General features: G+C 57.9%; 370 protein-coding genes, 15 tRNA genes, 3 rRNA genes, 1 other RNA gene, 7 pseudogenes and 2 riboswitches (1 of these 398 cut by a window edge). Of the genes and pseudogenes, 240 read left to right on the forward strand and 156 right to left on the reverse strand.

Going from position 1 to position 461,373, the window contains the following annotated elements; translation table 11 throughout:
- Positions 1-627, forward strand: the end of a protein-coding gene (locus CAURIC_RS01165; RefSeq protein WP_290183033.1) for a glycoside hydrolase family 3 N-terminal domain-containing protein. It extends 807 nt beyond the left edge of the window; 627 of the gene's 1,434 nt are visible here — the last part of the coding sequence; its start codon lies off the left edge, out of view; the stop codon is at positions 625-627.
- Positions 628-1,239: 612 nt separating this feature from the next.
- Entirely contained in the window at positions 1,240-2,826 is a 1,587-nt protein-coding gene (locus tag CAURIC_RS01170) for a VanW family protein (RefSeq protein ID WP_235700729.1), read from the forward strand.
- 324 nt (positions 2,827-3,150) lie between these two features.
- Here the strand turns inward: CAURIC_RS01170 and CAURIC_RS01175 are convergent, their stop codons facing one another.
- From CAURIC_RS01175 to CAURIC_RS01190, 4 genes are all read right to left on the reverse strand, one after another.
- The gene (locus CAURIC_RS01175) at positions 3,151-4,476 is read right to left on the reverse strand and encodes an Nramp family divalent metal transporter (RefSeq protein WP_425474812.1); all 1,326 of its coding nucleotides are present in this window, start codon (positions 4,474-4,476) and stop codon (positions 3,151-3,153) included.
- Between the two features lie 432 nt (positions 4,477-4,908).
- Entirely contained in the window at positions 4,909-5,322 is a 414-nt protein-coding gene (locus CAURIC_RS01180) for a hypothetical protein (protein WP_035114262.1), read from the reverse strand.
- A 54-nt stretch (positions 5,323-5,376) separates the two neighbouring features.
- Positions 5,377-5,733 carry a hypothetical protein gene (locus CAURIC_RS01185; protein WP_035114263.1) on the reverse strand — a complete coding sequence of 119 codons (357 nt, stop codon included), beginning with the start codon at positions 5,731-5,733 and terminating at the stop codon, positions 5,377-5,379.
- Positions 5,734-6,564: 831 nt separating this feature from the next.
- Positions 6,565-6,638 (reverse strand) — tRNA-Gly (locus CAURIC_RS01190).
- A gap of 196 nt (positions 6,639-6,834) precedes the next feature.
- On the opposite strand from CAURIC_RS01190, the gene dcd reads away from it, so the two are divergent.
- From dcd to CAURIC_RS01210, 4 genes and pseudogenes are all read left to right on the forward strand, one after another.
- Positions 6,835-7,401 (forward strand): dCTP deaminase, encoded by a 567-nt coding sequence (gene dcd, locus CAURIC_RS01195; RefSeq protein ID WP_035114264.1) that lies wholly within the window; start codon positions 6,835-6,837, stop codon positions 7,399-7,401.
- A 100-nt stretch (positions 7,402-7,501) separates the two neighbouring features.
- Positions 7,502-8,377: pseudogene (locus CAURIC_RS01200) on the forward strand (ABC transporter ATP-binding protein); the annotation flags it as partial.
- 218 nt (positions 8,378-8,595) lie between these two features.
- Positions 8,596-9,279: an ABC transporter permease gene (locus CAURIC_RS01205; protein ID WP_035114266.1), complete on the forward strand. Its 684-nt coding sequence runs from the start codon at positions 8,596-8,598 to the stop codon at positions 9,277-9,279.
- Positions 9,272-9,931 carry an ABC transporter permease gene (locus CAURIC_RS01210; protein WP_035114267.1) on the forward strand — a complete coding sequence of 220 codons (660 nt, stop codon included), beginning with the start codon at positions 9,272-9,274 and terminating at the stop codon, positions 9,929-9,931. The genes CAURIC_RS01205 and CAURIC_RS01210 overlap by 8 nt, the downstream gene beginning before the upstream one ends.
- Before the next feature lie 166 nt (positions 9,932-10,097).
- Here CAURIC_RS01210 and CAURIC_RS01215 read toward each other — a convergent pair whose 3' ends face one another.
- Positions 10,098-11,312 carry an IS110 family RNA-guided transposase gene (locus CAURIC_RS01215; protein ID WP_035114269.1) on the reverse strand — a complete coding sequence of 405 codons (1,215 nt, stop codon included), beginning with the start codon at positions 11,310-11,312 and terminating at the stop codon, positions 10,098-10,100.
- Positions 11,313-11,895: 583 nt separating this feature from the next.
- Here CAURIC_RS01215 and CAURIC_RS01220 point away from each other — a divergent pair.
- The 4 genes from CAURIC_RS01220 to galE all read left to right on the forward strand — a co-directional run bounded on the left by CAURIC_RS01220 (position 11,896) and on the right by galE (position 16,625).
- Positions 11,896-12,834: an Abi family protein gene (locus CAURIC_RS01220; RefSeq protein WP_172644114.1), complete on the forward strand. Its 939-nt coding sequence runs from the start codon at positions 11,896-11,898 to the stop codon at positions 12,832-12,834.
- A gap of 138 nt (positions 12,835-12,972) precedes the next feature.
- Entirely contained in the window at positions 12,973-13,968 is a 996-nt protein-coding gene (locus CAURIC_RS01225; protein ID WP_290183038.1) for an ABC transporter substrate-binding protein, read from the forward strand.
- 47 nt (positions 13,969-14,015) lie between these two features.
- Positions 14,016-15,377, forward strand: a complete 1,362-nt coding sequence (locus CAURIC_RS01230; RefSeq protein WP_035116234.1) for a UDP-glucose dehydrogenase family protein — start codon at positions 14,016-14,018, stop codon at positions 15,375-15,377.
- Positions 15,378-15,581: 204 nt separating this feature from the next.
- Positions 15,582-16,625, forward strand: coding sequence for a UDP-glucose 4-epimerase GalE (gene galE / locus CAURIC_RS01235; RefSeq protein WP_035116231.1), 1,044 nt, complete (start codon positions 15,582-15,584; stop codon positions 16,623-16,625).
- 55 nt (positions 16,626-16,680) lie between these two features.
- Here the strand turns inward: galE and CAURIC_RS01240 are convergent, their stop codons facing one another.
- Positions 16,681-17,925 (reverse strand): pyridoxal phosphate-dependent aminotransferase, encoded by a 1,245-nt coding sequence (locus CAURIC_RS01240; RefSeq protein ID WP_265915162.1) that lies wholly within the window; start codon positions 17,923-17,925, stop codon positions 16,681-16,683.
- Between the two features lie 81 nt (positions 17,926-18,006).
- Positions 18,007-18,822: a hypothetical protein gene (locus CAURIC_RS01245; protein WP_216593980.1), complete on the reverse strand. Its 816-nt coding sequence runs from the start codon at positions 18,820-18,822 to the stop codon at positions 18,007-18,009.
- A gap of 166 nt (positions 18,823-18,988) precedes the next feature.
- Here CAURIC_RS01245 and CAURIC_RS01250 point away from each other — a divergent pair, with 166 nt between their 5' ends.
- The 4 genes from CAURIC_RS01250 (at position 18,989) to CAURIC_RS01265 (ending at position 24,815) form a co-directional block, all read left to right on the forward strand.
- Complete coding sequence (locus CAURIC_RS01250; protein WP_035116240.1) at positions 18,989-20,071, forward strand: CE1 family esterase; 1,083 nt, start codon at positions 18,989-18,991, stop codon at positions 20,069-20,071.
- 363 nt (positions 20,072-20,434) lie between these two features.
- A complete protein-coding gene (locus CAURIC_RS01255) occupies positions 20,435-22,705 on the forward strand; it encodes an HtaA domain-containing protein (RefSeq protein ID WP_172644116.1) in 2,271 nt (756 codons plus the stop codon).
- A gap of 172 nt (positions 22,706-22,877) precedes the next feature.
- Complete coding sequence (locus tag CAURIC_RS01260) at positions 22,878-23,600, forward strand: DNA-3-methyladenine glycosylase (protein ID WP_035116363.1); 723 nt, start codon at positions 22,878-22,880, stop codon at positions 23,598-23,600.
- 111 nt (positions 23,601-23,711) lie between these two features.
- On the forward strand, positions 23,712-24,815 hold the full coding sequence (locus CAURIC_RS01265) for a glycosyltransferase (RefSeq protein WP_156963630.1): 1,104 nt from the start codon (positions 23,712-23,714) through the stop codon (positions 24,813-24,815).
- A gap of 113 nt (positions 24,816-24,928) precedes the next feature.
- Here the strand turns inward: CAURIC_RS01265 and CAURIC_RS01270 are convergent, their stop codons facing one another.
- The 5 genes from CAURIC_RS01270 to CAURIC_RS01290 form a co-directional block, all read right to left on the reverse strand.
- On the reverse strand, positions 24,929-25,285 hold the full coding sequence (locus tag CAURIC_RS01270) for a hypothetical protein (protein ID WP_035116331.1): 357 nt from the start codon (positions 25,283-25,285) through the stop codon (positions 24,929-24,931).
- Between the two features lie 117 nt (positions 25,286-25,402).
- Positions 25,403-25,771 (reverse strand): TetR/AcrR family transcriptional regulator, encoded by a 369-nt coding sequence (locus CAURIC_RS01275; protein ID WP_035116329.1) that lies wholly within the window; start codon positions 25,769-25,771, stop codon positions 25,403-25,405.
- 96 nt (positions 25,772-25,867) lie between these two features.
- Complete coding sequence (locus CAURIC_RS01280; RefSeq protein WP_052095237.1) at positions 25,868-26,512, reverse strand: LppP/LprE family lipoprotein; 645 nt, start codon at positions 26,510-26,512, stop codon at positions 25,868-25,870.
- Positions 26,512-27,357, reverse strand: coding sequence for a hypothetical protein (locus CAURIC_RS01285; RefSeq protein ID WP_290183048.1), 846 nt, complete (start codon positions 27,355-27,357; stop codon positions 26,512-26,514). The genes CAURIC_RS01280 and CAURIC_RS01285 overlap by 1 nt, the downstream gene beginning before the upstream one ends.
- Positions 27,358-27,481: 124 nt before the next feature.
- Positions 27,482-28,741, reverse strand: coding sequence for a hypothetical protein (locus CAURIC_RS01290; protein WP_052095236.1), 1,260 nt, complete (start codon positions 28,739-28,741; stop codon positions 27,482-27,484).
- Positions 28,742-29,169: 428 nt separating this feature from the next.
- On the opposite strand from CAURIC_RS01290, the gene CAURIC_RS01295 reads away from it, so the two are divergent.
- Positions 29,170-29,421 (forward strand): hypothetical protein, encoded by a 252-nt coding sequence (locus CAURIC_RS01295; protein ID WP_035116322.1) that lies wholly within the window; start codon positions 29,170-29,172, stop codon positions 29,419-29,421.
- Between the two features lie 400 nt (positions 29,422-29,821).
- Here CAURIC_RS01295 and CAURIC_RS01300 read toward each other — a convergent pair whose 3' ends face one another.
- Together CAURIC_RS01300 and CAURIC_RS01305 are read right to left on the reverse strand one after the other, a co-directional pair.
- A complete protein-coding gene (locus tag CAURIC_RS01300; RefSeq protein ID WP_290183049.1) occupies positions 29,822-33,628 on the reverse strand; it encodes a (Fe-S)-binding protein in 3,807 nt (1,268 codons plus the stop codon).
- 192 nt (positions 33,629-33,820) lie between these two features.
- The gene (locus CAURIC_RS01305; RefSeq protein ID WP_156963628.1) at positions 33,821-35,005 is read right to left on the reverse strand and encodes an alpha/beta hydrolase fold domain-containing protein; all 1,185 of its coding nucleotides are present in this window, start codon (positions 35,003-35,005) and stop codon (positions 33,821-33,823) included.
- 233 nt (positions 35,006-35,238) lie between these two features.
- Here CAURIC_RS01305 and dnaK point away from each other — a divergent pair, with 233 nt between their 5' ends.
- Positions 35,239-37,095, forward strand: coding sequence for a molecular chaperone DnaK (dnaK, locus tag CAURIC_RS01310; protein WP_035116312.1), 1,857 nt, complete (start codon positions 35,239-35,241; stop codon positions 37,093-37,095).
- Positions 37,095-37,766, forward strand: coding sequence for a nucleotide exchange factor GrpE (gene grpE / locus CAURIC_RS01315; RefSeq protein WP_035116309.1), 672 nt, complete (start codon positions 37,095-37,097; stop codon positions 37,764-37,766). Before dnaK ends, grpE begins: the two co-directional genes overlap by 1 nt.
- A gap of 134 nt (positions 37,767-37,900) precedes the next feature.
- Here grpE and CAURIC_RS01320 read toward each other — a convergent pair whose 3' ends face one another.
- On the reverse strand, positions 37,901-39,235 hold the full coding sequence (locus CAURIC_RS01320) for a hypothetical protein (protein WP_290183052.1): 1,335 nt from the start codon (positions 39,233-39,235) through the stop codon (positions 37,901-37,903).
- Positions 39,236-39,627: 392 nt separating this feature from the next.
- Between CAURIC_RS01320 and dnaJ the strand changes: the two genes are divergently transcribed.
- Entirely contained in the window at positions 39,628-40,824 is a 1,197-nt protein-coding gene (dnaJ, locus tag CAURIC_RS01325) for a molecular chaperone DnaJ (protein WP_035116307.1), read from the forward strand.
- 156 nt (positions 40,825-40,980) lie between these two features.
- A complete protein-coding gene (locus CAURIC_RS01330) occupies positions 40,981-41,388 on the forward strand; it encodes a heat shock protein transcriptional repressor HspR (RefSeq protein ID WP_035116355.1) in 408 nt (135 codons plus the stop codon).
- A 15-nt stretch (positions 41,389-41,403) separates the two neighbouring features.
- On the opposite strand, the gene CAURIC_RS01335 is transcribed toward CAURIC_RS01330, so the two are convergent.
- The 5 genes from CAURIC_RS01335 to CAURIC_RS01355 form a co-directional block, all read right to left on the reverse strand.
- Complete coding sequence (locus CAURIC_RS01335) at positions 41,404-43,554, reverse strand: ABC transporter ATP-binding protein (protein ID WP_425474813.1); 2,151 nt, start codon at positions 43,552-43,554, stop codon at positions 41,404-41,406.
- The gene (locus CAURIC_RS01340) at positions 43,551-45,311 is read right to left on the reverse strand and encodes an ABC transporter ATP-binding protein (RefSeq protein WP_035116305.1); all 1,761 of its coding nucleotides are present in this window, start codon (positions 45,309-45,311) and stop codon (positions 43,551-43,553) included. Before CAURIC_RS01340 ends, CAURIC_RS01335 begins: the two co-directional genes overlap by 4 nt.
- 81 nt (positions 45,312-45,392) lie before the next feature.
- Positions 45,393-46,880 carry a basic amino acid/polyamine antiporter gene (locus CAURIC_RS01345; protein WP_235700857.1) on the reverse strand — a complete coding sequence of 496 codons (1,488 nt, stop codon included), beginning with the start codon at positions 46,878-46,880 and terminating at the stop codon, positions 45,393-45,395.
- Positions 46,881-47,073: 193 nt separating this feature from the next.
- The gene (locus CAURIC_RS01350) at positions 47,074-48,468 is read right to left on the reverse strand and encodes an alpha/beta hydrolase (RefSeq protein WP_052095235.1); all 1,395 of its coding nucleotides are present in this window, start codon (positions 48,466-48,468) and stop codon (positions 47,074-47,076) included.
- 41 nt (positions 48,469-48,509) lie between these two features.
- Entirely contained in the window at positions 48,510-48,833 is a 324-nt protein-coding gene (locus CAURIC_RS01355) for a hypothetical protein (protein WP_035116303.1), read from the reverse strand.
- Between the two features lie 182 nt (positions 48,834-49,015).
- On the opposite strand from CAURIC_RS01355, the gene CAURIC_RS01360 reads away from it, so the two are divergent.
- The gene (locus CAURIC_RS01360; protein ID WP_035116301.1) at positions 49,016-49,927 is read left to right on the forward strand and encodes a carbon-nitrogen hydrolase family protein; all 912 of its coding nucleotides are present in this window, start codon (positions 49,016-49,018) and stop codon (positions 49,925-49,927) included.
- 125 nt (positions 49,928-50,052) lie between these two features.
- Here CAURIC_RS01360 and CAURIC_RS01365 read toward each other — a convergent pair whose 3' ends face one another.
- Together CAURIC_RS01365 and CAURIC_RS01370 are read right to left on the reverse strand one after the other, a co-directional pair.
- Positions 50,053-50,520 (reverse strand): hypothetical protein, encoded by a 468-nt coding sequence (locus tag CAURIC_RS01365; RefSeq protein ID WP_156963626.1) that lies wholly within the window; start codon positions 50,518-50,520, stop codon positions 50,053-50,055.
- Positions 50,521-50,557: 37 nt separating this feature from the next.
- Positions 50,558-51,793 carry an acyl-CoA dehydrogenase family protein gene (locus tag CAURIC_RS01370; protein ID WP_290183058.1) on the reverse strand — a complete coding sequence of 412 codons (1,236 nt, stop codon included), beginning with the start codon at positions 51,791-51,793 and terminating at the stop codon, positions 50,558-50,560.
- A 179-nt stretch (positions 51,794-51,972) separates the two neighbouring features.
- Between CAURIC_RS01370 and clpB the strand changes: the two genes are divergently transcribed.
- The gene (gene clpB, locus CAURIC_RS01375) at positions 51,973-54,555 is read left to right on the forward strand and encodes an ATP-dependent chaperone ClpB (RefSeq protein WP_290183060.1); all 2,583 of its coding nucleotides are present in this window, start codon (positions 51,973-51,975) and stop codon (positions 54,553-54,555) included.
- A gap of 44 nt (positions 54,556-54,599) precedes the next feature.
- On the opposite strand, the gene CAURIC_RS01380 is transcribed toward clpB, so the two are convergent.
- Positions 54,600-55,802 carry an FAD-dependent oxidoreductase gene (locus tag CAURIC_RS01380; RefSeq protein WP_035116296.1) on the reverse strand — a complete coding sequence of 401 codons (1,203 nt, stop codon included), beginning with the start codon at positions 55,800-55,802 and terminating at the stop codon, positions 54,600-54,602.
- A 240-nt stretch (positions 55,803-56,042) separates the two neighbouring features.
- On the opposite strand from CAURIC_RS01380, the gene exaC reads away from it, so the two are divergent.
- The 4 genes from exaC to CAURIC_RS01400 are packed head-to-tail and all read left to right on the forward strand — an operon-like array spanning position 56,043 to position 59,391.
- Positions 56,043-57,563: an acetaldehyde dehydrogenase ExaC gene (gene exaC, locus CAURIC_RS01385; protein ID WP_070434345.1), complete on the forward strand. Its 1,521-nt coding sequence runs from the start codon at positions 56,043-56,045 to the stop codon at positions 57,561-57,563.
- 54 nt (positions 57,564-57,617) lie between these two features.
- Positions 57,618-58,520 (forward strand): sulfurtransferase, encoded by a 903-nt coding sequence (locus tag CAURIC_RS01390; RefSeq protein WP_083284168.1) that lies wholly within the window; start codon positions 57,618-57,620, stop codon positions 58,518-58,520.
- 20 nt (positions 58,521-58,540) lie between these two features.
- A complete protein-coding gene (locus tag CAURIC_RS01395; protein ID WP_070434346.1) occupies positions 58,541-59,008 on the forward strand; it encodes a PTS sugar transporter subunit IIA in 468 nt (155 codons plus the stop codon).
- A complete protein-coding gene (locus CAURIC_RS01400; protein WP_052095234.1) occupies positions 59,008-59,391 on the forward strand; it encodes a hypothetical protein in 384 nt (127 codons plus the stop codon). The genes CAURIC_RS01395 and CAURIC_RS01400 overlap by 1 nt, the downstream gene beginning before the upstream one ends.
- Before the next feature lie 79 nt (positions 59,392-59,470).
- Here the strand turns inward: CAURIC_RS01400 and CAURIC_RS01405 are convergent, their stop codons facing one another.
- Complete coding sequence (locus CAURIC_RS01405) at positions 59,471-60,346, reverse strand: SDR family oxidoreductase (protein WP_084588274.1); 876 nt, start codon at positions 60,344-60,346, stop codon at positions 59,471-59,473.
- 312 nt (positions 60,347-60,658) lie between these two features.
- Positions 60,659-60,753, forward strand: a riboswitch (glycine riboswitch).
- Positions 60,754-60,864: riboswitch (glycine riboswitch) on the forward strand. It abuts the riboswitch before it with no gap.
- Positions 60,865-60,906: 42 nt separating this feature from the next.
- Here CAURIC_RS01405 and gcvP point away from each other — a divergent pair.
- Entirely contained in the window at positions 60,907-63,828 is a 2,922-nt protein-coding gene (gene gcvP, locus CAURIC_RS01410) for an aminomethyl-transferring glycine dehydrogenase (RefSeq protein WP_035116293.1), read from the forward strand.
- A gap of 45 nt (positions 63,829-63,873) precedes the next feature.
- The gene (gcvT, locus tag CAURIC_RS01415) at positions 63,874-65,052 is read left to right on the forward strand and encodes a glycine cleavage system aminomethyltransferase GcvT (RefSeq protein ID WP_035116291.1); all 1,179 of its coding nucleotides are present in this window, start codon (positions 63,874-63,876) and stop codon (positions 65,050-65,052) included.
- Positions 65,053-65,095: 43 nt separating this feature from the next.
- On the opposite strand, the gene CAURIC_RS01420 is transcribed toward gcvT, so the two are convergent.
- A complete protein-coding gene (locus CAURIC_RS01420) occupies positions 65,096-65,506 on the reverse strand; it encodes a winged helix-turn-helix transcriptional regulator (protein WP_035116289.1) in 411 nt (136 codons plus the stop codon).
- 245 nt (positions 65,507-65,751) lie between these two features.
- On the opposite strand from CAURIC_RS01420, the gene CAURIC_RS01425 reads away from it, so the two are divergent.
- The 3 genes from CAURIC_RS01425 (at position 65,752) to CAURIC_RS01435 (ending at position 69,031) form a co-directional block, all read left to right on the forward strand.
- Positions 65,752-66,663: an alcohol dehydrogenase catalytic domain-containing protein gene (locus CAURIC_RS01425; protein ID WP_035116287.1), complete on the forward strand. Its 912-nt coding sequence runs from the start codon at positions 65,752-65,754 to the stop codon at positions 66,661-66,663.
- A gap of 196 nt (positions 66,664-66,859) precedes the next feature.
- Complete coding sequence (gene gcvH, locus CAURIC_RS01430) at positions 66,860-67,243, forward strand: glycine cleavage system protein GcvH (protein ID WP_035116285.1); 384 nt, start codon at positions 66,860-66,862, stop codon at positions 67,241-67,243.
- Between the two features lie 96 nt (positions 67,244-67,339).
- On the forward strand, positions 67,340-69,031 hold the full coding sequence (locus CAURIC_RS01435; protein ID WP_035116283.1) for a type III secretion system chaperone family protein: 1,692 nt from the start codon (positions 67,340-67,342) through the stop codon (positions 69,029-69,031).
- A gap of 86 nt (positions 69,032-69,117) precedes the next feature.
- Here CAURIC_RS01435 and CAURIC_RS01440 read toward each other — a convergent pair whose 3' ends face one another.
- On the reverse strand, positions 69,118-69,921 hold the full coding sequence (locus CAURIC_RS01440) for a DsbA family protein (protein WP_084588276.1): 804 nt from the start codon (positions 69,919-69,921) through the stop codon (positions 69,118-69,120).
- A 635-nt stretch (positions 69,922-70,556) separates the two neighbouring features.
- Here CAURIC_RS01440 and pyrE point away from each other — a divergent pair.
- The 7 genes from pyrE to CAURIC_RS01475 all read left to right on the forward strand — a co-directional run bounded on the left by pyrE (position 70,557) and on the right by CAURIC_RS01475 (position 77,179).
- Entirely contained in the window at positions 70,557-71,105 is a 549-nt protein-coding gene (gene pyrE / locus CAURIC_RS01445) for an orotate phosphoribosyltransferase (protein ID WP_035116280.1), read from the forward strand.
- 115 nt (positions 71,106-71,220) lie between these two features.
- Positions 71,221-71,841, forward strand: a complete 621-nt coding sequence (locus tag CAURIC_RS01450) for a TrmH family RNA methyltransferase (RefSeq protein WP_235700855.1) — start codon at positions 71,221-71,223, stop codon at positions 71,839-71,841.
- A gap of 207 nt (positions 71,842-72,048) precedes the next feature.
- Positions 72,049-73,227 (forward strand): glycoside hydrolase family 76 protein, encoded by a 1,179-nt coding sequence (locus CAURIC_RS01455; RefSeq protein ID WP_052095233.1) that lies wholly within the window; start codon positions 72,049-72,051, stop codon positions 73,225-73,227.
- A gap of 83 nt (positions 73,228-73,310) precedes the next feature.
- Entirely contained in the window at positions 73,311-74,345 is a 1,035-nt protein-coding gene (gene fbaA / locus CAURIC_RS01460) for a class II fructose-bisphosphate aldolase (RefSeq protein WP_035116275.1), read from the forward strand.
- Between the two features lie 90 nt (positions 74,346-74,435).
- Positions 74,436-74,885, forward strand: a complete 450-nt coding sequence (locus tag CAURIC_RS01465; RefSeq protein ID WP_070434351.1) for a DUF3151 domain-containing protein — start codon at positions 74,436-74,438, stop codon at positions 74,883-74,885.
- The gene (locus CAURIC_RS01470) at positions 74,882-75,880 is read left to right on the forward strand and encodes an endonuclease/exonuclease/phosphatase family protein (RefSeq protein ID WP_035116272.1); all 999 of its coding nucleotides are present in this window, start codon (positions 74,882-74,884) and stop codon (positions 75,878-75,880) included. Before CAURIC_RS01465 ends, CAURIC_RS01470 begins: the two co-directional genes overlap by 4 nt.
- A 9-nt stretch (positions 75,881-75,889) precedes the next feature.
- Positions 75,890-77,179 carry an FUSC family protein gene (locus CAURIC_RS01475; protein ID WP_052095231.1) on the forward strand — a complete coding sequence of 430 codons (1,290 nt, stop codon included), beginning with the start codon at positions 75,890-75,892 and terminating at the stop codon, positions 77,177-77,179.
- A gap of 90 nt (positions 77,180-77,269) precedes the next feature.
- Here CAURIC_RS01475 and CAURIC_RS01480 read toward each other — a convergent pair whose 3' ends face one another.
- A complete protein-coding gene (locus CAURIC_RS01480) occupies positions 77,270-78,187 on the reverse strand; it encodes a hypothetical protein (RefSeq protein ID WP_035116269.1) in 918 nt (305 codons plus the stop codon).
- A gap of 207 nt (positions 78,188-78,394) precedes the next feature.
- Between CAURIC_RS01480 and CAURIC_RS01485 the strand changes: the two genes are divergently transcribed.
- The 5 genes from CAURIC_RS01485 to CAURIC_RS01505 all read left to right on the forward strand — a co-directional run bounded on the left by CAURIC_RS01485 (position 78,395) and on the right by CAURIC_RS01505 (position 85,497).
- The gene (locus CAURIC_RS01485; RefSeq protein WP_156963624.1) at positions 78,395-79,831 is read left to right on the forward strand and encodes a hypothetical protein; all 1,437 of its coding nucleotides are present in this window, start codon (positions 78,395-78,397) and stop codon (positions 79,829-79,831) included.
- 275 nt (positions 79,832-80,106) lie between these two features.
- Positions 80,107-81,396: an adenylosuccinate synthase gene (locus CAURIC_RS01490; protein ID WP_070434356.1), complete on the forward strand. Its 1,290-nt coding sequence runs from the start codon at positions 80,107-80,109 to the stop codon at positions 81,394-81,396.
- 176 nt (positions 81,397-81,572) lie between these two features.
- Complete coding sequence (locus CAURIC_RS01495; RefSeq protein ID WP_052095229.1) at positions 81,573-82,400, forward strand: GNAT family N-acetyltransferase; 828 nt, start codon at positions 81,573-81,575, stop codon at positions 82,398-82,400.
- Between the two features lie 46 nt (positions 82,401-82,446).
- Complete coding sequence (locus CAURIC_RS01500; RefSeq protein ID WP_290183073.1) at positions 82,447-83,805, forward strand: nucleoside hydrolase; 1,359 nt, start codon at positions 82,447-82,449, stop codon at positions 83,803-83,805.
- Between the two features lie 129 nt (positions 83,806-83,934).
- Complete coding sequence (locus tag CAURIC_RS01505; protein ID WP_035115642.1) at positions 83,935-85,497, forward strand: alpha/beta fold hydrolase; 1,563 nt, start codon at positions 83,935-83,937, stop codon at positions 85,495-85,497.
- A gap of 223 nt (positions 85,498-85,720) precedes the next feature.
- Here the strand turns inward: CAURIC_RS01505 and CAURIC_RS01510 are convergent.
- Together CAURIC_RS01510 and CAURIC_RS01515 are read right to left on the reverse strand one after the other, a co-directional pair.
- Positions 85,721-87,008: pseudogene (locus tag CAURIC_RS01510) on the reverse strand (IS3 family transposase).
- Between the two features lie 135 nt (positions 87,009-87,143).
- A complete protein-coding gene (locus CAURIC_RS01515; RefSeq protein WP_156963548.1) occupies positions 87,144-87,320 on the reverse strand; it encodes a hypothetical protein in 177 nt (58 codons plus the stop codon).
- A gap of 475 nt (positions 87,321-87,795) precedes the next feature.
- On the opposite strand from CAURIC_RS01515, the pseudogene CAURIC_RS01520 reads away from it, so the two are divergent.
- A pseudogene (locus CAURIC_RS01520) lies at positions 87,796-89,111 on the forward strand (ISL3 family transposase).
- Between the two features lie 111 nt (positions 89,112-89,222).
- Here the strand turns inward: CAURIC_RS01520 and CAURIC_RS01525 are convergent.
- Complete coding sequence (locus CAURIC_RS01525) at positions 89,223-90,413, reverse strand: hypothetical protein (RefSeq protein WP_035115651.1); 1,191 nt, start codon at positions 90,411-90,413, stop codon at positions 89,223-89,225.
- Positions 90,413-92,044: a hypothetical protein gene (locus CAURIC_RS01530; RefSeq protein WP_052095162.1), complete on the reverse strand. Its 1,632-nt coding sequence runs from the start codon at positions 92,042-92,044 to the stop codon at positions 90,413-90,415. Before CAURIC_RS01530 ends, CAURIC_RS01525 begins: the two co-directional genes overlap by 1 nt.
- 257 nt (positions 92,045-92,301) lie before the next feature.
- Between CAURIC_RS01530 and CAURIC_RS01535 the strand changes: the two genes are divergently transcribed.
- The 4 genes from CAURIC_RS01535 to CAURIC_RS01550 all read left to right on the forward strand — a co-directional run bounded on the left by CAURIC_RS01535 (position 92,302) and on the right by CAURIC_RS01550 (position 93,972).
- The gene (locus CAURIC_RS01535) at positions 92,302-92,607 is read left to right on the forward strand and encodes a hypothetical protein (RefSeq protein ID WP_035115654.1); all 306 of its coding nucleotides are present in this window, start codon (positions 92,302-92,304) and stop codon (positions 92,605-92,607) included.
- Positions 92,608-92,768: 161 nt separating this feature from the next.
- The gene (locus CAURIC_RS01540; protein ID WP_290183077.1) at positions 92,769-93,068 is read left to right on the forward strand and encodes a histidine kinase; all 300 of its coding nucleotides are present in this window, start codon (positions 92,769-92,771) and stop codon (positions 93,066-93,068) included.
- Between the two features lie 367 nt (positions 93,069-93,435).
- The gene (locus CAURIC_RS01545) at positions 93,436-93,612 is read left to right on the forward strand and encodes a hypothetical protein (RefSeq protein ID WP_156963550.1); all 177 of its coding nucleotides are present in this window, start codon (positions 93,436-93,438) and stop codon (positions 93,610-93,612) included.
- Positions 93,613-93,972: a LytR/AlgR family response regulator transcription factor gene (locus CAURIC_RS01550; protein ID WP_052095163.1), complete on the forward strand. Its 360-nt coding sequence runs from the start codon at positions 93,613-93,615 to the stop codon at positions 93,970-93,972.
- Here the strand turns inward: CAURIC_RS01550 and CAURIC_RS01555 are convergent.
- Entirely contained in the window at positions 93,969-95,171 is a 1,203-nt protein-coding gene (locus CAURIC_RS01555) for a YibE/F family protein (RefSeq protein ID WP_035115661.1), read from the reverse strand. The two genes, CAURIC_RS01550 and CAURIC_RS01555, sit on opposite strands and share 4 nt — an antisense overlap.
- A gap of 349 nt (positions 95,172-95,520) precedes the next feature.
- Here CAURIC_RS01555 and CAURIC_RS01560 point away from each other — a divergent pair, with 349 nt between their 5' ends.
- The gene (locus CAURIC_RS01560; protein ID WP_168156012.1) at positions 95,521-95,694 is read left to right on the forward strand and encodes a hypothetical protein; all 174 of its coding nucleotides are present in this window, start codon (positions 95,521-95,523) and stop codon (positions 95,692-95,694) included.
- A gap of 543 nt (positions 95,695-96,237) precedes the next feature.
- Here CAURIC_RS01560 and metE read toward each other — a convergent pair.
- Positions 96,238-98,559, reverse strand: coding sequence for a 5-methyltetrahydropteroyltriglutamate--homocysteine S-methyltransferase (metE, locus tag CAURIC_RS01565; protein WP_070434828.1), 2,322 nt, complete (start codon positions 98,557-98,559; stop codon positions 96,238-96,240).
- Positions 98,560-99,207: 648 nt separating this feature from the next.
- On the opposite strand from metE, the gene CAURIC_RS01570 reads away from it, so the two are divergent.
- From CAURIC_RS01570 to CAURIC_RS01585, 4 genes are all read left to right on the forward strand, one after another.
- Positions 99,208-99,945: an ECF transporter S component family protein gene (locus tag CAURIC_RS01570; RefSeq protein WP_035114734.1), complete on the forward strand. Its 738-nt coding sequence runs from the start codon at positions 99,208-99,210 to the stop codon at positions 99,943-99,945.
- Between the two features lie 9 nt (positions 99,946-99,954).
- Positions 99,955-100,632 carry an energy-coupling factor transporter transmembrane component T family protein gene (locus tag CAURIC_RS01575; RefSeq protein ID WP_035114732.1) on the forward strand — a complete coding sequence of 226 codons (678 nt, stop codon included), beginning with the start codon at positions 99,955-99,957 and terminating at the stop codon, positions 100,630-100,632.
- Positions 100,633-100,842: 210 nt separating this feature from the next.
- Positions 100,843-102,171, forward strand: a complete 1,329-nt coding sequence (locus CAURIC_RS01580) for an ATP-binding cassette domain-containing protein (protein ID WP_035114627.1) — start codon at positions 100,843-100,845, stop codon at positions 102,169-102,171.
- Positions 102,168-102,743: a hypothetical protein gene (locus tag CAURIC_RS01585; RefSeq protein ID WP_035114625.1), complete on the forward strand. Its 576-nt coding sequence runs from the start codon at positions 102,168-102,170 to the stop codon at positions 102,741-102,743. Before CAURIC_RS01580 ends, CAURIC_RS01585 begins: the two co-directional genes overlap by 4 nt.
- Positions 102,744-102,960: 217 nt before the next feature.
- Here CAURIC_RS01585 and CAURIC_RS01590 read toward each other — a convergent pair whose 3' ends face one another.
- Positions 102,961-103,380, reverse strand: a complete 420-nt coding sequence (locus CAURIC_RS01590) for a Rieske (2Fe-2S) protein (RefSeq protein WP_035114623.1) — start codon at positions 103,378-103,380, stop codon at positions 102,961-102,963.
- 92 nt (positions 103,381-103,472) lie between these two features.
- On the opposite strand from CAURIC_RS01590, the gene purT reads away from it, so the two are divergent.
- Together purT and trhO are read left to right on the forward strand one after the other, a co-directional pair.
- Complete coding sequence (gene purT / locus CAURIC_RS01595; protein WP_265914917.1) at positions 103,473-104,711, forward strand: formate-dependent phosphoribosylglycinamide formyltransferase; 1,239 nt, start codon at positions 103,473-103,475, stop codon at positions 104,709-104,711.
- 33 nt (positions 104,712-104,744) lie between these two features.
- Positions 104,745-105,683, forward strand: coding sequence for an oxygen-dependent tRNA uridine(34) hydroxylase TrhO (gene trhO / locus CAURIC_RS01600; RefSeq protein ID WP_035114621.1), 939 nt, complete (start codon positions 104,745-104,747; stop codon positions 105,681-105,683).
- 123 nt (positions 105,684-105,806) lie between these two features.
- On the opposite strand, the gene CAURIC_RS01605 is transcribed toward trhO, so the two are convergent.
- A complete protein-coding gene (locus CAURIC_RS01605; protein ID WP_084588184.1) occupies positions 105,807-106,424 on the reverse strand; it encodes a GNAT family N-acetyltransferase in 618 nt (205 codons plus the stop codon).
- Positions 106,425-106,437: 13 nt separating this feature from the next.
- Positions 106,438-107,862, reverse strand: a complete 1,425-nt coding sequence (locus tag CAURIC_RS01610) for an FAD-dependent oxidoreductase (RefSeq protein WP_035114618.1) — start codon at positions 107,860-107,862, stop codon at positions 106,438-106,440.
- A 295-nt stretch (positions 107,863-108,157) separates the two neighbouring features.
- On the opposite strand from CAURIC_RS01610, the gene CAURIC_RS01615 reads away from it, so the two are divergent.
- From CAURIC_RS01615 to CAURIC_RS01665, 11 genes are all read left to right on the forward strand, one after another.
- Complete coding sequence (locus tag CAURIC_RS01615; protein ID WP_035114615.1) at positions 108,158-109,846, forward strand: nitrite/sulfite reductase; 1,689 nt, start codon at positions 108,158-108,160, stop codon at positions 109,844-109,846.
- Positions 109,846-110,064, forward strand: a complete 219-nt coding sequence (locus tag CAURIC_RS01620) for a hypothetical protein (protein WP_035114613.1) — start codon at positions 109,846-109,848, stop codon at positions 110,062-110,064. Before CAURIC_RS01615 ends, CAURIC_RS01620 begins: the two co-directional genes overlap by 1 nt.
- A 77-nt stretch (positions 110,065-110,141) precedes the next feature.
- Complete coding sequence (locus tag CAURIC_RS01625) at positions 110,142-111,647, forward strand: ABC transporter transmembrane domain-containing protein (protein WP_235700759.1); 1,506 nt, start codon at positions 110,142-110,144, stop codon at positions 111,645-111,647.
- A 7-nt stretch (positions 111,648-111,654) separates the two neighbouring features.
- A complete protein-coding gene (locus tag CAURIC_RS01630) occupies positions 111,655-113,802 on the forward strand; it encodes an ABC transporter ATP-binding protein (RefSeq protein ID WP_290183089.1) in 2,148 nt (715 codons plus the stop codon).
- A gap of 883 nt (positions 113,803-114,685) precedes the next feature.
- The gene (locus CAURIC_RS01635) at positions 114,686-115,480 is read left to right on the forward strand and encodes a phosphoadenylyl-sulfate reductase (RefSeq protein ID WP_290183091.1); all 795 of its coding nucleotides are present in this window, start codon (positions 114,686-114,688) and stop codon (positions 115,478-115,480) included.
- Positions 115,477-116,523: a sulfate adenylyltransferase subunit CysD gene (gene cysD, locus CAURIC_RS01640; protein ID WP_235700757.1), complete on the forward strand. Its 1,047-nt coding sequence runs from the start codon at positions 115,477-115,479 to the stop codon at positions 116,521-116,523. The genes CAURIC_RS01635 and cysD overlap by 4 nt, the downstream gene beginning before the upstream one ends.
- Complete coding sequence (locus CAURIC_RS01645; RefSeq protein WP_052095043.1) at positions 116,523-117,854, forward strand: sulfate adenylyltransferase subunit 1; 1,332 nt, start codon at positions 116,523-116,525, stop codon at positions 117,852-117,854. Before cysD ends, CAURIC_RS01645 begins: the two co-directional genes overlap by 1 nt.
- A 24-nt stretch (positions 117,855-117,878) precedes the next feature.
- Complete coding sequence (locus CAURIC_RS01650; RefSeq protein ID WP_290183094.1) at positions 117,879-118,682, forward strand: sirohydrochlorin chelatase; 804 nt, start codon at positions 117,879-117,881, stop codon at positions 118,680-118,682.
- A 40-nt stretch (positions 118,683-118,722) separates the two neighbouring features.
- The gene (locus CAURIC_RS01655) at positions 118,723-119,793 is read left to right on the forward strand and encodes a sulfite exporter TauE/SafE family protein (RefSeq protein ID WP_035114611.1); all 1,071 of its coding nucleotides are present in this window, start codon (positions 118,723-118,725) and stop codon (positions 119,791-119,793) included.
- A 108-nt stretch (positions 119,794-119,901) separates the two neighbouring features.
- A complete protein-coding gene (gene pta, locus CAURIC_RS01660) occupies positions 119,902-121,392 on the forward strand; it encodes a phosphate acetyltransferase (RefSeq protein WP_290183097.1) in 1,491 nt (496 codons plus the stop codon).
- A 141-nt stretch (positions 121,393-121,533) separates the two neighbouring features.
- Positions 121,534-122,778, forward strand: coding sequence for an acetate kinase (locus CAURIC_RS01665; protein WP_290183099.1), 1,245 nt, complete (start codon positions 121,534-121,536; stop codon positions 122,776-122,778).
- Positions 122,779-122,979: 201 nt separating this feature from the next.
- On the opposite strand, the gene CAURIC_RS01670 is transcribed toward CAURIC_RS01665, so the two are convergent.
- The 3 genes from CAURIC_RS01670 to CAURIC_RS01680 all read right to left on the reverse strand — a co-directional run bounded on the left by CAURIC_RS01670 (position 122,980) and on the right by CAURIC_RS01680 (position 128,251).
- Positions 122,980-125,490 carry a serine/threonine protein kinase gene (locus CAURIC_RS01670; RefSeq protein ID WP_425474817.1) on the reverse strand — a complete coding sequence of 837 codons (2,511 nt, stop codon included), beginning with the start codon at positions 125,488-125,490 and terminating at the stop codon, positions 122,980-122,982.
- Positions 125,491-125,678: 188 nt separating this feature from the next.
- Positions 125,679-126,860, reverse strand: coding sequence for a glutamate ABC transporter substrate-binding protein (locus CAURIC_RS01675; RefSeq protein WP_084588180.1), 1,182 nt, complete (start codon positions 126,858-126,860; stop codon positions 125,679-125,681).
- On the reverse strand, positions 126,860-128,251 hold the full coding sequence (locus CAURIC_RS01680; protein WP_035114607.1) for a hypothetical protein: 1,392 nt from the start codon (positions 128,249-128,251) through the stop codon (positions 126,860-126,862). Before CAURIC_RS01680 ends, CAURIC_RS01675 begins: the two co-directional genes overlap by 1 nt.
- Before the next feature lie 105 nt (positions 128,252-128,356).
- On the opposite strand from CAURIC_RS01680, the gene CAURIC_RS01685 reads away from it, so the two are divergent.
- Complete coding sequence (locus tag CAURIC_RS01685) at positions 128,357-129,370, forward strand: ABC transporter ATP-binding protein (RefSeq protein WP_084588179.1); 1,014 nt, start codon at positions 128,357-128,359, stop codon at positions 129,368-129,370.
- A complete protein-coding gene (locus CAURIC_RS01690) occupies positions 129,371-130,180 on the forward strand; it encodes an ABC-2 transporter permease (RefSeq protein ID WP_035114605.1) in 810 nt (269 codons plus the stop codon). It begins immediately after the preceding gene.
- 140 nt (positions 130,181-130,320) lie between these two features.
- On the opposite strand, the gene CAURIC_RS01695 is transcribed toward CAURIC_RS01690, so the two are convergent.
- From CAURIC_RS01695 to CAURIC_RS01715, 5 genes are all read right to left on the reverse strand, one after another.
- Positions 130,321-130,854, reverse strand: coding sequence for a MarR family winged helix-turn-helix transcriptional regulator (locus CAURIC_RS01695; protein ID WP_052095041.1), 534 nt, complete (start codon positions 130,852-130,854; stop codon positions 130,321-130,323).
- 159 nt (positions 130,855-131,013) lie between these two features.
- Positions 131,014-132,531: a cardiolipin synthase gene (cls, locus tag CAURIC_RS01700; protein ID WP_156963467.1), complete on the reverse strand. Its 1,518-nt coding sequence runs from the start codon at positions 132,529-132,531 to the stop codon at positions 131,014-131,016.
- Between the two features lie 6 nt (positions 132,532-132,537).
- Positions 132,538-133,350, reverse strand: a complete 813-nt coding sequence (locus CAURIC_RS01705) for an exodeoxyribonuclease III (RefSeq protein WP_035114604.1) — start codon at positions 133,348-133,350, stop codon at positions 132,538-132,540.
- 112 nt (positions 133,351-133,462) lie between these two features.
- Positions 133,463-134,599 (reverse strand): GNAT family N-acetyltransferase, encoded by a 1,137-nt coding sequence (locus tag CAURIC_RS01710; RefSeq protein ID WP_035114602.1) that lies wholly within the window; start codon positions 134,597-134,599, stop codon positions 133,463-133,465.
- A 32-nt stretch (positions 134,600-134,631) separates the two neighbouring features.
- On the reverse strand, positions 134,632-135,300 hold the full coding sequence (locus CAURIC_RS01715; protein ID WP_035114600.1) for a peptide deformylase: 669 nt from the start codon (positions 135,298-135,300) through the stop codon (positions 134,632-134,634).
- Between the two features lie 179 nt (positions 135,301-135,479).
- On the opposite strand from CAURIC_RS01715, the gene CAURIC_RS01720 reads away from it, so the two are divergent.
- From CAURIC_RS01720 to CAURIC_RS01730, 3 genes are all read left to right on the forward strand, one after another.
- Entirely contained in the window at positions 135,480-135,827 is a 348-nt protein-coding gene (locus CAURIC_RS01720) for a DUF3263 domain-containing protein (protein WP_084588178.1), read from the forward strand.
- Positions 135,828-135,975: 148 nt separating this feature from the next.
- Positions 135,976-137,064, forward strand: a complete 1,089-nt coding sequence (locus tag CAURIC_RS01725; protein WP_235700756.1) for a LytR C-terminal domain-containing protein — start codon at positions 135,976-135,978, stop codon at positions 137,062-137,064.
- 170 nt (positions 137,065-137,234) lie between these two features.
- Positions 137,235-138,419, forward strand: a complete 1,185-nt coding sequence (locus tag CAURIC_RS01730) for a glutamate--cysteine ligase (RefSeq protein WP_035114598.1) — start codon at positions 137,235-137,237, stop codon at positions 138,417-138,419.
- A 145-nt stretch (positions 138,420-138,564) separates the two neighbouring features.
- Here CAURIC_RS01730 and CAURIC_RS01735 read toward each other — a convergent pair whose 3' ends face one another.
- Both CAURIC_RS01735 and CAURIC_RS01740 read right to left on the reverse strand, forming a co-directional pair.
- Positions 138,565-139,272, reverse strand: coding sequence for a hypothetical protein (locus CAURIC_RS01735; protein ID WP_235700755.1), 708 nt, complete (start codon positions 139,270-139,272; stop codon positions 138,565-138,567).
- Between the two features lie 1,541 nt (positions 139,273-140,813).
- Positions 140,814-142,226 (reverse strand): dipeptidase, encoded by a 1,413-nt coding sequence (locus tag CAURIC_RS01740; protein WP_035114703.1) that lies wholly within the window; start codon positions 142,224-142,226, stop codon positions 140,814-140,816.
- 491 nt (positions 142,227-142,717) lie between these two features.
- Between CAURIC_RS01740 and groL the strand changes: the two genes are divergently transcribed.
- From groL to ppk2, 3 genes are all read left to right on the forward strand, one after another.
- The gene (groL, locus tag CAURIC_RS01745; protein ID WP_035114597.1) at positions 142,718-144,361 is read left to right on the forward strand and encodes a chaperonin GroEL; all 1,644 of its coding nucleotides are present in this window, start codon (positions 142,718-142,720) and stop codon (positions 144,359-144,361) included.
- Positions 144,362-145,007: 646 nt separating this feature from the next.
- The gene (locus CAURIC_RS01750; RefSeq protein WP_172644062.1) at positions 145,008-145,124 is read left to right on the forward strand and encodes a PorACj family cell wall channel-forming small protein; all 117 of its coding nucleotides are present in this window, start codon (positions 145,008-145,010) and stop codon (positions 145,122-145,124) included.
- A gap of 220 nt (positions 145,125-145,344) precedes the next feature.
- Positions 145,345-146,244: a polyphosphate kinase 2 gene (gene ppk2, locus CAURIC_RS01755; RefSeq protein WP_035114595.1), complete on the forward strand. Its 900-nt coding sequence runs from the start codon at positions 145,345-145,347 to the stop codon at positions 146,242-146,244.
- On the opposite strand, the gene CAURIC_RS01760 is transcribed toward ppk2, so the two are convergent.
- The 3 genes from CAURIC_RS01760 to CAURIC_RS01770 form a co-directional block, all read right to left on the reverse strand.
- On the reverse strand, positions 146,241-150,236 hold the full coding sequence (locus CAURIC_RS01760) for a Pls/PosA family non-ribosomal peptide synthetase (RefSeq protein ID WP_290183111.1): 3,996 nt from the start codon (positions 150,234-150,236) through the stop codon (positions 146,241-146,243). The two genes, ppk2 and CAURIC_RS01760, sit on opposite strands and share 4 nt — an antisense overlap.
- 29 nt (positions 150,237-150,265) lie before the next feature.
- On the reverse strand, positions 150,266-150,712 hold the full coding sequence (locus tag CAURIC_RS01765) for a MarR family winged helix-turn-helix transcriptional regulator (RefSeq protein ID WP_035114593.1): 447 nt from the start codon (positions 150,710-150,712) through the stop codon (positions 150,266-150,268).
- Between the two features lie 309 nt (positions 150,713-151,021).
- Complete coding sequence (locus tag CAURIC_RS01770) at positions 151,022-151,327, reverse strand: rhodanese-like domain-containing protein (RefSeq protein ID WP_035114590.1); 306 nt, start codon at positions 151,325-151,327, stop codon at positions 151,022-151,024.
- A gap of 112 nt (positions 151,328-151,439) precedes the next feature.
- Between CAURIC_RS01770 and CAURIC_RS01775 the strand changes: the two genes are divergently transcribed.
- From CAURIC_RS01775 to CAURIC_RS01795, 5 genes are all read left to right on the forward strand, one after another.
- The gene (locus CAURIC_RS01775; protein WP_172644061.1) at positions 151,440-152,048 is read left to right on the forward strand and encodes a DUF4178 domain-containing protein; all 609 of its coding nucleotides are present in this window, start codon (positions 151,440-151,442) and stop codon (positions 152,046-152,048) included.
- A gap of 105 nt (positions 152,049-152,153) precedes the next feature.
- Positions 152,154-152,855, forward strand: coding sequence for a DUF2617 family protein (locus CAURIC_RS01780; RefSeq protein ID WP_290183114.1), 702 nt, complete (start codon positions 152,154-152,156; stop codon positions 152,853-152,855).
- Between the two features lie 20 nt (positions 152,856-152,875).
- Complete coding sequence (locus CAURIC_RS01785) at positions 152,876-153,295, forward strand: DUF4247 domain-containing protein (protein WP_035114585.1); 420 nt, start codon at positions 152,876-152,878, stop codon at positions 153,293-153,295.
- 37 nt (positions 153,296-153,332) lie between these two features.
- Positions 153,333-153,797 (forward strand): DUF350 domain-containing protein, encoded by a 465-nt coding sequence (locus CAURIC_RS01790; protein ID WP_290183116.1) that lies wholly within the window; start codon positions 153,333-153,335, stop codon positions 153,795-153,797.
- Positions 153,785-155,452 (forward strand): polyamine aminopropyltransferase, encoded by a 1,668-nt coding sequence (locus tag CAURIC_RS01795; protein WP_084588177.1) that lies wholly within the window; start codon positions 153,785-153,787, stop codon positions 155,450-155,452. The genes CAURIC_RS01790 and CAURIC_RS01795 overlap by 13 nt, the downstream gene beginning before the upstream one ends.
- Positions 155,453-155,455: 3 nt before the next feature.
- Here the strand turns inward: CAURIC_RS01795 and CAURIC_RS01800 are convergent, their stop codons facing one another.
- Positions 155,456-155,938 (reverse strand): inorganic diphosphatase, encoded by a 483-nt coding sequence (locus tag CAURIC_RS01800; protein ID WP_290183119.1) that lies wholly within the window; start codon positions 155,936-155,938, stop codon positions 155,456-155,458.
- Positions 155,939-156,099: 161 nt separating this feature from the next.
- Between CAURIC_RS01800 and dacB the strand changes: the two genes are divergently transcribed.
- From dacB to CAURIC_RS01925, 25 genes and pseudogenes are all read left to right on the forward strand, one after another.
- Positions 156,100-157,437: a D-alanyl-D-alanine carboxypeptidase/D-alanyl-D-alanine endopeptidase gene (gene dacB, locus CAURIC_RS01805; protein ID WP_290183121.1), complete on the forward strand. Its 1,338-nt coding sequence runs from the start codon at positions 156,100-156,102 to the stop codon at positions 157,435-157,437.
- 14 nt (positions 157,438-157,451) lie between these two features.
- Positions 157,452-158,582, forward strand: coding sequence for a tRNA lysidine(34) synthetase TilS (gene tilS / locus CAURIC_RS01810; protein WP_035114579.1), 1,131 nt, complete (start codon positions 157,452-157,454; stop codon positions 158,580-158,582).
- A 226-nt stretch (positions 158,583-158,808) separates the two neighbouring features.
- On the forward strand, positions 158,809-159,399 hold the full coding sequence (gene hpt, locus CAURIC_RS01815) for a hypoxanthine phosphoribosyltransferase (protein WP_035114697.1): 591 nt from the start codon (positions 158,809-158,811) through the stop codon (positions 159,397-159,399).
- 127 nt (positions 159,400-159,526) lie between these two features.
- Positions 159,527-162,262: an ATP-dependent zinc metalloprotease FtsH gene (gene ftsH, locus CAURIC_RS01820; protein WP_035114578.1), complete on the forward strand. Its 2,736-nt coding sequence runs from the start codon at positions 159,527-159,529 to the stop codon at positions 162,260-162,262.
- Complete coding sequence (folE, locus tag CAURIC_RS01825) at positions 162,249-162,875, forward strand: GTP cyclohydrolase I FolE (protein WP_052095039.1); 627 nt, start codon at positions 162,249-162,251, stop codon at positions 162,873-162,875. The genes ftsH and folE overlap by 14 nt, the downstream gene beginning before the upstream one ends.
- 44 nt (positions 162,876-162,919) lie before the next feature.
- Entirely contained in the window at positions 162,920-163,864 is a 945-nt protein-coding gene (gene folP / locus CAURIC_RS01830) for a dihydropteroate synthase (RefSeq protein WP_084588176.1), read from the forward strand.
- Positions 163,857-164,243: a dihydroneopterin aldolase gene (folB, locus tag CAURIC_RS01835; RefSeq protein WP_070434858.1), complete on the forward strand. Its 387-nt coding sequence runs from the start codon at positions 163,857-163,859 to the stop codon at positions 164,241-164,243. Before folP ends, folB begins: the two co-directional genes overlap by 8 nt.
- Positions 164,236-164,976: a 2-amino-4-hydroxy-6-hydroxymethyldihydropteridine diphosphokinase gene (gene folK, locus CAURIC_RS01840; protein ID WP_290183127.1), complete on the forward strand. Its 741-nt coding sequence runs from the start codon at positions 164,236-164,238 to the stop codon at positions 164,974-164,976. The genes folB and folK overlap by 8 nt, the downstream gene beginning before the upstream one ends.
- 165 nt (positions 164,977-165,141) lie before the next feature.
- Entirely contained in the window at positions 165,142-165,630 is a 489-nt protein-coding gene (locus CAURIC_RS01845) for a DUF3180 domain-containing protein (RefSeq protein ID WP_035114573.1), read from the forward strand.
- A gap of 41 nt (positions 165,631-165,671) precedes the next feature.
- Positions 165,672-166,817, forward strand: coding sequence for a DUF6779 domain-containing protein (locus CAURIC_RS01850; RefSeq protein WP_052095038.1), 1,146 nt, complete (start codon positions 165,672-165,674; stop codon positions 166,815-166,817).
- A 28-nt stretch (positions 166,818-166,845) separates the two neighbouring features.
- A pseudogene (locus CAURIC_RS01855) lies at positions 166,846-167,766 on the forward strand (DUF2520 domain-containing protein); the annotation flags it as partial.
- 32 nt (positions 167,767-167,798) lie between these two features.
- Positions 167,799-168,716 carry a pantoate--beta-alanine ligase gene (gene panC / locus CAURIC_RS01860; RefSeq protein WP_035114571.1) on the forward strand — a complete coding sequence of 306 codons (918 nt, stop codon included), beginning with the start codon at positions 167,799-167,801 and terminating at the stop codon, positions 168,714-168,716.
- Between the two features lie 20 nt (positions 168,717-168,736).
- Positions 168,737-169,708 carry an aldose epimerase family protein gene (locus tag CAURIC_RS01865; RefSeq protein WP_290183133.1) on the forward strand — a complete coding sequence of 324 codons (972 nt, stop codon included), beginning with the start codon at positions 168,737-168,739 and terminating at the stop codon, positions 169,706-169,708.
- Between the two features lie 176 nt (positions 169,709-169,884).
- Positions 169,885-171,537 carry a sodium:solute symporter family protein gene (locus CAURIC_RS01870; RefSeq protein WP_035114569.1) on the forward strand — a complete coding sequence of 551 codons (1,653 nt, stop codon included), beginning with the start codon at positions 169,885-169,887 and terminating at the stop codon, positions 171,535-171,537.
- A 27-nt stretch (positions 171,538-171,564) separates the two neighbouring features.
- Positions 171,565-171,846: a hypothetical protein gene (locus tag CAURIC_RS01875; RefSeq protein WP_035114567.1), complete on the forward strand. Its 282-nt coding sequence runs from the start codon at positions 171,565-171,567 to the stop codon at positions 171,844-171,846.
- A gap of 114 nt (positions 171,847-171,960) precedes the next feature.
- A complete protein-coding gene (galT, locus tag CAURIC_RS01880; RefSeq protein ID WP_084588173.1) occupies positions 171,961-173,142 on the forward strand; it encodes a galactose-1-phosphate uridylyltransferase in 1,182 nt (393 codons plus the stop codon).
- 96 nt (positions 173,143-173,238) lie between these two features.
- The gene (gene galK / locus CAURIC_RS01885; RefSeq protein WP_035114566.1) at positions 173,239-174,528 is read left to right on the forward strand and encodes a galactokinase; all 1,290 of its coding nucleotides are present in this window, start codon (positions 173,239-173,241) and stop codon (positions 174,526-174,528) included.
- 83 nt (positions 174,529-174,611) lie between these two features.
- Positions 174,612-175,034: an aspartate 1-decarboxylase gene (gene panD, locus CAURIC_RS01890; protein ID WP_035114564.1), complete on the forward strand. Its 423-nt coding sequence runs from the start codon at positions 174,612-174,614 to the stop codon at positions 175,032-175,034.
- A gap of 70 nt (positions 175,035-175,104) precedes the next feature.
- Positions 175,105-175,593 (forward strand): RrF2 family transcriptional regulator, encoded by a 489-nt coding sequence (locus CAURIC_RS01895; RefSeq protein ID WP_035114554.1) that lies wholly within the window; start codon positions 175,105-175,107, stop codon positions 175,591-175,593.
- A 54-nt stretch (positions 175,594-175,647) separates the two neighbouring features.
- Positions 175,648-176,853: a globin domain-containing protein gene (locus tag CAURIC_RS01900; protein WP_035114544.1), complete on the forward strand. Its 1,206-nt coding sequence runs from the start codon at positions 175,648-175,650 to the stop codon at positions 176,851-176,853.
- A gap of 133 nt (positions 176,854-176,986) precedes the next feature.
- Positions 176,987-178,594, forward strand: coding sequence for a lysine--tRNA ligase (gene lysS / locus CAURIC_RS01905; RefSeq protein ID WP_290183137.1), 1,608 nt, complete (start codon positions 176,987-176,989; stop codon positions 178,592-178,594).
- 185 nt (positions 178,595-178,779) lie between these two features.
- Entirely contained in the window at positions 178,780-180,198 is a 1,419-nt protein-coding gene (locus CAURIC_RS01910) for an acyl-CoA dehydrogenase family protein (RefSeq protein ID WP_035114537.1), read from the forward strand.
- A 54-nt stretch (positions 180,199-180,252) separates the two neighbouring features.
- The gene (locus CAURIC_RS01915) at positions 180,253-181,464 is read left to right on the forward strand and encodes an acyl-CoA dehydrogenase family protein (RefSeq protein ID WP_035114536.1); all 1,212 of its coding nucleotides are present in this window, start codon (positions 180,253-180,255) and stop codon (positions 181,462-181,464) included.
- 255 nt (positions 181,465-181,719) lie between these two features.
- Complete coding sequence (locus tag CAURIC_RS01920) at positions 181,720-183,372, forward strand: inorganic phosphate transporter (protein WP_084588172.1); 1,653 nt, start codon at positions 181,720-181,722, stop codon at positions 183,370-183,372.
- Between the two features lie 406 nt (positions 183,373-183,778).
- Complete coding sequence (locus CAURIC_RS01925) at positions 183,779-185,410, forward strand: inorganic phosphate transporter (RefSeq protein WP_290183140.1); 1,632 nt, start codon at positions 183,779-183,781, stop codon at positions 185,408-185,410.
- A 3-nt stretch (positions 185,411-185,413) separates the two neighbouring features.
- Here CAURIC_RS01925 and thiD read toward each other — a convergent pair whose 3' ends face one another.
- On the reverse strand, positions 185,414-186,319 hold the full coding sequence (gene thiD / locus CAURIC_RS01930; RefSeq protein WP_035114535.1) for a bifunctional hydroxymethylpyrimidine kinase/phosphomethylpyrimidine kinase: 906 nt from the start codon (positions 186,317-186,319) through the stop codon (positions 185,414-185,416).
- A 109-nt stretch (positions 186,320-186,428) separates the two neighbouring features.
- Complete coding sequence (locus tag CAURIC_RS01935; protein WP_035114534.1) at positions 186,429-188,198, reverse strand: AMP-binding protein; 1,770 nt, start codon at positions 188,196-188,198, stop codon at positions 186,429-186,431.
- 380 nt (positions 188,199-188,578) lie between these two features.
- Here CAURIC_RS01935 and CAURIC_RS01940 point away from each other — a divergent pair, with 380 nt between their 5' ends.
- Positions 188,579-191,245, forward strand: a complete 2,667-nt coding sequence (locus CAURIC_RS01940) for an ATP-dependent Clp protease ATP-binding subunit (protein ID WP_035114525.1) — start codon at positions 188,579-188,581, stop codon at positions 191,243-191,245.
- A gap of 128 nt (positions 191,246-191,373) precedes the next feature.
- Here CAURIC_RS01940 and CAURIC_RS01945 read toward each other — a convergent pair whose 3' ends face one another.
- Together CAURIC_RS01945 and CAURIC_RS01950 are read right to left on the reverse strand one after the other, a co-directional pair.
- Positions 191,374-192,804 carry an alpha/beta fold hydrolase gene (locus tag CAURIC_RS01945; RefSeq protein ID WP_290183145.1) on the reverse strand — a complete coding sequence of 477 codons (1,431 nt, stop codon included), beginning with the start codon at positions 192,802-192,804 and terminating at the stop codon, positions 191,374-191,376.
- A gap of 148 nt (positions 192,805-192,952) precedes the next feature.
- Positions 192,953-194,101 (reverse strand): HhH-GPD family protein, encoded by a 1,149-nt coding sequence (locus CAURIC_RS01950; protein WP_084588171.1) that lies wholly within the window; start codon positions 194,099-194,101, stop codon positions 192,953-192,955.
- Between the two features lie 36 nt (positions 194,102-194,137).
- Here CAURIC_RS01950 and CAURIC_RS01955 point away from each other — a divergent pair, with 36 nt between their 5' ends.
- Positions 194,138-194,782: a carbonic anhydrase gene (locus CAURIC_RS01955; protein WP_265914862.1), complete on the forward strand. Its 645-nt coding sequence runs from the start codon at positions 194,138-194,140 to the stop codon at positions 194,780-194,782.
- A 74-nt stretch (positions 194,783-194,856) separates the two neighbouring features.
- Positions 194,857-195,570: a hypothetical protein gene (locus tag CAURIC_RS01960; protein ID WP_290183149.1), complete on the forward strand. Its 714-nt coding sequence runs from the start codon at positions 194,857-194,859 to the stop codon at positions 195,568-195,570.
- Positions 195,571-195,608: 38 nt separating this feature from the next.
- Here CAURIC_RS01960 and radA read toward each other — a convergent pair whose 3' ends face one another.
- Positions 195,609-197,009, reverse strand: coding sequence for a DNA repair protein RadA (gene radA / locus CAURIC_RS01965; protein ID WP_290183151.1), 1,401 nt, complete (start codon positions 197,007-197,009; stop codon positions 195,609-195,611).
- 122 nt (positions 197,010-197,131) lie between these two features.
- Entirely contained in the window at positions 197,132-197,743 is a 612-nt protein-coding gene (locus CAURIC_RS01970; protein WP_035114523.1) for a hypothetical protein, read from the reverse strand.
- Between the two features lie 328 nt (positions 197,744-198,071).
- Between CAURIC_RS01970 and CAURIC_RS01975 the strand changes: the two genes are divergently transcribed.
- From CAURIC_RS01975 to CAURIC_RS02000, 6 genes are all read left to right on the forward strand, one after another.
- On the forward strand, positions 198,072-198,671 hold the full coding sequence (locus CAURIC_RS01975; RefSeq protein ID WP_035114521.1) for a CarD family transcriptional regulator: 600 nt from the start codon (positions 198,072-198,074) through the stop codon (positions 198,669-198,671).
- 118 nt (positions 198,672-198,789) lie between these two features.
- A complete protein-coding gene (locus tag CAURIC_RS01980) occupies positions 198,790-199,614 on the forward strand; it encodes an IspD/TarI family cytidylyltransferase (protein WP_035114517.1) in 825 nt (274 codons plus the stop codon).
- Positions 199,615-199,637: 23 nt separating this feature from the next.
- A complete protein-coding gene (gene ispF / locus CAURIC_RS01985) occupies positions 199,638-200,117 on the forward strand; it encodes a 2-C-methyl-D-erythritol 2,4-cyclodiphosphate synthase (protein WP_035114514.1) in 480 nt (159 codons plus the stop codon).
- Positions 200,118-200,338: 221 nt separating this feature from the next.
- The gene (locus CAURIC_RS01990; protein ID WP_156963465.1) at positions 200,339-201,055 is read left to right on the forward strand and encodes an ATP-binding cassette domain-containing protein; all 717 of its coding nucleotides are present in this window, start codon (positions 200,339-200,341) and stop codon (positions 201,053-201,055) included.
- Positions 201,052-202,239 carry an ABC transporter permease gene (locus CAURIC_RS01995; protein ID WP_156963463.1) on the forward strand — a complete coding sequence of 396 codons (1,188 nt, stop codon included), beginning with the start codon at positions 201,052-201,054 and terminating at the stop codon, positions 202,237-202,239. The genes CAURIC_RS01990 and CAURIC_RS01995 overlap by 4 nt, the downstream gene beginning before the upstream one ends.
- 50 nt (positions 202,240-202,289) lie before the next feature.
- The gene (locus tag CAURIC_RS02000) at positions 202,290-202,817 is read left to right on the forward strand and encodes a hypothetical protein (protein ID WP_156963461.1); all 528 of its coding nucleotides are present in this window, start codon (positions 202,290-202,292) and stop codon (positions 202,815-202,817) included.
- A 46-nt stretch (positions 202,818-202,863) separates the two neighbouring features.
- Here the strand turns inward: CAURIC_RS02000 and CAURIC_RS02005 are convergent, their stop codons facing one another.
- Positions 202,864-203,778, reverse strand: a complete 915-nt coding sequence (locus tag CAURIC_RS02005) for a fumarylacetoacetate hydrolase family protein (RefSeq protein ID WP_290183157.1) — start codon at positions 203,776-203,778, stop codon at positions 202,864-202,866.
- Positions 203,779-203,807: 29 nt separating this feature from the next.
- On the opposite strand from CAURIC_RS02005, the gene cysS reads away from it, so the two are divergent.
- Positions 203,808-205,247, forward strand: coding sequence for a cysteine--tRNA ligase (cysS, locus tag CAURIC_RS02010; protein WP_172644060.1), 1,440 nt, complete (start codon positions 203,808-203,810; stop codon positions 205,245-205,247).
- Positions 205,248-205,398: 151 nt separating this feature from the next.
- Here the strand turns inward: cysS and CAURIC_RS02015 are convergent, their stop codons facing one another.
- The 4 genes from CAURIC_RS02015 to CAURIC_RS02030 all read right to left on the reverse strand — a co-directional run bounded on the left by CAURIC_RS02015 (position 205,399) and on the right by CAURIC_RS02030 (position 208,455).
- Entirely contained in the window at positions 205,399-205,974 is a 576-nt protein-coding gene (locus CAURIC_RS02015) for an NADPH-dependent FMN reductase (protein WP_035114498.1), read from the reverse strand.
- Positions 205,975-206,126: 152 nt separating this feature from the next.
- Positions 206,127-207,131 (reverse strand): class 1b ribonucleoside-diphosphate reductase subunit beta, encoded by a 1,005-nt coding sequence (gene nrdF / locus CAURIC_RS02020; protein ID WP_084588169.1) that lies wholly within the window; start codon positions 207,129-207,131, stop codon positions 206,127-206,129.
- A gap of 179 nt (positions 207,132-207,310) precedes the next feature.
- On the reverse strand, positions 207,311-207,799 hold the full coding sequence (gene nrdI / locus CAURIC_RS02025; RefSeq protein WP_235700744.1) for a class Ib ribonucleoside-diphosphate reductase assembly flavoprotein NrdI: 489 nt from the start codon (positions 207,797-207,799) through the stop codon (positions 207,311-207,313).
- A gap of 89 nt (positions 207,800-207,888) precedes the next feature.
- Positions 207,889-208,455: a hypothetical protein gene (locus CAURIC_RS02030; RefSeq protein ID WP_035114495.1), complete on the reverse strand. Its 567-nt coding sequence runs from the start codon at positions 208,453-208,455 to the stop codon at positions 207,889-207,891.
- 200 nt (positions 208,456-208,655) lie between these two features.
- On the opposite strand from CAURIC_RS02030, the gene CAURIC_RS02035 reads away from it, so the two are divergent.
- From CAURIC_RS02035 to CAURIC_RS02065, 7 genes are all read left to right on the forward strand, one after another.
- Positions 208,656-210,605, forward strand: coding sequence for an HtaA domain-containing protein (locus CAURIC_RS02035; protein ID WP_052095034.1), 1,950 nt, complete (start codon positions 208,656-208,658; stop codon positions 210,603-210,605).
- Positions 210,606-210,657: 52 nt separating this feature from the next.
- Positions 210,658-211,749: a heme/hemin ABC transporter substrate-binding protein gene (locus CAURIC_RS02040; protein ID WP_035114493.1), complete on the forward strand. Its 1,092-nt coding sequence runs from the start codon at positions 210,658-210,660 to the stop codon at positions 211,747-211,749.
- Positions 211,733-212,782 (forward strand): FecCD family ABC transporter permease, encoded by a 1,050-nt coding sequence (locus CAURIC_RS02045; RefSeq protein WP_070434889.1) that lies wholly within the window; start codon positions 211,733-211,735, stop codon positions 212,780-212,782. The genes CAURIC_RS02040 and CAURIC_RS02045 overlap by 17 nt, the downstream gene beginning before the upstream one ends.
- On the forward strand, positions 212,779-213,624 hold the full coding sequence (locus CAURIC_RS02050; RefSeq protein WP_035114491.1) for a heme ABC transporter ATP-binding protein: 846 nt from the start codon (positions 212,779-212,781) through the stop codon (positions 213,622-213,624). The genes CAURIC_RS02045 and CAURIC_RS02050 overlap by 4 nt, the downstream gene beginning before the upstream one ends.
- A 24-nt stretch (positions 213,625-213,648) precedes the next feature.
- The gene (locus tag CAURIC_RS02055) at positions 213,649-214,695 is read left to right on the forward strand and encodes an HtaA domain-containing protein (protein WP_052095033.1); all 1,047 of its coding nucleotides are present in this window, start codon (positions 213,649-213,651) and stop codon (positions 214,693-214,695) included.
- A gap of 43 nt (positions 214,696-214,738) precedes the next feature.
- Positions 214,739-215,401, forward strand: coding sequence for a biliverdin-producing heme oxygenase (locus CAURIC_RS02060; RefSeq protein WP_035114489.1), 663 nt, complete (start codon positions 214,739-214,741; stop codon positions 215,399-215,401).
- 259 nt (positions 215,402-215,660) lie between these two features.
- Positions 215,661-216,530, forward strand: a complete 870-nt coding sequence (locus tag CAURIC_RS02065) for an HtaA domain-containing protein (RefSeq protein ID WP_035114487.1) — start codon at positions 215,661-215,663, stop codon at positions 216,528-216,530.
- Positions 216,531-216,637: 107 nt separating this feature from the next.
- On the opposite strand, the gene CAURIC_RS02070 is transcribed toward CAURIC_RS02065, so the two are convergent.
- Entirely contained in the window at positions 216,638-218,026 is a 1,389-nt protein-coding gene (locus CAURIC_RS02070; protein ID WP_083284420.1) for an MFS transporter, read from the reverse strand.
- A gap of 100 nt (positions 218,027-218,126) precedes the next feature.
- On the opposite strand from CAURIC_RS02070, the gene rlmB reads away from it, so the two are divergent.
- Positions 218,127-219,077 (forward strand): 23S rRNA (guanosine(2251)-2'-O)-methyltransferase RlmB, encoded by a 951-nt coding sequence (gene rlmB / locus CAURIC_RS02075; RefSeq protein ID WP_070434946.1) that lies wholly within the window; start codon positions 218,127-218,129, stop codon positions 219,075-219,077.
- Between the two features lie 227 nt (positions 219,078-219,304).
- Here the strand turns inward: rlmB and CAURIC_RS02080 are convergent, their stop codons facing one another.
- The 4 genes from CAURIC_RS02080 to CAURIC_RS02095 form a co-directional block, all read right to left on the reverse strand.
- The gene (locus CAURIC_RS02080; protein WP_035114679.1) at positions 219,305-220,957 is read right to left on the reverse strand and encodes a carboxylesterase/lipase family protein; all 1,653 of its coding nucleotides are present in this window, start codon (positions 220,955-220,957) and stop codon (positions 219,305-219,307) included.
- Positions 220,958-221,144: 187 nt separating this feature from the next.
- Positions 221,145-222,068, reverse strand: coding sequence for a metal ABC transporter permease (locus tag CAURIC_RS02085; protein WP_265914886.1), 924 nt, complete (start codon positions 222,066-222,068; stop codon positions 221,145-221,147).
- Entirely contained in the window at positions 222,065-222,766 is a 702-nt protein-coding gene (locus tag CAURIC_RS02090; protein ID WP_035114484.1) for a metal ABC transporter ATP-binding protein, read from the reverse strand. Before CAURIC_RS02090 ends, CAURIC_RS02085 begins: the two co-directional genes overlap by 4 nt.
- Positions 222,767-222,785: 19 nt before the next feature.
- Positions 222,786-223,907 carry a metal ABC transporter solute-binding protein, Zn/Mn family gene (locus CAURIC_RS02095; RefSeq protein WP_035114481.1) on the reverse strand — a complete coding sequence of 374 codons (1,122 nt, stop codon included), beginning with the start codon at positions 223,905-223,907 and terminating at the stop codon, positions 222,786-222,788.
- Positions 223,908-224,021: 114 nt separating this feature from the next.
- Between CAURIC_RS02095 and CAURIC_RS02100 the strand changes: the two genes are divergently transcribed.
- The gene (locus tag CAURIC_RS02100; protein WP_290183178.1) at positions 224,022-225,149 is read left to right on the forward strand and encodes a LacI family DNA-binding transcriptional regulator; all 1,128 of its coding nucleotides are present in this window, start codon (positions 224,022-224,024) and stop codon (positions 225,147-225,149) included.
- On the opposite strand, the gene otsB is transcribed toward CAURIC_RS02100, so the two are convergent.
- The 5 genes from otsB to thrE all read right to left on the reverse strand — a co-directional run bounded on the left by otsB (position 225,097) and on the right by thrE (position 230,191).
- Positions 225,097-225,939 (reverse strand): trehalose-phosphatase, encoded by an 843-nt coding sequence (gene otsB, locus CAURIC_RS02105; protein WP_035114478.1) that lies wholly within the window; start codon positions 225,937-225,939, stop codon positions 225,097-225,099. The genes CAURIC_RS02100 and otsB overlap by 53 nt on opposite strands.
- A 115-nt stretch (positions 225,940-226,054) precedes the next feature.
- Complete coding sequence (locus CAURIC_RS02110; protein ID WP_052095032.1) at positions 226,055-226,546, reverse strand: META domain-containing protein; 492 nt, start codon at positions 226,544-226,546, stop codon at positions 226,055-226,057.
- Positions 226,546-228,024 carry an alpha,alpha-trehalose-phosphate synthase (UDP-forming) gene (locus tag CAURIC_RS02115; protein ID WP_035114474.1) on the reverse strand — a complete coding sequence of 493 codons (1,479 nt, stop codon included), beginning with the start codon at positions 228,022-228,024 and terminating at the stop codon, positions 226,546-226,548. The genes CAURIC_RS02110 and CAURIC_RS02115 overlap by 1 nt, the downstream gene beginning before the upstream one ends.
- A 9-nt stretch (positions 228,025-228,033) precedes the next feature.
- Complete coding sequence (locus CAURIC_RS02120) at positions 228,034-228,408, reverse strand: hypothetical protein (protein WP_035114471.1); 375 nt, start codon at positions 228,406-228,408, stop codon at positions 228,034-228,036.
- Positions 228,409-228,616: 208 nt separating this feature from the next.
- Entirely contained in the window at positions 228,617-230,191 is a 1,575-nt protein-coding gene (gene thrE / locus CAURIC_RS02125; protein ID WP_035114468.1) for a threonine/serine exporter ThrE, read from the reverse strand.
- Positions 230,192-230,357: 166 nt separating this feature from the next.
- Here thrE and CAURIC_RS02130 point away from each other — a divergent pair.
- Together CAURIC_RS02130 and CAURIC_RS02135 are read left to right on the forward strand one after the other, a co-directional pair.
- A tRNA-Thr gene (locus CAURIC_RS02130) sits at positions 230,358-230,433 on the forward strand.
- 38 nt (positions 230,434-230,471) lie between these two features.
- Positions 230,472-230,837 (forward strand): hypothetical protein, encoded by a 366-nt coding sequence (locus CAURIC_RS02135; protein ID WP_035114464.1) that lies wholly within the window; start codon positions 230,472-230,474, stop codon positions 230,835-230,837.
- 3 nt (positions 230,838-230,840) lie between these two features.
- On the opposite strand, the gene CAURIC_RS02140 is transcribed toward CAURIC_RS02135, so the two are convergent.
- Together CAURIC_RS02140 and CAURIC_RS02145 are read right to left on the reverse strand one after the other, a co-directional pair.
- A complete protein-coding gene (locus CAURIC_RS02140) occupies positions 230,841-231,383 on the reverse strand; it encodes a GNAT family N-acetyltransferase (protein WP_052095031.1) in 543 nt (180 codons plus the stop codon).
- A gap of 103 nt (positions 231,384-231,486) precedes the next feature.
- Positions 231,487-232,218, reverse strand: coding sequence for a L,D-transpeptidase (locus CAURIC_RS02145; protein ID WP_035114462.1), 732 nt, complete (start codon positions 232,216-232,218; stop codon positions 231,487-231,489).
- A gap of 210 nt (positions 232,219-232,428) precedes the next feature.
- Here CAURIC_RS02145 and CAURIC_RS02150 point away from each other — a divergent pair, with 210 nt between their 5' ends.
- On the forward strand, positions 232,429-233,136 hold the full coding sequence (locus CAURIC_RS02150; protein ID WP_172644067.1) for a response regulator transcription factor: 708 nt from the start codon (positions 232,429-232,431) through the stop codon (positions 233,134-233,136).
- A 59-nt stretch (positions 233,137-233,195) separates the two neighbouring features.
- Complete coding sequence (locus CAURIC_RS02155; protein WP_052095030.1) at positions 233,196-234,755, forward strand: sensor histidine kinase; 1,560 nt, start codon at positions 233,196-233,198, stop codon at positions 234,753-234,755.
- Here the strand turns inward: CAURIC_RS02155 and CAURIC_RS02160 are convergent.
- The 3 genes from CAURIC_RS02160 to CAURIC_RS02170 are packed head-to-tail and all read right to left on the reverse strand — an operon-like array spanning position 234,706 to position 237,088.
- Positions 234,706-235,512: an esterase/lipase family protein gene (locus CAURIC_RS02160; protein ID WP_035114458.1), complete on the reverse strand. Its 807-nt coding sequence runs from the start codon at positions 235,510-235,512 to the stop codon at positions 234,706-234,708. The two genes, CAURIC_RS02155 and CAURIC_RS02160, sit on opposite strands and share 50 nt — an antisense overlap.
- Positions 235,509-236,657 carry a lipase family alpha/beta hydrolase gene (locus tag CAURIC_RS02165; RefSeq protein WP_035114456.1) on the reverse strand — a complete coding sequence of 383 codons (1,149 nt, stop codon included), beginning with the start codon at positions 236,655-236,657 and terminating at the stop codon, positions 235,509-235,511. The genes CAURIC_RS02160 and CAURIC_RS02165 overlap by 4 nt, the downstream gene beginning before the upstream one ends.
- On the reverse strand, positions 236,657-237,088 hold the full coding sequence (locus CAURIC_RS02170; RefSeq protein WP_035114671.1) for an HIT family protein: 432 nt from the start codon (positions 237,086-237,088) through the stop codon (positions 236,657-236,659). Before CAURIC_RS02170 ends, CAURIC_RS02165 begins: the two co-directional genes overlap by 1 nt.
- Before the next feature lie 54 nt (positions 237,089-237,142).
- Between CAURIC_RS02170 and purD the strand changes: the two genes are divergently transcribed.
- The 3 genes from purD (at position 237,143) to purB (ending at position 241,050) form a co-directional block, all read left to right on the forward strand.
- A complete protein-coding gene (purD, locus tag CAURIC_RS02175; RefSeq protein WP_035114669.1) occupies positions 237,143-238,402 on the forward strand; it encodes a phosphoribosylamine--glycine ligase in 1,260 nt (419 codons plus the stop codon).
- A gap of 112 nt (positions 238,403-238,514) precedes the next feature.
- The gene (locus CAURIC_RS02180) at positions 238,515-239,465 is read left to right on the forward strand and encodes an Fpg/Nei family DNA glycosylase (RefSeq protein WP_290183188.1); all 951 of its coding nucleotides are present in this window, start codon (positions 238,515-238,517) and stop codon (positions 239,463-239,465) included.
- Positions 239,466-239,610: 145 nt separating this feature from the next.
- A complete protein-coding gene (gene purB / locus CAURIC_RS02185) occupies positions 239,611-241,050 on the forward strand; it encodes an adenylosuccinate lyase (protein ID WP_172644066.1) in 1,440 nt (479 codons plus the stop codon).
- A gap of 131 nt (positions 241,051-241,181) precedes the next feature.
- Here the strand turns inward: purB and CAURIC_RS02190 are convergent, their stop codons facing one another.
- The 4 genes from CAURIC_RS02190 to CAURIC_RS02205 are packed head-to-tail and all read right to left on the reverse strand — an operon-like array spanning position 241,182 to position 246,565.
- Complete coding sequence (locus CAURIC_RS02190; protein ID WP_412766409.1) at positions 241,182-243,035, reverse strand: dipeptide ABC transporter ATP-binding protein; 1,854 nt, start codon at positions 243,033-243,035, stop codon at positions 241,182-241,184.
- Positions 243,032-244,024, reverse strand: a complete 993-nt coding sequence (locus CAURIC_RS02195) for an ABC transporter permease (protein ID WP_290183190.1) — start codon at positions 244,022-244,024, stop codon at positions 243,032-243,034. The genes CAURIC_RS02190 and CAURIC_RS02195 overlap by 4 nt, the downstream gene beginning before the upstream one ends.
- Positions 244,017-244,943 carry an ABC transporter permease gene (locus tag CAURIC_RS02200; protein ID WP_035114450.1) on the reverse strand — a complete coding sequence of 309 codons (927 nt, stop codon included), beginning with the start codon at positions 244,941-244,943 and terminating at the stop codon, positions 244,017-244,019. Before CAURIC_RS02200 ends, CAURIC_RS02195 begins: the two co-directional genes overlap by 8 nt.
- The gene (locus CAURIC_RS02205; protein ID WP_290183191.1) at positions 244,943-246,565 is read right to left on the reverse strand and encodes a peptide ABC transporter substrate-binding protein; all 1,623 of its coding nucleotides are present in this window, start codon (positions 246,563-246,565) and stop codon (positions 244,943-244,945) included. Before CAURIC_RS02205 ends, CAURIC_RS02200 begins: the two co-directional genes overlap by 1 nt.
- A gap of 289 nt (positions 246,566-246,854) precedes the next feature.
- Here CAURIC_RS02205 and CAURIC_RS02210 point away from each other — a divergent pair, with 289 nt between their 5' ends.
- Positions 246,855-247,748, forward strand: a complete 894-nt coding sequence (locus CAURIC_RS02210) for a phosphoribosylaminoimidazolesuccinocarboxamide synthase (RefSeq protein WP_035114665.1) — start codon at positions 246,855-246,857, stop codon at positions 247,746-247,748.
- A 108-nt stretch (positions 247,749-247,856) separates the two neighbouring features.
- Here CAURIC_RS02210 and CAURIC_RS02215 read toward each other — a convergent pair whose 3' ends face one another.
- A complete protein-coding gene (locus CAURIC_RS02215) occupies positions 247,857-248,003 on the reverse strand; it encodes a hypothetical protein (protein WP_172644059.1) in 147 nt (48 codons plus the stop codon).
- Between CAURIC_RS02215 and CAURIC_RS02220 the strand changes: the two genes are divergently transcribed.
- The 5 genes from CAURIC_RS02220 (at position 248,002) to purL (ending at position 254,600) form a co-directional block, all read left to right on the forward strand.
- Positions 248,002-250,137, forward strand: a complete 2,136-nt coding sequence (locus CAURIC_RS02220) for a S9 family peptidase (protein WP_035114447.1) — start codon at positions 248,002-248,004, stop codon at positions 250,135-250,137. The genes CAURIC_RS02215 and CAURIC_RS02220 overlap by 2 nt on opposite strands.
- Before the next feature lie 215 nt (positions 250,138-250,352).
- Positions 250,353-251,093: a polysaccharide deacetylase family protein gene (locus CAURIC_RS02225; RefSeq protein WP_035114444.1), complete on the forward strand. Its 741-nt coding sequence runs from the start codon at positions 250,353-250,355 to the stop codon at positions 251,091-251,093.
- 139 nt (positions 251,094-251,232) lie between these two features.
- Positions 251,233-251,490: a phosphoribosylformylglycinamidine synthase subunit PurS gene (gene purS, locus CAURIC_RS02230; protein WP_035114441.1), complete on the forward strand. Its 258-nt coding sequence runs from the start codon at positions 251,233-251,235 to the stop codon at positions 251,488-251,490.
- On the forward strand, positions 251,487-252,152 hold the full coding sequence (purQ, locus tag CAURIC_RS02235; RefSeq protein WP_035114439.1) for a phosphoribosylformylglycinamidine synthase subunit PurQ: 666 nt from the start codon (positions 251,487-251,489) through the stop codon (positions 252,150-252,152). The genes purS and purQ overlap by 4 nt, the downstream gene beginning before the upstream one ends.
- A 15-nt stretch (positions 252,153-252,167) precedes the next feature.
- The gene (gene purL / locus CAURIC_RS02240) at positions 252,168-254,600 is read left to right on the forward strand and encodes a phosphoribosylformylglycinamidine synthase subunit PurL (protein ID WP_035114436.1); all 2,433 of its coding nucleotides are present in this window, start codon (positions 252,168-252,170) and stop codon (positions 254,598-254,600) included.
- Here purL and CAURIC_RS02245 read toward each other — a convergent pair.
- Positions 254,590-255,615 (reverse strand): acyl-CoA thioesterase, encoded by a 1,026-nt coding sequence (locus CAURIC_RS02245; protein ID WP_052095029.1) that lies wholly within the window; start codon positions 255,613-255,615, stop codon positions 254,590-254,592. The two genes, purL and CAURIC_RS02245, sit on opposite strands and share 11 nt — an antisense overlap.
- A 93-nt stretch (positions 255,616-255,708) precedes the next feature.
- Here CAURIC_RS02245 and CAURIC_RS02250 point away from each other — a divergent pair, with 93 nt between their 5' ends.
- The 3 genes from CAURIC_RS02250 to purM all read left to right on the forward strand — a co-directional run bounded on the left by CAURIC_RS02250 (position 255,709) and on the right by purM (position 258,873).
- Positions 255,709-256,095: a sterol carrier family protein gene (locus CAURIC_RS02250; RefSeq protein WP_052095028.1), complete on the forward strand. Its 387-nt coding sequence runs from the start codon at positions 255,709-255,711 to the stop codon at positions 256,093-256,095.
- Positions 256,096-256,134: 39 nt separating this feature from the next.
- A complete protein-coding gene (purF, locus tag CAURIC_RS02255) occupies positions 256,135-257,736 on the forward strand; it encodes an amidophosphoribosyltransferase (protein ID WP_412766413.1) in 1,602 nt (533 codons plus the stop codon).
- A 66-nt stretch (positions 257,737-257,802) separates the two neighbouring features.
- A complete protein-coding gene (gene purM / locus CAURIC_RS02260) occupies positions 257,803-258,873 on the forward strand; it encodes a phosphoribosylformylglycinamidine cyclo-ligase (RefSeq protein WP_290183198.1) in 1,071 nt (356 codons plus the stop codon).
- A 238-nt stretch (positions 258,874-259,111) separates the two neighbouring features.
- Here purM and CAURIC_RS02265 read toward each other — a convergent pair whose 3' ends face one another.
- The gene (locus CAURIC_RS02265) at positions 259,112-259,309 is read right to left on the reverse strand and encodes a DUF3073 domain-containing protein (protein ID WP_035114430.1); all 198 of its coding nucleotides are present in this window, start codon (positions 259,307-259,309) and stop codon (positions 259,112-259,114) included.
- Between the two features lie 332 nt (positions 259,310-259,641).
- Positions 259,642-260,934 carry a CAF17-like 4Fe-4S cluster assembly/insertion protein YgfZ gene (gene ygfZ, locus CAURIC_RS02270; protein WP_290183200.1) on the reverse strand — a complete coding sequence of 431 codons (1,293 nt, stop codon included), beginning with the start codon at positions 260,932-260,934 and terminating at the stop codon, positions 259,642-259,644.
- 197 nt (positions 260,935-261,131) lie between these two features.
- On the opposite strand from ygfZ, the gene CAURIC_RS02275 reads away from it, so the two are divergent.
- The gene (locus tag CAURIC_RS02275; protein ID WP_290183411.1) at positions 261,132-261,977 is read left to right on the forward strand and encodes an aminodeoxychorismate lyase; all 846 of its coding nucleotides are present in this window, start codon (positions 261,132-261,134) and stop codon (positions 261,975-261,977) included.
- Between the two features lie 15 nt (positions 261,978-261,992).
- Here the strand turns inward: CAURIC_RS02275 and CAURIC_RS02280 are convergent, their stop codons facing one another.
- Positions 261,993-262,670: a heme-binding beta-barrel domain-containing protein gene (locus CAURIC_RS02280; RefSeq protein WP_035114427.1), complete on the reverse strand. Its 678-nt coding sequence runs from the start codon at positions 262,668-262,670 to the stop codon at positions 261,993-261,995.
- A 22-nt stretch (positions 262,671-262,692) separates the two neighbouring features.
- Entirely contained in the window at positions 262,693-263,631 is a 939-nt protein-coding gene (locus CAURIC_RS02285; RefSeq protein WP_156963457.1) for an LmeA family phospholipid-binding protein, read from the reverse strand.
- Positions 263,632-263,714: 83 nt separating this feature from the next.
- Here CAURIC_RS02285 and CAURIC_RS02290 point away from each other — a divergent pair, with 83 nt between their 5' ends.
- The 7 genes from CAURIC_RS02290 to CAURIC_RS02320 all read left to right on the forward strand — a co-directional run bounded on the left by CAURIC_RS02290 (position 263,715) and on the right by CAURIC_RS02320 (position 270,929).
- Complete coding sequence (locus CAURIC_RS02290; protein ID WP_290183202.1) at positions 263,715-264,398, forward strand: winged helix family transcriptional regulator; 684 nt, start codon at positions 263,715-263,717, stop codon at positions 264,396-264,398.
- 21 nt (positions 264,399-264,419) lie between these two features.
- Positions 264,420-265,400 (forward strand): mycothiol synthase, encoded by a 981-nt coding sequence (gene mshD / locus CAURIC_RS02295; RefSeq protein WP_035114424.1) that lies wholly within the window; start codon positions 264,420-264,422, stop codon positions 265,398-265,400.
- A 670-nt stretch (positions 265,401-266,070) separates the two neighbouring features.
- Positions 266,071-267,177, forward strand: a complete 1,107-nt coding sequence (gene pstS, locus CAURIC_RS02300; protein ID WP_035114421.1) for a phosphate ABC transporter substrate-binding protein PstS — start codon at positions 266,071-266,073, stop codon at positions 267,175-267,177.
- Between the two features lie 164 nt (positions 267,178-267,341).
- Positions 267,342-268,409, forward strand: coding sequence for a phosphate ABC transporter permease subunit PstC (pstC, locus tag CAURIC_RS02305; RefSeq protein WP_035114417.1), 1,068 nt, complete (start codon positions 267,342-267,344; stop codon positions 268,407-268,409).
- 9 nt (positions 268,410-268,418) lie between these two features.
- Positions 268,419-269,333: a phosphate ABC transporter permease PstA gene (gene pstA, locus CAURIC_RS02310; RefSeq protein WP_035114413.1), complete on the forward strand. Its 915-nt coding sequence runs from the start codon at positions 268,419-268,421 to the stop codon at positions 269,331-269,333.
- A gap of 117 nt (positions 269,334-269,450) precedes the next feature.
- On the forward strand, positions 269,451-270,227 hold the full coding sequence (gene pstB, locus CAURIC_RS02315; RefSeq protein ID WP_070434923.1) for a phosphate ABC transporter ATP-binding protein PstB: 777 nt from the start codon (positions 269,451-269,453) through the stop codon (positions 270,225-270,227).
- A 171-nt stretch (positions 270,228-270,398) separates the two neighbouring features.
- Positions 270,399-270,929 (forward strand): gluconokinase, encoded by a 531-nt coding sequence (locus CAURIC_RS02320; RefSeq protein WP_035114410.1) that lies wholly within the window; start codon positions 270,399-270,401, stop codon positions 270,927-270,929.
- Positions 270,930-271,037: 108 nt separating this feature from the next.
- Here CAURIC_RS02320 and phoU read toward each other — a convergent pair whose 3' ends face one another.
- Both phoU and dusB read right to left on the reverse strand, forming a co-directional pair.
- Complete coding sequence (gene phoU / locus CAURIC_RS02325) at positions 271,038-271,772, reverse strand: phosphate signaling complex protein PhoU (protein WP_035114407.1); 735 nt, start codon at positions 271,770-271,772, stop codon at positions 271,038-271,040.
- A 19-nt stretch (positions 271,773-271,791) separates the two neighbouring features.
- Positions 271,792-272,880, reverse strand: a complete 1,089-nt coding sequence (gene dusB / locus CAURIC_RS02330; protein ID WP_425474818.1) for a tRNA dihydrouridine synthase DusB — start codon at positions 272,878-272,880, stop codon at positions 271,792-271,794.
- A gap of 1,036 nt (positions 272,881-273,916) precedes the next feature.
- Here dusB and scpC point away from each other — a divergent pair.
- From scpC to CAURIC_RS02380, 10 genes and pseudogenes are all read left to right on the forward strand, one after another.
- Positions 273,917-275,422, forward strand: coding sequence for a succinyl-CoA:acetate CoA-transferase ScpC (gene scpC, locus CAURIC_RS02335; RefSeq protein WP_035114405.1), 1,506 nt, complete (start codon positions 273,917-273,919; stop codon positions 275,420-275,422).
- A 159-nt stretch (positions 275,423-275,581) separates the two neighbouring features.
- Positions 275,582-275,654 (forward strand) — tRNA-Lys (locus CAURIC_RS02340).
- A 275-nt stretch (positions 275,655-275,929) separates the two neighbouring features.
- Positions 275,930-276,002: transfer RNA gene (locus tag CAURIC_RS02345), tRNA-Glu, on the forward strand.
- A gap of 1 nt (position 276,003) precedes the next feature.
- Positions 276,004-276,080, forward strand: a tRNA-Asp gene (locus CAURIC_RS02350).
- Positions 276,081-276,353: 273 nt separating this feature from the next.
- Positions 276,354-276,854: pseudogene (locus CAURIC_RS02355) on the forward strand (PhoD-like phosphatase N-terminal domain-containing protein); the annotation flags it as partial.
- Positions 276,855-276,872: 18 nt separating this feature from the next.
- A complete protein-coding gene (locus CAURIC_RS02360) occupies positions 276,873-277,973 on the forward strand; it encodes an alkaline phosphatase D family protein (protein WP_235700763.1) in 1,101 nt (366 codons plus the stop codon).
- Positions 277,974-278,025: 52 nt separating this feature from the next.
- Positions 278,026-278,877, forward strand: coding sequence for a fibronectin type III domain-containing protein (locus CAURIC_RS02365; RefSeq protein WP_052095026.1), 852 nt, complete (start codon positions 278,026-278,028; stop codon positions 278,875-278,877).
- A gap of 69 nt (positions 278,878-278,946) precedes the next feature.
- Positions 278,947-279,020: transfer RNA gene (locus CAURIC_RS02370), tRNA-Asp, on the forward strand.
- A 28-nt stretch (positions 279,021-279,048) separates the two neighbouring features.
- Positions 279,049-279,124, forward strand: a tRNA-Phe gene (locus CAURIC_RS02375).
- 130 nt (positions 279,125-279,254) lie between these two features.
- A complete protein-coding gene (locus tag CAURIC_RS02380; RefSeq protein ID WP_035114402.1) occupies positions 279,255-279,560 on the forward strand; it encodes a GNAT family N-acetyltransferase in 306 nt (101 codons plus the stop codon).
- A 392-nt stretch (positions 279,561-279,952) separates the two neighbouring features.
- Here the strand turns inward: CAURIC_RS02380 and epsC are convergent, their stop codons facing one another.
- The 3 genes from epsC to cysK all read right to left on the reverse strand — a co-directional run bounded on the left by epsC (position 279,953) and on the right by cysK (position 283,734).
- A complete protein-coding gene (gene epsC / locus CAURIC_RS02385) occupies positions 279,953-280,537 on the reverse strand; it encodes a serine O-acetyltransferase EpsC (protein ID WP_070433708.1) in 585 nt (194 codons plus the stop codon).
- 306 nt (positions 280,538-280,843) lie between these two features.
- Positions 280,844-281,839, reverse strand: coding sequence for an IS30 family transposase (locus tag CAURIC_RS02390; RefSeq protein WP_156963469.1), 996 nt, complete (start codon positions 281,837-281,839; stop codon positions 280,844-280,846).
- Between the two features lie 959 nt (positions 281,840-282,798).
- The gene (cysK, locus tag CAURIC_RS02395) at positions 282,799-283,734 is read right to left on the reverse strand and encodes a cysteine synthase A (protein ID WP_035113212.1); all 936 of its coding nucleotides are present in this window, start codon (positions 283,732-283,734) and stop codon (positions 282,799-282,801) included.
- 202 nt (positions 283,735-283,936) lie between these two features.
- Here cysK and CAURIC_RS02400 point away from each other — a divergent pair, with 202 nt between their 5' ends.
- The 10 genes from CAURIC_RS02400 (at position 283,937) to CAURIC_RS02445 (ending at position 299,437) form a co-directional block, all read left to right on the forward strand.
- Complete coding sequence (locus CAURIC_RS02400) at positions 283,937-284,722, forward strand: enoyl-CoA hydratase-related protein (protein WP_052094755.1); 786 nt, start codon at positions 283,937-283,939, stop codon at positions 284,720-284,722.
- A 72-nt stretch (positions 284,723-284,794) separates the two neighbouring features.
- Complete coding sequence (locus CAURIC_RS02405) at positions 284,795-285,310, forward strand: DUF2505 family protein (protein ID WP_035113214.1); 516 nt, start codon at positions 284,795-284,797, stop codon at positions 285,308-285,310.
- A gap of 106 nt (positions 285,311-285,416) precedes the next feature.
- Entirely contained in the window at positions 285,417-286,265 is an 849-nt protein-coding gene (gene ramA / locus CAURIC_RS02410; RefSeq protein WP_035113422.1) for an acetate metabolism transcriptional regulator RamA, read from the forward strand.
- 206 nt (positions 286,266-286,471) lie between these two features.
- A complete protein-coding gene (murA, locus tag CAURIC_RS02415) occupies positions 286,472-287,728 on the forward strand; it encodes a UDP-N-acetylglucosamine 1-carboxyvinyltransferase (protein ID WP_290183213.1) in 1,257 nt (418 codons plus the stop codon).
- Between the two features lie 1,125 nt (positions 287,729-288,853).
- Positions 288,854-290,374, forward strand: a 16S ribosomal RNA gene (locus tag CAURIC_RS02420).
- A 414-nt stretch (positions 290,375-290,788) separates the two neighbouring features.
- Positions 290,789-293,871, forward strand: a 23S ribosomal RNA gene (locus CAURIC_RS02425).
- Between the two features lie 285 nt (positions 293,872-294,156).
- Positions 294,157-294,273 (forward strand): 5S ribosomal RNA (gene rrf, locus CAURIC_RS02430).
- The 16S, 23S and 5S rRNA genes sit together here, the layout of an rRNA operon.
- Positions 294,274-294,843: 570 nt before the next feature.
- Entirely contained in the window at positions 294,844-295,587 is a 744-nt protein-coding gene (locus CAURIC_RS02435; protein WP_035113216.1) for an ABC transporter ATP-binding protein, read from the forward strand.
- A gap of 16 nt (positions 295,588-295,603) precedes the next feature.
- Complete coding sequence (locus CAURIC_RS02440; RefSeq protein ID WP_035113217.1) at positions 295,604-298,222, forward strand: ABC transporter permease; 2,619 nt, start codon at positions 295,604-295,606, stop codon at positions 298,220-298,222.
- A gap of 213 nt (positions 298,223-298,435) precedes the next feature.
- Positions 298,436-299,437 (forward strand): hypothetical protein, encoded by a 1,002-nt coding sequence (locus tag CAURIC_RS02445; protein ID WP_235700654.1) that lies wholly within the window; start codon positions 298,436-298,438, stop codon positions 299,435-299,437.
- 100 nt (positions 299,438-299,537) lie between these two features.
- Here CAURIC_RS02445 and CAURIC_RS02450 read toward each other — a convergent pair whose 3' ends face one another.
- The 5 genes from CAURIC_RS02450 to CAURIC_RS02470 form a co-directional block, all read right to left on the reverse strand.
- Positions 299,538-300,179, reverse strand: coding sequence for a GntR family transcriptional regulator (locus CAURIC_RS02450; protein WP_035113218.1), 642 nt, complete (start codon positions 300,177-300,179; stop codon positions 299,538-299,540).
- A 193-nt stretch (positions 300,180-300,372) separates the two neighbouring features.
- Positions 300,373-300,873: a MarR family winged helix-turn-helix transcriptional regulator gene (locus CAURIC_RS02455; RefSeq protein WP_052094762.1), complete on the reverse strand. Its 501-nt coding sequence runs from the start codon at positions 300,871-300,873 to the stop codon at positions 300,373-300,375.
- Between the two features lie 52 nt (positions 300,874-300,925).
- Positions 300,926-301,576, reverse strand: a complete 651-nt coding sequence (locus CAURIC_RS02460) for a DUF3239 domain-containing protein (RefSeq protein WP_290183219.1) — start codon at positions 301,574-301,576, stop codon at positions 300,926-300,928.
- Between the two features lie 2 nt (positions 301,577-301,578).
- Positions 301,579-303,228 (reverse strand): DNA repair helicase XPB, encoded by a 1,650-nt coding sequence (locus CAURIC_RS02465; protein WP_156963388.1) that lies wholly within the window; start codon positions 303,226-303,228, stop codon positions 301,579-301,581.
- Between the two features lie 201 nt (positions 303,229-303,429).
- The gene (locus CAURIC_RS02470; RefSeq protein WP_290183221.1) at positions 303,430-305,775 is read right to left on the reverse strand and encodes a helicase-associated domain-containing protein; all 2,346 of its coding nucleotides are present in this window, start codon (positions 305,773-305,775) and stop codon (positions 303,430-303,432) included.
- A 92-nt stretch (positions 305,776-305,867) separates the two neighbouring features.
- On the opposite strand from CAURIC_RS02470, the gene CAURIC_RS02475 reads away from it, so the two are divergent.
- Positions 305,868-306,056: a hypothetical protein gene (locus CAURIC_RS02475; protein ID WP_035113219.1), complete on the forward strand. Its 189-nt coding sequence runs from the start codon at positions 305,868-305,870 to the stop codon at positions 306,054-306,056.
- 215 nt (positions 306,057-306,271) lie between these two features.
- Here CAURIC_RS02475 and CAURIC_RS02480 read toward each other — a convergent pair whose 3' ends face one another.
- The gene (locus CAURIC_RS02480; RefSeq protein WP_035113221.1) at positions 306,272-306,901 is read right to left on the reverse strand and encodes a resuscitation-promoting factor Rpf1 domain-containing protein; all 630 of its coding nucleotides are present in this window, start codon (positions 306,899-306,901) and stop codon (positions 306,272-306,274) included.
- 446 nt (positions 306,902-307,347) lie between these two features.
- On the opposite strand from CAURIC_RS02480, the gene CAURIC_RS02485 reads away from it, so the two are divergent.
- Positions 307,348-307,731 (forward strand): cold-shock protein, encoded by a 384-nt coding sequence (locus tag CAURIC_RS02485; protein WP_035113222.1) that lies wholly within the window; start codon positions 307,348-307,350, stop codon positions 307,729-307,731.
- Positions 307,732-307,733: 2 nt separating this feature from the next.
- Here CAURIC_RS02485 and CAURIC_RS02490 read toward each other — a convergent pair whose 3' ends face one another.
- Positions 307,734-308,396, reverse strand: a complete 663-nt coding sequence (locus tag CAURIC_RS02490) for a DUF2771 domain-containing protein (RefSeq protein WP_083284498.1) — start codon at positions 308,394-308,396, stop codon at positions 307,734-307,736.
- A 77-nt stretch (positions 308,397-308,473) separates the two neighbouring features.
- Positions 308,474-309,481 (reverse strand): glutaminyl-peptide cyclotransferase, encoded by a 1,008-nt coding sequence (locus CAURIC_RS02495; RefSeq protein WP_290183226.1) that lies wholly within the window; start codon positions 309,479-309,481, stop codon positions 308,474-308,476.
- A 59-nt stretch (positions 309,482-309,540) separates the two neighbouring features.
- Between CAURIC_RS02495 and CAURIC_RS02500 the strand changes: the two genes are divergently transcribed.
- The 3 genes from CAURIC_RS02500 (at position 309,541) to CAURIC_RS02510 (ending at position 312,850) form a co-directional block, all read left to right on the forward strand.
- Positions 309,541-310,302 (forward strand): DUF3027 domain-containing protein, encoded by a 762-nt coding sequence (locus tag CAURIC_RS02500; RefSeq protein ID WP_235700657.1) that lies wholly within the window; start codon positions 309,541-309,543, stop codon positions 310,300-310,302.
- 140 nt (positions 310,303-310,442) lie between these two features.
- Positions 310,443-311,918: an NCS2 family permease gene (locus CAURIC_RS02505; RefSeq protein ID WP_035113223.1), complete on the forward strand. Its 1,476-nt coding sequence runs from the start codon at positions 310,443-310,445 to the stop codon at positions 311,916-311,918.
- Between the two features lie 17 nt (positions 311,919-311,935).
- Complete coding sequence (locus CAURIC_RS02510; RefSeq protein ID WP_035113224.1) at positions 311,936-312,850, forward strand: TrmH family RNA methyltransferase; 915 nt, start codon at positions 311,936-311,938, stop codon at positions 312,848-312,850.
- Here CAURIC_RS02510 and CAURIC_RS02515 read toward each other — a convergent pair.
- The 3 genes from CAURIC_RS02515 to serC all read right to left on the reverse strand — a co-directional run bounded on the left by CAURIC_RS02515 (position 312,810) and on the right by serC (position 316,382).
- Positions 312,810-313,808 (reverse strand): DUF6928 family protein, encoded by a 999-nt coding sequence (locus CAURIC_RS02515; protein ID WP_290183230.1) that lies wholly within the window; start codon positions 313,806-313,808, stop codon positions 312,810-312,812. The genes CAURIC_RS02510 and CAURIC_RS02515 overlap by 41 nt on opposite strands.
- 6 nt (positions 313,809-313,814) lie before the next feature.
- Positions 313,815-315,107 carry a septation protein SepH gene (gene sepH / locus CAURIC_RS02520; protein ID WP_290183231.1) on the reverse strand — a complete coding sequence of 431 codons (1,293 nt, stop codon included), beginning with the start codon at positions 315,105-315,107 and terminating at the stop codon, positions 313,815-313,817.
- Positions 315,108-315,242: 135 nt separating this feature from the next.
- Entirely contained in the window at positions 315,243-316,382 is a 1,140-nt protein-coding gene (gene serC, locus CAURIC_RS02525) for a phosphoserine transaminase (protein ID WP_035113225.1), read from the reverse strand.
- Positions 316,383-316,830: 448 nt separating this feature from the next.
- Between serC and CAURIC_RS02530 the strand changes: the two genes are divergently transcribed.
- Positions 316,831-318,108, forward strand: coding sequence for a citrate synthase (locus CAURIC_RS02530; RefSeq protein ID WP_035113226.1), 1,278 nt, complete (start codon positions 316,831-316,833; stop codon positions 318,106-318,108).
- Between the two features lie 361 nt (positions 318,109-318,469).
- Positions 318,470-318,829: an FKBP-type peptidyl-prolyl cis-trans isomerase gene (locus CAURIC_RS02535; RefSeq protein ID WP_035113227.1), complete on the forward strand. Its 360-nt coding sequence runs from the start codon at positions 318,470-318,472 to the stop codon at positions 318,827-318,829.
- Between the two features lie 709 nt (positions 318,830-319,538).
- Here CAURIC_RS02535 and CAURIC_RS02540 read toward each other — a convergent pair.
- From CAURIC_RS02540 to CAURIC_RS02555, 4 genes are all read right to left on the reverse strand, one after another.
- On the reverse strand, positions 319,539-320,912 hold the full coding sequence (locus tag CAURIC_RS02540) for an ABC transporter permease (protein WP_052094771.1): 1,374 nt from the start codon (positions 320,910-320,912) through the stop codon (positions 319,539-319,541).
- Positions 320,909-321,790 carry an ABC transporter ATP-binding protein gene (locus CAURIC_RS02545; protein WP_290183234.1) on the reverse strand — a complete coding sequence of 294 codons (882 nt, stop codon included), beginning with the start codon at positions 321,788-321,790 and terminating at the stop codon, positions 320,909-320,911. The genes CAURIC_RS02540 and CAURIC_RS02545 overlap by 4 nt, the downstream gene beginning before the upstream one ends.
- 87 nt (positions 321,791-321,877) lie before the next feature.
- Positions 321,878-322,309 carry a hypothetical protein gene (locus CAURIC_RS02550; RefSeq protein ID WP_156963345.1) on the reverse strand — a complete coding sequence of 144 codons (432 nt, stop codon included), beginning with the start codon at positions 322,307-322,309 and terminating at the stop codon, positions 321,878-321,880.
- A 185-nt stretch (positions 322,310-322,494) separates the two neighbouring features.
- On the reverse strand, positions 322,495-322,761 hold the full coding sequence (locus tag CAURIC_RS02555) for a helix-turn-helix transcriptional regulator (protein ID WP_035113228.1): 267 nt from the start codon (positions 322,759-322,761) through the stop codon (positions 322,495-322,497).
- A 250-nt stretch (positions 322,762-323,011) separates the two neighbouring features.
- On the opposite strand from CAURIC_RS02555, the gene CAURIC_RS02560 reads away from it, so the two are divergent.
- A complete protein-coding gene (locus CAURIC_RS02560; protein ID WP_035113229.1) occupies positions 323,012-323,878 on the forward strand; it encodes an aldo/keto reductase in 867 nt (288 codons plus the stop codon).
- Positions 323,879-323,981: 103 nt separating this feature from the next.
- A complete protein-coding gene (locus tag CAURIC_RS02565) occupies positions 323,982-324,755 on the forward strand; it encodes an enoyl-CoA hydratase (protein WP_035113230.1) in 774 nt (257 codons plus the stop codon).
- Between the two features lie 64 nt (positions 324,756-324,819).
- On the opposite strand, the gene CAURIC_RS02570 is transcribed toward CAURIC_RS02565, so the two are convergent.
- The 3 genes from CAURIC_RS02570 to CAURIC_RS02580 form a co-directional block, all read right to left on the reverse strand.
- A tRNA-Arg gene (locus CAURIC_RS02570) sits at positions 324,820-324,892 on the reverse strand.
- Between the two features lie 230 nt (positions 324,893-325,122).
- The gene (locus CAURIC_RS02575; protein WP_290183237.1) at positions 325,123-326,739 is read right to left on the reverse strand and encodes a solute symporter family protein; all 1,617 of its coding nucleotides are present in this window, start codon (positions 326,737-326,739) and stop codon (positions 325,123-325,125) included.
- 33 nt (positions 326,740-326,772) lie between these two features.
- Complete coding sequence (locus CAURIC_RS02580) at positions 326,773-327,168, reverse strand: DUF485 domain-containing protein (RefSeq protein ID WP_084588078.1); 396 nt, start codon at positions 327,166-327,168, stop codon at positions 326,773-326,775.
- Positions 327,169-327,521: 353 nt separating this feature from the next.
- Here CAURIC_RS02580 and CAURIC_RS02585 point away from each other — a divergent pair, with 353 nt between their 5' ends.
- The 3 genes from CAURIC_RS02585 (at position 327,522) to CAURIC_RS02595 (ending at position 329,821) form a co-directional block, all read left to right on the forward strand.
- Complete coding sequence (locus CAURIC_RS02585) at positions 327,522-327,806, forward strand: hypothetical protein (RefSeq protein ID WP_156963347.1); 285 nt, start codon at positions 327,522-327,524, stop codon at positions 327,804-327,806.
- Between the two features lie 137 nt (positions 327,807-327,943).
- Positions 327,944-329,083, forward strand: a complete 1,140-nt coding sequence (locus tag CAURIC_RS02590; protein ID WP_035113232.1) for a CE1758 family FMN-dependent luciferase-like monooxygenase — start codon at positions 327,944-327,946, stop codon at positions 329,081-329,083.
- A gap of 57 nt (positions 329,084-329,140) precedes the next feature.
- Complete coding sequence (locus CAURIC_RS02595; protein ID WP_035113233.1) at positions 329,141-329,821, forward strand: FMN reductase; 681 nt, start codon at positions 329,141-329,143, stop codon at positions 329,819-329,821.
- A 289-nt stretch (positions 329,822-330,110) separates the two neighbouring features.
- Here CAURIC_RS02595 and CAURIC_RS02600 read toward each other — a convergent pair whose 3' ends face one another.
- The 3 genes from CAURIC_RS02600 to CAURIC_RS02610 form a co-directional block, all read right to left on the reverse strand.
- The gene (locus CAURIC_RS02600; protein WP_235700658.1) at positions 330,111-330,839 is read right to left on the reverse strand and encodes a dihydrofolate reductase; all 729 of its coding nucleotides are present in this window, start codon (positions 330,837-330,839) and stop codon (positions 330,111-330,113) included.
- 59 nt (positions 330,840-330,898) lie between these two features.
- A complete protein-coding gene (locus tag CAURIC_RS02605) occupies positions 330,899-331,693 on the reverse strand; it encodes a thymidylate synthase (protein WP_035113432.1) in 795 nt (264 codons plus the stop codon).
- 347 nt (positions 331,694-332,040) lie between these two features.
- On the reverse strand, positions 332,041-332,802 hold the full coding sequence (locus tag CAURIC_RS02610) for a 3'(2'),5'-bisphosphate nucleotidase CysQ (protein ID WP_035113234.1): 762 nt from the start codon (positions 332,800-332,802) through the stop codon (positions 332,041-332,043).
- A 34-nt stretch (positions 332,803-332,836) separates the two neighbouring features.
- Here CAURIC_RS02610 and CAURIC_RS02615 point away from each other — a divergent pair, with 34 nt between their 5' ends.
- The 4 genes from CAURIC_RS02615 (at position 332,837) to CAURIC_RS02630 (ending at position 341,118) form a co-directional block, all read left to right on the forward strand.
- Entirely contained in the window at positions 332,837-337,993 is a 5,157-nt protein-coding gene (locus CAURIC_RS02615) for a DEAD/DEAH box helicase (RefSeq protein ID WP_290183412.1), read from the forward strand.
- A gap of 172 nt (positions 337,994-338,165) precedes the next feature.
- Positions 338,166-339,014 carry a DNA-formamidopyrimidine glycosylase family protein gene (locus CAURIC_RS02620; RefSeq protein ID WP_035113235.1) on the forward strand — a complete coding sequence of 283 codons (849 nt, stop codon included), beginning with the start codon at positions 338,166-338,168 and terminating at the stop codon, positions 339,012-339,014.
- 624 nt (positions 339,015-339,638) lie between these two features.
- Complete coding sequence (locus CAURIC_RS02625) at positions 339,639-340,334, forward strand: hypothetical protein (RefSeq protein ID WP_070434988.1); 696 nt, start codon at positions 339,639-339,641, stop codon at positions 340,332-340,334.
- A gap of 163 nt (positions 340,335-340,497) precedes the next feature.
- On the forward strand, positions 340,498-341,118 hold the full coding sequence (locus CAURIC_RS02630; protein WP_035113237.1) for a hypothetical protein: 621 nt from the start codon (positions 340,498-340,500) through the stop codon (positions 341,116-341,118).
- Between the two features lie 40 nt (positions 341,119-341,158).
- On the opposite strand, the gene CAURIC_RS02635 is transcribed toward CAURIC_RS02630, so the two are convergent.
- Together CAURIC_RS02635 and pgi are read right to left on the reverse strand one after the other, a co-directional pair.
- Positions 341,159-342,757 (reverse strand): cation:proton antiporter family protein, encoded by a 1,599-nt coding sequence (locus tag CAURIC_RS02635; RefSeq protein WP_035113238.1) that lies wholly within the window; start codon positions 342,755-342,757, stop codon positions 341,159-341,161.
- Between the two features lie 3 nt (positions 342,758-342,760).
- Positions 342,761-344,455: a glucose-6-phosphate isomerase gene (gene pgi, locus CAURIC_RS02640; protein WP_084588079.1), complete on the reverse strand. Its 1,695-nt coding sequence runs from the start codon at positions 344,453-344,455 to the stop codon at positions 342,761-342,763.
- 236 nt (positions 344,456-344,691) lie between these two features.
- Between pgi and CAURIC_RS02645 the strand changes: the two genes are divergently transcribed.
- Positions 344,692-346,200: an NAD-dependent succinate-semialdehyde dehydrogenase gene (locus CAURIC_RS02645; protein WP_035113239.1), complete on the forward strand. Its 1,509-nt coding sequence runs from the start codon at positions 344,692-344,694 to the stop codon at positions 346,198-346,200.
- Positions 346,201-346,231: 31 nt separating this feature from the next.
- The gene (locus CAURIC_RS02650; protein ID WP_035113434.1) at positions 346,232-346,771 is read left to right on the forward strand and encodes an NADPH-dependent FMN reductase; all 540 of its coding nucleotides are present in this window, start codon (positions 346,232-346,234) and stop codon (positions 346,769-346,771) included.
- 196 nt (positions 346,772-346,967) lie between these two features.
- Here the strand turns inward: CAURIC_RS02650 and CAURIC_RS02655 are convergent, their stop codons facing one another.
- From CAURIC_RS02655 to CAURIC_RS02665, 3 genes are all read right to left on the reverse strand, one after another.
- The gene (locus tag CAURIC_RS02655; RefSeq protein ID WP_290183248.1) at positions 346,968-349,970 is read right to left on the reverse strand and encodes an acyltransferase family protein; all 3,003 of its coding nucleotides are present in this window, start codon (positions 349,968-349,970) and stop codon (positions 346,968-346,970) included.
- A gap of 57 nt (positions 349,971-350,027) precedes the next feature.
- Positions 350,028-350,879, reverse strand: coding sequence for a histidinol-phosphatase (hisN, locus tag CAURIC_RS02660; RefSeq protein ID WP_035113240.1), 852 nt, complete (start codon positions 350,877-350,879; stop codon positions 350,028-350,030).
- 111 nt (positions 350,880-350,990) lie between these two features.
- Positions 350,991-351,848, reverse strand: coding sequence for an inositol monophosphatase family protein (locus tag CAURIC_RS02665; protein WP_035113241.1), 858 nt, complete (start codon positions 351,846-351,848; stop codon positions 350,991-350,993).
- 30 nt (positions 351,849-351,878) lie between these two features.
- On the opposite strand from CAURIC_RS02665, the gene prfB reads away from it, so the two are divergent.
- Complete coding sequence (prfB, locus tag CAURIC_RS02670; RefSeq protein ID WP_035113242.1) at positions 351,879-353,009, forward strand: peptide chain release factor 2; 1,131 nt, start codon at positions 351,879-351,881, stop codon at positions 353,007-353,009.
- A 179-nt stretch (positions 353,010-353,188) separates the two neighbouring features.
- Here the strand turns inward: prfB and CAURIC_RS02675 are convergent, their stop codons facing one another.
- Both CAURIC_RS02675 and CAURIC_RS02680 read right to left on the reverse strand, forming a co-directional pair.
- The gene (locus CAURIC_RS02675; RefSeq protein ID WP_035113436.1) at positions 353,189-356,665 is read right to left on the reverse strand and encodes a bifunctional proline dehydrogenase/L-glutamate gamma-semialdehyde dehydrogenase; all 3,477 of its coding nucleotides are present in this window, start codon (positions 356,663-356,665) and stop codon (positions 353,189-353,191) included.
- A 161-nt stretch (positions 356,666-356,826) separates the two neighbouring features.
- Positions 356,827-358,470: an AbgT family transporter gene (locus CAURIC_RS02680; protein ID WP_052094777.1), complete on the reverse strand. Its 1,644-nt coding sequence runs from the start codon at positions 358,468-358,470 to the stop codon at positions 356,827-356,829.
- A 213-nt stretch (positions 358,471-358,683) separates the two neighbouring features.
- Here CAURIC_RS02680 and ftsE point away from each other — a divergent pair, with 213 nt between their 5' ends.
- From ftsE to CAURIC_RS02720, 8 genes are all read left to right on the forward strand, one after another.
- Positions 358,684-359,373: a cell division ATP-binding protein FtsE gene (gene ftsE / locus CAURIC_RS02685; protein ID WP_035113243.1), complete on the forward strand. Its 690-nt coding sequence runs from the start codon at positions 358,684-358,686 to the stop codon at positions 359,371-359,373.
- Between the two features lie 27 nt (positions 359,374-359,400).
- Positions 359,401-360,303, forward strand: coding sequence for a permease-like cell division protein FtsX (ftsX, locus tag CAURIC_RS02690; RefSeq protein WP_035113245.1), 903 nt, complete (start codon positions 359,401-359,403; stop codon positions 360,301-360,303).
- A gap of 458 nt (positions 360,304-360,761) precedes the next feature.
- Positions 360,762-361,316 (forward strand): SsrA-binding protein SmpB, encoded by a 555-nt coding sequence (smpB, locus tag CAURIC_RS02695; protein WP_035113246.1) that lies wholly within the window; start codon positions 360,762-360,764, stop codon positions 361,314-361,316.
- A 243-nt stretch (positions 361,317-361,559) separates the two neighbouring features.
- Entirely contained in the window at positions 361,560-362,753 is a 1,194-nt protein-coding gene (locus CAURIC_RS02700; protein ID WP_035113248.1) for a hypothetical protein, read from the forward strand.
- A 74-nt stretch (positions 362,754-362,827) separates the two neighbouring features.
- Positions 362,828-363,205: a transfer-messenger RNA gene (gene ssrA, locus CAURIC_RS02705) on the forward strand.
- A gap of 692 nt (positions 363,206-363,897) precedes the next feature.
- Positions 363,898-364,893, forward strand: coding sequence for an IS30 family transposase (locus CAURIC_RS02710; RefSeq protein WP_156963469.1), 996 nt, complete (start codon positions 363,898-363,900; stop codon positions 364,891-364,893).
- Between the two features lie 326 nt (positions 364,894-365,219).
- Positions 365,220-365,804: a hypothetical protein gene (locus CAURIC_RS02715; protein WP_156963528.1), complete on the forward strand. Its 585-nt coding sequence runs from the start codon at positions 365,220-365,222 to the stop codon at positions 365,802-365,804.
- 529 nt (positions 365,805-366,333) lie between these two features.
- Positions 366,334-367,407 (forward strand): alkene reductase, encoded by a 1,074-nt coding sequence (locus CAURIC_RS02720; protein ID WP_290183258.1) that lies wholly within the window; start codon positions 366,334-366,336, stop codon positions 367,405-367,407.
- A 254-nt stretch (positions 367,408-367,661) separates the two neighbouring features.
- Here the strand turns inward: CAURIC_RS02720 and CAURIC_RS02725 are convergent, their stop codons facing one another.
- The 4 genes from CAURIC_RS02725 to CAURIC_RS02740 form a co-directional block, all read right to left on the reverse strand.
- On the reverse strand, positions 367,662-368,603 hold the full coding sequence (locus tag CAURIC_RS02725; protein ID WP_290183260.1) for an arylamine N-acetyltransferase family protein: 942 nt from the start codon (positions 368,601-368,603) through the stop codon (positions 367,662-367,664).
- A gap of 372 nt (positions 368,604-368,975) precedes the next feature.
- On the reverse strand, positions 368,976-370,466 hold the full coding sequence (locus CAURIC_RS02730) for a glutamate-cysteine ligase family protein (RefSeq protein ID WP_035115424.1): 1,491 nt from the start codon (positions 370,464-370,466) through the stop codon (positions 368,976-368,978).
- A gap of 22 nt (positions 370,467-370,488) precedes the next feature.
- Positions 370,489-372,120, reverse strand: coding sequence for an AMP-binding protein (locus CAURIC_RS02735; protein WP_290183262.1), 1,632 nt, complete (start codon positions 372,118-372,120; stop codon positions 370,489-370,491).
- Between the two features lie 124 nt (positions 372,121-372,244).
- The gene (locus CAURIC_RS02740) at positions 372,245-373,738 is read right to left on the reverse strand and encodes an alanine/glycine:cation symporter family protein (protein ID WP_290183413.1); all 1,494 of its coding nucleotides are present in this window, start codon (positions 373,736-373,738) and stop codon (positions 372,245-372,247) included.
- 441 nt (positions 373,739-374,179) lie between these two features.
- On the opposite strand from CAURIC_RS02740, the gene pgm reads away from it, so the two are divergent.
- The 4 genes from pgm to CAURIC_RS02760 all read left to right on the forward strand — a co-directional run bounded on the left by pgm (position 374,180) and on the right by CAURIC_RS02760 (position 378,902).
- Entirely contained in the window at positions 374,180-375,922 is a 1,743-nt protein-coding gene (gene pgm, locus CAURIC_RS02745; protein WP_035115425.1) for a phosphoglucomutase (alpha-D-glucose-1,6-bisphosphate-dependent), read from the forward strand.
- Between the two features lie 403 nt (positions 375,923-376,325).
- Positions 376,326-377,090 (forward strand): DsbA family protein, encoded by a 765-nt coding sequence (locus CAURIC_RS02750; RefSeq protein ID WP_035115427.1) that lies wholly within the window; start codon positions 376,326-376,328, stop codon positions 377,088-377,090.
- A gap of 277 nt (positions 377,091-377,367) precedes the next feature.
- Positions 377,368-377,443: transfer RNA gene (locus tag CAURIC_RS02755), tRNA-Ala, on the forward strand.
- 403 nt (positions 377,444-377,846) lie between these two features.
- A complete protein-coding gene (locus CAURIC_RS02760; protein WP_035115429.1) occupies positions 377,847-378,902 on the forward strand; it encodes a zinc-dependent alcohol dehydrogenase family protein in 1,056 nt (351 codons plus the stop codon).
- Between the two features lie 132 nt (positions 378,903-379,034).
- Here CAURIC_RS02760 and CAURIC_RS02765 read toward each other — a convergent pair whose 3' ends face one another.
- Positions 379,035-380,024: an Lrp/AsnC family transcriptional regulator gene (locus CAURIC_RS02765; protein ID WP_172644089.1), complete on the reverse strand. Its 990-nt coding sequence runs from the start codon at positions 380,022-380,024 to the stop codon at positions 379,035-379,037.
- Between the two features lie 124 nt (positions 380,025-380,148).
- Here CAURIC_RS02765 and CAURIC_RS02770 point away from each other — a divergent pair, with 124 nt between their 5' ends.
- The 8 genes from CAURIC_RS02770 to CAURIC_RS02805 all read left to right on the forward strand — a co-directional run bounded on the left by CAURIC_RS02770 (position 380,149) and on the right by CAURIC_RS02805 (position 395,017).
- Entirely contained in the window at positions 380,149-381,618 is a 1,470-nt protein-coding gene (locus CAURIC_RS02770) for an MFS transporter (protein ID WP_290183267.1), read from the forward strand.
- Between the two features lie 12 nt (positions 381,619-381,630).
- Positions 381,631-382,587 (forward strand): amidohydrolase family protein, encoded by a 957-nt coding sequence (locus tag CAURIC_RS02775; protein WP_290183268.1) that lies wholly within the window; start codon positions 381,631-381,633, stop codon positions 382,585-382,587.
- A gap of 249 nt (positions 382,588-382,836) precedes the next feature.
- Positions 382,837-384,387 (forward strand): SpaH/EbpB family LPXTG-anchored major pilin, encoded by a 1,551-nt coding sequence (locus tag CAURIC_RS02780; RefSeq protein ID WP_035115434.1) that lies wholly within the window; start codon positions 382,837-382,839, stop codon positions 384,385-384,387.
- A gap of 45 nt (positions 384,388-384,432) precedes the next feature.
- Positions 384,433-385,347 carry a class C sortase gene (locus CAURIC_RS02785; RefSeq protein WP_052095142.1) on the forward strand — a complete coding sequence of 305 codons (915 nt, stop codon included), beginning with the start codon at positions 384,433-384,435 and terminating at the stop codon, positions 385,345-385,347.
- The gene (locus CAURIC_RS02790) at positions 385,347-386,933 is read left to right on the forward strand and encodes a SpaH/EbpB family LPXTG-anchored major pilin (protein WP_290183272.1); all 1,587 of its coding nucleotides are present in this window, start codon (positions 385,347-385,349) and stop codon (positions 386,931-386,933) included. The genes CAURIC_RS02785 and CAURIC_RS02790 overlap by 1 nt, the downstream gene beginning before the upstream one ends.
- Positions 386,934-387,009: 76 nt before the next feature.
- The gene (locus CAURIC_RS02795; RefSeq protein WP_290183274.1) at positions 387,010-393,183 is read left to right on the forward strand and encodes a DUF5979 domain-containing protein; all 6,174 of its coding nucleotides are present in this window, start codon (positions 387,010-387,012) and stop codon (positions 393,181-393,183) included.
- Positions 393,180-394,160, forward strand: a complete 981-nt coding sequence (locus CAURIC_RS02800) for a class C sortase (RefSeq protein ID WP_052095143.1) — start codon at positions 393,180-393,182, stop codon at positions 394,158-394,160. Before CAURIC_RS02795 ends, CAURIC_RS02800 begins: the two co-directional genes overlap by 4 nt.
- A gap of 206 nt (positions 394,161-394,366) precedes the next feature.
- On the forward strand, positions 394,367-395,017 hold the full coding sequence (locus CAURIC_RS02805) for a vitamin K epoxide reductase family protein (protein WP_290183277.1): 651 nt from the start codon (positions 394,367-394,369) through the stop codon (positions 395,015-395,017).
- A gap of 51 nt (positions 395,018-395,068) precedes the next feature.
- Here the strand turns inward: CAURIC_RS02805 and nadE are convergent, their stop codons facing one another.
- Positions 395,069-395,956, reverse strand: a complete 888-nt coding sequence (gene nadE / locus CAURIC_RS02810) for an ammonia-dependent NAD(+) synthetase (RefSeq protein WP_035115447.1) — start codon at positions 395,954-395,956, stop codon at positions 395,069-395,071.
- 224 nt (positions 395,957-396,180) lie between these two features.
- On the opposite strand from nadE, the gene ykgO reads away from it, so the two are divergent.
- The 4 genes from ykgO to nrdE all read left to right on the forward strand — a co-directional run bounded on the left by ykgO (position 396,181) and on the right by nrdE (position 400,128).
- Positions 396,181-396,303 (forward strand): type B 50S ribosomal protein L36, encoded by a 123-nt coding sequence (ykgO, locus tag CAURIC_RS02815; protein WP_005288826.1) that lies wholly within the window; start codon positions 396,181-396,183, stop codon positions 396,301-396,303.
- Between the two features lie 707 nt (positions 396,304-397,010).
- Positions 397,011-397,241 (forward strand): glutaredoxin-like protein NrdH, encoded by a 231-nt coding sequence (gene nrdH, locus CAURIC_RS02820; protein ID WP_035115452.1) that lies wholly within the window; start codon positions 397,011-397,013, stop codon positions 397,239-397,241.
- Positions 397,242-397,334: 93 nt separating this feature from the next.
- Complete coding sequence (gene nrdI, locus CAURIC_RS02825; protein WP_035115455.1) at positions 397,335-397,778, forward strand: class Ib ribonucleoside-diphosphate reductase assembly flavoprotein NrdI; 444 nt, start codon at positions 397,335-397,337, stop codon at positions 397,776-397,778.
- A 187-nt stretch (positions 397,779-397,965) separates the two neighbouring features.
- On the forward strand, positions 397,966-400,128 hold the full coding sequence (gene nrdE / locus CAURIC_RS02830) for a class 1b ribonucleoside-diphosphate reductase subunit alpha (protein ID WP_084588230.1): 2,163 nt from the start codon (positions 397,966-397,968) through the stop codon (positions 400,126-400,128).
- A gap of 379 nt (positions 400,129-400,507) precedes the next feature.
- Here the strand turns inward: nrdE and CAURIC_RS02835 are convergent, their stop codons facing one another.
- Complete coding sequence (locus tag CAURIC_RS02835; RefSeq protein ID WP_035115459.1) at positions 400,508-400,996, reverse strand: ferritin; 489 nt, start codon at positions 400,994-400,996, stop codon at positions 400,508-400,510.
- A gap of 276 nt (positions 400,997-401,272) precedes the next feature.
- Here CAURIC_RS02835 and nrdF (CAURIC_RS02840) point away from each other — a divergent pair, with 276 nt between their 5' ends.
- From nrdF (CAURIC_RS02840) to serB, 3 genes are all read left to right on the forward strand, one after another.
- Complete coding sequence (nrdF, locus tag CAURIC_RS02840; RefSeq protein ID WP_035115462.1) at positions 401,273-402,268, forward strand: class 1b ribonucleoside-diphosphate reductase subunit beta; 996 nt, start codon at positions 401,273-401,275, stop codon at positions 402,266-402,268.
- A 318-nt stretch (positions 402,269-402,586) separates the two neighbouring features.
- Positions 402,587-404,290 (forward strand): aa3-type cytochrome oxidase subunit I, encoded by a 1,704-nt coding sequence (gene ctaD / locus CAURIC_RS02845; protein ID WP_035115465.1) that lies wholly within the window; start codon positions 402,587-402,589, stop codon positions 404,288-404,290.
- 274 nt (positions 404,291-404,564) lie between these two features.
- The gene (gene serB / locus CAURIC_RS02850; protein WP_035115585.1) at positions 404,565-405,833 is read left to right on the forward strand and encodes a phosphoserine phosphatase SerB; all 1,269 of its coding nucleotides are present in this window, start codon (positions 404,565-404,567) and stop codon (positions 405,831-405,833) included.
- A gap of 45 nt (positions 405,834-405,878) precedes the next feature.
- On the opposite strand, the gene CAURIC_RS02855 is transcribed toward serB, so the two are convergent.
- The 3 genes from CAURIC_RS02855 to CAURIC_RS02865 all read right to left on the reverse strand — a co-directional run bounded on the left by CAURIC_RS02855 (position 405,879) and on the right by CAURIC_RS02865 (position 411,104).
- Positions 405,879-407,462 carry an AMP-binding protein gene (locus CAURIC_RS02855; RefSeq protein WP_035115468.1) on the reverse strand — a complete coding sequence of 528 codons (1,584 nt, stop codon included), beginning with the start codon at positions 407,460-407,462 and terminating at the stop codon, positions 405,879-405,881.
- 105 nt (positions 407,463-407,567) lie between these two features.
- Positions 407,568-409,562 carry an ATP-dependent DNA helicase gene (locus CAURIC_RS02860; protein WP_035115472.1) on the reverse strand — a complete coding sequence of 665 codons (1,995 nt, stop codon included), beginning with the start codon at positions 409,560-409,562 and terminating at the stop codon, positions 407,568-407,570.
- Positions 409,563-409,784: 222 nt separating this feature from the next.
- Complete coding sequence (locus tag CAURIC_RS02865; RefSeq protein WP_035115589.1) at positions 409,785-411,104, reverse strand: nicotinate phosphoribosyltransferase; 1,320 nt, start codon at positions 411,102-411,104, stop codon at positions 409,785-409,787.
- Between the two features lie 175 nt (positions 411,105-411,279).
- Here CAURIC_RS02865 and clpS point away from each other — a divergent pair, with 175 nt between their 5' ends.
- The 9 genes from clpS to CAURIC_RS02910 all read left to right on the forward strand — a co-directional run bounded on the left by clpS (position 411,280) and on the right by CAURIC_RS02910 (position 419,186).
- Positions 411,280-411,585: an ATP-dependent Clp protease adapter ClpS gene (clpS, locus tag CAURIC_RS02870; RefSeq protein ID WP_035115475.1), complete on the forward strand. Its 306-nt coding sequence runs from the start codon at positions 411,280-411,282 to the stop codon at positions 411,583-411,585.
- Positions 411,586-411,634: 49 nt separating this feature from the next.
- Entirely contained in the window at positions 411,635-412,255 is a 621-nt protein-coding gene (locus tag CAURIC_RS02875) for a DUF2017 domain-containing protein (RefSeq protein WP_035115478.1), read from the forward strand.
- Positions 412,248-413,489: a P1 family peptidase gene (locus tag CAURIC_RS02880; protein WP_172644090.1), complete on the forward strand. Its 1,242-nt coding sequence runs from the start codon at positions 412,248-412,250 to the stop codon at positions 413,487-413,489. Before CAURIC_RS02875 ends, CAURIC_RS02880 begins: the two co-directional genes overlap by 8 nt.
- The gene (locus CAURIC_RS02885; protein WP_290183284.1) at positions 413,486-414,070 is read left to right on the forward strand and encodes a rhomboid family intramembrane serine protease; all 585 of its coding nucleotides are present in this window, start codon (positions 413,486-413,488) and stop codon (positions 414,068-414,070) included. Before CAURIC_RS02880 ends, CAURIC_RS02885 begins: the two co-directional genes overlap by 4 nt.
- Positions 414,071-414,272: 202 nt before the next feature.
- A complete protein-coding gene (murI, locus tag CAURIC_RS02890) occupies positions 414,273-415,085 on the forward strand; it encodes a glutamate racemase (RefSeq protein WP_035115482.1) in 813 nt (270 codons plus the stop codon).
- A gap of 211 nt (positions 415,086-415,296) precedes the next feature.
- Positions 415,297-416,100, forward strand: coding sequence for an MBL fold metallo-hydrolase (locus tag CAURIC_RS02895; protein WP_172644091.1), 804 nt, complete (start codon positions 415,297-415,299; stop codon positions 416,098-416,100).
- A 232-nt stretch (positions 416,101-416,332) separates the two neighbouring features.
- Positions 416,333-417,115: a ribonuclease PH gene (rph, locus tag CAURIC_RS02900; protein WP_290183285.1), complete on the forward strand. Its 783-nt coding sequence runs from the start codon at positions 416,333-416,335 to the stop codon at positions 417,113-417,115.
- Positions 417,116-417,118: 3 nt separating this feature from the next.
- On the forward strand, positions 417,119-417,769 hold the full coding sequence (locus CAURIC_RS02905; RefSeq protein WP_035115486.1) for a non-canonical purine NTP pyrophosphatase: 651 nt from the start codon (positions 417,119-417,121) through the stop codon (positions 417,767-417,769).
- 115 nt (positions 417,770-417,884) lie between these two features.
- Positions 417,885-419,186 (forward strand): amidohydrolase, encoded by a 1,302-nt coding sequence (locus tag CAURIC_RS02910; RefSeq protein ID WP_371440990.1) that lies wholly within the window; start codon positions 417,885-417,887, stop codon positions 419,184-419,186.
- 152 nt (positions 419,187-419,338) lie between these two features.
- Here CAURIC_RS02910 and CAURIC_RS02915 read toward each other — a convergent pair whose 3' ends face one another.
- From CAURIC_RS02915 to bcp, 4 genes are all read right to left on the reverse strand, one after another.
- Positions 419,339-419,695: a DUF3817 domain-containing protein gene (locus tag CAURIC_RS02915; protein WP_035115491.1), complete on the reverse strand. Its 357-nt coding sequence runs from the start codon at positions 419,693-419,695 to the stop codon at positions 419,339-419,341.
- 44 nt (positions 419,696-419,739) lie between these two features.
- Positions 419,740-420,183 carry a hypothetical protein gene (locus CAURIC_RS02920; protein WP_052095146.1) on the reverse strand — a complete coding sequence of 148 codons (444 nt, stop codon included), beginning with the start codon at positions 420,181-420,183 and terminating at the stop codon, positions 419,740-419,742.
- A gap of 49 nt (positions 420,184-420,232) precedes the next feature.
- A tRNA-Leu gene (locus CAURIC_RS02925) sits at positions 420,233-420,314 on the reverse strand.
- A gap of 145 nt (positions 420,315-420,459) precedes the next feature.
- Positions 420,460-420,942: a thioredoxin-dependent thiol peroxidase gene (gene bcp / locus CAURIC_RS02930; RefSeq protein WP_035115494.1), complete on the reverse strand. Its 483-nt coding sequence runs from the start codon at positions 420,940-420,942 to the stop codon at positions 420,460-420,462.
- A gap of 88 nt (positions 420,943-421,030) precedes the next feature.
- Between bcp and CAURIC_RS02935 the strand changes: the two genes are divergently transcribed.
- Together CAURIC_RS02935 and CAURIC_RS02940 are read left to right on the forward strand one after the other, a co-directional pair.
- Positions 421,031-421,309, forward strand: coding sequence for a DUF3618 domain-containing protein (locus CAURIC_RS02935; RefSeq protein ID WP_035115497.1), 279 nt, complete (start codon positions 421,031-421,033; stop codon positions 421,307-421,309).
- Positions 421,310-421,345: 36 nt separating this feature from the next.
- Positions 421,346-422,491: an AbrB family transcriptional regulator gene (locus CAURIC_RS02940; protein ID WP_235700815.1), complete on the forward strand. Its 1,146-nt coding sequence runs from the start codon at positions 421,346-421,348 to the stop codon at positions 422,489-422,491.
- Positions 422,492-422,510: 19 nt separating this feature from the next.
- Here the strand turns inward: CAURIC_RS02940 and CAURIC_RS02945 are convergent, their stop codons facing one another.
- The 9 genes and pseudogenes from CAURIC_RS02945 to CAURIC_RS02985 all read right to left on the reverse strand — a co-directional run bounded on the left by CAURIC_RS02945 (position 422,511) and on the right by CAURIC_RS02985 (position 430,447).
- The gene (locus tag CAURIC_RS02945) at positions 422,511-423,536 is read right to left on the reverse strand and encodes an LLM class flavin-dependent oxidoreductase (protein ID WP_052095147.1); all 1,026 of its coding nucleotides are present in this window, start codon (positions 423,534-423,536) and stop codon (positions 422,511-422,513) included.
- Between the two features lie 142 nt (positions 423,537-423,678).
- Complete coding sequence (locus CAURIC_RS02950) at positions 423,679-424,551, reverse strand: S1 family peptidase (RefSeq protein WP_035115500.1); 873 nt, start codon at positions 424,549-424,551, stop codon at positions 423,679-423,681.
- Between the two features lie 281 nt (positions 424,552-424,832).
- Positions 424,833-426,142: pseudogene (locus CAURIC_RS02955) on the reverse strand (ISL3 family transposase).
- 427 nt (positions 426,143-426,569) lie between these two features.
- Positions 426,570-426,863, reverse strand: a complete 294-nt coding sequence (locus CAURIC_RS02960; RefSeq protein ID WP_235700816.1) for a DNA methyltransferase — start codon at positions 426,861-426,863, stop codon at positions 426,570-426,572.
- Between the two features lie 188 nt (positions 426,864-427,051).
- Entirely contained in the window at positions 427,052-427,447 is a 396-nt protein-coding gene (locus CAURIC_RS02965) for a hypothetical protein (protein ID WP_035115509.1), read from the reverse strand.
- Positions 427,434-427,883, reverse strand: coding sequence for a hypothetical protein (locus tag CAURIC_RS02970; protein WP_035115511.1), 450 nt, complete (start codon positions 427,881-427,883; stop codon positions 427,434-427,436). The genes CAURIC_RS02965 and CAURIC_RS02970 overlap by 14 nt, the downstream gene beginning before the upstream one ends.
- Before the next feature lie 26 nt (positions 427,884-427,909).
- Positions 427,910-428,308 carry a hypothetical protein gene (locus tag CAURIC_RS02975; protein WP_035115514.1) on the reverse strand — a complete coding sequence of 133 codons (399 nt, stop codon included), beginning with the start codon at positions 428,306-428,308 and terminating at the stop codon, positions 427,910-427,912.
- 495 nt (positions 428,309-428,803) lie between these two features.
- Positions 428,804-430,089 (reverse strand): annotated as a pseudogene (locus tag CAURIC_RS02980) (IS3 family transposase).
- A gap of 285 nt (positions 430,090-430,374) precedes the next feature.
- A tRNA-Lys gene (locus tag CAURIC_RS02985) sits at positions 430,375-430,447 on the reverse strand.
- A gap of 523 nt (positions 430,448-430,970) precedes the next feature.
- Here CAURIC_RS02985 and CAURIC_RS02990 point away from each other — a divergent pair.
- Positions 430,971-432,407 (forward strand): L,D-transpeptidase, encoded by a 1,437-nt coding sequence (locus tag CAURIC_RS02990; RefSeq protein ID WP_290183286.1) that lies wholly within the window; start codon positions 430,971-430,973, stop codon positions 432,405-432,407.
- Here CAURIC_RS02990 and CAURIC_RS02995 read toward each other — a convergent pair.
- Positions 432,334-433,302, reverse strand: a complete 969-nt coding sequence (locus tag CAURIC_RS02995; protein ID WP_141739645.1) for a phytoene/squalene synthase family protein — start codon at positions 433,300-433,302, stop codon at positions 432,334-432,336. The genes CAURIC_RS02990 and CAURIC_RS02995 overlap by 74 nt on opposite strands.
- 123 nt (positions 433,303-433,425) lie before the next feature.
- On the opposite strand from CAURIC_RS02995, the gene CAURIC_RS03000 reads away from it, so the two are divergent.
- Entirely contained in the window at positions 433,426-433,638 is a 213-nt protein-coding gene (locus CAURIC_RS03000; RefSeq protein WP_035115526.1) for a heavy-metal-associated domain-containing protein, read from the forward strand.
- Here the strand turns inward: CAURIC_RS03000 and CAURIC_RS03005 are convergent.
- From CAURIC_RS03005 to CAURIC_RS03035, 7 genes are all read right to left on the reverse strand, one after another.
- On the reverse strand, positions 433,635-434,177 hold the full coding sequence (locus CAURIC_RS03005) for a flavin reductase family protein (RefSeq protein WP_035115528.1): 543 nt from the start codon (positions 434,175-434,177) through the stop codon (positions 433,635-433,637). The two genes, CAURIC_RS03000 and CAURIC_RS03005, sit on opposite strands and share 4 nt — an antisense overlap.
- Positions 434,178-434,388: 211 nt before the next feature.
- A tRNA-His gene (locus tag CAURIC_RS03010) sits at positions 434,389-434,464 on the reverse strand.
- A gap of 95 nt (positions 434,465-434,559) precedes the next feature.
- Positions 434,560-435,207, reverse strand: coding sequence for an oligoribonuclease (orn, locus tag CAURIC_RS03015; protein ID WP_035115531.1), 648 nt, complete (start codon positions 435,205-435,207; stop codon positions 434,560-434,562).
- 43 nt (positions 435,208-435,250) lie between these two features.
- Positions 435,251-436,099, reverse strand: coding sequence for a mycolate reductase (gene cmrA / locus CAURIC_RS03020; protein ID WP_035115534.1), 849 nt, complete (start codon positions 436,097-436,099; stop codon positions 435,251-435,253).
- A gap of 311 nt (positions 436,100-436,410) precedes the next feature.
- Positions 436,411-437,142, reverse strand: a complete 732-nt coding sequence (locus tag CAURIC_RS03025; protein WP_052095151.1) for an anti-sigma factor — start codon at positions 437,140-437,142, stop codon at positions 436,411-436,413.
- The gene (locus CAURIC_RS03030; protein WP_035115610.1) at positions 437,139-437,708 is read right to left on the reverse strand and encodes a sigma-70 family RNA polymerase sigma factor; all 570 of its coding nucleotides are present in this window, start codon (positions 437,706-437,708) and stop codon (positions 437,139-437,141) included. The genes CAURIC_RS03025 and CAURIC_RS03030 overlap by 4 nt, the downstream gene beginning before the upstream one ends.
- 52 nt (positions 437,709-437,760) lie before the next feature.
- Positions 437,761-438,129: a hypothetical protein gene (locus CAURIC_RS03035; protein WP_035115536.1), complete on the reverse strand. Its 369-nt coding sequence runs from the start codon at positions 438,127-438,129 to the stop codon at positions 437,761-437,763.
- Between the two features lie 264 nt (positions 438,130-438,393).
- Here CAURIC_RS03035 and CAURIC_RS03040 point away from each other — a divergent pair, with 264 nt between their 5' ends.
- Positions 438,394-440,130, forward strand: a complete 1,737-nt coding sequence (locus CAURIC_RS03040) for a cytochrome c biogenesis protein CcdA (RefSeq protein WP_035115538.1) — start codon at positions 438,394-438,396, stop codon at positions 440,128-440,130.
- A gap of 30 nt (positions 440,131-440,160) precedes the next feature.
- Here the strand turns inward: CAURIC_RS03040 and CAURIC_RS03045 are convergent.
- Positions 440,161-440,237: transfer RNA gene (locus CAURIC_RS03045), tRNA-Arg, on the reverse strand.
- 164 nt (positions 440,238-440,401) lie between these two features.
- Here CAURIC_RS03045 and CAURIC_RS03050 point away from each other — a divergent pair.
- The 5 genes from CAURIC_RS03050 to CAURIC_RS03070 all read left to right on the forward strand — a co-directional run bounded on the left by CAURIC_RS03050 (position 440,402) and on the right by CAURIC_RS03070 (position 447,008).
- Positions 440,402-442,618 carry a bifunctional copper resistance protein CopD/cytochrome c oxidase assembly protein gene (locus CAURIC_RS03050; RefSeq protein WP_035115540.1) on the forward strand — a complete coding sequence of 739 codons (2,217 nt, stop codon included), beginning with the start codon at positions 440,402-440,404 and terminating at the stop codon, positions 442,616-442,618.
- A gap of 241 nt (positions 442,619-442,859) precedes the next feature.
- Positions 442,860-443,399, forward strand: coding sequence for a single-stranded DNA-binding protein (locus CAURIC_RS03055; RefSeq protein WP_052095152.1), 540 nt, complete (start codon positions 442,860-442,862; stop codon positions 443,397-443,399).
- A 165-nt stretch (positions 443,400-443,564) separates the two neighbouring features.
- Complete coding sequence (gene ettA / locus CAURIC_RS03060; RefSeq protein ID WP_265914747.1) at positions 443,565-445,235, forward strand: energy-dependent translational throttle protein EttA; 1,671 nt, start codon at positions 443,565-443,567, stop codon at positions 445,233-445,235.
- A gap of 353 nt (positions 445,236-445,588) precedes the next feature.
- Positions 445,589-446,113, forward strand: a complete 525-nt coding sequence (locus CAURIC_RS03065; protein WP_035115615.1) for an acyl-CoA thioesterase — start codon at positions 445,589-445,591, stop codon at positions 446,111-446,113.
- A gap of 22 nt (positions 446,114-446,135) precedes the next feature.
- Entirely contained in the window at positions 446,136-447,008 is an 873-nt protein-coding gene (locus CAURIC_RS03070; protein WP_290183287.1) for a DUF8185 domain-containing protein, read from the forward strand.
- Between the two features lie 568 nt (positions 447,009-447,576).
- On the opposite strand, the gene CAURIC_RS03075 is transcribed toward CAURIC_RS03070, so the two are convergent.
- From CAURIC_RS03075 to pepN, 3 genes are all read right to left on the reverse strand, one after another.
- Complete coding sequence (locus tag CAURIC_RS03075; RefSeq protein ID WP_235700818.1) at positions 447,577-448,362, reverse strand: TSUP family transporter; 786 nt, start codon at positions 448,360-448,362, stop codon at positions 447,577-447,579.
- Positions 448,359-448,793, reverse strand: coding sequence for a globin (locus CAURIC_RS03080; protein WP_084588235.1), 435 nt, complete (start codon positions 448,791-448,793; stop codon positions 448,359-448,361). Before CAURIC_RS03080 ends, CAURIC_RS03075 begins: the two co-directional genes overlap by 4 nt.
- Before the next feature lie 100 nt (positions 448,794-448,893).
- Complete coding sequence (gene pepN / locus CAURIC_RS03085; RefSeq protein ID WP_290183288.1) at positions 448,894-451,584, reverse strand: aminopeptidase N; 2,691 nt, start codon at positions 451,582-451,584, stop codon at positions 448,894-448,896.
- Between the two features lie 127 nt (positions 451,585-451,711).
- Here pepN and CAURIC_RS03090 point away from each other — a divergent pair, with 127 nt between their 5' ends.
- Together CAURIC_RS03090 and CAURIC_RS03095 are read left to right on the forward strand one after the other, a co-directional pair.
- Positions 451,712-452,350 (forward strand): mycothiol-dependent nitroreductase Rv2466c family protein, encoded by a 639-nt coding sequence (locus CAURIC_RS03090; RefSeq protein WP_290183289.1) that lies wholly within the window; start codon positions 451,712-451,714, stop codon positions 452,348-452,350.
- Positions 452,351-452,587: 237 nt separating this feature from the next.
- Positions 452,588-453,061 (forward strand): ribose-5-phosphate isomerase, encoded by a 474-nt coding sequence (locus tag CAURIC_RS03095; protein ID WP_035115546.1) that lies wholly within the window; start codon positions 452,588-452,590, stop codon positions 453,059-453,061.
- 54 nt (positions 453,062-453,115) lie between these two features.
- Here CAURIC_RS03095 and CAURIC_RS03100 read toward each other — a convergent pair whose 3' ends face one another.
- Together CAURIC_RS03100 and CAURIC_RS03105 are read right to left on the reverse strand one after the other, a co-directional pair.
- On the reverse strand, positions 453,116-454,111 hold the full coding sequence (locus CAURIC_RS03100; RefSeq protein ID WP_156963544.1) for an IS30 family transposase: 996 nt from the start codon (positions 454,109-454,111) through the stop codon (positions 453,116-453,118).
- Between the two features lie 779 nt (positions 454,112-454,890).
- Positions 454,891-455,106 (reverse strand): helix-turn-helix transcriptional regulator, encoded by a 216-nt coding sequence (locus tag CAURIC_RS03105; RefSeq protein WP_035114353.1) that lies wholly within the window; start codon positions 455,104-455,106, stop codon positions 454,891-454,893.
- A gap of 261 nt (positions 455,107-455,367) precedes the next feature.
- Here CAURIC_RS03105 and CAURIC_RS03110 point away from each other — a divergent pair.
- From CAURIC_RS03110 to clpX, 7 genes are all read left to right on the forward strand, one after another.
- A tRNA-Gly gene (locus tag CAURIC_RS03110) sits at positions 455,368-455,442 on the forward strand.
- A gap of 720 nt (positions 455,443-456,162) precedes the next feature.
- A tRNA-Pro gene (locus CAURIC_RS03115) sits at positions 456,163-456,236 on the forward strand.
- Between the two features lie 289 nt (positions 456,237-456,525).
- Positions 456,526-458,067, forward strand: a complete 1,542-nt coding sequence (gene tig, locus CAURIC_RS03120; RefSeq protein WP_035114350.1) for a trigger factor — start codon at positions 456,526-456,528, stop codon at positions 458,065-458,067.
- A 304-nt stretch (positions 458,068-458,371) separates the two neighbouring features.
- The gene (locus CAURIC_RS03125) at positions 458,372-458,968 is read left to right on the forward strand and encodes an ATP-dependent Clp protease proteolytic subunit (RefSeq protein ID WP_035114347.1); all 597 of its coding nucleotides are present in this window, start codon (positions 458,372-458,374) and stop codon (positions 458,966-458,968) included.
- A gap of 5 nt (positions 458,969-458,973) precedes the next feature.
- On the forward strand, positions 458,974-459,594 hold the full coding sequence (locus CAURIC_RS03130; RefSeq protein WP_070433943.1) for an ATP-dependent Clp protease proteolytic subunit: 621 nt from the start codon (positions 458,974-458,976) through the stop codon (positions 459,592-459,594).
- Positions 459,595-459,832: 238 nt separating this feature from the next.
- On the forward strand, positions 459,833-460,006 hold the full coding sequence (locus CAURIC_RS03135; protein ID WP_156963453.1) for a hypothetical protein: 174 nt from the start codon (positions 459,833-459,835) through the stop codon (positions 460,004-460,006).
- Positions 459,982-461,256, forward strand: a complete 1,275-nt coding sequence (clpX, locus tag CAURIC_RS03140; protein WP_035114344.1) for an ATP-dependent Clp protease ATP-binding subunit ClpX — start codon at positions 459,982-459,984, stop codon at positions 461,254-461,256. Before CAURIC_RS03135 ends, clpX begins: the two co-directional genes overlap by 25 nt.
- Positions 461,257-461,373 lie beyond the last annotated feature (117 nt).

Below are 461,373 nucleotides of genomic sequence, written 5' to 3' on the forward strand. Positions count from 1 at the left end.
AGTGTGATGGAGAACCAGGACCTGTTGCCGTTCCGGCAGCTGGCTACCATGGGGACCGAATCTGTTGGTGATCGACCAGCTCCCGCGGGAGCTTCTGCGCCGGGGAGTGCTGGGCAACCTGGATCGGGGCGTGCTGAGCAACCTGGATCGGGGAGTGCTGGGCAATCTGGACCGGGGCGTGCTGGGCAATCTGGACCGGGGCGTGCTGAGCAACCTGCGCCAAGTTCCGCGGGTGATTCCTCACGGGAGACCGCTGGGCAGTCACGACCGGCGGAGCCCGTCCGGCCCGCCCCCGCGATGATGATTGGCCATATGCAAGTCCCGGGTTTGGGGGATAAGAAACCAGCCTCCATCAATCCCGCTGCATACAAGCTGCTGCGCAGTTACAAGTTCAACGGATTGATTGTGACTGATGACCTCACGGGTATGAAGGCTGTCAGTGACCAATTGAGCGGGCCAGATGCCGTCGTGGCGGCAGTGAGCGCAGGGGCGGATCAGGCTTTGGCGGCCGCTGGAGGCATCGATGTCCCAGCGGCGGTAGAGGCCCTGTCGCAGGCAATTTCCAGCGGAAAAATCCCGCGAGACCGCGCTATCGCCTCTGCCGATCGCGGTTGCGTCCTCTCGTGACTACAGGGCTGTGTGCTCCAGTGAGCGCTGGGTTGTGTGCTCTATTGAGTTGAGGGTTGTGTCTTCTAGTGACTATAGGGCTGTGTGCTCCAGTGAGCGCCGGGTTGCGTCCTCCAACGAGTACTGGGTGGTGTTCCCACTAGTGCGTCGTAGCTTCCTCACGCCCCCATCGGACAGTTGGAGGGCGCTCGCGCTACGGATGGCTGGCGTGCGCCGTAAATGCTTGCCTCGCACTGACGAATCGGACTCTAGCTGCAGTGATGAAGCACTTGTGATTCAGTGCAATTATTCAAGTTTTCCCAGCATGGGGGCATAACGGCTAAACTATTTCGCGTGAACAGCAACGAGTGGCCTAGAAACAACGCATCGGAGGGTGCCTCGAAGCACCCTCTCGATGCCGCGCATCAAGAGGGAACTCTCCACGAAGGGGTGCGCGCAGAGCAACGTGCCCAGATGAACGCGGATACAGAAATGCGCCCTCGTGATCCCCGCACCTCTCATCGCGGGGGCTCCCGCCGTCGGCAAAAGAAGAGCCGCGCGTTGCCCATATTCTTCTGGAGCCTCGTAGGTGTTCTCGGCCTAGGCGGAGTGCTCTACGGGGTAGATATCGCCATGTCAGAGGGGCAAGTCCCCCGTGGCGTGACAGTCGGCGGAGTGGACATCGGCGGCATGGGCAAAGCCCAAGCCGAACAACGCCTGCGCAATGATCTGGGTGAGAAAGTCCGCCAGCCCGTCACCGTGAAGGCCGGCAACATGTCGAGCGTGCTGGAACCCACCCAGTCGGGCCTGCGCGTGAACTGGGGCAAAACGGTCGATCAGGCTGGCAAGCAGCCTTTGAATCCCATTACCCGGATCAAGAGCTTTTACGAACAGCGTGAAGTTGGAATTGTTTCTGAGTTCGGGGATACCAACCTCAACCGCGAACTCGAACGAGTGAACAGGGAACTCACGCGCGGACCCAAGGATGCTGGCGTCGAATTAAATGAACTAGGCAAAGCCAACATCAAAAAAGACGTGCCAGGACAAACCGTGGACACAGAAAAGGTGAACGCGGCAGTCAAGAAGAATTGGTTGAATACAACGCGCACGGTCACGGTGGATGCCGATGTGACGAAAGCCCAGATTCTCACGGCTGATGCGCAGAAAGTAGTCAAGGATTTCGTCACGCCCGCGACCTCTAAGCCGATCGTATTCCACGGTCGAAATAAGGTGGATGCGAAACTTACTGCACCACACTTTGCGAAGATCCTTTCGTTCAAAGCTCAGGGCGGAAAGCTAGTTCCGCAGTGGAACAACGATGCGGCGAAGCAGATCTTGGCAGAGCAGCTGCAGGGTACGGAAAAGGAATTCCGCAATGCGAACTTCCAGGCCGATGGCAACCGCCTGACGGTGATCCCGCACCAAGACGGCATCCTCATTAAGTGGCCGGAGACCCTGGGAAAGATTGAAGACAAAGCGCTGAACAAGAAGCGCCGCGAATGGCCCGTGCAGTACGAGGATAAAAAGGCCACGTACACCACAGAGGAAGCACGCAAAGCCAAGTTCGATGATGTGGTGGGTGAGTTCACTACGGGTGGTTTCTCCGATGCCTCGGGTGTCAACATTCGGCGCGTGGCGGAGATGGTCGATGGGGCGATCGTGCTGCCCGGGGAGACGTTCAGTTTGAATGGGTACACCGGTCCGCGCGGAAAGGCGCAGGGTTTTGTGGAATCCGGCATCATCATCGACGGTCACGCGGGTGAAGCCGTGGGCGGTGGCATTAGCCAGTTCGCCACCACGTTGTACAACGCTAGCTACTTCGCGGGCATGGAAGACGTGGCACACACCCCACACAGTTACTACATTTCGCGCTACCCGGCGGGTCGCGAGGCCACCGTTTATGAGGGTGCGATCGACCTGCAGTTTAAGAATCCTTTCAACACACCCGTGCGTATTCGTACCAGTGCGGATTCTAGTTCCGTTACGGTGAAAATCTATGGGGTGAAGAACGTGAAGGTGGAGAGCATCCCGGGAGAGAGGACGAATCCGACCAGCCCCAAGACGATTGAACTGAGTGACGAGAAGTGTTCGCCGTCGTCTGGCGCGCCGGGCTTCACCACCACTGATACGCGCGTGGTTCGCGATTTGCGAGGTAAGGAGCTGGACAGGCGCACGACCACCACCGTGTATGACCCGGCGCCGATTGTGAAGTGCAAGTAGCTGGGGAGGTGCTGGGAGCGCCGGAGCAGAGCGCCCTCCTCTGTCGGATTAGCAGAATGAGATGACCCCTAGATCGCGTTGGGAGGTCTTTTCGTTCTGCTTTTCGCGCACCGGAGGGCAATGGGCGCACCGGAGGGCAGTGAGGGCCGGAGGGTAGTGGGGGCCGGGGCGGAGCGCCCTTCCCTGTTGGATTAGCAGAATGAGATGACCCTTGGATCGCATTGGGAGGTCTTTTCGTTCTGCTTTTCGCGCACCGGAGGGCACAGCCCGGCACAGCCCGGCATGAGCCCAGCACGGGTGAGCACGAACCAACCCTCCGCGCCCTTACGCCGCCCCCCTGGCCGTGAGGTAAACCAGCGCGATATTGAGCGCAATGATGATCACGCAGCACACACCAGCGATGGCGGTAAGTGCCCGCGTGTTCGCCCACCGCCCCATGACAGCGCCCCGCGCGGTGAAGATTACCAACGGGATCAGCGCAAACGGAATACCAAGGCTTAGCACGACCTGGCTGACGATCAACGCCCATGTGGGCTCGGCTCCCATGCCCAGCAGAAGCAGCGCGGGTAGCAGGGTGAGGAACCTGCGCCACAAGATGGGGATGCGCACTTTCAGAAGGTCCTTCATGACCATGTCGCCGGCGTAGCAGCCCACGGAAGTGGAGGCCAACCCGGAGGCCAACAGGCCGATTCCAAACAGCGCGCCAACCATTGGCCCCAGTGCATCGGTGACGGCGCGGTGGGCGCCTTCAATGGAATCGGTGCCGTCCTCACCTTTGAGGGCTTCAGCGGCCAGGCACAGCATTCCGATGTTCACACTGCCCGCGACAACCAGCGCGGCAGCCACGTCCCAGCGGGTCGCGGTGAGATGCCGTGCCATGGATGCATCGTTGTGCGGTTGGTAACCGCGGTCGCGTACCAACCCGGAGTGCAGGTAGATCGCGTGGGGCATGACGGTGGCACCCAGCATGGATGCGGCCAGCACCACGGTGGGGGTGCCTTGGAATCGGGGGACGATTCCGGAAGCCATCTCGCTAACTGTTAGGCCCGTGAAGAACAGCCCAGCTAGGAATCCCAGCGTGATGATGGCTAGGAACCCCATGATGACGAATTCGAAACGCCGCTGGCTCTGTGGATTCTGCACAGCCAAGAGGGCAAGGGAGAATACGCCGACGATGACCCCGCCGATCAGTGGCGGAGTGCCGAACAGAAGATACAGGGCAGTCGCCCCGCCGATAACTTCGGCAACATCGGTGGCGGCGGTGACGATTTCGGCTTGTCCCCAGTACAACAACCGCACACCCCGCCGCTGCCTCCGCTGCCGCTGGCCTCGCTCACCCCGCCGCTGCTGCGCGGGCATCCCCAAGGATTCCGCTACCAGCGAGGTCAAACTGCGCCCCGTCACCAACCCCAATTTCGCCGACAGGTATTGCACCAGCATGGCCATCAGGTTCGCGAGAACCAGTACCCACAGCAGCAGGTAACCGTATTCGGCGCCGGCGGATAGATTAGCGGCAACGTTTCCGGGATCTACGTAGGCGATGGCAGCTACAAACGCTGGTCCCAGCAAAGTGATGAGTCTCGGTTGGTGGCCGTCTTGGCTGTTTGGCGTGTGCGCTTGCTGTTGGTTCTTTTTTACCTCGACGCCCACATCCTCCTCCTTTTCATCTTCCCTGGGTGCCTAACTGTGGTGACTGCCGTCGTCAGCGGCAATCGTCAGTGAGGTCGAGTTCAATATATCGAACATTTAATTACGCTACGCCGGCACAAGGGTTGGCGCCAATTAGGAAAAGTGGTCTCAAGTGACGGGTCAGAAGTGCTTGTCTGCGTATGCCAACACGTGCGTAGGGCGATAATTAAAGAGAATGTGAGCGAATGAAAGAGAACGTGAACGCACATGACCGGTGTGCCAGCTCACCAGGAGTTTTTCCCGGAGCAAATGAAAACTCCCCGCTAGTTGGTGGCTGATTTCTCAGTCCAACTAACGGGGAGCGGTGTGAAACTTTGGCAGATTCAAGAATGCGGTCTCCGCAACTAGCCGGTGGCGAAGTCTGCGTTCTTGATGTGCTCCATCCGGTTTCTCTTAGCGGATGATGCCCTCGTGCTTCAGGTAGTTGCCAATACCGATAATCACGCTGGCGATGCTGCCGATAACGCCAGCGATCAGAGCGACGTGCAGCAGTGGGCCCCATGGAGCAGCATCTGGCTTAACGTCGGAGCCGAAGATCTGGTCAGCGTTCAGAGCCTGGTCAGCGCCGAGGGCGTTGCCGATGCGCCACAGCAGGTCGGAGCCCTTAGCCTCACCGGTCTCAGGAGCCTTATCCTGCTCAGAACCTGCAAGGTTGTCAGAGCCGGTAGGGGTGGTGTCCTCGTTGGTGATGGAACCGATCGCATTGTTGTCGGACATTGGAGCGTCCTGAGCGGAAGCAGCAGCGGTGCCAGCCAAGGCAACGGAAGAAGCGGTGGCGATAGCCAGAGCGACCTTACGAATATTCATAGAAAGTTCCTTTTCTATAGAAGAGAATCGATTTGAAGTGGGGTGAACGTGTGCTTAGCGAGCGAGGCCGTAGCGCAGGAAGTTGTAGGCAGGAGCGACCAGCAGACCGAAAACGCTAGCGATAGCGGTGACTGTTAGGAGGATCTTGGCACCCTGTGCCCAGCCGGACAGGTCGTCGAAGTTCTTCCAGCTGTCGGAACCGAATACGGCGCGACCGGTCTCAGGCTTTTCCCATTCCAGCTTGTTCTCCGGGTCAAGGTTCCGGCGGAGGTTATCCAGGATTGGAGTGTCAGACAGGATGGTATCGCCATCTGGGTTCATCGGCATCTCAGCAGAAGCTACGGACATGCCGGAAATGGCAACGGTGGTGGCGGTGGCGATTGCCAAAGCTGCATTGCGGAACTTGCGCATCTGTTTTCAAACCTTTCACAGAATGAGCGGAAGACGGAAACTTTTAGAGTCAAATCTTCTATGCGTGCCCGGTCCAGAGATTCACTCGTTCCGTATCGCTGGCTTTGACTCAACGCGACTAATTTTAGCGGAAGCTTTCAGGTAATGCGCAAGTTTAGGACAGTAACTTCTGATGAATTCTGCATGAACTTTTCTGAATATTACAAATATCAAGAATCTATCTTGCCGATTTTAATCCTTGATGAACAGAATCTAAATTCGGTACTGATTGTTGGGGTTTGATGGAAAAACTCATTCTCTAGACGTTAATCTTCATTTTGGTTGCGCGGCATTTAAGCTGAGGCGCTGCCGGTTGGAGCTAGTGCGCAGAGCTGGGCTTAGGTACCAAATCGAGGTAGGAGAATGCTGCCATTTCGTCCTAGATTTTCCGTCTCATTGCAGTGCGTATGGTACAAACAAAATAAGAACACTAACCTTTGAAGCGTCGTCTGGGGTGAAGATAAGGGGAAAACGTTGCAGTCAAACCGGTGTGAAGCCAATGAATTTGGTTAGAAGTTCGATATAGTCACCCGCAAAGAGTGAGGTGATGGCGCTTCGCGCGGTGATGAGCATGTGCCCGTCAGCGATAATGAGCCATGCGTTATGGCATCTCCGACTCGTGACTGGAGCCTGTTTAGTCCGTTGGCTAGTCGCTACCACCCCAACTTGATCAAGAACACCCGCCCCGCCCAAACATAACCACCGCAGAGCCAGAACAACGTTCTAACCCTGCGGTGCAAAGTGTCAACCATGTCGCGACTGATGATGCCAACTATGTCCCGACTGATTACATGGAGCCGATGACGGGAATCGAACCCGCGCCGCCTGCTTGGGAAGCAGGAGTTCTACCATTGAACTACATCGGCATGTGCAAACCCACGCACGTTTGAGAACGTGAATCGCACGTTATTGTGTGCGGGTAGAAGTCTAGCACTGGGTACAAAAGGACCGTGCAACCGGCACCCGGCAATCCATTCGCACCGAATCCGTCACTGCAACCCTTTCGAACTGAATCCGTCACCGCAGGCAAATTCTGTCACCGATACCGATAGAGTAGAGGCCGTGTTACTTTCAGATCGTGATATTCGCGCCGCCCTTAGCGATGGCCAGCTAGCCATCGAGCCCCACGACGATGCGATGGTGCAGCCATCCAGCATCGACGTCCGCCTGGACGGGCTGTTCCGTGTATTCAATAACTCCAAGTACACGCATATCGATCCCAAGCTGCCGCAAGAGGAACTCACCACCCTCGTCGAAGTACCCGACGATGAAGCGTTCATCCTGCACCCCGGAGAATTTGTGTTGGGTGCCACGCTAGAAAAATTCACGATCCCTTCCAACCTCGCCGGCCGACTGGAAGGAAAAAGCTCCCTGGGGCGCCTTGGCCTGCTCACGCACTCCACGGCCGGGTTCATCGACCCCGGCTTTACCGGGCACATCACGCTAGAGCTTTCCAACACCGCGAACCTACCGATTGCGCTGTACCCGGGAATGAAAGTCGGCCAGCTGGCGTTGTTCCGCATGACCAGTCCTGCGGAATCTCCCTATGGTAGCGGTGCTCTCGGCAGCAAGTACCAAGGCCAGCGTGGCCCTACACCGTCGAAGGCATACCTGAACTTCAGGGATTAAATAGCCAGCAGCTGGGGTAGTGGCACGGGAAGAAACCGCAGCTATGAAACCTCGGCGGGCCCCGCGACCTCTCCCACAGCATCGAGGAAAAGCTTCACCATTGATTAGCTTCCACAACGTCACCGTCACTTACCCGGATCGAGCAGGCTCAGCGAAGTCGAAGCGGGGTCACTCGAGCAAGGCTGAACTGAGCAACCCAAGCTCCACCAAAGCCGTCGACAGCTTCTCCCTCGAGGTACCAGCCGGTTCCACCACCGTGCTATTAGGCTCATCCGGCTGCGGCAAAACCACCTTGTTGCGCACCATCAATCGCATGGTCGAACCCACCTCCGGTGAGGTGCGCATCAAGGGTCGCAATGTGGCGGATACTGATCCCGTGCAGCTGCGCCGATCCATCGGTTACGTGCTCCAAAACGCGGGTTTGTTGCCCCACAAGACGGTGGGGGCCAACATCGCCAGCGTCATGCGATTGAACGGGCAATCCAAAACTCAGGCCGCCCAGCGTGCCGCCTCCACCGCCGCTCTGGTAGACCTAGCCCCAGAGCTGCTGGAGCGATACCCCAGTCAGCTTTCGGGCGGGCAGCAACAACGGGCCGGAGTGGCCCGCGCTCTCGCCGCGGATCCGGACATCCTCCTGATGGACGAGCCCTTCGGAGCTGTGGACCCCATCGTGCGACGTAGTCTGCAGGAACTGCTGCTAGACATTCAAAACCGGCTGGGGAAGACCATCGTGCTGGTCACCCACGATGTGGACGAGGCCCTCACCTTGGCCGATCACATAGTCTTGCTGCAATCGGGCGCGCGCATCGCCCAACAGGGCAGACCTCACGACTTACTGACTAACCCTGCGAATGACTTCGTCCGCGACTTCCTGGGCCTCTCCGATCGCCAGTTGCGCACCGTGCAGCGCAACGGCCAGCGCATTGTGGTGGATCAACGTGGCACCGTGCTGGGCACTTTGGACAACGACAGCTCGCAAGCCTCTACAGATCCCGCCTCCACGCGCCCCACTATCGGTGACTCCACCGCCGCCGACCCCGCCATCGCAGAACCTATCGCCGCCGACTCCACCACCGCAGGACCTACCATCGGCGAACCCACCGCCGCAGAACCTACCGCCGCCGACTCCACCGCCGCAGAACCTGCCATCGCCGAACCCGCCACCGCCCGTTCCGTCACGGGGGAGGAGCGCCCGTGAATACTCAGGCATGGCTCAACACCACTTGGCTTTCCGCCAATGCAGATCTAATTGCGGACCTAGCGTGGCGTCATCTACAAATAGCCCTCCCCGTCCTGCTAGCCGTAGGCCTTCTGGCTATCCCCATCGGCTACCTCGCCCATAAAGCAGGCCTGAACAGCCGCTGGAAACCAGCCCGGACGGGCATCATCATGGCCAGTGGCATCCTGTACGGCATTCCTTCGCTGGCGCTGTTCGTGGTGCTCCCGGTGATCCTGGGTACCAGCATCCTCAGCCCCCTTAACGTGATTATTGCGTTGATTCTGTACGGCCTAGCGCTGCAGGTACGCGTGGTCGCTGAGGCCTTCGATGGTATCGATGCCGCCCCCAACCTGGCTGCTCAGGCGGTGGGGTACGCCCCAGCCCAATTGTTCTGGTCTGTGCAATTGCCCATGGCCGCCCCGGCGATCATTACGGGCATGCGAGTGGTCACGGCCTCCACCATCAGCCTTATCTCCGTCGGCGCGCTGATCGGTGTGAGCAGCTTGGGCGACCTCATCACCTCTGGCTTCCAGCGAAGTTTCCCCACGCAGATCCTGGCCGGCATCGTGGGGATCGTGGTACTTGCCGCGGTGCTGGATGCGTTGTGGATCCTTCTCGCCCGGCTCCTGTTGCCATGGAAGCGGGTGGCCAATGTTTAACAAAGCTTGGGAACTTTTGGCCGACGCCCCCCGCTGGACCGCCCCCGATGGCCACTGGGCGCGGATTATGGAGCACCTCGCCATCAGCGGGGTATCGATGCTGATCGCGCTGCTCATTGCCGTCCCGATCGGATTGTGGATTGGGCATACGGGCCGTGGTGGATCGGTTGTTGTCGCATTATCTGGTGTGCTGCGGGCCGTGCCGTCTTTGGGGCTATTGACGGTGTTGGCGCTCATGCTGCCAGGAGGGACTAGCGATGGGCTGGTGCCCTCATTGGTGGTGCTGGTGATACTGGCTGTTCCGCCGATCCTGGCCGGTGTGTACTCCGGTATGCGGGCGATCCCGCGGTATGTGGTGGACGGTGCCCGCGCAGTGGGGCACTCCGAGGGGCAGATCCTGCGGATGGTGGAGGTTCCGTTGTCCGCCAGCTCCATCGTGGACGGTATTCGCTCCGCGGTACTCCAGGTGGTGGCAACCACAACGATCTGTGCTTACTTGGGAACCGGAGGGCTGGGCAGGTACCTCATCGATGGGCTAGCATTGAGTGATTACCCCGTGGTGATTGCCGGAGCGGTGTTGGTGATCGGCTTGATAGTGGTGCTGGAGGCTGTGTTGTCTGTGGTCTCGCGCTCAGTGGCACCGCGCACTTAGGTAGGACAGGGGGTTACCCTCAACAACAAAGGGGGTGTTCCTATCTAGTTAGTCAAGCCCGCGGGTGGAGTGTTCAGGGGTGACCGTGGTGCTTGACTGTGTCTGATTAACGGCATGCTGAAGGGCCGGCTGGGGTTGACCTAGTCGGTTTTTTGAATCTGTGGTTTTATGCTGCGGCGATGACCTCCGGTGTGATCTCGCGGTAGAGCTCTCCGTTGCGCATCATGGCGAATAAGACGTTGAGCCGTCTGCGGGATAAGGCGACGACTGCGGCGTTATGTCTCTTGCCTTGTTTTCGCTTTCGTTCGTAGAATTGGCGTGAACGTTCGTGGAATCTGATTGATGCAAAAGACGATTGCCATAGAGCGTTCTTTAATTTTTTATTGCCAGCTCGGTTCAGACTGTTGGACATGATGGATGTGCCTGATTGATTTGTCCTAGGTGACAGACCTGCGTACGACGCCAAATGCGCAGCAGACGGGAAATCCGACATATCTCCCACAGTCATAAGGATCTGTGCTGCAGATTTCGGCCCGATGCCCGGCATCGACAGCAGAATCTCGGTGTGAGGAATGTCTTGAATCAGGGCGAGTACGTGGTCCTCGATTTTCTTGCGGTGCTCCTTTTTCGCAAGAGCATCAGTGGCTGACATCGCGACACCGAGTTCGGCGTATTCTGCCCCGGGTATCTGTACTGTTTGGCTGGTAAACGCTGCGAACATGGCATCAACGATGGCTTCTGGATTCCGTGCCCGATGGCGTCTGGCGAAGGCATTGACCCTGGATGTGCCGAGTCTGCGGATCTTGGTGGGTCCGCCATACTTGGCGAGGAGCTGAAGTATCCATTTGCGGTGGATGACCTGCCCGCGCAGGACTCGTTCGAACTCAGGGTAAGTTCCGACCAGTGCTGAGCGTATCTGGTTAATCAGGCGGGTGTATGCCCTGGCGAGATCTTCATCAATACCGTTAAGGGCCTTGAGTTTGAGGAAAACTTCATCGACACGGTCAACCATGCGCAGTGATTCCGGCAGGTTCAGCCCGGCATGGGCGATAACGTAGGCGTCGCGGACATCTGTTTTGGCATTGCCGACATGGATACGTGAGAGTTGGCGCATCGCTAGACCTGGTAGGTAGCGCACGGTGGTGCCCATGGATTCGGCGATAGCGACGGTGAGTCGGCCGATGTTGTTGGGCTGGTCAACGACAACTAACACGTCGTGGGACTGGTCGACTTTGTCGATGAATGAGGCAAAGAGGTCCCGTAAAGATTTTTCGTGTTGGTTGACTTGCTTGGATAGGACCTGGGTGCCGTGTTCATCCAGGACGCAGGCGTGGTGAAAGTATTTGCCGACGTCCATGCCGATGACATAGCGGTATGTCATGGTGGTACTCCTAGCGATAGATAAGCGGTGATCTGCTTCGTCGCTGGGGTTGGTCGGACATACTTCGTGCTGGCATCCACATTACTTTGAGATCTCACACCAACCAGTGGCGTGGATCAGGTTCCTATTAGCAGTTGGAGTATGTCACTGCCTTCGGCGGCATCACCGGCCGGATCATTTTCAGACAGGGCAAATAAGAGCCATACCGAAGCCAGCGACTCGTTCCTCCAGTCCCGAAGGAAATGAGGGAACGGAGTAAACATAACCCGCTCTGATTAGGGGACTACGCAATGAATCCTCGGAACCCTCCGGTGGAACTACTTAGAACGTAATGGGATTATTCCGGAGGTGCCCAATCGTCGCTACGGACGGCATAGTACCCCGGTGCCTGTACGGGTCGGAGGACTCAGGGGAGGGGCTGAAATATCTGGTAGGCGCCGATTCCAGCCCCCGGGCTTGCGCCTTAGCGTGTCGATTCGCCATCGAGCGAACAGTCGACTATCATTAACCCCAATGATCCAGCCCGCCCTTGCCTAGCAAGGTAGCGGGCTCGATGCTTTTAAGGACAGATGAGTGCTGTGTCATGAATAGTCGGTCTATCAAGCCGTTCCGTACTTACGAAGAGCAAATCCAGATTCTTCGCGACCGGAATTTAATCTTTCAGAGTATAGACGAGCCAGTCGAATGGCTTAAGAAGGTCGGATACTACCGACTCAGCTTCTATAGTTATCATTGGCGCGACACGGAATCAGAAGACGGGAGATTTCTGGAGGGGACCCAGTTTTCAAGTGTGGTCTCGCTTTACGAGTTCGATCGACTCCTCCGAAACCATGTATTCGCAGCCATGGATACGATCGAAGTTGCCATGCGATCGCGCATCGGTTACGCACTTGGAGAACTCGATGAAACGGCACACATGGAGCTGGAAAATTTCTCTAACGGGTTCGAACACCTTAAAAACTTACGGTCTATGCTGGGCAGGTTTACTAGGGCGGCCGAACGAAAGGATCCGGTGGCGAAGCATCATGTGGATTCCTATGGATCGAAACTTCCTATTTGGGTTCTGGTTGATTTTCTGGACTTCTCTGACCTGTCTAGACTGTATTCCTACCTCAAGGCGCCTCTTCAGCATCAGATAGCACAAGATCTTAATCTCGATACAGCCGGCCACGGACGTGGTCGAGCATCCACCCCGCATCTCGCCGGATGGCTTCACCAATTATCGATTGTTAGGAATTATTGTGCTCACCATGCGCGACTATGGGACAGGAGTCTAAAACCTCAGGCCGTCGCTCACGGGATTAAGGATGGTTTCTTTGAAGGTTTTACCAATCGAACACAATCAACCAACATGTATGGCGCCATAATGATTATTTCTTTCTTGTTGAATGCCATCGAGGGAAATAACAGCTGGGCTATGGACCTCAAAGATCTGATTGAGGTACACGCCGAACCTATTCCGGGTGTGGTGCCGAAGATGGGTTTTCCAGCTGATTGGAAAGCAAAAATGCCTTGGGTATAGCCAGAATCTCTTGTATGATAGATATAGTCGGCCGACGTCAGTAGGGTGGTGGGAACATCATGGCTGCCCAGGTACGCGCAATCCATGATGAATAGAATTCGGCCATGATCAGAATCATTGATTGCGAGGCTTCACCTCATGCTTAAAACTCACCATAATCGCGTTGCCGCCCTGACCCTCACCGCCATGCTGGGCGGTGGTGCGCTGGTGGCGTGTGGTTCAAACGAGGATCCGTTGGCCAACGGAGGTAAGGGAACCGACGGCGGAAATTCCAGCCAGACCATCACGGTAGGGTCGGCCAACTTCCCCGAGAGCGAAATTGTAGGCCAGATTTACACCATTGTGCTTAAAGATGCCGGTATGAACGTGTCCTTTAAGGGGGGAATTGGTGCCCGCGATGTTTACCTGAAGGCACTGGAAAAGGGCGATATCGATGTGGTTCCGGAATACAGTGGCAACGTGGCGCAGTTCTATGCCAAGGGGAAAGCGCAGGAGAGCGCACTGAAGCCAGGGGCTTCCCCGGAAGACGTCACTAACGCATTGCAGGAATCCCTGCCCAATGGAATCGAGGCCGGGCCGGCAGCGCAGGCAGAATCGAAAGATTCGTACCGAGTGACCAAGGAATTCTCCGAGAAGAATAAGGTCACTACCCTCGAGGAACTGGCTAAGTACGTAGAGAACAAGTCCATCACCATGGGCGGTAATCCCGAGCTCAAGGAGCGACCATATGGTCCCAAGGGTTTGGAGAGCGAATACGGAATGAAGTCCCTGAACGTGAATTTCCGTGGCATCAGTGATGGCAGCGGTCCGTTGACCGTGACTGCCCTGGCTAACGGGGATATTGATGTGGCGGATATTTACACCACGTCTCCCGTTGTAGATAAGAGCGGAAAGCCTGTGGATGTGGTGGAGCTCAAGGACCCCAAGCGACTGATCTTGGCGCAGCAAGTGCTGCCCCTGTATCGCTCAGAGAAGCTGAGCGATGAAGCCAAGAAGAAGCTGGAAGACGTGCAAAAGCAGCTCACCACCGAGGACTTGAAGGCCATGAATGAGCGAAATTCGGGCGCGGAAAAGGCCGAGCCCGAGCAGATTGCGCAAGACTGGTTGGAAAGCAAGGGGCTCGCAAAGAAATAACCCTTATTTCATCTTTGGTTTACTTCCCGTCGGTAAGGTCTTTCGGCATGCGTATGACAGTGTTTGGTACCGGTTACCTAGGAGCTACCCACGCAGCCTGCATGGCTGAACTTGGCCACGAAGTCCTAGGCGTGGATGTTGACGAAGCGAAAATTGCCGCTCTTTCGGAAGGGCGCGTTCCATTCTTTGAACCCGGTCTTCCCGAGCTGTTGAAGAAGAACATCGCAAACGGTCGCCTGTCATTCACCACTGATTACAAAAAGGCAGCGGAATTCGCCAACGTGCACTTCATTGGCGTGGGCACACCTCAGCGTAGGGGTTCTTATGCGGCCGATACCCGTTACGTAGAGGCCGTTGTCAATGAGCTTGTTCCGCTACTGGAGGGCGAGCACTTAGTTCTGGGCAAGTCCACCGTCCCCGTGGGCACTGCCGCCCGGCTGCAGGCGATGGTGGATGAGCTGGGGGCGTCGGGTAAAAAAGCGCACGTTGAGGTCGCCTGGAACCCCGAATTCCTGCGCGAAGGCTACGCGGTGAAGGATACGCTCACACCCGACCGGATTGTGCTGGGTGTGCGGGCTGACGATAGCGGGGCGGAGCGGATCGCGCGAGAGGTTTACGCGAAACCGCTCGAGGGAGGTTCGCCGTTCTTGGTGATGGACCTACCGACCGCCGAACTGGTGAAAGTGAGCGCGAATGCGTTCCTGGCTACGAAGATTTCCTTCATTAACGCGGTCAGCGAGGTCTGTGAGGCCACCGGTGCGGACGTGACGGCGCTGGCAGATGCGATCGGTATGGACGAGCGCATCGGGCGCAAATTCCTGGGCGCGGGCCTGGGCTTTGGCGGCGGTTGCTTGCCGAAGGATATTCGTGCGTTCATGGCACGTGCCGGTGAACTGGGCGCGGATCAGGCGCTAACGTTCCTGCGCGAAGTGGACGCGATCAACATGCGGCGGCGCGAGAAGACCGTGATGTTGGCGCGCCGGGCACTAGGGGGATCCCTGATTGGGCGGAACGTGACCGTGCTGGGGGCTGCGTTCAAACCCAACAGTGATGACGTACGCGATTCGCCAGCCCTGAGCGTGGCGGGCGCACTGAACCTGGCTGGTGCGGCCGTGACCGTGTTCGACCCGGAGGCGATGGACAACGCCGCGAAACTATTCCCCACGCTGACTTATGCGGAAACCGTGGAGCAAGCGCTGGAAGATGCCGAGGTTGTGATCCTGGCGACCGAGTGGAAGCAGTTCCAGAACTTGGACCCGGTCGAAACGAAGCAGCTGGTAGCGGGCGTGCGCCGGGCGGATGATCCCGAAGGTACTGTGCAGCCGGTGATGATCGACGGTCGCAACTGCCTGCCGCGTGAAGCCTGGGAGGCTGCGGGCTGGCGACTGCTGGCGCTGGGGCGGGGTTAGATAGGTTCTGGCGCTGGGCCGGGGTTAGGGAGCTTCTGGCGCTGGGATCCTCGGATGTCTAATTGCAAAGTCGGCGATTTTGCAATTAACGGGCCTCGTGGCGGGACCTTATCTTTCAATATGGGCACGTGTGAAAGAAAGCTCGTCGCCGGCCTGCGAGTAAGGTGAATGCCAAACGCAACGAAGCACCGATCCAGGAGAAACATGAAGGTCTTGATCACCGGCGGCGCCGGTTTTATCGGCTCCACCATTGCCAACTGCTGCGTGGATAACGGGATTACCCCGGTTATCCTCGATGACTTCAGCAGGGGCCTGCGCGCCTTTGCTGCTCAGCACGATTACTACGAAGGCGATATCGCCGATGCGGCCGTGCTCGATCGCATTTTCGCCGATCACCCGGAGATCGAGAGCGTTATCCACTGCGCCGCCAAGATCGTGGTGCCCGAGTCCGTTGCGCAGCCTCTGGAGTACTACGACAACAACGTGGGCAAGTCCATCATCTTGCTGCGGGAGCTCGCCCGTCACGGGGTGAAGCGCTTCATCCTCAGCTCTACGGCCTCCATGTACGAGCCAGGCGAGGACTACATGGTCGACGAAACCGCGGAGACTAACCCGCAGAGCCCTTACGCGGCTTCCAAGGCGCTGCTGGAACGCGTGATGCGCGACTTCGCCGCCACCGGCCAGATGCAGTGCCTAGCCCTGCGCTACTTCAACCCCATCGGTGCTGACCCGAAGATGCGTACCGGTTTGCAGGATCCGCACCCCACCCACGTGCTGGGCAAGATGATCGAAGCTCACACCACCGGCGGTACCTTCACCGTCACCGGTGTGGACTGGCCAACTCGCGATGGGTCCGGCCTGCGGGATTACGTTCATGTGTGGGACCTGGCTCGTGCGCACGTTGCGGCTTTGCAGCGCTTTGATGGGGTTATGGAGGACGCCGCGCGGGAGTCGCAACAAAACCCCACCGGTCCCCTCAATGAGAACTACAACATCATCAACCTAGGAACCGGCACCGGTACAACCGTCTTCGAGCTGGTGGATGCGTTCGGGGATGCCACGGGCCACCCGTTGAAGTCTCAAACCGCGGAGGCGCGCATGGGTGATGTTGTAGGCTGTGCAACGCTCACCGCGAAGGCTGAGCGTCTATTGGATTGGAAGGCGGAACTCAGCATCGCCGATGGTGTGCGCTCCTCGATGGAGTGGGCAGAAAAACTGCCCGCCATCCTCGACAACGAGGCGAAGTAGGCAGGCGCACCACTAACCGACAGTAGGTCGGGGTCTGGTTTTTGGGGCAGCTCTCCTACTGCCGGTAGCTCGCCAAGAAGTTACCCAGCCGCTCGATCGCATCCGCCAGATCACGAGCCCACGGCAGCGTGACGATGCGGAAGTGATCCGGGGTGGGCCAGTTAAAGCCCGTGCCCTGCACCAGGTGAATCTTCTCTTGTCGCAGCAGGTCGAACATGAACTGCTCGTCATCGTGGATCTCGTGCACATTCGGATCCAACCGTGGGAACGCATACAGTGCACCCATGGGCTTTACACAGCTCACGCCCGGGATCTCATTGAGCTTGTCATACGTCACATTGCGCTGCTCCAGCAAGCGCCCGCCCGGGAGCACCAGATCGTCAATGGACTGCCGCCCGGAAATCGCCACCTGAATGGCATGCTGTGCGGGCACGTTTGGGCACAAACGCGTGCCCGCCAGCAATGTAAGCCCTTCGATGAATCCCTGTGCGTGCCCCTTCGGGCCAGTGAGCACCATCCAGCCAGCGCGGTAACCGGCCACGCGGTAGGCCTTCGACAGCCCGTTATAGGTGATGCACAAAAGGTCTGGGCACAGGCTGGCGATATTGATGTGTTTGGCGTCATCGTAAAGAATCTTGTCGTAGATCTCATCGGCCAGAATAAGCAGTGAGTGCTCGCGGGCAATATCCACAATCTGCTGCAGAATTTCGCGAGAGTACACGGCACCCGTCGGGTTATTCGGGTTAATTACAACAATGGCCTTGGTGCGCTCCGTGACCTTGGCCTTGATGTCCTCAATGGAAGGATTCCAATTGTCTTCCTCATCGCACAGGTAGTGCACGGGCCGACCTCCGGACAGGGACGTGGAAGCCGTCCACAACGGGTAGTCAGGGGAGGGGATGAGGACCTCGTCGCCATCGTTGAGCAGTGCCTGCATCGTCATGGTGATCAGCTCGGACACGCCATTGCCTAAGTAGACGTCCTCCACATCGAACGACGGGAAGCCGGGGATTACCTCGTAGCGGGCAAAAATCGCGCGCCGAGCAGAGATGATGCCTTTAGATGTGGAATAACCCTGTGCGGTGGGCAGCGCCGCGATCATGTCGCGCATGATCACATCTGGGGCCTCGAACCCGAACACTGCGGGGTTACCGGTGTTGAGCTTGAGGATGCGGTGGCCATCGGCCTCCATCCGCTCCGCCTCCGCGTTCACCGGTCCGCGAATCTCGTAAAGGACGTTCTTCAGCTTCGTGGATTGATCCAACGAGCGTAGCTCACTGGGGCGCTTAGGGGTACTCATTCTCCCCATTGTGCCAGTTGACCGTCCGGCGGGTGCGCGAAACCCCGTCCTGAAGGCGCAGGCGCGGTAAGCCTCGGGGCTTTAGTTACCACCCTCGGTGGCGTTCCCATTGCCTCCCGTTCCGCCGGCGCCACCCGTACCACCGGTCTCTCCCGTGCCACCAGTGCCGCTGGTGCCCCCGCCGTTATTCGTCCCTGCCCCCGTGCCACCGGTGTTGCCACCGGTGTTCCCGGTTCCGCCCGTGCCGCCGTTACCGGAGTTACCGCCGTTACCGGAGTTTCCACCGGCACCGCCGCCGTTGCCCGTATTGCCTCCATTCTGTGGCCTGCTGGGCGCATTGTTTCCAGGATTTGAGGGCCGTCCGTTGGTGGGGCGATTGTCACCGCGGTTGGGGCGGTCGCCACGGTTGTTTCCGGGTTCTCGGGTCTGGCTCGTTTCTGTATCCGACGCCGACGTCTCAACCGACTGCTGTTCCTCTGGGACCCACTGTTGTGCAGGGGGAACGTAGCCGCCACCGGGAGGTGCAACGGGATCGGTTTCCCGTTCCTTGTCATACTTTCCCGTTGTGGTGGGCGCAGGGTAGCTGGCGGTAACGCCGGTGGCGGAACCGGCGGGAGTGCGTTCCCTGTCTTGCCCCGATTTCATCATGGCCAAGGCCAACATGGAAGCCAATACTGCGGCGATGAGACCGAGCACCAAGATCCATGCCCACCACGGCATGATGGACCGCATCTTGGCTTTCACTGCGTGCGCGCGACCGTGTTTCTGCTCTTCCGCTGGGGGTGCCGAAGTTGGGGTCTCTTCAGGTGCTACTGGGGTGCCCGCCGCGTCTGGGGACTGCGGCTGGCTCCCCTGATCTTTGGGCACTCCAGAGGGTGCGGAAGGCGTGGAATTCATTATTTCAGTCTAGGTGAAAGGGCTCGCTTCACCCCACTCTAAGAAACGCTGTGGCCCATGTGACTGGTGTGGCTATCGAGAAAACAAAAGCTGAGAAAAACTATCGGGGGCAATGGGTTTTCGTGAACGCTTTCGCGCAGTTGAAAGCTGGTTTATGGTTCTATGTGTGCGCAAAAACCTTAATACTCCAGTAGAGAATATTAAGCGAATGGTGATTATGGCATTGGCGGCGCTGACTGCGGTCGGTGGCGCCGGCGCTGTCCCTTCTGTAGCCGAGTTCACCGGAACCCAAGCTCAGGCGCAACCAGCCCCTCTGGCTGGGCCACCGTTGCCGGGATCTGCCGTTCCCCCATTGCAGGATGTGCGACTGCCCAATGGACAAATGCTGTCGCAGGTGATCCCGGGGGCGTCGAACCTGTTTAAAAAGCCCCACAAACCTGCAGCTAGGCCTGTTTTGCCGGGGAATGCGAAGCCCGCACCGCGGATCGGAAACGGGCGGGCCATGTGGGTGCATACGCGCTCGACGGGCCGCGATCGCCGCTATCTGGTGCATATGCCTACTCACTACAACCCGCGTCGCCCAGCGCCGGTGCTGTTCGGCCTTGACGGATGGCGCGATACGCCGGAGAACTTCCGCCGTTACTCCCGCTTGCATGAGACGGGCGCGGCTCGCGAGGCAATCCGCATCTACCCCGAATCCCTCAATCACGGTGGGGAAGGTGCCCCGTATGCTGTGGTGCGCCCGGGCGAGGATCTGAAATTCATCACGCAGATCATTGCGGAGGTCGACAGGACCTACAATGTGGATCGCAGCCGGATCTACGCCACTGGGCACTCCAATGGTGGCGGCATGACTGCTGTCGTGGCCTGTCACTTGCCTCATATCTTTGCGGGTGCGGCGGCCGTGGGCGGGGCGTTCTACGATCCGGTGAACCGCGGGTGCTCTAACCGTCCGATTCCGTTCCTGATTTCCCACGGTACGGGCGACACGATGATGAAGTACCACGGTGGCTATCGGCACAATGGGAGTCACTACCTGGCCGTTCCTGTGCTGGTCAACAGCTACAAGAAGCGCAATGGCTGTGTGGGGGTGCCGCGCGTAACCAACATCCCGGGTGGTAAGCGCCATGTCTACCCATGTGCGCGCAAGGAGCTGCAACTGCTGACCAACCCGCAGAATCACACGTGGAACCGCGTGCCCGATGCTAGCCAGGAAGTGTGGAACTTCTTGAAGCGGCAGCGACTATAACAAAGGGGTTCCGGCGGTTGTGACAAAAGGGGGTTAAGGGACGGTGGGGGCCGTCCCTTTTTTGGTTTGGGGGTTGGAGGGGGTGAGGGGGTGAGGAGGGGTGAGGAGGTAAGGGTGAGGGGAAGAGGGGGTGAGAAGGGGTGAGAGGAAGAAGGGGTGAGGAGGTAAGGGTGAGGGGAGTGGAAAGTGGCGAGGGGGTAAAGGTGAGGGGAGTGGAAAGTGGCGAGGGGGTAAAGATTTTCATTACTGAGCTGCGGATCTGTAATTCAGAAGGGTGTGACTGATTCCGTAGGATATAGGTTAGGCAAACCTTAGTAGGTAATCTCCGGGGTGTCTCATCCCTTTGGAGTGTTTGGAGCATCCTTGAAAACTACTGTTGCCCGCCACGGTGCTGTTTCGCTTGCGGCGATTTGTGCTTTGTTGTCAGCCGGTGTGGCGGTTCCGGCTTATGCGCAAGTGAGCCCACCCGTAACTGAAACCTCAACTACACCGCTGTCCGTTGACGTCGGGACGATGACGTGGGGAATTCGATCTTCATTCAATAACTACACGCACGGACCGACCGAGTTGATCGGCACTGCCACGGAGAATGAGAAAAAGAACAGGTTCGGCTTTTCAATTAAGGCAAGAACTTATGATCGCGAGAATGAACGATTCGAAGCGAAGTTCAGTGGCGGCGTGCGGTACAAGAAGTACTGTGACCGTGAGGCGCAGGATAAGTGTCAGCTCGATCTGAAAATCGAGAATCCGCGCATTGTCATCAGTCCAGAGGGATCTTTTGTTTATGCGACCGTCACGTCAAAGCAGTATCCGAGTGGAAATGTTTACCTCAACTCAGGGGTGGATGATTCCAAGCCAATCGCGCAGCTGCACACTGCGAATGCTGACTTTAAGACCAGTGGGAGCGTAGTGACATGGTCGGAGATTCCCAGCACGCTGACCCGAGAAGGCCACGAAATGTTTTCTCATTTCTACCCGGTAGGTGTGGGATTGGATTCGCTTACGTTCAGTTTCGACGTATCGGGACTGGAAGGTTTTGCTCGGCCGTCCACCGACGGCGCAGCGTTCGCCGTATCCACGCGAAAGTTTGACAATGAGGCGCTTTACGAACGGCGCCGTGAGCTGTTTGCGTTGAAAGACCATGTCATTGTTGCAACGGCAGATTACCGATGGAGCCCCGTGGCGAAAGCTGGTTTTTCCCTATTGGATCGTGATTTGAGCGAAGTGCATTCGCAGCATGTGCGTCTCAATGAATACGGTGCAGTGGCTTTTGATGATCGCAACCAGGACCTTTATTTTGTTGGAAAGCAGAATTCTGAATCGCGGCCATTTAACGACGATTTCCAAACCGTATACAAAGTACACGTTGATGTGAAGACAGGGTTTGGTCAGCCCGTCGTGGTGCATACTTTTGCGGACCCTGTCACGGCGATTGGTTACAACCACTGGTCGGATAGGGTTCTAGCGGTGACCGAGAAGCAGGCCGCAGTGTTGAATAGCGGGGCGGTCTCTCCTACTGACCTGCCACGTCAATCAGATTTGGTGGCAGATGCGGGTTTTATTGAACCCGAAGGCATGTATGGGGAAGCGCAAGCGGGCTTCCCAGTTAAGCATGACCTACTGGCGATGAAGGACGGCAGTTTCATTTTGAACTCGGGTTCTAGCTCCGCGATGAAAAATGACAAGAAGTATTTCGGTCTGATGGTGGGAATTGATGCATCCGCACCTGAACTGTCTGCTCGTTTGTTCTCAGAATCGGCGAGTTCTGAGTCTGGCATGAAGACTACGGCTGCACGAACCAATGGTGAAACAATCGTTCGGTATAACTCCATCGGGCAGCCTGAGTACTCCTTTGCGCAGACTCTCCGCTATGAAAACGGTCAGCTCCATCGAATTAATGATGTATCGGCGGGTCGGGAAGATGTCGCCGATGGCGAACACAGTGATATCAAAGTATGGGGAAATGCTGTCCTCACGCACAGTGGCACATTGCTTGCGCTGGATGCTAATGACGGGCATCTTAAAAGGTTGAACACTCAAACTTTAAAACGGGAAGCGGCAGAAGATATCGCTATTCCGAAGGGCGCAAAGACCAACGAGTACCTCCATGGCGGGATGCTGTTGCTGGATGAGGGAACGATTTTTGTACCCTCTTATGACGATGCGCCAGGTGAAGGCGAAGAACGCTATGTGCTGCGGAAAGTCTACGATCCTTCTTTCATTCCGCCGGTCGTAGACAAAGGGCAAGGCTACGAACCCTTAGAGCAGGGAACGGGTGAGGGTAAAACACCGGCGGGTGAAGAGCCGATGCCTACGGGAACGGCTGACGCACCTCATAAACCGATACCCGGCAAACCAACATCTGGTGAACCAATGCCCAGTGAATCAACACCCAGTCAACCGACGCCAAGTGGATCAGCATCGGGTAAACCCCCGGCGTTGAGTGATTCGTCAGGCTCTGTCAGCCCCGAAGACGGCGACAACTCCTCGACGGACAAATCGCCGGGAGATTCCAAAACGTCGTTGTGGTGGACGTTCACTAAATGGTTTGGAATTTTCGGCGGTGTGCTGGCGCTGATTGCCATCCTGGATCACTTCTTCGGGAACATCATCCGTCACGCGTTTGTTCGCTAGTGCTCTCGAACCTCTTATGACTCGCGGTTGAACCCTGGGGTGGAGTTCGCCGAGGAGCTCGTAGCGTGGATGGAGAACTCCACCGCCAGTCTTTGCCTGATCCCAGCTCACCTAGACTGGCGACATGACTGACGGCACAAAAGTTGACTCGACCGATGCCTTCGCTACCCGCATGGCGAGCGTCCCAGACCAGGTTCTGGTCGATTTCGATCAGCCCGCTGACGTAGTCGCCCCGCAACTGTTGGGCGGGATTCTGCGCTTAGGGCACGTGGCTGTGCGAATCACCGAGGTGGAGGCTTACCTGGGCGAAAGCGATCCGGCGTCTCACGCCTTCAAGGGTCCCACCCCTCGGTGCGCAACGATGTTCGGCCCTTCGTCCCATTTGTATGTTTACGCGAGCTACGGCATCCACCGCGCCGGGAACCTGGTATGCAGCCCTGATGGGCACGCGGGCGGAGTGCTGCTGCGGGGCGGGGAGGTCGTCGCAGGTTACAACGTTGCACGGCGCCGTCGGGGACCTAAGGCCCTCGACGCCGCGCTGGCCCGCGGCCCCGGAAACCTCGGGCAGGCGATGGGGTTTGACCTCGAGCTCAACGGGGCAGAGGTTCGCCAAGGTGAGATCCCTGATTCCTCTGCGCAGTCCGATTCCGCAACGGCACCGGCCCCGTCTGATTCGTCTAACCCGGTTGGTTCGGCTGAGCGGGCTGTCTCGTCCGCCGCGGTTTCGCTGCCCGTCTTGTACTTCCGGCGCGCCACTGAACCCGTAGAATTCGTCGCGGGAAAACGCATCGGGATCAGCAAAAACGTCGAGGCCCCACTGCGTTTCTGGATCCCAGGAGACCCAACCGTCAGCACCCCGCGCGGCCGACCAAGGCCATTCAAACCTCAGGTCTGAGACTCGTTTATAAAAGGTCAACGCTCAACTCTCTTTTTAAAGCTAAAATCGACGTCTATGTTAGGAGTAGGGCGTGTATGATAAACGTATAGCTTCAGGGTGGAGCTTATTATGACGAAAAAGGGAAATCACGTGCGCGACGATCGTTTCGATATTCTCCTTCCCGAATTGCGTCCTTATTTCGTTGAGGCATTGGCGGGGCAAGGTCAAGCAACAATTTATGGAGGCAAGCTGACTTACGCCAAAAATGGATTGCAGACTGAAGATGAAATTATCAAAGTCTCGCCTAAAAACGCTTTTATTCAAGGGTTTCGATCGCGTTCGAATGTAGTTGTTGTGCCTGAACCGTTGTGGTTTAGACAGTATCCGTTGACCGTGCCATTTATTACCGGAGTTTTGCTCGGTCGTTGGGTGCGTCTGCAGACGCCTAGGATGGGGACTATATGCATTGATAACGCGCCGCCTACTGCGGTATTGAAGTTGCCTGATGTCGTTCCGGTTAGGTTGCGGAAAGTATTGGGGTCGATTGTCGTGCTCCCCCAAAGTCTGGTGATTTCTCATTGGGTTTTCGGTACCGATGCGGCGCGTGATACATACAAGGAATTATTGGGTCCGGTATTTGATCGCTGGATTGCTCCCAGGTCTCGGGTGGTATTACCTAAACCTCGTCAACGGGGAACCACGCAAGGGTTGCCTGCTCAATTCGCATTCATTGGGCGATTGTCCAGATTTAAAGGCATACCTTTAATGCTGGATACATGGGAAAAAATCGCGGAGGCGCGTTCGGATGCAACTCTGCATATCGCCGGTATAGGTGAAATGGAAGAGGAAGTGGTGGAGTGGGCTCGATCACGACCAGAGGTAACGGTTGAAATTGATGTCACCCGGGAGCGAGTCTTCGAAATACTCTCTCGGTGTGGTACTCACTTCCAGCTGTCGATGCCACGGAAACGCGGTGGAGAGCAAGTGGGTAGCGCTAATCTTGAGGCCCTTTCGATGGGGCTACGGCTGGTGGTAACTTCCGAAACGGGTATTTCGGAATGGCTTAAAACACTGGGGCACGTTGTTGTTCAGCCTTCCATCTCAAGCGAAAATTTGGCAAATTTGATCCTCCGCGAATTGGAACAGCCTTGGTCTCCTCCGGCGGCGTCCTTTTACGGTGAAGATGGACTGGCCTATCAACACCGTATTCTTCTTGAGAAGCTTCGATTGTAAGCGGGTTTCCGCACTAGATTGTGGCCTGCCGCCGTTTCAGCGATTAGTCACGATTGCTTTCTCTGGGCGAAGGGCAATGTGCGATCAGAATTGGAGAGACACACAATGTGCCATCATTCAGCGCGCGCGTGGGAATTGATGGCCTGAGCTTGATCGGCCGGGTTGTCTGCGGTGACCACGAGACGTGTGAAGTGCTCGTCAACCAGCTCGACGACAAGGGCGTTCTCAAAGCCATTGACGTTATAAAAGGTGCGTTCACCATCGGAGTGGAACGTGCCACTGAGCTTTTGCCCAATGCGCAGACCGGGAGCTCGGAAACCTTTGGGCTCTTTCTTCATCCCGGGATCGTGAGTGGCGCCGCGCACGTGGTTCCATGGGATCGTGAGGGCGCCCGTGAAAGACCACAGCTTGTCGAGGCCCTGGGGCTCTACGACGAGGTTTTCTTCGGTAAAAGTGATCTTGTTGCGCATGGAAATCTCCTTGGTGTGAGAGGGCGGGAGTGTCTGGGGTGTGACCAGTGAGAGGGCCAGGCTTCTCGCGCGGGTCTCGGGTTGCTTGCGCGGAGCCCGGGTCTGCTCGCGCGGAGTTCAGTGGCCGGCGCGGGATAGGACGTGTTGGCCTAACTCAGCTGGATCGTCGTTAAAGCAAAGTCGAACGGCTTCGTGCGTGCGAGCGCGGATGTCTTTGCTAGTGGGGGCTAGTTCCGTGAGTGCAACGAGGACGAGGTTTTTAGCGTCATAATCGACAATGCCCTCCTCTGCACTTTGACAAACCGTTTCTAACGCCATGCGGAATAAACCGTGTTTAGATCCGAAAATCTTATAGAAACTGGAGCGGTTCAACCCCAACTCCTTCAGGACCGTATCCACCGATAGTGCGTTGAATCCGTGTGTGCCAAAGGTGACGATCGCGGCGCGAAGAACGTCGCGTTCGTTGAACTCTCGTGGTCTAGCCATGGTTTAAGAATAAACATTCTGGAATGAATTGTCCACAACTCATCGAACAAGTGAGGGTGGCACCCGAAGGTGCCACCCCCATAGCAGGCACCAAGCCTACTGTGGTGGCACGTTACCAGTCATGATGATGCGGCCAGCGGACTCACTCCACCGGAAACTGGCGTGCGCCTCACCGGAGCGTTCCGCGTTACTTTCGCCAGGCAGTGGGTAGTGATAAACCACATTAAGAGCGTCATCACCCGCACGCGTCACGGTCGGCATGAAACCGTATGCCTCCGATGTGGTGGTTCCTAAGTATTCCCCGTAGTTGAATAGCATGATCTGGAACGGCGACGACGACGTCGCGCCATGAATCGTCACTGTAATCCACGACAGGGGCGCACAGGGGTCGTAGCCATCAATATCCGCGGTGCTCGCATCCCAATCCCAAGTGTTGGGTTTGACCCGTGAGATATTGTCCCGCACCGCCTGAGTGGCACTATCGGAACCGCATTGTGCCGATGGCAATTTCCTAGAATGCTCGCTTTCGCGGTCGCGTGAAGTTCGCACGTTCGGCGGCAGCTCGCGTTTCGATGTCAGGGTAGGGGAGGGCTGGTCTTTGGAGGGGGTTTGCGGGGTAGCTTCGACGCTGGGTGTTGTTTCGGGTTGTTCTTTTTGGGACGACGCCGTTTCGTTCTCCATTGTTGAGCATCCGGAGATGACGAGCCCTGCTGCGACGATTAGCGTGGCAATCCGCTTCATTACTTCAACTTCCTTCCTAGGTAGATGCGCAGGTGCCAGACAAAGTTCAGTAGAACCAGCATCGCTGCGGTGTGAAGCAAGGTAAAGACGGCTATGGCAAGCAGGGTTGCCTCGTGATCGAAAGCTTCCGACAAACTCGCGGACTCTGAGGGGCCGCCGAAGAGATAAATAAGGGGGAGGATCAGCCAAGGGAACAAAATAATTCCCCAACCGATGAGCCACATGAGGGACTGGGTGCGCTTGCGGCTTGGCGGAACAGCAAGAGTGCGTAGATCGAAACCTGCGGATGCAGGCTGATCTGGGATAATACCGGTTTCGTTGTTGGGTAGGGCGCCCATGTGGGTGCTCGTCGCGGCAGGGGAAGGCAGATTGACCCGGTTAGGGTTCCACGAGGCTTCCGAATGGGATGCAGCGCCCAGTGAGTTTAAAGGTCCTGCTGATGCTTGGTGGGATGGGGACGACGGGGGCGTCGAATCCGAAAAGGTAGGAGAGTTAGAGAAGCTGGAGGGGGTAGAGAAAGTAGAGCCAGGAGCCGAAAGCTGTGATGCTGGCCACGGCGACGCCTGTGCCGAGGCCTTGGTGGACTGGGTGGAGTAGGTGCCATCCGCGAAGGCGCGGAAACTACCGATCGTGATGTCCGGGTGGTCCGGATCGTCAAGGGCTTTATCGTAGGCGCTGCGCCGAGAATCGTCCTCGAATAGGTGGCGAGAGGTAGTGAGGCGGTCAAAATCCGCGACGTTGTCGCGCGGAGTGGAGCTGAGGCGTTCGTCAATGAGATTGACGATGCGCGAGGACTCGAGATTGCGGTCGATGCCGAGGTCATCGTAAATGTTGTAGTGGGCCATAGGGGTTCCTTTCGTGGGTCGGGTCGGTAGTGAATCGGGGGAGTGAGGTGCGGAACTGGGGTGCAGGAGTTGCGTGTTGGGAGAGTGGGGTATTCAGGTGCGCGGGAGGAGCGTGGGTGGGGGACTAACAGGGGGAGCTGTAATCGGCGGCGGCCTGGAGCTTGCGGGCGTTACCCTCACCGCGAGCTTCGGCAGCGCACGCCCCGGCGCGGTCGCTGCCGTAGTCGTAGTAGACGGGGTAGACGTCCGCTCCGTCTACCGAGCCACGGAGGGATCCGCATGCGCCTGGAGTTGTCGCTTTCGCGCTGGGGTTGGCGGTAAGGCTGGCCTTTACGAATGGGCGGGGATCCTGGCCGGGGTAGATCAGAACGGAATCCACAATGACGACATAGCGGCCGTCGCACTGAATGGTCGAGTACCGGCCAGAGTCGCGCCCCTCATCCGATGGGGGTTGTTTGGGCTGTGATAGTCGCGGGGCGTTGCCGAGGTCGGAGTCCATGCGTGCGGCTTCATTGCAGAGCATGGTCTTGTCATCTAACAGATTCAGAAGTTGACCAGGCGCATTAGCGTCTTTCAGCTTCCCGTAGGAGTAACAACGATCTTCCGAACCGCTTCTGTGGTCCCCATCAGTGTCATAGGTACCCCACTCGTCCCCAGTCCAGTAGAAAAGCCCCATGTTAGAAGTGTGATCCACACCCGCCAGCATCCACTGGCCATCGCAAAACAATGAGACCGTGTTTGCAACGCCGGGAACTGCGACGGCCAGATCACAGGGGCCCTTGTCCTGGCCAGCCGCCTGCTCCGTCGACGTTGGAGCCTCGGAGCTTTCATCGGATTTCTTGGTTGTGGGAGCGCTGGGCTTGGCATCCTCTGCGTTCTTCTTGGCTGCTGCGTCGTCGGCGGCCACGGGCTGCTCGTTGACGTCGCCACGCTGAGTGTAGTACCAACCGCCAGCGGCGAGCGCCACCAGAGCGAGGACTCCGAGCACCGCGAGTATCACGCGGGACTTCGAGGACTTCTTAGCAGCGGGGGCCGCTGCCTGTGAGCCTGCAGCCGAGGCCGCGGGGATACTTGCAGCTGGGCCCGCGGAGCTATCCGCAGCTGCTGCTGGTTCTTGCTGGACGGACGGGCCCGGCGCCCACTGCGGGTCAGTGGACTGCCTCGCCTGCGCGGATGATGTGGCATCCGCGGGCCGCTGCGGGGTATCCGCGCTTTCGGGCTGGCGGGGGAAAACCTGCGTTGCGTCCTCAGGTTGCTTGTGAACACCGGGGCCAGGAGAACCCCATTGGTTATTGCGAACTTCGCCACGGAAGTCGCCCGCGCCCCAATGATCATTCGGCTCGTTACTCGCGCCCCATTGGTTATCTGGGTTCTTCTTCACCACGTCGCAATCAGCTCCACTAAGTCGCCAGGAGTGCCGCGAGTGGGGGACGCTTTCGGCGTCAAAACCCAAAAAAGAAGTGAAGACTTCTGGTTAGGGTGGCCATCGCGACACGGCTGTGCCAGATCCATCAACGCTCTCTCGTTAACCGTGTGAGAGCACCGTTGAACGAAGTAAGTATGTGATACTTACGGCGTAAACCTTACGGGTTCGAGCGGGGTTTTACGCGTGTGCTGCAAAAATCAAAACCATGTTGTTGAGATGGCGCCACAAATTTCACGCCTGAGGTGGCCTGATGCATGACGAGTCATGTAGATTTCCTGTCATTTCCCCAGTAAATAGCCGCATGATGCTGTGATTCATCTTTGTTGAACAAAGTTAGTGCAAGGAATGGTTTAGGCAACAACGCCCCCGCCTGGGGGGGATATGCTGTGCGCCAACGGTTACCTCGCCGTGCGGAGGAAGCCATTCCTTCTTCGTTCCACCAGGATGTGGCGGGTCCTTTTACCGACGCCAAGGAGTCCTGGCTTGGGGCAAATGTGGTTGATGCCTCCAATGTAGAAGAACTGCGCACGATCGTGCACGACGTGCCTGTCGAAGAGGATCGCTATCAGCGCTTACGACTGGGGATGGCACTATCGGACTCGTTTGATCAGGTGTGGAGTTCCGCTCGGGGGCATTGAAGTAGCTGAAGTGCTGGCGGGTACGGTCGTTGCACTTGGGCCGGCGCGGCGGAATCCGGTGATTAGGTTGCGGCAGCGGGGGCGGCGGCTGTTCTGAGAGAACGGCTCTGCTGACCCTTTTTCTGATTTGCAGAACGAGATGTGCTGTCCTGTTGCGATTAGCAGAACGAGATGCGCCGTTGAGGCGATTTTTTGAGGCATTTGAGTCTGCTTTTCGAATCCGGAAATCGCGCGTGTATTGATTTTGGTTTCCTAGCGTTGGCACACGCAGAGTTCGTACCCATGGGGAAAGAAACGTCGAGCGAGGGCGCTTGAGAAAAGAAACAACCGCACCTGCTTTTTCGAGCAGATGCGGTTGTTGTCGTTACCGGAGGTTCTCCCCAGTTTCAGGCGTTAGGCCTCAAGCGTTGGGGGCGCCGGGAGCACCTGGGACATTAGGCGTGATCTTGATGATGCCGCCTTCGGTCTTCGTCTGGGACTGGCCCTGCTCTTGCGCAGGAGCGTTGTCCTCGGACGGAACTTCCTTGGCAGCCGGCGCAGCTGGAGCCGCCGGTGCTGCCGCAGCCTCGGTTTCAGTTGGGGCCTGAGCCTCTTCGGTATGTGGTTCCTGTGCCGGAACCTCTTCGGCTGGAGCTTCCTCGGATGCCGGTACCGAAGGTGCCTTAGCTTTTGGAGCTTCCGGTGCTGCTGGCGCCTCGGCCTGTGCCGGTACAGCTGGAGCAGCTGCAGGAGCCGATGGAGCAGCAGGCGCTGGAGCGCCCGGTGCGCCTGGGGTCATCGCGCCCAGCTTGATGACACCACCTTCAGTGCTAGCTCCCGATTGTGCTGGTGCGGAAGGCGTAGCTGGCTCGGACTTCTGAGCAGCTGGAGCTTCCGGTTCCGCAGAAGCGGCTGGCGCAGCCGGAGCACCCGGAGCGGATGGTGCACCCGGCGCTGCTGGGGTCTGAGACTGAGGAGCCTGGGCCTCAGCGGACGCGGTTTCAGCGTCTGCCTCGGCCTGTGCCGGTGCAGCTGGAGCAGCTGCTGACGCGCCAGGGGCGGCTGGAGCTCCCGGTGCTGCTGGAGCGGTTGCACCAAGCTTGATCTTGCCGTCAGAAGTGGTCTTGGCTGCAGCTGGTGCGGCTGGGGTAGCCGGCGCAGCGGACTCTTCCTGGGCGGATGGAGCCTTTGGAGCACCCGGTGCAGCTGGAGCACCCGGAGCTGCTGGGGCGCCTGCGGATGGAGCCTTTGGAGCACCCGGTGCAGCTGGGGCGCCCGGAGCTGCTGGAGCGCCTGCGGATGGAGCACTTGGAGCGCCTGGAGCTGCTGGGGCACCTGCGGATGGAGCCTTTGGAGCACCCGGTGCAGCTGGGGCACCTGGAGCTGCTGGGGCGCCCGGAGCTGCTGGAGCGCCTGCGGATGGAGCACTTGGAGCACCCGGAGCTGCTGGGGCACCCGCGGATGGAGCACCCGGAGCTGCTGGAGCGCCTGCGGATGGAGCACTTGGAGCACCCGGTGCAGCTGGAGCACCCGGTGCTGCTGGGGCGCCCGGAGCTGCTGGAGCGCCTGCGGATGGAGCACTTGGAGCGCCTGGAGCTGCTGGGGCACCTGCGGATGGAGCCTTTGGAGCACCCGGTGCAGCTGGGGCACCTGGAGCTGCTGGGGCGCCCGGAGCTGCTGGAGCGCCTGCGGATGGAGCACTTGGAGCACCCGGAGCTGCTGGGGCACCCGCGGATGGAGCACCCGGAGCTGCTGGAGCGCCTGCACCAGCACCCGCAGCACCAGCACCCGCTGCTGCCGCAGCTTCCTTCTTCTTCGCTTCCTCGGCCGCCTTCTGCTCAGCCTTGCGCTTCTTCTCTTCTTCAGCGCGACGCTTCGCCTCTTCCTCGGCCTTGCGCTCAGCCTCCTCGCGGGCCAGCTTCTCTTCATCAACCCAACCGCGCTCTGGAGCAACCAGGAACTCTGGTTCCTTCGGCGCTGGCAGCTTGCCGTCGACCATGATGGATTCGCGGAACATCTGGGAGATGTCCAGAACCTGAGTGCGCTGGCTCTTGTCCTCGATATCGGACTGACGGTTGTTGACACCGTCGCTCATCATGGTCTTACAGAATGGGCAACCCACGGCAATCGTGTCGGAGCCCGTCGCCAGCGCCTCATCCGTACGGTTCAGGTTGATGCGCTCGCCGATGTGCTCTTCCATCCACATGCGGGCACCACCGGCACCACAGCAGAAACCGGTGTCGCGGTTACGATCCATCTCCACCAAGTTTGCGCCAGATGCACCAATTAGCTCACGCGGAGCTTCGAAGACCTTGTTGTGGCGGCCCAGGAAGCATGGGTCGTGGTAGGTGACCTGACGCCCCGTCTGAGGACTGTTCACTGGCTCCAGTCGGCCTTCGCGGATCAACTTGTTCAGCAGCTGCGTGTGGTGAACCACGTCGTAGTTGCCGCCCATTTCTGGGTACTCGTTGCGCAGGGTGTTGAAGCAGTGTGCACAGGTCACGACGATCTTGCGCTGCTTCGGTGGCACGCCTTCGAACGCGTCGTCCAGAACTTCGATGTTCTGCTCTGCCATCATCTGGAAGAGGAACTCGTTACCAGCGCGGCGGGCGGAATCACCGGTACAGCCCTCGCCCTCACCCAGTACGGCGAACTTCACACCAGCGGTGTACAGCAGGTCCGCCACGGCGCGGGTGGTCTTGGCAGCGTTGTCGTCGTATACGCCGGCACAACCAACCCAGAACAGGTACTCGGTATCGTCGAAGTTCTCGATGTCCTGGCCGTAAACCGGGATGTCGATGCCGTCTGCCTTGGCCGCTTCGATCCACTCGGAACGCTTGTTGTTGTTCTGGCCCCAAGGGTTTCCCTTGGTTTCCATGTTCTTGAACAGGCCACCCAGCTCGGTTGGGAATTCGGAGTCCACCAGCACTTGGTAACGGCGCATATCCACAATGTGGTCGATGTGCTCGATGTCCACTGGGCACTGCTCAACACAAGCACCACAGTTGGTGCAGGACCACAGGATGTCTGGATCGATTACACCTTGCTCGCCGGAAGCAACCAGCTGCAGCAACGGCATGTCGGCGTGTGCGTCGATGGCTGGGTCGTCCAGAACCGCAGTGCCGCTGGAGAACATGCCAGCACCACGGGAGCTCTCGGCTTTGGCGGCCTTCAGGTATGGGGCAGATTCGATAGCGTTATCGCGCAGCGCGGTGATCAGCAGCTTCGGGCTCAGTGGCTTTGCGGTGTTCCATGCGGGGCACTGTTCTTGGCAACGTCCACACTCCGTGCAGGAGGTGAAGTCCATCCAGCCCTTCCAGGTGAAGTCGTCAATGGTGCCCGCACCGATTTTGTCGGTGTCTGGGTCGGCGTTCTCCATGGTCAGGATGCGACCGTTGGAGGTCATGGGCTTTGCTGCGCCCAGGGCGTTGCGACCATCGGAGTTGCGCTTCAGGAAGATGTTGAAGAACGCCATGAAGCGGTGCCAAGCGACACCCCACTTGACGTTCTGGCCAACGATGAACAGCCAGATCATGCCGGACAGCAGCTTGATCAGGGCGAAGATGGAAACCAGCAGCGGGGATTCCGGCAGAATCTTGGCCACCTGCATGGTGAAGAAGTCCGTTGCGGCATGGCCACCCTCGTAGCTGGCGAAAGTAGCGATCTTGGAAGCCTTCACCAGGATCATGCCCAGGCCCTCGATCAGGACCACGGCTTCCACGAAGTATGCGGCCTTGGAGTTCGAGCCGTAGAAGCGGGCCTTCTTATCCTTGTCACCGATCTTCTGACGGATGATGATCAGCGCGATAATGCCCAGGACGGTGCCCAGACCCAGTAGCTCATCAACGAAGTGGTACAAGCCCCAGTTGCCGATGATGGGCCAGCCACCCTCGGGGTTGAAGATCTGAATGTAGGCCTCGAACCACACCATGGATCCCAACAGGAATCCAACCATGACGAACCAGTGGGCGATTGCCACGCCCGGTTTCTTGGCCATCTTGGTGTGGCCGATGATTTCCTTGATCAGGTTCATCAGTCGGCCGGCGGGGTTATCCGTCCTCTTCAGCGCCGGTTGGCCGAGGCGGATCGTGGTAAAGATCTGCGCCGCGCCGCGGATGAAGAAGATCCAGGCGGGCAGTGAAAGCAGCGCGCCAATGATTCCCAGCGGAATGGTGATGTTCCACGGAATGTCATTGGAGGTCGCCTGCCCTGCTGCAAGCAGGTCCATGTTGTGCTCCTCGCAAGTCCGGTGTGAGTCAGGGTGACTCTGTCAAGTAGTTCATATCCGTGCCGGATTATGTATGAACTAATTACTTACTAGGGCACAATATCAGTCTTGGGGTGGCTTTTTTCAATTTTCGCCAGCCCGCTGACCAGCGCTAATTAGCAACAAATGTGTTGCCTAATTCACTCGGGGCCCTTATGTGGTCGCGATCTCAATCATCCGCTTGCGCGCCGCACGCCCTTCCGGAGTATTTGTGAGGTGGTACATGTGGATCGCCCCTTCTTCTTCGTGCAGCGTTGCTACTGCCCCTACTTCTTTTATTCTCGACGCCAACTTTCCGCAGTCTGGGAGCGAAATATCCCTTGTGCCGCAATAGATATAGGTGTGCGCGGGGCGGGGGCTGGACAGGGCTTCGCATAGCTTTTCCGAGGTCATCAGGAGCGGGCTGACAGCGGGGTGTTGGGTCGCGGCGGCGTCGGAACAAATTCCGGCAGTGACTAACCCGGAGGCCCACAGCACACCTTGGGGGCGTAGTACCTGGGGGTTTAGAAGGGGATCGGAGGGGAGGAACTCCTCGATGTCAGGATTAGATAGATCCATATCTAACCAAGGGGCGTTGAGGACGATGGCCTTGGGTGCGGGGAGGGGGGACTCGGCAACATTAGAGCCGGCCATGCTGTCCCCGAAAGGCCATGCCAGCGCGCTCAGGAACAGCCCGCCACCAGCCGAATCTGCAATGACTGTGACATTATCTGCGCCGTGGTCCGCGACCAGCTGACGGTAACACTCGCGGATCAGCGGCAGACCGTGAGCGGCGGAGTAGTCGGGAACTAGACCGTAGAGGGGAATGTCCACGCGCAGGCCGGCTTCGGCGAGCTGGCTCACGAAGTTCCAGTTGCGCGGTTGAATGGGTTTGACAAACCCGCCTGGCAGTACGTACAAGACAGCCTTGTCTGCGGCCTTGGCGGGAGATACCTCGTCGAGGTGGTCGCTCTCGGATGTGGTGCTTGGACCTTCCGCGGTAACGCCTTCAAACTTCATGGGTGCGACGGACCATACGGGGAAGGAGGTCGGGGGTGCTGTGCTGCGCAGTGTTGGGTTTCCCGGTGCTGTGCTGCGCACTGGGGTACTGCCCAGTGTTGGGTTGCCTGGTGCTGTGCTGCGCAGTGGGGTGCTGCCCAGTGTTGGGTTGCCCGGTGCTGCGCTGCGCACTGGGGTACTGCCCAGTGGGGTGATGTCCACGTGACGCATCGACAGCGCAAAGTGCTGTCGCAGAATGTGTGGTGGTTCTGCGGGGGACGGGGCGGCGCCCAGTGTGGCGTCGGGATTAGAAGCCCGTCGCGAAGTCAGATAAGCGGAAACGCGCATGGAAAAGCTCATGGGACCAGCGTAGTAAAAAGTTTTTGGAAAAAGTTGAGTCGATCGGGAACAAGGTTGAGGGGTTGTGAGTTGAGTAGGGTGTGAGCAGGTTGAGCGTGAATGACTCAAGAAAACTTGACTCCAGCGAAATCTTCCGCATACTGGAGAGCATGAGTTGAGTCATCCGCACTAAAGGCTCGATGACCGACAACACAATCCAATGAAGGATTAACACAAACAGGAGGTAGCCCATCATGGGACGTGCAGTAGGTATTGACTTGGGAACCACCAACTCTGTGGTTTCCGTACTCGAGGGTGGCGAGGCAACGGTTATCGCTAACTCCGAAGGTTCCCGTACCACCCCATCTGTCGTTGCGTTCGCCAAGAACGGCGAGGTTCTGGTGGGTCAGTCCGCTAAGAACCAGGCAGTGGCCAACGTGGACCGCACCATCCGTTCCGTCAAGCGCCACATCGGCGAAGACTGGAAGACCACCATTGACGAGAAGGATTACACCGCCCAGGAAATCTCCGCTCGTACGCTGATGAAGCTGAAGCGGGATGCGGAGGCATACCTCGGCGAGGACGTCACCGATGCAGTGATCACTGTTCCTGCTTACTTCAACGACGCCCAGCGCCAAGCCACCAAGGATGCCGGTCAGATCGCCGGCCTGAACGTGCTCCGCATTGTGAATGAGCCAACGGCTGCGGCTCTGGCTTACGGCTTGGAGAAGGGCGACAAGGAGCAGACGATTCTGGTCTTCGACCTGGGTGGCGGTACTTTCGATGTCTCCCTGCTGGAGATTGGTGACGGTGTTGTCGAGGTTCGTGCAACCTCCGGTGATAACGAGCTGGGTGGCGATGACTGGGATCAGCGCATCGTTGACTGGTTGGTAGAGAAGTTCAAGTCCAGCAACGGTGTGGACTTGTCCAAGGACAAGATGGCTATGCAGCGCCTGCGTGAGTCCGCTGAGAAGGCAAAGATCGAGCTGTCCAGCTCTCAGCAGGCTTCCATCAACTTGCCGTACATCTCTGTCGACGCGGACAAGAACCCACTGTTCCTCGATGAGACCCTGTCTCGTACCGAGTTCCAGCGCATCACCCAGGACTTGCTGGATCGCACCAAGAAGCCATTCGAGGCTGTGTTGAAGGATGCTGACGTTAATGTCAACGACATCGACCACGTTGTGCTTGTCGGCGGTTCCACCCGTATGCCAGCTGTGTCGGAGCTCGTGAAGGAGCTAACCGGCGGCAAGGAGCCAAACAAGGGCGTAAACCCAGATGAGGTTGTTGCCGTTGGTGCTGCTCTGCAGGCTGGCGTGCTGCGTGGCGAGGTTAAGGACGTGCTGCTGCTGGACGTCACCCCACTTTCCTTGGGTATTGAGACCAAGGGCGGTGTGATGACCAAGCTGATCGAGCGCAACACCACCATCCCAACCAAGCGTTCCGAAACCTTCACCACTGCCGAGGACAACCAGCCTTCCGTGCAAATCCAGGTCTTCCAGGGCGAGCGCGAGATGGCTGCACACAACAAGCTGCTGGGCTCCTTCGAGCTGGGTGGCATCGCACCAGCTCCTCGAGGGTTGCCTCAAATCGAGGTCACCTTCGACATCGACGCCAACGGCATCGTCCACGTCACTGCGAAGGACAAGGGCACCGGCAAGGAAAACACCATCAAGATTCAGGATGGTTCCGGTCTGTCCCAGGACGAGATTGATCGCATGGTCAAGGATGCCGAGGCGCACGCTGAAGAGGACAAGAAGCGCCGCGAGGAGCAGGAAGTTCGCAACTCCGCTGAGTCCATGGCGTACCAGACCCGCAAGTTCGTCGAGGACAACAAGGAGAAGGTCTCCGAGGAACTGCAGACCAAGGTTGAGGACGCTGCCAAGGCTGTTGACGAGGCACTGAAGGGCGACGATATCGAGGCCATCAAGGATGCCGTCGAGAAGTTGTCCGCTGAATCTCAGGAGATGGGCAAGGCCATCTACGAGGCCGAGGCTGCCGAAGGTGCCGCTGGCGCCGGTGCAACTGGTGGTGCCGACGCCGGTTCCGCTGACCAGGATCCCAACGTTGTCGACGCTGAGGTAGTCGACGAGGAGGACGAGAAGAAGTAATGGCTGACAATCAGAACGTGAACCCGGGAGATCCCGGCTCCACCGATGAGGAAGCCATCGCACAGGACTTCGCCAACATCGACGCTGATGCAGCGGCCGAGGCTTTGATCGACGAGGCTTCTGAGGAGGATTCCGCGGCCGCTGCGGCTGCGGAGGTCGATGCGGTGGCCGACGAGGCTGCGCAGTCCGTTAGTGAGGAAACTCGCGAAGCAGAGGAAGCTGCGATGGAAAACGGTGCGACCGCTAATCCTGAGGAGGCTCTGTCCAAGGAGCTCGCGGAGCGCACTGAGGACCTGCAGCGCGTGACGGCGGAGTACACCAACTACCGTCGCCGCGTGGAGCGCGACCGCGCTTCCGTTATCGCTGGGGCCCGGGCGGATATTGCCGCTCAGCTGCTTCCGATTGTGGATGACTTGGATCTGGCTGAATCTCACGGTGACCTCACTGGCCCCTTGAAGGCTATGGCTGACAAGCTCCAAGGCGTGCTGAACTCCGTGAAGGTGGAAGCTTTCGGCGTCGAGGGCGAAGAATTCAACCCCGAGCTGCATGAGGCGGTGCAGGACACCTCCACCGGCGATGACAAAGTGGTTGGAACCGTCCTGCGCAAGGGTTACCGCGCGGAGGACCGCGTGCTGCGCCACGCCATGATTATCCTGGCCGATCCGCAGTAGATTCACCGTTGGTGAGTATGACGTAGAAGACGAACGAGCCTAGAAAACTCAAACCCCGCCGGTTAACTCCGGCGGGGTTTTCGGTCAACGAGCAATTGATTCCAAGTGGTGGACCAAGAACAGCTCCAAAAGACTCATGAGGGCTCGGGGCCTGCGCCCGGACCCGCGAGGCCGCCAGGTCCTTCGCCGTCTTCCCAGCCCTGGTTGAGTTTCTCCATCAGGTAGGCCGTGGGCTTGACCTCTAGTTCTGCGGAGCGTTCGTCCTTCCATTTCACGTCGGTAAAGGTGATGATTTCACCCATGTGGGAGATCATTAACCGTGGGCTCAGTGCGCCTGCCTGCTGGGTGAACTCCTCGGCAGCGAAGGTGGCCATCAGCCCGATCGAGCCCATGAGATCCGCGCCCGTATCCACCTCCCGGACTAGCGTGATGTGGCGATGTGGTGATGCAAAAAGCAGCCCCACGCTGCGGTCGATGCTCGGTAGGTAACGCTCCGCGATCTCATCCAGGAGGATGGGGACGGAGCCGACGTAATAAGAACTGCCTTCAAACACCCACATGCGTTCCCCCGGCTTACCCTGCTCGCCATTGACGGAATGCACCTGTAGGTCAGAATCGATTAGTTCCTGCCACAAGTTGCGGAAACCGATGCGGAATAAATCCTCCACGGGCCCGCGATCCTTTAGGGATGCGGGGCTTAAGCCAAGCACCGAATGAGGTAAATCTTGAACGAGGTGGATACATAAAGCATCCGAGAACGGCCGCACCGGTGAATCCGGGTTGAACTCGCGGGCATGGAGCTGCAGGCTCTCAGGCAAAAGGTCGATCGCGGTCAAACGTACGCGCAACAGTCGGTAGAACTCCGCATCCGGAGTGGACTGTAGATTCTCCGCTGTCTGCAGTGACGCAACTAAACCCGTGACGAACTCGTGCACCAAGGGCGGCATCTCTTCCTCAAAGTTCCGCAGCTGGGCGGCCTGCTTCACGATGTTCTCCAGCCCCATGACGTTCCCTTCGCTCAGCTCGGGGGCGGGCAGCGTTCCGCCATAAGGTCCCGGCGCGGGGCCAGTGTGCCGTACCTGATTGTCGATGTCCTGCGGCTTCTCGTAGTAGACAACCTCCGGAGTGGGATTCGCGCCGTAACCGAGCTCGTTGAGGGTGCGCACGATGTGGCGGATCAAAGCATCCGATGCTTCCGGATCCAGCCCGCGGAGGGGGATCGGTGGATCTTCGGGGCCAGCCTCCGGCGAATGCCCAGGGGGCACTGGGGAGGGGGACAAGGGGGCGTCGGTAGAAGGGATGTCGGACGGCGGCCCAGCAGGAGGTGGCCCAGCATGAGTTGCCCCAGGGTGAGACGGCTCAAGGTGGGACGGCCCAGCATGCGTTGGCCCAGGCGCATCGTTTGATTCGGATGGTGAGTTGTGGGAGCCGAAAAGGCGGTTAAGCCACGAGCGCTTCTTAGGAGTCATAATGTCCACCCTAGCGATAAGTGCCCGGCGGTAAACGGGAATGGTTGGCGGTTCGCAGGGCGCAGGTCGCAGGGCGCAGGGCGGGAATGGTTGGCGGTTCGCAGGTCGCAAGTGGCGGTTCGCAGGGTGGGTACAGGTGGCAAGCGCGCAGGGACCCGAGACCATCCGACAGAACTGGAATAAAAGTTGAGCGTGGTCGTTATAAGAATTAGATTCCCAAAGTTCAGCGCGGTAGACTCAAGTTGACTTGAGGTTCGCGCGAACCGACGGCTGAAGACGAACGTAACCGAAGGCTGAAACACAGTCACTTGCGCACAGTCACTTACGCACGTCAACCGCAAAGGTCGCAGCCGTAACTAGCAACACAACATTCACCAACAAGGAGAGAAGACATGGCACAAAATGAGTGGGCCGAGAAGGATTACTACGGTGACCTCGGCGTATCTTCCTCCGCGAGCGCGGACGAGATTAAGAAGGCCTACCGCCATATCGCCCGCGAGAATCACCCAGATAAGAACCCCGGCGATACGGTTGCGGAGGATAAGTTCAAGCGGGCCTCGGAGGCCTACAGCGTGCTGGGCGATAAAGAAAAACGCGCCGAGTACGACGAGCTGAAGCGGCTGATTGCGTCTGGTGGGTTTGGCACGGGCGGTTTCGGCTCGGCTGGGTTTAGCTCCAGTGGTTTTGGTTCGTCCGGGTTTGGCTCCGCCGGGTTTGGTAAGTTCTCCGACTTCGGCGGGGAAGGGTTCGACGTTTCCGATCTGCTCGGCGGGGTGTTCGGGGCTTCTTCTGGGGGACGACGCCACGCTGGTGCCGGCCACCAATCCCAGCGGTCCACTCGTGGGACGGACGTGGAAACGGAGATCACCCTGGAGTTCCGCGAGGCGACTAAAGGTGTGACGGTTCCGATCCGCCTGACCAGTCCTGCTCCGTGCCAAACGTGCCACGGTTCCGGTGCGAAACCAGGGACCACCCTGAAGACGTGTGCCACGTGTTCCGGCCGAGGGGTGACGTCCGAGCAGCGCGGCGGATTCGGTTTCGCCCGTCCATGTGTGGACTGCGCGGGTACGGGAACGCGCGTGGAGGATCCGTGTGCAGATTGTGCCGGTTCCGGGCAGCAGTCACGGACGCGGACCATCACGGTGCGCGTGCCCGCGGGCGTGGTCGACGGTCAAAAGGTGCGCCTTGCGGGGCAGGGTGCAGCAGGGGAGCGTGGCAAGCCATCCGGCGACCTGTTCGTCACGGTGCATGTCCGGCCCGACAAAATCTTCACCCGCAGCGGGGATGACCTGAAGCTGACTGTTCCGGTGAGCTTCAGCGAGCTCGTGTTGGGTGGTGCGGTGACCGTGCCCACGCTCGATTCGAAGGTGCGCGTGCGGATCCCGCAGGGAACTCAGGATGGGACGACGCTGCGGGTGCGCGGGCATGGCGTTAACAAGAGGAACGGCGCCAGCGGTGACTTGCTGGTCACCGTGAAGGTTGAAGTGCCGAAGAACCTGGACGAGGGCGCGATGAGTGCCCTACGCAAATACGCGGAAGAGGAGAAGCGCTCCGGCTTCGATCCGCGTGAGAATTGGGATGGGAGCTAGACCATGACCAAGAATGCGGCCAATGATGGGGCCCAACATACGGCTCAGGACGGGGCCGAAGTACAAGACCGTAACGGAACCGGATCGAACCGTGAGGGGGCGGGCAATGCGGGCAAGTCACACGCTGCGGGCACCCCAAAAGAGGAAAAGCGCGAAGTGTTCGTCATATCCGTAGCAGCGGAGATCACGGGAATGCATGCGCAAACATTGCGCACGTATGACCGCATCGGGCTGGTCACACCCGAGCGCACCCGCGGTGGCGGGCGCCGGTACTCGCGCGAGGATATTGATCAGCTGCGGGAAATCCAGCGTCTCTCGCACGAGGAGGGTGTGAACCTCGCCGGGATAAAAACGATCATTGAGCAGCAGAATCGCATCGCCCGCCTGAACCGGGAAATTGATTCCCTCGAGGCGGAAGCCGCGATGTTGCGTCACAAGCTCACCGAGTTGCAAACCCGCCTGGACCGGGGAGAAGGTGGCGGGCGCTCGCGGGGCGAGATCGTTCATGTGCCACGTTCCACTGCGGTGGTGTTGTGGGAGCAGCGGCGGGGAAAGCGGCGCTAGTTCAAGCAGGTCTTGCTAGTTCACGCTCGCCGCATACAACTGTGCGTATTCTCCGCCCTGAGCCAACAACTCTTCGTGATTACCCTGCTCCACGATGGAGCCATCCTTCATGACCAGGATGACATCCGCGTCGCGGATGGTGGATAGACGGTGCGCAATGACAAACGAGGTGCGATCCGACTGCAGCGCAGACATTGCCTTTTGCACCAGAGCTTCGGTGCGGGTGTCCACAGAGGATGTAGCCTCATCCAAGATCAGCAACGCGGGCTCCGCCAAGAACGCGCGCGCGATGGTGATTAGCTGCCGCTCACCGGCGGATACCGAACCCGAATCCTGGCTGATGACGGTTTGGTAACCATCGGGAAGTGCATGAACGAAGCGGTCCACAAACGTGGCTTTGGCCGCGGCGATGACTTCCTCATCGGTGGCATCCAAACGGCCGTAGCGGATGTTGTCCATGATCGTCCCCTCGAACAGCACGGCATCTTGCAGCACCATTCCCACCTGCGAACGCAACTGCTGACGGGACAATCTGGCAGTATCCACCCCATCCAGCAGAATCTGCCCACCGTCAAGCTCATAGAAACGCATAATCAAGTTGACCAGCGTGGTTTTGCCAGCGCCCGTGGGTCCAACGATTGCGACAGTCTGGCCAGGGCGGACCGTCAGGTTGAGGTCACGGATAAGGGGCTTGTCCTCCACGTAGCTGAAGCTCACGTCGCGGAACTCGACCGCGCCCTCGGATCGGGTGGCCAGTGGAGAGCGGGCCGCCTTCTGCCCAGCCTGCCCATCCAGTCCAGCTACATTCTGCCCAGCCTCATTCCGCCCATCCAGTCCAGCCGCCTCCTGCCCAGCCTGTCCATCCAGTCCAGCCACATCCTGCTTCTCCTCTTCCGCATCCAGCAACTCAAAGATGCGCTCGGCGGAAGCCACGCCGGACTGCAGCATGTTCATCATTCCTGCCAACTGGCCAAGGGGCTGATTGAACTCACGGGAGTACTGAATGAAGGCCGTGGCATCGCCCAGCGTCAGCGAACCACTAGCCACACGCAGGCCACCCACAACGGCGATGCCCACGTAACTCAAATAGCTCAGCCACTGCATCAGAGGCATCATCATCATCGAATAAAACTGGGCCCGGCTGGCAGATTCGAATAGCTGGTCGTTGCGGGCGTCGAAAACATCCTGCATATCGGCGCCGCGACCGTAAGCCTGAATTAGTTCGTGACCGGTGAAGCTTTCCTCGATGTGACCGTTAAGCCGCCCGGTTTCGCGCCACTGATCTGCAAAAAGCTTCTGGCTTTTGCCGCCGATGATTCCGATGACAAGCGCCGTGAGCGGCAGCGATACCAGCGCAATCAAGGCCAGCTGCCACGAGACAATAAACATCATCACGATGATGCCCAGGATCGTCAGCGCCGAGTGGATCAGTTGACTGATTGCCTGCTGCAACGCCTGCTGCACATTGTCCACATCGTTGGTGGTGCGCGACAGCAGGTCGCCGCGCTGGCGAGTATCAAAGTAACTCAGCGGCAGCCGGTTGATCTTGTTTTCCACCTCGCGCCGCAGGTCGTAGATCACCCGCATGACCAGCGAATTCAGGATGCGCCCCTGCAGCCACATGAACAGCACGCTGACCGCGTACATCGCCAGCACAATCAGCAGATAGTGCCCCAGCTTGTCGAAATCGATCCCCTGTCCCGGCACCACATCCACCGCAGTCAACATGTCCGCGAGTTTTTCTTGGCCTTGCGCGCGGGCACCCTCGATGGCTTGTTCCTTCGTGATGCCACTTGGCATCTGTTTACTGATGACGCCCCCGAAGATCACATCCATTGCCTTGCCCAGGATCTTCGGGGCGATCACGGACAAGACCACGGAGATGATGACCATCGCAAACACAACCGCGAGCGCGGCCTTTTGCGGGGCGAGCAACCCCACCATGCGTGTGGCGGACGGCCAGAATGCCTTGGCCTTGCGGGGTGTGCTGCCACCACCGAAACCGTCCATGGTGCCCACGGAATCGCCGAGTTCCTCGATTTCCGCCTCGCTGATATCGGCACTGGTAGCTGGCTTGGTGGCTGACTTGGTGACTGGCTTGGTAGCTGGCTTGGTGGGTGTTGTTGCTTTGGTGGACTTGCGGCCGTGCCGCTTCATAGGTGTCATGACGCCTCCTCGGCACTCAGCTGCGAACGGACAATCTCTTGGTAGGTGGCCGAGGATTGAAGTAGCTCCTCGTGGGTTCCCCGTGCAACGATGCGGCCGGCTTCCATAACGAGGATGAGGTCGGCTTCGGCGATGGTGGACACTCGCTGGGCGACCATCAGCACCACCGCGTCGCCGGTGTGGGAGCGCAAGGCTCTGCGCAGCGTGGCGTCGGTCTTCACATCCAAGGCCGAGAAGGAATCGTCGAAAAGAAACAGCCGCGGCTGAGCCACGAGAGCCCGGGCGATGGAGAGGCGCTGGCGCTGACCGCCCGAGACGTCCGTGCCACCCTGGGAGATGGATGACTCAAGGCCGTGAGCTGTGGTTTCGCCCTCGCCGGTGGTGCGGGTGCGCACAAAATCCTCGGCTTGGGCGATGCGGAGGGCATCCCAGAGATCGGATTCTGTGGCCTCTCGATTACCGAAGCGCAAGTTATCCGCCACGGTGCCGGAAAAGAGGAATGCCTTTTGCGGGACCAGGCCAACGCGCTGGGCAAGATCCTGCCGGGACAGGTCGCGGACGTCCACCCCGTCGATGAGGACCCGGCCGGACGTGGGGGAGTACAACCGCGGAATGAGGTTGATGAGGGTGGATTTGCCCGCGCCCGTGGCGCCAATGATGGCGACGGTTTGGCCGGGCTTGGCAGTGAAGCTGACGTCGCGAAGCACGGGGGATTCAGCACCCGGATAGGCGAAGGTGACGTTGTTGAATTCGACGGTTCCAGTGGACCGCGCAGGAACGACCGGGGAGGCGGGATCGGCGATGGAGGGCTGGTTGTCGAAGACTTCGTTGATGCGCTCGGCGCAGACGATCGCGCGGGGCAGCATCATGGCCATGAACGTTCCCATCATCACGGCAACGAGGATCTGCAGCAAGTACTGCATAAACGCGGTGAGCGAGCCCACCTGCATTAGGCCATCGTCCACGCGGTGGCCGCCGAACCACAGCACGGCAGCCGTAGCTAGGTGCAAGATCAACGTGATGACGGGGAACATGAGCACGAATACGCGCCCGATGCGAACGGAAATATCGGTGATGTCCCGGTTGGCAGCTGCGAAACGCTGGGCTTCGTGATCCTCACGGACGAAGGCGCGGACCACGCGGATGCCGGTGATTTGCTCGCGCATGATCTCGTTGATCGTATCGATTTTGTCCTGCATCGCGGTGAACATGGGTACCAGCCTGGACACTAAGAACCCCACCACGATCAGCAGGACAGGTACGGAGACCCAAAGCAGCCACGATAGGTGGACATCCTCCCGGACGGCCATGATGATGCCACCGATGCTCATGATGGGGGCCATAACCATGAAGTTCAGGATCATGAGCAACACCATCTGAACTTGCTGCACATCATTGGTGCCGCGCGTGATCAGCGTGGGGGTGCCGAATTTGCCGATGTCCTCGGCGCTGTAGGCATCGACGGTGCGGTAGACATCCCGGCGAATATCGTGGCCCACACCCATGGCTGCCCGCGCTCCGAACCAGGTGGCAACGATGGCGGTGACAACTTGGACGAGTGCCACGCCGACCATGACCCCACCCGTGGACCAGATGTAGCCGATGTCGCCGGTGGCCACGCCCTTGTCAATAATGCGGGCGTTCAGCGTGGGGAGGTATAGCACTGCCAAGGTGGACAGTGTTTGCAGAATGAGGACGAAAACCACATACCACGTGTATGGCTTTAAGTACTGACGTAACAGCCGGAGCAGATGCATAAATGAAGAATACATTTCTGCCCGGTTGCGCAAGGTGTTTCGGGCCGAGGCTCCGCGGTGGAGAGGGCCAGTGGCTGCGAGTTACAGGCTTACTTGGCCCGTCATGATCAGGTAGAGCGCCGCAATGGCGGAGAGTACAACCAGCGTGGCGATGACCCACTCGAAGGCATTGAAGATGCGCTCGCGGTTGGCCATGCGTGTAGCAACGTAGATGGCCATGCCAGGGATGATCAACAACGTGCCCAGCAGTACGAAGTGCAGTTCTGCTGCGTACAGCAGCCAGATGGAGTACACGAACGCGATCAGGCCCAGCACTAGGTGCAGGCGATTGGTGGAACCAGAGACGTCCGGACCGCTGAGGTCGAATTTCTTGCCGGCGTCGGGGTGAGAAATGCCGCGACCACGGGTGGCCAGGAATAAAAGGTACAAGCTAGAGAACACGTAAGGCACCAGGTAGAGGGAGGTCGCAAGCTGGACCATCGTGGTGTACGTGGATTCGTTGAGGTAGAAGATGACGATGAAGATCTGAATGACGATCGCGGACATCAGCTGCGCAACGTACGGGGCGCCCATGGAGTTGGTGCGCCCCACGATCTTCGGCATCAGGCGGTCCTGGGCCATGAGGGTGATTGGTTCCGCGCACAGCATCTGCCAAGAGACGTACGCACCCAAGACGGAAATGCACAGGCCGATAGAAATCAGGCCGGCGCCCCAGGGGCCCACCACGTGCTCGAGGACAGAGGCCATGGAGTTGTCCCCCATCGCGGCAAGTTCCTCGCGGGAGACCACTCCGAAGGAGAGGAAGCTCACGGTCATGAGCAGCAAGAAGACGATGACGAAGCCCAGGAACGTGGCCAGGGAAACATCCTTGCGGTGGCGGGCACGCTTGGAATACGTGGATGCGCCCTCCACGCCGATGAATGCCCATACCGTGAATAGCATCATGCCTTTGACTTGGTCGGTCAAGGAGTGCACTTCGTTGCCGTTATCCCCGAAGGTTGCGGCACGGCCCCAGAAATCAGAGGTGAAGACTTCCGTGTTGAATCCCAGGAACGCGACCAGCACCAGGAACGCCAAAATCGGCAGGACCTTGGCGATCGTCGCAACCACGTTCATAATCGCCGCCTGGCGCACACCGCGGGACAGCACCGCGAAGATTGTCCAGGTCAGCCCCGATACGAAGATTGCTTGAATGAATGGGCGCGAGCCGTCGAAGATGGGCACGAAGAATCCCAGCGAGCTGAAGAACAAGGTGGCGTAACCCACCTGCGCGATGATGGTTCCCAGCCAGTATCCCCAGGCGGAGGCAAAGCCTACGAAGTCACCTAGGCCTGCGCGGACATAGGCGTATACGCCGGAATCTAGGTGTGGTTTGCGCAGCGCCAGTGCCTGGAAGACATACGCGATGCAGAGCATGCCCACACCGGTGATCGCCCAACCGATCAATGCGGCGCCGGGGGAAGCCACGGACGCAATGTTTTGCGGCATGGCGAAGATGCCTGCGCCTACGCATGATCCGACGATGAGGCTAACGAGGGTGCCTAAGCGGACGGTGCGGGGATCGTCCACGACCAGCGCTTCGGAGGAGGCTGGCGGCTGCGCGTGGCCTTCATTAGTTGGGATTACCCCATTATCTGCTTTTTTCACGGTTGCTAGCGTACTAGCACGCAGGCCGTTTGGTGAAATATTGGGCAGAGTTGTTTGTAGCTTTGCGTGGGTTGCCGAGAGTTTGTATTCATCGTGGGTTGCTGAGAGTTTGTATTCATCGTGGGTTCGTTCCGGGGTTCATTGTGGGGTTCATTGTGGGGTCCCACAGGTACGAACTATGAGAGTCCGTTTCCCCACGGGACCATAGATACATGTCAGTGAGGTTGCGCCATAGGTATTCGCCCCAGCCGGTCGCACTGGCTTTTTGGTCAAAGCCCTTGTGGAACATTGGTGAGGCCGGGTCCCGCCCTAACGGGCCGCCCAGCGGAGTGGTAACTAGGCCAATGAGGTCACCGGGCGCGCGTTCCACTGTCAGCTGGCCTGACTCATTTGGTGTATCGGACTGCCGTGCCCCGGCGTTCGGTGTGCCATGGTTGAGCATCGCGATATCCCCTGCATCGCCCACACCCGCGCCGGGTGAGCCCCATAGGGAGATCCGGTCGGCTTCGAGACCGGGCGGGGAAGTGGGGGAAGCAGGGGAAGTAGGGAAAGCAGGGGAGGCAGGGGAGGGCCGTGCCCCTTTGTCTGTGGTTTTGCCCGCTAATCCCACCACTGTGGAGCCATAGCTATAACCCACGACATGCAGTCGCGCATTGGGAGCGTGTTGCCGCAGTTCGCGCTGAAATTCCCGCAGATCACCCGCGGCCGCCTTCGCCGCGCTGGGGGAAACCGCTTCGGCCACACTGCCTGGGGCCGGGTATCCGTGCCACGCGACCACGGCCACCTGTTTCCCCGCCGCCGCTGCCTCCGTGACCTTCTGTCTCGCCCATAGATCCGTCTTGGCTCGCGAATCCTCCCCGCTGGATCCCACCCCGCTGACCAGCGTGATCACCTCCTCGGCATTCCCTACCCGGCCGTAGGTGCGCACTGTACCGAAGGGGTTTTGCTGTTCATCTACCGGGACTTCTTTTAGTTCCGACGCCCCGCTCCACCCACCCCCGCCCATCTTCGGCGCTTCTTTCATCCCCGCCGTGGCGGAATGCACTGCCCCCGTAGCCGCTGCATCAGACACCCTAGCGATGCTCAGCGCGCCACGTAATACCGCGCTTAGCGCGCGGGAGGCGCTCACTGCCCACACGTTCACCCCGGGCACGGCACCTGCGGGGCCTGGCGATACGGTTCCATCTGGGGCAATGATCATCCCCGCGGTGCGGGCGGCGGCCGTGGCTCCGCGGACAATGCGGCACACCAATTCCAACAATTGCCCGTGGGCGAGGAACACTCCGGCCACGCCTTGCGCGGTCATTCCCAAAATATCAATGGGGTTGATGCTGGCCTGCACCCGATGATTGGCTGCACTGCTGGCGATGCCGGTCCACGCGTGCTCCCAATCGCTGAGTGTTCGCGCGCGCCCCGCGCCACTGACGATTTGCCGGGAATGGTGCAGCACAGCGTTGCCCGCGTGCAGAATGGATTCGGGCCGAGCGTTTTCCATGATAAAGATATCCATTGCGTTCTCCGTGTGCTCTGCGTTTACTGCGTTCTCAGCGCCTACATACGGGATTCTGCGGCCACACCCGGCGGGCCGGACGTGAACAGTGACCCATTCGCCACCTCCTGCGCGCCCACGTCGCGGGCGAAGTGCGTGATTTGTTCCACCGAGCGCCTTAGGTTATCGGCATGTGCCCCGGTCACGCGGCTGAACGTCGCTATCCACTGCCGCGCAGTCGCTGGGAAAGATCCGCCCGCAACCGCGCCGGGCAGGGTGATCCCGCCTACGGCATGGGCGCTATCGAATAGCGCGCAGGCTTCGCGGTCTAAGGTGAGGGTCCGGGTTGTCAGGGCCGCTTCGTCGAGGGTGATCTGTGTGTTCATCGTTATCGCGCTAGTCCTTTCTGTCTATGGGGAGCAGGTTAGGGGAGCGCGGGGCGTCGGAACAGAAGAAAAAACGAGGGCTGTGGATAAGTAGGGGTGTGAAGGCCAAAAGAGTGCGGAGTTATCCCCAGAGATTCGTAGTGCGCTGACGCGCCCTGCCCCTTGGCGCTAGGGTTGGGGGCATGCGTATTGCCGTGATTCAGATGATCGCTGAGCCCGATGTGGAAGCCAACCTGGCGCGAATTCGTAAATATATCGCGTCTGGGGCCAATGGTGGGGCTGACCTCGTGGTGTTCCCAGAAGCTGCGATGTTCCCCTTTGACAGCGGTCGGCTGGATATGGTGGCCCAACCGTTGGATGGGCCATTCGCGGCGGCGATTCAAGAGACCGCGGAGAAGCACGGCACAACCGCGGTGGTGGGAATGTTCACCCCCGCGGATACCGTGTACCGCCTGCCGACGGGCGAGCTGACGGAGAAGCAACCCGCGGACACTCCCGATGCCAACCGGTTCCGTCGCGTGTACAACACGTTGCTGGTCGCGGGGCCAGACGGGGTTAAGCACTACAACAAGATCCACACTTATGACGCGTTTGGCTACCGTGAGTCGAATACCGTGAAGCCCGGTGATAAGCGAGTGACGTTCGACGTGGCTGGCACCACCGTGGGGTTGGCCACGTGCTACGACATTCGGTTCCCAGGACATTTCGTGGCGATGGCGGAGGCCGGTGCGAAGGTAATGGTCGTCCCCACCAGCTGGCAGGATGGGCCGGGCAAGCTGGATCAATGGCGCGCGTTGACCGTGGCGCGTGCCTTGGATTCCACCAGTTACTTGGTGGCGGCGGGCATGGCTCGACCAGGGTCTCCGGATCGCTACGGACACTCCGATGGGCCCACGGGCATTGGACATTCCGCGGTGATTGGCCCTAATGGTGCGCGTTTGGCCGAGACCGGTTATGCCGCGCAGGTGCTCATGATCGATATCGACCCAACCCACGTGGAGAAAGCGCGCAAGACCCTGCCCGTTCTGCAGGGGCATCGGTTGGATATGGAGATCGAAGGGCTGCGACAGACCCCGGCGCAGGGGTTAGATTAGGCGCCGGATTAGGGGGGCTGGTGCGGCTGGCTCGGCTGGTGCTGGTGCGGGGCTGGCTCGGTTCGTGCTGGCGCGGGGCTGGCTCGGCCGGTGCAGGCGCGGGCCTAGTTGGTAGTGGCGCGGGTCTAGCTTTGCGGGGAATTCTGCAGCATGTGGAATGCCCATTCTGTGGCCATGATGAGCTGGGCTTCCCGGTCGGGGTGTAGCTGCTTGAGCGCCGTTGTGGTGGCACGGTTGGCGCCTTGGATGTGTTCGGGGGTGACGCCCAGCGCCTCCAGCTTGGCCGACATTGCGGTGAGTAAGGCAAACCCGGCGGGGGAGAATTCGGGCACTCCTTGGCGGGGAAGTCGCAGTTCGCGGGAAAGGTCCGCCAGTGCGCTGAGCACCAGTTCCCTCAACAACGTTTGGCTGGTGGTGACTGCCGGGCCGTCGTAGAGCCGCGCGGCGGTGTTGCATAGCTGTTCGCGCCATACGGAATCCGAAAGTGCCGAAACCGTGGACATGGCCGGACGTATCCGCACACGGGGAAATGCGCTCAAAAACCCCTGGTCGGCGCGGTCGACGGCGCTGGCGGGTTCGTCCATGTCACTCATGCCCGGCAATTTTACTCGTCAGGGCGGGTGGTGGACCCTACCGAAACGCAGCCTCGCCTGTGAGGGCTTGACCGATGATGAGCTGATGCATCTCGGCCGTGCCTTCGTAGGTCAGCACGCTTTCTAAATTATTCGCGTGACGCATGGGAGAGAATTCCGTCGTGATGCCCGCCGCGCCCAGCAAGGAGCGGCATTCTCGTGCGATGTCTAGAGCCACTCGCGTGGAGTTCAGCTTGCCTGCGCTGGTTTGATGTGGCTTTAGTTCGCCCCGGTCTTTCAGGCGCCCCAACTGCAAAGCCATGAGTAAGGATTTATTGAGTTCCACGGTCATATCCGACAACTTTGCCTGCGTTAGCTGGAAGGAGCTCAAAGGGCGCTTGAATACGGGTCGTTGCGCGGTGTAGGCCAACGTGGTCTGCAGGCAGTCGCGTGCTGCGCCCAGCGCGCCCCAGATGATCCCGTAGCGAGCCTCGTTCAGGCAGGTTAGAGGTCCTCGCAGGGAGCTAACATGGGGGAGGCGCTGGGCGTCGGAAATGCGGCAATTATCCAGCACGATTTCACCCGTTACCGAAGCGCGCAGGCTCAACTTCCGGTTGATCGTTGGGGTGCTCAAGCCAGGTGTGCCGCGTTCGATGATGAAACCAACGTGGCCGGGTTTGCCAGCGTTTCTCTCACCGCCATTTTCGTCGTTACCATCAACGCTTTCTGTGCGAGCCCACACCACCAATACATCCGCGAAGGGGGAATTGGTAATCCACATTTTCGAGCCGTTGAGCACCCATTCGTCGCCCTCTCGTTTGGCGTGCGTTTGCATCGACGCCACGTCGGAACCGGCACTGGGTTCCGTTAAACCAAAGCATCCCACAAGCTCGCCAGCTGCCAATCGCGGCAAGTACTTGTCCTTTTGCTCGTCGGAACCCCAATGATGGATAGCAAACATGGTCAGCGATCCCTGTACGGACATCATGGAGCGCAAGCCGGAATCCACGGCTTCGATCTCCATGCATGCCAGCCCGTATTCGACAGCCGAGCCTCCGGGGCATCCGTATCCCTCTAAGTGCATTCCTAGAATGCCCAGATCGCCAAAGCTGCGCGCGATTTCCTTGATTGGAAGCTGGCCCGTATCGAACCATTCGCCGATGCGGGGGCGCAGATGGTGGTTCCCAAAGTCGGCCACAGCGTTCCGAGTAGAAATCTCGGACGAGCTCAAGAGGGAATCAAAAGCGACGAGGTCGAGAGTGTTGGGATTGGAGGTGTTGCTGAGCTGGGACATAGGGGTCAGTCTATGCCACCAACGGGAACTATGTGACTGGAATCACAGCACAACCCGCCCCTGAGTGGAATACGCTCAACTTCACGGTGGTTGAGTCTGGTGTACTCAAGTAAAGTGGCAATAGCTCGTGGCGAACCCGCCACACACCACCCCGCCACACAACAATCAGGAGGAACCCAATGTCGAATTTCACTCCGACAACGAAGACCCAGGAAGCCATGCAGGCTGCCCTGCAGAGCGCCTCCGCTAAGGGCAATCCCGATATCCGTCCAGCTCACCTATTGGTGGCTCTGCTGGAACAAAATGATTCGATTGCGTTGCCCGTTCTGCAGGCGGCGGGAGTGGAACCATCCGCAGTGCTCACCGAGGCGCGCAACTTGGTGGCGGCCTACCCACAGGCCACCGGTTCGAATATGGCCAACCCCCAGTTCAACCGGGATGCGCTCAACGCGCTGACCGCCGCTCAAGAGCTAGCAGGGGAACTCGGCGATACCTACGTGTCGACGGAGGTGCTGCTGGCCGGAATTGCCAAGGGCGATTCCGAGGCCGCTTCGCTGCTGCACTCCAAGGGGGCGACCTTCGATGCGATCAAGACTGCGTTCCAATCGGTCCGCGGTAACCGCAAGGTCACCACGGAGGAACCCGAAGGGCAGTTCCAGGCATTGGAGAAGTACTCCACCGACCTGACCGCCCGCGCTCGAGAGGGCAAGATTGACCCCGTGATCGGGCGTGACCAGGAAATTCGTCGCGTGGTGCAGGTGCTTTCCCGCCGTACGAAGAATAACCCCGTCCTCATCGGTGAACCAGGAGTTGGTAAGACCGCAATCGTGGAGGGGCTGGCCCGTCGAATTGTGGCGGGTGACGTGCCGGAATCCCTGCGTGGGAAGAAGCTCATCAGCCTCGACCTCGGTTCCATGGTTGCGGGTGCGAAGTACCGCGGTGAGTTCGAAGAGCGCCTGAAGGCCGTGCTCGACGAGATCAAGGAAGCTGAAGGTGAGGTCATCACCTTCATCGATGAGCTGCACACTATCGTTGGCGCCGGTGCTGGTGGCGATTCCGCGATGGATGCCGGCAATATGATTAAGCCACTGCTGGCCCGTGGTGAATTGCGGTTGGTGGGTGCGACCACCCTGGATGAATACCGCAAGTACATCGAAAAGGACGCCGCGTTGGAGCGCCGCTTCCAGCAGGTTTATGTGGGTGAACCCACCGTGGAGGACACCGTTGGTATCTTGCGAGGTTTGAAGGAGCGCTACGAAGTACACCACGGTGTGCGCATCCAGGACTCGGCATTGGTTTCAGCCGCTGCGTTGTCTGATCGCTACATCACCAGCCGCTTCCTGCCGGATAAGGCCATCGACTTGGTCGACGAAGCGGCGTCCCGTCTGCGTATGGAGATCGACTCGCGGCCCGAGGAAATTGACAATGTGGAGCGCGTGGTCCGTCGCCTCGAAATCGAAGAGATGGCGTTGGCCAAGGAGACCGACGTGGCGTCGAAGGAAAGGCTAGAAAAACTACGCAGTGAATTGGCCGACGAGAAGGAAAAACTGGCCGGCCTGACCGCTCGATGGGAAAACGAAAAGGGCAGCATCGATAGCTTGCGCGGCCTGAAGGAAGAGCTCGACCACCTGCGCCGCGAGTCGGAAATTGCCGAGCGCGAAGGTGACTTCGCCAAGGTGGCCGAGCTGCGCTACGGCCGGATCCCGGATGTGGAGAAGAGACTGCAGGAAGCCGAGACGACCGTGGCTGCCCAGCAATCGGACATGATGCTGACTGAGGAGGTCACACCGGACACGATTGCAGACGTGGTCTCTGCATGGACAGGTGTTCCCGCCGGCAAAATGTTGCAAGGCGAGACCGAGAAGCTGCTGAACATGGAGTTGGTCCTGGCCGGCCGCGTGGTGGGACAGGAACGGGCCGTGGATGCGGTATCCGATGCGGTGCGCCGTTCGCGCGCCGGTGTGGCGGACCCCAACCGACCCACGGGTTCGTTCCTTTTCCTCGGCCCCACCGGTGTGGGTAAGACGGAACTGGCCAAGGGTTTGGCGGAGTTCCTCTTCGACGACGAGACCGCCATGGTGCGTATCGATATGTCCGAGTACGGCGAGAAGCACTCGGTGGCACGACTGGTCGGTGCCCCTCCGGGATACGTTGGATACGATGCCGGCGGACAACTGACCGAAGCCGTGCGGCGCCGCCCCTACACCGTGGTGCTGTTCGACGAGGTGGAAAAAGCCCACCCGGGTGTTTTCGACGTGCTGCTGCAAGTCCTCGATGAAGGCCGCCTGACCGATGGTCAGGGGCGCACCGTGGACTTCCGCAACACCATCTTGATCCTGACCTCGAACTTGGGTGCGGGTGGAACGGATGACGAAGTCATGGAGGCCGTGAAGCGCGCCTTCAAGCCCGAGTTTGTCAACCGCTTGGACGACGTACTCATCTTCAAGCCACTCAGCGAGGAGCAACTGGAATCCATCGTTTCTATCCAGTTGCGTGGCCTGGGTGAGCGGCTGGCGGCCCGTCGACTGGTGCTAGATGTTACTTCCGATGCCAAGAAGTGGCTGGCCGAGCGCGGATACGAGCCCGCGTACGGTGCCCGCCCGTTGCGTCGTCTGATCCAAAAGGCAATCGGCGACCAACTGGCGAAGAAGCTGTTGGGTGGCGAGATTCGCGATGGTGACCGTGTTCTGGTGGACGTGGAAAGCACCGGGGAAGAGCAGCCGGAACTGGTAGTGAGTTCGGCGGGCCAGGCGGAGGGGTAACCCCCCGGCGAGTTAGCGTTGCCACAGGCTAGCGTTCCTGTCCGCTAATCTCCCCCACGCAAGTAGGCCGCCGCTGCCCGCCCAGCCTGGCGACCTGCACGTGTGGCTCCCACAGTGGAGGCTGTGGAGCCATACCCCACCAGAAAGACTCGCGGATCTTTGCGCACCCTCACTTCGTCGCGCATCAGGATCCCGCCTCCTGGTTCCCGCAGTTTCATTGGTGCCAAGTGTCGCAGCGCATGCCGGAACCCCGTGTTCCAGAAAATCACGTCCACGTCTATAGAAGTGCCCGCGGGATATGGATTCCACGATTCCGGCACTTGTAGCTTTGCATGCGAAGAAGGCCCCAATCCATCGGCAGTGTCGCTGAAAGGCTTGCCGAAAACCACTCCAGTTCGAGTGATCCGGTCAAACATTCCGCGTGAGACTAGCGTCCCGTCAGCCACCCCCTGCAGATATTCTGGTCGCTGCGGAATGCCGGTCGTCCGCACTACAGAAGCCGGCGCCTGCCCGTGGAACGTCCGTTCCCGCACGGCATCTTCTACTGCCAACCCCCAGTTGGTGCCAAACTCCCGCGCGGTGAAGTTCGGCGGGCGCCGGGTGGCCCATACAGTGTCGGTAACCTGGGCCAGCTCTAACAGGAACTGTACGGCCGACAATCCACCGCCCACTACCAACGTTCGCAATCCCGCGAAGTCCTCCTTGCGGGTATATCCCTTCGTGTGCAGTTGCCGTCCCTTGAATTCCCCTATTCCTGGCACAAATGGAATGTGTGGATTGGCCCAGGTCCCAGTTGCACTTAGCACCGCATCTGCGCCGATTACCACATTCGTGGGCGTAGCCTTCTTTTCATCTCGACGCCCCGCGCCGCCCGCCACCGTAATGGCCAGCTGGTCGCCTTCCGGGGCTACCGATGTCACCTGAGCGGGGCGCACTACATTGAAAGCGAACTCGCGCTCGTACTCGCCGTAGTATTCCGCCACCAACTGAGAGGCCGGTACGTCCGGATCAGGTCGTTGCATGGGCATGCCCGGCAAATCGGCGATGCCGTGGGCTTTTCCCAACGTCAGCGAATCCCACCTGTGCCGCCACGCGCCGCCGGGCCCATCATTGGCGTCCACGATGATGAAGTCGGTGCCGGGTGTGAATCCGCGGCGCGCGAGCTCGTGCCCGGCAGCCAGCCCGGCCTGTCCTGCGCCGATGATGACCGCGGGGAAATGGCGATGATTCAAAGAATCGAGGTCCATAGCTGCGATCGTAGTTCCGTTTGCGCACGGTTGGCGGGTGCGGGGATTAGCGGCCTACCTGTGCAAGCGTGCTGGTCGGGGGTGGCGTAGGGCGTCGGATAAGGGAGTGGAGCACTTACAAGCGCTAATACCTGCATAAATATGAAAACAACATGGTCGTAAAAAGTGATTCAGGTCACTATATTGGCCGACAAGATTTGTTCACCCCTATCCAGTCGACCAACACGTTAGGAACCCCTCATGACTGTGTACGCAGACCCCGGAACCACGGGCGCGATTGTCAACTTCAAAGAGCAATATGAAAACTTCATCGGTGGGCAGTGGGTTCCACCGGTCGATGGTCAATACATGGACAACGTCAGCCCGATCAATGGTGACGTCTTTTGCCGCGTGCCTCGCTCTAAGGAAGCTGACATCGAAAAAGCCCTAGATGCAGCACACGCCGCGAAAGGCGCATGGGGGCGCACTAGCCCCCAAGAACGCGGCAACATCCTGCTGAAGATCGCCGACCGCCTAGAAGAAAACCTAGAGATGCTCGCCGTCGCCGAGACCTGGGATAACGGTAAGGCGGTGCGCGAGACCCTCGCGGCCGACCTGCCACTGGCAGTGGATCACTTCCGCTACTACGCGGGTGCCATCCGCGCCCAGGAAGACCGCACCAGCCAAATTGATGCGGATACCGTGGCTTATCACTTCCGCGAGCCATTGGGCGTGGTAGGGCAGATCATCCCATGGAACTTCCCGATCCTCATGGCCGCGTGGAAGTTGGCCCCTGCGCTAGCTGGCGGAAACTGCATCATCCTCAAACCTGCAGAGCAGACCCCGGCCAGCATCCTGCTGGTCGTGGAACTGATCCACGATCTGCTGCCCGATGGCGTGCTCAACATCGTCAATGGCTTAGGCGAAGAAGCTGGTGCCGCTCTGACCGCCAGCGACCGTGTTGCGAAGATCGCCTTCACGGGATCTACCCAGGTTGGCCAGATCATCAACAAGGCGGTTGCGGAGAAGCTCATCCCGGTGACCTTGGAACTGGGTGGTAAGAGCCCATCGATTTTCTTCAAAGACATCATGGATGATGACGATGACTTTCGTGCGAAATGCGTGGAGGGCCTGGCCATGTTTGCACTCAACCAAGGCGAGGTTTGCACCTGCCCATCGCGCGCACTCGTCCATGAGGACATCGCCGAGGAATTCCTCGACCTAGCCGTACAGCGTGTCAAGAGCATCAAGACCGGTAACCCGTTGGATACGGACACGATGATGGGGGCACAGGCCTCCCAAGAGCAGATGGATAAAATCACTGGCTACCTGCAGTCAGGTCCCGAAGAGGGGGCGGAAGTCCTCACTGGCGGTAGCATCAACAAAATAGATGGTCGCGATGGCGGGTTCTACATCGAACCCACCATCTTTAAAGGCACAAACAACATGCGACTGTTTCAGGAGGAGATCTTCGGCCCAGTCCTAGCAGTAACGACCTTCAAGGACTTCGATGATGCCATCCGCATTGCCAACGACACGGAATATGGGCTGGGTGCCGGTGTGTGGTCCCGCAATGGCAACGTGGCCTACCGAGCCGGGCGGGCCATTCAGTCCGGCCGCGTATGGGTGAACAACTACCACAACTACCCAGCTCACGCTGCCTTCGGCGGATATAAGAAATCCGGAATTGGTCGTGAGACCCACTTGATGATGCTGGATCACTACCAACAGACCAAGAACCTGCTGTGGTCGTACAGCGAGAAGCCAACTGGACTGTTCTAACTGCGCGCACTCTAGTTGCTCGCGTGGCGGGCGAAGGAATTAGACTCGTGAACTATGAGCTTGCCCGCCACTGAATCCGGCCACCATCCCGCAACTGAATCCATTAACACCCACGCGCCCGCATCCACGTCCTTCATCACTGGCGAGGAGATGTTTAGTCAGTTCAAGCGCGGTAAGCGCATGACCATCATCGACTCGCACTGGGCGAAAACGGAGAATTCCGCGTGGGAAGCCTATGTCGGCCAGCACCTGCCTGGTGCGATGTTTTGTAACCCACTGATGCATTTGGCGTCCCTCCCCAGCAGGCAAGAGGGGCGCAACCCTTTGCCACGGCTTGAAGACCTCAAGCGCATGCTGGCCGATTGGGGTGTCATGGCCGATCGGCCCGTTTATATTTACGATGCTGGCCCGAACCTCTATGCGGCGCGCGCATGGTGGGTGTTGCGCTGGGCGGGTGCGACCGATGTTCGGATCCTCAACGGCGGTACCACCGAGTGGGAGAAAGCCGGTGGTGATGTGGCCGGCGGCATCGGTGCGCTGCGTGGCCGTGGCAACTTGGAATTCAAGCCTCACTCCATGCCAGAGCTCCTCATTGACGAAGTAGAGGAGTGGAAGCGCCACAACCTGCTGATCGACGCGCGCGAGTCCGGACGATTCAAGGGTCTGCGCGAACCATTTGACCACCAGGCGGGGCGGATTCCCGGTGCGGTCAATATCCCGGTTGCGGAGCTGATGAACGCCGAGGGCAAGGTGGAAAAACCCGAGCGCCTGCGTGAATACCTGGCTTCCCGAGGCATCACGCGCGGGGACAACGTTGCCGTGTATTCCGGCTCGGGCTTGCACTCGTCGTTGTTTATTGCGGCGATGGAGCACGCGGGCTTGCACGGGGCACGCAACTTCATCGGCGGATGGTCCCAGTGGAGTGCGCGTCTCGATTTGCCCATCGAGCGGGGCTAAAGACTTTAGAATTTAGAGTTATGTCAATCTCCCTCAACGTCCGCAGTCCGTTATCTGGCACTGTCGTGGATCTGCAGCAGGTTCCTGACCCTATTTTTGCTATGGGGACTGTAGGCGCTGGGATTGCGGTCATCCCGGATCCTGACGTAGAGGTTGTTCATATCACTGCCCCCGTCGACGGGCTCATCACCCGCATCATGCCACATCTTTTTGTGATTCAACCCCGTTCGGATGTCTCTCTTCTGGTGCATTTGGGGGTCGATACCGCACGGCTGAGGGGGCAGGGGTTCGACGCCAAGCTCTCTGAAAACACCGCTGTGAAGCAGGGGCAAGTCATCAGCTCCTATGCGCCGAAGGAGATTGGCCGCATGGGTTTTGATCCCATCGTCATGGTCGTGGCGATGCAGCTCCCGCAAGGGGTGCTGGATGATGTCATGATTGCCGGAGAGCCCTGCCAGCAGGGCGACAAACTCTACCGCCTGCACTGATGTCCCGCCGAATCTTCAGCATCCTCGCGGTTATCGGAATGGTGGCCTCCCTTGTCAATGCGGGTGGCTGGGTGGGGCCGGAGAACCTAACGGTGCTCACTTGGGTGTCTTTCGTCCTACTTTTGCTGTTCCAGGTGTGGCCGCTACAGGCTACGATGCGTGGCAGCTTCGGCCATCCGCAGCACCCGGTGAACCGGTTTTACACATGGTTGTCCTTTCTGGGTATCGCTGGCACTGTTTTGCTGCTTCTCGTGGCGCTGGCCAGACCCAACCCCCTGCTCATTGCCATTGCGGCCAGCGCAATGTTCATCGGCATCATGGGTGCGGCAGTGTTGGCCATTTTCGCGACCCCGTGGCGCGAGTGGTATACCCGGCAGCATTAGGCGCGGGTCGGTCTCGCTGCTGGTCGGTCGCGCAGCTTGCCGATATGCGGTGGGGTGCTCCTAAGGGATTGCGGGGGATCTATAGCCCGTGCTTTCGCCCGATGATCCAGTGGACGGTCTCCCTGGGCAGCACGCGCGATAGCGGGAAGATAATCGGCGCCATGGAACCTGTGGCGTACAGCGGGCGTGGGCGGTGATCAGTAATCGATTTCAGGATCTCCTCGGCCACGCGTTCAGCTGAAATGCCATTGGATTCGTTGCGATCGAGGCGCCGCAGCATTGTGGAAAACTCTGTGCGGTACGGGCCTTCCATATCGATGTACTTGGTGCGCCGCGCGGACAAACCGGTATTGATTGATCCCGGTTCCATCACACTGATATTCACCCCGAAGGGGCGAACCTCCCGGCGTCCCGCGAACGCGAATCCCTTCAGTGCTGCTTTACTAGCCACATAGCTGCTGCGAAACGCCAGTGGGAAACTGCCGAGCATGGATCCCACCATCGTGATGCGCCCAGCTCCAGCTGCACGCATGGCGGGAAGGAGTTTTTGCGTCAGTTGTATTTGGCCTAAAACGTTCAGCTGAAACAGGCGCGTCAGTGCCTCGTGGGGTAGCTCCTCCAGAGGGCCTGATTGGCTTTCGCCTGCGTTGTTAACCAAGACAGCCGGGGTGCCGCGCCGCAGGACTTCCGCTGCTAGCGCATCAATGGAAGCTGGGTCCTCCAAATCCAACGGCAGGTATTCAACGTTAGGCAAAGGGTTTTCAATGTTTTCCGGGTGCTGGCTGGTACCGATGACGGTAAAGCGAGGGGCGTCGGGGGAAGAGGGGTTGGCCAACGCGGCGGCGACTGCCCGTCCGATGCCGGAAGAAGCACCGGTTACAACGGCAATGCCATCGTTGACGGCCGGCATGGCCGAGCTAGCGAATTGGGGCAGGAAGACGGAAAGTTTTGACATGAAAGCAATTGTTACGCATCTGCGCGTGGCGCGCGAGGGGATTGGTGCAATCGGGAGGCAATTACCGAAGCGGGCAGGGGGCGCAACCGGAACGGGCAGGGGAAAGAGGAAGTGGGCAGGGGGCGCAACCGGAACGGGCAGGGGAAAGAGGAAGTGGGCAAGGGGCGCAACCGGAATGGGCAGGGGAAAGAGGAAGCGGGCAGGGGGCACAAAAAGTGAAGGCTAAATTTCAGAAGAATGGGGAGCTGTCGGGGTGGCCATATATGATAGGGGCGCTACAACTTCATAGTTCACCCGAAGTGAACGCCGCTACTAACCGTGGTGGGAGAGGCCGCGCCACGCGCCGGCCGCCGACGGAGCAACACCTCCCCGAAGACACTCTCAGGCACCCGTACCGCCCCGGTAAGGCACCTCTGGAAAGACTTGCGCCCAGTCGTACGAGGCGTAGGCGCCGAAGGAGAAAGGTTGCTGTACGTCAGTGACCGAAGCTCTCAGGCACCCAAGACAGAGCGGGGAGGACAATCGCCCGTGCTAGAAACCGGAAAGTTTGAAAACGCCCCATGGAAACAAACGCACCCTTTGTCCCCCGCCATATTGGTCCAAATCGGCAAGCAACGACCGAGATCCTCGAATTCCTCGGTTACAGTTCCAGCGCGGAACTCGCCGATGCCGCGCTGCCGGACTCCATTAAGCAAAAGCAAGCCATCGGGCTGCCACCAGCGTTGAGCGAGGTGGACACCTTGGCAGCGTTGCGGGAGTTTGCTTCCAAAAATGTGGTGAAAAAGCAGCTGATCGGTAACGGGTACTACGACACGATTACGCCGGCTGTCATCCGCCGCAACGTGGTGGAAAACCCAGGCTGGTACACCGCTTACACCCCATACCAGCCGGAGATTTCCCAGGGCCGCCTCGAGGCCCTGCTGAATTTCCAGACCATGGTGCAGGACCTCACGGGCCTGACAGTTGCCGGTGCGTCGCTGTTGGATGAGGCCACCGCCGTGGCTGAGGCCGTGCAATTGATGGCCCGGGGGAATACCAAGGCCGCGAAGGCAGGCGGTGTGGTCCTGTTGGATTCCGCACTGCATCAGCAATCCATCACGGTGACCTTGGCGCGTGCCGAGGCCGCAGGGATTCCTGTGGAGGTCGTAGATCTTTCCGCTGATGACTTTGACTACGCTGCCTACGACAACCTAGTGGGTGTGGTGCTGTCTAACCCCGGTTCCACCGGTCGCGTTCGCGATCTGGCTGCGCCTATTTCTGCAATCAAGGAAGCCGGTGCGCTGGTAACGGTAGCGTGCGACCTGCTGGCACAGGTGCTGGTGACCGCACCGGGTGCGCTAGGCGCGGATATCGCCGTGGGCTCTGCACAGCGTTTCGGCGTGCCACTGTTCTTCGGCGGCCCACACGCTGGTTTCATCTCCTGCACTGAGGCACTGCAGCGCAAGCTACCGGGCCGCATTGTGGGTGTATCCGTCGATGCTGAGGGAACCCCTGCTTACCGCCTCGCACTGCAAACGCGCGAGCAGCACATCCGTCGTGACAAGGCCACCAGTAATATCTGTACCGCCCAGGCGCTGCTGGCTGTTATCGCTGGTTTTTACACGGTGTGGCACGGTCCAGAGGGACTGCGCCGCATCGCCACCGAGGTGCACGGCCGCGCGGTTGCCTTGGCTGTGGCGTTGTCCGAGGCCGGCCTGTCGCTGGCTCACGATACCTTCTTCGACACGGTCACCGTCGATGTCTCTTCTACTCTTTCTTCATCCGACGCCGCGCTGACCGCCGCTGCCGAAGCCGGATTTAACGTGCGCCGCGTGAACGAGAAGTTCGTGGGTATTTCCGTGGGCGAATCCACCACAGACGAGGACATTGCGCAGCTGGTCGGCGTGCTTGCCGGGAAGTCCAGCGCCAAGGTCGATACCGCGGAATTCACCGTTCAGGCCGGTCCACTGGCCGAAGTTGGTGTGTTGCGTGAGGACGATATCCTCACCCATCCAATCTTCCGCTCCGTGACTTCCGAGACCCAGATGATGCGTTACCTGCGCAAGTTGGCCGATCGGGACCTGGCACTGGATCGCACCATGATCCCTCTGGGTTCGTGCACCATGAAGCTCAACGCAGCCGTGTCCATGGAGCCCATTACCTGGCCCGAGTTCGCCGGCATCCACCCACACGTTCCGGATGACCAGGCAGCGGGCTGGTTGGAGCTGATCGCGGATCTGGAAGAGCGCTTGGCCAAGATCACTGGTTACGCCAAGGTTTCCGTCCAGCCCAACGCAGGTTCTCAGGGGGAGTTCGCCGGCCTGCTGGCTATCCACCGCTATCACCTGTCCCGCGGCGATGAGCAGCGCGATATCGTGCTGATCCCGGCTTCCGCCCACGGCACCAACGCTGCATCCGCAGCATTGGCTGGCTTGAAGGTCGTGGCCGTCAAGAACGCCGAAGATGGTTCCATCGACGTTGCTGACCTGGAAGCCAAGCTGGAAAAGCACGGCCCACAGACGGCCGGCATCATGATCACCTACCCATCCACCCACGGTGTGTACGAGGAGCAGGTGCGCGAGGTCTGCCAGAAGGTGCACGAGGCCGGCGGCCAGGTGTACATCGACGGCGCAAACCTCAACGCATTGGTTGGCCTGGGTCAGCCAGGCGAGTTCGGCGGTGACGTTTCCCACCTGAACCTGCACAAAACGTTCACCATTCCTCACGGCGGTGGCGGTCCAGGTGTTGGCCCAGTATGTGTGGCCGAGCACCTCATCCCATTCCTGCCTTCTGATGCTAGCCAGGACCTGCCGGAGGGTGAGGATGATTACACCTCCGGACAGCCGGTCTCCGGTACCCGTTTTGGTTCCGCAGGCGTGCTGCCTATTACCTGGTCCTACATTGCGCTGATGGGCGACGATGGCCTGACTGAGGCTTCTCGTATGGCTCTGGTCACCGCGAACTACATCTCTCGCAAGCTGGCGGACTACTACCCAACGCTGTACACGGGTAAGAACGACCTGGTTGCACACGAGTGCATTCTGGATCTGCGCGACCTGACCAAGAAGTCTGGCATCACCGCCGAGGATGTCACCAAGCGCCTCATGGACTACGGTTTCCACGCTCCTACCTTGGCCTTCCCCGTGCCGGGAACCTTGATGGTGGAGCCCACCGAATCCGAAGATAAGGAAGAACTGGACCGCTTTATTGAAGCGATGATCAGCATCTACGGGGAGATCCAGGAAGTCATCGACGGTAAGGTCTCCGCGGAGGATTCAGTGCTGCGCCACGCGCCATTCACCGCGTACTCCGTCACCCGCGACGACTTTGATGAGGCCGTATCCGGCGGTAACTTCACCCGCGCCCAGGCGGCCTTCCCAGTATCTGGCTTGCAGATCACCAAGTACTTCCCACCAGTGCGCCGCATTGATAATGCGCACGGCGACCGCAACCTCGTGTGCTCTTGCCCACCGCTTGAGGCATTCGCCATCAACGAGGACTAGTACCCACGTCACGAAGAACCCCGAAAGGTTTGGTTACACACAGTTATGGCTGAGAAAGCACAGTTGAAAGAAACCGCACTGCACAAGGTGCACGAGAAGTTGGGCGCACGCTTTACAGATTTCGGCGGCTGGGATATGCCGCTGAAGTACAGCAGTGAGCTGGATGAGCACAAGGCCGTGCGCAATGGTGTGGGTGTATTTGACCTGTCCCATATGGGTGAAGTACGCGTGAAGGGTAAGGATGCCGGGGCATACCTGGACCACGCGTTCATCTCCAACATGTCCGCAGTGAAGGTTGGCAAAGCCAAGTATTCTATGATCTGCACCGAGTCCGGTGGTATTATTGACGACCTCATCACGTACCGCCTGGCCGACGAGGAGTACCTGGTGGTGCCGAACGCGGGCAACGTGGCCAACGTGGTCTCCGCGATGATGGAGCGCGCCACCAACTTTGACGTTGAGGTTAACAATGAATCGGACGTGACCTCCATGGTGGCAGTCCAAGGCCCCAAGGCTGCTGCGATTATGCACTCCGTAGTGGAAAACGTGTCCAATGCCCCTGTAGCTTCCGGCGCGGGTGAATCCGTAGAGGAGGCCGTGGAAGGCCTGGGCTACTACGCCGCATTCCAGGGCATTGTGGCAGGCCAGCCAGTCATCATCGCCCGCACGGGTTACACCGGCGAGGACGGTTTTGAAATCATCGTGGGCAACGACGGAGCAGAGTCCGTATGGCTCACCGTTATGGAGCACGCTGCGAAGTTCGATGGTCTGCCCTGTGGCTTGGCCTGCCGTGACACCCTCCGCCTAGAGGCGGGCATGCCGCTGTACGGTAACGAGCTGTCCTTGAAGCTCACCCCAGTTGATGCTGGTCTTGGCGTGCTGGCTGCAACCAAGTCCAAGGAATCCTTCGTGGGTCGCGAAGCCATTGCGGCCGCTAAGGAAGAGGGCGTGAAACAAAAGCTCATCGGTCTGACTGGTGAGGGGCGACGTGCTGCACGTGGTGGCTACGAAGTATTTGCCGGTGAAGGTGAGACCGCGATCGGTCGCGTCACCTCCGGCGCGCTGTCGCCAACGCTGGGCCACCCTGTCGCGCTGGCTTACGTGTCCACCGAGGCCATCGAATCTGGCGATGCCGCTGTGGGCGCGACCGTGGAGGTCGATATCCGCGGCAAGCGTTTCAACTATACCGTCGTAGAGCTGCCGTTCTACAAGCGCGAAAAGTAATAGATGAAAGAGGGGCGATAGCGTTTTAGGGATCCCCTTGTAGCTATGGGGTGTTAGTTTCCGCGGCGTCGTAACGCCGTTGGGCATTTTCTATCGCACCCATGTTGTGCTCCGCCCACGAACGCAAGGTCAAAAGTGGATCTACCAAGGATTCTCCAAGGGGGGTGAGCTGGTAATCCACACGTGGAGGAATGGAAGCGGTAACCTCCCTCAGGGCCAGTCCATCTCGTTCGAGGTTGCGCAGGGTCTGTGTCAGCATTTTCTCACTGATCCCTGCAATTTCTTGCCTAATCTCGGAATAACGCAAGGTTTGACCACTCAGGGTAATGAGGACCAGTGTCAGCCATTTACTGCCGATCTTGTCTAGAAGCTTTCGACTTGGGCAGTCCTTCATGAACACGTTGTAGTCGGATTCTCGTGCTTTTCGACGTTGCGACGCTGTTTGGGTAGGCATTTTAGAAAACCTTCACAAAATCTTTTGGAGCCATTTTCCCACCTGTACAGGAAACTAACTAGTTGGTTCGTACCCTACTTCAAAGTCGGCACTTACCAAAATATAGTAGCTTCAATATAGTGGGCTTGTCTACCTCGAAAGGCTGTAAAGCGTGGACCTGCTTGCGAAGTCTGAGGTGGCGCTTATTGCTTCCCCATGCACACACCTGTGTGTTGCATTGACTTATTGAAGAAAGGGCCTGATCCATGAAGGCTATTGTTTCCATTCCCAACACTCCCGAACCGCAACTCGTCGACCGCGATACCCCGCGCGCCAACGACGGTGAAATTCTCGTTCGGGTAGCTGCGTCCACCGTGAACCCCGTGGATGCTATGTCTCCGTCTGCAGATGGTCGTGTGGCATTCGGTCTTGACGGTGAATTTGGCCTGGGCTGGGAGTTCTCGGGAGAAGTCGTAGAGTCCACGCGCCAAGCGTTCTCTATTGGCAGTAAGGTCATTGGTCTGACGCCGAATATAGGGATCCCCCTCACCGCGCATGCTCAATACGTTAGTGTCAACGCAGACCAGTTGGCCCTTTTGCCAGATTCCTTGTCCTTTGAAGATGCGGCCACAATTCCGCTGAATGGGCTCACAGCCTTCCAATCCTTAGAGTTGCTCGGCGAGCCAGCGGGGCGTGACTTACTCATTACCGGTGCTGCTGGTGCAGTGGGGGGCTACGCAATGGAGCTCGCTAAGGATTCGGGGCGTTGGGGGCAAGTTTATGGACTCGCTCGAGAGGATGATCGTACATTTGTGGAAGAGCGTGGTGCACGCCTCGTTACCTCAGTGGAGAATTTGGTGGGCGGCGGATTCCGCGTAGGAGCCGTACTTGATGCGGCCACGATCCCCGATACGGTCCTACCTGCTATCGCTGATGGTGGGAATTATGTTGGGGTGTTGCCGGCATTCCCCGTAGAAGCACCCCGTGGTATTACTTCTCGTTCCGTTCTCGTTCACCCGGATCCAGCTACGTTGGAGCGACTTGCGAATCATGCCCACACTGGAACGCTTGTGCCCCGCGTGGAGCGAGTATACGATGCAGAAACTCAGTACGCGGAGGCGTGGAAACGGGTGACGACTCCGGGGGTCCGAGGTCGGCAGGTACTCGTGTGGAACTAACCTAAAACGGAAGGTTGGAAGGCTAGGGTGACATTGTCCCCCAACTGTGACTTAACTGTCGCATTGTTCGTGTAAGGTGCCCAGATGAGTCAAAGTTTTAATGACTAGGCGCTCGGCCGTTGCAGCTGGCCTTTGACCAGCGAATTCAACCAGGTGCCAACTTTGCGAAGCAAACTACGCTAAGGAGCCAACACACATGTCCGCACTGCCATCAGACTTCCTGTACTCCGAAGAGCACGAGTGGGTCAACACTTCCGCTGTCGTCGAGGGCGAGACCGTTCGCGTCGGCATTACCCACATCGCTGCTGAAGCTTTGGGGGAGATCGTCTTTGTTGAGCTGCCCGAGGTAGGCACTGAGGTCGAGGCCGGCGAGGCTTTCGGCGAGGTGGAGTCCACCAAGTCCGTTTCCGACATTTACGCTCCAGTTTCTGGCGAGGTCGTGGCGGTCAACGACTCCCTCGATGACAATGCCGGTTTGATCAACGAAGATCCATACGGTTCCGGCTGGTTGTACGAGGTCAAGGTCACCGAGTCCGGCGACCTCATGGATGCGGAAGCCTACGCAGCAGCTAACGAGTAATCCTCGTACATAGGCGAACACTTGCTTCCGCCCAGGGCCACGATCACTGCAGCCCTGGGCGACCTGACACGAGTTTAAGGTCGAACTCCACCTACGATGAATGGATCCGTACTCACCCTGCTCATCGGCTTGGTCCTGCTGGGGCTGGCCGCATGGTTGCTTTGGCGTGCCGGAACCCAAGATTCGGATGGTGCGGGTTCGGCCTCTTTTGATTCGACGCCCCTAGGTTCCCCCGATGATGATTCATCGCTGGAGCGGGCAGAGCGTGGCGTCGATAATGAAAAAAACCCAGAAGGACCAGCACATCCGGGAGAGCCGGAACCGCGTGCGGAGGTTGAGGGGGAGGCGCCGGGAGCTGTTGTGGGGCGAGAAGCGAGTGCTCCAGCGGTGAAGGAAGCTGATCCGGGCGTGAACTCGTCAGCCAGCCCAGCGGCACACTCGTCAGCTGGTTCGGAGCCGGGCACAGTAGTAAAACCAGAGCCTACTGGCCCCGGTGGAGACGAGAAACCCCAGATCACAACCCCGGAATCTGCGGACAAGGGGGATGAGTCCGCGGCACCGCAGATCGTCCGGCGTGAAGACGAAGAGGGTTTCCGCTTCATGCGCGGTCGCAAGCGACGGCGATTGTGGGCTCAGGACAACGGCTTTGGGCACGTTCGCGAGGATCGCCGGGCGGCCACGGAACTGCCCGAGGTTCTTGTGCAAGCCATTCAGCCGGAGCAGTTAGTTCTGCGAGATGTGGTGGCGGGGTTTTTCGAAGGTTACGAGCTCACGATCGGAGACCTCGGCGGGGCGACGATATTGCGGATGCGGCGGCCAGCGGAATCGCCCGTGACGGTGTATTACTCCGTGGCGGGAGCGGTACCCGCGGGAATGCGCCGGGCGGAGCTGCTGGATCAGCCACCGTTCTACGGTTTTACTACCGATATCCGCGCGCTTGATCGCATGCTGGATGAACGTGTGGAGGACGGCTTGGCGGCTTTGGCCCACGTCATTACGGACGTGATCTGGCAGGACGACTGGATCGTTATTCAAATGTCCCGCAGGCTGGATATTAGCGTGTGGGAGCAGGTGCTTCCCGTTGTTCGCTCGCTGGCGGATGCGGCGATGGTGCTGCCTCCGCTGATCATGAGCACCCCACTGGCTATGGATGTGGCGGACCCGACCCGCGCGCTACCACGGGGAACAGTGACGACGGGACGGACGGGGTCTGCTGCAACGGCTGACTCTGTGGAGCACGGCGCCCCCTTGCAATCCACCACGGCCACTCCACAGGCTGCAAAACGCTCCTCGGGTAAACCTCGCCCTGGGCATCTGCGCGCTGTAGCTGATAAGCACGTCCCGCGGTCGCAACAGCGGGCGCAGGAACAGGGCCGCGAGGTGGCCGGGGCCGCCAGGACAGAAGACGGCGGCGCCGTGGCATCTGAGCGTCCGCACATCGAACGTCCCGCGGGTCCGGTGGAATTCCCTTCGCGTTCGACCGCGCGGTCGGAGGGGGAGTGGGAGCACGGTGACTTCCCGCTGATCGATGAGACCGACGGCAGTATCCCGTCGTTGGGGGAGGACCCGGATCACATTGCGGGTTCGAAGTCTCAGCAGTCCCGCGTGATTCGCGTGGATCAGGAAACCGCGATCTTTGGTGAGGAGCTATCGCACGCCGCGCAAGCTCGCCGGCGCAAAGGGCGGCACCGGGCACCCGATGCGCGACACGCGCGGCCCGACCCGATCGAGCCGGTGGAAGCAGAGATTGAAACCGTCGACGGGGAAATCGTCGAGGATCAGAACTAAGGGGCTGGCGGGCATGCAGTGGTGGCGCGACGGCACCCGATGTTTGCCACAAGGGCCCCATGTTTGCCACCACACCCGATGTGTTGCTATTGGGCTGGGTTTTTCACTTCACCGGAAGCCACGCGCTCGAGCTCCTCATCGATGACCTTTTTGAACACTCCCCACGGTTGCGCACCCGATACGAATTTAGTGCCCACCACGAAAGCCGGGGTGCCGTTGATGCCGATGGAAGCACCATATTTCTGAGCTTCGGTTACGGGCTTGTCGAATTCCTTGCCCGTGGCATCCTTGCGGAACTTGTCCATGTCGGGCACTCCAGCGGCTTCGGCAAACTTCACGTAATCGTCGATCTTGTACCCAGGGTGGCCCTGCCTACCCGCAGAGGCCTTGTACAGTTCGGACGTGAACTCCTGAAACTTTCCCTGCTTCGCCGCAGCGCGCCCAGCCTTGGCCCCCGCGACTGCGTCATCGCCGTTGATGGCAAAGTCGTTCCACTCGATCCGAACTAGGCCCTTATCAACGTAGTTTTCGATGATCTGATCGCGGGTTTCATTGTGGAAGGTTGCGCAGAACGGGCACTCCGTGTCGGCGAATTCCGAAATAACCACCGGGGCATCGATGGCGCCGATCGCGAATGGATCCTCGGCATTACGGCGGTGCACATTGAGGATGTCCTGGTTGCTCTCGATCTTCTTACCGGGTCCAACGATCGTGGCGTTGTAGGTGCCATCGGGCAGTGCTTTGGGCCCCTCCCCGCGGGTCCCGTTGCCGCCGGCTGGTGGGATCTTGGCTGCCAAGGCTTCTTGCTGGGCCTGATCGCGACCGTGCTGTGTACCCAGAACGTATCCGCCCGACCCCGCTAGGGCACCCACCACGAGAGCTGCGGCCAGGCATGCAGCGAGGGGGATGCCCTTCTTTTTGTTTACAGCCGGAGTGTGCGCTGGGGTCTGCGGTGCTGGTTGACCCTGCGGTGCTGGTTGACCCTGCGCGGTTTGCTGGCCCTGCGGTGATGGCTGATTCTGCGCGGTTTGCTGGCCCTGCGGTGATGGCTGATTCTGCGGTGCTGGCTGGCCCTGCGGTGATGGCTGATCCTGTGCGGTTGGCTGACCCTGCGCGGTTTGCTGACCCTGCGGTGCTGGCTGATTCTGCGCGGTTGGCTGCCCTTGCGGTGATGGCTGGTGTGGCTGTGCCTGGCCCAACTGCTGGCCCGGGAGGCGTTGTGGTACACCCTCCGGTTGCGGGGGTAGGTCATTCGGATGCGGTTTCTGGGCCACGGTCACTTCAGCTTTCGTCGTTTTGGATAAAGATTGTCAGGCTTGCATTGTCAGCTTTAGGTAGCTGGACAAAGGCTATCGTTTTCCCATGCCGAATCCCACCCCGACAACTCCACCCCATGAGGTTTAAAGTTTCAGCTTTGACGGCGGTAGTCTCAGAAGGAGGAAAAGTGCAAGCTGGCCATGTCGCGTTGTCCGCAGTAGCCCCCGTACTGTTGTGATCGCGAAGGGCCCAAACGTGGGGAGAAACAATGAGCGTCGACGAAAGCAAGAAGCAGCGATTGGCTGAGCTGGTAAAGGAACTGGCCGTGGTCCACGGCAAGGTGACGTTGTCCTCGGGCAAGGAAGCCGATTACTACGTGGATCTGCGCCGTGCCACGCTGCACCGCGAAGCCTCCAAACTCATCGGCCAGTTGCTGCGCGAGCTGACGGCGGATTGGGATTACGCTCACGTCGGTGGCCTGACGTTGGGTGCCGATCCGGTAGCAACCTCGATCATGCACGCAGGCGAGGGCGTGGATGCTTTCGTCGTGCGCAAGGAAGCCAAGAAGCACGGCATGCAGCGCCGCATCGAAGGGCCCAGCATCGAGGGCAAGCGGGTCCTGATTGTGGAGGACACCACCACCACGGGTAACTCTCCACTTACGGCAGTAGCTGCCGCGCGTGAAGCCGGTGCAACCGTCGTCGGCGTGGCCACTGTCGTGGACCGTGCCACTGGTGCCAAGGATGTAATTGAAGCCGAGGGTGTGGAGTACCGCTCCCTGCTGGGCCTCGAAGATCTGGGGTTGGCGGGTGCCTAAACCACACGAGGAGGGCGAGGCCACGCCTGGCCCAGAATCTGCATCTAACTCAGAATCCACGCCTGGCCCAGAATCCACATCCGGTCGGGGCCCCACCGAATGGTTCGATCACCCCGTGGGGGTCGGGCCGTGGGAAGAGCAATACCCAGGCGCGCCCCGGCCTGCGGAAGCACACTTCGACCCCCGACTGTTGGACGAAGGCGATCGCCGCAACGTCGTTGATGCGTACCGATACTGGCGCTTGGAAGCCATCGTGGCCGATATTGATTCTCGGCGCCACGCGTTGCATATCGCGATCGAAAACTTCGACAACGATTCCAACATCGGCACTGTCGTACGCACCGCGAATGCTTTCGCGGTGGACACGGTGCACATCGTGGGCCGGAAACGCTGGAATCGACGGGGTGCTATGGTGACCGACCGCTACCAGCACCTCGCGCATCATGCGGATGTCGCCAGTGTGTTGGAATTCGCGCGCGCCCACGACCTTACGGTGGTGGCGGTGGACAACACACCGGGCAGTGTGCCCCTGGAAACCGCGGACCTGCCTCAACGTTGCTTATTGCTGTTTGGCCAGGAAGGTCCTGGTGTTACCCCAGAGGCGCAGCAGGCCGCTTCACAAACGGTATCCATTGCCCAGTTTGGTTCCACTCGCTCTATTAATGCGGGTGTGGCTGCAGGCATTGCCATGCATGCGTGGATCCGGCAGCACGCGGATCTTTCTCAAGCGTGGTAAAGCCATTTTGTGACCGCACTGCCCTGTACCTGCTGTCGCTTTCTGACTACTGTGCCTCTCTGACTGCTGTGCCCCTTTAACTGCTGTGCCTCTCTGACAGCTTTGCTCCTGTGACTGTGTTTCCCGCAGTCCTGATTTCCTGTGAAGGGTAGCGCTCTGGCAAATGGCAGATTCTCTAGAAATAAGCGATGTCTTCAGGCAGTATTGATGATTGTGCAAGAACGATGGGATCACCGCGCAGACCTAGCGGAACAAGCAATTGAGGAACGGCACTCTGCCCGCCTTTGGGGATTGCCGTTAACCAATTTGGGTCTCATCGCATGGCCGCCCACCAGCAGGGACAGGCTTTTTGTTCGTTGGCATTACTGGTGGCAGGCTCACTACATTGACAATTTGGTCGACGCCTCGCTGCGCCGCCCTACCAAAGCCCGCCAGGCTGACATTCGTCGCACGCTTCGGGCAATGCGTATTCGCAACCTACGTCGACTAAGTCGTAATAACTATTACGACGATAAAGCGTGGCTGGCACTTGCCATGGGTCGGGTTGGCCAACTGGATAAAATGGCCACCCCGCGGGGGTATGAGGACTTGGTGGAGAATATCTTCCAGGGAATTGATGGGCTTACGGGTGTGCTGCCGTGGCGTACCAGTGAAACCTTTTACAACGTCCCAACTAATGGACCCGCAGCAATTCTGGCCACGCGTGTGGGGCGGTTGGATATTGCCGAGCACATTCTGGATTGGATCTTTACCCATCTGATCAATGAGGACGGCCTGGTCATGGACGGATTGCGCATGCGCATGCATGGGCCGGAAGTGGAACCGGCGGTATATAGCTACTGCCAGGGTGTGGTCCTGGGAGCGTGTGTGGAATTGGCCATTGCACAACGCGATGCTGCTGGGGTGGACCGGGACGCGGTATCGGAGGTTGGCATGACCTCCATTACCCGGGCTCGCGGATTGATCGAAGCCATTGCACGTACGCACATTAATGCTGACGGGGTTCTTGATTGGCCATCTTTCGGAGGCGATGGAGGCCTATTCAACGGCATCCTCATGCGCTACTTGGCACTAGCCGCGACGAGTTTGCCATCATCGCGGCGTCGAGGTGAAGAAGCCCAACGCACCGCCCGAGACATAGTGAAAAGGACCGCGGAATCCGCGTGGCGCTACCGCCTGGAAGTCGACGGCCTGCCGGTGTTTCCCGCGGAGTGGACTCGCGATGCCATGATGCCCCAATCCGGAGGGTTGGTCGGTGCAACCATCGCCGGTGCGGTAGCCAGTTCGGACATCGCAGAACGCGATCTATCGGTGCAATTGGGCGGGTGGATGTTAATGGAAGCGATGTGCCGCGTTGTTCGGGACGAATCCGACTACGAGAACTAACCCCGAAACCCACAAGGCGTGGAAACTATTTCAATTAGCAGGCATACTTTGGGGTGGAACGTCCAAACAATCAGGAGGCTTCAATGCCAATTGCAACCCCCGCCGTCTATCGCGACATGCTCGACAAGGCAAAGGAGGGCGGATACGCTTTCCCCGCAATTAACTGCACGTCTTCCGAGACCATCAATGCAGCTCTGAAGGGTTTTGCTGACGCGGAGTCCGACGGCATCATCCAGTTTTCGATCGGCGGTGCGGAGTTCGGTTCCGGCCTGAACGTTAAGAACAAGGTCGCCGGTGCTACTGCGCTGGCCGCTTTCGCCCACGAGGCCGCAAAGTACTATGGCGTGAACGTGGCCCTGCACACCGACCACTGCCAGAAGGAAGTTCTGGACGACTACGTTCGTCCGCTCATCGAGATTTCCCGCAAGCGCGTGGAGGCTGGCGAGGACCCATTGTTCCAGTCCCACATGTGGGATGGTTCTGCTGTGCCGATCGACGAGAACCTCGAGATCGCCCAGGAACTGCTGGAGAAGTCCAAGGCCGCCAACATTGTCTTGGAAATTGAGATCGGCGTTGTCGGCGGTGAAGAAGATGGCGTGCAGGCCAAGGCCGGCGCGAATCTGTACACCACCGAAGAGGACTTCGAAAAGACCGTGGATGCACTGGGAACCGGAGAAAACGGCCGCTACCTGTTGGCAGCCACCTTCGGCAACGTGCATGGAGTATACAAGCCGGGCAACGTGAAGCTGCGCCCAGAAATCTTGGATATGGGCCAGAAGGTCGCCACCAAGAAGCTGGGCTTGGCTGAAGGCTCCCAGCCGTTTGACTTCGTCTTCCATGGTGGCTCCGGCTCCGAGAAGGAGAAGATTGAAGAAGCCCTGCGCTACGGCGTGATTAAGATGAACGTGGATACGGATACCCAGTATGCGTTCACTCGCCCAGTGGCTTCCCACATGTTCAGCAACTACGACGGTGTGCTGAAAATCGACGGCGAGGTCGGTAACAAGAAGGCCTACGATCCTCGCTCCTACCTGAAGAAAGCTGAAGAGGCTATGTCTGTCCGCGTGGTGGAGGCCTGCAACGACCTGCACTCCGCTGGCAAGACTTTGGGTAAGTAAAATCCCTGCGGTTCTAGCCACGCGGGGGCACTTACCGTAGTGGCCCCGCACCGCGCCTGCGCCCATAACGATTAACCCGGAGGAAATCCCATGTCAGAACAGCTACGTCACGGTCGGGACCTGTTTGGTTCCGAGAAGCCAGAGACCCGCTTGCCGGAGGAATTCGCCAGCAACATCACCGCTGACGATGCCGGAGCGAATATCGACGCGCTAGAGAAGCTGGTTGCAGCGGACCTCAAAGATTCGGGGGCATGGGCGGCACTGGCTCTGCGTCTCGTGGAGATGGAAGAACCCGTGAAGGCATATGCCTGCGCCCGGACCGGATACCACCGCGGGCTGGATGCTCTGCGTGGCAATGGCTGGCGCGGCACCGGCCCTGTGCCGTGGGATCATGAGCCCAACCAGGGCGTATTGCGCGCCATAGGTGCGCTCGTGGTCACCGCTAAGCTGCTGGGTGAAGATGATGAAGTCATCCGCTGCCTGAATTTGCTCCATGACTGCGATCCAGCAGCGGTCCCTGCTATGGGCTTGGATCGGTGAGGTCGAACCCCAATAGCTACGCAAGGAACCTGTCCCTCATAGTTTTGGCGGGTTCCCTGTTTTGGCTGTCCAGCATTATCTGGCCGATTTCATGGACAGCTTCCAAACCGTATGTTGCTGAACTTCAGGCCAGTGCGTGGGTCGCGGTAGTTATCGCCGTCGGCGCGATTGGCAGTTTGAAGTCCCTGCGTAGGGCATGTGTTTTCGCTATGATCGCCGTGCTGGCCGCAACCATTGTCCCGCGTATTCCGGCTTTCTCTATTTTCCAATCCTCACCCACGCTTCGGGTGATGGCGCTGAATACTTATTTTGGTGGGGCACAGGAAAAGGAGATCATCGCGGCGGTCGAAAAGGTTGGGCCGGATGTGTTGGTCCTCTCGGAAACTAATCCATTGGAAGCTTCCGCGGTAGCTCGAGCCACGGACATGCAAGTGATGACCGAAGTTCACCCGGGGGAGGGGGCTGACGGCACCACGATTCTGACCAAAACGGAGTGGGGGAACCGTAATGATGTCAAGGCCGAGCTAGTCAGAGGGATCACACGGTTCCAGATGCCCCACGTCACGGCCACTCCGCCGGTCGATTCGGATAATTCTTCGGATTCCTCTGCAGATGGGGATGCCTCCTCTCATCGACGCCCAGTAGAAATCTACGGTGTTCATTCTTTGGCTCCCGCTGGGCGCGACCGCGGGCCATGGGTTCGTGAGCTGGAGAATATTGCGCGAATGGTTGGCAAAAACCCGGGCCACAACGGCCGGAACATTGTCATCGCTGGCGATTTCAACGCCACTCGTTCGCACCCTGCTTTCCGCCAGATTGACCTGGACGACTGCACGGGCCACATGGCGCACACGCCAACGTGGCCAACGAGCACGCCAGTAATCCGCATCGATCATGTTTTGACGTCTGGGGACTGCACGGGCGGTGGAGTGGTTACAGTCAAGGGAACTGATCATCGAGCCGTCTGGGCTGATCTTGCATTCAAGGAGGATTGACACTGATTGATGAGTGAGCAGTGGGTAGAGTCCGCGGATCCCCGCCGACCAGCGAGGGAGCGGTTGCGGCATCTAATTCGTCGCACCCCGGGAGCGCAAGAGGCTGCCCGTTCGTTACGTCAGATATCTCCCCAGCGGGCTCTCGAGCGAGTTCGGGAAACGTCCATTTTTGCCCTGCAATGCGCAATTGCCGCGGGAATTGCGCTGCTGGTTGCGGAGCAGGTATTCAATCACCAAGCCGCGTTCTTTGCGCCCATCGCGGCCATCATCAGTTTGGGCTTGTCCGAAGGCAAGCGTTTGCGCCGCGGTTTTGAATTGGTTTTGGGCGCCGCGGTGGGAATCGGCATTGGTGATGCGGTGATCTCGGTGACGGGCACCGGGTATTGGCAGGTTTCCCTTGCAGTCCTCGCTGCCATCTTGAGCGCTACTTTTATTGACCGTTCCGTCGTGGTTCCCATGCAGGCTGCCACTACCGCGGTTGTTGTGACTACCATCATTCCACCCGGCACGTCCGGGGCGATGGACCGCATGGTGGATGCACTGATAGGCGGTGTCATTGGATTGTTGGTGCTGGCGATCGTTCCAAATTCTCCGCTTCGTACAGCGCGCCGGGAGATGTCGCGCCTGATTGCGAAAACATCCTTGGTTCTCGACGATGTGGCAGCGGGTATGGAGGCTCGTGATGGAGATGCCATTTACGAGGCTTTGGAAACTGCCCGCGGCACTCAAACATTGGTCAACGCGATGCTGCAAAGTGTGGATGGTGGCTCAGAAATGGTCAGTGTTTCGCCGATGTATTGGTCGGCGCGGAGGCATTCACGGTCGATGAGACGCGTGCTCGTCCCCGCGGATAACCTCATGCGTAACGCCCGCGTGCTTGCCCGCCGTGCGGAGATCATGATTGAAGATGAAGTGCAATCCACCGAGGAGCTCATTGACCTTATCCGGGGCCTTTCCGATGAGCTTGGCCGTTTGGCGGGGCTTTTCGCTACGGGTGGAACTAGGGGTACGCGTGAGGAAGCGATCAAAATCCCAAGTATTGTGCGTAGCTTGCAGCGCTTGGCAGCACGAACGGGGATGGAAGCTGCCGAAGGCACGGGGTTGTCCGGTTCTGTGGTGCTCGCTCAGGTGCGTTCGATGATTGTGGATGCCCTGCAGGTATGCGGATACTCCCGCAAGTCTGCGATGGCGGCGCTGGCCCCTACGGTGGAGCGCCCCTGGTTCGCCCCTGAGATTTGGGATGGGGATGACCAACCGTCTGGTGGCAACAATCGGGATCGTGATGACGGGGATGATTAGCGGAGGGACGATTCTGACAGTCGGTGAGGTTTACGCGCATCCTTGCTGTGCCCGGCCGGCCCCCGCCATGATCACGGCTGGGCAGCTGAATCATGCCCGTCGCACGAATTGCCCATCCCTTAGGTGCCGATAGAACGTGACGCGAGAAACTGGCCGCGGATGAACCACACCATCGCGGACCAGCTGGAAATCCACCCCGCCGGCCTGCATTGCCCGCCCAGTCAACACGGTTGGTTGTGCCTGCGGCGCCCGTGAGGCTCGCCACTTTTCCCTCCACCGGCGTAGTTTGCCTGTTTTTTCTTTATCGACGCCCCGCGCTGCCGGCCTCTGCACAGCCGCAATTCCCGGTGCGTCCGCGGTGGCGACCATTCGTACACCAGCCTTGAAGGGGGAATCATTGCCCTGTTCGTGGTGATAGAGCACATCCGAATCCACTACGACTTCACCGATCATTTCCTCGGTGGACTCATCGGCACCGCGTAATTCGGCTGCGCCCAAGGTAACCACGCTTTGGTCATCGCGGATTACACAGGTTGGCAGGGCTGGGGAGCGTAAGGCCCATAGGAGGGCTTGGGCGGGGGAGAGGTGGGCGTCGAGCCCCCAGGTAGTGGCAATGAGTGATTCCTGGCCTTGGGACTGGAGGGGGAGGAATGCGACCTCGACCCAGAGGGCATCAATGCGCATGAGCTTGGTGACGACGGCGGCGACGGCGGCATCGGAACCGCACACGATGATGCGGACGGGTTCGGTGGTGGTGTGCGGGTCGGGTGCGGGGGCGGACTGATGGGCGACATCGGGTTGAGCCGCGATGTCGTCCAACGAAGGGGTGTGGCCCGTGGTGAAGGTAGCGGGAAGGTGGTCAAAGGCTCTCAGCTGTTGGCGGGTCGGGATCTGGTACATGTCCAGGGTTTGGGTGTGGTGCCCGGTGAAAGGGGCAGGCAATTCGGACGGGAGATGAAGATCCGGGTGGTTTTGGGCGAGATCCCCGCAGCGCAACAGATAAAGCATGGTGATGATGTTAGTTCCTCGGGGGAGCTGCACTTTTGAAGGGAAGGTGGGGGAGGTTCTATTTTTGGCAGGTTGGAACCGATTTTGTTGAGGGGGTAGTTGGGGGTAGGTGTAAGCAGGTTTTCTACATAAAAGTTAAATCTTGGGATTATTTAAGGTTCTCTTCAGTGTATATTACGTTTGGGTAACAAAACGTCACTCCAAGACATGACATTCCTGAAGAGTAAGGACCTGCGAATGAAGAGCAACCGTCTGAATCGTGTGACCGTAGCTGGCATGGCTGCGACCTCCATCCTTTTTGCGGCTACTGGTGTGGCTGTGAACAACCACGTGATTCCTGCGGCTACCGCTGAATCGACCAACAACACTCTGCCGCTGACCTGCGCCTACGATGCTGGTATCGGCGGAAAGGGAACCATCAAGACTTCCACGGCTGTAACTGTTGACATGCCAACCAGCGTTGCTGCTGGTGCAGACATTCCAGTCAAGCTTTCCATGGGTGACGTAGTCATTGAGTTGAGTGCTTTGAATTTGGCAAAGAGTGTGACTGCTGGCAACAGCACCCTCCGCTTGGCAGTATCTCCCAATGCAGAGTTGGTTAGTGGGCCAGACAATGTCTCCCTTTCGGGTGGCGTGCTCACTGTCAGTAACCACCTGACGGCGATGAAGACAGGTGCGAAAACAGGTGCAGTCCAGGCGGCCCCGTTGAGCTTCGTGCTGAAGTCGACCGATGGCAACACCGTCACCGTGGGTGCGCCCAAGAATGTGACCGACATGATCCTGAAGGCCAAGACTGGCTTAGTGGGAACAGTCGATGTGAACACCAAGTGCACGACCGCGGCTACTTCGCTCAACAAGACGACGATTGAAGCTGAGGAGCCATCTGAAACTGAGGCCCCAGCTCCTACCGAGACTGAGGCTCCGGCACCAACGGAGACCAAGAAGCCTACCGAGACTGAGGCCCCGGCACCAACGGAGACCAAGAAGCCAACTCCAACGGAGACCAAGAAGCCAACTCCAACGGAGACGGAGAAGCCTACCGAAACGGCAATCCCTACCGAGTCTGAGGCTCCAGCTCCAACCGAGACTGAGGCCCCGGCGCCCACTGAGACCGAGAAGCCAACCGAGACGGCAGCTCCTACCGAGACTGAGGCCCCGGCGCCCACTGAGACGGAGAAGCCTACCGAGACGGCAATCCCTACCGAGACTGAGGCCCCGGTACCAACGGAGACCAAGAAGCCAACCGAGACGGCAACTCCTACCGAGTCTGAGGCTCCGGCACCAACGGAGACGGAGAAGCCAACCGAGACGGCAGCTCCTACCGAGACTGAGGCCCCGGCACCAACTGAGACCGAGAAACCTACCGAGACGGCAACTCCTACCGAGACTGAGGCCCCAGCTCCAACCGAAACCCCCAAGCCAACCGAGCCTTCCAGCTCCACGGATCTTAATAGCGACGAAAACGTGAACGGATCGGAGATCCTGGGCTCCGGCAAGGATGGATTCGTATCCTTCGTGAAGAAGATCTTCGGTGTGGATGAGTCTGAAGAGGCTAAGGAAGTTCAGAAGACCTTCTGGATGGCCTTTGGCATCAGTGGTGTCATCGCATTCCTGCTGTCGTTCGCGTTGAAGTTCTTCCGCTAAAACACGGCAGCGGCCTCTGATTCATCACGCCGCTGATTTCCCTTTGGTGCACACCGTCTCGCGCATGAGCGAGTGAACTGTGGGGGCAGAGGTACAGGTCTGCGCGTGGGCGTCGGGAATAAAAGTAGAAAAAGGGCGACCCCTAGCAGAAAGGGGGGAACGCCCCTTTCTGCTATTTGCCGTAGTAGAATGAGAGACCGTGTTTATCCCCACCAGGAAATGAAATGGCGGGGTGAATTGCATACAACAGTCGTAGAAAAGGACGTGTTCACCACATGGCAGCAATCATCGTCGTCGGCGCCCAGTGGGGTGACGAGGGTAAGGGTAAGGCTACCGACATCCTCGGAGGGCACGTCGATTACGTGGTGAAGCCCAATGGTGGCAACAATGCGGGCCACACAGTCGTGGTTGGTGGCGAGAAATACGAGCTGAAGCTGCTCCCTGCAGGCGTGCTATCGGAAAATGCCACCCCGATCATCGGCAACGGTTGCGTGGTGAACCTCGAGGCGCTGTTCGAGGAAATTGATGGGTTGGAGGCCCGCGGCGCCAATGCTTCCCGCCTGCGCGTGTCTGCCAATGCGCAGCTGGTTGCGCCGTACCACGTGGCTATCGATCGTGTGGCGGAGCGCTTCCTCGGCAAGCGTGCCATCGGCACCACCGGCCGTGGCATCGGCCCAACTTACGCAGACAAGGTCTCTCGCGTGGGTATCCGCGCCCAAGACTTGCTGGATGAATCGATCCTGCGCCAGAAGATCGAGTCAGCACTGGAGCAGAAAAACCAGATCCTTGTCAAGATCTACAACCGCAAGGCCGTTGAGGTTGAAGAAGTCGTGCAATACTTCCTCTCCTATGCTGATCGCCTCGCGCCGATGCTCATCGATGCCACCACGGAGCTCAACCTGGCTCTGGACCAAGGCAAGCACGTGCTTATGGAAGGCGGCCAGGCCACCATGCTGGACGTTGACCATGGTACGTACCCATTCGTGACGTCATCCAACCCCACCACGGGTGGGGCATGTGTCGGTGCGGGTATTGGCCCAACCCGCATTACCGCGTCGCTGGGAATCATCAAGGCGTACACCACCCGAGTAGGTGCCGGGCCGTTCCCCACCGAGCTTTTCGATAAGTGGGGTGAGTTCCTGCAGACCACTGGTGGGGAGGTCGGAGTGAATACCGGCCGTAAGCGCCGTTGTGGCTGGTACGACAGCGTGATTGCCCGCTACGCCTCCCGCGTGAATGGTTTTACCGATTACTTCCTTACCAAGCTGGACGTGCTGACAGGCATTGGGGAGATCCCGATTTGTGTGGCCTATGACGTGGACGGTGTGCGCCACGATGAAATGCCGATGACGCAGACCGAATTCCACCACGCCACCCCGATTTATGAGACCATGCCTGCGTGGGAAGAGGACATCACCGGGTGCAAAACTTTCGACGAGCTTCCTGAAAAGGCGCAGGATTACGTGAAGCGCCTCGAGGAGCTATCGGGTTGCCGGATTTCTTACATCGGCGTGGGCCCAGGCCGAGATCAGACCATCGTTATCAACGACGTGCTGCAAAGTTAGGGGCGCGTTGGGTGCATCTAGGAGCGTTTGAGTGCGCTCGGCGCACACGGCGCGCTCGGTACGTTTGGTGTACCTAGTACTCCTGCGGTTTGCTCCCCAGTGTGCCGGGGCCTGTTCCTGGGGCGCCCATGGAAATTGTTCCCGTCCCGCCTTGCCTGAGATTTGGATCCTTCCGCATGACTGAACATTCCTGGATTAATGATCTGCCGCACACCATCAGTGGCCCCGGCGATTTATCGCTGCGACGTGTGACACCCGAGCGTGCCGTTGAACTGCAGCGTTATTACGATTCGGTCCTGACCCCCGCCGCTCGCGCTGAACTGTTTCGCTTTTTTACTCGGCCTGTTTTCCCCTTAAGCTCCTTTATTACCGACGCCACACGCGTGACCTACACGCTCTACAACGGTGACTCGCCGGTGGCTCAAACGTCCGTGTATAACGCGGACGAGAAAACGAAATCCGTTACGTTTGGATACACCTTTGTGCTGCCGCGCGAAAGGGGAGCCGGCCACAACACCACGATGAAGACCCTGCTGTTCCGCGAATTGGCCTCCCGTGGTGTGCGGGAGGTGTGGTTCCGTATGGATGAAGCCAACGAGCCATCCCGCCGCGGCGTGGAACGTGCTGGGGCACAGTTTTCTCATGTAGAGGACGCGCCCCGCGAGTACCCCGACGGCAGGGGGGGAACTTCCATATTCTTCCGTCGCCCGTTGCAGCAACCTGATTGGGTGTTTGCCGCCTCCAACGGATTCGCCGTGCGTGTGCAGAACCTCGACGAGTTAGAAAGTTTGACCCAAGTGGCTTTGAATTCGGGGATGGAGCAGGGCGTCGAATGGATTCAAATCCAGCATGCGCAGGAGCCAGAACTCTTTGTGGCCTTCGACCGTATGCCGGAGGGGTGGCGTGTCAGTACGGACGAGGGGCACGCGCAGGTGGTGTCGGACGTGCAGGACCAGGCGCTGGAAGCTAACCAAGCTGCGCGCTTGCTGGCGCGATTCCTCTAGCTGCCTCCCGTTGGTGCAAGGCGGCGCTGCGGTAGCCTAGGAAGCCATGAGAATCCCCCGCGTGGTTGCCGATGTCGATACCGGAATCGATGATGCTCTTGCCTTGATCTACCTCGCTCACCTGCATAAACAACGCGAAATTGATCTGACGGTTACTACCTCGGCGGGCAATTGCACGGCTCAAGATGCCGCCGCTAACTCCGTGGAAGTGCTGCGGTGCTGTGGGGTTTCTTTATCGACGCCCATCGTGCCCGGAGCTGCTTCTCCCCGGGAAGTAAAGCTCACCACTACACCGGAAACCCATGGGCCATACGGGCTGGGTTACTGGACCGCCCACCGTGCCGATCACACCCAGCACGGCACCGACCAGGACCAGCACGGCACCGACCAGGACCAGCACGGCACCGACCAGGACCAGCGGAGTTCTGCGCAGCGTGGGCGCGTTGCCGATCACACCCAGCACCGCGCCGACCAGGACCAGCACGGCACCGACCAGGACCAGCGGAGTTCTGCGCAGCGTGGGCGCGTTGCCGATCACACCCAGCATTCCGCTGAGGCTCGTCAAAAGAATTGTGGGGAGCTCGTCGGTTCAGCGGAAGGTTTTCCCGGCTGGGACGGCACGGCTCAATTGGCCATTGCTCAGTGGAAGAAAGCGAACCCCGACTATTTGCTGGTTGCCGGTCCTGCGACCAACATTGCATACGCTATTGAGCACGCCCCTGAGGTGCTTGAAGATTGCACTGTTGTCTTCATGGCAGGCGCTTTCGATTACCCAGGTAACACCACCGCAACTGCAGAGTGGAATGCATGGGTTGATCCGCATGCACTGCGGTATGCCTTGGAAAACTGGCCAAACACTGCGAAGCCGCCGCTGATGTGCCCGTTGAACCAGACGGAGAGAGTTCTGCTGTACCCAGATATGTTGGCGCGGTGGCAACGCGCATTGGGGCAGGACGTGCAGGGGCGCAATACCTCGGAACAGCGTGCGCAAGGGCAACGTGCATTGGGGCAGGACGCACAAGAAGCAAGAGGGCTGGAAACCGATGCGCTAGCACAACGTATATCGGAATCGGACGTCGATGGACAACGTGTGTCCCAGCACCCCTCCGAACTGGCGCAATTAATGGGGGACGCGCTCCGGTTCTACTTTGAATTCCACGACTCCGTGGGGGTGGGTTACTGCGCACAGATTCACGATCTTGCGGCGGCGCAAGTGATGTTGGGCAAGGTGAACTACCGATCCAACATATTCGATGTGTTCGTTGAAACCGAAGGCGAACTGCGCGGAACCACAATGAAGCGTGACCGTAGGGACGACCAGGCCGTACGGGGGGTGGTGGAGGTTCTCGAAGCTCTTGAACCCGAAGCAGTATTCCGAGAATTTGAGCGCATTATATTGCCCTAAAACTCTTCGCTCGCTCTTATTTCATTCATAACCTAGGCTGTTAGTTTGGAAGGGTTGAATGTTCATTTCCCAGTAGTAGTGAGGGTGTTTAGAGTTTTGAGGTTGTCGGGGAAAAGATCAGTCTGGGCCATGGCAATGACCACCATAGTGATGGGGAGTTTGATTTCGGCACCGGTGGCGTCGGCCCAAAAAGAAAGTACTGCAACGTGGAAACCGTGCCCCAAAGCGGCGATAACGGCCCCCGATGCCCTGTGTACGACGTTCCAAGTTCCGCAGGACTACCGAAATCCCACAGGCAAGAAGATCACGCTGACCATGAGCAAGATTCCTGCGACCGGGCAATCCAAGGGCGTAATCGCTGGGAACCCTGGCGGACCGGGCGGGGATGCGCTGGGCATGTTTGCTGGAAACGCTAGCCCCGATCCCTTTGGGGAGGCGCGCGTGACACTGCCGAAAGACGTGCGGGAACACTACGATCAGATCGCGGTAGAACCACGCGGGTTGGCATTCGGTCAACCCCTTACCTGCGGTCTGGATGGGCCAGCGGGCTTGGCTGGGCCGGTGTTATCGCCTGGGAATATTCGTGACTTGTGCAATATGAACCACCCAGGGTTGGTGGACTCCATCACTACTGCGAACACTGCGCGCGACCTGAATGAGGCACGGAAGGTGCTGGGGCAGGACAAGCTGAATCTGTACGGCGTGTCCTATGGCGGATTGCTCATGGCGACGTACGCAACGATGTTCCCCGGTCAGACTGGTAAGACCCTGCTGGATTCGACCGTGAGCCAAAAGAATCAGTGGCTCTCTTTGGAAAAAACGCGCGGGGCGCAGCGCAGGGATTCGCTCGAGGCGATGTTCCAGTGGATTGCTGATCGCGATGACACTTATCACTTGGGTAAGACCCCGATGCAGGTATACAAGCGGTGGTCCGATCGAATCAACAAACAAACCGGGGTTCCAGCCCAAATCACCCCGCCGGATATGGAACTGGGAGACTTGCCAGCTGGGCTTCGACCCCACGGCAAACAAGTGTTGCCCGTAGTGAACAAGAATTTGCCCGCAATGTGGCGCTTGTACTCCGGGTGGAAAACGCTGGAGAAGCTAAGCCCTGAGGCGACGGCGCGGGCACCCTTGTTTACCTACACCTTGTTCACTGGGTTGTACGACGAGTCGAAGTGGGATTCGGTGGCGACGTTCATTCGCGACGGCAAACTCAAAGACGATCCGAAGACCGATGGTGCGCAAAAGAAACTCGAAAAGGACCTCCAGAAGGATGAGAAGGCCCTTCGCGATGTGGCTTATCAGTCGTTGACGATGGGGACCGTGGAACTGGCGATCGTGTGCAACGAGAACCGCAACCGGATTGATTCGCGCTTGATCGCCCCCTACCTGGTGGATAAATTCACCGGTGGGGATGTGATGAAGAACTTGGCCACGCGGATGAGCAGTGGTCAGTTGTGCGCGGGATGGCCACTGCCCAAGCCATCGGTAACGTTGAGTTCTAAGCATTTGCAGACCAAGCCGCTGCTGCTGGGATACAACCACGACAGTGCGGTGACCCGGAAGGGTATGCGCGATATGCACGCAGTCATGGGTGGAGAGATGGTCGAGCTAGATGGTCACAAGCACGGTGTGCTTGTTCATGACACGGACAAGGTGGCGGATAAGGTGAGCGCTTATTTCGCTTAGCTCGGCCGGTAATAGCTTCATCGCGCAGATGGGCTAGGCGGTCAACGTCGATAACCATCACGATGCTAGTTGCTTGTGTGTCAAGTGACTCCGACTGCACAGGGGCCTAGACGCGGCGTTGGCGTTCTGTGTGAATCCAGTGGTCTAACAAGCTTTCTCCGACGTCCAACTCGCGGGCGCGCCGGTGATCTGAACTGGCCCCGAAAGTTGGACTGGTTTAATTCTAGGCGGTTTGGGTTTCAAGGGTCTGGTTCCGATAGTGCATCGGAGTCAGGCCCTTGAGTCGTTTTTGGATTCGTTCGTGGTTGTACCAGTAGATGTATTCATCGAGTGCGTGGTAGAACTCATCGAGGCTGGTAAATGTTTCACCGTGGTACATCTCTGTCTTGAGGTGCCCGAAGAAATTTTCCATCACCGCGTTGTCAAAACAGTTGCCTTTCCTTGACATCGATTGTGTGCCGCTGATACCTGTAATGAGGCTGCGCCAGCTGGAATGCTGGTACTGGAATCCTTGATCCGTATGCACCAGCAGTCCTTGGCCTGGTGATTCTTGCGCGATAGCATCACGCAACGACTGTGACGTCAATGCGGTATTCGGTGAAGTCGACACGATCGACCGATCGAATAGGTCCATGATTGGTGATAGGTAGACTTTGGTGCCGACAATGCGAAAACTCGGTGACATCGCTTACCCACACCATGTTTAGTTTATCGGGTGTGAACTGTCGATCCAGTACGTTTTTGGCGATATGACTAACAGTGCCTTTGTACGAGTTATATTTCTTCTTCACTCTGACCTTGGATTTCAGTCCTAACTCGTCCATGAGCTTGTAGACCAGCTTATAGGTTGACGACCCAGCCTTGGCGGCGCAGCTGGGCATGGACTCGCCGGTAGCCATAACGGTGGTGCATGCACTCGAAGATGTCGCCGATGGCCTGCTTAAGCTGGGCATGCTTATCAGCCATGGAGAGGCGTTGTTGGTGATAGAAGAATGTTGACCTAGCAAGACCTGCCGCAACCAGCAGATCTTGCTAGGCGGTGGGCTGACTTGAGGATGACGATAGCTTTGGCCTTTACCCTCGTTTCTGGTTCCTCAAGTCCCGCAATTTTTTTAAGTACGCATTTTCCGCCCGCAGTTTCTCCACCTCGCGACGCAACCGATCCTCCTCGGTCGCTGTCTTTGCAGGTGAACTGCCTTTCGGTCGTCCCTTCGGCTTCGGTGGCAAGGCTTCATCACCACCTGCACGCCAGGCCCGCACCCAACCCGTCACGAGTTGATCAGAGGACAAACCGAACTCACGGGCAAGCTCCATCTTGGACTGGCCGGAATTGAAACGATCGACAATGTCCTTCTTCACTTCGAAGGAAAACTGCTGCTGAGTTGGTTTCTCCACAAGACACAGCCTGCCATGAAGTTTGAACCGACGCTCAAAACTCTTCACCGCATACAGGCTAACCCCTAAACGATTAGCTGCCGCCGTGTAGCCCAGACCCTGTTCAAACAGTTCAACCAACTGCTCTCGCTGAAACTCACTCAGAGAACTTCGTGCTCTCAAAAGAAATTAATCCCCACTAGTCGGAAACTGATTTCTCAGTCCAACTAATGGGGAGCAGTTCAGAGGGAGCGGGGATTCATTGAGAATGCTTAGGAGGGCCTATTTTTAGGCATGGTGCGCAAGCGTATTCCCGCAGCGAGAGTGCAGAGGATCATGCCGCAGATACCAATGATGATATCCACCTTGTCTGCAATGAAGAGACCAATGAGGGTCACTCCAGCAATAAGGAGAACGATCGACAGAAAAGGGATGCGTTTCTCTTTCATGATCTATCTTGTCCTTAGCTTTATTTTTGAGGGGTGCAAACAGGGACAGGGAGGCCGGGTACTTGCCAAATAATAATTCCTTGGTCGTTCCAGTCGCACAAGTTACCAGCGGCAGCTAGTGCTGTCAGCCCTGCCGCCACCCATCCTGCGGGGCCTGCAATGCCTTCGCTAGCCAGCACGGCCGCTACTCCAGCTATGCCGCCTCCAGCTCCGACAACTTTGGAGACCTTGGACAGAGCGTCATGGCTGATGTAGACCCTTTGTATCGGGCCCCATCCATCGATCTTGGTTTCATTTCCGTAGGTGGTGATAGGTGGGGTTTCGCCATTAGCTTGTGAAGCACTGGCGGCTCTTCGCGTTTTGGGGTGCGTAGGTAGTTCTGGGGTGTAGATCGGGGTGGCACAACATATGGGAGTCCTGGCCGGTACAAGATCAGAGCTGCGAAACCGCCCATCTGACCAAACCAGGACCTACCATGCACAGTACTGGCAACATCACGGCCGATACCATGTGCCGCACCGTCGAACTCGGCGTCTGCATCACCGGTGCAGCCAACGCAGGGGATTTTCACGATCATCCACGCCGATCCCGTCGCCGTTTGTTTTGCCTGCCCAGAATGCGGACATGACGGCAAACTCCGTGATCACGTCACACATGAGCTTGTCGATCTACCCGTCGTGGGGTTTCCCACCCGATTGCATGTGCGTGCCCCCCGGTTTATCTGTGCTAACCGGTGCTTGTACACGAAAGATTTTTCAGGCCAGCGTGATGTGCACCGATGACGGCGCGAAACTGACCACACGTGTTGTGCGGTGGATTCTCCAACGCCGTACCATCGACCGGATCAGCGTGTCCGCCACCGCCACGGCATGGGCTGTGGGCTGGGAGTTGGTCAACAACGTCACCCTTCAAGCCTGCCGCGAGGTGGTTTACCGGGATCCCACTGATCTCGCGGGAGTGAGAATACTCGGGGTCGATGAGCACGTGTGGAAGCATTCTCGCAGGCCTGGTGCCCCGTCCTGCTATGTCACCGTTGTAGTTGATCTCACCCCAACGGCTACACGATCTGGGCCGGCCAGATTACTGGACATGGTGCCAGGCAAAAGCGCGGACGTGCTGCGCCGCTGGCTTCACGCTCGCGATCCGGGATGTCGTGCACAACGTGAAGTGGTGACGATGGATGGGTTTACCGGCTACGCCACCGCCGTCGACCAGGTACTGCCCCAGGCACGTAAGGTGATGGATCCGTGTCATGTTGTGCACCTAGCCGCGGAGAAACTCACTGCGTGTAGGCAGCGCTTGCAGCGTGGGCTTACCGGTGAGCGGGGGAAGAAAACCGACCCGTTGTATAACAATCGTAAGACTGTGTTGACAAGGATTGCGTTTCTTACTGCCCGGCAACGGCAGCGTGTTGAAGTGTTGTGGCAGGTCGATTGGCTGATGGTGATCTTGCAGGTGACATGGCAGATCTACCAGGACATTATTGCTGCATATGCACACCCGAAGAAAAGTCAGGGTAAGAAGTTAATGCTGAAAGTAATGAACTCGATCCGTGCAGGGCTGCCAGCAGGGCTAGAGGAGCTAGCCCAATTGGGGCGAACCTTGTGGCGTCGGCGTCGGGATGTTGTGGCATAGTTCGATATCGGTGCATCCAACGGTCCGATCGAGGCGATCAACGGGAGGCTGGGGCACCTTCGCGGCATCGCCCTTGGCTTGAGAAACTTGGACCACTATATCTTGCGGTCTCTTATCCACTCCGGAGGCCTACAGGGAAAGATCAACGCACTCTAAAACACGAAGAGCCGGTTAAACGCATTAGCCTTCCATATTGCCTAGCGAGCTTATTGGAAATAATTCCAGTACAGACTGATGCAAGTAGATGACGTCTATGTTGGACACCATCTACCTACAAAGAGGTGTCCTACCTGGCTCTTTAGGGAGTGCATTAGTAGTAACCATAAAAGAGTCACCGAGACGTTCGAATTTAGACTTTTGAGAAGTCTCATCGTAACCGATAAGAGGAACTACTTTCCCAGTGCAGTGCGGTTTCTCTAAAACCACGGGAAGAACAGCTTGCTTGTTTTCGAATTCATCAGGACGGACGACAACGTATGCCCGATCGTGTTCGAAGGTTACGGACACCGGCGAGGGGCCCGTCACATCCAGTGGCTCGCGGTATTGAAGGGTTCCCTCCTTAAGATCAATCGCAGTGAGAACGTCCTCTTTATCCAAGGAGTACAAGGTGTTGTCAAAAACCGTGGCAAACCGTGCCATCGCCGGAGGGAGAATATCGGGGAGCTCGGTCTCATCTTTGACTACCGTCTCTTTGCCACGGCTTTCCAAGCGCAGCGACATAGGATTTCCATTAGCATCTTCGCTCACAATCGTGTGTGAGGAAGAATCGCACGATAGCTGGTTCTCGTTCGGTGGTGCGTACAGAAATTCCCGAGGGATATGAGAAGTTTCAATATCTCCGTCAGGCCTCCACGTGACTATCTGGGCTGTGCCTCTACTTTCTACTTCTTTATTGTCATAAGGAAGGAATTCGATCCACTTGATGACGCCGTTATTGCAGGCAGTAAGCGCACTGACGTAATGCTCTCGGTCTGTACTCCGGGCTCCGTTGGCGGTTACTGCAACCACTTTCTTGGCATCAGGAAAATCGGCATCTCCCTTGCTGAAGGTGAACGCTCCGTGGCTATAGTCCAGCGACGTTGACATGGTGCTTTGCATGCCGATGTCTAGTCCGGGCACCGGAAAGCTTTTCTTGTTCTGCAGATCCTGATCAACCCAGATAATCGCGTCTCTATCGGGAGCAGCAAAACCCTGTCCGATTCTCAGCAGCGAGGGGAAGTACACGGGTGCGGTCGAAAAAGCGACGCCGCCTTCGCCAGAATCAGACGTCCAGAAAATATTATTCCTGTCAGTTTCGGTCAGTTTGCCGATAGTTTCGTTTGATATGCCTACGTACTGTGCCTCTGCTGAACCATGTCCGGCAGTTTTCGGCTCGGAAGGTAGAAACTCCCGTAACAGAAACACGCCAGCTACCAGGACGAGCACCAGCACAATTGGAATGGCGACTCGTTTGCTCATTAATTGAATGCTCTTGTGTTGTGGGAGAGAAGAATGTCCATGGGGTATACTCCTGCACGATATGGCTGGTAGGGGTACCTTTCGCCGATATCCAGGCCGCCACCAGAAGCATGCTTATAGGCGGCCCAGATGAGTTGAGAGCAATTGTAATAGTCTCTATCCAGATTGCCTATTCTTGTAGTTGCAAAGTTGGAGTTATAGCCCTTTCCTACTTTGCTTTCAGCCCAGCTAGCAGCCCTATCTCGAGTTGCGTTATCCGTATTGACGGAAAGATAGGTGGGCTGGCAAACACCTACGCGGTCACGCCCCTGCAATCGCTGAACTCCCTCACCAGCTCCTACTGCCTCAACAGTCCATATGTTTCTTGGATCGGCGTTTCCTTGACTTAGGAAGATGCCGTTGTGTCCGTGATTAATAATTCTTGCTCGGACAGCTTTTGAATAGAAAACGTCACCCCGATTAGTTCGTGCATTTCCTGGTGGTACAAACTCGGATATGTCGCAGCCTGTTGCAGGAACTGATGCAGTATCTGCTGCACGAGTATTCATCTGAGGCTGAACTGGGCTATATCTGGAAGCTGTGTATTCTAGGGATTCTTTGGCGTGCTGGTAGGCATCTTCAAATCCCTCCCGAAGAGGAATCTGATGGTGGTGAAAATCATCGCTGAGCTGTGTGTATAGATCGTCTATCTCATTATCATTCAGACCTAGGGCTTCGGCAAGCTCGGGTACGGGTGATTCGTAGCCTGAAATGTTTCCCCGTTGGAACTTCTGGGTGATTTTGAACGCTCCGTCGTCCTTCGGATCTTCGACAGGGTATCCGCTTGCCCCTCTCTCGTACCCTTGGCTAGCCCATTTATTCAGGATTGATCCCCTGACGCTATGTGCTCCGTGTTGTGGGTGCCAGTACATCATTCCGCCGGTAAAGCGGTTAAAACGGCCAACTCCATCAGGTGTGGTGATTTCATCAGTTACTGGATAACCCAGTACTCCCTTTTCAGCACCAATGGATACCCACTTGTCGTAGATCGCACCCTTGATGGTTCCTAGACCCGCCAGTGATCCGTAGATATGCCCCTTGGAAAAAGACTGCTTTCGGCCGATACCGTCTGACAAAGCAAATTCATCGGTCGTGGGGTAGCCCAGCGCTCCGCGTTCCCAACCTGTACGATCCCACGCGATCGAAAAGTGTGTCGTCACTGGGTGTGCACCGTAGTTGGGATGCCAGTAGATAAACCCATTAACGAATTCATTGCGACGCCCTACGCCATCTGGCAGTCCGAGTTCATTGGATTTCGGCCACGTGAGAAAACTGTTCGGGCCTCCCATGGCATCGTACTTTTTACGGATCTCACCACAGACCTTAAAAGTAGACGGCCAGTAGGTGCGGCAATTCGTCGGTACGGCCGCTGCGAAGGCCTGTACACCCGTTCGGCGCGAAGCGGCTTGTTCTTGCGCTTCCTGAACCTCGGCTCGGTCGGCTTCTTCCTTGGTGAAACCGGCAGGCACGCCCTCCCTATCTGAGCGCATGTGACCTGGGATGATCGTGTTCTTCGGGTTTTCTGTCGGCTCCCAGTCGGCACCAGCATCATTATCAACGGTGTTGTCGTTGAACCAAGGGCTTGCCCTCATCGCTAGCACTTCTTTTTGTCTTCAGTCTTTGTGGCTGGCTGTGTTTATCCTCGTGCGTCATACCTCTATCTTACAAAATATTTCGAGTAGAAAACCATCCCTTCCGCCCAGCTGTAGACGAAGGTCTACTACTTCGTAGACGAAAGGCTACTTTCTTATTGTTTGCTATGAAGTAGACCTACGATCGACCTAGACAAGCAAGCATGTCCGCAGTAGTTCCCGCAGCCACTGTCATCACCACTTAAGGATGAGCCCTCATGCCGTTCGGTCAGTCACCAACTCGACTCGGCGGACTGCGCACCATAACTATCATCCTTATCGCGCTGCCGATCATCCTCATCGGCCTCCAGCTCGTACTTCCCAATTACCAGCCATCCACCATCGAGCTGGTTCTGCTCATCCTTCAAGCACCTTGCTTGCTTCTTGCTCCACGCCTGCCACAGATAGCGGCGCTGTCGTACGTACTGATCCCCATCACCATCACCCTGCTTGGTGGGGCTTTAGGGCTGACATCATTTCTCGCATTGGTGTTGATCGCCCTCCTACTGCGCAAAATGTCGTGATCTGGGCACTAGCAGTGGGGTGCGCAAGCGGCTTTTCAGGTTTCTACGAGACCACGACCCGCACCTTCGAGTTTGACCACGTGTCGCTGCTGGTGTGGTTATTGCTTTTGTGGGCATCCCTTGTCGTTGGTTTATGGCTTCGGCGTAGTAAGTACCGCGCCATGGCCGCCCAGCAAGAGTTGCGCGATAGGCAGGAGACAATGGCCGGGATCTTGCACGATTCCATCGCCGCCAACCTCAGCGCGATGACCATAAAACTTGAAGCACTTGCCTTCCAACCAGAAGACAATGTTCCTGTCCTTGCTGAGGATCTGTCGAGGGTGGCTGACACTGCACGTGTCACCATTGGGCACACTCGACAACTTCACAATTCGCTGACAATGGCCACCTCGTCAACGATGAGCAGGCTGCCTGTGCGACATCGCTTGGACAACTCATTGATAACGCAACCGACTTTTTAACAGCTCAAGGTTTTCGCGTCGACTCTTTTTCTCTCCAAGCGTGTCCCCATCCGTTATCGACGATGCGCATCCTTGCGCATGCTGTGGCTGAAGCTGTCACCAACATCACTAAACATGCCACACCCCACAGCACGATCACCCTCACTGTGATTGAGAGCTCCTCTGAGACCTCGATCAGCTTTGAAAATCTTTACCGCAGACAAGCATCGACCCCCCGACTCGTCCTATATGGGACTGCGTCTTTTGCGACAGGATCTTGATTCCCTTGCGGGGCAGCTGTCCTTGTCATCGACCAGTGAGACATGGACGGTGACAATGACGTTTCCCCACCCGACTGTCTAGAGCACTAGTGAAAGGACCCTAGACCATGACAACAACACTTCTGGCCACCATGCTGGCAGCCTCGGCGATATTGCCGACTGCGGTGGATACTGCTCCGGCTGATCAATTACTCACGATTGTTTTTGACGAAGGTTCAGCTGTGCCACTATGGCGAGACATTCTTAGTTGTGAGAAGCACCCGACGTTGCCGTTGTGTTCGTAGATGACGCGTCTGATCATCGTCGATGACGATAGGCGCATCCTTGATTCCCTTCCGATCTATTTTTCGCGCAGTGATTCCATCACCGTGGCAGCCACGTTCCATCGGGCACATGATGTTCTTGAGTACATCACGGCTCATGGTTGTGATGTGGTGTTGTCTGATATACACATGCCGCGCATGAATGGTGTCGAGCTGCTCCAGCGTCTCCAAGGGTTGGAGGATCCACCGATCTTCATCGTGATGACGGCTTTTGACACGAATGAGTCGATGCTTCAGATTCTTGCGCAAGGCGGCGAGCTAATGTGGTGGATTGATCACAATGCGGGAGGAGAGTGCCCCCGCCTAGGCAATACTCATTAGCCGTGGCTGTGGTTCGCCCGTGCCAAATCCGGACGTGACGTCCACGCAGCGATGAATGTAGTCAACGGAACTGCAAGGACCAAAGCCATTGCACCCGTTGCGGAGCGGAGAATCTCTGTGGCCATGATGTCCGAGGTCAAAATTTGTTCCAGTGGGCGATTGGAAATGCTCAGCAGCAGGATCGTCGGTAGGGCCACACCGGTGTAGCTCAGAACTAGGGTGTAGACCATCGAAGCAATATGGTCACGCCCCACTTTCATCCCTGAGCGGAATAGATGCCACGGAGAAGCTTGTGGATCTAATTCATGAAGCTCATTAACCGTGGAAGCTTGGGCGATTGTCACGTCATTGAGTACGCCCAATGCACCGACGATCATTCCAGCTAACAACAAACCAGTGATGCTGATGCCCGGTAGATAGACCAAGATGCTGAGGTTGTTCTCGTCACCCAAGCCACGCAGGCCTGCGCTCGCGACGGCTACCTTAGACAGAATTGTGGATAGTCCCAAGGCCAGCAGCGTACCGCCCATAGCTGCAGCGGTCTTCCAACTGAAGCCATGCACTAGGAAAAGCCCCAAAAAAAGGACGGCTGCACCACACGTCACTGCCAGCGCTACCGGATCACCACCGCGTACGAGACCTGGAACCAAGAATGTGACAATCAAGCCCAAGGTCAGTACCAGTCCGATAATGGAACGTGCTCCGCGCCACGCACCAACCACGATGATCAGAACCAGCGTGGCCACCAGCCATAATGCGAGGTTCGTTGTGCGCTGGAAATCCTGAAAACCGTACTGAATTCCAGAGCTGGGATCTGTATGGCCCGAAAGCTGGATCTTGTCACCCGTGCGTAGATCCGGGTTACCAGGGATTTCAGGGTGCACTTCCAAAAGGGTGCGTTTGCCCGCATCCGGACCAGAATTAATACTGATGATCGCGTGCGTACAGTCCTGGGGTGCATTCGGATCAGTCTGTGGGGCAGTATCAAAAACGCGACCCACACTGGGCGAATTGCATGCGCCGGGCTGCACAATCTGCACTTCGCCCTGGCGCAATTCGCCTGTCATGCCGGAGTGGGCTTTAAACTGCTCGGATACACGCGGTGGCTCGTCACTCGGCCATTGCGTAATCAACCCGATTACGGTAGCAAAGGCGAAAAACACCAAACTGATAGCAAGAAGTCTCTGTGGCCAGTTCATGGCGCTGAGGCTGAAACCTCGTGCGCCACGGTTGTGGGATTCTGCCGTGCTACGTCCCTGAGGCGTTTCGAGGGCGTCCGACTGATGGTCGTTAGCGCCGTCAACCTGGGGTACTTGCCGATTCCGTACCGGTGGAATCTCTGCGCGATCCTCCCGGGAATCATGCGAGCTGTGGACGGGAAGAGTTCTTGGGCCGTCAACCTGGGGTTGTTGTAGTTCACGAGCTTGGGGAAGCTCGTGGTCGTTGGCGGCAAGGTGTTGGTCGCGTTGATTGAGTCCGTCGACGGGTTCACGATCGTGGGGCAGTTCGTGGTCGTTGGCGGGGGGAGAGGGTAGAAAATCTTGAGGCGTGGATAAAGAGGTAGGGGAACCTTCGGGTGTGGAATCAGGAGGCGAAGCCGGTGACGAAGAGTCAGCCGGCGAGAATGAAGAAGAGGAAGAGGCGTCGTGTGCAGAATGTCGTCCCATGGGAACTAATCAAACCACGCACTGCACCCAGATGAAAACGTTTCCCATCGTGTAGTGGCGACATCACGGGGGTTAGCGACGGTAGGTGCCGCAGGAATCGGTCATTGTGCGATTCCCCGGTTCGGTAAGGGGACAGAGATCCGCAATTGGATTTCTTAACATTGCGACGGGGCTAGTTTGTCGTCGTTTGGTTCTGCTAATTCCGCATCGGACCCGTATTGGGCCCGCAGTGGGCGCGGTTTGGGTCTTGTGTGGGAAGTGATGCGCGGTGTTGTTGTTCGGGAAGCAGAATGAGATGCGCGAATGCGGCGCTCTGGTGGTTGTTTCGTTCTGCTTTTCCGAAATTGTTCCCGCAGAAGGAGAGAAGTAGGCGGGCGGGGGAGAATCACCCCGCCGCGGCCAGGCGCCACCCCGCCCCCTACCCGCCGCGACTGGGCATCAACCCCATTCCAGCCTCGACCGGGCATCAACCTCATTCCAGTCGCGACCTGGCATCACCCCGCCCCCTACCCGCCGCGACCGAGCATCGACCCCCTACCCGCCGCGACCGGGCATCGACCCCCTACCCGTTGCGGCCAGGCACCACGCACGTGGCAGCTTATGCCTGAACCGTCTCGCGCGCCTTTTTAGCGGCCTCGACCAGCACCTTCAGGCTGGCGGTGGTCTCTTCCCAACCACGGGTCTTCAGACCGCAGTCGGGGTTCACCCACAGCAGGGTCGGATCCACGGAATCGAGCGCAGCGTTCACCAGCGCATCTACCTCGTCCTGCTTTGGCACGCGAGGGGAGTGGATATCCCACACGCCTGGGCCCACGCCCAGCTCGTATCCCTCATCCTTGAGCGCTTCCAGTACCTGCATGCCGTTACGGGCGGCTTCGATGCTGGTGACGTCGGCATCCAAGTTGCTGACCGTATCAATCAGCTCGTTGAACTCGGAGTAGCACATGTGGGTGTGTACCTGCACCTCGTTCGGTGCACCGGAGGTCGCCAGGCGGAAGGAGCCCACGGCCCATTCCAAGTAGGCGGGCTGATCTTCCTTGCGCAGTGGCAAGAGCTCACGGATTGCGGGCTCATCAACCTGAACCACGCGCGCACCGGCCTCCACCAGGTCGGAGATTTCGTCGCGCAGCGCCAGCGCCACCTGATCAGCGGTCTCGCCCAGTGGCTGGTCATCGCGCACGAAGCTCCACGCAAGCATCGTCACGGGGCCGGTCAGCATGCCCTTGACCGGCTTGTCGGTCAGGTCGGCAGCGGCCTTGTACCACTCCACGGTCATGGCCTTCGGACGAGAAACATCGCCGAAGATGATTGGTGGGCGCACGCAACGGGAGCCGTAGCTTTGTACCCACGCGTGCTCGGTGGACAGGTATCCCTCCAACTGCTCGCTGAAGTACTGCACCATGTCGTTGCGCTCTGGCTCGCCGTGAACCAGCACGTCCAGGCCCAGTTCCTCCTGCCGGCGGATCACGTCGGCAACTTCGTCGCGCATCGCTTGGGTGTACTGTGCATCGTCGATTTCGTTTCGACGCCATGCAGCGCGCGCCACACGAATCTCCTTCGTCTGAGGGAAGGAACCGATCGTGGTGGTGGGCAGTGGTGGCAGGTTGAGCTCTGCCTTCTGAGCCTCGCGGCGTGCGGTGATGTCATCACGGCGGCGATCAGCCTCGGTGACCTTTTCCTGACGTGCGCGAACTTCCGCGTTGTGGGTCAAGCTGGACTGTGCGCGTTGCTCGGCGGCCTTGGTGGACTCCGCGACTGCAGCGCGGTCCGCATCCGTGGCCTCATCGCGAAGCAGGCGGGAGAGGGTAGCGACTTCGTTGATCTTCTCCGCGCCGAATGCCAGCCAGTTCTGGACCTCTGGGTTGAGGTTTTCCTCGCGTTTCAGGGAGTAAGGAACGTGCAGCAGGGAGCAGCTAGTGGACACAGCAACGGGGCCACGCTTTTGCAGTTCCTGCAGGGTCTGGAGCGCGCGTGCCAAATCGGTACGCCAAACGTTGCGGCCATCGACCACGCCGGCAACGAGCAGTTCGGATCCGTTCCAGCCAGGCAGCTCGGTGCCGCCGTAAACCAAGTCCACACCGAATGCTGCTACGCCGGAACCGGTGAGTAGCTCGATGGCCTGGTTACCGTCGCCGAAGTAGGTCTGGACCAGCAGGTTGAGGTTCTTGTCCTGGGCGATCTTGGCCAGCTTCTCGTAGCCGGCGCGGGTGCGCTCCAGGTCGCGCTGCGCGACCTCGGTCACCAGCGTGGGCTCGTCGAACTGCACCCAGGTCGCGCCGCGGTCTGCGATGCGAGGTAGTAGGCGGGCGTAAAGGTCGAACACCTCTTCAAGGTGGTCAACTGGGTTGGAGCCATCGGTCGTGCGGGACAGCGTGAGGTAGGTCAGTGGGCCAACCAGCACGGGGCGTACGTGCGCAGCAGCATCCTTACCCAGGCGCGTAACCTGGTCGCGCAGATCTTCCAACCATGCGTGGTCGTCCAGCTGGAACTCGGTATCTGAGCTGAGCTCGGGAACGATGTAGTGGTAGTTGGTATCGAACCATTTGGTCATCGCGCTGGCGGGCAGTTCGCTGGTACCGCGAGCCGCTGCGAAATAGCGGTCGATGAATGGCGGCAGGCCATCGTTATCGTGGTCCGCGATGTCCGCCACGCGCTGGGGTAACACGCCCAGAAGCGCAGACGTGTCCAGCGTGGCGTCGTAGTAAGAACGGCCGGAAAACGCCACGGCGTCCACACCGGCGGCGACCACAGCATCGGTGTAATCGTTAACCAGGCGGGTTGCGGTGGTAGACAGTGCGCGTCCGGTGGAGGGATCGCGCCAGTAGGTTTCCAGTGCCTTCTTGAGCTCACGGCCCGGTCCAATTCGTGGGACCCCGGCGATGGTGGAATGGAAAGCTTGAGGGTCTGCGGCTGCAGTCATGATGCGTGGCAATCCTTTGCATGTTGGAAAAACGATTTATGCTTTCACCAACCGGCACCACACCCTGGTGGTTTCGTCCTATGCGTGAGGATGCCCCGGGTGCGCTGGACAGACCTCGAGTGTGTCGAGGCGGGCCGTCCGCGCGCCACAGTCCGTCCACGCGGCAGGAGGAAAACCGCGGGGTGTTCGCGACGCTTTGAATCCTTGTCCGGGGCTCCAGAAGGACCAGCGGTTTCGCGAACCGGTTGTGTGTGAATAACCCAACACTAGACAGCTTGGTCTGTCAAGTGGTTGGCGTGTCTCGCGGGCGCGGCGGGGGTAATTCTGCAGCTACGCAAAACAGGAGAAGGGAAACGGTGGTTCGTGGGGGCAAACTTGACCTCAAGCCAATGTTCGCGCACGATAAGAGTGAAATTTTTCAATTCTTCCACTGGGCCGTCGAGGTGACATAGACGGTCGAGTCAATCACCCCTGCATTTTTCTCACGCAAGGAAAACCACGCAAGGAAAACCTATGTCTACACAATCCGATCCCCACCGCGGGACCCAATCCGATCCCCACAGTGCGACGCAGCCCGATCCCCACCGCGTGAAGAACAGCTTCACGTCCGATACAAAAACCTCCGGCCCAGCTCGACAATTCTCTCCTATGGCTCGCGCAGTTCTCGCTATCGCGGGTGCAACCATCGTCGTCACCTGGCTTTACCTTGTGCTCATGCAGCCCACGGATTCACCGTGGGAATCCCTCGCGGATTCGCGCAGCTCCACCATTGCACTCGTCGGATTCCTTATCCCCGCCATCTTGTTGCTCGCGGTTATTGTTCCCCGCCTGCCCGTTCGCACACTGACCTTGTTGCCCGTGGCCTTAGCCATCAACGTGGTGCTCGGCCAGGTCATCGGCACCATGGGACTGCCTCTCCCGTTGTACTTGGATTCGATTGGAACCGTGCTAGTCGGTGCGCTGGCCGGGCCGATTGCAGGCATGGGAACGGGTGTGCTCACAAGCATGGTGTGGGGCACGTTTAATCCGACGGCTGTGCCCTTTGCCGCAGCTTATGCCTTTGTCGGTCTCGCAGCTGGCCTGCTGCGCCCGTGGTTTCAGCGCGCGTGGTGGCGCATCGGCGTGGCCGGACTCGTCGTCGGTTTCATCACGGCACTGCTGTCCGCCCCGATCGCCTCTTTCATCTTCGGCGGTACCGCTGGGACCGGCACGGGCTTGTTGGTCACTTTCTACCGTTCCTTGGGTGCAGAGCCCATGACCGCGGTCTTTTTGCAGTCATGGACCTCCGATCCTTTGGATAAGCTCATCGTCTTCACGATAGTTTGGATCGTTATCCGTGCGCTCCCACAGCGGACTCGGCGGACGTTCGCAGAAAAGGATGTTTAGGCAGTGCGGTTGAACCCGCTTACGATACTCACGTTGGCAGCTGGCGCAGTCGTTAGCGTTCTCATCGCTAACGACTGGCGCTTCTCGCTCGCAGCATGGGTCATCGCGGCCGTCATCGCGCTGGTCACAGGCAAACCGAGGAAAACCTTCCTCGGGGCAACCGCGATCTCCTTGCCAGCATTCTTGGGGTTCACCCTCATGTATGGACCGTTCGGACGGGAACCGTGGTGGGGCATCATGACACGCGATGGCATGCAGATCGCTTTGTCGTTAGGCCTGCGTTTCCTTGCTGCCACCACCATCGGCCTGACTATCGGGTGCTTCGTTGACTTAGACCGCCTGATGCGTAGCTTGCAAACGCGCGCCCCTGCCAAGCTGGTGTACGTGCTGGGATCCACCTTCCGGCTGTACCCGATGGCCAAAGCGCGAGTGGATACTATCCGACAAATCCAAGCCACCCGCGGAATCGACGTGCACAGTTGGTCCGCACGGTGGGGTGTGATCTTGCCACTCATTGTTGGCTTGGTTGACGATGCCGCCCAGCGTGCCCGCCCACTGGGGCGCACTGGAATTGGAAACGCGGGGCGTCGAACAATCTTGCGCCCAGTGCCGGACCGGCTAATCGACCACCTGATTCGTATTGTGGTGGTGGTAGGGGTCGTGGCCGTCGCCATTGTTGCTGTCTAATCGTCGCCCCCGCAGACGGACCGGCGCCCCTTCACTTTGCACACTTCATTTCCTACTCCGCACTCTTCCCATTCCTCCCTCTTCCTACCTCTCACCCTTCCCGCTTTTCCCTCTTCCCACTCCTCACTCCCTACCCCTTACCCCCATATCAATACCGCTCCTCACTCTTTATCCCCTTGTCAATACCATCCCACCGAAAGGACAACCCCCGTGCCAATCACGGATTACATCTGGGCCGAAAGCGGCACCGGGTTAAGCGAGCATGCCTGGAATCGCGCCGAAGCGGCCGGTGCAGCATGGGTGGGCAACGAGGCCAGCGCGCACATTTCGCTGTTGCGTTCCACTGTCATCGAAGAACTCGCCGTAGGCATGGAACAACGTGGAGTGCCACGCGACGTGATGCAATCCCGCATCGCGGAGGCCCTGCACACGTGGGGTTTACAAGACCACGCTGAGCACCATCCTTCGCGCCTCTCAACGGGCCAAACACGCCGTTTGGCAATCGCCGCCGCATTGCTGTCCGGCGCGGATTCGCTGGTCTTGGATTGCCCGCTCGATGGCTTCGATACCGCCGCCGTGGAAACCCTCCGTCGCACTCTTGCGACCTTTCCTGGTGAGGTAACGGTTTACGACCGTGGGCGGTCTATTTTGTCCGACGCCGCCACGCGCCAACTACACCTCACCTCCACTGGGGACTTAGATGAGCTGGCCGCGCCGGGCCCTGTGCTGCCCGATGCCGGCCGTGGACGGTTGGGATACCAAGCCCAGGAGGGGGCGCGTGTGCTCCGTGGCGGGGAGCATTCCGGCACGCCCAAGCACACAACCACGCCCGAACGTGCTGCGGAGCTCGGTCAAGAAGCTCAACAGGGGTCATCCGCCGAGCTCGGGTACGCAGCCACGCCCGAACGAACAGCCACGCCCGAACGCATTGCCGTCCTCACCGCGCGCGGTGTGCGAATCCCACGGGGTGTGGGGGAAGTGGGACCGATCGATGTCACCGCCTTCGCAGGAGATGTCACCCACTTGGAAGGGCCCAACGGGTGCGGTAAAACCTCCCTCTTCCTGGCGGTGTTGGGGCTGGTGCCGTTCACCGGGCGGATCGACCGTCCCGAGGGCATGCCCGGGTGGGCGCCCACGGCCATGGACGCAGCCCTAGCGCGCCGAACCGTCTTGGATGAACTGGCCTACGGGGTGGACCGGGAATCCGCTGAAGCCGTACTGGAATTCGCAGGGTTGCAGCAATGGGCGGATACGCACCCGCTGGATGTGCCCAGTTCGTGGCGCCGTATTGTCCTGGTGGCAGCCGCCATGGTGCGTGCCCCCAAGCTGGTCCTTCTGGACGAACCCACGGTGGGCCTAGATTGGCAGGGGTACGGTCACCTCGCGGAGCTCATGCACCGCTATGCCGATGGGGAGTATCACCGTCTGCGTGGTGTGGAATGCGCACCGGCCACTCCTCAACCCGCAGTTATGTGGACGTGCCACGATCGCGATTTTGCCTTGGCGGTGAGCGATGCCCGGAGAAGGTGGCGGGTATGACACGCGCTAACACTTTCATTCTCGCTCACCAGTTCCACCCGGATATCTTCGCGCAGTCGTGGCTGATACTCGTAGGTGTTCCGCTCATCGTCGGCGTAATAATTGTCAGGGGCTTGGCCAGGTCCGCCGAGGATGACACAGGGCGCGGACCAGGGTTATGGGCCACGGGAATCTACGGGGCACTCACCGGTTTGCTTGTACCGGCTGTGTGGTTGACGTGGAATGGATATCACCAAACTCCGCTGGACGCTCATTTGCCTGGTCCTAGGCAGTTCTCAGCATGGCAAATTGTTGCACTCACGATCACGTTCCTCTTTGCCACTGGCGTCATTGCTTTGAAAATGCGCCGTCCGTTCGTTGGGACTGTTGCATTGGCAGTCGGCACAGGAGTAGGCGCTGCCACCGCAATGATCATCGAGGTTTCGTTTTTCGACACCACATCCCAAGAGGGAATTGGGATCTTCCTCGCGCTGATAGGGGGCGGCCTCCTTGGCTGGGCCGTAGGCGGGATTATCGGGATCCCACGCGGTGTCCGCGCAGGTCTCAGTCGCAAAAATCGTAACCGCGACTAGGCTGAGCCAACAGATCTAGCCACTAGACACGACCAGACCTAGCCAACAGATCTAGCCCCTCGACGTCACTAAGCCGAGCCAACAGATCTAGCGACTAGACACGACCAGACGCAGCCAACAGATCTAGCGACCAGATACGACCAGACCTAGCCCCTCGACGTCACTAGGCTCAACTGTCTTCGCTACAGCGATCGGCCGCGCACGAGCTGATAATCAACTAGCTGATCGTCACCTGACCGTCCGCGGCATCAACCTTCTTCGCGGGCTTCATGCCATCGCGACTAGGGCCGGCGACCACATCGCCGGTGGCCACATCGAACTTGGACTGATGCTTGGAGCACACCGCGACGGTGCGGGTGCCATCCTTTTCCACCTTGTCGATGATGCCCTGGGCGTGAGGACAGACATTCGAATACGCCACAAACTGCCCAGCCTGAGGTTGGGCGACAACCCAGCTGCCACTGACGATGGCGCCCCCTACGGGAATATCGGCTTGGGAGACCGTGGCGGCGTCGTCTTTAGAACCACAGGCAGCCAGCACAGCACCGGCAGCAGAAGTGGCGGTGACCGCAACGGCCCCCTTCAGAAAAACGCGACGGGACAAAAGGCGAGGACAGGGGACATCGAAAGCGCTCATGGTTCCCATTATGGCACCGCGCGAGGGCGGGGAGCCGCAACGACGGGGCGTGAGGGAGGGTAACATCGCAGAACATGACATCTTCGGACGTTATGGAAACCCCTGATGTAATCGGAACACCCCTCACACCAAACGCTACGCGCGTGTTGTTGTTGGGTGCCGGCGAGCTCGGCAAGGAAGTCGCCATCGCATTGCAACGTCTCGGCGTGGAGGTGCATGCCGCCGACCGGTACGCCGGTGCACCGGCTCACCACGTCGCTAACCGTTCGCACGTGTTGAATCTCACCGACGCCACAAGCATACGTGAGCTGGTAGAGCATGTGCGCCCCGATTTCATCGTTCCGGAAATTGAAGCCATCGCTACCGACGAGCTGGAACGTATTGAAGACGAGGGCCTGGCTACTGTGGTTCCCACAGCGCGCGCTACCCGGTTGACCATGAACCGTGAGGGCATCCGCACCTTGGCCAGCGAGGAGTTGGGTTTGCCCACCAGTGCGCACCGGTTTGCATCTACGTTCGAAGAACTCGCAGAAGGCGCCGAAGACATAGGTTATCCCTGCGTGGTGAAGCCAATCATGAGCAGTAGTGGCAAAGGGCAAACCTTTGTGGCAGGGCCTGACGACCTCGAGGAGGCGTGGAATGTTGCTATCAGTTCCGCGCGCGTAAATACGCACCGCGTGATTGTAGAGCAGTACATCCCCTTCGATTACGAAATCACGATCCTAACCGTGCGATCCGTGGATCCGCAGACAGGGGCGGAAGCCACGTGGTTTTGCGAGCCAATCGGGCACCGGCAAGACCGCGGCGACTACGTGGAATCGTGGCAGCCAGCGGAGATGAGCGCGGATGCATTGGATAATGCGCGGAGCGTGGCCGCCCGTGTGACCAACGCGCTAGGGGGGCGCGGGGTTTATGGTGTGGAGCTGTTCGTCAAGGGTGATGATGTGTACTTCTCCGAAGTCAGCCCGCGCCCGCACGATACCGGCATGGTGACGATGGCCACCCAGCGATTCAGCGAGTTCGATCTGCACGCGCGGGCGGTATTAGGATTGCCGATTGATCCCACGCTGGTGAGCCCTGGTGCTTCCGCCGTGGTCTACGGTTGCGCTAAGACATCCGAAGATGAAGATGAAACCGAACCACAGTACTCCGGGCTGCGCGAAGCGATGGCCGTTCCTGAAACCGATGTGCGCATCTTCGGCAAACCCAAGAGCTATCCACGACGTCGTATGGCCGTGGCTGTCTCTACCGCGGAGACCGTGGCAGAAGCCCGTCAGCGCGCGACGGAGGCCGCAGGCTATGTGAAAGTGGGCTACGGCAAACGGGGTTAGGTATCTGGCCAGCCCAGTCTTAATATTGATGGTATGGGCCATAGCGCAACTGATCTCACTGAAACACGAATCCTGCTGTACTACTGCTTCACTCCGATTGACGATCCAACCGCGGTGATGTTGTGGCAGCGTGCCCTGTGCGAACAGCTCGGGCTGAAGGGGCGCATCCTGATTAGCGAGCACGGCATCAACGGAACAGTTGGTGGTTCGCTGGCTAGCTGTAAGCAATACGTTCGCCGTACCCGCGAATTCCCTGGGTTTAAGGCAATGGAGTTCAAGTGGTCGCAGGGCGGGGCAGAGGACTTCCCGCGGTTGAGCGTGAAGGTGCGCGATGAAATCGTTTCCTTTGGTGCGCCGGGGGAACTGAAGGTCGATGAGAACGGAGTCGTCGGCGGCGGCCAGCATCTCAAGCCCGAAGAGGTTAACAAGCTGGTTGAAGAGCGCGGCGATGAGGTTGTGTTCTTCGATGGTCGCAACGCAATGGAAGCCCAGATCGGTAAGTTTAAGAACGCCGTTGTACCCGACGTGAACACCACTCATGACTTCATTAAAGAACTGGAAAGTGGTAAGTACGACTGGATGAAAGACAAGCCGGTCGTCAGCTACTGCACGGGCGGTATCCGCTGCGAGGTGTTGAGCTCCCTCATGAAAAACCGCGGATTCGAGGAGGTTTACCAAATCGAGGGCGGTATCGTGCGCTATGGCGAGAAGTTCGGGGATTCTGGCTTGTGGGAGGGGTCACTGTACGTTTTCGATCGCCGTATGCACATGGAATTTACTCCCGACGCCAAAGTGCTGGGCCGCTGCCGAAACTGCCAGGCGGAAACGAATGATTTTCACAATTGTGTGAATGATCAGTGCCGCGAGCAGATCCTCCTATGCGAGTCATGTGCCGCGGATACGCAAAAGGCGCACTGCGGAAGGCCGGAGTGCGCTGAAATTGCTGTGAAGTTGGTGACTGCTGCGGAATAACGGTAGACCCAGGGGCAGAGGGGCGCGACGATGGCGATAATGACCGCCGTTGTTGGGCAATGGAAGGGGGCTCCGCCTCGGGGTCGTGGCAGCGAGTGCTACCACGACCTGTGGTAGAAGGGTTTACCTTTCCTGCTTGGCGGCCCGCATCTTGTATTCGTCCAGGTCGAGGTGCATCTCTACGTGCTCGATGCCCTCGGTGACAAACCTATCGCCGGCTTCTGTAAAGCCGTAGGTCCTGTAGAAATCGTCCAGATAGGTTTGCGCTTCGATCTTGACGATTGGTGCGTTAGTTGAAGGATCGAGAGCCGCAGCGCGGGAAATGCACACTTCCAGGGCTTCCTGAACAAGCTGGTGAGCGATGCCGTAACCGCGCATGTCCGCGCTCACGCACAAGCGACCTAGGTGTTGAGCCTCTGGCGGGCCAAAGACTCGGCAGGTGCCTACGAGGCGCAGGGGGGAGCCGGGATCCGGAGTTCCGTGCGGATAGGACGGACCATTGCCTGGATGCACGTAGGCCAAGATATGGTGCGTGTTGGGGTGCGCGTCGGTGTCGTCAATTTCGGGGAATGGTGCCCGCTGCTCGTTGACAAAAATGTCAACGCGCAGCTTGTATAACGCATGAACTTGATGGCCGGGCATGGATAGTACATTGCGGCCAGTCACGTGAACTTTCGGCGCACTGATTTCTGGTTCGGCTGAATTGTCCACGACAGATTCGGGCTTGGCGAAGTCGGTCATGTCCATAACCGTACTATTCAGTTTGATCAGTATTCGAGTATTTCACCATTTCTTCGATCGATCGCACCTTTTTGCGCTCGCGGCCTTCGGATTCGCCCAGCTCACGCTCGTATTTGTCCAGTGCGTACCAGCCGTTCCATGTGGTGTAGGCGATACCCTTGTCCGCCAGCCACTGCTCAACAGCCTCTTCTTCTGGCTTAGATGGGTCAAAGCCGATGCCGTTGGCGTGGTCTTCCAGCAAATTCGCGACAGTCTCGTTGGCATCGCCCTTGGTGTTGCCGATGAGGCCAACCGGTCCGCGACGCACCCAACCGGTGGTGTAAACGCCGGGGAGGCGCTCGCGCTGTTCCGCCTCTGGATCTGCCGTACCGGGCACACCTGCGATGCCATCGGCTGTGGGGCCTTCCGTTAGCACGCGTCCGCCGACGTTGGGGAGAACATTGGTGCGCTCATCCCATGGCAGGGAGTGGAGGGCATCTGACTTGTAACCCACTGCGCGGTAGACCGCCTGTACGGGCCATTCGTTCAGTTTTCCGGTGCCTTGAACGCGACCGTCTCCCGTGAGCTCAGTGCGCTCGGTGATAAACGCGGTGACCTGACCGTTTTCGTCGGTCTTTACCTCGACTGGAGACTCGAAGAAATGAAGGTACAGCTTGTGAGGCGCATCGGTGGGATCGGCGATCGCGTACTGTTCCAAGATGGTGCACACCATGTCCTGAATCTTGGAATTGCGACGAGCATCTTCAGATGCTTCGTCGTACTGGATGTCCTCAGGATTGACGATGACCTCGATGGTGTCTGAGTGATTGAGCTCCTTGAGCTCCAGTGGGGTGAACTTCGCCTGGGCAGGGCCGCGGCGACCGAACACGTGGACTTCCTTGGCCTTGTTGTTCTTCAGGGAGTCGTAAACGTTATCTGGGATCTCGGTGGTGAGTAGCTCATCCCCGGTCTTGGCCAAAACGCGCGCGATGTCCAAGCCTACATTGCCTACGCCGATCACGGCGACGGATTCTGCATCCAGGTTCCAGGACTCGTCGAAGTGAGGGTTTGCGTCGTAAAAGCCCACAAATTTACCTGCGCCGATGGTGTGCTCGGCACCTGGGAAGTTCAAGTCCTTGTCGTCGGTCGCGCCGGTGGCGTAAATGATCGCGTCGTAGAATTCCTTGAGCTCGTCGTGGGTGACGTCCTCGCCGACGTTGACGTGGCCGAATAGACGTACTTCGGGCTTATCCAGCACGCGGTGGAGGCTCTTGATGATGCCCTTGATTCGTGGGTGGTCGGGGGCAACGCCGTAACGGATGAGGCCGAATGGGGCGGGCATCCGTTCGTAGATATCCACGCTGACGTCAATATCGGACTTGGTGAGGGCATCCGAAGCGTAAATTCCAGCGGGGCCGGAACCAATGACGGCAATGCGCAGAGGGCGATTCGCAGGCATGTAGTACTTCCAATCGGGTTGATGGAGCGTGTTAGGCAATCTTTAGTTCCCACGTTAGCGCGGGGCGTTATCAAATCCGAACTATAGACAGACTGGTCTATAAAATGCAACTCATTTCGGCGCCGCGTCTTGAATTTCTGAACCGGTCGGTCTAGTGTGATGACATCCTTTGTTACAGACTGATCGGTCTACGGCACGCGCTGGGCGTCGAAAACAAAGAGCAGCCACCGGGTGCTCCGGTGGGTCAATGCCCTGCGAACAACACCGACGAAACCAACAAAGAAAAAGGGAGAACATGAGTAGCGCAACCGGCACTGCAACCGACCGCCCTCGTCGCAAAAGGGCGAATAAGCCCCAGGGGCAGTGGCTCGTCGACGGGCGCGAACCGCTCAACGATGACGAGCGGATCAAGCAGGAAGATGCTGGCCTAGGGGTTATTCAGCGCATTCGCGACGTGTACTCGAAGGAAGGGTTCGACTCGATTCCGGCCGAGGATTTGGCGCCACGCTTCAAATGGGTTGGCCTCTACACGCAGCGCAAGCAAAACATGAGTGGTGACCTCACCGGTCACCTGACGAATGCGGAGCTGCAGGACAACTACTTCATGCTGCGCATCCGACTGGATGGCGGCCTACTCACCGCGGAGCAGCTTCGCGTGTTGGGTGAGATTTCTAGCGATTACGCTCGCGATACCGCCGACTTCTCCGACCGTCAGAACCTGCAGCTGCACTGGATCCGAATCGAAGATATGCCTGCCATCTGGGACAAGCTGGCCGCAGTGGGCCTCGATTCCAACTTCGGTTGTGGCGATGTTCCACGTGTGATTCTTGGTTCACCGGTCGCAGGTATTGCGGCTGATGAAATTATCGACGCCACCCCGGCCATCGCGGAGATCAAAAAGAATTGGCTCACACGAGAAGAGTTCTCGAACCTGCCGCGCAAATTCAAGTCCGCAATCTCCGGCAACCGCCGACAGGATATCACTCACGAGATCCAGGATCTGTCTTTTATCGGCTCTGAGCACCCCGAACACGGCCCGGGCTTTGATGTGTGGGTTGGCGGAGGGCTTTCGACTAACCCCATGCTGGCCCAGCGACTGGGTGTGTGGGTGCCATTGGACGAAGTCCCGGAAGTATGGGGTGGAGTAGTGCGAATCTTCCGTGACTACGGTTACCGCCGACTGCGCAACCGGGCTCGCCTAAAGTTCCTAGTGGCGGAATGGGGTGTGGAGAAGTTTCGCCAGGTGCTGGAGGACGACTACCTGCAGCGCAAACTCATCGACGGTCCAGCACCGGAAACGGCCCCTGGCTATCGCGACCACATCGGTGTCCATGACCAAAACGATGGCAAAAAGTACCTGGGTGTGAAGCCCACCGTGGGGCACACCACCGGTGCTCAACTCCAGCGCTTGGCGGATTTGGCCGACAAGTACGGCGTGGCGCGCCTGCGCACCACGCCAGACAAGGAGTTGTTGTTCCTCGATGTGGAAGCAGCGCAGGTCGCTGGGTTGGCCGAGGAGCTGGAGGCTGAGGGCCTTTCCGCTAATCCTTCGGCTTTCCGCCGCGATATCATTTCATGCACTGGCCTAGAGTTCTGCAAGCTGGCGCACACCGTCACCAAGCAGCGTGCGATTGATCTGTGCGACGAGCTGGAAGAGCGCCTCGGCGACCTCGATGTACCGCTCAAGATCAGCCTCAATGGTTGCCCGAACAGCTGCGCGCGTGCACAGGTGGCAGATATTGGATTTTCCGGCAAGATCCTGACGACGGACGAGGGTGAGCGCGTGGAGGGCTTCCAAGTGAACCTCGGTGGCGCATTGGGCTTGAACCCCGCAGTAGGCAAGAAGGTGCGCGGCAACCAGGTTTTCTCCACGGATTTGGGAGATTACGTGGTCCGCATCGTGGAGAACTTTAAGTCGGACCGCAACGAGGGTGAACAGTTCCGCGATTGGGTTTTCCGCGCCGATGAGGAGTTGTTGGTCTAGTGAGCGTTCCCGATCACGACAGCTTGCCCTCTGCGAACGACGCGATTGGTGGCAAAACCGCCTTCATCAACAGCCGTCGCGCAACCGTCAACAATTGCCCCTATTGCATGTCGGAGAACCTGTGGCCCGACGCGGAAACTGATAATGCCTGGCAGTGCCGGGAATGCCTGCGGGTGTTCTCGGTGAAACTTCACGGTCAGTTCCAGCGCGGTTTCTAAATCGTTTTCCGTTGTAACTCGTGGCCTGCACTAGGCTTTGCCGGTTATAACTGGTGGCCTGCACTAGGCTAAGGACAGTGATTAACCGGCTACCCGAACCCCACGACCCGCATTGGTTGGCCAAGGTCGCATTCGCACCTCGGCCGTGGAATATCATCGCGGGTCTGTGCATCATGGTGGGGTTTATTCTCAACGCTTCCGTCCCCATCGTTGTCGGCCGCGCCATCGACCAGGCCGTCGCCACGGGCCAACTAAGCCGCCTGTGGATGTGGATTGCGGTCCTTGCCGCCATGTTCCTCGCCAACGCGGTGGTTTCCTTCGCCGGGCGCTACCTCTTCCAGCGCTGCATGTTGGAACTTGCCCACCACCTGCGTACCATCACCACCGATCGCATTCAGGACCCCCGCGGACTATCAACCGTCAGACCGCCCGGCGAGCTCCTCAGCATCGCCAGCGTAGATACCCGCCGCGTGTCCGAAATCCTCTTTCTCACCGTATTCCCCTTCGGTGAGATCGGCTCCCTGCTGTACGTGGGAGTGGTGGTATTGCTCATCCACGTACCACTCGGGCTGTTTGTTCTTCTCGCAGCTCCGTGCATTGTTTTCATATCCCTCGCCGCTGCCAAACCCTTGCGCGCCCGATCGGGAGCACGCCAACGTGGGCTGGCCAAAGCTGCCGCGACCGCCACGGATCTAGTTCACGGACTCCGCATCGTTAAGGGGCTGGGGGCAGTGAGCACCGTCCGCGCCCGCTATTCCATTGTTTCAAACGCCGCCTATTCATCGACTATTCGCGCCAACCAGGCACAAGCGCAGCTCAACGCGACAACTGAATTCGCGGGCGCCTTCTACGTTGTTCTCGTGGGATTTTTCGCCGCATGGTTGGGTGTTCGTGGGGAAATCACCATTGGGGAACTCATTGCGGTTGTTGGAGTGGCACAGTTCGTCATTACCCCCATGACGATGTTGGGGAAAAACATTTCGTCCAAGGTGGCTTCCGGCGGGGCTTCTGCCGAGCGGATCCTCAGCATCCTCGGGGATCCGGGCCGGGGAGAGCGGGGCGTCGGGAAAGAAAAAGAAGAAGAACAGCTAGCCAGGAAGTGGGCGCAACAATTCCCGAAAGGTGTGACCACGGTGGCTGCCAGCGAGGAAGTGGATGCTGACATCGATCGATTTGCGCGTGTGCCAGGATTCGTTGTGGCCCCACATGAAGCCGAGCTGTTTGACGGGACAGTGGGGGAGAACGTGCACGTGAACCCCCAAACTGCACAGTGGGCCCTAGACGTGGCACAGTGCGGGGATATCCCAGGTGGGGCTGATAAACGGGTCGGTGAAGAAGGGCGGTTGCTATCCGGCGGGCAACGACAACGCGTGGCCTTAGCCCGAGCTATCGCTGCGGACCCAGAAGTGCTGATTGTGCAGAACCCAACAACGGCAGTGGACTCGGTCACCCAGCAGCGGATTGCCGAGGCCGTGGCTAAAGTCCGCGCCGACAAGCTGACCATCGTGGTCACACAAGCGCCCGCGTGGCGCGCCGTGGCCGTGGCGGATTCGGCAGAGCGCCTGGAGGCCGATAATGCGTAGCACACGGATGACCCCGAAGACCATGGAGCTCCCGGAAAACGCCCAGCGATTCCCGCTGGCGACGTGGGCACAAGTCCGACGTGAAATCGGTGCTCAGGTAAGGGCGGTACCAGGAGCACGGCGGCTGAGCCTCGTGGCCTTGCTGCTCATGGCATTGGGCGCATGGGCCACCGTCAGTGTGCCACGGTTGCTGGGGCAGACTGTGGATGTGGTCAGGCAGGTGACCACCGGAGAGAGCTCTGAATCCGTCGCCAATAGCCGCCAATGGCGGCAGCTTATGATGGACACCGGTTTGGGGCTCATTGGAGCCAAGATGCTGGTGGCGGCAATGCTCGGCGGGGTGGCCTCCGCCGCAGGGTACTACCTGATGTCAAAAGTCAGCGAACGCATCATCGCCAACTTGCGCGAAACGATGGTGGGCACGGCGCTGGGCTTGCCCCTCCATCAGGTGGAAGATGCTGGTACGGCTGACTTGGTGAGCCGCTCCACCGATGATGTGGCCGAAGTGTCCGCCGCGATCACTGAAACCCTGCCGTTGTTGAGCAAATCCGTGTTCCTGATCGTGGCCACTGCCACCGCGCTAATCTCCATCGATCCGCGCTTGCTGCTGTGCACTCTCGTGGCATTCGTACCGTACTGGTGGGGCGCACGAAGGTATTTGCGTATTGCACCCGAACGTTTCGCTGCCGAACGCGCTGGGATGGCCGAGCGCGCCCGGCGGGTTCTTGAAGCTATTCATGGCCGAGCTACCATTCGTGCATTTCGGATGGAAAATACCATGCACGAACGCATCGAATCGGCTAGTTGGGATGTTGTGACCAAAGGGTTGCGGGCGCGCATGGCACTACTGCGCCTGCAATTGTGGGTGACCGCCGGTGAATTCCTGCTCACCGCCAGCGTGTTGGTGGGTGGGTTCTATTTCGTTCGTGCGGGCTGGGTCAGCGTCGGTGCCGTCACGGGTGCCGGTTTGATGGTCATTCGTTTGCGAGGCCCGATCATGCACGTGATGCGCGAGTTAGACGTGATCCAATCCGCGTACGCCAGCCTGGCCCGCATCGTGGGGGTGAGTGTGGATCCACCACAGCAGGTGCCCGACTACGTTGGGGCTGCTGACGTTGGGGCTGCTGATACCCCGGTCTCTTCGTCCTCTGCCTCTTCATGTTCTGCCCCCGGCCAGCCGTCCCTCCCTGGCGCCGGCCAGCAGTCCCTCCGTGGCCCCGGCCAAAGGTTCCTCCCTGGCGCCGGCCAAAGGTTCCTCCCTGGCGCCGGCCAAAGGTTCCTCCCTGGCGCCGGCCAGCAGTCCCTCCCTGCCGCGTCCGCCAACCAGTCGCCAGCAGTCGAACTACGTCACGTGACCTTCCGTTATGCAGGTTCGTCTGCCGGCTTTCACGTGCGGGGCAGTGTCACTGCTGTCGGCCCGGTTGACGGCCCGGTTGACGGTATCACTGAAAGCGCCACCGGTTCGCGCGTGGCCGTCGATGACGTGTCCTTCCGCGTCTACCCAGGCCAAACCGTCGCCCTAGTTGGCGCATCTGGCGCGGGAAAGACCACGGTCGCTTCTTTGCTGATGGGCCTTCGGGTCCCTGATTCCGGTGAAGTGCTGGTGGCGGGTGCTCCGGTATCTCTTTTATCCGACGCCCAGCGCTCCCAGCGCATCGCGATGGTCACGCAGGAGGTTCACACATTCGCCGGCACGCTTCGGGAAGACCTCAATCTTGCGAAACCTGACGTCACCGATGAACAGATCCGTGAGGCCGTGGCGCGGGTGGGCGCGCTGGACTGGTTAGATTCCCTTCCTGAAGGTTTGGACACGGTAGTGGGGGAGCAGGGGATGCGCCTGAATCCGGTGGTCGCCCAACAGCTTGCGCTGGCGCGCGTGCTGCTGATGGACCCACCGGTAGTGGTAATGGATGAAGCCACCGCTGAAGCCGGGTCGGCGCAGGCCACGGCCCTTGAGGACGCGGCTGCGGAAGTCCTTCGCGATCGTTCCGCTCTGGTGGTGGCTCACCGCCTTGATCAGGCTCGTGCGGCCGATCGGGTGCTGGTGATGGAAGCGGGTCGGATTGTGGAAAGCGGACCACATGACCAGCTGGTATCTCAGGGTGGGCGCTACGCCGAGATGTGGGCGGCTTGGATGCGTGGTCGGGAATCCTAAACTCGTTGTCATGTGGGGGTGGCGTGGATGTGTGGTTGGGAATCCTAAACTCGCTGTGACGTGGGGGCGGAGTGGATGTGTGGTCGGGAATCCTTAACTCGTTTTCACTTGGGGCGGCCTGGATGTGTGGTGGATGTTCCTGAACTCCTTCTCTCTTGGGGGCGGCGTTCTGGGAGGTTTTCAACCGCGCGGGCGAGGTTGTCGGTCACGTCGGTTATTAACTCCGGGGGGCGAGGTTGTTGAAGGTATAGGAGGTTTTCCTGAGCGCTCCGGCGCCCGTATTTTCCCGTTGAACGACGGATGTGCAGCAGAAGTCCGACAAAAACGCGACTTTTTGTCAGAGTTCTGCTGCACATTGTGTGAATGAGGGTGTGGGTGGTGGGTGCTACGCCGAGGTGGGTTCGCTGGTGGGGTGCTGTGTCGAGGTGGGGTCGCTGGTGTGGGTGGTGGGTGTTGTGTCGAGGTGTGGGTGGTGGGTGTTGTGTCGAGGTGGGTGCTGCGTCGAGGCGGGGTCGCTGGTGGGGGTGCTGGGCGCTACGCCGAGATGTGGGCGGCCTGGATACGTGGCCGGAATCCCAAACTCCTTTTCACTTGGGAGGGGGAGCCGGTTTAACCATGCCCGTTTTTTACGAGGCCGGCACGTGGTTTTGGATGTCGTGCACAACAATATAGACCGGGTAGTCTGCAAAAAGCGCGAAAACCTTGCTGAACTGAACAGATTAGTCTACTGTGGTGTGCAGCTTAAGTAGACCGGTTGGTCTAATTGTGGGCTGAGAGTTCATACCAGCGCTCACGTTGACAACCCTCCCCCTGCTGGACGCAGTGGTGGAAGGGAGCGTGGCGTCGGGAAAAAGAAGAGCCAAACCACAGGAGAAGAGGAACAATGAGCTTGGTTAACGCAGCGGTTGGCCTCGGTGGGCAAGCGGATGACTACCGCGACCCAGCGATTAGCCCCGATGGTGAGCCAACTACCACTACACCGTTGGCGGAAGTGCAGCGTAAGGCGCATGAAAAGCTGGCCGAAAAGTGGAACCCAGAGCTGGAAAAAGCCACGGCGGAAGAGATCCTCGAATGGGCGAACGAGCACGTCGCAGGTTCTATTGCCGTGACCATGAGCATGCAGGACACGGTTCTCGCGGAGCTCGCTGAAGGGCGATTGGATAATGCAGAATTGGTGTTTTTAGATACGGGCTACCACTTTGACGAAACTATCGAAACGCGCGACGAGGTTGCCGAGCGATACAGCCTGCCACTGACCAATGTCACTCCCACGCTAACGCGCCAGGAACAGGACAGTGTTTATGGCCCACGGTTGTATCTGAAGAATCCCACTGCGTGCTGCCGCATGCGCAAAGTAGAGCCGCTTGCGCGGATGCTCAACCCGTTTACTGCATGGGTTACGGGCATTCGTCGCGTGGATAACCAGCTGCGCGCCAACACCCCAGTGCTAGAAGTCGACCGCACTGGGCGGCTGAAGATCAACCCCATCGTCTCGTGGACCGATGAGCAGGTGGAGCGCTATATCGCCGACCACGACCTCATCATTAATCCACTGACCAAGCAGGGTTACCCCTCCATTGGTTGCGCGACATGCACGCTTCCGGTGGCCGAAGGCGAGGATCCGCGATCCGGTCGTTGGGCAGGATCCAACAAGACGGAGTGTGGTCTGCACACATGACAACCGCGAACGCGGAGGCTCCACTCCCAGCGACAAGCTCCAGCCCCGCGCCCCAACTAAACGCAACCAACCCAACTGCGAATACAGAGAAGACGACGAAAGAGGCCAACGACGTGCAAGAACGCACCCAGGAATCCAGTCATGCCCCAGCGTTATCGCCTCACCTGGCGAGTCTAGAAGCCGAAGCTATCGAGATTCTGCGGGAGGTAGCCGGCCAGTTTGAACGGCCCGCCCTGCTGTTTTCCGGTGGCAAGGATTCCGTTGTGGTCCTGGAACTGGCCAAGCGCGCTTTCGCTCCATCGCCGGTGCCTTTCGAGTTGGTTCATGTTGATACCGGGCACAACTTCCCTGAGGTCATCGAGTTTCGTGACAAGGTTGCAGCGGATCCACGCGTAAACCTGCACGTGGCACTGGTGCAGGACTGGATTGATTCCGGGGCGATCCAGGAACGTCCCGATGGCACCCGCAATCCACTACAGACCGTGCCGCTGGTGGAGACGATTCAGAACCGCGGCTACGACGCGGTGTTGGGAGGCGCCCGCCGAGACGAGGAGAAAGCCCGCGCCAAAGAGCGGGTGTTCTCCGTCCGTGACAGCTTCGGCGGTTGGAACCCACGTCGCCAGCGCCCTGAGCTGTGGGGCCTGTACAACGGCCGCCACCAGGTGGGCGAGAACATCCGTGTGTTCCCCATTTCTAACTGGACGGAAGCCGACGTATGGGACTACATCCGTGACCGCGACGTGGAAGTACCCGCCATCTACTACTCCCACCAGCGTGAAGTTTTCGAGCGCAACGGCATGTGGCTCACGCCAGGTGAATGGGGTGGTCCCAAGGAGGGTGAAGAACTGGTCACCAAGACCGTTCGTTACCGCACGGTTGGCGACATGAGCTGCACCGGTGCCGTGTTATCCGAAGCCACGTCCATCGAAGACGTTATCGACGAAATTCGCACCTCCACCACTACTGAACGCGGTGCCACCCGCGCAGACGACAAGCTCAGCGAATCTTCCATGGAAGACCGCAAGAAGGAAGGGTACTTCTGATGACTGCTCCCACAACCGAACCAAACGCTGGAACTCAGACCCCTCAGTTGCCCACCCTGCGGCTGTGCACGGCGGGCAGCGTGGATGACGGCAAATCCACTTTCGTAGGTCGCTTGTTGCACGATACGAAGTCCATTTTGGCGGACCAATACGAATCCGTTGAGCGTGCGTCCACCGCCAAGGGGTTGGAAAACCCCGATCTTTCCCTCTTAGTCGATGGCCTACGCGCGGAACGCGAGCAGGGCATCACCATCGATGTTGCTTATCGGTACTTCGCAACGGATAAGCGCAGCTTCATCCTGGCGGACACACCGGGTCACGTGCAGTACACCCGTAACACTGTCACTGGCCTGTCCACCTCAGAATTGGTTGTTGTTCTGGTCGATGCCCGCAACGGTGTTATCGAACAGACTCGGCGCCACCTCACCGTTGCTGCGATGTTGCAGATCTCTCACGTTGTTGTGGCGGTTAATAAAATCGACGCCGTCGACTTCAGCGAAGACGTTTTCACCTCGGTGAAAAAGGACGTGGACGCGCTCGCCGCTGATTTGGGCCTGCGCCACGTGGACGTGGTCCCCACTTCCGCGTTGCTGGGCGACAATGTGGTGGAGCGCAGCGCAAACACCCCGTGGTACACCGGTCCCAGCGTGCTGGAGATCCTCGAGCAGGCCACCCCAGGTGCGGAAAACCAGTCCATCAACCGGCAGCTGCGTTTCCCCATCCAGCTGGTGATTCGCGATCATGCCACCGACTACCGCGGTTATGCCGGGCGTATCGCGGCCGGAACTGTCTCCGTCGGCGATCAGGTCACCGCTGGTGGGCATGAAGCAATTGTCCAAGGAATCGATGGCCCCGCAGGCGAACAGAACACGGCGAGCCGCGGTGAATCCGTCACGTTGCGCCTGGATCGAGAAATCGATCTTTCTCGCGGTGACGTAATCGGCGGGCTGGATCTACCGGAGCCCGTTAACACCTTCGAAGCCACCGTGTTCCACTTGTCTGAAACCCCTCTGCGCTTGCGCTCGAACGTGCTGATTCGCTACGGCTCGGCACTCGTGCGCGGACGTGTGGATCAAGTGCTGCGCCGCGCCGATGAACTGGTAGACGCCCCTCACGGCACGGACGAGGCCGCGGGCGCTGACGTTGCGGCTTCCAAGCCCACAGACCCCGCCACCATCCAACAACTAGAGCTCAATGACATCGCCGATGTGCGTATTACTGTGGCGGACCCGCTGCCGGTGGAGCAATACCACCGGGGCGGACGCGTGGGCTCCCTGCTCGTTGTCCACCCGCAAACCGGCGATACGCTCACCGCCGGACTGGTGAAGTAAGCCCATAGCGAGGAATCCACAACCATGATTTCAGCAGCTCCGCGCAGTGCCGACGGCATTCGTACCGCCAGCACCACCCCTCAGGGGTCCGGTGTTGACGCGGGCGCGCCGATTATTTGCCTGTCACACGGCTCTCGGCATCCGCAGGCCGATGCTTGTGTTGCTGAGATCGCCCGTGTTGCCACTGCCTTGAGCGGGCGGCCGGTCTACTTCGCGCACTTGGATTTTTCACCGTCAACCCTTACGAACGTGGCGCACATCGTCGCCGCGATGGGTGCGACCCATGCAGTTGTGGTGCCTTTGCTGTTCACTGATGCCTTTCACATGCGCCATGACGTCCCGAGCGCCATCGCGGAGGCTGCAGATTCAACCGGTTTGCGCCTCACCCTGGCTCGCGGTATCGGCACCGGTGAGGATGTAGCTGATCTGCTTGCACGGCACACTCGCCGTCACCTTGCTTCTCGTCGCCGGTCTGTTCTTTCGTCCGACGCCCACGTGGTGCTCTACCACGTCGGATCTTCAGTCCCAGGGGCGAATGACTCGGTGGAGCGCCTCGCGGCTTCGCTGGCGACGAGACTGCGATTGCAACCCGATCGTGTCACCGCCGTGCCCGCCACCGGTGGGCACGGCGGGCCGGGCGTCGTCCAACAATTGCAACCCGATGTGGTGGTGCCACTGTTTTTTAGCCCAGCCACTTTGCTCGACCGGCTTCATCACTACCTAGAGAATCGAATGCCCCAGGGAGCCTGTATGCAGGTGCCGCATCTTGGCACCGCCGTAGCTCCCCTCGTTATTGCACGGGCTGAACAAGCTCAGCTTTCCCAGTAGCGCACATAGCGCCTGACCTCACCGAACTCTAGGAATCCTCATGAAAATTCTTATCTTTGCCCTCGTTGGACTCGCAGCCCAACTCGTCGATGGTGCCTTGGGCATGGCTTTTGGTATCACGGCCACAACTTTGCTGGTCTTTTCTGGCCTGGGTCCTGCGCATGCCAGCGCTGCTGTACACCTTGCAGAGGTAGGGACCACGCTCTTTTCGGGTCTTTCCCACTGGCGGTTGAAAAACGTCCACTGGCCTACTGTGTTGGCCTTGGGCGTACCTGGGGCGATCGGCGCGTTCGCCGGTGCCTATGTGTTGAGCAGTTTGTCCACTAAGGCGGCAGAACCCGTAGTCTCCACAATTTTGGTTTTGTTGGGGGCGTACGTGCTGGTTCGAAGCGTGGCGATCCCATGGCAGAAGCCCAACAAGACCCAACCGGCCACATCCACGGCAAAGTCGCGCGCGGGGCTGGCCGTTCTGGGGCTAGGTGGTGGCTTTCTGGATGCTTCCGGTGGGGGCGGATGGGGACCGGTTACTACGTCGACTCTGATGAGTGTGGGTAAGGCCGAGCCGCGTCGCATTATCGGTACGGTCAACACCGCCGAGTTCCTGGTTGCTCTATCGGCATCGGTCGGATTCCTGTTCGGGATGGGTAATGAACTCGCGCAGTCCTGGCAGCCTGTGTTGGGCCTGCTTGTTGGCGGTGCGATCGCTGCACCTATCGCCGCGTGGGCCGTTTCCATCGTGAAGCCCGAGATCCTGGGTGGGCTAGTGGGTGCATTGTTGATGTTCCTCAACTCCACGCGGCTCATTAAGTACTTTGGCCTCGCCGGTGTGATCGGCGTGGTTCTATTCGGTTTGGCGGTGACTGTCACTTTGGTGGTGGTTCGCAAGAAATCCATCTTTGAACGATCCTTGCGTTCGGATGAACTGGACCGCGAGAAGAGCGTGCAGGACACTCCTCATCCCAAGGAGCGGGAGGAAAAAATTTCCACGTCAACCAGTCAAACAGATGAAAATAGCACTGCTTCAATCCCAGATAGTGAGAACCAGCGCGTTCATGAGTATGCGGGGGCAGCTAAGGGGTATCACGATTGGAATAGGCCTGAACTGCGTTAATCCCACCCCTGCGCTATGAAAATGATCACAGGCAACCACTGACTGTGTGAAACACCGCACAACTGCGCGCTTATCCATGCACAATATGCAATAGAGAGGGTCTGCTTAATGACCCAGGTTTTACAACGCATGGAGGATGATCAACCCGTGGTATCTGTAGATATCCCGATTAAGGCGCTACTCACACCCGTTGGTGGTGCTGCTGCTCGGCGCGCAGACCTTGCGCACTCCACCACAACGCCCACCGGCGCTGCAATGCCCGAAACGAGCACCTCGGGCATTGAATGCATATTTCAAGTCACCAACATCTTCGGGGAGGGCCGCGCAGAGTCCGCATCGAATGCGGCAGTGTTCCAAGGCGCGCTCGAGGAACTGGAGAATGTGGCGTCGGACGTATTAGTCGGCACTGGGGAGGCCCACCTGGATTCCCGGCTGGCGGCCGCAAGTGGTGCGGCGCATCTGCTGGTTATCTCCACCGACGCCGACGAGAAGCTGGCCACCCTAACCCGCCGGCAACTCGAAGCCAAAGGGGCGGAGGTCCACTGTGTCATCCGCGAAGAAGAATTAGCCCAAACCCTCAGCGGCATTCGTGGCGCAGATAAGCGCGAGCCCCAGATCGGCCCCGAGCTGTTCGAACTCAATCTGTTGCGTCAAGCCAAGGCGAAGCGCACTCACATCGTCTTGCCCGAAGGTGAGGACGATCGCATTCTGGAAGCTGCCCATCAGCTGCTGGCGGACGACGTGTGCGAACTGACCATCTTGGGTAATCCAGACGACATCAGTACACGTGCCGCTAGCAACGGCTGGGATATTTCGGCCGCACATGTCGCAGATCCCACCCAAGGCGAACAGCTGGAGCAGTTCGCACAGGATTTTTACGAACTCCGCAAACATAAGGGCATCAGCATCGAGGATGCCCGCGCGACGATGCAGGATATCAGCTACTACGCCACGATGATGGTCCACAAGGGATTGGCTGATGGCATGGTTTCCGGCGCGGCGCACACTACTGCCCACACGATTAAACCCTCGTTCCAGATCATCAAGACTGCACCGGGTTCTAGCGTGGTCTCCTCCATCTTCCTGCTAGTCATGGATGGTGTGCTGTGGGCATTCGGCGATTGCGCGGTCAACCCTAACCCCACGCCAGATCAACTGGCGGAGATTGCAGCTGTCTCTGCCCACACCGCCGCGCAGTTTGGGATCGAACCCAAGGTCGCGATGCTTAGCTACTCCACCGGTACTTCGGGGTCTGGCCCCGATGTCCAGGCGGTCGCTGAGGCCGTGGCTAAGGCCAGGGAGACCTTCGCCTCTGTGCAATTTGAAGGCCCCATTCAATTCGATGCTGCGGTGGTGGAATCCGTTGGGCAGAAAAAGATGCCGGGCTCCAACGTTGCCGGACACGCCAATGTTTTCATCTTCCCTGACCTGAATAGCGGAAATATCGCATACAAAGCGGTCCAGCGGACTGCGGGCGCGCTCGCAGTGGGGCCGATTTTGCAGGGCTTGAACAAGCCTGTCAACGACCTCTCCCGTGGCGCCACGGTGCCGGACATTGTCAACACCGTGGCCATTACAGCCATCCAAGCGCAGGCCTAGCCGCCATCGCCTACGCGGGGTGTGCAGTTGTCGCTAGATGTTGATGGCAACCGTGTACCCAGGCGCCGGCGGCAACCGTGTATCCAGGCGCCGGCCGAACTCCCCCTCCACCCATCCCGAGACAGAAAAGAAGTGCAGATTATGGATATGGATCACCACGTAGAACAAGCCAAGGGCTCAGAATTCGTTCTGGTTCTCAACAGCGGCTCCTCATCAATTAAGTTCCAGGTTCTAGATCCTCAGCAGGGTGCTTTGGAAGCCCCATTTATCTCTGGCATTGTGGAGAAGATCGGCGAGCCAAGCGGTCACATTAAGATCTCCACCACAACCACCAAAATGGAGGACACCCGCCCTATTCTGTCTCACTCGGTGGGGCTGGAACGTGCCTTCGGCATGATGACGCTCCTCGGTGTGGGGCCCCAAGACCTGAACCTCATAGCGGTGGGGCACCGCGTGGTGCAAGGTGGTGCGGAATTTACTGGGCCCGTCATTGTTGATGACACGGTTTTGTCCAAGTTAAGGGATTTGATTCCCCTGGCACCACTGCACAACCCGGCACACATCGACGGCATGGAAAACGCCATGGCGCTGCTACCGAACGTGCCCCACGTGGCGGTGTTCGATACCTCGTTTTTCTCCACGCTGCCCGAGGTGGCGTATACCTACGCTTTGCCGCCTAAGCTGGCGGAAGAGCACAACATTCGTCGCTATGGTTTCCACGGAACCAGCCACGAGTATGTGTCGCAGCAATTGCCGGGACTTATGGGGCGCGACGCCAAGGATATCAACTGCATTACCTTGCACCTGGGCAACGGCGCATCCGCGTCCGCCATCAAGGGTGGGGAAGCAGTGGATACTTCCATGGGGCTAACACCACTGCCGGGCTTGGTTATGGGTACCCGCACCGGTGACATCGACCCATCTATTATTTTCCACCTCGCGCGATCGGCCAAAATGACCATTGACGAGCTGGACAATTTGTTTAACCGACAGTCCGGTTTGAAGGGCATGGCCGGTGTGAATGACTTCCGCGAGCTCACGGAGATGATGGCAGCCGGCGATGAGGCCGCCACTTTGGCATACAATGTCTATATCAATCAGATCCGCCGCTATGTCGGTGCGTACATGATCACCCTTGGGCGTGTGGACGCGATTGTGTTTACCGCGGGTGTGGGGGAAAATGCTGTTCAACTGCGTGAAGATGCCCTCGCCGGCTTGGAAAACTTCGGTATCGAGATCTGCCCTTCGCGCAACGCCAATGAGGGCGGGGTAGAAGGCGCGCGCATGATCTCTACGGAGGATTCCGCAGTGAAAGTCTTCATGGTTCCTACTAACGAAGAGCTGGCTATCGCCCGCTACTCCTTGGAGCTGGCAGAGCAAGAGTAGCTGGGAACGGGGGGCACCCGCTGATGTGGCGGCCCCGCCTCACAGCTCCCGCACCCCAGCAGTTCTCGTCCCCGCACCCCAGTAGTTCCAGACCAGTCATTCCAGCATTTCCAGACCGGTCATTCCAGCAGTTCTCGTCCCCGCACCCCAGCAGTTCCAGACCGGTCATTCCAGCGCAGCTCCGGTTTGCCTCCCTTGGAATCAGAACCAGGTTCGGGGCCGAATCTTGTTTGCCATATCCACCAAGCGGAACCGGTGCAGGGGGAACTGCGTTTGCCGCGCCATGTGCCGCAGACCGCGTTCCAGCCCTAGACGCAATCCGCGTTCGGTGAACTCGGCATCAAAAATCGGCTCGGTGGAAACCGGCCCCAAACCGTCTTTGCCGCGGCGGCGCAACCAATTGAGCGCAGCCGACATCACCGCGAGTTTGACCTGCTCCAACCGTGGTTCATTCGTGGGCATCGTGGCCAAACGTCGCGCGGCCCGACGGATGCGCGTCTCGGTGAGCAGCGAGGCGTCAGAAATAAGAATCAAGATGGTGGTGAACCGAGCCAAGCGATTGTGCCGCGAGTTCTGCGGCACCCGGTCCAGGGCGGTGACGGCCGAATCAATCAAACCTTCCGCCATCAGTTGCCGCGCCAAACCGAAAGCACTGGATACCGTGGTCGGATTCGTGGCCCATACTAGGCCGTACAGGCGCATTGCGTGGAAGCGGAGCGCGACCGGATCCAATGTCACGTGATCCCAACCGGGCACACCCGAGTAGTCATCCACCGGCACGCGTTGCGCGTAGGCCAACGCCGAAGCTGCCCGGGTGGCCTCGGTGTCCAGCAGCTTAGACGTATTCACCCCCTGTTGCTGTAGTAGCAATTCATCGGTCGCGGCGAGCGCCAACTTGGGGGCAGGTTCGCCGGGCAAGATGAACAGTACCTTGTTGAAGCACGCTTGCGCCGTCGCGAAATCGCCACTGAGCAACCCAACCACACCCGAATGCCAGTGGAAACGCCAATCGTTGCCCAACCGGGGTTCTAGGGATTCCAGCAGTTCCTTTGCCTCCACGGTTTGACCCACATCTAAGTGGGCGCGAACCATCGTCAGTGGGATCTCCACACTGTTTTCCATGTCCGGGTTACGCATGGCGGAATTCAACGTGTCCATCAGGTCGCTGGTCTCCGTGAAACTCGCCGCAGACAACAACGCCGCGCCGGGGTCGCTCGTGTCGGTCAGGGGAGTAGGCAAAGCTGCCACCACTTCCGAAGGGGAAATCTCCACACTGCGTTCCACACCGTCAAGCAACTGGTCCGTACGGAACACAATGTGCTTGGTGCCGTAGGTGGAACGTTGTGCAGTAAAACGCGTATCCAGGTGGGCGTATTGACGGCCGTCACGGATCGCCAGAATCTCCCGCAGCGCACCGACCAGCTGGTTCGCCATGGCTGATGCCGATGCAAAACGCACCTTCGGATCGGGGTTCGTCGCGCGCAATAGCAGGCGATAAAGCGACATGTACTCGCGGAAGAGGGGTTCTTCATCCGGGGTGGGCAGGTCCCCAGTGTAAGCTCCGTTTTCCACTTTCAGCGCCACAATCAGCGAAGCCAGCGTGCGACCCACCGTGTAGATATCGCTGGCGACAGTGGGGCCGGTCGTGGCGATCTCTGGCGCTTGGAACCCCTTGGTTCCGAAGATGTGCCCGAACGCGCCAATACCCGTGACCGCCCCAAGATCGATCAGCTTCACCTGGTCTTCGGTGATGATGATGTTGTCTGGCTTCAAGTCGTTATAAACCACTCCGCGCGAGTGCAGGTAATCCAGCGCCGGCAGCACTTCCAGGATGTAGCCGATGGCTACGTCTACGTCCAGCAGATTCCGGGGCATGCGGCGCCGGCGGGCGCGTAGGGATGGCCCGCCGACATACTCCATGACGATGAAGCCGCCCTCCACACGCGGGTCGTCGATAAAGTTGAAGATCTTCACGATTCCCGGATGCGTAATCTCAGCAAGGAACGCTCGTTCCGATTCGGCCACGGCCCGCTCATGCTCGTTTTCGGTGGCCATCATTCCCTTGAGAACCACGTAGCGGTCCGCCACATTGTGGTCGGTCGCGATGTAAACCCAACCCAGGCCACCGTGCGCGATGGGTCCCAGAATCTCGTATTGACCAGCGATGATGTCACCGCGTTTCAGGGTTGGGGGCTCCACACCCTTTTCGATCGCATTCGTCGGGTCGATCACGGCCTGTTCGGGATCAGTCGGCGGAATGAACGGTAGCCGTACCATGCCGCCGGCGATCTCCGCACCGCGCCGCCGGGTACCACGTAAGCGTCGGAACTCCGAGAGGGCTTCCCTGCGCGACCGCTCACCCGGCTCTAGGTTGGATACGGGGTTCTTTTTATTCGACGCCCCGCTTTTCCCCTTCCTCTCCGCCAGTGGGCCGGTGATCTCATCGGGATCGGCAGACGTGAAAGACGCGACGGCTTGGGTATCTTCCTCGTTGTCATCTGCGAATGGGTCGAACGCGACGGCTTCGGTGTGGGCTTCGTCGTCTGAGTTGTCCGAGCTACTCGCGCCGCGGGCAATGCCTGGGGTGGTCGCGTGTACGGTGGCCTCTAAGTCATCGTCAGTGCCGTCGTCGTCTGCGAATGGGTCGAACGCGACGGCTTCGGTGTGGGCTTCGTCGTCTGAGTTGTCCGAGCTACTCGCGCCGCGGGCAATGCCTGGGGTGGTCGCGTGTACGGTGGCCTCTAAGTCATCGTCAGTGCCGTCGTCGTCTGCGAATGGGTCGAACGCGACGGCTTCGGTGTGCACATTGCTCTCATCATCGTCGTTCTTGCGGGAATGGGGCACGTCGATGCGATCGGGGGTTTCGCGAGACTCGTCAGAGCTGTTCTTGTTGGTCACTGTCACTCCTCCGTGCTACTCGTTTGTGCCGCGGCTTCCGGTGCCTTCGTGGTGTCCGCTAGCGCCTCGTCCCGGAGGCGCTGTTTTTCCGCCTCATCGCGGGTCCTTGCGAGCTCTCTCGCCTCCTCATCCGTCCGATAGCTGGACGGTGGCATGGACGCCGGGCCCAGGTAATCGCGCATCCACTTATTGAATAGGCGTACCCAGGTACCATCCTGTCGAATGCGCTCCATAGTGTCGTTGACCTGCATAGTCAGCCCAGTGGAGGGTTTTCCATCAACCTGCAGCGGGATACCCACGCCGTAGTGGTTCACTTGGTCATCGCCACCCACCAATCGCATATAAGGATCCTGGGCCTGCAACCCAGAAAGAATTGCATCGTCCGTGTATACCGCATCGGCTTGATGCCGCTGCAAAGCCATCAGACAATCCGTCCAGGTACGGGTGGCCAGTACCTTGGACAATTCGTAGTTGTGCAACGCGGAAGCCGACGTGGAATCGTTAGTCGCACACACCGTCTTGTCCTTCAGATCCTCCATGCGCGCAATATTGGACGTTTTTGGAACCAGTAAACGTGGTTGAACCGTCAGATAGGGGGCAGAAAACTCGATGCTTTCCTGCCGCGTCTTGGTGATCGACATCGTGCGGACGATGATGTCCACTTCCCGGTCGCGCAGAGCCTTCTCGCGGTTACGGCTTTCCACATATCGGAACTCCACCTTGTCCGGATCATTGAAGATATCGCGAGCGATTTCTCGTGCCAGATCAATTTCAAAACCCACGAGCTCCCCGTTAACGGGATCGCGATAACCCAAACGGTTAAGTGATTGGGCAATACCCACAATCAAGCGACCACGCTTGTGAATCTCTTTTACGCGCTCTTTCGGCTCACGGTTATCCGGGCGAATACTCCCTATGGGAGCCTGTTCATCGGCATCGCTGGTGGGAATATCGTCCGGGGATACCAATCGAGATTCTGGTGGCAGGTCCGCACTGGGGCTATCAATCACGGTCGGCCACTCCTTGATCTCGGTGGGAGCGGAATTCGCACAGCCGGCGACCGTAGCGCTTAGCACGATGACCGCCATCACGATGGCGCTGCGGGAACGCGTCTCGGTCGACTTGAGGGCCCTGGGAGAACGGTATGTGGGCTGAGCTGGGCGTCGGGATAAAAAAGGAAACATCACAGGAACTCCTGCAGGCGGGGACGAGTGCCGAGGAAGCAGCTCACAGCGGCCAAAATGGTGAGCGAGAGAACCAGATTTGTGATGCGACCGGCCGCTACACTGCCGTCAATAAGGCTGTTCTGCAGGCGTGAACGATTGTCAGAGATGAGCGCTTGCAGTTGCTCGTCCAAAATTTTGAAGTTGACGGTGCTGTACTCGGAGGATCGGGCGCCGGGGGTGAGACGGTAATCGCCGAGAGCAGTTCTGATGGCATTGCCGTATTCGCCGTTGCGTAGATCCGCCACCATGAGTGCGTGGGCATTATCCCATCCGCGAAGAGATTCGCGTGCGTTGTCCACACGGCGAGGATTCGCCACATCATCGCGAATATCCAGAAGCGTGGCATCGATCGTTTTCACCGAATTCACGAACTGCTGATGTCGCTGGTCGGAATAATCGCGTTGCACCAATCCTAGAGCCTCATTCGTGCGGGCCTGTTGTACCGCGATTCGAACCTGGGTGAGTTTGCTAAGCGAGGTCGCTGAATTATTTGACGCATCGTCGGTGCCCATCCACGTCACCGCCGCGCTGGCGCTGGCCCACAGCGTGGCAAAGACCATGAGCACAGTAGCCACCACATAACCCAAGTTAAGCCGACGGTTGGTGAGAGCCGCCAACCACAATTGCGCCAAAAGCAAAAACCCTACGGCCGCAATGAGGCCGGACAGGGGGAACCATAGGGGAGTGACGAGGGATTGCCGTTCGTCCGTGACCTTGCGGCTGGTTCGCTCGTGCAGTTGCTGCGCGGCGGGCAGCATTTGCTGCTGCATCAGCTCAGAGCCCTGGGTTAGGTAGGCCACACCAACGGGGTTGCGTAAGCGATCGTTTGTTTGGGCGGTTGAGACTAGCTGCACGTAATTGGGGAGGTTATTTTGGATCGCAAGAACCAGTTGCATGTCGTCACTGGAAATCTCGTCGATGCCGTGCCCCGCGTGAATCACCGCTTCGGAAGCCCGCTGGGTGGCACGCAAAAACTGTTCGCGGGAGGCTACGTCACTGTCGTTTTGTTTTAAGAAGCTGGTAGTGGCTATGGAATCGGCTTCGGACAAGGCGTTGAAGAGCTCCTGCGAAGCGTTGGATAGGGGCTCCGTTTGCGAAATGAGGGTATCGAGTTTTTCCCGTCGCTGTTCGGAAGAAAAAACCATAGCGCCACCGGCGGCGAGGATGGCCACGATCAAAATGAAAGAGACGATCGTCAGTCGTCCCGGGGTTGTGGACGCAAAGCGGATAAATCGGCGCGGTGCCTCCTTTGTCACACTCAAAAAACCGCGGAAACTGCGTGCCTGGGTGGGTTGGACCTCGTCATGGTCCATCCACCTATCGACATCAATCGCGGGGTGAGCGGGCATGGAGAAAATTATATACAGCTTAAAGAAACTATTTCAGCCAGATACGGGGTTAAGTGTAAGCAGTTGCCCTGAATACATCGGGGTTCGTGTGGCACACTGGCTTGCATGATTAAAGTCAGCCATCTGACCAAGTCATACGGAAACTCTGTGGCCGTGGATGACTTGGACTTCGAAGTAAAACCAGGGATTGTTACAGGATTCCTTGGACCTAACGGTGCCGGTAAATCAACGACAATGCGAATGATCGTAGGTTTGGATCGCCCTACTCGGGGTTCAACGCAGATTGATGGCAAGCACTACTCGGAGTACAAGCACCCCCTGGAAAAGGTGGGGACCTTGTTGGATGCGAAGTGGGTTCACCCCAGTCGCTCCGCCGCGAACCACCTGCGGTGGATGGCTGCGACTAACGGAATTTCCAAAAAGCGCGTGGATGAGGTGCTGGGCATCGTTGGGCTGAGCGATGTTGCTGGTCGCAAAGCGGGCGGATTCTCCCTTGGTATGGGACAGCGCCTTGGCTTGGCAGGTGCTCTGCTGGGAGATCCAGAAGTGTTGATTTTGGATGAGCCCGTCAATGGTTTGGACCCAGAGGGCATCCGGTGGGTTCGACAATTCGTTCGTGCGTTGGCGGCTGAAGGTCGCACGGTGCTGGTGAGTTCCCACCTACTGTCTGAGATGGCGCAGACAGCGGATCACCTCATTGTGATCGGTAAGGGCAGGTTGATCGCGAATTCCTCGACGCGTGACTTCATCAAGTCAGCATCCGAGTCCTCGGTAGTGGTGCGTACGGATCACATTAAGGAACTGGGCCAGGCGCTGGTGGAAGAGAATGTGGCATATCGCGAATCTCAAGACGCGGATGGTCGTCCCACCTTATTAGTTCCCGATCGTGACAGCGACTGGGTGGGTGCCCTGGCATACAGCTATGGTCTGCGTTTGCGTGAACTCACCGAAGTGCGCCCGAGCCTGGAAGAGGCGTTTATGCGTATGACGGGTGATTCCGTCGAGTACCAGGCCACCACGACCCCGAATGGTCTTGGCGTACTGGGCGGTGCTCCTGCAATGCAGGGAGCAGCTAAAAAAGTCGTTACGAATAATGACGAGAAGCTGAAGGGGAACTAGATGCTGAACGTAATCAAATCGGAGTGGATCAAACTCCGCACAACCAAGGCTTTAGCGTGGACTACTTTCTTGATTCTGTTTCTATCCATCGGCTGGGCTGTGCTCATGGGGTTCGGCAACGCGGCAATCCTCAATGACAGTGAATTGAAGAAGGAGCCGGAAACATATGCCGCCATCGTCAGTGGTATCACTGCGGATGCGGCCGTATCGGGTTTTGCGCTGATTGGCATCATGATCGTCACGATCCAAGCCGTCATGTTTGTCACTGGCGAGTACAGTTCGAACGTATCCAAATCCACCTTGCTGGCCACGCCTAAGCGAACCAGTGTGCCACTGGCGAAATTGCTGGTATACGGCGTATTGGCTACTGTGCTGGCGTTTTTCGCTTCCCTTTTGAGCGTTGAGGCCATGCGGTTAGTTATTGGGTCCAAGATCGATCATCCTATGATCATGGAACAGCTGGCCCTCAATGGGGACGCATGGACCGTCATCGGTCGCTTGTGCTTGAAGACCTTCCTTATTGTCGCGCTGTCCATCGGTGTGGGGTACCTACTGCGCCATACTGCTGGCTCGATTGCGCTGGTGATTTTGTGGCCGCTGCTGGTGGAAGGCCTGCTCGTGGGCATGCTGCCCAAAGTGCGCGATTGGTTGCCTCCCTACATGCCGTTTGGCAACATGGATGATGCAATCGGGCTCAATGATGTTGCCGATGCTCCGTGGGGGCAGGTCGGCTCGATGATTTACTTTGCCGCCTGGGCGCTGGTGATCTTCATCGCTGGAGTAGTGGTATTAAAGCGCCGCGACGCTTAAGCGCCCTCCGGAAAGCGGAACACTCCCCGGCCAGTACTGTTCTCAGTTCACTGGCGTCAGGGGAGTGTTTGTCATTGCGGTTGTTTCGCGTATAGCACGGGAATGATAAGGCGCGCGATGTCGGCCAATTCCGTCAGGGGCTACTCCTGCCGACGCTGTATGTCATCAATGAGGGTCTCTGCCGCAATCGAAAGGTTGCGCAGGGCCGGAACGCCGCGGCGCAGTTTCGCGATATCGCGCGCATCCATCCGGTTGGTTGCGCGAGCAATGAGTAGCGCCCATTCGTCTGTGATGGAGTTCATCATCTCGATACCGTCGTCGGTGAGGTATAGATCTTGGGCGCGCTTGTCTTGATCGTTGGCCTTACGCAGCACAAAGCCGTTGTTGATGAGCCGCCGCACGGTCGCCGAGACGTTCGATGCACGCAGGAAACGCAATCGTGCGATATCGGAAACTCCACAACCTGGATGCTGAGAGATGAACTGCAGCACTTCGATTTCGGACTGTGAGATTTCCAGCTTCTGGTTCGGGCGCTCCATCAACCGCCGAATACCGGAAAGGAAATCGTAGACCGAGGTCGCGATTTCCGCGACATCGATTTCGGGCAGCACCTCTAGTGCGCGGTGACCACGAATTGCGGGGGTTTCCGGTCGGGCAGCATCGTCGATTGCCATAGTCTTCGTCTTCCTCTAATCAACAGTATGGGTTACGTATGTTTCTAATCGTTCATGAACTTTTATGGGCAAAAACGAGTGAATTAGATTGTAAACGTAGCCGTGAGTGTATCCCGAATGGCATGTCGAATACTCTGGGGCGCGCCGTCGGACGTGCAGTTATTGCAGCGCGCTGGAGAGGCGGGCCACGTTATCCACGTAGCGTTTGTACCAGGGGCGCTGATCCCATTCCTCCTTGGTCAGCGCATGGCACACCTGTTTGTACTTACGTGCCTCGGCGCGCAGTGCATCCATCAACTCGCCCTCACCGGTCATGACGGTGACCTCGTAGTTCAACCCAAATGATCGCGGGTCCATGTTCGAGCTACCCATCAGGGCAATTTCCGTATCTGCGATCATGAACTTTGTGTGGAGAACTTGGGGTGCGGGATAGAGGAACATTTTCACGCCCGCCCGCAGTAGCTCGTTGTAGTAGGAGGCCTGGGCGTGCCCCACCAGCGCCTGATCGGATTTCTCGGACACGTAGAGTTCTACATCAACACCGCGATAGCAAGCAGTGGTCACTGCTTCCATGAGGGATTCATCTGGGATGAAGTAGGGGCTGACCAGAATCAGCTTACGCTTGGCGTGGTGGCATACGGAGGTGAACAACCGGAGGTTGGGCTCTGTCGTAAAACCAGGGCCCGAGGGGATGACTTGCATGAGGTCGGTACCGGTATCTTCGTGCTCGATGGTCATTTCCCTCTTACGGTTGCCCGGTTTGATCAGTCCCAGCCGCTCACCACTTTCGGTATACCAATCCACCGCAAAGACCGAGTTGATTGTGGTCACAACGGGCCCTGATACTTCGGCCATGATGTCGTGCCATTGCCGGCCGATCCGGTGGTTTTTGCGGTTTTGGTATTCGGGTTCAATCAAGTTTTGGGACCCGATGAAGGCGCGCTTGCCGTCGACAACAATCAGCTTGCGGTGGTTGCGCAGATCCGGCCGCCGGAAGCGCCAACGCCACGGTTGCAGCGGAAGCATAACGTGGTGCTCCACGCCCATTTTTTTCAGCCGCTTGCCCAGCCGCCGGTTGCCTTTGTACTTGTGGCTGCCTAGGTGGTCGTACAGAACTCTTACTTTGACGCCCCTTTGTACTGCGCGTTCAAAAGCCTCAAATAGGGGCTGGGTCGTGGAGTCCCACGCCATGATGTAAATCTCGCAGTTAACGTATTCCTTCGCCTCATCGACGAGCTCCGCCATGGCGGTGATCGTTTCCTTGTACTCGTCGTGCAGCTTATGCAGCTTGCCCTCGGTGGCGGGAAGTGCGGTGAGCTCGCGATTGAGTTTCACTAAGCTATCGACTTCATCGCACACATGAAAACCGTGGGGAACGTCGGGTTCGTTAGCGGCGATTTCACGGATCTGCTTGTTGGCCTCCTTCTGGATGGCGTGGCGCCGTCGGTTGACATACGGCGAGCCCATGAGGAAGAAGAACAGCAGTCCGAAGAATGGGACTAGGAAGATCGCGAGTAGCCATGCCATCGCGCTCGTAGGGCGGCGGTCGTGGGGAACCCATCCCAAAGCGGCGATCTTCAGGCTGTAATCAGCCACGATCAACAGGACCTGCCACCACTCCAGGTTGTCGGTGAGGTTCAGGATCATGTTGATCGGGTCGAACAGTTGCAACGTCATGGGCAGCTATACCTCGTAATCGATGATCACGGGAGCGTGGTCCGAGGCGCCCTTGCCCTTGCGCTCATCGCGATCGACACGGGCGGAGGTAGCGGAGATTCCTCGCGCGTACTGCAGGTCAATGCGCATGCCTTCGCCCTTTTGGAACCGGAGGGCTTGGTAATCCCAGTAGGTGTATTCATCTTCGATGAGCTTCGTGGCTTCTTCCATACCCGCATTTTCGAGGGCCGCGAGGCAGGCGCGTTCGCGCGGGGTGACGTGCGTTTTGCCGTCGAAGTGAGATCGGTCCCACACGTCCTCATCGCGTGGGGCGATGTTGAAATCGCCAACGAGGCACAGTTTGTCTTCGGCCGGCGTGATCGTATCGCCCTGGGTATCGGCGCTACGTCCAGTGGTAACCTCCCCACGGGCGTAATCGGCTAGCGCCTGCAACCAGCGCAGTTTGTAGGTGTAGTGCGGATCCCTGATCTCGCGACCATTGGGCACGTAGAGGCTCCAGACCTCCACATCGCCGCAGGTTGCGCCAATCGCGCGCGCTTCCATGTTCTGATCCTGTGGCAGATCCTTGTCGAATCCCGGTTGCCCAAAGTTGGTTTTCACGTTCTCCAGGCCTACTCGGGACAGTATTGCCACGCCGTTGAAGCTGTGCAGGCCAAAGTGTGCCTGCTCATAACCTGTGTCCGTAAAGTCGGGGAACTGCTTATCCGTGCACTTGGTTTCTTGCAGACAGAGAACGTCCACGTCGGAGCGTGTGAGAAACTCGCGGACGCGGTCTTCGCGAGTACGGACTGAATTGATGTTCCACGTGGCGATACGCATGCAGTCAACTGTAACCCGTGGGTTCATGTTGAGGCGAAGATGTCAGCGACTCAATACGTTATGCTTCCGATACTCGTGTGCCCCAGGTTCCGCTGGGGCGATGCAGTCGTGGTTAGAGAACTAGACTCCGGACCCGGTGGTGCTCGCTGAAGCCCAGTCCGTGATAGAGGCCGCGGCCCCCTTCATTCGTACGTAGCACATCGAGGTAGGCACAATCCGCACCGTGTGCTCGGCCCCACTGCAGCAACTGCTGGCACATGAGGGTGGCAAGCCCTTGGCGTCGGAAAGAAGGAATGACCTCCACTGCAGAAAAGCCGAGCATATGGCGACGGCCGCCGCGTGTGACCGTGCCGCGTGAAACCGCGACTAGTGCATCGTCGATGTGCAGGCTGGCGAATCCCAGGGAGCCGTCAATACGGGCAGTCAGTAGTTCCAGCGCGCGCGGCGGGAGGGGTTGCCCGCGGAAGTTGTACAGGGATAGCCACTCGGGACTGGCTTCGTCGGCGACGGTGAACACGGCCTTGTGGGCTGCGACAGGAGCGCGGTGGGCTGCAGTGGATGCTGAACCGTTCATCACAGTGGGAGCCCCATTGTCAGCAGCAGGGGTGGTGTTGCCGGTTGTCGCCGCGGCTGCACCGTTCGTCACAGTCGCCAGGGCCTCATCATCAGCACCTAGTTCCCGAAACATCACGATGATCTCTGGCCCCGCGTGGCCCTCCAGGTGCTCGGCGGTACGGCCAATCCGATCCGGAACCAGCAGCTGAGGGGGTAGATTGTGGCGGGCATAAAACTCCTTGATTCCCTCCACCGGCACGGGCTGTACTGCCGCTTCGGGGCCTAGTGGTACGGCGGAATTGCTGCGCTCTGTGATGCCGTCACCCGCGCGAGCTAACCATCCCCCAATCCATTCGTTGGCCAACCCGGGGAAAGCCTCGGCCTTCGCTTCCTCCACTGCACGGATATCGCTATTCCGTACGGGTTTGGAGCTCAGGGTTTTCAGTACGACCACGCCCCGGGGGTCAATTTCCACGGTTCCCTGTTTACCGCGCACGACCAGCGGGTCAACGCTGATGAGGGGGCCGATTACGTCTTGGGCATCGCCATGATCGACCAACGGCAGGTGCCGCACGATGACCCGCACGCCCGGGCGAATACTGACAGGGTCCGTTCTGCGAGAGATGGGGAAGGGAAAACCGGGAACGCGCCGGGCTCCGGCGGTTGCGGCGGTGATTTCAGTATTGGGGTGCATGGTTATCCAAAGGTTGAGCGGCGGCAGGGGGGTTATTCGGCAGTGATGCCGTCTTCATCCAGATCGTCGTGGCCGAAAGGATCCGGGTCCGTCCCTGGTAGCCAGGTATTTCCTGCGACATTCCACTTTTCGGCCTTGAAGGCCCTTTTGGCTGCCCGCTTGTTCCGGCCGAGCAGCACGTCGGTGTAGAGGAACCCATCGAGGTGGCCGACCTCATGCTGCAGGCACCGTGCGAAAAATCCGTATCCTTCTACTGATACGGGTTGGCCGTTCTCATCCAACCCGGTTACTCGAGCCCAGTCGGCGCGACCAGTGGGGAAGGAGTAGCCAGGTACGGACAGACAGCCTTCTTCGTCGTCGTCTTCATGGGGCATGGTCTTCGGGATCTCGGAGGTCTCCAGGGTTGGGTTGATCACACAACCCCGGCGCATTGGACCTCCATTGGCTTCAACCTGGGCTTCGGTGAGGCGTTCCCCTTCGGGCCCTTCGATATCGGGGCAGTTGTAAACGAACAGCCGCAGGTTTACTCCCACTTGGTTGGCGGCGAGGCCCACGCCGTGGGCGCGGTCCATCGTTTCGTACATGTCGTTGATGAGTTGGGAAATCTCTGCCGAGGGTGCTTGGCCCTCCGTGATGTCTATAGGTGTGGTGGGGTTGTGCAGGACTGGGTCACCGGCAATAACGATGGGCATGATTGTCATGGGATTGATTCTACGAGTTGCCTGCGACAACATTCCTGACAGTCCTCGCTGTCTGGGCATTGTGTGGGACCTTTTGGCTGTGATGATGAACGGCTAGGCTCCGAACGGCCAGGTGCGCGAACGACCGCATACTCGAACTCAATTGCGCCTTCTGCCACCCCTTCGGCACAATAACAAGAATGCTGGGTGAGGATGAACAGGCCGATGACAAACCGGCTGCTAATGAACAGGCCGGTGACGAACCGGCTGCTGATCAACCTGCCGATGATAAACCGGCTGCTAATCAACGGTTCAATGATGAACTGACCGATGACGAAAGAGCCATGCTCGATTTCGAGAAAAAATGGTGGCGCGATCGGCGCGTAAAAAATGAGGTCATCCGTCGCGAGTTCGGCATTAGCCCCACCATCTACTTTCGCCGACTCAGCGCGTTGATCGATCGGCCTGAAGCTTTGGATTACGATCCGATTCTCGTGCGCACTTTACTCCGACGCCGCGACGGTCAAACCGCCTACGGTTCCTCCTAGCGAGGTGGCGGGGTTCTGAGCATAACCACCGCCCTTTCATCGTAGCTTCGGCGTTGCCCGTTCCCTTAGGGTTTGGCTTTAGCCAGATTCTCCCATGCGCCCCCGTGTCACACTTGTTATTAATGTGACGGAAGTTAATATTGGGGCTGTGACTGATGTAAACCGTCCTCGCCATGCCCGCCACGAGCCCGAATTCGATGATGAATTTAACCTCGTCGATGACGACTCGACCGATCATGAATTCATCGATGACCGCGAATCAACGGTGACCGATCCCGCACGCGATCGTGTCGCCGGTACGGGCCCGCGCGCGAAATCTTGGCGACGCGAAGCGCCAGTAGCTGGCACAGCTGGAGCGGCCGGTGTAACAGGTGCTGCGGGTGCTGCAGAAGCTGCAGACACCGCAGGGCCTACAGGATCCGCAGGGTACGCCGATGCTGAAGGCGCGATGGGCGCCGAGCGTGCAGCAGCTAAGCATTCCCGCACCACGGATCGCTCTGGCAGCACCGCGGTAGAACCAGACAAGCAAGGCCCACCTTTGCGCGGTCTGGCCATGATCCTGCTAGCCGTCGGTGTTCTGTTGGTCGGCTGGGGTGCATACTCCCTGTTCGGTGACAACGATGACGCGAAGAACACGGCCCAAAACCAAACAGCGGAAAACAATGGGCAGCCACAGCAGGCCGATCCCGCGGGACAACCGGGCCAAGCGAAACCCGGTGATCTCAACCAGAATGGGCAGAATGCCGATGGCAATGGCGAGGGTGACAAGAACTCGCAGGACCCAAACAAGCCAGGCAACCCGAATGACCCCAACAAACCTGCCCCAGGCGACCCAGCTGAACGTGACCCGAACGCAGCGGGTGCCCCAGGTGCAGCAGGGGGTGGGGAAGCGCAGGGCGTCGTTAATAAAGAAAACGAATACGTCACCGTTTTGAACAACTCCCCAATCCAAGGGCTGGCGGGTGATACGGCAAACAAGCTCAAGGGCAAGCAGTGGGCGAAGACCGGGTACGGCAACCTGGCGGATACCAGTGGCACATTCCCGAACTCCGTGGTGCTGTACCCCGGCAATAACCCCAATGCCCGCGCGGCTGCCGAGCAAATTGCGCGTGACCTGGGTGTGAAAGCGCAGCAGCGCGATGGGCGGATCGACGATACTTTGCGCGGTGCAAAGATGCTGGAGGGCGGTGCCCCCGCCGCGGTGGTAGTTGTGACCACCAATGACATGCCACGTTAAAATGAGTTGATTGCCCCAGAGTCCTACGGATAGTGAAAATGAGGCGCACTCCGGTTGCGGTCCCCACCTGCGACTGTCACCGGAGTTGACGGTTGCCCACAAGCAAGAGCTGTTGTTCGCCCCACGTTGCGACCCCCAAGAAGACTCTCTGCCCCGTTAAGGAGCACAACATGGATTTTCCTGGTTCGCAGCCCACACTCGGAATTGAGTGGGAGGTCGCGCTGGTCGACCCTGAAACCCGCGACCTCATCCCGCGCGCCAAAGAAATGCTGGAGCGGATGGACGAGCGTTACCCGGGCCATTCGGTGACCCGTGAATTTCTGGCGAACACAGTGGAAATGGTCTCCGGGATCCACCACACGGTGCCGCAGGCGATGGAGGATATCACCACGCAGCTGCGGCAGTTGCTGGACTGCGCGGACGACTTGGGTGTGGAGATTTTTTCTGCCGGTACCCACCCTTTCGCGGATTGGGGGGACCAGCAGCTCTCGGAAAAGGGGTCGTACCGCGAGATCATTGAGCGCACTCAGTACTGGGGTCGCCAGATGCTGATCTGGGGAATTCACGTTCACGTTGGTGTGAGTAAGCGGGATTATGTGTGGCCGATCATTAATGCTTTGATGACGCACTACCCGCATGTCTTGGCCCTGTCGGCTAGCTCTCCTGCGTGGAATGGCCTAGATACCGGTTACGCTTCCAACCGCACGTTGCTGTATCAGCAGCTGCCCACCGCGGGGATGCCATACCAATTCGGTGCGTGGGAAGAGTGGGAGCAGTTCAACCTGGATCAGGACCGTTCCGGGGTGATTAACCACACGGGTTCCATGCACTTCGACGTGCGGCCCACAAAGTACGGCACTGTGGAAATCCGGTTCGCCGATGCCACGATGGCGCCGTGGAAGGTGGCTGCGGTGGCCGCGTACGTTCATACGCTGGTCGTGTACTTCGAACGCGAGCTTGCTGCCGGTCGTTCCTTGCCCTCGCTGCAGCAGTGGCATGTTGCGGAAAACAAGTGGCGGGCGGCTCGTTATGGTCTCGACGCCCTTATCATCCTCGACCGCGAAACCAACGAGGCGCTGGTCACCGATGAGCTGCGCCGGTGGGTGGAGGTCCTTACACCGTTGGCCGAGGAACTCGGATGCCTGCGGGAGCTCGGGGGAGTGGAACGGATTATTTCCGAAGGCGGCGATTATGCCTTGCAGCGGGCGGCCGCGCGCGAGGCGGGGGCGGCCTTAGAACCGGGGGTGCGCACCCGCGGTGATCATGGGGCCGAACAGGGCTTTACGCAACCGGAAAGCTGGAAGGCCGCGGTGGACCTAACGGTTGAAACCTTGCGCAGGGAAGCTCGGGCATAATCAAACCCTGTCCAGGGAGGCTCGAGGGTGAGCAAGGCCTGCGCAGGGAAGGGTGCGCGTAGTCAAACCCTGTCCAGGGAGGCTCGAGGGTGAGCGGGGCCCTGCACAGGGAAGAACGCGTAATCCCTTGCAGTTAGGTCCCTCGTTAAGCCCGGTGCAGGCGCCCAGCTGCCGCGCACAGTGCGTTTGCAATAGACAGGTCGGGGTTGGACCCGAATCCCACTGCCCATGCGCGGTGCGATTTGTGCACGGTGTAGATGAAGGTCACGGTGGCCTCGAAGATCTCGAACTGGTGGAATTCCAGGATCTCTACGGGCATTGCGTGATCGGCCAGAACTTCGGATACTGCACTGCAGGCGCCCATCGCGGTGATGTCCACAACCGTTCCTTGTCCATCGGCACGGAGCCCAGCCATCGACATGTGGTATTCGTGCTTGCCTGCGCGCAGGGACTGGGAGCGCAGGAATTCTACGCGCACATCTGATGGAGCATAGGTTTGGATGAACTGCTTCCACTCCATGCCACGTGCTTCTTCTCGCATGCCTTTGGGTAGGCGCACGCCGAACCTAGCGCGGAATGGATCCTCGGCAAACGTGCGGGTGCGCTGGCGACGCTTTTCAATGCGGGTGCTCTCCGCCTTGACGAACGTTTTCGCCGTGGAACGACGTGCCGCAGGGATGGTGGAGTAGGTGGGGCGCCCGGCGGTTTCGGGACGGGCGAACCGGATCATCGTGGTGGTGCGCATGTTTTCCTCTGATTCCCCAAACATCGAATCTGGTGCATCGCCTGCGTAGCCATGTTCTGCAGTGCTGATCGTGTACCGAGATTCGGTGTGGGAAGAGTTGCTCGACATTGTTCTCATCGGTCCTAACTGTGGTTTTGTGTGCCTGTCGTGGACCGACGCTTATGCGATGTGCTGTAACCCCGTAGTGGAGGGGTCAGTCCGCGCCTCCACCCGGGTTGGGTACTCGCATAAGAATGTGGCTCATGTCATAAGAATTTAGTGGGGCTACCCAACAACGGCAACCCCTCGTCCCCAAAGTTTCCCATTTGGGGGGATTATCTGTCTCACTATACGGGAACAGGCTGGGCAGATGGTTCGCGGATGCCGTGGCGTGGGTGAGCAGGCGGAATCCCTTGATCCCGGTGAAACGCTTGCCGTGATACATCTCGGATGTTTATGGCTTGCCCAATGGCTTTGCTTATTGCTCTGCAAGAGGCGAGCCCCACGTGCAGGTGGGACCCACTGCACACTCGCCGGCCGCTTCACCGCCGTAGGCTGCGGGCCTCACGCGCACGGCGCCCACGATTCCTCCGCACCACGGCGCACGCCCTCGCTGCTGCGGGCCTCACGCGCGCGCGTGGGGCCACTGGCCGTGTTCCACGTCCACGGGTACACCGTCGGGGCGAGCTTCACGCGCACGGGGCCCACATGACCAAAGTGGAATAGTGGAGCGACTTAGCTATATCCAGTGCAAATGCCTCGTTCTCACTAAAGGGAGAACAAGGGATAGGGAAAGCTAACCCATCAGTAGCTTCCATACGAAACTGCCTATGACGGTGGCGATAGCGAAGGGGAATAGGAGGAGGATAATATGCTTCACGGAAGATGATCCGTACGTTCGCTTCCCGACTAGGTAGGCACTGAAGCATCCGGCAGCGAGGAGCACAGGGATGATCAGTACACCGTCTGAGCCGTGGCTTATGAAGTAGACAGCGAGAAGTGATAGTAGTAGCCCTGCGATGATATACAAGAAGTTCAGTTTCATGGGATCTTCAAAGTAGAATCGTTGTAACTATGCGTTGAGTAATTCCGGCTGCACGGTCGCTCATGCCAATTCGTTAGAAACCTTCTTTGACTCTTTCTCCAATTTCTCCGTCGATCCCTGTAGCTATATCGAGCGCTTTCCAAGTTTCATCAAATGTGATGTATGCAGTTGGGGGTCCCGCATACGTTGCAACTTTTTTGTTGGTAGGGGACAAGAACTTCACTGTTCCCCTGGCTAATGGGGCACTGGGGTGGATTCCAGCGGTCGTGGAGACATGTCTTAAATCTCCAATAGTCCTAGCAGGGCGACCAATCGTTCTGCTGGGGTGTGGAAGTCGAGTGGCTAGCGGGGGTGCTGGTTAAGCTGCGTTGCCACGAGTTCAAGGTTGTGTTCGGTGTGAACTCTTGGGTTAGTTCCTTTGGGGAAGGAGTGGAGCAGTAATCCGCAGGTGTTTTTCGGTGCTAACGCGCTGCCACTGTGGAGCTGGGTCGCAGAAATGTACTGGGCACTTCTTTTGACGAGGGTTTCGACGACGGGCTCTCTTCCTTCAACTCGACTTTGGCCTAGAAGAACTAAGCTTTCTTCCTACATTTTTCTATTCTCATCCCGTTTTATCCGGCGCCCTCTACTTGCCCGACTTCGCTGCACTACGAGCTAAGAAAAGTAGCTCTGCAGTAGCGATCGCCTCAATCTCTGATGGTGCGACGGATTCGTCTGCCGAGTGAATACGGCAACTGGGCTCCTCAATGCCGTACAGAGCTAATTCGGACTCCGGGTACTTGGACAGCAGCTTGTTGGTCAGAGGAATGGATCCACCGGAACCGATCTCCACGGTCTGCTGACCGTAGACATCGCTCAAAGCGAGGGAAAGCTCCTGCAGGGCAGGGCCGGAGGTATCGGCACTGAACGCCTCGGCCATGGAGTTGCTTTCGATTTCCACGGTGCCGTTGACCTTTTGAGACTTCAGGTGGTCGATCAGCAGTTGCTGGCATTCCTGTGGCTCGCGTCCTGGAGGCACGCGCAGGCTGACAACCGCGGCGGCGTAACCGGGTACCGCATTAATCGCGTCATCCACCGACAGGCTGTCCAGGCCCGTGACGGTGAGCGAGGGGTTCATGACGGTTAGATCATTGGGCTTGAAGCCCTGCTCCGTACCGATCACCTTGGCGCCGTCCATTACGCCGGCATTCTTAGCGAACGTGGCCTCATCTGGGCCCACGCCCTCCCAATGCACAGAGGGCTCCAGCCCCTTCACTGCCACCAGGCCATTGTCATCGTGCAGGGTGCCCAAAAGCTTGATGAGCTCCAGCAGGGCATCGGGGGCAGCACCACCGAACTGACCGGAGTGCATGGGCTGCTCAATCGTACGAACACTCACGGTCACGGGTGCGGAACCGCGCAGCGCGGTGCAGATGCTGGGCACACCAATAGCATCGTTGCCGGAATCGGCAATCATAAAGGTGTCAGCCTTGAATAGTTCTGGGTTGGATTCCAGAAGATCCTCGAGGCCATAACCACCGCGCTCTTCGGAACCCTCCACCACGATGCGAATGCCGATGTTCTTCAGCTCTTCATGGCCCTGTTCGATGAGTTTGTCCATGGCTCGCAACACGGCCAGGTGCAACACCACGTGCCCCTTGCAGTCCGCGGTGCCGCGACCGTACCACCGGCCATCGCGTTCAGTCAGGGTCCAAGGATCGTTTGTCCATTCGGAAACGTCACCGGCAGGCTGCACGTCATAGTGTGAATACAGCAGTACGGTGGGGTAGCCCTCGGCCGCTTCGCGCACGCCGATAACCGCCACGGCACCATCGGTTGTATCGTGGCCTTCTACATCGATGCCCGCTTTGCGGTAGGCATCAATTACCCACTGCGCGGCATTGGCATTGTGGGCTTCCAGTCCCGGCACGCTGTGGACGGACTGGAATGCGACCAGTTCGGTGAGGGCTTCTTTCACGAAGTCCATCTGATCCGCGATGAGCGGTCGAAGGGCCTCCGCGGTGAACTTTTGGTTGCTTGCTGAAGCGTTATTAGTCATGTAAACCACTGTAGCCATCACTTCAGACAGCGTTCGCGGCCGGTTCCGGTTCGGCCGCGCGATCAGGCCGGATTGCGCTGGCGGTTGACTCCGGTTCGGCAGTTAACTGTTCGGACTGCACTCGCATAACTGTTCGGACAGTGCTCGCGGCCGGATCCGGTTCGCAGCGCGTCCCCGGCCACTACGATTACCCCATGGGAAATGGTGGGGGATTGGGCGAGGAAGGCGTCGACCCAATAAATCTTGCACTCACCGTAACCGAGTGCTAAAAACGGGTTTAGCACTTAGCTCAATCGAGTGCCAGATGAAAACAGTGGCAGTCCACGTTTTGACAACCCTAGGGCGCGGGCGGCCACAAGCGAAAACATCGACAAAAGAAACGATCAGATGCAGTGAGGGCGAAGGTGGCGACACATCTTCACCCGTGCCGTCGCGGGCGCTGGATTTGAACCGCACGTGTCGCGTAACTCTACATGGAGGATCGAAGCCATATGGCTAAGATGATTGCATTCGACGAAGAAGCCCGTCGTGGTCTGGAAAAGGGTCTGAACACCCTGGCAGACGCGGTAAAGGTAACCCTCGGTCCGAAGGGCCGCAACGTAGTTCTGGAGCGCAAGTGGGGCGCCCCAACCATCACCAACGATGGTGTAACCATTGCTCGTGAGATCGAGCTGGAAGACCCATACGAGAAGATCGGCGCAGAGCTGGTCAAGGAAGTTGCCAAGAAGACCGACGATGTCGCAGGCGACGGCACCACCACGGCAACCGTGCTGGCTCAAGCGCTGGTGCGCGAAGGTCTGCGCAACGTAGCTGCGGGCTCCAACCCCATGGGCATCAAGCGTGGCATCCAGGCTGGAGTGGATAAGGTCACCGAGCAGCTGCTGAGCACTGCTAAGGAGATCGAGACCCAGGAGCAAATCGCTTCCACCGCTGGTATTTCCGCTGCCGATGAGGAAATCGGCAAGCTCATCGCCGAGGCAATGTACAAGGTAGGCGATGGTCAGCTCAACAAGGACGGTGTGATCACCGTCGAGGAGTCCAATGCTTTTGGTGTGACCCTGAACGTCACCGAGGGTATGCGCTTCGACAAGGGCTACATCTCCGGTTACTTCGCTACCGATATGGAGCGTGGCGAGGCTGTGCTAGAGGATCCATACATCCTGCTGGTCAGCTCCAAGATCTCCAACGTCAAGGACCTGCTGCCACTACTGGAGAAGGTCATGCAGTCCGGCAAGCCACTGCTGATCGTGGCTGAGGACATCGAGGGTGAGGCCCTGTCCACCCTCGTTGTGAACAAGATTCGCGGCACTTTCAAGTCCGTTGCCGTCAAGGCTCCGGGCTTCGGCGATCGCCGTAAGGCTCAGCTGCAGGACATCGCTATCCTGACCGGCGGCCAGGTCATCGCCGAGGAGGTTGGTCTGTCCCTAGAGACCGCGGACCTGCCACTGCTGGGTACCGCGCGCAAGGTTGTTGTCACGAAGGATGACACCACCATCGTTGACGGCGCCGGCTCTAAGGAGCAACTGGAGGGTCGTATCAAGCAGATCCGCCAGGAGATCGAGAACGCTGATTCCGACTACGACCGTGAGAAGCTCCAAGAGCGCCTAGCGAAGCTTTCCGGTGGCGTAGCTGTCCTGCAGGTTGGTGCTGCTACCGAGGTTGAGCTGAAGGAACGCAAGCACCGCATCGAGGACGCTGTGCGTAACGCCAAGGCAGCCGCAGAAGAGGGCATCGTTGCCGGCGGTGGTGCTGCGCTGCTGCAGGCTGCATCCGTTCTGGATGACAACTTGGGCCTTGAGGGCGACGAGGCAACCGGTGTGCAGATCGTTCGGGCTGCCCTGTCCTCCCCGCTCAAGCAGATCGCTCACAACGCAGGCTTCGAGCCAGGAGTGGTTGTGGACAAGGTGGAGAACCTACCGGCTGGCCAGGGTCTGAACGCCGCTACCGGCGAGTACGTGGACCTGCTTGGCGCTGGCATCTCCGACCCAGTGAAGGTGACCCGTTCCGCTCTGCAGAACGCGTCCTCCATCGCTGCGCTGTTCCTCACTACCGAGGCCGTTGTGGCTGACAAGCCAGAGCCAGAAGCGCCGGCTATGCCAGGCGGCGACGAGATGGGCGGTATGGGCGGCTTCTAAGCGCCCAGCTGTTACTGCTAGCGGACGTCGTTCTTCTTTTTAGTCCGACGCCCCGTGCTAACCCGCGGTTGGTTGATCCTTAGGGGATCGGCTAGCCGCGGGTTAATTTGGTATTGCGCTTTCCGATTTAAATGGCAGTGAAGTGAATTGCAGTTTAATTAAAAATTAATAAATTTTGCGGGCGTAACGCGTGCATTGTGCATGACGTTTTCATGCAAAATGACCAGCGCTAAGGCGGCGAGGTGGGCGCTCGTGTAAGAAGGCGGAAACTCACGCTGAACTGCGCACTCTATGCGATATCCAGTGGTGATCTAACCCCCTTTTTTGGGGTAATTCGCGCTGATTGCGAAAAAATTCTAAAGCTATTCTCAGTGGTCACTGCGTTATTAAACTGCAATCTACAAATCGGGAAAAATGGCACCTAACCTGCGGTTCTGTCAGGTAAGTTTCGTGAGAGGCATAGCGTGCTGGGATCACACTGTGGAGAGGCTGTAGGGGTGCTGGAGCAGAACTTCGCTTTTACCTGTTGTGTCCTGACAGAAATCGTTTATTGTATTCCCCAGACGGCCTCAACAGGGGCGTCATGCAAAGTGAAAATCAGTCGGCACAAAGTGCTGGCGCCTCTGAATCTCTAAAGGAGACCATAATGAACATCGAAATCATCGAGCAGCTGGGTGACTTCTTCGCAGGCTTGGGCGACCTTTTCGGTGGCCTGTTCAAGGCCCTGGGCGTTGTCTTCAAGTGGGCCAAGATTGAGGCTTAATTTCACCGCCTCTGAGCTCTAGCTCAAAACCTAAAGACCCTAGCTTCGGCTAGGGTCTTTCTTTCATTTGCCAACAGTTGTGTCTGTCACTACCTCCATTTGAAGTAATGATTCTGTGGCAACGGGAAAACAACAGGCCGGCGGTTTAAACTGGAGGCATCGGGTGTGTAGTACCCAGTCCCCATGATTTGCCCTGATTTCGCTTGAGGAGAAACACGAGATGTCCGAGGATAACAAGGACGATTTCCACATCGTCGACCTAGCTGCTACCGAGGGATACCTCGTCGACGATTCTGACGAGGACGACCCAACCCTCATTACCCCGGACGGTCATCGGGTTGATACGTGGCGGGATGATTACCCCTATGAAGAGCGTATGAGCCGTGAGGAGTACGAGCGGACCAAGCGCAGCCTGCAGATCGAGCTGCTTAAGTGGCAGAACTGGACCAAGGACACGGGCCAAAAGCACATCATCCTCTTTGAGGGGCGCGATGCTGCCGGCAAGGGGGGAACCATTAAGCGTTTCAACGAGCATCTGAATCCCCGTGGTGCTCGGACTGTGGCTTTGGAAAAACCCTCCGAGCGTGAATCCACCTCGTGGTACTTTCAGCGCTATATCCAGCACTTCCCATGTGGTGGCGAGATCGTCTTCTTTGACCGTTCTTGGTACAACCGCTCTGGCGTGGAGCGCGTCATGGGCTTTTGCACCAACGATCAGCATGCAGAGTTCTTGCGTGAGGTACCAATGCTAGAGAACATGATCATGGGATCCGGCATTTCCCTGACCAAGCTGTGGTTCTCCGTCACGCGCAAGGAGCAGCGCACCCGCTTTGCCATCCGCCAGGTCGACCCGGTGCGGCAGTGGAAGCTCTCGCCCATGGATCTAGCTTCTCTGGATAAGTGGGATGATTACACCCGTGCGAAGGAAGAGCAGTTCCGTTACACGGATACCAACGAGTCCCCATGGATCACCATCAAGTCCAACGACAAGAAGCGCGCTCGTATCAACGCGATGCGCTACGTACTCTCCAAGTTTGAGTACGCAGGTAAGGATCACGAGGTGGTCGGGGAACCCGATCCGTTGATCGTCAAGCGCGGTCGTGATCAGATCGGCGACTAAGTTCCCACAATTTCAATCGGGTTGCCCTGCCACCTCGTGTGGCTGGGCACCTGATCGCCGCGCATAACCAGCGAGGCCGGCCCCACAGAGGTGCCGTTGCCCAACACTGCGGCGGGCAAAGCAACTGAATGCGGTCCCAAGGTTGCACCTGCCCCCAAAGTCACCGTGTCCAAGCTCATCACGCGGTCCTGGAACAGGTGCGTCTGCACCACGCATCCCGGGCCTACCGTGGCCCCCGGACCCACCTCACACAGGTCGGCTTCCGGGAACCAGTAACTATCAATCCACGCACCTCGGCCGATTTTCGCGCCCAGTGCCCGCAGGAACATGTTCAAGCTGCCGGTCCCCATGGTGTGAGCCAGGAACCACGGACCCGCCACGGTTTCCACGAACTGGTCCTGCAACTCATTGAGCCACACAAACCGGCTCCACAACACGTGATCGCCAGATTTAATCTGCTGCACACACAACCACTTCATTGCGATCGTCATCACCGCGGCCACGAAACCAGCGCCCACCAGCACCAATCCGCTCACGAGAACGGCTGCCAGCAGCCCGTAGGTTGTCAAGGCAGCCTGCAGGGCAATTACTACTGACCCTGCAATTACTGCCGACGCCATTGGGGCCAACAGGCGCAGAGTCTCAATGAGTCCTCGTGCCGCCTTGAGACCGCGGGTGGGATTGTATGTACGATCGTCGCCATCGGTTTCTACTTCAACACGGCGCAAACGCTCCGGTGGGGAACCCATCCAGTTGGTGCCTGCCTTAGCTTTCTTCGGCGTGGAGGACAGTACGGCGACCAGGGAGTTCTTCTTCAGTTTGCGCTCCGGACCAGCAATGCCCGAATTGCCCAAGAAGGAACGTTTGCCCACAGTGGTAGGGCCCACCAGCAACCAACCGCCACCACCCATTTCGTAACCACTGACCATGGTGTCGTCCGCTAAGAAGGCGCCCTCGCGGACATCGGCGAACTTGGGGAGCATCACAGCCGTGGAGATTTCGGCGTCGCGACCAATCTTGGCGCCCAAGGAGCGGAACCACAAAGGGGTTAGCTGCGAGGCGTACATGGGGAAAAGGTGTGTGCGGGCCGAATCCATCAGCCGACCGACTGTCCAGACTCGCCACCCCATGGCCGAACGCACCGGCCACACACCGGGTTTCATGCGTAGGGATAGCAAGCGTACTGCCAACCAAGTGAGCAGCGCGTACGTGCTGAACACAACCAAACCAGCGGGTGCTGCAAGGGCTAGAGCCCATGTGATAACCACGGCAGCAGACGCACCAGCTGAGGCAAACCACGAGGTGAAGAAGAGGTCCGCGATCACGCCCACAAAGATCGCGAGGAAAGGCAGTGCATCCAGTGCCAAGCTGGTGACCGCGAAACCGGCCACCCAACGGCGACGGCGCGGAGGTGCATGCTCGGGGAAGCGGTGGGTAGCGCGTCCAACGCGCTGGGCAGGTGAGCCCGCCCAGCGGGAACCGGCTTTGACCTTCTTTTTGCCCGTCACGCACGAACCGGCTTCGATGTGTGCATCCTTTGCAATTCGAGTGCCGGGCATGAGCGTGGAGCGGGCGCCCACGGAAGCGTTCTTGCCGATGGTGATGTCGCCAATGTGCAGCACATCGCCTTCAACCCAATATCCGGACAGGTCCACCTCTTGCTCGATACTGCAGTGATCACCCAGCGTTAACAAGCCCGTTACTGGTGGCAAGGTGTGCAGTTGCACCCCATCGCCTACAGAAGCACCCAATGCGCGGGCATAGTTGTTGATCCAGGTGGCACCAGATAGATTGCGGGCCCCGGAGGTATCCGCCACGCGCTCAGCGGCCCACAGCCGCAAGTGCATAGCGCCTCCTCGTGGATAATCGCCCGGGGTCATTCCGGCCGTAAGCACACGGATGATCAGTGCGCTTAGTGGCAGGTTACCCAGCGGAGAAGCGAAAACGATGATGAGCAGCAATGATAGCCACCATGGCACATCCACAACCCACGGCTGCAACTGGGGTAGCGAGCCACTGATCCCGGAGATGCTCAATATGGAGTTGAACACTGCGAGCCACGCTACCCACCGCAGACCCGCCAATGTCAGCGCCGGTATCTGAATGAGTGCCTGGGCCAGGCGAGTTCCGGCGCCCACGGGCTTGGCAAGCTCTTGGGGTTGCTGGGAGGACATGTCGGTAGAGGAACCGAACCCCGGTACAGCCGCAGGATTGGAGATCTTCGGCTCCAGGAAGTTGGCGAATGCCTCCAGACGGGAATAGTCGTAGAGGTCGCGAACAGATACGGTGGGAGCGGCTTCACGGACCTGCCCGATGAGCGTAGCTGCGCCCAGTGAGGTGCCACCGAGGTTGAAAAAGTCCACATCCGCGCTGGTCACAGTAGTTCCCAGGGTGTTGGACCAGATATCTGCCAACCAGCGCTGGATGGGGTTTGCAAAGGTAGCATCGGCCGTATCGCCACGCGCGGGCAAAGGCCATGGTAAAGCCTTTTTATCCACCTTGCCGGAGGTTGTCACTGGCAGAGAATCCAACGCACACAATCGCGGAACCATAGCAGCCGGGAGGTTCTCCCTCAGTTCGCCGACCGCGGCGTCGAGATCGAAGGTAGAAGCATCCCCAGATTCAGGAGATACATAGCCCACCAGCACTTTATCGCCGGCACCGGTGGTTTGGACGACCACGGCAGCGCTGCGCACACCGGTGAGGGCGGTCAGGGCAGCATCCACTTCGCCCAACTCAATGCGGCGACCGCCGATTTTCACTTGATCATCCACACGGCCGACGAAGTATAGGCCGTCTTCCTCCAAGCGCACGTGGTCGCCGGAGCGGTATGCGCGATCCCAACCGAGGGAGGGCATTGGCGCGAACTTTTCCGCGTCCTTCACCGGATCCAGGTAACGGGCCAAACCCACGCCGCCAATGATGAGCTCGCCGACCTCGCCCATTGCCACGGGCTCACCCTCGGGAGTGACAACCGCCAGGTCCCACCCGCGCAGAGGTAAGCCAATGGAAACTGGCTTCACACCGTCCATTGTGGTGCCACATGCAACAACGGTGGCCTCGGTAGGGCCGTAAGTATTCCACAACTCGCGTGTTTCGGTAGCCAACCGCGCGGCCAGCTCCGGAGGGCAGGCTTCACCGCCGAAGATCAGCAAGCGTACTGCATCTAGGGCCTCGTCTGGCCATAGACCTGCCAGCGTAGGCACTGTTGATACGGCCGTGATATCGCGGGAAATCAGCCACGGGCCTAGGTCCACGCCCGAGCGCACCAGCGCACGCGGGGCCGGCACCAAGCACGCGCCATTGCGCCATGCGATCCACATCTCCTCGCAAGAAGCATCGAAAGCCACTGACAGCCCCGCCAGTACTCGATCCTCGGTGTTCAGAGGATCGTTGGGCAGGAACATCTCCGCTTCTGCATCTACGAATGCCGCGGCGCTGCGATGACTGACAGCAACACCCTTAGGCTTGCCCGTCGAACCGGAGGTAAAGATGATCCACGCATCTGTATCCAGCGCGGGGCCAAAATCCTCGGGGTTTTCGCCCTCTTTAAAGGTCGTTGCTTCGGCGGGGTTGGCGTGGGTTTTTTCTTCCGACGCCACCGCGTTCAGCATCACCAGTCCCTCAGCGGTGTACATCGCTTGGACCTGGGCCTCGCCGAATACGAGCGTAGCGCGCTCTTCGGGGTCGTCCGCATCAACGGGGACATAAGCCGCGCCGGCGGCCATCGTGGACAGGATTGCGATGTACAAGGCGCGGTCACCTGAAGGCATGCGGATGCCGATGCGGTCACCGCGACGGATGCCCTTGCTATAGAGCCATTGGGCGGTTTCGGTGATTTCTTGCAGTAGTTCTGCGTACGTGACAACGCCCCGGCCATCGTCAATGGCGGGGGCTTCTGGGAATTCCGAAGCCGTCGCACGGATGATGTCAATCAACGTGCGAGGCTCCGGTGCCTCGTGTGAACGGAGGTACCGGGCGGGGATGCTCACTGTGTGGAACCTTTGTACGTGGGGGCGGGTTAGTTACCTTCGCTGGAAATGATGGCTTGCGCGAGCTTGTGGAGGTGCTTGAGCTGCTTGGATGTGGATTCATCCAAGGCGGCATCCTCGGCTTTGGTGACTAAGGGGCGCAGGGCATCGTGTGCCTTTACGCCTTTTTTGGTGATGGAGATAATTTGGCGACGACGATCCTTGGGGTCCTTAACGCGCTTGGCTAGATTCCGCTTTTCCAAGGAATCCACCAAACGGACCATGTCGGAGCGGTCCACGCCAAGGATTTCACCCAACGTGGCCTGGCTGGCGGCATCCCCTGCAACAAGGCAGGTTAAAACCCAGTATTCACGTAGGTTGTAACCCTCATCAGCGAGTGCGGTTTCCACGAATTCGCGGGTGCGACGGCGCAGGCGCTCAAGCTGGAAGGAGGGGGAGGAGAGCAGGTCTGCAGGTAGATCGACGGATTGAGCCATAGGAGTGATAATACAACCTATTATGGGCTAGGTCTAATTGTGGGCATTGCCCACTATTTGAATGCCATCCGTGCATGACTGAGCGGAGCAACTCAATGACTTCGCTGCCTGCAGGGTGTGAATGCCATCCGTGCATGACTGAGCAAAGGGTCTATGGCGGGGATAGCTTCACAACTGAGTTCCGTCGCCACAGATTCTGGGTACCTGGCGGTGGGCGCCCCCCGGCAACGATTCCTTCACACGTCAGCGCATCCAGCAGGCAGCCCCTATTGGCTTTGGGGTTGGGCACCCCGTAGGCATAGGGGGTGGTTAACGGTTGTCTTCAATGGGCAGGCCGGCATCGCGCCAGCCCGAGGTTCCATTCGCTACATTAATGGCATCAATTCCGTTTAATTCCAACCACTGGGCCGCGCGTGAAGAACGCCCCCCGGACAAGCAAATCAGGTAGATATCTCGGTCAAGATCCAATTCGCCATAGCGTGCTTGCAACTCAGAGAGGGGGAGGTTGGTAGCGCCCTTGGCGTGCCACTGCGCGTATTCGTCGGCTTCGCGGACATCGATCAGTTGTGCGTCTTCGGGGACTTCCGTGGGCTGTACTGTTTCGAATTCACTCATGAAACCCGAGTGTAATAGCACCGCGGAAGGCTAACCACCGTCTGCGTTCGGTAGGAGACCGGTCGGGTGCTCATCGAACAGTGTGGCGGGCAAAACATTAGTATTGGTGAATATGAAATACGTGTTGCTAGCTATCGCCATCGCATTGGTATTGTTCGCCATCTACGCATTCTTCCAATCCTCTCAAAAGAAGAAGCAACAAGCCCAGCAGGAGATGGCTCCTCGGAGAGACCCGTTCGAGGGAGTACAGGGTGCCGAGCCCTACGGCCCGCAGAGCTTAGGGCCGGGAGCCGTGCTTAGTCGTGGCGGAGTAGATTATGTCGTCCGTGGCACGCTGACTTTGCAGCAAGGGCCGTACCAGTGGCAGGAGCACATGCTGGACGGTGGCAGTGGTACATCGTGGTTAAGCGTGGAGATGGACGAAGGGCAACTGGACTTGGTCCTGTGGCACACGCGCAAGGACCTCAGTCTTGATATGCATTCGAACCTAGAGGTAGAAGGGGTTCAATATCGGCGGGTCGAAGCGGGCCAAGCCTCCTTTACTTCTGAGGGAAACACTGGACTGCCGCCCCAGGGGCAGATGGAATACGGCGATTTCAATGCTTCCGGCGACCGCCGATTGAGCTTGGAGCGCTTTAGCCCCGGCGCGATGTGGGAAGTCTCCTTGGGAGAGGCAATGCTGCCCGGTGACTTCGTTGTTTACCCTGCGCCGCGCAGTTAACCACACCCTGCGCCCGCAGTTAAATACTCAGCCGCGGGCGAGTAACAGCTCGCCGACAGCTTTTTATGCCACCTTTCAACAAGACAGCGCACGTATCGATCTTTCATGCTCTTAACCACCACTCCACTCGATCTAAAGTCTTCGGACCTTGGGGTTCGGTTCGGCGCTCCCATGCCACCATCCGTTCTAGCTGAAATCACGGTTGAACCGACCCTCACTCTACCGGGATCGCGCTTCGGCAATGGCCGGCGCTTGCACTTGGCCATCATCGGCGGATCACATGTTGCCACTATCTATGGCGCGGATAATTCCGTACAGCTGCGAGAGGAACTGAGTTGCCATGCTGCGGAGAGCGGGCGGCGGTTGGAGCGAGGCGTCGATAAAGAAAAGGAAGTAGGCCTGCATTCCTACCGCTTTACGGTGGCACCTATGGAATTGGCGGAGTCAGAGTTTCGGCAGCTCGTGCAGTTTTTGCAGAAGAAGGGCGGGGCGGATCCGCGGAGAGTTGGAGAAGAGGCAGCCACACATGTGAGAGATGGGTACGCGCCGCATCTCGCAGAGGAAAAGTGGGACCGATGGCTGGTCGGGGAGTTCCCAGGTGAAGAGCCGGGGCATATCACCGCACTGGCCACGACATGGCACGATCCTGGGCAGGTGCAGTGGAAAACCTGGCACCTCTATCCCCACGAACGCGTAGCAGTGATTAGCCGGTCAACATTCACGCGGAGGGATTGCGCAGAAAGAAAGTCTGCAGCGCCGTTAAGCTATAGGGAAGCGGCAACGTTTCCGAAGAACACCCGCAGTTGACGAAAGGACCAAAAGCGATCATGAGCTACAAAGCTTGGCGAGTAGTCGGTATTCTCGCGATCATCGGTGCTGTGATCGCTTTCGTGTTGTTCTTGGGTGCAGCGAAAAACCCGCAGAACTACATCCGCGATAACTATCAATCCGTAGGCTCTAATACTTACCGATGCACCGGGGATACCAAGAAAACGGCAGATCGGATTGCCTCGGCAACTAATCCCAAGGCTCGAGCGACCGATTCTGCGACGGGTGAGCACTACTTGCGTTACAGCAATAAGATCGTGAGAGTCTCCCAGCAAGGCCCTACTGGGTGCCTCATCACGGTGGAATCGGACAGTCGTTATCGGTCGGGCGGATTCATTTACCTCGGCCCTGGATTCAACCCCTCGTCACCTTCTGGATCATCTGGCGGGTCGTCGGGCTCAGGCGGTGGCGTGAAGTGATCACCGTTATTCACATCGTTACAACTCAAGGACACTCATGATCGCTCAATACTCAGAGGTGTTTTACGCAGCCGCCTCCGATTCCTCGATGGTTTCACCCGTATTGGCCACCGTTGCATACTTCGTTTTGGCCATCGCCATCTTGGGGGTTGCTTTTCTTGTTCAAGACATTCTGACGCCCGGCGATCTGCGGCGACAAACCTTCGTTGAACACCTGCCCAATGCGGGTGTGATGGTGGGAGCCCAAGTGATCGCGATCGGTTTGGTGGTGGCGACTGCCATCGCCACCACAGAGCCCGACCTCGCCAGTGGGTTGATCCACGTAACGGTGTACTCCCTGGTTGGATTGTTCTTGCAAAGCCTGTTCCTTGTGCTCATGGAAGTTTTAGTGCCAGGGAGATTCCGCGATCTCATCAACGATCCGAAACTGCGCAGCTCGGCCGTGGTAACCGGGGTGGCCCTCGTGGTCGTGGGTGCTATTAATGCCGTATGCCTGACGTAGTGGAGCGGGGCGGGGCGCCGGTTAAAAACCAACCACCCGAAGGGAGTGCCGCCAAGCGTGCAACAAGCGGCGCGCAGCCCACCGCGATGAGTGGCTGGCAACGGTTCCTACTGCTTGTTTCCGTTGCGATCTGCGCGGCCTCGGGACTGGTATACGAGCTAGCGCTGATTTCCCTGTCGACGAGTTTGAATGGCGGCTCGATTGTAGAAACCAGTTTGATTGTGGCGGGCTTCGTGGCGGCGCTTGGCTTAGGAGCGTTGCTGGCCAAACCCCTACTGCGCTTGCCCGAGTTTTCCTTCCTCATGGTGGAAGCTGCGCTGGGTTTGCTGGGCGGGATCAGCGCCACGGTGCTGTATGTGGTGTTCGCGAAACTAGGAGCTTCGCTATTAGTGACGGTGCTTGCCACACTGTTTATCGGTTCGCTGGTGGGCACCGAGCTTCCGCTGTTAATGTCCATGTACCAGCGGGGTCGGCTGGTTGATGCTCGGTCTAGCGGTTCGGCGCTGGCCACACTGAATGTTGCGGATTATGTGGGCGCGCTGTTGGGTGGGCTGGCATGGCCTTTCGTCTTGCTCCCGTGGCTGGGGTTGATGCGCGGTACCGCGGCATCCGGCCTGCTGAACATTGTGGCGGCCTTGGTTATCACCCTGGTAGTACTGCGGAAATTCATGCCTGCTTGGCAGGTGACGACGGTGACCGCAAGCCTGCTGGCCAGCGGTGCCATTTTGATTGTGCTGCTGATGGGAAGCGACGGGATCGTCACCACTGCCCGGCAACAGCTGTACCAAGACCCAGTGGTCTACGCGGAACAAACGCAGTACCAAGACATTGTGGTGACCGAGTGGAAGGGGGATCGGCGGTTATTCCTTAACGGGGGATTGCAGTACTCCACGCGCGACGAATACCGCTACACCGAATCCCTGGTGTATCCCGCGGTAACCGATGACAGCAAAAATGCGCTGATTATTGGCGGTGGTGATGGGTTGGCGGCCCGAGAATTGCTGCGAATGCCACAGATCGAATCCATCACTAACGTCGAATTGGATCCAGCCATGGTGCGGGTGGCAAACACGGTGCTGCGTGAGGACAACCGGGGAGCGTTCCAGGATACCCGGGTTCACGTGGTTACCGACGATGCGTTTTCGTGGGTGCGCGAAGGCAGGGGCAAAGCCGCAGCAGAGGCGCTTGTAGGTGGCGGAAAAGCGGTTTTCGATACCGTCATCGTAGATTTATCTGATCCCGATTCGGATGCGATGGCCCGGCTGTATTCGCAGGAGTTTTATGGAATGCTGCTGGAATTAGTGGATCCACGGAAAGGGCAGCTGGTGGTGCAATCGGGCAGTGCTTTTACTACCCCGGATGTGTTTAACCGCGTGCGCAGCACGTTGCAGACGGCGGGGTGTAGAAACGTTGTGCCTTATCACGTGCACGTGCCGACGTTCGGTGACTGGGGGTTCAACCTGTGTACCCAGCCGGGAAGGAAGCTGCAATTGCCTGCGCAGCTGCCTGATCTGCGGTTTATGGACGAAGATGTCCTTCATGCGGCAGGGGTTTTCCCTAAAGACAACGCCCTAAAAGATTTGGAGCCCTCCACGCTGGATCATCCCAAAATCGTGGAGGACTTGCGCCGGGGCTACCGACAAGCTGGCGAGTAGGACTTAGCCCTTGTAGCGCTCAATGGCCTCATCCAGAATGCGCTCTGCCTCGGCCTTATCACCCCAACCGGAGCCGTTAACTTCCTTACCTGGCTCCAAGTCCTTGTAGTGGACGAAGAAGTGCTCGATTTCGTTGCGAGTGAACTGGTCGACATCGTCGATGTCCTTGTAGTTATCGAAACGCACGTCGTCCAGCACACACAGTAGCTTGTCATCGCCACCGGCCTCATCGGTCATCTTGAAAACACCAACTGGGCGGGCATTGACAACCACGCCAGGGAACAGTGGCTCTGGGAGGATGACCAGTGCGTCCAATGGGTCGCCGTCCTCACCGAGGGTGTGGTCGATGAAGCCGTAGTCCGCTGGGTAGGCCATGGGGGTGAACAGGTAGCGGTCCAGGTGCACCTTGCCCGTCTCGTGGTCGATTTCGTACTTATTGCGGGAACCCTTGGGGATCTCGATGGTTACTTTGATCTTCTTGCTCATGGCACACAGTCTATAGGTACGTCGGAGGTCATGAGTGTTTGCACGCGGTGAAGCCGGGAATCTGTGGGCGTGGTGGATCTCGCGGAACTGACGACTGCGGATCACGTGGAACTGTCGATGAAAGCGCAGCGATGTCGCGCCGGCTTGCTAGGGTGTGGTTCGTGAAGAAACGGAAATCCCTTGGTCGTTGGATCGCCAGTGTCATCGCATTCTTTGTGGTGGTCGCACTGGTCGCCGTCGGTGCGCTGTGGTGGGCTAATCACAATCGATACCACGTGGAAGCTGCCGAACCACTGCGTGAGGCGCAGTCGGCTGTGAAACCGGCAATCGGGGATTCCGGCAGCGTTCCGGATGTGCGGGCTGCCGTGGCCAAAGCGGCGAAAGATCCGGCATTGGGACGGCTTTCGGCGGCGGTGACTGACGTGCAAACCGGGAAGATGTTGTGGAGCGCGGATCCGCAGCGCCCCCTGGTTCCAGCATCATCTACCAAAGTTCTCACAGCTGCCGCAGCAGTATTGGCGTTGCAAGGCGATCAACGACAATCAACGAAGGTTTTGCACGATGGCAAGGGCAATCTCACCATCGTGAGTGATGGTGACGTGACATTGAGCAGCGGCAAGGGGGAATCCCTCTACACACAGCCGGGAAAGATCAGCGACTTGGCCAAGCAGGTTCAAGACAAGCTCGGTTCCACCACGGTCGCTAGCATCACCGTGGACAATAGTGCCCGTGCCGGGGATGTTTTCAACTCCACGTGGGATAAGGCGGACATCGTGATGGGGAACGTGGCCAATCTGGATGCCGTTATGTTGGATGCCGGCAGGATTGATGCCACTGAACCCTACTCGGCCCGCAGTCGTACTCCCGGCTCCGATGTGGCCGCGGAACTAGCAAAGCAGCTTGGTGCCAAGGGCGCGAAGATTTCGTTGACAGACGATGCAGTACCGAACCCAGGGCAGCCTATCGCCGAAGTGACATCGGCCCCGCTGGATATTCGTTTGCGGGACATGATGGTACACAGCGATAACTTGTTGGCAGAATCTATTGGCCGACAGATCGCGCAGGCGCGGAATAAGCCCCACACATTTAAAGGTGCGACGGAAGCCACTATGGAGGTATTGCATGAAGCGGGGATCGATCTGAAGAATTGCGTGTTACACGACAATAGTGGAATGAGCGATAAGAATCGTTTGACCGCAAAAACACTGGACGAAGTGTTGGCGAACGAGAAAACGCGGCCGTTGCTGGACATGCTGCCGGTCTCCAGCGCGGAGGGCACTTTGCAGGATCGCTATGGCGATGGATCCGGCGCCGAAACAGCGGCCGGGTGGGTGCGTGCTAAAACCGGCACGCTCTCTGGCGTGAGTGCGCTGGCCGGGACCGTCACCACCAAGGACGGGCGCCCTGTGACGTTTGCATTCCTCTCCAACGGCTCGGACGTTGGCAGTGCCCGCCCTGCTCTGGACAAGCTAGCGGCCGCGCTGCGCAACGCGGAGTAACGGGGTTTGCCGTAATGCCTAACATCCCGAGCGTACGGACGGCTTTCCGTCAGTGGATGAACATTGTGCGCACGGACTTCCCCCACCTCGCTCACTACCTAGATGGGCCGGTAATCGTGGGACTATCTGGGGGCGCCGATTCGCTGGCACTGCTGGTCACGGCTGTTAACGCGGGGTTGGAAGTACATGCCGTCAGCGTTGATCATGGATTACAGGACGGCTCCGATCTTGTATCGGAACGGGCCTGCCAGCAAGCCCGAAACGTTGGGGCCACATCCGCGCGCACAATTGCGGTGCAGTGCGCCGCCGATGATGAAGCCGAAGCCCGCGCAGCGCGGTATCGGGCGCTGGGAAGTGCGGCTGCGGGAGCACCCGTTCTGGTGGCCCACACCGCCAGTGATGACGCCGAAGGGGTCCTAGTTTCCCTCGCCCGGGGTTCGGGGTTGGACTCCGTGGCGGGAATGCGTGCGGTCACTGAGGATCACCCCGTAGTCACCGCTGGGGCGAGGTGGCTTGGGCGACCGTTTCTAACGTGCGACCGCAAAGCCACGGAACACGCGTGCCAGGAAGCAGGTTTAACGTGGTGGGAAGATCCGCACAACCGCTACGAAAAATACTTGCGGTCCCGTGTTCGCCACCAGCTGATGCCGCAGATAGAAAGCATTGTGGGGGAACACGCCCCGGATGCTTTAGCGCGTAGCGCGCGCCAATTTCGGGCCGATTCCGATGCACTGAGGGCGATTGCCCGCAGGGAAATGGGGACGGTTGTCAGCAGGGCGTCGAATAAAAAAGAACCCCAGGAAACCCGGCTGAACTGCGAAAAGCTGGCCAGCCTGCCGGTGGCCCTACGCAGTCGGATCTACAAACTATGGCTGGCGGACGTGGCGGGACCGCTAACGAGTGCGCATCTCGGTGCGATCGACAACCTCGTTGTGCATTGGAAGGGGCAACAACCGACCGCGATTCCGTGGACGGCTGACAATTCCCTACAGTGGCACGTAGAAGTGTTAGCGGATCTGCCCGAGAATGCGGGGGAGACGGGACACTCGCATAGAATAGGCGACATGCGCCGAACCCACCGGTTGGCTGTTCAACGGACCGACGGTGAGCTGCGCTACTGTGCCATTCCGCGTCGACGAGAATGAAACAGTAGGCGGGGTTGTTGGACGTGTTGGACGAAGAACGTGGACCCATCGCTTGGGTCAGGGTTTTGGCCCAACACCCCAGCAGACCCAGCACCGCAGCAGAGCCACGACCGTAGCGGCCCAGCACCGCAACAGGTGGGCGAAGCACGTGAGGGCCACAGCCTCCCCGGCTTTCGACAATTAAAAACGCAATGAAACCACAATGAACTTAGGGATGCGCACTGACATGCACAACGAGAAGAATTCTAACGTTCCAGCAAATGCCTATGGCGATGACTTGGAAAGTGTTCTCATCGACGAAGAAACCCTTCACAACCGCATTGCAGAAATGGCGAAGGCATGCTCCGAACGCTACCGAGACGTGGAAGAAGACCTCGTGCTGATCTGCGTGCTCAAGGGCGCGGTGTACTTCATCACCGATTTCGCACGCGCACTCGATATCCCCAGCCAGCAGGAGTTCATGGCGGTATCCTCCTACGGGAACTCCACTAGCTCGTCGGGAGTGGTGCGCATCCTCAAGGACTTGGACCGCGATATCGAAGGCCGCAATGTGCTGATCGTTGAGGACATTATCGACTCGGGCTTGACCTTGTCTTGGCTGCTGAAGAACCTGGCCAACCGCCGCCCGAAGTCCCTGGGGGTGGTGACGTTGCTGCGTAAACCGGAGGCCGTGAAAGTGAACATTGAACTCGAAGACGTTGGGTTCGACATCCCGAACGAATTCGTGGTTGGGTACGGACTGGATTTCGCTGAGCGTTACCGGGACATCCCTTTTGTTGGCACGTTGCGCCCCAGTGTGTACCAAACGAACTCGTAGCAATTTAGGCCCTGTGCGCAGGCCCCGGCTGGGGTAGCGAACTTTTTTACGACGCCCCTCGCTGCGCACGACACACGACTAGCCCAGGTATTCGGGCTGATTATCGAAAGAACCCCTGACAGGAAATATGGAAAAGAAAAAGGTTTTGCGGATTGCCGGCTTAGTGGCGACAGTCCTCATTGTGATCTACCTGTTCGGTGTGCTCACCGATTCCACGCGTGGATTCAGCAAGGTAGAAACATCTATCGCTGTCCAGCAGCTGAAGGACAAAAACGTTGCCGAGGCGCAGATTAACGATCGGGAGCAGGAAGTTCAGCTGAAGCTGAAAAAGCCGATCAACGTCGAAGGTAAAGACGGCGTTGAGAAGCTGATCGCCAGCTACCCAGCCCGTACCGCGCCCGAGATCTACAAGTCCGTTGAGGAATCCCAACCGGAGAAGTTCGACACCAAGGTCACCCAAGATAGCTTCCTGGGGTCTTTGGCAATGATGGTTCTGCCGTTATTGCTGGTATTCGGCCTACTGATGTTCCTATTCTCCCGCATGCAGGGCAGTGGTGGCCCAATGGGCGCACTGGGCTTTGGTAAGTCGAAAGCGAAGCAGCTTAATAAGGACAACCCAGATACCACTTTCGACGATGTTGCCGGCGCCGATGAGGCCGTGGAAGAACTGGACGAGATCCGTGATTTCTTGTCTGATCCCACTCGTTACGAAAAACTCGGCGCGAAGATCCCGCGTGGTGTGCTGTTGTACGGTCCTCCGGGTACGGGTAAGACTTTGTTGGCCCGCGCCGTAGCTGGTGAGGCCGGGGTGCCGTTCTACACCATTTCCGGTTCGGACTTCGTGGAAATGTTCGTGGGTGTGGGTGCCTCCCGTGTGCGCGATTTGTTCCAGCAGGCGAAGGAGAACTCGCCGTGCATCATCTTTGTCGATGAGATCGACGCCGTCGGTCGTCAGCGTGGCTCGGGCATGGGCGGTGGCCACGATGAGCGTGAGCAGACGCTCAACCAGCTGCTGGTGGAGATGGACGGCTTCGGCGATCGCGAGGGTGTGATCCTCATGGCCGCGACCAACCGCCCTGATATCTTGGATCCCGCATTGCTGCGCCCAGGGCGCTTCGATCGCCAGATTCCGGTTACTAACCCGGATCTGAACGGCCGTGAGCAGATCTTGCGTGTACACGCCAAGGGCAAGCCGTTGGCTCCAGATGTGGATTTGCGTTCCCTGGCGAAGCGCACAGCTGGAATGTCCGGTGCGGATTTGGAGAATGTGCTTAACGAAGCAGCGCTGTTGACTGCTCGGGTGGATGGCAACGTCATCACTCCGGATGCGCTGGAAGAAGCCACGGACCGTGTGGTGGGTGGCCCACGCCGTAGCTCCACGATCATTAGTGAGCATGAAAAGAAGGTCACCGCTTACCACGAGGGTGGCCACACCCTGGCTGCATGGGCGATGAAGGATATCGACCGTGTGTACAAGGTGACGATCCTCGCCCGTGGTAGGACTGGTGGTCATGCCATGACCGCCAGCGAAGACGATAAGGGCATGTACAACCGTTCGGAGTTGTTCGCTCGTTTGGTATTCGCGATGGGTGGCCGTGCCGCGGAGGAGCTGGTGTTTGGTAATCCAACCACGGGCGCGTCCGCCGATATTGAGATGGCTTCCAACACTGCCCGCGCCATGGTGACGGAATACGGCATGTCCCCACGAGTGGGGGCCGTGAAGTACGGCCAAAATGACGGCGATCCGTTCAGTAATCGCGGTGGCGGGCAGGGTAGCAGCCTGCCTTCTGAGGACGTAGCTGCGCAGATCGATAACGAAGTGCGCATGCTGATGGACAAGGCGCAGCAAATTGCCTACGAAGTTCTGCGTGAACACCGTGAGTACCTAGATAAGCTGGCTGCGAAGCTGCTGGAAAAGGAAACTCTTCGCCGTCCGGATCTGGAGGCCATCTTCGAGGGCATTGAACCCCGCGAGGTTGCTGATGTATTCCCCGGTCAAGATGTGGATCGTCCAAAGGACTTCCGTGTCCCAGTGAAGACTCCCGCTGAGCTAGCGAAAGAGCGTGGCGAAGAACCCCCGAAGCGTAACGACTTCTTCTCTGCAGCGCGCCGAGCCCGGATGGAGCGCCGTCGCAAGGCACAGGAAGAGCAGTTACGTCAGCAGGAACAGGGGGGCAATGCCGTGCCAGTTGCTCCAGAGGGGTTGCAGCAGGGCCAACCGGGTCAGCAATGGCAGCCACAGCAGGGGCAATCTGATCAGCAATGGCAGCCACAACAGGGGCAACCGGGTCAGCGGTGGCAGCCACAACAGGACCAGCCAGGTATCAACAATGGCCAGTACGGTCAGTTCCCTCAAGGACCTCAATTCCCACAGGGGCCACAAGGACCGCAAGGACCGCAGGGACCTCAGGGGCAGCAGAACAACACCGGAGGAGTAAGCATCCCAGCGGAGCAGATGCGTGGATTCCGCTTGCCTGACCATGAGCAGCCGGACAACCCGTGGCCAGAAGAAAAACCCGTGAAGCCTCAGACGCCATTTGATAATCACGATGCACAGGCCACGAACGTCATCCCCCGTGTGCAGGGGACTGGTGATGCACAGGATAAAAGTATTCTTAACCGCCGTAACCAGGACAGCCACGGTGACCACGAAAATGATGGCAACCGTGAAAACCCTAACCACAATGCAGAAGCTGATTCCACCCCAGCTGAGCCCAATCGCCCGGCGCACCCCGGACTAGGCCAGTACCCACTGGACCTTCCGGGCGAGGAGGATTCCGATGGCGGCCGTCACCACCGCCCGGACGCCCCGCACGAACCACAGCAAAACCCATATGGAAAGGGGATCGATGGTGAGCGATAGTCCGCAGCCGATTGATACTGACGATACGGGCAATTCGTTTCCCACCTTTGACCGTGAGCGTGCGGAAGCCGCGGTTCGTGAACTGCTATTCGCCGTAGGTGAGAATCCGGATCGAGAGGGGCTCAAAGATACTCCCGCGCGCGTGGCACGCGCCTATGAGGAGATTTTCGCAGGGTTGTATACCGATCCAACTGAGGTACTCAATAAGACTTTCAGTGAGGATCACCGCGAGCTGGTCCTCGTTCGCGATATCCCGTTCTATTCCACGTGCGAGCACCACCTGGTTCCGTTCTTCGGTCATGCTCATATCGGCTACATCCCTGGCCAGTCCGGCAAGGTCACGGGCCTGTCCAAGTTAGCGCGCTTGATAGACGGCCTGGGTAAGCGTCCGCAAGTCCAGGAACGCCTTACTTCGCAGGTTGCTGACGCGCTCATGGAACGTCTGGAGGCCACCGCCGTCATCGTTGTCATCGAGGCCGAGCACTTGTGCATGGCCATGCGCGGTATCCGCAAACCTGGTGCTAACACGGTTACTTCCGCAGTCCGCGGCGGGTTCCGTACCAATGCCAGCTCGCGTGCTGAGGCCATGGCGTTGATCCAACGCGGCAGGTAGTACAGGTTTTTCGCTTACACTTTCGATTGCACGAAAGGTCTTTTATGTCCGACGCCCGGCTGACCCCATCCCCATTCTCCGTCGCGCGCTGGCTTTCCCCGACGAAGGTCATGGGCATTCTCAACGTCACGGAGGATTCGTTTTCTGACGGTGGATCCAACCCGGATACCGGCACAGCGGTGCGCAATGCTCGCGCGATGCTCTTGGCCGGGGCGGAGATCATCGATATTGGTGGTGAATCCACCCGCCCCGGCGCCACCCGCGTGTCTCCTGAAACGGAGGCCGCTCGGGTGGTTCCAGTTGTTCGCGAGCTCGCGGAGCTCGCCCAGGAATCCCCCAGCCGTCCTTTCGCTACCAGCATCGATACTATGCGTGCATCGACTGCCCGCATGGCACTCGAAGCTGGGGCTACGTATATCAACGATGTGTCGGGTGGCCTCGCAGACCCCGACATGCTGTCGGTATGTGCGGATTTTGGCTGCCCTGTGATCCTCATGCATTGGGATAAAGAATGGGGTGGTGCATCTGCTCGCGTTGGGGCAGAAGGCTACCGTGATCACGGCACGGATATCGTCACCGAGGTTTCCACGTGGCTGCTATCGCGGGTGGAAGAAGCGGAGAGGCGTGGCGTCGATAAAACGAAGATCTATCTGGACCCCGGAATTGGGTTTGCAAAAAGCCCGCGCGATAACTGGCAGTTGTTGCGCGGATTGGATCGCATCGTTGATCTGGGGTTTCCGGTCCTCGTGGGGGCTAGCCGCAAGCGCTTCCTCACTGCATTGCGCCCCGGTGCTGACGGGAACCCTGGCACCCCGGAATCGGCGGACGATGCAACCGCTGCGGTGACGAGCTTGTCGGCCATGGCTGGCGCGTGGGCGGTGCGAGTGCATAATGTAGCTCCATCGAAGGCTGCGGTGGATGTGATCCACGCGGCGCGCACTGGTGACGGCCCGCAGGTGGCCGAGGAATGGAGGGCCAAGCGTGGCTGATCGCATTGAACTGATCGGGCTGGAGGCCTACGGCTATCACGGAGTTTTCGATCATGAAAAAACACAGGGCCAGAAGTTCCTCATCGACATTGTCGTGTGGACGGATTTCGGCGCTGCAGCTCATTCCGATGAGTTGGCCGATACGATTTCCTACGTGGACCTGGCCGATATCGCGGTAGAGGAGGTTCAGTCTGCGGGCTCTAAAGGCGCTGGTCACGATCTGATCGAGACGCTCGCTTCGCGCATCGCCGACCGCATCAATGACATCGCCGGTGTGCATGCAGTTGAGGTTACGGTGCATAAGCCACAAGCGCCGATTGAGTACCCGTTTTCCGATGTACGCGTAGTGGCCCGCCGCAACGCAAAGTCCCGTGGGTAGCGGACCTGTGTTTTCCGGTGTGGGTGAGGCAGGTAGCAACCACGGCGGCACGAGCGAACCCATAGCGGGTGGCGCCTCGGCAGTCCCCGTCGCGCGTGAAGCCAGTAGCGAACAGCGTGGGTGGCCCCGCAGCCGGCACAGCAGCTTCGCGGTGCTGTCCCTCGGCAGCAATGTCTCCGGTGACACCCCAAGTCCCGCGCACCAGCTTGCCCGCGCAATAGAGTTGTTGTGCGCACATCCGGACGTGCAGTTGGCGGAAGCTTCGCGTTTGTTTGCCACACCCCCTTGGGGTGGCGTGAGCCAGGAGGAATTCCGTAACGCCACGGTCAGCGTGCGCACCCGCCTGTCACCCCTCGAGTTGCTGCATCATTGCCAGTCCATTGAGCGTGCTGCCGATCGTCGTCGCGAGGTTCGCTGGGGGCCGCGCACCCTTGACGTGGATCTTTTGGCTTTATTTACCGACGCCCACGAGCCCCTCATGTCCGCAGGGCAGTGGGGGGATGAACTGATTTTGCCGCATCCCTATGCGCACCAGCGTGCCTTTGTCTTGATTCCATGGCTGGATTTGCCAAGTGCAGGAAAACCGTGGTGTGTCGTACCCGCGCAGAATGGCATCAAGACGGTGGCCCAGTGGTTGGATTTGGTGGATCCCCAAGAAAAAACAGGAGTGGTTCCAGTGGATGAATCAGTGTGGGGGACGAGCGTGGCGTCGGTAAAGAAAGAAGACCAGTGAGTCGCACTCTGTAGGAACTGGGGTTCGAACGCTGCGGGGTGGCGTCGGTAAAGAAAGAAGACCAGTGAGTCGCACTCTGCGGGAACTGGGGTTCGAACGCTGCGGGGTGGCGGGTACACAGAGAGAAAAATAACCCCGCACACCCGGCGAGTAGAGTGGGAAAGCGTGAACGAGATTCAGAGGATTAAAGTCAGCAGCTTGGTGTGGGTCGGTGTGATCGCAGCCTTGATTGCTGGTGTGACTACTCTGAGTTTCTATGGCAGCTTTCCCCCGATCAAGCTGACCAGCGCGGTGCTGTTGTTTGTCATGGCGGGTGTGGCTTGGGTGGCCGCCGGGGCAGTGAAAAAACGCATCGACGACGGCGGGGTGGGGTTTGACCGTTCCCAGATGCAGCCCACCACGGTGGCTAGTTGGATGCTATATGGCAAGGCTTTGGCGTGGATTGGTGCGCTGCTGGCAGGGTTATACGTGGGGATGGGGGCGTACATCATTCCGCAGGCGGGGAATCTTTCCGCTGCGCAGGCGGATATGCCCGGGGTAGCGGCAGGATTCGTCGGTGCGTTGGCAGGGGCCGTGGCCGGTGTTCGTTTGGAGCGAGCGTGTGAGGCTCCACCAGCAGACGGCGCGTGCACCAGTGCGGAAGGCGCGGCCTAGTCTACGTGTCTTAGCGCCTTTCGTTGGGTAGAGTTGGCCTCATGAGTTTCCAGCCACAGTCCAACGAACGCCCTCATAGGCACCGTTCTCCGGGGTCCGATAACGGCTACGGTTTGGAGAAAGACCAGTCGGCGCCTTCTTCATCTTCTGAAGGTGGCCTGTCCAAGGTTTTGATGATCGGACTGGTGGTGCTCGCGTTGATTGCGAGTGTGGTGACGGTCATGACCGACTCCGAGGGATGGATGAAGATTGCCATCCTGGCGGCGCTGTGGGCGGCCTTCATTGGGGTTTTCCTGGTGGTTCGTTACTCCAGCGCGTTGAAGAATGAGCGCGAGCAACGTTCGCTGCGCGAGGGCGAGCACCGTGCGGAGCTGGAGCGGGAAAAGTCCCGGGCACGCGAGGAATTGGCGCGGGCGGAAAGTGATTTTGCGCAACGCGCAAAGGCCACTCGGGACGAGCAGATTGAACTGCTGCGTGCAGAGGTGGAGAATCTGCGTAACCAACTGGAGGGAATGGGCGCCGGTGACTTGGCCGACAATGGTCCGCGTGCGGTTCGCGCGCGTGCGGAGCGCATTGTGGAGTTGGAAAACCGTGGCTCGCGCCAGGCTCGCCCAGCCGATCCCCGAGCAGCCGAACCCCAGACAGCCCGACCTCAGTCGGCTCAGTCGCAGCAAGGTCGTTTTCAGCAGGCAGGGCAGAATGCGGCGCAGCAGGAGCCCCCGCAGGCACAGCACCAACGGCGTAATTCGGGCGGATTCTCAACCGGTTCCTTCGCTGCGGTGAAGTGGACAGGGCAGGATACGGAAGCAACTGCACAGATCCCGCTGGTGGTCGATACTTCGACGATGAATCCGAAGGCTGAAGAGGACCGCACTGGCTCCGTTGGGCACGCTACGCACGCTTCTGATCGCGTGGGCAGTCACGATCCGAACCACCGCCCTGCGCATGCTGGCCCTTCTAATAGCGCACAGATGCCAAGCTTCAGGGCTGGTTCTGCCAACGCGTCTAACGTTTCCAGCGCCTCCAAGGTCGCCAACAACGATGCTGCTCCCCAGCAGGACACCCCCGGCGCGAATCCTCCAGCGGGCGCAGAGGATGCAGGCTACCGCCCGGGCCGGCGTCGCGCAGATGAGGGTGGCTTGACTGTTGCGGAACTACTGCAGCGCGCCAAGAACAAGCAGCGTTAAACAATAACGAGCCGTAACTGAGGACAAACGCAGCACCATGGAACAACCCCAACTCACCGTGGGGATCATCTCGGCTGGGGCAGTGGGCACGGCAGTGGGGGAGGCCTTCCTCCGCTCCGGTCATCACGTGCACGGTGCCGTGGCCCGATCGGATTCGTCGCGCACCAGGGCGTCAAAAAGAATGCCCAACGTCCCCATTGTGCAGGTAGAGCAGGCGGCCCATGCCGCCCTCGTGGTGTTGGCGGTGCCGGATCCGCAGCTGCCGGAGGTGATTGCCGAGGTCGCCCAGTACACCCAAGCTGGGCAGATGGTAATGCATACCAGTGGCGCGCTGGGGTGTGAGGTGCTGCAGCCGGTGACGGATACCGGCGCGCTGCCACTCGCGCTGCATCCGGCGATGACGTTTACGGGCGCGGCGGAGGATACCGATCGGCTGCATGGTTGTGGATGGGGAGTGACGGCCGATTCAGAGCAAGGGTATGCCGTCGCGGAGCTGTTGGTTCATACGCTGGGCGGTGTGCCGGTGGTCATCCCAGAACACCACCGTTCGGCTTATCATGCTGCGATGGCTCACGCGGCTAATCATTCGGTGGCTTTGATTTCCGACGCCCTGCGGATGCTCGATTACGTCCTTGATTCGGGGCAAGCAGGTGCCGGTGAACGGGGTGTGGGGTCGAGCCTGCCGCCGTTGCAGAACCCAGATTCTGCATTGTTGCTGCGAAAGTTGGTGCATGCGGCGGTGGATAATGCGCTGGATCGCAGGCTGGAGGGGCTGACCGGCCCAGTGGCCCGTGAGGATGCGCCCGCGGTGCTACGTCATGTGGCGGCATTGGATGAGTTGGGCGTGGGGTTGGATCCGTACATCGCGATGAGCGAGCGGACAGCGCAGATGACGGGTGCGGTGGAGATCGAGCGCGTACTCAGCGATTACCGGATACGGCGGGGTTAGGTGCGGGTCGTCGTGGACTACTCTAGAAGACCATGACTAGCCAAGACAGCGATTCCACTTCCACTCAGTCTTTCACCCCCGGCCAGGCCCGCGTTTTTACCGAGGTGAGCCAGATCTCCCAGTTGACCCGCGCGATGCGTAAAGCCGGCCGCCCAGTGGCCTTGGTCCCCACGATGGGCGCGTTGCACGAGGGGCACTTGTCATTGGTGAAGGCGGCTCAAACCATTCCGGGTGTGACTGTCATCGTCTCTATCTTCGTTAATCCGCTGCAGTTCGCCGAAGGAGAGGACCTAGATTCCTACCCGCGCACGTTGGATGCCGACGTGGAGAAACTGAAGGCCGCGGGCGTGGATGCCGTCTTCGCACCCAGCCCGCGCGAGATGTATCCGAATGGGCCTCGGACAACCATCCATCCGGGTGAGGCTGGCCGTATCCTCGAAGGCGAGCACCGCCCCACGCACTTTGCTGGCGTGCTCACGGTAGTCAATAAGCTTTTCACTATCACGAACTGCGATCATGCGTTCTTCGGAGAGAAGGACTACCAGCAGCTCATCCTTATCCAACAGATGGTCACGGACCTCAACATGCAGGTTCAAGTTCATGGCGTGCCGATCGTTCGCGAAGCCGACGGCCTGGCACTGTCTTCGCGCAACATCTACCTTTCGGAAACCGAACGCGAACTCGCCCTCACCCTATCCGCCGCCTTGACCGCCGGTTCCTTCGTCGCCGACCGCGGAGCTGACGAGGTCTTGGCTACCGCTCGTTCCATTTTCGACGCCAAGCCGGACATTGAGATCGATTACCTGGAGTTGAAGGGGTTGGATTTGGGTGCCGCGCCTGTCGAAGGCCCTGCACGCCTGTTAGTGGCCGCCCGGGTGGGCACCACGCGCTTGATCGACAATGTGGGTGTTCCGCTGGGCACGGGCTTTAAAGGGTTGGACGAGCAGTAGTAACAGTCGAGGGGATTGAAATGAGCTCTACCGTGGAACTCTCCGCAGGTAAATACCACGCAAGCATCGACCTCAAAGGCGGGGGACTGCGGGGCCTGTGGCACCGCAGCCGGCCTTTGGTGCAGACCTACCCCGAAGGCGCACCTGCTCCGTTGAGCGCTGGCCAAGTCCTCGCGCCCTGGCCGAACCGTACCTCAGACGGTGTGTTCGCAGTTGATGGGCAGGTGTACTCCCTCCCCATCAATGAACCCCCACGCAACAACGCAATCCACGGAGTGTGTAACACCGTGGAATGGGAGGTAATGGGGCGCGAGGGGGCGTCGGATAAAAAAGAGGTCCACGAAGTGGAACAGTGCGTTCGCCTGCGTACCCAAGTGGGGACCGAGCAAGGATGGCCATGGCAGCTTGAAGTAAGTGCAACATGGACACTGCGGGCGGATTCGGGGCTGCGAGTGGAATGGTGCGCCCGGAATTTAGGGACACAGCGGCAACCATTTGGGCTGGGGTGGCACCCGTACCTCAGCGCACTGGGAGCACCACTGGATGAGTGCCATCTGCAGATACAGTCGGTGCGTACGTGTGTGCCCTTGGATCCGCAGAAAATGGTGCCGTGCGGAGTGGACGTGCCGATCCCCGAGGTCTGGGATCTAGGCAGTGGTATGCCACTAGCAGGAGTGCAGATGGATCACTGCTTCGGGGTGCGGGCAGATGGTGAAATTAACGAGGGAGAGGTGCAACAAGGTAGCACCGTAAAGCTGTTGACTGAGCACGGAGAGGGCGTGCAGATGGAAAGCAGCGGAGAGTTTGGCTGGTACCAAGTGTATGTGGCGGATCCAGTTAACGGGGAAGGATTTCCTGAGGTGGGAAGGGCGGTCGCTGTGGAACCCATGACGTGCCCGGCGGATGCGTTGCGCTCCGGGCGCGGCTTGGTCTGGTTAGAACCGGGGCAATCCAGGACCTTTGGTGTGGGGGTTAAGGCCATCGGGTTGTAGTAGCGCGGTTGTCGTTGCGGGGTTGTCGCTGCGGGGTTGATAGAAGGCGAGCCGGAAAATATCGCGTTAGGGAAAACAGTTCCCCCGGGTTTAATATTTCGTTAAACAGTTCTTAATCGAACAAGCCCGGGGAATGCCCGGTCTAACCCCCGATCACAATAAGGAGGTGCCCGACCATGACGGAAGGGCTGCGCCTTGACGCTTCCTGGGTGGACTACACACTGGTGGCGCTCTACTTCGCTTTTGTCCTCGGAATTGGATGGGCCGCGAAATCGCGAGTTTCCAGCTCCATCGACTTCTTCCTCTCCGGCCGGTCTTTGCCCGCATGGGTAACGGGACTGGCTTTCATTTCGGCCAACCTGGGTGCCGTGGAAATCGTGGGCATGTCCGCCAACGGCGTGCAATACGGTTTCGAAACGATGCACTACTTCTGGATCGGTGCGATTCCAGCCATGGTGTTCCTCGGCATCGTGATGATGCCGTTTTACTACGGCTCCAAAGTCCGCTCCGTGCCAGAGTTCATGCGCCGGCGCTTTGGAAACGGTGCCCACCTGGTCAACGCACTGTCCTTTGCCGTCGCGCAGTTGTTGATCGCAGGTATTAACCTGCTGTTGCTGGCCAAGGTCGTGAACTCCCTGCTTGGCTGGCCCCTATGGATCACGCTGGTCATCGCTGCCGTCATCGTCCTCAGCTACATCACCTTGGGTGGTTTGTCTGCCGCAATCTACAACGAGGTTTTGCAGTTCTTCATTATCGTCGCCGCACTACTGCCGCTGACCCTTATCGGTTTGCACAATGTGGGTGGCTGGAACGGGCTGAAGGAAAAGGTTGTTGACCCCAACCACTTCCACACCTGGCCTGGCACGGAGATCTCCGGATTCGACAACCCAGTGGTTTCCGTCATTGGACTTACCTTCGGCCTCGGCTTCGTACTCTCCTTTGGATACTGGACCACCAACTTCGTTGAAGTTCAGCGTTCTATGGCCGCCGATTCTCTATCAGCAGCCCGCAAGACTCCCATTATTGGCGCGTTCCCCAAGATGTTCGTTCCCTTCATCGTGGTTATTCCCGGCATGATCGCTGGTGCGACCGTGACCCCACTGGTTGACGGTTCGGCGCAGCCCAACGATGCGATGTTGTACCTCATGCGCGACATGCTGCCGAATGGCCTGCTGGGTGTGGCGCTGGCTGGTTTGTTGGCTGCGTTCATGGCTGGCATGGCTGCCAATATCTCCGCGTTCAACACCGTGTTTAGTTACGACCTGTGGCAAACCTACGTGAAGAAGGATCGCGACGATAGCTACTACTTGCGTATTGGCCGCATTGCTACCATCGCCGCCACCGCCATCGCCGTTTTCACCGCTTTGCTGGCGAACAACTTCGGCAATGTCATGGATTACCTGCAAACGCTATTTGGATTCTTCAACGCCCCACTGTTTGCAACCTTCATCCTGGGTATGTTCTGGAAGCGAATGACTCCAACCGCGGGTTGGGTTGGCTTGGTTCTGGGTACGACCTCAGCGATTGTCTACTGGGCCATCGCCAGCTTCGGCGGTACCGACATCAGCTTCTTCAACCTACCGGGGCAGGGCACTGCATTCGTTGCTGCGTCTCTCGCATTCGTAGTGGACATCGTCGCCTCCGTTATCGTCTCTTTGGTCACCAAGCCCAAGCCGGATAGCGAGTTGGTTGGTTTCGTTAAATCCGTTACCCCGAAGGAACACCTCATGGATGAGGCAGAAGCATCGCTGCCTTGGTATCGCCGCACCGTGCCACTGGGCATTTTGTGCCTTATCTTAGCCCTCGGCCTCAACGTGATCTTCGCCTAGACCTCGAGCAAAAAAAGGAGGAAAACAATGAGCAAGTTTGCAACGCGAGCATTCGATATCCGCAACGTTATTGGCGGTCTGTTGGGGCTGTATGGCTTGATTCTGGTGGTCAGCTACTTCTTCTTGGACCCAGGAATTGACGCCAGTACGGGCCAACCGAAAGATGAGGTCTACAACCTCTACGCCGGAATCGCGATGGTGGTTGTGGCGGTAGTGTTCTTTGTGTGGGCCAAGGCATCACCGGTCCGCGCAGACCAAGGCAGTGCCGATGCCACGGAGGATGAGCGTACCGAGCACGCCACTCGCTAGTTGGGGTGAGCGTGGAAGCTCGGCCGGAGCTCCACCGCGCTCCCGGTAAGCACCATCGCGGCGAAACTGCACGTGAGGCTGCGCGGCCGAGCGCCAAGACAACGACGGAAAGGGATGGGCCTCGTGAACGACAAAGCACAACCGGTGAAGGATCCTCAAGAAAACCTAGGCGGTGTGCGGGTAACACGCACCACCTTGGCCGATGATCGCGAGTTAATCTACTTCGACGATGATCCGGTGTATGTCTCTGGTGAGAAGACGCGCGAATTGCGCGATTCCCGCGAACTGGCGCCAGCGAAAACGGTCTCCGAGATGCGCCGGGACCCCCTCACTGGGCAGTGGTATGCCTATGCCGCGCACCGCATGAACCGCACGTTTATGCCCCCTGCCAACGAGAATCCACTGGCCCCTACCCGGCCCGGGGAACTACCAACCGAGATTCCCGCAGACGACTACAACGTCGCGGTATTTGAAAACCGGTTTCCATCCCTTTCCATGCATATGGACTTTCAGGAGGACTTTGCCACCCGTGTGGATGGCGAGGAACTCTATCCGCGTCTGCCTGCGAAGGGGCGCTGCGAGGTCGTGTGCTTTACGCCTGACGTAGAGTTGTCCTTCCGCGATTTGCCCTTCCGACGCGCCCGCACGGTGGTGGAAGCATGGGCACACCGCACGCGCGAGCTCTCCGAGCTTCCGGGTGTGCGCTACGTGTACCCATTTGAGAATCGCGGCGCAGAGATCGGAGTGACCTTGCAGCATCCGCACGGTCAGATTTATGCGTACCCTTATTTGCCACCGCGTGCGAAAGAGATCGCAACCCAAGCTGCAGCGCATCGCCAGGAAACGGGGGAGGACCTCTTCGATTCGGTACTCCGGGCAGAGCAGCGCAGTGGTCGGCGCATTGTGGCCGCAGGCGAACACTTCACCGCCTTCGTGCCCGCGGCCGCCAAGTGGCCGGTAGAAGTCATGCTGATTCCGCATCGTGCAGCACCCGATTTCGCGGCGTTGAGCGATGAGGAAAAGGATGAGCTTACGCGCATGTACCTAGACCTGTTGCAGCGCTTTGACCGCTTCTTTGACGGTGTGGATCGCACCCCGTATATCGCCAGTTGGAACCAAGCACCGATCGGCCCTGAGCGCGCTCACGGCCGCCTGCACCTGCAACTGTTTTCCATGATGCGTTCTGCAGACAAGATGAAGTTCCTTGCAGGTTCCGAATCAGGACAGGGCGCTTGGATTTCGGATACCACCCCGGAACGCATCGCCGACCGCCTGCGCGAAGTGGCGCAGGACTAAGCACGTCCGCCCGCCCGCGACCTACATATCAACACAACGAAAGCGATTTCCTTGAGTACGACGGCAACTGGAAGCGAACCCACCCAACCCCAGTGGATGCACACTCGGGACCGGGCAGCGGCCATCACGGATGTTCGCAACCTGTTCAGCGAACAATTTACCGGGCAACCGCAAGGTGTGTGGTCTGCTCCCGGGCGCGTGAACCTCATTGGCGAGCACGTGGACTACGCGGGTGGCATTTGCCTGCCGTTTGCGCTGTCCCAGCGGACGTACGTGGCCGCCCGCGCTAACAACGACGGGGTATACCGCATTGCCTCCCACTGGTCGGGCGGGATCACCCGTGCGGAGATCCCCACCCAGGACGTTCGCCCAGGCCACCCCGCGGATTGGACGGGGTATATCGCAGGTGCCGTGTGGGCGGCGTGGAACAACGGCACCATGCCGGCCGCATGGGCCAATGGCATCACCAACCCCGGCTTGGACATCGCCATTGAATCGGATGTGCCCGTGGGCGCGGGGCTTTCCAGCTCCGCTGCGCTGGAATGCTCTACGGCATTGGCCGCGTGGGAAATCAGCACGGGCAGCACCCTCGCCGAGCAAAGCCAAGTGGCCCAGAAGAAGGTATTGGATGGATTGCGCGCGGCGTCGATCCAAGCAGAAAACGATGTGGTGGGCGCCTCCACCGGTGGCCTTGACCAAACGGTTGCACTGTTTGGGAAGGCGGGGAATGCGCTGGCGATTGATTTCGCCACCAACGCAGAACAGCAGGTCACATTCGATATCGATTCCCGGGGATTGGCGATCCTCATCATCAATACCAACGCCCCACACCAGCTCGCCGATGGGCAGTATGCCGCCCGGCGCGCTGTTACCGATGGGGTAGCGGCTGATCTGGGTGTTCCTACGCTGCGGCAGGCCCCTGATGCAGTGCGGCGCTGCCAACCGTGGGCCGACAAGCAGTGGAATTCTTGGTCGGCGGAGCAGCAGCAAGATATGCCATTGGAACGGTGGCGCGCGGTGGTAGAGGCGCGGGTACGCCACGTGGAAACCGAGATTGACCGTACCGCACGTGCCATCGAGGTGTTGCGTGCGGGCGAGTTCCGTCAGTTCGGGGAGTTGATGCAGGCCAGCCACGCTTCTTTGCGCGATGACTACGAGGTTACGGTGCCGGAGCTCGATACCGCAGTTGAGGTGGCGCTGCGCCACGGTGCCCTAGGTGCCCGCATGACCGGAGGCGGATTTGGCGGCTCGGCGATCGCTCTGGTCGATGCTTCTCAGGCTGAAACGGTCGCTGCTCATATTGCTTCTTCTTTTGCCGACGCCGGATTCGCCCGACCGGAGTTTGTCATCGCAATTCCAAGTGAGGGCGCGCGACGGGAAGAATGATCCGTCCGAATGCAGGTTTTCAGTATTCCAGCTAGAAGATTCGAAATGGCTTTGCGAAGCTAACCGGGGTAACCTGACTAACCGTGTTTCGCACCATGTTGAAATCTAAAATCCACCGTGCCACGGTCACTCAGGCAGACCTGCACTACGTAGGTTCGTGCACGATCGACGCCGACTTGATGAAGGCCGCCGATATCCTCGAGGGTGAGCAGATCGACATCGTGGATATCAACAACGGCAATCGACTGACTACCTACGCCATCACTGGAGATGCCGGTACGGGGGTTATCGGCATTAACGGCGCAGCTGCCCGTCTGATCAGTCCAGGGGACTTGGTAATCATCATTGGGTATGCGCAGTATTCCCAGGATGAGCTGGAGGGTTATAGTCCCAATGTCATTTTCGTGGACGAGAATAACAAACAACTTGAGTTCTGCGATGACCCAGCTCATGCGCCGGAAGGGTCGGGGTTGTTAAACCCACGGCACCCGTCGGAGAGTAGCTAGAGCTTCTACCCTCCCCAATAAAAGGTGTATCGCACTTACATCTTTTAATGACTGGCTCTAGGATGAAGCTATGCACCTCACCACTTTTGCCGATCTGGGTCTGCGATCCTTGATGATGCTTGGCGACCTCCCAGAGGGGGACCGCTGCACCATCGCAGATTTGGCAAAAGCAACCAACGCATCGGATAACCACTTGGCGCGGGTTATTGCCAAGCTTGTCGATATGAATATGGTGGTTTCCGTACGGGGGCGTAACGGTGGGGTGTATCTATCGGACTCGGCCCGTGGGGCCAGCGTGGGAAGAATTTTGAGGGAACTCGAAGGCCCCAGTGAAGTCGTTGACTGCACTGGTGACAAGCCTTGCCCTCTTGCCGCGCGAAACTGCGCCTTGCGGCATCGGCTTGCCGACGCCCAGGAAGCGTTCTTCGCAGAGTTAGATGGGGACACAATCGATGGACTCATCGCAGCCACCCGTCCGGTTGGAACGCGAACCTCGGAGGATGCCCACGGAACCTCTCGCTCGCTCGGATTGCCGACGGTACCCCTGAACACTCAGTAAAGGGTGCCGAGAGTTAAATGAGCGGGTGCGAACAGTACCGAAAGTTGGATGTCAATGTTCATTAGCACCACCCCCAAGACCGACCGCACAGCCCTGTCTGGCGATAACGCCGAAATCATCCGCCAAACCCTTCCCGTCATCGGCGACAACATCAACGCTATTACCCCGGTGTTCTACCGCACCATGTTCACCAACCACCCAGAGCTGCTCGCCGATACGTTCAACCGCGGAAACCAACGTTCCGGTGAGCAACAGAAGGCACTGGCTGCGTCCATCGTCACTTTCGCGGCCATGCTGGTTGACGATAATGCCCCCGATCCAGTGGAAATGCTGTCCCGCATCGGACACAAGCATGTGTCTTTGGGAATCACCGCGGATCAGTACCAAATTGTTCATGACAATCTGTTCTCCGCCATCGTGGAGGTTCTAGGTGAAGCCATCACGCCAGAAATCGCGGCTGCGTGGGATGAGGTGTACTGGCTCATGGCCGACGTGCTCATCGATTACGAAGCAGACCTTTACAAGTCGGCGGGCGTAGAGGCTGGTGATGTCTTCCGGAAGGTAGTGCTGAAGGACAAGAAGCAACTCAGCGAGGCCGTCACGGAGTACACCTTCGCCGGCCATGGTTTCGACAAGGCGCTGGCGGGGCAGTACACCTCCATCGGTGTGGAGCTTCCCGATGGTGCACGCCAGCTCCGCCAGTACTCTCTGATCAGCCACGATGCTGATGGGTTCTCGGTTGCTGTGCAGCGCGACGGTGAGGTATCCAGCTTCCTCCTCAATGACGTTAACGTCGGCGACGAGGTGGATGCCACCCTTCCAGCCGGCGATCTGGTTCTCCAGCCTGGCGAGTCGCCAGTTGTATTGGTGAGCCAAGGTATTGGTTCTACCCCAATGACCGGTATGCTCGCATCTCTCGTTGCCGCTCAGGGGCAGGTTGATCGCCCTGTTGTGGTACTTCATGCCGACGCCGACGAGACCGCGTACGCCCAGCGCGAAACCACCGAAAAGCTGGTTGCGGCCCTCCAGGAGAAGGGCTCCGCAGAGCACATTACTGCCTACCGTGATCGTGGCGAGTCCCTGGACTTGGCCAAACTGCTTGCCGATGGGAAGCTGCCTACTAACGCAGAATGGTACCTGTGTGGTGGCAACAACTTCCTGCAGAATGTTCGCGAGCAGCTCGAAGCAGGTGCTGCGGACCTGGCTCCAGCCGCAATTCACTTCGAACTGTTCAGTCCCAATGACTGGCTGATTGGCTAAAACTCGCGCGAACCCTAGGGAGTGGTGTAACAAACCGGCTCCCTGGGGTTTGTTTGAGCCTGTGTTGCCCGAAGCCTTTTTCTGTTATCGGTGAACGAAACCGTGTCGTAGTCATGCAGTAGGCTATATAGCCGTGACTGATGCAACTAACACCCCGCGTAATGATTCTGCTCAAGACCTTCCGGAACAGCTGCGAATCCGCCGCGATAAGCGCACCCGGATCCTGGAATCCGGGAAAGATGCGTACCCGGTAGAGGTGCCACGCACCCACTCTCTCGCCGAGGTACGTAGTCGCTGGGAAGTGTTGCCCAAGGACGGCGATGAAGGGGAGGCACCGGGCGTCGATCAGAAAGAAGGTGTGACCTACCTGCAATCGGGTGAAGAAACCCAAGAGGTTGTAGGGGTGGCCGGCCGCGTTATGTTCGTACGCAATACCGGCAAATTGGCGTTTGCCACATTGCAGGATGGCGACGGTACTACTTTGCAGGTCATGCTCAGCTTGGCAGAGGTCGGTGAGGAGGCACTGGCCGATTGGAAGGCGCTGGTAGACCTCGGAGACATGGTGTTCGTGGAGGGGCGGATCATTTCCTCCCGTCGTGGCGAGCTGTCGGTGATGGCACAGCGGTGGTTCATGGCCGCGAAGTCATTGCGTCCGCTGCCTGTGGCACACAAGGAAATGAGCGAAGATACGCGCATTCGTCACCGCTACACTGACCTGATCATGCGGGAACAAGCCCGCAACAACGCGATGACCCGCATCAAGGTGATGCGTGCACTGCGGAACGCGCTGGAACGCCGCGGTTTCCTGGAGCTGGAGACACCCATGTTGCAAACTCTGCACGGCGGTGCAGCTGCCCGTCCGTTCGTGACGCACTCCAATGCGCTGGATATTGACCTTTACCTGCGTATTGCCCCAGAATTGTTCTTGAAGCGCGCCGTGGTGGGTGGCTTGGATCGCGTATTCGAAGTGAACCGCAACTTCCGTAATGAGGGCGTGGATTCCTCTCACAGCCCCGAGTTTGCAATGCTCGAAACCTACCAAGCCTATGGCGACTACAACACCGCCGCTACTACCACACGGGAAATTATCCAGGAAGTGGCCACCGAAGTGTTCGGCACCACCAAGGTGACTCTCGTGGATGGCACTGAATACGACTTGGGTGGTGAGTGGCCAGAGATGAAGATGTACCCATCGCTCAACGAAGCTTTGCAGAAGAAATACCCGGGTCAGCCAGAGGTCACCATCGCTTCCACGGTGGAGGAGCTGAAGCAGCTGGCCAAGGTTGTCGGCCTCGACGTGCCAACCAAGGGCGGCTGGGGTCACGGCAAGCTTGTGGAAGAGCTATGGGAGCACCTGTGCGAAGACCAGCTGAATGGGCCGGTATTCGTGCGCGACTTCCCGGTCGAGACCTCGCCCCTCGTTCGTCAGCACCGTAGTGAGCCGGGAGTGACTGAGAAGTGGGACCTGTACGTTCGCGGTTTCGAATTGGCCACTGGTTATTCCGAGTTGGTTGACCCAGTAATTCAGCGCGAGCGCTTTGAGGATCAGGCCCGCCTAGCCGCGGGTGGAGATGACGAAGCCATGGTGCTGGATGAAGACTTCCTTGCTGCGATGGAGCAGGGAATGCCCCCGACGGCAGGTACGGGAATGGGTATCGACCGATTGCTCATGGCTTTGACGGGCTTGGGTATCCGCGAGACGATTCTGTTCCCAATGGTGAAGCCGGAGCGCGATAACTAACCGGTGTGGGTGCGCGAACGCGCTTCTCGTGCACCCACCTAGTGGGGGTGGGGACTGTAACCTAGTTACTGTTTTCCCCAAAAGTGTGACGCAGGCCATGAACTAGTTTAGGATATAGACATAATTATCCGAACATGCAGATGCTTAAGATTTGCACTGAAAACCAGTGAAAGGTGGCCGCACGAATGAGCGACCAAAGCAAGCGTGACGATTCCACTCCGGGTCTGAACAACCTCAAGCGTGATGCCATTGGTACCGCGATGCGCGTACTGACCCGCTTCACCGGCTCCGACTTGGCTGAAAAGTACGGTCTGGGCAAGAAGGTCGACCGGGTGGCGTACGAATCTACCAAGACCGGTATGCGGACCTTGGGCGCCGTTAATCGTCAGTTCAAGAAGATCAAGGGCACCGGCAAGCCAGTGCGCCTGCCTAATCAGACCACTGACGACAACGAGCAGCCAGTACCAACCGAGGCGCCAAAGCCCGGCAAGGTGCTGTTTGACCTGAACCCAACCGAGGATCAGGAAATGATCGTCGCAGCGGTTCGTGAGTTTGCTGAGGAGCGCCTGCGCCCAGTAGCTGCCGAGTCCAACGAGTCCTCCACCCCTCCAGAAGGATTGCTGGAGACCGCTGCTGAGCTCGGTGTGGCACTCATCAACCTGCCAGAAGAGTACGAAGGCATCGCAACTGCCTCAGGTGCCACCACCAACGCCCTCATTGCAGAGGCCCTTGCTTTCGGCGACATGGGCTTGGCTACCGCTATTCTGGCTCCAGCTGCCGTTGCAAACGTCATCACCAACTACGGCGATGACGCACAGCAGAAGACTTACCTGCCAGAGTTCGCAGGCGAATCTGTGCCACCAGCAGCGGTGATCGTTTCCGAGTCCCGCCCACTGTTTGACCCGTTCGAGCTGCAGACCGCTGCGGTCCGTGAGGGCAGCGATATCGTCATCAACGGCGTGAAGACCATGGTTCCAAACGCCGGCGCTGCAGAGCTGTTCATCGTAGCGGTCAACCTAGACGGTGTGAACACCTTCGCCATCGTGGAATCCGACACCGAGGGGCTGGTTGTTGAGGCCGATCCTTCCATGGGTCTGCGTGGCGCTGCATTGGGCCGCGTGCTGTTCAAGGACGTCCGCGTCCCGGCCGAGAACCTGCTGGGTGGTGCTGACCTGTCAGATTCTGATCGCACCGAGCAGTATGCAGAAATCATCCGCCGTGGTCGCCTGGGCTGGGCTGCTCTGGCTTCCGGCACCGGTGAGGCCATCCTCGAGTACACCAAGAAGTACGTCAACGAGCGCGAGGCATTCGGCGAGCCAATCTCCCACCGCCAGGCAGTTGCCTTCATGGTGGCGAACCTCCGCATCGAGCTCGACGGCCTGCGCATGATCCTACTGCGCGGAGTTTCCCGCCTCGATCAGGGGCTGTCCTACCACCGTGAGGCCGGCCTTGCTCGTCGCTTCGCTTCCGATAAGGGCATGGTTATGGGGCTCGATGGTGTACAGCTGCTCGGCGGACATGGCTTCACCAAGGAGCACCCAGTCGAGCGTTGGTACCGCGACATGCGCGCTATCGGCATCGCCGAGGGCGTTGTCATCCTGTAAAACCCGCCAATCGATCACATAACTGATCATCTACGACCTAGAGGAACCTGAAACATGATTAATCTGGAACTCCCTAAGCGCCTCAAGGCGGGTGCCAACCAAGCCCACCAGGCCGCAGCGGAAATCTTCCGTCCCATCTCCCGCAAGTATGACCTCAAGGAGCACGCTCGTCCCGTAGAGCTGGACACCATGGCATCCCTCGTAGAGGGTATGGCCGATGCCGGCCAGGCTATGGCCGGCGCATCCGGTGGCCGTGGCGATTCCAAGAAGAAGCAAAACGATGGCGTGAAAAACGGCGGCAACATGGCTTCCGTGTTGAACGTTATCGAGACCTGCTGGGGTGACGTGGGACTAACGCTGTCCATTCCTTACCAGGGTCTGGGTAACTCCGCGATCGCCGCCGTTGCTAACGACGAGCAGCTCGAACGCTTCGGCAAGGTATGGGCCGCCATGGCTATCACCGAGCCACAGTTCGGCTCCGACTCCGCTGCTGTCGCCGCTACCGCGAAGCTAGACGGCGACGAGTACGTGCTGAACGGTGAGAAGATCTTCGTTACTGCCGGCGAGCGCTGCACCCACGTTGTGGTGTGGGCCTCCGTGGACAAGTCCGCTGGTCGCGCAGCCATTAAGTCCTTCGTTGTGCCACGCGATACCCCGGGCTTCGAGCTGGTTCGCTTGGAGCACAAGCTGGGCATCCGCTCCTCCGATACCGCCCACTTCATCTTGGATAACGTCCGCATTCCGAAAGAGAACCTGCTGGGTTCTCCTGAGGTGGACACCAAGAAGGGCTTCGGGGGTGTTATGGCCACCTTCGACAACACCCGTCCGCTGGTGGCCGGCATGGCCGTCGGCGTGGCGCGCGCTTCCCTCGAGAAGCTGCGTGAGGTACTGACTAACGCTGGCGTCGAAATTGATTACGACAAGCCAGCCTGGGCCCAGAGCGCGGCTGCTTCCGAGTACATCCGCTTGGAGTCCGATTGGGAAGCCGCTTACCTGTTGACTTTGCGCGCTACTTGGATGGCGGACAACAAGATTCCTAACTCCAAGGAAGCTTCCGAGTCCAAGGCGAAGGCCGGACGCATGGCTACCGATCTGACCTTGCGTGCGGTGGAGATGGCCGGTGCATACGGCTACTCCGAACGTGACCTGCTGGAAAAGTGGGCACGTGACTCCAAGATCCTCGATATCTTCGAGGGTACTCAGCAGATTCAGCAGCTCATTGTTGCACGTCGTGAGCTGGGACTGTCTTCCGCACAGCTGAAGTAAACCCCGCTTGCTTCCGAAGAAAATAGCCCTTGTACAGGTGAATTAGGCTCCCTGTACAAGGGTTTCTTGTTGCATGGTGCCCAAATAAGGGGAGGGTGAGTAACCTATTGTTTTCTTTTTAGCCCATTTTCGTTAAAGTTTTTGCGGTTATGCGTTCACCTGCTGCAACGTGCAGCAGGAGCGAGCACGTACCAGAAGGCGCGCCAGTTCCTATCGATTCTGGCGATCGGCAACAAACAAAAAGGCGTTTAGGAAATGGCGAACCAGGTCCCCGGTGGGGGTTCAGGATCTAATCGAACGGTAGAAACACTGCAACTATCGAACGATACCGTTCAACCTCAGGGAAATAACGACAAATGGTGGCACATCGCATTCGGCGGCATGCTCCTCGTGGCTGTCCTTTACTTTGGGGCTTGGACAACGCAGCACATCCCGTCTTCCGCGAATTATGTTGTGCTTGCAGTTACCGTTGTTTTCGGTTTGTTCATGGCGTTCAACATCGGTGGCAACGACGTCGCGAATTCCTTTGGTACTTCCGTCGGTGCGGGCACGTTGACCATGAAGCAAGCCCTCATAGTCGCCGCAGTCTTTGAAGTTGGAGGCGCACTGTTAGCGGGCGGTTCAGTAACCAAGACCGTCCGCAGTGGCATCGTGGATCTCGATGAGATCGACCTATTGCCCATGGACTTCGTCTACATTATGATCGCTGCGCTCATGGGCGCTGCCATTTGGTTGCTCATTGCAACGAAGAAAGGCTGGCCGGTATCCACGACCCACTCGATCGTCGGTGGGATCGTGGGAGCGGCCCTGTGTCTAGGTTTTACTACTCACACGGGTGGCTGGTCTATGGTGCAATGGGGGGAGATCGGCCGAATTGCCTCCTCGTGGGTTATTTCCCCACTACTCGGCGCATTGGCAGCTTATCTGCTGTTCAGCGTGATCAAGCGGGCCGTGTTGCAATACAATGACCGTGCAAATGCGGGGTTGGAACGGGTGCGCCGCGCGCGCATTAACCATGCTTCCCGGCACAAAGATCTGTTCCGCAGCCTTAGCGAAGTCCAGCAGATCGCGTACAACAACGAGATGGCCCGGGATGCTGTGACGTACTCGCGTGGAGATTTCACGCGCGAGCAGCTGGAGAGCGACTACTACCGCGAACTCTACGATCTTGACCAAGAGGCGAACCAACTCAACGTCCACAAGGCGCTGGTGTATTGGGCACCACCGCTGGCCGCATTTGGTGCGGTGGTGATCACCGCGATGCTGTTGTTCAAAGGGCTATCCAATGTGGACACCCATGTGTCCGCCGTTGGGTCTTTGCTTATTATGGCTATGATTGCCGTCTTGGTGTGGACCAGCGTGTACATGGTTGCTAAGGCCTTGCGGAAGGAATCTGTGGATCGTTCCACATTCATTCTGTTCAGCTGGATGCAGGTATTCACCGCATCAGCCTTTGCTTTTAGCCACGGCTCTAACGACATTGCCAATGCGGTGGGACCGTTTGCGGCGATTTTGGACGTTCTTGCTACTGGCGAAATCAATTCCGAGGCAATGGTGCCGACTGCGCTGCTGTTCGCCTGTGGCATCGCGCTGGTGGCAGGACTGTGGTTCATTGGCCGCAATGTGATCACTACGGTTGGATCGGGCCTTACCAATATTCACCCGGCCAGCGGATTTGCCGCGGAGCTGGCGGCGGCCGCCATTGTCATGAGTGCATCACTACTAGGACTGCCCGTGTCCTCCACTCACATCCTGATCGGCGCTGTCCTGGGTGTGGGCATTGTTAACCACGAAGCGAACTGGGGCTTGATGAAGCCCATCGCGATGGCTTGGGTGATTACTATTCCCGTGGCGGCAGGAATTGGCGCGATGGGTCTCTTTATCCTGCGCCTTGTTTTTGGCGCCTAGGGGCTGGGTCAAGACCGCTCCAGGAAAGGACGATGTCCTTTTGGGGCAAGCTCTCGGGGCGTGACCTCTCCAGCGGATGCAGTCTTTCTAGTGGAAGCCCCTTGCGTTAGAGTCATGGGCGAAGGAAACCCTAGGGGGAGGGGTCTGGTTTTCGTTAGACAGTCCGCCTGGTCGCTGTCGCCATATTTTAATTAATTACTGTGAAATTCGGCGTATTTTACTAATGCAAGTTAATTGAGTGTTAATCCAATGGCTAACATGGGGTTAATTTTTATTTCCTCCTGATTGAAACAATCGCCCTGCGCAATTCCCTGTGCCAATGAGACCAATGCAGTGGAAACCACCATCGTCTTTCGGGCAAAGGGTAAACCGGCGCTTGACTACACTCAGGAAGGCTTTAACACTCATGACCGTGGATACTTCGAACGCAGCGGGGGCTGCGACCAACAATGCTGGGGCGGTGAAGGGGGCCGATGCTAGCGATAAATGGTGGCACCTCGCTTTCGGGCTTTTGCTGCTGGGTACCGTCGTTACTTTCGGCTTGTGGGTGACCGACTACGTTGGCGCCACATCCCATTACGTCGTTCTTATTGTCACTATCTTCTTTGGCCTGTTCATGGCTTTCAACATCGGTGGTAATGACGTTGCCAACTCCTTCGGAACCTCCGTGGGTGCGGGCACGTTGACGATGAAGCAAGCGCTTATGGTTGCCGCTGTTTTTGAAGTTGGCGGCGCCGTCCTGGCCGGTGGCAGTGTGACCGAAACCGTCCGCAGTAACATCGTCGATCTTGACGGTGTGCAGCTGGAGCCCATGGAATTCGCCTACATTATGATCGCGGCTCTCCTCGGCGCTGCACTGTGGCTGCTGGTTGCTACCAAGATGGGCTGGCCCGTTTCCACCACGCACTCTATCGTCGGCGGCATCGTCGGTGCGGCCGTCACGACTGGTCTTATCACCGGTAAAGGTGGATGGGACATGGTTCAGTGGAGCGAAATTGGTCAGATCGCCATTTCGTGGGTGTTGTCCCCGGTGCTGGGTGGTCTGGCAGCGTATCTGCTCTTCCGGGCCATCAAGGGTGGAATCCTTCGCTATAACGAGGCCGCTGATGTGCGACTACGCGAACTGAAGCAGAAGAAGATCGAACATCGCCGTCGCCACAAGGAGGCATTCGAGCGACTCAGCGAAGTTCAGCAGATTTCCTACACCAATGCCATGGCTCGTGATGCCCAGACCGTCATGGACGATGACTTCGACCGCGAACAGCTGGAGTCGGAGTACTACCGCGACCTTTACCGCCTGAATGATGAAGCCGAGGACGTGGAAGCTCACCAGGCCCTAGAACGCTGGGTTCCGCTGCTCGCTGCGATTGCGGCGGTGATCATCACCGCGATGATGCTGTTCAAGGGGCTGAAGAACATCGACTTCACCCTCTCTACCTTCAATACCGTGCTGATCATGCTTATGGTTGGCGCAGTCGTGTGGATGGCCGTCTACATCTTCGCCCGCACAATGAAGAACAAATCCCTAGACCGCTCCACCTTCCTGCTTTTCAGCTGGATGCAGGTGTTTACCGCGTCCGCGTTCGCATTTAGTCACGGCTCCAACGATATTGCCAACGCGGTAGGCCCCTTCGCCGCCGTTGTGGACGTTATTGCTCACAATGAAATCCGTAGCTCTGCTAGCGTCCCCGGTGCCCTGATGGCTGCCGCGGGTATTGCACTGGTTGCTGGCCTGTGGTTTATTGGCCGTAACGTGATCAAGACCGTTGGTACGGGCTTGACGAACATTCACCCAGCCAGTGGCTTCGCCGCCGAGCTTTCGGCAGCTGCTGTGGTGATGGGAGCTTCTTTGCTGGGGCTGCCCGTTTCTTCCACTCACATCCTGATCGGAGCCGTTTTGGGCGTGGGCCTAGTGAATAAGGCCGCTAACTGGAACCTCATGAAGCCCATCGCGCTGGCGTGGATCATCACTGTGCCAGCCGCCGCTGCAGTGGGTGCGGTAGGCGTCTGGATTCTTCGCATGGCGTTCATGGGTTAACAATTAGATTTCGAACGCTCCCTTTTCTCGAGCCCGGTACGCATGATCCACCGGGCCGCGGCCGTGCCCCACGCGTAGCGCGGCCGCTTTTTCTATAGCCCCATGCAGCCACTGGGTCGCCCAGACCAAGGCGGCGTCGTAAGAATTGCCACCACCCAAACGAGTAGCCAAAGCAGAGCTCAGTGAACAACCCGTGCCGTGAGTATGTGGCGAATCAACGCGCGGGGAGGAAGCGATGTGCAAGGGGGAAGTGCCAACGGTGGCGCAGTGTGCCCCGGCGCTTTCGGTAGCGCGATGTGGTGCCACCCAGGCGTTACCTGCTTCTTCCCCGTTGAGATGGCCTCCTTTTACTATTACATTGACGCCGTGCTCATCCGACCACGCCTGGGCCTGGGCCACGGCTTCATCGAACGAACCAGCGGGAGTTTGCTCGCACAAGATCGCCAGCTCTGGGATGTTCGGAGTGATCACGGCGTGGTCGGCATAAGCACTCAACGAGGTAGCAAAGGAGCGTACGGCCGCTTCCGCATCCTCGGCGAGCAGGCGATCCCCGCTGGTGGCGATCATCACGGGATCGAAAACCAACACGGGCACGGGGTGGTTGGCCAGCCAGTTTTGTACCACCTCGGTGGTTGTGAGATCACCGAGCATGCCGATTTTGACGGCATCGAGATCCACGTCCTCAAAAACCGCTGCCAGTTGCTGTGTGAGGAATTCGGCGCCAGGAGTGTGTACGGCGCGAACTCCCTGCGTGTTTTGCGCGACCAAGCTTGTAACGACGGATAAGCCATAACCTCCGGCGGCGAAGATGGACTTCAGATCGGCTTGGGCACCTGCGCCACCGGAGGGATCCGTGCCCGCGATGGAAAGCACGCGCGGGGCAAGGGGGAAGTAATTGCGGTTATTCATACCTCCTATTGTGCCTCCGGTTGCGCTTTCGGTTCTGGTTCCGGTTGCAATTGCCGGCGCGTTTTCCTTGATGCCCGCTGATATGTCGGAGGGGGAGGGGGCAGGTCGGTTAGGCTCCTGTGTCTGGCTGTGGCAGTTCGCGTGGAACCACCTTGCCTACTGGGTTCCGCGGCAGCTCATCTAGGTAAACGAAGTAACGTGGAACCGCGTGGCGCGCTAGCTTCTGCTTGACCTCGGCAATAACCCCCTGCTCGAAGGACCGCTTTTCCTCGTCAGTGAGTTCCACCGCCTTCTTGTCCTTGAAAACGACCCACGCGCACAGGGCTTGGCCGTACATGGGGCAATCAACGCCACGAACAGCAGCTTCCTCGATTTCTTCGCGAGAAGTGAAAATGTTTTCTGTGTCCTGTGGGTAGACGTTCTCCCCGCCGGAGACGATCATGTCGTCACTGCGACCGGCGATGAAGAGCAAACCCTCTTCGTTGTAGTATCCCAGATCACCAGTTGCGACCATTCCGTCAACAACGTCCTTGTCGGAACCGGGGCGGGTATAGCCCTCGAAGAGCATGTCGTTTTTGACGAAGATTCGACCGGTTTCACCAGCGGGTACTTCCTTGCCGTCGTTATCCAGGATCTTCAAGGTTGTGGCCATCGGCGGCCTACCAGCGGTCTTGGGGAAGCGCCTCAATTCTTCTGGCGTGGCGATGGAAGCCCAGCTGACTTCGGTAGAGCCATATAGGTTGTACAACACGTCGCCGAACTTCTTTTGCGTTTCCTCGATTACTGCCGGTGGGAGAGCTTCGCCTGAGGTTGCGATGATCTTGGTGCCAGGGTTAAAACCTTCCGGAACAGCATCGAGCATGCGGCGGAGCATGGTGGGAACCATAGCGATGGTGTACGGCCGGTTCTTCTCGATGACCTGAACTGCGGCCTCGGGAGTGAATTTGCGCTGCAGAATCATTGTGTTGCGCAGGGCTAGGGCCAGCTGGATCTGGGCGAAGCCCCATGTGTGGAACATGGGTGCGGCAAGGAAGGCTGGGCGGTGGTGCTTCAGCGGGATGCGGCTCATGATCGATGAGGCCGGCATATACGTTTTGGGCTCGGGACGGCGCGCGCCCTTAGGGGTACCAGTGGTACCTGAGGTCAAGATAATCGTGCGGCCCATTCGTGGACGGGAGGGGACAGTGAGATCTTCTGGGGTGGTCCGTAGAACCTCATGCAGGCTGGCCCACTCGTTGCTGCGGGTGGCGTAATCACCGCTGTCGATGGCATCGCGCACATTACTCTGCGGCTTTTGTGCGGCCTCCGCTTCGCGGCTCAGTCCCAGGGTGTCGCCGAATTCCCAAGCGACAATCACGTGCGCGCCATTGAAGTCCTTCGGCAATAGCGGCAGGAATTCCTCGTCGATGAACATCACATCGACTTTTTGCTCGGTAAGAACCGCGCGGGTTTGCTCGGCCGAGGAGCCGGTATTGAAGAAGACGATGTCCGTACCCAAGCGCCCGTGGGCACACAGGGTGAGGATGAGACCGCGGTGGTTACGGCACAATACACCGATCTTGTCGCGCTCACGCACACCGCTGCGGAACAGGGCGCGAGCCAGCGTATTGGTCTGCTCGTGCAGTTCGGAGTACGTCATCGAACCAGCATCGTCGATGATTGCCGTGTGGAACGGGTCGCGAGCTGCGCCGATGGAGAGCAACCCGGCTGGAAGGAAGCGCCACTGGTACATCGATTGCAGCGCTTTACCTGCGGCCATGGGGGTCATAGGGCCCAGTACACCGGACTTAAAAAGCGGGACTGTGCCTTTGGCGAGGGTGCCCACGGTATCGGCATGGTCGCGCAAAGTTAGTTTGGGAGACATCGCTGCAGCGTTCATCAATCCAGACCTTTCCCAGCGGGATTTTTCGAATATTTCCGCTGGTTAATTGTTGAATGATTGTGTATTTCCACTCATGTGGTGACGTGGTTTTGACGTTAGCTTAGGGCGTGGGGGTCTGGAGGAGTTTTGAGAAAATATTTATTTGTTTAGGGATACGATTCCTCGTTGCGCTCATGGGGTGTTCGCTGAAGGCGGACACCCGGGAAGATTGAGTCCGAATAAGCTTGTGACCTGCGAATAGTGAGGTGACTGGGGGCGTGGGGGCGTCGGAATAAGACGAGTAGAGGCGGTTGTTAGTACAAAGGCAATCGTTGTTGTCGGGTCGCACCACTATGGTGGGCAGCAGACCTTCCACCAGAAAGAAGAGGGAGTACACCATGTTTGAGAGGTTCACCGATCGCGCTCGTCGCGTTGTTGTGTTAGCACAGGACGAAGGCCGTGCGCTGAACCACAATTACATCGGCACGGAACACATCCTGCTTGGCCTCATTCAAGAGGGCGAGGGGGTCGCGGCCAAGGCGCTGGAGTCCATGGGTATTTCTCTCGACGCCGTGCGTACCGAGGTTAAAGAAATCATTGGCACTGGCGGTCATCCGCCAAGCGGGTACATCCCGTTTACTCCGCGTGCCAAGAAGGTACTGGAACTGGCGCTACGCGAGGCACTCCAACTGGGGCATAAGTACATCGGGACGGAACACCTCCTGCTCGGTTTGATCCGTGAGGGCGAGGGAGTAGCTGCCCAGGTTCTGGTGAAGCTGGGCGCCGACCTTTCCCGCGTGCGTCAGCAGGTTATTCAGCTGCTCAGCGGCTATGAGGGCAACGAGAGCTCCGAAGAGGGCGAGGGTGAGCCCGCGGCTGCTGGCGTGGGCTCCGCTGCGAGCGCTACTAGCGGTAGCAAGATTGGCCAGAAATCGAATTCTCTGGTGCTCGATCAGTTCGGTCGCAACCTCACCCAGGCTGCCAAGGACGGCAAGCTGGATCCGGTAGTGGGGCGCGAAAAGGAAATTGAGCGCGTGATGCAGGTCCTCAGCCGCCGTACCAAGAACAACCCTGTGCTGATCGGCGAGCCGGGTGTGGGTAAGACGGCAGTTGTTGAGGGCTTAGCATTGGACATCGTCAACGGTCGTGTGCCGGAGACGTTGAAAGATAAGCAGCTCTACTCGTTGGATCTGGGTTCCCTGGTCGCCGGTTCCCGTTACCGCGGTGACTTCGAAGAGCGCTTGAAGAAGGTGCTCAAGGAGATCAACCAGCGGGGAGACATCATCCTGTTCATCGATGAGATCCACACCTTGGTTGGCGCCGGGGCTGCGGAGGGTGCGATCGATGCTGCAAGCATCCTCAAGCCCAAGCTGGCGCGTGGTGAGCTCCAGACAATCGGTGCCACCACGCTGGACGAGTACCGTAAGCACATCGAAAAGGATGCAGCCTTGGAACGCCGTTTCCAGCCGGTTCAGGTACCGGAGCCATCCGTTGATCTGACCATCGAGATTCTCAAGGGCCTGCGCGATCGCTACGAGGCACACCACCGCGTGTCTATCACAGATGGCGCACTCGCGGCGGCAGCGCAGTTGGCAGATCGCTACATCACCGACCGCTTCTTGCCGGATAAGGCCGTGGACCTCATTGATGAGGCCGGTGCGCGTATGCGCATCAAGCGGATGACGGCACCGAAGTCCATCCGCGAAGTCGATGAGAAGATTGCAGCAGTCCGCACCAAGAAGGAAGCGGCCATCGATGAACAGGACTTCGAGAAGGCAGCAGCTCTCCGTGATGATGAGCGCAAGTTGACCGAAGAGCGTGAGGAAAAGGAAAAGGCTTGGCGCGCTGGCGAGCTCGACGAGGTTGCAGAGGTCGGCGAGGAGCAGATTGCTGAGGTCATGGGCACGTGGACGGGCATCCCGGTCTTCAAGCTGACCGAGGAAGAGTCCTCCCGTCTGCTGCGCATGGAAGACGAGCTGCATAAGCGCATCATCGGCCAAGAAGATGCAGTCAAGGCAGTATCTCGCGCCATTCGTCGTACTCGTGCAGGCCTCAAGGATCCCAAGCGCCCATCGGGTTCCTTCATCTTCGCTGGTCCATCAGGTGTGGGTAAGACGGAGCTCTCCAAGGCACTGGCGGAATTCCTGTTCGGTGAGGATGACGCCCTAGTGCAGATCGACATGGGTGAGTTCCATGATAAGTTCACTGCTTCTCGCCTGTTCGGTGCCCCTCCGGGATACGTTGGATATGACGAAGGTGGTCAGCTGACCGAGAAGGTTCGGCGCAAACCATTCAGCGTTGTTTTGTTTGACGAGATTGAAAAGGCGCATTCCGAGATTTACAACACCTTGTTGCAGGTTTTGGAAGATGGTCGCCTCACCGATGGGCAAGGTCGCATGGTCGACTTCAAGAACACCGTGCTGATCTTCACGTCAAACCTGGGCACTAGGGACATTTCCAAGGCCGTTGGCATGGGCTTCTCCAGCGGTGGGGAAGACGATGAATCCACGCAGTACGCGCGCATGAAGGACAAGGTGCACGATGAGCTGAAGAAGCACTTCCGCCCTGAGTTCCTTAACCGTATTGACGACATCGTCGTTTTCCACCAGCTCACCAAGGAACAGATCGTTCAGATGGTGGACCTGTTGTTGCGTCGTGTCACCAATGCGCTGGAGCAAAAGGATATGGGACTAGAAATTACCGAGCAGGCCAAGAACCTGCTGGCCAAGCGTGGTTTCGATCCCGTATTGGGTGCTCGCCCACTGCGTCGTACAATTCAGCGCGAGATCGAGGACCACCTGTCCGAGAAGATTCTCTTCGGAGAGATCGGGGCAGGTGAGATCGTCACCGTGGACGTGGAAAACTGGGACGGCGAGTCCAACGGCAAGGATGCGAAGTTCGTTTTCGGTACCAAGGTGAAGCCACTGCCAGAGGCAGAGGAAGCAAGCCCCGCAGATGAGGCTCAAGAGGCTGTCGTTGGAGCCGCTGAGAAACAGGTGCCAGAGGACGAGGCTTACGACAATGCCCAGGAATCCGGTGAAGGAAACTGGTCTAAGGAGCAGTAAGGACTCCGGCTGCTCTACCCTTGAGGTTTTCCGGTTCGCACCTGAAGCTAGAAGAACCAGAGACCGGCCCCCGGTGCACTACCCCAAGTGCGCCGGGGGCCGGTTTTTATGCTGGTTTTCTTTGTGGGCTAGCGCGGAATATTACCGCAACTCGTGGTGGGGTAGGGCTTCCCACGGAAAACGGCATCCAGCCAGTTCATGGCTGGAGCCAAATTGTCCAACATTGGTAATACATGGTCAATCAACGGAGCGACCGGAGGCAGCGGGGTTTCGCGGTAGTATACCGACGTCCCGGCCTCGCACCACTGCCGTGCCATCGTGCGAGCGCCCTGCACAGGAATGGAATCGTCGTTTTTTCCATGCCCAACGAATACTGGAACGTTAGGTGGCCTGTGACCGATTTCCTGATCAGCCAAGACGGACTTCAGTGGCTCCTGCTGGGCGAGCTGTTCCAAGGACTTACCGGATTTGGTGAGGGTCCGGGTATCCACATACGCATGCCGGGCTAGGGACTGCGGAATGCATTCATCGGCGGTCTGCTCTAGCAACCGCTTACCTTTATCGTTGAGTAAATCATCCACCAAGGGTTTGAGTTCTGGTTTCGCGGCAATGAAACCATTGATGGCATATCCCAAAACCCCGGCCAGAGGCTTGCGATCAATCGCAGCTGCGGTTTGGGCCAGGTTGGCTGGTGTACCCCCGGCGTAACCCGCGACCACGTTAATACCCTTGCCATAGGTGGGAGCCAGCTCCACGGCAGCTGCGGATCCGCCACCGCCCTGGGAGTATCCATAGAACGCCACTGGTGAGGCCGAGGTGATGCCCTTTACGTTCAAGTTGACAGCCGCACGGGCCATATCGATGGTGGCTTGCCCTTGCTCCACGCGGTTCATGTAGGTGTGTTGGCGGGAGGTGCCCAAACCGGGCAGGTCGGTCAGAGCAACATTCCAGCCACGCGCCAAGGCGCCTGCCACCGGAATGGCCTCATACTCCAGCCCCACCGACAACAGCTTTCCCGGAGCACACGCATCGCCGCTGCCCTGGGTGCCGGGTGCAATAGTAAGCAGAGGTCGCGGCCCTTTTCCTGTCCATGGCTGAGAGGAGCGCAGTACGGTTCCGGTGACTGGGATCCGTTTACCGTTGTTGTCAGTGGACACATAGGCCACGCGCTCGGACTTCGACATCATCCAGTCGACGAATGGCAGTCCAAAGGCAAATTGGCTCGGTGCCCGCTTGATGACATCGCCGGGGTTGCCAGACACAGTCGCTGGAAGGGAATCGTAGAATCCGCGCGCATTGCGATCCAAAGCCCCCCATGTATTAGATGACAGCATGTCCGCTGGCCCTTGGGAGGATCCCAGGGCGCTGGAGGACCCCGATGCTGCAGATCCACGGGCCGAACCTTCCGCCGCATCGTAGGAGGGGCTCGGTGCCTGCTGGGCAGCTGCCAGGCCGGCGCCACCTAGGGAACTACCAATTCCGACGCCACAAGCTAGCGCCACAGAAGCTGATGCTTTGCACACCCGCTGCGAGAAGAAAGATACTAGTGAGGTTCTCATGAATGATGACTATAGTTTTAACGCAGACATATTTTTGCAAGGTAACGGAAAATACTTCGGGAATTGATGTAATTCTTGCGCGGAGCTTCCCTGACTCTTGCAGGTCTGCGATGTTCTGTGGCAACTATTGCATTGACTAAAAACCGAACTATGTGGGCAAACGCAATCCGGTTAATCCGGTTTCGGACTTCGGTTCAGATCGGTCGCGGTTAACTGCTGCGCGTTCTCCTCGGGCCTCGGTGTGCTCTGCTATTCCCTCCGTGGACGCTGCGTTCGAGGGATCGTTACTGGTGGTTGCGTCTTGCCGATGCCCGTCGGTGCGCTCCGCTAACCCGTCTGCAACCAGAGAATTCACTGCCCGGGTGAGCTGCGCTTTGTCGTGCCACAGCAGATCAATCTCGGCACGAGTGGCGCGTGAATCTTTGCGAGAACGCAGTAAACCCATAATTTTGCCCCGCACCTGCCGGTCGGTGCCTTCGAACTTCTGAACGCGTTTGGCGGCGGATGCTTTCTGCTGTTCTGAGGGCTCCGGTCGACCCGCGGCTACCCACTGACAGTGTTTCCGCACAGGGCACTGATCACATTGCGGGTTCTTGGCTCGGCAAATAAGTGCCCCCAGCTCCATGAGGGATGCGGTCATCATCTGTGCATCCTCGTGTGCCTGAGGATCGTGATGATCGGGTTCGACGTGGCGTCGAACCAAAAACGGATCTGGATCCACCCACGGCATCAATTCGGCGACATCCACCAAGTCACGTGCGCGCGCCGGCCCCTGCAAATAAGAGCCGAAAACTACCCGATGAAGTACGCGGCGCACGTTGGTATCGACCACGGGGACTGCTTGCTCGAATGCAAAAGCGGCCACAGCGCGTGCTGTGTAGGAACCGATACCAGAAAGGGCTTCGAGTTCGGCGATGGAATCGGGCACGTTCCCGTCGTGGCGCTGAACGCAATCACGGGCACACTCCTGCAGCCGGAGTGCACGGCGCGGATAGCCGAGGTTGGCCCACATTCGCAAAACTTCGGCCTTGGAGGCGACAGCTAAATCTGCCGGCTGGGGCCACCTCCTCATCCATGCTTCCCACAGGGGGATGACCCGGGAAACGGGGGTTTGCTGCGACATGACTTCGCTCACCAAAATTGCCCACGGCGAGGTATCTGGGTGGCGCCAGGGCAACACGCGACCGTGGCGGGCGAACCAGTGGTTAAGATCGCGAGCGAACTGTAACCGGTCTATGGGGTAGGCGCTGAGGCGCCCTTCCGCGGAGGTGGCGAGGGGGTAGTCAGGGGTTGGCATAGCAAAAATAAGTCTATCCAAGGCAAAATTAAACGTATGACAAGCCCGCACGAAATGACACCCCAACAAGCCTGGGAAGCGCTGCGCACAGGCAATGAGCGCTTTATGCAAGACAATAGTGACCACCCCAATCAAGGCCCCGGTCGTCGCCAAACCCTTACCCAAGGGCAACGCCCGCATGCCGTGGTACTAGCGTGCTCGGATTCGCGCGTGCCCGTAGAGATCGTTTTCGATCAAGGCCTAGGGGACCTGTTCGTCATCCGCACGGCGGGTGAGATTACGGACCTCTCCGTACTCGCAAGCCTAGAATTCGCAGTTGATGGCCTAGGCGTGCCTCTGGTTGTGGTGCTCGGTCACGAGAGCTGCGGGGCTGTGAAGGCTGCCCAGAACGCTCTCGATGGCGGAGATCTTCCAGATGGATTCCAACGCGTGCTGGTGGAAAAGGTCACGCCCTCCCTGTTGTCAGCACGGAAGAAGGGGTTCGAGGGCTCCGATGAGTTCGAGAAGAACCACGTACGGGAAATCGCGGATCACATCGTGGATCGATCCCCGGAAATCCAAACGCGCGTCAAGGATGGGCGGTGTGCCGTCGTGGGATTGCGCTATCGTCTGTCGGACGGCCGCGCGGAGCCCCTGGTTGGGTTCGGCTTGGACATTGAAACTGGTGAACCCAGCGCCTAAAATGCGGCGAATTTTGACGTTCCGAGACGTGTCATTACCGCAGGCGAGCGCACCAATCGGCTAGGGTGAGCCCCGTGACTGATCCGAACTCCCGCAAGCCACTACCCCCCGAGGTCTACAAGCGCCGGCGTATCGCTGCCGTCGTGGTGCTGGTGCTGGTGTTGCTACTGTTGTGGTGGTTGATCGGGTCTCTGGGCGGGGACGAGGGAACGCAGAATGCGGCGTCGAATCAAAAGGCCCAGACCACCCAGACCTCGTCGGTGGCTGCCAGCGACAGTGCCACCCCGACAGAGACGAAAAGTGAAAGCTCCGCGCCGGGAGAATCGGATAAGAATAAGGAGCAATCCCAGACCCCCAGTGAGACCGCAAAGGACGAAGGCAAACCGAAGAAGGACACCTGTGGTTTGTCGGACCTGGAAGTAATCGCGAAGCCTGGCGCACCTTCTTTCGCGCCGGATGCGGTGCCGAACTTCTTTGTCACCATCAATAACCCCACCGCCGCCGATTGCACGATCGATTTGGATCAAGACAAGTTGAGCTTCGAGGTCTTCACGCTCAACAACTACCAGCGTGTGTGGGGTGACCTAGATTGTAATGAACCAGGGGCTTCAGGCGAGCGTGTAATCAAGGCGGGGGAATCCGCCAAGTATTCGTTGAACTCTTGGTCGCGCACGACCAGTGCTCCGAGCGCATGTGAAGCGCGACAACCCGTGGGGCCCGGCGGTTACCTTTTGTACGCGCACGTGGGTGATAACACCTCTAAGCCCGCCACGTTTAACCTGCAGTAACGCTTAGCCAGCAGTAACGTTCAAGCCTGCAGCAACCTTTAACCAGCAGCAACCTTCAAACCTGCCCACTTCACGGCCTCGTAGAGGTGGCCTACTTCCGTGACTTTCATGTTCTTAGGGGCATCGTAAAGGCAGTTTTTGGGAACTGCTGCTGAGGTGAAACCCAGGCGGGACGCCTCGGCTAGCCGTTGGGTTAATTGTGGAACGCGCCGGACTTCTCCGCCCAGGCCCACTTCTCCTACCGCGATCGCCCCCAGGGGGAGCGGGTGGCCAGTGGCAGTGCTTGCCAAGGCCAACACTAGGGCGAGGTCGGCAGCGGGCTCCTGGATGCGGATGCCCCCGACGGTGGCTGCGTAGACTTCCTTTTCGGTCAAACGCAAGCCGCAGCGTTCGGAGAGTACGGCCAGGTTCATGGAGACGCGCCCCGCATCGATCCCAGTGACGTAGCGTTTCGGGTTTCGGATATCGGAGTTGACGGCGAGGGTTTGCACCTCGGAGACCATGGCCCGGCGACCATCCATCGTGACGGTGATGGCCGTGCCGGTGACGGATTCGGTGCGGTGGTGCAAGAAAAGACCTGAGGGATCGCTGACTTCGCGGATGCCGTGTGCGGTTTGTTCGAAACAACCGACTTCGTCGGTAGCACCGAAACGGTTTTTGATACCTCGCAAAAAGCGCAGGGCCGAGTGCTTATCCCCTTCGAAGTTCAACACCACATCCACGAGGTGCTCGATGGTACGGGGGCCGGCTACATTGCCCTCCTTCGTCACATGACCGATCGCGATGACTGGGGTGCCGGAGGCCTTGGCGAAGGTCGTGAGTGTGGACGTTACCGATCGGGTTTGGGTTACACCACCGGCCACTCCTTCTACACCTGTTGCCTGCATGGTTTGCAGTGAGTCCACGATCACGAGTTCAGGTTTCACGGCTTCAATGTGAGCGAGGGCGCGCTCCAGGTCGTTTTCATTGGCCAAGTACAGTCGATCGTCCAATGCGCCTGTGCGTTCTGCCCGGTTGCGCACTTGTCCCACGGATTCTTCCGCGGTGAGGATCAATACGGTTCGTCCCAGTTTTGCCCATCGTGCGGCTACCTCCAGAAGGAGCGTGGACTTTCCCACCCCGGGTTCGCCCGCCAAGAGAACCGCGCTACCGGGCACGATGCCACCGCCCAACACGCGGTCCAGCTCGGCCAAGCCACTGGGCTGGTGGTTGGCAATGGTTGGATCGATCTTGGTGACCGGCTGTGCTGCGGCGCTGCTGGGAATCAACCCCGCGGAGCTGCTGACAGCAGCGCGACTACCCACAATGGCCGTGGCCGGCGCCTTTTCCTCAAGTGTTCCCCATTCACCGCACGAGGGGCAGCGGCCCATCCACTTGGAGATCTGGTACTCACACGCAGTGCACGTGTAGACGGTGTTCTTCTTTGAGGTCTTGGCCATGGGGTCCACAATAAACAACCGGCCGGACACGCAATGGTGCCCGGCCGGTTTGATATTCGAACAGGGGCTTTATCGAGCGCGTTGAAATAGGGAAACGCGCGCGACCCCTCCGCTGCGGGTGCTTAGTGCTGGTGCTCGCCGCCAGCCTTTGGGGCGTCGGTGGAGACGTGGGTCTCGGCATCGCGGTTCAGGGTGCCGGCCTTCGGGGTGTAAGCAACGATAGGAGCGTTGACCTTTGCGCTGCCGGTATCGAACTTGATCTCAACTTCCTTCTGACCACCGATGTGCGCACCGGTCAGGCCGGAGATGGAGGTGGTGACGTAGCTGTTGCAGGAACCCTGCTGGCCACCCTTCTTCATCGAATCAACGGCATCCTTGTAGTCCGCAACGAGGGAGCAGTTGGGGCCAACGGCCTTATCACCCTGAAGGGTGACGGGCTTGCCGTCTACCTTCACGGACTGGAGGTTAACCTTCTTGCCGACCTGGTCAACGTTGCCAGCAGTGAACTTCACGGAAAGCTGGTTGTTTGGATCCACAACAACGGCTACATCGCGCAGAGAAATCTGCTTACCGGCCTGTGCGAACACGCCGTTCACGGCGGGAACTTGATTGGCCGTCTGAGAGATGTGACCTGCACCGCAGGCGGTCAAGGCCAAGGCGGAACCAGCGGCCACGGCAGCCAACGCAGCACGCGTGGCGGTCGACTTCTGGGACTTCACGATGAGATCCTCCATCTGAGGCGATAATGCAATAAACGTCTAGCCAATAGATTAAACCCTTCGCACCGCGAATACATAGTTGTGTTTGCGCTGCTGACCTATGGCGGGGGCATTTGATGGGTTTTTCGCCCCAAATAAGGGTGGAAGGCGGGTGTTCCGGCCCTTTAATCGATTGTGTGCACTCAAGGGCAGCCCCGTCATGTCCGTTGACAGGCCGGGGCAGCCTCGGTGCCCAACTGCAGTCTGGGGTAGAATCTGAAAGCCAGCTGGTTAAAACCCCTAGGTTGACTTGCCCTAGGCGAAAGTGGTTATAGCCCCCAAGGAAGGATGAGTTCTCTCACTCATGGAGTTCAAGGTCGGAGACACAGTCGTTTACCCGCACCACGGTGCCGCCGTGATCGAGGGGATCGAGCAGCGCGAGTTCAAGGGGGAGAAGGTCGACTACCTGGTTCTCCGCATCAACCAAGGGGACCTTTCGGTTCGCGTTCCCGCAGCTAACGCGGAAAAGGTGGGTGTGCGCGATGTGGTCGGCGAGGAAGGGCTTCGCAAGGTCTTTTCCGTCCTTCGCGAAACCGATGTGGAAGAAGCCGGCAACTGGTCCCGCCGCTACAAGGCTAACCAGGAGCGTCTGACTTCCGGTGACGTCAACAAGGTCGCCGAAGTGGTTCGTGACCTGTGGCGCCGCGATCAGGACCGGGGCTTGTCCGCAGGTGAGAAGCGGATGCTTGCTAAGGCGCGGCAGATCCTCGTCGGTGAGCTGGCCTTGGCTGAGGGCGTGGACGACAAGAAGACCGATGCCCTCTTGGAAGAAATGCAGGAGGCGATTAAGCGTCACCGCGAGGCAGCCGAGGCCGCACGGGCAGCAGGCATCGAAGATGAGGATCCCAAGCGCCCTGGCACTCCAATCGATCTCGATGAAGAATTGGATGAGGACGAGGATTAATCGCCGCCCCGCTGCCAGCCCTTGTGCGCATTCCCCTATGACAGCGGTGCGCGTGGGGGAGGGGGCGGTTCGCTTCTCGGTGGATTCAAGTACGGTGCACACGGAGTAACGCATACCCATGATCAATACGGATCACGTCTTCGCGCTGGTCGCCGCCGCCGGCAGCGGAACGCGGTTGGGATTTGATACCCCGAAGGCATTCGTCAAGTTACGCGGTCGCACGCTGTTGGAACGCAGTCTCGATGCGCTGGCTGAATCCCAGTCGGTGGGTCATGCCATCGTGTTGGTCAGTCCTGATATGGTGGACGCAGCCCGGGAAATTGTGAACCACCCGGAAAACAAACTGTCGTGGGCTCCGATGGGCGTCGGAATAGAATTAGGAGGCAGCGAGCGGGTTGACTCCGTTTACGCTGGCCTGCAAAAGGTTCAGCCCCTTGCCGCCGGTCGGCCGGATTCGTTGGTTCTTATTCACGACGCCGCGCGCTGCCTAGTCCCCGCTCAGCTGGTAGCGGAAGTTGTCACTGCAGCGGGCGATGCACAGTCGGGCGCGATCCCGGTGTTACCCGTAGCCGATACCATCAAGGTGATCGAGCCGCTGGGGGCGCAAGTTAGTCACGCGGTCGCGCGGTTAGATGGGGCAGAAAAGGTCGTGTCCACCCCGCCACGAAGCATGCTCCGAGCAGCACAAACACCGCAGGTTTTCCGGTTTGATCAGTTGCTGGATGCAAACGAGCGGTATCTGAACGCGGTGGAGATTGGCTCGGCCCATCCCACCGAAAAGCACGGCTTGGACTCGGTGCAAGAAGCTACGGATGATGCGTCCCTCATGGAGATGGCGGGTTATGAGGTGGTCGCTGTGCCGGGGCATCTCCTGGCAATGAAGATCACCACGGAAATGGACTACCGGGTGGCAGAAATGCTGCTGGCCGGAATGGAAGAATAAGACTATACAAGGAGCCGACCTTCATGATTATCCCTCGAGTTGGAATTGCCACCGATGCCCACCAGGTGGAAGCAGGGAAGGACTGCTGGATGGCATGCCTGCTGTGGGAAGGGCAAGACGGTTGTGAGGGACACTCCGATGGTGACGTAGTGGCTCATGCGGTGGTGGATGCGCTGCTCTCTGCGGCGGGGCTGGGGGATTTGGGAAGCTTCGTTGGGGTGGGACAAAAAGAATACGACAATGTCTCGGGTGCACGACTGCTGAAGGAATGTCGGGCGTTGCTGGAATCCAAGGGGTTCGTTATTGGCAATGCGGCAGTACAGATGGTGGGGAACCGCCCGAAGATGGGAACGCGCCGGAAGGAAGCGGAAAAGGTTATGGGCGACCTGATCGGCGCACCAGTTTCGGTGTCCGCCACAACTACCGATCACATGGGCTTTACGGGCCGTGGTGAGGGGGTAGCCGCGGTTGCTACAGCGGTGGTGTGGAAACCGAACAAGTAGCTGTTGACATGGCTCCCGGGGGGGTAATCTACAAAAGTTGATAAACGTCTTCACCAGAGGGAGCTTATGAGTAAGTGTATAAGCCAATGCTCGGTCGCCCGACCCGAGTGGGGTGGGGGTACCCAGGTCATGCCACGCACTTTTTCAAGCTACACACCTGGGGCTGGCAGTCAACAAGCGCGAAAAACTTCAACATGTACTTCTAGATGGGGAGTGAATCTTTGAATCAAGCTGCCACCTTTAGCTTCCAGTATCCGCGCACTCGAGAAGGCGTGACCGTTACGGGGTTAAAGATTACCGGACGGCCAACCGTGTTGCTAGGAACCAATGGTGCGGGGAAAACAACACTCATGAGGCTATTGGCCAAGCAGTTGCGTCCTAAAAGCGGTCACGTTCCTGAACTAGGAAAAGCTGTCTATGTTCCACAACGTTTTGAAGGCATACGCGGCTTTCGTGTGATTGATTACGTGGCTTATGTTGCATGGCTCAATGGTGCAGGATGGTCTGATAGTAAAAAGGATGCGCGTCATTGGATTAGCTTTGTGGGGTTAAATTCCCAGCGCGATAAAGAATGCCGGCAACTGTCGGGAGGACAGCAAGCGCGACTTCAAATTGCTACAGCTCTAAATTCTCGTGCAGAATTTGTCCTGCTCGACGAGCCTAGTGCCGCTTTGGATCCCCTAGCTAAACGCGACTTGCAGGATCTGTACGAATCAATCGCCAATTCCGGTGTAGGGCTGTGGGTGTCTAGCCATCAGCCACTTGAGATCGAAGCACCATTTCTAGACGTAGTTGTCTTGAATCGGGGTGCAGTTGACTTCCAGGGGACTGTTGAGGAATTCTTGAACCTCGCGAATGACTCTAGTGGGTCACGCCGATCTTCTGATTGTTCAGATTACACTCACGCTCTGGCTGTGGCCTTTAGGAGGGGGCGTTGACGGTGAACCGAGTCCTCTTAACCAACATTGGCTTGCTCTGCGGTGCTTTTGTGCTTGCGCTGTGGAGTGTAAATGTCAATGCTCTGCCCTCTAGAACAATTCCGAACATTGTTTCGAACAGTCTTGGGCTGTTTTATGTACTTGGCCCTGCATTAGGGTTAATTGGAGCCAAAGAAATGGCTCGTTTTAAAGGCTTGGTGCGATCGCGCACGTCAGGAATATTGATAGGAAGAATTGCCTTCCGATCGTTAGGGTACGCGGCCGTTTTTGGGATTTTGGCCCCGTCGATATATTTGGTGGCACAATTATTAACAACAGGATCTTTTAACTTGTCAACGGATCTGATTATGGGTGCGTTGACTATCTGTCTTCAATCGATGACGTGGATCGCTTTTGGTGCTGCGCTAGGACTCTATCTTCCGGCGGTGGTGGCGGCTGCGCTGGGACTGTTCGTGCCGTTTATCCTTGCAGCCTACCCGGTAACCATGGGGAACGTGGCATGGCGACAAATGTTCGGGCAACCATACACTTCTTGTTGCTCGGTTTCCCAGCAAATTGATCCAATTTTGTGGAAGTCGTCGATATTGGTGTTGGGGTCAATTCTTGCGGGCGCTTTCATTCTGGTGTTGACATTTAATAGAAGGCAAAAACCCGTGCTATTGACGAAGTTCTTTAGTATTGTTGTCCTTGGGTTAGTCGCTTGTGCTGGATATGGCGTAGCTAAACAGGGAAATTACGATTTGGCCGTTCCTCGTCCTGAGGATGCGATGCGCTGTGAGGGAGATATTTGCTTATGGCCTGAAACGCCAGCAGAGCAACGTGTTGCGAATGAGAGGGTGTGGAACTCCCTTGGAGTTCGAGGGTACCGCTTAGTTGATACCGAACTGGTGTCTGATCGGCATCTGCTATTCGCGCGCACCAGTGACGAGCGTGAGGTTAGAAAACATATACTCACGCAGCTACTTGTACATGAACCAGAACTGAAGAATTCTCGTTCGTGCTGGAGCTCCGAAGATGGCGAGCTGTCTCTTGCCGACGCACTGCCTGATCTGGAATTAGAAGACTTGGAATCCGCTGTCTTGACTTCGTCGGGAAAGTGGCGCGGATTACACGGGACGAAGCAGGGAATCGATGTTCGAATGATCGCTAGACATGTCAACCGGGAGTGCCAGGGACAATGGTGAATTCTTTATCGAGGGTTCCATTGTATTGTAAAGGCCATTCAGTGCCGCTCGTGCTGGTCATTCATGTCATTTGCCTGGTGGGTGCTGTAATGCTGGGGACTACATCTATCCCTGTGCCGTGGGCCTCGTGGAACTCGGCTGGGTTTATTCCTTTCAATTTTGTGTTTTCTACTGCATTGGTGAGTTCTGTAGTTGTATTTTGGGAGAGTCGTCTCTCTATTTTGGAAGAGAGTTCTCATCAATCATGGGTAGTGTGTGATTGGTTATTCTTGTTGGTGTGTTTGGCTGAGTGCGTGGTGGTCGCTCTGCTTGGTAACGGCGGTATGCTCCAATACACCCTGATTTCCTTAGCTGTCCTCTTTGTTGCCTGTTTTCTAACGACAATTCGGAGGGCGTTTTATACAGTCTTGCTGACCACGGCAGCTCAATGCATTCTGATATCCGTTTTACCGAGTAAGTATTTGCCTGTTTTTTGGCCCGCTAAGACGAATGTCATTGTTTTGGTCGGAGTTTTAACTGTCGTTTTGTTTGCGCTCGTGCGTTCTCCGATGAAGAAGGGCTACTCGCTCTTCGGTTAGTTTTTAATTCTGGTGTCGGTACCCGAGAATACCTTTTGAGAGACAATTACTGAGCTGGATATTTCGTCGTGTCTATACGGTTACAGATTTCCCCCAGCCCGTCGATAGCGATCCTCACCTCGTCATTGTGGGCTAGGTAGCACGGCGGCGTCATGCCATGGCCCACGCCCTCGGGCGTACCAGTGACGATCACGTCACCGGGCTCCAGCGTGGCGAAATTACTGATGTATTCCACTAACTCAGCCGGTTTGAATACCAAGTCCGCCACAGAGTGTTCCTGGCGTAACTCTCCATTGACCCACGTGCGTAGCATCGCGCCGTCTGCCACCGGATCGTATTCGTCCGCGGTGGTCAGCCACGGGCCAAAACCGCTGGAACGATCCAAGTTCTTCCCCTGCAGCCACTGCTGCGTGCGGTACTGCCAATCGCGCTGGGAAAAGTCATTCATAATCGTGTAACCGGCGATGGTGGGGCGGGGAATCCCACTCTTGGATCCTTCCGTGTTGCTTTCGCTCGCACCGATGACCACCGCTAATTCGCCTTCATAATCCGCCTTGTCTTGCAACCCTGGCGGCACCACGATATCGGCAAACGGCGCAGCCAACGCGCTGGCGTATTTCACGAACAAGGTGGGATGATCCGGAATAGGATGCCCCATTTCCTCGATGTGCTCGCGGTAATTCAACCCCACGCAGAAAATCTTTCCGGGCTTCGGGATTACCGGCCCCAACTGAGCGGCGGAAAAAGAAATCTCCGGCAGCTCAGCCATGGTGGCCTGGTCTACATTGAGGTCAAATGGCAGGTGGGCGTCGAGCGAAAAAGGCAGCAACACCCCGCGGCCGTGACCTTCCTCGAAAGAAAAAGACGTGATGGCAATAGGAACCCAATCGCCACGAGAGGAACCGCGGAGGTCACCCCGGTACGTCGATCCGGGTGGAAATTGTATGGTAGCTAGCTTCACAGTGGGTACTCCTACGTACAATGACGATTGTGACTTTGCGAATCTACGATACTGCCACCCGCCAACTCCGCGATTTTGAACCGGCCCGTGAGGGGCACGCGTCGATCTACCTGTGTGGCGCTACCGTGCAATCCATCCCGCACATCGGGCACGTCCGCAGTGGTGTGGCCTTCGACATCCTGCGTAATTGGCTGCAGGCGAAGGGGCTGGACGTGGCGTTTGTGCGTAACGTGACGGATATCGATGACAAGATTCTGACTAAAGCCGCCGAAAACGGTCGCCCGTGGTGGGAGTGGGCCGCAACGCACGAACGCGCCTTTAGCTGGGCTTATGACCAATTGGGGGTGACCCCGCCTTCCATCGAACCACGCGCCACCGGGCACATCCCGCAGATGATTGAGTACATGCAGCGGATCATCGACAACGGTCACGGTTATGCAGCCGATGGCAATGTGTACGCGCAGCCTGCGACTATCGAGAACTACGGTTTCCTGTCGGGGCAGAAGCTGGACGAGATGGACCAGGGTGAATCCGCCGGCACAGGCAAGCGCGATCCGCGTGACTTCACGATGTGGAAAGCAGCCAAGCCCGGTGAGCCCGCCTGGGATACCCCTTGGGGGCGCGGTCGACCCGGTTGGCACATCGAGTGCTCCGCTATGGCAACCACCTACTTGGGGAGCGAGTTCGATATTCACTGCGGTGGCCTGGATCTACAGTTCCCGCATCACGAGAACGAGGCCGCGCAGGCTACCGCCGCAGGCGACGGTTTCGCCCGCTACTGGATGCACAACGGCTGGGTGACCATGAGCGGCGAGAAGATGTCTAAGTCTCTAGGCAATGTCTTGAGCATCCCCAACGTGCTGAAACTTGTTCGTCCCGTAGAGCTGCGCTATTACCTGGGTAGCGCTCATTACCGCTCGATGTTGGAGTACTCGGAAACGGCTTTGGGTGAGGCCGCTGCCGGTTACCGTCGCATCGAGAAGTTTCTGTTGCGTGCGGCTGGTTCTCTTTCTGGTTCCGACGCCACAAGCTTGCCCGAGACCATTCCGGCTGGTGAGGTAACGGATGCCTTCGCCGCGAAAATGGACGAGGATCTGGCGGTGCCTCAGGCGCTAGCTCAGATCCATGAACGGGTGCGCGAGGGCAACAAGCTGCTCGAAGGTAAGTTGGACGAGGCGAAGCGTGCGGAGCTGGCACAGATTGGCGGGGAAGTCCGCGCGATGGCGGCTGTGCTGGGTGTGGACCCGTTCAGCGAAACGTGGTTGGAGTCCACCAAGGCTACCGCGGGTGGATCGGATGCTGCTATGGGTGCCCTTGATGTGCTGGTGAAGTCGGAGCTGGTGCGCCGGGCAGAAGCGCGCGCAGCCAAGGATTGGGCGACCGCGGATGAGGTCCGGGATCGCTTGGCCGAGGCCGGTATTGAGGTCACGGACACCGCCGATGGCGCGAAGTGGGCGCTGAAGGGGTAACGGGACCAATGGTTTTCAGCGGTCTGGGTCTATCGTTGAAAACCGCTGGGGCGAATTGGAGCCGCCGATCATCTGCATCAGGATCGAAGATGGCCGCTGGGTTCAGCGGCCGATGTAACTGGGGGGGGTAAGTTTTGCCAGTCGGGCGGGACTAGGAATTTACTTTAACGACGAGGTCTGCGACCCGGTTGACATAGTCGGCAACGAAATCTCGGGTGCCTTCATTGGCAAACTCACCGTCGTCTGCGATGAGGGAGGGGGATTGCCCGAGGAATACCTCGGGCTGCCCTACACTCGGCATGTCGAAGTAGGAGAGGGCCAAGCGGAGATTCTTCTGGGAACTGTAACCGCCCATTCGACCCACCGAATGGCTGATGATTCCCATTGGTTTGTTCTTCCATACCACGTCGGAGTTTGGCTTAGATCCAATGTCCACAGCATTTTTCAGGCAAGCGGGAATCGTGCGGTTGTTTTCTGGGGTGACGAAAAGAATTCCGTGTGATTCCTTGATGAGCTGCCGGAATTGCTTGTACTCGTTTGGTTCAGAGACATCGGGGACGTTGGGGTCGTCGTATTCGAAGTTGTAGAGCGGGAGCTTGCTGATATCGATGATTCGCACCTCCCAATCTTGCGGGAAGAAAGTCATGGCTTGCTTGGCGATCTTGAGTGCGTAAGAATCGCGGCGTAGGCTGCCAACAAGCACACTGATTACGTAATGAGTGGACATAGGAAAACTCCTTTCGCGAGTTTCATTAGGTAAAGAGGATGGGGTTGAAGGAGACTGCATCAGTCACTCTCATTCATGGGAAGTAGACGTTTTCAAGAGCGGAGCGATGTGATCGTCACGGACGAGGCAATTTCGCTCGTGATTGCGTCTGGTTAGAAATCCCAGTCGGTATCTGCGGTGTCCTCAGCCTTGCCCATGATGTAAGAGGAGCCAGAACCGGAGAAGAAATCGTGGTTTTCATCTGCGCCTGGGGTCAGCGCGGACAGTATTTCTGGGCTGACATCGGTCTCCTCGGCCGCGAAGTGCGGTTGATAACCGAGGTTCATCAGTGCCTTATTCGCGTTGTATTTCACGAATTTCACAACATCAGGCATGAGCCCCAGCGGTTCGTAGAGCTCCGCGGAGTACTGGACTTCCAGTGCGAAGAGCTTCTCAAGTAGCGCATGAGTGAATTCCGAAAGCTCTGCGGTGCGCTCCGGGTGGTTTTCCAATCCGCGTTGGAATTTGTATCCGGAGTAGTAACCGTGGACCGCCTTGTCCCTCAGGATCAACCGGATCATGTCGGCGGTGTTCGTAAGCACCCCACGAGTGGAAAAGTGCAGCGGAAGGTAGAAGCCTGCGTAGAGAAGTACCGAGGAAAGGAGGGTAGCCGAAACCTTTCGTTTCAGTGGGTCCTCCCCAAAGTAATGTTCCAATACGGAGTGACACCGTTGCTGTAGCACGTCATTGTTGACGGCCCATTCATACGCTGCGTTAATCGATGGGGTGTTCGCCAGCGTTGAAAACACACTCGAGTAGGATCGAGCATGAACTGACTGCATGAATGCGATATTGGTATATACCGCTTCTTCATGCTCGGTTTGGGCGTCTTGAATCTGACTTATTTCGCCCACTGTTGCCTGCATGGTATCCAGCAGGGTAAGTCCCGTGAATACCCGCATTGTCAGTGTTCTTTCCATATCGGATAACCCATTCCAATCTTTGAGGTCATTCGACAATGGAACCTTTTCCGGCAGCCAGAAGTTTGCGGTGAGACGCTGCCAAACTTCTTGGTCTTTGTCATCTTGGACTTTATTCCAGTTGATGGGGCGAATTCTTGCCCCTGGATTGTATTTGGCTTTCGGGGGTGTAACCGATTCGGCAATTGTTATGCGCATTCTTCTCCTTTGGGTCTACTGTCAATTGATAGTTTCTGGTCTGGCAGAGCCACGTGTTGCTAGTGCGTTGCGCCACCAAGGTGCGGTATTGCCGACGTTTTTGTTGCGCTGATGTGACATCCACAAAGCCGTGTTGCGCTAACGCAGTTGCGGTGGGCGTTGTGAAACATGACCGTGCTTCACATCGATTCCCTAGGCAACCGTTTCCAGAATTCTGTGAGTCCTTCGTTGACTCTCTGCACGTCACGGTCGGTGCCGAGCAGTTCAAAGCGGTACAGCTCGGGCACTGAACACTTCTTTGCGATGATGGGGCCTGCGATGCAGAAGTGCTCACCGAAGTTAGTGTTTCCACTAGTGATCACCCCACGAATGAGCTTGCGATTATCGGGGATGTTCAAGAACTGGATTACTTGCTTCGGCACGGCCCCTTTGAGTTCTCCGCCACCGTAGGAAGGAACCACGAGTACGTAAGGGGACGTCACTCGGAGCATGCCTTCGACTCGTGGCCTCAAGGGGATGCGCAGCGCTGGTCGGTCCAGCTTCTGGATGAAACGATGGGTATTCCCCGACGCGCTTGAAAAATAGACGAGATCAGCGGGTTTTCCAGTATTTACACTGCTTCTCAGGCTGACATTAACCGTACGCGTGCTGTTGCTGGTGGCGGACATACAGAAAGTTTTACCACGGCATGAACTGGATGTCTACGTACTACCTAACGTTAAAGTTCAATGGATTGAAGTTTAATCGGGTGCGCAGTTTAGGTGCGGGGGAGTGGGAACTCACTGGTTCCCTCCTCAGGATTCGGGTACTCGTCGGGTTGAAGTGGAAAATTGTCAGTTTGAGTGGCGCCAGGTGAGGGCAGCTCATTACGCTTCGACCACATTGGGTTCAGTCCGGGCATGAACCACATGGTGGTGGCAACGATGACTGCAATGATGCATCCCCCCACGGTGGACCACCTTGGTGGGATGTACCAGAACCCAGCTATGACAAGTAGGCCCATTGCGCCAACGATCATGGGGATGATGAGGCCAAGGTTCAAGCGACGGGCGACCTGGTACTCCTCCCAATCGGCACCGGGGAAGCGGCCACGCGCTTGGGATCGGATTCGACGCGGGGTTTTTATGGCGGGCACTGCACATGCGATGAGAGTTAGCGCAGAGCCGGCGCTGGCGACAATGACGTCCCCGATGACGGCGCCATAGGCCATTACGCCGAGTGCCACAGCAAGGGCGAGGCGCTCTGAGGGGGACAGAGAAATCGTCACATGGGGGTCCACTTCGGGGTAGAGCGTTTCGAGGGGGTTTTCGATGTAGTAGTTCATTTTTTGTCATCTCTTAGGGGTGTGACGGGGGTATTTGGGAGCTGTGCCGAAACAATTTCTAGGCGACGGAGGATTGCCGTGCTAGCTTGTGCTTAGGTTTGCCTTACCTAGTTAACCGTAGGCTACCCTAATGTGCAGAAGGGACTTGGTAAGAGAAACCGCTTCCAATCTCCACAGTTTTCGTTTCGATTAGGAATTACATGTCTCTTTCACTTTCTGGATCACGACGGGGCCTGCTTCACCGGCAGATTAACCGCAGGTCGATGGCTCTGGGTGCAGTTACCACGCTCATCTGGGCGCCTATCGCGGCAACTATCGGCAGTACTCCCGTCGCGCTTGCGGCCAGCACCTGTGAATTCAATTGGGGGATCAAACAGAGCTATCGCCAGTACATTCAAGGCCCCGTCGCCAAGGGTGGCTGGGGCGGGGACGGTATCGGCTTCACCGGCGATAAAGTGGGCGCTAACGGTGCATTCAAATTCAGCCCCCAAAAGCCACAGGTGACAGGTGACACTGTCACAGTGCCCCTTAACGGTGTGCTTCACTTCAACGGCCACAACTACGGCGGCGAGGATTTATGGGACATGACGTTGTCCGATTGGAAGATTCGCGCCAACGGGAACATGGCCGACATCCTGGTGGATTATGTTTCCTACGAATCCGACATGGTGAACAAGACCAAAAAAGGTAACAAGATCACCGGGGATGACGAAGTAATCGCCACAATCAAGCTCGCCAATCCCGTCAATACCACGTCTGGAGCGGTTGATCTTTCCGGGAATACAACCCTTACACAGGGTGGCCACCGCTTATTCCTTGCTTACGACGCAGGGGTATCAATGGATCCGACCAGCGGCGGCGTTGCTCTTGATGGCAGTTGCGGGTCCGGATCAGGTTCTGGTGCAGGTGCCGGTTCTGGGTCCAAGCGCCCTCTGACCACCATCAGTGGTAATTTCACAGGGTTCAACAAAGAAGCCATGTCGATTCTGTCTGAGACAAACGACACCATGAACGCGCTTACGTCGTTCATGGGGAACGCCCAGGCATTCCTTGATGAGTACGAATCCTTTGTGAAACGTGGCGGTGGCAATACCGTTTCAGGTGGAAGTGCGTCTGGGGGTACTACTTCTCACACCTCTTCTCCATCGGGTAATTCTGCCGGAAACAGCACGAAGTCCAGCGCAGACGCCGCAGGAACTAGCCACGGCACGTCCAAAACAACGGCGGGAACCGACAAAAATGCCACATCACACGGTGGAAATGGCTCATCCCGGATCGCGTCGGTGGCTGGCGGGGGTGCAATTGGTGACGCAGGCGTTGCGGGCAGCACATGTGAGGCTGTGAAGTCGGTTGAGAGCGGCGAGGCCGCATGGGCAGTAAAAGAATCTTTCCAGTCCTACATCACCGGATCCATTGCCAAAGGCAAGTGGGATTTGAATGGAGTGGGCTTCAATAGTGGTCAATTCCAATTCACGGCCAATGGTGGCAACGTTGATACTGATGCAAAACAGGGATCTATCTCCCATGGAGGAACCCTGCACTTCACAGGCCACAACGGAATCTTGGATTTGAGTATTTCCAACCCTGAAATTCAGTTTGAGGGTGAATCAGGAAAGCTCGTTGCCGATGTTCGTTCATCAACCATGGAAGGTGAAAAGAGAGATTTCGGCCGCACGGCCCTAGCAGATCTGAGCTTCACATCGCTTGATGTTTCGGATGGTTCGGCACGGGGTAAGGCAGACGTTTCGTTGACCAGCGATGGGTCTAAGGCTTTCGCAGAGTTTTACGAAGCAGGCACCCAACTAGCACCCATCTCGTTTAGCTCACAACTGGGCGGTCAAGGTGACTGTGCCGGGGTGGGGGGTTCCACAACTTCTGGTTCCTCAGCGGGGCAGGGCGGTGCAGGTTCTGCGGCCTCGCGTACAGCCGCTGCTGCCAAACTTGCTGCGAAAAACCGGAGTGGAGATGCAGGCACTAACGGTGATTCCTCCTCCACTGGTTACGAAAACGGTTCTGACAAATTCAAGATCAAGTCGGCCGCAGCTGATGACAGCGGATCAAACCCAACAACCTACCTGCTCCTACTGATCGCGGGATTTGTCGTTGCAGGCGGAAGCATTGGCCGATTAGTCGCAAATAACCCGTCTTAACAGTCGTTAATGACGAGAAGACGAGATTGAGAAGAGTCAGAAAGCACGTTTCATGGTTAAAACCCTAAATTCAACCGTAAAGGTTGCGATCTTCGCTTTTGCCGCTCTTATGTGCGCGACAGTCCTGTCCGCATGCGGTGTGAAAGGCGCCTATAGTTCCGACGATGATTCTTCCCTGCGCGATAGTCTCAAAAGCGCAAGTGACTTGCAAAATCCCCATAGTTTTGAGGGGGTTTCCCACGTTAAGGATTTCACCGATGTGGAACCAATCACCGCCAATCCTTCACCGGTTCTACCAGTGGAATTAACGGACGCAGATGGCAACGAGGTGAAAGTTGAAAGCGTTGAGCGAATCCTGGCTCTCGATTTGTATGGCACCTATACCAAGACCCTGACTGGTTTGGGCTTGGCGGGAAACATCGTGGGTCGAACGGTTTCCTCCACCGAGGGCATTGTGGCCGATAGGCCGGTGGTCACCCAGGGAGGACACAATATCAACGTCGAAGCGGTTCTTTCGCTGCGGCCCAGTGTGGTTATCGTGGATCACTCCATTGGCCCGCGCGATGCCATCGATCAGATTCGTGCAGCCGGAGTGACCACAGTCGTTATGGAGCCGACCCGGACCATTGATTCGGTCGCTGAAGACATCAAAACTTTGGGTGCAGTTGTGGGCCTCGTGGATGATGCGAAAAAACTAGCTGATCGTACAGTCGAAGAGATTGATCTGGATAAGGAAGCCATTAAGAAGATGGTCCCCGCCAACCCAATGCGCGTGGCATTCCTTTATGCCCGCGGTAACGGCGGCGTCTCCTTCATCATGGGCAATGGCACCGGCGCGAAGGATCTCATCGAAGGAATCGGTGCTATTGATGTAGGAACCGAAAATAATCTCTCCTACATCGAACCAGCCAACGCAGAAGCCCTCGCCCGCTTGAACCCAGATGCATTCATCATGATGACTGGTGGTTTGAAATCGACCGGTGGCATAGACGGTCTGCTGAAACGACCCGGGGTAGCACAGACAAAGGCCGGACAAAAACGGCGTGTCATCACGATCCCCGACGGTCAGTCCCTTGCTTTCGGACCAATGACTGGGCAGACACTATTGCGGACAGCGCAGGCGCTATATGACCCACACGGCTAAAACACACGAGGTTTTTCAGGCTCGGACGCGGCGCCGGATATGCGTATTCAGCTTGCTCGGAATCCTCGTCATCTTAGCGGCATTGCTGTCCATTGTGCTGGGACAATACTACGTTCCTCTCAATCATCTGGGAGCCATCTTGTTGGGAAGGGATCATCACGCGGATCTCGCATCCAGTGTGGTGTGGGATATCCGCCTACCTCGGATCCTCCTTGGGTTCCTCGTAGGCGCGTGCCTTGGAGTGGCGGGGACACTCATGCAGGCAGTATTTGCCAACCCGTTGGCCGAGCCATCGATCATTGGGGTCACGGCTGGAGCAGGTGTCGGTGCCGCCCTGGCAATCGTGTTCAACATTGCCTTCTTGGGCACGTTCACCACTCCATTCTTTGCATTTCTCTCTGCACTCATTGCTACCGTGCTGATCTACCAACTTGCCCGCAGCAATGGTCGAGTGGTGGTGATCAACCTGGTTCTCACCGGCATCGCGGTCAACGCAGTTTGTGGAGCCGTCATCTCCTTCATGGTGTACCTAGCCCCGACCACGAGTAGAGAAGAGATCATTTTTTGGCAAATGGGTTCCCTCAATGGTGCTCAGTGGAAGCACGTGTGGGTGGTACTTCCCATCGCAGTGATAGCGGTAGCTGTCGCTTTGCGCCTTGGCGGTGCACTAGACGTGCTGGCTTTGGGTGATAAAGCAGCTGGACACACGGGAATCAACGTTGGCCAACTGCGCGTGATCGCGATTGTTGTCTCAGCCGTGCTCACAGCGGGTGCAGTTGCGTTCGCAGGGCTCATCGGTTTCGTGGGACTCATCATCCCGCACCTGTTGCGCACGGTGATGGGGCCGGAAAACCACCTGCTCATCCCCGCTTCGGCCCTGGGTGGCGCGGTGCTCATTGGACTATCCGATGTGGCTGCTCGCACGATGATCGAATTTGCAGATCTTCCCATTGGTATCTTCACCGCGCTTGTTGGTGGTCCCACGTTTTTTGTAATGCTTCGACGCATGATGAGGAAGGGGATGCATTCATGACCATTAATGCTGACGACGTTGCCATTGAAGTAACTGCGCTCAACGTCAACGTTGGCACAAAGCAGTTGCTGAGCGATATCAGCTTCACCGCCCGTAGGGGCGAGGTCACCGGCCTGATCGGTCCGAATGGTGCAGGAAAATCGACCTTGCTGGCTGCATTATCTGGAGACCTAACTCCGTCTTCGGGGACAATTTCTGTCGGCGGACTTAACCCGTCGCTTGGCGACGCAAAGACAATGGCTCGTCGTCGCGCGGTGTTGCTCCAAGACGTCTCCGTATCCTTTGAATTCTTGGTTCGGGATGTCGTGGCAATGGGCCGGCGACCTTGGCGAGGCGAGGTCGATGGTAGCTACGATGAGCTCGTCATCGATGCAGCCCTAGAAGCTACAGATACGGCCGCACTTGCAGACCGAGATATCGTCACTCTTTCCGGTGGGGAGCGAGCACGTGTTGCCCTCGCCCGAGTGTTAGCGCAGCAAACACCGATCATCTTCCTCGATGAACCGACCGCGCCGATGGATATCCGGCACCAAGAACAAGTCCTTAGCCTGCTCCGAGAAATCGCTCACGCAGCCGGCACTGCGGTGGTGGTTGTTTTGCACGATCTCAACGCGGCGGCTGCGTATTGCGACCACATCACATGTCTTTCGGGTGGTCGCATCGTCGCCGATGGGTCGGTCGATGAGGTTTACACCGATGAAACCTTGACGATGATCTATGGATGGCCGGTCGAGGTTACGCGGAGTGCAGACGGTCGCATTACCGTCTGTCCGCGGCGGAGGGATCCGCCCGAAGCAGCAGGTCGACTGCTGAATCAATACAAATCCAACTCGTTTCATTAACCCCATCTCAGGAGGAGTAAATCCATGACCATCAAGTCACTTCGCACTACAATGACTGCTGGTGCTATAACCCTTGCACTTGGCAGTACTGCGCTCACGGTTCCTTCTGCTGCAGCAGCAGAAGAAGAAAAGCAAGGATCCTTAACTGCTCAGTGCAAAACGTTTGTCACCGGCGGCACGTTTAACTGGGGAGTAAAGAATAGTTTCCGCCAATACATTCAGGGGAATATTGCTCGAGGTAGCTGGAGCTTGGACGGCAACGTCCAAGAGTCGGATCCAAGCAACCGCGCGGGCAAAGACTTCCAGTTCAAGTTTGAAGTGGATCCCAAAACCTCGACAATTGAAGTTAATGACGAGGGGAAGGTAACAAAGGCAGATATTCGTACGAAGCCGTCAAAAATCACTTTTGAGGGGCACAAAGGCTCGTTGTACACGAATTTTCTGAACCCGTATGTGATCGCGGAAGGTAATGGCATCCAGGGTGGTGCAGGGTACCTCGCGTACTACGTGCCGGGTAAAGGAATGACTGAATACACGCCAGAAGATCGTATTGAGCAGAACAAGGTCACCGGCAGTGATGTGTTTTCGAAGGGGCAGGGGACGTGGACTGTTGGCACAGGCACCATCAATCTGGATGCCTCCAACATGATGTATGTGCCCAAGCCCGGTACGGATTCATGGAAAGGCATTCTTGAGGGAGTTGATGCCTTGTTCATGGGGTTGTACAACGCTAAATACAAGCCGGAACTGGATGACATCAATGTCGTGCTGACCACCGAGGAGAAGTGCAGCCTTCCCCAGACACCGCCACCGGCAGCCGATCCTGATCCAAACATGGAGACCGGAGGGAACGACACTCAGGGTAGTAGCAGCAATAACCAGGGTAGCTCCGGTAGTGAAATGACTTCCGGCCATTGGAAGAAATTCGCAGAAGTGTGGAATTACCTCCTAGGTGCCGCGGGAATTCTCGGAATGTTCGCGATCCTCGCCCATGCTCTGAAGGTTTCGGGAGTCTTCGAGGACGTGAGTAAGCAAATCAATGACTTTTTGCACAAAGGCAAACTTCGTTAATGCATTTACATGATGTACTCAATCTCCTGAAAGGAATAGAACAATGACGGCTCCTACAGCCACCAACTACGCCACCGCGCCTCTTTCTGAGGTCTTGCGTGATGCCACTTCCATGGCTCACGAACATGCAGAAGGTTCGACGTTCATGACGAAGCTTCTCAGCGGAGACCTCAATGCCAATGCGATTTCCTCGCTCTCGGGCCAACTGTGGTTCATTTATGACGCCTTAGAAAACGCTGTTCGTCGAGTTTCCACCACACCGGTTGCGGCGCCAATCGTGGATACCCGTTTGGAGCGACGTGCTGCGCTGGAAAACGATCTTTCAAAATTAATCGGCGCTGGTTGGCTCGACGAGATACGAATTCTTCCTGCGACAACGAGATATGTCGATCGTCTGAATTCTCTTGGGGAAGTGGACGCTGCCCGGGTTATCGCCCACCACTATGTCCGTTACCTCGGAGATATCTCCGGTGGGCAAGTGATCGCAGCGCGTCTAGCCAGCTTCTATGACATCGATTCGGAGGCATTGAAGTTTTATGATTTCTCCGCTATCGGCAAGATTCCTCCATACCGGGCCAATTACCGCCGACAGCTCGACCAGCTTCTCCTCGCTGAGGAACAACGCGTCGAGCTGATTGAAGAAGCCAAAGAGGCTTTCGCATTGAACACTGCGGTGTTCGCGGACCTATTTGAGGTCTGCGCATAGCTGGGACCCAAAACGGTCAGCGACAAGTACCCCGCTCATCCCTGCGCCTCACCCGGCGTCCCACCCCGATGCTCACCTGGCGCCTCACCCGGCGTCCCATCCCGATGCTCACCCGGCGTCCCATCCCGATGCTCACCTGGCGCCTCACCCGGCGTCCCATCCCGATGCTCACCTGGCGCCTCACCCCATTCGTCTACTTCTACCTATCGTTCATCTGGGAATCCCCCTCGCGGATTTCCGCTTATCAAGGAGACTATCCATGTCCCATACCGCTACGCGCGGCTTCATCGCTGCTTCTCTAGCTGGCACCGTCGCTTTCAGCGGAATGGTCGTTCCGCTGGCTCATTCTGCGGAGCCATCCACCGAAACTACTCCAGTCCTAGAAACTGGCGCCTTCGCGTGGCCCATCAAAGCCTCGTTCCTTAACCATGTTCAAGGACCATTTGCCCGTGGCACGGTCACCGCCAGCGGTGGCGCCGAATTCAAGGGAAACCAATTCGTGTTCCCCGTTAACTCGACTAATACCTCTTTAGATGCGCAGGGTAACGGAGTCATCAGACTGGATGGCGCTGCGCACCTCGTGGCGTATCGAGGGTTGGGACCTAACGGTGGCCCAGCTCTCGATATAAAGTACTCAGACCTCCAATTAAGAGTCGCTGGCACTCGGGTTTCCCTGGTTGGTGACTACGCCCTATCTGGGAAAACCGCGAATGAGCCAACGCAGTTGAATAACCACGGCGATGATGAAATCCTCGCTACTTTCACCGTGGATGCGCCGATTCGGCCGGGGACAGACTTCTCCGCGATGGATCGCCCCACGGCGGCAGGAATTGGGTTGCAGCATTCGCTGCTTCGCTACAAGGAAGGTGAGGCATTCACGGATGCGGATGTGGACCTTGTGCTCGACTATGCCAATGATAGGAAGGCTGATGATGTCACCCCGGTAGAGCTACAGGGCAGTGCGACCGGCTCGGTGGGACCTTCTCACGGTACAGCTAACGGGTCCTCGACGACCGGAACCATCTTTGGGGTAATTGTGGCCCTGATCGCAGCTGTGGGTGGTGGCGCACTCGCGCTGGGGATGGTGGGGTGGCAGGGCGTTCTGAAAAACCTTGGCATTCGCCTGTAGGTATTGAAGTCGGTTCATTCTACCGGGGTAAGGCGCCCAGCTGTGGCAACGACCGCATCGTTGCGACGGCGTCGCGCTCCGTCGTACTGGTTTGCTCCGCAGCCGCGTTACGCCAGCGCCTTACCCCGCTGCTCCGGCAACATAAACGCCGCGATGGCGGCGATAGCAAAAGCAGCCCCGAACACGGCGAACAACACACCCTGGCCACCAACGGCCAGAATCGGCGGCACAATCAGCGGAGCCAGGATCGACGCAATACGACCGAATCCCGCAGCAGCCCCCGTACCAGTGCCACGCAGGTGCGTGGGATACAGCTCTGGCCCCACTGCGTACAGTGCACCCCACGCGCCGAGGTTGAAAAAGCTCAACAAGCAGCCGGCGGCGATGATCTGCCATTCGGCATTAGCGAAGCCATACAGCCCTGCGGCCACCGCCGAACCCGCGAGGAACGTCGCCAGCGTCGGGCGCCGGCCCCAACGCTCAATCAGAAATGCACTCACCGCATACCCCGGCAATTGCGCCAGTGTGATGATCAGGGTGAACGTGAAGGATTTCACCAGCGTAAAACCCTGCGCGTGCAGCAGCGACGGGATCCAAATGAACGCCCCGTAGTAGCTCAAGTTGATGCAGAACCACACCGTCCACAGAGCCGCCGTGCGTTTACGCAGCGCGGTCGCCCAGATGGAACTGGTTGTGTCTAGGTCTTTTTCTTTGGCCGACGCCACGACGTGCCCAAATTGGCTTTCCTTCGGCTGAGAGTTTAGCGCGGGGGAGGCCTCGAAGTCGCGGACGATCTTCTCGGCCTCTTCGTGGCGCCCCTTGTTCTCCAAGAAGCGGACGGATTCGGGCAGGCCTAGGCGGATGACGAGGGCATAGAGCGCGGGGATGCAACCCATGGCGAGAGCCCAGCGCCACCCGGCGTCGGAAGAAGACACAATGAACGCGCCGATACACGCGGCGGCGATCCAACCAACGGCCCAGAAGGCTTCGAGCAGCACGACCATACGACCGCGTGCCTTGCGAGGGGAGAATTCGGAGACCAGTGTGGATGCCACGGGGAGTTCAGCACCCAGGCCCAAACCAACCACGAAACGCAGTGCGATGAGTACAGCCAACGAACCCGCCAGGGCGCTGGCACCTGTTGCGATACCGTAGATCAACAAGGTGGCGGCAAACACGTTGCGTCGACCGAATTTGTCCGCCAGCAATCCGCCGAGGGTGGCGCCGATGGCCATGCCTACGAAGCCAATTGAGCCCAGCCAGGACGTTTCAGTCTTGGTGAGGTGCCATTGCGCGGCCAGAGCGGCCATGATGAAGGAAATGAGGCCCACGTCCATGGCATCGAGCGCCCAGCCGATACCAGAGCCGGTGAGAAGTTTAACGTGACGTCGAGTGACGGGAAGCTCATCCAGTCGATCGTTGCGAGAGAGCTGGCCAGTTGCCGCGACATTAATTTCGGCAGTGGTGGAGCCAGGCTGCGAGGAGGGGTTTTCCATAAAGATGAAAATAGTACATCGCGGGGCCCTAACGATAGGATGGGCGACAGTCAATCAAGAAAATTAATGCATGTAATCGAGTATGCAGAGGGGCCAGATCATGGCAGGAAATTCACGCCGCACGGGTGCAGTGCGCAAGACCGAGCGCAAGGGGGCTCCGAAGGGGTCGGGAGGTCAGAGGCGCAGGGGGCTTCGTGGCCGTAAAGCCACGCCGAAGGCAGAGGATCGCACGTACCACCCCGCGTATAAACGCAAGAAAGAAGCAGAGCGCCGCGCATCGGGTGCGCACAACCGTCGCGATCGCGCCGACGCTGTGGAATTGGTTGTGGGCCGCAATCCCGTCGTGGAGTGTTTGCATGCGAATGTCCCGGCAACCGCGTTGTACGTGGCCGAGGGTACGAAGAATGATGAACGCCTCTCCGAGGCAGTGCATACCTGCGCTGATCGCGGTATCTCTGTGTTGGAGGTGAGCCGCCAAGAACTCGACCGCATGACGGGAAATGGGATGCACCAGGGCATTGGCCTGCAGATTCCGCCGTACCAATACACCGAGGTCGAGGACCTTATTGCATCGACCACGAGTGCTGCCACTCCCGGTATGGTCGTGGCGCTCGACAACATCACCGACCCTCGTAACCTTGGCGCGGTTATCCGTTCTGTGGCCGCCTTTGGTGGTCACGGGGTTATTATTCCCGAACGACGCAGTGCTTCAGTGACTGCAGTGGCGTGGCGGACATCCGCTGGAACCGCCGCGCGCCTTCCCGTCGCAAAAGCCACGAACATGGTGCGCACCCTCAAGCAATTCCAGCAGGCCGGTTATCAGGTAGTGGGACTGGACGCTGGGGGCGATCACACCCTCGATACGTACGACGGCACCACCCCTGTGGTGATCGTGGTTGGCTCGGAGGGCAAGGGATTGTCCCGACTCGTGGCGGAGACATGCGACACGATCATGTCTATCCCGATGGCCAAGTGGGTGGAATCCCTCAACGCCTCTGTTGCTGCGGGTGTTGTGTTAAGCGAGTTCGCGAGGCAGCGTCGCGTGAAGTAGAGCGTGGTTTGCAATGGGTGGGCGTCCCACGTGCGTGAAGTAGAGCGACATCAACTAACCGCCGCAAAGTACGAAAGCAAGGGCGTCCCATGCGCCCGAAGTAGCGCGTGGTTTGCACTGGGTGGGCGTCCCACGCGCCGACCGCCAACCGCCGACCGGCGGGCGGGTCCGGCGGGGGCGAGGCTCTCGTCGCCAATTCGGATCTGAGCGCGCAGCCACACGTCCCGCTAACCCAATAGCTCGGAGAGGTCCACCCGCTCCCATGCCTGTCGTAGCTCAGACTGGGGGTCCGTTTGAAGCTGTTCGGCGCGGGGCAGGGTGGCGTCGAAAATAAGGGTGGAAAAGTCGGTGGAGTAGGGAGCGAAACCTGGGTCGCCGTCGTGAATGAAGGCACGCCAGCGATCGTGCATAGCGACCGAGGTGGCATGCAGATCTTCGCGACCACCCATGAGTAGCGCAACGCGGCCCTTATCTTCGCGGTAGCGCCGGAATAGAATCGGCAGATCCAGCGCGTGCATGGAACCTATTCCCGCGCGACGAAGAAACGGAGTGGTGGTATCCAAACGGTAGAGCCAGGCCTTGCCCGGCGCGTGATTGCGTGCGAGTTGCCATGTGGGGGCTGTAAATATGGAGTCGCCGAAGAAACGGCCAGTCATCAGGCGCGAAGAGGCCGACGCATAGTGCTTTTCCAAGATCTCCATGCCCCGCTCGCCATGGACGCGCGCGAAGTTGTTCGCGCGTTGGCGCTGCACCCTTCGAGGGTTGGGCTCTAGGCGCATCATGTCGTACTCATTGAGGTTGGTACCGGTTAGCAGTGGAATGTCCAACGTCGCGCCGGGTGCCAGTGGGTGCCGGGGTAGCAGGTCGTTATCAATAAGTGGGGCGAACGGTCCAGGGATGCTGTGGGGGTTAGCTGCTTGGTAGCGCACCAGTTCGTCGGAGAGTTGCCCCAGAATAGCTGCATCCGCGGTGAGCATCGCCTGGGTTGCCTCACGTAATGCGGCCGACGAGAGCTCCGGGGGATCTACGCGGACCCGTGTGCGCTCCTTCACAGGTAGCCGCTGTTCACGTTCAAGACGGTAGAACCAGCGCGCTGCCCGGTCAGTCCACTCCTTCGCATGCCGGCGGGAATGCACCATGTTGCCGGCGGGCGACTGGGAGATCGCCCCGCGCACAATGTCCCGGAGGGACGGGGTGGCCAACAACGCGTTGACCATGGATCCACCGGAGGATTCTCCCATAATGGTCAAACGATCTGGATCCGCGCCAAACGCTGCGGCGTTGGAGTGAATCCACTGAATGGCCGCGATGAGGTCGGAATGGCCCGGATTAGTTTCCACATTGTCCGGACCGTATGTTCCCTCGCCGACGGCGAGCTGACCGAGAATTCCAACCCGGTAGTTTACGGCGACAAACACGCAGTCCATGGATGAGGCGAAGTATTCGCCGGAGAACATGGGCTGGGCGGCGGAACCATGCACATTGGAACCACCGTGGATCCACACGACGATGGGGCGATGGGCTTCGCGGTTGAATACCTCTCCGGCTTTCGCGTTGGCATCTGGCACAACAACGTTGAGCCACAGGCAATCTTCGCTACCGAAGCGGCGACCACCCGTTTTCTTGGGTGCCGGGCGGTACTGGGCGCAAAATGGGCCGGAGCGATCGGCGTGGTAGACCTCAGTCCAAGGGGCAATGGGGCGGGCGCGTTTGAAACGAAGAGGGCCGATGGGCGGTTCGGCGTATGGAATACCACGGAAAGCTACCACACCGTTTTCTTTGTGTCCTTTGATCGGGCCCGAAGAGGTGTTAACTACCCATGGGTTGCGGGAGTGAGGGGTTCTAGGGCTTTGTAAGGGAGGAACCTGTTGAGGATGCAAACTGTCTGTTGACGGTTGAATTGGATCGTGCGGGGCATGTGGTCGATCGGGTTTAGTCACATATTCGACCTTATAACTTATTAAAGCTCTTATAAATACCGCCCGTGGCTTGAGGCTGCTCCGTGGCAGCCCGGCCTGTTCGCTCAGGTCAGTATAAGGGCGTGGTCGGCCCCAGGCACGCTTATCCTTACGACCCAGGGACTGAGTCAGCTGGGTGGTGGGGGCGCTCAGTCACATCGTCGGAGTATTCCTGCGCGCGGTGTTCATCGGCATTCAAGGACCGAGAAAACGCCCATTCAATCCCGCGGCACACTAGGTAGATCGCGAAGCTCAGCGATGTGACGAAGACAGATACCGGCAACCCCGGCGCCAAGGACAACAGCAGGCCACCCACGGCTGAAATCACCGAGAATGTGCCCGAGAGCAACACAGCGATCAGGGGATTGCTCGTGACTCGCACCGCGGCCGCACCAGGGGTGATGAGCAATGCGATCAGCAGCAGCGCTCCCACGATCTGCACGCCCTGGCTGGCCACCACTCCAATGAGGGCGGCGAAAACAAGCCCCAGAGTTTTGACCTTCACACCCGAAGCCCCAGCCAGCGCGGGATCGACGGTCGCGAATAGTAGCGGTCGCCACAGCAGCGCCACGACTGCCACCACGGCGACAGTTAGTACCGCCAGAAGCCCCAGCGAGCTGGAACTCACACCCACAATCTGACCGGTCAACAGGCTGAATGCCGAGGAACTACGTCCGGGGTATAAGTAGATGAACAGCACGGATAACCCCATGCCGAAGCTCAACACCACCGCGACGATTGAATCTTGCTCCTTCGCCCCCAGTGCGGCCAGCACCACGGCGGCGAGGATGGCGCCCACGAGTGCACCCCAGCTCACACCTATTCCAAATAACAGGGCCGCAGATGCTCCCATCAAGGCCAATTCGCCGGTGGAGTGCGCTGCGAAGCTCATCTGGCGCATCACAATCAACGGTGCAATGGCGCCGGAAACAATTCCTAGCAAAAGGGCGGCAATGATCGCATGCTGCACAAAATCGACTTGCAGCAGCGTGAGCGTATCAGCCCACCAATCACCCGTGTGGAAATCCGTCATACGACAATCAGCCTTCCGTCCACGTTCAGAACCCGCACATCGGTTCGGTACAGCTCCGATAGGGTCTCGGAGGTCATTACTTCTTCTACCGAACCGATGGTATGCCCGTGGGGCGTGAGGTACAGGACCCGATCTGTCACATGCAGAATGGGGTTAATGCCGTGCGTGACAAACAGCACGGCGGTGTTGTGTTCCCGTCGGCGCCGATCTAATAGTTCTACGGTTCGCTTTTGCGCACGCATGTCTAGGGACAACAACGGTTCATCGCACAGCAATACGTCCGGATTGTTCGCAAAGGCCTGCGCTTGCCGAATGATTTGTTGTTGACCACCCGAAAGCTGGCCAATTCTGCGATCGGCCAACCCGGTTGCCCCTACTTCTGCCAGGGCCTGGTCAACGGTTTTTCGGCTTGGCTTTCTTTTTTTGACGACGCCATGGGCCACAGCGAGCCCGACTAAATCCCGGGCTCGAATGGGGATTGTGGGATCGAACATCCGTTGCTGGGGAATGTAGCCGATCCGCCCATTGACCTCGCATGAACCTCGGGTGAGCTTGCGGGTACCCAGCGCAGCATTGAGGAGCGTGGATTTCCCCACTCCGTTGGTTCCCAGAATTGCAAGGAACTCACCTGGCGCGACCTCGAAGGAGAGGTCGCGCCAGAGCGGTTCCATCGCGGCGTCGGTAAAAGAAAGAACCATAGTTGAGTAACCTACGCCTTTATTTGGTAGCAGCTTCCAGATCGGAGATCAGCTTCTCAGCGTACTGCAGGTAGTCCTGATTATTGTCCGGGGTTTCGTTAACGTTGATGACCTTCACGCCAGCATCCTTAGCGGCCTTCGTGAGTTGTTCAGCCGCGGGGGTTTGCGACTGCTCATTGGTGATCAGGATGTCGGCTTTCTTAGAGGTAATGGTCTCACGAGCAGCAGCCAGGTCTGCAGCGGAAGGCTCCGACTCGGCGAAAACGGACTTTGCGAAGGCTTCCGGGGTCACATCCGTGAGACCCGAATCCTTCACTACGTCCGAGGCGATTGATTCCGTGAGCACCACGTTCTTGCCCTTGAGCGCCTTGATACGATCGGCGAACTCATTGGTCTTCTTCTTGAAGTCCGCTGGATCCTTGGCGATCGAGTCATCCTTCGCGTTCAGCTCCTTGGCCAGATGGTCGGCGAAGTTATTCACCGTTTCCATGTCGAACCAGATGTGAGGGTTCTCGCCGTGAGCGTGGTCATGCTCGTCGTGCATCGCATCGCTGGGTGTGGCTTCGTCGTGGTTGTGCTCGTCGTGTGCGTGCTCATCCTCGTGCTTGTGCTCGTCGTGCATCGCTTCGCTGGGTGTGGCTTCCTCGTGCTTGTGCTCGTCGTGCATCGCATCGCTGGGTGTGGCTTCGTCGTGGTTGTGCTCGTCGTGTGCGTGCTCATCCTCGTGCTTGTGCTCGTCGTGGGCACCCTTGTCACCTGCGCCGTGATCGTGGTGGTGCGCTTCACCCACTGGCTTGGCTGTGATGAGGGGAGTGCCGCTTTCCACGTGATCGGTCAACCAGTTGTCGTAACCCGCGCCGTTCCCGACCACGATGTCTGCGGACTTGAGTTCGGCCAAGTCCTTAGCGGTGGCCTCGTACTCGTGAGGATCGTCCTGATTATTGTCCAAGATAGTGACTACCTCGACGTTGTTGTGCCCCTTGGCAACCTCTTCTGCAATGTCGCCCCATACCGAGGTGGACGCAACAACCTTGATGTTCTTGCCATCGGCAGCTGTATCAGTAGAACCACCATCTGCACACGCAGTAACTCCCAGCCCCAAGGTCAGGGCGGCTGCAAGTCCGGTCAAAGTCTTCTTCATTCGAAATCACCTATTTCTCGTCTCGACGCTGACAACCGTTCCCAATTATTCCTCATTGCATAGTACTAGGGCATGGTGAGCTTTCCTAGTCCACGACCGCTTACAGTAGTGACTATGAATCGTCGTTCAGCACGCCGTGGCACCCTCGCATCGATCGCCGCGGAAATCGGGGTTTCGCGCACCACGGTGTCGAATGCCTATAACCGGCCGAATCAACTGTCGCCTGAGCTGCGCGAGAAGATTTTGGCGACCGCTGAACGCGTAGGTTATCCAGGCCCGGATCCCACCGCCCGTTCACTGCGAACGCGCCGCGCCGGTGCCATCGGAGTTTTACTGACCGAGGACATGACGTATGCCTTTGAGGATCAAGCATCCGTGGAATTCATGGCGGGCGTGGCCACGGCCTGCGGCACCCTAGATTCGTCGATGCTCCTGCTGCCTGCGGGCGTCGGTAATCCAACGGAAAAAGCAGCGCAGCTGGTCAACCAAGCTAGCGTGGATGGTTTCATCGTCTATTCGGTAGCCGCCGATGACCCCCACTTGGCTGCAGTGTTGGCCCGGGGACTACCAACTGTGATTTGCGATCAGCCCGTGAAACCCGCTGCCAAGGGAGATTTCGGTTTTGTGGGAATCGACGATCGCGAAGCAATTAAACCAGCGGCGCAGGCCGTTGTGGATGCCGGTCACACCAATATTGGGGTGCTGTGTATCCGCCTTGACCGTACCCCCAACGATGGCCCCGTTTCTGCCACTCGCCTGCGTACGGCTCAAATGCACGTGCAGCGCTCCCGCGTGCAGGGGGTTTTGGATACTCTTTCCGACGCCGCGCTGGATCCAGCCCACGTTCCCATAGTGGAACGCCACATCAATAATCGGGAGACTGCGAAAGAAGCCGCACGCGAACTGTTGACGTCCCACCCGGAATTGACCGCGGTGGTGTGTACCACGGATTCAATGGCGATAGGGGTGTTGGAATATGCTCGCGAACAGGGAATTTCGATTCCCGAGCAGTTGAGTGTTACCGGTTTTGACGGCATCCCGGAGGCCCTACACGAAGGCATTACAACGGTACGACAACCAACGCAGCTTAAAGGCCAACACAGTGGCGAGATGCTGGGAGCGATCCAAAACGCCGGTTTCGCTAAGTTGGCAAGCGTTCCGGAAACACAGGTGATTCTAAAGACGACCTTTAAGCCCGGAACGTCAGTTGCTCCACCAATTGCACAAGGTAATCGCGCATAGCGGCGGGGGAGCTCAGACCGAACTCCGCGGCTGTTGGCTTGCCTTTTCCGTCTGAATCGACGTGGATACCGATGTCGTGTCCGGGCCTCAAGAGCTTCAGTACAGACTCGTCCGTCGTATCGTCACCAGCAAAAAGTATACGGTCGATGCCATGTTCGTCGCAGAAAGCCTTCACAAAATCGCCCTTGGAGGTGGAATCCACCGCCACTTCCAAGATGCATTTGCCTTCAGTGATCTTTGCCGATGGTTGGGAGCTGGCGAATTCCCGGTAGCGGGCGGTGGCAGTGGCGGCCGCGTGAGGATCCTCCGCCGTGCGGCTATGCAATCCCACGGCCAATGGTTTCAGCTCCACCCACACACCGGGGGCATCGGCGGCTACGTCATGCGCTACCTCGGATAGCCGCTGCCACAAGTCCAGCTGCCCCGGCGAGAGCTGGGGGTGAGGCTGGCCCAGCTGGGCCTCGACCACCCCTTTGCCAATGGGGGCAGGTTCGGCACCGTGGCTTCCCACCAAATGAATACCGCAGGGCAGCTGCAACTGGGTGGCCGTCACGAGATTGCCCAGGTTGCGACCAGAGATGATCATGGCTTCCACATTGGGTAGCCCGGCGGCTTTCTCTAAAGCTTCGATTGCGCCTGCCTCTGCCCGGCTAGCCAGGGGCTCGTTAGAAAAGGGCGCCAGCGTTCCATCGAAATCCATCGCCACCAGCAGTTTCTCATCAGTCGGTAGATCCGGGATGATCGGGGCGGGAAGTCCGCCGGAATGCGCGTTCGGGGACATGTGGGGCATGATTGCTTCGCCTTTCTGTGGTGCTTGCTCGCTGTGTCAATGGTTTTGCTGCCGCCGCGGGGAGAGCGCTGCGGTCACTGTTAGGTCTGTGGTGCTTGCTAGCGGCATCCGATTTCTACTTACTGGGCCCACTGATGAACTCCATCGCCGGCGTGGTCTGCCACGGTTGTTCGTCCCCGTCCTTGCGCTGCAAACGCAACGTGGAATCCACGGGGCGTGAAATCGCCATGTCATGGCCCGCCAAAACCTGCTTTATCCGATTGGCGTTGTCCTCATCCCCCGGCACACACTTTGTATCGTCACGCTGTTCGGAGGTGATATCGCCAAACCGAAGCGCCGAGCCTTCATCGAGCCATTCCACGCTGCCCCGTAAAGCGATGCACCCACTGGCCCCAGTGAACTCTCGATCACCGAAAACGAGGAACGCCCGCCCCTGCTGGTTTTCGGGAAGGATGGAGGGCCGGGTGGCGTCGGAAGTAATTTGGGTGACCTGCCACTGCGTGGTGCCCAATGGTGTTTCCTGCATGGCGCAGGCGACCAAGGAAAGACCAGCCACGATGCACACGACGGTGATGTGGGCTATGTTTTTCAACGCGACGGGCGGCACTAGGCGTTATCCACCTTCTGTAACTGACGAAGGAACGATTCGGCCCAGCGGTTAACGTCGTGCGTACGGACGTGATCCCACATGTCCAGCATGCGCTGACGGCGAGAGTTCGGGTCATCCGTCGCGGCCTTCACCACCGCCATGGCCGTGGAGTCGGGGTCATGGGGGTTACACAGGTAGGCCTGCGTTAGCTGAGTGGCCGCGCCCGTGAACTCCGACAACACCAACGCACCCGAACCGTCGGAGTGGCACGCCACGTATTCCTTGGCGACCAGGTTCATGCCGTCCTTCAGTGCAGTGACTAGGAGTATATCGGCGGCGGAGTACAACGCGGTGATGTCTTCAAACGGCAAACCAGCGTGCGTGTAGTGCACGACCGGGCGACCCAGCGAACCGTAATTGCCGTTGATACGAGAAACGATCCGCTCCACCTCCTCGCGGACGCGCTGGTAATCCTCCAGGCGCTCGCGGGACGGGGTGGCCACCTGCACCATCACAACGTCTTGAGCTTTAAGGTCCCCGGAATCCAGCAGGGTCTCTAGGGTTTCCAACCGATGCGTGATGCCCTTGGTGTAATCCATGCGGTCCACACCGGCAAGCAGCAACTTGGGGTTGCCCAACTGCGTGCGCAGTTTTTCCGCGCGGGCCATGACCTCGGGGGACATGGCTGTCTGATTGACGTGCCTAGCATCAATTGAGATGGGGAAGACCCCCACTTTGACCTCGCGCGTGGACCCGTCACTGTCTTGGACCTGAACCACGCCGACGATGTCACCTGGTTGAGGCAGGCGGGCCCCACGGACGAAAGTGTGCTCATCTTCTGCGTGAGCATAAGAGACGTCCTCGCCCAGCGCCTGCAACGTGTCTAGGAAATTAATGGCGCCATCGGCGGTGTGGAAACCCACGACATCCGCGCCCAGCGTTCCCTCTAAGATCTCGCGGCGCCAAGGCAGTTGCCGGAACAACTCCGGGGCGGGGAAGGGGATGTGGAGGAAGAAACCGATGCTTAAGTCGGGGCGCTGTTGTCGCAGTTGCCCCGGGACTAGGTGCAGTTGGTAATCCTGCACCCACACCGTCGCGCCCTCAGCGGCCTCACGCGCCGCGGCATCCGCGAAGCGCTTGTTGACCTCCTGGTAGCGCTCCCAGTAGCCCTTATCGAACTTTGGGCTGACGATGAGGTCGTGATACAAGGGCCACAACGTTGCGTTGGAAAAACCCTCGTAGAACAACTCGTGATCTTGGGCATCCAAGTTCACCGGCAGCATCCGTACACCGGCCTGCTCAGCCGAGGGCATGTCATCGACCGCGACTTCATCCGTGCAGCCCGGCCAACCAACCCATGCCCCCTCGCGCTCATGCAAAACGGGCTTCAACGCAGTGACCAACCCGCCAGGGGAGGGGTTCCACTCCACTTTATCCCCGTTGAGCACTCGGTCGACGGGTAAACGATTGGCGACGACGATGAAATCGCTAGTCATGAGAAGCTTTTACTCCGCAGTCTTAGAGGTTTTCTTCGTGGCTTTGGAGGCTTTTTTGGTTGTCTTCTTTGCTGCCTTGGTGGTTTTCTTCGCTGTCTTGGTGGCTTTCTTGGTCGCCTTCTTGGCAGCCTTCTTTGCCCCCCGTTTCGTGGTCTTGCGGGTCGCCTTCTTGGCCTCAGCTTCCTTGGCCTCAATTTCGGCGACAACACGGCGGTGAATCAGTCCCTCTGGCTCTACACCCAGCATGCACATCAGTGTGGCTGCATCGAGGAAGTCCTCGGAAAAAGTAGCGACAATGCGCTGCGCTGCTGCGGCGGTCTCCGCCTCCACGGCGTGGAGGGACTCGGTGTTGTTGGAACGATTGTCGGTGACCTTCGGCGGCACGTGCGCAACCCCTTTTCTTTCTTGATGCGGGTCTATCTTCGTTGCACCAGCGCAACCAACTAGGCGAGCAACCGCGTTGCCGGCTGGGGAGCCGGCCGTACGTCGTGTCGCGTATCCAGTTGGGGCACTAGCTTCATCGGGCGGAGGCTTTTGGTGAAAAACCCCTCAACCAACAGTATTTTACGCGAAAAGGTTTCAGTTGGTGCGATCAGTCTCCCTTGGGCTCTTCGGGCTTCGGCATTTTGTGGTCCAGCTGCCACAGGGATTCAGATCCCTTCTTTTCTCGACGCCGCCAGTGCAGCGGCTGACGAACTCGGCCGTCCACTGTGAGGCGCGGTTGGGAGATATCCCTGCGGCGCACGATTCGAGGGCGAATGAGCTGTTGGTATCGATTGATAATGCGGCGCGGCCGGCGGATTCGACGCGCGGTCCACTCACCCAACACAACCCCCGCGGCCAATGTGGTGGCGGTAGCCAGCGCCAGCGCCAAATTGGAAATACCCACAACGAATTGCTCGCTCAGCATGGAGCTCATACCGCGGTAGAGCGCCAGACCGGGCAGTAGCGGAGTGATCCCGGCGGCTGCGGTAATCTGCGGCGGAATCATGTACCGACGGGAAAGCAAACCACCGGCAAAACCAACAGCCAGGGCGCTGGTGCCATTGGCGAACATGGGCGACCAACCCGCGACACTCTGAATGAGGAAGAACGCGGTGGATGCTACCAGCGCGGTTAAGCCAGCTACGATTGTTGCGCGGCGCTCGGTGAAACACGCGATACAGAAAAAGATAGTGGCGAAGGCACCGGAAATGATCTGCAGCGGAACGGAGCCGAACTCGCCTGACGTTTGGGAGGTATCGATGGGAGGCAACGTAATGCCGATCCATGCCATGGCTTGAATTCCGGCACCGATACCCGCAATGATGCCGCCGGTTTGCAGCAGGGTTTCAAAGAAACGGGCGGAGGACGTGACAGGGGCGCCGGTAATGCCGTCTTGGAGTGCTTGCACCAGCGTCAACCCAGCCAGTAGTGCCACAATGCACGATGCGATAACCAACGAGGGTGGTAGGAAAAAACCCAATTCCACACCCACGGCATAGGTGAGAGCCGCAGGGATCACGGAAGCGAAACCGCCCAAGACGTTTTGGAAGAACACGGGCAGGGATTTGGATGCCAACCACGCGTTGGCAAACACCGTGAAGATGGTGGTGACACACGCTACGAAGGCAATGACCCAGCCACCGCCCAGCAGCAACCCGACCGAACCGGCGAATCCGCCCCATGCAAGCAGTGCGTAACGGTTGCGGAAGGGCAGGTTAGAGGTCTCGATCTCGAACAGAATCTGCTGGGCCATCTCCAGCGGCGTGGCGCCCGCTACGATGGATCGCACCAACCGATCGACTTCTGTCAACCTGGAAAAATCCGTGGTGACCTTGTGCACAACACGGAACACCGACGTCGCCGGCTGGTTCTGGTTGAACCGCGCATACACCGTGATGGTGTTCAATGTGATGTCCACGTGCGTGTAGTGCAAACCGTAGGCGGTGGCAATGGCCCGTATTTGGGCTTTCGCATCGGTATTTCCGGTGCCGGCCGCTAAGAGCTGATCGCCGATGCGGGCCGCCAGGTCCATGACTGCGTGCACTTTAGCGGGATCGCTTAAGTCGACCGGTGCCAGGGGTGATGGCGGTGGTGCGAGGCGAATCGCATCGATCGTTGCGCGATTGCCAGTGAAGAGCAGCTCAGCGCCCTTGCCAATGGCGCTCCTCAGGAAATTACTCACCCGTCACACGCTACATTGCTGCCCTGTTCTTGTCAGCAGGGGCCGGACGTTCATACATGGTCCTAATGTGGTGGCGGTTTGGTGCTCTGGCTTAGCTTGCTGGTACTCTATCTCTTATCCATTGTGACGCCGCGCTGCAGTCGGGCGCGGTTAATTTTTGGGTTCTGCTGGAGTGGCGCAATCGGTAGCGCAACGGTCTTGTAAACCGTAGGTTGCGAGTTCAAGTCTCGTCTCCAGCTCCACTACTTTCTACGCCGTTTGTGGGCGCTATTGTGTCAGCATGACTCTTTGGAAACTCAGCGACGATTGGCTGCGCAATCATACATCTCCAGATTTGGTCTACACCGTGGTCCTGCGGTTGGATTCCCCAGACATTACGCAGCGCGTGTGGCAGCAATTCGAAGATCGGGTTGTGGATGGAGCGGAGGTCGGGGGAGGACCGGAAGGCCACCCCACCGTGCTGTGGGGTGGCGCATACCTAGAACTGGTGGGGGATCGGGAGATTGAAGCTGGCAGTGGTGGGGAAGATGCCTTGGATTCCCTCAACTACGCGATCAATGAGCTACTGGCTAACGCTATTGCTAGCGCAGATGTGAGCACCAGGATTAAGGTGGTGTCGGCCGCGCGTCAGCTGGTCAAGGACTAGCTACTACTGAAAGCCGTAATACATGACTTTGCATTCGCCGGATTCTGATAGGCCCCGGTGCTTATAGCCGATGCGTTCATAGACGTGCTCGGCACGGTCGTTGCCGAAGTCCACGGCCAAGCTAATTCCCGGTGCGCCGGAAACTTTAGCCAATAACATCGCACGTTCCATGAGAATGGTCCCCAAACCCCCGCCGGGGTGACCGGGTGCGAGCGCTAACGCCACTTCAGGCACATCGGCGCTGACGAAACCACTGCAGTGCTCCTCTTCGGTTCCTTTACGCAGCCAAGCAGCACCAATATCGCGACCATCCTTTTGGATAATGATCCCGCCCTGATCTTCAGTCCACAAACCGACGTAGTTGTGACTATCTTCGTCGAATCCCTCGGGCAGTTCCCGATCTGCATCCCCGAAAGTTTCCGCTTCGCGAAACATCCGCTCGATAAACGAACGGTCGGCTTCGGTGGGGCGACGGAATGTGATGGCAGATCCGTCTTTGGCATGGGTGGGCGAGTAGGGATCAGTCGTGTGAAGTGAGTTTGACATGCACTCTAACGTAACAAAAGCCGGCCTCCAGGGAGACCGGCTCAAGGTAGAACGTGGCGTCGATTAAAAAGCCACGCCCAACGGCGACAAAAGGCGAAGGGTCTTAGAAGATGAAGACTTGGTCGCCAACGTTCAGAGACGCGAAGTACTGAACGGCATCCTTGTGATACAGGTGGATGCAGCCGTTGGACATAACGTACGGGTCGCCCTCGTGAAACGCATGGCCATTGTTAGTGAAGTACACGGAGTATGGCATTGGAGCATTGCCGAACTCGCGAGAGATCTCGTCCTTCACCTTACGGGTCACGACCATGGAGCCACGTGGAGTTTCCTCACCGCGCTTACCGGAGGAGATGCGAACCGGACCGTAGGTGCGCTTACCGTTGCGCTGCAACCAGGTGACCTGGTTCTTCAGGTCAACACAAGCGCGTGCAGATGGAGGGCAAGGATTGTTGGCCTTACGGGCGGCAGCGCGTTTCTTCGCAGCAGCGGCAGCGGCAGCGCGCTTCTTGGCAGCAGCTGCTTCGGCACGCTTCTTTGCGGCAGCACGAGCGCGCTCGGCTTCACGAGCCTTCAGCGCGCCAGGGGCGATGAAGTTGGCCGTGTTATCAATGCCTTGACGAACCGGGCCACGAAGCTGAGGGGGCAGATTGTTCGTCTGGTTGTACAGGTTGTCGCGTGCGTCCAGAACAGCCTTATGATCTGGGGTTGCGGATCCAAGAGGACCTGCTGGAGCAGCAGAAGCGGTACCGGCACCCAGAGAAAGCGCGGTGAGCATTGCAACGCCGGCTGCGGTTGCGCGGCGACGCAAAGAAGGTGGGTTGTTCGAAGTCATGGCAAAAAGCTTAACCTGTCTATTAGTCTTTGCATAGTCGACATTCGGGCGTGGTGCCGGCTGTTTGCGGTGGGTTGGTTTGGTCTGTCTATTAGTTTTTGCATAGTCGACATTCAAACGTTGGCACCCGTTTGTTGTGCATGATTTTTCACAGGAACTGTACAGTTGATGTACAGGACCGGCGATATTCGTTGGATGACAATGAGGGACATGACCATGCCGAATAATGCACCAACCAAGGTTCTCGTCGTCGACGATGAATCGAATATTTCTGATTTGCTCAAGGTGAGCCTCAAGTTCCAAGGCTTCGAGGTGGAAACGGCAGATAGCGGCCAAGCAGCGTTGGACATTGTCGATGAATACCAGCCCGATGCTTTCATCTTGGATGTCATGATGCCGGGAATGGATGGGTTTACCCTCCTCAACAAACTGCGCTCGCAGGGCCACGATGCCCCTGCGCTATTCCTCACCGCCAAGGATGGGGTGGAAGATCGCATCCACGGGCTGACTATTGGTGCGGACGACTACGTGACCAAACCTTTTAGCTTGGAGGAAGTCATCACCCGCCTGCGCGTGATCCTGCGCCGCGTGTCCCCAGAAGATGAAAAAGAATCGAATGTCATCACCTACGAAGATCTCACCCTCGACGATGACATGCACGAGGTCACTAAGGCAGGAAAGGTTGTGGACCTTTCGCCCACTGAGTTCAAGTTGCTGCGCTACCTCATGGTGAATGCGGAAGTGGTTCTCAGTAAAGCCAAGATTCTCGACCACGTCTGGAACTACGATTTCGGTGGCGACGGAAACGTCGTGGAATCCTACGTGTCCTACCTTCGGCGAAAGATCGATACCGACGACCCACGCCTTATTCACACCGTTCGAGGTGTGGGGTACGTGCTACGCAAGCCCCGCACCTAATGTGAGAATCGAACGGCCCCCTTGTCCACGGAGAATTTGTGACTCATATCGATCCCCCGATGGGAACGGCAGTTAAGGCTGAGCATCCCCGCAAAAACTTCGCGGGGCATTTCCTTTCCCACTACCCGCTGCGTATTTCATTAGTGGTAGTAATTACCGCCCTAGCAGGGGTTGGTCTCACGATTTCCAGTGCGGTAGTCACGTCCACCCTGCAACGATTCATGATCCAGCGCGTGGATGATCAGCTGGCAAACGCAACGGATTCGTGGGCACACCGCACTTCAACCAGTCGCACAACGCCGTATGACGACCTGGGTAAAACTGAGGATCCCCGTGGATCGGGCAGCTCGGACGGGTCCTCCTCAGGCGGCCTGCTGGGGTCGTATCCAAACAAAAGCGATGTGGATCGGCCTCCCAGTGACTTCTATGTGCTGGTAGTAGATGGCCCCGTTGCCTATGAGCAGTTCAACAGCGTGAACGAATCGAAGCCTGAGGTTCGTGGTCTCGATAAACCAACCCCTCCTACGACCGTGAGCGCCCGCCCGGGCAGTGCCTCACCCACGGCGTGGCGCGCGGCGAGTGTGCAGAACCAGGATGGCACCGTCACGATCGTTGCGCTGCCCCTAGCCGATGAAGAACACACCATCACCCGCCTCATCGCGCTGCAGGTCATCATTGGCCTTATCGCTTTGGCCGCCATTGTGGTGGCCAGCATGTATATCGTCCGCAGGGCGCTGAAACCACTGAACCAGGTAGAACACACCGCCTCGCTGATCTCGCGTGGCCACCTTGAACAACGCATCCCCACATGGTCCCCAAACACGGAGGTGGGGGCGCTATCGCAAGCCCTGAACCGAATGTTGGCACAGATTCAAGGGGCGTTCATGTTTGTGGAGAATTCCGAGCGTCAAGCCCGCGGGTCGGAGGCTGCCATGCGCCGTTTCATCGGCGACGCTTCCCATGAACTTCGCACCCCGCTGACGTCCGTGCGCGGATACGCAGAGCTCTACCAATCCGGAGCTACCGACGATGCTCGCATGGTCATCGACCGCATTTCCGAAGAGTCTGCCCGTATGTCCCTCCTCGTCGAGGATCTGCTGGCACTGGTGCGCATGGATGAAGGGCGCCCACTGAAACAGGACCGTGTGGACGTGCTGGAGCTGGTGCTGCACTCGGCGGATTCCGCTCGCGCCGGTTTCCCCGGGCGACACGTGTCGGTCAACAATAGGTGCGGCGGGGACATTCCGGTGGTCATCGGTGATGCTAACCGGTTGCACCAAGTAGTGGGCAACTTGCTGACCAACGCACTTCGTCACGGTGGGGATGCCGCCCAGGTTCAGATCAACCTGTCCCAAGGTAGCCACACCGTCATCATTGAGGTCTCAGACGACGGTAACGGCATCGCTGAAAAGGACTTGCCCCATCTGTTCGAACGCTTTTATCGCCCGGACGTCTCGCGCTCACGTGCATCCGGTGGCTCAGGGCTGGGCCTTTCCATCGTGAAATCCCTCGTAGAGGCCCACGGTGGCACCATCACCGTGGCCAGTCGGCTGGGGGAAGGAACTACCTTTACTGTCGAGCTGCCGTCCGCTGCGGAGGATGTTCCAGAGCATGCTTAACCAATCCAGCGACCTTGCGGTTGCGCACCAGCATGTTGTGGGCAACCTCTAAATCGGGGTAGTACTTCTGCACCAACACCAAACGCAGAGGCCCAGGATGCGCGGGAGTACCGGTCCATTCGCTATCGTCGGCAAGTGCAAACGCGGCTTCCAAAGGAACAGTCCGGTCATACTTCGTAGCAATCTGCGTGATGGGGACCGTGCAGGTGGCCGTTTGATGCAACACCGCGGTCAACTCCGGGGAGCCAACGATCTGTTGGGCGAACGCGGGACCGGCTACGGCATCGACGATTCGCAGCGCGGCGTCGGCACTAGGCCGACCAGACCACGGCATGCGCACACCCCGAAAATCGGCGCCCAACCCAACTATATGGTGCACAAACCGGCCAGCGCGCGGCCGGGATGCCACAGCGAGGGACAGCAACCCGCCCTGTGAATGCGCCACCAAGTCGAACGTGGGCGATTTGGTCTGATCGTGTAGCTCCTCCAACTGCTTTTCAATTTCTTCGATGGAACCGTTGAGGGCTCGCGTGCCATTGTCGCCGTAACTCACGCTAAAGACGCGCCGGGACCGCCCGTCGTAAGTGGAACGCAGATACGGGACCAAACGGTTGAAATTCCCGCGGCCCCCCACGGTGCCGTGCACGACCACCACCGGCCGAGGCTCCCGCTGGCTCAGCTGGTACGTCGGCGACTCTTCCCAATGCCCTAGATCCGGCAGGTAGGAGAAAATCGATCGGCGCGCTGCCTCCGTCACGAATCCCACTCCTCTTCTTGCCCCTCATCATCCCGTAGTGCCTGCACAAGCGTCTCGTGCACTAACTCTTGGACGGCGGGATTGCTGGGCAACTCTTCATGCCTACATTTACCGACGCCCACGTCCTGCACAAAAACATTCTTCACTAGGTCCGAGTCTTCCATGGACAAAAACGCATTCTCGTGCGGGACAACCGTCGAGTCATTGCGGGTGGCGTAATTGGTGTAGCGAATCATTGGGCGGGTATCGGGGCTGGCCGCGAGTGTTTCTAACACAGGGGAGCCGATGATTTGTTGCATACCGGCAGCGCCGAATACACGGCGAATGGTCGCAGCGGCCATGCGTTGCGTGGTCTCTGAGGTCAGGAGGTTCCCCAGCATTCCCAAAAGCGTGGTCCCTTGGTGGGGTGAGCCCAAACTGATGAGGTGGTGGACGTAATCCTCCCCGCCTAATTCGTTGATCCAATACCGAGCCAGCAACCCGCCTTGGGAATGCCCTACAATATCAACGGCCTCGGCGCCGGTAGCTGACAAGACCTGTTCGATGTATGCGCCGATATCTTGCGCTGAGGTGGGGATATCCTGCGTTCCATGCACTCCATAGTCGGGGCTAAACACCACAAAGCCATCGTTGCGCAGGCGAAGAACAAGGTTTTGCCACACGTTTTTAGAACTGATGGTGCCGTGAATGAGCACTACCGGGTAGGGCCGATCCAATGTGGGCCGGGCTTGCCAAAGGTCATCTGCGTAACCGTGGGAGACCTGGCGCGCGCCCAGTGGGGGATCGGGGATGGCACCACGTAGTTGTGGCATTGATGGGCGGGTGACACCCAGGTTGCCGGGAATGTCGTAGATGAAACGCCCCGTTGAAGCTACGCCGTTGGATAGACGAGTAAGCCACGTCCGCTCTGATTTGTCGAGCAGTGGGTCGTCGGATTCTGACAGGGCAGTGCCGTCGGCATTTTCACCTGCAGCCTGCTCAGCAGTGAGGTCATCGGGTGGTGTGCCGTCCAGTTCATTGGAATCGGCGAAAGAGTTGGAGCTACCCGTGGCGAATTCGGGATCCGCCCAATCAGGGGCTAGCGCGAATTCGTCATCGGATTCATCGTCATCTTCGATGGGGTAGGGGCGCGGCTTGGAGGTCATTAGTCCTTGGGCTGTTCCTTGAGGTCAGTGGTGCCCAGAATCGCGCGGATCTTGTCGGCGGCAGCTTCCATCTTGGCCGGGTCGGTCTCATCCATTTTCATCACGTTCGCCAGTGAGTAGCCGGACATGTCGGCAGCGGGGAAAACGTGGATGTGAGCGTGGGGAACCTCAAAACCGGCAATGAGGTATCCAGCGCGTGGAGACTTGAAAGCCTCGATAATCGCCTGGCCTACTTTTTGCGCAACCTCATTGCAGTGTGCCCACAGGGCAGGATCCATATCGGTCCACCGATCGACTTCTTCAACTGGGACCACGAGGGTATGTCCGTATGCGACGGGCTCGATGGTGAGGAAGGCCACAACCTTGTCGTCACGGTAAACAAAACGACCGGGTAGTTCTCTATTGATGATCTTTGTGAATACGCTCGTCATGGTTCTCGATGGTAGCGCCGGACCGTCAAACATGTGGTGGGTAAAGTATTCACTATGCGCATTCTTGTGATCGGAAACGGTGCCCGCGAGCACGCCTTGGCTTATTCCTTGTCCCAGGACCCATCGGTGGATGAAGTCCACGTCAGCCCCGGCAACGCGGGTATGGCTGCTGTTGCTACTCTCCACCCCTCTGGTGATGCAGTTGAACTCGCCAGGGACATTCAGGCAGACCTCGTTGTCATCGGGCCGGAAATCCCATTGGTCGCCGGTGTTGCAGACGAATTGCGTGCGGCCGGTTTCGCCGTGTTTGGTCCGTCCAAGCAAGCTGCTCAAATCGAAGGCTCCAAGGCTTTCGCGAAGGATGTCATGGCGCGCGCCGGGGTTGCCACGGCGCAGGCCCAGTCGGTGCCGGTCGGCGCTTCGGATGCTGATATCGACGCCGCTTTGCACAACTTCGGCCCCATGTACGTGGTGAAAGATGATGGCCTCGCCGGTGGAAAGGGGGTGGTTGTTACTGATGACCGCGCTGCGGCTCTGGCTCACATTAAGGCTGTTCATGAGGGTGGAAATCCGGTCTTGTTGGAAACCTTCTTGGACGGCCCGGAGGTATCCCTGTTCTGCCTCGTCGACGGGGAAACCGTCGTTCCGCTGCTGCCCGCCCAAGACCACAAGCGTGTGGGGGAAAACGATGAGGGCCCCAACACCGGTGGCATGGGAGCGTACACTCCGCTGCCGTGGTTGCCCGAAGATGGTGTACAGCGCATCGTCGATGAGGTGTGCCGTCCAGTAGCCAAGCAAATGGTGGAGGATGGGGTTCCTTTCAACGGCTTGTTGTATGCCGGGTTGGCGTGGGGCAACAATGGCCCATCGGTAGTGGAATTCAATTGCCGTTTCGGTGACCCGGAAACCCAGGCGGTGCTGGAGCTGCTCAAGACTCCGCTCGGCGGGGTGCTGGACGCGGTAGCACGTGGTGAGCTGGAATCACTCCCCGCGCTGGAGTGGAAGGAAGGCTACGCTCTGACGGTCGTACTGGCTGCAGAAGGGTACCCGGAAGCACCAAAGACGGGCGAGGTTATTTTGGGGGCTGATGCCGGGAGCGAATCCAAGGGGATCCGGGCCGCTGGTGTGGCGGAAAAGGATGGGAACTTGGTTTCGGCAGGTGGTCGCGTGATCAATGTCATCGGCTCGGGCGCCACGCTCGAAGAAGCCCGCGACCAGGCCTACCGCGTGATGGATAGCGTGACCCTGCCAGGTGGGCACTTCCGCAGGGACATCGCCCTCCCCGCGGTCGAGGGGCGCATTTCGGTCCAATAGCACCTTTCTTTGCACGCCTGGCAGGATTTTGTGGGGATGGAGCGTTGACCAGCCTGTGATCATGCGTTGTAGGGATTTCCCTTCTGCGCTGCGGTCTCGTTAAATTGCCCATATGCCTGAAGGTCATGTGATTCACCGGCTCGCGCGGCACCTCAACCAAAACTTTGGGGGCCAGGTTATGAGGGTCAGTTCTCCCCAGGGGCGTTTCGCCGTCGAGGCGGCTCTGATCGATGGGACTCAGCTATGCAAAGCACGTGCGTGGGGGAAGCACTTGTTTTTGGAATTTGGTTCCCAACGTATCGTGCACATCCATTTAGGTTTGATTGGATCGTTTCGGATCGAGCCTTACCAATCGGATACGCCGTGGGGACAAGTTCGTTTGCATTTGCACCGGGCGATAGATGACGGGGGAGCGGATGCCTACCCGCTGAGCAACACAGATAGGCCGGCCGGCTCGGCGAAAACGCAAAGCACAGGCACCGCAGGTGGCGCAGCCACGCTTGATAACGCGGCCCAGTCAGACAATCAGGCCGTAGCTGCTAATCTACGGGGCCCGCAGTGGTGCCGGTTGATTACCGAGGCCGAGATGGACATAGAGATCGGCAAGTTAGGGGCGGATCCCCTGCGGCCCACCGATCCTGTGAACCTTGAACTAAAAGAAGAAGTATTTCGGCGGTTGACGCGCAGTCGCCGATCGATTTCAAGTTTGTTAATGGACCAGAAGTTCTTTGCCGGGGTAGGCAATATCTACCGCGCCGAAGTGCTCTTTCGTTTAGGGATCAATCCCGAGACGCGGGGCGACGTGGCGTCGGAAAGAAAAGAAGAAATCTGGGAAGACCTGGTGGAGCTCATGGCCTACGGTGAGCAGCACGGACGCATCGACACAGTGAGGCAAGAGCATAGCCCTGAGGCGATGGAAAGAGCGCCGCGGGTAGATGACCACGGAGGAGAGGTGTACGTGTACCGCCGGGCTGGGCAACCGTGCTTGGTGTGTGGGGATGGCGTGCAACATGCGGTGGTGGAAGGGCGGAATCTCTTCTGGTGTCCCACGTGCCAGCTATGAGGCACGGTAGGAGGTCCCGTGACTGCTGTAAGAGCAGGAGGCATTCTTTTCTGGTGCTCCGATTACCCGCGATAGAGGCGCGGTAAAAACGGGTAAAAGCGGTGGTGGGGGAGGGGTAGCAGGTGCGAGGCGGACTTGTGGGATAATAACGGACGTGCCTGCGAAAAAGAAGATTTCAAACGTCCTTGCCAACCGATACGCATCCCCTGAGATGACCGCGATTTGGTCACCGGAGGACAAGATCGTCATGGAGCGCCAATTGTGGATCGCCGTGATGAAGGCCCAGCAGGAGCTGGGTGTGGAGGTTCCAGCCGAAGCGATCCAGAGCTACGAGAAGGTCATCGACAACGTTGATCTGGAATCGATCGCGGAACGGGAGAAGGTCACCCGCCACGATGTCAAAGCTCGAATCGAAGAGTTCAACGTCCTGGCCGGCAATGAGCACATCCATAAGGGAATGACATCCCGCGACCTGACCGAAAACGTCGAGCAACTGCAGATCTACCGCTCCCTGGAGATTGCTCGGAACAAGGCCGTGGCCGTGCTGGCGCGCATCGGCAAACGAGCGGGCGAGTACGAATCCCTCGTAATGGCGGGGCGTTCCCACAATGTGGCCGCGCAGGCGACAACGTTAGGAAAGCGCTTTGCCTCCGCCGCAGACGAACTGCTCATCGGTCTGGAGCGGATCCAAGATCTGCTGAATCGCTATCCACTGCGCGGTATTAAGGGGCCAATGGGCACCAGCCAAGACATGTTGGACTTGCTCGGTGGGCAGGAGGACAAGCTGGCGAGCCTCGAATGGAAGATTGCCGACGAGCTAGGATTCCGTCGCGTGTTCGACTCGGTGGGGCAGGTTTACCCGCGCAGCCTGGATATGGATGCGTTGTCCGCACTGGTAGAACTCGGCGCGGCGATGAGCTCCCTGTCGATGACGATCCGTTTGATGGCGGGTAACGAGACCGTGACGGAGGGGTTCAAGGAAGGCCAGGTTGGTTCTTCCGCGATGCCACATAAGATGAACGCCCGTTCGTGCGAGCGAGTTGGCGGCATGCAGGTGCTGCTGCGCGGTTACTTGACGATGGCCGCTGACCTAGCGGGTGCGCAGTGGAACGAAGGTGATGTGTTCTGTTCCGTAGTTCGTCGCGTGGCGCTACCGGATGCATTCTTTACGTTCGATGGCATGTGCGAGACGTTCCTGACCGTGTTGGACGAATTCGGTGCGTTCCCCGCGATGATCGAGCGCGAACTGGACCGCTACCTGCCATTCTTGGCAACAACGAGGATTCTGATGGCTGCTGTGCGCGCCGGGGTGGGGCGCGAAACTGCGCACGAGGTTATCAAGGAGCACGCGGTTGGCGTGGCTTTGAACATGCGCGAAAATGGTGGCGAGCAGGATCTGATCCAGCGCCTAGCCGCCGATGAGCGCTTGCCCCTAACCGAAGAGGATCTAAACGAAGCGCTGGCCGACCGGCACGCATTCATCGGTGCGGCGGAGAGCCAAACGCAGCGTGTCCTGCGCCGGGTTACTGAGATTACGAAACGCTACCCGCTGGCGGCGGCGTACACACCAGGGGAGATTTTGTAACCCCCAGGTCGCTCCGGGTAGGCCCAGTGTCGGTCTAGGCAACCGAGCACTCGGGGAACCGGGTGCCCGGGCACCCCCGGGTGGTCAGCCTTAGGGCGTTAGCCCTAAGTCGCGGGCAATCCCCAGCAACCCTAGCTCTGGTGCAGCGGGATCGACCCGCCCGGAATCGAATCCAACAGCCGCTGGGTGTATTCCTCGCGCGGATTCATGAACAGATCATCGGTCTGTCCACGCTCCACGATTTCGCCTGAACGCATCACCAGCGTCTCATCCGCGATCTGCTTCACCACCGCCAAGTCGTGGGTGATGAAGAGGTAAGTCAGGTCCATCTGGTGCTGCAGGTCGTTGAGCAGCTCCAGCACTTGTGACTGCACCAGCACGTCCAGTGCGGACACCGCTTCATCGAGGATCAACGCTTCCGGGCGCAAAGCTAGCGCACGGGCAATCGCCACGCGCTGCCTCTGTCCACCGGACAGCTCTCCGGGGTAACGGTGCATCATTGATTGAGGCATCGCAACCATATCCAGCAGCTCGCGCACCCGCTGCTCGTGTTCCTTCTTGTTCCCGATTTTGTGGATCCGCAGTGGCTCGCTGATCGTAGAGAAAACCGAATACATCGGATCAATCGAACCGTAGGGGTTCTGGAAAACGGGCTGCACGTGGCGCCGAAACTTTAATTCCTGCTTGCGATCCAGGTTCGTGACGTCTTCGCCATCGAATGTGATCGTGCCACTAGTGGGCTGCAACAGCCCCAGAACCATCTGTGCCACGGTTGACTTACCAGAACCGGATTCGCCCACCAGAGCCAATGTCCGCCCACGGTCGAGGTAGAAACTGATGTCCTGCGCCGCCACGAAGTCCTTCTTTTTCCACGGTTTTTCACCGCGTACTTGGTAGATCTTCGTGAGGTTCTTTGCCTCAATCAAGGGCTTATTAGTCGACGCCCCGCTGGTGCCACCTTCCTTGCCCTCTGCACTACCGACTGGCGTGGCCTTGGCGGGCGCGGGGGAGGCCTTGGACCGCTTCGTATCTTCGGAACGCGCACCCTCGCCTGCACGTTGAGGATCGTTTTTGGCCGCGCTCTGTGCAGTCACCTCGGACCTCCGCGCCGACAAGCTCGGTGCGGCGGACACCAACTTTTTGGTGTAGGGATGATGCGGGTCTTGCAGAATCTCCAGTGCAGGGCCCGATTCCACGATACGCCCCTGGCTCATCACCACAATGCGTTGAGCTCGCTCCGCAGCCAACCCCAAGTCATGGGTAATGAGCATCACCGCGGTGCCCAGTTGCGCGGTCAAGTTGTCTAGGTGATCCAGGATCTGCTGCTGCACAGTAACGTCCAGCGCAGAAGTGGGTTCATCGGCGATGAGCAGCGTCGGGCGGGCGGCTAAACCGGCGGCGATCAACGCACGCTGGCGCATACCACCGGAAAACTGGTGGGGGTACTCGTCTACGCGCCGGGATGATTCCTTCATACCGGCCTCATCCAACAAATCAATAGCACGCTGGTGGGCTTCGGAACCGGTGGCGATGTTGTTGTATTTCAGGCCTTCCTTGATGTGGTGGCCAATGGTCCATACCGGGTTCAGGTTGCTCATCGGATCTTGCGGGATCAACCCCACAGTGTTGCCCCGAATTGCGGTGAACTGCTTTTCAGAGAAATGAGTGATGTCCTGGCCCGCTAGTTCGACGGTTCCACCCGTCACACGCCCACCACCGGGGATAAGCCCCAGCACCGCATGCGCAGTTGTGGATTTACCCGAGCCTGATTCTCCCACGATTGCCACGGTTTCACCCGGGTAAATCTCCAAGTTAACGTCGAAAACCGTGGGCAGCGGATTCTTCTTCGTGCCAAAGGCGATATCCACCCCGCGCATGGACAGGACGGGCGAGGGGTTGCTGTTGGCGTCGGACTTATTACCGACGCCCACACGGCTGGCGGTCGAGCTATCAGTAGGGGCCGAGGAGTCAGCAGGTGAGGTCATCGGGTGCGCTCCTTAGGGTCGAGGGCGTCCTTCAAGGTATCGCCCAACAGGATGAATCCCAGCACAGTCATTGCCAAGGCAGTAGCCGGGTAGAACAGGTTGGAAGGGGCCACGCGCAGTGTGGACTGTGCAGTGGAGATGTCATTGCCCCAGGAAACCACGGTTGGAGGAAGCCCAATGCCCAGGTAGGACAAGGTGGCCTCGGCAACGATGTAGATGCCCAAGGACGTGGTGGACATGACGATGATCGAAGCCAAGCAGTTCGGCAAGATGTGACGGAATAGGATGCCGGACTTGGAAAGCCCCAGCGCGCGAGAGGCGGAAACATAGTCGTTGTTCTTCGTGGACAAGACAGCGGAGCGAACCACGCGCGCCATCTGTGGCCAGCCAAAGATTGACAAAACGAATACGACCGTGAGTGTATTGCGCACACTAAACATCTGCATCAACACAATGCCGGCCAGCAGCAGCGGGATGGCGAACATGATGTCCGTCAGCCGGGAGAGAATGGCGTCGACCCATCCGCCCACGTAACCGGCGACGGACCCCACGATCACGCCGATGATGGTGACAAAGATGGTGGTCAACAGACCCGTGACCACGGATGCCCGCGCCCCGTAAATGGTTCGAGCGTACACATCGTAGCCCTGCAGCGTGAAGCCGAAGGGATGCCCGCTGCGGCTCGGGGCCAAAGAATCGTTGAGGTCTGCCGCACGGGGGTCCGTGCTGGAAAACAGGCCAGGGAACAAGGCAACTAAGAGGGTCAACACAATGATCACGGATGCGACCCAGAACAGTGGGCGCCGGCGTAGCTGCTTCCATGCGCTGCCCCACATACCCGTAGGGGCGCTATCGGGCAGCAACTGGTCGCGGGTGAGGACGTCCTCGGTTTCAGTTTCGGCTACCCAGCGTTCCTGACGGCTGACGACCGGGCCGATCCCGCGGTGTGCCATAGCGAAATTGGAATTGTTGTTAGTGGAATTAGGCATAGCGAATCCTTGGGTCCAGCAGGGCGTAAAGCAAGTCGATCACGAGATTCGAGATAACGAAGATGATGACGAGCACGGTGACAACACTGACGACGGTGGGGGATTCACCCAGGTTGACGGCTTGGAAAACGAGTCCGCCTACACCGTGAATGTTGAAGATGCCCTCCGTGACGATCGCGCCACCCATAAGTGCTGCGAGGTCGGCGCCAATGAAGGTGACGACGGGGATCATGGAGTTGCGGATCACGTGGTTGCGGATAGCAGCCCAGCGCGGTAGACCGCGGGACTGTGCCGTGCGCACAAAGTCAGCACGCAAATTTTCGGCGATTTCACTGCGAGTGAGGCGCAGGACGTATGCGAAGCTGACCAGGCCCAACACGGCGGCGGGGAGCAGCAGTCGTTGAAAAGAGGCATTGCTGCCGACGGTGGGTGGCACAACACCCCATTGAATTCCGAAGAGGAACTGCCCCACGAAACCGATGACGAAGATTGGAACTGCAATGATGACCAGGCTGATGACCAGCAGCGTGGAATCGAAGAAGCTGCCTTTCTTCAGACCGGCGATGATGCCGAAACCGATACCGAAGATGATCTCGATCGCCAGGGCCATCAGTGCCAATTTGATGGTGATGGGGAATGCCTCGGCCAGCACGTCGATGACCGGGCGATTGGAGAACGTCATACCCAAATCGCCTTGGAAAACACCGCCTAAGAACAGCAAGTACTGCACAACGAATGGTTTATCCAAGTTGTATTGTTCACGGATCGCATCCAGCACATCCGGATCGGCGGCCTTTTCACCGGCCAGAGCGAGTACCGGGTCACCAGGTGTGAGGAACACCATGGCGTAGATCAAGAAGGTGGCCCCCAGGAAAACTGGGATTAGTTGGAGAAGGCGTTTGCCGACGTACCACAACATTAGTTGTCACCTTCCTTCGTGAGCTTGGTGAATTCGGGGTAGCCGTTCCACCCGGTTTGGAAGTGCTTCAGGTTGGGATTCCACGCCGTGGATGCAGATTTGTACCACAGCGGAATCTGCGGGAGGTCCTCCATGAGCACAGCCTGAGCTTGGTTGTAGATGGGTTGAGCTTTCTCCGCGCTGGGGCTACTTGCGGCTTTGGCCAAAAGAGCATCGAACTCAGCGTTGGAGTAGTCCGTGTCGTTCGAGCTTCCTTTCGTCCGATACTGGCTTTCTAGGAAGTTGGCAATCGAGGGGTAGTCGCCCAGCCAACCCGTGCGGTAGCCGGCGCCGACATTGCGGTTCACTACGTCGTCGCGCAGGCCCTTGAAGTTTGGATAAGCCCTACCTTCGGCGGGAATCCCTAAGGTCTGACGGATGCTGTTGGTCACTGCCTCCACCCAGGATTGGTGGCCACCGTCGGCATTGTAAGCAATTTGGAACTTGCCCGTAAAAGGCCGGATCTTATCGGCCTTCGCCCACAGTTCGCGAGCCTTTTCGGGTTGGTAGGTAAGAACTTCCTTACCCTTGATGTCAGGGGTTCCGCCCAAGGTAGGGGAGCCGAAGTCCTCCGCGGGGGTCCGGGCACCGAAGAACAGTTTTTCCGTGATGAGATCGCGGTTGATCGCCATGCTGAGTGCGTGCCGGCGTAGCTTTCCTTCCTCGTCATTGCCAAAGTGCTTGAGGTTGAAAGGAATGCCGAAGGATTCGATGGAAGCCATGGCACGGTTACTATGCGACTGAGGGAAATCGGCTTGGTACGACGGGTATGCGTTTGGGCCGACGGTTTCACGAACGGAGTCCAGATCACCGGCTTGCAGATCGGCATAGGCGGTGTCCAGGCTGGTGTAGAACACAAAATTCAAACCTGCGTTTTGCGCCTTGTCCTTGCCGCTGTAGTTGTCGAAGGCTTTGAGACGAACGTTGACATTGTGCGTCCATGCGTTGTCCCCATCCATCATGTAGGGGCCATTGCCGATGGGGTGTTCGCCGAACGCGTCCATGTCTTTGAAAGCCACTTTTGGCAGTGGTGCGTAGGCGTAGTAACCCAATCGCAGCGGCCAGGTGGCTTCGGGAGCGCTTAGTTCCACAGTGAACTTGTGGTCGTCTATCTTGGTGAGGCCACTTAACTTATCTGCGGTGCGGTTGTCCCCACTGAGCTCGTCAAATCCCTTGATGTTGGAGAAGAAGTCGCTCCCGAGTTGCGCGTTTTTCACGTCCGCACCGTAGTTCCATGCGTCGATGAAGCTATCGGCGGTGACCTCTTCACCGTTGTGGAACTGCCAACCGTCTTTAATTACCACGGTGAACTTTGTGGAATCCGCGTTGGGTGTAATGGATTCCGCTACCTGGTTGTATGGCTTACCTTCGGGGTCATAGTCAACGAGGCCGTCGAAGAGTGTTTCCATCAGCGTTCCGCCACCGTTTTCGTTGGTGTTGGTCGGTACCAAGGGGTTTTGAGGCTCGGAACCGTATACGGAGATGTACTCCGCAGGGGTGTCGGGTTGCTTGGTGGAACATGCTGCGAGGCTCGCGCTGAGGGTAATGGCAGTGAAGGCCGCCAGAACTCTTGTCGCTTTCATGTGCCGTCTTTCCTCTTTCACGTGAAGCTGCGCCGGGGCTGGCCAAGCCACGCTGGGGTTCAGCGCGAAACGTTGTCCGGTAGCACAGCATTGGAACGATGATAAGAGTGGTAGTCATTAAAATGAAAAAGAAAATGTTGCCTAGGACACGTTTCGGGGGCAATTATTAACTACCTTGCATGCTCCCCGCGCAGGAATAGCGATGTTTGTGCACCAAACGAGGTGGGTGGTCCCCACCCACCTCGTTTGGAATAGTAAAAGCACTCATACGGGTCTAGACTTTCTCACCATGCGTCCTGAACTTTCCGACTACGAGCACATCTCCGCAGGCAAGGTCCGCGAGATCTACGAAATTGACGATGACACGTTGTTGATGGTTGTTTCCGACCGGATCAGTGCTTACGACTTCATCCTCGATACGGAAATCCCAGATAAGGGGCGGGTGCTTACCGCGATGAGCGCCTTCTTCTTCGACAACATCGATTTCCCTAATCACCTGGCTGGCCCGTTGGACGATGAGCGCATTCCCGCATCCGTCCTGGGGCGGGCAATGGTGTGTAAGAAGCTGGACATGGTGCCATTCGAGTGTGTGGCTCGCGGCTACCTCACCGGTTCTGGGCTTAAGGAATACAACGAAACCGGATCGGTGTGTGGCGTCGAGCTCCCAGAAGGCCTCACGGAGGCATCCCGGTTGCCAGAGCCAATCTTTACCCCTGCCACGAAGGCTGAGGTTGGTGATCATGATGAAAACGTAAGTTTCGACGTTGTCGTCGAGGCCCTCGGCGAACAAAGGGCCAAGGAACTTCGCGACGCCACCCTGTCGATCTACTCCAAGGCCGCGGGAATGGCACACGAGCGCGGAGTGATTTTGGCGGATACCAAGTTTGAATTCGGCCTCGATGAGAATGGGCAGTTGGTGTTGGCTGATGAGGTTCTCACCCCGGACTCCTCCCGATACTGGCCAGCGAATGAGTACGAAGAGGGCAGGGTGCAGCCCTCGTTCGATAAGCAGTATGTGCGCAATTGGCTCACCGGGCCGAAAGCTGGCTGGGACAAGAAGGAAGGAACCCCTCCACCAGCACTGCCCGGTTCCGTCGTCGAAGCCACGCGTGCGCGTTACGTAGAGGCCTATGAAAAGATCTCGGGCAAGCGTTTTGCCGACTGGATCGGTAGCTGCGTGTAAACCGCCATTGCATTAAAAGCCAGCTGTGTTTGCAAACGTGGGCTGGTCAAACCCCGCATGAGGGCGTGCCACGCTTTACGGACGTGAAGACGAGGCGGATATCGCTAGTCAAACCCCGCATGAGGGCGTGCCACGCTTTACGGACGTGAAGACGAGGCGAATATCGCTGGTCAAACCGCGCATGAGGGCGTGCCACATATCAGACCGCGCGGAACCGACTGCAGACATGAACCCCGCTGTTAGAGTGGGGTCCATGTCGATCGAGAACTCCTCACATATCAGCGCTCCGGTGCCCCGGAAGCAACCTACGACCCGTACGTTTCACGGGCGCGAATTCGTTGATAACTACGAATGGATGCGCGATAAGGAATCGGAGGAGCTGCTGGCGCACCTCCAAGCGGAGAACGAGTGGACAAACCACCGCACGGCGCATCTCGATGCCCTGAAGAAGGACATCTTCGAGGAGATCAAAGCACGTGTGCAAGAAACCGACCTGTCGGTCCCCGTGCGATCCGGCCAGTGGTGGTACTTCTCGCGTACTGAAGAGGGTAAGAATTACCCGGTTATGTGCAGGATCCCCGTCCGCGATATCAATGATTGGACCCCGCCGGCTATCGAACCAGGGGTTCCCGCCGAAGATGAACAAGTTTTCCTCGACGCCAACCAATTGGCGGAAGGAAGCAAGTTTTTCAGCTTAGGCGCTGCCAGCGTGACCCTCGACGGCTCTAGGATCGCCTATTCCGTGGACCTCGCTGGTGATGAACGCTTCACTATGCGGTTTAAGGACCTGACGACCGGTGAGCACTGGCCAGAAGAAATCAGCAACATCAGCTACGGCGCCACATGGGTGGGAAACGATACGGTCTACTACCAGCGGGTTGATGAGGCCTGGCGCCCGCACGAAATCTGGAAGCACACGCTGGGCACTCCGGTAGAAGACGATGAGTTGATTTTTCGTGAGGAAGACGAGCGCTACTGGACCGGAGTGGGTACCACCCGATCCGAGCGCTACCTGTTGGTATCCACGAGCTCCAAGGTCACCAGCGAATGCTGGTACCTCGATTTGCAGGACCCTGATGCGCAGCTGACCTGTATTCTGCCACGCGAGGATTCCGTGGAGTATGGAGTTGATCATGCGATCGTCGATGGTCGTGACTACTGGATGGTTGTGCACAACCGCAATGGCGTGAATAGTGAACTGGGCTATCACCCGGTGGGTGTGATCGAGTCCCTCGCGGAAGTATCCCCTCTTGTCCCACACCGCGATGATGCCCGCGTGGAAGGGGTGGAGGTTTTCCGGAACTACCTCGTCCTGGAGTTGCGCGAGGATGCTGTGGAAACCGCTTATCTTATGGACATCCGCCACGGATTCGGTGAGTTTCAGCAGATCAACTTCAATGAGGAATTGGTCAGCACTGTCGTCGGAGGCAATTCGGAGTGGGATAGCCCGGTGTTACGCGTAGTTGTATCCAGCTTCGTGCGTCCTACGCGAGTATTCGAGATGGATCTGGAAACGGGCGAGAAAATCCTGCGAAAGGAGCAAGTGGTCCTACCTGCGCCCGATGGCACTCCGTTCACACCAGGCGACTACGAGGCGCGCCGCATGTGGGTTACGGCACGCGATGGGGAACAGGTGCCGGTATCGCTGATCTACCGTTCCGGCTTGGATCTCGATCGTCCGAACCCCGTGCTGCTCTACGGTTACGGATCCTACGAAATCTCCCGTGATCCAGCGTTCCTCACCGCACGTCTTCCGCTTCTCGACCGGGGTGGCATCTTCGCTATTGCCCATGTGCGTGGCGGCGGTGAGATGGGTCGTTCATGGTACGACAACGGCAAGCAGTTGAAGAAGATGAATACTTTTACGGACTTCATCGACGTTGCTGATCACCTCATCGAGACGGGCTTGACCACCGCGCAGACGATGGTGGCCGAGGGCGGTTCGGCCGGCGGCATGCTCATGGGTGCGATTGCTAACATGGCGCCAGATCGCTTTAGCGGAGTGCAGGCCATTGTGCCCTTTGTGGATCCGCTGACATCCATGCTCATGCCCGAACTGCCCCTGACCGTCACTGAATGGGACGAGTGGGGTGACCCGTACCATGACCCAGAAGTCTATGACTACATGGCTGGTTACGCCCCTTACGAGAATATCGATCCGCACACTGATTACCCGGCGATTTTGGCCGTGACCAGTCTGAACGATACCCGTGTGTTGTATGTCGAACCCGCCAAGTGGGTAGCCAAGCTGCGCGAGGTTGCCGGAGCTGATGCCCTCATGAAGATCGATCTGACCTCCGGCCACGGTGGTGTTTCTGGCCGCTATGAGCAGTGGAAGGAAATCGCTTTCGAGACCGCGTGGGAGCTTGAGCGCATGGGCCTTGCTTAGGAGAAGTTAACGGGTGAAACTAGCCCTCCATTCGGCATCGGATTCGCCCTGGGGTTTCACAAAAAGCTCTCGCTCCCCTGTGAACCTGATAGCTGTCGGGATAGAAAATGGCCAAGCGAAGGGCTGATGGAGTGCAAAGTGGCAAAGGTGATTTTTCCTAAAAAGTAGCCTTGCTGTAACGCCCTCTTTACCTATATCTGCCATGGTTCTAAGGCATGAATGCCTACCGCCAGCCCCGCCTCATGCTCACCGTTAGTTCCATCGGTAGTGACGATGTCATTACCGCCCAGCGGATCTGTGACATGGCACGCGAATACGGTTATCGCGCGGGCTTGGTGGTGACGGTCAACGGACCCAACTGGCGCCTCCGTGAAGACCCGACAGCCCTCGAATTGATCCTGGATTCCGCTGCCCGTCACCACGAAGTCCTTCTGGGTGGTCTGGGCCCCCTGTATCATTCCTCCGGACGAGTCGAAAAAGGAGAGTTCTTCCAGCTTGGCCGCCACGAATCGGCCCTCCGCATCAACGGTGCATGCCGGCAACTCCACCAGTTGGGCATCCATCCGCACGTGTTCGCTCCGTCCCGGTGGGGCGCTTCCGCCGGTGCTATGGAGGCGGCGCGAAATGCGGGCTTCGGCATCGCAGCTGATGCTTACTACGTCTGGGACCTCGCCAAGGACATTGCGCATCCGGTTCGCGTGCTCGCCTTCGGCGAAGGCTTCGGTGCCGCCAAATGGTGGCGTCGCAACTTGTTGCGCACCGTCCAACGCATGGCCCTCAAGGGGCAAGACGTCCGCATCTCCGTGTCCGCGGGCAAAGCCTCAAAGGACTCTGTCTTCAAGGATCTCGAGCGCGCCCTGCACATCCTTCACGCTGCAGGCTACGCAGGCACCACTTATGAATCCTTCGCCCGCCCGCGCGAAAGCACATCTGCTGGCCGTGTGGGCGTCGCCTAAAAAGCTTTTTTATTACCGACGCCCCTCGCCCCATCCGTCGAAGGGGCACCCTAGGTGAACGCCGGATTTGGGTGAGGTGGGTCAATGTTACGATGGTGCAGTAAATTCCACCCTTACAACTGGGAGAAGCGAAATCACCATGGCTCGTGTTGTTGTCAACGTTATGCCGAAACAGGAAATTCTTGATCCTCAGGGGCAGGCAGTGGTCCGCGCCCTGGGCCGCATCGGAATCAGTGGAGTAAACGATGTCCGTCAGGGCAAGCGTTTCGAACTGGATGTGGAGGAAAATGTCAGCGAGGAAGACCTGGAGCGAATCGCTCGGGATCTGCTGGCGAACACCGTGATCGAAGACTACGACGTCGTTGTCGAGACCGAGGATGCGGAGGCTGCCAAGTGAGTGCACGCATTGGCGTGATCACCTTCCCGGGCACCCTCGACGATGTGGATGCCTCCCGTGCGGTGCGACTGGCGGGCGCGGAGGCTGTTGAGTTGTGGCACGCGGACGAGGATCTCAAGAACGTAGACGCCGTGGTTGTTCCCGGTGGTTTTTCCTACGGCGACTACCTGCGCGCTGGGGCAATCGCATCCATCGCTCCGGCGATGCGAGCTGTGGTGGAATCCGCGGGGCGGGGAATGCCGGTGCTGGGTATCTGCAACGGCTTTCAGATCCTGCAGGAAGCAGGGCTTCTGCCAGGCGCTTTGACCCGCAACGAGGGCCTGCACTTTGTTTGCCGCGATATTTATCTCGAGGTGGACAACAAGAACACTCCGTGGACCCAGGGGCTGCCAGACCGCATTCTCGTGCCAACGAAGCACGGTGAAGGCCGCTTCCAGGCTGACGATGAAACCCTCCAGAAGTTGGAGGACGAGGGCCGCGTGGTATTCCGCTACGCCGTGAACCACAACGGATCCCGTAATTCCATCGCCGGCGTGTGCAGCGAAAACGGTCGTGTCGTTGGCCTCATGCCCCACCCAGAACACGCTGTAGAAGAACTCACCGGCCCATCAACTGACGGACTGGGTTTGTTCACGTCCGTTCTGCACACCCTCGTTTCTTAGGAGCCGACGCGAAACATGACTGAGAATAAGATTCACAACGATACCGTCGCTGCGGCACAGGCAAACCCGGATCTCGAGCAGCCCTACGCCGAACTGGGATTGAAAGACGACGAGTACGCACGGATTAAGCAGATCCTCGGCCGCCGGCCCACCGATGCCGAACTGGCGATGTACTCCATCATGTGGTCGGAGCACTGCTCGTATAAGTCCTCCAAGGTGCACCTGCGATACTTCGGTGAGACCACGACGGACGAGATGAAGTCCAAGATGCTCGCGGGCATCGGTGAAAACGCCGGTGTGATCGACATCGGCGATGGCCACGCGGTTACCTTCAAGGTGGAAAGCCACAACCACCCTTCTTACGTGGAGCCCTACCAGGGTGCAGCCACCGGTGTGGGCGGTATCATTCGCGACATTATGGCTATGGGCGCACGTCCAGTTGCCGTCATGGACCAGCTCCGCTTCGGTCCAGCCGATGCCCCGGATACGCAGCGCGTTCTGCCCGGTGTGGTGGCTGGCGTGGGTGGATACGGAAACTCCTTGGGACTGCCCAACTTGGGTGGCGAGACCGTCTTTGACGAGTCCTACGCGGGTAACCCGTTGGTGAACGCACTGGGTGTGGGAACCCTGAAGGTCGATGATCTGAAGCTGGCTTTTGCCTCTGGCACGGATAACCGGGTGATCCTGTTTGGATCCCGCACGGGCCTGGATGGCATCGGCGGTGTGTCCGTTTTGGCGTCGGACACGTTCGAAGAAGGCGCCGAGCGCAAGCTGCCGGCCGTGCAGGTGGGCGATCCATTTGCTGAGAAGGTACTCATCGAGTGCTGCTTGGACCTGTACAACGCCGGCATTGTCGTGGGCATCCAGGACCTGGGTGGCGCGGGCCTGTCGTGTGCTACCTCCGAGCTGGCATCGGCGGGGGATGGTGGTATGCACGTCAACCTCGACAACGTGCACCTGCGTGCCGAGGGCATGACCGCGGCCGAGATCCTCAGCTCCGAATCCCAGGAGCGCATGATGGCGGTCGTCAAACCGGAAAACGTCGATGCTTTCATGGAGATCTGCCGTCGTTGGGACGTGCTGGCCTCCGATATCGGCTACGTCACCGATCAGGACAACCGTCTGACGATCGAGCACCAGGGCGAGATCGTGGTGGACGCACCACCGCACTCCATGGCTGAAGAAGGCCCGGTGTACGAGCGGCCCTATGAGCGCCCTGCCGACCAAGATCAGCTAAATCAAGAACCAAACCTGGAGCGCCCACGCACCGCGATGGAGCTGCGCCAGGTGGTGCTGGATCTGGCAAGTTCCCCGGCTTTATGCTCCCGCGCATTCATCACTGAGCAGTACGACCGCTACGTCCGCGGCAACACCGTGTCCGCCAAGGATGCCGATGCAGGTGTGCTGCGCATTGATGAGGAAACTAACCGCGGTATCGCCGTTGCAACGGATGCTTCCGGCCGTTACACCAAGCTGGATCCTCGCACGGGTGCACAGTTGGCGCTGGCTGAGGCACACCGCAACGTCGCAGCTACCGGCGCCACCCCAGTCGCCGTTTCGAACTGCCTGAATTTCGGCTCCCCGGAGGATCCCGCAGTGATGTGGCAGTTCCGTGAGGCTGTTCGTGGCTTGGCCGACGGCTGCGCCGAGCTGACCACTCCAGTCACCGGTGGCAACGTGTCCTTCTACAACCAGACGGGCACTACCCCTATCTTGCCGACCCCAGTGGTCGCCGTTCTGGGAACTATTGACGACGCCTCCACGCGCATCCCCCAGCAAGTCACTCCACGGGTAGCCGCAGCCCAGGGCACGGACTTTGATCTGGTCTTGGTCGGCAAGAAGACCCAGGATGAACTGGGTGGTTCGATCTGGCAGCAAGTTGCGCACGATAACGCACTAGCCGGCATGCCACCACAGGTCGATTTGGCAGATGAGCAGAAGCTCGCAGAGCTTATGAGCTCCCTGCGTGGCAAGGTTGTTGCCGCTTCGGACTTGTCCGAGGGTGGTTTGTCCCAGGCATTGGTCGAGCTGGCGGTACAATCCGATTTCGGCCTGATTGCTGACCCCACCGCGTTCCTTGAGGCGCCTACCGCGGGTGAAGGGGAGAGCGGCGATAGCGAGCAGATCGCAGCAGATTTGTTCGTGGGACTATTCTCCGAAACCGCATCCCGTATTCTGCTGGTTGTGGAGAGGGATAAGCGCGACGAGGTCGTAGCGGAAGCGGAACGCACTGGCTTGGCTGCGGCTCACATCGGACGCACCGGTACCACGGACGATGCGGACCAAGCTGTGATCGTGTTGGCCAAGGGCGTGGTGGCGTCGGAAGAAAAACCAACTGATGTACCGCAGGCCCTGGTCTACAACCTCGACGAGATTCGCAGTGCCTGGGAAAGCACCCTGCCCGCGCTGTTTAGCCACGCGGCAGGAAACAACTCGGTTATTGAGTAATCCGGTACTCGTCGCGAAGCGGCTTTACTAGCGGCTTGGGCACGAACTCGCTGCGCAGCTCGCGCAAACGCAGCGAGTGCTGCTCGAGCCGCTTATCTTCGTTTGTGACTGGGACGAACTTGCGGGCCGCGAGCGGATTGCCGTCGATGTCCATGGCGATGTAGGTAAACGATGCGTGGATGGCCACGGGCAGGTTGTCCTTGCCGTGGCGGGGGTCGCCAGCGCGCAGGTGCACGATCACGGACATGGAGCGGGCATCCGTGCGGATCAAGCGGGCATCGACCTCAACCAGGTCGCCAATGTGGACCGGGCGGTAGAAGCGGATGCCACCGGCGTACACAGCCACGGTGCGCTCGCCCGACCACTGCATGGTGCAGGCTGTGGCGGCCTCATCAATCCACTCCATGGCCGTACCACCGTGCACGTTGCCACCCCAGTTGACGTCCGTGGGCTTAGCCAAGAAGCGGTTCGTGAGCTGGGGTGCAGTGGAATCCTCGGTGTAGGTCTGTCGCAGCATCTCCTCTTCGATGGCCTTGCGCAGCTGCACGCGCGACAGGGCGGCCTCGGCTACGCGCTTTTCCTCATCCGTTTTCGGCACGTAGTTGGGGACGGCCTTGGCCTTCCGGTTTTCATCCATAGCCACGAAAATCACCAAGCAGTCGCACGCGCGGGTGAAGATACCCTCGCGCGGATCGGCGGAAAACACCTCGTTGACGATGTGCATCGACGATCGGCCGGTGTAGGCGATTCGGCTGCGCACTTCCACCATGTGTCCGGAGGGAATGGGGCGGTTGAAGTGAATGTGGCCCACATAAGCCGTAACGCAGTAGGACTGCGCCCAACCGACGGCACAGGCATAAGCCGCCTTGTCGATCCACTCCAGCACGCGGCCGCCGTGGACGCCCATGGAACCTGCCATCAGCACATCGGTGGGTGCCGCGAGAAACCGTAGGGTGACCTCCGGCGAGCGGTTCGTGGCATCGTCGGTAGTGGAGCTGGTTTCGTGCTCGGCCATAGTGGTCTCGTTCTCCTCTTTCAACGTGGTCGCGCGTATTTTCCCCAATACGTCCAAAATTTTATCCTAACGCCTCGAGTAGCATTGGTGGGCATGAAGCGAACATTGTCTGGTCCCGAACTCTCCGCTGCTGCGCGCACGGCAGTTGCGGAGGTGCTCGATTGGGTGCGCAATCCCCAGGGGATCCCTGCTCCCGGCCGTCAACCCCAAGCAGAGGCGGTCCGGTTGACCACTGCTTTGCTGGCCGACCTTGCACCAGGCAACAGTGTTGAGGTTCGTGTACCTCCTTTCGCCGCCGTCCAATGTGTGGCTGGCCCGGACCATCGTCGCGGTACCCCACCCAATGTGGTGCAGTGTTCGCCGTTGGAATGGTTGCGCCTTGTGGTGGGGGAAGTGGGTTTTTCTCTATCCGACGCCGAGCGCTCCGGGACTCGCGCCGGTGAGATCGAGGAGCACCTTCCGCTGCTGCGGTTTCCTTGAGCGATTCAACGCGAGAGGTCAGCCGCTACCTCTTTGGGAATTGCGCCGGTGGCGGGTAACGTTGGGGAAGTGGCAAACGAACTGAGCCAAAGCAACGGAACCAGCGCCCACACGCGAGGCACCGCATGCGGGCCCTACGACACCCTGGGGGAGACCGAACCTCGCGAGGAATGCGGTGTATTCGGAGTCTGGGCTCCTGGGGAAGACGTATCCAAACTCTCTTACTACGGCCTTTATGCGCTCCAGCACCGCGGGCAAGAAGCCGCAGGTATCGCTGTGGGCAATGGTGATCAGATCGTCGTTTTCAAAGACCTGGGTCTTGTCAGCCAAGTCTTCGACGAGCAATCGCTTGAGTCCCTCAAGGGGCATATCGGCTTGGGGCACACCCGCTATTCGACCGCGGGTGGCGCTAGCTGGGAGAACGCCCAGCCCATGTTCCGGATGGCCCCCAATGGGACCGACGTAGCCTTGGGGCACAACGGCAACCTGGTTAACCACCAAGAGTTGACCTTGGAAGCTGCGCGGTTGGGGTTGGTTGATCCCAAGACTCACCCGTCCGATTCCGATGTCATGTGTGCCCTGCTGGCCGCAGCAGTCCGCGATGATCACAGTGTCGAGGAATCCGCGGTGGAGCTTTTCTCGCGCGTCCGAGGCGCGTTTTGCACTCTGTTTACGGATGGTTCGGCGCTGTATGCCGTGCGCGATCCCCACGGTGTGCGCCCACTGTCGATCGGGCGCCTGCCCAACGGTGGCTGGGTTATCGCCAGTGAAACCGCTGCGCTGGACATCGTGGGTGCGGCCTTTGAGCGGGACGTGGAACCCGGGGAAATGATCGTCGTTGATGAAAACGGTCTGCGTTCCCGGATCATTGCGAAGGCGCAGCCGAAGGGTTGTGTATTCGAATACGTCTATCTGGCCCGCCCCGATTCCGTGATCCGCGGTCAGGTGGTCAATGCCACCCGTGTGGGAATCGGTCGTTCTCTGGCGAAGGAAGCTCCGGCCGAGGGTGATTTGGTGATCCCCGTTCCGGATTCCGGAACCCCAGCCGCGGTGGGTTATGCCCAGGAATCTGGTATTCCGTTCGGCCAGGGCCTGATGAAGAACGCCTATGTGGGTCGTACCTTCATTCAACCTTCGCAGTCCATCCGTCAGTTGGGTATCCGACTAAAGCTCAACCCGCTGCGCTCGGTGATCGAGGGCAAGCGGTTGATCGTGGTGGATGATTCCATTGTCCGCGGAAACACTCAGCGCGCGCTGATCAAGATGCTGCGCGATGCGGGAGCGGCGGAGGTGCATGTGCGCATTGCCTCACCACCAGTGAAGTGGCCGTGCTTTTACGGAATCGACTTCGCCTCTCCGCAGGAGCTCATCGCGAATACGGTGCAGCAGGATGATCCGGTTGCCCGAATCTGCGATGAAATCGGTGCGGATTCCCTCGCCTTCGTGTCGAACGAAGCAATGATCGAGGCATCGGGACAGCCCAAAACGCAGCTGTGTTCCGCATGTTTCGACGGTGTTTACCCGTTGGGCTTGCCCAACGACAACCCAAATTCCGCACTTGTTCGCAGTATGCAGGTGGAACACGGGATGAACCCCTCCGCGTGCGGTACAGCGGACGAATTGGATGAGTTCGTCCGATAACCTAGAGCTGTAGAAACCGGGCCTCACTAGGCATGAGCCCATTCCATTTAACAATCAAGGACTTTCATGACCGATCAGCAGCAGACCAACGGTGCCTCTTACGCCGCCGCCGGCGTCGATATTGAAGCGGGAGACCGCGCCGTCGAGCTTTTCGCCCCTTTGGCTAAGAAAGCTACGCGTCCGGAGGTGCGAGGTGGCCTAGGCGGCTTCGCTGGCCTTTTCGCCCTAGGTGAGTACGAGAAACCGTTGCTGGCGGCTTCCTCGGATGGTGTGGGCACCAAGTTGGCTGTGGCCCAAGCGATGGATAAGCATGACACCATCGGCCGGGACCTGGTGGCTATGTGCGTTGATGACCTCGTGGTCTGTGGAGCGGAGCCATTGTTCCTCCAGGATTACATTGCTATTGGCAAGGTTGTACCAGAGCACGTCGCCAGCATCGTGAAGGGCATCGCGGAGGGCTGCGAAGAAGCTGGATGTGCTCTTCTGGGCGGCGAGACCGCGGAGCACCCCGGCGTGATGAAGCCGGGCGAGTACGACGTGTCCGCGACTTCCGTCGGTGTTGTCGAAGAGGCCAAGGTGCTTGGTCCCGACATGGTTCGTCCCGGCGATGTTGTCATCGCCATGGCATCCTCGGGTCTGCATTCCAACGGCTACTCGTTGGCTCGCCACGTGCTGCTGGAAACGGCAGGTCTGCCACTCGATGGTCATATCGAGGAACTCGGTCGCACGCTGGGCGAAGAAATGCTGGAGCCAACCCGTATTTACGCTAAGACCTGCTTGGATCTGGCAGCTGAGTGCGAGGTGCACACGTTTGCTCACATCACCGGTGGCGGCCTGGCCGCGAACCTGGCCCGCGTTATCCCTGAAGGCCTGGTAGCGGAGTTGGATCGTGCGACGTGGACCCCGGGTCCGATTTTCCAGCTCATTGCTCGTGAGGGCAACGTGGAGCAGTCTGAGATGGAGAAGACCTTCAACATGGGCGTGGGCATGGTCGCTGTGGTCAGTGAGGAAGATGCTGAACGCGCCCTCGCGATGCTGACTGCTCGCCACCTCGACGCATGGAAGCTAGGCGAGGTTTCCGCTAGTGGTGACACTGCATCCGGCGCCGTTTTACGCGGGGAACACCCACGCGCCTAAACGTGTTCCTTGTGCACCCGGGTGGTTTCACACTCGCGGGCCCGTGCTACGACGGGCCCGCGGAGCTTTTCTGTGGGCGCGGAATGCCTACCACTCGGTCACAAAGGTATTGAAGTACAGCAGATGCGCGTCACTGGAACCCAAAACGACTAACCCCACTTCCGTGTTTAGAACTAACAGGCAGTGGGGTTAGTCGTTTTTAATGAAAACTGGTGCTTGCAAGCGTGGGGGGATGAACTCAGCGAGACGAAGAGTGATTGTCTTCGTCGTTCCATTCATCCCATTCGTCGTCGTCATAAGACGAGTAGCGATCATCGTCGTTGGAGGAAGAACCCGAAAGTTCCCTCTGCAGACGCTCCAGATCCATCTCTGGAGTGTTGTACTTCAACTGACGAGCAACCTTGGCTTGCTTAGCCTTGGCACGGCCGCGACCCATGGCCTGACCCCCTTGCGGTGTCCTCGGGCGACTCAGGAGTTCGGCCACCCTGCTTTTACGTTTAAAGTTTCTTCCTGTCCTACACCATAGCGGGTGCGCAAATATTTTTCCGCAAAGGGGTGCCCTCAACACGTGCATCCCCTAGGTGTGGTCGAGGTGGTTCAGGGTGCTGACGTGCGATTTTCCGTAAAATCTAGCTCGTCGAGAAAAATGAAAAATTTCAATTCAACGGAACTTATAAGTGGGTGACAACCTACAACAGGTTTCAAGTAGTTCGTCTCTTTCTCGCGCTGTCTTGTCAGGGGTCTTCGGCGTTTTCTCGCTTGCTGGTCCTATGTCTGAGGCCTGTTGCGCAGCTGGTTGATTGCTGCTCGCCCCGGTCGCACCGTGTCATCGCTGACCAGGTCGGCTGGGTCGATCGCCGCGTCTACACCGTCGGCTTGCAGAGCCGGGACTTTTTCTGGGGTCGACGCCAGCTTCTCCACAACCCCGCGCTTGACCAGAGCCAAAGCGATGGGCCCTAAATCACCGTCATGAGCACTGCTACCTACGCGGCCGATGGACGATTTACCGGCGGTGAGCTCGGATCCGACCGCAGGCAGTCGGTTGGCGGAACCGTCGAGATGAAGCAACACGATAACCCGCGGTGGCTTACCCAGGTTTTGCACGCGCGAGACGGTCTCCTGGCCCCGATAGCAACCCTTGTTGAGGTGTACGGCGTGGGCGCTGGGGCCGTCGGTCACCGTACCGAGCGTGGTGGCCTCGGCAGACCGCGGGCCCGTGAAGAACATGGCTTCGTGGGGGATGGTTCGCTCGTCGGTATCGATGCCTACCTCAGGGATGCGAGCGGCGATGCGAAGAGCGTCGTAGGCCATGTGTCCGGTAGGGGCTGCAACCTTAGAGAGCACATCCCAGGCAGTAGCAATGTCCTCGCGGGGAACCCAAATGTCCAAGGCTCCCATTCCACCGGACGAATCCGGAACTCCGACAGCGCGGAGGCTGCGAGCGCGCCACGAATGGGCGCCGGGGAGGGTCGTTATAGCGTCAATAAGAGCAGCCAGAGGGGCTTCGGAACCTAGGCCAGCCTCGCTCGGAGATGCGAGAGAGGAATGAAGCTCATTGGAAGCGGAGTCCGTATTCAGGCTGCCCGCGGCGTCGACAAAAGGAAGAAGGTGCCCTACGACAGTCAGCTGGGCCAGAGGCAGGACCTCGACCTCGACCTTGGCCCAGAAAATCATCTTGGTCAGGTAGTCCGCCAAGCTGTCAGCGTGTGCGGCAGGGCAGTCCAGCAGTAGACCTTCGGGCAGGGCTGCGATGCCGAACTGATGGGTAACGCGGCCCTGGAGGTCAAGGAGCAGCCCATAAGTGGCTGCGCCGGGATCGATGGCATTGACCTTCTGGGAAATGAGGTCGTTGAGCCACGTTCGGGCCTCCTCGCCCTTTACGAGAATGGCAGTGCGGTCCCAACGATCGACGAGACCCAGCGAGCGGGAGAGGCGTTGCTGCTCAACAAGCGGGTCACCGTAGTGGGCTGCGGTGGGCGTGGTCGCATCGTCGACCACGTTGGCCGCGCCCGGAACGTGGGAAACCAGTGGGCTAACGGAATGTTCCAACACATCTTCCATGGTAGGCACAAACCTCATTCGGAGTTCGCCTGGGGGTGTGTTGCGACGGTGGCGTGGGTTTGCCGATATAGGCTTGAGGGCATCGGAGCGCCAATGAAGTGATGCCGTTCATGTTGCTGGAGAATCGGGAAGAGCCACAGATGACTAGTCGGGATTCGCACCAAAACACCGTGGTTGTGAGTGTTTTGCGAAGTGGAATGGATACCTCTTTGGAACCAGAAGTGGTAGATCCAGGATCACCCTTAATCTACGCCGATGACTTGGCTGCGGTGCGCGGTGATGGGGTGTTTGAAACACTAATGCTGCGTGATGGACAGGTTCGCAAATTGGAAAGGCACTCTCGCCGATTTCGCAATAGCGCCATGATGCTCAATTTGCCCGAACCCGATATTGACCAATGGCATCGGGCGACCGAACTGGCAGCTCACTCGTTCGCAGAGACAGTGGGCGCACCTGAAGCCGCGCTGCGGTGGGTCTATTCGCGAGGCCGCGAGTCCACCGGTCAACCCACCGGATGGATTACGGTGGCTCCCATCAGCCCGGAAGTTGTGCGGGCCCGTGAGGAGGGGGTGGATGTGATGACGGCTGAGCGAGGGTTCCGCATTGACCTCTCACAGCGCTCACCGTGGGCGCTAGTGGGGGCGAAGACGTTGAGTTACGCGGCGAACATGGCCGCGTTGCGCTCCGCTAAGGAGCGGGGTTATTCGGACGTCATCTTCATCTCCGACGAGGGCCACGTTTTGGAAGGGCCGACCTCCTCGGTGATCGTGGTTAAGGGGAAGACATTGCTGACGCCGCCTACCCACGCCGGCATTTTGCCCGGCACCACCCAGGCTGCGTTGTTTCAGATCGCGGAAGCGGCCGGGTGGGAAACTGCCCAGCAAACCCTGACAGTGCAGGATTTGCTGGACAGCGATGGGGTGTTGCTGGTCAGTTCCGTGCGCGCATATGCGCGGGTGAAGTCCATTGACGGTCACCCCATTGGCGAAACCGATAATGCCACTGAGATCCAAGCCATGGCTTGGCAGGCAGTGACCAGCTAACTGGGAGGTCGCGGACTAGCCCACAACTCGGTGAAGCTGTGCCGATAACCACGGCACCATCTCACCGTCGATGAGGCGCTCATCCACCCAACCCAGATCGTTGTTTGGCATCAGTCCATACAGACGTTTGCCTGGGCCCAAAGCAGCTGGCCCCGTCGCGGTCACCATGGTGGAGGCGCTTTCCAGCTCCCACGCGCGCTCCGTCATGGGCTTGCCGTACATGATCTCGACCATGCCATCGGAGTGCGAGATGATGAGTTCGATTTCATCTTTGTCGTTGATACGCCAAAAACCGGTCTCGCGACGATCAGGGGTAGACATGGGCTGGCCGTCGTCATCCATTCGCCAGGTGCGGGACTCGTAGCGCAGACGGTTTTCTCCGTCGTGGGCGATAACGATCTGCTGGCCGAAAGTGTGCTCGCTTTCACCGGGATGCGCCGCTTGGCCCTGTCCTCGCCACACACCTACCAAAGGCAACAGGGCAAGCAGTCCATCGTGCAGATTTGGGCCGAGACGAAGATTCGCTGTATCGGCAGGAATCGGGATGTCCTCAAAGTCCGGCACGTTCTTGTGAGCCGTCTGCTTCGCTGCTTCGGCAGCACGATCCACGGCCTGGTTTGGATCTACTTTGCCGGGTGCGTGTGTTTCGCCACTCTCTGCAGGTTCGTTCCGGGGGTTTGCTTCATCACTCATGGACCCCAAGCATACCGGTCGGCTATAGGCCCGGCTTTTCCTCCTCCGCCAGGCGGCGACCGTGAGGGATCAGGTCTTGCAGGCTAACGGTGGTGTAAAGCTGTTCTGACTCGAAGAAAATGGAACCACCCGCCACATAAACCCGCTTCGGCTTTTCTTTGAGGGGCAGTCGTTCTCCGGGGATCTTGAGGGTAAAGGCCTGCTCAATACGACTTCGAGTTTTTTCGCTTAGCTGATCGCCTTCTACTAAGGCCGCAGAACCCAGGAGCCCTTCTTGCGCGGTTTCCGATGGCCCCTTCAGAACGGCGGTGGGGGTGAGGTACACATCGCCTTCTTTGATTCGCAGCTTCATCTCGACGGTCGCTGGGGCCTTTAAGCCTTTCGGTGTGCCCTCGAAGATGGCCTCGGTTTCCCAACCACCACGTGGTGAAATATCGTCGCGGTTCTGTATGAGCAGATCGTCGACCTGCATCTTATTGCCGATTGTCACCCCGTCCAGTTGCAGCCGCGTGAATACCTTTTTGGCTGGCGCATTGGTGAAAGGTTGTCCTAGTACGGCCCGCCACGGCAGCGTGACATATTGGGCGGATTTATGCACGCTCATGAGTCCCCACCCGGGCATGTCCACGTCCTTGGCGTTGACAGTAATAGCTTGTACTTCGTGGGTGAAAACAGATGCGGTGTAGGGCGATCCTGCGACAAACACGCTGGGCGGATTGGCGAGGTTGGAGTTTTCGTACAGTGTCTTTGAATACAGGTGCTCGGTCCGACCTGCGACCAGGCTGTCGGTGAACGCGGTAACCACAACCAGGATGACCAAGGTGATTAACGCGCGCACTCCCCACTTCGCCCAGCGGGGGCGAGCGGGCACAGGTGCGCAATTCGCGCGGGCTGCCGCCGGCGAATCGGTTGTCTCCGCAGGGGAGGCCGATTCTGCAGAACTATTATCGAGATTGGTCATCACTCACATTTTTACCCCACTTCACCGATTCCCCAAGTCACCGCACTACAGTAGGCCACAGCAATAAGGAAGAAAGGCTGGCCGTGAACATTGTCATGCTGACGAATGCCGCCGATATCGGCGGGGCGCTCCCCGCCCTGCCTTTGCTGAGTTATTCCCTTACTCGACTTGACGCCAAAGCTGCATCGATCCGGGAATTGAGCGGTGCGGATATCGTCATCATCGATGTGACAGGGGATAATCTCCTGCGTGCCCGGGATCTTTGCCGTGCGGTCGCCGCCGCCCATCCCACGTTGCCTGTCGCCATTGCGATTGCAGAAGCCAGCCTCATTGCGGTGGACTCGTCGTGGGCGGTCGATGATTTTATGCTTCCAAATAGCTCGCCCGTTGAGATTGATACTAGGTTGCGCCTACTCACCACCAGGCGCCCAGTTGCGGTCGACCAGGCCGAAAACTCCCAGGTAGCCGCCATCGGAGGTCTGGTGGTGGACGAGGTGACATATGTGGCCCGCATCGATGGCGCCCCTCTGGACCTGACTTACAAGGAATTCGAGCTCCTCCACTTTCTTGTGCGCAATGCGGGGCGCGTGTTTAGCCGGGAGCAGCTGCTGCAGGATGTGTGGGGGTATGACTATTTCGGTGGCGCTCGGACGGTAGATGTACATGTCAGGCGGCTGCGGGCGAAATTGGGTCGGGATTACGAACATTTGATCGCCACTGTCCGTAATGTGGGTTACAAGGCTGTCGCTCCGGAGGAGTGGCAGTAGCCCCCGTGGAATGGAAAAGCTATGACTGGACACATTGACACCGAAGTTTTCACCGATCTTCCTACCGATCTTGAGTTGGTCGAAAAGATCGAGGAGGTACTCGATCGAGTCACTGAGTCAGATGGCGTGGCCCCCTTGGGGGAGGCGTTTCTGCGGGGTTTGCGGGAAGACCGCGGGCATACTCACGTTGTTGCATTTGAAAAGGGTGAGGTAGTCGGTGTTTTGGCCATCGATTCTGACCGCGTTGTGGAACTGGCTGTTTTACCTTCTCGACGCCACGCTGGAATCGCCACACGCCTGTTCCAGGCACTCAAGCAGTCGGCTGGTTTTAGCGGGGTAGTGGATGTCTGGGCACACGGGGATGGGTCGGAAGCACAGCGATTCGTGGCCACATTGGATGCGCGGCGTACCCGTGAGCTGCTGAAGATGGCGGTATCGTGCCCTCCCGGCTCTCCGAGAGCGAACGAATTTGCCATGATGGCCGAACGCGCGCGCAAGAGCTTGACCGGCAGCGGAATTAAGGTCCTGAGCTATGCGGAGGCCTCGGAGAAGTTTGGCGTCGATCATGTAGACGAAGAGTGGGTACGAGTAAACAACGAAGCTTTCGCTTGGCACCCGGAGCAGGGTGGTTGGAGCGTGGAGCACCTGCGCCGAGAAAAGGACACCGGCTGGTTTGATCCGGATGGGGTGCTGATGTTGTGGATTGACGATGAGAACCCGGAATGCATGGGGTTCCACTGGACCAAGATTCCTCTGGCGGAGCGGGAGAAGGACGAAGGACAACGGGTCGGTGAGGTCTACGTTGTGTGCCTGGCGGATGCGGCGCGTGGCAGGAAACTAGGAGGCCCCGTGACTTTGGTGGGGATGGACTACCTCATGGACCGTGGTGTGGGGGAGATTGAGCTGTACGTAGAAGGAGATAATGCGCCGGCGGTATCTACGTACGGGAAACTGGGATTTTCCGTCGTACATACCGATGTGGTGTACCGAGGGCAGCTCTAACTGGGATTTTCCGTCGTACATACCGATGTGGTGTACCGAGGGCAGCTCTAACTGGGATTTTCCGTCGTACATACCGTTGTGGTGTACCGCGAGGGCGGCTCTAACTGGGAGCGCTGCCGTGTATTGGTGGGCGTGTGTTAGCGAGGTCCTCTCGTAGCGACCTTCGCAGAAACCAAATGCGGCTGGCCGTAGGCGGGAGGGCCACCACGTATGCTCAGGTGCTGGGGTCAAACCAATTGCGGGGGCCGGCGGGGGATTGGTGTGGTGAGCTTTAGCGGTCAGTTTTCGTTGTGGGGTCGGGGAGGCTGATGGTGAAAATGTGACCCCAGTGCGCTTTGAGGTTAATTCAAGGTAAACTCGATGTGAGAGCGCCTGTTTCGGGGGTAGGGGGGTGGTGTGCTTTCCAAGGAAAATCCAAGGTTGATGCTACGAAGTTTTACTGCTCCGACCAGCGAGTTTGGTGGAGTTAACGAAGAGTTAACCTCTAGGGCTCCTAGAGTCCATAGGCGGTCGTTAGATTCTCAACCGAAGCACAAACACCTGTTAGGTGGGCTGCGCGCAAAGTCGGTCACCAATCGACCGAGGCTATACAGCTTGCGAGAACTGGGAAAGTTTCGTGCATATTCAATCCACACTGCTGTCACAAGACCGATATTCGGAGGAATGTAACGTGACCTTCACTAACAAGCGTGCTACCGCTGCTGCCGCAGCTCTGATGGCTGGCTCCTTGATCCTGACCGCCTGCTCTTCCGCCGATAAGGGTGGTTCGAACGGTGGTTCTGGCAAGAGCGAGAGCAGCTACCCAATGACCGATGCTAAGGGCGAGCTGAAGGGTGAGGGCGCAAGCTCCCAGCAGAACGCTATGGAGAACGTTTTCGGCCCAGCCTTCTCTGAGGCCGGCAATACCTTGGCTTACAACGCAACCGGTTCCGGCGCTGGTCAGACCCAGTTTGTTTCCGGCCAGGTCGACTTCGCGGGTTCTGACTCCGCATTGAAGGACGACCAGATCGATGCCGCTAAGAAGCGTTGTAAGGGTAACGATGCATGGCACCTCCCAATGGTTATCGGCCCAGTAGCGGTCGCTTACCACGTTGAGGGCGTTGACTCCCTGAACCTGTCCACCAAGACCGTGGCAAAGATCTTCAAGGGCGAGATCAAGAACTGGAACGATCCTCAGATCGCCAAGGAGAACGAAGGCACCGAGCTGCCAGACAAGCCAATTTCCGTGTTCTACCGCTCTGAGGAGTCCGGTACTTCTGACAACTTCCAGAAGTTCCTGAAGGCCGCCACCGGCGACTGGGAGGGCGAGGGCAAGGCCTTCCCCACCAAGGTTGGTTCCGGCGTTAAGGGCTCCACCGGCGTTGCTGGCGAGGTTGAAAAGACCGACGGTGGCATCACCTACGTTGAGTCCGGTTTCGTGAAGGACAACGACAAGGTTAAGCCAGCCAAGATCGACTTCGGTGCAGGCCCAGTTGAGTTGAACAAGGAGTCCGTCAACAAGGCTCTGGAGAATGTGAAGTTCAAGGGCGAGGGTAACGACCTGGTTGTTGACTCCAAGGCTCTGTTCGCTCAGAAGGGCGAGGGTGAGTACCCACTGGCTCTGACCACCTACGAGATCGTTTGCTCCGCAGGTTACGACGACAACGTTGCGGGCCTAGTCAAAAACTTCATGTACACCATCCTGGACAACCAGGAGAAGCTCGGCGACGAGGGTTACATCCCAGCTGAGGGTGAGTTCAAGAAGAAGCTTGAGACCGCTGTTGGCGCTCTGAAGTAATTCGGCGCTATCAAGTTGCTACTTCGGTGAGTGCAGAGAAGTAGTTACAAATATGTCCTGCTAGCGCTCACCAACCTAGCCCCCAAGTCGAATTTATCGATTGGGGGTATTGGTGCGAAATAGGCATTACGTTACATTCCTAAGTATTTTAAGGACCCACTTTCATGGCACATGCCAACAAAATCGAGGTTGATCGAGAACCTCAGGCGGTTGCGACGGAGGGGCAAGGGCGCAATCAGCTCGAAGCTCCGGATGGCAACAGCCAACGTGTTGGAGGCTCGCACGTCAAGCGGCCCGGAGACGTGATTTTCGAATCGCTCGCCAAGACTTCGTCCATCCTCATCACCTTGATGATCGCACTGATCGGCTTGTTCCTCATCTGGCGTGCCGCTCCTGCACTGGGGCGTCTGCGCGATGGGATCGGAAGCTTCTTCACCTACGGCGATCGTTGGGACACCAACTACACGACTAACGACGGTGGATGGATGCAGTTCGGCATTCCGAACTTGTTTTTCACCACTGTGTTGGTTTCTCTTCTCGCTTTGCTGATTGCGATGCCAGTCGCATTGGGCGTGGCGATCTTCCTGTCCAACTACTGCCCAAAGAAACTCATTAAGCCCCTCGGCTTCCTCGTGGACCTCCTGGCTGCGGTCCCTTCCATCGTTTTCGGTATCTGGGGTATGCAGATCCTCGGGCCAAGCCTGGGTGGATTCTACGAATGGCTGTCGTCCACCCTTGGCGGATTCTTCCTCTTCAATTTCCAAGACGGAACGTCGCCACCATTCTCTACCAGCCGTAACGTCTTCACTGGTGGCATCGTCCTCGCTATCATGATTCTTCCCGTGATTGCGGCAACCGCGCGCGAAGTGTTTGTGCAAACCCCACGCGGCCAGATCGAAGCAGCTCTGGCACTGGGTGCCACCCGCTGGGAAGTTATTAAGATGACCGTTTTGCCATTCGGTCTATCCGGTTACATCTCTGGCGCGATGCTCGGCCTTGGTCGTGCGCTGGGTGAAACGATGGCGTTGTACATGGTTATCGCGTCCGCACCTAGTTTCCGTGCTTCTCTCATGGACGGTGGTACCACCTTTGCCACGGCCATTGCTAACGCTGCTCCCGAGTTCAATGACAACCTCAAAGCCGGTGCCTACATTGCCGCTGGTCTGGTGCTATTCGTCTTGACTTTCTTGGTCAACGCGGCAGCGCGCGCGGTTGTAGCGAAGAACAGTTAGGAAAAGGACATGTCACACGCTGTAACCGAAGCTCCAACAGGAGCATCTAACCAGCTGCTCCAGGGAATCTCTGGTAGCCGCAAGGCCAAGGACAAAATCGCCACAGTGCTGGTTTACCTGACTATGGCCTTGGCGCTGGCCCCACTTATTTGGGTTGTTGCAAACGTGGTTATCAAGGGCCTGCCCGTGGTTCTTGATTCCAGTTGGTGGGCCTTCGATATGGCCGGCCAACCTAACTCCAAGCCCGGTGGCGGTATTTCGCACGCCATTATCGGTACCTTGACTCAGGTCATTGTGACCTCATTGCTCTCCGTTCCCATCGGTGTGTTCACGGCAATCTACCTGGTGGAATACGCCAACGGAAGCTTCCTTGGGCGCATCACCACTTTCATGGTGGACATCCTTACCGGTGTTCCTTCCATCGTGGCCGCTTTGTTCGTCTATGCCATGTGGATCACCATGTTCGGTTTCGACCGCTCTGGCTTCGCAGTTGCTATTGCTTTGGTCTTGCTGATGATCCCGATCATCGTTCGCAACACGGAAGAGATGCTCCGCATTGTTCCGATGGATCTGCGTGAGGCCGCTTTCGCCCTGGGTGTTCCTAAGTGGAAGACCATCTACAAGATCGTTTTGCCAACCGCGCTATCCGGTATCGTCACCGGCGTAATGCTGGCTGTGGCTCGCGTGATGGGTGAGTCCGCCCCAGTTCTAATCCTCGTGGGCGCAACCCCAGCCATTAACTGGAACGTATTCGAAGGAAACCAGAACTCCCTGCCACTGTTCATGCTGCAGATGTACCAAGCAGGTACGAACCCCAACGTGATCGACCGCATGTGGGGTGCCGCATTCACCCTGGTGCTATTGGTTGCCGTCCTGATGATCGGCGCTCGCCTGATTTCCAAGCGCTTCTCTGTCAAGGTCTAAACGGCCAACGCAGTCAACTCTTCTCATCGCTAAACACTGAACACACCTTGGCTCCACAACCGCGGAACCGGGCCCTAAGCCCAGGTGCGGAGCCGAACAAATACTTAGGAGTACCTCATGGCCAAGCGCCTTGACCTCAAGGATGTCAACATCTACTACGGTGACTTCCACGCTGTACAGAACGTCAACCTCAACATTCCCCCACGTGCTGTGACCGCCTTCATCGGCCCATCAGGTTGTGGCAAGTCCACCGTGCTGCGCACCCTGAACCGTATGCACGAGGTAATCCCGAACGCCACCGTACAGGGCGAAATCCTCCTCGACGGTGAGGACATCTACGGTCCAAAGATCGACCCAGTATCCGTACGTAATACCATCGGCATGGTGTTCCAGAAGGCCAACCCATTTCCAACCATGTCCATCGAAGAAAACGTGGTCGCTGGTCTGAAGCTGTCCGGTGAAAAGAACCGCAAGAAGCTGCGCGAAGTTGCCGAAAAAGCTTTGCGCGGCGCCAACTTGTGGGAAGAGGTGAAGGATCGTCTCGATAAGCCAGGCGGTGGCCTCTCCGGTGGCCAGCAACAGCGTCTTTGCATCGCCCGTGCTATCGCTGTGGAACCGGAAGTTCTTCTGATGGACGAACCATGCTCTGCTTTGGATCCAATTTCCACTCTCGCGGTGGAGGATCTAATCCACGAACTCAAGGAAAAGTTCACCATCGTTATCGTGACGCACAACATGCAACAGGCAACCCGTGTGTCCGACCAGACCGCGTTCTACTCCCTGGAGGCAACCGGTAAGCCAGGTCACCTCGTCGAGGTTGGACCAACCAAGAAGATCTTCGAAAACCCAGACAAGAAGGAAACCGAAGACTACATCTCTGGACGCTTCGGATAAGTCCTACTGTTGCTCGTCAGTCGAGTAGCCCGAGGAATAAAGTGGCGGGAAGCCGGCGAAAATGCCGGCTTCCCGCCACTTTTGGCGTCAAAGGAAAAGAAAGCAGGAATTACAGGCATACTGGGAAGGGATGGCCACCAACCCCAACCCCTGCGAGAGGAGCGTTCAAAGATGACTAGTTTGCATGTGGTGCTGATGGGTGTCAGCGGCAGTGGTAAGACGACCCTGGCGCGCAAGATGGCCGAGCGCACCGGATGGGAGCTGCTAGAGGCCGATGACTTGCACCCAGAAACGGATATGGAAATCCTGCAGGGGGGCAAGCTCCCAGATGAGGAAAAGCGAGGGGCTTGGCTAGCCAATGTACGCGACTGGATGACTGCTCGCGCCCACGAGGGGAAGAACACCGTAGTGGCGTGCACAGCGTTGCGTAAAGAACACCGCACGGTGTTGAACGAAGCAGACGGGGTGGTGTTCTACGTTCACCCATACGGGACGGAAGATGTGCTCGCTGATCGCATGCGGCGCCGTGTGGGGGAGGATATGCCACGTGCGCTTCTGGATGAGCAGCTGGCCATTTTACGACGCCTCGAAGCAGACGAACGCGGCATCCAATTGGACATCGATCGCCCCGTGGACGATCTGCTGGAGGATGCACTCGCGGCCGCTCACTTTGCGCACCGGGCGTATTCCGAAGAAGCGTAGAGTAAGTCAGATCGGCGACGAACACGGGGATTGGCCGGTGCACTAGGGCGTGATTGAGTGTGGTGGTGTGAGTTTTCGCGCATTTGCTTCTGCGCTCTTGCGCGTCTTTTAGAACGTGGAGCCGTAGCGACGGGCAACTTCCTTAAACTTGGCGCGGATTTCATCCTCGGCCTGTTTTTCCAAGATGGATTCACTGTATTCTTCGGATTTCATCCCCGTCGCCAGGTAAACCATCCGCTCACCAATAGTCACGGCGTGATCCGAGAATCGCTCGTAGTAGCGCGAAAGCAGAGTTAAATCGACGGCCTCCCGCACAGTGTATGGCCATTCGCGCTGCGTAGTGAGAATGAACAAATGCTGGTGAATATCATCAACTGCATCGTCGTCCGTGAGGAGCTCCAGCGCCTCATCTGGATCCGCGGACGTTAAGATGTCATGGACCTTCGTCGCTGCCGCGCACCCCAACCGAGACATCTCGGAGATGTAACCGCGTAGCTCCTCGGGGACTGCCACTTCTGGATGCCTGCGGCGAGCAATCTTGGCAACGTGAATAGCGAGAGTCCCCATTCGGGTCAGGTTATCCACAATGGAAATCGCTGCTACGACCAGTCGAAGTTCACGGGCAAGTGGGCTTTGAAGCAATAGAATCTCAAAAGCTTTTTCCGACGCCTCATCGCGCTGTCGCTCAATAACCTCGATGCTGTCGACCACTTCTTCAGCCAATTTCAAATTGGCGGTCAACAATGCATTTGTGGCGGACTCCATCGCGTTATTGGTGAAATCAGCCATTTGAAGCAGGTCGTGAATGAGCATGTCGAGCTGCTCGCGGTAGGCGTGGCGCATGGGATACGAGTGTAGTGCGTTAGCCACCGCTGTGCATGATTTCAGCCCCGTCTGGAACTGTATCGTCCTCCGGATCGTCGAGCCATCCCTCGGGCAGCAAGACCTTGGCAGGGGAGCCCTGGCGCCCGCGGGGCCCGTCGGCATCGTCCGCGAGGGCGTCGGATTCCCAAACAGGATCCAAGGCCCTACGAAGGTCAGCTAGCGACTCGATGGTGGCCAGCGTACGGCGAAGTTCACCACCAGCAGGGAACCCCCGCATGTACCAGGTCATGTGCTTGCGCATGTCACGGCAGGCTTTGAACTCCCCATCGTGCTCTGCCAGCAGTTCCGCGTGGCGCAACACAATGCGGGCAACTTCCCCCAGTGTGGGTTCGCTTGGGACCGGAAGGCCCTGCAGTTCGGCGGACAGCTCAGCGAACAGCCACGGGCGACCCAAGCAGCCACGACCAACGACCACGCCGTCGCAACCAGTTTGGTCCATCATCGCGCGGGCATCAGTGGCTTTGAAAATATCGCCATTGCCCAGAACCGGTACGCGCCCGTCCATATGCTCGACGAGGCGGGTGATTTCATCCCAGTTGGCATCGCCGGAGTAGCGCTGGGCAGCGGTGCGCGCGTGCAAAGCGACGGCGGCTGCACCTTCGTCGGCGGCGATGCGACCGGCGTCTAGGTGTGTGTGATGATCGTCATCGATTCCCACGCGGAATTTCACCGTCACGGGGATGTCTGTGCCCTCCGTCGCTTTGACCGCAGCAGCCACAATATTTCCAAACAAACGGCGCTTATACGGCAGCGCGGAACCACCACCCCTGCGGGTTACCTTGGGGACGGGGCAGCCGAAGTTCATATCAATATGATCGGCGAGGTTTTCGTCCACGATCATCTTGGCTGCTTCGTAGGTGTATGTCGGGTCCGTGGTGTACAGCTGCAAGCTGCGCGGTTGTTCGTCAGGGCCGAAGGTGGTCATGTGCAAGGTCTTGGGATTGCGTTCGACCAAAGCGCGGGCGGTCACCATCTCGCAGACGTAGAGTCCAGAAACGCTGCCGATCTTCTCCCGTTCCTGTTCCCGGCACAGCGTGCGAAATGCCACATTGGTGATGCCGGCCATGGGTGCGAGCACAACGGGGCTGTTGAGGCGTAGTGAACCAATCCGCAGAGCTTCACCGTGTGCGCTAACGGGGGAATGGGGGAGAGTAGAAGTCACCCCCATATTCTCACACCCCACCCCCTCGAGAGTCCAAATTGCCGGCTGTGTGCTTCTCGTGCTGAGTTGCGAGGAGAGGTGCGGGAGGTGTTGCTATGTAGATTGTTGGGTTTTGCGGGTGAGGCTGTTGGGGCCGCGGGTGAGGCTGTTGGGTTTGCGGGTGAGGCTGTTGGGGCCGCGGGTGAGGCTGTTGGGTTTTGAGGAATCCTGCCGCTTTCCGGCGCCGACGTTTTCGCGCTGAACCCGGCGCCGACGTTTTCGCGCTTGAACCCGGGCCGACGTTTTCGCGCTGAACAACGAATGTGCAGCAGAAGTCGAACAAAAACGCGCAATTTTGTCAGAGTTCTGCTGCACATTGTGTAATCGAGGGCGTCGGTGGTGGGCGCCTCGCCTCCCACAGCTGAAGATCCTCAATCCAGAGTTCAAATCGAGGGCGTGGGTGGTCGGCGCCTCGCCTCCAACAGCTGTAGATCCTCAATCCAGAGTTCAAATCGAGGGCGTGGGTGGTGGGCGACTCGCTTCCCACAGCTGTAGATCCTCAATCCAGAGTTCAAATCGAGGGCGTGGGTGGTCGGCGCCTCGCCTCCAACGCCATTCGTAATCGGGTGATGCGGGCGCAGGATTGCGAAGGTGCGGTACTGGGATGTGAACCAAGTTGGCACAGGGGCCGCAGGGGTGGTGGGCAGCGACGCAACGTGTAGACATCAATGGCGCCCGACTTTGCCCTGAGGGGTCTGAGCGAGTCTCCCCATAGATGTGTAGGCTGTTGGCGTAAGCGACGGCCTTTGACCTGCGGTTATAAACGTATAACTGCAGCCGGGGGTTCTTTTGTCTCCGACGCCAAACTGGGTTTGACCCCAATCCCAATTGGCGCGGGTCGTTAGCCTGTTACACGGTTTGAATCACAAACCGGAAGAAGAACTACCTTCAAGGAGGAACGATGTCTGAGCGCATCGGTAATGAACTGTTTAAGTCCAAAGTCATGACTGCGGAAGAGGCAGCCGAATTCATCAAGCACGGTGATCGGGTCGGCATGTCTGGGTTTACCGGTGCGGGATACCCGAAAGGTCTGCCGACGGCTATAGCTGAACGCGCCAAGGCGGCCCACGACCGTGGTGACGAGTTCCGTATTGACATGTTCACCGGCGCGTCCACGGGCCCAGACTGCGACGGTGTTCTGGCAGAGGCGCATGCGATCAATTACCGCACGCCATTCATCACTGACCCAGTTGTTCGCGAGCAGATCAATGCTGGTGAGATCAAGTACCAGGACACTCACCTTTCCCATCTGGGCATGTTCGTTGAGCAGGGTTTCTTTGGCAAGTTTGATGTGGCAATCATCGAAGCTGTCCGTATTACGGAAGAGGGCCATATTGTGCCGTCTTCTGCAGTGGGCAACAACGTCGAGTTCATGGAAGCCGCCGATAAGATCATCATTGAGATCAACGAGTGGCAGTCGCCGGACTTGGAAGGAATGCATGACATTTGGATGACCCCCAAGCTGCCGAACCGCACCCCGATTCCGATCAACAACCCTGGTGACCGCATCGGTACAACCTACATTCCCGTTGACAAGGAAAAGGTCGTGGCAGTGGTGAAGACTGATGCCACTGACCGCAACGCGCCATTTAAGCCAGCCGATGATGTCTCTAAGAAGATCGCCGGGCACTTCCTCGATGTCCTTGAAGGTGAGGTTGAGGCGGGTCGTTTGACTTACGACGGTTACATCATGCAATCCGGTGTAGGCAATGTACCGAACGCGGTGATGGCAGGCCTGCTGGATTCCAAGTTTGAGAACATTCAGGCATATACCGAGGTTATTCAGGATGGCATGCTCGACTTGATCGACGCGGGCAAGATGACCATCGCATCTGCAACGTCTTTTGCTCTGTCTCCTGAGGCAGCGGAGCGCATGAACGATCAGGCTAAGAAGTACCGCGAGCATATCGTTCTGCGTCCGCAGCAGATCTCTAACAGCCCAGAGGTTATTCGTCGTATGGGCCTGATCGCATCCAATGGTGCCGTGGAAGCGGATTTGTACGGCAATGTGAACTCCACCAATGTTTCCGGTTCCAAGATGATGAATGGAATCGGTGGCTCGGGTGACTTCACTCGTAATGCGTTCTTGTCCACCTTTATTTCCCCATCACAGGCTAAGGGAGGGGCTATTTCGGCAATTGTTCCGTTCGCGTCCCACATCGACCACACGGAGCACGACACGATGGTGTTCATCACCGAGTATGGTTACGCCGATCTGCGTGGCCTGTCTCCCCGTGAGCGGGCTAAGAAGATGATCGCTGTGGCACACCCCGACTACCGTCCTCTGCTGGAGGAGTACGTAGAGCGCGCCACCGCTGAGGGCAGGCCGCTGCATACGCCTCACGACTTGAAGACTGCTTTCCAGTTCCACATCAACTTGGCTGAAAAGGGCAGCATGAAGGGTTAATTGGCTCCGCTGCCCATCTGTATCTCCGGATGTGGATGGGCGGAGTCCTAGCGACCTCCGGTGCCTTTTCTGGGGGTCGATTAACAACTTGTGAATGCATGCCCCTAAGATGGTTAGCGCTGACACAGGGTTAGGCGTGATGCCTGACCTGTTCGGCGTGGGCCTTTAGCTCAGTTGGTAGAGCTACGGACTTTTAATCCGCAGGTCCCGGGTTCGAGCCCCGGAGGGCCCACTGCATTAAACCTCGATGCGAACCGTTCGCCGGTTCCATCGAGGTTTGTTTTTCTTTCGTCGGTTCCAATGAGCTTGGGTTTTCGTTCGTCGGTTCCAATGAGCTTGGGTTTTCGTTCGTCGGTTCCAATGAGCTTGGGTTTTCGTTCGTCGGTTCCAATGAGCTTTGGTCTTATGAGAGGCCCTGTAGGCCCCTTAACCTGCTGGTTTGTTTCTTTTCGCCAACGTGGTTTAGACTGAGCGAGCTGCTGAAGAGCGAGTGATCGTTTTTAGCATGCTCCCATCGTCTAGAGGCCTAGGACTCCGCCCTTTCACGGCGGCAACACGGGTTCGAATCCCGTTGGGAGTACGGCCCTGTGGCGCAGTTGGTTAGCGCGCCGCCCTGTCACGGCGGAGGTCGCGGGTTCAAGTCCCGTCAGGGTCGCCATTGTGAAGCCTCGAGACATCGTTCCTTTCGAACGATGTCTCGAGGCTTTTTGGGTGAAGCAACCAAAATACGGGGGTTTGTGGGCGTGTCGGGGGGATGTCCATCGGTTGTGCTTTGGGAAGTCATCGAGCAGTCGTGTTGTGTCTGTAGTTGCCATCTTGGTCGCCGGGATTGTTTCGACGATGACGCAGTCTTCGCACTGCATACTCCGAATACCCTTGATAGGTTGCACCTAGTCGGTTCGGTAGGTTTGCGTTGAAGGTGTGAGCAGTAGTGCAAAGTGAACAGTCAAGTGGCCTCTTGGGCGAGAGGGCCGTTTTTGACAAAACTGTCGACCGCAGAGATTTTCTTCAACTTGCGGGGCTCAGCTCGGCTGTCATTTCCGCTGGGATCGCGGCCCCCGCAGCGGCCCAATCATCCTTGGGCTCTAGTGCCGCTGAGGGACGTGCGGCCGGAGAGTGGGCTAAGTCAGACTTGTTTGGGCTTGGGGTAGCTTCCGGTACGCCCCGCGCCGAATCGATGATCCTGTGGACACGACTTGCACCCGATCCGCTTGCTCCTGACGGACATGGCGGCATGCCACCACGAAGTGTTCTGGTGCATTGGGAGGTGGCAACAGCCGAAGACGAGGGGTTTCGGTCCCCGGTTGCAGTCGGGGTCGCACTGGCACAGCCGGAGCTGGCTCATTCGGTGCACCCACAGGTAACTGGGTTGAAACCTCGCACAGAATATAGATTCCGCTTCCGGGTAGGGGATCAGACAAGTCCTGTGGGGCACTTTAAAACGCTTCCGATGCCAGATCAAGACGTGGAACAGTTTTCTTTCGCTGTGGCTTCGTGCCAAGCGTGGTATCACGGGCACTTCACTGCATGGCGGCATTTGGCCAATGAAAACCTCGATCTCATCTTCTTTGTCGGAGACTACATCTATGAATACGCCATTTCGAAGGAGGATAACCTCAAAAGACAAGGGGTCGAGGTACCAGAACCGTTCGCGCACACAGTTCAAACTCTCGAGCAGTATCGCCTGCGATACTCACTGTTTAAATCAGATGAGCATCTGCAGGCGGGGCACGCGAAAGCTCCAATGGTCGTGATTTGGGATGATCACGAGGTAGAAAACAATCACGCGGGGTGGTGGTCGGAGAAGGGGACCGAAAAAGCGCATTTTGCGTATCAACGTGCGGCTGCGTACCGCGCATTCTACGAGAACACCCCTGTCGCACCTGAGGCCTTTCCTAACGGCCCCCATTCGCAAATCTACAACGCCTTTGACGTTGGCCGGCTCCTTCGATTCGTCAACGTGGACACACGCCAGTATCGAGATGCTGTCGTCGATCCGTCAGATGTGGAGGCGCTCAACCGCGAGACCCGCAGCATTCTTGGACACAGGCAGGAACGTTGGATGCATGAGCAGTTACAGAACTCACCCGCAAAGTGGAATGTGCTGACCAACAGCGTGGTAGTGGCACCAATTGCTGACGACAAGGTAGATCAGTGGGATGGCTTCCCCTCATCGCGTAAACGATTGCTGCAGACAATGCGGAGCGTACAGAACCCGGTGGTGCTCACAGGGGATATTCATCAGCATGGTGCTGTTGAACTATGGGGCGATTCCGGTGAACCGGTTGGTATCGAATTGATATGTACGTCCATAGCATCGGATGGTGATGGTCGACCCGGAAGTTCCAGTGCCGATTGGCTTAAGCATCCCTACGTGAAAAAGATGGATCAACGCCGCGGTTACATACTCGTCGACGTAACAAAGAAACAATTGAACGCTCAATTTGTTGTTGTGCCGTATGTGGAGAAAGACGATCAGGCTCCTCGCGAAGTCGCCTTCACTTACCGCTCACCCAGTGGCTCCCGCCGTCTAATTGAGAAAGGCTTTTAATATGCCGTTCGGATCTTCTCAGGTTAGAAGCAGCCGACCATCACCAACCCCCGTGATCAAGCACAAAGCTGGATTGATGGAGATTAATCTTGCTTGGGAGCCGCTGGATTGGGCCATACCTCTGGATCACTACCGAGTGGAGGGGCGTAGTAAAGGGCACGGTTGGAAACTGCTCAAGAAGACTATTTTCCCTGTGTTCAACCACAACAGGTTGAGACCTGAAGGGGAGGAGTGGCTATATCGAATCAGGACGGTTGATGCAGCGGGCAATATCTCTCGCCCGTCTCGGCCGGTTCGCGCCAAATCCCTCCGGTCTGTAGTTACTGGGGTACCAATCGTTAAAGCGGGCCATTTTGACCGCCAAAGTGTGGGTCTTCAATTCGCGCCGAAGGATTACAAGAAGATTCCAGTGGCTTTCCCAGATGGGAAGATCACCGTGTCGGGCGCGAACCCGGACATTCCATATTTGCTTCCAGGACCTGGGGATTCTTGGGCCGGTGGCAAATGTTACTCCTTGACCTGGGATTTCAACTTCCCCAAAGCGAGTATTCGCACCTCAAGGACGAAGATCTATCTGGCATTGTGGTTCATTGATACAACAAAGCTGGGGGGATTGCTTAACGTTGAACTGGGCGGGTTCGGAAAAACTTTAGAGATTCCGAAGGGGGAGACAGCGGGTAGCAAGAGAGGCGATGCTCGACGCGATGATGGTGCGCTCAAGCCGGGATGTTGGGAACTGGAAGTTCCAATTGCTGATCTGAGGGAAGGAAGGAACAGGCTTACCCTTACCTTGCGACAGGGCGGATGGATTGCTTGGGATGCGATGGGGTTATTCGCCATCGAAATCCAGGGGCAATCCCCCGATCTGCCAACCTCAACTGCCGATTTGGTGGAACGGTCCTAGGCTGTGTAGAGTAACCACTCGTGCAAGTAAACGACCCGCGCACTGGTGTGAGGGTGATGCAACGAGCACGGCCCTGTGGCGCAGTTGGTTAGCGCGCCGCCCTGTCACGGCGGAGGTCGCGGGTTCAAGTCCCGTCAGGGTCGCTCCGGAGTTCGGATGTCCGAATTCCGTGGCCAGATAGCTCAGTCGGTAGAGCGTTCGCCTGAAAAGTGAAAGGTCGCCGGTTCGATCCCGGCTCTGGCCACCATTTCTAAACTGTCCTAGCGAAATAGCTAGGGCAGTTTTTTGTTTTCGAATGCTCCCGCCCTCGCTACTTGACCGAATGCTGGCACAATGGGAAAGGTCAATCGCACAGCCTCAATCGAAGGGAATGAAATATGAGTGAAGATAATATCGAGGTAACCCACGAGCAGAGCCAGAGCCGCTTCGTTATCTCTGTTGACGGCCAGACTGCAGGTTTTGCGGAGTACAGTCCAGTCGCGGATAGCGATGGCAATGAGATTCGAGACTTCAACCACACAGTAGTGGATTCGGCATTCCGTGGTCGAGGTTTATCCAAGCCTCTGATTTCCAGCGCTCTGGATAGCACTCGCGCCGATGGCCTGAAGATTCGCGCCACCTGCAGCGCCGTGAAGGGCTTTATCGCAAAGAATGAGGATTACGCAGACCTCGTGGCCAAATAGTCTCCTGCAAACGCGCAATGCCGGTGTGAGCCCCGTCCCCAGTTCAAATGAGGGAGAGGGAAACGCACCGGCGTTGTCGTGCTTTAGACGGGGTGCTGGCCGAACCCGGGCAGCCTCATACGGCTAACCTCGCACCGAACCCGGGCAGCCTCACACGACTAACCCTGCACCGAACCCGGGCAGCCTCACACGACTAACCCTGCACCGAACCCGGGCAGCCTCACACGGCCAACCCCGCACCGAACAAGGGCAGCCTCATACGGTCAACCCCGCACCGAACACGGCCAACCCCGCACCTAGGCATGGGGGGTTGCTGATTGTCCCTTCGGCCGCTCGATGCGGACAGCCCATGCGCGGGTAAAGTCAAGCTCCCAGGACCATCCAGCCTAGGGCTAGATGTTGTTCTGCATATCATCAACCCACTTCACCGCATCGACTAACGGCGTGGTTTGGCTGGGCTTTCGTGGGCGGATCTTGGCTGGGATACCAGTCAGGATGGAGTTTGGAGGCGCATCCTTCGTCACGACGGCATTTGCACCTACAGCGGAACCGTCGCCGATGGTGATGGGCCCCAACACCTTCGCTCCAGCGCCGATCATTACACCGTTGCCGATCGTGGGGTGGCGCTTGCGCTGAACGAGCTCCGAACCTCCCAAGGTTACGCCGTGGTAAAGCATCACGTCGTCGCCGATCTCCGCGGTCTCACCGATGACAATCCCCATGCCGTGATCGATGAAGAAACGACGGCCGATTGTTGCACCTGGGTGGATCTCAATTCCGGTGAGGCCACGGGTAATTTGGCTAATCACGCGTGCTAAGCCCTTATATCCGCGGTTCCAGAGCGCGTGGGAAACGCGGTGAGCCCAGATTGCGTGCAAGCCGGAATACACGATGGCATTCTCGACGTCTCCCCGGGCAGCTGGGTCGTGAAGGCGGGCATTCTGCAGGTCTTCACGAATGCGTCCTAGGATGCTCACGGTGCGAAGATTTCCTTTCCGTTGCAAATGGTCGTGCACGACCGATTTTTTGAAGGCTAGACGATCGGCGCGTGCCTGCCACCCATGCAGGGCAGGCACCATGGGGCCTCGTTGTTAGTCTCCAACTTACTGGTACAACCGCAGATGATCTTGTTTATTCCCGGTTAAGCCGATCTACTGTTTGGTGGAAGTACTGGTTGTGGATAAATCAGCCCTGAAAACACCGGCTGCGACAACAACCCCCCGATGGAAACTCTGGCGGGAATTTCAGCCGGGGGCGGATTCTTGCGGTCGTGGAAACACATCCTATATTTCTGATAACCCTAGCAGGGCGGCCATTCGTTCTGCTGGAGTGTCGAAGTCGAGTGTTTTGCGGGGACGCCGGTTAAGCTGCATTGCTACGAATTCCAGGTCGTGTTCGGTGTGAACGCTTAAGTCGGTTCCTTTCGGGAAGTATTGTCGCAGTAGCCCATTGGTGTTTTCGTTGGTACCGCGTTGCCACGGCGATCCCGGGTCACAGAAGTACACTGGGCAGTCTGTGGCGACTGAAAAGGATTTGTGTCCTGCCATCTCACTTCCTTGATCCCAGGTCAACGATCCTTTGAGGTGATTGGGAAGAGTGCCTATGGCCTTGACTAAGGCGTTTCTGACAGCGACAGCGTCATGGCTATCAGGAAGATGCAGCAACATCACATACCTGGTAGTTCGTTCGACGAGAGTTCCGATAGCGGACTTGTTTCCTTTGCCTAGTATCAGGTCGCCTTCCCAGTGCCCTGGCACAGCTCGGTCTTCGACCTCGGCAGGCCGGTCCGAAATCATCACCATCGGATCGATGAATCGGTTCCTGGCAATACGTTGCCCGCGCGGTTTGCGCACTGTGCGTCCTTGGCGCAGGCATGATGCGATTTCTTTCTTCAACTCGCCTTTGGCCTGGAAGAACAAAGCTTGGTAGATGGTTTCAGTACACACGTGCATAGTGTCATCGCCGGGATGATCTTTACGCAACCGTCCAGCAATCTGCTCCGGAGAAAGCTTCTCACGCAGCATATCCATAACCGTTGGCCATAGAGCCGGCACGGAGTCGATCTTGCGTTTTTTGGGCCGGAATCTCCGAAGCACTGATTTGCGATGAGCATGAGTGGGCAAATACAGACCAAAGTCATCTTGGTTACGGCGTAGCTCTTTGCTGATAGTGCCGGGTGAGCGGTTCAACCGGCGGGCTATGGCACGCACTCCTACTCCCTGATGATGCACATCAGAAATAAGCTCACGTTCTTCAATGCTGAGATACCGCGGTGATATGCGCTGATCAATACGAGCCTGGGGCACGATAGCAATAGGTAGTGACTGTCGGCCGTCTACATACTCAAGAACCTGCATGAGCCGGTTATACAGTGCTTTATCGGGCCCATCGGGTTCAAACGCTACGCGCTGTCTGCCCAGTTTGATCAGACCTTTGTCGATATCCAGAGCATCACGTTGATTGATGCCACACACCGATGCAGCATCCTTGCGCCCTAACGCATTGACTCTAAGCTGTAGGTACCCGCAGCGTCTGGTGGTTGCGGCAGCTCGTCGTCCATGCGGGTTGCGTTTCCACAAGCCCAGTTCAATACCGATCCGATAGACCACGCTCGAGTTGACCTTGCATTGACGAGCAATATCCATCGGCGCCCAACCAGCAAGCCACAACTGGCTGATACGCTCTGAATCCTCCGATGACGTAACACGATATCGTCGAACTTCCACGTCCAACTGCCGGGCAAGCCGATACGCCACAGAATGAGGCAACCCGACGCTGACAGCGGCAGCACGAACAGAGCTTCCTGCCTGCATCAAACTACAAAAACGTTCGACCACAACAGAATCCGGGTCCCACCGAGACTCCAAGACAACACCTCACACGAAGTCAGGTGTTTCCACGATCACTAGAACTTGCCGGGCGCGCGGGTAAACCAAAGCCCCGGAGCATAGTCAAAGCACCGGGGCTTGGGATTCAAGTTACTTGGAGTTGAAGCTACCTGGGTTCAAGCTACCTAGGTCCAAGCAGGTTGGGGTTCAAGCTGCTTGGGATTCAAGTTACTTGGGGTTCAAGCTGCTTGGGATTCAAGTTACTTGGGGTTGAAGCTACCTGGGTTCAAGCTGCCTGGGTTCAAGCTGCCTGGGTTCAAGCTTCCTAGGTCCAAACAACTTGGGGTTCAAGCTGCTTGGGGTTCAAATACCCTGGGATTTAAGGCGGTTGGTCGATAAACCAGTCGCGTTTAATCGCGGAGGTCGTCAAACAGCAGTGTGGAAACGTAGCGCTCGCCGAAGTCGCACACTACCACTACGATCAGCTTGCCCTCATTCTTTGGTTTTTTGGCCTCTTCAAGGGCGGCCCACACATTTGCGCCTGTAGAAATACCGGCCAAGATACCTTCCTTCACGGCTAGCTCGCGAGCCACGCGGACGGCCTCATCCAAAGGAGCGTCGTGAACGCGATCCAGGATGTCCTTGTTCAGGTTCTCGGGGAAGAAGTTGGTACCTAGGCCCTGGATCTTGTGAGGACCAAAGTGCCCTTCGGTTAGAAGTGGGGAATCGGCGGGCTCCACACCTACGATCTCTACCTTGTCGGACTGCTCCTTGAGGTACTTGCCGGCGCCGGAAACGGTTCCCCCGGTACCTACGCCGGCAACGAAGATATCAACGTCGCCATCGGTATCTTCCCAAATCTCCTTACCGGTGGTGCGGTAGTGCACTTCTGGGTTAGCTGGGTTGGAGAACTGGCGCGCCAGGATTGCATTATCGGTGGACTCAACGATTTCGTTGGCCTTGTCCACTGCGCCCTGCATGCCGCCTGGGCCAGGGGTGAGAACTAGTTCTGCGCCAAGGGCGCGCAGCATCACGCGACGCTCATTGGACATGGTCTCTGGCATCGTCAGGATGACCTTGTAACCGCGCGCTGCGCCAACCATAGCCAAGGCGATGCCGGTGTTTCCGGAGGTCGCCTCGACGATCGTGCCGCCCGGTTTCAAGCTACCGTCTTGTTCCGCTGCGTCGATGATTGCCTTACCGATGCGGTCCTTGACGGAGTTGCCCGGGTTAGCGGATTCCAGCTTCACTGCAACCGTGGCGCCCAAGCCCTCGGTTAGCTTGTTCAGCTTAACCAAAGGGGTGTTACCAATGAGGTCAGTGAGGTTTTCGTAAATCTTAGCCATGTGGGGCCTCGCTTTCTTTGGGTGGTCCTTCGTCGAGCTGCGCATCTATTATGTTCAGCTTGTTTTGCATTATTACCGCAACTCGATTGCAGACCAATCTGTCTATTTTGTCTACTTGCGCCACTTTACACCTGTTATTTACTCGACGCCACCAGCTTCCATGGGTGAAAAGTCCCTTTGGCGCTAATCTTTTTCTGCCACAATGGGGCACATGACGAATTTCGAAACAATTCTGACCACGACCAACGAACGTGTAGCAACGATCACCATCAACCGCCCGAAGGCACTCAATGCTTTGAATAGCCAGGTTTTGGCTGATGTCACCGTCGCTGCGGAACAATTTGACTCGGACGACAGCATCGGTGCCATTGTCATCACCGGCGGGGAAAAAGCGTTTGCTGCCGGTGCGGACATCAAGGAAATGAAGGATGAAACATTCCCTGAAATCCGGGACAAGCGTCTGTTCGCGGAATGGGAGAAACTCGCCGCTGTGAAGACCCCGATTATCACCGCAGTGTCCGGCTTCGCATTGGGCGGTGGTTGTGAAGTGGCCATGATCGGCGACATCCTGCTGGCTAGTGAGACCGCCAAGTTCGGTCAGCCCGAGATCACATTGGGGGTTATCCCCGGTATGGGCGGAACGCAGCGCCTCACTCGCGCAGTTGGCAAATACAAGGCAATGGACCTCATCTTGACCGGCCGCATGATGGGCGCCGAAGAAGCCGAGCGCAGTGGACTGGTTTCCCGTGTCCTTCCAGCTGAGGGCTTCGACGAGGAGGTCCAAAAGATTGCCGCCAAGGTTGCTTCCATGAGTAGCGTTGCAACTGCGGCCGCCACGCAGATGGTGGACGAGGCCTACGAATCCACGCTCAAAGGCGGTTTGGAATCTGAGCGCCAAGTGTTCTGGGGGCTGTTCAGTACGGAAGACCAGAAGGAAGGCATGAACGCTTTCGTGGAAAAGCGCAAGCCCGAATGGAAGCACCACTAGGGGACTGGGTGTTAACGTCGGAGGCGGGGTAGCGCGGGGCGTCGAGACAAAAGGGCTGGCACAATAGGGCGCATGGCACAGACAAAGCGAGTAAGCCGCACCCTGAATCTGCCGATTGACCAAGTAAGGGAAATCGTAACCTCCGAGGCATTCCTCCTGACCAAGGAGAACATGGTGGAGGCTGGGGACTCCTGGCTGGACGAGGGGGTACGTGAGGTAGAAACGGATGGGACGGTCCGCGCGGGTGTGGACTTGGTCCGTCCTGCGCAGGAAGAAGCCGGTGTACCGGAGATGCGCACGCATCAGGACACGAAAATTTCGCCCCTGAAAGCAGAAGGGGTGGGTCGAGCGTTTGCTTTGGAATCCGCCCTACCACTGCCAGGGAACATCGGAGAAGTCACAACGCGCTACCGCTTCGCTGAAGGGGGCTCAGGGCCAGGCAGGCCAGCTGCGACGACAGAGGTTGAGGCCGTAGTCACGGTGAATTGCAAGATGCCGTTCGTGGGGAAGAAAATCGAAAACAGCATCATGGAGAACACTGAAAAAACCGTCGACTCTTCCTTGGAACGCATCCGCCGTTTCTCTTAAGTGCCTTGCAGCGTTCTCGTAAAGTTCGGGGGCAATTTTGGGGGTAGTCAGGGTGTGTTCTATACTCACCTCCTGACACTCGAAACTTGGTTGAGGGAGTATTTACGTGGACCAGCAGCGTCCCCGCGACGAAGATGAAGCCATTCTGTCTGCCTTGAGCTCTCTGAAGAATGCTACGGGCATTCCTGTGACCATGTATGGCGACATTCAGCCCGACGGGAAGATCCGAATTGGCAAGTGGCTAGGCCTTCGGACCCCAGCTCTGCATAACCTTGAGATCCCCGCGGGTGTGGGCATTGGAGGGCGTGTAGCGGCCACACGGCGACCCGTTGGCGTTTCCGACTACCTGCGCGCGAAGGCGATTACGCACGAGATGGATCGTCCAGTTCGGGATGAAGGACTGTTTTCTATTGTTGCCGTTCCAGTCATCGTTAGTCGTGAGATGCGCGGTGTGTTGTATGGCGGTGTTCATTCGCGTGCCCGCCTGGGCGATAAGGTGCTCGAGGAAGTCACGATGACTGCTCGTTGCCTGGAGCAGGACCTGGCGGTCTTGGACGCCACAAAGAACATGAAAACGGGAGCCATGGCGGGCAGCGGAGTGAAGCAAGTCCGCACGATGAGTGGTGCGGAATGGGAGCAGGTTCGCGCTACCCACTCCAAACTGCGCATGTTGGCTAACCGTGTGGAGAATGAATCGCTGCGTCGTGACTTGGAAGTCCTGTGCGACCAGATGGTTTCGCCAGTACGCGTGAAGCAAACCACGAAGTTGTCCGCCCGTGAGCTCGATGTGTTGGCGTGCGTGGCTTTGGGGCACACCAATGTGGAAGCGGCGGCCGAAATGGGTATCGGTGCCGAGACCGTCAAGAGCTACCTGCGATCCGTCATGCGTAAACTCGGCGCGCACACCCGTTACGAGGCGGTTAATGCCGCCCGTAGAATTGGTGCTTTGCCCTGATTCGAATAAGGGGAAAGCGGCCTCGCCATGGTGGCATTGACTCCAGGTCCAATCGGAGCACTGCAGTGAAAGAAGGGCAGGGTGCTCCGGAAAGGGCAACTCGCTGCGGCCTTCGACGGGACCGTATTGCCGCACTGTGAAGCCGTGAAGTGAAGGTGGCGCCCGTCCTTCTGACGGGCGCCATAAAAGCATCTAGGGTGGAATACGTGAAAGATAGCTTTCTAGTTACCGGTGGAGCGCGCCTAGCGGGCGCGGTGAAGGTCAGTGGCGCGAAAAACAGCGTGCTGAAGTTGATGTCCGCAGCTTTGTTGGCTGAGGGAACAACCACGCTGACCAACTGCCCAGAGATCGCTGACGTGCCATACATGGCAGAGGTTTTGCGTGGTTTGGGCGCCGAGGTCGCACTGGACAAGGGTACGGTCACCATCACGGTTCCGGAGAAAGTGGAGCATAACGCTGACTTTGACGCGGTCCGACAGTTCCGCGCGTCGGTGGCGGTGTTGGGCCCATTGACCGCGCGGTGCCTGAACGCCCGCGTAGCGCTTCCCGGTGGCGATGCTATTGGGTCGCGTCCGCTGGACATGCACCAATCGGGTCTGGAGAAACTGGGCGCCACGACGCGCATTGAGCACGGTTGCGTAGTCGCGGAAGCTGACCAACTACGTGGCGCCGATATCAAACTGGACTTCCCGTCAGTGGGGGCAACCGAGAACATTTTGACAGCTGCTGTCTTGGCAGAAGGTACTACTGTGTTGGACAACGCGGCACGTGAGCCTGAGATCGTGGACTTGTGCAACATGCTCAACACCATGGGTGCCAAGATCAGCGGTGCTGGCAGCAATACGATCACGGTAGAAGGCGTGGCAAAACTCAGCCCAACCAATTTTGAAGTCGTGGGTGACCGCATCGTGGCGGGCACCTGGGCTTACGCGGCGGCGATGACTCAGGGGGACATCACCGTTGGCGGTATTAACCCGCAGCACTTGCACTTAGTGCTGGAGAAGCTGAAGCTCGCCGGCGCGCAGGTAGAGACCTACCCGCAGGGCTTCCGCGTTGTACAAAATGAAAAACCCGTGGCCGTCGACTACCAAACACTACCTTTCCCAGGATTTCCCACGGACCTGCAGCCGATGGCGATTGCTCTGTGCACCGTCAGTGATGGCATGAGCGTGATTACGGAGAACATTTTCGAATCTCGCTTCCGGTTCGTCGACGAAATGATGCGCCTAGGTGCAGACGCCAGCATTGACGGCCACCACGTTGTCATCAGGGGAGTGAAAGAATTGTCCAGCGCGCCAGTCTGGAGTTCCGATATTCGCGCGGGTGCCGGATTGGTTCTGGCTGGCCTGGTTGCTGATGGTGTGACCGAGGTGCACGATGTCTACCACATCGACCGTGGCTACCCAGGATTCGAGGACCAGCTCCGCAGCTTGGGTGCGACCATCGAGCGTAAGGAGCGCTAGCGCCTCACTTGTCAGACACTCCGACTCGCTAACACCCTAATTCTCAGTTACAACGCTTCGTTGGCCTCTCGCCCCGGAAGCTCTTAACCCCGCCGTTGCGCGGGGTGTCATTTTATGTGGAGGTCTTGGGGTTGTCTGGAATTGGTGTTGGTTGGTGTGTGGTGGTGGGTTGGTTTCTTGGTGTGGACGCCTTGGGGTTGTGTGGGGTTGGTGTTGGTTGGTGTGTGGTGGTGGGTTGGTTTGTTGGTGTGGACGCTTTGGTGTTGTGTGTTGTTGGTTGGTGTTGTGTGTTGTGGTGTTTTGGTGGTGTGAGCTGGGGATTTGTGGTTGGTGTGTGGGGTGTGTAGATTTATGCAAGTCAGCGCGACGGGCTGCCCCGTGTTTGTAAGGCTTTTTTGCTTGCCGATGGTGGTGAGTGTGGCTGGGGTGTGTGTTGTGTTGGTTGTTAGGTAAGTAGCACGTTGGGTCCTGCGGCAGTGTGGGGCGGTGTTCACCCGGATTTTGTTTTTTGTTTGGGTCTAGGTTACACTGTGATTCCGTTGCAGCATGATCGCCTCAGTTTGTTGGGGTGTGGTTGTTGTGTGCGAATGTTGTTTGAGAACTCAATAGCGTGATGAACCGAAACAGTGATTGTTGTTGTTTTTGACGTGATACACGGTGACGAAACGATGCATGGTTAGACTGTCCGGATGATGCTGCCTGCGTGCCCTTTGTGTGGTGCGTGGATCATACTGTGTGTGTGGTGATGGTGTGTGGTTGTGTGTGTTATCAGCATGTGGTCGCATTTCTGTTGTGGTGTTGTTTGTGGTGGTGTTTGTGTTTGTCTGATGGTCATGCCGGTCGTGTGGTAACTCGCACGGTGATGCCTGCCTATTGTTGGTGGGGTTGGTTTGAATTGTAATCATCATGTGTGCACGTTGTGTCGTGTGTGTGTGGTGTAGGACGTGTTTTGTTTTTGTGGTCATGGATGAGTCGATGATTGTTGTTTCAATTGTTTTTGTGTGTCGGTGAGGTCACCCCCGTGACTGTTTGAGCTGATGCATTTGATTTATTTTTTGATCAGTAGTTCTTATTTTTTTGGCCATGGTTTGTGGCTCTCTTTTTTGTTGAGTCTGTTGACTGGCTTTTATGGAGAGTTTGATCCTGGCTCAGGATGAACGCTGGCGGCGTGCTTAACACATGCAAGTCGAACGGAAAGGCCCTGCTTGCAGGGTACTCGAGTGGCGAACGGGTGAGTAACACGTGGGTGATCTGCCTCGTACTTCGGGATAAGCCTGGGAAACTGGGTCTAATACCGGATAGGACCGGCCTTTAGTGTGGTTGGTGGAAAGTTTTGTCGGTACGAGATGAGCCCGCGGCCTATCAGCTTGTTGGTGGGGTAATGGCCTACCAAGGCGACGACGGGTAGCCGGCCTGAGAGGGTGTACGGCCACATTGGGACTGAGACACGGCCCAGACTCCTACGGGAGGCAGCAGTGGGGAATATTGCACAATGGGCGGAAGCCTGATGCAGCGACGCCGCGTGAGGGATGACGGCCTTCGGGTTGTAAACCTCTTTCGCTAGGGAAGAAGCCACGTGTGGTGACGGTACCTGGATAAGAAGCACCGGCTAACTACGTGCCAGCAGCCGCGGTAATACGTAGGGTGCAAGCGTTGTCCGGAATTACTGGGCGTAAAGAGCTCGTAGGTGGTTTGTCGCGTCGTTAGTGAAAGCCCGGGGCTTAACTCCGGGTCTGCTGGCGATACGGGCATAACTTGAGTGCTGTAGGGGAGACTGGAATTCCTGGTGTAGCGGTGGAATGCGCAGATATCAGGAGGAACACCGATGGCGAAGGCAGGTCTCTGGGCAGTAACTGACGCTGAGGAGCGAAAGCATGGGTAGCGAACAGGATTAGATACCCTGGTAGTCCATGCCGTAAACGGTGGGCGCTAGGTGTGGGGGTTTTTCACGACTTCCGTGCCGTAGCTAACGCATTAAGCGCCCCGCCTGGGGAGTACGGCCGCAAGGCTAAAACTCAAAGGAATTGACGGGGGCCCGCACAAGCGGCGGAGCATGTGGATTAATTCGATGCAACGCGAAGAACCTTACCTGGGCTTGACATATACGGGATCGGCGTAGAGATACGTTTTCCCTTGTGGCTCGTATACAGGTGGTGCATGGTTGTCGTCAGCTCGTGTCGTGAGATGTTGGGTTAAGTCCCGCAACGAGCGCAACCCTTGTCTTGTGTTGCCAGCACGTTATGGTGGGGACTCGCGAGAGACTGCCGGGGTTAACTCGGAGGAAGGTGGGGATGACGTCAAATCATCATGCCCCTTATGTCCAGGGCTTCACACATGCTACAATGGTCGGTACAGTGGGTTGCGATACCGTGAGGTGGAGCTAATCCCTTAAAGCCGGTCTCAGTTCGGATTGGAGTCTGCAACTCGACTCCATGAAGTCGGAGTCGCTAGTAATCGCAGATCAGCAACGCTGCGGTGAATACGTTCCCGGGCCTTGTACACACCGCCCGTCACGTCATGAAAGTTGGTAACACCCGAAGCCAGTGGCCTAAACTTGTTAGGGAGCTGTCGAAGGTGGGATCGGCGATTGGGACGAAGTCGTAACAAGGTAGCCGTACCGGAAGGTGCGGCTGGATCACCTCCTTTCTAAGGAGTTTTTATTTTGTGTTTTTGTGTTCCGGGTGAACATGATTGTTGGATACATCCTGCGTGTTGTTGTGGGGTGTGCATCACGGTCATCGCATGGTTGTGTGGTGGTTGATGAGTTTGATGTGTGTTGGTGTTGTTGTGTTGTGTTGGGGATAGCAGCGGTGTGCGTGCCTTTTTGTGGGTGCGTGTGTTTCGGTTTGTCATGTCTGTTGGGTGTCTGGGACAGCATTGTTGTGTGTGATGCATGAGAGTGTGTTCCTTGTTGTGGGAAGCGTGTGCTGTGTGTGCTGCCTGGTGGTGGTGCGTGTGGTGTGTGTTTTCGTGGTGTTTGAGAACTGTATAGTGGACGCGAGTATCTTCTTTATTTTTTTGTGATTGTAAGTGTATCTATCTGCCATTGTTTGTGGTGTTGTGTTTGTTGTTAAGGGCACACGGTGGATGCCTTGGCACAGTAAGCCGATGAAGGACGTGTAAGGCCGCGATAGGCCTCGGGGAGTTGCCAATAGAGCGTTGATCCGAGGGTGTCCGAATGGGGAAACCTGGCTGCAGTGATGTGTAGTCGCCCGCTGGTGAATTCAATAGCTGGTGTGGAGGGAACGCGGGGAAGTGAAACATCTCAGTACCCGTAGGAGAAGAAAATAATAATGATTCTGCTAGTAGCGGCGAGCGAACGTGGATTAATGGCTAAACCATATGCGTGTGATACCTGGCAGGGGTTGCGTGTGTGGGGTTGTGGGGCCTTGTTGTGCGGTGCTGCCATGGCCGTGCATCAGTCATGTGTGTTAGCGGAAGTGGTTTGGAATGGCCTGCCGTAGACGGTGAGAGTCCGGTACGTGAAAGCATGTGTGGTTGGTGTTGATGAGTGTCCCCGAGTAGCAGCGGGCTCGTGGAATCTGCTGTGAATCTGCCGGGACCACCCGGTAAGCCTGAATACTTGTATTGTGACCGATAGCGGATTAGTACCGTGAGGGAATGGTGAAAAGTACCCCGGGAGGGGAGTGAAATAGTACCTGAAACCGTGTGCTTACAATCCGTCAGAGCCTCTTTTTGTGGGGTGATGGCGTGCCTTTTGAAGAATGAGCCTGCGAGTCAGCGGCATGTCGCGAGGTTAACCCGTGTTGTGGGGTAGTCGTAGCGAAAGCGAATCCTAATAGGGTGTTGAGTGGCATGTCCTGGACCCGAAGCGGGGTGATCTACCCATGGCCAGTGTGAAGCAGCTGTAAGAGGTTGTGGAGGCGCGAACCCACTTAGGTTGAAAACTGAGGGGATGAGCTGTGGGTAGGGGTGAAAGGCTAATCAAACTCCGTGATAGCTGGTTCTCCCCGAAATGCATTTAGGTGCAGCGTCGTGTGTTTCTTCCTGGAGGTAGAGCTACTGGTTGGTTTAGCGGGACTATCATCTTAGCGACATCAGCCAAACTCCGAATGCCGGTGAAGTGAGAGCGCGGCAGTGAGACTGCGGGGGATAAGCTTCGTAGTCGAGAGGGAAACAGCCCAGATCGCCGGCTAAGGCCCCGAAGAGTGTACTAAGTGGAAAAGGATGTGGGATCGCGAAGACAGCCAGGAGGTTGGCTTAGAAGCAGCCATCCTTGAAAGAGTGCGTAATAGCTCACTGGTCGAGTGGTTCTGCGCCGACAATGTAGTGGGGCTCAAGTACACCGCCGAAGCCGCGGAACTCAACTGTTGTTGGGTTGGTAGGGGAGCGTCGTGTGGCCGGTGAAGGTGCGGGGTGACCCAGTGCTGGAGGCTATGCGAGTGAGAATGCAGGCATGAGTAGCGAATGATGCGTGAGAAACGTATCCGCCGGATGACTAAGGGTTCCTGGGTCAAGCTAATCTTCCCAGGGTGAGTCGGGACCTAAGGCGAGGCCGACAGGCGTAGTCGATGGACAACGGGTTGATATTCCCGTACCCGTGTATGTGCGCCCAATGGTGAATCAGTGATACTAACCACCCAAATCCATGCGTGTAGCACTTTGTGTTGTGTGTGTGGGGCTGCGTGGGACCTGAGCTGGTAGTAGCCAAGCGATGGGGTGACGCAGGAAGGTAGCCAAGCCACTTATTGGATTGTGGTGTAAGCGTGTGGCCCGCGCCCAGTGGTAAATCCCGGGGCGTGTATGGGTGAGGCGTGATGCGTACCCGTTGTGGGGATGTTGGTGATCCTATGCTGTCGAGAAAAGCCTCTAGTGAGTGCATACATGGCCCGTACCCATAACCGACACAGGTGGTCAGGTAGAGAATACTAAGGCGATCGGGTGAACTGTGGTTAAGGAACTCGGCAAATTGCCCCCGTAACTTCGGGAGAAGGGGGACCACTGCTGGTGACAGACTGGTTTTGAGCTGGTGGTGGTCGCAGAGAATAGAGGGAAGCGACTGTTTACTAAAAACACAGGTCCGTGCGAAGACGGTGAAGTCGATGTATACGGACTGACGCCTGCCCGGTGCTGGAAGGTTAAGAGGACCTGTTAGACCCCCTTTGGGGGTCGAAGCGGAGAATTTAAGCCCCAGTAAACGGCGGTGGTAACTATAACCATCCTAAGGTAGCGAAATTCCTTGTCGGGTAAGTTCCGACCTGCACGAATGGCGTAACGACTTCCCTGCTGTCTCAACCACAGGCCCGGCGAAATTGCAGTACGAGTAAAGATGCTCGTTACGCGCGGCAGGACGAAAAGACCCCGGGACCTTCACTATAGCTTGGTATTGGTGTTCGGTTCGGTTTGTGTAGGATAGGTGGGAGACTGTGAAGCGGCCACGCCAGTGGTTGTGGAGTCGTTGTTGAAATACCACTCTGATCGTATTGGATATCTGAACCTCGGCCCGTGATCCGGGTTAGGGACAGTGCCTGGTGGGTAGTTTAACTGGGGCGGTTGCCTCCCAAAGAGTAACGGAGGCGCCCAAAGGTTCCCTCAGCCTGGTTGGCAATCAGGTGTTGAGTGTAAGTGCACAAGGGAGCTTGACTGTGAGACTGACAGGTCGAGCAGGTACGAAAGTAGGGACTAGTGATCCGGCACCGGCTTGTGGAAGCGGTGTCGCTCAACGGATAAAAGGTACCCCGGGGATAACAGGCTGATCTTCCCCAAGAGTCCATATCGACGGGATGGTTTGGCACCTCGATGTCGGCTCGTCGCATCCTGGGGCTGGAGTAGGTCCCAAGGGTTGGGCTGTTCGCCCATTAAAGCGGCACGCGAGCTGGGTTTAGAACGTCGTGAGACAGTTCGGTCTCTATCCGCCGTGCGCGTTGAAACTTGAGAAAGGCTGTCCCTAGTACGAGAGGACCGGGACGGACATACCTCTGGTGCGCCAGTTGTCACGCCCGTGGCATGGCTGGTTGGCTACGTATGGAAGGGATAACCGCTGAAAGCATCTAAGCGGGAAGCCTGTTTCAAGATGAGGTTTCGTTTGAGGTTCCCTAGAGACTATGGGGTTGATAGGCCGGATCTGGAAGCGTAGTAATACGTGGAGGTGACCGGTACTAATTGACCGAGACTAAACATGATAACCCGTGACTGGCTAGAGCAGTGGCATACCATGTGGTGGTGTGTTGGTGTGTGGTTGGTGATGATGGTTGGTGTGGTACACGCACAGTCCATGCCGTGTGGTGTGGTTGTGAGTCGCATAAAAATTGCGTGGCACTAGTTTTTTGTGTTGTAGAGGATCTATCGTGTGTAGCTGCCTGTTGTGGGTGGGCTCGCGTCTGTTATGCAGTGTCTGGGACACTACGGCATACCAGCACCCTGTTTGTGGGTGGTTGGGTGTGTTGTTTGTTTCCTGTTGTTGGTTTGTCGGTGGTTTTTGCGATGGGGTCACGCCCGGTCCCTTTCCGAACCCGGAAGCTAAGCCTATCCGCGCCGATGGTACTGCACTCGGGAGGGTGTGGGAGAGTAGGTCGCCGCCGGCATTTATACTGTTTTTGTGTGTGTGATGGTGTGGGGTGTGTTGTCAGCAACGTGGTGTTGTTGGTGGCATGCCCCGCACCATCACACACTTTTTTTATGCCCATGTGTGGTGGGGTGGGTGGTGTAGATCGTTGTCGGTGCCACACCACCACACTCTTTTGCCCGTCTGTGCTGGTGGGGTGGGGTGTGTGGTTGTTGTGATGGGAACGAACTGTTCGTTTCTGTGGGTGGGCTTGTGCACCATCGCTCAACCGGCGCCATCGCTGTTGCAGCCGCATCCCCTCCTTGTTGAACCCTCTTTGTTTATCCCTGTTTGTCTGGCACTCTGAATGTTCTCAGCTCGCCACTGAGTGGGTCGGTGAATGTCAGCTGGGCAGCCGTTAGACCCATTGGCCGATTGAAATCCTCGTCTTCCGCAAATGGCGGGCTGGGCAGGTCAGTGTTTTTTTCGGGGTGGGTTTCGGGGATTTCCCTGATGCTCTGCGGGTACTACACCAACTAGGGTTTTGTTGTAAGGGCGACGAATGATCGCCCCGAATGGCTCAATCACTACATAATCGAGGGAGACAGCAATGTCGATCGGTACACACCCGGTTGCAGCTCGCGCAATCAAATTGGAAAAGAAGTATGGACAGGGAGAAACCGCAGTCCAAGCACTACGCGGCGTCAATGTTGAATTTGAAATGGGTAGGCTCACCGCAATTATGGGTCCATCCGGTTCCGGAAAGTCGACTCTCATGCATTGCTTGGCGGGGTTGGACTCGATCACCGGCGGGAATTGCTTCATTGGAGATACTGAGATCTCTTCCATGAAAGATAAAGAGATTACCGCTCTTCGGCGCGATCACTTGGGATTCATATTTCAGTCCTTCAACCTTGTACCGACTCTCACGGCGAGAGAAAATATCACACTGCCTAGTGATATTGCTGGTCGCCCCGTCGATGAATCATGGTTTGACGAGGTTACTAAGCGGCTGGGTTTGTCCGAGCGCCTAGGCCACCGCCCGTCAGAGCTTTCCGGTGGTCAGCAACAGCGCGTGGCTTGTGCACGTGCATTGGTTTCTAAGCCCCACATTGTTTTTGGTGATGAACCGACGGGCAACCTCGATTCCAACAGCTCGACAGAAGTTCTCAACATCCTCCGCACGGCGGTGGATAGCGACGGTCAAACGGTGGTTATAGTCACCCACGACCCACGGGCGGCTTCGTTTGCGGACCGGGTAATTTTCCTTGCCGACGGCCAAATCGTCGAAGATCTGAATCAACCATCGGCAGAGTCAATTCTGTCGACCATGGCAAAGATTCAAGAGTTGTAATCAGAAGGCGCTTGAAATGAATAAGAGTTTATGGCGCATTTCCGTGCGCAGCGTTTTGGCGAACAAGATCCGGTTTATCTTGACTATTTTGTCCGTCGTTCTCGGCACTGGGTTCATCGCTGGTTCCTTTATGTTCACCGATGCCTTGCAACGTTCGTTTGATGGCATTGTTCGAAGTAGTTTTAGTGACGTGGACGTGGCTGTTCAACCCAAACCCGGGCACCCTTTTAAGGTCTCTGACGATCTGCAATCCAAACTGAAAAACCACCCCGGAGTTGAGAAGGTTAATGTCTCAGACCAAGTAACGGCTCTTCTTGCTGACAAAGACGACCAAGTCATCAAAACAGGCGGAGCGCCTTCCGTTGTAATGGCCTTTTATGGACCTGATGACGTTGTAGGCCCACCGTTGAACATAGTATCGGGCGAAGCTCCTGTGGGTGCTAAGGAAGTGATGCTCAACCAGACAGCGGCTGAAAAGAGCAACGTGCACGCAGGCGATAAAATGTCCGTTTTTACACCCGACGGCCAACGGTTAGATGTGACCGTCAGTGGTTTGTACACTCTTGACATGGAGCTCGGGGGTTTCGCTGGGGCGGTCATGGACGAGAAAGCTTTTATCGACAACTTCACCAACGGCTACTTGAAGCAAGGCTATTTTGTTAAAGGTGCTCCCGGTGCGGACCCTGCCCAGCTAAGCCAAACGCTGGCGAAAGAATTCCCCAATGCCAAGGTAGAGGAGGGAAGTACGGTCGCGGACCGACAGTCACAGCAGATTAGAGAGGGATTGCAGTTCGTTAACTACTTCCTCGTCGCCTTCGGATTGGTCGCCTTGTTGGTTGGAACGTTCATTATTGCTAACACGTTCTCGATGATTGTCGCCCAACGCATGCGGGAGTTTGCGCTGTTGCGCTCGCTGGGCATGTCCCAAGGCCAACTAACTACCTCGGTCATCCTAGAAGCCATCTTGGTTGGGATCGTCGGCTCGCTCTTGGGGGTTGCCGCCGGAGTGGGAATCGTGAAAGCTATTTACGCCATAATGGACGGTCTTGGCTTTGGGTTGCCTTCGTCAGGATTAACTTTGACGCCCCAAGCCATCCTGATTCCACTGCTCCTTGGGTTGGTCGTCACTATCGCCAGCGCGTGGGCACCGGCCCGCCGAGCGGGCCGCGTGCACCCTGTCGAGGCAATGCGCTCTGGAGACCGGTCTTCGGCAAGTTCGCTGACAGTGCGAACGATCGCGGGTGCGGTCCTCCTAGCTGGTGGTGCTGCCGCCGCGATATTCTCCGCGTTTGCCTGGACAGGTGCGGACACGAAACCCCGGGCCATCGTTGTCGGTCTAGGTGCCTTCCTCATCATCCTGGGGACGTTCCTAGTTTCTCCCGCACTGTCGCGCGTCATCGTGCCGGGATTGGGCCGAGTAATCGGTGCGCCGTTTGGTGCTGTAGGGCGCCTTGCATCCACGAATTCGCAGCGAAATCCACGACGGACAGCTGCGACTGCATTCGCATTGGCACTAGGAATTGCCCTTGTTGCCTCTTTCGGAATGCTGGGAGCGTCCATGAAAGCTTCAATTCGTGGGGTATTGGAAAGCAATATCAGCGCAGACCTTGTGGTTGCAGGTGATTCACAGGGAGCATTCACTGTCACGCAGCCCGCTCTCCAGGACGTGAAGAAAACTTCAGGGGTGGGACGTGCCACCGCCTTGCGTGTAGCACCGCTTGAGGCTCTCGATACGAAGAAGAAGGGCGCGTCGATGATTGCATTGGACGGTCCTGTACAGGATGGAGTGAAGACAACGGTCGCGAGCGGAACGTTGGACCTGGGGGATGATGGAATGATCGCCGACAAAGACTACGCTGCGGCGAATGGTTGGGAGATTGGCGACAAAATCAAACTTGGCGTTGCCAGTGTTCCGGGAGGTGGCATGGACTCGAAGGTGCCGGATCAGATTAAGGGCAAGCCCATTGCCACTGTCACGCTGAAGGGTACCTACGAGTCAAACCAAATTCTGGGTCAAGAAGTGATTAGTCAGAATGTGGTGGATTCGGTCATGAAAAATGACTCGGTACTATCTCCATTTGCAGGAAAGATCCCCATCATCATGGTGCTGGTGAATGCTGCCGATGGTACGTCAGTCGAGGAGCTTCAAACCAACTTGGGCGATTCGCTCAAGAAGCACATCATCTTTCAGGTTTTAACACCGCAAGAAATGGCGGGCCAAAGTGCCCAATTGGTGAATGGAATGCTGAATACCTTGTACGCCCTGTTGGCACTGGCCATTATCGTGGCAGTTCTGGGAATCATCAATACCTTGGCACTAAATGTCATCGAGCGTCGCCAAGAGATCGGAATGCTCAGGGCCGTCGGTACTTTCCGGGGGCAAGTCCGTCGGATGATTACCCTAGAAGCCATCCAGATCGCAATCTATGGCGCACTGGTTGGTGTTCTTGTTGGCCTCGGATTAGGGTGGTGCTTCATCAAGGTGCTGCAAGGAACAGGACTGAATGAAATTGCAGTTCCGTGGGGACAAGTAGCAGCAATGATGGTGGGTTCTGCGGTAGTCGGAGCAATAGCTGCGTTGTGGCCAGCACACAAGGCGGCGCGCACGGCGCCTCTGGAAGCCATTACAGAGTAAGGTTTTAACCCCACTAGTCCCGGTTCGGCTTAACCCCCCCTCTACCTCCGGTTCGGCTTAACCCCCCTCTACCTCCGGTTCGGCTTAACCCCACCCGTTCAGCACGGGCTTGGCCAGCTCCGCACCGGGCAGTCGCTGAGGAACGACGAGGTTACAAGAGGGTTGGGGTTAGCTTGACGGGGTAGCGCAGAGCCGGGCACTACAATGGTCCTCATGAGTGCAGATCAGCGCATGGAGACCACGCAAACCCCCAACTCCGATATTCTCAACTTGCCGTCGAAGCCTGGGGATATCCAGCAAGGAGTGCAACCCCTCACTCCAGCGGAGCAGGTTTCGCAGTTGTCCGATTACTTCGAGGATAACTACCCGGAGCTTTTCCACTCGCTAATAGCAGACGAGGGGGCCCAATACCGAGCTCAGGGTGATGCGGTTCCGCCGGATCTGATCGCTACGACGGAGTCGCTCTGGGCGAGGTTCCCGGACCTGTTAACGCACGCTAGTCTGCTCGTTCTCGGTGCTGGTCTCGACCATCGCATGCCACATGTTGCGCAGCTCAAACCCGAGACTCAGGTGAGCGAGTGGGCCCACATTACTCCAGAATTGCCCGCCTTGCCTGAAGGCATTCGAGCGCAAGTGATTAAACCCAGCAACCCCACGGGGCAGCTAGCAATCAGCTTGCACGGCGGCCCGGGGTGGTTTGGTGATGGCGCCAGCCACGACTTCCTGTGGATGCCACTTTTCGCGGCTATCGCGGAGCAATCAGGCACAACCATCGTGGATCTTACGTTCCCCCTGCCTGGGAATAATGGCTGGTCGTGGGAACCCGCCCAGCGTGCCGTGGAAGAAGCCGCAAACACCATCTTGGATTCCGCCGATGCGCTTGATTGCACGGGGGAGGCCCCAGCTCTCGTTCCCTTCGGTTCCGGTATCCTAGCCGCAGCTACCGCCGCAGAGCGCTTTGATCGCTTCCTTTTCATGACGCCCCGCGTTCCCAGTAAGGGCTTCGCCCGGTTGCTGCGTGGGGCGTCGGTATATGTATCCCTAGCTAGCCAGGATTCCCGCGCCGATAGTGAGGCCAATGTGCGGGCATATTTCGATGCGACGGATGCGGAAGTGGAATACGACCTTAACGAATCTGAACACCTGATTGCAGCGCCAGCGGTGTGGCGCGAGCGGGTGGCAAAGGCCGCAACGTGGCTCCGAGGGCCGAACTAACCGAGGGGTTAATCGAGGGCCGAACCAATCGCGGGGTTAATCGAAGGCTGCGTTAATCGAGGGCCGAACTAACTGAGAGGCTTATTGACCGAGGGGCGCGTTAGGCGCGCAGCTGGAAATCGCTGGTGTAGGACTCGTCGAGGCAATCGCGTGTGCGGATGAGGGTATCCCGCAGGAGCTCGGCTGCTGCCGCGCGATCGCCCTTTTCAAGGAGGTCGACAATCCTGCGATACTTAGAGACATAAGGTGCCTGGAATTCATCCACCTTCGTCTTGCTGATCACGATGATGGATAGCCGCATTTTGGCAAGGATCTCGTCCATAGCTTCATCGAGTTGTTCGCTACCGGAGGCACGCACGACTGCGCGGTGAAAGTTCTGCGATTCTGTCGCCACACCGAAGTCGTCGCCAATGCGCAAACAGCGCTCTGCCTGGGAGACGTATCCTTCGAGTTCAGCAACATCAAGGTGCTCACCCCACATGAGTGCAGCAGTTTCGACGTGTGCACGGGCAGTGTAGAAATCGCGGGCCTCTTCTAGCGTGGGGGATGCGATGAAGACCCCGCGGTTCGGGATGCGTTCAAGTAACCCCTGGGCGCATAGGGTGGCGAAACTCTCGCGCAGGGTGTTGCGAGAAACTTCTAACTGCTTAGCTAGGGCCAACTCGTTGAGTTTTTCACCAGGGGTGAAGCGGCCGGAGGCAATCGCTCGACGGATGTCGGAGGTCACTTCGGTTGAACGCATGAAGTACAGCTTACTTAATGGTTTCTAAAGTTGTTAAACAACGCGGCTACTTGAATTACACAAAGATCGCACATTTACCCTCATTAGTGTTGAATAAAGAACTAATAAAGGCACCCGTCGTTGAAGGAAAACCAGTAAGTGCTTTCTATCAAGGCTGGTTACCGGTATTGTTAAGGACGAAGTTCGTATGTAATTAACCTTGTCCCGTGGAATCCAGAATGGCCCTTTCGGAGATGCGTTCTAGGATCTGCAAACCGTCGAACAATCGCGCGCGCTCATCATCCGTGAGCTCACGGAGCAATTCCAGCAGCGTGGAATTGCGGGTTGTGTTGGCGCGGTCAACTGCCTCTCGGCCTGCATCGGTAATACTTAGAATTACTGCCCGGCCGTCTTCCGGCGCACGGGAACGCGTGATGTACCCCAGGGTCTCAAGAGAGGAAGCGTGCTGGCTCATCGAGGGTTGGCTCACGCCCGATAAACGTGCCATCAATGCCATGGGTCGCGGGCCCTCTTTGAGCTGATTAAGGGTACTTGTTTGGTTGATCGTCAGTTCGGCGTTGCCATGCAGGATGCGCATCATGTGCACACCTTTGCGAACGCTATCGCGAGTGAGGACTGCTAGGTCCTCGCCAGAGTGGTTCTCCGAGGCAGGGGAGGTTCCAGAAGCCTTTGAACGATCTTGATTTTCAGCCACAAATTCATCATACCGCGGCGCATTTTCAGGAGCGTAACAAACCTCTAGATAATTACTTATCTAGAAGCAAAAGGTTTCGCTTCGTTCGCTTCACCTCGGCCAGGCGATCGATTCCCTTCTCGATCTTCTTCCAATCGCGTTCTGGAATGGCCTGTTCCGCCTTGCGCCACACTTCTTGATCAGAGGTGCCCCACGCGACAGGCATCGGGGAAATCTCCTCGTATGTGTGTTGACTACGGAAAGAACGATTGCCCAACACAGCCATCGATGGCACACGCGCGCCAACTTCGCGCCGCACGCCCGGCACACTCGTTACAACGCGACCCGCTAGTGCAGGTTGAGTACCGCGAGCCTCGGGTTCCGCGGCGGCGTCAACATAAGCAAGAAGGAAAATATCCCGAGCGTTCACCTCTGCGATAACGGCAGGGACCAAGTGGTAGGCATCGTAATACTCCTGCGGGGTGCCCATCTTTTTAGGCAAGACAGGGATGAGTGCCAGGCTGAGCAGAGCGAAAACACCCAGGATGATCGCTGCCGCGATACTGATGAGCACCACCCCTTTGATGGCGAAAACCACGCCGATGATGATCACGAGAATAAGCGCTAAAAGGGCAGCGGAGATTTGCGCGCGCTTCGCATCACGGAAGAACTCATTGTGCTTGCGGGCGTAGCCCTCTTCGACGTTAAAACGGAAATTAGTCATGTTTAATACAAGTCCTCAGAATCCATGATGCGGTAGCCGTACCCTTGCTCGGCTAGAAAACGCTGGCGATGGGCAGCATAATCCGCATCTAGTGTGTCACGGGTAACCACGGAATAGAAGAAGGCCCCGCCACCATCGGGTTTGGGGCGCAAGATACGGCCCAAACGCTGCGCTTCTTCCTGTCGAGAACCGAACGTCCCCGAAACTTGGATCGCCACGGACGCGCCCGGTAGGTCAACGGAGAAGTTGGCCACCTTACTGACCGCTAGCACCCGAATCTCCCCATCGCGGAATTGTTGGTACAGTTTTTCGCGCTTCGCTGTGCCCGTGCGGCCGTCAATGACGGGGACATCGAATTTTTCGGCGATTTCCTCTAGCTGGTCCAAGTACGCACCAATGATCAGCGTGGGCTCGTTGGGGTGAAGTTCCAAAATGCGGCGCACCACCGTGTTCTTCTTCGGTGAGGTTGCTGCCAGCCGGTACTTATCGGATTGCTCGGCCACGGCATAGGCCATTCGCTCGTCATCATCGAGCTGGATGCGCACTTCGGTACAGTCAGCCGGGGCGATCCAACCTTGGGCTTCGATGTCCTTCCATGGCGCGTCGTAACGCTTCGGCCCAATCAGGCTGAACACATCGCCCTCGCGCCCATCCTCGCGTACCAGCGTGGCGGTTAACCCCAGCCGGCGCCGGGATTGCAGGTCACTGGTCATGCGGAAAACTGGGGCGGGTAGTAGGTGGACCTCGTCGTAAATGATCAAGCCCCAGTCACGGGAATCAAAAACCTCGAGGGCTTTGAACTCGCCCTTGGTCTTGCGCGTAATCACCTGGTAGGTAGCGATGGTGACCGGGCGGATTTCTTTCTTCTCGCCCGAATACTCGCCGATTTCTTCCTCCGTCAGAGTTGTGCGGCGGATCAGCTCATCGCGCCACTGCCTGCCCGCGACGGTGTTTGTGACCAAAATCAGGGTGGTGGCTTTGGCCTTCGCCATCGCAGCTGCCCCCACCATGGTTTTACCGGCCCCACAGGGTAGGACGACCACACCGGAACCGCCTTCCCAGAAGCTGTCCGCCGCCATATCTTGGTAGTCGCGCAACTGCCACTGTTCGTGTTCCTGCGATAGCGAAATCGAATGCGCTTCACCGTCCACGTAGCCGGCCACGTCCTCAGCCGGCCACCCGACTTTCAACAGCTCTTGTTTCAGGCGTCCGCGTTCGGATGGGTGCACCACCACGGTGTCCGCGTCGATGCTTTGCCCCAGCATCGGCTTGATCTTCCGGTGCCGCTGGATTTCGGCGAGCACGGCCGGATCTTTGGATTCTAGAACTAACCCATGCGCGGGGTGCTTCGCCAAGGTCAGTCGCCCGTAGCGGTCCATTGTTTCCGCGATATCAATCAATAGTGGCTGCGGAACGGGGAAACGAGAGTATCGCTCCAGCACATCAACTACCTGTTCGGCATCGTGGCCTGCTGCGCGGGCATTCCACAGAGCCAAGGGAGTGATGCGGTAGGTGTGCACGTGTTCGGGAGCGCGCTCTAGTTCGGCAAATGGAGCCAAAGCATTGCGCGCGTCGCCAGCTGCCGGGTGATCGATCTCCAGCAGTACAGTTTTATCGGATTGAACGATCAGGGGGCCATCGCCAAGAGGCAAGCCGATCATCTCCATTTCCAGTCATTTGAGCACACCATTGCCTGTGTGTGCCGTGGCACGCCGTGGTACGCCGTGGTGCATCGCGCGAAGGTCTTTGCGGGGGCACGTGTCAGGTCAAACGAGTTATACCGGGCCGACCCACGAGGAACTTCGTAGGCGCGTATCAGTACAAACACACAATTGTATCGTGCATTCCCGCACTCAGGGCAGCGCCTGCGGGCGAACCCATTCGATCTGGCTGATATTGATCTGCACAGGCGCCCGATCCGCCACTGTCACACCCATCACCCGGGCGGGCTCCGCCATCACTACGTCGATGACTTCCTCCACGGCCTCGCCGTTAGGCTGTACAAACCGCACACTGACCGGCTGTCCCATTTTCAGCGCTTGGCGTAGGGCTTGCTTGATCTCGCGCACCGTATGGAATTGTGAGGGTAGCGGCTGGCTACGCTCGCCTTTCGCTGCCGTTTTTGCTTCTTGCTCCGCGGCTGGCCCCGCCGTTTGCTGTTGTGGCTGTTTTGTTTCTTTACCCGACGCCCCGCTGCCCACCTCTTCCGCAGCATCCATTCGGCGCTGGTTTTCCACTGCGCTCAAGATGGTTTCCCATTCCCCGTGCCAAAAAGTTTCTTCATCCTCGGCCGGGATCGGGTGGGTAATAGACGCCACGATGTACTTCGGCGTTTGATTGTGCAACGGTACGTGGCTTTCGGCTGCGTTGTTATGCAACCGTTCCGCATCCGCGATGGTGTACTGCAATGATTGGGGTACTGCGGACCAGCCGCCGGGGGTCATCTCTGTCAGGAATTCCTTCACCTCCGTTTGGGTCACTCCTTCGGCGTACGCGCCGAGGATCGCCTGGGTGGTGACACGCCACACGCTGGCCATCCCGCTGGATTCTTGAACGGCGATGCTGCGTAGCCGGGCAGCGTGCTGTGGGCTCAACAATCCGGGAGCCATGATCGTGTGGTCGCTTTGGATAATGAGGTATGAAACCGGTGCAGGCAGTAGATCGGCCAGGCTCGTGCTGAGCGTGGCAAACAACACGGTGGGATCGGTACCGGCCGGGGTGGAAAGTACGTCCGCAAGCCGGAAGGCGCTGATAGCGGGATCTTCACCCACGACCAACCCTAAGCTGCGGGCCTCGGAAAATAGGTCGCGCCACATTTCCGACGTGGCTGTATGAGCAACAGCGGGGTTGACCCGCCACATCGTCTGCTCTGGGGACAAGGGCCCTGGTGATTGCGGGGAGGGGGAAGAGGAGGGCGTCGAGAAACAAAAAGAAAAGCACTGACGTGCGCGGGTGGCGGCGAGAACGAAGAGTTGGGGTTCGAAGGCCCGCGCGTCCGCGTGGGCGATATTCCACGGCGCGTATGCGCTGCGCGACCACGCCAGGAGCAACTGCGCCCATTGATCGGCCAGGGAGCTGTCGAGGAACTTTTGGCCAGAGGCAGTGATACCCCAGTGTGGGCTGGGAAATTCCTCGTTGGACGGCGCCAGGTAGCCCGTAGCCACCAGGCCGGTTTCAATAGCTAGAGTGAGTCGTGACGTGAGGTCTGCCTCCGCGATCCGTAGGCGCTTGGCGGATTTAGCTAGATCGCGCAAACCAATTCCACCGTCGGTGAGGGGCTCGATCGGGTGTTGGCGCAGGTCGACCAGCAGATCGGTGAGCTCCAAGATGGTTTGGATGGCGTTCGCTACAGCACTCGCGGTGGTGTTCTGCGAAGAACAGTCTTTCCCAGCAGGTTGTTCGTTTCGGGCAGGTTGTTCGTCCCCAAGAAGCTGCCCCGCAACGCCCGGGCGAGGCAGCGCGTAATGGGGGCATCCGGTGGGCAGGAAATCTCCGCCGGGCTCACTGATGATTGTGTTTTCCAGGTACTGCGCGATCCGGCCAGTCAGGCGGACGGTCGTCTCGTCCAGCTGATCGAGTAACCCGTTGCGCACCATCGTCGGAAGAGGAGCGGAGGGATCACCGTCTGGACCCACGGATGCGGAGTGCCCCACACCACCGCTGGCATGCAGCGTTTGTAGCAGACGACGCTGTCGGGCGGGGAGATTATCCACCGCGGTAGGAATATCTGCCGTGGGGATGGTGCTGCGGTGGTGGTCGGCGAGCGCCCACGCTTCACTTGTCGCAGGATCGAAGTACGACGCCACGGTGGGCGCGATCTTGAGCTGCCGGGTGCATGGAGCTTCCTCGGGAGTGTGGTCCCGAAACTGCCCTGGGTTTAGTCGCCACCCCGGGCCGTAGATGAAGCCATGTGCAGCCAGTTTGTGAAGAGCGACGATGAGGTCATCGTGGTGGGGTTGGCGGGGAAGTGGGGTGCCGGCGATGTTCAGTAGCTCGTCTGCGGTCTCGATGACGTCCTGAACGGTCACGGGGTACGTGGTGGCATCTAGTTCGGTAGCAGCGTGGAGCAGGAGAAGGTCGATGGATCGCAACGAAGCCACATCCGTCACATCGTGAAGCGCTGTGGGGCGGATCGCAGCGAGATCTTGATCCGTGTGTCCCGCGAGCCATTCAGTGAAGGTAGGAAAGCCGACAGTCATAACTGCCTAATTCTACCTATAGGGGGTAGAACTAGGTATTTACTTTGGCTGGGTGGGGTGTGTTTTTGGGCTGGATATGGAATGATGAGCCTATGGCTAACGTAAACAAAAAAGGGTATGTAGACGCTGGCTGGCCGTCTGACATCCCAGAAGGTCAACACGCAGTAACTGAGCTCGTAGCTTTCTCCGCCGGTGCTCTGAGCCCGTACGGTGATCTGGAGTTCCCACTGGATCCCTCCACCCTTTCCTACGTTCACCCTCACACGGTGATTAACCGCTAACTGCCCTCCCTCTTTGGGGTTCGCGTTAGCGACGGCTAAAGGCCCGCTTCCATCTTTGCGATGGTAGCGGGCCTTTAGCATTTCGCAAGGTCAGGTTCTGCCTAGCCAGTGCTGCGTGGACGGGAGCGGGGGCGGCCCCGGGGTGGGGACCCGTGGCTGGTCAGGGGTGACTTACCACGGGGCCACCCGGAACCGACGGCTAAGACTTAGCGTGTCTAGCGTGGCAGAACAGCGTGCACAGCACCCTTGTTTGCTTTGTAGAAAGCGTTGAGCTGGTGACGGTGAGCCTTGTAGAAGTGATTCAGCTGTGGAGGTACGGAGTAGCCGGCAGCCTCGATGCGGTCGACGATGTTTTCCCATACAGCGTCCACTGCCAGGGTGTTCTTCTGGGCAGCTAGGTCACGAACGGCCTGCTTTACCGCTGGGGCTGGAGCAGGCTTTGGTGCGGCCTTAGCCTTAGGCGCAACGGTGCGAGGGGTTGGTGCGGAGTTCAAGCCCAGCTTTGCAGAGCATGCTGGCCATGCGCCCCAGCCCTGACCTGCCAGAACCTTTTCAGCCACGGCGATCTGCTGCTCGCGGGTTGCCTGGTATGCGTATGGTGCGTACTTCTGGCCACCATAAGCGTTCCACGTGCTAGGAGAGAACTGCAGGCCACCGTGAAAACCGTTGCCGGTGTTGATGTGCCAGTTGCCGCCGGCCTCACACTGAGCTAAGCGATCCCAGTCGGAATCGGGGGCTGCGGAGGCTGCAGGGGTGATTGTGGCAGATGCGCCAACTACGGCCATGCTGGCTACGGTCAGGCGAGCGGCGGTAGAGAACGTATTGCGCTTAGTGTGGCGTCCCATGTATTCGTCAGTTTCCCTTCGGGTTCTGGCTAGATCCACGTCGCGAGGATTGTGTGGAGCTGAACCGTTCGTTTCGTTTCTCGATCTGGGGCAGTAACCAGCCCGAAGGCTGGCGTCCAAATGGAGGTCCGTTTGACCCCTGCCCTTTGGCATGCCCGTTACGCTACTGGTTTGTCACGATTGAGTCACGTTTTTATCAAAACTAGATTTGATGGTGTCGACCGAGGGGAGGCGCTCAAAAGCCGGGTTATCCAGCGGTTTATCAAGAAGTTGTAGCTTCGTTACATTTTCGTAATGTGACGAAGATCACACATTGTGTGACTTATGTGAAACCACCATGCCCTTCCGAGGTATCCGAATCCCTAATTCCAAACTTGAGAGTTATGCGGTATCCTTAAACTTCTGTTTATTTCTAGGCTCAACTCGAATTTAAGGTGATGTGAACCATGCCTACAGGAAAAGTGAAGTGGTACGACGCGGATCGCGGCTATGGCTTTGTGAGCAATCCTGGTGATGAAGACGTTTACGTCGGTTCGCAAGTCCTGCCGGATGGTGTGGACGAGCTGTTCAAGGGTCAACGCATGGAATACGAGTTCGTCGCTGGCCGCCGCGGCCCGCAGGTGCTGAGTATCACGCACCTCGATGAGGCTCCGCGCCGCGCACAACGGAAGTTCAGCACCGAGGAACTGCACAAGATGGTGCAGGACACGATCACGCTGCTGGATGGTCGCGTGCTCCCCGTCCTCCAGGCGGGCCGCCGACCAGAGCGTAAGGAGTCCAAGCAGATTGCGGACATCCTGCGCACGATTGCTCGGGAGTTGGACGCTTAGCGTTACTCCTTAATCTCAATGCTCCAAATGGTATTGACCGGAGTTTGATTCTTCTCAGCATCAAGGCCCACCAGCATTGACCTCACTTCAACCAACTTCAAGCTCGGCGTGGAACCATCAGCACTTTTGCGTTCCGCACCGAGCTTTAGCTTTACTTCTTGGGCTTCATCTGCGCGGAAGTAGTTGTCCTGGTTCGCGCCAGGATCGTTATAGATCTTCAGCAGGGACCAGTCGTGGTTGGTTACATCTTGCGGGATCTTCAGAGTGAATTCCTTTGCCCCCTTGAGCTCCAATGGCGCCGGCTGACCTGGCTTGCAGTCCTTATCATCCAGCTCGCACGTGGAGTACGGTGCGATGTGTTGCTCTTGGCCATCCACAACCGCGACGATGCGCTGATCCTGCGGCAGAGTCTCCACCTGACCGTCCTTCCAGCGGTTATAGAACACGATGGCTGCAGCGACAATTGCCACGACGGCCACAATCGCTGCAAACGCCAACAGTTGCTTCCGCTGTTCTTGCTTGCGCCGCGCTTTCTTGCTGAGCTTTTTCCCCCCACCGGCTGCTACCGCGATCTCGCTGTCGTCGTGGTGGTTCTCTTTTTCACCTGACGCCCCGCTGGCCCGCGCAAACGCCTTTGCCCTGGAATCCCGTTTCTCATCACTCACCCGCCCAATGCTAGTTCAAAGGGCAGGCGTGGCCTAAGCGTCAAAAGGCGTGATGGTGATCTTCGGGGTTTTTCCGTTTAGGAGAAAGTGACTTCGTATAGCGTGTCCCACCACTTTCCTGTGAGGTAGAAGCGTTGCCTAGAAGCCCTGTCGCCGGTGGATTCACCTTGAGGAATGAACGCGATGCCGTTGAGAACATCGGCACCGCGCCGGTCGGCGGCAGGCAGTTTTCCAGTGAGATCGGCAATTCCCGTCACAAACCCCGTGGCCGGATCAATCAGATAGATCTGGTTGGTTTGCCATACATTGGCCCACACGGAGCCGTCCGGGGTACATTCCAGCTCATTGAGCATAGTGGTGGCTTGCCCACCCTTGGTGACGGAAATTTCACCGGTTTTATCGAAGGTGCTGGGGTCGCGGAACGTCAGGGTACCTGACCCGTCGCTCATCACCAGCCGGTCCTGTTGCGCACACAGGCCCCAGCCTTCACCGTCATAGCGAACCCGGCCGGTCTCGCGCAGGTCCTGGGCGTTGCGTTTGATGGCAGTGTGTTCTTTCCACGTCAGTTGCCACACCGTGTCCCCAGTGATGGTGATGCCCTCGCCGAAGAATTCATCGGGTAAGTTCTGGGATTCTGATTGTTTCCCGTCTACCGTGGTGCGATAAATGCGGGATTGCCTGTACTGCCCAGTGCCCACCACTAGGTTTCCGTCTTTACCCACCTCTAGGCCCTGGGTGAATGATGTTTTGTCCCAGGGGTGGGAACCTTTGACTACCACGTTCAAACGGGTGGGTTGTGGTGGGGGTCCAGACGCGTCGGTCGAGTTTGGCCCGGAAGAACCGGTGGAATCCGACGAGCTATTCGGTGTGTTGCCAGGAATGGAACCACACGCGGAGGTGACGAGAAGTGCACTCGCTACCCCAATGGTGAGTAGGGTGCGGATGGGCGAGGGGCGTCGGAACGGGTAGGAAAAGGCGGTGTGGTGACTGGGTGTGCTCGCCGGGGTGAGGGGTGGAGTGGGCGAGGGGCGTCGGGACCAAGAGGAAGCCGCGCGGCGACGGTTGGAGCTCATGTAGTAGATCATGCAACACATTGTGAGGGGATGGGTATCCCGCGGGAAGCAGTGGCGGGCATAATAGGGGGGTGAGTAACCACAGATCTAAGCGCCGGAATCGCACCATTGACCCGATTTTGTTGTCTGGGGAAGCGAAGGAAGTCGCAAGGGAAGCCTTGGAGGAAATTGGGGGAGAAGAGGTTGGAAAGCACCTCGGCGCCACAGCGACTGCTGGTGGGACCGCCCTGCACAGATTCGCCAGTGAAGTGCCTGGATACAGCGGTTGGGAGTGGATAGCGGTATTGGCGAGTGTGCCGGGAAGTGGAGAGATCACAGTCAACGAGGTATCGCTGCAAGCCGGCCGGGATGCGAAACTCGCGCCAGAATGGGTGCCATACGAAGATCGCGTGCAGCCGGGGGACTTGGGCCCGGGGGATGTACTGCCACCGCGGCTAGACGACGACCGATTAATGCAGTGGCGGGAGCTGGAGACTGTTGACGGTGGAAACCAGGGTTTTCCCCGGAATCCGGCGGCGGAGGACACGCTTTCCGCCAAGGGGCTGCGCGATGCCATTGCGCGTTGGAAGGCCACCAATGGTCCCAGTTCCGATTTCGCGCAGCAAGCCGAAATGACGTGTGAAACATGTGCGTTCTACTTGCCGTTTAATGCGCCCGAGACTGAGCTGGGGGTGTGCGCGAATGAGTTTTCGGCAGACGGCCAGGTTGTAACGGCGGATTTCGGTTGTGGGGCGCATTCGGCGTCCAAGGATGAAACCTACCGGGAGGGGCGTAGGGAATACGGAGCGTTCGACGACGGCCCCGGGATTGATCGGTGGGGGCAAAACGGGTGAGACCCAGCAGGTAGTTAACTGCTGCGCAGTTTGCTAAAGGGTGGGGGAAGTGGCACTTTTGGAAACGTCAATGATGGACATGACCAGCAGTCGGGTGGATTCCACCCGTGCTGTCCCGAGGGGAAAGTAGCTCAACAGATATGGCAAAGGCAGTTAAAGAACCGGCTACCGGGGCCGGCCGAAGCGGATTAGACCGCTACTTTAAGATCACAGAGCGGGGAAGCACCGTCGCCACTGAAATTCGTGGCGGTGTAGTGACGTTCTTCGCAATGGCGTACATCATCATCTTGAACCCACTCATCTTGGGTACGATCCCGGATCACACCGGCAATGTGCTGGGAACCTCGCGCGTTGCCGCCGTGACGGCCCTGGCCGCTGGCATTATGACGATCCTGTTCGGCGTGTTCGCCCGCTATCCGTTCGGTATCGCTGCGGGCTTGGGTATCAATACGCTGGTAGCGGTCACGTTCGTAGCCAGCGAGGGACTGACGTGGCCAGAGGCCATGGGGCTTGTAGTCCTCGATGGTGTTGCCATTGTGGTTCTGGCCCTGTCCGGTGTGCGCGAGGCCGTTTTTAACTCGATCCCAGATTCCCTGAAAGCCGCGATCGGGGTGGGCATTGGCCTGTTCATTGCGCTTATCGGCCTAGTCGATGCTGGTTTTGTCCGACGTATTCCCGATGCCGCAGGCACCACCGTTCCTGTGGGGCTGGGTATTAACGGTTCCATTGCGTCGTGGCCGACCTTGGTGTTCGTGATTGGTCTATTGATCTGTGGCGCCCTGGTCGTCCGTCAGGTCCGTGGGGGGTTGTTCATCGGAATTGTGGCCACCACCATCATCGCCCTCATCGTGGAAGCCATGACGGGAACGGGCCCTAGTTTCGTTGATGGAAAGCCCAACCCGAAGGGCTGGAGCTTGGCCGTCCCCGAGCTTCCACAATCGGCCGGTGGTCTGCCGGATCTTTCCTTGGTCGGTGCTGTGGACCTCATCGGTGCGTTTTCTCGTGTTGGTGTGCTGGCTGCTTCCCTGTTGCTGTTTACCCTGGTCCTGGCCAACTTCTTCGACGCGATGGGCACCATGACCGCTCTCGGCAAGCAAGCCAAACTCACCGATGAGGAAGGCCGACTGCCGAATCTGCGTACCGCACTGGTCGTCGAGGGCGCTGGTGCTGTCGTGGGTGGCGCCGTTTCGGGTTCCTCCAATACCGTGTACGTGGATTCCGCAGCCGGCATCGGCGATGGCGCGCGCACTGGCCTGGCCAACGTGGTCACGGGTCTTCTTTTCCTGCTGGCAATGTTCTTGACCCCGCTCTACGAAATCGTTCCTATTGAAGCCGCCGCACCAGTTCTGGTCATTGTGGGTGCGTTGATGATGGCCCAGATCCGAGATATTGATTTTTCCCGGTTCGACATCGCCCTACCTGCCTTCCTCACTATTGTGATCATGCCGTTTACCTACTCCATTGCCAACGGCATCGGTGTGGGCTTTATCGCGTACGTCTTCATGGCTGTGGTTGGCGGTAAGGCTAAGAGGGTCCACCCGTTGCTGTACATCGTGGCAATCCTGTTCGTTGTGTACTTCGTTGTCGATCCCGTCCTGGGTGCCATCCAGCACTAGAAACTCACACGACTGTTATGACTTCCACATGGTTTGATCCCCACCTCATCGAGGACCCTTCCGATTACCGGTTGGATGACATCCGGGATCTGAATTCATCGGATTTGCGCCCCGACTTACCCGGTGGGAAGGGGTTGGTCATCGCGGAGGGCAACCTTGTGGTTCCACGCCTTCTGGGCTCTCGTTATCCGGTGCGCACGATCGTGGGCTTCGGCTCCAAGTTGGCGGCTTTGGAGCGGCAGTTACGGGCTGAGGGGTTCTTTTCTGCCGACGCCCCCACGGCCCGTCATACCCGCCCTCCCCAGGTTCTGGAAGTCAGCCGTGAGGTGCTACGTCGCGTAGCCGGGTTCGACATGCATCGGGGCCTAGTGGCGGCGGCGGATCGGGTGGAAGAGCTGGGTGTGGACGAGGTGCTCAACCACGTGGAAAACTCCGGTACAGAAACCAAAGTAGTGGCCGTGCTGGAAGGGGTGGGGGACCACGAAAACATTGGTGCGTTGTTCCGGAATGCCGCGGGGTTGTCCGTGGATGCCGTGTTGTTCGGTGCAGCCACGGCCGATCCACTGTACCGGCGTAGTGTGCGCGTGAGCATGGGGCATGTATTGCGCATTCCGTTTGCACGCTTTGCGGGCAAGACCACCACGTGGCAGAGGTCGCTATCCACCCTGCAGGAGCGGGGTTACTCAGTGATTGCGTTGACCCCCAACACGGAGCAGAGCCTGACCGAGGCCGTGGGACAGGCCCGACGCAACGCGGCTGCGGCCGACCGTGAGGTGCGTATCGCAATCATGGTTGGCGCTGAGGGGCCCGGTTTGACCGAGCACGCCATGCGCGCGGCCGATATCCGTGCAGCCATCCCTATGGCCCCCGGCGCTGATTCGTTGAACGTCGCTACCGCCGCAGCGATCGGATTCTACGCAGCGCGACTGTAGCGCCCCACTTGGCGGTGCGCACGATTGACTGCGATAGCTCGCGCAAAACCTCGGGCCCCGTGGGCTCGGCAGGAGCACCCGCGGAAGCGTAATCGTCGTAACCCTGTTCCTCGCGGTGCAAGGAGACATCTTGGCTGGCCGGAGGTAGCGCGCGGTCGCCTAGAGCTCCGCGCGCACGCAGCTGCTCACGGCCCGCGGAATTGCTGCCGTATTCACTGGACTTGGCCTCTGGGCGCCCATCGGTGGCAAAAGCTGCCACGGGGAGTTGCGCCGCATCGTCATCGTGCGGGCAAATGGAAAAGCCCAACCAACCTTCCACGCTGGCCATAGCCAACTGGGATGGGTAAAACGGTAATTCAATTCCAGTTGCCGAGGTATTGCCGGCCCAGAATTCGGATTCGAAGGGCTCTGGTAGTCCGATGTCCTCTAAAATCTCGCGCCGGGTGGCGGAGAAACTGCGCTGCAGGGTGCCTGCCGACCAGTGGGCAAAAGCGCCGAAGGTGGGGTCGTGTTTGGGGAGTGACCTATCGTCCACATCACCGGTGATGTGGAAACGCTCCGCCTCTGTCGAAGTGGTCTTCCTATCGTTCGATGCGGTTTGGCCCTCGTTCGCTCCGGTGTGTGCGCTCGCTTTAAAACCCTCGTCGAATACTGCGGTGGCGTACACCTCGGGAGCGTTCACCAGGGCGCGGAATTCTTCGGGGAGGTCCGAGAGTTTGTGTAGGTCAGGCATGATCGTTTGCACAACGGAAAGCCCTGGGTAGCCACCGATGTAAAACTCGCTGGTGCCGGGTGCAGCACTACGGACCATGTCGAAGTCACCGATGTGTGTGAGCGGTAAGGAAGGATCCAGCTGGGCCAGGTACTTCCTGGCAAACCCGCGGTCAGCTTTGGGTTCTGAATCTAAGACAGCAGCCGGATTAGCAGCACTCACAAACCACAGGGTTACCAAAGCCATGTTGTATTACCTCTTTTTACGGGGGTTAGTGCGTACACCGAGCAGTACATCCTCCCAGTGCGGGGTGATGGCCTTACGGCGCCGCTTTGGCCGATCGTCGTCATCGGGGTGCATGAGGAAGCCTTCCTCGGTATCGTGGCCGTCTGCATCGTCCGAATTGTCGCCACGCGGTTGCATCCGGCGTGGGCCGGGACCACCGGTGGGATCGTAACCGTCGCGGGCTGGGCCACCATCACGATCGTTGTCATAACCACGGTCTTCGTCGTAATCACCTACGCGATCGCCGGCAGCCATATCCGGATCGTCGTTCCACCGCAGTGGGGTTACAGCCGCCACTCGCCGCGGCGCTTGGCCGTATCGTGGGTCCACCAAGTCGCCGGCGATGCTGTTAATTGGCTGGGCTAGGTTGGGCCCTGGTTGCTGTTGCTGCAACAGGAATTCCGCGACGTGAGTTGCTACCTGCCCGGCGGCCGCTTTATTCCAGCTCACCGTGATGATCCACTGTTTGGCCTCGTTGAGGTACGCGTCCCATTCACACTCGGACAGCGATTCGCCACGCGCTGCTAACGATGTTGCTAAAACCTCCCACAGCGTGTTCTTAGCAGGTCCGTCGGAGTTGACGGGGTGTGCAGAGTGGGCCAGTTCCGCGATGCGAGCGCGTTCTTGCAGGATGGGCCAAGCGTACGGTTCGATGCGGGAAGAATCTGTATCCGCTTCCTCCGCCAGTTCCTCGATGCTGGCACCGTGGCGCACGCGATCTTGGATGGCGCGAGGGGTAATGGAAATCCTCGTGCGGTGAGGGCGTTGGGAAGTGCGGCCGAACTTGCCGAATCCAGCAACCTTTTTTGTTTCGACGCCCTCTTCATCCGCGTCCTTGCTCCTCGTTGAGGTGTCGGTGGAATTCGAATCCGACGCAGGGGCCTCGTCACTGGCACCGGAGGTGTCAGAATCAGTCGACGTGATCTCCTCCGTGGAGCTCGGGGTCGCCGTGAGCGAACCCAATGCAGCGCTGAGAGGAGAGGGGGCCGAGGGGGCGTCGTTGGAATCAGTAGAAGAAGGTTTTGCCGACGTGACAGCCGTTAGGTCCGAGGGAGCAGAGTCAACATCCGAAGAGGAATGACCGTCGAGGATTCGGCGAAGGTCGTCCGTGACCGGCAGGAAGAACTCCTGCACGTTATCGCTGGCGGTATCGCCGGAGTTATCGGACGTGGCTGGGGAGTGGGAATCCTGCTGTTCGGCGACGCGCAGAACGAGCGAAGATGCGTCACTTTCGGCGACGATCAGCTTCAGTTCTTGCACGGGTTACCTCCTAGGATGGAAAACATGTCGGGCTCAACTTTAGCTAAAGGTGAGTTGACACCGCCGGAAATTCTATCGGCGGTGTCGGTAGCGCGCAGCGGAACTGGGTGCCAGGGGGGTCAGTGGCCGGGAAGGTTAGGCCTTCTTGGCGTAACCGTTGTCCAAGATGTAATCGATGGCCTTGGTTAGCTTCTGGACGTCCTCGGGGTCGATAGCCGGGAACATACCGATGCGCTGCTGGTTGCGGCCCAGCTTGCGGTAAGGCTCGGTATCCAGAACACCGTTCGCGCGCAGGATCTTGGCGATAGCCGCGGCATCGACGTCCTCGGCGAAGTCGATGGTGCCAACAACTAGGGAGCGGGTTGCGGGATCCTGCACGAACGGGGTGGCCTCTGGGCGGGTCTCGGCCCAGTTGTACAAGGCGGTGGAGGATTCGGTGGTGCGCTGAACCATTCCGGCCAGGCCCCCGTTAGCGTTCATCCACTGCACCTGGTTGTCCAGCATCAACAGGGTGCCAACCGCTGGGGTGTTGTAGGTCTGGTTCTTACGGGAGTTGTCAACGGCCGTCTTCAGATCCAAGAAGGCTGGGATGTAACGATCTTGGCCGGCGATTTCCTCAACGCGCTCCAGAGCTGCAGGGGAGAATGCAGCCAACCACAGGCCGCCGTCGGAAGCGAAGCACTTCTGGGGGCTGAAGTAGTACACATCGGCCTGGCTCATGTCCACGTCCAGACCGCCGGCGCCGGAGGTGGCGTCGATGGCTACAAGGGCATCGGTGTTCGGGCGGATCACGGGAACCATCGCACCCGTGGAGGTTTCGTTGTGAGCCCATGCGACCAGATCGGCGCTGGTGCCGTCCAGTTCGCTAGGGGAAGGGGCGGTGCCGGGCTCTGCGCTTACGACCTGCGGTTCGTCCAGCCAAGGGGCCTTCTTCGAGACGCTGGCGAACTTGCCGGAGAACTCACCGTAGGTGAGGTGAGCGGATTGTTGACGAATCAAACCGAAGGAAGCGGCATCCCAGAACGCGGTGGCGCCACCGAGGGACAAGATGATTTCGTACCCTTCGGGCAGTTGGAAGAGTTCGGAAAGGCCCTCGCGGACGGAACCGACAACATCTTTCACGCCCGCTTGGCGGTGGGAGGTGCCCATAATCGCAGCGCCGTCGGCGATGGCCTCAAGCTGTTCGGGGCGGACCTTGGACGGACCGCAACCGAAACGGCCATCAGAAGGGATCAGTTCCGCTGGGATTGTGGGCAGTTCGTTGGAAGTCGTCATGGATCTGCTTTCTACTGTCGGTGGTAAACGCTGTATGCCGCCTGCGGGGATATCTTTTCATGTAGTTTCAGAAGCATCTGAGCGCGCGGAATATGCGAATACATGAATTAAAACGGCTAGCCCTCAGTTTATCCCGCTTGACCGTTGTCCCGCTAAAACATGGGTAAAGTTGTAAGAATATAGGGATAAATTGGCTCAAGGTGGGGGTAAGTGCCCAGGGGTCTGGCCATTGTTTCGTGCACGGTCGCTGGGGGCGGGGGTGAGTTGGGTAACACTGTGATGTCATCCGAATCACAGTGGTTGTAGGCTGTGCGTTATCCCACTTTGAGTGGCCGGCGCGATTGCCTTCCCGCAATCCGCGGGTATTCCATGAGCCCGAGCGCCGATATATCTATAGACTGGTACGTGCTCAAAGCGAAGCACGCGAACATTTCAGAAAGGGATGTCAATGGCTACCGATAATCAGGACAAGGCCGTCCTCCACTACCCAGGTGGAGAATACGAAATGGACATCGTCCGCGCTACCGAAGGCAACGACGGTATTGCACTGGGCAAAATGCTGGCTGAGACCGGCATGACTACCCTGGACCCGGGCTACATGAACACCGGTTCCACCGAGTCCGCCATCACCTACATTGACGGTGCTAACGGCATCCTGCGCTACCGCGGTTACGACATCGCGGATCTGGCTAATAATTGCACCTTTAACGAAGTTTCCTACCTCCTCATCAATGGCGAGCTGCCTAGCCCAGAGGAGAAGGACGAGTTCTCCGAGCGCATTCGTCGCCACACCCTGTTGGATGAGGACTTCAAGACCTCCTTCCGCGTCTTCCCGCGCGATGCGCACCCAATGAGTGTGCTGGCTTCTTCCGTTAACATTTTGTCCACCTACTACCAAGATGACTTGGACCCACTGGACACGGAAAAGCAGAAGCTGAACACCTACCGCCTGATGGCTAAGGTTCCAATGCTGGCTGCCTACGCATACCGCGCTTCCAAGGGCAAGCCATACATGTACCCAGACAACAGCTTGAACGCGCGCGAGAACTTCCTGCGCAATATGTTCGGTTACCCGACCGAAGACTTTGAAGTCGACCCAATTGTCACCAAGGCGCTCGACAAGCTGCTGATCCTGCACGCTGATCACGAGCAGAACTGCTCCACCTCTACCGTCCGCATGGTTGGTTCCGCGCAGGCCAATATGTTCGTTTCCATCGCCGCGGGCATCAACGCGCTGTCTGGCCCACTGCACGGTGGCGCAAACCAGGCTGTGTTGGAGATGCTGGAGGAAATCCAGAACAACGGTGGCGACGCTACCGACTTCATGAACCGCGTGAAGAACAAGGAGCCGGGCGTGAAGCTCATGGGCTTCGGTCACCGCGTGTACAAGAACTACGATCCGCGCGCTGCCATCGTCAAGGAGTCCGCACACGAGATCCTCGAGCACCTCGGTGGCGATGAGCTGCTGGATCTGGCGATGAAGCTCGAGGAGATCGCTCTGGCCGATGATTACTTCATCGACCGTAAGCTGTACCCAAATGTGGACTTCTACACCGGCCTGATCTACCGTGCCATGGGCTTCCCGACGGACTTCTTCACGGTTCTGTTTGCGATGGGTCGCCTCCCAGGCTGGATCGCTCACTACCTGGAGCAGGTCAACGATCCCAAGGCGAAGATCAACCGTCCTCGCCAGATCTACACCGGCCCAGCAGAGCGCAAGCTGTAGTAGCAATCCGGTTTGAGCGCGCTGTAATAGCAATCCGGTTTGAGCACAGCTCGTCAAGGCGGGCTGGAGTCCACGCGGGCTGGGTGGGGTATCTGCTCCATCTTCGCCTTCCGGACTGTGCGTCCGCAGCCTCTGCTGGCGGGTTTAATCTCGTCGCTTAGATTCTTACTCGACGCCACCCCGCGCCCCTCGACTTCGAGGTCGGCGCGGGGTTCGCGCATATTAGCCGACGGTGCGATTGGGGCGATTCGTGGGCCCATGGAGCGCGTGAAATCTGCCAGCTTGGGGGCGTCGCTGTTAAAATGGTGCGGAATTCGATAGCGCGAGGAAACGGCCGAGCGCAAAGAAGGAGAGAAGTTTCATGAGCAAGCCACTTTACGAGGCACAGTCCGGCAAGGCGCCCGAAGATCTTGTCATTGAAGACATCAAAGTCGGCGAGGGCGCCGAGGCTGTTGCAGGTGGCATGGTTGAGGTCCACTACGTTGGCTTTGACTTTGAGACCGGTGAGGAATTCGATTCCTCGTGGGATCGCGGGGAATCAATCGAGTTCCCGCTGAGCGGCCTCATTGCGGGCTGGCAAGAAGGCATCCCGGGTATGAAGGTGGATGGCCGTCGCAAGCTCATCATCCCGCCAGAAAAGGCTTATGGACCAGCGGGTATGGGGCACCCATTATCTGGGCGCACCCTAGTGTTCATCATTGATCTGATCAACGCCAACTAGGCGCGCGGGGGGGGGCGGTGCCGGAGTTCCCACATAGGTCGTCAATTCTGTGGGAGAGGTTGTGAGGGGGTAGGTTGTCCACTCTGCGAGTGAGACTGTGGGGGTACAGGGATCCTGCCACTTTACGTCACCGATATTGTTATCAGTATGCCGAAGAGTCGATCGCACTTGGTGGGCAATCGGCTGCTTGTATAAGTGTCGGGGGCTAGGCAGTTCGGGAGGGGGCAAGGGGCGCGCAGGGGGGCGCACTGGTTTGGTAGTCCGCTGGCAACCCCAGCGCAGGGCGGTTCGGAGCGCGCAGGGGGCGCACCCGAATGCTCCAGTGTCGGTTTTCCCAATCGCCCCGGTGTCGGTGCCCTCACCTTGAACCCGGTGACGGAATTCTTGAGCTGAACAACAAATGTGCAGCAGAAGTCCAACAAAAACGCGTCATTTGTCGGAGTTCTGCTGCACATTATGCGTACTAGTGCGTGGGTGGCGGGTGCTCTGTCCCACGTGGCCTGTTATCGGCGGGAACCGGTTGGGCGGTGGCGGGTGCTCTGTCCCACGTGGCCTGTTATCGGCGGGAACCGGTTGGTGGGTGGCGGGTGCTCTGTCCCACGTGGCCTGTTATCGGCGGGAACCGGTTGGTGGGTGGCGGGTGCTCTGTCCCACGTGGCCCGTTATCGGCGGGAACCCCGCGCGGGGGTGGGTGAGTAAGCCGTAGCTGTCAGGCCCTGAGTGCCTTCATCCACGTCAACTTGGTGCCATTGTGCAAGATAGCGCGCCTGTAGATCCGCGCTACCAGCATTAGAATCGCGATGGTAGCCAAGAGTGCGATGGCAAAGGAAGCCAGCACCTGCCACAGCGGCATGTTTCCGCCTGCCATTTGCAGGGGAGCGACCGTCAGGCTGAATGGAGGAATCCACGCCAAAACCTGCATGACGGTGGAATCCAACTTGGCGAACCCGAACATTGGGGCGTAAACCATGCCCAGCATGAGGATCATGATGGGCCCCTGCGTGGATTGCAGATCCTCTGTGCGGCTGACCATGGCTCCCGCTGCGGAATAGAGACTGCCGAACAAGAGCATGCCAAGGACGAAAGCTAGCAGCATCAGGGGGATTATGGCGATATCGAAGTCAGTTCCGTCTAATACTCCCGATACCTTCACTCCGACGAACCCGATGACCAAGAGCGCCGCGGTCGCCAGCAGTCCAAACAAGGTGTTGCCGACAAGTTTGCCGGCCAGGAAGTCCAAGGGGCGAACGGACGCCAAGATGATCTCCACAACGCGGGAGGATTTCTCCTCGGTTACGCGACCACCCAGGGTGGCGGCGAAGGTGATGATGAAGAAGCTCATGACGGAAACACCGCCAAGGACCGTCAGGACTGCGGGAAGGTTGACCTCGGACGAGTCGTCGCCCACCGAAACCTGCTTGACGGTGCTATCGGGCATTGCGGTGGAGAATTGTTGTGGGGTCACACCTAGTTTTTCCAGGGCTTGGTTCTGGCCGAGAACCATGAGGGTGCCGCTGGCTTGGGCAAACAGCTCGGGTTTGCTTTCATCTTTGGTGATGAATTCATAGCCGCTATCGGATTTGATCAATGCAGCATCCAGATCCCCATCCTTGACCTTTTGCTCGGCTTCTTCTCGAGAAGCGAGGGCGGAGGTTTCTATCGGCGCGGACGTTGCAGGATCACCTCCTGTCGGGGCGGTGGCTTGTTCCTGTTGCGGGCGGTCATCACCCGTCGCTGTGCTTCCGGCTGCGTTAGAGCCAGGGTTGCGCTGGCTCGCGGTCAGCGTGGCGTCAAAGGCCTTTTGTTCCACACCAACAAGGCCGAGTGTTGGTAATTGCTCTTCCTTATCACCGAAGATCGACAAGAGCGTAAGGCCACCGATGATCAGAACCGTGAAAATCGACACCGTGACCAGGATGGCTTTGTTGCGCAAGGCCAAGCTGAATTCACGTTTTGCGACGGTTGTAATGACCGTCCCGGAATTGTAACTGTTCTGGGAACTTCCCTGCGTCTGGGGGTTACTGGCGGAAGTATCGCGGTCGTGCGCGCTATTCGTGTTTGGGTTGCTAACGGGGTGGCTCATGCTTCGATGACCTCCTGGAATAGGTCGGTAAGGTGTGGGACGCGACGAGTAAAGGAATGGACGGGGCCCGCAGCCAAGGCGGCACGCAGGATCTCTTGGTCCTGGTCGGTAGAGGATGCTTCAAGTACCACGCCATGGTCATTTTCCTCGACCAACCGGGTGTTGGCGGGGTACCAGTTGCGGGCGGGGGTGTGGATTTCGTAGTGCAGGGGGCCGCGGGAGCGGAGTTCATTGACCGTGCCCTCAGCTTTCATTTGCCCCTTCGTCACGATGCCCACGCGGTCGCACAGACGCTGGACAAGGTCCAATTGGTGGGAGCTGAAGACAACGGGTACGCCTGCTTTGGCACGGTCCACCAGCATGTCGCTCATGACGTTGACGGCGACTGGGTCCAGACCGGAGAATGGCTCGTCGAGGATGAGCAGATCCGGTGTGTGGATGAGGGATGCCGCCAGCTGGACACGCTGCTGGTTACCCAGAGAAAGGGTTTCCAGTTTATCGCTTGCTCGGTCGGCAAGACCCAAACGCTCCAGCAGCTGAATCGCGCTGTGCTGGGCCGAGGAAGCATCCATGCCATGAAGTTGACCAAGGAACTTTAGTTGGTCGGCAATCTTTTCTTTTGCGTACAGCCCACGTTCTTCCGGCATATAACCGATCCGACGGCGCAGGCTATCGTTCATCGGGGAGCTACCGATGCGGACTTCGCCCGAGTCGGCCTCGAGAACTCCGAGGGCAATGCGCATGGTAGTTGATTTTCCAGCACCGTTGGAGCCAACGAAACCGTAGATTTCGCCGGGGTGGACGCTGAAACTCATGTCGTGGAGCGCTTGAACATCGCCAAATCTTTTGGAGAGGCGATCGATGTGGAGGGCTTCCATGTCTGGGCCTTTCGGGGGTTGGGGAGGAAGAGATGTTGTTTAAGTGCGTAGTTAATGTCGTTGTCGGTTCCTGCTTACAGGAATCTTTCAGTTGTCGCTGGGTATCCCCACACCATCGTCTACTTCGTCCGTTGCTGGTCGGGGGCCGAAATGCATGGCGTATCCCATAGCGGGGAGAGCGATGATGGCGAGGAAGAATGCGAGGAAAACGCAACTGGTGTTGTAGAAGAAATCGGCAGGGGTTAAACCGAGTACCGTTGGGTTTGTCACCCCGTCATGCTGTTGTCCGCCCAGGTGGGTACTCGCGAAAACGAGAATCCAGCAGATTGCGGTGCACACAAGCGTGAGTAGGTTCCAGCTCAGCCTAGTCCATCGGCTGATGACCTTGGCTTCGTACTCGTCGAGGACTTCCTCAGGAGCGCCATCGCGTGAATCGATGGTGATGCGCAGCATGATCCAAGCCGTCAGCAAGACCGCGGTCACGGGCAAGGTGAGTAGCAAAGCGCGATTCCACACCATCTGGGCAGCAAGAATGCACAGATAGCTGAAGAGGCATCCGAAATAGATCGAAATGAGTAGTTTTTGCCGCGGCCAATTACGCCAGCTCGTTAAGTAGGAAGATGCTCGTTCTTGCCGTTGATACCAACGGGCAACACGCTTTTCTTCCCACCGTTCGATCCAGCGTGAGAAGGCTTGAAAACTGATCATTGAGCATCCCTCCGGTGGATCTCGGCGGATAGTGGTTGGAATTCAGTCCTGCTGAAGACCATCTCCACGGGAAGATCGAATACCTCGCAGATGCGAAAGGCTAGATCCAAACTGGGGGAGTGGTCGCCACGTTCTAGTGCACCCACGGTCTGCGGATTGACCTCAATGAGTTCCGCGAGTTGGGCGCGCGACATGTCCCGTTCGATACGCAGCACTTTCACCCGATTGTGGATTGGGGTAGCTGGCTTCTTCTTTGGGGACATGTTTTAAAGTGTTGCATAAACCCAACAAATCGGCAACTGGATACAACACTTTTGGTTAACCGAACACAGCATTTTTGTTGCGGCCCCCGGAAAGTTGAGGCAATGGGGGGAGCTAGCAACGCGAAGATCGGCGTAGCCGGAGATGCAGCGAGGGGTGCGAGGTGGGCCAATGCCAAGCCCTGCGAACAGAGCAACGGGCGCCGCAGTCGGCGGTGGCGAACGAATGGGTTTGACAGGTACAACAGAACATATGACACAAATCAACAAGATGATTGAACTCAACGACGGAAACCGCATTCCACAATTGGGATTGGGAGTGTGGCAGCTCAACGATCAAGACACTTACACGTCTTGCCGCACCGCCATTACGGCTGGCTACCGCCATATTGATACGGCCATGATCTACGGCAATGAGGAAGCTGTGGGTCGCGCAGTGGCCGATGCAATCGAGGCGGGCGATGTCACCCGTGAGGACCTGTTCATCACCACCAAGTTGTGGAATTCAGACCAAGAGCGCGCATCCCAGGCCATCGACGAATCATTGCGGAAGCTCGGTCTGGATTACGTGGATCTGTACTTGATGCATTGGCCTTGCCCTGACTACGGAAAGTACGTGGGTGCCTACGAGCAGCTGGTGGAGATTCAGAAGTCCGGGAAGGCCAAGAGCGTTGGTGTTTGCAATTTTTACCAAGAGGCGCTCGACGAGATCATCGAGGCCACTGGCCACACTCCGGCCGTCAATCAAATTGAGATCCACCCAGGCTTCAGCCAAACCGTTCAGCGTTCCGATAACGCCCGTCGCGGGGTTGTGACGGAAAGCTGGTCGCCGTTGGGGCAGGGGCAGAACCTCAAGGAGCCCGCGATCGCCAACATCGCGGCACGCCACAATGTCAGCACTGCGCAGGTTATTATCGCGTGGCACCTGAAGCGTGGCGACGTGGTTATCCCGCGGTCATCGAATCCGCAGCGCGTAGAGGAAAACTTTAACGTGTGGGACATCAATCTTTCCGAAGCGGAGGTCGAAGCCATCAACGTTATGGACCGCCCGGATGGCCGTATCGGCCCAGACCCCAAGGAGTTCAATGCAGGTACGCCCGCGGAGAAGCCCGAAAGCTAGGTAGGGATCCTACAGCCGTTACCCCCGTCGCAGGCCTCTGCGCGGGGGCTTGTTTGGCTGAAGCTCTCCCGCCTGTCGCATCATCCCACTAACGTGTGGGGTTATGAACGAACCTTACCCAGTGGAAACTGTTCTCGTGGAGCAGCGTGGCGTCGTCACAATAATTACCCTGAACCGCCCTGAGGCCCGAAACGCCCTGCGAGAACAAGAATGTGTGGCGGTGGCACAGGCAGTTCGTGCCGCGAGCCAGTCCGGTGGGGAGGGGGACACGGTGGGGGCTAGCCGGGCCATTCTTCTGCGAGGTGAGGGGCCGGTGTTCTGTGCGGGGGCCGACCTGAAGGGGGCGGTGTACGGCGGTAGTTTTGGTGCGGCGATAGCACAGATGTTGCAGGCGATCGTGGACTGTTCGCTGCCAGTGATTGCCGATATTCAAGGCCCGGCGGTGGGGGCGGGGTGTCAGTTGGCTTTGGCTTGTGACTTGCGGATTTTTGGGGACGACGCCCAAATCTGGATCCCTGCCGCCGACCATGGGCTGGCGCTGGATTCGTGGACGCACTTGCGGGCGAAGGAACTACTTGGGGGAGCAGTAGCGAGGAATGTCTTCCTGGGGTCGGCTGTAGTGGGTCCAGAGCAGGCGCTCATGCTGGGGTTTGCGATTAAGCGCACGGACGGGGAGGGGGCGCTGCAGTTTGCGCAGGAAGTCGCGGCTAAAGCTCCGCTGACGTTGGCTTATAGCAAGGCCGTGTTGAATCACCCGGCCCCGGAGGGGGACGAAGGGCTCAAGGGGATGTTTGATCGTGTGTGGGCGAGCGATGATGTGCAGGAGGCGCGCCGGGCGCGTGCGGAGAAACGGGCGCCGCAGTTCCGGGGGCGGTAGGGGCGCTGTGGAAAGCTAGGGCAAAAATGCCTTTGAGTTGGTGTTTTACCCTTCAATCCAGAAGTGCCCCAGAGAGGAATCGAACCTCCGACACCGGCTTTAGGAGAGCCGTGCTCTATCCACTGAGCTACTAGGGCAGCGCTGCCACACATGGCAACGCCAATTACTTTACAAGGTCAACGCATCACGATCTAAAAGGGTCTAGGCAATGCCGGTGGGCGGAGGCAGTGGAAGGCCTCGCATTTACTACCGCTACGAAGCTGTTGAGCGTTAGCGTCAAGAAAGAAAAGTTTCCAAAACCACAAAACCCGCCACACCAAAGTGGTGCGACGGGAAAGGTTAAGGAGAGGAAAGGAAGGCCTTCGATTTAGTGATCGACTGGCGCTTCCACACCAACGCCGGTGAGGGAGCGGACCTCCATCTCTGCCTGCAGGGCATCCTTATTGTCTGGCTTACCGATGTAAGTACCAATGATGCCGGCCAGGAAGCCCAGTGGGATGGAAACTAGCGCTGGGTTGGTCAACGGGAAGATAGAGAAGTCCACGTTCGGCAGCATTGCGGTCTTTGAACCGGACACCGCTGGGGACAACGCGATCAGGATCAGTGCGGACAGTAGACCCACCCACAGGGATGCCACGGCGCCGGTGGTGTTGAACTTCTTCCAGTACAGAGAGAACAAGATGGTTGGCACGTTGGCGGATGCGGCGATGCAGAAAGCCAAGGAGACCAGGAAGGCCACGTTCTGTCCCATCGCGGCAATGCCCAGCACGATTGCAGCTACACCGATTGCGACCACGGTAACGCGAGAAACGCGGACCTGCTCTGCCTCTGTTGCTTCACCGTTGCGCAAAACGGAATTATAGAAATCGTGTGCCACAGACGCCGAAGCGGTAATCGCTAGGCCAGCCACCACGGCCAACACGGTGGCGAAGGCAACCGCGGAAATCAATGCCATGAATAGTGGCCCGGCCAGCTCCATTGCCAGCAGTGGCGCAGCGGCATTCGCGCCACCTGGGGCGGCTTCAATTCGCTCTGGACCCACCAGGGCAGCAGCACCGAAGCCCAGGATCAGGGTCAGCAGGTAGAAGCCACCGATGAGGACGATGGCCCACGTCACGGACTTGCGGGCTTCCTTAGCGGTCGGCACCGTGTAGAAACGCATCAGCACGTGCGGCAGACCGGCCACACCTAGGGCCAGCGAGAGACCTAAGGCGATGAAGTCCAGCTTCTTGACGTCCGATACGCCGTACTTCATTCCTGGCTCGAGAATCGCGGTGTTGCCTCCGTGCATGCTGACGGCGCGGTCCAGCAACGCGGAGAAGTCGCCCTTGACAATCACCAGAATGATGATGGTCATGATCACCACGCCGCTGCACAGTAGAACGGCCTTAATCATTTGCACGATCGTGGTGCCCTTCATGCCACCGATCAACACGTATGCAATCATGACTACGCCCACGACGGCGACAACGAGGGCCTGGCCCGATTTGCTGTGGATATCCAGCAGTACAGCCACCAAGGAACCCGCGCCAGCCATCTGCGCGATTAGGTAGAACAGGGAAACGAACAGTGTGGAAAACGCTGCGGCCACACGCACTGGCTTTTGCTTCAAGCGGAAGCTCAGCACGTCGGCCATGGTGAATTTTCCGGTGTTACGCAATGGCTCCGCCACCAACAATAGGGCGATAAGCCATGCGACAAAGAATCCGATGGAGTACAGGAATCCGTCGTATCCGTTCAGGGCAATCGCGCCCACGATGCCCAGGAAGGACGCTGCGGACAGGTAGTCGCCCGCGATGGCCAGACCGTTTTGCGTACCGGAGAAGCTGGCGCCACCGGTGTAGAAATCGGACGCGTTCTTCTGTGGTGCACGCGCGGCCTTCGTGACAATGGCCATCGTGATAACGATGAATGCCACGAACACTGAAATATTTAGAATGGGATTGCCCGCGCCGGATTCAGCGGCGAAAAGGTGGGTTGTCATTTCAGGATTACTCCTAGCTGTCAGTCGTGGCGGTTAGCGGGTAGTTTTTTGGCTTGACGCCACGTCGCCCGTGTCATTTGTTCGTTCCAAGGCTTCTCGAATTGCGCGGGAGCGAGGCTCAAGGTGCTTATCCGCGTACTTCACGTAAGCCCACGTGATCGCGAATGTGGTGACGAACTGCGCGACACCCATGAGGATGGCGATGTTGATGTTGCCTAAGACTCGGATGGACATGAAGCTGGGCGCGTACATCGCGAGGAGGACATAAACAACGAACCAGGCGATGCCTGCGATGGCGAGTGGGAAGGTGAAACCACGTTGTTTAGTACGTAGTTCCTGGAATTCAGCGCTTTGTTGCGCGGCGATGAACTCTTCTGGGGAAGGTGTGTGCCGTTTGATGAACGGTACGGACGCTGCGGAGTGGCTCAACGGTCTCCCAACCTTTCTTAATGAAGTGCTGACCTCATAAATAGTGAAACCGATCACAGTGTTCTGCGATTGCGCAGTAAGTTACAGTGCAGGCTGAGGGAAGGCGAAAAATCCCTGAAATCCATTAATTGTTTTGGGGGTAAATGGAGACGGGTGGGGGCTGCGTGCGGTTGCTGACCTGCCGTTATGCGTGTAGCGCAAGGATAGTTAAGGGGGTGATGACTGTCGGGTATCAGCCGTGGGGAGCTATGTGCTGGCGAACGTCGCGAGGCAATGCATGTATGTGTACATATCTAACAATTAGGTTTGGCAGGAGGGGTTATTTCCGTGTGGGGGTGTATTGCGTTGGAGGTGTGACCATTCGGTGCGGTGGGACGCTCGCTGATGCGCTGCTGTTGGGTGGGATTGATGATGGTGTGACCATTCGGTGCGGCGGGATGCTCTCCCGTAACGCCATGAGGGCGGGGGTGTTTGCTGATGTGCTGCTGTTGGATGGGATTGATGATGGTGTGGATATTTGGCGCGGTAGGACGCTCGCCCGTAAAGCTATGGGCGGGGGTGCTACGGGGGGAGGGAATAACTTCGCTTGGGAATCGTTGACCAAAGTAGAGGACATATCACCTATATTGGTGACGTAGCCTAAAAGGAAACGGCGAGCCACACCTTGCGCCCGTTCCCACGCCAGCCCCAAGAGTTGAAGGGGCCGGGGTGGCGTCGAGAAAAAAGACGCCCGTGGGAAGAGTAAGAGATGTGGGCGCAGAAGAAAGGAAACACAATGCAATTCGGAATCTTTACCATCGGCGACGTAACCCAGGATCCTGTTAGCGGCAAGACCCCTACGGAAAACGAACGCATTAAGAACACCGTGCGAATGGCGCAAAAAGCCGAGGAAGTGGGCCTAGACGTATTCGCAACGGGGCAGCACCACAACCCGCCCTTCGTTGCGCCCGCCAACCCGCCCATACTTATGGCGCACCTAGCTGCAATGACAGAGAAGATTCAGTTCTCGACCGCCACCACGCTGATTACCACTACCGATCCAGTTCGGCTGGCGGAAGATTATGCTTACGCACAGCACCTGACCGATGGTCGTATGGATCTGATGCTAGGGCGCGGTAACACTGGCCCGGTTTACCCATGGTTTGGCCAGGACATTCGCAAAGGCATTCCACTGTCCATCGAGAACTACCACCTGCTGCGCCGCCTGTGGCGCGAAGAGAACCTGAGCTGGCAAGGTGAGTTCCGTACTCCATTGCGTAACTTCACGTCGACTCCGCGTCCACTGGACGATACACCGCCGTTTGTGTGGCACGGTTCGATTCGTTCTCCAGAAATCGCAGAACAAGCCGCGTTTTATGGCGACGGATTCTTCCACAATCACATCTTCTGGAATATTGAGCATACCCAGCAGATGGTGGGGCTTTACCGACAGCGTTTCGAGCACTACGGTCATGGCGCTGCAGAGGAAGCCATTGTTGGTTTGGGTGGTCAGGTGTTCATCGACGAGACGGAAAAGAAGGCCAAGGACTTCTTCCGCCCTTACTTCGACAACGCGCCCGTGTACGGCCACGGTCCGTCTCTAGAGGAATTCGAGTCCATTACCCCGCTTACGGTTGGCACCGTGGATCAAGTTGTGGAACGCTACGCAAGTTACGCCGATAAGGTCGGTGCGTACCAGCGCCAACTGTTCCTCATCGACCACGCGGGACTGCCTATTGACGTGGTGCTTGACCAGATCGAGATTCTCGGAACCGAGGTTGTCCCAGCCCTCCGCAAGGAAATGGAATCTGCTCGTCCAGCCGGAGTGCCAAGCGACCCACCAACCCACGCCAGCCTGGTCGCTGACGGTGCAGACAGTCCTATCCACCAGGTTTCCCCAGCTAAGCAGGGTGAGGAAAGTAACGAGGAAAGATAGGGAAGGGTACCGCAGCAGCGTTACCCACTGTCTTCAAAAAAGAGGTAGTGATCGACAATGAAGAAATTAATTGTGGTGGAAGCTGGGCTTTCGAGCCCGTCGAGCACCAATATGGTGGCCGAGGCAATCTCGGGCGCGGTTGAATCGCACGTGTCCCGTCGGGGCGAGGGCCTTGAGGTCGAGTTCGTCCACGCCAAGGATTACAGCCATGAACTGGCAACGATGATGACCACCGGGGTGCTGACCCCGAAGCTCGCAGAGATTCAGCAACGCATTTCGGATGCTGATGCGCTCATCGCGGCTACTCCAGTTTTCTCCGCTAGTTACAGTGGCCTGTTCAAGATGTTCTTCGACGCGATGGGCACAGATGCACTGAACGGCATGCCCATGATTATTGCGGCTACCGCGGGAACACCGCGGCACTCGTTGGCACTGGACTTCGCGATGCGACCGTTGTTTACGTACTTGCGGGCGAAAGTCATGACCACTGGTGTGTTTGCAGCGACCGATGACTTGGGTGGCTTGAAGCAGGAACCTGGTGCGGACAACGACGGCAGCACGCTTGAATCCCGCATTAACCGCGCGGCCAGCGAACTATCCCGTGAGATCGTGAACTCTGCTTCAGCAGTGGAAGGATTCTTGCCGGATGACAACACTCCGCGCCGTGATAGCGGGGCGAAGGTGACGTCAACGGTGACGGATTTCGCCTCGCTACTACGCGGACACGACGGCAGTTAATGGCCGCCCTAGCCATTGCAGGTGTTGGCTGAGCAGAATGAAATGACCGTGGTCGAGTGTGATTCGGGCATGTCGTTCTGCTTTTCGCGCGTGGGGAGGGCGTGAGTGGCCCGAGCTGGGATCACAGGGGGAGAAGTGCTCGGGGCCTGCGCCTGGAATCTGTGCGAAGGACTCGTGCCACCACCCCAGTTGCCATCACCCCGCCCGCCACCCAGTCGCCATCACCCCCGGCTTCGCTCCGAGGCGGCTGCCCCTGCTGGGCTGTTTCCGCTGGGCTGCCCCCGCTGGGTTACCTGTGCGCGTTAGTCCACTCGCAGATGCGGAACTTCAGTTCTCCTTCGCCGTCAACGGTGTGTCCCTTCTGGGATACCCGCCATGGGCTGGCTGATTGCAATGTGAAATCTGGCTCGTCCACGGCCGGTGCGTGCACTTGGAAACGCGCTGGAGCTGACATATCGATCTCCGTGATGACAACCCGATCGGCAACGGCCATGCATTGGGCGTAAATCTGGCCGCCGCCGAGGATCCATACCAGCGCAGGTCGATCGGTGTTGTGCTGCAGCTGGAACTGGGCGGCGGCGGCGATGGCGTGGTCCAAAGAGGTAAACACATGGCCACCCGGCGCTTCATAGGACTCATTGCGGGTGACTACATAGTTCTCACGCCGGGGGAGGGGGCGGAATCCGTCGTCCAAGGCTTCCCAGGACGTACGGCCCATAACGACAGGGTAGTTTACCGTGGCTTGCTTGAAATGCTCCAAGTCTTCGGGCAGGTACCATGGCATATCTTTGCCATCGCCGATGACGCCCGCGGTGGTTTGTGCCCAAATCATCCCGATTTCCACATCTTCGCGCGCGATGTTCAATTGTTGTAGGGCTGCGGTTACCGACTCGGAGGTGATCTCTGGGTAATCGCCCTGGCTGAATCCGGTTGGGCGGTTGGTCTGGCTGAATCCGGTTGGGCGGTTGGTGCTAACTGTCGTGGTGTCCCTATCCATTGCCATTGAGTCCTGCCCCATTACGTCACATCCTTACCTATGATCGCGCATCCTTACCCATGACGTCACATTCTTGCCCATTACACCGCGACCTGCGCTTTGATCGTGGGGTGGGGGTCATACCCAGTAAAGGTGATGTCATCGAAGTCATATGAAAACATATCCGCAGCCTTGCGCAGCTCGAGTTGCGGGTACGGCCGGGCATCGCGGGAAAGCTGCGTTTGGACTTGCTCGCGGTGATTGTCGTAAATGTGGCAGTCACCACCCGTCCAAATGAACTCACCAACTTCCAGGCCGGCTTGCTGCGCCAGCATGTGTGTCAACAGGGAATAACTGGCGATGTTAAAAGGCACCCCAAGGAACATATCTGCGCTGCGTTGGTACAGTTGGCACGATAGTCGACCATCGGCTACGTACAGTTGGAACAACAGGTGGCACGGGGGCAGCGCCATGTTGCTCAGTTCGGAGACATTCCAAGCGCTCACGATATTGCGCCGCGAATCGGGGTTAGTGCGTAGTGTATCGAGTGCTTGCGAGATCTGGTCTATATGCCGACCATCCGGAGTGGGCCAGCTGCGCCATTGCACGCCGTAAATGGGGCCCAGTTCGCCGCTTTCGTCTGCCCATTCATTCCAAATGCGAATGCCGTGATCCTGCAGCCACCGAACATTGGAATCTCCCTTGAGGAACCACAGCAGTTCACCAACCACGGACTTGATGTGCACATTCTTGGTGGTAATAAGTGGAAAACCAGCACGCAGGTCGAAGCGCAGTTGTTTACCGAACAAGCTGGTGGTACCGGTCCCCGTCCGGTCGCCTTTGGCGGTGCCAGTTTCAAGAATCTCTCGCAACAGGTCTTCGTAGGGGGTGGGGATCCGCTGGTCTTCTGTTAGCGCTTCTTGGAGGGTTGACGCCACGCTGAATGCACTCCTTCGCTCATGAATGGGGGCGCGAATGAATCTGAGATTACGCCTTGGGGACAATCTCTGCCAAAGCTGCATGGCAAGAGTCACGAAGGCTGGCCATCGCTATGACGGACTGCGCCTCAATTGGTGCGCGGGTGATGTGTGACCGGCGTGGGTTGCGTGGTGTGTGACCGGCTCGGGGTGCGTGGGGCTGAATCGGCTCGGGTTGCGCGGGTGGTGTGTGACCGGCGTGGGTTGCGTGGTGTGTGACCGGCTCGGGTAGTGGGGGGGGTGAAACTACCCGTCCGCGTAACGCTTTACTTGAATTCCCCGTGCTGTTCTAGATACCGGGAAGCACTGGCCAGCACTTTTTCACTGGCATCGGGACGGCACACCAGCAGATCCGGAAGATATGGATCGTCGCAGTTGTATTTCAACCGCTCCCCACTTAGTCGTGAGGTAAACAGTCCAGCTGCCTGCGCGATTCCAACGGGTGCTGCGTTATCCCATTCGTATTGCCCGCCGGCGTGCACGTATACGTCATTGTCGCCCAAAATCACCGAGGTGGTCTTCGCGCCACACGAACCCATACGAACCAATTCCATGCCCAGGTCCTCGGCGATAAACGTTGCCACTTCCGGGGTGGAATTCTGGCTGATCACCAGCCGGTTGGTGGCTCTGCCACCCACGGCGCGCACGTCGTCCGTATGGAAAACCTTGCCCAAATCCGGCATGCCAACGGCTGCCTGTTCAATCTTCCCGTTCACGGCGAGGGCGATGTGCACGGCCCAATCTTGCCGTCCACCAGCGTATTCGCGGGTGCCGTCCAGCGGGTCGATGATCCACACGCGTTCGTTGTCGAGCCGTGTGCGGTCGTCCTCAGCTTCTTCGGACAGCACCGAATCGTTGGGGCGGTGCAACGCTAGTGCACGGGCGATCCAGTCCTGCGCAATGGCATCACCGGCTTTACCGAGTTCCTTGTCACGCAACAGGCCTACACCACGTACACCTTTGAGGATTTCGCCAGTGCCCATTGCTAGCCGCAGCGCCAGCGTTGCATCATCAATTTGAGCCGTCATGGCACTTACTTTAGCGGCATGGTTGGATGGTCACATGCCCGTTGACCCGCTGAATAGATTCCATGCCCCCGTGGCAGCATGGTTTCGGGATGTATTTGCCGAGCCAACTGTGGTCCAACAGCAGGCCTGGGAAGCCATTTCAGCAGGTGAGAACGCTCTGGTGGTGGCGCCCACCGGATCGGGTAAAACGTTGGCAGCTTTCTTGTGGTCGCTTTCCAAACTCACCGCCCCACAATCTTTTTTCGACGCCTCCCAGCCCTCCCCCTCATCAAAAGTCCAGGGGGGTACAAAAGTTATTTACATCAGCCCGCTTAAAGCCCTCGGAGTGGATGTTGACCGTAACCTCGCTGCCCCCTTGGCGGGCATTGCACGCACTGCGGCTGCGATGGATGCACCGGTCGCACCTGTCCGTGTCGGTGTGCGTTCGGGAGATACCCCGCAGTCGGAGCGCGCCAAGTTGCTGCGCCACCCGCCAGAGATCCTGATTACTACTCCCGAGTCCCTGTATCTCATGCTGACATCGAAAGCAGCGGGCACGCTGCATAGCGTGGAAACCGTGATCGTGGACGAAGTTCACGCGGTTGCGGGAACCAAGCGCGGCGCTCATTTAGCGCTGTCCCTTGAACGCTTGGACTTCATTGCCCAGCAACCCGTTCAGCGGATTGGCTTATCAGCCACCGTGAATCCCGTAGATACCGTGGCTTCGTTTATGGGTGGCGATCGACCGGTGCGGATCGTCAATCCACCGTCGTATAAATCGTGGGATGTCACCGTCCGTAGTGTGGTGGAAGACTTCCAAGATCCGCCCCCAGCCGAGGATGTAGGCCTAGCACAGTTTGAGAACACCACGGATCCCGACGACGGCGCCGCGGGGGACGAACTAGAGGATGAAGCCCTCCTAGGTCCAACACTCATTGGCGAAGGCGTGGGTGGTAACACCCAGCTGGGGGCGGGTAATCGGGTAGCGAGTGGCGTCGATAAAGAATCGGCCCTACCCCAGCAAAAGAGTGTGTGGCCGCACGTGCATAAAGCGGTCTACGAGCAGGTAATGGCGAACACCTCCACGTTGGTGTTTGTGAACTCCCGCCGCACCGCCGAGCGTCTGACCGGAGCGTTGAACGAGCATTGGGCTGCGATTCACGACCCGGAATCTTTGGCAGCTCCCATGCGACGAGACCCCGCACAGCTGATGGCACAATCCACGCGGGTCACCGGTTCTCCTGCAGTGATCGCGCGGGCGCACCACGGGTCGGTATCCAAAGAGGAACGTGCCGACATAGAACAAGCCCTGAAAGCAGGCACGCTGAAGTGCGTGGTGGCAACCAGTTCGCTGGAGTTGGGTATCGATATGGGGTTGGTCGACCACGTTATTCAGGTGGGGGCGCCGCCTTCGGTGGCTTCGGCGATTCAGCGGTGTGGTCGCGCCGGGCACTCCGTGGGTGAAACCAGTAGGGCCACGATCTACCCACTGCACAAGCAAGATGCCGAAGTCGCCACTGTGATTGTGCGCCGGTTGTTGGCCGGGGAGTTGGAACCCTTGCACGTGGTGAACAACGCACTAGACGTGCTGGCCCAGCACACCGTGGCAGCCACAGCACAGGCCCCCAGCGGCCGGCTGGATGTGGAGCAGTGGTGGCGCGCAGTACGCCGGGCACATCCGTATGCCGCGCTGCCTCGTGAGGCTTTCGATGGAGTGTTGGAGTTGATTTCGGGGCGGTATCCCTCGACGGATTTCGCTGATCTTAAAGCGCGCGTGATCTATGACGCCGAGGCAGGAACGCTCGAAGCCCGCCCCGGAGCTCAACGCGTGGCAGTGACCAACGGCGGCACCATTCCCGATCGCGGCATGTTTGGGGTGTTTCTCGCTGCCGGTGAAGAAGTTGGTGCCCGGCGCGTGGGCGAGTTGGATGAGGAAATGGTGTACGAATCCCGCGTGGGGGACGTATTTACCCTGGGCGCCAGCAGTTGGAAGATCCTGGAGATTAACCGCGACCAGGTTATTGTGGCGCCTGCCGCGGGGCATACCGGCCGCCTGCCGTTTTGGGTGGGGGACGCAGAAGGGCGCCCTGTAGAGCTGGGTAAAGCCATTGGCGAGCACCGCCGAGCGTGGGGTAAAGGTAGCTCTGCAGACAATCGGGATGCAGATTTCATCTGCGCTAACACCGTGGCCAACTTAACCGCGTTCTACTCCCAACAGCGTGAGGATACGGGAGTGATCCCGGATGAAAAGACCATTGTTGTTGAGCGTTTCCGGGACGAAATCGGGGACTGGCGCGTGATCGTGCACACCCCCTATGGTCGAGGGGTGAATGCGCCGTGGGCTATGGCTTTATCGGCCCAGCTGCAGCGCACTACGGGGATCGATTCGATGGCGGTGGCCGGGGATGACGGGATGGTGTTGCGTTTGCCCTATTCCGAGGATCCACCGGGGGAGGAGCTGCTTGCTCGCGATGCGCAGGCTGTGCTGGGTGACGTAATGGATAGTGTGGGGTCATCGGCATTGTTTGCGGGCCGTTTTCGCGAGTGCGCCGCACGCGCTCTGCTGCTGCCCCGCCGGCACCCGGGCAAGCGCCAACCGCTGTGGCAACAGCGCCAACGTGCTGCGCAGTTGCTAGACGTAGCGCGCAATCACCCAGATTTCCCGATCATGGTGGAGACCATGCGCGAATGTATCCACGATGTGTACAAACTGGATGAGCTGGAAGAACTTGTCAATTCCCTCCCATCGTTGCGCATCGCCGAGGTCACCACGGAAGGCCCCAGTGCCTTCGCTGAATCACTGTTGTTCACCTACACCAGTGCGTTTATGTATGAAGGCGATTCCGCCGAACGCGCCGCGGCCCTTGCCGTCGATCCCGCCTTACTGGCCAAGGTGCTCGGGAAATCGGGTGAAGGCTTCCTGTTGGATCCGGTTGTTGTTTCTAGGATTGTCGACGCCGCCCAGTGGCGCGCTGAAGGGCGCCGCGCTGGCACGGTGGAACAAGCTGTGGACATGCTGCGGGCGCTGGGGCCTTTGACGCTTGATGCCGTTGCCGCACGCCTCGAAAACACGGTGGCAGTCGAGCAGGTGCGCGAATTGGTTCCGAGGCGCCTAGCGGAAGTCAGCTTTGGTGGGGCGCGCAAGTTGTGCGTGGTGGAGGACATTCCCCTGCTACGTGACGGGTTGGGCGTGCCCGTCCCGCCGGGGGTGGGGGCGGATCCCACGGTCATTGCAGATGCGCTTGACCAGCTGGTATTGCGAATGATGAGGCATCGTGGGCCGACCGATGCCGCTACGGTGGCAGCCGAGTTTGGGATGGGTGTAGCCACCGCGGAATCCCTGTTGAAACGTTGGGCTGCAGACCGGCGCTTAGAAGCGGGCGTGTTCGTGGAGGCCGGGGCGGCGTCGGATAAAGAGGCAACCACGCAGGTGAAGAATGCCACCCAGTACGTGGATGTGGCGATGCTGCGTCGCCTGCGGCAAGCGACGTTGGCGGCCGCTCGAGGTGCAGTGGAACCTGTGACGCGGAAAACGTATGCTCGCTTCCTGGCGCAGTGGCATGGCATTGGGAGCGCCGAGCGGTTGGATCTGCCCAGTGTTCTGGAACAGCTGGCGGGATTGGCAATGCCTGCCAGTGCGTGGGAAACCATGGTGTTGCCTGCGCGTATTCCGGATTATCAGCCCTCGGATCTGGATGACTTGCTGGCCAGTGGCGAGTTTGTAGTGGTGGGGCAAGGAACCACGGGAGCGAAGGATAGCTGGGTGACCATTGTGCCCGCTGTGTTAAAGGATTATCTGCTGGCCGGGCGTGGTCCGGCTGCAGAGGATGTGGCAGTGGAAGTGGGTATCGTCGCTAATCAGCTGTTGGAGAAACTGCGTGGGGGCGGTGCGTATTTGGCCAGTGAACTGGCCGCGGTGACCGGCATTGGGCATAAGGAATTGGATGCGGCGCTGTGGGAGTTGTTTGATGCCGGGTTGGTAGCTCCGGATTCTTTCGCGGCCTTGCGCGCACGGTTAACAGAGGCTGGCAGTAGCGGAAAGCAGGCTCACCGGGCGCCGCGACGGGATCGCGGGCGAGGTAGTAGCAGTTCGGCGACCGGAAGGTTGCGGATGGGGCGCGGACGCTTTTCGCACGCGATGATGAGCCAAGAAGCCGCGCAGCGCACCCGTGAGGCACGGGCGGCCTTAAACGCTCACAGCGGTGTGCCTGGACGATGGTCCGCGGTGCGACCTGTGGACCCGTCGACTCATGGCAGGACCAGCGAGTCTGTGGACAATGGTGTGACTGGGGCTGGTACGCGCGGGGCCGGAGCTGGGGGCGTGGCTAATGTGGTTGCTTTTGATGCGGGCACTCTTGATGCGGGTGCTGCTGGCACAAGCGCGGCTCATGCGGGTGCTTTTGATGCGGGCACTCTTGATGCGGGTGCTGCTGGCACAAGCGCGGCTTATGCGGGTGCTATTGATGCGGGCACTCTTGATGCGGGTGCTGCTGGCACAAGCGCGGCTCATGCAGCTAGTGCTCGTGCGGGCATTTCCACAGTTGCTGCCGCAGAGGTTGCTGCCGTTAACGGTGAAGCGTGGATCGACCGCTACGCCGTTGTAACCCGCGGGTCCATCGTTGCAGAAAAAGTCGAAGGAGGTTTCGCGCAGGCATATCGAGTGTTGAGCGCGTGGGAGGATTCCGGCGCGGTGCTGCGCGGGTACATCATTGACGGCCTAGGCGGCGCACAGTTTGCGCCTCGGGAAGTTATCGACGCCCTGCGGCGTACCGAAGACGGCAAATCATCGGGGAACGCGGATGCGGACTCGCAACCCTATGTGCTAGCTGCCGTCGACCCGGCCAACCCTTTCGGGGCTGCACTGCCGTGGCCCGCAGTGCAAGGAGCAGATGATAGCGATGTGCACCTGAGCCGTACAGCCGGTGCACTGGTCGTGATCCGGAATGGAGAACTGTTGGCGTATGTGGGCCGGGGCGGCAAGAGCATTAATGTGTTCGCCATCGAAGCGGACTTGAATTTCGGTGACGCGGAAGACGAGGTGACCCATGCGGTGCCGTGGGTAGTGGAGGCCATGGCGGCGTCGGTTAAAAAGGGCAGATTGACCCCCGTGGCAATTGAAAAGATCAACGGAGTACCTGTCATGGAGGCGAAGCTGCAGCCGTGGACAGCGGCGGGGGCGAGGCTAACGCCGAAGGGATTGACCATAAAATAGGTGCCTGAGCTGACTTGGGCGCATTGGCCGAGGCTAACAACAACACTGGGTGGTTGCCCCCCGGCCGAGGGCTGGACCTGTGAAAACAATGGCTGATGCGACGAGGAATTCAGTTGCCCAGCTCAGTGATACAGCAGACCAACCGCCCGCCGAAAAGAGGAGGCCTACGCTAGTGCCAGAGGGTGATTCCGTACTGCAGTTATCGAATCGGTTGCAGTGGATGACTGGCCGGACCGTGACGAAAACCGATATCCGAGTGCCACAGTTTTCGACGGTGAACTTGGATGGTCAGCGGGTACAGCGTATATGGCCCTATGGCAAGCACTTATTCATGCACATTGGTGAGACGATCGTGCACACGCACTTGAAGATGGAAGGTGTGTGGGCGATACATAAGGCCGGTACGCGGTGGCGGAAACCGGGGTATACCGCGCGGATTGTATTGCGGTTTAGTCCCCAGTATGAGGGCGGGGCCGATATAGAGATTGTGGGCCATGAACTGGGCTTTGTTCGTGTGTTTCCCGCAGGGGAGTACTCTACGGTGATTCGTGAATTAGGGCCCGACATTTTAGACCCTGATTGGCTTGAAGATGGGTTGGCGGAATGCGTAGAGCGGATCATGGCTCGGCCGGATCGAGCGTTGGGGGCGGCTTTGCTGGACCAGTCCAACGTGGCTGGTATCGGCAATGAATACCGGGCGGAGATCATGTTCTTGCTGGGGTGGCATCCGGCCATTCCGGTGGCGGCGGTGGGCAGAGGAGGGGTTCAGCGCGCGCTGGAATTGTCGCGACGTGTGATGTGGGAAAACCGGTTGGAACCAGTACGGATCTTCACAGGTGACAAGAGGCCTGGACAGGGGACGTATGTTTTCGGTCGCGCCAATAAGGCGTGCCGCCGGTGCGGGCAGCCGATTGCCAAAGGAAGCTTAGGGGGGCGATTCGCAGGTGGCGATGCACACTTGGATACCAACGAATTGGAACGGATCATCTGGTGGTGCCCGCAGTGTCAGCAGCTTCCATGAATCGCGTTGTCAGGGAACTGGAAGAGCTTCGGCAGCTTTGGGGGTGGCTATTGGGGGTGAAGCTGGCTGCGAGCTGGGTTTGGTGAAGTTGCAGGTGAGAGGAGTTAACCTAAAGTTCATTTTGAGGCGGTGTGGGGTGAGGGTGGGGCGTAGAACGGTTTTTGTCTCGAAACTGTTGATCAATCACGGATTGTCCTACGTTTCTTAAAGTATATAATGACTGCGCCGGGTACTGCGCGGGATATATTGCCGATGAGCAGCAAGTTAAGTGTGGGGTGATTGTTGGAGACTTCATCGGAGTTACCTGACTGTTATGTAGTCCCCGAGGGTTCGACCTTGCAGGTTGTGGATGGTTTTGGTTATCGCGAGGTTAACTCCCATGGAAGCGCGGCGCGGTGGTGTTATCAATTTAGTTCAACAATTTTCATTCAGTTTGTTCTAAACTCGGCTCTTGTCACTAGTTGTCAGAGAGGGATTCCCGAGGAAAAGTGTGGAGCACTATTGCTGGGTTGTGTTGAGTAACGTGGCGTGTTGCGCAACGCGGATTCTGGGGAAGCGCTTTCGGAAAATGGCAACTCCGCCCGCCCGAGACTGAATCCAGTCCAAGCACACAGGAGATTTCCTATGAACACCGTTCGCAAGATGGCTTCTGCTACCGCTGCTGGCCTGATGTTGGCAGCTGCTGCAGCTGGAACCGCCCAGGCTGCCACCTCCGAGGAGCACTACCCGGAGACTCCCAAGCTGAACCCAACGCTGCCCATCATCAACACCTACCGTGGCGATGATCACCTGAAGGCAAACATCCTCAACCCAAAGCCAGTGTGTAACGCCCTCGAGGACTACCGCACTGTGATCTACCGCGTGGATGACAAGTTCATGCCAGCCGGAACCATTTCCGCTACCAACCAGACCAAGAACACCATCCCTCTGACTCAGGAACTGTCCAAGACGCAGTCTATCTCCCTGACCGTCAAGGGTGATCGCACTGAAACCGTATCCGCCAACCTCGGCGGTGAGGCTTCTGCCAAGGACGGCAAGGGCTCTGTGGGAATCGCTTATGAGCTGGCACAGACCATCGGCGCGGAGGCTTCCTACTCCCTATCCTGGCAAGTTGGCCAGACTGTCGGCCCATACGATGTTCCGGCTGGTCACACCGGTGAGGCCACCTACGGGTTCCGTGTTATCAACATGACCGGTACCCAGCAATTCTGCAAGTCCAACGGCACGTGGTCCACCCCAACTGCTTGGTCCGCTCTGACTCCAATCAAGAACCAAGTCAACGTCAAGCTCTACAAGAACCCAGCTGACTCCGCTAAATAAAAAGTCACTCAGTAAAAGCGACGTGAAGCAATAGCGACGCTTCTAGAAGACGGCGTAATAAGAGCATCGCGAATTATAACGGCGCTAAACAAAACGGAGCTGACCACAAAGGCCATCCGTTACAACTCCACTGACCTCTGACCCACCAAAGGGAGAAAACACCATGAAGAAGTTCGCAACGCGCGTTGCAACCGCGGTTGTCATTGGCGCAGCTGCACTGTCCGGCACCGCTGTGGCTGGTGCTGCTGAGACCCCAACTGCAGAGACCACGGCACCAACTGCTGGCACCACTGCGCCGGCTACGGGCGAAAAGTATGACCTGGAGCCAGCCATCCGTGTGGCGGGTGGCAAAGTTCCTGGTTACGCAGGCTTGGTTTCTGTCTCGGCCGTCAACGTTGGCACCGAGGACTACTACGCTGAGTTCCCCGCCATCACTTTCCGCATTGAGGTGAAGACCGAATCGGGCCCACAGGGCGTGGATCGCCTCATCACCCCTGGTTACTTCAACGGCGCTTACACCCGTGACCTGGGCTTCGACCGCGCCACGTCCACCCGCACTTTCGAAGTGACGCTGTCCAACCCAATCGAGGCTGGCGAAGGCCGCCTGATCGCTAACCTGAACTTCGGCGACGGCGCCACCAAGAAGGGGCGCATCGTTAACTACATCACCGTGACCCAGGTTGGTCGCCTGGCCGACGACAAGTCCACTGGAAACGACCAGAACATTGACTCTCGTGAGGTCACCAAGACCGATACTGGTCGTTCCAACAAGGGGCTGTTCTAATACAGACCCTTTTCTCCAAAGGGCATTCCTCCGTGAGGGATTATCTCTTTCTATGCGGTCGTCCGGTTAACGACCGCATGGCTTGATCCGCAATCTCCTCACCGGCGCCGGCGTAGATATTCACAGCTACGTCGGCGCCATTTTGTAGAAAACCCTCCTGCGCGCTCTCGTAGAGCGCGGTGGTGGCGACGACGACTTCATCGCCACGGTTTTCACGAATCCGCTTCACAATCTGAAGGGTCTTCCGTGGGGAAGGCAGTGCGAGCACGATCAACTTAGGTTGCTTCTGTAGATCAATGCGGTGCCACAATTCTGGATCGCTTGCATCGCCCGGGATGATTTCAAAACCGTGTTTATTCAGGTATTCAATTCGGTCTTCATCGAATTCGATGCCATACACCTTCATACCGTGTTGCTGTGCCAGTCTACGGTAGGCACCTTCCCCAACGCGCCCCATGCCCAAAATGATGGCATCTGCATCGGCAATGTGTACCGTTTTCTCATCCGGAGCTAGCGCGCTATCGGGCCGCGGTGGAATCAGCATTCTCATGATCTTGAGAATCGCTTCTTCCTTGCGGGTGACTAACGATCCAGAAATGAAGCTAGCCGCCACTGCGATGGCCATAATCGAATTCCATTCTGCACCGAGGACTCCATTGGCGACCGCGACAGACGTAATCAATAACCCGAATTCCGAGTAGTTGGCCAAGGTCAACCCGGAAATAGCACTAGTGCGTGCGGACATTCCGCAGCGCTGCAAGATGATTACGAATAGCCACGCCTTGGGAATCAACAAAAGGGTGAGGATCCCGGCGATAATGAATCCACCCGGTCCAGGCAATCCCCCCAGGCCAATCTGGATAAAGAAGGCGACGAGCAGCAATTCGCGCACGCTTAACAAGGCCTTGAACATTCGTTCCGCAAGGGGATGACCGGATAGCAAGATCCCAGCGATCATGGAACCCAAAGAACCGGACAGTCCCCCTAGTTCGAAAACGGAATACGAGGCCACTGCGATTCCCACACCGGTGAGAACCAGCAGTTCCGTGCGGAAGATTCGATCCGGCAATCGACTAATTTGTGGCCGCAGCAACAATACTAGTGGCAGCGCCAAAGCCCACGGCTCGGGCACCTTCCCAGAAGTCAGCACTAGCACGCCCACCGAAATGATGTCTTGCAAGACCAGAACACCGATTGCAATACGGCCGATCGCCGAACCATTGCGGTTGTTCTCCGCGAGCTGCGACATTACGAAAATGGTCGAACTGAAGGATGTCGCCACGCCGATATAGGCCAGGGCCGTCCAACTCAGACCGGTCAATTCACGCAGAGGCAGCAAACCGATCAACGCGAAGAGTCCCGCAAAGACCACAGTGTTAGCAAGTGCATGGCCGAACGCGGAAGCAGCAATACGGGGTTTGGAAATGTCCCGGGGATTGAGCTTCAACCCGATCGTGAACAGCAAGGTGGTCACGCCGAGTTCGGCGATGACGTCAATAGAAGGGATTTCTTCCACACCCGTCGCGCTGATCGCGAATCCAGCTGCCAGAAATCCAAGTAGTGGGGGAAGCCGCAGAAGTGAGGCGCCTAAACCCCCGATGATGGAAAAGAGGAGAGTGAGTAGATAGGCAGAGTTCACATGTTAACGATACCTGCGAACACCGCAGTAGTGGTTAATCAAACTATCCGTCGAGGAATCCCCCGAATCCGAAGGGGTTCTCCCGCTGACGGCTGGAAGCAGCTCATTGGCTTGCTTCTTCCCCAACTCAACCCCCCACTGGTCGAAGCTGTTGATTCCCCAGATCACACCTTGGGTGAAAGCAATATGTTCGTAGAGCGCGATTAAAGCGCCCAGTACATCTGGGGTCAACTTATCCGCCAAAATTGTGGTGCTCGGGCGGTTACCCGGCATGACCTTGTGGGCAATGAGTTCTTCGCTGACCCCCTCTTCCCGCAGCTCATCTGCATTCTTGCCGAAAGCGAGCACGCGCGTCTGCGCGAAGAAATTGCTCATCAGCATGTCGTGCATGCTGGTTTCGCCATCGGCGGCGATGTGATCGTCGTGAGGATTGCAGAAACCAATGAAGTCAGCAGGAATTAGGTGGGTGCCTTGGTGCAGCAACTGGAAAAACGCGTGTTGCCCGTTGGTGCCGGGCTCACCCCAGTAAATCTCTCCCGTGGAATAGGGCGTGGTCGAACCGTCCAATCGGACTGACTTGCCGTTGGACTCCATCATTAATTGCTGGAGGTAGGCGGGGAAGCGGGATAAGTCCTCGCTATAAGGCAAAACCGCATGCGATTCCGCGCCTAGGAAGTTGGTGTACCACACTCCGAACAGCGCCATGAGTACTGGCACATTCATCTCCAGTGGTTCCGAACGGAAGTGGTCGTCTACCGCATGGAACCCGTCCAAGAATCGCATGAAGTCCTGCGGGCCGATGGCTGCCATCAAACTCAGGCCAATAGCGGAATCGATTGAATACCGTCCACCGACCCAATCCCAGAAGCCAAACATGTTGGCTACGTCAATGCCGAATTCCTGGACAGCCTCTGCATTAGTAGAAACAGCTACGAAGTGCTTCGCGGTGATGTCCCGCACTGCTGCGTCACCTTCAACATCGACATCGGCCCGCGAGAGCTCATTCAAAAGCCAGCGACGGGCAGCGTGGGCGTTTGCCAGAGTCTCTGAGGTGGTGAAAGTCTTCGAAGAGATAACGAAAAGTGTAGATTCAGCATCGAGGCCATCCAGCGTGGCCGACAGGTCAGCTGGGTCAATATTTGAAATGAAATGCGGGGTAATACCCGCGGTCAAATATGGGCGCAGCGCGCGGGCAGCCATGGCCGGGCCCAAATCCGACCCGCCGATTCCAATGTTTACAACATTTTTAATGGTGTGGCCGGTAACTCCTTGCCAGGCTCCGCTTCGCAGTGCCTTGGCGAAATCGCGCATCCGGCCCAGCACGTCGTGAACGTCCGCGGCAATATCCTGGCCATTTGCGCTGAATTCGCGCTCGACGGGGACTCGTAGAGCGGTATGGAGTACAGCGCGCTGCTCGGTCGTGTTGATCTTTTCGCCACTGAACATCGCATTGCGACGATCTTCCAAACGGGCGGCGGTGGCCAACCCCATCAAAAGCCGGAGCGTGCGCTCATCAACTAAGTTTTTCGACAGGTCAACGAGCAATGGACCAATGGAGAACGTCATATCGCTCGAGCGCCCCGGTTGCTCGGCGAACAGTTCTCGTAACGAAGTGCCCCTCATTTCGGCGGCATGATCGCGCAATTTCGTCCATTCGTATGAGGCATCGATGGTTTCACGATGGTCCGCGTTCGTCACAGGAACTCCTAGCAGAATTGGGGGGGGCAACCAAAATACTTACTCACCACGCTAGTGGAAAAATTCTCACTGTGCGTGGAGCGGGTCTAATAAACCCGCCCAGCTCATTCCACACCTAGACCCGTCAATTGGCCCGCTGCCGAGCTTTGACAGTCAGTCTCCCGTTCCCGCTTTCACAGGCAGCCTTCCGTTCCCGCTTTCAGCATGATTCTCCAGACGGTGGCACAGTAGAAGGTATGACTGACAATCTTTTCACCACATTGCACGTAAACGACCTCACTATTGACGTGCCCACCGGCTTGCTCGTCGGAGGGCAGTGGAAGGCCGGCAGTTCTCACGAATCTTTTGATGTTCTCGACGCCGCCACGGGTTCCCCCATCACATCTGTCCATAGTGCGACGGAAAAAGACGCGGCGGAGGCCATGGACATCGCCGTGAAAACGCAGGAAGAGTGGGGAAATACGGCTCCTCGTGAACGCGCTGAGATTCTGCGCAGAATCTTTGATCTCATCATGGAAAACGATGAGAAGCTCGCTGCACTGCAATCCCTTGAACTCGGTCGCGCCTTGCCCGATTCACGTGGCGAGGTGACCTATGGCGGTGAATACTTCCGCTGGTTCTCCGAGCGGGCGGTCTCAGATACCGGTGAATACCGAGTGGCGCCTGGTGGGCGGGGTCGCATCGTGACCATCAAGCAGCCGGTAGGTCCAGCCCTGGCCATCACGCCGTGGAATTTCCCCCTCGCGATGATCGCCCGCAAACTGGCTCCGGCCTTGGCATCGGGTTGCGTGATGATCGCAAAGCCCGCGCAACTCACTCCTCTGACCATGCTGTTCCTCGCTCAACTGACCAAGGAAGCTGGTTTGCCTGACGGGGTTTTCCAGGTGTTGCCCACCAAGAGCGCGAAAAACATTTCGGTGTTGTTAGATGACGACCGCCTGAGGAAATTCACCTTCACCGGATCCACGGAGGTGGGGCAGATGCTGGCATCGAAGGCAGCCGAAAAGACAATCCGCACGTCTTTAGAGCTCGGTGGTAACGCGCCATTTGTGGTGCTGAATGACGCTGATGTTGACCTAGCAGTGGAGGCCGCCGTGACCTCCAAGATGCGTGGGGGAGGACAGGTATGTATTGCCTCGAACCGGTTTATCGTGCACGAAGATGTGGCAGATCGGTTTGAGCGCGGCGTCGTCGAAAAACTAGGAGAGTTTGTCCTTGGACCAGGAACTGACGAGAAAACCACGCAGGGGCCGATGGTCAGCGCCGAGCAGCGTGACAAGGTGGCCGGCATGGTGGAAAAGGCCATCGAAGAGGGGGCCAAGGTGGCGCTGGGTGGGCCAGAGGCCGCCGCGAAGCTGACAGAAACTCATCCTGACCTCGACCCGAACGGTTTTTGGTACCCAGCCACAGTTCTGACGGACGTTGAACCTGAATTCGAAATTGCCCAACGTGAAATTTTCGGTCCAGTCCTCGCCGTACAGCGCGTGTCCAGTGACGAGGAAGCGCTCCGCGTTGCCAACGACACGATCTGGGGTTTGGCCGGATATGTCTGTGGGACGGATATGAAGAATACGATGCGGTTCGCGGAGCGTATGGAAGCCGGGATGATCGGCGTGAACCGCGGCATTATCTCCGATGCTGCCGCGCCTTTCGGCGGTATGAAGCAGTCCGGTGTGGGGCGCGAAGGTGGTTTCGAAGGTATCGATGAATACCAAGAAACTAAGTATCTCGCGCTCGATATTTAAACCTGACCAACCCTTGCGTAAAGTCATGGTCATGAGAATTGGTGTTTTTGTTGGATCAATCCGACGTGAAGGCCGTGGTGCGACCATCGGCAAGTGGGTCCTGGATTCCGTTGCCGATGTAGCTGGCGCGGAATTCGGACTGATGGATCTGAAGGATTTCAATGTTCCGTTGTTGGACGTACCTTATATGCCGGCCGGCTGCGAGGGCAGCTATCCCGACCCTGAGGTGCAGCGATTTGCCGATGCGGTTGCGTCCTACGATGGTTTTATCTTCGTTACCCCGGAATACAACGGGGGAGTTCCTGGGCCGATGAAGAACGCTGTGGATCACTTGATGGTTGAATGGTCGGGCAAGCCCGTGGCTTTCGTCGGCTACGGCGGAAATGGTGCGGCCCGGGCCGTCACCGCTTGGCGGCCGATCGTGAAGAACTTCAAGATGCGGGATGTAGAGAACGCGTTGGCACTCAACGTGTTCGGCGAAGATGCACAAGGTGAGGAATTCGCTCCCCGTCCCGAAAAGGCTGAAGAACTCAAGGCAATTGTTGCGGAGTTGTTGAAAGAAGAAGCGTAAGGGAAGAAGTCCCAGACTCAGCGAAGCTGATCCTAGGACTTCTTGCAATAACGACGGGCCCCGGCTGCAGAAGCGGGGCCCGTTTCGCATGTCTACAGTGTGCCTCTGCGTTATCTCCCATTGCTTGTAGCCGTTTCGCTTGTCGTACGGCGTTGAGCTAGGCCCTTGGGTTGCAACCAACTAGGTTGCATGGCTCCTAGCTGGCTACCGGGCACGTGAGGGGTGGTTCTTGTTTACCCGACGCCGCGGTTTTGAGCGCATCCGTGATCGCTCGAACGTAAAGGTTTGCCCGCTCCGGCTTAGGGTGCACACGATCGCTATATAAGGCCTCAGGGTTATCAGCAGCTAACTGGCACCACATGGCAGGAAAAACATTCGGCCGAGTTTTTGCGAAACTGATGACCTGCTGCGCGGCATCGGAGATTCCAGGTACTGGCCCATAGGGAGCCACTACAATCACAGTGCGATCTGGGCCGATGACATCCAGCATGCGCTCCAATTGGCCTGGAAAGGCTTGCCCGTTTGTACCGAAGCCTAGGACAACCGTGTTGCGGAGTTTCTTTTGCGCCTTCAGGTTTTCCAAGACTGGTTCGCCGCCACTGTAATGGCGGGACACATCGGCATCGACGAATATGCCCGGGTAGCGTTTCGTCAGCGCGTTGTAGCTGGCCAACATCACCGAGTCGCCAATGGCTGTGATTGCCTTTCCCTTGGGAAGCTGGTGGCTCTTGATGGGGGAAGCCATCGGATCGGCAGCCGCACCCGTTGCTTGGCTTTGGTTAGCGGAGGCCACACGCTGCTTTTGCTGTTCTTGCTGAGCGGCCAATGCCTGCAACTGCTTCTCCACATTGGTTTGAGCGGGTGCCGTCAAGATAGCTACCACCATGCCTACACAAATCAAGCTTGCGGTGGCAGTGGTAGCGGCCAACCGGGGGCCCTTTAGCGTGGTAACGGTCTTACGATAGCCCTGCTTTCGGAAAGGATTCTCCACGTAGTGGTACGTAGCGTAAGTACAAGCCAACGTTGCTATCAAAGCACTGACCGGAACCCCTACCTTGGTGGCGAAGTTACCGTGCATGTCCATGGTCTGCGTGTAGAGCTGCTTGAACATCAAAAACAGCGGCCAGTGCCACAAGTAGAGGCTGAAGGAGCGGTCGCCAAACCAGGCCAATCCGGGGTGGGACAATACGCGTACGAGGCTGCCCCGGCCACGCACTGACAGGGCCACCAACCAGCCGGTGAGCAAACTAGCGATCAGCAATCCACCGCGGTAGGTGAAACTAGACGTGTCTTGGACCGTCAAAAACATCAGGATGAGAGCGACAAAACCTGCCCATGCAGCGACCTCAACATTCAATTTCAGGCGGGCTGAGGCACCGGTGGAAGACGAAGCGGGGGCGCTCGTGGGCGTCAAGAAAGAAGACCCCCGGGACACCATAAAAGCGATAGCGGCGCCCACAGCTAAACCAAAAGCATGTGTATCAGTACCGAAGTACACTCGCGTTGGATCGTCCTGCGGGTTGTAGAGAACCAGCATTGCGGCGAACGATGCGATACCGATGGCCATTGTTACGTAGAGCAACAGGGACAAATGGTCGCGTTCAGTGCGTTTGCGAGTACCGATGGCGAGAATCGCCAAGACCAGCAAAGGCCAGAACAAGTAGAATTGCTCTTCAATGGATAGGGACCAGTAGTGGGTAAAGATGTTTAGGTCTGCATCGGAAAAGTAACTGCCCGATTCCGCGATCTGGCCCCAGTTGCTGACAAATAGCGCACTAGTAACCGCGTGATAACCGATCTTGACCGCGATATCACCGCGGAAAAGCGATACCAACGCAGTACAGACGGCAATGACAATCAACGCGGCGGGGAGAATTCGGCGTACCCTTCGTAGCCAAAACTGTTTGAGGCTGATGCGCCCAGTCTTTCGATACTCCTTTACTAGGAGAAACGTGATGAGGTAACCCGAAAGCACGAAGAAAACGTCCACGCCCATGAACCCCCCAGGAACGAGGTTGGGCCAAAAGTGGTACAACAAAACCGCGATGACCGCGATGCCACGCACGCCGTCCAAGCCCGGGATGTGGCGCCGCTGTGGAACAGGGCGGGGGGAGGGAGAAATGGCGCGGGAGCGCGCCGGGGTGCGCTTGGTCGATTGCGCCGGGGAAGGCTTGGCCGACTGTGCTGGTGTGGTTTTAGTTGGCTGGGCAGTAGTAGTTGGCTTGGTCGGTTGCGCCGGGGAAGGCTTGGCCGACTGTGCTGGTGTGGTTTTAGTTGGCTGGGCAGTAGTAGTTGCCTTGGTCGGTTGCGCCGGGGAAGGCTTGGCCGACTGTGCTGGTGTGGCTTTTGTTGGCTGGGCAGTAGTAGTTGGCTTGGTCGGTTGCGCCGGGGACGGTCCGGTTAGTTGTGCCGGGGACGTTGCGGCAGGAGTATTCTCCCTGCGACGCTCTTGTGGCGCAGCCGGCCGAGCGCTGGCTTGAGGAGCGAGAGTCTGTGACGTGGAAGTGTCGTTGTTTTCGTTCCGTGTTTGAACTGGCGCACTGTACTGGGTATTTGATTGTGTGTCGGTTTTGGGCGTACGTGATTGAGGGGTTGAGCTAGCGCGTTTGGTGGCAGTTTTGCGGGCCTCCACGCTGCGTTGCAGACTTGGTGCCTTCGTCGCACTGGGGAAAGAGCTTGCCGGCTTGGGCTGAAAAGCAGTTGCTTCGCGTGTGTGAGGACTGGTTGCCTTGCGATGCGGCAGCGATGCCCGCGACTTGCCGTAGCGACCGGCCGAACGGGAGGCGCGGAGTCGTTCCGCGCGAGCTTCCCGCATCTTTCGTGTCTCGCGAGCATCGCGGATGCGCTTCATGTGCGCTGCGGCAGGCTTGTTTTCCGAGGCTTTGCCGCGACTGCTGCTTTCTTCGTGCACGGGTGTGTGCGATTCCGCTTTCTCCCCACTGCTCTTGGTGCCCGCACTTGCCTTAGTGTTCGAGCTGTTCTTGGAGCCAGGGTCCTGCGTGGCGGCAGCGGCTGGTTGCATGCCTGCACTTGCCTTAGTGCTCGAAACCTGCTTCGGCGCGTGGCGTTGCAGGGAGTCAGAAGAATCAGTATCTGTGGGATTCTGAATTGCGGAGAAACGCTTGCGGACTCGCGGGGTAACATGCTCGCGCACGAAGGCGGTGCTATCTTTGCGAATCTTGCGGAAGAAATCGGGCATAGGAAGAGCAGTCAGATGTAGAGGAGAGTGAATGTGGGATAAAGGTGGATTTCTAGTCTATTTCTCTGCAGCTAAGTAACCCAACACGGCCTCGTGAAGTGCGCCGTTCGTAGCTAACGCGGAACCACCGTGCGGGCCCTCCTCCCCTGTAACCGAAGTAAAGCGCCCGCCAGCTTCGCTGATAATGGGTACCAGCGCAGCGAGGTCCCACAGGGAAACCTCCGGTTCCGCTGCGATATCCACTGCCCCTTCTGCGACTAACATGTAGGACCAGAAGTCGCCGTAGCCACGGAGGCGCCAGGCGTCGTCGGTCAAAGAAATCAGCTGCTCCCGCAAACCGCAATCTGCCCAGCCAGACAGCGAGGAAATAGCCACAGATGAGTCACCGATTGAGGTCACCCCAGAAACGCGTAGAGAACGCGGCTCAGCGGATGGGATAGGATGATCCGCCCCCAAGGCTGCAGGGGTGGAAAACGAACGCCACGCTCCCATGGTGTCAGCGGCCCACCACCGGCGCGTGAGGGCAGGTGCGGAGACAACTCCGACGACCGGCTTGCCATCTTCCAATAGAGCGATGAGCGTAGCCCACACTGGCACACCGCGCACGAAGTTCTTGGTGCCATCGATTGGGTCGATGACCCACTGGCGCCCCTGGAACGTTGCGGAACCACCGAATTCCTCGCCGAGGATCTCGTCCTCCGGATAGTGGGTGGCGATGATGGAGCGAAGTTCCTGCTCCACCGCGGTATCGGCATCACTGACAGGGGTCAGGTCTGGCTTTGTTTCAACGCGCAGATCAGTGGATTCAAACCGTGACATGGTGATGTGATCCGCGGCATCCGCCAAGCTCAGAGCAAGGGTGAGATCAGCGGAGTAGCTGGAGGATGCGGAGCTTGGCGATTCAGTCATAGGGTTATGCTAGCGTGCCTTGTGCTAAATACAAGAACCTCAAAGTCACAGGTTGCTGTGAATTCCTGGGGCAGCAAGTAATTATTGTGACTTCTGGGCGTTCGGGGGGTGCTAGGCCTGCTGAATTCTTTCCGACGCCACATCCACCGCGGCTGGCGAACCTGCAATGGACCACGTAGTTCCCTGGCCTTCGACCCGTACAGTCTTGCCTCCAGCGCCTTCAACGAGAGCTTGGCCGGGTAGCCAATCCCAGCTCTTCACGCTTCGCTGCATCCAGCAACCCAGCTGGCCTGCAGCCACGCTTCCAAGATCCACGGAAGCAGAGCCGAACATTCTGGTCGTAGCAAATTCTTGAACTACGGACTGCCAAGCGGTAGCGATGCGTGGTTGCGCGAAATCGGTGGGGTGCAAGTAGCCGCTGAGGCAGGTTTGTTCCGGGGGAGCTGTGGACGCGCGGATGGGCTTGCCATCTAAGGTAGTGGGGATATCCGGTCCGCCGAACCAAGTTTGGCCCATGGCCGGGCGGTGCACGGCGCCGAAGATCACCCGATCGGGGTTCTCTGGTGAGCCTTCCACCAAGGCCAGTGCGGAACACCAGTAATCCGATCCGATGGTGAAATTGTATGTGCCATCCACGGGGTCGATGACCCAGGTGCGACCCGATGTGGATTGTTGTTGGGTGCCTTCTTCACCGAGCAGGCCGTCCTCGGGGCGGAATGCGCGTAAAACGTCAGCAATAAACTTTTCAGCTGCACGGTCGGCAGCGGTGACCACATCACTGACGGAAGTTTTAGTCTCCGTTGTTAAACCAGACTCGCGCATGCGCCAAGCCAAGCGACCGGCATTAAATACGAGCGCTTGGGCGAGGTGTTCATCAGTATCGTCGACATGCGCCACCATGAACGTCTTAATGATCGCGTCGAGCATGTCCTGTGGGATCGGTGAGTTATCGGAAGCCATGAACTCCATTGTGCCTACCAGCGGGTAAACTTGCCCACTATGCAGATGGAAGTCACGACCGACCTGAAAGAACTAGACAGCACTCTCACCACCATTGAGAAAGTACTGGACTTGGATGCGTTGGCCGATTCCGTTCGGGAACTGGAAGATCGGGCAGCCGATCCCAGTTTGTGGGACGATCCGGACCACGCCCAAAAGGTGACTTCCGCTCTCTCACGCGCCCAGGGACAACTCCGGAAAGTGACCTCGCTGCGACAGCGGCTCGAGGACCTACCGGTGATGTACGACATGGCAGATGAAGCCGCTTCGGAAGACCCAGATTCCGCCCAAGAGGCCCTGGAAATGGCCGATGATGAGCGTGCGGAACTGCGCAGGGAAATCGAATCCTTGGAAGTCACCACCATGCTGTCCGGCGAGTACGATCAGCGCGAGGCAGTCGTGAACATTCGTTCCGGTGCCGGCGGCGTGGATGCCGCCGACTGGGCGGAGATGCTTATGCGGATGTACACGCGGTGGGCCGACAAATCCGGTTACAAGGTGGACATTTATGACATTTCCTATGCGGAAGAGGCGGGTATCAAGTCGGCCACCTTCGTGGTGCATGGGGAGTACATGTACGGCACGCTGTCCGTGGAACAGGGGGCCCACCGATTGGTGCGCCTGAGCCCGTTCGGTAGCGGTGGCGACAAACGTCAGACCTCCTTCGCGGAGGTTGAGGTATTGCCGGTCGTGGAGCAAACCGACCACATCGACATTCCCGATGCTGAAATGCGCGTCGACGTCTACCGGTCCTCCGGCCCGGGTGGTCAGTCGGTGAACACCACCGATTCTGCGGTTCGTTTGACGCACATTCCCACCGGGATCGTGGTTACCTGCCAAAACGAGAAGTCCCAGATCCAGAACAAAGCTAGTGCACTGCGCGTGCTCCAAGCGAAACTGCTGGAGCGCAAGCGTCAAGAAGAACGCGCGGAAATGGATGCTCTCGGTGCCGGAGGTAATGCCTCATGGGGTAACCAAATGCGTTCCTATGTCTTGCACCCGTACCAAATGGTGAAGGACTTGCGCACCAATTACGAGGTCAATGATCCGTCTAAGGTTTTGGACGGCGACCTGGATGGGTTTCTTGAAGCGGGAATCCGCTGGCGAATGTCCCAGGTGAACGAGGACTAATCGTTCTGTGGCGCGGCGAGGTGGCGTCGGGATAAAAGCAGCGGTGACCCCCACGAGCAAGAAATGATCGACGGCGGGGCAGGGGGGTGCCGGGATAAAAAGACGTAGAAACCCCTAGGCCACGCAAGACCTAGGGGCAGGGAGATGGCCCGGCTACAACGAGGGCCAAAGCACACTGACTAAGGGGTCAGGCCATGGATGTAGCCGAAACGGTGCTCGGTGGTGGAAACGGCCTGCTCCAATAGCAGTGGCAACAGCTCGCGGCGACCATCTGGCAGAACATCCTGATCCAGGATGACGGAGCCCGACTGCGCAGCAGCCTGGTAGAGGGAATCCGGGGCTACACCCAAGGAACGAACGCGGACCGACTGGGCGGTCTCGACTTCCTCGGCGAAGTCCTCGTCGGAGACAACCCGCATGCGTGTGCCCAGCTCACCCCACGAGGAAGCGACTTCGTGGCTGGCAGAAATGTCCAACTCGGTGCCGGTAGCTGCGGAAGCCAGCTTCAGTCGTAGCAGGTCGCGTGGGTTTGCCCCCGCGTGGACGCGCACGCGCAGTGGCTCCAACAAGGGCTTGTAGCGGAAGATGTTGGACTCCACAACCAATGCCGTGTTGTCGTGCTCTACTCCGAATTCCGTGGCCATAGCGTGGGCATCGGATTCCGCCGCGCGGCGCAGCCACACGTGGTCCTCCTTGTCCAAAACAGGGGAGCCCAGACCGCGGATTTCGCGCAACAGCTGCGTAATCTTTGTGGGCAACGTGCCCGGAACCAGCTGTCCGAGGTCACCTTCGGTCCATACACCCTGCTGGGCTACGTAGTTCGGACCGCCGGCCTTGGCACCCGAGCCCAAGGAGGAATTCTTCCAACCACCGAAGGACTGGCGCTGCACGATAGCGCCGGTGATGCCGCGTTCAACGTAAGCGTTGCCGACCTCCACGCGCTCGCGCCAATAAGCGGTTTCCTCCACGTCGATAGTGTGTATGCCACCGGTCAGGCCAAAGCCAGTGGAGTTTTGCCACTCGATGGCTTCATCGAGAGTTTCGGCGTGCATGATGCCTGCCACAGGGCCGAAGCACTCGTGGGTATGGAACCAGCTGCCGGGCTGCACGTTATCGCGCAAACCGGGGCTCCACAAGGTGCCTTCTTCGTTCAGCTTTTCTGGCTTGACCAGCCACTTTTCACCCTTGTCCAGCTGGGTCAAGCCGCGCAGCAGTTTATCCCCGGGAGGCTCGATAATGCCGTTCATGTAGGTAGAAATGTCGTGGCCAGGCCCAACCTTCATGGAGCGCACCGCATCGACCAGCTGGCCCATGAAGCGCTTGGACTTGCCGATGGAACCGACGGTGATGATCAGCGAAGCTGCAGAGCACTTCTGGCCCGCGTGTCCGTAGGCCGACTTGAAGATGTCCGCCACCGCCAAGTCTGGATCGGCTGCTGGGGTGACGATAATGGCGTTTTTACCACTGGTCTCGGCATTGATGACCATGCGTGGCTTCCAGCTGCGGAACAGCTTGGCGGTTTCAGATGCGCCGGTGAGGATGACGGAATCCACATCGGGGTGGGAGATGAGGCGCTTACCGGCATCGGCTTCGTCGGCATTGACCAGTTGCACTAGGTCCTCGGTAACTCCAGCCTCGCGGAGGATGTCCACAAAGACCTCGGCGATGCGCAGTACCTGGGGAGCTGGCTTCAAAATGACGCAGGCACCAGCTGCCAGGGATGCGAACACACCACCCAATGGAATGGCGATGGGGAAGTTCCATGGTGGTGTTACCACGACCGTCTTGTAGGGAGTGAAAACGGATCCGCGGACATGGTCTAGCTCACGGGCGGATTCTGCGTAGAAGCGGGCGAAGTCGATGGCCTCGGAAACCTCAGGGTCGGTTTCGCCGACGGTCTTGTCGGCCTCGAAGACGGCCGCAGAGATCAGTTTGGAGCGATTATTCGCCAGTGCATCTGCTGCGGCGTCCAGCAACTCGGCGCGCTCGTGGCCGCTCTTCTGCGACCACTTCTCAGCGGCCTCGCGGCACCGTGCCACGGCCTCGTCGATGGCGGCCGGATCGGTGACTGGTGGGGTTTGTGCAGGTCCAGGGTTGGATTCCGGTGCGACGATGCGCTTGGCCCATTCTCGGTTCGCCGGCAGCACCGGGTCGGTATCGGGCTCGTTGACGAAGTTGCCTGGCGTGGAATCGCTACGGCAACCCAGTTTCTTCTCTTCTTCTTCCAGGCGATTTTGGGTTCGACGCCGGCCCGCAAACGTCTTCCACCGATCCTGTACGGAATGGCGGAAGCGCCGTTCCTGTGCCTGCATCGGGGTGTTTCCGTTTTCATCCGACTCGTCATCGCCAGGTGTGAACAGTGCATAAAGGAAGTTCTGCTTAGCGCCGTTTTCCTCCAGCCGACGGACCAAGTAGCTGATGGCTACGTCGAAGTCCTCGGCCTTGACGACGGGGGTGTACAGGATGAGCCCACCCACAACATCACGGACGGCGCGGGCTTGGCCGGGGGCCATGCCTTGCAGCATTTCGATATCCAGCTGTTCTTCTACGTTGCGAACAACGGAGAGCTCGTGGGCGAGCGCCACGTGGTACAGGTTGTGCGAGGCCACGCCGATGCGGATGGCATCAGCGTTTTCCGGTTGGAGTGCGTAATCGATGAGGCGTACGTAGTTGGCGTCTACCTCTGCCTTGGTGAGGTATGGCGCCTGGGGCCAGTCGTGAATCTCGGAATCCACCCGCTCCATCGACAGGTTCGCACCCTTAACCAAGCGCACCTTGATCTTGCCGCCGCCCTTGGCGCGGCGCTCCTTGGCGTACTCGGTCAGCTTGGTGAGAGCATCGAATGTATCTGGCAGGTAAGCCTGCAAAACGATGCCGGCTTCCAGCTCACGGAACTCTTCTTCATCCATGAGCTCAGTGAACAGCTTGATGGTGAGATCGAGGTCCTTGTATTCCTCCATGTCCATGTTGATGAACGGATGTGGCTGGCGTTTAAGTGCCTGGCGGTAGAGGGGGCGCAAGCGCTCCTTCAAGCGCTCGGTGCTTCCTTCCAGATCCCAGTGGTTGAGCTGGGAGACAACGGAGGACGCCTTGACGGAAACGTAGTCCACGCGGGGGTTCTTTAACAGTTCCACGATGGCGTCGAGACGCTTTTGAGCCTCGGCCTCGCCGAGCACCGCCTCGCCCAAGAGGTTGAGGTTGAGCCGGAAACCCTCTTCGCGGCTGCGATCCAATAGGTCATCCAAGGCCTTCGATTCCGCGTCGAGAACTAAGTGGCCCACGGTAGTGCGCAGGTATTTGCGGGCAATAGGCATGACCACACTGGGAAGTAGTGGCGCGGCCACAGAACCGGCGGTGACCAGTACTTGGTCCAAGAAACTCATGAACCCTGGGACATCGGCGGTGCGTTTCAGAGGGTGTGCAATGCGCATGAACTCCTTGGCAGCGACCTTGTTGTCCTCTGGGCGGGCAACGCGGTCTACGAAGGCGAAGGTGAATTCAACACCGTCGGGGTCATGCACCATATCGGCAAGCTGCTTAGTGGATTTGGAGGTCTCCTCAACCTCTAGCCACTGCTCGGCGCGGTGGATTGCTTTAGTTACCACCGCCTCGACATCGGAACTATTCGGGCGCGGGGTGAAAGCCTGGCTGCTCAACGCCAACCTCAATTCTTCAATCGGTGGCCGAGATGGATAGCCCCGGCCCAATTCTGTGCAGGGTACGTTCACCACCCTAATAACGAGAGATAGATTGGGCTAGCTTGCAACCGGAAATACGAAGGCAGCGGACAGCAATAACGCTGTCCGCTGCGCATCTCTTAAGGTGCGGGGTAATCCATGGGGGTGCCAGGACCCAGAGGCAATCCGAGGGACCACCACAGGGCGAAGAACAGGAACCAGCCCACCAGCATGGCAATGGAGTACGGCAGAGCCAGTGACATGAGCGTGCCGATACCGGCCTTCTTGTAGTACCGCTGCAAGAAGGTGAGGGCGAGGGCGAAGTAGGGGCTCATCGGGGTGATGATGTTCGATGGGGAATCACCAATTCGGAACAGCATCTGGGTGACTTCGGGGGAAAAGCCCACGTACATAAACATGGGAACCACGATGGGGGCCATAAGGGCCCACTGGGCGGAACCGGAAGTGATAAGCAAGTTCAACAGCGCCACCAGCACCACGAACGCTGCGAACAGGACCAGCGGAGGAAGATCGGCCTTCTGGAGCAGCTCAGCGCCCTTAATTGCGGTCCAGGAACCCAGGTTGGATGCCTTAAACCATGCAAGGAACTGCGATACCGCGAAGAACAGCACCATCATCGGAATGAGGGTTTCGATTCCACGCCCCATGAAGGTTGGCACGTCGCCCAAGGAGGTGATGGATTTAATCCCCACACCGTAGACGATGCCTAGGATGAGGAACGTCAGGGCAATCGGAACGGCCACAGCAGTAATCAGTGGGCTGGACATGACGTCACCGCCCTCGCCTTGTAGGGGTGAGAACGGAACAAACAGCATCGCGAAATACAACGCCAGTAGGACCGCGGCTACCACCCCGGTGATCCCCAGCGCGCGGGATTCGCTCCGGTCCAGTTGCAGGGACTCGGTCAACTTTTCCTGCGAGACCTCTTGGGCCAATTCATCGTCGCCGTCGCGACCCGTTTTGAATGTGACTTGGGAGTAATCGATGTGGTTGTGATCCACTAGCTGGGCTGCCCGGCGGTTCATAAACGTTTCGGTCAAAACGGTGATGATGAGGGCTAGAACAATGGCGCTGGCTGCGACGAAGAAGTAGTTCGCCAGCGGGGAAACGTAGTATTCCTTATCCACGATGTGTGCCGCGGACGTGGAAATTCCACCCAAGAGGACGTCGGTGATGTTAAGCACCAGGGAGGAGTTGAACCCGGCGGAGGATGCGGCGAAGGCTACCATCGCGCCGACAATGGGAGATCGTCCCACGGCGCGGAAGGAAACGGCTCCTAGTGGAATCAGGATCACGTACACGGCATCGGAGGCCACGGATCCCGTTACGCCAGCGAGTGCCACCACGAATGTCAGCAGCTTCGGACCGACCTTGGACACAATTGCACGCACGACAGCGCTGATGAGCCCGGAGTGTTCGGCCACGGCCACACCCAGCATGACAGTGATGATGAGGCCCAGTGGTGGGAAGGTCACATAATTCTCGACGGCATCGGAAACTATCAGCTTCAGCCCATCTGAGCTCAGCAGATTCACGATTTCTACCGGTTTGCCGTCTTCGGGATTAGTGGCGGTCAAACCGACTTTGTTGCCGATGTAACTGGAGATCAACACCAGTCCACCGAGGATCACGAACAGCCAAAATGGATCCGGTAGTTTGTTGCCAATCTTCTCAACCGTCCCCAAGAATCCACTGGGCTGGCTGTCGGTCTTGTCATCCTCTTTGGGGTCGCGGGCTTTGGTTGCGGTCCTCTGATCGCTCATGTTTTCTTTCTGTCTTTGTGGCCGGGCGAGGGGGGGAGTGGCGCCTTATTTTTCTTGACGCCAACTTCAACCGGATGGGCTTGTGACTTTACATTCTGTGGGATCGAGGGGCAGGGAAACGCGTGAATTAGCGCGCGAGTGATTAGATCACATACATCACATCTTTCACTTTGGGCTTCAGTAATATCAGTGTCTTCGCTAAAGTACTTAGCCGTGATCACATTCCAAAACGTCTCCAAGAGCTACAAGTCCGCGGGGCGGCCCGCCCTGAGAGATATCAACATCGCTATAGATAAAGGCGAATTTGTGTTCCTCATCGGTCCTTCCGGATCGGGTAAATCAACGTTCCTCCAACTGATGCTGCGTGAAGAGAAGCTGGATTCCGGCGATCTGCATGTAGCGGACTTCCACGTCAACAAGCTGAAAGGCAAAGACGTGGCCAAATTACGGCAACGCATTGGATACGTATTCCAAGACTTCAGATTGTTGCCCAAGAAGACGGTGTTTGAGAATGTGGCTTTCGCGCTTGAGGTGATCGGTAAGAAGCGTGCAGACATTGAAACGCTCGTCCCCCAAGCGCTGAAGACCGTTGGCTTGGACGGCAAGGAGAATCGCTACCCACATGAGTTATCAGGTGGCGAGCAGCAGCGAGTGGCGATTGCGCGGGCGTCGGTAAACCGTCCCCTAGTGTTGCTAGCCGACGAGCCGACCGGCAACCTCGACCCCGATACCTCGTCGGAGATCATGTTGCTTCTGAACCGGATTAATCAGGCAGGCACAACCGTGGTGATGTCCACTCACGATGACGTGGCGGTGGATTCCATGCGTAAGCGTGTCATTGAGCTGGACAAGGGAACCATTGTCCGCGATGACGCCCACGGCGTGTACGGCGTTGGACGTTAACAAGAGAAGCGGGAAAGAGAAGACACTATGAATTTTGGTTTCGTATTCCGCGAGGCAATGGCTGGGTTCCGTCGCAATGCGACAATGACCGTTGCGATGATCATCACTACAGCGATCTCCCTTGCGCTGCTGGCCACCGGGTTTTTGTTGACGAATATGACGGAGCGGACGAAGGATATCTACATCGACCGCGTGGAAGTTATGGTTCAGCTGGATGACAAGATTTCCTCCACCGACCAAGACTGCACTAGCGCACAATGTGCTGCGCTGAAGAGCAAGCTCGAGGGCGATGATGAAGTACAGTCCGTGACGTTCCGCAACAAACAGCAATCCTACGACCGCTTCGTGGAGCTGTTTAAGGATTCCGATCCGCGTTTGGTGGAGCAGACCGGTAAAGATGCATTCCCGGCAGCATTGCACGTGCGGTTGACCGATCCCACAGAGACGGGCCCGATTGATGCCGTCAAGAACGATCCGGGTGTGGCTAACGTGGTCGATCAAGGTGAGGATCTGCAGGCTGCAACCCGCAACCTGGATGCTGTGCGAAACGCTTCCTTCTTGGTCGCAGCCGTGCAGGCTGTGGCAGCTATCTTCCTCATTATGAACATGGTCCAGATCGCGGCATTCAGCCGTCGCCATGAGATCAGCATTATGCGCATGGTGGGTGCTTCCCGCTGGTACACGCAGATGCCGTTCGTGCTAGAGGCTGTCATCGGCGCCATTATCGGCGCCGTGCTGGCAGTAGTGGGTATGTATGCCGGCAAGAAGCTGGTGGTCGATAGCGCGATGCGCTCTCTATATGACGCCAACCTGGTCGCGCGCATCACCGATAGCGATATCTGGCTGGCGGCACCGTTCCTCGTTCTTACGGGTGCAGTGGTCGCGGCAGTCACAGCTCAGATTACGCTGCGCTGGTACGTAAAGAACTAGGGAAATGCTTGGGGGCACATATGGGTTGTTGAATCTTCAGGTGAGGTTGTTGGGGTAATCCTGCCGCTTCCGTGGCCGGCATCCTCTCGCTGAAAGACGAATGTGCAGCAGAAGTCCAACAAAAACGCGGCATTTTGTCAGAGTTCTGCTGCACATTGTGCGACCCAGTGCGTGCCGGCGGGCGCCACGCCGAAATGTGGCTGGCGGGTGCCACGCCGAAATGTGGCCGGCGGGCGCCACGCTCCGCGTCGATCGTTTGCGGGGTGGAACTGTAAACAACGTAATTGGCACGACTGCTGCCTAGGTTTTGCGCTGCATCGGTCGGTGGGGAACTATCGGGACCGCCAGTTGGGTGGGTTTGCGTTGGTGGCACCAGCGCATTTAGTGCTGGTGGTACTAGGGCAGCCACAGTACGGTTTGTCTATCTGCAAACCCCCTGCGCTAAGGTATTAGCCGTTATGGCAGCGAAAAAGAGCATTCCCGTTGATTCGGGGAAATCGAAAGGGAAGGCCTCCCAAAAGGCAAAGGCCCGGACCGGAAAAGGGACCGGGTCCTTAGTCGTTGCTACCAACCGTAAGGCTCGCCATGATTATCACATCCTGGACACTTACGAGTGCGGTGTGGTTTTGGTAGGCACCGAAGTCAAGGCTTTGCGGGAGGGCAAGGCCTCTTTGGTCGACGCCTACGCGACGATCGACGATGGTGAAGTGTGGTTGCGCGGGCTCCACATCCCCGAATATTCCATGGGGCACTGGACGAACCACAGTCCGCGACGGACCCGGAAGCTCTTGTTGCACCGTCGCGAAATCGATTCCCTCATGGGTAAAGTGCGCGATGGTAATTCCACTTTGGTGCCCCTGCAGCTGTATTTCGTCGCTGGGCGGCTCAAGGTGGAACTGGCACTTGCGCGAGGCAAACAGGAATACGATAAGCGCCAGGATATTAAGCGCCGAACCGAGGAGCGCGAGATTACGCGGGAAATGGGCCGCCGCATTAAGGGAATCCAGGGCTAGCGCGTTTAAGGGTGGTCAGGGTTCGCGCGGTAGGACGCTCTGAGCTATCACTGTCAAAGTGTCCTAGGATGTGGCGCGTTTCCTGTCGCCGTCGCTTCTCTCTATCTTCCTGCGCGTCCAATCACTTCTTTAAAGGATCGCTTGTGAGATTCATCCTTGAGGACGATTGGGTGCGTGAGTGCGGTGTTTTATGGTGGTACACGCATGATTGAATACACGGGCAATTAAAAGATTGGTGGGCACATGGCAGTGGAGCATTGGCGATTGGCGCACCCAAACCGAGGTCTTTTAGAGGTATTGGTGGGGTCGTCGGAGGAACTGCGCGAGTATGACCCGAAGTTTCCATTGGATGCAGAACAGGAGGGGAAGGAAGAAAAGAGGCGGAAGGAAAACCCTGCGCCGACAGCGCCAGAAGGGGAGGGGGCCGGAGGTAGCGGTGAGCGTGCGAAGTGGGAGAGTGCAAATAGTTCGGGTGCTAAAGCCGAGGTGGACCGAACTACTGAAACGGCAGAGCGTGCGAAGTGGGAGAGTGCAAATAGTTCGGGTGCTAAAGCCGAGGTGGACAGAACTACTGAAACGGCAGAGCGTGCGAAGTGGGAGGGTGTGAAAAGCAAGGAGACAGAGGCAGAGGGGAACGAAATCACCAACTACCTCGACGAACTTGAAAAGGACTCGGAAAAACCTGGTGCTCGAGGGAAGATTTCGAAGGTTGTACGGGGGTTCCTCTCCTCGAAATGCGTTCTCGTTCGGCAGGATAAGCAAGTCATTGCACGTTTGGAGTCTCTCCAAAATGTCAAGATTTCCTTGGATAAGGTTTCCCCGAAGGTCAAGGATGGAAAACTCGGTTACGAACTAACCATCTCGGAACCGTTTTTGGAGCTACAGAAGAACTTCACCGGGAATCATTTAATTGAAGTGATCGTGAAGACTAGGGGAGAACTGGTGAAGTTCGACCCGCCGGCTGGATCCCCGGCAGCTGCACGTGAGAGAGCTATGGAGGAATCGCCGACGAAACGTTGGCTATATCCTTTTCTTTCTGGTTTGGGCAAAGGAGGCTGGGCTGTTGCCGTCCTCATCCTTGGTCCCGTTGTTTCCAAGATCATTGATCTTCTTTGGGGACTAGTAGAACCTCATTTGCCCGATTGGGACTTACCTTCCATTCCTTGGCCGAGCATCGATCTACCCGATATCCACCTGCCGTCGATTCCTTGGCCTCACATCAACTGGCCGCACATCGACCTGCCGGATTGGCACATCCCAGAATGGATGAGGCCGGTATTGCACGTCATTGCGGTGGCGGCGGATTACTCCAAGATTTGGGTTCCCATTGTGATTGGTCTTTTCATCGGCCTGATGTCCGTGCGGCGAAGTAAGAAGTCCCAAGCGGTGAAAGAAAAGTGGAATGACGACGCAGAACCTCAGTCCCAGGAACCCTGATTGCTTCCCACGATAGCGAAGGGTAACATGAATAATCCTGCTGTCAAACGTTTCCGCAGCAGGGTGATGCATAAGGGGTCGATTTGGTTTCGACTTCGTGCATTGAGCCAGGGGAAGCGTGCCGGTGCAGGTAGGAGACCACCGTTAAGCGTCGCTACAAACCTATAAGCGCCGAGAACACTCAGCGCGACTACGCCCTCGCTGCCTAAATACAGCGACCGCGTGTCTGTCAGTCCGGGATGGTCCCTGTCCCGGGTACTGGCATCGACTTAAGGGGCTTGCTGCATCATCTAGTTGCTCGGGTGATGCGGGACTTCTAGGGCAACTGGGCCCGTCATCCAGACCTGTTCGTGGGATCTGGAGGGCCGAGTAGAGATAAGGCGCGAACTGCGCACGGAGAAGCCCTGGCGAGGTCGCGAAGGACCCGGGTTCAATTCCCGGCGGCTCCACTGAACACTTTCCCCAGTCCGTTTCCGGGCTGGGGTTTTGTTGTGTCTGTGCAGGTGGGCAAGTTCTAGTGATCGTGGAAACACCTGACTTCGTGTGAGGTGTTGTCTTGGAGTCTCGGTGGGACCCGGATTCTGTTGTGGTCGAACGTTTTTGTAGTTTGATGCAGGCAGGAAGCTCTGTTCGTGCTGCCGCTGTCAGCGTCGGGTTGCCTCATTCTGTGGCGTATCGGCTTGCCCGGCAGTTGGACGTGGAAGTTCGACGATATCGTGTTACGTCATCGGAGGATTCAGAGCGTATCAGCCAGTTGTGGCTTGCTGGTTGGGCGCCGATGGATATTGCTCGTCAATGCAAGGTCAACTCGAGCGTGGTCTATCGGATCGGTATTGAACTGGGCTTGTGGAAACGCAACCCGCATGGACGACGAGCTGCCGCAACCACCAGACGCTGCGGGTACCTACAGCTTAGAGTCAATGCGTTAGGGCGCAAGGATGCTGCATCGGTGTGTGGCATCAATCAACGTGATGCTCTGGATATCGACAAAGGTCTGATCAAACTGGGCAGACAGCGCGTAGCGTTTGAACCCGATGGGCCCGATAAAGCACTGTATAACCGGCTCATGCAGGTTCTTGAGTATGTAGACGGCCGACAGTCACTACCTATTGCTATCGTGCCCCAGGCTCGTATTGATCAGCGCATATCACCGCGGTATCTCAGCATTGAAGAACGTGAGCTTATTTCTGATGTGCATCATCAGGGAGTAGGAGTGCGTGCCATAGCCCGCCGGTTGAACCGCTCACCCGGCACTATCAGCAAAGAGCTACGCCGTAACCAAGATGACTTTGGTCTGTATTTGCCCACTCATGCTCATCGCAAATCAGTGCTTCGGAGATTCCGGCCCAAAAAACGCAAGATCGACTCCGTGCCGGCTCTATGGCCAACGGTTATGGATATGCTGCGTGAGAAGCTTTCTCCGGAGCAGATTGCTGGACGGTTGCGTAAAGATCATCCCGGCGATGACACTATGCACGTGTGTACTGAAACCATCTACCAAGCTTTGTTCTTCCAGGCCAAAGGCGAGTTGAAGAAAGAAATCGCATCATGCCTGCGCCAAGGACGCACAGTGCGCAAACCGCGCGGGCAACGTATTGCCAGGAACCGATTCATCGATCCGATGGTGATGATTTCGGACCGGCCTGCCGAGGTCGAAGACCGAGCTGTGCCAGGGCACTGGGAAGGCGACCTGATACTAGGCAAAGGAAACAAGTCCGCTATCGGAACTCTCGTCGAACGAACTACCAGGTATGTGATGTTGCTGCATCTTCCTGATAGCCATGACGCTGTCGCTGTCAGAAACGCCTTAGTCAAGGCCATAGGCACTCTTCCCAATCACCTCAAAGGATCGTTGACCTGGGATCAAGGAAGTGAGATGGCAGGACACAAATCCTTTTCAGTCGCCACAGACTGCCCAGTGTACTTCTGTGACCCGGGATCGCCGTGGCAACGCGGTACCAACGAAAACACCAATGGGCTACTGCGACAATACTTCCCGAAAGGAACCGACTTAAGCGTTCACACCGAACACGACCTGGAATTCGTAGCAATGCAGCTTAACCGGCGTCCCCGCAAAACACTCGACTTCGACACTCCAGCAGAACGAATGGCCGCCCTGCTAGGGTTATCAGAAATATAGGATGTGTTTCCACGACCGCAAGAATCCGCCGGTGGGGACACTGGTAGCATATCACCTTAGGTAACATGGAATGACACTAAAACATGTTGTATTGGTCAAAGTCTGGTTAAACTTTGGTCAAACTTTGACCTACCCCACACTCACAGAAAGACCCCATGTACGCGACAAATAAATAGAGAGCACAGATCGCACTCGCAATCGGCTTGTCATTCAGAAGCAAAGATGTCCGATGACTGAAGAACATTAGTTTCTGAGAAGTATCATGAAGGTTCCGTTAACATGCTGGTGGGTTCAGACCCATACCGACCACCGCAATCTTTAGCCGAATGGAAACCGCTTTGCTCAAACGACTATTCTCAGCATTTATTGCCGTGGCCATTTCAACGGGGGGCGTGCAAGCAACTCAGGCCGCAACTCCTAGAAACACCTTCACTAGTGTCGCCAAGGTACAATCCGCGACCCCGCGACAAGCGACTTCTGCAGATGGCACCGTTACTCAAACAAACGATGTGCATGAGCAATTGGATTCTGAACTGCAATACTTGTCCAAACTCTCGGCGGATGAACTGAAAAATGAACTCCAGTCACTCGAACGCAAGGACGGGGCAACAACACGGGTGGCGCCTCTCGTTATCGTGGCAGCAATTGGATGCGCGGTAGGAATCGGTGGCGCAGTGTTTACGAAGTCGTGGGAAGACCCCAATAGTGCGGTTTGGGCTCTCGCAGGTGTGCTCACCAGCTGCATTCCTGGTTCTCAGCAGGCCAAACTTGTCAAGGTTATTGTAAATAACAAACAAATGATTGCTACTGCTCTCAAAAGGTTGGAGCAGTCAGCCTTGCGGCCGCGATCCTTGGCGCAAATATCGTTCCTGTTGCGACTGCCCCTAAGAAGTAGATGGGGGCTAGCTTGAGCCTTAAAAAGGTCCTGTGGATTTGTGGAGGTGGTGCGACGCTGATCATGGCCGCTGGAAGCGGAGTCCATGGGGTGCTCAGCGTTGCTCTCTGCTTCATTGCTTTTGTAGCAACAGTACGGTTCATTGCTTCAGATTCTGACCCGGCATGCGGAAACGTGGCCACTAGTGCGCTCGCGACGTGCGTGGCTGTTGGCATTTTCTTTCCATACGTCCTTCCCGTCGCATATATCGGCTACATTGCATGGACTTGGTTTTCGATTGAGTCCGATGATGAAGGCGTAACCACCGTGCTGAGATAATCACCGGGTTCAATTCCCGGTTGCTCCACTGAACACTTTCCCCAGTCCGTTCCCGGGCTGGGGTTTTGTTGTGTCTGTGCAGGTGGGACGCTGTAAAAGGATCTCTTTAGATTCCATAGAGCTATAGGGCTGACGAGCTCAACCATAACGGCCGGGGGCCTGGAATAAAGATCCCACGATTCAAGTTGAGCCCTGTGGAAAATGATCGCTCAACTGAAAGGCTTAGTGTGGCCACGCTATTCACCCCTGCAGAGGCAGGGGCATTGCATCTTCGCAACCGTGTGACAATGGCAGCGTTGACCCGCTCTCGGGCAGGCAAAGATGGAATTCCCACGGACATGCACGTGGAGTACTACACCCAACGCGCGAGTGCGGGATTAATCGTCACCGAAGGCACGAGTACCGGTGACGTAGGCAAAGCATTTGTGGGCCAACCCGGGATCCATACCGAGGAGCAACTCGCTGGATGGCGCCGAGTGGCGGATGCTGTGCACGCCTCCGGCGGCACGATCGTCATGCAGATCATGCACGGCGGACGGCTGACCTTGCCTTCGATCAACAACGGTGAGCAGTCGGTGGCGCCTAGCGCGATTGCCCCTGGGGTTACGCTGCATGGCGCGAATGGGCGCGAGGAAGTCCCAAGCCCACGTGAGTTGGGTCGTGACGAACTCGACGGCATCGTTGCAGAATTCGTTACCGCTGCTCGGAACGCTGTCCAGGCGGGAATGGACGGCGTGGAGATTCACAGTGCAAATGGCTATCTGCTCCACCAGTTCCTAGCACCATCCGCCAACCATCGGACCGATGAATGCGGTGGTTCGGCCGACAACCGCGCGCGACTGGTGATTGAGGTCGTTCGGGCCGTCGCCCGCGAGATTGGCGCGGATCGCACTGCCCTGAGGATCTCTCCGCAACACAACGTGCAGGGTGCAATCGAAGACGATAGGGAACAGGCCGCGAAGACTTACGCTGCCCTACTCGCGGGAGTTTCGGATCTGGGATTGGCGTACCTGTCGATTCTGAACGTCGAAATCGACAGTCAGTTTGTCGCGGACCTGCGATCTCAGTTCGGGGGCTTCACCGTGCTCAACAGTGGATTCGGTGAGATGACGGAATTGGATGAAGCCCGCCGCATCGTGGAAGACGATCTCGCCGATGCAGTCGCGGTCGGACGATTGCTTATTGCCAACCCCGATCTTGTTAAGCGTTGGGAAAACGGATTGGAGCTCAACGTTCCCAACCCAGCGACGTTCTATACCCCAGGGGCTGAAGGCTATATCGATTACCCGTTTGCGGAGTAGAGCGGGCGTCCACCACAGCTGGCTCGGGGAATCGTGGCGGTTCCCACAGTTGCCACTGGTCGGTGCTAGCAAGCCCTGGCCTACCGATTACCCGTTTGCAGAGTAGGGCGGGCGTACCTCGCATCTCTTGTAGCGCGGATAGCCCCCGGTACCGCCACCGCGAAGTAACGGTGCTGGTCTCAAGGCGGGCTCAACGGCAGGCTCAAGGAAGGCTCAACGGCGGGCGCTAACCGGCGCCCTTTTTCACAGGCACGTTACTTGTCGATCTTCGACCAGACGGCCCGCGCATCCTCGGAAGAAATCGAAGTATCGAATTCCTCCCGCAGCACCTTCTGCAGATCCTCGGGCCCCTCCAACTCGCGTTCCGTCGCCTCACCATCGGCAGGGCTGACTCGGAACTTCGCATTAGCGAGCGTGACCTTGGTGCCATCCAGACGGTAGCGGGCCAAAGCCAACATAGAAGTGAATATCGAGCTGGGGTGCGTAGCGGCCCACCAATTGGAATTTTCTAGGTCTGATTCCGCCAGAGGTGCCATGGAAAAACCGTAGACCCCAGAGAATGCATCGCCGTCGTTGTCAACGGGAGCGGAATCTTCGGCAGCTGGAGCACCGCCGTCGTCACCGCGATGCTCCTGGTGCGGTCGCGTCTCCAACACAAAGTTGATCCCCGGGACCTCGGTGAATTTCGTGGCACTTACTCTAGCGATACGGTGGTCGCCGTGGGGCGAATCCACAATAGGCCCAAAATCCTCCCCCTCTGAAGGAAGTGGCACGGGATGCAGGGGCGTTCCAGCTCCGAATCCCGGGTCAACGAGAAATGAGGCTTCGCCATCGGTAACCAAGTTTGCCTGGTGCGTGTACGGCGAAGGATTCTCCACATTTTTCAGCAGTACACGCGCCAGTACGGGGCGCACTTCGAAACCCATTTCACGCATAGCTGTTCTAATCAGGGGAGCGTGCTCATGGCAATAGCCCGCCTCGTTGCGAATCACCATTTTGTCGAAAGCCTCATCGGGGGTAATTCCCGGCGTTCGTCCCGATAAAACCTCGGTATTGCCAAAGGGCATCGCATTCGCATGTCGAGAAGGTAATTCGTGGAAGAAATTGCCGTCGAAAGTTGGGTCAGTTTCTTCATCCGCGGGGTTCAATCCCAGCTTGTGCAAGTAGGTGTGAAGGTCAAATGGCTCGGCTGCCAATTGGTACTCCTTTGCGTTATGGATTGGTGAGTAACAGCACGCAAGACTTCTATTGGGTGCTGCCACGAGTGTTGCCATCCACGATAGGAGGTTGTTGTCTGATAAGCAGACTCGCGGGATCCGATTTTTCAGCGAGGCCGCTCTCACACCCCTAAATTGCCACGAGGGCCCGTTTCTATGCCTCGAAACGCACACGCCCACCGGTTCCGCCGGTTATGCTTCTCGATTTGTGCCGCTCAAGGCATGCAGGAGTCGGCCGGCCGGGCCCGTTTGCCGCCTTTTTTCGCCGGAGGTTCGTAAGAACCGGTTGCGCCGGTTACGCTTCTCGATTCGTACCACTTAAGGCATGCAGGAGCCGGACGGCCGGGCCCGTTAGTCGATCTTGGTTGACCAGGTGTGCACGGGCTCGCCGGTCTGCTGGTTGTCTAAGTAGGCGGCCAACATGCGGGCAATTGCTTCCCGACGCCGCGGAGAATCCGGCTCAATATTGCTACCGCCGGTATTCGCCAGCGCGGTGAGTTGCCACGTGGCGCCATTCTGGCGGGACTTAGTGCGAGCACCAATGATGCCCAAGTAGGTATCAATGAGGTCCTTATCGACATCAAGTGATTCCAACCCGCGGCGGGATTGCTCAAGAAGGTGATCCCGAACCAATTCGCTGACACTCACCTTGCCAACACGTGGCCACTTCATACGGGCGAACAACCCATCACGGGCGCCGGCATTGAAGTTGGCGTCGGCATCAGAGAAAGGAAGACGAGACCACACCGGGCGGGCCTGGTTGCTTAAGTACTTGACGAGGCCGTAGTAAAAGGCAGCATCAGCCACGATGTCAGCCGCAGTGGGCCCCGCAGGCAATAGCCGGTTTTCCACACGGATGTGCGCCTGCGGCGTGTTGGGATCGTAGATTGGCCGGTTCCAGCGCCAGACCGTGCCGTTTTGCAAGTTAAGGTAGTGCAGTGCCGGATTATTACCATTCATGATGGGGTTGCCGGCTTCTAGGCGTGCCTCAGGCAGCAGGGGAGAGAAGTACCGCACGTTTTCCTCGAACAGGTCAAACACGCTGGTAATCCAACGTTCCCCGAACCAAACTCGCGGGCGCACGCCCTGATTCACCAGCTCGTTGGTGCGGGTATCGATGGATTGAGCGAACAGCGGAATGCGGGACTCGTGCCACAACTGATAACCCGCGAAGAGTGGAGAGTTCGCAGCTACGGCTGCCTGAACACCCGCAATTGCCTGGGAAGCGTTCCACGCATCCGCGAAACGATTCGGCGCGACCTGCAAGTGTAACTGAATGGACGTACATGCGGATTCTGGCGCGATGTCTTCAAAATCGTGCAGGTAACGGTCCTGGCGGGTGATATCGATCCGAACCAGTTCGCCACGTGCCTCCATAACCGCGTTGCTGAGAGCGCGGTAGCGATTCTCCTGAGTCATCCACGACGGATCGGAAAGGAATTCGGTGGTCAGGGTGGGCAGCGTGCCGATCATCGCTACATTGGCGCCGTGCTTGCGGGCAGCTGCGCGAGCCGTATCCAATCGCTGTTCCAACCCAGAGTGAAGCTTCTGCAAGCCGTCACCAGAGATCGACAGCGGGGGGTGATTCACCTCAATATTGAAAGACCCGATTTCCGATTGGAACTCGTCGGAAAGGTCTTCCAGCACTTCCTTACCGACCTTGGCCGGCTGCATGTGCTCGTCAACAAGGTTGAGCTCGAGCTCCAGACCGATCGAGCCCTCATCCATGAACTCTGCCTCTTGGAGGTGGTGATCGAAAAGCTCCAAGTCGTGCAGAAGATTCTTGCGGTAACTTGTCCGTTGCTTCGGGGTGTATGTGTGTGATGAAACGGCGTCTCCCATGCAGGCAAGCATATCGCAGGGATCAGTTAATTTTGGCGGACTTGCCCGCCCAGGCCTCCTCACGCAACGCATTCTTTCGAACCTTCCCCGTTGAGGTTCGGGGTAGCTCGTCTAAGATCACGATGTCTCGCGGCACCTTGTAACCGGCAATGCGTGCACGACAGTGTGCAATGACGGCCTCGCCGACGGCGTCGTGATCAGCAGATTGGGCTTCCGGTCGTAGCACCACAAAAGCTCGCGGGCGCTCACCCCACTTGTCATCGGGTACACCGACGACCGCGCAATCTGAGACATCGGGGTAGCTGACAATGGCCTGTTCGACCTCGATCGTCGAGATATTCTCGCCACCACTGACCACCACATCCTTCGCGCGGTCAAGCAGCTGAATGTAGCCGTCCGGATGCTTCACACCGAGGTCGCCCGTATGGAAAAAACCGCCTCGGAACGCAATGTCCGTGGCTTCGTCATCATTGAAGTAACCGGCCATAATGCCGTTTCCGCGCATGACGATTTCGCCCATGGTTTTGCCGTCGCTGGGTACTTCTTCGATTGTTGGGTCGTCGTCCGTGGTTTCTTTGACTACCAGTACCTCTTCGTTGGTAATCAAGGGCACTCCTTGCCGGGCTTTTAAAACGGCTCGACGCCGCACTGTCATATCCGACCATTCTGGCTGGGGCTCACAGACAGTGTAGGGGCCGTAAAACTCAGTCAATCCGTACACGTGTGTGACTTCCACACCGAGGTTTTCGCAACGGGTGATAATGGTGGGGCTTGGGGGAGCGCCTGCCGTGACAATGCGCAGGTTCTTTACACGGCGTTTGTTGTCATCATCAACCAGGGTGGTGAGCACCGCAGGTGCACCGCACATGTGGGTGACGTGTTCTTCGCTGATGAGGCGCCACATTTCCGGGCCACGTACTGCGCGCAGGGCAATCTGTGTGGCGGCTACCGCCATCGTTGCCCATCCAGTGCACCACCCGGAACAGTGGAACATGGGGAGTGTCCACAGATACACGCTGTTGGTATCGAACTTTTGGGCACTTACTTCGCCAAGCGCGTTCAGGTACGCGCCACGGTGGGTATAGACCACACCCTTGGGTTTGCCCGTGGTGCCGGAGGTGTAATTCAGTGCGATCGGATCGTTCTCATTGACCACGGCAAACGGTAGGTCCGGGCCGGATCGGTGGGGATCCGAGAAAGCGCTGACGCTGGGGAAGTCGCCCGGTTGAGACCCATCGGCTTCGGGAATCTCTAGGAAAATAATATCCGCTGGCAGGTCGGCTTTGACTGCATTGAGCAAGTCGGCAGTCCCCAGGAGGATATTGAACCCGGAATGCTGCTGGATATACGCAACTTCGGCGGGGGCCAACCGGGTATTGATAGCCACGATCACCCCTTGAGCCAGGGGAACCCCGAATTGGGCTAGTAGAGCTTCGTAGCTATTAGGTGCTAAAACACCTACGCGGTCACCCTTGTTGAGCCCACTGGCTTGTAGGGCCCGGGCAAGCGCTTGGGCGTCGTTACGAAATTCCTCAAACGTGATCCTCCGCGAGCCATCGATGCAGGCAGTGGATTGAGGAAAGGTGGCGGCACTGCGCTCGAGGAAGCGCAGTGGAGTGAGGGGAACACTTAGTCCAGAACGATTAGTTTCCATAGGGAAATGTTAAATGGCTGTTCGGGAATTGTGGCCCTAATGCGGAAAATGCTCGGGGCCGTTTCACTTGTTGGCCCGATGCTCTGTGTTGGTGGAGCGAGCACACTTGCTGCTTACTCGGCTTCTATTCTGAGCCCCGAATCTCGCGAGCTTTGCCTGCGTTCGGCGCGGTTGCAACGTCGGCCCGCCACGGATTGTCGGTGTTGATAAGGAACTCGTCCACAGACTCGGGAGTGGCGCGAAGCGTGGGATCAAAGGCGAGGTAGGCCTTCGTCTCTTTGGCTATGAGCCCAGAGAGAATGAGTAGACCCACCAGGTTTGGCAGGGCCATGAGGCCGTTGGCGATGTCCGCAAGCGTCCAAGCCAGGCTGAGTTCAGTGGTCGCACCCACAAAAACCACGCACGTGAAGATCATGCGGTAAGGCAGGGAGGCCCACAGGCCCAGCGCACGTTCGGCGTTGCGCTCACCATAGTAGGACCAGCCCAAGATCGTGGAGAACGCGAAGAACACCACGGAGACCGACACGATCGTGCCGCCCCAGTCCGCACCAATTCCTGCGCGGAATGCGTCGGCAGTCATGGTGCCCGCAGATTCCTTGCCGTTGGTCCACACACCGGTCGTTACGATAACTAGCCCGGTCATGGTGACCACGATGATGGTGTCGATGAAGGTTTGAGTCATAGAGACCAGGCCCTGGCGAACCGGGTGCGTAGTTTTCGCAGCCGCGGCGGCGATAGCGGCCGAACCCATGCCGGATTCGTTGGAGAAGATGCCGCGGGCCACACCCATTTGCAGTGCCACGATGATTGCGGCACCAGCAAAACCGCCGGTCGCGGCGGTGCCGGAGAATGCATCCGAGAAGATTTGCGCAAATGCGCTCGGAACCTGATCCACGTGCATGGCCAACACAATGAATCCACCGACTAGGTAGATGATGATCATCAGCGGAACGAAGGCGGAGGTGACTTTACCGATGGTCTCGATGCCTCCCAGCAAAACCGCTCCGACCAGTACGAACATCACTACACCGGTGACCCAGGGATCGACATTGAACGTATCCTTCAGCCCGGCGGCCACGGCGTTGGCCTGGGTGAGGTTACCAATGCCAAACGAAGCGATAATCGCAGCGATGGTGAAGAACCATGCCAGGAACTTGCCCAATCCACCCCGGATGCCGTACTCCAAGTACCGCTGCGGACCGCCGGAAATTTTGCCGTTTGCATCGGATGTGCGGAAGCGAACCCCCAGGAAGGCCTCCGAGTACTTCGAGGCCATACCCACGAGGCCGGTCACCCACATCCAGAACAATGCCCCGGGGCCACCGATCGACAGGGCGGTAGCAACACCGACAATGTTGCCCACACCAACGGTTGCGGCCAGCGCCGTGGTGAGTGCTTGATATTGGGAAATATCACCGGCTCCACCCTCGTCATTCCGGTCGACGAGTCCGTGGCGTAAAGCTACAAAAAGATACCGAAATTGTATGCCCGCCAGACGGATAGTGAGAACTAAACCTGCGCCAAGAAGAAGGGGAATGAGGAAAAACTGACCCCAAACAAAACTGTCAATAGTTTCTAAGCTCTCAGCGAAGCTTGCCTGATATGAAACGTCAACCATGCGAAAAAGGTACTGCATGGAGCTAGATATTTAGTTTGATTTGCGGATTTTGGCGCAAATTGGACGTAGTTGGGGGAGGGTCCTTGCCCCCTCGTGCTGGTCGCTCGGGTGTGTGCTGGTCGCCCGGGTGCGTGCTGGTCGCTCGCGCGTGATTACCGGTCGCTCGTGCGTGTGCTGGTAGCTCGCGCGTGATTACCGGTCGTGGAAAAGAGAACGTGTTATGTCGAAGACAAAGGAACCTGATCATCACCCACCCCCTTTTGTAGTGCCTAGAGCTGCTCCCACACAGCAAGAGCCCCCATGATATTGCACTCTATTAGTTAAGAGGTGCGCATCTTTTTCTCGGCAACATCGCGCCGGAAAGATTCGTCCCGCTTTGAACTGCCCTATCAACCCGGTCGCAACGCCTATGGCGCGACCAACTTTTCGAGGAGCACGATCATGCACCCACGCGCCGGACAACCTGCTACGCCTGCAGATTTGGAAGATATCCCAGCCCTGTTGGAGGCCTATCATTCCGTACATCCCGATGCCTCCGACCCTGCTCAGCGTGTCACCTTCGGAACTTCGGGTCACCGGGGCAGTTCCTTCGACGGCGCGTTTAACGAGGATCACATCGCGGCTACTACCCAAGCGATCGTAGATTATCGTACGGAGCAGGGTATCCGTGGCCCGGTGTTTATTGGCCGTGATCCGCATGCTTTGTCGGAGCCAGCCCAGGCCACCGCGCTTGAGGTCCTAGCGGGCAATGGAGTGGACGTTCGGGTGGATTCCAACGACGGCTTCGTGCCCACCCCTGCCATTAGTTTCGCCATTCTGGAGCACAACAAGGCGCTACCGGGTGGGCCTACGGGTACCGACGCCGCTAGGGCAGACGGCATCGTCATCACTCCGTCCCACAACCCGCCACGTGACGGTGGCTTTAAGTACAATCCGCCGACGGGCGGCCCGGCTGATACGACCGCCACGGAGTGGATTGCCGCTCGGGCCAACGACTACCTGGACGGCAAGCTGGACCAGATCAAACGCTCCACCAGCACCAATACTTTCGTCAAGCATGACTTCTGCGGGCTATACGTCGATAGCCTCCCAGAGGTCATCGACATGGAGACGATCAAGAACGCTGGTGTGCGCATTGGGGCAGATCCGATGGGGGGAGCTTCGGTGGAGTACTGGCAGCGCATCGCGGATGTTCACGGCTTGAACTTGACCGTTGTGAACCCGAAAGTGGACCCAGCCTTTGGCTTCATGACGTTGGATAGTGACGGCAAGATCCGCATGGATTGCTCCTCGCCTTACGCGATGGCATCCCTAGTTAACGCTGTCAGCGGCGGGCAACAGGTTGGACAGGCTGCCGTTCAGGCCGCCGCAGCCGATGGGCAGGGCGCGGGCGCAGTATCCATCGACGCGCGCTCGCCGGGTCAGCCGGCATTCGATATTGCTACGGGTAACGACGCGGACTCGGATCGCCACGGAATTGTCACGCCAGATGCCGGGTTGATGAATCCCAATCACTACCTGTCAGTGGCCATTGACTACCTGCTGGGGCACCGAAACGGATGGCCCAAGGGGGCGTCGGTCGGTAAAACTCTGGTGAGCTCGCAGATGATTGACCGGGTGGTAGCAGCGCATGAGACAAACCTCATGGAGGTGCCAGTGGGGTTTAAGTGGTTTGTGCCCGGCCTGGTGGATGGCAGTGTGGTGTTCGGTGGCGAAGAATCTGCCGGTGCAAGCTTCCTGCGTTTCGATGGCACGGTGTGGTCAACGGATAAGGACGGAATCATTGCTGACCTGCTGGCATCAGAAATCCTGGCTGTCACCGGTGAATCCCCATCGCAGCGGTATAGCGACCTGATCGAGAAATTCGGCTCACCTGCGTACACCCGAATTGACGCGCCGGCGAACCGCGAGCAGAAGGCGCGTTTGAAAGCACTGAGCTCCCAAGACGTAACGCAGTCTGAACTGGCGGGGGAGAAAATCACCAACGTGATGACTACCGCGCCGGGTAATGATGCGCCAATCGGTGGTGTGAAGGTGACCACTGAGAACGCGTGGTTCGCTGCGCGGCCTTCCGGCACTGAGGACAAGTACAAGATCTACGCGGAGTCCATGGCGGGCGATGAGCACTTGCAACAGGTTGTGGAGGAGGCCCAAGCAGTGGTTGACTCCGTATTGGGTTCTTAATTGGGTGCTTAAACGGGCGTTTGGATGTTGGGGGTCGGGCGTCAGCTACGCCGAGCGAGGTTCGCCCTTAAGGCTCGTGCTGGGCGTAGTAGGTCTAAAAGGCTCCGAATGGCCCTTGTGCTGCACGTTTCGACTGTGAAATTGCTGTGTCGGTGGCGCGCCAGATTGCTAGTTGGCTGTCAATAGCGCAGTTCAAACGCAAATCATTAGAGATTTGTGGGGGCAGGTCGTTAAAGTAGAGCATTGTTGTATTGAGCACATGCCCCTCTACAAAATGGTTCATTACCACGGTGAACGATAATTCTGTCGGAGTGCGGGCGCATCGAAATGCGAGCCGACCTCCGTAGATCATGACCTTTGTTACCGGGGCATGAAAGCGACAGCTGTGAAAGGACAATCCTAAGTGAGTCAGCAGATCAAAGCCCCGAATAGCCGGGGTGGAAGCGGTTTTATCTGGGTGATCGTTGCGATTTTAGCCATCGCTGCGGTTGTTATTGGTCTCTTCGTATGGAAGCAGAGCACGAAAAATACGATCGCGGAGGATATGCCGCAACAGGAAGCCAACTTTACGGTCTCGGCAAACGACGGTGCGGTGACGCTCGCTTCGGACAAGGTGAAAAAGGACGCGCCAACGGTCGAGATTTTCTCCGACTTCTCCTGCCCTCACTGCGCCGATTTGGTTGAAGCGGATCACGAGGACGTTCACAAGGCCGTCACCGATGGTGATGTCAAGGTAGTGTATCGCTTCCTGAATATCCTGGACCAGAAGCCAGGTGGGTCCTCCACTCGCGGTGGCGCGGTGGCTTACGCGATCGCTAAGACCGGAAACGCCAAGGCATTCTGGAATATGCACGACAAGATGTTCATGGATCAGCCAGAAGTTGCACGTACGTGGAACTGGGAGGAACTGGGCAAGGCTGCCGAGGCCTACGATGTGGATCCTGCTCTGGTTGAAAAGATCAAGAAGGGGGAAGTTCAAGACGAGGCTCTTCCGGTCTTTGAAGGCAACGCCAAGATTCTGACCGACCGAGGTGCCCAAGTGTCTACTCCGCAGGTGTTCGCCAACGGTAAGCCGTACGAGCTGAAGTCCGATGGCGGCCAGAAGCCACTGTCGTGGGTTCCGGATCTGGTCTGGAACAAGGGCGGGAACAACGGCGAAAAGAAGTAAACCGCGCTGATCAACTGGAGTCGCCAAAGAGTTCGAGGAGCCACTAATCGCGGTCGCTAGAGCATGCCCGATGCCGGGGCACAGTGACCTCGAAAGCAAGACGCAGTGACCTCGAAACATAGCGGCTCTAAAAGAACGCGGATGACCTCTGCTCGATCCGTCCGTTCTCGCCGCGGGATTATTCCCGGCGACCTGCGGATTTGGTTAGCTCGAGAGCGATCGGGTAGCTTTAAATCCGTTCGCTTCTCCATGGAGAACGCGTTAACGCAAACTATGCGGGGCTATGGCGCAGCTGGTAGCGCACCACACTGGCAGTGTGGGGGTCACGGGTTCGAGTCCCGTTAGCTCCACCAATCGCATTTCCCCAGTTCATTTACGAGCTGGGGTTTTGTCGTATCTAAGTAGTTGGAGCTGTGGTATTTACGCAGTTAGAGCTCCAGCCTCGTAGTGGATTGCGGGAGGTACTATCGCTCGCTTATCTGGCAAAGATGAGGCAATGTTTGGGGTGCAAAATCGGGGGAGTTTCTGTACTGCAAGCGGGATCAATTATTTTGACCGTCGCAAAATGGCTCAATCACCAAACCGCAATTGAATTCAATTTTCATTAGGTAGCAGAGTTGATATTAAAATAGGGCCAATTGCCGACTTCATTGTTTTGGGTTGTGAAATAGATCCAATATGGTTAGTATTGTGTTCCAAATTACTTCTGAGTGGAAATTATTATTCACTCGTGCGACGTATTTAAGGAGATGAACAATGAAGGCAATGGTCTACCGTGGCCCAGGGAAGCCCAGTTGGGAAGACGTTCCGGAGCCAGAGCTGCAGCACCCCACCGACGTCATTGGAAAAATGCTCACCACCACCATCTGTGGAACTGATCTTCATATCCTCAAGGGGGATGTCCCAGCGGTCGAGGATGGCAGAATCCTCGGGCACGAGGGAATTGCGGAAATCACCGAGGTTGGTGAAGCAGTCACTGAACTGAAAGTCGGCGACAAAGTTATTGTTTCGGCTGTTACGTCGTGTGGAAAGTGCTCAAACTGCCGCAAGCATCTACAGAGCCACTGCCTTGCTGACGAGGGAGCTTCCGGAATTGGCTGGATTTTCGGGCACCTGATCGATGGAACCCAAGCTGAATATGTCCGCATTCCATTCGCGGAAAGCTCGGTTCAAAAGCTTCCTGAGGGCGTTTCCCCAGAGGACGCAACGATGATCAGCGACATTTTGCCGACCGGGCACGAACTCGGGATCCTCAACGGCAAGGTGAAGGCCGGAGATGTGGTAGTAGTCATCGGCGCTGGCCCAGTTGGTCTAGCCGCTATTACGGCGTCTCAACTCTATGGTCCAAGCCGCGTCATCGCAGTAGATCTGGATCCCAACCGTATTGAGCAAGCGAAGAAGTTCGGGGCTACTGACGGGGTGCTCTCTTCTGATGATGATTGGAAGCAGCAGGTCATGGGCATGACCGACGGTCTCGGCGTGGATGTCGCTATCGAGGCTGTGGGAATCCCCGCAACGTGGAATATGTGTCTCGAAGTTGTTCGGGCAGGCGGCCACATTGCCAACGTCGGTGTACATGGGACAGCGGTCGAGTTGCCGCTGCAAGATCTGTGGATTGAAAATCTCACCATCACCACTGGGCTAGTCAATACCGATTCTGCCCCGATGCTGACTAAGCTGCTTGCTCAGCGCAGGATTGACGTCTCTGGTTTCATTAGCCACCGATTCACGTTTGATGAATTCGAGGAGGCATACGAAGTATTCACCAATGCCGCAGAAACTAAGGCGCTGAAAGTCATCATCAATTCCTAAAACAGTCCTGCAACAAACTGAATGTGGCGTGGAAGTGATACTCCCGGTCAGTTGGCCTAGCACCCCTGGTACGCCAGCGACGGTTGGTACTACCGGGGTGTGCGTGGAACACATCGCCGGTGCCGGGAGCGCTCAGCGCTGATGCCGCTTCATTGTCGTTCCCATCGGAACCACCTCCACATGGTCAATTCCCCAGCCCGTTAGCCCATCGACGAACTCCATCAAGTTCATCGAACTAAAAACCTTGTCCTCACCAACGCCCCCCGTCTCCGGAGTTTTTCCCTCCTCGGTGGCCACGGTTTTAGCTGGGCTGTGGGGTCCTTCTGCATGCAGCGCCACATGGACAACCATTTGCGACGCCCCACTGGTCGCAGCAACAAAACTTACCTCGGGCCTCAATTTCAGGTAGGCCCCGAGTTCATCAATTTTCCCCGGGCGCATGGTGATCCACAGGTTGGCATCGTTTCCATCGCCATACACACGCGTGTCGATATCTGCTTCGTAGTACAGGACGTTCGTGTCCTCCAAACGTTTGCGCCTTCGGGAGATCGTGGTTGGATCAGCGCCTAGGCGTCGAGATAAAGAGGCATTCGACACCCGGCCATCAACTTCCAATTGAGCCAAGATGTCCTTGTCCATCTTGTCCAACTGGGCTGACGTATAGGGTACCGCTCCGGGTTGGCCCCATACCTTCATCAAGTGGTGGGCAGAGATGGTGGAATCGGGGAGCTTCTTGTGCGCGGCGGTAAGCAACTGATCTAAGCCCCTCTCGCTGGCAACTAGGCCGCAGATGAGTTCTCGGCGGTCTGTGGATAGGCGCACCCAGCGCGTGAAGTCCAATGAGGAAAAGTCTGCGGCGACCGTTCGTAGGTAAGGGGAGGGGTTCTGCATGCGAATCAACCAAGACATGCGCCCCCCAAAGCTGGGAAGGGTGCGTCCAATGATGCGCAGCACACCGTGGCGGTGCAGCCGCTCGTAGTGACGTGCCACCGTGTGGGAGGACACATCGAGGTGCGCGGCCCAAGCCGAGAAATTCTCCCCCGGAAAGCGCTTGGCGATGGCAATGAGCTTCAGATCAAGGGAGTCGAGTTGGGGAAAACTGCGTTCGTTTGAAGTTTGCATGTTGATTCTCGGGGCATTTTCGGTTGAATTGACAAAAACGTGCACGATCATTCGGTTTCGTGCAAGTCTAATTTAGATTGTGACACGGACTTCGTAAAAAATTTGGAAAGTGAGGTTCGGTCACGTGTCACAAACCGAAAAGACATCGCCCTCCACGTCAACGGTTCCCGTCCACCATACGACGGACAAACCTGGCATGTTGATTGCCGTGGCAGCATTTTCTTGCCTTGTTGTCACGCTGCTGCAGTCATTGGTCGTCCCGGCCGTGCCGCGATTCCCCAAGTTGCTAGGAACGAGCCCACTGACAGTATCGTGGCTGGTCACCGCTACTTTGCTTGTGGGTGCCGCTGCCACCCCGATTATTGGACGGCTTTCGGACATCGTTCCTCGTCGCCCGCTAATGGTCGTCACGATGGGACTCGTGTTTGCTGGTTCCGTGATTGCCCCTCTGGGCGGCATCACCACTATGATCATCGGTCGTGCATTGCAGGGGCTTGGAACCGCCCTGGTGCCGGTAGCAATGGCGCAAATGCGCCACAGCTTGCCCGGTGACCGAATTCCTGGTGCTTTAGCGCTTCTCAGTGCAACCCTGGGCATCGGCGGCGGCATCGGTATTCCACTGGGTGGAGTGCTGCTCTCCGGCTTCGGGTGGAAATCCATGTTCGTGGTCGCTGCCATCCTGTCTGGTATTTCAGTGTTGCTGATCTGGAAGGTAATGCCCAACGATCGCGTCACCCAAAGGCAGTCCTTCGATTACGTTGGTGCGCTGTTGCTTATCGTCGCGCTGTCGTCGCTTCTCACCGTTCTGTCCCAAGGCGGGGCGTGGGGATGGGGGAGTGCGATGACCCTCGGGCTCCTGGCGGTCGGCATTGTGGTGACGATCGCGTGGGGCGTGTACGAGCTGCGGATCGATTCTCCACTGGTAGATCTCGGAACTGCCTCGGATCGTCCGATTCTGCTGACCAATGCAGCTTCGATCCTCATGGGTATCCTGATGTTCACTAACCTGCTTCTCACCACCCTCGAGCTGCAAAACCCCGTGGTGGAAAACGGCTTCGGCTGGAGCGCGAGCGCGGCGGGACTAGCGATGCTGCCGAGTGCTGCAATCATGTTGGTGGTGGCACCACTCAGTGCCCGGCTTTCCGCCGTCATGGGCCCGCGCCTGCTGCTGGTACTGGGCGCGGTCATCACAGGCCTTGGGTACCTCATGCGGGTAGGAATCCACATTCACCCGGCGTGGACAATCCTCGCCGCCACCGTGTTGTCCATGGGGATCGGAATTGGTTACGCAGCGATGCCCATGATGATCGTGGAATACGCGCCACGGGCGGAAATCGGTTCTGCTAACGCCGTCAATGCCCTGATGCGCGCCATCGGAATGGCCGTTTCCTCCGCTCTGGTTTCGGCAGTCACTGCAGCCATGATCACCACGGTCAATGGTGTGAACACCCCGAGCCGAACTGCGCTGCTTACTCTAGGAATCATGGGTATCGCCATGGCGGTCGTAGCCGCAGTCTTGGCGTGGTTTGCCCGTCACCCGCGCCCCAGCGTTGCGGTTGCCGAATCCAATACACAGCCCACCCGGGCAGAATAAGAAGGAAAACCGATGTCTCACATGCATGCTATTGATACACACGCTCACGTGTACCCAACTGAGTATCTAGACAAGCTCGAAGCTATGGGTGTGGATCCCGCGACCACGGCCATAGCCCGCGGTATGAACGCCGATTCCAGCGAGAAGGACCTCACGCGTCGCCTGGAATGGATGGATAAGGCGGGAGTTGAAACGCAGATCCTAGCAGTTACCCCGCAATCGCCTTCAGGTGACAGCCCCCAAGCCTCGCTGGACGCTGCGCAGTGGGTTAACGATGAGTACGCTCGCATCGTTGAGGAATATCCTGGCCGTTTCCACGCTTACGGTGCACTGCCCTTGCCACATGTGGATCAGTCGGTGCGCGAGGCGATTCGTGTGCTCGAAGAGCTCAAGTTTGTGGGTATTTCGGTGCCGACGATAACGCAAGGCAAAGTTTTCCTAGATGATCCTCGGTTTGACCCGGTGTGGGCAGCGCTCAATGAGCGTGGCGCAGTGGTCAACGTCCACCCCACCGGAGGAGGGGCGTGCTCACCCATGTTGGCGTCGCAAAAATTGGAATGGGTAAACGGGGCCCCGGTTGAAGATGCGACGGCGACCTTGCAGCTGCTGAAGGCTGATGTACCCCGTCGCTTCCCGAACATTACGTTCCACATCGCGCACCTCGGTGGCGATTTGCCCTTCCTTTCGCAGCGCATAGAAGACAATTACACGGATTGGGATGCTTTTAGTGCCTCGCCCAATGCACAGCTCCGGCAGATGTTTTTCGACGCCGCAAATTTCCACGAACCGTCGTTGCGACTCGCGGCCGAGACATTCGGTGCCGAACAGATCATGGCGGGTTCTGATCACCCTTACTTCCAGGATGAGCACTACGTGCGGGCCTTTGATTATGTGCGGAGCGCCAAGTTGCCTCAGCATGAGATTGAAGCGATCCTGCGTGGGAATGCACAGAAATTGCTGGGGATTTAACGGAGACCGGTGTTGTATGCGTGGGAACCTGTCCAAAGAATTACCCCTTAATTATTAGGGGTTCAAAACGGAATCCAAGCGCAGTGTGTGGCGGGCTTAAGTAAAGCTTGTGAAACTCTGGCGGAGAACGTAATGTTAGGCACGTAAAAATACGACCGACGGTAGCGCATTTTATGTAGGCGGTGGCACTAGCGTGCTGAAGCCAACGTTGTCGCCGGTTGGCCTCACCATTTTCCGTAAAGGAACACCATGTCCAGATTCTCCACGCGCTTTGTCGCAACTGTTGCTGCATCCACCATCGCTTTTTCCTCCGCTGGCATCGGCATCCCTGCCGCCATGGCGCAGGATCCAACTGGAACTACCGCCCCTTCCGGCGCGCCTGCTGCTCCAGGTCCCGGCACCGCTGATTTGGTTAATGCGGGAGCCAACGTCACACTCAATATTCAGAAGTACGAAGGCGATCCAGTCGGTGGCACGGGTGCTCCGGCCGATCCAAATAATCTGAAGCCACTGTCAGGTGTGCAGTTCAAGATTGAACGAATCGATGGCATCGACCTGACCACGGCTGATGGTTGGGGAGAGCTGGCTGGCATCACCCCGGCCAGCCTCGGTGACAACTCGGTGGGATACACGACAACTATCACGACGAATACGGATGGTTTGGCCTCAATCAATACCGGGGCTGACTCTGAATTCAAGGTCGGTGTTTACCGCGTCACCGAAATCCAAAAGGGTGGCTACACCGTTGCTCCGCCGTTCTTGATCACATTGCCCTACTCCGGAGCCAACGGACAGTGGGTTTACGAGCGCACGGTGTACCCAAAGAACCAGAACGTCACCCCAAACAAGCAGGTTGATGCTTCCAACGCTTCTCTGGGAAGCAACATGAAGTACACCATCAATGCACCGGTTCCTGCGGGCAACCTCACACGGTTTAACATCAATGACCAGCTGATTTCCAACCTGGCTCTGCAAACCGACCCGGCTCCAGTTGTTACCGCCGATGGCGTACAGCTCGAAACAACGGACTACACCGTAACCACCGATAACAACACCCTGCGCGTGGAGTTCAACGAGGCCGGTTTGTCTAAGCTGCAAGCGGCCCGCCAGACGAACCCAGCGCTGCAGGTTCACGTTGCTTTTGAAGCGAAGGTAGTTTCTCTGCCGGCCAACGGAGTCATCACCAACACCGCGACCGTGGAGCTGCCAAATGGTGCACAGATCACTACGGACGTCGTTGACGATGACCCAGCCACCCCTGACACTCCAACCAGCACTACTTTTGGCAACCTGACCATCACAAAGACAGCTGCAGCCGAGACCAACCCCAACCTGGAAGGGGCCCAATTCCAGGTCTTCCGGTGTGAGCAGCAGGACGGTAAGTGGACGGTCCTTGGAGACGCTCTCAATGTGGCCACCACGGACAATGGCTCCGCACTGAGCACCACCCTGACCACCGGTACAACCGTTTCTAACCAATCCACCGCGCAAGCTTTTGGACTCCCCATTAGCTACACGGCTGGTGGCGCAACGGGCACCGTAACCTTCCAATATTGTGCCGTGGAAACCAAAGCACCTGAGGGTTTTGTGCGTGACCCAGAGCCACGTCACATCGACGTCAATGCCGACACTCGTGCGATGACTGTTACCGTCGACAACAAGAAGGATTCCATCCTAGGCCAGCTTCCCGCGACAGGTGCATGGGGTATTGTCCTGATCTTCCTATTGGGCGCAGCTCTGCTGGGGCGCGGTCTCTACACGAGCTTCCGCGATAACAAGGATCAGCAGGCAACCGCGTAAAAGCCTTAGGCGTAGTTGCCACAAAGGCAGAAAGGCCGGGGAGTTATGAGTGCACGTCACCAGCGCCGCGCAACTCAACGCGGTACGGCGGGCAGTCGTCGCTCCGTGGTCTACATCGTGTTGGGCATTCTGGTGCTTCTCGCACCCGTGATTCTGACCCACTACAAAAACGTGGAGCAAAACCGCATCGCCCAAGGCTACAGCCGCGATGTGCAAGCCCTCACGCCCGAACAACGCAGCCAAGCGCTAGAATCCGCCCGGCAATACAACCGGGAGCTGCCACCCTTCGGCGCACCCGATCCATGGGTCAACGGTGTTGATGTGAATTCGCCCGGATACAAAAAGTACCTCCGGCAACTCAACGTCAACACCATCATGGCCCGGCTCCAAGCCCCTACCGTGGGCATGGACTTGCCGGTGTACCACGGCACTTCGCAAAACACGTTGTCACACGGCATTGGGCACTTGTACGGAACTGATCTGCCCGTGGGTGGGAAGGGGACGCACAGCGTGCTCACTGGCCACACCGGTCTGGCCACCCTCACCATGTTCGACAACCTCACCCACATGAAGAAAGATGACATTTTCGTCATCGAAGTCATGGGGGAGAAGCTAGCTTACAAGGTAGACCAAATCCACACGGTACTGCCTTCAGAAATCAATCAAATCCGCCCTGAAGAGGGCAAAGACTACGTCACCTTGGTCACCTGTACGCCCTATGGTGTGAATTCCCACCGATTACTGGTTCGGGGAGAGCGCACCAAGCTCCCACCCGGGCCAATCGAGCAGGAGTATCACAGCCCGTGGCAACCATGGATGATTGCGGCCCTCGTGATCAGCCTTGCAGCCTTGCTGTATCTGCTGTGGTGGCTGTGGCGTAGGCGTCGAAAAAAGAATGAAGACCAGGCACCTCAGGCGCAAGGCCAAGCTGGCACCAAGGTACAGAAGGTAAAGCAGTAATGCACGTACGAACGGGCGCCCGCCAGCAGCGGGTACGCAACCACGGCCAACCCACGATGACGGGAACGGCCTCGGCTTTGAGGTCGGGGCGCGCTTTCGTGCTTGCATTGCTCGGTGTCATAATGCTGCTGGGATTGACAGTCACGGTGATGGCCGGTGGAGGGGTCGCGCGCGCCCAAGACGACGGTGGTGCTAAGAACTCGGCTGCAGGCCAGTACAGCCTCACCGTCCACAAGTTTGACGGCGACCCGGCATGGCAAACCATGGGCCCTACTGCTGCTGAACCCGAACCATTGGCTGGCATAACATTCCAGATCAACAAACTGGAGGGCCTGGATGTTAACGATCAGGCAGAGCTGGGAAATCTGGTGCAACGCGATCCTCGGTTGCTGACCGAACAGTCGACGTATCCGCTGGGACCTGAACAGACAGCGGTGACCGCAGCAGATGGCAAGGCGCGTTTTTCTGACCTCACGCGCGGGGTATACCTCGTTCGTGAAAAGCCCAGCCGGGTGGGCAACACTAATTACTCGGTGATCGCGCCTTTCCTCGTGGCCGTTCCAGATGCAGCGGGTAACTCCGACGTGGTAGTTCGTGCAAAAAATCAGCCAATCGTGGCCACGAAAAACATCGTCAGTGGTGTGCCCGGAACCCCAGAGGCAAACCGTATTGCCAAGGAACAAAAGAACGGCATCGTGCGCTATCGCCTCGAAACAACACTTCCGGCTCCGGACGTGCGGGGCAAGCTGTACCAGCTGATTATGGCAGATCCACTGGACCGGAACCTAGAGTTCAAAGGTGTCACCGACGGCTTGATTGTCAACGCAGAAAAGGCAATCCAGTTGCGGGAGGGCGAGGATTTTCGCGTGGAATTACAGGGTGCGCCCCAAGCAGAGGGCTACGGTTATGCAGATAAAACCGTGAAAATCATCCTTACAGAAAATGGGCTAATTAAGGCCGCCGACATGCGCAATGGGCATCCCGAAACGCGCGTAGCTTTCGATATCCAAACGGCCCTAAAAGCCAATACGCCCGAAGGTACCCGAATTAAAAACGTTGCCCTTTCTTTCCCCGACGGTCACCCGTATTGGCCGCCTCTGCTGCCTGGGTCATCCGAATCACTCGTGGAATCGAACGAAGTTGAATTCGTGGTTGGCCCCTCCGCCTCGGTGCCAGCCGACCCAGAGGGCCAATTGCCCGTCAATCCTGGCAAGTGGCCAGACTGGATTTTCTCGCCCATCTACCCGCTGCCACCGGGTGGACACAATCATCCTGTCCCTGGAAGCCGGCCCCAATGTCCCAATTGCGTTCCAGGGTCCACTACCGCGCCGGCCGGTTCACACGGTGGACCTACCCAGGGAATTCACCCCGGAGAGGTTCCGTCCCGCGGTGGCCTTCCGGGTTTGATCGATAGGTTGCCCATGACGGGTGCGAACATCTTAGGGCTGCTTGGCGCTGGCTTCGCATTAGTGCTGGTGGGCTTCTTCGTCGTGGTTGGCCGTAGGCGTCGAAAAGATAATTCCGACGCCCACATGCACCCCGCCTCAACGCCGACTAGGCGCCGGGAGGTGAGCGGTAATGAATAGGCAGCCGGGCGAACCCCAACCCCGCAACAAACACCACAAATTATCACCACAGAATAAGCATTCCGAAAGGCGCACAATGGGAATTGAGATCGGAACGAGGCAGCAAGCAAAACCGCTGACGAATACCACTCGAACCGGTGGCGAAACGATTCTTGCACATGCCAGCGGCGCGGGCAGGCGTGTGGCTGTGGCTTTCGTCGCATTTGTGCTGGGCATGACGTTGATGTCCGTTCCCGAGGTGCCGTTTGTGCCGGATCCGCCACAAGCCGACGCACAGACGGGAAACACGGCGGCGCCTTCGGTATCGCGGCTCCCTAACAACATGGGTAACTGTAACTTTCGCGCCGGTGATGGCCCCTCAGCGGCTTGGGCCAAGCAATTGTGCTGGATCGATATGTCCAAAAATGGCGCAAACTTTAACTGGGCCAACGGGGAGCGGGTGACCAGAAAAATCGGCCGGTACACCCTCGCGTTCACCGCGAAGGTTAATTATGGGCCAGCGGACCGCTTGACAGCTCAAGATCAGTCATGGGCGAACGCAGCTTTTGGCAATTCCAAAGATGGCGTACGAACATTCACCAAATATGGTGACGATACCTCTAAGCCATTCCTGTTTGGCAATATGGGTCTTCTAGGTTACAACTTCATTCGTTTTTCCCTAGAAAATATCACGTTGGTAGATGAACGCGGGGTGAATGTTCCAAATTTCCGAATCATGATGGCAGATGCGGAAGCAACCACGGAATCGGGCGTGGCCGATGAAATGATCAGTATGGAAAACCGCGAGGGCAACGTGGAACGCCTTACAAGAATCACACCATCTGGGTTTTCCGACGCGTGTAATGGGATTTACGGGCCAGCAAATGAGCCAGCGAACTGGGGCGCCGCCGGTTCCAATTTTCGTGATTTCGTTTGTTTCTCGGATAAGGGGGCAGCTCAAACGCCGGGTACGTTCCTAGCTAGTGCTGCAAACCCGAAGAACATTGATTTCGCACTGGGATCGTCCACGTCAGGCAGCCAGGCGATAGCCTTGGCCATCAATATTGGCCGTGTAGCCGGGTCAGTCTCTTCTGATACAGCCTATGAGCAGGCCGTTACCGGCCAAGCCACGAAATTCGATATCACCGCTGCCACCCGACAAAACAATGTTGAGAATCCCATTCCTCTGCCGGCAGGCGATTACACGACGGCCACCCGAATTCCCGCCGCTGGCACTACTGGAAACGTAGTGGATGATTACGTTTTCCGTTCCAAAGCCACTGGCACCGATGCATCCAAGGCATTTAGCCGGTACAACCCAGTGTGGACGTGCACGATTGGTGACTCCGCACCGGTGACCATTAAAGAGGGAGCTGTTCCTAATGGTTACTCGCTAATCAAGAACCAAACAGCTTTCACCAGCGAGCTGGTGGTCGCAGAACGCAGGAATGATCCCACTAACTGCCAGGTCGATTGGCAACCGAAATTCCAGGCTTCCAACTTGCAACTGTCAAAAAGTGTTAACGGTACGGCCGCGCTATTCGATGAAGTGCAGTTGCGGACGTTCCAGCTGAACTACAAGTGCACCGATATCAACCAGTTCAGCTCCGCCTACCCCGATGTGAAACTCACGGGGAGCAAGGTGCTGCAAAAGGGGCAAAGCGCAACGGTTCCTAATTTGCCCTTGGGAACCACGTGCACGATTAATGAAACTTTCCCGGATGGTGCCGCTCCCGCTCGTCCCGGTAAGAAACTGACGTTGACGTGGAATACTGGAACGGCTTCAGGTGACCCTTTGCCGACCACAACACAAACGCTAGAGCAATCTACTGTTTCAGTGCGTGCCAACAACCAATACGATTACCGAGCTGGAGTACTGCACTTTTCTAAAGAACTGAGTGGGGATCCCGTTGGAGACTTCGCCTACCCGCGCCAATACGACTTCGAATTGACGTGTGACGGCACAACGGTGAAGAACCGTCACATTTCATTGAGCATAAATCGCCAGGGCAGTGGCGTACCCGCGGGCGCCACAGATATTACGGATATCCCCGTTGAGCGCGATTGCTGGTTGAAACCGCTCACTGGTTTGAGTGCGCAGGAAAGCGCCCGTATTAAATTCGACGGCCGCGAAGTGACGTATGCCGGTAAACCCGTTAGTGCGGACGCGGAAGGCGCTTATCATTTCCGTTTGCCGGATTACGCCGAAGGGAGCGCTCCCACGCAGGCGGATCTGCACATCAATGCGAAGTATTCCTACCAGCTGCGCGATGTCAAGGTATTTAAGGAACTGGCGGGCAATGCCGCAGCCTCCCCGGACCTGAAGGGCAAAGCTTTTCCTGTTCAGTACCGGTGTACATGGGGTGGAACGAACAACCCGCAACAGCGTGAGGGAACACTCGATGTCGTAACACTCGATACTGGAGTGCCCGCTCGGATTAAAAGCATTCCCGTAGGAGCGCGGTGTTTGATTTGGGAGCAGGACACGCCAGAGTTTCGGAACGTAAAACTCACGAGCACGGAACTAACGTTCGCAGATCCTGGGGATAACATCACCACTTTGACCAATGAACAGGCAAAGGCAACGCCGATCATCACGGTGAATACCGATTCATCGGACAGCCAGAATGTCGTCCATGTTCGTAATACCTTCGAACCGAAGCTGGGCAAGGTTCAGTTGAACAAGGCAGTGAATCGGAACGGATTGTCGGTGAATCTGCCGTCGGAGTACCGGTTTGATTTCGATTGTGGTCCCCGCTCCGTCACACGCGCGAACGGCCAGGTTCTGTTCGTTCCTCTGACCGGATCCGTTACGGTCTCTGAGGGTGGAACGGTGCCACTACGGATGAATCTCAATGACCCGGAATTACAAGCACTCGTCAATGATCAAGACGGTAATTTGGGAGTGCCATACGGGAATGAGTGTGTATTCAGTGAGAAAGCACCGAACCTAGGCGTCACGGGTGTTTTGTGGTCGACCGATGCCGACGGGGCAACGTTTAATGTTTCCCAACCGGATGAGACCCGCACAATCACTAATGATTACACCGCCGTTGGCGATGGTCTTTTGATCTCTCAACAGTCCGGTTCCAGTAAGGCCTTCGCGCGGCGTGTGGCTTACACCGTGTCCTGTACCGCGTCCGATGGGGAAGCCCTAGATCTGGGTGAGTTCGCCCGGATCGAATTGGGAGATGATCCAACGACAGCAGTTGTGGAAGAAACGTCGGTAATTATCCCTGCTGCGATGGTGCCCGCAGGCAGCACCTGTGACATTGCCGAGGCAGGCCGGGATCCAGGAACCCGACCGAAACTCAATGGCCAGCAAGGTGATTTCCCGATTGACCGTGACTCCACCGTCACCACATTGGATGAAAACGTGACGGGCGAGCCGCAGGTCTTTAACGACCTCGCACCTATCCGGAAGCGTGTGGACGTGGGAACCCAATCCTCGGTTCTCATCAGCCACGATTACGACTTCATATACACGAATATCACCGGTACCAAATCCGTGGAATTCGATGGCGGTTACATTTCCCCAGCCCGTCAAGAGGTTAAGCGGAATCGCCAGTTCAATGTTTCTATCTCTTGCCTATTGCCGGATAGTGCTGATACGCCTACGACCGACTCTGGTGTAGTTTCTGCCTCCACATCACTAGATTTTGGTGCTTTCCCCGTGGGATCGGACTGTTCTGCAACTGAGGGGGCAACAACGACTGCAGCTGGTATTTCGGTGAAGCAGGAAGTGTCTGCCAATGGAGCGCCTAAAACTGAAAAGAAGCAGGAATTCGATGTGGCCCGTGGAGAAAACACGATTGCGTTTACGAATACGTATTCGCGCCGGCTGTCCGACGTGAAACTGAATAAGATTGCCCGTTTGCCCGCAGCGGTTGAGGAGCAATACAAGGCAGCCGGGAAAACGCCCGGTTTCTACACGCACACATTTGATATGGACTGTCGTGACCCCGAAACCGGAGATGGCTCCCAAGGATTCCTGCTGGGCACCTTCACCGGCACCATCACAGGTCCCGGAACCACCACCTTTAAGGGAGTGCCGGTCGGTGCTGATTGCCACATTCGTGGCGATAAGTTTGGTGACCTCAACCTGGAGCTGGAGGACAAGGACGGTACCTTGTTGAAGGCAACGCTACGGCCGCGCCAGGTCAGCTGGGTCGTGGACCAAAACGACGGTACGGCTTTGATAGACAAGGACTTGGCCGACGGTATTACCGAATCGCAATATTTCCTCACCGTCGACGGCGGGGCGGATGGCCAGGTGAATAACGTAGTGGATTTGACGAACTATTATGAATACGTCACCACCAAGATCAAAATGTCGAAGGCGGTCATTGGGCGCCAAGGGGATCTGGATTTGTTGAACCCACGGCAGGAATTTGATTTCACCATGCAGTGTAAGGGCGTGGGTTACCAGTACTCCGAACTGGCGTCAGATGGCAAGCGCATTGAGAATGCCATCTTCTTGAATAATGGTTTCACGGGCTATGCCGACGCAGGAAACGGTAGTGTTTCGCGCACCTACACATCGCCGGAAGTAGCCGTGCCAGCAGGTGCCTTCTGTACATTTGAAGAAACGCCCCCAAGGGGGACACCTCAGGAATTGCAGGTGAGCGTCGCGAAGCCGAAAATCGCCAAATACGCTGGATCGACTGAAGATGCTCCCGTGGAATCGTGGGATTTCGTTAATCGGTACGAGCGCCGTACGACTCCGGTGAGGGTCAGCATCAACCAAACTGGATACCTGCAAGGAATCGATCCGAATGGTTACACCGCCAAGTTCACGTGTAAGGATCCGCAAGGTAGTACGTTCACCAAGACGATGACCACGGCAGAAACCCCGGTTGGTGCATCGGTAGCAACCGCTGCCCCCGCTCCAGGTGGATTCATTGTGGATTTGCCGGTGGGCGTGGATTGCACCATGGATCTCACCGATAGCCCCGCACTCGCTCCGCGTACGCAACTAGCGGTAACGGCGGGAGCCCGAACCCCGGCAACCCAGTTCAACTCATGGATTAGGGATGCTGCTGGCGAGGGAGCTCCGTCGACACCATTGTCGAGGATCGCGCCCGCAACGGTGACCGAGGCCCAGAAGAACCGTCAGTACACGTTCAACGTTCCCGCGGACTTGTCGTCCACGGAAACGGAACTAGTTGTTGGCGCGGAAAACCACAACTTCCGCGGCGTGGCGGATGTGACGTTCACCAAGACCTCAGCAGGTAATGCCGGAGAAGGCGCAACGTTCGAATTCCAGCAAACGTGCTCGCAGAATGACCCGACATTTACGCTGAAGACGGGTGAGAGTCGGACGTTCACGTCCGTGCCCATTGACTCGCCATGCTTTGTTCAGGAAACCAACGATGGTGTTGCAGAATCGAATCCCATCCTCAACGTGACTCAACATGGCGCGCGTATCGCTAATCCCACAGTGGAACAAGCACCTGCACCGGCACCGGCGCCTGGCGAACCGTTGGAGGAGAACCTGCGAAGAGTCAATTTCAACGTGATGCCGGTTGAGTCGGCCACCGACCTGTCTACCCAGGGTGCCGAGTGGTCTCTCACTGCACAGAACAGCTTCCCGGGTGTGCAGGTCGATAAGAAGATCGACGGTTCGCCCATTAGCTCTATCACGGGAGCAGTGGCGGATACCGCGGTTCTTCCAGATGATGCCACATCGATGAGGATGCACTACACCATCACGAACACAGGCGCACAATCCCTGAGCGGCTTCGCGCTCAAAGATCCATCGCTTGCTGGGCGGAAGATTACCAATACCGCGGGCACTACCCTCACAGTCCCAGACTCAGGGGTTATCGATCCAGGGTTCTGCCAGCTGGCCACCTTGCAACTTGCCAGCGGTAACGCGCACGAGTGCGTTTTTGACGTGGAGATTACCGAACCCACGGACTCGTTCTTCAGCTACCGGGGTGAGGTGACGGTCACCGCGAATGCCAGCGATGAGGCCGGCGCAGTCTCCAGCACGGACACGTATGGTGCAATCCGTTTGCAGAAGGCCATCGGTTGGATGCTGCCGGATACGGGTGCACAGACGTTGTTGATTGTCATTCTGCTGGGCCTCCTCGCCCTAGCTTATGGTCTCTACCGTTACTTCCGACGCCGCGACGATGACGAGGGCGAGGAATTTGCGGACAACGGTCCCATCGACCCAGATAGCAATGACAACCTCGACAACGCCGGTGCCGCGTCACAGTGGAATGACGGTCTGGATTCCCAACAGGGTTACGATGGGCAGCGATGACCACTGATTTCCCGGATGCGCACGCTCGGGCCCCGCATGAGGGGCTCGGCGTAGCGCAGCCCAAGCGGAAGAAGCGGAAAGCGGGTAAGCGCCGGCGAGATCTCTTTTGGATCTTGTTGGGCGTGGTGATCTTGCTATATCCGCTCGTCGCCACGCTGTATAACGACTGGCAGCTCAACAACCAGGCGCAGAAGTATTCCCAAGATGTGGAGAGCATCAAACCCCCGCAGCTCACGGAGCACTATCTGCAGCAAGCGCGGGAATACAATGCTTTCTTGGCGCGGCAAGGTCACCACGCGCGCCCAGCGCGGCAAGGGGATGAGGGCTTTGATCGTTACATGAGCACCCTCAACCCTCCCGAGACAGGCGGGGTGATGGCGAGGCTTCGGATCCCGGCCATTGATGTGGACTTGCCGGTGTATCACACGACGAATTCCAGCGTGCTGTACAAGGGCGTGGGCCACATGTATGGCTCTGATTTGCCGGTTGGTGGAGATGGAACAAACTCCTTGCTATCGGCCCACACCGGGATGGTCAACGCATCCATGTTCGATAATCTCCGCAAACTCAAAGATGGTGATGAAGTGTTTGTGGAAGTGATGGGCGAGAAGCTGAAGTACAAGGTGCACGGCCAGAAGGTGGTGAAACCAGAGCAATGGCAGCAGGTCACCTACGAAAAAGGCAAAGACAAGCTGACCATGGTGACATGTACCCCCTATGGCATCAATACCGATCGTTTGCTGGTTAACGCCGAGAGGGTGCCGATGGATAACCCCAATGAACCAGCCGACAAGTGGAGACCGGTGCTGTCCTGGTGGATGATTGTGGACCTCATTGTTATCGCACTCGTTCTTCTTTTAGTGGGATGGCGAGAGTTCGGAGCGCGGCGTCGGAAAAAGAAAAAACAACAGCTGAAGAATCAAGGAGACAAAGGCCACAGGCCATTCGGGCTGAACTACCTAGGACGGCAAGGGTGATGGCGGTAAACTCTGTGGCAGATATCCCCTTCTAACCGTCCACTACTAACTGTCCTTCACAGACCCCGCGCTGTCGTTGACTACACAAATGCGAAAAACGCGCTGAAGCTCCATCGGCATCGGCCTATTCGCTGTCACGAGCAAGACGTAGTTGGGAGCATGGCGTGCGGGACCGTTAGCGAGGAGCAGGAGACCGAAAGTTTGCCATGACTGAAACACCAGCCGCCGCAGTGGCCACAAACACCGCACCCACGGCTTCCAGTGCCCCCGCCACCACCTTGGATCGCTCGGCACGGGGACTGCCCGCCTCGCGTGGTTTTGCCATCCTCATGTTGGTCTTGGCCGCGATTGGTCTGTGGTTTTCCACCCTGATCATGTACGACAAGATCAAGTTAGTCTTGGATTCCAGCTTTACCCCTGCCTGCACCTTAAACGATGTGGTGTCGTGTTCCGACGTGATGGCTTCCAGCCAAGCCAGTGCCTTTGGGTTTCCGAACCCCTTTATCGGCATGATCGGCTTCCCTGTGGTGATGACTATCGCCGTGGTGTTGCTGGTGGGCGCCCGTTTGCCGCGGTGGCTGTGGTGGAGCGTTGTCGTGGGGCTGGGCCTAGCTGTTGTCTTCGTCCACTGGCTGGCCTTCCAAGCGATCTTCAACATTGTGGCTCTGTGCCCTTGGTGCATGGTCGTGTGGTCGGTCACCCTGCCACTGTTTGTCATGTCGCTGACACATACGGTTCGTCAGTCTCGACGCCAACGCGGTCAACCCACCGCGGAAGGCATTGGGGTGCCGCTGGCCATCACCCTCGTGTGGTACGTGGGCTTTGCCGCGGTTATCGCTATGCAGTTTCTGATGTAGTTGACTAAATGGGAATTCCCGGGCGAGCCGTTAGTTAACGGGGTTCCACTGCTACTCCCTCCACCACGTGTCATGAGGTGTGGCGGGTGTGGTGCGCTTATGACGGGATGTGAACCACAAGTGCTCGATTCTTGCTGCCGCCTCATCGGAGACTCCCTCGCCTTGCAAGTAGGCATCGATGTCGGTGTATCGCACACCGAGGGCTTCCTCATCGGGCAGCGCTGGTCGGTCTTCTTCTAGATCGGCAGTGGGGACTTTCTTCCACGTCGTCTCGGGCGCGTCCAATTCACGCAGCATCGCCGCTCCTTGGTTCTTCGTGAGGCCTGCTAGCGGAACTACGTCGGCAGCGCCGTCACCGTGTTTGGTGTAAAACCCAGTAACGGCTTCGGCGGCGTGATCGGTGCCGATGACCAACAATCCGCGTTGTCCCGCGATGGCGTACTGCGCGATCATGCGCTGCCGAGCTTTCACGTTGCCCTTGTTGAAATCGGTGATGTTGTCGATATCCAAAGCAGTAGCCGTAGCCGCCGCCATCGCATCTGTGGAGTCTTCGATATTGACAACAACTGATTCGCTTGGCTGAATGAACTGCAAAGCAATCTGTGCATCGTCCTCGTCGGCCTGCACGCCATAGGGGAGGCGGACAGCTATAAAAGTTGCTGGTGTGGGGGAGGAAGGATCGGTGTGTGGATCTGCCTCCGCCCACCCGGCTTGTTCCTCGTTGAATTGTTCCACTGCCATCTGAGCCAGCTTTCCCGCCAGCGTGGAATCCTGTCCGCCCGAGATGCCCAACACGTAACCCTTGGCGCGAGTCTTTTTTAGGTAGTCGACCAGAAACTTCACCCTAGTGGTGATTTCTTGGGCGGGTTCAATAGTTGGGCGGGTGTGAAGTTCCTCGATAATTCGCCTTTGAAGAGGGCGGGGGTCAGTGGTGGACATTGTGTAACCTTTCGGCGAGAGAACAATCGGGCCCGTGGCTCCGGTTTTGGATTATGTCAGGCTATCGCGTAATATCATCGCTTGTGTTTGTGCTGAACACCTTAGCGCACACCGGAGCTACCTTTCATAGTGGTAAGCCCCGTCGCGGTTCCCGAAACCCCTTGTGAGTTGTAGTTGGAACTGGGTGTTGAGCTGAAAGTCGTCGATGAAGAAAGGAGCGCCCGATGAAGGTCCGCAAGTCCCTTCGGTCGCTGAAGAACAAGCCGGGCGCCCAGGTCGTTCGTCGCCACGGTAAGGTCTACGTGATCAACAAGAAGGATCCACGCTTCAAGGCTCGTCAGGGCTAAGTGAATTCTTGGACAGTCCGTTTTACGGGATGTCTTTCTGCCTCCGCTGTGAGGCTTGAAACTCTCGTCACACTCGCAATGGGTGTGGCGAGAGTTTTTGTTTACTGGGGGCTGGTGGGGGTGACTGGATAATGAGGCAGAGATAGTGGGAGGGGTGATGGCTGTGTGCTGGTGGGTGTGGTGACTGGGTAATGGGGCAGAGGTAGTGGGAGAGGGGTGACTGGGTAATGAGGCAGAGGTAGTGGGAGAGGGGTGACTGGGTAATGGGGCAGAGGTAGTGGGAGAGGGGTGACTGGGTAATGAGGCAGCGACAGTGGGGGGTGGATGCTGGTGAAGGTGTGCGGCGGGTGAGGTTGCCATGGGCCGGAATTACAAGAATGTTTTTCTTAGTTCAATATGTAGTGGCGCGGCTGATATGCCACCTGCGAATTCCCTCGTTGTAACTACTATATGTAGTATTTATTCCGTGTAATTACCCCAAAATATTGTGGTGAATGAGTTGTGTGGTTGCCGAGGGACGTGTAGTCTCGGACAAGTCAGCGCGACAGCGAATAGAGGGCGCAGTGCAACACAGCGCCCAGCGGGGAGAACGCCTTGACTCCCCGGATGGATGCGGCGATGAGCCGCTCGTTCTATTAGCTCGCGCAGGACCATTGACCAGTAGTGCATAGAGTCGCAGCCACGCCCAACCAGGAGAACCACACGTTATGATCACCGTCTACACCAAGCCAGCATGTGTTCAGTGCAAGGCCACCACGCGCGCCCTTGATAAGGCGGGCCTCGAGTACGTTCTCGTGGATATCAGTCTCGACGATGAGGCTCGGGATTACGTAATGGCTTTGGGGCACCTGCAGGCTCCAGTGGTTGTATCCGGTGACGCACACTGGTCCGGGTTTCGACCAGATCGGATTCGCACCCTAGCTGCCGAGGCTGCCTAGCGCTTCAGACCTCGGGAGTTGTACCCCGGGGTAATTCAACGCCCCCAGCCTTACGCAGGCTGGGGGCGTGAACTAGTAGCGGAGAAAAAACCCATGCTTATTACGTACTTTTCGTCAACGACGGAAAACACCCACCGCTTCGTGCAGAAACTGAAACTACCCGCCAAGCGCATCCCGTTGCGGCGAAACGAACAACCTTTGATTGTTGCGGAACCCCATGTGCTTATCGTGCCCACATACGGTGGTGGAGCGGGAATGACACAGGATCTCAATCGGCCCGTGCCCAAACAAGTGATCCACTTCCTCAACAACGAGAACAACAGGAATCTGCTGCGGGGAGTGATTGCCGCCGGCAACCTGAACTTTGGAGCCGACTTCGGTAAAGCGGGCGATGTCATCTCCGCCAAATGCCGAGTGCCCTACCTCTATCGTTTTGAGCTCATGGGAACTGATCATGATGTACAACGGGTGCGTGAGGGTTTAGCCGAATTCGAAGCATCACTGCGAAACGAAGGGCGCTGGGAACAGAGCGCCTAATGGACAGCCTCGATCGGGTGCAGCGGGGCGTCGAGATAAAAAGCAGGTCACAAGACCAAAAGCATCCAACAATTGGTGAGTGGAACGAATGTCGGGAAACTTGCCTAAACTAGCCAAAGTACAAGCGCACGCGCGAAAGCCGGCACCGGCCGGCGACCCACAGAGCGTGCATAGAGGAGAGGTTTTCATGACGACGAGCGAAGTTGGTAAGACCGTAGCCGAGCCGGTCAGTGCATCGGAGCAGCTGGATTACCATGCGCTAAACGCCATGCTGAACTTGTACGACAAGGATGGAAACATCCAGTTCGACAAGGACCGGGAAGCAGCCAACCAATTCTTCCTGCAGCACGTGAACCAGAACACGGTATTTTTCCACGACTTGCAGGAAAAACTGCACTACCTCGTGGAAAACAAGTACTACGATAAGGCCGTTTTGGATCACTACGACTTCCCATTTGTGAAGTCACTGTTTAAGCGCGCTTACGCGAAGAAGTTCCGTTTCCAGTCCTTCTTGGGTGCCTACAAGTACTACACCTCCTACACGCTAAAGACCTTCAACGGTAAGCGCTATTTGGAGCGTTTCGAAGACCGCGTGTGCATGGTTGCCCTAGGGCTTGCGGCAGGCGATCGTGACCTGGCGGAAAGCCTGGTGGATGAGATCATGGATGGGCGCTTCCAGCCTGCGACTCCCACGTTCTTGAACATTGGTAAAGCACAGCGAGGCGAACCCGTTAGCTGTTTCTTGCTGCGTATTGAGGACAACATGGAGTCCATTGGTCGCTCCATTAACTCCGCATTGCAGCTTTCCAAGCGCGGTGGTGGCGTGGCCCTGCTGCTCAGCAATATTCGTGAGGCCGGTGCGCCGATCAAGCACATTGAAAACCAGTCCTCCGGCGTGATTCCAGTCATGAAGCTTCTGGAAGATGCGTTCTCCTACGCCAACCAGCTGGGTGCACGCCAAGGCGCAGGTGCTGTGTACCTGCACGCCCACCATCCGGATATCCTGCGCTTCCTGGACACCAAGCGCGAGAATGCGGACGAGAAGATCCGCATCAAGACCCTCTCGCTGGGCGTAGTGATCCCGGACATCACATTCGAGTTGGCGAAGAACAACGACGATATGTACTTGTTCTCCCCATACGATGTGGAGCGCATTTATGGCAAGCCTTTTGCCGACGTTCCAATCTCTGAGCATTACGAGGAGATGGTGGAGGATCCACGGATTCGCAAGCAGAAGATCAACGCTCGACAGTTCTTCCAGACGTTGGCCGAGATTCAGTTCGAATCGGGTTACCCGTACATTATGTTCGAGGACACCGTGAACCGTGCTAACCCAATCCAGGGACGCATCACGCACTCCAATCTGTGTTCCGAGATTCTGCAGGTCTCCACCCCGTCGGTGTTTAATGCCGATTTGACGTACGAGACCATCGGCGACGATATTTCTTGCAACTTAGGCTCTCTGAATATCGCGAAGGCAGTGGATAGCCAGGACTTCTCGAAAACCATCGAGACCGCTATTCGCGGGCTGACCGCCGTGGCGGACCAGACCAGCATCGATTCCGTGCCATCTGTGCGACAGGGCAATGATCACTCGCACGCCATCGGCTTGGGTCAGATGAACCTGCACGGGTTCCTTGGTCGCGAGCACATTCACTATGGCTCAGAAGAAGCATTGGACTTCACCAACGTGTACTTCGCTGCGGTGATGTATGAAGCCCTCAAAGCCTCGAATGCGATTGCGAAAGAGCGTGGCGAGTCCTTCAAGAACTTTGAGAACTCCGATTACGCATCGGGTGAGTTCTTCGATCGCTACGATCCGGCGGAGTTCCAGCCCACCACCGAGCGCGTACGGGAAATCATCGATAACTCCAGCATCCAGGTGCCGTCTGCCGAGGACTGGGCCGCACTGAAGAAGGCTGTGCAGGAGTATGGGCTATATAACCGTAACCTGCAGGCAGTGCCCCCTACAGGATCGATTTCCTACATCAACAATTCCACGTCCTCTATTCACCCGATTGCCTCCAAGATTGAGATTCGTAAGGAAGGCAAGATCGGGCGCGTGTACTACCCGGCACCGTATATGACGAACGAGAACTTGGATTACTACCAGGATGCGTACGAGATCGGATTCGAGAAGATCATCGATACGTATGCCGTGGCCACCAAGTACGTGGACCAGGGACTGTCCCTGACATTGTTCTTCAAGGACACCGCAACCACGCGTGACATCAACCGTGCTCAGATTTACGCATGGCGTAAGGGCATCAAGACGATCTACTACATCCGCCTGCGCCAAACCGCGCTGGTTGGTACCGAGGTTGAAGGCTGCGTAAGCTGCATGCTGTAAAGGCGGTATGTACTGCAAGGTTTGAACTGGCCGAATGGGGTCTCAAGAGCCCTAGGGGCGCGGTTAACGCCGAGCGCCCTAGTGCTGGCCGCTTCAGGTGCTGGCCGTCTCAGGTCGTGCCGACAGTAACGAAAAAGGGGAGCAATTCGGGAAAGAATTGCTCCCTTTTTTGGGAGTTATAGGGCGCACTCACTGCAGCGGGGCCCTGTTATTCAGCTGGCTCGCTGCCGCTAGGTCAGCGCTTGTTCAGTTCTGGCGCTCGGCTAGCTTGCCACCGAGCGGTAGGCGCTCGCCCAGCTACAGGGTTTTAGCGCTCGCCCAGTTCTGGCACTCGGCTAGCTTGCCACCGAGCGGTAGGCGTTCATCCAGCTGCAGGGTTTTAGCGCTCGCCCAGCTCGGAATCGATGCGCAACAGTCCGGAGCCCTCGTTGCCGGCCAGCTTGATGCGGTCGATGATCTCGCTCACGGTGGACTCTTCCTCAATCTGCTCGCTGAGGAATGCATTGAGCAGTGAGCGGGAATCGATGTCGTTCACCTCGTCGGCAGTATGAGCCAGGTCCCGGATCATTCCGGAAACCTTCTTTTCGTGCTCGAGTGCGGCCTCAAACGCGTCTAGGGGAGTGGAGATCTTGATCGTTGGCATCTCGATGGTCTCGATATCCACGCGGGCATCGCGGTCCAACAGATGGCTCGCAAAACGCTGCGCATGCTCGCGTTCCTCGGCGGCCTGGGCAAACATCCAGTTACGCATGCCGGGGAAAGACAGGCGATCCAGCTCGTAAGCCAGCTGGGTGTACACCAATGCAGCTTGGTGCTCAGCGATTACTTGGTCATTCAATTGCTTCTGGAACTTCTCGTTAATACTCATGTAATCGAAGATACAAGCACTTTCACCACCGCGCTAGCAATATAAGCCTATCCTTCCCCGCCACACCATAAGGCTTACCTAATAATTCGGTGTTCTCATTTCTCTTCTTCTACTCGACGCCGCCCTCCCCGCCAACGGCCAAAACCGGAGCGCAAAAACGTGCGCAGCGCGGAGATTACGGAGCCTCGCCTGACGGTGAGATGCGTCTCTCGGCACCCCGCAACTCTTGGGCTAGAGTGGGGGAGCAATGACAATTGAGTAAGGAGTCCAGAGAATATGGGTGCGCATGAACCCCACTCCCCGGCCCGTAGGGTAGAGGGCGATCCAATCTCGGCCATCAACTGGAACAGCATTCCGGATGATAAGGACCTTGAGGTATGGGACCGACTGACGGCAAACTTCTGGTTGCCTGAAAAGGTGCCGCTGTCCAATGACGTGCAGAGCTGGGGAACCCTCAACGAGATTGAGCGGCAAACCACGATGCGTGTGTTTACTGGCTTGACGATGCTGGACACCATCCAAGGCACCGTCGGCGCCGTGCGCTTGATAGCTGATGCCCAAACCATGCATGAAGAAGCCGTCTTCACCAATATCTCCTTCATGGAGAGCGTTCACGCAAAGTCGTACTCGTCGATCTTCATGACCCTGGCCAGCACGCCGGAAATCAATGATGCTTTCCGTTGGTCTGAGGAAAATGAACATCTGCAGTCCAAGGCTAAACTCATGCTGGACTTCTACGACGGTGAAGACCCACTCAAGCGCAAGATCGCATCGGTGCTGTTGGAGAGCTTCCTGTTTTACTCTGGTTTCTATCTGCCGATGTACTGGTCCTCGCACGCTAAGCTGACGAATACTGCGGACATCATTCGATTGATTATTCGCGATGAGTCCGTGCACGGTTACTACATCGGTTACAAGTATCAGCGTGCCCTCGAGCAAGAGAGCGAGGAGCGTCGGGAGGAACTCAAGGAGCACACCTTCGATCTGTTGCTGGAGCTCTACGACAACGAAGCGCAGTACACCGAGGATCTGTACGACGAGCTTGGTTGGACGGAGGACGTTAAGCGATTCTTGCGTTATAACGCGAACAAGGCCTTGAATAACCTTGGCTATGAGGGGCTGTTCCCAGCGGATGAGACCCGGGTTTCCCCGGCGATCCTGTCTGCCTTGAATCCCGGTGGAGACGAAAACCACGACTTCTTCTCGGGCTCCGGATCTTCCTACGTTATCGGTAAGGCTGAAAACACTACCGATGATGACTGGGACTTCTAAGCACACAGCAAAAACCAGCGCCCTGTGAATTCCGGTGACTGGCCCTTCGGGCCGGCGCCGGTATTTGTGATTTTTCCCACGTTTTGACATTTTGCGAGTCAAAATTGCAAGAAACCACCGTCAAGTCACCCCCGAAAACGTGGGGAGCGGGGGCTGCCCCCACCGGCTGGGCTATTGAAATATGCCTAAACGGGCTAATATAAAGCCATTCCTGCGACTAATGGCTGGTATTGACGAGACTAAGCCAGTCCGCGGAAAGATGATTCTTAAGGAGCTACCCCGGCAAAGGGAGTAGCTCCGCTAAGTCAGGAGGAACGAATGACCGCAGTAGCGCCACGGGAGGGCCACCAAGTAGTCGCCCCCACCCGGCCTGCTCCGCTTTCGGATCAAGCAAGTCGTGGTCACATGGCATGGAAGATGCTGACCACCACCGACCACAAGTTGTTGGGCATCATGTATCTGATCATGGCGTTCACCTTCTTCCTTATCGGTGGCTTGATGGCATTGCTGATCCGTTTGGAGCTTTTCCACCCGGGAATGCAATTTGTCTCTAACGAGCAGTTCAACCAGCTGTTCACCATGCACGGCACGATCATGCTTCTGCTGTACGGTTCGCCAATGGTGTTCGGCTTCGCTAACTACATCATGCCCCTGCAGATTGGCGCGCCAGACGTGGCGTTCCCGCGTCTGAACTCTCTGGGCTTCTGGCTGACCACCGCCGGTGGCGTTATCATGATCTCCGGCTTCCTGACTCCAGGCGGCGCGGCTGACTTCGGCTGGACCATGTACTCCCCACTCTCTGATGCGATCCACTCTCCAGGCGTTGGTTCTGACCTGTGGATCTTGGGTGTTGGTGTCGGTGGTGTGGGTACCATTGCTTCCGCAATTAACATGATCACCACCATCCTGTGCCTCCGCGCACCAGGTATGACCATGTTCCGCATGCCAATCTTCACGTGGAACATCTTGGTTACCTCCCTGCTGGTTCTGTTGATCTTCCCACTGCTGGCTGCTGCTGCCCTGGGTGTTTTGTACGACCGCAAGCTCGGTGGCCATATCTATGACCCTGCTAACGGTGGCACTATCTTGTGGCAGCACCTGTTCTGGTTCTTCGGCCACCCAGAGGTTTACGTTCTGGCTCTGCCGTTCTTCGGTATCGTTTCCGAGATCTTCCCAGTGTTCTCTCGTAAGCCAATGTTCGGTTACGTAGGCTTGGTCTTCGCAACTCTGTCCATTGCTGCGCTGTCCATGGCCGTGTGGGCTCACCACATGTTCGTCACCGGCGCTGTGCTGTTGCCATTCTTCGCCTTTATGACCTTCTTGATCGGTGTTCCAACCGGCATGAAGTTCTTCAACTGGCTGGGCACCATGTGGGGCGGCCGCTTGACGTTCGAAACGCCAATGATCTTCGCCATCGGCTTCTTCGCTACCTTCCTCTTCGGTGGTCTGACCGGTGTCATGTTGGCATCCCCAGCACTGGACTTCCACGTCTCCGATACCTACTTCGTGGTTGCCCACTTCCACTACACCCTGTTCGGCACCGTGGCCTTCGCATCCTTCGCCGGCATTTACTTCTGGTTCCCGAAGATGACCGGTCGCATGCTGGACGAGAAGTTGGGCAAGCTCCACTTCTGGCTGACCATGATCGGATTCCACACCACCTTCCTGATCCAGCACTGGGCTGGTAACGCAGGTATGCCACGTCGTTACGCTGACTACCTGCCAACCGACGGGTTCACCGTGTACAACCAGGTATCCACCATCGGCGCGATCATCCTGGCCATCTCGGTCATCCCATTCGTGTGGAACATCTTCAAGTCCTACCGCTACGGCGAGGTCGTGACCGTTGACGATCCATGGGGTTACGGCAACTCTCTCGAGTGGGCTACCTCTTGCCCTCCTCCACGCCACAATTTCACCTCCATGCCTCGCATCCGCTCCGAGCGCCCAGCGTTCGAGCTGCACCACCCACATGTGGTCAAGCGCTTGCGCGACGAGGCACACGTCGGCCGTCACTTCTAATCGGCTCTTTTTCCTCCGACGCCCCGCCGTCCCAACCGGTCACCAACCGGATTGGGGCGGCGGGGTTCCGCTATGTGCAAAGGGGCTGCTGAAAACACACCTAGACTCACAGCTCTGCTTGTTGGAATGGTTGAATAGGGGAGTGACGATTCCAGCTGATTCCCCTTTAAACCCTTTCAATGCCTCCACCGATAATGCGGTAGATGACAGCGCGGAGCGCAGCCCGCGCCCAGCCGCGCGAACGGAGGATACTGCCACGGCGGGATCTTCCCACGTGCTTTTTGAGGACTGTATAACCGAGACCCTCTCGGAAAATCTCGTACCCGCAGTGGTTACCGTCGTGGGTCCGGATCGTCCGGGTGTCACCGCGGGATTCTTCCGCGTGTTGACTTCTTACAACGTGCAACTGCTCGATATTGAGCAATCGGTGTTCCGCGGCAACCTTTCGCTCGGAGCCCTAGTGGGGGTGGCGACGGAAGACATTGCACCCATGTCGTCTGGTCTGGAGCAAACCCTCGATGCCTATGGGATGCGTGTCAGTGTGGAAGCTGATCGGGATGTATCCTCCACCCGTCCGCATTCGACCCACGTCATGGTGGTTTTGGGTCGCCCGCTCACCGCAGCACACATTTCCCGGATTGGCCAAACCTTGGCTGACTACGATGCCAACATCGATACCATCAGCGGGATTGCTGATTACCCCGTGACCGGTGTGGAATTCAACATCACCGTGGCAAACCCCGCACCGGGCGGTGGCGTTCCACTTCGTAAGGCGCTGGCCACGCTCACTCACGAAATCGGTGTTGATATCGCTATTGAGCGCGCTGGCCTTGCCCGCCGATCTAAGCGGCTCATTTGTTTTGACGTGGATTCCACGCTCATTCAACACGAGGTCATAGAGATGCTGGCGGCTTATGCCGGAAGGGAAGCCGAGGTCGCGGAAGTTACTGAACGCGCGATGCGGGGTGAGCTGGATTTTGCTGAGTCGTTGCACGAGCGGGTTAAGGCTCTGGCTGGGTTGGATGCCAGCGTGATTGATCGCGTTGCACGTGACATTCAATTGACTCCCGGAGCGCGTACTACGATCCGTACCCTCAAGCGCTTGGGATACAAGGCGGGCGTGGTATCCGGCGGATTTATCCAAGTAATTGAACCCCTAGCGCGCGAGCTCGACTTGGACTTTGCCCGGGCTAATACCCTGGAGATCATCAACGGAAAGCTCACGGGCCGGGTGATTGGGCCGGTGATTGATCGTAAGGCAAAAGCAGAAAGCCTCAAGGAATTCGCGTGGTCCAATGGTCTGCAGCTCAACCAAACGGTGGCGGTGGGCGACGGGGCCAACGATATCGACATGCTTTCCACGGCGGGACTGGGCATTGCGTTTAATGCCAAGCCCGCCTTGCGTGATGTCGCGGATACGTCAGTGAACCAGCCGTTCCTAGACCAGGTGCTGTTTATCCTGGGTATCTCTCGCCACGAAATCGAGGATGCGGATCTTCGCGACGGCACGTACCGCCGCGTCCCCCTAGAATCCCAGGACTAGGGCAGGTGCGAGACTTTGCCAGGTTCGCACCCCTAGGGTGCCGTGTTACTTCGCCTCGCGGGCCCGCAATTCTCGTCGCAGAATCTTGCCTGTCGCGCTCTTAGGGATCTGGTCAATAAACTCCACTGCGCGCACCTTCTTGTACGGTGCCACGCGAGCGGCCGTGTAGTCCATGATGTCTTCTGCAGTTAGAGTTTTGCCGGGCTGCAGAACAACGAACGCCTTGGGGATTTCCTCCCCGTCATCGCGCACTGTACCTACGACGGCAACATCGGCAACCTGTGGGTGGCCCAGCAACAGGGCTTCTAGTTCAGCTGGTGGTACCTGGTAGCCCTTGTACTTAATGAGCTCCTTGAGGCGATCCACGATAAACACGTTGCCGGTCGCATCTTGACGCGCCAAGTCACCCGTGCGGAGCCACTTATCTTCAGTGAGCGTCGCAGCGGTTTGTTCTGGTTTGTTGAGGTAACCAACCATGACTTGCGGACCGCGGACCCAAAGTTCGCCGACTTGCTGCTCGATCACCCCATCACCTTCGGTCGGAGCCCCAATTTCCTCCAGCGACTCCACGTCCACAATCATGTATTCCGTGTTGGCCGCAACGCGCCCCACGGACCCGCGGTTGTTGGCTTTATCTAGGTTGGCGAACACCAGCGGGGAAGTCTCGGTGAGGCCGTATCCCTGTTGCATGTGCACACCCAGGCGCTTCTCCACGGCGAGCGCGAGCTCCTCGTCAAGTGTGGCAGCACCACTGAAGAAAGCGCGCAGAGATGAAAGATCGTAATTATCCACCGCTGGGTGCTTGCTCAATAGCACAGCGATTGGCGGGGCGATGAAAGTAAACGTGACCTTAAATTTCTGGTGTGCCTCGAGGAAGGATTCCAAGCTGAAACGCGGTACTGTTACTAACGTCGCCCGTGCGGACAAAGTGGCATTCGCCAGCGCGGTCAAACCGTAGATATGGAAAAACGGCAACACACCGAACACCACATCGTCGTGCTTGACGAGCTCAATATCGGCTGCCTGCTGCAGGTTAGAAACCAGCTGCAGGTGGGTCAGCTTCACCCCCTTGGGTAGCCCGGTGGTGCCCGACGAGTAGGGCAGGACCGCCAAATCGTTGTCCCGGTCGATCGTGACCTGGGGTGGCGTCCTGCGCTCCGCCAGCATCTGCTGCAGCCCCTGCGCTGTATCCAAGGTGACTATATCGTCTTCCCTCAGGCCCCCGAGCTTGCCGCCCTCGATACCGGACTCACCCAGTGCGGCCACGGTCAGCAGCAACTTGGCGCCCGAGTCTTGCATCTGTTCGCCGATAGACTGGGGCGTCGCCAAAAGAGAAACCGGAGACATGACGGCCCCAAGGCGCCAGATTGCGTGCGTGGCAACGATGAACGCAAGCGAATTAGGGCAATGAAGACCAACCACGTCTCCTTTACTGATTCCCTTATGCGCCAGCCACCCCGCTGCTGAATTGACAAAGAATTTCAGCTGCGCGTACGTAGTTTCCGACCCATCGGCCACGTCAATAATGGCAATGCGGTCTTCGTCATCGGGGGATAGAGACCCGTAGAGGTAGTCGTAAAGACCGCCTTCGAAAAGCTCTAAGTCCGGGCGTTCGCTGTTCACGGGCATAGGTTGGACTCCTGTCGCGGTGTGGGAAACATCTCGGTATCGCAGGCGCGAATAACGTAAATGCTACCGAAGAAGCAATGTTTCCATGGGGAAACAACAAAAGCTTTAGTCCGCGACTAACCGCCGTAGGGCCTTCTTGACGACGGTGCCGTTGGATGTCTCCCAGAATCCGGGCATGGATGCTCGGATATAAGAGCCGTAACGCGCGGTTGCTAAACGCGAATCCAACACGGCCACTACACCGCGGTCGGTCGTCGACCGCAATAGCCGACCGGCCCCCTGCGCCATGAGCAGCGCAGCGTGGTTGGCCGCGACTTCCATAAAACCGTTGCGCCCGGCGCTATCGGCTGCTTCCTTGCGAGCTTGCCGCAAGGGATCGTCCGGGCGGGGAAATGGGATGCGATCCATGATCACGAGCGACAAGCTGCGCCCGGGAACATCCACTCCTTGCCACAGCCCCAGAGTGCCGAACAAACAGGTGGATTCATCCTCGCGAAATTGCTCCACGAGGGCCGAGAGGGAATCTTCCCCTTGAAGCAGAATTTTGTGGGGAACAACTGAGCGCAATCTATTGGCCATCTCCTCGGCTGCGCGCCGGGAACTAAACAATCCCAAGGTCCGTCCGCCGGCGGCGTTGATCAGTTGGGCGACTTCATCAACGGCTTCATCGCTTACACCGCTGCGCCCGGGAGGCGGCAAATGCTGTGCGACGTATAAAATTCCGTGCTTCGCGGCATCGAAAGGGGTTCCCACATCCAGCGTGCGGGCCTTTCTGCCGATTCCCCACGCGTTGAGCATGGCATTGAACTTCCCGCCCAAGGCGAGGGTGGCGGAAGTCAGAACCACTGTCGCGGATCCGAACAGTTTCTGCCGCAGTAGATCGGCAACGCTCAAGGGCGCCACTCTCACGATTTTGCGCTCGTTATCGTTGGACAGCCACACTACGTCCTCTCCGATCAGGTCTTCGCTGGTGGTGGCTGTCGTTTCGTTTTGAGCGTGGGCGTTGAGGATACGCACACACGTATCGTTCAGCTCCTCCGTCGCGACAAGGATGGCCAGTCGTTCCGCTGCTTTGGCGGGATCGTTTGCAAATTCACCAGCGGGAATCTGGTTGATTTTTCGATTCGTGGACCACGCGGCGTCGCGTAAAGAAGTAAGGGCAGGTTCCAAGCCTGAGGGAACAGACGTCCAACGGCCAACTGCTGATTCGTCATTAAGTACGGCGGCTTCGAGGGCATTGACCCATTCATCACCGGCCTCCTTGAGCTCAGCGCCCGCATCGTCGGGGCCGATCTTGCCTGCACGTTTAGCCAAAATCGCCACCGCCGTGCCCGAAAGCTCTGCTGTGGCAACGTTGGTGATGCGCCCCTCCAGCTCGTGGGCCTCATCGACAATGACGGCTTCGTGCTCGGGCAACACGGAACTCTCGGACAGTGCGTCAATGGCCAGCAGTGCATGGTTGGTGACCACGATGTCCGCTTCTTGCGCGCGGGATTTGGCCTGTTCGGCGAAGCACAACTTGCCGAAGGGGCAGCGGGTGGCGCCGATGCACTCACGGGAGGTAACGGATACTTGACGCCACGCTCGGTCTGACACACCTTTGTCTAGGTTGTCGCGGTCCCCATCCTCAGTTTCCTGCGCCCATTCGTGCAGGCGAGCAACTTGTCGGCCGGTAGCTGAGACCTCGCCAGGGTCCAGCAGAGCGGCTTCTTCGCTTTCGGTTGTGCTTGGAGCCGCATTGACCTTGTTGAGGCACAGGTAATTGTTGCGACCTTTCAGGATCGCGAATTCCAACGGACGAGGCAGCATATCCTCGATGGCTTTGGCCAAACGTGGCAGGTCGCGTTCCACCAGCTGGCGTTGCAGTGCGATGGTCGCGGTGGAGACCACCACGGGCAACCCCTTGTCCGTAGCGTGGATTGCGGCAGGAACTAGGTAGGCAAATGATTTACCGGTGCCCGTTCCGGCTTGGACAGCGAGATGATGGTTGGATTCCAAGGCATCTGCCACCGCTTGGGTCATGCGCGTTTGCCCCTCGCGGGGCTGACCACCGAGTTCTTCGATGGCCGCTGCCAGTACGTCCTCTGAGGATGTGAGCAAAACTCTCCTTCTCGCTTGCGCCGATCGTCTAATCGTTTACGTCGATTGCCTTGCAGTTTTTGTCGATTGACTTGCAGTTTTACGTTGATTGACTGCGCGCTTGCACCGCTTGCTTTGCAGTTTTACGTTGATTGACTGCGCGCTTGCACCGCTTGCTTTGCAGTTTTACGTTGATTGACTGCGCGCTTGCACCGCTGAATAAGGGTGGCCAAACGGAGCCTATTACCCGGTGACGTGCCGTACGCTCAACGCTGGTTCGTCGCGAGTCAAAGCCAAGCCCTCCCACGGCAGGGTCACCAATTGCTTGGCCAAGTGATCGCGGGATTGCTCCAGGGTATCCAGCCCTTCGACGGTTTGCCCATCGCGCATCAGCGGAATGGTGAGCTGAACGGTGGGGAGATCGCCCGTATCGGGTGCGGGTGTATCGATCGGATAGCTGATCTCTTCGACCGCGGTACCGGTGGGGCGTGTCACGCGGACAGCGGCCTTAGCCCCGCCGACGCTCGCCTTCCCACGGGAGCGTTTTGCGACAGGAACACCATCGACTTCCACCAGCTTGTACACCAAACCGGCAGTGGGGGCGCCGGAACCGGTCACCACGCTGGTGCCCACGCCGAATGCATCCACGGGTTCACTGCGCAAAGCTGCGATGGAAAACTCATCCATGTCGGAGGAAACGACGATTTTAGTGTTTTTAGCACCCAGTTCGTCTAACTGTTTGCGTACCTGGCGGGTGAGCACACCGAGGTCGCCCGAGTCGATACGGACTGCACCTAGTTCGGGACCGGCAACCTTCACAGCAGTCTCTACACCCTTGGTGATGTCGTAGGTATCGACCAACAGGGTTGTGCTGGACCCCAGAGCCTCAATTTGTGCCCGGAAAGCGGCTTCTTCGTTTGGCGTGCCATCGGGGTCTGTATGCAACAGGGTCCACGCATGGGCAGCGGTGCCGCTGGACGGTACTCCGTAACGCTGCGAAGCTTCCATGTTGCTGGTTGCAGTGAATCCAGCCAGGTACGCCGCGCGTGCTGCCGACACCGCAGCGTATTCGTGGGTCCGTCGCGATCCCATCTCAATGAGCGGGCGCCCCTCCGCCGCGGTGACCATGCGTGCCGCGGCGGAGGCCACAGCCGAATCCGCATTGAGGATTGAGAGGATGACGGTTTCCAAGATCACGCATTCAGCAAAGGTGCCACGCACCGTCATGAGTGGGGACTGGGGAAAGTACAACTCGCCTTCCCGGTAGCCATCAATCTGCCCAGAGAAACGGTATTTCCGCAGGAAGTCCTTAGTTTCATCGTTGAGGAAGCTCATGTGGTCGACTTGATCATCGGTAAAGCGGAAATGCTTTACGGCCTCGAGTACACGGGCGGTTCCGGCTAGCACGCCATAACGCCGCTCGTTAGGTAGGCGCCGGGTGAATACCTCAAACGCGCACTGCCGGTGCGCAGTGCCGTCTAACAAAGCGGCCTGCAGCATCGTCAGCTCGTACATATCCGTCAACAAAGCGGACGACGGTACACAGTTGGTGCCAGGGAGAATTCCTGGTGTTACACCTGACGGTGATTGCTGGGCTGCATCGTGCGACGTTGGAGAACTTGTGCGGGGGGTCGAATCGTTCACGAAGTTGATTCTAGTCACGTGCTCGGACAGTGCTTGCGGACCCACCAACCCCGCAGGGCACACAGGATCGGGGAGGCGTCGGTATCCTAGGGGCATGACTTCACCCGCAGCACCCGCAGCTACTCCAGTTCAGGAGCGGTTACCCGAGACCGAGACGGAGGCCAACCTCCCTTGGATGTGTATTTGTTGGGATGACCCGGTCAACCTCATGAGTTACGTCACCTACGTATTCCAAACGGTTCTGGGATACTCCCGCAAGCGCGCAACAGAATTGATGATGCAGGTTCACAACGAAGGAAAAGCCGTAGTGAGCTCTGGGGAGCGCGACAAAGTGGAGGCCGATGTGAAGAAACTGCAAACCGCTGGCCTGTGGGCCACGATGCAACGTTCCGACGGATAGCGACCACCGCACCCCCGATGAATCTCAGACGAAGGAGCTGAGGAGACAGATGCAACCTTGGGCGAAAAAGAAAAGCGTTCTGCGAGGAACGCGCTATGTCACCGTGCTGGAGCCGATTGAGCGGGAAATGCTTGGTGATTCCGCAGCGACGGTCTCCGACAAACTCATGGAGCGAGTGCGAACCGCCCCCAAGGACGAACTCGCGGAACTCACGGGCATGCCTTCGGGCCACGCCGAGGCCCCTCATGAACTTGGGTTGCGGCGCATGTTGCCTTCGTTCTTTAAAGACGATGCCGAGTTGATGGATGGCGATGCCGCTTTGATGCGTCAGCTGCACGAGACCGACATCATCAAACGCAAACTCCTCAACCTGCAGTACGTGGTGACGATGCTGGGCCCCAACGGGTCCGTCAACATCTCCCTGTCGCCAGACGAGGTACAGCCGTGGCTGGGTGCCCTCGCTGATATTCGGCAGTATCACACCGCGCAGCTGGAGGAATTCCGTGTGACGCTGGAGGATAATTCCGATCAATTGATCGCCGCCAGCAATTATTTGGAGTGGCTGGGCTACCATCTGGATAGCTTGCTCACCGCGGTGATGGGCGAACTCGACGTGCCGGACGAGGGGGCCGACGGCCAAGAGGATACGGATAATGGCACCCATGATTGACCTTTTTGGCTGTCACATCGGGCCGACTAACGGCCTGACAGATATCGCGGGCCTGCGCGTGGGGCACGCTATCTGCGCAGATGGGCGAGGTGATTCGGGAACAACCGTCATTGTCGCACCGAAAGGGGCTATCGCCAGTGTGGATGTCCGTGGCGGGGGGCCAGGTACTCGCGAGACCGACTTGCTGGAACCGCACAACACGGTGCAACAAGTTCACGCGATCAGCTTGTCGGGTGGTTCTGCTTTTGGTCTTGACGCCGCCTCGGGGGTGATGGCCGAGCTGGAATCGAGGGGTATTGGTTTCCCCGTACTGGGGCCGGATCATCCAGACAAAGTCGTTCCCATCGTAGCTTCTGCGGTGATCTTTGACCTGCTGTTGGGCGACTGGCATTCGCGCCCGGATGCCGCCACAGGAAGAGCTGCCACTATAAACGCACTCGAGGGCGGTGCGCGCGGAGGTGCTACGCACGCGGGTGAACCCAGTGCTGAGGGGGATCTAGGTGCGCATTGGGGCATGGGCGCTGGTGGAGAACTCAACGTCGCTGAAACATCCCTCACCGGTGGAGAACTCAGCGCAGCTGAAGCATCCCTGTCCGGTGGAGAACTCAGCGCAGCTGAAACACTCAGCGCAATGGGCAACGTCGGTGCCGGACTGGGGGCGAGCGCCGGTGCGCTTAAAGGCGGATTTGGCCAGGCCAGCGCGGTTTTTCCCGACAATGGCCCGCTAGCTGGTGTGACTGTTGCTGCGGGAGTGGTTGTGAACCCCCAAGGTGCGGTGTTCAATCCGGTGGACGGCACGCTGTGGGGAATCGCAGCAGAACTCGATGAAGAGTTCCGCCATTACGGTGTGGGGCCAAATACCTCGATTAGCGCTCCAGCTGTTGAACGCTTGCGCGGGATGAATCGGCTGGGAACCAAGATGCTCAATACCACCATCGGGGTGGTGGCCACGGATCTGGACTTGTCGAAGTCCAGCGTCAAGCGCATGGCTCTTTCTGCCCATGATGGGCTGGCCAGAGCCATCCGTCCGTCGCACATGCCTATGGACGGGGATACCCTGTTCGGCCTTTCCACGGGAACAAAGCAGTTGGATGACAACGTTGAACTTCCTGTAGCGATGACGATGATCGCTGCGACCGCAGCCAGCTGTGTGGAACGCGCAATTGTGCATGCGGTGTTGGCGGCAGAAACTGCCTTCGATGTGCCCAGTTGGAAAGAAGCTACTGACCTATGAAAACCGCTCGCATCCGGAGCGCGATTTCCGCAACCGTGAGTTTCCTAGCCATCATTTGGATAATTCAATTTATCAATTTTTTATCCGGCATGCGGTTGACAGCCTATGGAATTCATCCCCTGACCCCGGAAGGGCTAGTGGGAATTATCTTGGCGCCATTTTTGCATGCTGATTTTGGTCACCTCATGGCGAACTCTTCTATCGCACTCATTGTGGTTTTCTTGGTTGCGCTATCCGGGCGGCGCGTATTGTGGTTGAGTTCTATTGTTATCGCACTAGTAGCCGGCATCGGCACATGGCTTTTCGGTGGTTCAGGCACCGTACACATTGGAGCCTCGGGCGTTATCTTCGGCTGGCTGACTTTTTTGATTGTGCGGGGATTGTTCACACGGCAATTGCTGCAAATTCTGCTGGGCGGGGTTGTGCTGTTTTCCTATGGTTCCGTGTTGTGGGGAGTATTGCCCACCACCCCGGGAGTAAGCTGGCAAGGACATCTATTCGGAGCAATCGGTGGACTCGTTGCCGCTTGGCTCGTGGGTCGAAGGAATTTGATGGCGGGGATGAGGGTGGCGTCGGTATAAAAAATGGTCGGCCACGTTGCACCGGCAATATATCGGCGAGTGATGTGGACCAGAAAAGACTAATAGCGAGAATGTCTAAGGCAAAGGGCCTCAGAGAGCTAAAAGAGTGCAGTGAAATAGAAACACCCTGAAAAGTGGCTTAACACAAGCAGGCGAGTGAACAAAAACACACTACAAACATCAAGACAGCAAGGGAGAAGCAGTGTCCAATAACGCGCCCATCGGCATTTTTGATAGCGGTGTGGGGGGACTGACTGTGGCGCGGGCGGTCGTGGACCTACTGCCGCGGGAAAATATCGTCTATATCGGTGATACCGCAAATTCGCCGTATGGAGATAAACCGTTGGCGCAGGTGCGGCAATTATCGACAGCTATTGCCGATGAGTTGGTGGAGCGCGGCTGCAAAATGATCGTGGTGGCCTGTAATTCGGCCAGCTCGGCTTTTATTCGGGACGCACGGGAGCGCTATCCAGTGCCAGTGGTCGAGGTGATTTTGCCCGCGGTGCGCCGTGCGGTTGCTGCGACCCGAAACGGGAAGGTGGGAGTGATCGGCACGCAGGCCACGGTGACCAGTGGGAGCTACCAGGACCTTTTTGCGGCTAGCCCCAACGTAGATGTCACGGCACAGGCCTGTCCGCAGTTTGTCCCGTTCGTGGAACGGGGAATTACTACCGGACGGCAGATTGTGGGGTTGGCGGAAAACTACTTGGAACCCCTGAAAGATGCAGATGTGGACACCGTGGTGTTGGGGTGCACGCATTACCCGTTGCTGGCTGGGGTGGTGCAGTTGGTGATGGGGGATGACGTGACGTTGGTGAACTCCGCTGATGAAACCGCGAAGATGGTCTACCGGCGGCTCAGCGAGCTGGACCTACTGGCGGATGAGGATCCGAATAGGAATGTGGAACTGGTGTTTGAGTCCACCGGGGATCCCACACGATTTGCCCATTTGGCGCAACGGTTCTTGGGCCCGGCGATCACGGATGTCTCGCGCATTCCAGATATGCTGCAGTAGCGATGGCGGGCGCGTTTGAGGCTAAGGGTTATGCAGATTCCAACAACCCAAGTGGTCCGGACGTGCTGCAATAGTGATAACGGCAATTGTAGTCGTCCGTTTATCCGCTCCGCGTGACGAATCCAAGTTTGGGGGAGCCAATGTGAGATTGCCCCAACTTAACCGTGGTTAATACCAAATTCTGCTGGAATTCATGTAACAATCTGCAGGTATGGAACTGGTAGTGCTCGGCTGCTCCGGCAGCGTTGCTGGCCCACAAGCGCCAGCCTCTGGATACCTAGTGCGCAGCGAGGGCACGGAAGACCTGTTGATGGATATCGGCCCTGGGGTTCTGGCAGCGATGCAGGCTGCCGGGGACATTGACCCTGCGCAATGCCACATGGCTTTTTCCCACATGCATGCTGATCACTGCCTGGATTTTCCCTCCCTTTTGGTGTGGCGCCGTTTCCATCCCACGGCTCCCTCTGGGCGGGTGCATGATTTGATCGGCCCGCGCATCGCGTTCGACCATTTGTCGCACGCAGCCGGCGATTTTCCCGATCAGCCGGATGATTTTTCCGATACCTTCGCCGTCTCTCACTATCGGGTGGGAACTTCTCAATTCGACGCCACGCGCTGGCCGTGTACGACCATGGGCGGATTACAGGTTTTTGCTGCCGAAGCAGTGCATACAACTGAGAGCTACCTCTTGCGAGTGCATGATACGCAGGGGGCGAGTGTGGTTTATACGGGTGATACTGCGTACACCGAACACCTTGTAAACCTCGCTCAGGGCGCGGATGTATTGGTGTGTGAAGCCACCTGGTGCGATCGCGATTCTGGCATGCCGCAGGGTATGCACATGAGTGGGCATGACGCCGGTAGGGTGGCGGCTGCAGCGGGAGTGGGGAAGCTCATCCTCACACACATTCCGCCGTGGGGCGATGCACAGTGTGCCTTGGCTGCGGCGAAGCAGCATTTTGACGGCCCAGCGGAAGTGGCCTACCCGGGGATGCGCGTGCGCTGGGGGATGTAGCTGCAGGGGGTTTCTCCGCTGTGCTCAGTGTGGCGAGTGTGCAGGGGTGTGCGGCGGGTGTGTGGCTGAACTTTGACTCAGTGTGATGAATGTGCAGCAGAAGTCCAACAAAAACGCGTCATTTTGTCGGAGTTCTGCTGCACATTGTGCGTGCAAGGGGTGGGGGATGTCGCGAGGGCCGGGGATGACCTGAGCGCGGGGGATGTCGCGAGCGGAACGTATGCTGGCAACCATGACTAATCCAGTAGGAAACAACACCGAATCAACAACGGCTTCGCCCGCGGATTTCAAGCGTGCCGATGGCCGTGCAGTCGATGAAATGCGCCCAGTACGCATCACTCGCGGATTCACTACGAACCCAGCAGGCAGTGTACTGGTGGAATTCGGTAACACCCGCGTGATGTGCACGGCCAGTGTGGAAATTGGCGTGCCCCGATTTAAGCGCGATTCCGGGGAGGGCTGGTTGACCGCGGAATACGCAATGTTGCCATCCTCTACGCACGAGCGCATGCCGCGCGAATCCATGAAGGGCAAGGTCAAGGGGCGGACTCATGAGATCTCCCGTCTGGTCGGACGCGCGCTGCGCGCGGCGGTGGACCTCACGCAACTCGGGGAGAACACGATTGCCATCGACTGTGATGTGCTGCAGGCTGATGGTGGTACGCGCACAGCTGCGATTACCGGCGCCTACGTAGCCCTGGCCGATGCTTTGAAGGTTTTGCAGGAACAGGGAGTAGTTCCCGGGGAACCACTGTTGCCGCCGGTGGCTGCCGTCAGTGTGGGCATTATCGATGGTGTTGCTTGCCTAGACTTGCCCTACGAGGAAGATTCGCGCGCGGACGTGGACATGAACGTGGTTATGACGGAGCAGGGGCGTTTTGTGGAGATCCAAGGCACAGGGGAGCATGCGGAGTTCGACCGCGCGGAACTCAATGCCATGTTGGATCTTGCCGAAGGCGGACTGCGCCAGTTGATCGAAGCCCAGAAACACGCTTTGGCCCAAGGGGAGGTATAGGTCGTGCGGGTCCTGGTGGCGTCGAGAAATAAAAAGAAACTAGCGGAGCTCAACCGACTGCTAGAGGCAGCAGAAGTGGCCGGCATCGAGCTGGTGAGTTTGGCGGAGGTGGAGGAATACCCTGAGACGCCCGAAACCGGGGCAACCTTCATCGATAATGCGAACATTAAAACTGCCGACGGTGTGCGGCACACCGGATTGCCAACAATTGCCGATGATTCCGGGTTGGCCGTGGATGAACTCAACGGTATGCCAGGTGTGCTGAGCGCGCGGTGGTGTGGCCGGCATGGCGATGACCAAGCTAATAATGATCTATTGCTGGCCCAGTTGTCCGATACACCCGATGAGCGGCGTGGGGCGCACTTCGTCTCGGCGTGCGTGTTGCAGCTGCCTAAGGAACTCGCTGACACACTGGGGATGCGCGAGATCTACGAGGTAGTCGGGCGCTGGGATGGACGCGTATTGCGCCAAGAGCAGGGTGAAAATGGATTTGGATACGATCCGCTGTTTAGCCCCGTGGAGCATCCAGGGAAATCCGCGGCTGAGTTGGCGCCGGCGCGAAAAGACGAGTTGTCTCACCGCGGAAAAGCACTGGCTCAACTGGTCACGGTGCTGGCGGAGCTGGCGGAAAAGAGTGCGAATTCTGCAGTATGATTAGGCAGAAAAGAAGTCAACCACCACTGCTGTAAGAAAGGATGCGTAAGTTCCCGTGACTGTATCGGGTAGCCCAGCTGGAATCGTCGACAACGCCCCCGCTGACCTGGAATGGATGGAGGACGTATACAAGTGGTTCCACGCCCACCCCGAGTTGTCCGGTGCGGAGGAACAGACAGCCAAGCGCATCCGTAAAGAATTAGAGCGGTTCCCAGATTGGCACATCACCCCGAACCTGGGTGGCTACGGCATTACTGCCGTGCTCCGCAACGGCGAGGGGCCCACAGTGTTGATGCGCGCGGATTTCGATGGATTGCCCGTTGCGGAGTCTACGGAAGTGGATTACGCCTCGAAGCATTCGCAGCTCAATGCCCAGGGTGAGCGTGTGCCCACGATGCACGCCTGTGGTCACGACCACCACACCACCAGTTTGCTGGGGGCGATGGCCGTGCTGGATTCGGTGCGCGATAAGTGGAGCGGCACTGTGGTCGCGTTGTTCCAGCCAGCGGAAGAGGCCTCAATTGGTGCCCACGGCATGGTGGCCGACGGGCTGACAAAGGCGATTCCGCACCCCGACGTGTGTTTGGCGCAGCACGTGGTGGCGGGGCCGGCGGGCACGGTGTACACCGCGCCGGGGCCGGTGATGACATCCTCGACGACGATCGAAATCACCCTGTTTGGCCGTGGCGCGCATGCATCAATGCCCCACCGCTCGGTGGATCCGGTGGTGTTGGCAGCTGCGACGGTGATGAAGCTGCAGACAATCGTCTCGCGTGAGGTGCCACCGAATAAGTTTGCGGTGATCACGGTGGCTTCGGTGGAGGCGGGTAAAGCCAATAACGTGATTCCCGATTCGGCTCGCATCGCGTTGAGCTGTCGCTTTTACGATGAGGACTTGCGCAAAAAGTGCGTAGAAGCCATCAAGCGCATTGTGCGTGCGGAGGCGATGGCGGCTGGGGCGGATCGTGATCCAGAATTCAAATTCGTGGGTCTTTTGGGGGCCACGGATAACACGGCTGAAGTCTACGACGTGATCCGTCCAGCGTTCGACGAAGCATTTGGCGAAGATTCCGTAGAGATGGAGCCGTGGACGGCCTCCGAGGACTTCCCAGTAATCCCGAAGGCATTCGGTGCGCCCTATATGCTGTGGACTGTGGGTATTACACCTCGTGCGCAGTGGACTAGGGCCGAGAACTCGGGCCGGTTGGATATCGATATCCCCACGAACCACAACCCGGGTTTCCTGCCGGACCTCGGGACGTTGCGTACGTCGATGCGTGCCGCTGCAGTGGGAATCTTGTCCTGCCTAGCCCACGATTGGCCAGAGCGCGACAAGGCCAAACCCACGATGGGCGCGGTTCCACCGACGGATGCGGAGATCGACGCAGTGGCAGTAGAAACAGCGCACGTCAACTAGGCCGGAGATATAGTCTATCGGGCGAGCTCACGCAAGCTTTGCCCGCACTAGGACGCGCCCGCTCCGAGCTCCTGCCGAGCTTCAGACGGTTCCGGCCCGCGTCGCGCTTCCCTGCGCCGCGGTCGTTTCGCGCTCGTGCCGGGCCAGCTTTTTTAGATGTGGAACTGGGCTTTTACTTCCTTGCGGCGGCGGTTTTCCACGTAGAAGCTCAAGAACGGGACCACACCAGCCAAGATAGTGGTGAGCCACTTCGTCGGCTCCCACCGCGCCTTTGTGCCCAAATCCAGGCACGCGATCATGTACACCATGAAAACCAAACCGTGCGCGGGCCCAATGAAAGCCAGCCAAGTTGGGAACTGATCTTGGCCGATGATCAAGTACTTGAAGATCATCTCCACAACCAAAATTAACAGCCAGATACCGGTGAAAAACGCCGCGAACGAGTAAAACTTCAGCGACTTTGCAACCCTTTGCTGTCGCTGCGGCGTTACTACTGGGGTGTTAGACATCTGGAATTATTCTCCTGTGGTGGGTTGGTTTGCTGCGGGGAGGGCTACTCTTGGGCGTCTTCTTGACTTCTCGACGCCCCGCTTATCCGACGATCGCGCCGACGAGTGTCTTGCCAATGATCGCCAACGGGCTCCGTGCGCTGCGCGAAGAAATCATCAGGAACCTCTGTCATGGAGTTCTTCACCTCATCCGGAACAGCGGCCTCATCGTTGCCGAGGGCACGTTCCTTTTCGTAGTGAATGTACTTGCGGTACGCCACCACGAAGAATACGCCGAACAACGGCCACTGGATTGCGTACCCCAAGTTTTGAAAAGTGCCACCGTTGGATTGCCACACATCCCATTGCCAGCGAGCCAAAAAGAGGGTGGCGATAACCGCGGCGATGAGGAAGGCAATCTGGACTATTCGAACGCGGAGGGGGAATGGGTTGCCCGTCTGCATAACGCGCACAGCGCGGGCATTATCTGGCTGCTGTGTATCGGCCATAATGAGAATTCTCCACGCCTGCCTTCATTCCAACAAGCTCGATGATGAGTGCGCCTGGGGAGACTTGAACTCCCACGTCATAAGACACTGGAACCTAAATCCAGCGCGTCTGCCAATTCCGCCACAGGCGCTAGCGTCCATGGCGGATGTAAGCCATGAACGCAGCAATATTAACACTTAGGTTAGCTACGGCGTAATCGCCGCCCGTTTAAGGCCTCGTGGGGATCGAAGTCGCCGCCTGTTTAAGGCCTCGTGGGGATCAAACCCGCCGGCCGCTTAAAGCTCTTTGATGATGCGGGCAACGTGGCCGGTGGCCTTGACGTTGTACTTCGCGGTGTGGATGATCCCTTCTTCGTCGATAACGAAGGTCGAACGGATCACACCTTGCACGATCTTGCCGTAGTTCTTCTTCTCACCGAAGGCCCCGTACGCAGTCATAACAGACTTGTCCGCATCGGAGAGCAGTGGGAATGTCAGTTCGTACTTATCGCGGAACTTCGCCAGCGCCTCCACACTATCGGGGGAGATGCCAACGACGTCGACGCGCTGATCGTTGAGTTCGGTCAAACTATCCCGGAAGTCACAGGCTTCGGTGGTGCATCCAGGGGTGTCAGCCTTGGGGTAGAAGTAGACGATGACCTTGCGTCCGCGGAAATCGGAAAGGCTCACTTTTTCGCCTTTGTCATCGGTCAAAGAGAATTCTGGGGCGGGATCGCCTGGGGATAGCCGGATCTGGTCGTTAGTGCTTTCGGTGGTCATGACAACCACAGTACGCGGGAATGATCTACAATGGCCGGGTAAAAGTTTGTTGAAAACATACGTAACCACATTTCAAGGGAGTATTTCCGTGGCCCGTAGTATCGATGCAATTCAGCGCGACATCGAGCGTTCGCGCAAGCAGCTCGCTAGGACTCTCGATGAGCTTGTCGTGCGCGCAGACCCGAAGAACCTGGCTGACGATGCTCGCGGTCAGGTCATGGACGTTGCCAAGGAGCCTAAGGTTCAGATGATCGTTGGCGGCGTGGTTGCTGGCATCGTCCTGATTGGCGCGCTGGCAGCTGGTGCCAAGCGTAAGGAGAAGAAGCAGATTAAGGAGATCCAGCGCCTTCTCGCTGCTACCCGCTAATTCCGGCTTCGGCTGGGATAGTGCAGCAGTATTGAGTTGTACAGCGGATTGATCAAAGCGACGAGGCCGAAATCCACCCCGTTGTGGCACCTTGGTGTGCTCACCGGGGTTTCCGTGTTGGGAGCCTTACTAGGACAACGCATCGGTGTGCCAGCGGCTTTTATCTTCAGCTTTCTGCTGGTGTTCGGCTGCTATGCGATATTCGCCGATCGGCAAATCACTCCGCCCAAAAAGGTCATGACTCCAGCGCAGGTCGTTATCGCCTTATTGTGCAGCGCGCCGCTGACTACTCTTCCCACCAGCCAGATCGCTCACTACGCGCTTCCCACCACACTGTCGCTCGTGGTCACGTTTATCGTTTGTGGTTTCGCCGCGTGGTCGTTGGTTCGGGTGAACCGACAGTCCCCAGCCACCAGTGTGCTCGCCACGCTTGCGGGGGGAGCCAGTGCGATGGTGATGCTTTCTCGGGAGCTGAATGCCGATACCCGCTTTGTCACGCTCACACAGTATCTGCGGCTTTCCGTGGTGGTGTTCACTTTGCCGGCTTTCGTCAGCTTGCTTTCTGGCCTCGGGGATTCGTCAGCGGGGATCAGCGGGGCGTCGGGTAAAAAAGATGCGATAGCGGGGCTGGCGACCAGCTGGCAAGGCCTAATGGGGTGTGTGGTGGCCGGTCTAACGGTGTGGGCGTTCACGAAGGTTACGGCGGGGTGGTTCACCGTGAGCTCGCCATACCTGCTGCTGACAATCGCATTTTCGGTGGTGGCCGTGAAGCTTTTGGGGGTACCGGGAGAGTTTATTACGCCAACGGGTGTGCTGGTGGATGCCGCGTACGCCATCATTGGTGTGCAGGCCGGTGGCACTTTGACCAAGGGAGCGCTGCGGCAATTCGCGCAGGCTCTGCCGGTGATCTTCGGGGTGATCGCTTTGATGATCGGCTCGTCGCTGGCAGCCGCATGGGTGATTGCGACAGTGTGGGGAGATACGCTGCTTGATGCATACTTGGCGACCGTGCCCGGTGGGGTTTATGCCGTGTTGGCTTTTGCCCACGAATCTGGCGGCGATCCACTGGTCACGGTGGTACAGGTCATGCGGGTGATTGCCATGTTGGTCGTGGGAGCTTATGCGCCGCAGATTGTTTCTTTTATTTCTCGACGCCACGCTGCCCCACCCCCGCGATCGTGACTAGGAGTTGGGGTGGTTTCTAAGCGAACCATTCCTGTGCCAGCAGATCCATCGAGCGCAGTGATTGTTCGGTGGATGGGGACTGCAAGGAAATCATCAGCTCGTCCGCGCGGGCGGTTTCGGCGAAACGATCCAGGTATGCGCCTACTTGATCCGGTGTGCCTACCGCGGAGTAGTGCAACATCTGCAGGATTTGCTGGCCCGCGGGGGAGTCGATGAGCATATCCAGTTCTTCTTCGCTGAGGGAACGGCCACGGCCGGCCATGACGCGGACGCGGTTACGGCAGACTTCCTCAAATTGTTTCTCGGCTTCGGCTTGGGTGCCGGCAGCGGTCACGTTGACGGCTGCAACCACGTAGGGCTCAGGGTGGCGGGCAGAGGGCTGATAGGTACTGCGGTAGACTTCCACAGCTTGCTCCAGCGCGGCGGGTGCAAAGTGCGAGGCGAAGCTGTAGGGCAGGCCCAGTTTCGCGGCTAGCTGAGCGCCAAACAGGGATGAGCCAAGTATGTAGAGGGGCACATTTGTGCCCTGGCCTGGGACTGCCGTCACCCCAGGGATGGCAGATTCACGACCGAAGTACGCCGCCAGTTCTTGCACATCCTGCGGGAAACGGTCTGCAGCGCCGGGGGATCGGCGGAGGGCTTGAACTGTCCTTTGATCCGTACCGGGGGCGCGGCCCAGGCCGAGGTCAATGCGACCGGGATAGAGCTCCGCGAGGGTGCCGAATTGCTCGGCGATGACCAGCGGGGAGTGATTGGGAAGCATCACACCGCCGGCGCCCAAGTTGATGTGGCTGGTGTGAGCACCCACATGGGAAATCAGGACAGCTGGGGAGGAGCTGGCGATGGACTTCATGTTGTGGTGCTCGGCGTACCAAATGCGCTTGTATCCTAAGCGCTCAGCGTTCTGAGCCAGCTGCACCGAACGGCGGAATGCATCTGAGGGGCGCTCCCCCTTATAGACCGTCGCGAAATCGATGAGCGAGAGCGGAATCTGGTTCCGGCCGCGCGGCGAATCGGTCGAGGGTGCAGATGCATTCGTCATAATTGGTTTCTCCTATTATCCAGGTGCCGTTAAGTAGGTGTTTTTACTTAGGTGCTGTATGCATAACCAACTATAAGTTCGTAGTATTCCTGGCCCCGGGTGCGGTGGGTGAACGGTTGCCCCGGGTGCGGTGGGTGAACCGTTAGAAGCTCGAAAGGCGCGCGCTAAGGTTCGCACCTGGTCGAGTGGGGGCCTGGTTCGAGGCCGGTTTGATACCCGTTGTTTCCCGTACCCAATCGGCGTAGTGCTGCACGTCGACGGCCTTGGACTCTGCGTATGGATCGGCCCAGACGGAGTGCGACCCAATGACATTGACGCCCATGATTCGCCCCTTGTCGTCGAACACTGGGCCGCCGGAATCACCGTGGTTCGATCCACCGGTCACTCCGCGCATCACGAAGACGTGTCCCGCGTTGATGTGATCTTCTTGTCCAATCACTTTGAGTTCAGCCTTTCGCAGCCATGTGACGGGCGCGTCTTGGAATCCTTTGCCGTAACCGTAGAGTTCCACTTTCTGGTCTTTGACAAACGGATGGTTATCCAAGAGCGTTGGGTAGTTGTGGAGCTGGTGGGCGGTGGCGACGTGCAGTAGTGCAATGTCTGCGTGAGAGTGCTTGACGTACTTGTCCACCCGGGTTGCCGCGCCGGGTTGTTCCTTGTTGTTGGAGTAGAACACCTTGAGGACATCCACTGGAACGTCGGGGGAGGAGTAGGTTTCACCCTCCACACAGTGCGCAGCGGTCAGAATCCATTGATCGTTGAGTGCTGTGCCCGTGCAGCGGTGCGGGGTTCCATCGGGCTTGTCGTAAATGTGGATTTGGACGACATCGGGACGAGTGGCCTTTTCACCTTTCGAAATCGCTTGAGCGGCAGGAATCTCGGGTAGAGCTGAACCTGTCACCACCGTGATCGTGAAAAGCACCGCGGTGGCAATGGAGCCCAGCGCTGCGTTCTTTGCGTGGGTGCGGTTCTTACGGCAGAGGGGATTGATTCGATGTAGAAAGGTGCTCACCATTCATCTCCATGGCAATAGTTCGGTTAAATGAAAACTATTGTAGATAATGCAGGGGGTGGAGATGTGTTGGGTCTTACTTAAGGACGGTGGCGGCCGACGGTCTCGATAATCAAATAGTTTCTTTCGTTCAATGCGGCGCGCAATTCGGCAATTGACCAGGGGGTTTATGCCGAGTATGCGGTGCGATCAACGTGATCTCGCTCCTGTGCAGCGTGTTGCCCAGTAACATGTGGTTCACTCTAGGTCTTCAGCATGAGCTGGGATTGGTGGCCCTTCCGGATTTAGAGTGCGTTGATCCTGCCCTGCAGCTGTCCGGAGTGGATCAGTGACCGCAAGATGTAGTGGTTGAGATTCCTGAAACCCAGTGCGATGCCGCGCAGGTGCTCGAGCCGTCCGTTGATCGCCTCGACCGGACCATTGGATGCGCCGGTATCGAAGTACGCGAGGATCTCGGCCCGGCGTTTCCACATTGTCCGGCCCAGCTGGCCGAGCTCCTGGACCCCGGCCGGGGTGACCTTTCCGGATCCGGCACATCACCTTGTACATCCAGCGCTTCCCGACCCGACGGTCGGGATGCTCATACGCTGCGATGATGTCCTGATACACCCAGTGGGTGACGTCGACCGCGGTGTGCCGCTCGTCAGCGAACACCGCGTCCAGCTTCGCTTTCTGCTTGTCGGTCAACAGTCCCATCCGGGTCAACAAGATCCGACGCACCCCGTACAGAAGATCCCCTGACCTGCCGCGATGCCCGCACGTGTCCTGCTGGATCCGTTGCCGGGTCACAGTGAGCTTGTCAGCGGCCAGATGCACCACATGGAACGGATCCATCACCTTCCTCGCTGTGGGCAGCTGCTCGGTGGTGGCGGTGTGGTAACCGGCGAACCTATCCATCGCCACGACTTTCACCCGGTCACGGAAGGACTTCTCCCGGGCGGCGAGCCAGCGACGCAACACCTCAGCGGACCGGCCCGGCACCATGTCCAGCAGCCGGGCAGGCCCGGTGCCATCCACGTTGGGGGTCAGATCGACGATGACGGTGACGAAGCCGGGGTGCCGTCGCCGCGGCGGTGTTTCCACTTGTGCTCATCGACCCCCAGCACGCGGACGCCGGCCAGGTGGGTGGGATCGGAGTAGACCAGCTCACGGGCCTGATCCAGGGCAACCTGGTTGACCAGATCCCACCCGATGCCCAGGGACGTCGAGATCACGGCAACACTCATCCGGTCGATGGCCAGGCGTTGGAGGATCCAGCGCGTGGCGAGCGGGCGGTGAGCTTGGCTTTCGGCTTCGCGCACGTCAGTTGCTGCTGGAAAATCTTCACCGTGCACGCGGTGTTGGTGCAGGTCAACCGTGGTACCCGGATCCGTAACCGGGTGGGATGCCCGACGACGGGCAGGTCGACGAGCTGCCGGACCCGGTGATCACGCAGCCGCCCTTCCATCCCGCAGGTTGTGCACGAGGGGTCCACGGTGGCCGGGCGGCAGGTGATCCACGTGTGGTGTTCATCGATCGCGGCACCGGTGATCGTCAGGCCGAGTTCGACGGTGCGGATGATGGTGTCAGCGACAACAGACGTAGAATCGGGCATAGGTCCTCGGGGCGAAAGATGGTTGTGTGGTAACTCCCATCTTCGCACCGGGGACCCCTATATCTTGTGGTGGGTCCCGACTCTCATGTGTGTTCTCTCATCCCGGCTACGCACCCTAAGTTCGGAAGAGCCAGTTTGTGGAGGTGGCGGTAGAGCCATGCTGCCCAGAAGTTCCCTACCGCGGCGGTTTGGGGGATGGGGATGGTGAGGTCTTCGGAGATGTTGGTGCAGAGTTCTCGGAGTCGGGCTTGGGTCTCAGTGAGGTATGTGAGTTGTGTGTCGTTGGTGGGGCTGCTGGGGCCGGTGGTGTTGGTGCGCACGCCTGTTTGTGATGTGCGGGCCGAGTGGTAGCGGGTTTCCCAGACTTCGGTTTGGAGGTGGTGGAGGTGGGTGGCGAGGTGTCGGAGGAGTGGGGCGAGGCTGTCGGTCATGGTTGGGTGGCCTTTTCCTGGTCTTGTTGGAGTAGGTTGACGGCTGTTTGGGTGTGGTCGGGGTCGATTTCGAAGCCGATGGCTGTGCGTCCGAGGTTTCTGGTGGCGCGGAGTGTGGCTCCCGATCCGGCGAAGGGGTCGATGATTGTCCAGTCGGGTGGGTAGTGTTGGATGAGCCATTCCATGAGTTCGACTGGTTTGGGTGTGGGGTGGTTTGGGCGTTGTTTGCTGCCGGATGGGTAGGCGTTTATGTGGGTGTGGTTTTTCCAGTTGTCGTTGATTAGACTCACATTATCGAACCTGAGTTCTATTTCCATGTGGTGAGTATAGCTCCACCCCGCGCCCTGACCAGACATGAGTGAAGCCCCGCTGCTTATATGCGGGGCTTAGGGTTAGAATTTGGTGCGAAAAATACTGCCACCCACAACGAACAACATGTGGAGGCGGTATTTAGGGGCCTGCTCGAACTTGCTAGAGGTTAGCCAGGAGTTTCCTCGTACTCGTATGGCATCTTGTGTATATCAGGGTATGGAGCAACCATAATCCCCATAAGATAGCCACTTTTGTCTTTTTGGAAAATGTAGTCACTAAGACGGGCTGTATCTACATCTTGTGGCAACGGATAGCCACCGAACTCTTGCGTCAGATCACTGGTGTACGAACCTGTAGCTTCAAGCAGCTGTAGGTCTTTATGCGCAAGCACTTTATCCATCACGTCTTGCAGCTGCTCGCGTGTCAGTGTTTCGTCATCGTATCCAACGTCATTGACGACATAGACGAGATTGACCCAATCGTCTTCTGCTCGGAACCAGTCTATGACCGCATCGTAGGTCTCTTCAGATGTGAGAATTTTGTTTGGTTTATCGGGTGACATGGACTTTGTAACCTACGTGACCGCCGGATTTGTTTTGCAGATCAATAGTGTATCCACCCGACCTGGAGAATGACCTGAATGTGGCGATTGACCCATCTTCGGGTAGCGGGAACTGATTGTCGCTGACAATCTCGGGGTTCGGTTTATGGTCCATGTCGAGTAGTGCTGTTGATCCAGTGATGTAGCACCATGCATCCCATACCGCTGCGTCATCTTTGGCTTGCCATGTGTAGCTTTTGGATTTTACTGGCGCTCCGAATCGTTTATCGAATTCGGCTTTTACCTGAGGGAAGCCGTTGGCGATTCCATAGTTAGTTCCTGCACAGGTTTTTAAGTTGCTTGGGACTGCGGTCGCAGTGGGAGCGGTTGCTACTACCGCGCCCAGGGAGCAGCTTACGGCGAGGAGGGCTGCGGAGATTTTTCGTTTGTTGAACATGTCGATCCCTTTCGGTTTCGTGGTTTTTAGCAGGTGACTACGCGTTGGACGTTTCGGCGCCATGGGCCCCAGCCTGCGTATCCGATGTTGTGCTGTGTTCCTTTGCTGACGGTTTCACATGCGGATGCTTTGTCATGGTCGTAGTAGACCTTGATTGCTAGGTCCGCTTGGCAGTTGTTGGTTACTTGTGTGAAGCCTTTGCTTTCGCGCCAGCTAATGCAGTTCGGTGCTGGCTGTTCAGCTTGGTACATGTCGATCACCAGTGGTCGATCCCCCTTTGAGAATGTCGCAGTTTCGCCCGCCTGTAGTGTCTCTGTTTTTTCTACTTCAGGGGCAGTTTGTGCGGATGCGATGGTGAGGGAGGTCAGCGGAAATGCTAGCCCGATGGCCAACGCTGCGATTCTCGTTACTGTTTTGGTTGGCACGATAGTGACTCCTGTGGTGGCTAGTGATTTTGGCCTTGATGCCGAGCGAATTGAGATTTTTTCATGCGCAGCAAGGCTTATGCTATCCATTAGAAACAGGCGCTGGCAGGGCGAAATGCCTGGTTTTTCTCTTTTGCCCCCGGACGGGGTGTGTCCCTTAATTCTTTTTATCCACGTTTCAACAACTGCATATATTTAATATTTCATTCTTGATAGATATTGCGGCGGTTGATAGATCCGGTAGATGTCCGTGTTCGGCGACCAGTGCGTCCCAGATGGGTGTTGGTTCGTCCAGGTCGTGTGTGTCGCCGTTGAGGACGATGGAGTCGCAGAAGATTTCGACTAGGGCGATGAATAGATTGCGGATGTTTTCGTGGGAGTTTCCTCGCCATTCATCGAGGGTGGCGAAGTTGTCCATTGCTTTGGCTTGTCATGTGCAGCTTTTGGACAGTGGTGCCATGTGAACTGGCCCCCGAAAGTTGGACTGGTTTAATTCTAGGCGGTTTGGGTTTCAAGGGTCTGGTTCCGATAGTGCATCGGAGTCAGGCCCTTGAGTCGTTTTTGGATTCGTTCGTGGTTGTACCAGTAGATGTATTCATCGAGTGCGTGGTAGAACTCATCGAGGCTGGTAAATGTTTCACCGTGGTACATCTCTGTCTTGAGGTGCCCGAAGAAATTTTCCATCACCGCGTTGTCAAAACAGTTGCCTTTCCTTGACATCGACTGTGTGCCGCCGATACCTGTAATCAGGCTGCGCCAGCTGGAATGCTGGTACTGGAATCCTTGATCCGTATGCACCAGCAGTCCTTGGCCTGGTGATTCTTGCGCGATAGCATCACGCAACGACTGTGACGTCAATGCGGTATTCGGTGAAGTCGACACGATCGACCGATCGAATAGGTCCATGATTGGTGATAGGTAGACTTTGGTGCCGACAATGCGAAACTCGGTAACATCGCTTACCCACACCATGTTTAGTTTATCGGGTGTGAACTGTCGATCCAGCACGTTTTTGGTGATATGACTAACAGTGCCTTTGTACGAGTTATATTTCTTCTTCACTCTGACCTTGGATTTCAGTCCTAACTCGTCCATGAGCTTGTAGACCAGCTTATGGTTGACGACCCAGCCTTGGCGGCGCAGCTGGGCATGGACTCGCCGGTAGCCATAACGGTGGTGCATGCACTCGAAGATGTCGCCGATGGCCTGCTTAAGCTGGGCATGCTTATCAGCCATGGAGAGGCGTTGTTGGTGATAGAAGAATGTTGACCTAGCAAGACCTGCCGCAACCAGCAGATCTTGCTAGGCGGTGGGCTGACTTGAGGATGACGATAGCTTTGGCCTTTACCCTCGTTTCTGGTTCCTCAAGTCCCGCAATTTTTTTAAGTACGCATTTTCCGCCCGCAGTTTCTCCACCTCGCGACGCAACCGATCCTCCTCGGTCGCTGTCTTCGCAGGTGAACTGCCTTTCGGTCGTCCCTTCGGCTTCGGTCGCAAAGCTTCATCACCACCTGCACGCCAGGCCCGCACCCAACCCGTCACGAGTTGATCAGAGGACAAACCGAACTCACGGGCAAGCTCCATCTTGGACTGGCCGGAATTGAAACGATCGACAATGTCCTTCTTCACTTCGAAGGAAAACTGCTGCTTAGTTGGTTTCTCCACAAGACACAGCCTGCCATGAAGTTTGAACCGACGCTCAAAACTCTTCACCGCATACAGGCTAACCCCTAAACGATTAGCTGCCGCCGTGTAGCCCAGACCCTGTTCAAACAGTTCAACCAACTGCTCTCGCTGAAACTCACTCAGAGAACTTCGTGCTCTCAAAAGAAATTACTCCCCACTAGTCGGAAACTGATTTCTCAGTCCAACTAATGGGGAGCAGTTCGCTTATGCTCCCTGTGGCGGGGGTCTTTTTGCGTTTCGGGTGACGACGACGTGACGACATTTTGACGACAATAGGCACTAAAATAGGCTAAAACACACCGAAATCCAACACGTGCAGAAAACACGAAAAACCCCGCCCTACCAGCTATTTAGCCTGATAAGACGGGGTATCTAAAATGTGGGCCATCAGGGACTCGAACCCCGAACCCGCTGATTAAGAGTCAGCTGCTCTGCCAGTTGAGCTAATGGCCCTTGTGTTGAACACGCTGTGTTAAAACACTGTGCAATAAGCACTTGGCTGTTGCCTCCGTGCTCGTTGGCAACGAAAAGAACTCTATACCGTATGGGTGAATCTTTACAAATCGCCAGCTCAGTTAGTGTTTCGTGGGGCTTGATTGTGCAAGGGAGAATGAGCCTGTGGCGGTCGGGAGCATTGCTCGGAGGAGCGAGTGCCGGACGGGGTTCGGTTCGGTCCGGTTGGGCGCGGGTTGATTGCTGGCTGGGTTCGGGTTGGCTGCAGGCCGGTTGCCGGACGGGGTCCGGTTGGGTGCAAGTCGGGTGAAGGGTACACGAGAGGCGAGGCGGTAACGATTTGGCCACAATCGAACAGTGTCAAGAGTTTCTGGTAACGCGATGTCGGACATGGGCGGTATGGTCCATGTATCAGATTTAAGCATTGGTATCGCATGGCCCTGTGTGGGTTGTGCGGCCTAAAACCGCACTGGTTACCTGCGGATTCCCACACGGCACTACCAACTTTCGCAGTCGGAGCACGATGAACTTGAACACCCCGATGTTTTCGCCGCGCGCAATGCGGCACTCAGCTACTTCACGATCAGCCGAGCGTGAAACCGCCCAGGGCACCGTTCGTGGTGGATCCACCCCTCCACCGGCTTCTGGGGTTGTTTTTCGTCACAGCAAGGGTCGCGACCATAAGAATTCTCACCACAATGATCACGACCACAATGACCGTCACCACAATGACCGTCACCACAATGACCGTCACCACAAGGATCCCAACTACAAGGGTCGTCGCTGGGGTGCGCGCGGCGTTACCGCCGCGGCGCTCAGCGGCCTGTTGCTGGTCTCTGGATGCACCATCGACAATGACGGTTCTGCCGAACAATCGTCAGGTCGCACCGAGGAGAAGACCTCCAAGCCCACCAGCGAGGTCAAGGGCAAGCTTTCCACAAATGTGAAAGATGGCGCGCAGGACTGGGGCGTCAATAAGAAAATCAAGGTGACAAGCGAAAAGCAGATCGCGGCCGCAACCATAACGGACGTGTCCGGAAACACGGTCGAGGGGAAGCTTAACGACGACAAGACCGAGTGGGTATCCACCGGGGACCTGCAGTTCGGAACTACTTACACGCTGACAGCGAAAGCTGGTGATAAAGAGATCAGCCGAACGTTCACCACTCAGGTCGCCCAAGCACTAGCTAGCACTGCACTAGCGCCCCTCGATGGTGCGACCGTCGGGGTGGCCCAAACTATTTCGTTGATTTTCGATACACCGATTCCCGACCGAAAAGCCGTGGAAAAGGCCATCGAGGTGAAAACGGATAACAACACCGAGGGGGCCTTTTACTGGCTAAATGATCGCATGGTGCGTTGGCGCCCGAAGGACTACTGGGAGCCCGGTACGAAGGTATCGGTAAAGACTCATCTGCGCGGTGTTGATCTGGGCAATGGAACGTTTGCGACCGAAGAACGCAATGCGGATTTCACTATCGGTGATGACGTGCGGGCCATCGTCGACGACAAAACCAAGATGATGGACATCTTCAAAAACGGCAAGAAAATCAAGACCATGCCAACATCCAATGGCCGCGATGGTGAATTTGCCACGCCAAACGGTGTGTACACGGTGGGTGAACAACATGAGCATCTGATGATGGATTCCACGACGTACGGCCTAGCGCTGGATGCCGGTGGATACCAAACCCAGGTGGCCTATGCGACCCAAATGAGCTACTCCGGCATCTACATCCATGGTGCACCGTGGAGCGAGTGGGCGCAGGGGTCGCAAAACACGTCCCACGGCTGCATTAACGTTTCCGTCCCCAACGCTCAGTGGGTGTTCGAAAACATTAAGCGTGGCGATATCGTCGAGGTGAAAAACACCTCGGGAGATAAACTCAACGGGATGGATGGCCTAGGCGACTGGATGATTCCATGGGAGAAGTGGAAGGCCGGAAACGCCGACCAGTAACCCGTAGTTGAGCCCGTGCCACGATGCGGAGTTTATGGCGATTGGGGATCCGCACCCGTTCGCGGGCGATTACATGAGCGGGGGTGCGATCCAGTTTCTCGGTGAGCTCGGCGAACAGATCGTGCGCCAGAACAACTCCGCTGAAAGCCTGCTCGGGCAGCAGATGAATGCCCCCTTGGGCGGTGCGCAATTCACTGCGTATCTCCTGGACGATGGCGGTTTTGGCCTGTTCCGTGAGCCCTCCGTCAACAAGCTGCGGAAGATAGAACCGCGCTAAAGCCGCAGAATCGTGGCGATAATCACGAAGGAAGTTAACTTTCTGGAACGCCGAGCCCAGGGCATAGGCAGCACGCTCTGTAGTCTGCTTTTCCGCATCGGTGAGAACCCGGCCGTTGGCTTCTGAGGTTTTCAGAAACACGGCGTTGCACATCCACCCGATGACACCGGCGGAGCCATGAATGTACTCTGCAGCTTCGCGCGACGTGTAGGACGTGGGCCCGCAGCTAGCTGCGCTGTGGGCATCCAACCGCATGGAATGGAAGAAATCGCGGATATGCTGCGTGTTGATTTCAGCCCACCGCGCGGTATTCGTGAATGCCTGGAGAATGAGGTCGGGGCTGAACCCGTCTTGGAGGGCAGTTAGCGTGGAGCGCTCGTACTCATCGAGGACGTCGAGCACCCTTTCAGCGGATAGACCTGCGCCAGACGCCGCACCATCCACGATTTCGTCCGCCACTCGCACCATCCCATAGATGTTGCGAATGTGGGTGCGAACCGGCTCGTCAAGTATTCGGCTGGCCAAGGAAAAACTCGACGAATATGAACTGATGACATCTGCGGCGATTGTTTCCGCCACACGCGAGTACTGCATAAAGGCAGCGGGAAAAGCTCTCATGATGGAACCCACTGTAGCGCGAGAGGGTGAGCAGGCGGTCGTACAATGGAGCCGAGTTCGTCACATGCGGCGAGCGATCGTCTGCACAACGCACGAAGCAATCGCGACACAAGGAGGTCCACTATGAGTCAGCTAGTTTTCAAAGTTGAAGGTATGAGTTGCGGTCACTGCGAGGCGGCAGTGCGCGAAGAGGTTTCCAAGATCGCTGGTGTAACCACGATTTCCGTGACTGCGCAGGAAGGATCCCTGCGGGTTGACGAGGATGGCACAGTTGCTCCAGACGCCATCATCGCAGCGGTTGATGAGGCGGGTTACGACGCCACGCAGGTCAGCTAACCCACTTCATCTTTGGACCCCAGCTGAGCGCCGCTGAAGTAATGCCTATCCTTGAAGATCAAGGCGGGGACTTGATGTTCGGGGTCAGCGAGGTTGGGTGCTTGGAGGACGTCCGTTACCTCTGCGGCAATGAGCGTAGATTCACCTGCGCGAGCCGCATCGAGGATATTCACACGCAGGACCGCACGTGAATTCGGCAAGAAAGGTTCGCCAGTCTCGGCTACCTGCCAGCCCTGCTCCTCGCTAAAACGATCTGGCGAGGGTTTGGCGAAGGATTTGGCGACGGAGGATTGGGCGTCGGAAAGAAAATGAACCAGTTGGCTTTCGGAACGCAAGATACGTTCGGCCGAGCCCGTGCGCTTCATGAATGAAAAACTGATGGACAAGGGGTCCAAACTCAGCGATGCCACGCTGGACACGGTGATTCCCACAGGTTCGCCATCGACGGTTGCGGTAATGAGTGCAACGCCTGCGGGATGGCCCCTGAAAATATCGCGGAACGCGGCTTGTTGGTGGGCCGTGGGTTTCGACTGGGACATCGCGTGTGAGCTTCCTCCGTGGTGCTAAATGAACGCGCTGCGGACAGGCGCTTGGATACCACTGTAGCCCTCCCGGGGAGGTTGTACGAGGAGCGCCGGATGAACAAGACGCTGAATGGTAGGAGGAGCGGATGAGGGTTGCGGTGGATGGGGCCAATGCTGCATGAACGAAACCCCGAGTGATTAGAAGGATCAACTCGGGGTTAAAAATTGGGGTGGCTGACGGGACTCGAACCCGCGACACCCAGGATCACAACCTGGTGCTCTACCAGCTGAACTACAGCCACCATGGCATGTTTGATAGCTCTCAAACAGCGAATTTCATGTTAGACCACAATGATGTATTTTCACAAAAACGCTGCTGAGAGCCATTTCAAGGGGATTAAATAGGGTAATTCTCGCTAGCCGTCGCGGCTGCGTTGTGCACTTCTTCGCTTGAGGGGGACTCTGCGGGGAAAAGCGCCGCTCGGTAGTACGCCAGTTCGCGAATGGATTCTTTGATGTCAGCCAGTGCGCGGTGGGCCAGGCCTTTATCAGGCTGCCCGTTGTAGACCCGTGGGTACCAGCGACGCGCCAGTTCCTTGATGCTGGATACGTCGATCATCCGGTAGTGCAAGAACTCGTTGAGGTCCGGCATGTAGCGTGCGATGAAGGTGCGGTCCGTTGCGATCGAATTGCCAGCCAGTGGCGCCGTACGGCTGAGGGGGACGAATCGCTTGATGTACTCGAGCACGTGCTGCTCGGCTTCGGAGACGCTCAATGTGGATTCGCGGATTTGATCCGTTAGCCCAGAGTTGCCATGCATCTTCGACACGAAGCTATCCATCCGGGACAGTTCATCCTCGCTGGCATGTATGACCAGGTCAATGCCTTCATCGAGCAGGTTAAGGTTGGCATCCGTGACGATCGCGGCAATCTCCACCAGCACGTGTTGATCGGGATCCAGCCCCGTCATTTCGCAATCCACCCATACAATGCGATCGTTTTTGGAAATCTGGTTTGGAGTGGTGTGCTCCGACGTGCTGGTCATGGGGGTTTCAAACTCCTTTGGAGAGATGGTGAGGGAGGGGGGACTACTTGGAATTCTGGGCTTTGGAGGCTTGTTCCTTGGCTACCTCTTGGGCCATCTTGGCGTATAACTTGGCCATGACCGGTGCGCTTAGCTTGCGCGGGATATAGGTAGACAAGGTGTTCATGATCTTGGACAGCGGCCCAGGGACGACACGCAATTTATTCGCAGCGAGAGCGTCGAGGGTTTCTACCGCGCAATCCTCGTAGGTTGTCCATACGAAATCAGGAGTGACCCGATCTACACCCGTGCGCTTTTCTTCTTCTTTGCGCGCCTCACGTACTGGTCCTGGTGCCAACAACGTGCACTTCACACCATGTTTCTTCAACTCGTAGTGAAGAGATTCGGTGTAGGTGTTCACCAGGGCCTTGGTACCCACGTACGTGGCATTACCGGGAATTGCCATGTTGCCAGCGGCTGATCCAACGTTGACGATCCCACCTTCCCGGCGGCTGACCATGCCCGGAATGACCGCTGCGGTCAATTCGAAAAGTGCAGTGGCGTTGAGTTCAAACTGAGCGCGCTCGTAACCGTAGTCAAGATCCGCGAAATCGCCGAAGGTTGCGATGCCCGCGGAGTTGATAATGATGTGCACTGGAAGCTTCTGCAGTTCGCTAACGAGTTCGGTGCGGCTTGTGGCGTCGGAAAGATCAACGGAGCGAATTTGTACATCGCGTTCCGGCAGTTGGTCGGCGATTGCCTGCATGGGGCCGGTGGAGCGAGCAACGAGTACAAGATCATGGCCTCGACGTCCCAGTTCCAAAGCCAAGGCTTCACCGATTCCCGAGGACGCGCCGGTGACAACCGCGTAGCTGCCAGGGCGTGGTGAGGGAAGTGAGTGCTCGGACGTCATTGACAATTCTCCTTTAGGTGTAGCCAGCGGGTGGGGCGCCGGTTAGTGATTATGCAAACGTGAACCACCCACTAGGGTACAGCGATCGTGATGAAGGCAAAACGAACGAAAGGAGGGAGCAGCGGTGTGGCGCGGGCGGTGTCCAGGAGAACACAGCGGGTGGTGTCCAGGAGAACACGGCGGGCGGTTCTCCAGGAGAACATGGCGCCGGGCGGTGCTCTGTGGTGGGCAAAACGCCGTAACGTGAAAACGAAAGCGCCCGGCACTGGCTGTGCCGAAAATGGCGCAGCGGCGAGGGGCGAGAATTCGACCTAAGAGACGTCCTCGGAGGACAACATCTGCCCCGATGGGGACTGACTGCCGGTGCCGGGTTCTTCCGTGATGGTGACGCGCATGGTGCCCGCGGGCAGGGGCATCCAGACATCGGAGTGAGGGTTGCGGTCAATCACGCCCGCAGATTTAGCTGTGCCGTCGCTCATGATTGCCCAAACTTGTGCACCCATGCCGTCATCGACGGAAGGGGTGCCTTGGACCATAGCGCCAGCTTTACCCATCGTGTCGCTTGCAACGATCGCGATGGACATTCCGTGGCCATTGATATCTGCGGTGCGGAGGTCTTTTGCCGCCATGATGTCGTGCATTTGGTCCACCCCGGTGGCAGGGCCCGTGGGGGTATGCGATGGGGAAGTGGGTTGTTCTGCCACGGTGTTTTGTTCTGACTGGTTGGTCAGCTGCGGGAGAACCACCATGCTTCCAGCCAGAATCGCTACGGTGGCCGCGGCGAGGAGGATTAACCCTCGACGCGGTTGGGCCTTGAAATCTGGCTGCGGGGTGGGCTCGGTAAAAGTGGGCCCGTTAGGGGTAGGCCCAGTAGATGTGGGCCCGGTTGGGGTGAGTTCGGTCGGGGTGGGTTCACCGGGCGCAATGCCGCCAGGAACCACCCGTGCATCTTCTTCATCAATGTGTTTCATGATGGATGCGAAGAGGTCTTCCGAGGGCTCGAGGGGTTCAGGTGCGCGGTTGAGTGCGTCTTCAGTGTTCACTGGGTGATCCCCCTCTCGGAAAGTAGTGAGGCGAGTCGCTTCATCCCGTTACGCACGCGAGTTTTCGCGGTGCCCAGCGGAATCTGATTTAGTTCGGCGATCTCGTTATGACTTAGGCCTTGATAGTAGGACAAGATGACCGCGGTGCGATTGGGCTCACCGATATCATCGATTGCCTGCCGGATTTCCGCACGCTCAGCTGCAGCTTCTGCGTTATCGGCCGGAGACGCGGGGCCGGGGTTAGCTAGGTTGAGCTCAAAATCGCGATGATCCCTTGCCTGGGAAGCTCGATCAGATCGCAATCGATCGATGGCCCGGGATCGGGTGAGGCGGAGCACCCAGGATTTAGCCCCTCCGCGACCAGCATCAAAATCCCCAGCTTTGCGCCAAATCTCCACGAAGACTTCCTGGGTGACTTCTTCTGCTGCAGCGCGATCGTTGAGGATGTAAAACGCGAGGCCTAAAACATTGCCGCTCAGACGTCGGTAGAGATCTTCGAAGGCGCGTTTATCGCCCCGAGAGACCCGCCCCAAGAGGGCGCTTTCAATCTCGACCGAATCTTTCACGATGATCAATGTTAGACCCTACGCAGTCTGGCACATGGGAAAAGGACTACTTTTACATGCCGTCTTTCATGCCATCCTTCATCTCGCCGGCCTTATCGCCCATCTTGTCGGTCATCTGACCGCCCTCTTTACTCATCTTGTCCTTCATACCATCGGCCTTTTCGCCCATTTTGTCCATGGCATCGGAAGGCTTCATGCTGTCAGAGCCCTCCATCTTGTCACCCTCCATCTTGTCGGAAGGCTTCATGGAACCGGACTCGGACATGGAATCGGAAGGCTGCATCATGGAGCTAGAAGGCGCCATGGAACCCGAGGGCTCCATCTTGGAATCATCTGCACCCTTGTCGTTGCAGGCAGCCAGGCCAACAGCCATGGTGGCGCATGCGGCGATGGTCACGGCTTTTTTAGTGAAACGAGTCATGGGATTTTCCTCCAAAGAAAACGAAATGTTCAAAACGTAATCGTGACAACTGTCGAGCTGCCATTGAAAGCGCGGATAAAGCGCTCTCATACAGCACTACGGAGCAGACGGGCGGGGTGGATTGCAAGAGAGCAAAATTATTTTTCTTTTGTTTTGCGCAATCCAAAAGTGGGGCACGCTCCGAACACCTGACTAGACACGGGCGAATGAATGCCAAAGCGTTAGATCGCCCATCAAGCCGTTGAATCTTTGAAAGGAACCCCCATGGACTTAGTGCTGGTCGGGCTGCTCGGAGGGTTGATCACAGGAATCTCGCCGTGCATTCTCCCTGTACTGCCCATTGTCTTTACAGTCGTGACCTCTCAAGGCCGTAAACCAGTGCCAGTGGTGGCCGGAATAGTGCTCAGCTTTTCCGTTATTACATTGCTGGGGACCAGTCTGCTTTCAGCCCTCGACCTCCCCCATTCCACCATCCGGTGGGTAGGTATCGGCATGCTGGTTATCTTGGGCTTGTCGATGATGATTCCTCCTTTGGGCGACGCCATCGCTAAACCTTTCCTCGCTATCCCCAAGCCCACGTTTTTGCAAAACAAAACGAAGAACAAAGGCGGTTTGGCCGTTGGACTAGCGCTAGGTGCTGTCTACGCACCATGTGCCGGACCAGTTCTCGCGGCAGTTACTGTTGCCGGCGCCACCGGTGAAGTGGGGTGGCCAACCGTCATCCTGACTTTGTCCTTCGCCGTGGGGGCTGCCATCCCCTTGCTGTTTTTCGCCATGGCAGGTGATAAAGCCGGTGATAAAGTTTCCGCGGTGCAGCGCCGGACCAAAGGGTTTTCCGTGGTTTCGGGCCTCATCACCATTGCCCTCGCAGTTGCCCTAGCTTTTGATGCACCGGCGGCATTGCAAAGGACGTTGCCCGACTGGTCCCAGGGACTGCAGGCCAAGTTCAATAATGACGAGCGCGTGCGGGACACGGTCGACTCAGTCCGAGCTGCAGGAGGCGCCGGGAGCACAGGCGGGAATTTGGAAAACTGCCGGGCGTCGGGAAATAAAGGCCTGCAAGAGTGCGGCGAGGCACCCGAGCTAGAAGGGCTAACCGGGTGGTTTAATACCGATAAGCCGGTTGATCTGAAGCAATCCGGCACCGTGAAGTTTGTGGACTTTTGGGCCTATGCGTGCATCAATTGCCAGCGTGCGAATAAGCATGTTACGGCGCTGTATGACCATTATCGCGAAGCCGGATTAACGGTCGTTGGAGTGCATGCGCCGGAATATAGTTTCGAAAGGGACCTAGAAAACGTCAAGGCTGCGGCACGCGAACAAGGAATCCACTATCCGGTCGCGCAGGATAACGACTTTAAGACGTGGCGGAATTACCACAATCAATACTGGCCAGCACATTACCTGGTGGATGGCAAAGGTCATGTTCGCTCCATTCACGAAGGTGAAGGCCAGTATGCGGAAACAGAGCACATGGTGCGAGAACTGCTGAAGGAAGCCAACCCCGATGTGCAGTTGCCGGAACCCCTCAATAACGAGGAAGTAGCTACCGTTCAAGATCGCAATCCCGAGACCTATCTGGGATATGAACGCGCCGAGTATTTCGCTAATTCGAAACAGGAATACCGCAAGGGAACACGCACTTTTACTGCAGTGCCAAACTTGGAGTTTCCCAACTACACATTGGAAGGGGAGTGGACTATCGGCCCCGATTTCATCCGAGCAGGTAAGGCTGCGAAATTACGATTGAATTACCGCGCCGGGTTGGTACAGATAGTGGCCTCTGGAGGGGAAGGGGCCGGCCAGGCAGGGCAATCGAGCGGAGCCGCGGGCGGGAAATCTGGACGCGCGGGGATCACCGTAGATGGAGTGCAACACAACTTGCCGGCCACGCCTGGCACGATCGATATCGCCGGAAAGCCTGGAGGGGAGAAGCGGGAAGGTGTGTTGGAGATCGATGTGGCCCCTGGAGTGGTGCTGCATTCGATGACGTTCGGGTAGAAGCACGAAGTACCTGGTGCCCGAAAGACCTGGTGCCCCCGGCAGGACTCGAACCCGCGACACAAGGGGTAGAAACCCTCTGCTCTAATCCGCTGAGCTACGGAGGCTGACAAGTTCTGTCCCTCACGTATCGGAACAGAACGCTACTTAGATTAACCCACCAGCTCCCTCTATGGCGGAGGGAGGTCGGGCTAAGCCAGCCAGTGGTTAGTGCTGTTACCCGCGTCTCAAGAAATCGGAATTCGCGCGTTACGGCGGTAATGTCAGGGGCATGTCTGAGACTGGCAATGCGACTTCATCTACAACGACGGGCGCGGAAGAATCGTCGACTCGCGACTTGGTGGATAAGAACACCGCTGCCAAGAAGCGTACCTCCGCTAAGCCCACGCTGTTTTACGTGGTGGCGGCAGTTGTCGCCGGCATCGTCGGCGCCGCGATCGGGTATAGCTTTCTGGGGGAATCCCTAGCGATTCTCGGTATTCCAGATCCCGGAGAGCTCACGACCATCGGGTTGCCGTTTGTGCGCTCGGCCGTGACGTTGGTGGCGTTCCTGGGGATTGGCTCGTTCATGATGGCCGCGTTCGGGGCGCCGCCTCGTAAGGACGGCTACCTGGACCTTGACGGGTACAAGGCCTCGCGAACAGGCACGTGGTCCATGGTCGTGTGGGGTTTGGGTGCGCTGGCTCTAGTACCGCTGTACTTATCGGATGTGTCTGGCCAGCCGCTGTCGGTCGCGGTGGATCCCACTTTCTGGGAAACTGCCCTGTCCCAGGTCAGTGCCGCTCGCGTGTGGTTATGGGTCGCGGCGTTTGCCTTCGTTGTGGCCATTTTCTCTGCCACAACGCGCAAGTGGATTTGGCAGCCGGTTTATTTTGCCATCTCGATTCTTTCGCTCATTCCCCTCGGCTTGGAAGGGCACTCCGCCAGCGGTGGCAACCATGACTATGGTGTGAATTCCTTGTTGTGGCACCTCGTCCTCACGGCGGTGTGGGTTGGTGGTCTGATGGCCTTGGTTGCCCATGCTAAACGTCGGGGCGAGCACCTCGCTGTCATTGTGGAGCGTTATAGCTTTATCGCGTTGTGCGCAATCATCGGCATTGCTATCTCTGGGCTTATCAATGCGGCTATCCGCCTGAAATTCTCTGAGTGGTTCACCACTCAATATGGGCTGGTTATCACGGCGAAGGCTGTCCTTACAATTGTTTTGGCCTACTGTGGTTGGTTACATCGTCGCAAGGTTATTCCTTTACTTCAGGCTGCAGAGGCCAAGGGTGATCGCACATCTATTTCCGACGCCCAGCGCCGTCCCTTCATCCGCCTTGCCCTGGTTGAAGTGTTGATCATGGCTGCGACCATCGGGGTGGCAGTGTCCCTGTCCCGCATCCCACCTCCGATTGAGCTGCAGCTAGATCTCACTCCCCAAGACCTGTTGCTGGGCTTCCGTTTAGAGGAGCCGCCGAGCGTGGCGAATTACTTCACCATGTTCCGTTTGGATTTGGTGTTTGGCGTGGGGGCGTTGATCCTGCAGTGGATCTACACGTGGGCCTGGTTGTCTTTGAAAAAGCGTGGCATTGATTGGCCACTGTCCCGGTTGTTCTGGTGGACGTTAGGCAATGCGACTTTGTTCTGGGCTACGTCCTCGGGATTGGGCATGTACTCCATGGCGATGTTCTCCCCACACATGCTGCAGCACATGATTTTGTCGATGGCGGTTCCCGTGTTTTGGGTTTTGGGTGGGCCCATGACGTTGCTGCTGCGTGCGCTGCCACCGGCGGGACGCAACGGTGTGCCGGGGCCACGCGAGTGGCTGGTGGTGTTCATTAACAATCCCGTCTCGCGGTTCCTCACCAACCCCATTGTGGCCGGTATTCAGTTCGTGATCGGGTTCTACTACCTGTATTTGTCCTCCCTGTTCAACGTCATCGGCGACAATCACGGTGGCCACTTGTTCATGATGATTCACTTCATCATTTCCGGTTACATCTTTTACTGGGTGATCATCGGTGTGGATGCGGCGCCGCGCCAGCTCAGCCCATTCATTAAGATGTTGACGTTGTTTGCCGTCGTGGTATTCCACGCGTGGTTTGGTATCGCGATGATGCAAATGGCCACCCCTTTGAATCTGGAGTTCTACAAGCAACTGGACTTCCCATTCCCCGTGGATTTCGCGGAAGAACAGAATAAGGGCGGTGGAATTGCGTGGGCTCTGGGTGAGATCCCGTTGCTGGTGGTTACCGCTGCTCACGGTGTGCAGTGGATGCGCACCGATCGCAAGGAAGCCGCGCGCCATGACCGCCGTGAAGAGCGGACTGGTGGGGAAGAACTGGAGGCGTACAACGCCATGTTGCAGGGGCTTGCGGAGGGTCGTGGTGATTTTGGTAACGCGGAATACTACAGCGCGGACTACCACGATCAAGAAGTCCAGGGGGCTCTGCACACCAAGCGCCATCCTGCGAAGAAGCGCGGTCAGGTGGATAAGAACGAGTAGGGCGCTGCCTGGGCAGAAGTGCGGCCGGGTTGATTGAACCGAGTGTATTGGCACGCCACGCCGGTACGCGCCCCCATGTCAAGGCCTAGGTAGTGGACTGTGGATAAGCCGGCGGTTCACCGTAGTTATGCACAGCAGGGCGTCGAGAAAAATGGCATGAGCACGTGATTGTGGCAACGTCGGAGTCAAACACTGGGGGACAAGCCCTCGGTGGGGACGAAAGGGAAAACACGTGTTTAATATGGCGACCGTTCATTTGGCAGGGCGGCTCACGAGGGAGCCGGAACTCAAATTTAGGAATTCAGCCAACGGGCGCACGTTGGTGCTACTCAACCTCGCACTGAATCACCGCTACCAAGATGCTAATGGTAACTGGTCGGAAGGCGAGCCAACCTTTGTCGAGGTGCAGTGCTGGGGGAAGTTAGCGAACAACGTGCTGGACTGCATGGGCAAGGGAATGTCGGTCCTGGTAATTGGCCGGTTGATCCAGAGCAATTGGGAAGCCGAGTTGAATGGCGAAAAGGTCAAGCGTTCGGTACTGCGCGTGAAGGCCAGCCACGTGGGGCCTGATCTGAATTGGCAGCGAGCGAAAGCGATCAAGGATGAGGATTTCGGGGAGTTTGAAGCCCGTGGTACGGAAACCGCGCGAGCCGCAGAGAAAGCAGCGGGTGGCAGCGAAGACAACGAGGAGCGTGAATTGGTTGGCGCGGGCGTGGGAGCCCAATCCGGTAACTCGTTGGGGGGAAATGAGGAGGACAATAGCTCGAAGCCACCATTCTAGAAGCGGCAGGTCCCGCAACCAGGTCGCAAAGTGGGATGGACCCCTGTGACCACGTACACTGAGGGGCATGCGTGGTAGTCGCCGGCGTTAACCTCGGCGGCTTCCACATCGATAATTTCAGTGACGTGAGAAATCTATACCGGAAAGGTCGGAGACGAGTTCACAGTGGGCGAGTTCATCTACACCATGAAGAACGTGCGCAAGGCGCACGGCGAGAAGGTCATTCTCGATAACGTGACCATGGCGTTCTACCCGGGCGCCAAGATCGGCGTGGTCGGTCCTAACGGTGCCGGTAAGTCCTCTATTTTGAAGATCATGGCTGGTATCGATCAGCCTTCGAATGGTGAGGCGTTCCTCGACCCCGGTGCTACCGTTGGCATCCTGCAGCAGGAGCCACCTTTGAATGAGGAGAAGACCGTTCGCGAGAATGTCGAAGAGGGCATGGGCGAGATCTTCCAGGTTCGTCAGCGTTACGAGGCGATCGCCGAGGAAATGGCGACCAACTACACGGACGAGCTCATGGAGGAAATGACCCAGTTGCAGGAGCAGATTGATGCTGCCGATGCGTGGGAACTGGATTCCAAGATTGAGCAGGCCATGGAGGCGTTGCGTTGCCCGCCATCCGATGAGCCAGTGACACACTTGTCTGGTGGTGAGCGCCGCCGCGTAGCATTGGCGAAATTGCTGCTCAGCGAGCCAGATTTGCTGCTGCTCGACGAGCCTACTAACCACTTGGATGCGGAGTCCGTGCTGTGGCTGGAGCAGCACCTGGCGAACTACAACGGCGCTGTTTTGGCCGTGACTCACGACCGTTACTTCCTGGATCACGTGGCCCAGTGGATTTGTGAGGTCGACCGCGGCAAGCTGTACCCATACGAGGGTAACTACTCCACTTACTTAGAGACCAAGGCCAAGCGTCTCGAGGTTGCAGGTAAGAAGGACCAGAAGCTGCAGAAGCGCTTGAAGGAAGAGCTGGCCTGGGTGCGCTCCGGTGCCAAGGCCCGTCAGGCGAAGAACAAGGCTCGTCTGCAGCGCTATGAAGAGATGGCTGCGGAGGCGGAACAGTACAAGAAGCTTGATTTCGAGGAAATTCAGATTCCAACCCCACCGCGCCTGGGTAATCAAGTTGTTGAGGTTAAGGATCTGCAGAAAGGCTTTGATGGCCGCGTGCTCATCAAGGACTTGTCCTTCACCCTGCCTCGTAACGGCATCGTGGGTGTGATTGGCCCTAACGGCGTGGGTAAGACCACCCTGTTCAAGACCATCGTCGGTCTAGAAGAGCCCGACGCAGGTGAGGTCAAGATTGGCCAGACCGTGCAGCTCAGCTACGTTGACCAGAACCGCGCGAACATTGATCCAGAGAAAACCGTGTGGGAAGTTGTGTCCGACGGCTTAGATTACATTCACGTGGGTCAGAACGAAATGCCATCCCGTGCGTACCTGTCCGCCTTCGGATTCAAAGGGCCGGATCAGCAGAAGCCATCCAAGGTCCTATCCGGTGGTGAGCGCAACCGCCTAAACTTGGCGCTGACCCTGAAGCAGGGCGGAAACCTGATCCTGCTGGATGAGCCGACTAACGACCTGGATGTGGAAACCCTGTCCAGCTTGGAAAACGCGCTGCAGAACTTCCCGGGCTGCGCCGTTGTGATCTCCCACGACCGCTGGTTCTTGGATCGCACTTGTACCCACATTCTCGCGTGGGAGGGCAATGTTGCCGAGGGGCAATGGTACTGGTTCGAGGGTAACTTTGAGGATTACGAGAAGAACAAGGTCGATCGCTTGGGTGCCGAGGCCGCTCGTCCGCACCGCGTTACGCACCGTAAGCTGACGCGCTAGGTTCCGCCGGTGCACGCCCCCCCCCGTGGGGGAGCATGGTTCTGCGAGGGATCGTCGGCTGCTTCGTGTAGTGGTAGCTGCCTTCGAGAAACCCCGGTTGGTTCATCCGCTTTCGCTGGCCGTTCTTGGGGAACCGCCGACGGTCTCAACCCATGTTCTGGCCGGCTCCGCCGTAGTGTCGGCTTAACCAATTCCCGTGACTGGGCACTGAAAAAGTGTAAGAGTCGCGGGAATTTTTCATGGGTTGTGCATGTAACTTCTTTACCACCAGCCCCGATTGCTACAATGTACGTTCCGTATGGAATCCTTTTAACTTCGACAACAAACTTACAATCGAAGGGGACTGGCAAGCGATGCCTTTTATTCTGAATAAGAAGACCGATACTCGCTGGCATACGTGCCATCGGGAACTCCGTTGGACTGATTTTGATCAATACCAGCATGTTAATAACGCCAAGTATCTTGAATTCGCCCAAGATGCGCGCATGGTTTTTCTCAAGGACGTTCTGCTGGAGATGGATATTGCCGTTCCACCGTTCTTCGTTCGCCACACGACGATCGATTACCCCCGCCCGTTGTCTCCGGGTGAATCTGAGGTCGCAGTGAGCTCATTTTTCACCAGTCTGGGAACCCGTTCCTGCGTTATGCGCCAGCAGATCAAGGATTCGCTTGGCCGTGTTGCGTCCACGATTGATACCGTCATGGTGGGCATCGACGTGATGACCGGAAAATCTCGCGAGTGGTCGGAGCAGGACCTGAAGAACATGGGGTTGTTCTTAATTCCGGTTTCCGATGACGAGGAATCGAACTCCTCCGAAACCTCTGCTCGCGAACGCAATCGCACCCGTCCTGTGGAGAAGGCTAACAACGCTTCCTAAGTGCCCACCTATAGTGGGGTTTATGGAAATTCGTCTCGTTGTCCCTGATCTCGTTCATGCCAGTACCGCTAAGCAATGGCAAGCCGCTGCGCGCCGAACTAGCCAAGTCGCAGACCGGGTGCTGGCTATGGATCCGGATGCTTTGGCGCGGCTGCGGCAGGTTGACGGGGCGGTTGATTTTTTCTTTTCGACGCCCACGACCACCATTTACATGCAGCGCATCCCTGGCACTTTGGTCGGTAGCGACGACGCGGTGGTTCGGGCTCGTGAAATCAGGGAAGCACTGGGATCCTACCTTTCAAGATTCGTCCCCCCACGGGGTCGATCGGAACGGGGCGCCACACTGAGCCAGACTGAACCGGGTACGCCACGGGGTCGATCGGAACGGGGTGCCACACTGAGTCAGACTGAACCGGGTACGCCACGGGGTCGATCGGAACGGGGCGCCACACTGATTCAGACTGAACCGGGTACGCCAGGTCAGGACTTACCGCAGGAACTTACCTTGGGCGCGGATTGTTCGTTGCTGTGGCGGGGTGCGCTGCCGCCTGCAACGGGATACACCCTGATTGACACCCCACCGGGGTCTGTGTTGCGTGAGTTATACCAAGCGATGGTGGCAGAAAATCGCGAGCACTCAGGTCCCGCGGGGATTGCGCGCTCCCTCCTTGATCAGGAGCTCATGGAGGTGAGCTCTGATTCGGCGCAGGTGAGTATTACCGGTCGGATGATGGCAACGATGGGAGCGTTGGGTTTGGCACCAGAACCTGTGAATCCCGCGATGAAATCCTACGACTACGCACGAGTGAGTGCCCACGCTTCGTGGATTCGAGTGGATGGCGTAGGCGGCACCCTTTATGCGCCCCGACCAGGGGGGCTCGCGCGGGTGCCATGATTCTCTCGACGAAGCTGATCTGCTCGTTCCCGTGATCAGATCGCCATCTCCGGTGTCACTGGGTGCTGGATTAGCAGATTGAGATGACGTTGTGGCCACGTTTGTTGGGCTTTTCGTTCTGCTTCGTTGACATGGGGTTGGTGTGGGTCCTGCCGTTGGTTCTGTATTTTTGGTGCTGTCTGGGTGCTGGATTAGCAGAATGAAATGACGTTGTGAGCACGTTTTTAGGGCTTTTCGTTCTGCTTCGTTGACATGGGATCGGGCGTCGACCTCAGGAGGGGCTTGGCCACGGCAAAGTGCGCAGTCGGAACTCATGAGCTCCCAACCCCTAGCTCGAACCACGTGGGGCATGCGCGGCGGGGGCGGCGGATCTCGCACTGTCAACCAGGCTCCGGCTTGGATGGCGGGGACGGCGGATCCCGCACTATCCACTAGGCTCCGACGTGGATGGCGGGGACGGCGGATCCCGCACTGTCAACCAGGCTCCGGTTTGGGCGGCGGATCTCGCACTATCCACTAGGCTCCGGCGTGGATGGCGGATCCCGCACCGCAAGGAGGCAACAGACAGCTAACCGTTGAAAAGGTCGTACGTTAGTTTCCCAGCCATCGCCACCACCACGATCAGCAGCATGATTCGAATGAAGCCCGTTCCACGCGAAATCACCAGCCGCGCTCCGGCTACCGATCCGCAGATATTTGCTATCGCAAGGACAAATCCCAGCAGCCACATGATATTCCCGGTAGCCGCCAATACGCAGAGGGCGCCAACATTGGTGGAAACATTGATGACCTTGGTCATTGCAACCGATTCTAAAAATGATCGGCTGAGAAGCGCCGTTAAGCTGATAATGAGGAACGTCCCTGTTCCCGGACCGAAGAACCCGTCGTAGGCGGAAATTAACCCGATCACCATCAGTGCTAGGAACCAGCGCCGGCGCGAGATGGCCTTGCGCTGCGTAATCGCGGAGCTTTCGCCAAAGGAGGGTTTCAACGCCACGTAGGTTCCCACGGCAAGCAATAAAACGATGATGATGGGCCGCAGTATCGCACTGTTGACCACGGAAACCATCAACGCGCCGCCCGCTGAACACGCCAGCGCCAGTGGAACAGCCCATGTCAGGAGGGATTTATCCACCTTCACTCGTCGCAGAAACGAGATCGCCGCGGTTGATGTACCGCTGACGGATGCCACTTTATTGGTGGCGATGATGCTGGGCTCGGGCACCGTGGGAAGCGCAATCATCAACAAGGGAATGAGGATCAGGCCACCACCACCAACGATGGCATCTACCAATCCCGCACTGAAAGCCCCCGCAACGAGGGCCCCAATGACGGGAGGAGCGGTGTCCATCATTGGGCGTTAGGCTCTCGTGGGGATCCTTTCGACAAATCGGGGTGCCCGCTGGGCGCGTTAATCAGCATGTTTGCAACTCGTTCCATGTGATCCCACATGGCTGCTCGGTGCGCATCTGGCAAAGTGTCCTCATCGACAGTCGCCATAGCCTTGGACATCAGTTCCAACCACCGATCCCGCGCGGCCTCATCAATGTGGAAACGGGCATGTCGCATGCGCAACCGAGGATGGCCACGCTGGATGTTGAACTCTTGCGGGCCACCCCAGTATTGTGCGAGGAACCACCGCAGTCGATCCTCAGCACCTTCTAGATCGTCAGCGGGGTACATGGGCCCTAGGATGTCGTCGGCGGGCACTTGCTTGTAGAACTCGTGTACAACCTTGCGGAAGGTTTCCTCCCCGCCGACTGCCTCGTAGAAATTCGCGCTCACTGCCTACCTCTCTGTTCGCATGCGTGCCAGCGCCCCTTTATCTGACGCCACCCTGATCCCCACCGATCGCATCTTTCAGTGGGAGCTGGACGCGACCGTGTTAGGACTGGTCGTATACCACCGCGGTCTTACGGCGAGCGACGATATCGCGTCCCTCGCGGAGGGGGCGACGCAAACCGACCGGGGTGCTGTCCTTTTCAATCATATCGGCAATCACGGTGTCCGTTTCTTCGCTGGTATCCCAGGTGGGGTAGATGCCCTCCAGGGTGCGCAGCGCCATCTCCGGGGACAGTGCGTTCCACAGCGACGGGGCGACTTCGGCGTACTTCAAGCCAAAGCCGTCCAAGAGGTCGCGCTGGCCGACGTGGTAGAACCCAGCCATGAGGTGGCGCAGTTCTAGGTTGGAGCGCTCTGGTCCGTGGACGGTGATTTCCTCCCATACCTTCTGCTTCGTCTCTACCGTGGGGATGACGGAGCGCGCTTGGAGCGCCCGCATTGCACCGGTGCTGGAGGAATCCGTCTTCTGTTCAGCTTCGATGCGTGCGGTGAGCGTCGGTTCCGGTTCGTTCGTGATACGGGCCGCGCCGGTCAACGCGATGATGAAGGCCCAGCGAAGATCCTGGTCCACATCGAGGCCCGTGATGCCCGTAGGGGCGTCGGTTTCACCCAAAAGGGCCCGCAGGATTTCGGCAGATTCGGCAGACTGTAGACAACCGGCGAATGCGCGAGCGAAGGCGAGCTGGGCTGCTCCGGTGGTGGTGCGTACGCCCTCAAGGTAGGCATCGCGAAGCATGGCCCATCCGGTGCTGTCGGCCCACGCGGGATCAGCGTATGAGTCAACGGCGGAGCGCCCTTGCAGCAAAATCTGTTCTAATACTGCCATCTCGGTTTCAGCCACACATCCGCGAGCCACTAAGGCAACGAAATCGCGAGCCTTCATCTGGGCATTGCGGGTCATCTGCCACGCAGCGGACCACACGAGAGAACGTGCCATAGGGTCCCCGATCTTGTCGATGTTTTCCGTGGCGGTACTCAGCGACTTTTCGTCCAGCGACATGAAGGCATAGGTCAGATCGTTGTCGTTTACTAATATGAGATCGCCCTCGTTGGCCCCAACCAGGTCTGCAATTTCGGTCTCAGGCCCCTCAATGTCCAGCTCCGTCTTGTGGGTGCGAACCAGCTGGCCAGAGTTGAAGGCGTAGACACCCACCGCGATGCGGTGGGTGCGAGTCTCGCCAGCGCCTGGTTCTGCACCCTGCTGTGTCACGGCAAAGCTGGTGTACTTACCGTCATTGACCTGGAACTTCGGCGCCAGCGTGTTGATGCCTGTGGTCTTGAGCCATTGGTCGGCCCAACTGGAGAGGTCACGGCCACTGGCTTTTTCGAGGGCTCCAAGAAGGTCATCAAAGGTGGCATTTGACCATGCATGCGCAGCAAAGTGGGAGCGAAGGCCGGAAAGGAATGGTTCCAAGCCCACGTACGCAGACAGCTGCTTCAATACACTTGCGCCCTTGGCGTACGTAATTCCATCGAAGTTGGCGTCTACCGTCACGATGTCCGAAGCGTCCGAGAAAACGGGGTGCGTGGAGGATAGCTGGTCTTGGCCGTAGGCCCATGCTTTTTCTTTGTTGGCGAAAGTCACCCACGCGGTTTTAAATTTCGTGGCCCCGGCTTGGCTCATGGCAGCGGACCAGGTTGCAAAGGACTCGTTGAGCCACAGGTCGTCCCACCACTGCATGGTGACAAGGTCGCCGAACCACATGTGCGCCATCTCGTGCAAAATTGTGTCCGCACGACGTTCGTATTCGTAGTGGGAGGCTGCGCTACGGAAAATGTATTCGTCGCGGAACGTCACCGCACCGGCGTTTTCCATCGCGCCCATGTTGTATTCGGGGCAGAAGATCTGGTCGTACTTGTAGAACGGGTAGCCCACACCAAAGTGCTCGGAATACCAGTCGAAGCCTTGCTTGGTGATTTTCAGCAACTCGTCAACATCCATGTACTCCGCCAATGACTGGCGACAGTACAGACCGAGGGGCACGGTGATATCGCCGGATGTCTGCAAAGGAGCACGCTTGGTTGCTTCGGCAATGGCCTCCTGGGACATTTCGGGGTGTTCCGTGATGGTGCCGGTCCATTCGTCTCGAACCTCGTACCACGGGCCGACGCACAGGGCGACTAGGTAGGTGGACAGAGGGTAGTCGACGGTGGCGCGGTGGATACGGTGGCCGTTACTGCCGTCTTCTGCATTTCGGTCATCCACGCTGACCACATTGTTGGTGACGACAGTCCACGTGGAAGGTGTAGTAACAGTGATGTCGTAGGTGGCCTTGATGTCTGGCTGATCGAAACAGGCGAAAACGCGCTTGGCATCTGCAGTCTCGAACTGGGTGTACATGTACACCTCGCCATCTGCGGGGTCACGGAACCGGTGCAGGCCTTCACCGGTAGCAGAGTAGACAGCATCGGCTTCCACGACTAAGGAGTGAGAACCAGTCGTGAGGTTGTGGAGCTGGATGCCTTGTTCTTCGTCGTAGGAACCGTTCTTCAACGGCACAGCGGTCTGGGTAATATCTTCCCCATCCAATTCCACCTTGCTGACGGAAGCGGCCCGTAGGTCCACAAAGGTGGAGCCAGATTCCGAGCTAAAGGTGATGGTGGTCTGAGAGGGGAACGTTTTTCGGTCGATATTGGCACCCTCGGTGAGGTCAACGTTGAAGCTGTAGCTCACGTTCGAAATGAGTCGGGCGCGGTTAGCGGCCTCGGTGCGTGTGAGGTTTGTAGAAGTCATGCGACCAACCTTAGTAACCGAGCGCGACAACGTGTAGAGCGGTAGCTGGTGTACTAACCCCGTTCTCACACGACTCCGACTCGGGGGGCGCAGACGCGATGTCTGGGTTGTCGTTACAGTGGGGACCATGGCTACTAACAAAGTAACGATGTTTTTCGATTCCACCTGCCCTTTTGCATGGGTAACCAGTCGCTGGTTGCTTGAAGTTGAGAAGGTCCGTGATGTGACCATTGATTGGGCGCCCATGAGTTTGGCGGTTCTCAATGATGGCCGTGAAGGGCTCGATGAAGGTTATAAAGACCGTATGCAGTTCGCATGGGCGCCGGCCCGGGTGGCTGCTGCTGTGTACACCGAAGCCCCAGAAAAGATCGGCGCCTTTTACACCGCGATGGGCAACCGAATTCACAATGAAAAGCGGGCGAGCTATGAGGATTTGCACGCCAATGACGAATTAATTAAGGAGGCCTTAGCGGAGGCTGGAGCCCCAGCCGAGCTTTTCAACGCGGCATACAAGGGCTTGGGGGAGGATGGTTCCTACGAACAGCAACTACGCGATTCGCACCAACGTGCGCTGGATTTGGTGGGCGACGATGTTGGAACACCGGTTGTGCAGTTGGGCGATACAGCCTTCTTCGGCCCAGTCCTCACCCGTGTGCCTCAAGGTGAGGAAGCCGGTGAACTGTTCGATGCGGCCATGGTTCTGGGTGGCTACCCCCATTTCTTCGAGCTCAAGCGCACGCGTACTGAAGACCCGGTTGCCGAATAAGGTTTCGGTAGTGTAGCCGGTCTGGGCAATCTCGGGCTAGGCGCCGAGTGCCCCGTCGCCGAGTACGTCTTGGCACGACAGCTGGTGACAGGTCAGTGGTCGCTTGGGGCACGCGCCGAGAATCCCGACATCGCAGCGCCGAGAATCCCGACATTGAAGCGTCGAGAATCCCGCCATCGCAGCGCCGAGATTCCCGACATCGAATGCGTATCTGAACCTAACGTCTAAACTGGCACCATGCGTATTTACCTAGGTGCGGACCACGCAGGGTTCGAAATGAAAAATGTCATCAAAGCTCATTTGGCGGACAAGGGATTTGAGGTCGTCGACTGTGGCGCTCACACCTACGATGCCAACGACGATTACCCAGCTTTTTGTATTGACGCCGCCACGAAGGTGGTTGCCGACGAGGGATCTTTGGGAATCGTTCTGGGTGGCTCCGGAAATGGCGAGCAGATCGCTGCAAACAAGGTCCCAGGGGCACGTTGTGCGCTGGCCTGGTCTGTCGAGACCGCCAAGTTGGCGCGCGAGCACAACAATGCGCAGCTCATCGGTTTGGGTGGGCGTATGCATTCTGAGGAAGAGGCCTTGGCCATCGTGGATGCTTTTGTCTCCCAGCCGTGGAGCCAGGAGGAGCGCCACCAGCGTCGCATCGACATCCTCGCTGAGTATGAACGCACCGGTGAGGCCCCGGAGGTCCCCGGCCAGTAATACTCGCGTTTCTACCGAAACATCGGCGGATTCTTGCGGTCGTGGAAACACATCCTATATTTCTGATAACCCTAGCAGGGCGGCCATTCGTTCTGCTGGAGTGTCGAAGTCGAGTGTTTTGCGGGGACGCCGGTTAAGCTGCATTGCTACGAATTCCAGGTCGTGTTCGGTGTGAACGCTTAAGTCGGTTCCTTTCGGGAAGTATTGTCGCAGTAGCCCATTGGTGTTTTCGTTGGTACCGCGTTGCCACGGCGATCCCGGGTCACAGAAGTACACTGGGCAGTCTGTGGCGACTGAAAAGGATTTGTGTCCTGCCATCTCACTTCCTTGATCCCAGGTCAACGATCCTTTGAGGTGATTGGGAAGAGTGCCTATGGCCTTGACTAAGGCGTTTCTGACAGCGACAGCGTCATGGCTATCAGGAAGATGCAGCAACATCACATACCTGGTAGTTCGTTCGACGAGAGTTCCGATAGCGGACTTGTTTCCTTTGCCTAGTATCAGGTCGCCTTCCCAGTGCCCTGGCACAGCTCGGTCTTCGACCTCGGCAGGCCGGTCCGAAATCATCACCATCGGATCGATGAATCGGTTCCTGGCAATACGTTGCCCGCGCGGTTTGCGCACTGTGCGTCCTTGGCGCAGGCATGATGCGATTTCTTTCTTCAACTCGCCTTTGGCCTGGAAGAACAAAGCTTGGTAGATGGTTTCAGTACACACGTGCATAGTGTCATCGCCGGGATGATCTTTACGCAACCGTCCAGCAATCTGCTCCGGAGAAAGCTTCTCACGCAGCATATCCATAACCGTTGGCCATAGAGCCGGCACGGAGTCGATCTTGCGTTTTTTGGGCCGGAATCTCCGAAGCACTGATTTGCGATGAGCATGAGTGGGCAAATACAGACCAAAGTCATCTTGGTTACGGCGTAGCTCTTTGCTGATAGTGCCGGGTGAGCGGTTCAACCGGCGGGCTATGGCACGCACTCCTACTCCCTGATGATGCAAATCAGAAATAAGCTCACGTTCTTCAATGCTGAGATACCGCGGTGATATGCGCTGATCAATACGAGCCTGGGGCACGATAGCAATAGGTAGTGACTGTCGGCCGTCTACATACTCAAGAACCTGCATGAGCCGGTTATACAGTGCTTTATCGGGCCCATCGGGTTCAAACGCTACGCGCTGTCTGCCCAGTTTGATCAGATTTTTGTCGATATCCAGAGCATCACGTTGGTTGATGCCACACACCGATGCGGCATCCTTGCGCCCTGACGCATTGACTCTAAGTTGTAGGTACCCGCAGCGTCTGGTGGTTGCGGCAGCTCGTCGTCCATGCGGGTTGCGTTTCCACAAGCCCAGTTCAATACCGATCCGATAGACCACGCTCGAGTTGACCTTGCATTGACGAGCAATATCCATCGGCGCCCAACCAGCAAGCCACAACTGGCTGATACGCTCTGAATCCTCCGATGACGTAACACGATATCGTCGAACTTCCACGTCCAACTGCCGGGCAAGCCGATACGCCACAGAATGAGGCAACCCGACGCTGACAGCGGCAGCACGAACAGAGCTTCCTGCCTGCATCAAACTACAAAAACGTTCGACCACAACAGAATCCGGGTCCCACCGAGACTCCAAGACAACACCTCACACGAAGTCAGGTGTTTCCACGATCACTAGAACTTGCCCATCTGGCCCCAGAAATCGAAGCCCCCGGATCCCTATTGCGGAATTCGGGGGCTTGGTTTTGCGGTGATATGTCTCTGTGAATGGAATGTGGTGAAGTTCCCGGAGACGAGGGAACAAGGGTGGGAGATTAACTGAAAGGCTTACTTTTCGCGCTGTGCGATGCGGTTATTGTGCCACTCGCGGATATCGTCCGAAAGCCAGAGTGTTAACCCGTGATGCTTGGCTACGGGCTCAGGCGCGCGACCGCGCCCAGCGTAACTGGTGAATGTCCCACGGGCAGTTCCCGTGTATTCAGCACACTGGGAAGCTGTCCACAGCTCAACTCCCGTGTCCTTGTCGATAATGATCGGTTGCATATTAAGTATGATAGCGTCCGGTTTTGGTGACGAGGATAGGTGTATTGCCTGTCGGGGGGGACGCACATTAGCTAACATACCGGAAAACTGCAGGTTAAGGGAAACCCTATGGGGGAAAGGAGAGGCGACAGTTGAACGGCCGAAAGTTCGAATTTGATTAGTCATGTGAATGGCGTGTAGGCTTTGGCTCCAGTGGTTACGCTACTTACTGCACGCTATCGCCGGGCCGGTTGTAGTGAGCAACGTAGAGTTACTACTTAGGGGAACGTCGTATAGTGGCTAATACCTCAGCCTTCCAAGCTGAAGACGCGGGTTCGATTCCCGTCGTTCCCTCCAGTTCAGGGGCGGTTTTAACTCCCTATTGCCTTTTTAGTCATGACGTAAGTCATGACAATAGTGGCATAGGTGCTTTCTCATGTGTACTCATCCGGGGGGTGGGTGGGGGTTAATTCGGATGGGCCACCTTTGTGATGGCGGGGGTGGGCAGCACGAATCCTAAGCATGCCAGTGGGTTGTGGGGTTCCATCGCAGTCGCTACAGGAACTGGGGTGATGCTCAGCATTTCGGTGCAGATTTTCCTCGTCAGTATCGCCACTGTCTTTCCAGTAGATCAGTACCGCCGCTGTCTTTCCAGTAAATCAGTATCGCCACTGTCTTTCCAGTAGATCAGTATCGCCGCTATCTTTCCAATAGAACACTGGATGGAATGGGTCACGTCTCCACGCTTATTGGATTGGGCTTGCAGTCTCCAGTCTTTAGCCTCGTTATTAGGCCTACCGGGATAGCGTTGCTGGTAACGATCGCTTACGCTGCTGTGAGCTTTGTGCTGGATATAGTAATTCCAACTTCATTAGATGCCGACCATGCGTAGGGGACTGCTGTAACGATAGGTGCTACATGCTCTGGCTTGCCCATTCCCTGTGCCCGTTGAATTCGTTCTACTGATCGTATGCCACAAGCCCCTGAACTGTCGTTTTGTGTTTCCCTCCCGGTGCACGTAAAGTAATGCACGCAACAGCGCAAGCACCTCCTTGGGGGTGCTAGTGTTTTGTGGATCGGGATATGGCGCAGTTTGGTAGCGCACTCGCTTTGGGAGCGAGGGGTCGTGGGTTCAAATCCCGCTATCCCGACAGTACTAAAATGACCCTCGGGCTAACCAGCCCGAGGGTCATTCGCATATTCGCGGCCCCGGGGGGATAGATCAAAGTCGGCGTGACGTGGCGGGATTAACTTGTTCCAGCGCGTTCAGTTTGGCCAAGGGCCCAGTAATAATCGACCCTTACGAAGCCAGCGGGGCGTCGACATATAAAATTGACGAACGACCGAAAAGATGCGGGAACGACCGCGCCCCAGAAACGGCGTATCGTGACAAAAGACCGCATCCGCGAAACCCTATTATCGACACAGGAGTGTGCATTCGTGAAGAGCTCTGTAGAGAAGCTGAGCGCCACCCGCACCAAGATCACCGTCGAGGTACCCTTCGAGGAGCTCAAGCCGGAGTTCGACAAGGCGTATGCCTCCCTGGCGCAACAAGTAAACATGCCAGGATTCCGCAAGGGTAAGGCCCCTGCAAAGTTGCTGGAAGCGCGTCTAGGCCGTGGCATGGTGCTGGATCAGGTAATAAACGAGATGCTGCCAAGCCGTTACAGCCAGGCAGTCGATGAGCACGACCTCAAGGTGCTTAGCCAGCCGGACATCGACATCACCGAGCTGGAAGATGGCAAGCACGTCATCTTCACTGCTGAGGTTGACGTTCGCCCAGAGATCGACGTTCCAGACTTCTCCAAGATTTCCGTCGAGGTCGACCCAGTAGTCGCCGACGAGGCTGCAGTCGACGAGGAACTGAAGAACCTACAGGCACGCTTCGGCACCCTGAAGCCAGTTGAGCGCGCTGTGAAGAAGGGCGACTTCGTTTCCATTGATCTCTCCGCCACCATCGATGGTGAGACCGTTGACGAGGCGACTACCGAGGGGCTGTCCCACGAGGTCGGCAACGATTCCCTCATTGAGGGCTTGGACGATACCCTGGTCGGCATGAAGGAGGGGGAGGAAAACACCTTCACCTCTAAGCTCGTTGCCGGTGAGCACGCGGATGAAGAGGCCGAAGTCACCGTGAAGGTCGTATCCGTCAAGGAACGTGAACTGCCAGAGCTCGATGACGAGTTCGCACAGCTGGCTTCCGAGTTCGACACCTTGGATGAGCTGCGCGACTCCCTGAAGACCCAGGTGGAGAACCAGCTGAAGAATACCCAGGCCGGTCAGATTCGTGACAAGGTCTTGGAAGCTGCTCTGGACCAGGTCGAGGTTCCGCTGCCTGAGTCCGTTGTCAAGGAGCAGGTCGACGGGCAGATCCAGCAGATCATCGCCCAGTTCGGTGGTGACGAGAAGGTATTCGAGTCCATGCTGGCCGCACAGGACTTGACCCGTGAGAAGTTCGAAGAGGACGCACGCAGCTCCGCTGAGGATTCCGTGCGCACCCAGTTGTTCCTCGATGCGCTGGCTGACGTTGAGCAGCCAAACGTCTCCCAGGAAGAGCTGATGGACCACATCGCGTTCACGGCTAACCAGTACGGTATGGACCCGAACCAGTTCATCATGCAGCTGCAGCAGGCTAACCAGCTGGGCAGTCTGTTCGCCGACGTTCGTCGCGGTAAGGCTCTGGCATTGAACATCGCCAAGACCTCCGTGAAGGACACTGACGGCGAGGTTGTCGATCCCAAGCAGTTCTTTGGCGAGGAAGAGGCCGAGGGTGCCGAGGCCGAGGAGTCCACGGCTGACGCGAAGACCGAGAAGAAGGCCGGCACCAAGACCGAGAAGAAGGCCGAGGACAAGGACGACAAGCCTGCGAAGAAGACCGCAGCTAAGAAGTCCACCAAGAAGACTGCGGCGAAGAAGTCCACCGCCAAGAAGTCCACGACGAAGAAGTCCACCAAGAAGGCTGACTCTTCAGAGGACAAGTAAATCCCTGCTCCGCCCTCTGGCCCTTGCTGAGCACTGACTGTCGCGCGGAATAGTGCGTGGGCGTGGCCACCAGCGGATGAGGGGCGGGGTTTCTAGGGTTTAGACGCTCCCACTGGTCTTGTCGACAAGGCCGGTGGGCTTTGTCTTTTCCTGTCTCAATGCCTGCAGCTTTTTTCGTTTCGACGCCGACCTCCTCCCCGGATCGTGCGCTGATAGCGAACAACCGCCTTCGGCGACACACGATGTCGGTAGGCGTGACTAGGCTGGGGCGCACAACGAATTACACCTTGCTATAAGGAGCACAATGAGTACTCAATCCAGCCCTCGGGCGGCTAACGGCATGGAGGCCCCGAACATGAACGATCATGTCTTCGAGCGCCTGCTGCGGGAGCGCATTATCTTCCTCGGCAGCCAGGTCGATGACGAGATCGCCAACAAGCTCTGTGCCCAGATCCTGTTGTTGGCGGCGGAGGATCCCACCAAGGACATCTCCCTGTACATCAACTCTCCCGGTGGTTCGGTCACTGCGGGCATGGCTATCTACGACACGATGCGTTACGCACCGTGCGATATTGCCACCTACGGCATGGGATTGGCAGCATCCATGGGGCAGTTCCTGTTGTCCGCCGGCACTAAGGGAAAGCGCTACGCTTTGCCACACGCTCGCATTATGATGCACCAGCCATCTGCCGGTGTGGGCGGTACCGCTGCGGACATTGCTATCCAGGCTGAGCAGTTTGCGCATACTAAGCGCGAAATGGCGGAGCTCATTGCTGAGTTCACCGGCCAGACCGTGGAGCAGATTACCAAGGATTCGGATCGTGATCGCTGGTTCACGGCCCAGCAAGCCAAGGAGTACGGCTTCGTTGATCACGTCATCACCTCTGCGAAGGAGAAGTAAGAACCATGCAGATGCCAGAAATGCGATACATCCTGCCATCCTTCGTAGAGCACTCTAGCTACGGTGCGAAGGAATCTAATCCGTACAACAAGCTGTTCGAGGAGCGCATCATTTTCCTGGGAACCCAGGTCGATGATGCTTCCGCCAATGACATCATGGCGCAGCTGTTGGTTTTGGAAGGTCTCGATCCAGACCGTGATATCACCATGTACATCAACTCGCCCGGTGGTTCTTTCACCAGCTTGATGGCGATTTACGACACGATGCAGTACGTACGCCCCGATGTACAGACCGTGTGCCTCGGGCAGGCAGCATCCGCTGCCGCGGTGTTGCTGGCTGCCGGTACCCCGGGCAAGCGTGCCGCGTTGCCGAACGCCCGAGTGCTGATTCACCAGCCTGCCACCGGCGGGGTTCAGGGCCAGGTTTCCGACTTGGAGATTCAGGCCAAGGAAATCGAGCGCATGCGTACCCTGATGGAAACCACGTTGGCGCGCCACACCGGTCGCACTGCCGAGCAGGTTCGAATCGACACGGACCGTGACAAGATCCTTACCGCTGAGGAAGCCAAGGAATACGGCATCATCGATCAGGTATTTGAATACCGAAAGCTTTCCGCGCAAGATTAAGTTCTTAACGAAGAAATGCGTTGTCATCGCGGGGTTCGGGGCCGGTAGGCCGCGGGCCCCGCGTGGCGTCGGTAATGAAGAAGTCTAGATGTGGCCGGCGTGATTTGCCCTGTGGCGGTGAGTGCTGTGGGGGAGGGGGGGCGTCGGTAATGAAGAAGTCTAGATGTGGCCGGCGTGATTTGCCCTGCGGCGGTGAGTGCTGGGGGGAGAGGGGCGTCGGTTCAATAGAGTAAGAAATGTGCGACACACCCATCGCCAGCAGGACACGGTGATGGTTGCGGCGGCGGGTAAAGTGGAAAGCCTGAAGGCCGAAGGTGCTGTCGTTGTGGGGAATGTGGCAACGGGGCAGCGCTCCGAGAGATTAGTAGAAAGCTGGACTGGAAACTCATGCCAGAAAGCGCAGAGCTATTGAAGTGCTCATTTTGCGGAAAGAGTCAAAAACAGGTCCGCAAGCTCATCGCGGGGCCTGGTGTTTACATCTGCGATGAATGCATTGAACTGTGCAACGAGATCATTGAAGAGGAAATGATCTCCGCACCTGGTGGTGAGGGGAGCGATAAGCTGCCGAAACCATCGGAAATCGCTAAGTTCTTGGACGAATACGTCATCGGCCAAGACGATGCCAAGCGCACTTTGGCAGTGGCTGTGTACAACCATTACAAACGCATCAAGGTGGAGGAGGCCAATGCATCGGCCCGTCGCAGTGATGATGAAGTGGAGCTCAGCAAGTCCAATATCTTGATGCTGGGGCCAACTGGTTCCGGTAAGACCTACCTGGCACAGTCTCTCGCCCGGAAGTTGGACGTGCCCTTCGCTATCGCCGATGCCACCAGCCTGACGGAGGCCGGTTACGTGGGCGAAGACGTGGAAAACATCCTGCTCAAACTGCTGCAGGCTGCGGATTTTGATGTAGCGAAGGCGCAGCGCGGGATCATTTACGTTGACGAGGTTGACAAGATTTCGCGGAAGTCGGAAAACCCTTCCATCACGCGCGATGTTTCGGGAGAAGGTGTGCAGCAGGCGCTGCTGAAGATTCTGGAGGGCACCGTTGCCAGCGTTCCGCCACAAGGTGGGCGCAAGCACCCCAACCAGGAGTTCATCCAATTCGACACGAAGAACGTGTTGTTCATTGTGGCGGGTGCGTTTGCGGGGCTGGAGAAGGTGGTCTCCGAACGTCGAGGCAAGAAGGGGTTGGGTTTCGGAGCTGAGATCAGCGGAAAGAAAGACGAGGAGCCGAATCCGTTCCAGTTCGTTGAGCCCGAGGATCTGGTGAAATTCGGGTTGATTCCGGAGCTGATTGGTCGTCTCCCCGTGGTCACCCACGTGGGGCACCTGGATGAGCAGGCGCTTGTACGGGTTCTGACCGAGCCGAAAAATTCCCTAGTGCGCCAGTATCAGCGGTTGTTCGAGATGGACGGGGTGCAGCTGAGCTTCACTGATGAGGCGCTGACCGAGATAGCTCAGCAGGCACTCGCGCGCGAAACCGGTGCCCGCGGGCTGCGGTCCATCATGGAGACAATCTTGTTGCCGATCATGTTCGCCATCCCAGAGGACGAGAAGACAGGTGAGGTCGTGATCACTGGTGAGTGCGCTGCTGGCAAGGCGGAGCCCACGCTACTGAGCCACGAGGAAGTTGCGGAGCGTGAGCGGAAGTCCGCGTAGGTTCGTGACTGCCGTGCTTGGGATGCTGCGCTAAGCGGCGGGTGCGATAGGCCGCGGGCGTGGTTGGAGGCGGATGCGATAGGCCGCGGGCGTGGTTGGGGGTGGGTGCGATGGGCC

Source organism: Corynebacterium auriscanis, assembly GCF_030408435.1.
In the GTDB taxonomy this organism is placed as follows: Bacteria; Actinomycetota; Actinomycetes; order Mycobacteriales; family Mycobacteriaceae; genus Corynebacterium; species Corynebacterium auriscanis.

What these genes read in the sequence shown, in the direction of transcription:
- CAURIC_RS02165 (WP_035114456.1), bottom strand. Translation starts at nt 236,657, where the DNA reads ATGACCTCCAAGCCGCGCCCCTACCCCATCGAAGATGACGATGAATCC.
- CAURIC_RS02780 (WP_035115434.1), top strand. Translation starts at nt 382,837, where the DNA reads ATGTCCAGATTCTCCACGCGCTTTGTCGCAACTGTTGCTGCATCCACC.
- CAURIC_RS03005 (WP_035115528.1), bottom strand. Translation starts at nt 434,177, where the DNA reads ATGTCCCAGTCGAAACCCACGGCCCACCAACAAGCCGCGTTCCGCGAT.
- otsB (WP_035114478.1), bottom strand. Translation starts at nt 225,939, where the DNA reads ATGCCCCACATGTCCCCGAACGCGCATTCCGGCGGACTTCCCGCCCCG.
- CAURIC_RS01270 (WP_035116331.1), bottom strand. Translation starts at nt 25,285, where the DNA reads ATGCGCAACAAGATCACTTTTACCGAAGAAAACCTCGTCGTAGAGCCC.
- CAURIC_RS01485 (WP_156963624.1), top strand. Translation starts at nt 78,395, where the DNA reads ATGACATTCCTGAAGAGTAAGGACCTGCGAATGAAGAGCAACCGTCTG.
- CAURIC_RS02140 (WP_052095031.1), bottom strand. Translation starts at nt 231,383, where the DNA reads ATGTCAAACTCACTTCACACGACTGATCCCTACTCGCCCACCCATGCC.
- CAURIC_RS02530 (WP_035113226.1), top strand. Translation starts at nt 316,831, where the DNA reads ATGGCTACCGATAATCAGGACAAGGCCGTCCTCCACTACCCAGGTGGA.
- CAURIC_RS01230 (WP_035116234.1), top strand. Translation starts at nt 14,016, where the DNA reads ATGCGTATGACAGTGTTTGGTACCGGTTACCTAGGAGCTACCCACGCA.
- CAURIC_RS02915 (WP_035115491.1), bottom strand. Translation starts at nt 419,695, where the DNA reads ATGTCTAACACCCCAGTAGTAACGCCGCAGCGACAGCAAAGGGTTGCA.
- CAURIC_RS01340 (WP_035116305.1), bottom strand. Translation starts at nt 45,311, where the DNA reads ATGCATCTGCTCCGGCTGTTACGTCAGTACTTAAAGCCATACACGTGG.
- radA (WP_290183151.1), bottom strand. Translation starts at nt 197,009, where the DNA reads ATGGCCAAGACCTCAAAGAAGAACACCGTCTACACGTGCACTGCGTGT.
- gcvT (WP_035116291.1), top strand. Translation starts at nt 63,874, where the DNA reads ATGGCTGAGAAAGCACAGTTGAAAGAAACCGCACTGCACAAGGTGCAC.
- CAURIC_RS01770 (WP_035114590.1), bottom strand. Translation starts at nt 151,327, where the DNA reads ATGAGTGAATTCGAAACAGTACAGCCCACGGAAGTCCCCGAAGACGCA.
- CAURIC_RS01215 (WP_035114269.1), bottom strand. Translation starts at nt 11,312, where the DNA reads ATGACATACCGCTATGTCATCGGCATGGACGTCGGCAAATACTTTCAC.
- CAURIC_RS01435 (WP_035116283.1), top strand. Translation starts at nt 67,340, where the DNA reads ATGAATGGATCCGTACTCACCCTGCTCATCGGCTTGGTCCTGCTGGGG.
- CAURIC_RS01865 (WP_290183133.1), top strand. Translation starts at nt 168,737, where the DNA reads ATGAGCTCTACCGTGGAACTCTCCGCAGGTAAATACCACGCAAGCATC.
- CAURIC_RS02380 (WP_035114402.1), top strand. Translation starts at nt 279,255, where the DNA reads ATGAGTGAAGATAATATCGAGGTAACCCACGAGCAGAGCCAGAGCCGC.
- CAURIC_RS02645 (WP_035113239.1), top strand. Translation starts at nt 344,692, where the DNA reads ATGACTGACAATCTTTTCACCACATTGCACGTAAACGACCTCACTATT.
- CAURIC_RS02765 (WP_172644089.1), bottom strand. Translation starts at nt 380,024, where the DNA reads ATGCAAACTTCAAACGAACGCAGTTTTCCCCAACTCGACTCCCTTGAT.
- CAURIC_RS02400 (WP_052094755.1), top strand. Translation starts at nt 283,937, where the DNA reads ATGGGGCACATGACGAATTTCGAAACAATTCTGACCACGACCAACGAA.
- CAURIC_RS02545 (WP_290183234.1), bottom strand. Translation starts at nt 321,790, where the DNA reads ATGGAAGCCCTCCACATCGATCGCCTCTCCAAAAGATTTGGCGATGTT.
- CAURIC_RS02590 (WP_035113232.1), top strand. Translation starts at nt 327,944, where the DNA reads ATGCAATTCGGAATCTTTACCATCGGCGACGTAACCCAGGATCCTGTT.
- CAURIC_RS02100 (WP_290183178.1), top strand. Translation starts at nt 224,022, where the DNA reads ATGAATCGTCGTTCAGCACGCCGTGGCACCCTCGCATCGATCGCCGCG.
- CAURIC_RS02250 (WP_052095028.1), top strand. Translation starts at nt 255,709, where the DNA reads ATGAAGCGAACATTGTCTGGTCCCGAACTCTCCGCTGCTGCGCGCACG.
- CAURIC_RS01950 (WP_084588171.1), bottom strand. Translation starts at nt 194,101, where the DNA reads ATGCCAACCCCTGACTACCCCCTCGCCACCTCCGCGGAAGGGCGCCTC.
- nrdI (WP_235700744.1), bottom strand. Translation starts at nt 207,799, where the DNA reads ATGTCCGCCACCAGCAACAGCACGCGTACGGTTAATGTCAGCCTGAGA.
- CAURIC_RS02995 (WP_141739645.1), bottom strand. Translation starts at nt 433,302, where the DNA reads ATGAGAGCTTTTCCCGCTGCCTTTATGCAGTACTCGCGTGTGGCGGAA.
- CAURIC_RS02965 (WP_035115509.1), bottom strand. Translation starts at nt 427,447, where the DNA reads ATGTCACCCGATAAACCAAACAAAATTCTCACATCTGAAGAGACCTAC.
- CAURIC_RS01690 (WP_035114605.1), top strand. Translation starts at nt 129,371, where the DNA reads ATGCTGAACGTAATCAAATCGGAGTGGATCAAACTCCGCACAACCAAG.
- CAURIC_RS01515 (WP_156963548.1), bottom strand. Translation starts at nt 87,320, where the DNA reads ATGAAAGAGAAACGCATCCCTTTTCTGTCGATCGTTCTCCTTATTGCT.
- CAURIC_RS01925 (WP_290183140.1), top strand. Translation starts at nt 183,779, where the DNA reads ATGACCGTGGATACTTCGAACGCAGCGGGGGCTGCGACCAACAATGCT.
- pstB (WP_070434923.1), top strand. Translation starts at nt 269,451, where the DNA reads ATGGCCAAGCGCCTTGACCTCAAGGATGTCAACATCTACTACGGTGAC.
- gcvH (WP_035116285.1), top strand. Translation starts at nt 66,860, where the DNA reads ATGTCCGCACTGCCATCAGACTTCCTGTACTCCGAAGAGCACGAGTGG.
- CAURIC_RS02990 (WP_290183286.1), top strand. Translation starts at nt 430,971, where the DNA reads ATGAACTTGAACACCCCGATGTTTTCGCCGCGCGCAATGCGGCACTCA.
- CAURIC_RS01765 (WP_035114593.1), bottom strand. Translation starts at nt 150,712, where the DNA reads ATGGCTCAATCCGTCGATCTACCTGCAGACCTGCTCTCCTCCCCCTCC.
- CAURIC_RS03040 (WP_035115538.1), top strand. Translation starts at nt 438,394, where the DNA reads ATGGACTTAGTGCTGGTCGGGCTGCTCGGAGGGTTGATCACAGGAATC.
- CAURIC_RS01795 (WP_084588177.1), top strand. Translation starts at nt 153,785, where the DNA reads ATGCCTGACGTAGTGGAGCGGGGCGGGGCGCCGGTTAAAAACCAACCA.
- CAURIC_RS02885 (WP_290183284.1), top strand. Translation starts at nt 413,486, where the DNA reads ATGAAAACCGCTCGCATCCGGAGCGCGATTTCCGCAACCGTGAGTTTC.
- CAURIC_RS01715 (WP_035114600.1), bottom strand. Translation starts at nt 135,300, where the DNA reads ATGACAATCATGCCCATCGTTATTGCCGGTGACCCAGTCCTGCACAAC.
- CAURIC_RS01800 (WP_290183119.1), bottom strand. Translation starts at nt 155,938, where the DNA reads ATGAGCAAGAAGATCAAAGTAACCATCGAGATCCCCAAGGGTTCCCGC.
- serC (WP_035113225.1), bottom strand. Translation starts at nt 316,382, where the DNA reads ATGACGACTTCCAACGAACTGCCCACAATCCCAGCGGAACTGATCCCT.
- CAURIC_RS03065 (WP_035115615.1), top strand. Translation starts at nt 445,589, where the DNA reads ATGCCTTTTATTCTGAATAAGAAGACCGATACTCGCTGGCATACGTGC.
- CAURIC_RS01685 (WP_084588179.1), top strand. Translation starts at nt 128,357, where the DNA reads ATGATTAAAGTCAGCCATCTGACCAAGTCATACGGAAACTCTGTGGCC.
- CAURIC_RS01790 (WP_290183116.1), top strand. Translation starts at nt 153,333, where the DNA reads ATGATCGCTCAATACTCAGAGGTGTTTTACGCAGCCGCCTCCGATTCC.
- CAURIC_RS01730 (WP_035114598.1), top strand. Translation starts at nt 137,235, where the DNA reads ATGGATTTTCCTGGTTCGCAGCCCACACTCGGAATTGAGTGGGAGGTC.
- CAURIC_RS03070 (WP_290183287.1), top strand. Translation starts at nt 446,136, where the DNA reads ATGGAAATTCGTCTCGTTGTCCCTGATCTCGTTCATGCCAGTACCGCT.
- CAURIC_RS02735 (WP_290183262.1), bottom strand. Translation starts at nt 372,120, where the DNA reads ATGGAAACTAATCGTTCTGGACTAAGTGTTCCCCTCACTCCACTGCGC.
- CAURIC_RS02495 (WP_290183226.1), bottom strand. Translation starts at nt 309,481, where the DNA reads ATGATCTACTACATGAGCTCCAACCGTCGCCGCGCGGCTTCCTCTTGG.
- CAURIC_RS02435 (WP_035113216.1), top strand. Translation starts at nt 294,844, where the DNA reads ATGTCGATCGGTACACACCCGGTTGCAGCTCGCGCAATCAAATTGGAA.
- CAURIC_RS03090 (WP_290183289.1), top strand. Translation starts at nt 451,712, where the DNA reads ATGGCTACTAACAAAGTAACGATGTTTTTCGATTCCACCTGCCCTTTT.
- pstA (WP_035114413.1), top strand. Translation starts at nt 268,419, where the DNA reads ATGTCACACGCTGTAACCGAAGCTCCAACAGGAGCATCTAACCAGCTG.
- CAURIC_RS02195 (WP_290183190.1), bottom strand. Translation starts at nt 244,024, where the DNA reads ATGCCTAATTCCACTAACAACAATTCCAATTTCGCTATGGCACACCGC.
- CAURIC_RS02200 (WP_035114450.1), bottom strand. Translation starts at nt 244,943, where the DNA reads ATGTTGTGGTACGTCGGCAAACGCCTTCTCCAACTAATCCCAGTTTTC.
- ftsX (WP_035113245.1), top strand. Translation starts at nt 359,401, where the DNA reads ATGAATTTTGGTTTCGTATTCCGCGAGGCAATGGCTGGGTTCCGTCGC.
- clpS (WP_035115475.1), top strand. Translation starts at nt 411,280, where the DNA reads ATGACTTCACCCGCAGCACCCGCAGCTACTCCAGTTCAGGAGCGGTTA.
- CAURIC_RS01405 (WP_084588274.1), bottom strand. Translation starts at nt 60,346, where the DNA reads ATGTCAAAACTTTCCGTCTTCCTGCCCCAATTCGCTAGCTCGGCCATG.
- CAURIC_RS01425 (WP_035116287.1), top strand. Translation starts at nt 65,752, where the DNA reads ATGAAGGCTATTGTTTCCATTCCCAACACTCCCGAACCGCAACTCGTC.
- CAURIC_RS02680 (WP_052094777.1), bottom strand. Translation starts at nt 358,470, where the DNA reads ATGAGCGATCAGAGGACCGCAACCAAAGCCCGCGACCCCAAAGAGGAT.
- clpX (WP_035114344.1), top strand. Translation starts at nt 459,982, where the DNA reads ATGCCAGAAAGCGCAGAGCTATTGAAGTGCTCATTTTGCGGAAAGAGT.
- CAURIC_RS02715 (WP_156963528.1), top strand. Translation starts at nt 365,220, where the DNA reads ATGGAAACCGCTTTGCTCAAACGACTATTCTCAGCATTTATTGCCGTG.
- CAURIC_RS01350 (WP_052095235.1), bottom strand. Translation starts at nt 48,468, where the DNA reads ATGGATATCTTTATCATGGAAAACGCTCGGCCCGAATCCATTCTGCAC.
- CAURIC_RS02875 (WP_035115478.1), top strand. Translation starts at nt 411,635, where the DNA reads ATGCAACCTTGGGCGAAAAAGAAAAGCGTTCTGCGAGGAACGCGCTAT.
- pgm (WP_035115425.1), top strand. Translation starts at nt 374,180, where the DNA reads ATGCACCCACGCGCCGGACAACCTGCTACGCCTGCAGATTTGGAAGAT.
- CAURIC_RS01955 (WP_265914862.1), top strand. Translation starts at nt 194,138, where the DNA reads ATGACAAGCCCGCACGAAATGACACCCCAACAAGCCTGGGAAGCGCTG.
- CAURIC_RS02065 (WP_035114487.1), top strand. Translation starts at nt 215,661, where the DNA reads ATGTCCCATACCGCTACGCGCGGCTTCATCGCTGCTTCTCTAGCTGGC.
- purM (WP_290183198.1), top strand. Translation starts at nt 257,803, where the DNA reads ATGACCGATCAGCAGCAGACCAACGGTGCCTCTTACGCCGCCGCCGGC.
- CAURIC_RS02550 (WP_156963345.1), bottom strand. Translation starts at nt 322,309, where the DNA reads ATGGTGTGGAATCGCGCTTTGCTACTCACCTTGCCCGTGACCGCGGTC.
- CAURIC_RS02155 (WP_052095030.1), top strand. Translation starts at nt 233,196, where the DNA reads ATGGGAACGGCAGTTAAGGCTGAGCATCCCCGCAAAAACTTCGCGGGG.
- CAURIC_RS02560 (WP_035113229.1), top strand. Translation starts at nt 323,012, where the DNA reads ATGACACAAATCAACAAGATGATTGAACTCAACGACGGAAACCGCATT.
- CAURIC_RS03035 (WP_035115536.1), bottom strand. Translation starts at nt 438,129, where the DNA reads ATGACTCGTTTCACTAAAAAAGCCGTGACCATCGCCGCATGCGCCACC.
- purL (WP_035114436.1), top strand. Translation starts at nt 252,168, where the DNA reads ATGACTGAGAATAAGATTCACAACGATACCGTCGCTGCGGCACAGGCA.
- galE (WP_035116231.1), top strand. Translation starts at nt 15,582, where the DNA reads ATGAAGGTCTTGATCACCGGCGGCGCCGGTTTTATCGGCTCCACCATT.
- CAURIC_RS01535 (WP_035115654.1), top strand. Translation starts at nt 92,302, where the DNA reads ATGCCGTTCGGTCAGTCACCAACTCGACTCGGCGGACTGCGCACCATA.
- CAURIC_RS02510 (WP_035113224.1), top strand. Translation starts at nt 311,936, where the DNA reads ATGACTTCCACATGGTTTGATCCCCACCTCATCGAGGACCCTTCCGAT.
- CAURIC_RS01850 (WP_052095038.1), top strand. Translation starts at nt 165,672, where the DNA reads ATGAGTTTCCAGCCACAGTCCAACGAACGCCCTCATAGGCACCGTTCT.
- CAURIC_RS02880 (WP_172644090.1), top strand. Translation starts at nt 412,248, where the DNA reads ATGATTGACCTTTTTGGCTGTCACATCGGGCCGACTAACGGCCTGACA.
- CAURIC_RS01775 (WP_172644061.1), top strand. Translation starts at nt 151,440, where the DNA reads ATGAAATACGTGTTGCTAGCTATCGCCATCGCATTGGTATTGTTCGCC.
- CAURIC_RS01610 (WP_035114618.1), bottom strand. Translation starts at nt 107,862, where the DNA reads ATGCCTGCGAATCGCCCTCTGCGCATTGCCGTCATTGGTTCCGGCCCC.
- CAURIC_RS01420 (WP_035116289.1), bottom strand. Translation starts at nt 65,506, where the DNA reads ATGCCTACCCAAACAGCGTCGCAACGTCGAAAAGCACGAGAATCCGAC.
- CAURIC_RS02835 (WP_035115459.1), bottom strand. Translation starts at nt 400,996, where the DNA reads ATGAGTATTAACGAGAAGTTCCAGAAGCAATTGAATGACCAAGTAATC.
- CAURIC_RS02275 (WP_290183411.1), top strand. Translation starts at nt 261,132, where the DNA reads ATGGATACCTCTTTGGAACCAGAAGTGGTAGATCCAGGATCACCCTTA.
- CAURIC_RS02055 (WP_052095033.1), top strand. Translation starts at nt 213,649, where the DNA reads ATGACCATCAAGTCACTTCGCACTACAATGACTGCTGGTGCTATAACC.
- purS (WP_035114441.1), top strand. Translation starts at nt 251,233, where the DNA reads ATGGCTCGTGTTGTTGTCAACGTTATGCCGAAACAGGAAATTCTTGAT.
- dusB (WP_425474818.1), bottom strand. Translation starts at nt 272,880, where the DNA reads ATGGCCGGCATCACCAATGTGGCATTTCGCACGCTGTGCCGGGAACAG.
- pepN (WP_290183288.1), bottom strand. Translation starts at nt 451,584, where the DNA reads ATGACTTCTACAAACCTCACACGCACCGAGGCCGCTAACCGCGCCCGA.
- CAURIC_RS01390 (WP_083284168.1), top strand. Translation starts at nt 57,618, where the DNA reads ATGAGCTTGCCCGCCACTGAATCCGGCCACCATCCCGCAACTGAATCC.
- CAURIC_RS02700 (WP_035113248.1), top strand. Translation starts at nt 361,560, where the DNA reads ATGGCAGTGGAGCATTGGCGATTGGCGCACCCAAACCGAGGTCTTTTA.
- CAURIC_RS01500 (WP_290183073.1), top strand. Translation starts at nt 82,447, where the DNA reads ATGAGAATCCCCCGCGTGGTTGCCGATGTCGATACCGGAATCGATGAT.
- thiD (WP_035114535.1), bottom strand. Translation starts at nt 186,319, where the DNA reads ATGAATAACCGCAATTACTTCCCCCTTGCCCCGCGCGTGCTTTCCATC.
- CAURIC_RS02480 (WP_035113221.1), bottom strand. Translation starts at nt 306,901, where the DNA reads ATGGGACGCCACACTAAGCGCAATACGTTCTCTACCGCCGCTCGCCTG.
- CAURIC_RS01365 (WP_156963626.1), bottom strand. Translation starts at nt 50,520, where the DNA reads ATGAGTGACATGGACGAACCCGCCAGCGCCGTCGACCGCGCCGACCAG.
- pstC (WP_035114417.1), top strand. Translation starts at nt 267,342, where the DNA reads ATGGCACATGCCAACAAAATCGAGGTTGATCGAGAACCTCAGGCGGTT.
- CAURIC_RS02970 (WP_035115511.1), bottom strand. Translation starts at nt 427,883, where the DNA reads ATGTTCAACAAACGAAAAATCTCCGCAGCCCTCCTCGCCGTAAGCTGC.
- CAURIC_RS01280 (WP_052095237.1), bottom strand. Translation starts at nt 26,512, where the DNA reads ATGAAGCGGATTGCCACGCTAATCGTCGCAGCAGGGCTCGTCATCTCC.
- CAURIC_RS02535 (WP_035113227.1), top strand. Translation starts at nt 318,470, where the DNA reads ATGAGCAAGCCACTTTACGAGGCACAGTCCGGCAAGGCGCCCGAAGAT.
- CAURIC_RS02540 (WP_052094771.1), bottom strand. Translation starts at nt 320,912, where the DNA reads ATGAGCCACCCCGTTAGCAACCCAAACACGAATAGCGCGCACGACCGC.
- CAURIC_RS01605 (WP_084588184.1), bottom strand. Translation starts at nt 106,424, where the DNA reads ATGACCGACTTCGCCAAGCCCGAATCTGTCGTGGACAATTCAGCCGAA.
- CAURIC_RS01490 (WP_070434356.1), top strand. Translation starts at nt 80,107, where the DNA reads ATGGCAGCAATCATCGTCGTCGGCGCCCAGTGGGGTGACGAGGGTAAG.
- CAURIC_RS01185 (WP_035114263.1), bottom strand. Translation starts at nt 5,733, where the DNA reads ATGCGCAAGTTCCGCAATGCAGCTTTGGCAATCGCCACCGCCACCACC.
- CAURIC_RS01870 (WP_035114569.1), top strand. Translation starts at nt 169,885, where the DNA reads ATGACGGAAGGGCTGCGCCTTGACGCTTCCTGGGTGGACTACACACTG.
- CAURIC_RS01220 (WP_172644114.1), top strand. Translation starts at nt 11,896, where the DNA reads ATGAATAGTCGGTCTATCAAGCCGTTCCGTACTTACGAAGAGCAAATC.
- CAURIC_RS02035 (WP_052095034.1), top strand. Translation starts at nt 208,656, where the DNA reads ATGTCTCTTTCACTTTCTGGATCACGACGGGGCCTGCTTCACCGGCAG.
- CAURIC_RS01970 (WP_035114523.1), bottom strand. Translation starts at nt 197,743, where the DNA reads ATGGAGGATCTCATCGTGAAGTCCCAGAAGTCGACCGCCACGCGTGCT.
- CAURIC_RS01570 (WP_035114734.1), top strand. Translation starts at nt 99,208, where the DNA reads ATGGCTCGCGCAGTTCTCGCTATCGCGGGTGCAACCATCGTCGTCACC.
- CAURIC_RS01695 (WP_052095041.1), bottom strand. Translation starts at nt 130,854, where the DNA reads ATGGCAATCGACGATGCTGCCCGACCGGAAACCCCCGCAATTCGTGGT.
- CAURIC_RS01740 (WP_035114703.1), bottom strand. Translation starts at nt 142,226, where the DNA reads ATGACTAATAACGCTTCAGCAAGCAACCAAAAGTTCACCGCGGAGGCC.
- CAURIC_RS02210 (WP_035114665.1), top strand. Translation starts at nt 246,855, where the DNA reads ATGCGTCCTGAACTTTCCGACTACGAGCACATCTCCGCAGGCAAGGTC.
- CAURIC_RS02265 (WP_035114430.1), bottom strand. Translation starts at nt 259,309, where the DNA reads ATGGGTCGCGGCCGTGCCAAGGCTAAGCAAGCCAAGGTTGCTCGTCAG.
- ykgO (WP_005288826.1), top strand. Translation starts at nt 396,181, where the DNA reads ATGAAGGTCCGCAAGTCCCTTCGGTCGCTGAAGAACAAGCCGGGCGCC.
- CAURIC_RS02115 (WP_035114474.1), bottom strand. Translation starts at nt 228,024, where the DNA reads ATGACTAGCGATTTCATCGTCGTCGCCAATCGTTTACCCGTCGACCGA.
- CAURIC_RS01555 (WP_035115661.1), bottom strand. Translation starts at nt 95,171, where the DNA reads ATGAACTGGCCACAGAGACTTCTTGCTATCAGTTTGGTGTTTTTCGCC.
- CAURIC_RS02920 (WP_052095146.1), bottom strand. Translation starts at nt 420,183, where the DNA reads ATGGCCGATACACAGCAGCCAGATAATGCCCGCGCTGTGCGCGTTATG.
- CAURIC_RS02800 (WP_052095143.1), top strand. Translation starts at nt 393,180, where the DNA reads ATGACCACTGATTTCCCGGATGCGCACGCTCGGGCCCCGCATGAGGGG.
- galT (WP_084588173.1), top strand. Translation starts at nt 171,961, where the DNA reads ATGGGCCTCGTGAACGACAAAGCACAACCGGTGAAGGATCCTCAAGAA.
- CAURIC_RS01910 (WP_035114537.1), top strand. Translation starts at nt 178,780, where the DNA reads ATGAGCGACCAAAGCAAGCGTGACGATTCCACTCCGGGTCTGAACAAC.
- CAURIC_RS02565 (WP_035113230.1), top strand. Translation starts at nt 323,982, where the DNA reads ATGAACGAACCTTACCCAGTGGAAACTGTTCTCGTGGAGCAGCGTGGC.
- phoU (WP_035114407.1), bottom strand. Translation starts at nt 271,772, where the DNA reads ATGCGCCACGCCTACCGCGAGCAGCTCGACATGCTCATTCACGACCTG.
- purD (WP_035114669.1), top strand. Translation starts at nt 237,143, where the DNA reads ATGCGCATTCTTGTGATCGGAAACGGTGCCCGCGAGCACGCCTTGGCT.
- CAURIC_RS02760 (WP_035115429.1), top strand. Translation starts at nt 377,847, where the DNA reads ATGAAGGCAATGGTCTACCGTGGCCCAGGGAAGCCCAGTTGGGAAGAC.
- CAURIC_RS02040 (WP_035114493.1), top strand. Translation starts at nt 210,658, where the DNA reads ATGGTTAAAACCCTAAATTCAACCGTAAAGGTTGCGATCTTCGCTTTT.
- CAURIC_RS02045 (WP_070434889.1), top strand. Translation starts at nt 211,733, where the DNA reads ATGACCCACACGGCTAAAACACACGAGGTTTTTCAGGCTCGGACGCGG.
- CAURIC_RS01465 (WP_070434351.1), top strand. Translation starts at nt 74,436, where the DNA reads ATGTCAGAACAGCTACGTCACGGTCGGGACCTGTTTGGTTCCGAGAAG.
- pta (WP_290183097.1), top strand. Translation starts at nt 119,902, where the DNA reads ATGACCCAGGTTTTACAACGCATGGAGGATGATCAACCCGTGGTATCT.
- CAURIC_RS01980 (WP_035114517.1), top strand. Translation starts at nt 198,790, where the DNA reads ATGATCAATACGGATCACGTCTTCGCGCTGGTCGCCGCCGCCGGCAGC.
- CAURIC_RS01370 (WP_290183058.1), bottom strand. Translation starts at nt 51,793, where the DNA reads ATGTCCCAGCTCAGCAACACCTCCAATCCCAACACTCTCGACCTCGTC.
- CAURIC_RS01360 (WP_035116301.1), top strand. Translation starts at nt 49,016, where the DNA reads ATGCGTATTGCCGTGATTCAGATGATCGCTGAGCCCGATGTGGAAGCC.
- hpt (WP_035114697.1), top strand. Translation starts at nt 158,809, where the DNA reads ATGCACAACGAGAAGAATTCTAACGTTCCAGCAAATGCCTATGGCGAT.
- CAURIC_RS01455 (WP_052095233.1), top strand. Translation starts at nt 72,049, where the DNA reads ATGATTGTGCAAGAACGATGGGATCACCGCGCAGACCTAGCGGAACAA.
- CAURIC_RS02575 (WP_290183237.1), bottom strand. Translation starts at nt 326,739, where the DNA reads ATGACAACCCACCTTTTCGCCGCTGAATCCGGCGCGGGCAATCCCATT.
- CAURIC_RS01895 (WP_035114554.1), top strand. Translation starts at nt 175,105, where the DNA reads ATGCACCTCACCACTTTTGCCGATCTGGGTCTGCGATCCTTGATGATG.
- CAURIC_RS01285 (WP_290183048.1), bottom strand. Translation starts at nt 27,357, where the DNA reads ATGGCCCACTACAACATTTACGATGACCTCGGCATCGACCGCAATCTC.
- CAURIC_RS03130 (WP_070433943.1), top strand. Translation starts at nt 458,974, where the DNA reads ATGCAGATGCCAGAAATGCGATACATCCTGCCATCCTTCGTAGAGCAC.
- CAURIC_RS02085 (WP_265914886.1), bottom strand. Translation starts at nt 222,068, where the DNA reads ATGACGGATTTCCACACGGGTGATTGGTGGGCTGATACGCTCACGCTG.
- CAURIC_RS02245 (WP_052095029.1), bottom strand. Translation starts at nt 255,615, where the DNA reads ATGGCCGAGCACGAAACCAGCTCCACTACCGACGATGCCACGAACCGC.
- CAURIC_RS02060 (WP_035114489.1), top strand. Translation starts at nt 214,739, where the DNA reads ATGACGGCTCCTACAGCCACCAACTACGCCACCGCGCCTCTTTCTGAG.
- CAURIC_RS01505 (WP_035115642.1), top strand. Translation starts at nt 83,935, where the DNA reads ATGGCAATGACCACCATAGTGATGGGGAGTTTGATTTCGGCACCGGTG.
- CAURIC_RS01395 (WP_070434346.1), top strand. Translation starts at nt 58,541, where the DNA reads ATGTCAATCTCCCTCAACGTCCGCAGTCCGTTATCTGGCACTGTCGTG.
- nrdI (WP_035115455.1), top strand. Translation starts at nt 397,335, where the DNA reads ATGCTTATTACGTACTTTTCGTCAACGACGGAAAACACCCACCGCTTC.
- nrdF (WP_084588169.1), bottom strand. Translation starts at nt 207,131, where the DNA reads ATGCGCATAACAATTGCCGAATCGGTTACACCCCCGAAAGCCAAATAC.
- CAURIC_RS01945 (WP_290183145.1), bottom strand. Translation starts at nt 192,804, where the DNA reads ATGAGAACCTCACTAGTATCTTTCTTCTCGCAGCGGGTGTGCAAAGCA.
- CAURIC_RS01180 (WP_035114262.1), bottom strand. Translation starts at nt 5,322, where the DNA reads ATGAATATTCGTAAGGTCGCTCTGGCTATCGCCACCGCTTCTTCCGTT.
- CAURIC_RS01785 (WP_035114585.1), top strand. Translation starts at nt 152,876, where the DNA reads ATGAGCTACAAAGCTTGGCGAGTAGTCGGTATTCTCGCGATCATCGGT.
- CAURIC_RS02730 (WP_035115424.1), bottom strand. Translation starts at nt 370,466, where the DNA reads ATGGGAGACGCCGTTTCATCACACACATACACCCCGAAGCAACGGACA.
- panC (WP_035114571.1), top strand. Translation starts at nt 167,799, where the DNA reads ATGACTAGCCAAGACAGCGATTCCACTTCCACTCAGTCTTTCACCCCC.
- nrdE (WP_084588230.1), top strand. Translation starts at nt 397,966, where the DNA reads ATGACGACGAGCGAAGTTGGTAAGACCGTAGCCGAGCCGGTCAGTGCA.
- clpB (WP_290183060.1), top strand. Translation starts at nt 51,973, where the DNA reads ATGTCGAATTTCACTCCGACAACGAAGACCCAGGAAGCCATGCAGGCT.
- CAURIC_RS02775 (WP_290183268.1), top strand. Translation starts at nt 381,631, where the DNA reads ATGTCTCACATGCATGCTATTGATACACACGCTCACGTGTACCCAACT.
- CAURIC_RS01615 (WP_035114615.1), top strand. Translation starts at nt 108,158, where the DNA reads ATGAGTAGCGCAACCGGCACTGCAACCGACCGCCCTCGTCGCAAAAGG.
- CAURIC_RS02050 (WP_035114491.1), top strand. Translation starts at nt 212,779, where the DNA reads ATGACCATTAATGCTGACGACGTTGCCATTGAAGTAACTGCGCTCAAC.
- CAURIC_RS01320 (WP_290183052.1), bottom strand. Translation starts at nt 39,235, where the DNA reads ATGACTCCTAAGAAGCGCTCGTGGCTTAACCGCCTTTTCGGCTCCCAC.
- CAURIC_RS02215 (WP_172644059.1), bottom strand. Translation starts at nt 248,003, where the DNA reads ATGGACCCCACTCTAACAGCGGGGTTCATGTCTGCAGTCGGTTCCGCG.
- CAURIC_RS01710 (WP_035114602.1), bottom strand. Translation starts at nt 134,599, where the DNA reads ATGCACCCCAATACTGAAATCACCGCCGCAACCGCCGGAGCCCGGCGC.
- hisN (WP_035113240.1), bottom strand. Translation starts at nt 350,879, where the DNA reads ATGACTGAATCGCCAAGCTCCGCATCCTCCAGCTACTCCGCTGATCTC.
- CAURIC_RS02030 (WP_035114495.1), bottom strand. Translation starts at nt 208,455, where the DNA reads ATGAACTACTACATCGAAAACCCCCTCGAAACGCTCTACCCCGAAGTG.
- CAURIC_RS02440 (WP_035113217.1), top strand. Translation starts at nt 295,604, where the DNA reads ATGAATAAGAGTTTATGGCGCATTTCCGTGCGCAGCGTTTTGGCGAAC.
- bcp (WP_035115494.1), bottom strand. Translation starts at nt 420,942, where the DNA reads ATGACCACCGAAAGCACTAACGACCAGATCCGGCTATCCCCAGGCGAT.
- CAURIC_RS02950 (WP_035115500.1), bottom strand. Translation starts at nt 424,551, where the DNA reads ATGGTGAGCACCTTTCTACATCGAATCAATCCCCTCTGCCGTAAGAAC.
- CAURIC_RS02655 (WP_290183248.1), bottom strand. Translation starts at nt 349,970, where the DNA reads ATGCCCGATTTCTTCCGCAAGATTCGCAAAGATAGCACCGCCTTCGTG.
- CAURIC_RS03075 (WP_235700818.1), bottom strand. Translation starts at nt 448,362, where the DNA reads ATGATGGACACCGCTCCTCCCGTCATTGGGGCCCTCGTTGCGGGGGCT.
- CAURIC_RS02910 (WP_371440990.1), top strand. Translation starts at nt 417,885, where the DNA reads ATGGAGGACGTATACAAGTGGTTCCACGCCCACCCCGAGTTGTCCGGT.
- exaC (WP_070434345.1), top strand. Translation starts at nt 56,043, where the DNA reads ATGACTGTGTACGCAGACCCCGGAACCACGGGCGCGATTGTCAACTTC.
- nadE (WP_035115447.1), bottom strand. Translation starts at nt 395,956, where the DNA reads ATGTCCACCACTGACCCCCGCCCTCTTCAAAGGCGAATTATCGAGGAA.
- CAURIC_RS01915 (WP_035114536.1), top strand. Translation starts at nt 180,253, where the DNA reads ATGATTAATCTGGAACTCCCTAAGCGCCTCAAGGCGGGTGCCAACCAA.
- CAURIC_RS02625 (WP_070434988.1), top strand. Translation starts at nt 339,639, where the DNA reads ATGAACACCGTTCGCAAGATGGCTTCTGCTACCGCTGCTGGCCTGATG.
- CAURIC_RS02205 (WP_290183191.1), bottom strand. Translation starts at nt 246,565, where the DNA reads ATGAAAGCGACAAGAGTTCTGGCGGCCTTCACTGCCATTACCCTCAGC.
- CAURIC_RS01655 (WP_035114611.1), top strand. Translation starts at nt 118,723, where the DNA reads ATGAAAATTCTTATCTTTGCCCTCGTTGGACTCGCAGCCCAACTCGTC.
- CAURIC_RS01260 (WP_035116363.1), top strand. Translation starts at nt 22,878, where the DNA reads ATGGCGAGCGTCCCAGACCAGGTTCTGGTCGATTTCGATCAGCCCGCT.
- CAURIC_RS01675 (WP_084588180.1), bottom strand. Translation starts at nt 126,860, where the DNA reads ATGTTTCCTTTTTTATCCCGACGCCCAGCTCAGCCCACATACCGTTCT.
- CAURIC_RS02790 (WP_290183272.1), top strand. Translation starts at nt 385,347, where the DNA reads ATGCACGTACGAACGGGCGCCCGCCAGCAGCGGGTACGCAACCACGGC.
- groL (WP_035114597.1), top strand. Translation starts at nt 142,718, where the DNA reads ATGGCTAAGATGATTGCATTCGACGAAGAAGCCCGTCGTGGTCTGGAA.
- CAURIC_RS02015 (WP_035114498.1), bottom strand. Translation starts at nt 205,974, where the DNA reads ATGTCCACTCATTACGTAATCAGTGTGCTTGTTGGCAGCCTACGCCGC.
- CAURIC_RS02630 (WP_035113237.1), top strand. Translation starts at nt 340,498, where the DNA reads ATGAAGAAGTTCGCAACGCGCGTTGCAACCGCGGTTGTCATTGGCGCA.
- CAURIC_RS03055 (WP_052095152.1), top strand. Translation starts at nt 442,860, where the DNA reads ATGGCGACCGTTCATTTGGCAGGGCGGCTCACGAGGGAGCCGGAACTC.
- CAURIC_RS02225 (WP_035114444.1), top strand. Translation starts at nt 250,353, where the DNA reads ATGAATGCCTACCGCCAGCCCCGCCTCATGCTCACCGTTAGTTCCATC.
- CAURIC_RS01305 (WP_156963628.1), bottom strand. Translation starts at nt 35,005, where the DNA reads ATGAGCTTTTCCATGCGCGTTTCCGCTTATCTGACTTCGCGACGGGCT.
- CAURIC_RS02190 (WP_412766409.1), bottom strand. Translation starts at nt 243,035, where the DNA reads ATGACCTCACCTGCTGACTCCTCGGCCCCTACTGATAGCTCGACCGCC.
- folE (WP_052095039.1), top strand. Translation starts at nt 162,249, where the DNA reads ATGGTGAGCGATAGTCCGCAGCCGATTGATACTGACGATACGGGCAAT.
- CAURIC_RS02610 (WP_035113234.1), bottom strand. Translation starts at nt 332,802, where the DNA reads ATGACGGCTCAAATTGATGATGCAACGCTGGCGCTGCGGCTAGCAATG.
- CAURIC_RS01240 (WP_265915162.1), bottom strand. Translation starts at nt 17,925, where the DNA reads ATGAGTACCCCTAAGCGCCCCAGTGAGCTACGCTCGTTGGATCAATCC.
- CAURIC_RS01525 (WP_035115651.1), bottom strand. Translation starts at nt 90,413, where the DNA reads ATGAGCAAACGAGTCGCCATTCCAATTGTGCTGGTGCTCGTCCTGGTA.
- folP (WP_084588176.1), top strand. Translation starts at nt 162,920, where the DNA reads ATGTCCGACGCCCGGCTGACCCCATCCCCATTCTCCGTCGCGCGCTGG.
- CAURIC_RS01975 (WP_035114521.1), top strand. Translation starts at nt 198,072, where the DNA reads ATGGAGTTCAAGGTCGGAGACACAGTCGTTTACCCGCACCACGGTGCC.
- CAURIC_RS02145 (WP_035114462.1), bottom strand. Translation starts at nt 232,218, where the DNA reads ATGACTTCGAACAACCCACCTTCTTTGCGTCGCCGCGCAACCGCAGCC.
- CAURIC_RS01540 (WP_290183077.1), top strand. Translation starts at nt 92,769, where the DNA reads ATGGCCGCCCAGCAAGAGTTGCGCGATAGGCAGGAGACAATGGCCGGG.
- CAURIC_RS02665 (WP_035113241.1), bottom strand. Translation starts at nt 351,848, where the DNA reads ATGGAGTTCATGGCTTCCGATAACTCACCGATCCCACAGGACATGCTC.
- fbaA (WP_035116275.1), top strand. Translation starts at nt 73,311, where the DNA reads ATGCCAATTGCAACCCCCGCCGTCTATCGCGACATGCTCGACAAGGCA.
- CAURIC_RS02360 (WP_235700763.1), top strand. Translation starts at nt 276,873, where the DNA reads ATGCCAGATCAAGACGTGGAACAGTTTTCTTTCGCTGTGGCTTCGTGC.
- gcvP (WP_035116293.1), top strand. Translation starts at nt 60,907, where the DNA reads ATGGAAACAAACGCACCCTTTGTCCCCCGCCATATTGGTCCAAATCGG.
- CAURIC_RS01705 (WP_035114604.1), bottom strand. Translation starts at nt 133,350, where the DNA reads ATGCGTATCGCCACGTGGAACATCAATTCAGTCCGTACTCGCGAAGAC.
- rlmB (WP_070434946.1), top strand. Translation starts at nt 218,127, where the DNA reads ATGGCAGGAAATTCACGCCGCACGGGTGCAGTGCGCAAGACCGAGCGC.
- CAURIC_RS01480 (WP_035116269.1), bottom strand. Translation starts at nt 78,187, where the DNA reads ATGCTTTATCTGTTGCGCTGCGGGGATCTCGCCCAAAACCACCCGGAT.
- CAURIC_RS01245 (WP_216593980.1), bottom strand. Translation starts at nt 18,822, where the DNA reads ATGAATTCCACGCCTTCCGCACCCTCTGGAGTGCCCAAAGATCAGGGG.
- trhO (WP_035114621.1), top strand. Translation starts at nt 104,745, where the DNA reads ATGGGCCATAGCGCAACTGATCTCACTGAAACACGAATCCTGCTGTAC.
- CAURIC_RS02280 (WP_035114427.1), bottom strand. Translation starts at nt 262,670, where the DNA reads ATGAGTGATGAAGCAAACCCCCGGAACGAACCTGCAGAGAGTGGCGAA.
- dnaJ (WP_035116307.1), top strand. Translation starts at nt 39,628, where the DNA reads ATGGCACAAAATGAGTGGGCCGAGAAGGATTACTACGGTGACCTCGGC.
- ispF (WP_035114514.1), top strand. Translation starts at nt 199,638, where the DNA reads ATGATTATCCCTCGAGTTGGAATTGCCACCGATGCCCACCAGGTGGAA.
- CAURIC_RS02615 (WP_290183412.1), top strand. Translation starts at nt 332,837, where the DNA reads ATGCCCGTTGACCCGCTGAATAGATTCCATGCCCCCGTGGCAGCATGG.
- CAURIC_RS02170 (WP_035114671.1), bottom strand. Translation starts at nt 237,088, where the DNA reads ATGACGAGCGTATTCACAAAGATCATCAATAGAGAACTACCCGGTCGT.
- ppk2 (WP_035114595.1), top strand. Translation starts at nt 145,345, where the DNA reads ATGTCCGAGGATAACAAGGACGATTTCCACATCGTCGACCTAGCTGCT.
- grpE (WP_035116309.1), top strand. Translation starts at nt 37,095, where the DNA reads ATGGCTGACAATCAGAACGTGAACCCGGGAGATCCCGGCTCCACCGAT.
- ygfZ (WP_290183200.1), bottom strand. Translation starts at nt 260,934, where the DNA reads ATGGAAGATGTGTTGGAACATTCCGTTAGCCCACTGGTTTCCCACGTT.
- CAURIC_RS01635 (WP_290183091.1), top strand. Translation starts at nt 114,686, where the DNA reads ATGAGCTTGGTTAACGCAGCGGTTGGCCTCGGTGGGCAAGCGGATGAC.
- CAURIC_RS02785 (WP_052095142.1), top strand. Translation starts at nt 384,433, where the DNA reads ATGAGTGCACGTCACCAGCGCCGCGCAACTCAACGCGGTACGGCGGGC.
- tilS (WP_035114579.1), top strand. Translation starts at nt 157,452, where the DNA reads ATGCCTAACATCCCGAGCGTACGGACGGCTTTCCGTCAGTGGATGAAC.
- CAURIC_RS02405 (WP_035113214.1), top strand. Translation starts at nt 284,795, where the DNA reads ATGGCACAGACAAAGCGAGTAAGCCGCACCCTGAATCTGCCGATTGAC.
- CAURIC_RS02795 (WP_290183274.1), top strand. Translation starts at nt 387,010, where the DNA reads ATGGGAATTGAGATCGGAACGAGGCAGCAAGCAAAACCGCTGACGAAT.
- CAURIC_RS02600 (WP_235700658.1), bottom strand. Translation starts at nt 330,839, where the DNA reads ATGGGGCAGGACTCAATGGCAATGGATAGGGACACCACGACAGTTAGC.
- CAURIC_RS02515 (WP_290183230.1), bottom strand. Translation starts at nt 313,808, where the DNA reads ATGGCTTTGGTAACCCTGTGGTTTGTGAGTGCTGCTAATCCGGCTGCT.
- CAURIC_RS02445 (WP_235700654.1), top strand. Translation starts at nt 298,436, where the DNA reads ATGAGTGCAGATCAGCGCATGGAGACCACGCAAACCCCCAACTCCGAT.
- CAURIC_RS02460 (WP_290183219.1), bottom strand. Translation starts at nt 301,576, where the DNA reads ATGACTAATTTCCGTTTTAACGTCGAAGAGGGCTACGCCCGCAAGCAC.
- CAURIC_RS02090 (WP_035114484.1), bottom strand. Translation starts at nt 222,766, where the DNA reads ATGGTTCTTTCTTTTACCGACGCCGCGATGGAACCGCTCTGGCGCGAC.
- pyrE (WP_035116280.1), top strand. Translation starts at nt 70,557, where the DNA reads ATGAGCGTCGACGAAAGCAAGAAGCAGCGATTGGCTGAGCTGGTAAAG.
- CAURIC_RS01170 (WP_235700729.1), top strand. Translation starts at nt 1,240, where the DNA reads ATGTCAGAGGGGCAAGTCCCCCGTGGCGTGACAGTCGGCGGAGTGGAC.
- CAURIC_RS01630 (WP_290183089.1), top strand. Translation starts at nt 111,655, where the DNA reads ATGACCCCGAAGACCATGGAGCTCCCGGAAAACGCCCAGCGATTCCCG.
- CAURIC_RS01545 (WP_156963550.1), top strand. Translation starts at nt 93,436, where the DNA reads ATGACAACAACACTTCTGGCCACCATGCTGGCAGCCTCGGCGATATTG.
- CAURIC_RS01920 (WP_084588172.1), top strand. Translation starts at nt 181,720, where the DNA reads ATGGCGAACCAGGTCCCCGGTGGGGGTTCAGGATCTAATCGAACGGTA.
- CAURIC_RS02475 (WP_035113219.1), top strand. Translation starts at nt 305,868, where the DNA reads ATGGCTAACGTAAACAAAAAAGGGTATGTAGACGCTGGCTGGCCGTCT.
- CAURIC_RS03105 (WP_035114353.1), bottom strand. Translation starts at nt 455,106, where the DNA reads ATGCAACCGATCATTATCGACAAGGACACGGGAGTTGAGCTGTGGACA.
- dnaK (WP_035116312.1), top strand. Translation starts at nt 35,239, where the DNA reads ATGGGACGTGCAGTAGGTATTGACTTGGGAACCACCAACTCTGTGGTT.
- CAURIC_RS01680 (WP_035114607.1), bottom strand. Translation starts at nt 128,251, where the DNA reads ATGCCCGCTCACCCCGCGATTGATGTCGATAGGTGGATGGACCATGAC.
- mshD (WP_035114424.1), top strand. Translation starts at nt 264,420, where the DNA reads ATGACTGGACACATTGACACCGAAGTTTTCACCGATCTTCCTACCGAT.
- CAURIC_RS02320 (WP_035114410.1), top strand. Translation starts at nt 270,399, where the DNA reads ATGACTAGTTTGCATGTGGTGCTGATGGGTGTCAGCGGCAGTGGTAAG.
- cysD (WP_235700757.1), top strand. Translation starts at nt 115,477, where the DNA reads ATGACAACCGCGAACGCGGAGGCTCCACTCCCAGCGACAAGCTCCAGC.
- CAURIC_RS01590 (WP_035114623.1), bottom strand. Translation starts at nt 103,380, where the DNA reads ATGAGCGCTTTCGATGTCCCCTGTCCTCGCCTTTTGTCCCGTCGCGTT.
- CAURIC_RS02150 (WP_172644067.1), top strand. Translation starts at nt 232,429, where the DNA reads ATGACCATGCCGAATAATGCACCAACCAAGGTTCTCGTCGTCGACGAT.
- CAURIC_RS02285 (WP_156963457.1), bottom strand. Translation starts at nt 263,631, where the DNA reads ATGACCAATCTCGATAATAGTTCTGCAGAATCGGCCTCCCCTGCGGAG.
- CAURIC_RS01210 (WP_035114267.1), top strand. Translation starts at nt 9,272, where the DNA reads ATGTTTAACAAAGCTTGGGAACTTTTGGCCGACGCCCCCCGCTGGACC.
- CAURIC_RS01275 (WP_035116329.1), bottom strand. Translation starts at nt 25,771, where the DNA reads ATGGCTAGACCACGAGAGTTCAACGAACGCGACGTTCTTCGCGCCGCG.
- scpC (WP_035114405.1), top strand. Translation starts at nt 273,917, where the DNA reads ATGTCTGAGCGCATCGGTAATGAACTGTTTAAGTCCAAAGTCATGACT.
- cysK (WP_035113212.1), bottom strand. Translation starts at nt 283,734, where the DNA reads ATGGCTAAGATTTACGAAAACCTCACTGACCTCATTGGTAACACCCCT.
- CAURIC_RS01875 (WP_035114567.1), top strand. Translation starts at nt 171,565, where the DNA reads ATGAGCAAGTTTGCAACGCGAGCATTCGATATCCGCAACGTTATTGGC.
- CAURIC_RS01750 (WP_172644062.1), top strand. Translation starts at nt 145,008, where the DNA reads ATGAACATCGAAATCATCGAGCAGCTGGGTGACTTCTTCGCAGGCTTG.
- CAURIC_RS01900 (WP_035114544.1), top strand. Translation starts at nt 175,648, where the DNA reads ATGTTCATTAGCACCACCCCCAAGACCGACCGCACAGCCCTGTCTGGC.
- CAURIC_RS01935 (WP_035114534.1), bottom strand. Translation starts at nt 188,198, where the DNA reads ATGAACGCTGCAGCGATGTCTCCCAAACTAACTTTGCGCGACCATGCC.
- CAURIC_RS02070 (WP_083284420.1), bottom strand. Translation starts at nt 218,026, where the DNA reads ATGGAAAACCCCTCCTCGCAGCCTGGCTCCACCACTGCCGAAATTAAT.
- CAURIC_RS01355 (WP_035116303.1), bottom strand. Translation starts at nt 48,833, where the DNA reads ATGAACACACAGATCACCCTCGACGAAGCGGCCCTGACAACCCGGACC.
- CAURIC_RS01530 (WP_052095162.1), bottom strand. Translation starts at nt 92,044, where the DNA reads ATGAGGGCAAGCCCTTGGTTCAACGACAACACCGTTGATAATGATGCT.
- CAURIC_RS01735 (WP_235700755.1), bottom strand. Translation starts at nt 139,272, where the DNA reads ATGTCGAGCAACTCTTCCCACACCGAATCTCGGTACACGATCAGCACT.
- CAURIC_RS02895 (WP_172644091.1), top strand. Translation starts at nt 415,297, where the DNA reads ATGGAACTGGTAGTGCTCGGCTGCTCCGGCAGCGTTGCTGGCCCACAA.
- CAURIC_RS02220 (WP_035114447.1), top strand. Translation starts at nt 248,002, where the DNA reads ATGTCGATCGAGAACTCCTCACATATCAGCGCTCCGGTGCCCCGGAAG.
- CAURIC_RS01550 (WP_052095163.1), top strand. Translation starts at nt 93,613, where the DNA reads ATGACGCGTCTGATCATCGTCGATGACGATAGGCGCATCCTTGATTCC.
- CAURIC_RS01720 (WP_084588178.1), top strand. Translation starts at nt 135,480, where the DNA reads ATGCTGGGTGAGGATGAACAGGCCGATGACAAACCGGCTGCTAATGAA.
- ftsH (WP_035114578.1), top strand. Translation starts at nt 159,527, where the DNA reads ATGGAAAAGAAAAAGGTTTTGCGGATTGCCGGCTTAGTGGCGACAGTC.
- CAURIC_RS02135 (WP_035114464.1), top strand. Translation starts at nt 230,472, where the DNA reads ATGACTCTTTGGAAACTCAGCGACGATTGGCTGCGCAATCATACATCT.
- CAURIC_RS02650 (WP_035113434.1), top strand. Translation starts at nt 346,232, where the DNA reads ATGAGAATTGGTGTTTTTGTTGGATCAATCCGACGTGAAGGCCGTGGT.
- CAURIC_RS02505 (WP_035113223.1), top strand. Translation starts at nt 310,443, where the DNA reads ATGGCAAAGGCAGTTAAAGAACCGGCTACCGGGGCCGGCCGAAGCGGA.
- ctaD (WP_035115465.1), top strand. Translation starts at nt 402,587, where the DNA reads ATGACCGCAGTAGCGCCACGGGAGGGCCACCAAGTAGTCGCCCCCACC.
- CAURIC_RS02740 (WP_290183413.1), bottom strand. Translation starts at nt 373,738, where the DNA reads ATGGTTGACGTTTCATATCAGGCAAGCTTCGCTGAGAGCTTAGAAACT.
- CAURIC_RS01940 (WP_035114525.1), top strand. Translation starts at nt 188,579, where the DNA reads ATGTTTGAGAGGTTCACCGATCGCGCTCGTCGCGTTGTTGTGTTAGCA.
- prfB (WP_035113242.1), top strand. Translation starts at nt 351,879, where the DNA reads ATGCAGATGGAAGTCACGACCGACCTGAAAGAACTAGACAGCACTCTC.
- purT (WP_265914917.1), top strand. Translation starts at nt 103,473, where the DNA reads ATGGAAACCCCTGATGTAATCGGAACACCCCTCACACCAAACGCTACG.
- CAURIC_RS02855 (WP_035115468.1), bottom strand. Translation starts at nt 407,462, where the DNA reads ATGCCCGTGAACAGCGAACGCCCGGACTTAGAGCTTTTCGAAGGCGGT.
- smpB (WP_035113246.1), top strand. Translation starts at nt 360,762, where the DNA reads ATGGCAGCGAAAAAGAGCATTCCCGTTGATTCGGGGAAATCGAAAGGG.
- CAURIC_RS02470 (WP_290183221.1), bottom strand. Translation starts at nt 305,775, where the DNA reads ATGACTGTCGGCTTTCCTACCTTCACTGAATGGCTCGCGGGACACACG.
- CAURIC_RS02180 (WP_290183188.1), top strand. Translation starts at nt 238,515, where the DNA reads ATGCCTGAAGGTCATGTGATTCACCGGCTCGCGCGGCACCTCAACCAA.
- CAURIC_RS02555 (WP_035113228.1), bottom strand. Translation starts at nt 322,761, where the DNA reads ATGTCCCCAAAGAAGAAGCCAGCTACCCCAATCCACAATCGGGTGAAA.
- CAURIC_RS01265 (WP_156963630.1), top strand. Translation starts at nt 23,712, where the DNA reads ATGACGAAAAAGGGAAATCACGTGCGCGACGATCGTTTCGATATTCTC.
- nrdH (WP_035115452.1), top strand. Translation starts at nt 397,011, where the DNA reads ATGATCACCGTCTACACCAAGCCAGCATGTGTTCAGTGCAAGGCCACC.
- CAURIC_RS02485 (WP_035113222.1), top strand. Translation starts at nt 307,348, where the DNA reads ATGCCTACAGGAAAAGTGAAGTGGTACGACGCGGATCGCGGCTATGGC.
- cmrA (WP_035115534.1), bottom strand. Translation starts at nt 436,099, where the DNA reads ATGACGTCCGAGCACTCACTTCCCTCACCACGCCCTGGCAGCTACGCG.
- rph (WP_290183285.1), top strand. Translation starts at nt 416,333, where the DNA reads ATGACTAATCCAGTAGGAAACAACACCGAATCAACAACGGCTTCGCCC.
- CAURIC_RS01300 (WP_290183049.1), bottom strand. Translation starts at nt 33,628, where the DNA reads ATGGACCTGCTTGCAGCAGGGCAGGCGACCTCCAATGACATTCCGTGG.
- cls (WP_156963467.1), bottom strand. Translation starts at nt 132,531, where the DNA reads ATGACGTTGCAACTGTTCGACCCGATCAACATGATCCTGAACCTCACC.
- CAURIC_RS01650 (WP_290183094.1), top strand. Translation starts at nt 117,879, where the DNA reads ATGATTTCAGCAGCTCCGCGCAGTGCCGACGGCATTCGTACCGCCAGC.
- CAURIC_RS01780 (WP_290183114.1), top strand. Translation starts at nt 152,154, where the DNA reads ATGCTCTTAACCACCACTCCACTCGATCTAAAGTCTTCGGACCTTGGG.
- CAURIC_RS02595 (WP_035113233.1), top strand. Translation starts at nt 329,141, where the DNA reads ATGAAGAAATTAATTGTGGTGGAAGCTGGGCTTTCGAGCCCGTCGAGC.
- CAURIC_RS01400 (WP_052095234.1), top strand. Translation starts at nt 59,008, where the DNA reads ATGTCCCGCCGAATCTTCAGCATCCTCGCGGTTATCGGAATGGTGGCC.
- CAURIC_RS01645 (WP_052095043.1), top strand. Translation starts at nt 116,523, where the DNA reads ATGACTGCTCCCACAACCGAACCAAACGCTGGAACTCAGACCCCTCAG.
- CAURIC_RS03095 (WP_035115546.1), top strand. Translation starts at nt 452,588, where the DNA reads ATGCGTATTTACCTAGGTGCGGACCACGCAGGGTTCGAAATGAAAAAT.
- CAURIC_RS01475 (WP_052095231.1), top strand. Translation starts at nt 75,890, where the DNA reads ATGAGTGAGCAGTGGGTAGAGTCCGCGGATCCCCGCCGACCAGCGAGG.
- CAURIC_RS01585 (WP_035114625.1), top strand. Translation starts at nt 102,168, where the DNA reads ATGACACGCGCTAACACTTTCATTCTCGCTCACCAGTTCCACCCGGAT.
- orn (WP_035115531.1), bottom strand. Translation starts at nt 435,207, where the DNA reads ATGACCAGCACGTCGGAGCACACCACTCCAAACCAGATTTCCAAAAAC.
- CAURIC_RS02095 (WP_035114481.1), bottom strand. Translation starts at nt 223,907, where the DNA reads ATGAAGAAGACTTTGACCGGACTTGCAGCCGCCCTGACCTTGGGGCTG.
- CAURIC_RS03000 (WP_035115526.1), top strand. Translation starts at nt 433,426, where the DNA reads ATGAGTCAGCTAGTTTTCAAAGTTGAAGGTATGAGTTGCGGTCACTGC.
- CAURIC_RS02945 (WP_052095147.1), bottom strand. Translation starts at nt 423,536, where the DNA reads ATGACGAATGCATCTGCACCCTCGACCGATTCGCCGCGCGGCCGGAAC.
- CAURIC_RS01380 (WP_035116296.1), bottom strand. Translation starts at nt 55,802, where the DNA reads ATGGACCTCGATTCTTTGAATCATCGCCATTTCCCCGCGGTCATCATC.
- CAURIC_RS01225 (WP_290183038.1), top strand. Translation starts at nt 12,973, where the DNA reads ATGCTTAAAACTCACCATAATCGCGTTGCCGCCCTGACCCTCACCGCC.
- CAURIC_RS01495 (WP_052095229.1), top strand. Translation starts at nt 81,573, where the DNA reads ATGACTGAACATTCCTGGATTAATGATCTGCCGCACACCATCAGTGGC.
- CAURIC_RS02805 (WP_290183277.1), top strand. Translation starts at nt 394,367, where the DNA reads ATGACTGAAACACCAGCCGCCGCAGTGGCCACAAACACCGCACCCACG.
- CAURIC_RS02450 (WP_035113218.1), bottom strand. Translation starts at nt 300,179, where the DNA reads ATGCGTTCAACCGAAGTGACCTCCGACATCCGTCGAGCGATTGCCTCC.
- CAURIC_RS01335 (WP_425474813.1), bottom strand. Translation starts at nt 43,554, where the DNA reads ATGACACCTATGAAGCGGCACGGCCGCAAGTCCACCAAAGCAACAACA.
- metE (WP_070434828.1), bottom strand. Translation starts at nt 98,559, where the DNA reads ATGACTGCAGCCGCAGACCCTCAAGCTTTCCATTCCACCATCGCCGGG.
- nrdF (WP_035115462.1), top strand. Translation starts at nt 401,273, where the DNA reads ATGGGTGCGCATGAACCCCACTCCCCGGCCCGTAGGGTAGAGGGCGAT.
- CAURIC_RS01665 (WP_290183099.1), top strand. Translation starts at nt 121,534, where the DNA reads ATGGATATGGATCACCACGTAGAACAAGCCAAGGGCTCAGAATTCGTT.
- CAURIC_RS03050 (WP_035115540.1), top strand. Translation starts at nt 440,402, where the DNA reads ATGTCTGAGACTGGCAATGCGACTTCATCTACAACGACGGGCGCGGAA.
- galK (WP_035114566.1), top strand. Translation starts at nt 173,239, where the DNA reads ATGCACACTCGGGACCGGGCAGCGGCCATCACGGATGTTCGCAACCTG.
- CAURIC_RS03125 (WP_035114347.1), top strand. Translation starts at nt 458,372, where the DNA reads ATGAGTACTCAATCCAGCCCTCGGGCGGCTAACGGCATGGAGGCCCCG.